The organism is Pseudomonas sp. CBS, assembly GCF_024734645.1.
GTDB lineage: Bacteria > Pseudomonadota > Gammaproteobacteria > Pseudomonadales > Pseudomonadaceae > Aquipseudomonas.
Genome location: NZ_CP102929.1, coordinates 805,354 through 1,264,880 on the forward strand (window position 1 = coordinate 805,354; position 459,527 = coordinate 1,264,880).

At 60.4% G+C, this 459,527-nt stretch carries 402 protein-coding genes, 2 tRNA genes and 9 pseudogenes (2 of these 413 only partly in view); 225 read left to right on the forward strand and 188 right to left on the reverse strand.

The annotated features are described in order from the left end of the window. On the forward strand, positions 1 to 2,026 hold the 3' portion of the coding sequence (locus NVB75_RS03510) for a UvrD-helicase domain-containing protein (RefSeq protein WP_258346013.1). The gene continues 443 nt to the left of window position 1, outside the view; the window shows 2,026 of its 2,469 coding nt (coding positions 444-2,469); its start codon lies beyond the left edge, outside the window; its stop codon occupies positions 2,024 to 2,026. A 130-nt stretch (positions 2,027 to 2,156) separates the two neighbouring features. Here NVB75_RS03510 and NVB75_RS03515 read toward each other — a convergent pair whose 3' ends face one another. Next, the gene (locus tag NVB75_RS03515; protein ID WP_076013522.1) at positions 2,157 to 2,429 is read right to left on the reverse strand and encodes a DUF1652 domain-containing protein; all 273 of its coding nucleotides are present in this window, start codon (positions 2,427 to 2,429) and stop codon (positions 2,157 to 2,159) included. 259 nt (positions 2,430 to 2,688) lie between these two features. On the opposite strand from NVB75_RS03515, the gene NVB75_RS03520 reads away from it, so the two are divergent. From NVB75_RS03520 to NVB75_RS03560, 9 genes are all read left to right on the forward strand, one after another. Beyond that, a complete protein-coding gene (locus NVB75_RS03520) occupies positions 2,689 to 3,504 on the forward strand; it encodes an AraC family transcriptional regulator (protein ID WP_258346015.1) in 816 nt (271 codons plus the stop codon). A gap of 49 nt (positions 3,505 to 3,553) precedes the next feature. Then, on the forward strand, positions 3,554 to 4,960 hold the full coding sequence (locus tag NVB75_RS03525) for an FAD-binding oxidoreductase (protein WP_258346016.1): 1,407 nt from the start codon (positions 3,554 to 3,556) through the stop codon (positions 4,958 to 4,960). A gap of 27 nt (positions 4,961 to 4,987) precedes the next feature. Continuing rightward, the gene (locus NVB75_RS03530) at positions 4,988 to 5,329 is read left to right on the forward strand and encodes a cupin domain-containing protein (protein WP_003217122.1); all 342 of its coding nucleotides are present in this window, start codon (positions 4,988 to 4,990) and stop codon (positions 5,327 to 5,329) included. 60 nt (positions 5,330 to 5,389) lie between these two features. Then, on the forward strand, positions 5,390 to 6,469 hold the full coding sequence (locus NVB75_RS03535; protein ID WP_010169417.1) for a polyamine ABC transporter substrate-binding protein: 1,080 nt from the start codon (positions 5,390 to 5,392) through the stop codon (positions 6,467 to 6,469). A gap of 128 nt (positions 6,470 to 6,597) precedes the next feature. Then, positions 6,598 to 6,726 (forward strand): hypothetical protein, encoded by a 129-nt coding sequence (locus NVB75_RS03540; RefSeq protein WP_258348845.1) that lies wholly within the window; start codon positions 6,598 to 6,600, stop codon positions 6,724 to 6,726. A 35-nt stretch (positions 6,727 to 6,761) separates the two neighbouring features. Next, on the forward strand, positions 6,762 to 6,983 hold the full coding sequence (locus NVB75_RS03545; RefSeq protein ID WP_258348847.1) for a hypothetical protein: 222 nt from the start codon (positions 6,762 to 6,764) through the stop codon (positions 6,981 to 6,983). A 35-nt stretch (positions 6,984 to 7,018) separates the two neighbouring features. After that, positions 7,019 to 7,240 (forward strand): hypothetical protein, encoded by a 222-nt coding sequence (locus NVB75_RS03550; RefSeq protein ID WP_258348848.1) that lies wholly within the window; start codon positions 7,019 to 7,021, stop codon positions 7,238 to 7,240. Between the two features lie 116 nt (positions 7,241 to 7,356). Further along, complete coding sequence (locus NVB75_RS03555; RefSeq protein ID WP_258346017.1) at positions 7,357 to 7,800, forward strand: hypothetical protein; 444 nt, start codon at positions 7,357 to 7,359, stop codon at positions 7,798 to 7,800. Between the two features lie 166 nt (positions 7,801 to 7,966). After that, positions 7,967 to 8,425, forward strand: a complete 459-nt coding sequence (locus NVB75_RS03560) for a transposase (RefSeq protein ID WP_258346018.1) — start codon at positions 7,967 to 7,969, stop codon at positions 8,423 to 8,425. A gap of 158 nt (positions 8,426 to 8,583) precedes the next feature. On the opposite strand, the gene NVB75_RS03565 is transcribed toward NVB75_RS03560, so the two are convergent. Then, the gene (locus tag NVB75_RS03565) at positions 8,584 to 9,378 is read right to left on the reverse strand and encodes a helix-turn-helix transcriptional regulator (RefSeq protein WP_063030352.1); all 795 of its coding nucleotides are present in this window, start codon (positions 9,376 to 9,378) and stop codon (positions 8,584 to 8,586) included. Positions 9,379 to 9,575: 197 nt separating this feature from the next. Here NVB75_RS03565 and NVB75_RS03570 point away from each other — a divergent pair, with 197 nt between their 5' ends. From NVB75_RS03570 to NVB75_RS03615, 10 genes are all read left to right on the forward strand, one after another. Further along, positions 9,576 to 10,940 (forward strand): APC family permease, encoded by a 1,365-nt coding sequence (locus NVB75_RS03570; RefSeq protein WP_017479714.1) that lies wholly within the window; start codon positions 9,576 to 9,578, stop codon positions 10,938 to 10,940. A 9-nt stretch (positions 10,941 to 10,949) separates the two neighbouring features. Further along, positions 10,950 to 12,050: a P1 family peptidase gene (locus tag NVB75_RS03575; protein ID WP_258346019.1), complete on the forward strand. Its 1,101-nt coding sequence runs from the start codon at positions 10,950 to 10,952 to the stop codon at positions 12,048 to 12,050. A gap of 364 nt (positions 12,051 to 12,414) precedes the next feature. Beyond that, positions 12,415 to 13,863, forward strand: coding sequence for a serralysin family metalloprotease (locus NVB75_RS03580; protein WP_226476005.1), 1,449 nt, complete (start codon positions 12,415 to 12,417; stop codon positions 13,861 to 13,863). 74 nt (positions 13,864 to 13,937) lie between these two features. After that, positions 13,938 to 14,306 (forward strand): protease inhibitor Inh/omp19 family protein, encoded by a 369-nt coding sequence (locus tag NVB75_RS03585; RefSeq protein ID WP_258346021.1) that lies wholly within the window; start codon positions 13,938 to 13,940, stop codon positions 14,304 to 14,306. Positions 14,307 to 14,410: 104 nt separating this feature from the next. Next, on the forward strand, positions 14,411 to 16,162 hold the full coding sequence (locus tag NVB75_RS03590) for a type I secretion system permease/ATPase (protein ID WP_258346022.1): 1,752 nt from the start codon (positions 14,411 to 14,413) through the stop codon (positions 16,160 to 16,162). Next, on the forward strand, positions 16,159 to 17,493 hold the full coding sequence (locus tag NVB75_RS03595; protein ID WP_201142044.1) for an HlyD family type I secretion periplasmic adaptor subunit: 1,335 nt from the start codon (positions 16,159 to 16,161) through the stop codon (positions 17,491 to 17,493). The genes NVB75_RS03590 and NVB75_RS03595 overlap by 4 nt, the downstream gene beginning before the upstream one ends. Before the next feature lie 2 nt (positions 17,494 to 17,495). Beyond that, positions 17,496 to 18,833 carry a TolC family outer membrane protein gene (locus tag NVB75_RS03600; protein WP_017479720.1) on the forward strand — a complete coding sequence of 446 codons (1,338 nt, stop codon included), beginning with the start codon at positions 17,496 to 17,498 and terminating at the stop codon, positions 18,831 to 18,833. Positions 18,834 to 19,102: 269 nt separating this feature from the next. Continuing rightward, positions 19,103 to 22,060 carry an autotransporter serine protease gene (locus NVB75_RS03605; protein WP_258346023.1) on the forward strand — a complete coding sequence of 986 codons (2,958 nt, stop codon included), beginning with the start codon at positions 19,103 to 19,105 and terminating at the stop codon, positions 22,058 to 22,060. A gap of 217 nt (positions 22,061 to 22,277) precedes the next feature. After that, on the forward strand, positions 22,278 to 25,355 hold the full coding sequence (locus NVB75_RS03610; RefSeq protein WP_375378933.1) for an autotransporter domain-containing protein: 3,078 nt from the start codon (positions 22,278 to 22,280) through the stop codon (positions 25,353 to 25,355). 179 nt (positions 25,356 to 25,534) lie between these two features. After that, the gene (locus NVB75_RS03615; RefSeq protein ID WP_258346025.1) at positions 25,535 to 26,965 is read left to right on the forward strand and encodes a lipase; all 1,431 of its coding nucleotides are present in this window, start codon (positions 25,535 to 25,537) and stop codon (positions 26,963 to 26,965) included. 493 nt (positions 26,966 to 27,458) lie between these two features. On the opposite strand, the gene NVB75_RS03620 is transcribed toward NVB75_RS03615, so the two are convergent. Next, entirely contained in the window at positions 27,459 to 27,683 is a 225-nt protein-coding gene (locus tag NVB75_RS03620; RefSeq protein ID WP_258346026.1) for a YgdI/YgdR family lipoprotein, read from the reverse strand. 188 nt (positions 27,684 to 27,871) lie between these two features. On the opposite strand from NVB75_RS03620, the gene NVB75_RS03625 reads away from it, so the two are divergent. Both NVB75_RS03625 and NVB75_RS03630 read left to right on the forward strand, forming a co-directional pair. Next, positions 27,872 to 29,521, forward strand: a complete 1,650-nt coding sequence (locus tag NVB75_RS03625; protein WP_258346027.1) for a VRR-NUC domain-containing protein — start codon at positions 27,872 to 27,874, stop codon at positions 29,519 to 29,521. After that, complete coding sequence (locus NVB75_RS03630; protein ID WP_258346028.1) at positions 29,518 to 31,806, forward strand: ATP-dependent DNA helicase; 2,289 nt, start codon at positions 29,518 to 29,520, stop codon at positions 31,804 to 31,806. The genes NVB75_RS03625 and NVB75_RS03630 overlap by 4 nt, the downstream gene beginning before the upstream one ends. Here the strand turns inward: NVB75_RS03630 and NVB75_RS03635 are convergent. From NVB75_RS03635 to NVB75_RS03660, 6 genes are all read right to left on the reverse strand, one after another. Further along, positions 31,766 to 32,974 carry a serine hydrolase gene (locus tag NVB75_RS03635; RefSeq protein WP_258346029.1) on the reverse strand — a complete coding sequence of 403 codons (1,209 nt, stop codon included), beginning with the start codon at positions 32,972 to 32,974 and terminating at the stop codon, positions 31,766 to 31,768. The two genes, NVB75_RS03630 and NVB75_RS03635, sit on opposite strands and share 41 nt — an antisense overlap. Before the next feature lie 144 nt (positions 32,975 to 33,118). Beyond that, a complete protein-coding gene (locus tag NVB75_RS03640) occupies positions 33,119 to 34,618 on the reverse strand; it encodes a hypothetical protein (RefSeq protein WP_258346031.1) in 1,500 nt (499 codons plus the stop codon). 29 nt (positions 34,619 to 34,647) lie between these two features. After that, positions 34,648 to 36,462, reverse strand: coding sequence for a hypothetical protein (locus NVB75_RS03645; protein WP_258346033.1), 1,815 nt, complete (start codon positions 36,460 to 36,462; stop codon positions 34,648 to 34,650). 107 nt (positions 36,463 to 36,569) lie between these two features. After that, a complete protein-coding gene (locus NVB75_RS03650; RefSeq protein ID WP_258346035.1) occupies positions 36,570 to 38,810 on the reverse strand; it encodes a hypothetical protein in 2,241 nt (746 codons plus the stop codon). A 52-nt stretch (positions 38,811 to 38,862) separates the two neighbouring features. Then, positions 38,863 to 40,323, reverse strand: a complete 1,461-nt coding sequence (locus tag NVB75_RS03655) for a hypothetical protein (protein ID WP_258346036.1) — start codon at positions 40,321 to 40,323, stop codon at positions 38,863 to 38,865. 121 nt (positions 40,324 to 40,444) lie between these two features. After that, positions 40,445 to 41,905, reverse strand: coding sequence for a hypothetical protein (locus tag NVB75_RS03660; RefSeq protein WP_258346037.1), 1,461 nt, complete (start codon positions 41,903 to 41,905; stop codon positions 40,445 to 40,447). 221 nt (positions 41,906 to 42,126) lie between these two features. Between NVB75_RS03660 and NVB75_RS03665 the strand changes: the two genes are divergently transcribed. The 3 genes from NVB75_RS03665 to NVB75_RS03675 all read left to right on the forward strand — a co-directional run bounded on the left by NVB75_RS03665 (position 42,127) and on the right by NVB75_RS03675 (position 49,056). Next, positions 42,127 to 45,027, forward strand: a complete 2,901-nt coding sequence (locus NVB75_RS03665) for a hypothetical protein (protein ID WP_258346038.1) — start codon at positions 42,127 to 42,129, stop codon at positions 45,025 to 45,027. A 161-nt stretch (positions 45,028 to 45,188) separates the two neighbouring features. After that, complete coding sequence (locus tag NVB75_RS03670; RefSeq protein ID WP_258346039.1) at positions 45,189 to 47,051, forward strand: hypothetical protein; 1,863 nt, start codon at positions 45,189 to 45,191, stop codon at positions 47,049 to 47,051. A 79-nt stretch (positions 47,052 to 47,130) separates the two neighbouring features. Continuing rightward, positions 47,131 to 49,056, forward strand: a complete 1,926-nt coding sequence (locus NVB75_RS03675; RefSeq protein WP_258346040.1) for an Ig-like domain-containing protein — start codon at positions 47,131 to 47,133, stop codon at positions 49,054 to 49,056. Between the two features lie 102 nt (positions 49,057 to 49,158). On the opposite strand, the gene NVB75_RS03680 is transcribed toward NVB75_RS03675, so the two are convergent. Together NVB75_RS03680 and NVB75_RS03685 are read right to left on the reverse strand one after the other, a co-directional pair. Then, positions 49,159 to 50,616: a sensor histidine kinase KdpD gene (locus tag NVB75_RS03680; RefSeq protein WP_258346041.1), complete on the reverse strand. Its 1,458-nt coding sequence runs from the start codon at positions 50,614 to 50,616 to the stop codon at positions 49,159 to 49,161. Further along, entirely contained in the window at positions 50,613 to 51,323 is a 711-nt protein-coding gene (locus NVB75_RS03685) for a response regulator transcription factor (protein ID WP_017479736.1), read from the reverse strand. The genes NVB75_RS03680 and NVB75_RS03685 overlap by 4 nt, the downstream gene beginning before the upstream one ends. Positions 51,324 to 51,621: 298 nt before the next feature. On the opposite strand from NVB75_RS03685, the gene msrB reads away from it, so the two are divergent. From msrB to msrA, 3 genes are all read left to right on the forward strand, one after another. Then, the gene (gene msrB, locus NVB75_RS03690) at positions 51,622 to 52,134 is read left to right on the forward strand and encodes a peptide-methionine (R)-S-oxide reductase MsrB (protein WP_258346042.1); all 513 of its coding nucleotides are present in this window, start codon (positions 51,622 to 51,624) and stop codon (positions 52,132 to 52,134) included. A gap of 29 nt (positions 52,135 to 52,163) precedes the next feature. Beyond that, positions 52,164 to 53,921, forward strand: a complete 1,758-nt coding sequence (locus tag NVB75_RS03695; RefSeq protein ID WP_258346043.1) for a cytochrome c biogenesis protein DipZ — start codon at positions 52,164 to 52,166, stop codon at positions 53,919 to 53,921. A gap of 101 nt (positions 53,922 to 54,022) precedes the next feature. Continuing rightward, positions 54,023 to 54,718 (forward strand): peptide-methionine (S)-S-oxide reductase MsrA, encoded by a 696-nt coding sequence (gene msrA, locus NVB75_RS03700; RefSeq protein ID WP_258346045.1) that lies wholly within the window; start codon positions 54,023 to 54,025, stop codon positions 54,716 to 54,718. Between the two features lie 90 nt (positions 54,719 to 54,808). Here the strand turns inward: msrA and NVB75_RS03705 are convergent, their stop codons facing one another. From NVB75_RS03705 to NVB75_RS03715, 3 genes are all read right to left on the reverse strand, one after another. Continuing rightward, entirely contained in the window at positions 54,809 to 55,234 is a 426-nt protein-coding gene (locus tag NVB75_RS03705) for a nuclear transport factor 2 family protein (RefSeq protein ID WP_258346047.1), read from the reverse strand. A 212-nt stretch (positions 55,235 to 55,446) separates the two neighbouring features. Beyond that, a complete protein-coding gene (locus NVB75_RS03710) occupies positions 55,447 to 56,397 on the reverse strand; it encodes an alpha-E domain-containing protein (protein ID WP_012724311.1) in 951 nt (316 codons plus the stop codon). A 2-nt stretch (positions 56,398 to 56,399) separates the two neighbouring features. Continuing rightward, positions 56,400 to 57,809 carry a circularly permuted type 2 ATP-grasp protein gene (locus NVB75_RS03715; RefSeq protein WP_076013495.1) on the reverse strand — a complete coding sequence of 470 codons (1,410 nt, stop codon included), beginning with the start codon at positions 57,807 to 57,809 and terminating at the stop codon, positions 56,400 to 56,402. A gap of 400 nt (positions 57,810 to 58,209) precedes the next feature. On the opposite strand from NVB75_RS03715, the gene NVB75_RS03720 reads away from it, so the two are divergent. From NVB75_RS03720 to NVB75_RS03730, 3 genes are all read left to right on the forward strand, one after another. Further along, on the forward strand, positions 58,210 to 58,755 hold the full coding sequence (locus NVB75_RS03720) for a hypothetical protein (RefSeq protein ID WP_063030302.1): 546 nt from the start codon (positions 58,210 to 58,212) through the stop codon (positions 58,753 to 58,755). A 72-nt stretch (positions 58,756 to 58,827) separates the two neighbouring features. Then, positions 58,828 to 59,040 (forward strand): hypothetical protein, encoded by a 213-nt coding sequence (locus tag NVB75_RS03725; protein ID WP_076013493.1) that lies wholly within the window; start codon positions 58,828 to 58,830, stop codon positions 59,038 to 59,040. 11 nt (positions 59,041 to 59,051) lie between these two features. Continuing rightward, the gene (locus tag NVB75_RS03730) at positions 59,052 to 59,192 is read left to right on the forward strand and encodes a hypothetical protein (RefSeq protein ID WP_167410157.1); all 141 of its coding nucleotides are present in this window, start codon (positions 59,052 to 59,054) and stop codon (positions 59,190 to 59,192) included. Positions 59,193 to 59,195: 3 nt separating this feature from the next. Here NVB75_RS03730 and NVB75_RS03735 read toward each other — a convergent pair whose 3' ends face one another. The 3 genes from NVB75_RS03735 to NVB75_RS03745 all read right to left on the reverse strand — a co-directional run bounded on the left by NVB75_RS03735 (position 59,196) and on the right by NVB75_RS03745 (position 65,273). Then, on the reverse strand, positions 59,196 to 60,542 hold the full coding sequence (locus NVB75_RS03735; protein WP_258346052.1) for a sodium:proton antiporter: 1,347 nt from the start codon (positions 60,540 to 60,542) through the stop codon (positions 59,196 to 59,198). A gap of 108 nt (positions 60,543 to 60,650) precedes the next feature. After that, complete coding sequence (locus tag NVB75_RS03740) at positions 60,651 to 64,955, reverse strand: cytochrome P450 (protein ID WP_258346053.1); 4,305 nt, start codon at positions 64,953 to 64,955, stop codon at positions 60,651 to 60,653. 141 nt (positions 64,956 to 65,096) lie between these two features. Beyond that, positions 65,097 to 65,273 carry a transposase gene (locus NVB75_RS03745; protein WP_258346054.1) on the reverse strand — a complete coding sequence of 59 codons (177 nt, stop codon included), beginning with the start codon at positions 65,271 to 65,273 and terminating at the stop codon, positions 65,097 to 65,099. Positions 65,274 to 65,422: 149 nt separating this feature from the next. Between NVB75_RS03745 and NVB75_RS03750 the strand changes: the two genes are divergently transcribed. The 7 genes from NVB75_RS03750 (at position 65,423) to NVB75_RS03785 (ending at position 72,798) form a co-directional block, all read left to right on the forward strand. After that, complete coding sequence (locus NVB75_RS03750; RefSeq protein WP_258346055.1) at positions 65,423 to 66,406, forward strand: aldo/keto reductase; 984 nt, start codon at positions 65,423 to 65,425, stop codon at positions 66,404 to 66,406. Between the two features lie 69 nt (positions 66,407 to 66,475). Next, complete coding sequence (locus tag NVB75_RS03755) at positions 66,476 to 67,267, forward strand: CDP-diacylglycerol diphosphatase (protein ID WP_258346056.1); 792 nt, start codon at positions 66,476 to 66,478, stop codon at positions 67,265 to 67,267. A 103-nt stretch (positions 67,268 to 67,370) separates the two neighbouring features. Beyond that, entirely contained in the window at positions 67,371 to 69,365 is a 1,995-nt protein-coding gene (locus tag NVB75_RS33105) for an aminotransferase class I/II-fold pyridoxal phosphate-dependent enzyme (RefSeq protein ID WP_309149014.1), read from the forward strand. A 25-nt stretch (positions 69,366 to 69,390) separates the two neighbouring features. Next, a complete protein-coding gene (locus tag NVB75_RS03770) occupies positions 69,391 to 70,227 on the forward strand; it encodes a transporter substrate-binding domain-containing protein (RefSeq protein ID WP_063030288.1) in 837 nt (278 codons plus the stop codon). Between the two features lie 165 nt (positions 70,228 to 70,392). After that, positions 70,393 to 71,097, forward strand: coding sequence for an ABC transporter permease (locus NVB75_RS03775; RefSeq protein ID WP_258346057.1), 705 nt, complete (start codon positions 70,393 to 70,395; stop codon positions 71,095 to 71,097). A 7-nt stretch (positions 71,098 to 71,104) separates the two neighbouring features. Beyond that, positions 71,105 to 71,803 (forward strand): ABC transporter permease, encoded by a 699-nt coding sequence (locus tag NVB75_RS03780; protein WP_063030284.1) that lies wholly within the window; start codon positions 71,105 to 71,107, stop codon positions 71,801 to 71,803. Continuing rightward, positions 71,800 to 72,798, forward strand: coding sequence for a DMT family transporter (locus tag NVB75_RS03785; protein ID WP_258346058.1), 999 nt, complete (start codon positions 71,800 to 71,802; stop codon positions 72,796 to 72,798). Before NVB75_RS03780 ends, NVB75_RS03785 begins: the two co-directional genes overlap by 4 nt. Here NVB75_RS03785 and NVB75_RS03790 read toward each other — a convergent pair. Continuing rightward, a pseudogene (locus NVB75_RS03790) lies at positions 72,754 to 73,386 on the reverse strand (TetR family transcriptional regulator C-terminal domain-containing protein); the annotation flags it as partial. The gene NVB75_RS03785 and the pseudogene NVB75_RS03790 overlap by 45 nt on opposite strands. Between NVB75_RS03790 and NVB75_RS03795 the strand changes: the two are divergent. Beyond that, on the forward strand, positions 73,331 to 74,326 hold the full coding sequence (locus NVB75_RS03795; protein WP_258346059.1) for a succinylglutamate desuccinylase/aspartoacylase family protein: 996 nt from the start codon (positions 73,331 to 73,333) through the stop codon (positions 74,324 to 74,326). The pseudogene NVB75_RS03790 and the gene NVB75_RS03795 sit on opposite strands and share 56 nt — an antisense overlap. An 855-nt stretch (positions 74,327 to 75,181) precedes the next feature. Then, positions 75,182 to 75,376, forward strand: a pseudogene (locus NVB75_RS03800) (hypothetical protein); the annotation flags it as partial. On the opposite strand, the gene NVB75_RS03805 reads toward NVB75_RS03800, so the two are convergent. From NVB75_RS03805 to NVB75_RS03815, 3 genes are read right to left on the reverse strand one after another with little or no spacing between them, the layout of a single operon-like run. Further along, complete coding sequence (locus NVB75_RS03805; RefSeq protein WP_258346060.1) at positions 75,357 to 76,625, reverse strand: EAL domain-containing response regulator; 1,269 nt, start codon at positions 76,623 to 76,625, stop codon at positions 75,357 to 75,359. The pseudogene NVB75_RS03800 and the gene NVB75_RS03805 sit on opposite strands and share 20 nt — an antisense overlap. Before the next feature lie 9 nt (positions 76,626 to 76,634). Then, positions 76,635 to 77,018, reverse strand: a complete 384-nt coding sequence (locus tag NVB75_RS03810) for a response regulator (protein ID WP_003209702.1) — start codon at positions 77,016 to 77,018, stop codon at positions 76,635 to 76,637. After that, complete coding sequence (locus NVB75_RS03815; RefSeq protein WP_258346061.1) at positions 77,003 to 78,358, reverse strand: HAMP domain-containing sensor histidine kinase; 1,356 nt, start codon at positions 78,356 to 78,358, stop codon at positions 77,003 to 77,005. Before NVB75_RS03815 ends, NVB75_RS03810 begins: the two co-directional genes overlap by 16 nt. Before the next feature lie 385 nt (positions 78,359 to 78,743). On the opposite strand from NVB75_RS03815, the gene NVB75_RS03820 reads away from it, so the two are divergent. The 5 genes from NVB75_RS03820 to xylB are packed head-to-tail and all read left to right on the forward strand — an operon-like array spanning position 78,744 to position 84,735. Continuing rightward, the gene (locus NVB75_RS03820; RefSeq protein WP_258346062.1) at positions 78,744 to 80,276 is read left to right on the forward strand and encodes a sugar ABC transporter ATP-binding protein; all 1,533 of its coding nucleotides are present in this window, start codon (positions 78,744 to 78,746) and stop codon (positions 80,274 to 80,276) included. 25 nt (positions 80,277 to 80,301) lie between these two features. Further along, positions 80,302 to 81,270 (forward strand): hypothetical protein, encoded by a 969-nt coding sequence (locus tag NVB75_RS03825; protein WP_003209708.1) that lies wholly within the window; start codon positions 80,302 to 80,304, stop codon positions 81,268 to 81,270. A gap of 33 nt (positions 81,271 to 81,303) precedes the next feature. Further along, positions 81,304 to 82,245, forward strand: a complete 942-nt coding sequence (locus tag NVB75_RS03830; RefSeq protein WP_258346063.1) for an ABC transporter substrate-binding protein — start codon at positions 81,304 to 81,306, stop codon at positions 82,243 to 82,245. 20 nt (positions 82,246 to 82,265) lie between these two features. After that, positions 82,266 to 83,258: a LacI family DNA-binding transcriptional regulator gene (locus NVB75_RS03835; protein WP_258346064.1), complete on the forward strand. Its 993-nt coding sequence runs from the start codon at positions 82,266 to 82,268 to the stop codon at positions 83,256 to 83,258. A 1-nt stretch (position 83,259) separates the two neighbouring features. Beyond that, positions 83,260 to 84,735, forward strand: a complete 1,476-nt coding sequence (gene xylB, locus NVB75_RS03840) for a xylulokinase (RefSeq protein WP_258346066.1) — start codon at positions 83,260 to 83,262, stop codon at positions 84,733 to 84,735. Between the two features lie 889 nt (positions 84,736 to 85,624). Here the strand turns inward: xylB and NVB75_RS03845 are convergent. Together NVB75_RS03845 and NVB75_RS03850 are read right to left on the reverse strand one after the other, a co-directional pair. Next, the gene (locus NVB75_RS03845; RefSeq protein ID WP_258346067.1) at positions 85,625 to 86,479 is read right to left on the reverse strand and encodes an NmrA family NAD(P)-binding protein; all 855 of its coding nucleotides are present in this window, start codon (positions 86,477 to 86,479) and stop codon (positions 85,625 to 85,627) included. A gap of 96 nt (positions 86,480 to 86,575) precedes the next feature. Continuing rightward, a complete protein-coding gene (locus NVB75_RS03850; protein WP_258346069.1) occupies positions 86,576 to 87,019 on the reverse strand; it encodes an Lrp/AsnC family transcriptional regulator in 444 nt (147 codons plus the stop codon). Positions 87,020 to 87,149: 130 nt separating this feature from the next. On the opposite strand from NVB75_RS03850, the gene NVB75_RS03855 reads away from it, so the two are divergent. Continuing rightward, a complete protein-coding gene (locus tag NVB75_RS03855; protein ID WP_258346070.1) occupies positions 87,150 to 88,049 on the forward strand; it encodes a DMT family transporter in 900 nt (299 codons plus the stop codon). Positions 88,050 to 88,068: 19 nt separating this feature from the next. Here NVB75_RS03855 and NVB75_RS03860 read toward each other — a convergent pair whose 3' ends face one another. Together NVB75_RS03860 and NVB75_RS03865 are read right to left on the reverse strand one after the other, a co-directional pair. Continuing rightward, positions 88,069 to 90,057, reverse strand: a complete 1,989-nt coding sequence (locus tag NVB75_RS03860; protein WP_258346071.1) for a U32 family peptidase — start codon at positions 90,055 to 90,057, stop codon at positions 88,069 to 88,071. Positions 90,058 to 90,295: 238 nt separating this feature from the next. Further along, positions 90,296 to 90,676 carry a RidA family protein gene (locus NVB75_RS03865; RefSeq protein ID WP_258346072.1) on the reverse strand — a complete coding sequence of 127 codons (381 nt, stop codon included), beginning with the start codon at positions 90,674 to 90,676 and terminating at the stop codon, positions 90,296 to 90,298. A 67-nt stretch (positions 90,677 to 90,743) separates the two neighbouring features. Between NVB75_RS03865 and NVB75_RS03870 the strand changes: the two genes are divergently transcribed. Both NVB75_RS03870 and NVB75_RS03875 read left to right on the forward strand, forming a co-directional pair. Beyond that, on the forward strand, positions 90,744 to 94,337 hold the full coding sequence (locus NVB75_RS03870) for an AAA domain-containing protein (protein ID WP_258346073.1): 3,594 nt from the start codon (positions 90,744 to 90,746) through the stop codon (positions 94,335 to 94,337). 416 nt (positions 94,338 to 94,753) lie between these two features. Then, on the forward strand, positions 94,754 to 95,695 hold the full coding sequence (locus NVB75_RS03875; RefSeq protein WP_258346074.1) for a cupin: 942 nt from the start codon (positions 94,754 to 94,756) through the stop codon (positions 95,693 to 95,695). Here the strand turns inward: NVB75_RS03875 and NVB75_RS03880 are convergent. Genes NVB75_RS03880 through NVB75_RS03890 form a run of 3 tightly spaced genes read right to left on the reverse strand, consistent with a single transcriptional unit; the run spans position 95,688 to position 99,153 of the window. After that, positions 95,688 to 96,602, reverse strand: coding sequence for a LysR family transcriptional regulator (locus tag NVB75_RS03880; RefSeq protein WP_258346075.1), 915 nt, complete (start codon positions 96,600 to 96,602; stop codon positions 95,688 to 95,690). The two genes, NVB75_RS03875 and NVB75_RS03880, sit on opposite strands and share 8 nt — an antisense overlap. Positions 96,603 to 96,637: 35 nt before the next feature. After that, on the reverse strand, positions 96,638 to 97,360 hold the full coding sequence (locus tag NVB75_RS03885) for a FadR/GntR family transcriptional regulator (RefSeq protein WP_258346076.1): 723 nt from the start codon (positions 97,358 to 97,360) through the stop codon (positions 96,638 to 96,640). A 56-nt stretch (positions 97,361 to 97,416) separates the two neighbouring features. Continuing rightward, on the reverse strand, positions 97,417 to 99,153 hold the full coding sequence (locus tag NVB75_RS03890) for an IlvD/Edd family dehydratase (protein ID WP_017480274.1): 1,737 nt from the start codon (positions 99,151 to 99,153) through the stop codon (positions 97,417 to 97,419). Between the two features lie 192 nt (positions 99,154 to 99,345). On the opposite strand from NVB75_RS03890, the gene NVB75_RS03895 reads away from it, so the two are divergent. The 7 genes from NVB75_RS03895 (at position 99,346) to araH (ending at position 107,834) form a co-directional block, all read left to right on the forward strand. Beyond that, a complete protein-coding gene (locus NVB75_RS03895; RefSeq protein WP_258346077.1) occupies positions 99,346 to 100,668 on the forward strand; it encodes an MFS transporter in 1,323 nt (440 codons plus the stop codon). 21 nt (positions 100,669 to 100,689) lie between these two features. Further along, the gene (araD1, locus tag NVB75_RS03900; RefSeq protein WP_258346078.1) at positions 100,690 to 101,682 is read left to right on the forward strand and encodes an AraD1 family protein; all 993 of its coding nucleotides are present in this window, start codon (positions 100,690 to 100,692) and stop codon (positions 101,680 to 101,682) included. A gap of 11 nt (positions 101,683 to 101,693) precedes the next feature. Further along, the gene (locus NVB75_RS03905) at positions 101,694 to 103,274 is read left to right on the forward strand and encodes an aldehyde dehydrogenase (NADP(+)) (RefSeq protein ID WP_258346080.1); all 1,581 of its coding nucleotides are present in this window, start codon (positions 101,694 to 101,696) and stop codon (positions 103,272 to 103,274) included. A gap of 38 nt (positions 103,275 to 103,312) precedes the next feature. Beyond that, entirely contained in the window at positions 103,313 to 104,188 is an 876-nt protein-coding gene (locus NVB75_RS03910) for an SMP-30/gluconolactonase/LRE family protein (protein ID WP_258346082.1), read from the forward strand. A gap of 56 nt (positions 104,189 to 104,244) precedes the next feature. Continuing rightward, positions 104,245 to 105,249, forward strand: a complete 1,005-nt coding sequence (locus tag NVB75_RS03915; RefSeq protein WP_076013465.1) for a substrate-binding domain-containing protein — start codon at positions 104,245 to 104,247, stop codon at positions 105,247 to 105,249. 64 nt (positions 105,250 to 105,313) lie between these two features. Then, positions 105,314 to 106,855: an L-arabinose ABC transporter ATP-binding protein AraG gene (gene araG / locus NVB75_RS03920; protein ID WP_258346084.1), complete on the forward strand. Its 1,542-nt coding sequence runs from the start codon at positions 105,314 to 105,316 to the stop codon at positions 106,853 to 106,855. 10 nt (positions 106,856 to 106,865) lie between these two features. After that, complete coding sequence (gene araH, locus NVB75_RS03925) at positions 106,866 to 107,834, forward strand: L-arabinose ABC transporter permease AraH (protein ID WP_258346086.1); 969 nt, start codon at positions 106,866 to 106,868, stop codon at positions 107,832 to 107,834. Between the two features lie 55 nt (positions 107,835 to 107,889). On the opposite strand, the gene NVB75_RS03930 is transcribed toward araH, so the two are convergent. Further along, entirely contained in the window at positions 107,890 to 109,038 is a 1,149-nt protein-coding gene (locus NVB75_RS03930) for an aldose epimerase family protein (RefSeq protein ID WP_258346088.1), read from the reverse strand. Between the two features lie 139 nt (positions 109,039 to 109,177). Between NVB75_RS03930 and NVB75_RS03935 the strand changes: the two genes are divergently transcribed. Then, on the forward strand, positions 109,178 to 109,960 hold the full coding sequence (locus NVB75_RS03935) for an SDR family NAD(P)-dependent oxidoreductase (protein WP_258346090.1): 783 nt from the start codon (positions 109,178 to 109,180) through the stop codon (positions 109,958 to 109,960). Between the two features lie 121 nt (positions 109,961 to 110,081). Then, positions 110,082 to 112,133 (forward strand): maltose alpha-D-glucosyltransferase, encoded by a 2,052-nt coding sequence (treS, locus tag NVB75_RS03940; RefSeq protein WP_258346091.1) that lies wholly within the window; start codon positions 110,082 to 110,084, stop codon positions 112,131 to 112,133. A gap of 108 nt (positions 112,134 to 112,241) precedes the next feature. On the opposite strand, the gene NVB75_RS03945 is transcribed toward treS (NVB75_RS03940), so the two are convergent. The 3 genes from NVB75_RS03945 to NVB75_RS03955 are packed head-to-tail and all read right to left on the reverse strand — an operon-like array spanning position 112,242 to position 118,141. Further along, positions 112,242 to 115,289: an efflux RND transporter permease subunit gene (locus NVB75_RS03945; protein WP_258346093.1), complete on the reverse strand. Its 3,048-nt coding sequence runs from the start codon at positions 115,287 to 115,289 to the stop codon at positions 112,242 to 112,244. A gap of 9 nt (positions 115,290 to 115,298) precedes the next feature. Then, positions 115,299 to 116,486, reverse strand: coding sequence for an efflux RND transporter periplasmic adaptor subunit (locus NVB75_RS03950; protein WP_258346094.1), 1,188 nt, complete (start codon positions 116,484 to 116,486; stop codon positions 115,299 to 115,301). A gap of 29 nt (positions 116,487 to 116,515) precedes the next feature. After that, positions 116,516 to 118,141, reverse strand: coding sequence for an efflux transporter outer membrane subunit (locus NVB75_RS03955; RefSeq protein WP_275713294.1), 1,626 nt, complete (start codon positions 118,139 to 118,141; stop codon positions 116,516 to 116,518). A gap of 293 nt (positions 118,142 to 118,434) precedes the next feature. On the opposite strand from NVB75_RS03955, the gene NVB75_RS03960 reads away from it, so the two are divergent. The 5 genes from NVB75_RS03960 to NVB75_RS03980 all read left to right on the forward strand — a co-directional run bounded on the left by NVB75_RS03960 (position 118,435) and on the right by NVB75_RS03980 (position 124,241). Continuing rightward, positions 118,435 to 119,070 (forward strand): hypothetical protein, encoded by a 636-nt coding sequence (locus tag NVB75_RS03960; protein ID WP_258346098.1) that lies wholly within the window; start codon positions 118,435 to 118,437, stop codon positions 119,068 to 119,070. 184 nt (positions 119,071 to 119,254) lie between these two features. After that, complete coding sequence (locus tag NVB75_RS03965; protein ID WP_258346099.1) at positions 119,255 to 120,208, forward strand: ABC transporter substrate-binding protein; 954 nt, start codon at positions 119,255 to 119,257, stop codon at positions 120,206 to 120,208. Positions 120,209 to 120,231: 23 nt separating this feature from the next. Beyond that, positions 120,232 to 121,563, forward strand: coding sequence for an LLM class flavin-dependent oxidoreductase (locus NVB75_RS03970; protein WP_258346100.1), 1,332 nt, complete (start codon positions 120,232 to 120,234; stop codon positions 121,561 to 121,563). Between the two features lie 96 nt (positions 121,564 to 121,659). Next, positions 121,660 to 123,606 (forward strand): PAS domain-containing sensor histidine kinase, encoded by a 1,947-nt coding sequence (locus NVB75_RS03975; RefSeq protein WP_258346101.1) that lies wholly within the window; start codon positions 121,660 to 121,662, stop codon positions 123,604 to 123,606. A gap of 32 nt (positions 123,607 to 123,638) precedes the next feature. Further along, complete coding sequence (locus NVB75_RS03980) at positions 123,639 to 124,241, forward strand: dTMP kinase (protein ID WP_258348521.1); 603 nt, start codon at positions 123,639 to 123,641, stop codon at positions 124,239 to 124,241. Here the strand turns inward: NVB75_RS03980 and NVB75_RS03985 are convergent. Together NVB75_RS03985 and NVB75_RS03990 are read right to left on the reverse strand one after the other, a co-directional pair. Continuing rightward, positions 124,224 to 129,680, reverse strand: coding sequence for a WGR domain-containing protein (locus NVB75_RS03985; RefSeq protein ID WP_258346102.1), 5,457 nt, complete (start codon positions 129,678 to 129,680; stop codon positions 124,224 to 124,226). The two genes, NVB75_RS03980 and NVB75_RS03985, sit on opposite strands and share 18 nt — an antisense overlap. Next, a complete protein-coding gene (locus tag NVB75_RS03990) occupies positions 129,668 to 130,870 on the reverse strand; it encodes a M48 family metalloprotease (RefSeq protein WP_258346103.1) in 1,203 nt (400 codons plus the stop codon). Before NVB75_RS03990 ends, NVB75_RS03985 begins: the two co-directional genes overlap by 13 nt. Positions 130,871 to 131,144: 274 nt before the next feature. On the opposite strand from NVB75_RS03990, the gene NVB75_RS03995 reads away from it, so the two are divergent. From NVB75_RS03995 to NVB75_RS04015, 5 genes are all read left to right on the forward strand, one after another. Then, complete coding sequence (locus NVB75_RS03995) at positions 131,145 to 131,555, forward strand: cytidine deaminase (protein ID WP_017480293.1); 411 nt, start codon at positions 131,145 to 131,147, stop codon at positions 131,553 to 131,555. A 54-nt stretch (positions 131,556 to 131,609) separates the two neighbouring features. Continuing rightward, complete coding sequence (locus NVB75_RS04000) at positions 131,610 to 132,875, forward strand: NupC/NupG family nucleoside CNT transporter (RefSeq protein WP_017480294.1); 1,266 nt, start codon at positions 131,610 to 131,612, stop codon at positions 132,873 to 132,875. Positions 132,876 to 132,885: 10 nt separating this feature from the next. After that, complete coding sequence (deoA, locus tag NVB75_RS04005) at positions 132,886 to 134,193, forward strand: thymidine phosphorylase (RefSeq protein WP_258346104.1); 1,308 nt, start codon at positions 132,886 to 132,888, stop codon at positions 134,191 to 134,193. Beyond that, positions 134,190 to 135,428: a phosphopentomutase gene (locus tag NVB75_RS04010; protein WP_258346106.1), complete on the forward strand. Its 1,239-nt coding sequence runs from the start codon at positions 134,190 to 134,192 to the stop codon at positions 135,426 to 135,428. Before deoA ends, NVB75_RS04010 begins: the two co-directional genes overlap by 4 nt. Positions 135,429 to 135,625: 197 nt before the next feature. After that, on the forward strand, positions 135,626 to 136,729 hold the full coding sequence (locus tag NVB75_RS04015) for a P1 family peptidase (RefSeq protein ID WP_258346108.1): 1,104 nt from the start codon (positions 135,626 to 135,628) through the stop codon (positions 136,727 to 136,729). 4 nt (positions 136,730 to 136,733) lie between these two features. Here NVB75_RS04015 and NVB75_RS04020 read toward each other — a convergent pair whose 3' ends face one another. Further along, on the reverse strand, positions 136,734 to 137,516 hold the full coding sequence (locus NVB75_RS04020; RefSeq protein ID WP_258346110.1) for a helix-turn-helix transcriptional regulator: 783 nt from the start codon (positions 137,514 to 137,516) through the stop codon (positions 136,734 to 136,736). Between the two features lie 124 nt (positions 137,517 to 137,640). Here NVB75_RS04020 and NVB75_RS04025 point away from each other — a divergent pair, with 124 nt between their 5' ends. Beyond that, positions 137,641 to 138,456: a carbon-nitrogen hydrolase family protein gene (locus tag NVB75_RS04025; RefSeq protein ID WP_258346112.1), complete on the forward strand. Its 816-nt coding sequence runs from the start codon at positions 137,641 to 137,643 to the stop codon at positions 138,454 to 138,456. Between the two features lie 40 nt (positions 138,457 to 138,496). Continuing rightward, on the forward strand, positions 138,497 to 139,597 hold the full coding sequence (locus NVB75_RS04030; RefSeq protein ID WP_258346113.1) for a polyamine ABC transporter substrate-binding protein: 1,101 nt from the start codon (positions 138,497 to 138,499) through the stop codon (positions 139,595 to 139,597). A gap of 244 nt (positions 139,598 to 139,841) precedes the next feature. Here NVB75_RS04030 and NVB75_RS04035 read toward each other — a convergent pair whose 3' ends face one another. Then, complete coding sequence (locus NVB75_RS04035; protein ID WP_177025387.1) at positions 139,842 to 140,591, reverse strand: SDR family NAD(P)-dependent oxidoreductase; 750 nt, start codon at positions 140,589 to 140,591, stop codon at positions 139,842 to 139,844. Positions 140,592 to 140,689: 98 nt separating this feature from the next. Here NVB75_RS04035 and NVB75_RS04040 point away from each other — a divergent pair, with 98 nt between their 5' ends. From NVB75_RS04040 to NVB75_RS04055, 4 genes are all read left to right on the forward strand, one after another. Further along, a complete protein-coding gene (locus NVB75_RS04040) occupies positions 140,690 to 141,049 on the forward strand; it encodes a helix-turn-helix domain-containing protein (RefSeq protein ID WP_258346114.1) in 360 nt (119 codons plus the stop codon). Positions 141,050 to 141,247: 198 nt separating this feature from the next. After that, positions 141,248 to 142,447 carry a multidrug effflux MFS transporter gene (locus NVB75_RS04045; RefSeq protein ID WP_258346115.1) on the forward strand — a complete coding sequence of 400 codons (1,200 nt, stop codon included), beginning with the start codon at positions 141,248 to 141,250 and terminating at the stop codon, positions 142,445 to 142,447. 130 nt (positions 142,448 to 142,577) lie between these two features. Then, complete coding sequence (locus NVB75_RS04050; protein WP_258346116.1) at positions 142,578 to 142,850, forward strand: DUF2790 domain-containing protein; 273 nt, start codon at positions 142,578 to 142,580, stop codon at positions 142,848 to 142,850. A 99-nt stretch (positions 142,851 to 142,949) separates the two neighbouring features. Next, positions 142,950 to 143,807: an SDR family oxidoreductase gene (locus NVB75_RS04055; protein ID WP_258346117.1), complete on the forward strand. Its 858-nt coding sequence runs from the start codon at positions 142,950 to 142,952 to the stop codon at positions 143,805 to 143,807. Between the two features lie 119 nt (positions 143,808 to 143,926). On the opposite strand, the gene NVB75_RS04060 is transcribed toward NVB75_RS04055, so the two are convergent. Together NVB75_RS04060 and deoC are read right to left on the reverse strand one after the other, a co-directional pair. Then, positions 143,927 to 144,151, reverse strand: a complete 225-nt coding sequence (locus NVB75_RS04060; protein WP_003217639.1) for a DUF2188 domain-containing protein — start codon at positions 144,149 to 144,151, stop codon at positions 143,927 to 143,929. Positions 144,152 to 144,288: 137 nt separating this feature from the next. Continuing rightward, the gene (gene deoC / locus NVB75_RS04065; RefSeq protein WP_258346118.1) at positions 144,289 to 144,972 is read right to left on the reverse strand and encodes a deoxyribose-phosphate aldolase; all 684 of its coding nucleotides are present in this window, start codon (positions 144,970 to 144,972) and stop codon (positions 144,289 to 144,291) included. 129 nt (positions 144,973 to 145,101) lie between these two features. Between deoC and deoR the strand changes: the two genes are divergently transcribed. Continuing rightward, positions 145,102 to 145,860 carry a DNA-binding transcriptional repressor DeoR gene (gene deoR, locus NVB75_RS04070; protein ID WP_258346119.1) on the forward strand — a complete coding sequence of 253 codons (759 nt, stop codon included), beginning with the start codon at positions 145,102 to 145,104 and terminating at the stop codon, positions 145,858 to 145,860. Here deoR and NVB75_RS04075 read toward each other — a convergent pair. The 7 genes and pseudogenes from NVB75_RS04075 to NVB75_RS04100 all read right to left on the reverse strand — a co-directional run bounded on the left by NVB75_RS04075 (position 145,857) and on the right by NVB75_RS04100 (position 152,940). Continuing rightward, positions 145,857 to 146,903 carry an aldose 1-epimerase family protein gene (locus NVB75_RS04075; RefSeq protein WP_258346121.1) on the reverse strand — a complete coding sequence of 349 codons (1,047 nt, stop codon included), beginning with the start codon at positions 146,901 to 146,903 and terminating at the stop codon, positions 145,857 to 145,859. The two genes, deoR and NVB75_RS04075, sit on opposite strands and share 4 nt — an antisense overlap. Then, on the reverse strand, positions 146,900 to 148,231 hold the full coding sequence (gene fucP / locus NVB75_RS04080) for an L-fucose:H+ symporter permease (protein ID WP_258346122.1): 1,332 nt from the start codon (positions 148,229 to 148,231) through the stop codon (positions 146,900 to 146,902). Before fucP ends, NVB75_RS04075 begins: the two co-directional genes overlap by 4 nt. A gap of 28 nt (positions 148,232 to 148,259) precedes the next feature. Then, on the reverse strand, positions 148,260 to 149,180 hold the full coding sequence (gene rbsK, locus NVB75_RS04085; protein ID WP_258346123.1) for a ribokinase: 921 nt from the start codon (positions 149,178 to 149,180) through the stop codon (positions 148,260 to 148,262). A 215-nt stretch (positions 149,181 to 149,395) separates the two neighbouring features. Further along, positions 149,396 to 150,259 (reverse strand): methyl-accepting chemotaxis protein, encoded by an 864-nt coding sequence (locus NVB75_RS33280; protein ID WP_375378934.1) that lies wholly within the window; start codon positions 150,257 to 150,259, stop codon positions 149,396 to 149,398. Continuing rightward, positions 150,254 to 151,009: pseudogene (locus NVB75_RS33285) on the reverse strand (MCP four helix bundle domain-containing protein); the annotation flags it as partial. The pseudogene NVB75_RS33285 and the gene NVB75_RS33280, both read right to left, overlap by 6 nt. 124 nt (positions 151,010 to 151,133) lie before the next feature. Next, the gene (gene xerC, locus NVB75_RS04095) at positions 151,134 to 152,048 is read right to left on the reverse strand and encodes a tyrosine recombinase XerC (RefSeq protein WP_258346125.1); all 915 of its coding nucleotides are present in this window, start codon (positions 152,046 to 152,048) and stop codon (positions 151,134 to 151,136) included. 103 nt (positions 152,049 to 152,151) lie between these two features. Beyond that, complete coding sequence (locus NVB75_RS04100) at positions 152,152 to 152,940, reverse strand: M949_RS01915 family surface polysaccharide biosynthesis protein (RefSeq protein WP_258346126.1); 789 nt, start codon at positions 152,938 to 152,940, stop codon at positions 152,152 to 152,154. Positions 152,941 to 153,409: 469 nt separating this feature from the next. Here NVB75_RS04100 and arnC point away from each other — a divergent pair, with 469 nt between their 5' ends. From arnC to NVB75_RS04160, 12 genes are all read left to right on the forward strand, one after another. Continuing rightward, entirely contained in the window at positions 153,410 to 154,450 is a 1,041-nt protein-coding gene (gene arnC, locus NVB75_RS04105) for an undecaprenyl-phosphate 4-deoxy-4-formamido-L-arabinose transferase (protein ID WP_258346127.1), read from the forward strand. Continuing rightward, complete coding sequence (gene arnA, locus NVB75_RS04110) at positions 154,447 to 156,438, forward strand: bifunctional UDP-4-amino-4-deoxy-L-arabinose formyltransferase/UDP-glucuronic acid oxidase ArnA (RefSeq protein WP_258346128.1); 1,992 nt, start codon at positions 154,447 to 154,449, stop codon at positions 156,436 to 156,438. The genes arnC and arnA overlap by 4 nt, the downstream gene beginning before the upstream one ends. Continuing rightward, the gene (gene arnD, locus NVB75_RS04115) at positions 156,438 to 157,322 is read left to right on the forward strand and encodes a 4-deoxy-4-formamido-L-arabinose-phosphoundecaprenol deformylase (RefSeq protein ID WP_258346129.1); all 885 of its coding nucleotides are present in this window, start codon (positions 156,438 to 156,440) and stop codon (positions 157,320 to 157,322) included. The genes arnA and arnD overlap by 1 nt, the downstream gene beginning before the upstream one ends. After that, positions 157,319 to 158,974: a lipid IV(A) 4-amino-4-deoxy-L-arabinosyltransferase gene (gene arnT, locus NVB75_RS04120; protein WP_258346130.1), complete on the forward strand. Its 1,656-nt coding sequence runs from the start codon at positions 157,319 to 157,321 to the stop codon at positions 158,972 to 158,974. Before arnD ends, arnT begins: the two co-directional genes overlap by 4 nt. Continuing rightward, positions 158,971 to 159,318, forward strand: a complete 348-nt coding sequence (arnE, locus tag NVB75_RS04125; RefSeq protein ID WP_003217625.1) for a 4-amino-4-deoxy-L-arabinose-phosphoundecaprenol flippase subunit ArnE — start codon at positions 158,971 to 158,973, stop codon at positions 159,316 to 159,318. The genes arnT and arnE overlap by 4 nt, the downstream gene beginning before the upstream one ends. Further along, the gene (arnF, locus tag NVB75_RS04130) at positions 159,315 to 159,728 is read left to right on the forward strand and encodes a 4-amino-4-deoxy-L-arabinose-phosphoundecaprenol flippase subunit ArnF (RefSeq protein ID WP_177021107.1); all 414 of its coding nucleotides are present in this window, start codon (positions 159,315 to 159,317) and stop codon (positions 159,726 to 159,728) included. The genes arnE and arnF overlap by 4 nt, the downstream gene beginning before the upstream one ends. After that, positions 159,725 to 161,104, forward strand: coding sequence for a UDP-glucose/GDP-mannose dehydrogenase family protein (locus NVB75_RS04135; RefSeq protein WP_258346131.1), 1,380 nt, complete (start codon positions 159,725 to 159,727; stop codon positions 161,102 to 161,104). The genes arnF and NVB75_RS04135 overlap by 4 nt, the downstream gene beginning before the upstream one ends. Positions 161,105 to 161,107: 3 nt before the next feature. Continuing rightward, on the forward strand, positions 161,108 to 162,730 hold the full coding sequence (locus NVB75_RS04140) for a glycosyltransferase family 39 protein (RefSeq protein WP_258346132.1): 1,623 nt from the start codon (positions 161,108 to 161,110) through the stop codon (positions 162,728 to 162,730). A gap of 424 nt (positions 162,731 to 163,154) precedes the next feature. Continuing rightward, on the forward strand, positions 163,155 to 163,430 hold the full coding sequence (locus tag NVB75_RS33290; RefSeq protein ID WP_258346133.1) for a type VI secretion system contractile sheath small subunit: 276 nt from the start codon (positions 163,155 to 163,157) through the stop codon (positions 163,428 to 163,430). Positions 163,431 to 163,605: 175 nt separating this feature from the next. Further along, positions 163,606 to 164,304, forward strand: coding sequence for an HPP family protein (locus tag NVB75_RS04150; RefSeq protein ID WP_258346134.1), 699 nt, complete (start codon positions 163,606 to 163,608; stop codon positions 164,302 to 164,304). A 142-nt stretch (positions 164,305 to 164,446) separates the two neighbouring features. Then, a complete protein-coding gene (locus NVB75_RS04155; RefSeq protein ID WP_258346135.1) occupies positions 164,447 to 165,550 on the forward strand; it encodes an enoyl-CoA hydratase/isomerase family protein in 1,104 nt (367 codons plus the stop codon). Between the two features lie 3 nt (positions 165,551 to 165,553). Then, a complete protein-coding gene (locus NVB75_RS04160) occupies positions 165,554 to 166,705 on the forward strand; it encodes an acyl-CoA dehydrogenase family protein (protein ID WP_258346136.1) in 1,152 nt (383 codons plus the stop codon). A gap of 140 nt (positions 166,706 to 166,845) precedes the next feature. Here NVB75_RS04160 and NVB75_RS04165 read toward each other — a convergent pair whose 3' ends face one another. Genes NVB75_RS04165 through NVB75_RS04185 form a run of 5 tightly spaced genes read right to left on the reverse strand, consistent with a single transcriptional unit; the run spans position 166,846 to position 172,400 of the window. Continuing rightward, positions 166,846 to 167,619, reverse strand: a complete 774-nt coding sequence (locus NVB75_RS04165) for an enoyl-CoA hydratase (protein ID WP_010171088.1) — start codon at positions 167,617 to 167,619, stop codon at positions 166,846 to 166,848. A 9-nt stretch (positions 167,620 to 167,628) separates the two neighbouring features. Next, complete coding sequence (locus tag NVB75_RS04170) at positions 167,629 to 168,756, reverse strand: acyl-CoA dehydrogenase (RefSeq protein ID WP_017480351.1); 1,128 nt, start codon at positions 168,754 to 168,756, stop codon at positions 167,629 to 167,631. Between the two features lie 9 nt (positions 168,757 to 168,765). Further along, positions 168,766 to 169,950, reverse strand: a complete 1,185-nt coding sequence (locus NVB75_RS04175; protein ID WP_258346137.1) for an acetyl-CoA C-acyltransferase — start codon at positions 169,948 to 169,950, stop codon at positions 168,766 to 168,768. A 10-nt stretch (positions 169,951 to 169,960) separates the two neighbouring features. Then, entirely contained in the window at positions 169,961 to 170,728 is a 768-nt protein-coding gene (locus NVB75_RS04180; RefSeq protein WP_063030093.1) for an SDR family NAD(P)-dependent oxidoreductase, read from the reverse strand. A gap of 22 nt (positions 170,729 to 170,750) precedes the next feature. After that, complete coding sequence (locus NVB75_RS04185) at positions 170,751 to 172,400, reverse strand: AMP-binding protein (protein WP_258346138.1); 1,650 nt, start codon at positions 172,398 to 172,400, stop codon at positions 170,751 to 170,753. A gap of 1,070 nt (positions 172,401 to 173,470) precedes the next feature. Here NVB75_RS04185 and NVB75_RS04190 point away from each other — a divergent pair. The 4 genes from NVB75_RS04190 (at position 173,471) to NVB75_RS04205 (ending at position 178,786) form a co-directional block, all read left to right on the forward strand. Then, positions 173,471 to 174,361, forward strand: coding sequence for a bestrophin family protein (locus tag NVB75_RS04190; protein ID WP_063030090.1), 891 nt, complete (start codon positions 173,471 to 173,473; stop codon positions 174,359 to 174,361). A gap of 75 nt (positions 174,362 to 174,436) precedes the next feature. Further along, on the forward strand, positions 174,437 to 175,495 hold the full coding sequence (locus tag NVB75_RS04195) for a tetratricopeptide repeat protein (RefSeq protein ID WP_258346139.1): 1,059 nt from the start codon (positions 174,437 to 174,439) through the stop codon (positions 175,493 to 175,495). A gap of 121 nt (positions 175,496 to 175,616) precedes the next feature. Beyond that, entirely contained in the window at positions 175,617 to 177,119 is a 1,503-nt protein-coding gene (locus tag NVB75_RS04200) for an ATPase domain-containing protein (protein ID WP_258346141.1), read from the forward strand. Next, the gene (locus NVB75_RS04205) at positions 177,116 to 178,786 is read left to right on the forward strand and encodes a response regulator (protein WP_258346142.1); all 1,671 of its coding nucleotides are present in this window, start codon (positions 177,116 to 177,118) and stop codon (positions 178,784 to 178,786) included. Before NVB75_RS04200 ends, NVB75_RS04205 begins: the two co-directional genes overlap by 4 nt. Before the next feature lie 30 nt (positions 178,787 to 178,816). Here NVB75_RS04205 and NVB75_RS04210 read toward each other — a convergent pair whose 3' ends face one another. From NVB75_RS04210 to NVB75_RS04230, 5 genes are all read right to left on the reverse strand, one after another. Further along, positions 178,817 to 179,194, reverse strand: a complete 378-nt coding sequence (locus NVB75_RS04210; protein ID WP_010171103.1) for a response regulator — start codon at positions 179,192 to 179,194, stop codon at positions 178,817 to 178,819. 66 nt (positions 179,195 to 179,260) lie between these two features. Beyond that, positions 179,261 to 180,466 (reverse strand): hybrid sensor histidine kinase/response regulator, encoded by a 1,206-nt coding sequence (locus NVB75_RS04215; RefSeq protein ID WP_063030080.1) that lies wholly within the window; start codon positions 180,464 to 180,466, stop codon positions 179,261 to 179,263. Beyond that, the gene (locus NVB75_RS04220; RefSeq protein ID WP_258346143.1) at positions 180,460 to 181,059 is read right to left on the reverse strand and encodes a chemotaxis protein CheB; all 600 of its coding nucleotides are present in this window, start codon (positions 181,057 to 181,059) and stop codon (positions 180,460 to 180,462) included. Before NVB75_RS04220 ends, NVB75_RS04215 begins: the two co-directional genes overlap by 7 nt. After that, the gene (locus NVB75_RS04225; protein WP_258346144.1) at positions 181,056 to 181,871 is read right to left on the reverse strand and encodes a protein-glutamate O-methyltransferase CheR; all 816 of its coding nucleotides are present in this window, start codon (positions 181,869 to 181,871) and stop codon (positions 181,056 to 181,058) included. Before NVB75_RS04225 ends, NVB75_RS04220 begins: the two co-directional genes overlap by 4 nt. Next, on the reverse strand, positions 181,872 to 185,369 hold the full coding sequence (locus NVB75_RS04230) for a response regulator (RefSeq protein WP_258346145.1): 3,498 nt from the start codon (positions 185,367 to 185,369) through the stop codon (positions 181,872 to 181,874). It abuts the gene before it with no gap. 256 nt (positions 185,370 to 185,625) lie between these two features. Here NVB75_RS04230 and NVB75_RS04235 point away from each other — a divergent pair, with 256 nt between their 5' ends. Then, positions 185,626 to 185,985 carry a response regulator gene (locus NVB75_RS04235; RefSeq protein ID WP_063030072.1) on the forward strand — a complete coding sequence of 120 codons (360 nt, stop codon included), beginning with the start codon at positions 185,626 to 185,628 and terminating at the stop codon, positions 185,983 to 185,985. Between the two features lie 233 nt (positions 185,986 to 186,218). Continuing rightward, the gene (locus NVB75_RS04240; RefSeq protein ID WP_258346146.1) at positions 186,219 to 187,619 is read left to right on the forward strand and encodes a DUF1254 domain-containing protein; all 1,401 of its coding nucleotides are present in this window, start codon (positions 186,219 to 186,221) and stop codon (positions 187,617 to 187,619) included. A gap of 30 nt (positions 187,620 to 187,649) precedes the next feature. On the opposite strand, the gene NVB75_RS04245 is transcribed toward NVB75_RS04240, so the two are convergent. Continuing rightward, positions 187,650 to 188,321: a DUF3313 domain-containing protein gene (locus tag NVB75_RS04245; RefSeq protein ID WP_258346147.1), complete on the reverse strand. Its 672-nt coding sequence runs from the start codon at positions 188,319 to 188,321 to the stop codon at positions 187,650 to 187,652. Positions 188,322 to 188,521: 200 nt separating this feature from the next. Here NVB75_RS04245 and NVB75_RS04250 point away from each other — a divergent pair, with 200 nt between their 5' ends. Together NVB75_RS04250 and NVB75_RS04255 are read left to right on the forward strand one after the other, a co-directional pair. Further along, on the forward strand, positions 188,522 to 190,345 hold the full coding sequence (locus NVB75_RS04250) for a serine hydrolase (RefSeq protein ID WP_258346148.1): 1,824 nt from the start codon (positions 188,522 to 188,524) through the stop codon (positions 190,343 to 190,345). Between the two features lie 6 nt (positions 190,346 to 190,351). Next, positions 190,352 to 191,155 carry a MipA/OmpV family protein gene (locus NVB75_RS04255; protein WP_258346149.1) on the forward strand — a complete coding sequence of 268 codons (804 nt, stop codon included), beginning with the start codon at positions 190,352 to 190,354 and terminating at the stop codon, positions 191,153 to 191,155. Positions 191,156 to 191,302: 147 nt separating this feature from the next. Here the strand turns inward: NVB75_RS04255 and NVB75_RS04260 are convergent. The 3 genes and pseudogenes from NVB75_RS04260 to NVB75_RS04270 form a co-directional block, all read right to left on the reverse strand. Continuing rightward, positions 191,303 to 191,506, reverse strand: a pseudogene (locus NVB75_RS04260) (ATP-binding protein); the annotation flags it as partial. Positions 191,507 to 191,717: 211 nt separating this feature from the next. After that, positions 191,718 to 192,995 carry an ATP-binding protein gene (locus tag NVB75_RS04265; protein WP_258346150.1) on the reverse strand — a complete coding sequence of 426 codons (1,278 nt, stop codon included), beginning with the start codon at positions 192,993 to 192,995 and terminating at the stop codon, positions 191,718 to 191,720. Further along, entirely contained in the window at positions 192,996 to 193,703 is a 708-nt protein-coding gene (locus NVB75_RS04270; protein ID WP_076013385.1) for a winged helix-turn-helix domain-containing protein, read from the reverse strand. A gap of 246 nt (positions 193,704 to 193,949) precedes the next feature. Between NVB75_RS04270 and NVB75_RS04275 the strand changes: the two genes are divergently transcribed. Both NVB75_RS04275 and NVB75_RS04280 read left to right on the forward strand, forming a co-directional pair. Continuing rightward, positions 193,950 to 194,336 carry an ectoine synthase gene (locus NVB75_RS04275; protein ID WP_178904123.1) on the forward strand — a complete coding sequence of 129 codons (387 nt, stop codon included), beginning with the start codon at positions 193,950 to 193,952 and terminating at the stop codon, positions 194,334 to 194,336. 31 nt (positions 194,337 to 194,367) lie between these two features. Then, positions 194,368 to 195,567: an MFS transporter gene (locus NVB75_RS04280; protein ID WP_258346152.1), complete on the forward strand. Its 1,200-nt coding sequence runs from the start codon at positions 194,368 to 194,370 to the stop codon at positions 195,565 to 195,567. Here NVB75_RS04280 and NVB75_RS04285 read toward each other — a convergent pair. Then, entirely contained in the window at positions 195,523 to 196,125 is a 603-nt protein-coding gene (locus NVB75_RS04285; protein WP_008431008.1) for a tRNA-(ms[2]io[6]A)-hydroxylase, read from the reverse strand. The two genes, NVB75_RS04280 and NVB75_RS04285, sit on opposite strands and share 45 nt — an antisense overlap. A gap of 150 nt (positions 196,126 to 196,275) precedes the next feature. Between NVB75_RS04285 and NVB75_RS04290 the strand changes: the two genes are divergently transcribed. Continuing rightward, positions 196,276 to 197,136, forward strand: coding sequence for a universal stress protein (locus NVB75_RS04290; protein ID WP_076013383.1), 861 nt, complete (start codon positions 196,276 to 196,278; stop codon positions 197,134 to 197,136). Positions 197,137 to 197,976: 840 nt separating this feature from the next. Here the strand turns inward: NVB75_RS04290 and NVB75_RS04295 are convergent. Beyond that, positions 197,977 to 198,447, reverse strand: coding sequence for a DUF1289 domain-containing protein (locus NVB75_RS04295; RefSeq protein ID WP_093197112.1), 471 nt, complete (start codon positions 198,445 to 198,447; stop codon positions 197,977 to 197,979). Between the two features lie 394 nt (positions 198,448 to 198,841). On the opposite strand from NVB75_RS04295, the gene acnB reads away from it, so the two are divergent. Next, the gene (gene acnB, locus NVB75_RS04300) at positions 198,842 to 201,442 is read left to right on the forward strand and encodes a bifunctional aconitate hydratase 2/2-methylisocitrate dehydratase (protein ID WP_258348523.1); all 2,601 of its coding nucleotides are present in this window, start codon (positions 198,842 to 198,844) and stop codon (positions 201,440 to 201,442) included. Positions 201,443 to 201,477: 35 nt separating this feature from the next. Here the strand turns inward: acnB and NVB75_RS04305 are convergent, their stop codons facing one another. Beyond that, complete coding sequence (locus tag NVB75_RS04305; RefSeq protein ID WP_258346153.1) at positions 201,478 to 201,900, reverse strand: MerR family transcriptional regulator; 423 nt, start codon at positions 201,898 to 201,900, stop codon at positions 201,478 to 201,480. A 69-nt stretch (positions 201,901 to 201,969) separates the two neighbouring features. Between NVB75_RS04305 and NVB75_RS04310 the strand changes: the two are divergent. Both NVB75_RS04310 and poxB read left to right on the forward strand, forming a co-directional pair. After that, positions 201,970 to 203,203, forward strand: a pseudogene (locus NVB75_RS04310) (NADH:flavin oxidoreductase/NADH oxidase family protein). A gap of 78 nt (positions 203,204 to 203,281) precedes the next feature. After that, positions 203,282 to 205,006 (forward strand): ubiquinone-dependent pyruvate dehydrogenase, encoded by a 1,725-nt coding sequence (poxB, locus tag NVB75_RS04315; RefSeq protein ID WP_258346154.1) that lies wholly within the window; start codon positions 203,282 to 203,284, stop codon positions 205,004 to 205,006. A gap of 116 nt (positions 205,007 to 205,122) precedes the next feature. Here poxB and NVB75_RS04320 read toward each other — a convergent pair whose 3' ends face one another. Next, positions 205,123 to 205,680, reverse strand: a complete 558-nt coding sequence (locus NVB75_RS04320; protein WP_258346155.1) for an NADPH-dependent FMN reductase — start codon at positions 205,678 to 205,680, stop codon at positions 205,123 to 205,125. A gap of 227 nt (positions 205,681 to 205,907) precedes the next feature. Here NVB75_RS04320 and NVB75_RS04325 point away from each other — a divergent pair, with 227 nt between their 5' ends. Then, entirely contained in the window at positions 205,908 to 206,144 is a 237-nt protein-coding gene (locus NVB75_RS04325) for a hypothetical protein (protein WP_258346156.1), read from the forward strand. Between the two features lie 4 nt (positions 206,145 to 206,148). Here the strand turns inward: NVB75_RS04325 and gspG are convergent, their stop codons facing one another. Next, positions 206,149 to 206,577 carry a type II secretion system major pseudopilin GspG gene (gspG, locus tag NVB75_RS04330; RefSeq protein WP_258346158.1) on the reverse strand — a complete coding sequence of 143 codons (429 nt, stop codon included), beginning with the start codon at positions 206,575 to 206,577 and terminating at the stop codon, positions 206,149 to 206,151. A gap of 176 nt (positions 206,578 to 206,753) precedes the next feature. Here gspG and NVB75_RS04335 point away from each other — a divergent pair, with 176 nt between their 5' ends. Next, positions 206,754 to 207,656 (forward strand): LysR substrate-binding domain-containing protein, encoded by a 903-nt coding sequence (locus NVB75_RS04335; protein ID WP_258346160.1) that lies wholly within the window; start codon positions 206,754 to 206,756, stop codon positions 207,654 to 207,656. A 1,340-nt stretch (positions 207,657 to 208,996) separates the two neighbouring features. On the opposite strand, the gene NVB75_RS04340 is transcribed toward NVB75_RS04335, so the two are convergent. The 3 genes from NVB75_RS04340 to NVB75_RS04350 all read right to left on the reverse strand — a co-directional run bounded on the left by NVB75_RS04340 (position 208,997) and on the right by NVB75_RS04350 (position 213,297). Beyond that, a complete protein-coding gene (locus tag NVB75_RS04340) occupies positions 208,997 to 209,566 on the reverse strand; it encodes a GNAT family N-acetyltransferase (protein ID WP_017480421.1) in 570 nt (189 codons plus the stop codon). Positions 209,567 to 209,586: 20 nt separating this feature from the next. Continuing rightward, positions 209,587 to 211,842, reverse strand: coding sequence for an arginine/lysine/ornithine decarboxylase (locus NVB75_RS04345; protein WP_063030003.1), 2,256 nt, complete (start codon positions 211,840 to 211,842; stop codon positions 209,587 to 209,589). 81 nt (positions 211,843 to 211,923) lie between these two features. Next, positions 211,924 to 213,297 (reverse strand): PLP-dependent aminotransferase family protein, encoded by a 1,374-nt coding sequence (locus NVB75_RS04350; RefSeq protein WP_258346162.1) that lies wholly within the window; start codon positions 213,295 to 213,297, stop codon positions 211,924 to 211,926. 134 nt (positions 213,298 to 213,431) lie between these two features. Here NVB75_RS04350 and NVB75_RS04355 point away from each other — a divergent pair, with 134 nt between their 5' ends. From NVB75_RS04355 to NVB75_RS04375, 5 genes are all read left to right on the forward strand, one after another. Further along, positions 213,432 to 213,908, forward strand: a complete 477-nt coding sequence (locus NVB75_RS04355; RefSeq protein WP_258346163.1) for a carboxymuconolactone decarboxylase family protein — start codon at positions 213,432 to 213,434, stop codon at positions 213,906 to 213,908. Then, positions 213,901 to 214,341 carry a GNAT family N-acetyltransferase gene (locus NVB75_RS04360; RefSeq protein ID WP_258346164.1) on the forward strand — a complete coding sequence of 147 codons (441 nt, stop codon included), beginning with the start codon at positions 213,901 to 213,903 and terminating at the stop codon, positions 214,339 to 214,341. Before NVB75_RS04355 ends, NVB75_RS04360 begins: the two co-directional genes overlap by 8 nt. Further along, positions 214,338 to 214,961 (forward strand): FMN-dependent NADH-azoreductase, encoded by a 624-nt coding sequence (locus tag NVB75_RS04365; RefSeq protein WP_258346165.1) that lies wholly within the window; start codon positions 214,338 to 214,340, stop codon positions 214,959 to 214,961. Before NVB75_RS04360 ends, NVB75_RS04365 begins: the two co-directional genes overlap by 4 nt. 59 nt (positions 214,962 to 215,020) lie before the next feature. Continuing rightward, positions 215,021 to 216,169: a MalY/PatB family protein gene (locus NVB75_RS04370; RefSeq protein WP_258346166.1), complete on the forward strand. Its 1,149-nt coding sequence runs from the start codon at positions 215,021 to 215,023 to the stop codon at positions 216,167 to 216,169. Positions 216,170 to 216,263: 94 nt separating this feature from the next. Continuing rightward, complete coding sequence (locus NVB75_RS04375; RefSeq protein WP_258346167.1) at positions 216,264 to 219,611, forward strand: hypothetical protein; 3,348 nt, start codon at positions 216,264 to 216,266, stop codon at positions 219,609 to 219,611. A gap of 147 nt (positions 219,612 to 219,758) precedes the next feature. Here the strand turns inward: NVB75_RS04375 and NVB75_RS04380 are convergent, their stop codons facing one another. Then, complete coding sequence (locus tag NVB75_RS04380) at positions 219,759 to 219,974, reverse strand: molybdopterin-binding protein (RefSeq protein WP_003217010.1); 216 nt, start codon at positions 219,972 to 219,974, stop codon at positions 219,759 to 219,761. A gap of 412 nt (positions 219,975 to 220,386) precedes the next feature. Here NVB75_RS04380 and NVB75_RS04385 point away from each other — a divergent pair, with 412 nt between their 5' ends. The 3 genes from NVB75_RS04385 to NVB75_RS04395 are packed head-to-tail and all read left to right on the forward strand — an operon-like array spanning position 220,387 to position 222,918. Beyond that, a complete protein-coding gene (locus NVB75_RS04385) occupies positions 220,387 to 221,358 on the forward strand; it encodes an aliphatic sulfonate ABC transporter substrate-binding protein (RefSeq protein WP_258346168.1) in 972 nt (323 codons plus the stop codon). A 10-nt stretch (positions 221,359 to 221,368) separates the two neighbouring features. Beyond that, the gene (locus NVB75_RS04390; RefSeq protein ID WP_258346169.1) at positions 221,369 to 222,202 is read left to right on the forward strand and encodes an ABC transporter permease; all 834 of its coding nucleotides are present in this window, start codon (positions 221,369 to 221,371) and stop codon (positions 222,200 to 222,202) included. A gap of 2 nt (positions 222,203 to 222,204) precedes the next feature. After that, positions 222,205 to 222,918, forward strand: a complete 714-nt coding sequence (locus tag NVB75_RS04395; RefSeq protein WP_258346170.1) for an ABC transporter ATP-binding protein — start codon at positions 222,205 to 222,207, stop codon at positions 222,916 to 222,918. Between the two features lie 163 nt (positions 222,919 to 223,081). On the opposite strand, the gene NVB75_RS04400 is transcribed toward NVB75_RS04395, so the two are convergent. The 3 genes from NVB75_RS04400 to NVB75_RS04410 form a co-directional block, all read right to left on the reverse strand. Further along, complete coding sequence (locus tag NVB75_RS04400; RefSeq protein ID WP_258346171.1) at positions 223,082 to 224,017, reverse strand: FecR domain-containing protein; 936 nt, start codon at positions 224,015 to 224,017, stop codon at positions 223,082 to 223,084. After that, positions 224,014 to 224,532 carry a sigma-70 family RNA polymerase sigma factor gene (locus tag NVB75_RS04405; protein ID WP_258346172.1) on the reverse strand — a complete coding sequence of 173 codons (519 nt, stop codon included), beginning with the start codon at positions 224,530 to 224,532 and terminating at the stop codon, positions 224,014 to 224,016. Before NVB75_RS04405 ends, NVB75_RS04400 begins: the two co-directional genes overlap by 4 nt. A 92-nt stretch (positions 224,533 to 224,624) precedes the next feature. Beyond that, positions 224,625 to 225,566 carry a LysR family transcriptional regulator gene (locus tag NVB75_RS04410; protein ID WP_076016683.1) on the reverse strand — a complete coding sequence of 314 codons (942 nt, stop codon included), beginning with the start codon at positions 225,564 to 225,566 and terminating at the stop codon, positions 224,625 to 224,627. A 116-nt stretch (positions 225,567 to 225,682) separates the two neighbouring features. Between NVB75_RS04410 and NVB75_RS04415 the strand changes: the two genes are divergently transcribed. The 8 genes from NVB75_RS04415 (at position 225,683) to NVB75_RS04450 (ending at position 233,603) form a co-directional block, all read left to right on the forward strand. Continuing rightward, complete coding sequence (locus NVB75_RS04415; RefSeq protein ID WP_258346173.1) at positions 225,683 to 226,978, forward strand: MFS transporter; 1,296 nt, start codon at positions 225,683 to 225,685, stop codon at positions 226,976 to 226,978. Between the two features lie 15 nt (positions 226,979 to 226,993). Continuing rightward, entirely contained in the window at positions 226,994 to 228,178 is a 1,185-nt protein-coding gene (gene rhmD, locus NVB75_RS04420; protein ID WP_258346174.1) for an L-rhamnonate dehydratase, read from the forward strand. Positions 228,179 to 228,189: 11 nt separating this feature from the next. Next, entirely contained in the window at positions 228,190 to 228,990 is an 801-nt protein-coding gene (locus NVB75_RS04425) for an aldolase/citrate lyase family protein (protein ID WP_093197188.1), read from the forward strand. A 10-nt stretch (positions 228,991 to 229,000) separates the two neighbouring features. Then, entirely contained in the window at positions 229,001 to 230,434 is a 1,434-nt protein-coding gene (aldA, locus tag NVB75_RS04430; RefSeq protein ID WP_258346175.1) for an aldehyde dehydrogenase, read from the forward strand. A gap of 70 nt (positions 230,435 to 230,504) precedes the next feature. Beyond that, positions 230,505 to 231,386, forward strand: coding sequence for an amidohydrolase (locus NVB75_RS04435; RefSeq protein WP_258346176.1), 882 nt, complete (start codon positions 230,505 to 230,507; stop codon positions 231,384 to 231,386). Beyond that, complete coding sequence (gene rhaM / locus NVB75_RS04440) at positions 231,386 to 231,706, forward strand: L-rhamnose mutarotase (protein ID WP_008431304.1); 321 nt, start codon at positions 231,386 to 231,388, stop codon at positions 231,704 to 231,706. The genes NVB75_RS04435 and rhaM overlap by 1 nt, the downstream gene beginning before the upstream one ends. Positions 231,707 to 231,746: 40 nt before the next feature. Beyond that, on the forward strand, positions 231,747 to 232,805 hold the full coding sequence (rhaT, locus tag NVB75_RS04445) for an L-rhamnose/proton symporter RhaT (RefSeq protein ID WP_226478197.1): 1,059 nt from the start codon (positions 231,747 to 231,749) through the stop codon (positions 232,803 to 232,805). Positions 232,806 to 232,832: 27 nt separating this feature from the next. Continuing rightward, positions 232,833 to 233,603, forward strand: a complete 771-nt coding sequence (locus NVB75_RS04450; protein ID WP_008431301.1) for an SDR family NAD(P)-dependent oxidoreductase — start codon at positions 232,833 to 232,835, stop codon at positions 233,601 to 233,603. 871 nt (positions 233,604 to 234,474) lie between these two features. Here NVB75_RS04450 and NVB75_RS04455 read toward each other — a convergent pair. Further along, on the reverse strand, positions 234,475 to 235,086 hold the full coding sequence (locus tag NVB75_RS04455; protein ID WP_258346177.1) for an LpxA family transferase: 612 nt from the start codon (positions 235,084 to 235,086) through the stop codon (positions 234,475 to 234,477). A gap of 113 nt (positions 235,087 to 235,199) precedes the next feature. Here NVB75_RS04455 and NVB75_RS04460 point away from each other — a divergent pair, with 113 nt between their 5' ends. Together NVB75_RS04460 and NVB75_RS04465 are read left to right on the forward strand one after the other, a co-directional pair. Next, a complete protein-coding gene (locus tag NVB75_RS04460) occupies positions 235,200 to 236,165 on the forward strand; it encodes a threo-3-hydroxy-L-aspartate ammonia-lyase (protein ID WP_258346178.1) in 966 nt (321 codons plus the stop codon). Beyond that, positions 236,162 to 236,539, forward strand: coding sequence for a RidA family protein (locus tag NVB75_RS04465; RefSeq protein ID WP_258346179.1), 378 nt, complete (start codon positions 236,162 to 236,164; stop codon positions 236,537 to 236,539). The genes NVB75_RS04460 and NVB75_RS04465 overlap by 4 nt, the downstream gene beginning before the upstream one ends. Position 236,540: 1 nt before the next feature. Here NVB75_RS04465 and NVB75_RS04470 read toward each other — a convergent pair whose 3' ends face one another. Then, positions 236,541 to 237,167, reverse strand: a complete 627-nt coding sequence (locus tag NVB75_RS04470) for a transcriptional regulator (RefSeq protein WP_258346180.1) — start codon at positions 237,165 to 237,167, stop codon at positions 236,541 to 236,543. Between the two features lie 1,036 nt (positions 237,168 to 238,203). Between NVB75_RS04470 and NVB75_RS04475 the strand changes: the two genes are divergently transcribed. The 4 genes from NVB75_RS04475 (at position 238,204) to NVB75_RS04490 (ending at position 242,335) form a co-directional block, all read left to right on the forward strand. Further along, the gene (locus NVB75_RS04475) at positions 238,204 to 239,607 is read left to right on the forward strand and encodes a sodium:solute symporter family protein (protein WP_258346181.1); all 1,404 of its coding nucleotides are present in this window, start codon (positions 238,204 to 238,206) and stop codon (positions 239,605 to 239,607) included. A 37-nt stretch (positions 239,608 to 239,644) separates the two neighbouring features. Then, positions 239,645 to 240,562, forward strand: coding sequence for a pyridoxal-phosphate dependent enzyme (locus tag NVB75_RS04480; RefSeq protein WP_258346182.1), 918 nt, complete (start codon positions 239,645 to 239,647; stop codon positions 240,560 to 240,562). 124 nt (positions 240,563 to 240,686) lie between these two features. Beyond that, positions 240,687 to 242,114: a cytochrome-c oxidase, cbb3-type subunit I gene (gene ccoN / locus NVB75_RS04485; RefSeq protein WP_258346183.1), complete on the forward strand. Its 1,428-nt coding sequence runs from the start codon at positions 240,687 to 240,689 to the stop codon at positions 242,112 to 242,114. Continuing rightward, the gene (locus NVB75_RS04490) at positions 242,114 to 242,335 is read left to right on the forward strand and encodes a cbb3-type cytochrome c oxidase subunit 3 (protein WP_017480401.1); all 222 of its coding nucleotides are present in this window, start codon (positions 242,114 to 242,116) and stop codon (positions 242,333 to 242,335) included. The genes ccoN and NVB75_RS04490 overlap by 1 nt, the downstream gene beginning before the upstream one ends. Positions 242,336 to 242,445: 110 nt before the next feature. Here NVB75_RS04490 and NVB75_RS04495 read toward each other — a convergent pair whose 3' ends face one another. After that, on the reverse strand, positions 242,446 to 242,940 hold the full coding sequence (locus NVB75_RS04495; RefSeq protein ID WP_258346184.1) for a hypothetical protein: 495 nt from the start codon (positions 242,938 to 242,940) through the stop codon (positions 242,446 to 242,448). A gap of 126 nt (positions 242,941 to 243,066) precedes the next feature. Between NVB75_RS04495 and NVB75_RS04500 the strand changes: the two genes are divergently transcribed. Then, positions 243,067 to 243,762: an aspartate/glutamate racemase family protein gene (locus NVB75_RS04500; RefSeq protein ID WP_258346185.1), complete on the forward strand. Its 696-nt coding sequence runs from the start codon at positions 243,067 to 243,069 to the stop codon at positions 243,760 to 243,762. Here the strand turns inward: NVB75_RS04500 and NVB75_RS04505 are convergent. From NVB75_RS04505 to NVB75_RS04515, 3 genes are all read right to left on the reverse strand, one after another. Then, a complete protein-coding gene (locus NVB75_RS04505) occupies positions 243,759 to 244,271 on the reverse strand; it encodes a GNAT family N-acetyltransferase (RefSeq protein ID WP_258346187.1) in 513 nt (170 codons plus the stop codon). The genes NVB75_RS04500 and NVB75_RS04505 overlap by 4 nt on opposite strands. 77 nt (positions 244,272 to 244,348) lie before the next feature. Further along, positions 244,349 to 245,494, reverse strand: a complete 1,146-nt coding sequence (locus NVB75_RS04510; RefSeq protein WP_258346188.1) for a glycerate kinase — start codon at positions 245,492 to 245,494, stop codon at positions 244,349 to 244,351. A 91-nt stretch (positions 245,495 to 245,585) separates the two neighbouring features. Further along, positions 245,586 to 246,692 (reverse strand): sugar diacid recognition domain-containing protein, encoded by a 1,107-nt coding sequence (locus NVB75_RS04515; RefSeq protein WP_258346189.1) that lies wholly within the window; start codon positions 246,690 to 246,692, stop codon positions 245,586 to 245,588. Between the two features lie 159 nt (positions 246,693 to 246,851). Here NVB75_RS04515 and NVB75_RS04520 point away from each other — a divergent pair, with 159 nt between their 5' ends. Further along, positions 246,852 to 248,162 (forward strand): MFS transporter, encoded by a 1,311-nt coding sequence (locus tag NVB75_RS04520; protein ID WP_258346190.1) that lies wholly within the window; start codon positions 246,852 to 246,854, stop codon positions 248,160 to 248,162. Between the two features lie 50 nt (positions 248,163 to 248,212). On the opposite strand, the gene NVB75_RS04525 is transcribed toward NVB75_RS04520, so the two are convergent. Then, entirely contained in the window at positions 248,213 to 248,917 is a 705-nt protein-coding gene (locus tag NVB75_RS04525) for an SDR family oxidoreductase (protein ID WP_258346191.1), read from the reverse strand. 99 nt (positions 248,918 to 249,016) lie between these two features. Here NVB75_RS04525 and NVB75_RS04530 point away from each other — a divergent pair, with 99 nt between their 5' ends. The 3 genes from NVB75_RS04530 to rarD all read left to right on the forward strand — a co-directional run bounded on the left by NVB75_RS04530 (position 249,017) and on the right by rarD (position 252,025). Next, entirely contained in the window at positions 249,017 to 249,919 is a 903-nt protein-coding gene (locus NVB75_RS04530; protein ID WP_258346192.1) for a LysR family transcriptional regulator, read from the forward strand. A gap of 76 nt (positions 249,920 to 249,995) precedes the next feature. Then, positions 249,996 to 251,006 carry an aldo/keto reductase gene (locus tag NVB75_RS04535; RefSeq protein WP_258346193.1) on the forward strand — a complete coding sequence of 337 codons (1,011 nt, stop codon included), beginning with the start codon at positions 249,996 to 249,998 and terminating at the stop codon, positions 251,004 to 251,006. A gap of 137 nt (positions 251,007 to 251,143) precedes the next feature. Then, positions 251,144 to 252,025, forward strand: a complete 882-nt coding sequence (rarD, locus tag NVB75_RS04540) for an EamA family transporter RarD (RefSeq protein WP_258346194.1) — start codon at positions 251,144 to 251,146, stop codon at positions 252,023 to 252,025. Between the two features lie 60 nt (positions 252,026 to 252,085). Here rarD and hppD read toward each other — a convergent pair whose 3' ends face one another. Both hppD and NVB75_RS04550 read right to left on the reverse strand, forming a co-directional pair. After that, entirely contained in the window at positions 252,086 to 253,162 is a 1,077-nt protein-coding gene (hppD, locus tag NVB75_RS04545; RefSeq protein ID WP_258346195.1) for a 4-hydroxyphenylpyruvate dioxygenase, read from the reverse strand. Positions 253,163 to 253,407: 245 nt separating this feature from the next. Then, the gene (locus NVB75_RS04550; RefSeq protein ID WP_258346196.1) at positions 253,408 to 254,331 is read right to left on the reverse strand and encodes a DMT family transporter; all 924 of its coding nucleotides are present in this window, start codon (positions 254,329 to 254,331) and stop codon (positions 253,408 to 253,410) included. A gap of 77 nt (positions 254,332 to 254,408) precedes the next feature. Between NVB75_RS04550 and NVB75_RS04555 the strand changes: the two genes are divergently transcribed. The 3 genes from NVB75_RS04555 to NVB75_RS04565 all read left to right on the forward strand — a co-directional run bounded on the left by NVB75_RS04555 (position 254,409) and on the right by NVB75_RS04565 (position 257,499). Continuing rightward, positions 254,409 to 255,281, forward strand: coding sequence for a LysR family transcriptional regulator (locus NVB75_RS04555; RefSeq protein ID WP_258346197.1), 873 nt, complete (start codon positions 254,409 to 254,411; stop codon positions 255,279 to 255,281). A 111-nt stretch (positions 255,282 to 255,392) separates the two neighbouring features. Continuing rightward, a complete protein-coding gene (locus NVB75_RS04560) occupies positions 255,393 to 256,937 on the forward strand; it encodes an EAL domain-containing protein (RefSeq protein WP_258346198.1) in 1,545 nt (514 codons plus the stop codon). Positions 256,938 to 257,133: 196 nt separating this feature from the next. Continuing rightward, positions 257,134 to 257,499, forward strand: coding sequence for a histone-like nucleoid-structuring protein, MvaT/MvaU family (locus tag NVB75_RS04565; protein ID WP_017480385.1), 366 nt, complete (start codon positions 257,134 to 257,136; stop codon positions 257,497 to 257,499). A 171-nt stretch (positions 257,500 to 257,670) separates the two neighbouring features. Here NVB75_RS04565 and NVB75_RS04570 read toward each other — a convergent pair whose 3' ends face one another. After that, the gene (locus NVB75_RS04570; protein ID WP_258346199.1) at positions 257,671 to 258,207 is read right to left on the reverse strand and encodes a DUF4946 domain-containing protein; all 537 of its coding nucleotides are present in this window, start codon (positions 258,205 to 258,207) and stop codon (positions 257,671 to 257,673) included. A 194-nt stretch (positions 258,208 to 258,401) separates the two neighbouring features. On the opposite strand from NVB75_RS04570, the gene gloA reads away from it, so the two are divergent. Then, the gene (gene gloA / locus NVB75_RS04575; protein WP_258346200.1) at positions 258,402 to 258,923 is read left to right on the forward strand and encodes a lactoylglutathione lyase; all 522 of its coding nucleotides are present in this window, start codon (positions 258,402 to 258,404) and stop codon (positions 258,921 to 258,923) included. A 52-nt stretch (positions 258,924 to 258,975) separates the two neighbouring features. Here the strand turns inward: gloA and ahpF are convergent, their stop codons facing one another. The 3 genes from ahpF to NVB75_RS04590 form a co-directional block, all read right to left on the reverse strand. Further along, on the reverse strand, positions 258,976 to 260,529 hold the full coding sequence (gene ahpF, locus NVB75_RS04580; protein ID WP_258346201.1) for an alkyl hydroperoxide reductase subunit F: 1,554 nt from the start codon (positions 260,527 to 260,529) through the stop codon (positions 258,976 to 258,978). Positions 260,530 to 260,656: 127 nt separating this feature from the next. Beyond that, positions 260,657 to 261,220, reverse strand: a complete 564-nt coding sequence (ahpC, locus tag NVB75_RS04585; protein WP_003173835.1) for an alkyl hydroperoxide reductase subunit C — start codon at positions 261,218 to 261,220, stop codon at positions 260,657 to 260,659. A 149-nt stretch (positions 261,221 to 261,369) separates the two neighbouring features. Next, positions 261,370 to 262,296, reverse strand: a complete 927-nt coding sequence (locus NVB75_RS04590) for a site-specific integrase (RefSeq protein WP_258346202.1) — start codon at positions 262,294 to 262,296, stop codon at positions 261,370 to 261,372. Positions 262,297 to 262,457: 161 nt separating this feature from the next. Here NVB75_RS04590 and NVB75_RS04595 point away from each other — a divergent pair, with 161 nt between their 5' ends. Beyond that, positions 262,458 to 263,465 carry a DNA-binding protein gene (locus tag NVB75_RS04595; protein WP_258346203.1) on the forward strand — a complete coding sequence of 336 codons (1,008 nt, stop codon included), beginning with the start codon at positions 262,458 to 262,460 and terminating at the stop codon, positions 263,463 to 263,465. On the opposite strand, the gene gorA is transcribed toward NVB75_RS04595, so the two are convergent. Together gorA and galU are read right to left on the reverse strand one after the other, a co-directional pair. Further along, the gene (gene gorA / locus NVB75_RS04600; RefSeq protein ID WP_258346204.1) at positions 263,466 to 264,824 is read right to left on the reverse strand and encodes a glutathione-disulfide reductase; all 1,359 of its coding nucleotides are present in this window, start codon (positions 264,822 to 264,824) and stop codon (positions 263,466 to 263,468) included. A 103-nt stretch (positions 264,825 to 264,927) separates the two neighbouring features. After that, a complete protein-coding gene (gene galU, locus NVB75_RS04605; protein WP_003212579.1) occupies positions 264,928 to 265,767 on the reverse strand; it encodes a UTP--glucose-1-phosphate uridylyltransferase GalU in 840 nt (279 codons plus the stop codon). 307 nt (positions 265,768 to 266,074) lie between these two features. Between galU and NVB75_RS04610 the strand changes: the two genes are divergently transcribed. Both NVB75_RS04610 and NVB75_RS04615 read left to right on the forward strand, forming a co-directional pair. Beyond that, positions 266,075 to 266,260 carry a hypothetical protein gene (locus NVB75_RS04610; RefSeq protein WP_003212580.1) on the forward strand — a complete coding sequence of 62 codons (186 nt, stop codon included), beginning with the start codon at positions 266,075 to 266,077 and terminating at the stop codon, positions 266,258 to 266,260. A 146-nt stretch (positions 266,261 to 266,406) separates the two neighbouring features. Continuing rightward, on the forward strand, positions 266,407 to 266,691 hold the full coding sequence (locus tag NVB75_RS04615) for a hypothetical protein (protein WP_003212581.1): 285 nt from the start codon (positions 266,407 to 266,409) through the stop codon (positions 266,689 to 266,691). Here NVB75_RS04615 and NVB75_RS04620 read toward each other — a convergent pair whose 3' ends face one another. The 4 genes from NVB75_RS04620 to NVB75_RS04635 all read right to left on the reverse strand — a co-directional run bounded on the left by NVB75_RS04620 (position 266,692) and on the right by NVB75_RS04635 (position 269,091). Further along, positions 266,692 to 266,922 (reverse strand): hypothetical protein, encoded by a 231-nt coding sequence (locus NVB75_RS04620; protein WP_003212582.1) that lies wholly within the window; start codon positions 266,920 to 266,922, stop codon positions 266,692 to 266,694. 63 nt (positions 266,923 to 266,985) lie between these two features. Beyond that, positions 266,986 to 267,897, reverse strand: a complete 912-nt coding sequence (locus NVB75_RS04625; RefSeq protein ID WP_258346206.1) for a c-type cytochrome — start codon at positions 267,895 to 267,897, stop codon at positions 266,986 to 266,988. Continuing rightward, positions 267,894 to 268,544: a c-type cytochrome gene (locus NVB75_RS04630; RefSeq protein ID WP_258346207.1), complete on the reverse strand. Its 651-nt coding sequence runs from the start codon at positions 268,542 to 268,544 to the stop codon at positions 267,894 to 267,896. Before NVB75_RS04630 ends, NVB75_RS04625 begins: the two co-directional genes overlap by 4 nt. 196 nt (positions 268,545 to 268,740) lie before the next feature. Next, positions 268,741 to 269,091: a hypothetical protein gene (locus NVB75_RS04635; RefSeq protein WP_017480375.1), complete on the reverse strand. Its 351-nt coding sequence runs from the start codon at positions 269,089 to 269,091 to the stop codon at positions 268,741 to 268,743. Positions 269,092 to 269,302: 211 nt separating this feature from the next. On the opposite strand from NVB75_RS04635, the gene NVB75_RS04640 reads away from it, so the two are divergent. The 5 genes from NVB75_RS04640 (at position 269,303) to ada (ending at position 272,391) form a co-directional block, all read left to right on the forward strand. Beyond that, positions 269,303 to 269,605 carry a DUF1883 domain-containing protein gene (locus NVB75_RS04640; RefSeq protein ID WP_003212586.1) on the forward strand — a complete coding sequence of 101 codons (303 nt, stop codon included), beginning with the start codon at positions 269,303 to 269,305 and terminating at the stop codon, positions 269,603 to 269,605. Between the two features lie 11 nt (positions 269,606 to 269,616). Next, positions 269,617 to 269,781 carry a hypothetical protein gene (locus NVB75_RS04645; RefSeq protein WP_258348850.1) on the forward strand — a complete coding sequence of 55 codons (165 nt, stop codon included), beginning with the start codon at positions 269,617 to 269,619 and terminating at the stop codon, positions 269,779 to 269,781. 82 nt (positions 269,782 to 269,863) lie between these two features. Further along, positions 269,864 to 270,580 (forward strand): 2OG-Fe(II) oxygenase, encoded by a 717-nt coding sequence (locus tag NVB75_RS04650; RefSeq protein ID WP_258346209.1) that lies wholly within the window; start codon positions 269,864 to 269,866, stop codon positions 270,578 to 270,580. Continuing rightward, positions 270,570 to 271,250, forward strand: coding sequence for a DNA oxidative demethylase AlkB (gene alkB, locus NVB75_RS04655; protein ID WP_258346210.1), 681 nt, complete (start codon positions 270,570 to 270,572; stop codon positions 271,248 to 271,250). The genes NVB75_RS04650 and alkB overlap by 11 nt, the downstream gene beginning before the upstream one ends. A 76-nt stretch (positions 271,251 to 271,326) precedes the next feature. Then, positions 271,327 to 272,391, forward strand: a complete 1,065-nt coding sequence (gene ada / locus NVB75_RS04660; RefSeq protein WP_258346211.1) for a bifunctional DNA-binding transcriptional regulator/O6-methylguanine-DNA methyltransferase Ada — start codon at positions 271,327 to 271,329, stop codon at positions 272,389 to 272,391. 6 nt (positions 272,392 to 272,397) lie between these two features. Here ada and NVB75_RS04665 read toward each other — a convergent pair whose 3' ends face one another. Next, positions 272,398 to 272,982: an ABATE domain-containing protein gene (locus NVB75_RS04665; protein ID WP_258346212.1), complete on the reverse strand. Its 585-nt coding sequence runs from the start codon at positions 272,980 to 272,982 to the stop codon at positions 272,398 to 272,400. Positions 272,983 to 273,158: 176 nt separating this feature from the next. Here NVB75_RS04665 and NVB75_RS04670 point away from each other — a divergent pair, with 176 nt between their 5' ends. The 7 genes from NVB75_RS04670 to NVB75_RS04700 all read left to right on the forward strand — a co-directional run bounded on the left by NVB75_RS04670 (position 273,159) and on the right by NVB75_RS04700 (position 279,888). Beyond that, a complete protein-coding gene (locus tag NVB75_RS04670) occupies positions 273,159 to 274,037 on the forward strand; it encodes an alpha/beta fold hydrolase (RefSeq protein ID WP_258346213.1) in 879 nt (292 codons plus the stop codon). A gap of 110 nt (positions 274,038 to 274,147) precedes the next feature. Further along, the gene (locus NVB75_RS04675) at positions 274,148 to 275,212 is read left to right on the forward strand and encodes a nitronate monooxygenase family protein (RefSeq protein ID WP_258346214.1); all 1,065 of its coding nucleotides are present in this window, start codon (positions 274,148 to 274,150) and stop codon (positions 275,210 to 275,212) included. A 128-nt stretch (positions 275,213 to 275,340) separates the two neighbouring features. Beyond that, a complete protein-coding gene (gene modA, locus NVB75_RS04680) occupies positions 275,341 to 276,108 on the forward strand; it encodes a molybdate ABC transporter substrate-binding protein (protein WP_258346215.1) in 768 nt (255 codons plus the stop codon). Continuing rightward, complete coding sequence (gene modB, locus NVB75_RS04685; protein ID WP_076016198.1) at positions 276,109 to 276,789, forward strand: molybdate ABC transporter permease subunit; 681 nt, start codon at positions 276,109 to 276,111, stop codon at positions 276,787 to 276,789. Between the two features lie 5 nt (positions 276,790 to 276,794). Then, on the forward strand, positions 276,795 to 277,874 hold the full coding sequence (gene modC / locus NVB75_RS04690) for a molybdenum ABC transporter ATP-binding protein (protein ID WP_258346216.1): 1,080 nt from the start codon (positions 276,795 to 276,797) through the stop codon (positions 277,872 to 277,874). Positions 277,875 to 278,077: 203 nt separating this feature from the next. Next, on the forward strand, positions 278,078 to 279,106 hold the full coding sequence (locus NVB75_RS04695) for a DNA topoisomerase IB (protein WP_258346217.1): 1,029 nt from the start codon (positions 278,078 to 278,080) through the stop codon (positions 279,104 to 279,106). Between the two features lie 77 nt (positions 279,107 to 279,183). Then, positions 279,184 to 279,888: a YoaK family protein gene (locus NVB75_RS04700; protein WP_258346218.1), complete on the forward strand. Its 705-nt coding sequence runs from the start codon at positions 279,184 to 279,186 to the stop codon at positions 279,886 to 279,888. A gap of 141 nt (positions 279,889 to 280,029) precedes the next feature. On the opposite strand, the gene NVB75_RS04705 is transcribed toward NVB75_RS04700, so the two are convergent. Continuing rightward, positions 280,030 to 280,383: a hypothetical protein gene (locus NVB75_RS04705; protein WP_258346219.1), complete on the reverse strand. Its 354-nt coding sequence runs from the start codon at positions 280,381 to 280,383 to the stop codon at positions 280,030 to 280,032. A gap of 109 nt (positions 280,384 to 280,492) precedes the next feature. Between NVB75_RS04705 and NVB75_RS04710 the strand changes: the two genes are divergently transcribed. After that, positions 280,493 to 280,753: a hypothetical protein gene (locus NVB75_RS04710; RefSeq protein WP_017480362.1), complete on the forward strand. Its 261-nt coding sequence runs from the start codon at positions 280,493 to 280,495 to the stop codon at positions 280,751 to 280,753. 261 nt (positions 280,754 to 281,014) lie between these two features. On the opposite strand, the gene NVB75_RS04715 is transcribed toward NVB75_RS04710, so the two are convergent. From NVB75_RS04715 to NVB75_RS04725, 3 genes are all read right to left on the reverse strand, one after another. Continuing rightward, entirely contained in the window at positions 281,015 to 281,326 is a 312-nt protein-coding gene (locus NVB75_RS04715; RefSeq protein WP_258346221.1) for an AzlD domain-containing protein, read from the reverse strand. Then, positions 281,323 to 282,018, reverse strand: a complete 696-nt coding sequence (locus tag NVB75_RS04720; protein WP_003212602.1) for an AzlC family ABC transporter permease — start codon at positions 282,016 to 282,018, stop codon at positions 281,323 to 281,325. Before NVB75_RS04720 ends, NVB75_RS04715 begins: the two co-directional genes overlap by 4 nt. A 72-nt stretch (positions 282,019 to 282,090) precedes the next feature. After that, on the reverse strand, positions 282,091 to 282,306 hold the full coding sequence (locus NVB75_RS04725; protein WP_003212603.1) for a hypothetical protein: 216 nt from the start codon (positions 282,304 to 282,306) through the stop codon (positions 282,091 to 282,093). 177 nt (positions 282,307 to 282,483) lie between these two features. On the opposite strand from NVB75_RS04725, the gene NVB75_RS04730 reads away from it, so the two are divergent. From NVB75_RS04730 to NVB75_RS04750, 5 genes are all read left to right on the forward strand, one after another. After that, a complete protein-coding gene (locus NVB75_RS04730) occupies positions 282,484 to 282,840 on the forward strand; it encodes a metalloregulator ArsR/SmtB family transcription factor (protein ID WP_258346225.1) in 357 nt (118 codons plus the stop codon). Between the two features lie 18 nt (positions 282,841 to 282,858). Beyond that, entirely contained in the window at positions 282,859 to 284,142 is a 1,284-nt protein-coding gene (locus NVB75_RS04735) for an arsenic transporter (RefSeq protein WP_017480358.1), read from the forward strand. 13 nt (positions 284,143 to 284,155) lie between these two features. Then, positions 284,156 to 284,626: an arsenate reductase ArsC gene (locus NVB75_RS04740; RefSeq protein WP_258346227.1), complete on the forward strand. Its 471-nt coding sequence runs from the start codon at positions 284,156 to 284,158 to the stop codon at positions 284,624 to 284,626. An 80-nt stretch (positions 284,627 to 284,706) separates the two neighbouring features. After that, entirely contained in the window at positions 284,707 to 285,498 is a 792-nt protein-coding gene (locus NVB75_RS04745; protein WP_258346228.1) for an AraC family transcriptional regulator, read from the forward strand. A gap of 71 nt (positions 285,499 to 285,569) precedes the next feature. After that, positions 285,570 to 286,280, forward strand: coding sequence for a LysE family transporter (locus NVB75_RS04750; protein ID WP_375378910.1), 711 nt, complete (start codon positions 285,570 to 285,572; stop codon positions 286,278 to 286,280). Positions 286,281 to 287,091: 811 nt separating this feature from the next. Here NVB75_RS04750 and NVB75_RS04755 read toward each other — a convergent pair. Continuing rightward, complete coding sequence (locus NVB75_RS04755) at positions 287,092 to 288,216, reverse strand: IS481 family transposase (protein ID WP_258344060.1); 1,125 nt, start codon at positions 288,214 to 288,216, stop codon at positions 287,092 to 287,094. 514 nt (positions 288,217 to 288,730) lie between these two features. On the opposite strand from NVB75_RS04755, the gene NVB75_RS04760 reads away from it, so the two are divergent. From NVB75_RS04760 to NVB75_RS04785, 5 genes are all read left to right on the forward strand, one after another. After that, positions 288,731 to 289,024, forward strand: coding sequence for a hypothetical protein (locus NVB75_RS04760; RefSeq protein ID WP_258346230.1), 294 nt, complete (start codon positions 288,731 to 288,733; stop codon positions 289,022 to 289,024). A gap of 246 nt (positions 289,025 to 289,270) precedes the next feature. Beyond that, on the forward strand, positions 289,271 to 291,985 hold the full coding sequence (gene mgtA, locus NVB75_RS04765) for a magnesium-translocating P-type ATPase (protein WP_258346231.1): 2,715 nt from the start codon (positions 289,271 to 289,273) through the stop codon (positions 291,983 to 291,985). Between the two features lie 138 nt (positions 291,986 to 292,123). Next, on the forward strand, positions 292,124 to 292,327 hold the full coding sequence (locus NVB75_RS04775) for a hypothetical protein (RefSeq protein WP_258346232.1): 204 nt from the start codon (positions 292,124 to 292,126) through the stop codon (positions 292,325 to 292,327). Between the two features lie 31 nt (positions 292,328 to 292,358). After that, the gene (locus NVB75_RS04780) at positions 292,359 to 292,706 is read left to right on the forward strand and encodes a DUF2493 domain-containing protein (protein ID WP_010171459.1); all 348 of its coding nucleotides are present in this window, start codon (positions 292,359 to 292,361) and stop codon (positions 292,704 to 292,706) included. A gap of 144 nt (positions 292,707 to 292,850) precedes the next feature. Beyond that, positions 292,851 to 293,654, forward strand: coding sequence for a hypothetical protein (locus NVB75_RS04785; protein ID WP_258346233.1), 804 nt, complete (start codon positions 292,851 to 292,853; stop codon positions 293,652 to 293,654). A gap of 159 nt (positions 293,655 to 293,813) precedes the next feature. Here the strand turns inward: NVB75_RS04785 and NVB75_RS04790 are convergent, their stop codons facing one another. After that, the gene (locus tag NVB75_RS04790) at positions 293,814 to 294,533 is read right to left on the reverse strand and encodes a tellurite resistance TerB family protein (protein ID WP_258346234.1); all 720 of its coding nucleotides are present in this window, start codon (positions 294,531 to 294,533) and stop codon (positions 293,814 to 293,816) included. Positions 294,534 to 294,657: 124 nt separating this feature from the next. On the opposite strand from NVB75_RS04790, the gene NVB75_RS04795 reads away from it, so the two are divergent. Continuing rightward, positions 294,658 to 295,185, forward strand: a complete 528-nt coding sequence (locus NVB75_RS04795) for a DinB family protein (protein ID WP_258346235.1) — start codon at positions 294,658 to 294,660, stop codon at positions 295,183 to 295,185. A 1-nt stretch (position 295,186) separates the two neighbouring features. Here NVB75_RS04795 and NVB75_RS04800 read toward each other — a convergent pair whose 3' ends face one another. Next, positions 295,187 to 295,642, reverse strand: a complete 456-nt coding sequence (locus NVB75_RS04800; RefSeq protein WP_167664944.1) for a GFA family protein — start codon at positions 295,640 to 295,642, stop codon at positions 295,187 to 295,189. Positions 295,643 to 295,874: 232 nt separating this feature from the next. Here NVB75_RS04800 and NVB75_RS04805 point away from each other — a divergent pair, with 232 nt between their 5' ends. Then, entirely contained in the window at positions 295,875 to 296,159 is a 285-nt protein-coding gene (locus NVB75_RS04805) for a hypothetical protein (RefSeq protein ID WP_167664945.1), read from the forward strand. 1 nt (position 296,160) lies between these two features. On the opposite strand, the gene NVB75_RS04810 is transcribed toward NVB75_RS04805, so the two are convergent. Both NVB75_RS04810 and NVB75_RS04815 read right to left on the reverse strand, forming a co-directional pair. Further along, positions 296,161 to 296,796 carry a LysE family translocator gene (locus NVB75_RS04810; RefSeq protein WP_258346239.1) on the reverse strand — a complete coding sequence of 212 codons (636 nt, stop codon included), beginning with the start codon at positions 296,794 to 296,796 and terminating at the stop codon, positions 296,161 to 296,163. A 207-nt stretch (positions 296,797 to 297,003) separates the two neighbouring features. Then, positions 297,004 to 297,195 (reverse strand): DUF2188 domain-containing protein, encoded by a 192-nt coding sequence (locus tag NVB75_RS04815; RefSeq protein WP_258346241.1) that lies wholly within the window; start codon positions 297,193 to 297,195, stop codon positions 297,004 to 297,006. Positions 297,196 to 297,309: 114 nt separating this feature from the next. On the opposite strand from NVB75_RS04815, the gene NVB75_RS04820 reads away from it, so the two are divergent. Further along, entirely contained in the window at positions 297,310 to 297,831 is a 522-nt protein-coding gene (locus tag NVB75_RS04820; RefSeq protein WP_258346242.1) for an N-acetyltransferase, read from the forward strand. Positions 297,832 to 297,892: 61 nt separating this feature from the next. Here the strand turns inward: NVB75_RS04820 and NVB75_RS04825 are convergent, their stop codons facing one another. From NVB75_RS04825 to NVB75_RS04855, 7 genes are all read right to left on the reverse strand, one after another. Beyond that, a complete protein-coding gene (locus tag NVB75_RS04825) occupies positions 297,893 to 298,435 on the reverse strand; it encodes an alpha-helical pore-forming toxin family protein (RefSeq protein ID WP_258346244.1) in 543 nt (180 codons plus the stop codon). A 271-nt stretch (positions 298,436 to 298,706) separates the two neighbouring features. Further along, on the reverse strand, positions 298,707 to 299,111 hold the full coding sequence (locus NVB75_RS04830; RefSeq protein ID WP_076013979.1) for a TonB family protein: 405 nt from the start codon (positions 299,109 to 299,111) through the stop codon (positions 298,707 to 298,709). 121 nt (positions 299,112 to 299,232) lie between these two features. Further along, the gene (locus NVB75_RS04835) at positions 299,233 to 300,414 is read right to left on the reverse strand and encodes an MFS transporter (RefSeq protein ID WP_258346245.1); all 1,182 of its coding nucleotides are present in this window, start codon (positions 300,412 to 300,414) and stop codon (positions 299,233 to 299,235) included. 70 nt (positions 300,415 to 300,484) lie between these two features. After that, positions 300,485 to 300,673 carry a DUF1737 domain-containing protein gene (locus NVB75_RS04840; RefSeq protein WP_167664952.1) on the reverse strand — a complete coding sequence of 63 codons (189 nt, stop codon included), beginning with the start codon at positions 300,671 to 300,673 and terminating at the stop codon, positions 300,485 to 300,487. A gap of 80 nt (positions 300,674 to 300,753) precedes the next feature. After that, positions 300,754 to 301,071, reverse strand: coding sequence for a hypothetical protein (locus NVB75_RS04845; RefSeq protein ID WP_258348531.1), 318 nt, complete (start codon positions 301,069 to 301,071; stop codon positions 300,754 to 300,756). Positions 301,072 to 301,076: 5 nt separating this feature from the next. Next, the gene (locus NVB75_RS04850) at positions 301,077 to 301,238 is read right to left on the reverse strand and encodes a hypothetical protein (protein WP_166742167.1); all 162 of its coding nucleotides are present in this window, start codon (positions 301,236 to 301,238) and stop codon (positions 301,077 to 301,079) included. A gap of 137 nt (positions 301,239 to 301,375) precedes the next feature. Next, positions 301,376 to 302,398: an alpha/beta hydrolase gene (locus tag NVB75_RS04855; protein WP_258346246.1), complete on the reverse strand. Its 1,023-nt coding sequence runs from the start codon at positions 302,396 to 302,398 to the stop codon at positions 301,376 to 301,378. 281 nt (positions 302,399 to 302,679) lie between these two features. Between NVB75_RS04855 and NVB75_RS04860 the strand changes: the two genes are divergently transcribed. After that, positions 302,680 to 303,111 (forward strand): hypothetical protein, encoded by a 432-nt coding sequence (locus NVB75_RS04860; protein WP_258346247.1) that lies wholly within the window; start codon positions 302,680 to 302,682, stop codon positions 303,109 to 303,111. Positions 303,112 to 303,241: 130 nt separating this feature from the next. On the opposite strand, the gene NVB75_RS04865 is transcribed toward NVB75_RS04860, so the two are convergent. The 4 genes from NVB75_RS04865 to NVB75_RS04880 all read right to left on the reverse strand — a co-directional run bounded on the left by NVB75_RS04865 (position 303,242) and on the right by NVB75_RS04880 (position 305,791). Beyond that, positions 303,242 to 303,889: a hypothetical protein gene (locus NVB75_RS04865; protein WP_258346248.1), complete on the reverse strand. Its 648-nt coding sequence runs from the start codon at positions 303,887 to 303,889 to the stop codon at positions 303,242 to 303,244. Between the two features lie 175 nt (positions 303,890 to 304,064). Continuing rightward, positions 304,065 to 304,151, reverse strand: a tRNA-Leu gene (locus NVB75_RS04870). A 354-nt stretch (positions 304,152 to 304,505) separates the two neighbouring features. Continuing rightward, a complete protein-coding gene (locus NVB75_RS04875) occupies positions 304,506 to 304,793 on the reverse strand; it encodes a helix-turn-helix domain-containing protein (RefSeq protein ID WP_258346249.1) in 288 nt (95 codons plus the stop codon). Between the two features lie 389 nt (positions 304,794 to 305,182). Next, positions 305,183 to 305,791: a LysE family translocator gene (locus NVB75_RS04880; protein WP_076013962.1), complete on the reverse strand. Its 609-nt coding sequence runs from the start codon at positions 305,789 to 305,791 to the stop codon at positions 305,183 to 305,185. 210 nt (positions 305,792 to 306,001) lie between these two features. On the opposite strand from NVB75_RS04880, the gene NVB75_RS04885 reads away from it, so the two are divergent. The 3 genes from NVB75_RS04885 to NVB75_RS04895 are packed head-to-tail and all read left to right on the forward strand — an operon-like array spanning position 306,002 to position 309,709. Next, positions 306,002 to 307,141 carry a merozoite surface protein 3b gene (locus NVB75_RS04885; RefSeq protein WP_258346251.1) on the forward strand — a complete coding sequence of 380 codons (1,140 nt, stop codon included), beginning with the start codon at positions 306,002 to 306,004 and terminating at the stop codon, positions 307,139 to 307,141. Further along, complete coding sequence (locus tag NVB75_RS04890) at positions 307,141 to 308,328, forward strand: DUF6384 family protein (protein ID WP_258346253.1); 1,188 nt, start codon at positions 307,141 to 307,143, stop codon at positions 308,326 to 308,328. Before NVB75_RS04885 ends, NVB75_RS04890 begins: the two co-directional genes overlap by 1 nt. A 4-nt stretch (positions 308,329 to 308,332) precedes the next feature. Continuing rightward, a complete protein-coding gene (locus tag NVB75_RS04895) occupies positions 308,333 to 309,709 on the forward strand; it encodes a hypothetical protein (RefSeq protein ID WP_258346255.1) in 1,377 nt (458 codons plus the stop codon). A gap of 34 nt (positions 309,710 to 309,743) precedes the next feature. On the opposite strand, the gene NVB75_RS04900 is transcribed toward NVB75_RS04895, so the two are convergent. Continuing rightward, complete coding sequence (locus NVB75_RS04900) at positions 309,744 to 310,067, reverse strand: helix-turn-helix domain-containing protein (protein ID WP_076013958.1); 324 nt, start codon at positions 310,065 to 310,067, stop codon at positions 309,744 to 309,746. 304 nt (positions 310,068 to 310,371) lie between these two features. Between NVB75_RS04900 and NVB75_RS04905 the strand changes: the two genes are divergently transcribed. The 3 genes from NVB75_RS04905 to NVB75_RS04915 all read left to right on the forward strand — a co-directional run bounded on the left by NVB75_RS04905 (position 310,372) and on the right by NVB75_RS04915 (position 312,011). After that, positions 310,372 to 310,599: a hypothetical protein gene (locus NVB75_RS04905; RefSeq protein ID WP_258346256.1), complete on the forward strand. Its 228-nt coding sequence runs from the start codon at positions 310,372 to 310,374 to the stop codon at positions 310,597 to 310,599. Positions 310,600 to 310,836: 237 nt separating this feature from the next. Beyond that, entirely contained in the window at positions 310,837 to 311,217 is a 381-nt protein-coding gene (locus NVB75_RS04910; protein WP_258346257.1) for a DUF1090 family protein, read from the forward strand. 488 nt (positions 311,218 to 311,705) lie between these two features. After that, positions 311,706 to 312,011, forward strand: a complete 306-nt coding sequence (locus NVB75_RS04915; protein ID WP_258346258.1) for a DUF6124 family protein — start codon at positions 311,706 to 311,708, stop codon at positions 312,009 to 312,011. Positions 312,012 to 312,142: 131 nt separating this feature from the next. On the opposite strand, the gene NVB75_RS04920 is transcribed toward NVB75_RS04915, so the two are convergent. The 3 genes from NVB75_RS04920 to NVB75_RS04935 form a co-directional block, all read right to left on the reverse strand. Further along, on the reverse strand, positions 312,143 to 312,361 hold the full coding sequence (locus tag NVB75_RS04920; RefSeq protein ID WP_258346259.1) for a hypothetical protein: 219 nt from the start codon (positions 312,359 to 312,361) through the stop codon (positions 312,143 to 312,145). A gap of 1,020 nt (positions 312,362 to 313,381) precedes the next feature. Then, on the reverse strand, positions 313,382 to 314,365 hold the full coding sequence (locus NVB75_RS04930) for a restriction endonuclease (protein WP_258346261.1): 984 nt from the start codon (positions 314,363 to 314,365) through the stop codon (positions 313,382 to 313,384). A 419-nt stretch (positions 314,366 to 314,784) separates the two neighbouring features. After that, entirely contained in the window at positions 314,785 to 315,462 is a 678-nt protein-coding gene (locus tag NVB75_RS04935) for a 7-cyano-7-deazaguanine synthase (protein WP_258346262.1), read from the reverse strand. A gap of 383 nt (positions 315,463 to 315,845) precedes the next feature. Between NVB75_RS04935 and NVB75_RS04940 the strand changes: the two are divergent. Both NVB75_RS04940 and NVB75_RS04945 read left to right on the forward strand, forming a co-directional pair. After that, positions 315,846 to 316,952: pseudogene (locus tag NVB75_RS04940) on the forward strand (IS3 family transposase). Positions 316,953 to 317,053: 101 nt separating this feature from the next. Continuing rightward, entirely contained in the window at positions 317,054 to 317,266 is a 213-nt protein-coding gene (locus tag NVB75_RS04945; RefSeq protein WP_258346263.1) for a hypothetical protein, read from the forward strand. Between the two features lie 222 nt (positions 317,267 to 317,488). Here NVB75_RS04945 and NVB75_RS04950 read toward each other — a convergent pair whose 3' ends face one another. The 34 genes and pseudogenes from NVB75_RS04950 to NVB75_RS05115 all read right to left on the reverse strand — a co-directional run bounded on the left by NVB75_RS04950 (position 317,489) and on the right by NVB75_RS05115 (position 348,351). Next, the gene (locus NVB75_RS04950; protein WP_258346264.1) at positions 317,489 to 321,421 is read right to left on the reverse strand and encodes an NACHT domain-containing NTPase; all 3,933 of its coding nucleotides are present in this window, start codon (positions 321,419 to 321,421) and stop codon (positions 317,489 to 317,491) included. 358 nt (positions 321,422 to 321,779) lie between these two features. After that, positions 321,780 to 322,170, reverse strand: a pseudogene (locus tag NVB75_RS04955) (DNA adenine methylase); the annotation flags it as partial. A 173-nt stretch (positions 322,171 to 322,343) separates the two neighbouring features. Then, positions 322,344 to 322,886 carry a lysis system i-spanin subunit Rz gene (locus NVB75_RS04960; protein WP_258346265.1) on the reverse strand — a complete coding sequence of 181 codons (543 nt, stop codon included), beginning with the start codon at positions 322,884 to 322,886 and terminating at the stop codon, positions 322,344 to 322,346. Then, positions 322,868 to 323,431: a glycoside hydrolase family 19 protein gene (locus tag NVB75_RS04965; protein WP_258346266.1), complete on the reverse strand. Its 564-nt coding sequence runs from the start codon at positions 323,429 to 323,431 to the stop codon at positions 322,868 to 322,870. Before NVB75_RS04965 ends, NVB75_RS04960 begins: the two co-directional genes overlap by 19 nt. A gap of 47 nt (positions 323,432 to 323,478) precedes the next feature. Further along, positions 323,479 to 324,525 carry a phage late control D family protein gene (locus NVB75_RS04970; RefSeq protein ID WP_258346268.1) on the reverse strand — a complete coding sequence of 349 codons (1,047 nt, stop codon included), beginning with the start codon at positions 324,523 to 324,525 and terminating at the stop codon, positions 323,479 to 323,481. 95 nt (positions 324,526 to 324,620) lie between these two features. Beyond that, a complete protein-coding gene (locus NVB75_RS04975; RefSeq protein ID WP_032888644.1) occupies positions 324,621 to 324,827 on the reverse strand; it encodes a tail protein X in 207 nt (68 codons plus the stop codon). Then, positions 324,802 to 325,647, reverse strand: a complete 846-nt coding sequence (locus NVB75_RS04980; protein ID WP_073453784.1) for a phage tail protein — start codon at positions 325,645 to 325,647, stop codon at positions 324,802 to 324,804. The genes NVB75_RS04975 and NVB75_RS04980 overlap by 26 nt, the downstream gene beginning before the upstream one ends. A 10-nt stretch (positions 325,648 to 325,657) precedes the next feature. Further along, a complete protein-coding gene (locus tag NVB75_RS04985; RefSeq protein ID WP_258346270.1) occupies positions 325,658 to 328,561 on the reverse strand; it encodes a phage tail tape measure protein in 2,904 nt (967 codons plus the stop codon). 150 nt (positions 328,562 to 328,711) lie between these two features. After that, positions 328,712 to 328,996 carry a phage tail assembly protein gene (locus tag NVB75_RS33295; RefSeq protein ID WP_258348533.1) on the reverse strand — a complete coding sequence of 95 codons (285 nt, stop codon included), beginning with the start codon at positions 328,994 to 328,996 and terminating at the stop codon, positions 328,712 to 328,714. A 39-nt stretch (positions 328,997 to 329,035) separates the two neighbouring features. Continuing rightward, positions 329,036 to 329,311: pseudogene (locus NVB75_RS33300) on the reverse strand (phage tail assembly protein); the annotation flags it as partial. A gap of 13 nt (positions 329,312 to 329,324) precedes the next feature. Next, complete coding sequence (locus NVB75_RS05000; protein ID WP_258346271.1) at positions 329,325 to 329,828, reverse strand: phage major tail tube protein; 504 nt, start codon at positions 329,826 to 329,828, stop codon at positions 329,325 to 329,327. A gap of 12 nt (positions 329,829 to 329,840) precedes the next feature. Continuing rightward, positions 329,841 to 331,007, reverse strand: a complete 1,167-nt coding sequence (locus NVB75_RS05005) for a phage tail sheath family protein (RefSeq protein WP_073453777.1) — start codon at positions 331,005 to 331,007, stop codon at positions 329,841 to 329,843. Between the two features lie 90 nt (positions 331,008 to 331,097). Further along, on the reverse strand, positions 331,098 to 331,481 hold the full coding sequence (locus NVB75_RS05010) for a hypothetical protein (protein WP_258346272.1): 384 nt from the start codon (positions 331,479 to 331,481) through the stop codon (positions 331,098 to 331,100). A 9-nt stretch (positions 331,482 to 331,490) separates the two neighbouring features. Further along, complete coding sequence (locus NVB75_RS05015; RefSeq protein WP_258346273.1) at positions 331,491 to 332,930, reverse strand: phage tail protein; 1,440 nt, start codon at positions 332,928 to 332,930, stop codon at positions 331,491 to 331,493. Further along, a complete protein-coding gene (locus tag NVB75_RS05020) occupies positions 332,927 to 333,532 on the reverse strand; it encodes a phage tail protein I (protein WP_258346274.1) in 606 nt (201 codons plus the stop codon). Before NVB75_RS05020 ends, NVB75_RS05015 begins: the two co-directional genes overlap by 4 nt. 1 nt (position 333,533) lies before the next feature. Beyond that, a complete protein-coding gene (locus NVB75_RS05025; protein WP_258346275.1) occupies positions 333,534 to 334,415 on the reverse strand; it encodes a baseplate J/gp47 family protein in 882 nt (293 codons plus the stop codon). Beyond that, positions 334,412 to 334,738 carry a GPW/gp25 family protein gene (locus NVB75_RS05030; protein ID WP_073453769.1) on the reverse strand — a complete coding sequence of 109 codons (327 nt, stop codon included), beginning with the start codon at positions 334,736 to 334,738 and terminating at the stop codon, positions 334,412 to 334,414. The genes NVB75_RS05025 and NVB75_RS05030 overlap by 4 nt, the downstream gene beginning before the upstream one ends. A gap of 5 nt (positions 334,739 to 334,743) precedes the next feature. Further along, the gene (locus NVB75_RS05035; RefSeq protein WP_258346276.1) at positions 334,744 to 335,013 is read right to left on the reverse strand and encodes a hypothetical protein; all 270 of its coding nucleotides are present in this window, start codon (positions 335,011 to 335,013) and stop codon (positions 334,744 to 334,746) included. 57 nt (positions 335,014 to 335,070) lie between these two features. Then, positions 335,071 to 335,604 (reverse strand): phage baseplate assembly protein V, encoded by a 534-nt coding sequence (locus NVB75_RS05040; RefSeq protein ID WP_258348534.1) that lies wholly within the window; start codon positions 335,602 to 335,604, stop codon positions 335,071 to 335,073. A gap of 29 nt (positions 335,605 to 335,633) precedes the next feature. Then, positions 335,634 to 336,149 carry a hypothetical protein gene (locus NVB75_RS05045; protein ID WP_258346278.1) on the reverse strand — a complete coding sequence of 172 codons (516 nt, stop codon included), beginning with the start codon at positions 336,147 to 336,149 and terminating at the stop codon, positions 335,634 to 335,636. Next, complete coding sequence (locus NVB75_RS05050; RefSeq protein ID WP_258346279.1) at positions 336,149 to 336,808, reverse strand: hypothetical protein; 660 nt, start codon at positions 336,806 to 336,808, stop codon at positions 336,149 to 336,151. The genes NVB75_RS05045 and NVB75_RS05050 overlap by 1 nt, the downstream gene beginning before the upstream one ends. Further along, on the reverse strand, positions 336,805 to 337,125 hold the full coding sequence (locus NVB75_RS05055; protein WP_054917694.1) for a hypothetical protein: 321 nt from the start codon (positions 337,123 to 337,125) through the stop codon (positions 336,805 to 336,807). Before NVB75_RS05055 ends, NVB75_RS05050 begins: the two co-directional genes overlap by 4 nt. 2 nt (positions 337,126 to 337,127) lie before the next feature. Beyond that, a complete protein-coding gene (locus NVB75_RS05060) occupies positions 337,128 to 338,123 on the reverse strand; it encodes a major capsid protein (protein WP_258346281.1) in 996 nt (331 codons plus the stop codon). 62 nt (positions 338,124 to 338,185) lie between these two features. Further along, positions 338,186 to 338,524 carry a head decoration protein gene (locus NVB75_RS05065; protein ID WP_258346282.1) on the reverse strand — a complete coding sequence of 113 codons (339 nt, stop codon included), beginning with the start codon at positions 338,522 to 338,524 and terminating at the stop codon, positions 338,186 to 338,188. Next, positions 338,521 to 339,651, reverse strand: a complete 1,131-nt coding sequence (locus NVB75_RS05070) for a head maturation protease, ClpP-related (protein WP_258346283.1) — start codon at positions 339,649 to 339,651, stop codon at positions 338,521 to 338,523. Before NVB75_RS05070 ends, NVB75_RS05065 begins: the two co-directional genes overlap by 4 nt. Further along, positions 339,648 to 341,129, reverse strand: coding sequence for a phage portal protein (locus tag NVB75_RS05075; protein ID WP_258346284.1), 1,482 nt, complete (start codon positions 341,127 to 341,129; stop codon positions 339,648 to 339,650). Before NVB75_RS05075 ends, NVB75_RS05070 begins: the two co-directional genes overlap by 4 nt. After that, positions 341,129 to 341,335 carry a phage head-tail joining protein gene (locus tag NVB75_RS05080; protein ID WP_032889620.1) on the reverse strand — a complete coding sequence of 69 codons (207 nt, stop codon included), beginning with the start codon at positions 341,333 to 341,335 and terminating at the stop codon, positions 341,129 to 341,131. The genes NVB75_RS05075 and NVB75_RS05080 overlap by 1 nt, the downstream gene beginning before the upstream one ends. A gap of 1 nt (position 341,336) precedes the next feature. Next, entirely contained in the window at positions 341,337 to 343,367 is a 2,031-nt protein-coding gene (locus NVB75_RS05085) for a phage terminase large subunit family protein (RefSeq protein WP_258346285.1), read from the reverse strand. 3 nt (positions 343,368 to 343,370) lie between these two features. Further along, positions 343,371 to 343,967: a terminase small subunit gene (locus tag NVB75_RS05090; RefSeq protein WP_258346286.1), complete on the reverse strand. Its 597-nt coding sequence runs from the start codon at positions 343,965 to 343,967 to the stop codon at positions 343,371 to 343,373. A 206-nt stretch (positions 343,968 to 344,173) separates the two neighbouring features. Further along, positions 344,174 to 344,518 (reverse strand): phage holin family protein, encoded by a 345-nt coding sequence (locus tag NVB75_RS05095; RefSeq protein ID WP_258346287.1) that lies wholly within the window; start codon positions 344,516 to 344,518, stop codon positions 344,174 to 344,176. A gap of 527 nt (positions 344,519 to 345,045) precedes the next feature. Continuing rightward, positions 345,046 to 345,411: a hypothetical protein gene (locus NVB75_RS05100; RefSeq protein ID WP_258346288.1), complete on the reverse strand. Its 366-nt coding sequence runs from the start codon at positions 345,409 to 345,411 to the stop codon at positions 345,046 to 345,048. After that, positions 345,404 to 347,623, reverse strand: a complete 2,220-nt coding sequence (locus NVB75_RS05105; protein WP_258346290.1) for a VapE domain-containing protein — start codon at positions 347,621 to 347,623, stop codon at positions 345,404 to 345,406. Before NVB75_RS05105 ends, NVB75_RS05100 begins: the two co-directional genes overlap by 8 nt. Then, complete coding sequence (locus NVB75_RS05110) at positions 347,613 to 347,840, reverse strand: TraR/DksA family transcriptional regulator (protein WP_258346292.1); 228 nt, start codon at positions 347,838 to 347,840, stop codon at positions 347,613 to 347,615. Before NVB75_RS05110 ends, NVB75_RS05105 begins: the two co-directional genes overlap by 11 nt. Beyond that, positions 347,833 to 348,351, reverse strand: a complete 519-nt coding sequence (locus NVB75_RS05115) for a phage regulatory CII family protein (protein ID WP_072446455.1) — start codon at positions 348,349 to 348,351, stop codon at positions 347,833 to 347,835. The genes NVB75_RS05110 and NVB75_RS05115 overlap by 8 nt, the downstream gene beginning before the upstream one ends. A 695-nt stretch (positions 348,352 to 349,046) precedes the next feature. On the opposite strand from NVB75_RS05115, the gene NVB75_RS05120 reads away from it, so the two are divergent. Continuing rightward, positions 349,047 to 349,652 (forward strand): LexA family transcriptional regulator, encoded by a 606-nt coding sequence (locus NVB75_RS05120; protein WP_258346293.1) that lies wholly within the window; start codon positions 349,047 to 349,049, stop codon positions 349,650 to 349,652. Positions 349,653 to 349,692: 40 nt separating this feature from the next. On the opposite strand, the gene NVB75_RS05125 is transcribed toward NVB75_RS05120, so the two are convergent. Both NVB75_RS05125 and NVB75_RS05130 read right to left on the reverse strand, forming a co-directional pair. Beyond that, positions 349,693 to 351,078 carry an ATP-dependent endonuclease gene (locus NVB75_RS05125; RefSeq protein ID WP_258346294.1) on the reverse strand — a complete coding sequence of 462 codons (1,386 nt, stop codon included), beginning with the start codon at positions 351,076 to 351,078 and terminating at the stop codon, positions 349,693 to 349,695. Between the two features lie 77 nt (positions 351,079 to 351,155). Next, the gene (locus NVB75_RS05130; protein ID WP_258346295.1) at positions 351,156 to 352,340 is read right to left on the reverse strand and encodes a DUF262 domain-containing protein; all 1,185 of its coding nucleotides are present in this window, start codon (positions 352,338 to 352,340) and stop codon (positions 351,156 to 351,158) included. Between the two features lie 246 nt (positions 352,341 to 352,586). Here NVB75_RS05130 and NVB75_RS05135 point away from each other — a divergent pair, with 246 nt between their 5' ends. The 9 genes from NVB75_RS05135 (at position 352,587) to NVB75_RS05175 (ending at position 356,731) form a co-directional block, all read left to right on the forward strand. Next, complete coding sequence (locus NVB75_RS05135; protein WP_258346296.1) at positions 352,587 to 352,763, forward strand: hypothetical protein; 177 nt, start codon at positions 352,587 to 352,589, stop codon at positions 352,761 to 352,763. After that, complete coding sequence (locus NVB75_RS05140; RefSeq protein ID WP_258346297.1) at positions 352,760 to 353,350, forward strand: hypothetical protein; 591 nt, start codon at positions 352,760 to 352,762, stop codon at positions 353,348 to 353,350. Before NVB75_RS05135 ends, NVB75_RS05140 begins: the two co-directional genes overlap by 4 nt. A 9-nt stretch (positions 353,351 to 353,359) precedes the next feature. After that, positions 353,360 to 353,644 (forward strand): phage antirepressor KilAC domain-containing protein, encoded by a 285-nt coding sequence (locus NVB75_RS05145; RefSeq protein ID WP_258346298.1) that lies wholly within the window; start codon positions 353,360 to 353,362, stop codon positions 353,642 to 353,644. Then, the gene (locus tag NVB75_RS05150) at positions 353,631 to 353,849 is read left to right on the forward strand and encodes a hypothetical protein (RefSeq protein ID WP_258346299.1); all 219 of its coding nucleotides are present in this window, start codon (positions 353,631 to 353,633) and stop codon (positions 353,847 to 353,849) included. The genes NVB75_RS05145 and NVB75_RS05150 overlap by 14 nt, the downstream gene beginning before the upstream one ends. Beyond that, positions 353,800 to 354,126, forward strand: coding sequence for a pyocin activator PrtN family protein (locus tag NVB75_RS05155; protein ID WP_258346300.1), 327 nt, complete (start codon positions 353,800 to 353,802; stop codon positions 354,124 to 354,126). Before NVB75_RS05150 ends, NVB75_RS05155 begins: the two co-directional genes overlap by 50 nt. A 46-nt stretch (positions 354,127 to 354,172) precedes the next feature. After that, a complete protein-coding gene (locus NVB75_RS05160) occupies positions 354,173 to 354,571 on the forward strand; it encodes a hypothetical protein (protein WP_258346301.1) in 399 nt (132 codons plus the stop codon). Next, a complete protein-coding gene (locus tag NVB75_RS05165; RefSeq protein WP_258346302.1) occupies positions 354,568 to 355,110 on the forward strand; it encodes a phosphohydrolase in 543 nt (180 codons plus the stop codon). The genes NVB75_RS05160 and NVB75_RS05165 overlap by 4 nt, the downstream gene beginning before the upstream one ends. Positions 355,111 to 355,426: 316 nt before the next feature. Continuing rightward, a complete protein-coding gene (locus NVB75_RS05170) occupies positions 355,427 to 355,663 on the forward strand; it encodes a DUF4224 domain-containing protein (RefSeq protein ID WP_003207583.1) in 237 nt (78 codons plus the stop codon). A 3-nt stretch (positions 355,664 to 355,666) separates the two neighbouring features. Then, positions 355,667 to 356,731, forward strand: coding sequence for a tyrosine-type recombinase/integrase (locus tag NVB75_RS05175; protein WP_258346303.1), 1,065 nt, complete (start codon positions 355,667 to 355,669; stop codon positions 356,729 to 356,731). Positions 356,732 to 356,886: 155 nt separating this feature from the next. Here NVB75_RS05175 and NVB75_RS05180 read toward each other — a convergent pair. Both NVB75_RS05180 and NVB75_RS05185 read right to left on the reverse strand, forming a co-directional pair. Further along, positions 356,887 to 356,960: transfer RNA gene (locus NVB75_RS05180), tRNA-Cys, on the reverse strand. A 214-nt stretch (positions 356,961 to 357,174) separates the two neighbouring features. Beyond that, the gene (locus NVB75_RS05185; RefSeq protein WP_258346304.1) at positions 357,175 to 359,472 is read right to left on the reverse strand and encodes an acylase; all 2,298 of its coding nucleotides are present in this window, start codon (positions 359,470 to 359,472) and stop codon (positions 357,175 to 357,177) included. 244 nt (positions 359,473 to 359,716) lie between these two features. Here NVB75_RS05185 and NVB75_RS05190 point away from each other — a divergent pair, with 244 nt between their 5' ends. Then, positions 359,717 to 360,094 carry a fe2+ zn2+ uptake regulation protein gene (locus tag NVB75_RS05190; protein ID WP_258346306.1) on the forward strand — a complete coding sequence of 126 codons (378 nt, stop codon included), beginning with the start codon at positions 359,717 to 359,719 and terminating at the stop codon, positions 360,092 to 360,094. A gap of 1 nt (position 360,095) precedes the next feature. Here the strand turns inward: NVB75_RS05190 and NVB75_RS05195 are convergent, their stop codons facing one another. Continuing rightward, complete coding sequence (locus NVB75_RS05195; RefSeq protein ID WP_010171562.1) at positions 360,096 to 360,290, reverse strand: hypothetical protein; 195 nt, start codon at positions 360,288 to 360,290, stop codon at positions 360,096 to 360,098. A gap of 173 nt (positions 360,291 to 360,463) precedes the next feature. Between NVB75_RS05195 and NVB75_RS05200 the strand changes: the two genes are divergently transcribed. Together NVB75_RS05200 and NVB75_RS05205 are read left to right on the forward strand one after the other, a co-directional pair. Continuing rightward, positions 360,464 to 360,601 carry a hypothetical protein gene (locus NVB75_RS05200; RefSeq protein ID WP_010171564.1) on the forward strand — a complete coding sequence of 46 codons (138 nt, stop codon included), beginning with the start codon at positions 360,464 to 360,466 and terminating at the stop codon, positions 360,599 to 360,601. Positions 360,602 to 360,747: 146 nt separating this feature from the next. Next, positions 360,748 to 364,272 (forward strand): membrane-targeted effector domain-containing toxin, encoded by a 3,525-nt coding sequence (locus NVB75_RS05205; protein ID WP_258346307.1) that lies wholly within the window; start codon positions 360,748 to 360,750, stop codon positions 364,270 to 364,272. Between the two features lie 47 nt (positions 364,273 to 364,319). On the opposite strand, the gene NVB75_RS05210 is transcribed toward NVB75_RS05205, so the two are convergent. The 5 genes from NVB75_RS05210 to NVB75_RS05230 are packed head-to-tail and all read right to left on the reverse strand — an operon-like array spanning position 364,320 to position 368,747. Further along, the gene (locus tag NVB75_RS05210; protein WP_172834573.1) at positions 364,320 to 365,072 is read right to left on the reverse strand and encodes an ABC transporter permease; all 753 of its coding nucleotides are present in this window, start codon (positions 365,070 to 365,072) and stop codon (positions 364,320 to 364,322) included. 14 nt (positions 365,073 to 365,086) lie between these two features. Continuing rightward, positions 365,087 to 366,286, reverse strand: coding sequence for an ABC transporter substrate-binding protein (locus tag NVB75_RS05215; protein WP_258346308.1), 1,200 nt, complete (start codon positions 366,284 to 366,286; stop codon positions 365,087 to 365,089). Next, entirely contained in the window at positions 366,273 to 367,076 is an 804-nt protein-coding gene (locus NVB75_RS05220) for an ABC transporter ATP-binding protein (RefSeq protein WP_258346309.1), read from the reverse strand. Before NVB75_RS05220 ends, NVB75_RS05215 begins: the two co-directional genes overlap by 14 nt. Continuing rightward, the gene (locus NVB75_RS05225; RefSeq protein WP_076013902.1) at positions 367,073 to 368,134 is read right to left on the reverse strand and encodes an acyl-CoA dehydrogenase family protein; all 1,062 of its coding nucleotides are present in this window, start codon (positions 368,132 to 368,134) and stop codon (positions 367,073 to 367,075) included. Before NVB75_RS05225 ends, NVB75_RS05220 begins: the two co-directional genes overlap by 4 nt. Before the next feature lie 52 nt (positions 368,135 to 368,186). Further along, positions 368,187 to 368,747, reverse strand: coding sequence for a carboxymuconolactone decarboxylase family protein (locus NVB75_RS05230; RefSeq protein WP_017477603.1), 561 nt, complete (start codon positions 368,745 to 368,747; stop codon positions 368,187 to 368,189). Between the two features lie 102 nt (positions 368,748 to 368,849). Here NVB75_RS05230 and NVB75_RS05235 point away from each other — a divergent pair, with 102 nt between their 5' ends. Continuing rightward, positions 368,850 to 369,755 (forward strand): AraC family transcriptional regulator, encoded by a 906-nt coding sequence (locus NVB75_RS05235; protein WP_258346310.1) that lies wholly within the window; start codon positions 368,850 to 368,852, stop codon positions 369,753 to 369,755. Here NVB75_RS05235 and NVB75_RS05240 read toward each other — a convergent pair. Next, a complete protein-coding gene (locus NVB75_RS05240) occupies positions 369,746 to 370,663 on the reverse strand; it encodes a LysR family transcriptional regulator (RefSeq protein ID WP_258346311.1) in 918 nt (305 codons plus the stop codon). The two genes, NVB75_RS05235 and NVB75_RS05240, sit on opposite strands and share 10 nt — an antisense overlap. A gap of 118 nt (positions 370,664 to 370,781) precedes the next feature. Between NVB75_RS05240 and NVB75_RS05245 the strand changes: the two genes are divergently transcribed. From NVB75_RS05245 to NVB75_RS05335, 19 genes are all read left to right on the forward strand, one after another. After that, the gene (locus NVB75_RS05245) at positions 370,782 to 371,777 is read left to right on the forward strand and encodes an aldo/keto reductase (RefSeq protein WP_258346312.1); all 996 of its coding nucleotides are present in this window, start codon (positions 370,782 to 370,784) and stop codon (positions 371,775 to 371,777) included. A gap of 164 nt (positions 371,778 to 371,941) precedes the next feature. After that, positions 371,942 to 373,936 carry a methyl-accepting chemotaxis protein gene (locus NVB75_RS05250; protein WP_258346314.1) on the forward strand — a complete coding sequence of 665 codons (1,995 nt, stop codon included), beginning with the start codon at positions 371,942 to 371,944 and terminating at the stop codon, positions 373,934 to 373,936. A gap of 81 nt (positions 373,937 to 374,017) precedes the next feature. Next, positions 374,018 to 374,473, forward strand: coding sequence for an SRPBCC family protein (locus tag NVB75_RS05255; protein ID WP_258346315.1), 456 nt, complete (start codon positions 374,018 to 374,020; stop codon positions 374,471 to 374,473). Positions 374,474 to 374,627: 154 nt separating this feature from the next. Continuing rightward, entirely contained in the window at positions 374,628 to 375,074 is a 447-nt protein-coding gene (locus tag NVB75_RS05260; RefSeq protein ID WP_258346316.1) for a DUF411 domain-containing protein, read from the forward strand. Positions 375,075 to 375,077: 3 nt separating this feature from the next. Continuing rightward, positions 375,078 to 375,509 (forward strand): YqaA family protein, encoded by a 432-nt coding sequence (locus NVB75_RS05265; RefSeq protein WP_258346317.1) that lies wholly within the window; start codon positions 375,078 to 375,080, stop codon positions 375,507 to 375,509. 56 nt (positions 375,510 to 375,565) lie between these two features. Beyond that, the gene (locus NVB75_RS05270) at positions 375,566 to 376,579 is read left to right on the forward strand and encodes an alpha/beta fold hydrolase (protein ID WP_258346318.1); all 1,014 of its coding nucleotides are present in this window, start codon (positions 375,566 to 375,568) and stop codon (positions 376,577 to 376,579) included. 26 nt (positions 376,580 to 376,605) lie between these two features. Then, entirely contained in the window at positions 376,606 to 377,559 is a 954-nt protein-coding gene (locus NVB75_RS05275; protein ID WP_258346319.1) for a D-2-hydroxyacid dehydrogenase family protein, read from the forward strand. 462 nt (positions 377,560 to 378,021) lie between these two features. Continuing rightward, entirely contained in the window at positions 378,022 to 379,581 is a 1,560-nt protein-coding gene (gene glgA, locus NVB75_RS05280; protein WP_063030711.1) for a glycogen synthase GlgA, read from the forward strand. 17 nt (positions 379,582 to 379,598) lie between these two features. Then, positions 379,599 to 381,350, forward strand: coding sequence for a malto-oligosyltrehalose trehalohydrolase (gene treZ, locus NVB75_RS05285; protein ID WP_258346320.1), 1,752 nt, complete (start codon positions 379,599 to 379,601; stop codon positions 381,348 to 381,350). After that, a complete protein-coding gene (gene malQ, locus NVB75_RS05290; RefSeq protein ID WP_258346321.1) occupies positions 381,347 to 383,431 on the forward strand; it encodes a 4-alpha-glucanotransferase in 2,085 nt (694 codons plus the stop codon). The genes treZ and malQ overlap by 4 nt, the downstream gene beginning before the upstream one ends. Continuing rightward, entirely contained in the window at positions 383,428 to 386,184 is a 2,757-nt protein-coding gene (locus NVB75_RS05295; protein WP_258346322.1) for a malto-oligosyltrehalose synthase, read from the forward strand. The genes malQ and NVB75_RS05295 overlap by 4 nt, the downstream gene beginning before the upstream one ends. A gap of 23 nt (positions 386,185 to 386,207) precedes the next feature. Then, positions 386,208 to 386,474, forward strand: coding sequence for a DUF2934 domain-containing protein (locus tag NVB75_RS05300; RefSeq protein ID WP_258346323.1), 267 nt, complete (start codon positions 386,208 to 386,210; stop codon positions 386,472 to 386,474). A 123-nt stretch (positions 386,475 to 386,597) separates the two neighbouring features. Then, a complete protein-coding gene (gene glgX / locus NVB75_RS05305) occupies positions 386,598 to 388,757 on the forward strand; it encodes a glycogen debranching protein GlgX (RefSeq protein ID WP_258346324.1) in 2,160 nt (719 codons plus the stop codon). 1 nt (position 388,758) lies between these two features. After that, positions 388,759 to 389,757 carry an acyl-CoA dehydrogenase family protein gene (locus NVB75_RS05310; protein ID WP_258346325.1) on the forward strand — a complete coding sequence of 333 codons (999 nt, stop codon included), beginning with the start codon at positions 388,759 to 388,761 and terminating at the stop codon, positions 389,755 to 389,757. Beyond that, positions 389,754 to 390,512, forward strand: coding sequence for a PIG-L deacetylase family protein (locus NVB75_RS05315; protein WP_258346326.1), 759 nt, complete (start codon positions 389,754 to 389,756; stop codon positions 390,510 to 390,512). The genes NVB75_RS05310 and NVB75_RS05315 overlap by 4 nt, the downstream gene beginning before the upstream one ends. Continuing rightward, on the forward strand, positions 390,509 to 391,108 hold the full coding sequence (locus NVB75_RS05320; RefSeq protein ID WP_258346327.1) for a nodulation S family protein: 600 nt from the start codon (positions 390,509 to 390,511) through the stop codon (positions 391,106 to 391,108). Before NVB75_RS05315 ends, NVB75_RS05320 begins: the two co-directional genes overlap by 4 nt. Further along, positions 391,105 to 391,764, forward strand: a complete 660-nt coding sequence (locus tag NVB75_RS05325) for a glycosyltransferase family 2 protein (protein WP_258346328.1) — start codon at positions 391,105 to 391,107, stop codon at positions 391,762 to 391,764. The genes NVB75_RS05320 and NVB75_RS05325 overlap by 4 nt, the downstream gene beginning before the upstream one ends. A gap of 187 nt (positions 391,765 to 391,951) precedes the next feature. Continuing rightward, the gene (locus tag NVB75_RS05330) at positions 391,952 to 392,713 is read left to right on the forward strand and encodes a PIG-L deacetylase family protein (protein ID WP_258348536.1); all 762 of its coding nucleotides are present in this window, start codon (positions 391,952 to 391,954) and stop codon (positions 392,711 to 392,713) included. A gap of 95 nt (positions 392,714 to 392,808) precedes the next feature. Next, positions 392,809 to 395,439 carry an autotransporter outer membrane beta-barrel domain-containing protein gene (locus NVB75_RS05335; protein WP_258346329.1) on the forward strand — a complete coding sequence of 877 codons (2,631 nt, stop codon included), beginning with the start codon at positions 392,809 to 392,811 and terminating at the stop codon, positions 395,437 to 395,439. A 111-nt stretch (positions 395,440 to 395,550) separates the two neighbouring features. Here the strand turns inward: NVB75_RS05335 and glgB are convergent, their stop codons facing one another. From glgB to NVB75_RS05350, 3 genes are all read right to left on the reverse strand, one after another. After that, positions 395,551 to 397,785 carry a 1,4-alpha-glucan branching protein GlgB gene (gene glgB / locus NVB75_RS05340; protein ID WP_258346330.1) on the reverse strand — a complete coding sequence of 745 codons (2,235 nt, stop codon included), beginning with the start codon at positions 397,783 to 397,785 and terminating at the stop codon, positions 395,551 to 395,553. After that, positions 397,782 to 401,129 carry a maltose alpha-D-glucosyltransferase gene (gene treS / locus NVB75_RS05345; protein ID WP_258346331.1) on the reverse strand — a complete coding sequence of 1,116 codons (3,348 nt, stop codon included), beginning with the start codon at positions 401,127 to 401,129 and terminating at the stop codon, positions 397,782 to 397,784. The genes glgB and treS (NVB75_RS05345) overlap by 4 nt, the downstream gene beginning before the upstream one ends. A 173-nt stretch (positions 401,130 to 401,302) precedes the next feature. Then, complete coding sequence (locus tag NVB75_RS05350) at positions 401,303 to 403,300, reverse strand: alpha-1,4-glucan--maltose-1-phosphate maltosyltransferase (RefSeq protein ID WP_258346332.1); 1,998 nt, start codon at positions 403,298 to 403,300, stop codon at positions 401,303 to 401,305. A 205-nt stretch (positions 403,301 to 403,505) separates the two neighbouring features. On the opposite strand from NVB75_RS05350, the gene NVB75_RS05355 reads away from it, so the two are divergent. Next, complete coding sequence (locus NVB75_RS05355; protein ID WP_166742161.1) at positions 403,506 to 403,664, forward strand: hypothetical protein; 159 nt, start codon at positions 403,506 to 403,508, stop codon at positions 403,662 to 403,664. A 186-nt stretch (positions 403,665 to 403,850) separates the two neighbouring features. Continuing rightward, the gene (locus tag NVB75_RS05360) at positions 403,851 to 404,411 is read left to right on the forward strand and encodes a hypothetical protein (protein ID WP_258346333.1); all 561 of its coding nucleotides are present in this window, start codon (positions 403,851 to 403,853) and stop codon (positions 404,409 to 404,411) included. On the opposite strand, the gene NVB75_RS05365 is transcribed toward NVB75_RS05360, so the two are convergent. Then, positions 404,408 to 404,899: an MgtC/SapB family protein gene (locus NVB75_RS05365; RefSeq protein WP_258346334.1), complete on the reverse strand. Its 492-nt coding sequence runs from the start codon at positions 404,897 to 404,899 to the stop codon at positions 404,408 to 404,410. The two genes, NVB75_RS05360 and NVB75_RS05365, sit on opposite strands and share 4 nt — an antisense overlap. Positions 404,900 to 405,019: 120 nt before the next feature. On the opposite strand from NVB75_RS05365, the gene NVB75_RS05370 reads away from it, so the two are divergent. The 3 genes from NVB75_RS05370 to mapR all read left to right on the forward strand — a co-directional run bounded on the left by NVB75_RS05370 (position 405,020) and on the right by mapR (position 408,376). Continuing rightward, positions 405,020 to 405,259, forward strand: a complete 240-nt coding sequence (locus tag NVB75_RS05370) for a DUF3203 family protein (protein ID WP_258346335.1) — start codon at positions 405,020 to 405,022, stop codon at positions 405,257 to 405,259. Positions 405,260 to 405,443: 184 nt separating this feature from the next. Beyond that, complete coding sequence (gene ccoG / locus NVB75_RS05375) at positions 405,444 to 406,859, forward strand: cytochrome c oxidase accessory protein CcoG (RefSeq protein ID WP_258346336.1); 1,416 nt, start codon at positions 405,444 to 405,446, stop codon at positions 406,857 to 406,859. A 107-nt stretch (positions 406,860 to 406,966) separates the two neighbouring features. Next, positions 406,967 to 408,376 carry a GntR family transcriptional regulator MpaR gene (gene mapR, locus NVB75_RS05380; RefSeq protein WP_258346337.1) on the forward strand — a complete coding sequence of 470 codons (1,410 nt, stop codon included), beginning with the start codon at positions 406,967 to 406,969 and terminating at the stop codon, positions 408,374 to 408,376. Between the two features lie 116 nt (positions 408,377 to 408,492). Here the strand turns inward: mapR and NVB75_RS05385 are convergent, their stop codons facing one another. From NVB75_RS05385 to NVB75_RS05475, 19 genes are all read right to left on the reverse strand, one after another. Then, entirely contained in the window at positions 408,493 to 409,239 is a 747-nt protein-coding gene (locus NVB75_RS05385) for an SDR family oxidoreductase (RefSeq protein ID WP_258346338.1), read from the reverse strand. 100 nt (positions 409,240 to 409,339) lie between these two features. After that, entirely contained in the window at positions 409,340 to 410,014 is a 675-nt protein-coding gene (locus tag NVB75_RS05390) for a kelch repeat-containing protein (protein WP_258346339.1), read from the reverse strand. A 12-nt stretch (positions 410,015 to 410,026) separates the two neighbouring features. After that, the gene (locus tag NVB75_RS05395) at positions 410,027 to 410,464 is read right to left on the reverse strand and encodes a kelch repeat-containing protein (RefSeq protein WP_258346340.1); all 438 of its coding nucleotides are present in this window, start codon (positions 410,462 to 410,464) and stop codon (positions 410,027 to 410,029) included. A gap of 92 nt (positions 410,465 to 410,556) precedes the next feature. Further along, the gene (locus tag NVB75_RS05400) at positions 410,557 to 412,647 is read right to left on the reverse strand and encodes a bifunctional diguanylate cyclase/phosphodiesterase (RefSeq protein ID WP_258346341.1); all 2,091 of its coding nucleotides are present in this window, start codon (positions 412,645 to 412,647) and stop codon (positions 410,557 to 410,559) included. A 274-nt stretch (positions 412,648 to 412,921) separates the two neighbouring features. Next, positions 412,922 to 414,454: an efflux transporter outer membrane subunit gene (locus tag NVB75_RS05405; RefSeq protein WP_275712244.1), complete on the reverse strand. Its 1,533-nt coding sequence runs from the start codon at positions 414,452 to 414,454 to the stop codon at positions 412,922 to 412,924. Beyond that, the gene (locus tag NVB75_RS05410; protein WP_258346342.1) at positions 414,451 to 417,558 is read right to left on the reverse strand and encodes an efflux RND transporter permease subunit; all 3,108 of its coding nucleotides are present in this window, start codon (positions 417,556 to 417,558) and stop codon (positions 414,451 to 414,453) included. Before NVB75_RS05410 ends, NVB75_RS05405 begins: the two co-directional genes overlap by 4 nt. Further along, positions 417,555 to 420,656, reverse strand: a complete 3,102-nt coding sequence (locus NVB75_RS05415) for an MdtB/MuxB family multidrug efflux RND transporter permease subunit (protein ID WP_258346343.1) — start codon at positions 420,654 to 420,656, stop codon at positions 417,555 to 417,557. The genes NVB75_RS05410 and NVB75_RS05415 overlap by 4 nt, the downstream gene beginning before the upstream one ends. Continuing rightward, a complete protein-coding gene (locus tag NVB75_RS05420) occupies positions 420,653 to 421,960 on the reverse strand; it encodes an MdtA/MuxA family multidrug efflux RND transporter periplasmic adaptor subunit (protein WP_258346344.1) in 1,308 nt (435 codons plus the stop codon). The genes NVB75_RS05415 and NVB75_RS05420 overlap by 4 nt, the downstream gene beginning before the upstream one ends. A gap of 231 nt (positions 421,961 to 422,191) precedes the next feature. Further along, a complete protein-coding gene (gene tpx / locus NVB75_RS05425; protein WP_003207496.1) occupies positions 422,192 to 422,692 on the reverse strand; it encodes a thiol peroxidase in 501 nt (166 codons plus the stop codon). 108 nt (positions 422,693 to 422,800) lie between these two features. Further along, on the reverse strand, positions 422,801 to 425,548 hold the full coding sequence (gene metC / locus NVB75_RS05430; RefSeq protein ID WP_258346345.1) for a cystathionine beta-lyase: 2,748 nt from the start codon (positions 425,546 to 425,548) through the stop codon (positions 422,801 to 422,803). 24 nt (positions 425,549 to 425,572) lie between these two features. Beyond that, positions 425,573 to 426,220 carry a glutathione binding-like protein gene (locus NVB75_RS05435; protein WP_258346346.1) on the reverse strand — a complete coding sequence of 216 codons (648 nt, stop codon included), beginning with the start codon at positions 426,218 to 426,220 and terminating at the stop codon, positions 425,573 to 425,575. A gap of 135 nt (positions 426,221 to 426,355) precedes the next feature. Then, positions 426,356 to 426,952, reverse strand: coding sequence for a cysteine dioxygenase (locus NVB75_RS05440; RefSeq protein ID WP_258346347.1), 597 nt, complete (start codon positions 426,950 to 426,952; stop codon positions 426,356 to 426,358). 16 nt (positions 426,953 to 426,968) lie between these two features. Further along, positions 426,969 to 427,793: an amino acid ABC transporter ATP-binding protein gene (locus NVB75_RS05445; protein WP_063030762.1), complete on the reverse strand. Its 825-nt coding sequence runs from the start codon at positions 427,791 to 427,793 to the stop codon at positions 426,969 to 426,971. Then, entirely contained in the window at positions 427,780 to 428,472 is a 693-nt protein-coding gene (locus NVB75_RS05450; RefSeq protein WP_258346348.1) for an amino acid ABC transporter permease, read from the reverse strand. Before NVB75_RS05450 ends, NVB75_RS05445 begins: the two co-directional genes overlap by 14 nt. Continuing rightward, on the reverse strand, positions 428,462 to 429,196 hold the full coding sequence (locus NVB75_RS05455) for an amino acid ABC transporter permease (RefSeq protein ID WP_076013862.1): 735 nt from the start codon (positions 429,194 to 429,196) through the stop codon (positions 428,462 to 428,464). The genes NVB75_RS05450 and NVB75_RS05455 overlap by 11 nt, the downstream gene beginning before the upstream one ends. Continuing rightward, the gene (locus NVB75_RS05460; protein WP_258346349.1) at positions 429,193 to 430,404 is read right to left on the reverse strand and encodes an aminotransferase class I/II-fold pyridoxal phosphate-dependent enzyme; all 1,212 of its coding nucleotides are present in this window, start codon (positions 430,402 to 430,404) and stop codon (positions 429,193 to 429,195) included. The genes NVB75_RS05455 and NVB75_RS05460 overlap by 4 nt, the downstream gene beginning before the upstream one ends. Beyond that, positions 430,401 to 431,822 (reverse strand): FAD-binding oxidoreductase, encoded by a 1,422-nt coding sequence (locus NVB75_RS05465; protein ID WP_258346350.1) that lies wholly within the window; start codon positions 431,820 to 431,822, stop codon positions 430,401 to 430,403. The genes NVB75_RS05460 and NVB75_RS05465 overlap by 4 nt, the downstream gene beginning before the upstream one ends. Then, entirely contained in the window at positions 431,815 to 432,621 is an 807-nt protein-coding gene (locus NVB75_RS05470; RefSeq protein ID WP_258346351.1) for a transporter substrate-binding domain-containing protein, read from the reverse strand. The genes NVB75_RS05465 and NVB75_RS05470 overlap by 8 nt, the downstream gene beginning before the upstream one ends. A 3-nt stretch (positions 432,622 to 432,624) precedes the next feature. Next, positions 432,625 to 433,461 carry a transporter substrate-binding domain-containing protein gene (locus NVB75_RS05475; RefSeq protein ID WP_258346352.1) on the reverse strand — a complete coding sequence of 279 codons (837 nt, stop codon included), beginning with the start codon at positions 433,459 to 433,461 and terminating at the stop codon, positions 432,625 to 432,627. 240 nt (positions 433,462 to 433,701) lie between these two features. Here NVB75_RS05475 and NVB75_RS05480 point away from each other — a divergent pair, with 240 nt between their 5' ends. Further along, on the forward strand, positions 433,702 to 434,562 hold the full coding sequence (locus NVB75_RS05480) for a LysR substrate-binding domain-containing protein (protein WP_003207477.1): 861 nt from the start codon (positions 433,702 to 433,704) through the stop codon (positions 434,560 to 434,562). Then, a pseudogene (locus NVB75_RS05485) lies at positions 434,559 to 434,678 on the forward strand (outer membrane lipoprotein carrier protein LolA); the annotation flags it as partial. The gene NVB75_RS05480 and the pseudogene NVB75_RS05485, both read left to right, overlap by 4 nt. Before the next feature lie 16 nt (positions 434,679 to 434,694). Here NVB75_RS05485 and dnaQ read toward each other — a convergent pair. The 3 genes from dnaQ to NVB75_RS05500 form a co-directional block, all read right to left on the reverse strand. Continuing rightward, positions 434,695 to 435,435 (reverse strand): DNA polymerase III subunit epsilon, encoded by a 741-nt coding sequence (gene dnaQ, locus NVB75_RS05490; protein WP_258348540.1) that lies wholly within the window; start codon positions 435,433 to 435,435, stop codon positions 434,695 to 434,697. Between the two features lie 70 nt (positions 435,436 to 435,505). After that, entirely contained in the window at positions 435,506 to 435,958 is a 453-nt protein-coding gene (gene rnhA / locus NVB75_RS05495; RefSeq protein WP_003207474.1) for a ribonuclease HI, read from the reverse strand. A gap of 101 nt (positions 435,959 to 436,059) precedes the next feature. Further along, positions 436,060 to 436,818: a methyltransferase domain-containing protein gene (locus NVB75_RS05500; RefSeq protein WP_076013855.1), complete on the reverse strand. Its 759-nt coding sequence runs from the start codon at positions 436,816 to 436,818 to the stop codon at positions 436,060 to 436,062. 65 nt (positions 436,819 to 436,883) lie between these two features. Between NVB75_RS05500 and gloB the strand changes: the two genes are divergently transcribed. The 12 genes from gloB (at position 436,884) to NVB75_RS05560 (ending at position 455,526) form a co-directional block, all read left to right on the forward strand. Beyond that, the gene (gene gloB, locus NVB75_RS05505) at positions 436,884 to 437,651 is read left to right on the forward strand and encodes a hydroxyacylglutathione hydrolase (protein ID WP_258346353.1); all 768 of its coding nucleotides are present in this window, start codon (positions 436,884 to 436,886) and stop codon (positions 437,649 to 437,651) included. A gap of 98 nt (positions 437,652 to 437,749) precedes the next feature. Continuing rightward, on the forward strand, positions 437,750 to 439,162 hold the full coding sequence (locus NVB75_RS05510; RefSeq protein WP_258346354.1) for a lytic transglycosylase domain-containing protein: 1,413 nt from the start codon (positions 437,750 to 437,752) through the stop codon (positions 439,160 to 439,162). A 220-nt stretch (positions 439,163 to 439,382) separates the two neighbouring features. Beyond that, entirely contained in the window at positions 439,383 to 441,212 is a 1,830-nt protein-coding gene (locus tag NVB75_RS05515; RefSeq protein ID WP_258346355.1) for an extracellular solute-binding protein, read from the forward strand. Beyond that, complete coding sequence (locus NVB75_RS05520) at positions 441,209 to 443,047, forward strand: extracellular solute-binding protein (protein WP_258346356.1); 1,839 nt, start codon at positions 441,209 to 441,211, stop codon at positions 443,045 to 443,047. The genes NVB75_RS05515 and NVB75_RS05520 overlap by 4 nt, the downstream gene beginning before the upstream one ends. A 1-nt stretch (position 443,048) precedes the next feature. After that, a complete protein-coding gene (locus NVB75_RS05525; protein ID WP_258346357.1) occupies positions 443,049 to 444,122 on the forward strand; it encodes a microcin C ABC transporter permease YejB in 1,074 nt (357 codons plus the stop codon). A gap of 1 nt (position 444,123) precedes the next feature. Next, positions 444,124 to 445,143, forward strand: a complete 1,020-nt coding sequence (locus NVB75_RS05530; protein ID WP_008435209.1) for an ABC transporter permease — start codon at positions 444,124 to 444,126, stop codon at positions 445,141 to 445,143. Between the two features lies 1 nt (position 445,144). Next, the gene (locus tag NVB75_RS05535; RefSeq protein ID WP_258346358.1) at positions 445,145 to 446,749 is read left to right on the forward strand and encodes an ABC transporter ATP-binding protein; all 1,605 of its coding nucleotides are present in this window, start codon (positions 445,145 to 445,147) and stop codon (positions 446,747 to 446,749) included. Between the two features lie 237 nt (positions 446,750 to 446,986). Next, positions 446,987 to 447,517, forward strand: coding sequence for a sigma-70 family RNA polymerase sigma factor (locus tag NVB75_RS05540; protein WP_258346359.1), 531 nt, complete (start codon positions 446,987 to 446,989; stop codon positions 447,515 to 447,517). Further along, positions 447,514 to 448,473, forward strand: coding sequence for a FecR domain-containing protein (locus NVB75_RS05545; RefSeq protein WP_258346360.1), 960 nt, complete (start codon positions 447,514 to 447,516; stop codon positions 448,471 to 448,473). The genes NVB75_RS05540 and NVB75_RS05545 overlap by 4 nt, the downstream gene beginning before the upstream one ends. A gap of 96 nt (positions 448,474 to 448,569) precedes the next feature. Further along, on the forward strand, positions 448,570 to 451,038 hold the full coding sequence (locus NVB75_RS05550) for a TonB-dependent receptor (protein WP_258346362.1): 2,469 nt from the start codon (positions 448,570 to 448,572) through the stop codon (positions 451,036 to 451,038). A 156-nt stretch (positions 451,039 to 451,194) separates the two neighbouring features. Then, on the forward strand, positions 451,195 to 454,638 hold the full coding sequence (locus tag NVB75_RS05555; protein ID WP_258346363.1) for a hypothetical protein: 3,444 nt from the start codon (positions 451,195 to 451,197) through the stop codon (positions 454,636 to 454,638). A 63-nt stretch (positions 454,639 to 454,701) separates the two neighbouring features. Further along, positions 454,702 to 455,526, forward strand: a complete 825-nt coding sequence (locus NVB75_RS05560) for an AraC family transcriptional regulator (protein ID WP_258346364.1) — start codon at positions 454,702 to 454,704, stop codon at positions 455,524 to 455,526. 1 nt (position 455,527) lies between these two features. Here NVB75_RS05560 and NVB75_RS05565 read toward each other — a convergent pair whose 3' ends face one another. Beyond that, positions 455,528 to 456,115, reverse strand: coding sequence for a LysE family translocator (locus tag NVB75_RS05565; protein WP_258346365.1), 588 nt, complete (start codon positions 456,113 to 456,115; stop codon positions 455,528 to 455,530). Positions 456,116 to 456,403: 288 nt separating this feature from the next. Between NVB75_RS05565 and NVB75_RS05570 the strand changes: the two genes are divergently transcribed. Then, a complete protein-coding gene (locus NVB75_RS05570) occupies positions 456,404 to 457,246 on the forward strand; it encodes an alpha/beta fold hydrolase (RefSeq protein ID WP_258346366.1) in 843 nt (280 codons plus the stop codon). 6 nt (positions 457,247 to 457,252) lie between these two features. Here NVB75_RS05570 and NVB75_RS05575 read toward each other — a convergent pair whose 3' ends face one another. Then, positions 457,253 to 457,963 (reverse strand): FadR/GntR family transcriptional regulator, encoded by a 711-nt coding sequence (locus tag NVB75_RS05575; RefSeq protein ID WP_258346367.1) that lies wholly within the window; start codon positions 457,961 to 457,963, stop codon positions 457,253 to 457,255. A 288-nt stretch (positions 457,964 to 458,251) separates the two neighbouring features. On the opposite strand from NVB75_RS05575, the gene NVB75_RS05580 reads away from it, so the two are divergent. Then, positions 458,252 to 459,527, forward strand: the 5' portion of a protein-coding gene (locus NVB75_RS05580; RefSeq protein ID WP_258346368.1) for an MFS transporter. 74 nt of this gene lie beyond the right edge of the window; the window shows 1,276 of its 1,350 coding nt (coding positions 1-1,276); it begins with the start codon at positions 458,252 to 458,254; the stop codon falls past the right edge of the window.

Genomic DNA, 459,527 nt, shown 5'->3' on the forward strand with positions numbered 1-459,527 from the left:
CGCCGGCGCGGGTAAATCGACCTCGCTGGTGCTGCGTATCCTGCTGCTGACCCATTACCTGGGCTTTGAGCTGAGCTCAATGACGGTGGTGACCTTCACCCGTGAGTCGCGAAAGGACTTCATCAACAAGCTCATGGAAATTCTCGCCTTGTGGGGCCAACCCCTTGGTATGAAAGAGGCGCAAGCCGTGGTGCGCACCTTTCACTCGCGCATTCTGCCGATGGTGCGCAGCCTGCCGGGCCTTGAACGGCTGCAGGCATTTGAGAACCTCAACGCGCGCACCGAAGCGGGCTTTGATGAGGCTGACAGTAATCCCTTTGAATTGCGCATCAACGACGCCCAGCGCCAGCAACTGAATGCCTGCTACCACCAGTTGCATGGCCGTCATGCGCGCTTCCGCGAGCTGATCGCCCCGTTGGCGCGCCATGCCCTGCAACTCAAGGAGCTGGAACGGGATCATCCGGATGTGCAGAAACGCGTGGCGGTGACCGAACTGGCGGCCAAGCGCGATGAAGAACTCTGTGATGTGATCGAAGACCTGTGGTTTCGCGCCGGCGCGTGGCCGATCAAGGGCATTGAACCCAACCGCCAGACCTTCGATATCAATGGTGCGCAGTTTCACTGCCATGGCTACATTACCGAGTTGGATGCCTGGGTAATGCTGGGCTTTGACCCTCGGGAAAATGCCCAGGTCAGTCGTCCTGGCTCCAAGCTGTCCGTGCGAGCTGAGTGGGCGGTAAAGCGCACCCTGTTTCAAGCTTTCTGCCGTAAGCCGCTGATATGGTTGGATAACTATGAGTCATCCAAGCGTCTTCTGAGCAGCCTGGCCGGCGATGCAACAGCGGGCCCGGGCTTCGATTACAAGGTCAAGGGCGAGCTGGCTTCGGCGCCGCTGCTGGACAGCTTTGTCGCCGCGGCCGGGTTTATCGAGAACCTCGGGCTGGACGTGCCCACCGCCGTGGGCAAGATGAGCTTCGCCAAGGACGACCCGGACCGTTTTTACTTCGAGGCCCTGAGCATTTTCTGGAAAGCTCTGGAAGACCACTTGCTGGATCAATCGCCACCGGTCATGACCTACAACCGGATGTTCTCGCTGTTTGGCGAAAACACCCCGGAAAACCTCAAGCTCCTCAGCGACGGCCTGCTGCGGCCGATGTCGCACCTGATGATCGACGAGTTCCAGGACGTGTCGCCGCAGATCGTCTCGTGGATCCGCGCCAGCCTGCGGGAAATTCGCAGCCGAGGCCCGGCCATGCACGTAGGTCGTGGCGCCCAGCGCTCTTCGCTGTTGTGCGTAGGGGATGACTGGCAGTCGATCTATGGCTGGCGCGGCAGTTCGCCCAAGTACTTCATGGAATTCAATAAGGAATTCCCGTCGCCCACCACCACACGGGTGATGCTGGGCGAGAACTACCGCAGCCATCAGCACGTGATCGACGCTGCCGAACACATCGTGCGGGCTGCCCCGGCCATCAGCGGCAAGAAAGCCAAGGCCAGTGGAACCCCGAAGCCATTGGTGCCCGTCAGCGTGCGTGATCGTGACGATGCGGCGCTGGGCCAGCAATTGCTGGCACACTATCAAAAAGGTGATTCGATATTAATGCTGTATCGAAAAAGCAGCGATAAGTCATTGATTCAAAACCATATTCAGACCGTAGTTAATCTGGATTCTAGCTTGCCGTATGGCGATCGCCGTCTGAAGCAACTGACCTATCACAGCGCCAAGGGCCTGCAAGCGGATGCGGTATTCCTGCTGGGCGACTGCCAGCACTTGACCAGTTCGCCTTACAAGAACCAGGTCTACCGCATGGCGGGCCTGGGCAAGGATGGCGATACCGAAGCTTACGACAGCGCGCAGAAAGACGAAGTGCTGCGCCTGGCGTATGTGGGGATCACCCGGGCAGTGAGCCATTGCTACTGGTATGTCGAGGCGCAGGATGGCCAAGGGGTGAATGTGCCGAAGGCTTCGGACCGGGTTGCCGGGGACAAGCCGTTTTTTGATGATCAGCGCATCAGCAAATCATGAGGGGTGACGTTGAATCCTGTGGCGAGGGAGCTTGCTCCCGCTGGAGTGCGCAGCGCTCCTAGGATTTTGGGGCTGCTACGCAGCCCAGCGGGAGCAAGCTCCCTCGCCACAGGATACCTGTGTCGCCAGATCAAGCCCGCAGCGACAGCGGCGGCACAAACGACTCCAGCTCATCCTCTACGGCCTCGATGATCCGCTCCACATCTGCGGCATTCATCACCGTGGCACAAGGAATGCCTGCAATCGCAATCAGGGTTTCTCCGCTGGCGCGGTCGAACAGGCGGGCGATCATGCTGCCGGGAGCATCCATGCTCGCCTCAAAGCCCAGTGGATGAAAATGCCAGCGCATCAACTGGCAGGCGTTGGGGAATGTCACTTTGTTCATCTTGCCCACCTTGTTCATTGAGCACTTCCTTTAGCTCGCTGCAGGGGCGCCATGACCGTCACTGGTCCTGGCCGTCGTGAGCTTTAAAAATAGCATTCGTTCGCATCCAACAGGGGAGTTTTTTCGCCCGTTCGGCGGTTGTTTTCAGGAAGTTTGATGTGGGTCATGTACTACATGGGAATGGGCGAAAGGCCATTAGTCATAACTGTCAAATGGCCATTGAACCCGCCTGGAAAGTTGGGCAAGCTCGCAGGCTGTCCCAGCCTTAGAGCGCTCCATGCCCGACTTCATCCCGGATGATTCCCAGCAGACCCAAGCCACTGGTGAGTTAGTGCTGCGTCACCATCTGTGCTGGAAACATCGGGACCTGGACGGCGTGATGTCGTACTACCACCCGGACATCCAGTACCACGATTTCTTCCAGAACCGGGTAGTGGGCGCAGACGATCTGCGCGAGTACCTGCAAGCCAGCATGCCCCGTGGAGCGGATGAAGCGATCGAGCACACCGACCGCATCCGCGCCGACGGCGACACCGCCTTCATCCAGTACCGCATCACCCTGCGCGGCGGCCAGGGCCTGGTGTCATTTCGCACCAGTGAAGCCATCACTGTACGTGACGGCCTGATCTGGCGGGTCAACGAATACGCCTCGCTGGTGCACGAAGAATCTGCCAGCCGCAGCGAGACCACGCGCCCCACCGTCAGCCGCCTGGGCCTGTCGCCACAGCAACTGAGTTACATGGCCAAGGACCTGCAGCAGTACTTCGAGCGCCAGCAACCCTATCTGGACCCCGAGCTGGACCTGCAACGGGTGGCGAAGGAGTGCGGGTACAGCCGCAACCAGATCTCCTACCTGCTGAACCAGGTGCTGGGCCAAAGCTTTTACCGCTACGTCAACCAGGCGCGCCTCCAGCATTTGCTGGCCGCACTGGACAAGGCCACGCCGCCGATCCGCATCGACGAACTGGCGTTTGCCGCGGGCTTCAATTCGACATCGGCCTTCTACAGCTGCTTCCGCCAGCACACCGGCCAGTCACCCAAGGCCTACGTCAAACAAATTTCTCTGCGTGCACGCGCGCAAGACAGCCCCTGAGGCCAGGCTCTAGGATCACTGCCATCGAAGTGTGGTGGTGGAGCTTGGCATGCCTGCATGGCGCAATATCAGTTTATGGATGGACCAGCTGGACGAGCCGCTGGTGGCGCGTGCGTCCCTGGAGCACGACCTGGACGTCAACGTGGCCATTATCGGCGCCGGTTACACCGGGCTCTGGACCGCGTATTACCTGAAGCGCCAGGCGCCCGAGTTGAAAATCGCGATCATCGAGGCACAAACCGCCGGGTTCGGTGCCTCGGGCCGTAACGGCGGTTGGCTGATGGGTAACCTGCTGGGGGAAGACCGCCTGCTGGCCGGCTTGCATCCCGAACAGCGCCGGGCCTCGTTCGACCTGCTGCACGCCATTCCCGATGAAGTTGCGCAAGTGATTCAGCACGAAGGCATCGACTGCGACTACCGCAAGGGCGGCGTGCTGTATTGCGCCGCGCGCTATCCCGAACAGGAAGCCACCCTGCGGGCCTACCTGGCCAAGCTCCACGCTCAGGGCCTGACCGGCGACGATTACCGTTGGCTCGGCCCGCAGCAACTGGCCGAGCAAATCCGCATCGCCAAACCCTATGGCGGCATCTATGCCCCCCACGTTGCCACGATTCACCCGGCCAAGCTGGTGCGCGGCCTGGCGCGGGTGGTGGAGCAAATGGGCGTCACGATCTACGAAAACAGCCCCGTCACCCATTGGCAGTCCGGCAGCCTGCGCACCGCTAACGCCTCAGTGCGCGCGTCATGGGTGGTGCCGGCGGTGGAAGGGTATGCCACCACATTGGCGCCTTTGGGCCGCTATCAGTTGCCGGTACAAAGCCTGATTGTCGCCACCGAACCGTTACCCGCCAGCACCTGGGACGAAATCGGCCTGAACCGTGGCCAGGCCTTCGGCGAAAGCAGCCGTCAGGTCACCTACGGCCAGCGCTCGGCGGACAACCGACTGGTGTTCGGCGCCCGTGGTGGTTATCAGTTTGCCGGCAAGCTGCGGCACAACTTCGACCTCACCGACAGCGAAGTCGAACTGCGCCGCTACCTGTTCGGTGAACTGTTCCCGCAGCTCAAGAAAGTCCGCATCACCCACGCCTGGGGCGGCAACCTCGGCATGTCCCGGCGCTTCAAGCCGCACATGCTGTGCGATCACGCGGCGGGCATCGCCCTGGCCGGTGGTTATGGCGGCGAGGGCGTAGGGGCCAGCAACCTGGGCGGCCGTACCTTGGCCGACTTGATCCTGGGGCTCGACACGCCGCTGGTCACGCAGCCATGGGTGATCCAGCCGGGCCGGCTGGACGGGCTCAAGGCCTGGGAACCCGAACCCTGCCGCTGGCTGGGCTACAACGCGATCATTCGCAGTTTTGTCCATGAGGACCAGGTGTTGGCCAACCCCAACACCGCGCCCTGGCGCCGCAAGCTGGCCAGCGGGGTTGCCGGGTTCATGGAAGGTTTCATGCACTAAGTCGTTTTAATCACCACAGGTATGAACATGAGCATTACCCAGTTCAAAGACACACTCAGCGCCCATTTGCCGGATTCCTCGCCCGTCGCCGTGCCGCTTGGTACACCGGTAGCGGTGGCCTCGACCCTGAGCGTGGAACGTAGCGACGGCGTCGAAACCGGCATCTGGGAATGCACGCCCGGGCGCTGGCGCCGGCAGATCAAAGCCCAGGAGTTTTGCCACTTTATCCAGGGCCGCTGCACCTTCACCCCCGACAACGGGGAGATGCTCCACATAGAAGCCGGCGACGCACTGATGTTGCCGGCCAACAGCACCGGTATCTGGGACATCCAGGAAACCGTGCGCAAGACCTATGTATTGATCCTCTGATTCTTTGATCTTTGATCGCCTGCCATAAAAACAGCCCTAAAACCGCCAGGAAATCGAACCATGAGACCCATTGCCCTGTTGCCGCTGGTATTCGTCGCCACCCTCAGCCAAGCCGCCGAGACGGTGAAGATCTACAACTGGTCGGACTACATCGCCCCCGACACCACCAAGAATTTCCAGAAAGAAACCGGGATCGGCTTCACCTACGACGTGTACGACAGCAACGAAACCCTCGACGGCAAGTTGATGACCGGCAAATCCGGCTACGACGTGGTGTTCCCCTCCAACCACTTCATGGCCCGGCAGATCCAGGGCGGGGCGCTGAAGAAGCTCGACAAGAGCCAGTTGCCCAACTGGAAGAACCTCAACCCGGTGCTGCTCAAGGCCCTGGAAAACAACGACCCGGGCAACGCCCACGGTTTCCCTTACCTGTGGGGCAGCACTGGCATCGGCTACAACATCGACAAGGTCAAGGCGGTACTCGGCGACAACGCCCCGGTGGATTCATGGGACCTGATCTTCAAACCCGAGAACATGCAAAAGCTGCAGAAGTGTGGCGTAGCGATCCTCGACAACGGCCCGGAACTGCTGCCCGCGGCGCTCAACTACCTGGGCCTGCCGCACCACAGCAAGAAGGCTGAAGACTACAAAAAGGCCGAAGACCTGCTGATGAAAGTACGGCCGTACGTGGCGTACTTCCACTCCTCGAAATACACCGCCGACCTGGCCAACGGTGACATCTGCGTAGCCGTGGGCTTCTCCGGCGACATCCTCCAGGCCGAAAGCCGCGCCAAGGAAGCCAAGAACGGCGTGAACATTGGCTACAACATTCCTAAGGAAGGCGCCGCCATCTGGTTCGACATGGTCGCCATGCCCGCCGACGCCCCGGATGAAAAAGCCGGCTATGCGTTCATGAACTACCTGCTGCGCCCGGAAGTGATGGCCAGCATTACCAACTACGTGCACTACGCCAACGGCAACGCTGCGGCCGACAGCCTGGTAGACCCGGCGATCAAGAGCGACACCAAGGTGTACCCAAGCCCGGAAATGATGGGCAAGTTGTTCGCATTGGAAGCAATGCCACTGAACATCGACCGGATTCGTACGCGGGTGTGGAACACCATTCGTACCGGGCGTTGATGATCGTTCCCACGCTCCGCGTGGGAATGCATCCTGTGACGCTCCGCGTCACGACTTCAAAAGCGGACGCGGAGCGTCCAGGGCGGCATTCCCACGCAGAGCGTGGGAACGATCATTACAGGGTCGCCATGCCCGCCGACGCCCCGGAGTACCCAAACCCGGAAATGATGGGCAAGTTGTTCGCACTGGAAGCAATGCCACTGAACATCGACCGGATTCGTACGCGGGTGTGGAACACCATTCGTACCGGGCGTTGATGATCGTTCCCACGCTCCGCGTGGGAATGCATCCTGTGACGCTCCGCGTCACGACTTCAAAAGCGGACGCGGAGCGTCCAGGGCGGCGTTCCCACGCGGAGCGTGGGAACGATCATTACATCGTCGCCTTGCCCGCCGACGCCCCTGAGTACCCAAGCCCGGAAATGATGGGCAAGTTGTTCGCACTGGAAGCAATGCCACTGAACATCGACCGGATTCGTACGCGGGTGTGGAACACCATTCGCACCGGGCGTTGATGATCGTTCCCACGCTCCGCGTGGGAATGCATCCTGTGACGCTCCGCGTCACGACTTCAAAAGCGGACGCGGAGCGTCCAGGGCGGCGTTCCCACGCGGAGCGTGGGAACGATCATTACATCGTCGCCTTGCCCGCCGACGCCCCTGACTGCCCAATCCCGGAAATGATGGGCAAGTTGTTCGCACTGGAAGCAATGCCACTGAACATCGACCGGATTCGTACGCGGGTGTGGAACACCATTCGTACCGGGCGTTGATCCTTCAGAGATGATTTCGCGATAAAACATTGCTTTTTAGACTGTCATTTATGACAGGTTAAATGTTGTCAAATTGCTGCTATTGATATGGCTCGAACCCAATCAAGGAGAGAGCCATGTCTACCCATGAGCCAAAAGCCTTTGAAAGAACGACTCCGCAGAACGAAGCCAGTGGCGAATTCAAAGGCAAAATTACCCGCGGCGGTGACCCACATGATTTCAAGGCAAAGTTTCTTTATCTTGATCGCCAACCCGGCTCGGTGCGCTTTTTCGGTGTAGATAACGAATTTGCGGATCCAACCCCGGAAGATCCCTTCAACAGGGAGGGCATCGAAGTCAGATTGATAAAACCCAATGCCCAAAAGACCGAATACACCATTGGCGACGGAGATGTCTACGCCAGTTACGCCGGGCCTAGTGGAGAAGAAATTCCGACCCAAAGCGGCACAGTCACTTATCACCAAAATGATAGGGATAACAGCATTAACGGTCGTATTCAGTTAACACTGTCGGGGCAAACCACAGTCGACCTGATTTACTTGTTGAACACTCAAGAGTGATTGAGACCCGGCGGGCCGGCCCGCCGCGTCGCTCACATGCCCTTGCTTATGGATTCTCCAGCGTACCGGGCGTTGATTGGCAATATTTGGTCGCTCATCAATAACTGCTTTCAGGTGCTGCTCCTTCTAAATTCCTCGCCTCCTAATGTTGATTTGGAGGCAAGGAATGCCTGTATCAAACAAGTCTGGACGATTGCGGATTGGAAGGGCCTCAGAGGTTGGCGGGGTTTACCTGTTGACCGCTGTGGTCGACCGGCGTGTGCCGATCTTCAGTGATTGGCGGCTCGGGCGGTTGCTCGTAAAGGAATTTCGGCAGGCACATGAAGATCAATGGGCGAACTCACTCGCGTTTGTGGTGATGCCGGATCATCTTCACTGGCTGGTTCAACTGCGTGACAAGTCGTTGGCCGAGTTGATGTGTCGGATAAAATCCCGTAGCAGCTTGACGGTCAATCGTGCGCTTGGGCGCAGGGGGCGGCTTTGGCAGAAGGGGTATCACGATAGGGGTGTTCGGCGTGAGGAGGATCTGAAGGACTTTGCCCGTTACGTGGTGTGTAACCCGGTTCGTGCGGGGTTGGTGAGGCGGGTGCATGATTATCCACTTTGGGATGTTTGGTGGCTTTGAGGGCCTCACGCAGCCTCGCTTGGGCTCGACAGCTGCTACGACGTGAGGTAGGGCGTGGTTCGCTTTTGGGATGGTTGGAGGTTTTGAGGGCCTCACGCGATCTCGCCCCCGTAGCAGCTGTCGAGCTTTAGCGAGGCTGCGTAGCCACACCGCCGAACCTACGGATTCTCCAAGTCATGCCCCAACGACTGGATAAACAACGAAAACAACTCCGGCTGCGACGAGATATCCAGCTTGGCATACAGGTGCCGACGATGAACCTTGACCGTATCCGGCGAGATATTCAGCCGTTCTGCCATGGCTTTTGACGAAAACCCACGCAACACCAACCGCGCAATTTCCAACTCCCGCTCCGACAACACCCCACAGCCAAAATGACTCAGCGCATCCCGGATCTGGCTGGCCATCTCGGCAGGCGCGGCCACCCGCTGGGTGCTCTGCTGCCAATGCTGCTGCATCAACGGCAGCACCCAGGCCGCCAGCGTGGTCATCAACCCGGTTTCCTCGCCGGTAAACAACCGCTGCATCCCCAACGACAGCGACAACGTCCCCGCACCCGGCAATTGCAGGATGAATTGCACCTCGTCCTCCAGCACGTTGTCGTGGAAGTAATTGAGGAAGTACTCACTCTGGCGAAAATGATCCGGCGCGACTTCTTCAAGGCGGTACACGCCACTGGCATACCCCTCGCGACATGCCTGGAAAAACGGGTCCAGCAAGTACAAACCATTGAGGTAAACCAGCATCGACGCCGGCTTGCTGCTCGGTTGCGCGTCGTACTCCTCCAGCGCCTGGGGCGGGCCGTCGGTGGGGTAGAAGATCGCCAGGGCATTGTCGAAGGGCACGCATTGGTGCAACAACAGCACCAGTTGTTTCCAGAAACGCCCGGTGCCGATCTGGGCGACGGTACGGCCCAGGCCTGCGTGCATGCCGACCTCCCTGAACAGGCTCATGTGCAGCTCCACGCAAAGGATTCAGGCCGCAAGGGTTCGACTTTTGCCGGTTGCCGTCAAGGGGAGTACTCCAATAGGGGAATTGGCCGCCTTACCCGCAGCGTTTAAGTTGGCCGTCAGTCAGTGGGGAACATACCCCGCGCCGCTTCACCTTTTCGTTTCTGCCTCAAACCAAGAACAATCAAGAGGATAACGATATGAGTGCTCCTTCCACGCCCGACGGCGTGCTGAAACCCACCCTGAGTGTGTTCGACGTGGTGGCCATTACCGTCTCGGCGGTGACCCCGGCCAGTTCCGTGTTCGTGATTGCGCCCTTTGCCATCCAGCAGGCCGGCAGCGGGGTGTTCCTGGCTTTTGTGATGGCCGCCTTGCTCGCGCTGATGTTCGCCTTTTGCTACGCCGAACTCGGCCGCGCCCACAACAGTGCCGGCGGTGAGTACGTGTACGCCAAGCGGGTGTTCGGCGGCATGGCCGGTTATGCGACGTTCCTCACGGTATTGGTGATGTTGCTGTTTATCCCGCCGGTGCTGGCCACCGGCGCGGCGACGTACCTGAATAACGCCCTGGGCACAAAATTCGATTCGCAAACCGTGGCCCTGGTGATCGTGGTGTGCAGCTACGCCCTGGGCATTCTGAATATCAAGCTGAATGCCTGGATCACCGGGACCTGCCTGCTGCTGGAAGTGGCGGCGTTGCTGGTAATCGTGTTTATCGGCTTCGGCAACCCGGTGCAGCCGGTCAGCGTGTTGCTGCAACCGCAAATCGTCGAAAACGGCGTGCTGCACCTGGCGCCCTGGGCGCTGGTGATCGGTGCGGTGGGCATTGGCTTGTTCTCCTTCAATGGCTATGGCCCGGCGGTGTTGCTGGCCGAAGACATGAAGTGCGGCGGCAAGGGCGTGCACAAGGCGGTGTTGTGGTCCCTGGGCCTGGTGGTGGTCATCGAACTGGTGCCCATCACCGCGTTGTTGATCGGTGCGCCATCCCTCAGCGCGATGATCAGCAGCCCCGACCCGATCGGCTACCTGCTGACCAGCCACGGCAATGAAACATTGTCGCGGCTGGTGAGCGCCGGGATTTTCCTGTCAGTGTTCAATGCGATTGTCGCCATCGTGATTCAGATCGGTCGGGTGGTGTTCAGCAGCGGCCGCGATGCACTGTGGACGCCGACCATCAATAAACTCTTTACCCGGATCCATCCGCGTTGGGATTCACCCTGGTTGGCTACGCTGTTCCTGGCGATCCCTTCGGCATTGCTCAGCTTCAGCTCGAACCTGGCGGACCTGACGTCCTTCAGCGTGCTGCTGATCATGCTGGTGTACCTGATCGTGGCGTTGAGCGCGTTGATGAGCCGGGTGTTGCTGCGTGACCGCGAGCATCCGTATCGCATGCCGTTGTGGCCAGTGCCGGCCTTGCTGGCGGTACTCGGCGCCGGTTACCTGTTGGTGACCCTGGCGATGGCCGCTTCGGTCCGGGACATCATGATTATCATCGGCCTGCTGGCACTGTCGGTGATCCTGTATTGCATCAGTGGCCGGTTGAGTCCGGCGTTTCAGAAACTGTAAGGAGTGGTTATGCGCGCACGTCAATTGGGCATCACGTTGGGACTGGGCACGCCCGGTGAGCTGAATGCCATCACCGACGTTCCAGGGGTTCGGGTCGGCCACAGTACGATCAAGACCCGCATCGACGGCAAACAGGTACGCACCGGCGTCACCGCAATCCAGCCCCGGGCCGGTGACGCGCGGTATCAGCCATGTTTTGCCGGCTACCACGCGCTCAACGGCAATGGCGACGCCACGGGGCTTGAGTGGATCGCCGAGTCGGGCCTGCTGACCACGCCACTGGCGATCACCAACACCCACAGCATCGGGATTGTGCGCGACACCCTGATCGCCCTGGAGCGTGAAAGCCTGGCAGACCCGGCGGTGTACTGGTGCATGCCGGTGGTGATGGAAACCTACGACGGCTTGCTCAACGACATCTGGGGCCAGCACGTCGGCCCGGAGCATGTGCGCGAGGCGCTGGCCAACGCCGAGTCCGGGCCGGTGGCGGAGGGCGCCGTGGGCGGCGGCACCGGGATGATCTGCCATGAGTTCAAGGGCGGGATCGGCACGGCCTCGCGGCGCCTGTCGGGGGAGCAGGGTGGCTGGACAGTCGGCGTGCTGGTACAGGCCAACCATGGCAAGCGCCAGGAATTGCGGGTGGACGGCTACCCCGTAGGTCGGCAACTGATGGACATCCCGTCACCCTTTGCCGATCGCGGAACCCCCGGCATGGGCTCCATTGTGGTGATCATCGCCACCGATGCGCCGTTGTTGCCACATCAATGCCAGCGCCTGGCACAGCGCGCATCCATTGGCATCGCGCGCACGGGCGGTGGCACCGAGGACTCCAGCGGGGACCTGTTCCTGGCGTTCGCCACCGGCAATCAGGATTTGCCGGTGGCCGACTACGGGCGCAAGGGCCTGCCCCTTAGCACGTCGCTGCAAATGGTCAATAACGACCACATTTCGCCCTTGTTCAGCGCGGCGGCGGAGGCGGTCGAGGAAGCGATCATTAATGCGATAGTGGCCGGGGAGGACATGCTCACCGACGACGGGGTACGCGTGCCGGGGCTGGATTCGCAAACGCTCCTGCAGGCATTGCGTCAAACAGGCTGGCGCGACCGATAAATAAACTAAGTCTTGTCCCGGTAATACGGGACAAACTCTTAAATAGTGGCCATTCAATACTAACAATGACACGGTGACACTTTCTTAGTGCACCTCAGTCAATACTTTGGATCCATTCGCGGCTAAATGACTTTAGGAGTATTTAATATTTAAATAGCTGGATTTTTATAAGGCGCTATTTGCCAATGTTTGCAGGTTTTGTTCGTCGGCCCAACTTTTTCCTTGGATAAAAACCGCTGGACGAATGATTTCAGGTTGTGTCAGTTTTCTTTCGCCTTCAAAAGGGGCGAGTGATCGGACTTACTCGCCAAAGTGAGTCCGGTCGGACAAAAACTGTTCCACTTGCAAACAAGGAAGTACGTTTATGTCAAAAGTAAAAGACAAAGCTATTGTGTCGGCGGCTCAAGCAAGTACCGCCTATACGCAAATCGATAGCTTTAGCCATCAATACGACCGTGGCGGCAACCTCACGGTCAATGGCAAACCCTCGTTCACCGTTGACCAGGCCGCCGACCACCTGCTGCGTGAGAACGCCGCGTACCGGGACGTGGATGGCAACGGCAAGATCGATCTCACTTACACCTTCCTGACCTCGGCTTCCAACGCGACCATGAACAAGCATGGGATCACCGGGTTCAGCCAGTTCAACACCCAGCAGAAAGCACAGGCTGTACTGGCCATGCAATCCTGGGCTGATGTGGCCAATGTCACCTTCACCGAGAAAGCCTCGGGCGGTGACTTCCACATGACCTTCGGCAACTACAGCGGCGGCCAGGACGGCGCGGCGGCCTTTGCCTACCTGCCAGGCACCAACGCCAAGTACAACGAAAGCGGGCTTGACGGCACTTCCTGGTACCTGACCAACAACAGCTACACGCCGAACAAGACGCCGGACCTGAACAACTATGGCCGGCAGACCCTGACCCACGAAATCGGCCACACCCTGGGCCTGGACCACCCTGGCGACTACAACGCCGGGACCGGCAACCCTTCGTACAAAGACGCGGACTATGGACAGGACACGCGTGGCTACAGCGTCATGAGTTACTGGAGCGAGAGCAACACCAACCAGAACTTCAGCAAAGGCGGGGTAGAGGCTTACTCCTCCGGCCCGCTGATCGACGACATCGCCGCGATCCAGAAGCTCTACGGCGCCAACTACAACACTCGCGCCGGCGACACCACCTACGGCTTCAACTCCAACACCGGGCGTGATTTCCTCAGCGCCACTTCATCGGCCGACAAGCTGGTGTTCTCGGTGTGGGACGGTGGCGGCAACGACACCCTGGACTTCTCCGGCTTTACCCAGAACCAGAAGATCAACCTCAATGAGACCTCGTTCTCCGACGTTGGCGGCCTGGTGGGTAACGTTTCCATCGCCAAGGGCGTGACCGTGGAGAACGCCATCGGCGGTTCGGGCAACGACCTGTTGATCGGTAACGCTGCAGCCAACGTCCTCAAGGGCGGTGCCGGCAACGACATCATCTACGGCGGCGGCGGTGCAGACCAGCTGTGGGGCGGTTCAGGCAACGACACCTTTGTGTTCGGCGCCAGCTCGGACTCCAAGCCAGGTGCGGCCGACAAGATCTTCGACTTCACCTCGGGTTCGGACAAGATCGACCTCACCGGCATTACCAAAGGTGCAGGCCTGACCTTCGTCAACGCGTTTACCGGTCACGCCGGCGATGCGGTGCTGTCCTACGCTTCGGGTACCAACCTGGGCACATTGGCAGTGGACTTCTCCGGTCACGGCGTGGCGGATTTCCTCGTCACCACCGTTGGCCAGGCAGCGGTCAGCGACATCGTGGCTTGATTCAGGTGTAAAGGAGGGTGGCGCACACGCGCCGCCTTCTGCCCTTGCATCCACCCCTTGAACGGGCGAAGGTGATGACGCTATTTCGCAGTACAGTTGCCTGGTGTGTCCAGGCGTTGCTTATGTCGGCAGGAGCCACAGCAATGGCAAGCAGTCTGGTTTTACCCACGTCCGCGCAGTTGGCCGGGCATTGGACGCTGCACCAGCAAGAGCAGGTGTGTGCGCTGGATCTGATTGAACACGCCAACGCCCTGGGGGGCGATGTGGAGTGCGCGGGACAATGGCTGGGTGAAGCCCCTGTTAGTTGGACGCCAACTCCCGACGGTATTTGGTTGATGAATGCCGAAGGCACCGGCATTACCCATTTGAATCGCCAGAAAGAAGGCGAATATGAAGGCCGCGTAAAATCTGGCGCGGTATTGATATTACAACGTGCACCCTAATAGTTCGTTATAACGATATAACCCGATTTTAATGTTTGCCCGCTTCTTAATGGGGCGCCTGGCAAACTATTGCGCGTCATTCGGCTCAGGGAAGATCAGGCAACATGGCGAAGACCACTCCCGTTGCACCACTGTTCAAGGCACTCGGCGACTACAAAAGTATTCTGATCAGTATTGGCTGCTTCACGGCATTGATTAACGTATTGATGCTGGTGCCGTCGATTTATATGTTGCAAGTCTACGACCGCGTGCTGTCCTCACAGAACGAAACCACCCTGGTGATGTTGACGCTGATGGTGGTGGGGTTCTTCGCCTTTATCGGCGTGCTTGAGGTGATCCGTAGCTTTATCGTGATTCGCATCGGCAGCCAGTTGGAGCGGCGTTTCAACCTGCGGGTGTACAAGGCCGCCTTCGAGCGCAACCTGCAGCGGGGCGAAGGCCATGGCGGGCAATCCCTGGGGGATTTGACCCACATCCGCCAATTCATCACCGGGCCGGCGTTGTTCGCGTTTTTTGATGCGCCGTGGTTTCCGATCTACCTGTTTGTGATCTTCCTGTTCAACGTCTGGCTGGGTGTCCTGGCCAGCGCCGGTGCAGTGCTGCTGATTGCCCTGGCGTGCCTCAACGAATACCTGACCAAAAAGCCCCTGGGTGAAGCCAGCGGGTTTTCCCAGCAATCCACCCAGTTGGCCACCAGCCACCTGCACAACGCCGAAACCATCCAGGCGATGGGCATGCTCGGCGCTTTGCGCAAGCGTTGGTTCAAGGTGCATTCGCAGTTTCTGGGCTTGCAGAACAAGGCCAGCGACACCGGCTCGATCATCAGTTCCCTGAGCAAATCCCTGCGCCTGTGCCTGCAATCGTTGGTGCTCGGTCTGGGGGCGTTGCTGGTGATCAAGGGCGACATGACGGCGGGGATGATGATCGCCGGTTCGATCCTGATGGGCCGGGTGTTGAGCCCCATCGACCAGTTGATCGCCGTGTGGAAGCAATGGAGTTCGGCCAAGCTGGCTTATCAGCGCCTGGACAGCCTGATGCGCGAATTTCCGCCCCAGGGCGAGCAGATGGCCTTGCCGGCGCCCCAGGGCAATGTGAGTTTCGAGCAGGTCAGCGCGGGCCCGCCGGGGCGACGTGTGCCGACCCTGCATCAGGTCACCTTTAACCTGACGGCCGGTGAAGTGCTCGGCGTGCTGGGGGCTTCCGGCTCCGGCAAATCGACGTTGGCCCGCGTACTGGTAGGCGTGTGGCCAACCCTGGCGGGCACCGTGCGCCTGGACGGGGCCGATATTCATCGCTGGGACCGCGACGACCTCGGCCCGCATATTGGCTACCTGCCTCAGGACATCGAACTGTTCAGCGGCAGCATTGCCGACAACATCGCACGCTTTCGCGAAGCCGACCCGGAGCGGGTGGTGCAGGCCGCCCAACAAGCGGGCGTGCACGAATTGATCCTGCGTTTGCCCCACGGCTACGACACGGTGCTCGGTGACGAGGGCAGCGGCTTGTCCGGGGGACAGAAACAACGGGTGGCCCTGGCCCGTGCGCTGTACGGCGGGCCGCGCCTGATCGTACTCGATGAGCCCAACTCCAACCTCGACACCGTGGGCGAAGCCGCTCTGGCCAGCGCGATCATGCAGATGAAGGCCCAGGGCAGCACGGTGGTGCTGGTGACTCACCGTTCCTCGGCGTTGGCCCAGGCCGACAAGCTGCTGGTGCTGAACGAAGGCCGCTTGCAGGCATTTGGTCCGAGCCAGGACGTGCTGCGGGCACTGTCCGGCCAGCAGGAAGCACCGCGAGAAAAGGCTGGGGTCAGTTTCAGCCGTCAGTATCAAGCCGGAAGGAATCCAGGCGCATGAGCAGCGACAACAGCATTCAAATCAACCGCGATTACGAACAGACTCACCCCGAACACGACGCGCGCTTCTTTGCCCGCATGGGCTGGCTGCTGACGGTGGTCGGCGCCGGAGGGTTTTTCCTGTGGGCCAGCCTGGCACCGCTGGACCAGGGGATTCCGGTGCAAGGCACGGTGGTGGTGTCGGGCAAGCGCAAGGCAGTACAAACCCTCAGCCCCGGCGTGGTCAGCCGGATCCTGGTGCGGGAAGGCGAGGCGGTGAAGCAGGGCCAACCCCTGTTCCGCCTCGACCAGACGCAGAACCAGGCCGACGTGCATTCCCTGCAAGCCCAATACCGCATGGCCTGGGCCAGTGTGGCGCGGTGGCAGAGCGAGCGTGATAACCAGTCGACCATCACTTTCCCGGCGGAGCTGAGTACCAACCCTGATCAAGCCCTGGCATTGGTCCTCGAAGGCCAGCGCCAACTGTTCAGCAGCCGCCGCGAAGCCTTTGCCCGGGAACAGGCCGGGATTCGCGCGAGTATCGAAGGTGCCACCGCACAGCTGAACGGCATGCGCCGCGCCCGCAGCGACCTGACCGCCCAGGCGCAATCCCTGCGTGACCAACTGAACAACCTGCAACCCCTGGCCGACAACGGCTACATCCCGCGCAACCGGCTGATGGAGTACCAGCGCCAACTGTCCCAGGTGCAACAGGACCTGGCGCAGAACACCGGCGAAAGCGGCCGGGTAGAACAGGGCATCCTCGAATCGCGCCTCAAGTTGCAGCAGCACAGCGAGGAATATCAGAAGGAAGTCCGCAGCCAATTGGCCGATGCGCAACTGCGCAGCCTGACCCTGGAGCAGCAACTGACCTCCGCCGGTTTCGACCTGCAGCACAGCGAAATCAATGCGCCTGCCGATGGCATCGCGGTCAACCTGGGCGTGCACACCGAAGGCGCTGTGGTGCGTGCCGGTGAAACCCTGTTGGAAATCGTGCCCCAGGACACCCGCCTGGAAGTGGAAGGGCGCTTGCCGGTGCATCTGGTGGACAAGGTCGGCGCCCACTTGCCGGTGGACATCCTCTTCACCGCCTTCAACCAGAGCCGCACGCCGCGAGTGCCGGGGGAGGTGAGCCTGATCTCCGCCGACCAGATGCTCGACGAAAAAACCGGCATGCCGTACTACGTGTTGCGCACGGTCGTCAGCAGCAACGCCCTGGAAAAACTCCATGGCCTGGTGATCAAGCCGGGGATGCCCGCCGAGATGTTCATCCGCACCGGCGAACGCTCCTTGCTCAATTACCTGTTCAAGCCGCTGCTGGACCGCGCCGGCTCGGCGTTGACCGAGGAATGAGCATGAAGCCGATGTTCATCGCCTTGTTACTCGCCTGCAGCAGCGCCCAGGCCGCCATGGGCCCATTTGATGTTTACGAGCAGGCCCTGCGCAACGACCCGGTATTCCTCGGCGCCATCAAGGAGCGCGACGCCGGCCTGGAGAACCGCACCATCGGCCGCGCCGGTCTGCTGCCCAAGCTGTCGTACAACTACAACAAGGGGCGCAACAACTCCCAGGCCACCTTGCCCGACGGGCGCGGCGGCAATTATCACGATGACCGCAACTACAACAGCTACGGCTCCACCTTCACCCTGCAACAGCCGCTGTTCGACTACGAAGCCTATGCCAACTACCGCAAGGGCGTGGCCCAGGCGCTGTTTGCCGACGAGAGTTTTCGCGACAAAAGCCAGGCGTTGCTGGTGCGGGTGCTGACCTATTACACCCAGGCGCTGTTCGCCCAGGACCAGATCGACATTGCCCGCGCGAAGAAAAAGGCCTACGAGCAGCAGTTCCAGCAGAACCAGCATTTGTTCCAGCAGGGCGAAGGCACGCGCACCGACATCCTGGAAGCGGAATCGCGCTATGAGCTGGCGACTGCCGAGGAAATCCAGGCGCTGGATGAACAGGACGCCTCGCTGCGAGAACTGGGAGCGCTGATCGGTGTGCAGAGCGTCAACATCAATGACCTGGCGCCGTTGAACCCGGGATTTGCCGCCTTCACCCTGACCCCGGCCAACTACGACACCTGGCACGAACTGGCGCTGACCAACAACCCCAACCTGGCCTCGCAACGCCAGTCCGTAGAAGTGGCGCGTTATGAAGTGGAGCGCAACCGCTCAGGGCACCTGCCACGCATCACGGCCTATGCCAGCTCCCGCCAGCAGGAGTCCGACAGTGGCAACACTTACAACCAACGCTATGACACCAACACCATCGGCATCGAAGTCAGCATGCCGTTGTATGCCGGTGGTGGCGTCTCGGCGTCCACCCGCCAGGCCAGCCGCGCCATGGAGCAGGCCGAGTACGAACTGGAAGGCAAGACCCGCGAAACCCTGATCGAACTGCGGCGCCAGTTCAGCGCCTGTCTGTCGGGGGTAAGCAAGCTGCGGGCGTATCAAAAGGCGCTGACTTCGGCTGAAGCGCTGGTGGTCTCCACCAAGCAAAGCATCCTCGGCGGCGAGCGGGTCAACCTCGATGCGCTGAACGCCGAGCAGCAGCTGTACAGCACCCGCCGCGACCTGGCCCAGGCGCGGTACGACTACCTGATGGCCTGGACCAAATTGCATTACTACGCGGGCAACTTGCGCGACACCGACCTGGCTAAGGTGGATGAGGCGTTTGGCCCTATGAGCCGCTGATGCCTGGACGAGTAGCACTTGGTGCAAGGGATCTTTGGTGGTGAGGGAGCTTGTTGTGGCAAGGGCGCTTGCTGTGGCAAGGGCGCCGCCTGTGGCGAGGGAGCTTGCTCCCGCTGGAGTGCGCAGCGCTCCCAAGATTTTTGGGGCCGCTACGCAGCCCAGCGGGAGCAAGCTCCCTCGCCACAGCAAGCTCCCTGGCCATAGCAGCACCCTGGCCACAGGAGGCGCCCTCGCCACAGGTATTTCAACAATAAGAAAAAGGACTCTTCATGATCACTGATTCACCTCGCTTCAAACCCTTCACCGCAGGCTCCTTGCTGCTGCTGTCCGTGGCAGCCCACGGGCAGTACCTCGAAACCGGCAAAGCGGGCGACCCCGCCAGTTGGCGCTCCGCCGAGTTCCAGAGTGACTGGGGCCTGGACCGGATGAAAGCCAACGAGGCCTACGCGAGTGGCATCACCGGCAGTGGCGTGAAGATCGGCGCCCTCGACTCGGGTTTCGACCCCAACCATCCCGAAGCCTCCAAGGACCGCTATCACGCGGTCACCGCCAGCGGCACCTACGTCGATGGCAGCCCGTTCAGCACCACCGGCGCGCTCAACCCCAACAACGACTCCCACGGCACCCACGTCACCGGCACCATGGGTGCGGCCCGTGATGGCGTGGGCATGCACGGCGTGGCGTACAACGCGCAGATCTACGTGGGCAACACCAACGCCAATGACAGCTTCCTGTTTGGACCCACGCCGGATCCCAAGTACTTCAAGGCGGTGTACAGCGCCCTGGTGGATTCCGGCGTGCGCGCGATCAATAACAGCTGGGGCAGCCAGCCCAAGGACGTCAGCTACCAGACCCTGGGCGACCTGCACGCGGCCTATGCCCAGCATTACAACCGGAACACCTGGCTGGATGCTGCTGCGGATGTGGCCAAGGCCGGGGTGATCAACGTGTTCAGTGCCGGGAACAGCGGCTACGCCAACGCCAGCGTGCGTTCAGCCTTGCCGTATTTCCAGCCAGAACTGGAGGGCCACTGGCTGGCGGTGTCGGGCCTGGACAAGGCGAATAACCAGAAATACAACCAGTGCGGCATCGCCAAGTACTGGTGTATTTCCACCCCCGGGGCGTTGATCAACAGCACCATTCCCGACGGCGGCTACGGCGTAAAGTCCGGCACCTCGATGTCGGCGCCCCATGCCACGGGCGCACTGGCGCTGGTGATGGAACGCTACCCGTACCTGAACAACGAACAGGCCTTGCAGGTGCTGTTGACCACCGCCACTCAACTCAATGGCGCGGTTACCGATGCACCGACCACGCAAGTTGGCTGGGGCGTGCCGGACCTTGGCCGGGCGATGCACGGGCCCGGGCAATTGCTTGGGCCGATGAATGTCACGTTGGCGGCCGGGCAGGGCGATGTGTGGAGCAATGCGATCTCCGACAAGGCGCTGATCCAGCGTCAGGCCGAAGACAGCGCCGAAACCCTGGCCTGGCAGCAAACCCTGCGTGACAAGGGCTGGGAGAACGGCGTGGGCGCCGGCGCGAGTCAGCAGGACCAGACGGACTATGCCGTTGGCACCGCCCGGGCGGCAGCCGCGGCCCAGCGTATCTATGAAGGCAGCCTGATCAAATCCGGCGCGGGCAGCCTGGTGCTGAGCGGGGATAACACCTACCGTGGCCCTACCACCGTGAATGGCGGTCGGCTGGCGGTGAATGGCTCACTGACGTCGGCAGTGACGGTTAATGACAGCGGCACACTGGGCGGTTCCGGCCGCATCGCGGCGTTGCAGGTGAACAGCGGCGGCACCGTGGCGCCGGGCAACTCCGTGGGTACCTTGCAGGTGGCTGGGGACGTGAACCTCGCCGCCGGCTCCACCTATGCAGTCGAACTCACCCCCACCAGCAGCGACCAGATTGTCGCCACCGGCAAGGCAATCCTCGGCGGCGGCACGGTGACCCTGGCCCTGGAAAACAGCCCGACTTTGCTCAGCCAGCAACAGGCCGAGAGCCTGCTGGGGCGTCAGTACAACATCCTCCAGGCGGCGGGCGGGATCCAGGGGCAGTTCGGTGCGGTATTGCCCAACTACCTGTTCCTCGGCGGCACCCTCGACTATGCCGCCAACGGCGTGCAGCTGGACATTGCCCGCAGTGATGCGAGTTTCGCCAGTGTCGGCGCCACCCGTAACCAGCGTTCGGTGGCGGCGGCTGCCGAGCAACTGGGCGCGGGCAATCCGGTGTACGAAAGCATCCTGCGTTCAGACTCCGTGGCCGCCGCGCAACAGGGCTTCCAGCAACTGTCGGGGGAAATCTATCCGGCCATCGACACCATGCTGATCAACGATAGTCGCCAACTACGTGATGCCGTCGGTGAGCGCCTGCGCCATACGCCGGTCGCGGGTGAAAGCAATGTGTGGGTCAAGGCGCTCGGCAGCTGGGGCAAGACCGACAGCCGCAGCGACACGGCGGGCTACACCACCTCGCTGGGCGGCACGCTGGCGGGTGTCGACGGTGCGCTGGACGAGCAGACCCGCGCTGGTCTGGTGGCCGGTTACAGCGACAGCTCACTGAACATGGGCAGCGGCACTCACTCCTCGGCGTCCATCGACAGCTACCACCTCGGCGCCTATGCCGGGCATGAGCTGGGCAACTGGCGCCTGAGCGTCGGCGGCGCCTACAGCTGGCATCGCGGCGACGTGAAACGTGACTTGCAGTACGGCGAAGTCAGCGGCAAGCAGAAGACCAAGCTGGATGCGCGCAGCGCCCAGGTATTTACCGAAGCGGCCTACCGTTTGAGCCTGCAATCGATGGCGCTGGAGCCGTTCGCCAACCTGGCTTACGTGCACCTGGACAGTGAACGCTTTCACGAGAAAGGCGACGCCGCTGCACTTGAGCGTGGCAGTGACAGCCGCGATGCAGTGCTGAGCACCCTGGGCCTGCGGGCGGCAAAAACGTTCCCTCTCAATGACCGCCAGCAACTGGACGTTTCCGGCTCGTTGGGCTGGCAGCACAGCTTGAGTGCCGTTGAATCCGAAGAGCACCTGGCGTTTGTCGCCGGTGGGCCGTCGTTCGCGGTGCAAAGCTCGCCGTTGATGCGCGACGCGGCACTGGTGGGTGTACAGGCCAGCCTGGCGTTGAGCAAAAGCACACGGGTCAACCTCGACTACACGGGCCAGTTGGCTGGCCGGGAAAAAGTGCAGGGCGTGGGGTTGAGTCTGAACTGGCAGTTCTGAGCAAGATCCTGAGGCCGAAGGAGGTCAACTGTGGGAGCGGGCTTGCTCGCGAATGCGGTGGTTCAGTTACAGGTGCGTCGACTGACACACCGCATTCGCGAGCAAGCCCGCTCCCACATGGGGTCGGCGGCGCCTGGGAGAAACGTGATTTATATAAGTGCAATAAAAACTAAGGAAGGTCACCGTGAAAAAAACAAAACGAGGGTTTCAATCCGCCATCCCAACAGGCCCGGGCTACCCGCTCAAGGCCTTGAGCTGCGTGCCATACGGCGCGTTGCTGTGTTGCCTGGCCAGCCTGGGTACCGCCCAGGCCGCACCCTACGTGGAAAGCGGAAAACTGGGAGATGCTGCCAGTTGGCGCAGTAATGAATTCAAGGCCGATTGGGGCCTGGGCGCCGTGCATGCAGACGCCGCATACGCCGCCGGCTACACCGGCAAGGGCGTGAAGCTGGGGATCTTCGACCAGCCGGTGTATGCCCAGCATCCGGAATTCGCCAGCCCCGGCAAAGTGGTCACGATCGTGACCGAAGGCATTCGCCAATACACCGACCCGTACATCCCGGTGAAGGCCGGTGACGCGTTTCGCTACGACGGCACGCCCTCCCTGGGCTCCAACGGCAAACTCGGCAATCACGGCACCCACGTGGGCGGGATTGCCGCCGGTAACCGCGACGGCGGGCCGATGCATGGCGTGGCGTTCGATGCGCAGATCATCAGCGCTGAAAACGGTGACCCGGGCCCCGAAGACGGGATCATCCTGGGCAACGACGGCGCGGTCTACAAAGCCGGTTGGGATGCCTTGGTGGCCAGCGGCGCGCGCATCATCAACAACAGCTGGGGCATCGGTATCGGTGACCAGTACGCCAAGGGCGGGCGCGATCCGGCGTTCCCTAACTTCACGGTCAATGAAGCCCAGGCGCAGTTCAACAACATCCGGCCGATCCTTGGCACCATCGCCGGCGGCGCTTACCAAGGCGCCATCGATGCGGCCCGCAGCGGCGTGCTGACGATCTTTGCCGCCGGCAACGACTACAACCGCAATAACCCGGACGCGATCTCGGGCCTCGCGTACTTCGTACCGGAGATCGCGCCCAACTGGTTGTCGGTGGCGGCGTTGCAACAGAACCCCGACACCGCCAGTTCCGATCCGTACGTGATCAGCACCTTCTCTTCACGTTGCGGTTATGCCGCCAGTTTCTGCGTCGCGGCGCCGGGCACCAAGATCTACAGCTCGGTGATCAACGGCACCACCCTGGAAAACCTGACCACCGACTACGCCAACTTCAACGGCACCTCCATGGCCGCGCCCCATGTGGCCGGCAGCGCGGCGGTGCTGATGGAGCGCTTTCCATACATGAGTGGCGACCAGATTTCCACGCTGCTGAAAACCACCGCGACCGACCTCGGCGCACCGGGCATCGACTCGCTGTACGGTTGGGGCATGATCAACCTGGGCAAGGCCATCAACGGCCCGGGGATGTTTGTGACGGCTGAGGATATCCCGGCCGAGTTTCGTATCGACGGTGCCTACGGCTCCGGTCAATTCGTCGCGGATCTGCCAGGGATTGGCGCCGTGGTGGATGCCGGCAAACCGACCCAGCGCCTGTGCACCGACGTGCATTGTGGGCTGGATGTGTGGAGCAACAACATCTCCGGGCATGGCGGCCTGACCAAGCAGGGCATTGGTGCGCTGGTGCTGACCGGCACCAACACCTACAGCGGCCCGACCCTGGTCAACCAAGGGTTGCTGGCGATCAATGGTTCGATCACTTCCGACGTCACCGTCAGCAACAGCGGTGTCGTGGGCGGTTCAGGGCGCATTGGTTCGCTGACGGCGAACAGCGGCGGTACCGTGGCGCCGGGTAACTCCATCGGCACGCTGAACGTGGCCGGCGATGTGAGCTTTGCAGCGGGCTCCACTTACGCGGTGGAGCTGTCGGAAACCAGCAGTGACCGCATCGTCGCCGGTGGCAAGGCCACCCTCAGCGGCGGCACGGTGACCCTGGCCCTGGAAAACAGCCCGACGCTGCTGACCCAGACCCAGGCCGAAAGCCTGATCGGTCGCCAATACAACATCCTGCAGGCCGCAGGCGGGATCACCGGCAGCTTCGGTTCGGTGCTGCCCAACTACCTGTTTATCGGCGGCACCTTGAACTACGCCGCCAACGGCGTGCAACTGGATGTGGGGCGCAACGCCAACACCTTTGCCAGTGTGGCCGCCACCCAGAACCAACGTTCAGTGGCAGCCGCCGCCGAGCAATTGGGTGCAGGCAACGCCGTCTATGAAAGCCTGTTGCTGGCGCCGAATGCGGCCTCGGCCCAAGGTGCGTTCCAGCAGTTGTCCGGGGAAATCTACCCGGCGCTGGAAACCGCATTGGTCAATGACAACCGCTACCTGCGCGAGGCTGTGGGCGAGCGCTTGCAGCAAGGGGCAATGGGCGCATCGAGCCAGACCGTCGACAGCCGTGGCAACGTCTGGGTCAAGGCGTTGGGCGCCTGGGGCAAGACCAACAGCGGCAGCGATACGGCGGGCTACACCACTTCCATCGGCGGCATGCTGGCGGGTGTGGACGGCGCACTGGATGACGACACCCGTGTGGGCCTGGTAGCGGGCTACAGCGACACGTCGCTGAACATGGGCAGCGACACCCATTCCCGGGCATCGGTAGACAGCTATCACTTGGGTGCGTACGCCGGGCATGAAATCGGTGCGTTGCGTTTGAGCGGCGGGGCGACCTACAGCTGGCACCGCGCCGATGTGAAACGCGAGCTGCAATACGGCGAAGTCGCCGGCAAGCAGAAAGCCAAGGTGGATGCCCGCAGCACCCAGGTGTTTACCGAAGCGGCCTATCGCTTGAACCTGCAACCCCTGGCCCTGGAACCGTTCGCCAACCTGGCGTATGTGCATCTGGATGCCGATGGGTTTACCGAGAAGGGTGATGCGGCGGCCTTGAAGGGCCGGGATGACAGCCGCGATGTGGTGTTGAGTACCCTGGGGGCTCGAGCGCTGAAAACCTTGAATATCAACGACCATCAGCAACTGGAGCTTTCCGGCACCCTGGGCTGGCAGCACAACCTGAGCAGCGTTGATTCCGAGCGGCACCTGGCGTTTGCGTCGGGCGGCCCGTCGTTCTCGGTGGAGAGTTCGTCGATGGTGCGTGATGCGGCATTGGTGGGCGCGCGGGTCAGCCTGGCGCTGAGCAAGGATGCGAAGGTGAACCTGGATTACAACGGCCTGCTGGCCAGCAAAGAGAAAGTCCATGGGGTGGGTTTGAGCCTGGACTGGGCTTTCTAAACACCACCGTTGGAAATGTGGGAGCGGGCTTGCTCGCGAAGGCGGTGGATCAGTCAACCCATCCACCGACTGGCACACCGCTTTCGCGAGCAAGCCCGCTCCCACATTGATCCGGTTCCAATCGTCCATTTGTGCAGATTTGGCTTTCTCGACAATTCCAACAAAAGAGAGGCAATACCATGGGTGTTTTCGACTATAAAAACCTCGGGACCGAGGGCTCCAAAGCGTTGTTCGCCGATGCCATGGCGATCACGCTGTACTCCTATCACAACCTGGACAACGGCTTTGCCGTGGGTTATCAGCACAACGGTTTTGGCCTGGGGCTGCCCGCCACCCTGGTGGGGGCGCTGCTGGGCAGCACCGATTCACAAGGGGTGATTCCGGGAATTCCCTGGAACCCGGACTCGGAAAAGGCCGCCCTCGAGGCGGTCAACAAGGCCGGCTGGACGCCCATCAGCGCCAGTACCCTGGGCTATGGCGGCAAGGTGGATGCCCGGGGCACGTTCTTCGGTGAAAAGGCCGGCTACACCACCGCGCAGGTGGAGGTGCTGGGCAAGTACGATGGCGCCGGCAAGCTGCTGGAAATCGGTATTGGTTTTCGCGGGACTTCGGGGCCTCGGGAAACCCTGATCACCGACTCCATTGGCGATCTGGTCAGTGATTTGCTGGCAGCGCTGGGGCCCAAGGATTACGCGAAAAACTACGCCGGCGAAGCGTTTGGCACCTTGCTCAAGGATGTCGCGGCGTATGCCGGCAGTCATGGGTTGACGGGCAAGGACGTGGTGGTCAGCGGCCATAGCCTGGGTGGCCTGGCGGTCAACAGCATGGCCGACTTGAGCGGTAATAAATGGTCGGGGTTCTACAAGGACTCCAACTATGTGGCGTATGCCTCGCCAACCCAGAGCAGCGGCGACAAGGTGTTGAACATCGGTTATGAGAATGACCCGGTGTTTCGCGCGCTGGACGGGTCGTCGTTCAACTTCTCGTCCCTGGGCGTGCACGACAAGCCCCATGAGTCGACGACGGACAATATCGTCAACTTCAACGACCACTACGCGTCGACGCTGTGGAATGTCCTGCCGTTTTCCATCGTCAATGTGCCCACTTGGCTTTCTCATTTACCCACGGCCTATGGCGATGGCTTGACCCGTGTCCTGGACTCGAAATTCTACGACCTGACCAGCCGGGACTCGACGATTATCGTGGCCAACCTGTCGGACCCGGCACGGGCCAATACCTGGGTGCAGGACCTCAACCGCAACGCCGAGCCCCACAAGGGCAACACGTTCATCATCGGCAGCGACGGTAATGACCTGATCCAGGGCGGCAAGGGGGTGGACTTTATTGAAGGCGGCAAGGGCAATGACACGATCCGCGACAACAGCGGGCATAACACCTTTCTGTTCGGCGGGCAGTTTGGGCAGGACCGAGTGATCGGTTACCAGTCCACCGACAAGCTGGTGTTCAGGGACGTGGAGGGCAGTGCGGACTGGCGTGACCATGCGAAGGTGGTGGGGAGCGACACTGTGCTGAGTTTTGGCGCGGATTCGGTGACGCTGGTCGGCGTTGGGCTCGCCGGGGTTTGGGGCGATGGAATTTCCATCAGCTGAGTAGCGCTACCGATTTATCGTTCCCACGCTCTGCGTGGGAACGCCGCCCCGGACGCTCTGCGTCCAACTGCCAACCCACGGTTTACGTCTTGCGCAGTGTTGACGCGGAGCGTCACGGGATGCATTCCCACGTGGAACGTGGGAACGATCATTCAGGGCAGTGCATTGATCGTTCCCACGCTCTGCGTGGGAACGCCGCCCCGGACGCTCTGCGTCCAACTGCCAACCCACGGTTCACGTCTTGCGCAGTGGCGACGCAGAGCGTCACGGGATGCATTCCCACGTGGAACGTGGGAACGATCATTGCGAAGGAAGGTGGGAGCCAATTGATCGTTCCCACGCTCTGCGTGGGAACGCCGCCCCGGACGCTCTGCGTCCAACTGCCAACCCACGGTTCACGTCTTGCGCAATGGTGACGCGGAGCGTCACGGGATGCATTCCCACGTAGAACGTGGGAACGATCGGCGATCGGGAGCCAACGGGCTCCCACTTTTTATTTCTCCTTCATCACGGTCGCGACGTCATCGGCCTTGATGCGAATATGCTTGCCGGCAATGTCGGTGAATTCGTAGAAACCATCGGCCGTTTTCGCGTTGGGCACGTCCCTGGTCAAATATTGGGTGCCGTTCTGCAAGGTCACCACGGTCTGCGTGGAGCAACCGGCCAATACCAGCAACGTGAACATACCCACTGCCAGACCCAAATTCTTCATGCTCATAACCCTTACCTTGATCCTTCGAAAACCCCGCGCCTGAGCGGTCGGGGGAAACCTATTTTATGTGGCTGACAGCCATCTGATCATTATTACGCAAAAAGTTGCGTGTGCCTTTGATCTATTACTGATTGCAACAGCCGGCCAGGGACGGCACTCTGTATGCATAACCAGTGTTTGATCCCGTGCCTGACATGTCCAATCCCCTTGAAGACCCGCTCTATTACCTGCATAACTTCCGCCAGGTGCTCGATTGGCTGGGGCAGCGTTATGCCGATTTACTGGCCCCGGACGAAGAGCATTTCATTCAGCAATTTGACAGCTTGCCGCAATCGTCCCAGGCCTTGCTGGTGCGCATGGTGATGCGCAAGGGCGCGCATTTCCGGGCAGGCAAGCTCAATTATGTCGAAATCGGCGCGGTGCACGAGGCGGTGATACCGTTGCTGGAGCAGGGCTGGGTGACGGATCAGTGCCTGTTGTCGTTTGGCGAACTGTTTGGCCTGTTGCAGAAAGCTGAAATCCTGGCGGCGTTCAAACCCTGGATCGAGCAACCCAGGGCCAAAAAGGCAGATTGGCTGGCGTCGCTGTCGACGCAGTTTTGTGAACCGCGTCACTTCCAGCACTGGTGCCCGGACCTGGCCGATCAACTCTACAGCCTGACCGTGATGGACCTGTGCGACCGCCTGCGGCTGATGTTCTTCGGCAATCTCTATCAGGACTGGTCGGAGTTCGTGCTGGCGGACCTGGGGATTTTTACTTACGAAAAGGTCGAGTTCGGCGCCGAATCCCGTGGTTTGCGCAGCCGTGACGACGTGCACGGCTTTCTGTTCCTGCACCAGTGCCAACAGGCTTTTGAAGCGGGCGAGGCACTGGATGACGTACTGGAACAAATCGCCACCCTGCACACCGACAACCCCTGGCTGGAAAAGCGTCGGGCCAAGCTGTTGTTTCAAGTAGGCCAGTACTGCGAGCGCAGTGCCGAGCTGGCTTTGGCCGAGGCGATATACCGGGGCTGCACCTATCCCGGTGCTCGGGCTCGGCTGATCCGGGTGCTGGAGCGTCAGGAGGATTTTGCCCAGGCGATGCGGCTGGCCTGTGAGGCGCAGCAGGCCCCGGAAAGCGCTGCCGAGCAGCAGCACCTGTTGCGTGTGATCCCCAGGTTGCGGCGCAAACTCGGCGAGCCGGCGATGCCCAAGGTAAAACCCCGGGCTATCGTGCGCCTGGACCTCGAGCTGCCGGCCCCGGACCCGCTGATGTCGGTGGAGTATTGCGTGCAGGCCCACTTGAGCGACCACGGTGCGCCGGTGCATTACGTCGAGAACACCCTGATCAACTCGTTGTTTGGACTGCTGTGCTGGCCGGCGATTTTTGCGCCGTTGCCGGGGTCGTTTTTCCACCCGTTCCAGCGCGGTCCCGTGGACCTGCACAGTGAAGACTTCCATCAGCGCCGCGCCGAGCTGTTTGCCGAGTGCCTGGGCCAACTGGACGATGAGCGCTACAAGCACAGCATTCGCCAGCGTTACGTGGACAAATGGGGCATTCAGTCGCCCTTCGTGTTCTGGAACGTGCTCAGTGAAGAACTGCTCGACCAGGCCCTCGATTGCCTGCCCGCCGCACACCTGCGCCATTGGTTCGAGCGCCTGCTGCTGGATATCCGCGCCAACCGCGCCGGCATGCCCGACCTGATCCAGTTCTGGCCCGAAGAAAAAACCTACCGCATGATCGAAGTCAAAGGCCCCGGCGATCGCCTGCAAGACAATCAGCTGCGCTGGCTGGAGTTCTGCGGCGAACACCAGATGCCCGTGACCGTCTGTTATGTGCGCTGGGCGGAGCAGGTGGCTTGAGCTACAGCGTCGCGGTGCGTGCGTTGTGTGAATTCACCGCCAAGGTCGGCGACCTCGACCTGCGTTTTACCCCGTCTCCCAGCGCCCAGGAAGGGATTGTCGGCCACCGCACGGTGGCTTCGCGGCGCAGCGCCCACTACCAGAATGAAGTCGCGCTGGAAGGTGAATACCAGCAGTTGAAAGTCCGGGGCAGGGCGGATGGCTACGACCCGGACCGCAACCAGCTGGAAGAGGTGAAAACCTATCGCGGTGACCTCGACAAGCAGCCGGCCAACCACCGGCAACTGCACTGGGCCCAGGTCAAGGTCTACGGCTGGTTGATGTGCCAGAAGCTCGGGTTGTCGGAGATTGTGCTGGCGCTGGTGTATTTCGACATCGTTGGCGAGCACGAAACGCTGCTTAGCCAACGCTTTCAGGCGGCTGAGCTGCAGGCTTTCTTCAACCGACAATGCGCACTGTTCCTCGGCTGGGCCGAACAGGAAATGCACCAGCGCGAAGCGCGCAACGCCGCAGCAACGGCCCTGGGCTTTCCTCATGCAGCGTTTCGCCCCGGCCAGCGTTCCCTCGCGGAAACCGTCTACAAGGCCGTCAGCACCGGCCGCTGCCTGATGGCCCAGGCGCCCACCGGTATCGGCAAGACCGTCGGCACCATTTTCCCGATGCTCAAGGCCCTGGCGCCCCAGCAACTGGACAAGGTGTTCTTCCTCACGGCCAAGACCCCGGGCCGAAAATTGGCGCTGGATGCCGCGCAAGTGCTGTACGACAGCAGCCCGGATTTGCCGCTGCGGGTGCTGGAACTGGTGGCGCGGGACAAGGCCTGCGAGCATCTCGACAAAGTCTGTCACGGCGACTCGTGCCCACTGGCCAAGGGCTTTTACGACCGCTTGCCGGCTGCCCGCGAAGCCGCATCCCGCGTGCGCCTGCTGGACCAGCGCAACCTGCGGGAAGTTGCCCTGGCCCATGACGTCTGCCCCTATTACCTGAGCCAGGAAATGGCGCGCTGGACCGACGTGGTGGTCGCCGACTACAACTATTACTTTGATTTTGGCGCCATGTTGTTCGGCCTGGCTCAACTCAACCAGTGGCGAGTTGCGGTGCTGGTGGACGAGGCCCATAACCTGGTGGAGCGCGGCCGTTCGATGTACAGCGCGGCCCTCGACCAGTACACCCTCAAGACCCTGCGGGAGATCGCGCCCGAGCCGCTGAAAAAGTCCCTGCAACGTCTGAACCGTGAGTGGAATGCCTTGCACAAGGAGCAAGTGGCGCCGTATCAGGCGTATGCCCAGAAGCCCGACAAACTGCTGCACGCCCTGAGCCTGTGCACCAGCGCCATGGGCGAGTACTTCAACGACCATCCCGAAGCACTCAATGGCGAGCTGCAGGCGTTCTATTTCGAGGCCTTGCAGTTTGCCAAGGTCGCCGAACTGTTCAACGAACACTTCATCTTCGACATCAGCAAGCGCGAACTCAGTGGCAAACGCAGCTCCTCGAACCTGTGCCTGCGCAACGTGGTGCCTGCCGAATTCATTCGGCCCCGGCTGACGGCGGCCCGCAGCAGCGTGCTGTTTTCCGCGACCTTGAGCCCACGGCATTACTACGCGGACTTGCTGGGGATGCCCCCGGACACGGCCTGGGTCGATGTGGAATCGCCGTTCAAGGCCGAGCAGTTGCAGGTGCATATCGTCGACCGGATCTCCACCCGGTTTGTTCATCGCCAAGCGTCGCTGGAACCTATCGTCGAGCTGATCGCTGCGCAGTTTGCGCAGCAGCCGGGCAACTACCTGGCGTTCTTCAGCAGCTTCGATTATCTGCAGCAAGTGGCGCAATTGCTCGCCGAGCGACACCCGCAGATCCCGCTGTGGCGGCAGTCACGGGGCATGGCCGAGGCCGAACGCCAGGGGTTTCTCGACCAGTTCACCCAGCACAGCCAGGGCATCGGTTTTGCCGTGCTGGGCGGCGCCTTCGGCGAAGGCATCGACCTGCCGGGAAGCCGGCTGATCGGCGCGTTTATCGCCACCCTGGGCCTGGCGCAACTGAACCCGGTGAACGAGCAACTCAAACTGCGGATGGGCGCGATTTTCGGTGCCGGCTACGACTACACCTATTTGTACCCAGGCATTCAGAAAGTGGTGCAGGCGGCGGGCAGGGTAATCCGCAGCCAGCAGGACCGGGGCGTGGTGATGCTGATCGATGACCGCTTTGGTGAAGCGCGGGTGCGACAGCTATTGCCGCGCTGGTGGTCGATCACTGCGGCGGATACACCGCATCCCGTAACTGGTGGGTGAACAGACCGGACATGCCTTCGTAGGCCGTATTGGTCAGTGCAACCACCGTGAGCTTTTGCAGCGGGTCGACAAACCAGCTGTGACCGTAGGCGCCGCCCCACTCAAAGGTGCCCCGGGATTGCGGTGTGCCCGTCAGCGCGGGGTCATTCAGCACGGCCCAGCCATAACCGAAGCCCCAACCCGGGTCCTGGGTTTGCACCTTGGCGCCGACGTGATCGGTGACCATCAACTGCACGCTGTGTGCAGACAGTATCGGTGCGCCACCCTGGCGAATGGTTTCCAGGAACCGCGCAATATCACCTGCCGTACCGGCCATGCCGGCGCCGCCGGAAGGGTAGGCATGCGGGTCGAGGATTCGCCGCACATCAAACAGCGCAGTGCTGTTGCCCGAGGTGATGGTGGCCTTGTCGACCATGCGCAGCGGCTGCGGCGATCCATCCTGATAGGCGGCGGACAGGCGTTTTATATCCGTCACGGAAAACCCGGTATCGCTCAGCCCCAGCGGGCCGGTGACTGACTCGCGGACCAAGGCCGGCAGGCTCTGGCCCGACGCCTTTTCCAGCACCGCACCCAGCACATCGGTGGCCATCGAGTATTGCCAGCCCATGCCCGGCGGGTAACTCAGGGGCACGCTGGCGATGCGCTTCAAATTCTCGTCAAAGCTGATCTCGGGCTCGCCCAAGCCATCGGAAACCCCGGCGGTGCGGTAGGGGCCGTGGGTACTTTCCAGAAATCCATAGCTCAGGCCAGCCGTATGGTTAAGTAACTGGCTGACGGTGATCACCGGGGTGGTGCCATCCGCCAGCTTGGGATTGAAGTCGGGAAGCCAGCGGCTGACCGGATCGTCCAGGCCCAAGCGACCTTGTTCCACCAGGTGCATCGCGGCGGCGGAGACCAGCGGTTTGGTGACCGATGCCAGACGAAAGATCGTGTCCTCTGTCATCGGGCGCCCGGCTTCGCGGTCCGCCAACCCAGCTGCACGGTGATACACCAGCTGCCCGTCCCGCAGCACCAGCACCACGGTGCCCACCAGGCGATTGTCGGCAATGGCGCTGTCGACCACTGCATCTACCCGCTTGGCGAGCAGCGGGTCCGGGCTGTCGGCGCAGGCGAGGGTGGCGCAAAGGGCGGCGGCAAGGGGCACGAGGTAGCTGGCAGGAGGCTGCATGGTTGAGGTCGCTCATTGGCAGTGCATGACTGCCAAATATGAACGCCAGGGGCCTGGACTACAACGTCACATTGCACAACTTTTGTTGGTGCAGACAAGCGTGTGATGGCCTGTTCTCCCAGGGAATATCGCGAGCGAGTGCCATTAACCGTATGACCCCATTTCCCACACCTGCAGTTTTGAGTAACGCGGGAGTTGTCCGTTTCGATCAAGGCTGTAATACACCTTCACGATTTCGGCCATTTGAAGACCCTCCACTGATATCGTGACGCGCATCGGCTGGCCGGCCGTGTCTGCGTTCAGAGTGGTGGTTACGGTAGTTCTCGACTGGCTGGCGATCCATTGCAAGGTCACGGTGTCGCCGGGTGCGGTCTCGGTGAACGGTACGATGACCGTCACCTGGTGCTCGCCTTGCGCATGCTCAACCTGCGCCTGGGGTAGACGACTGACGGGTTCGCCCACCTGCAATTCCAGGCGAAGGGACTCATGAGCGGGCAAGGGCTCAATGCGTTCGTAATACAGTTCGGTGAGCTGGTTAGCCAGGGTTTTGAGTTGCGCTCCATCCACCGTCAACACGATGGTGCGATCTTCCGGAATCTCGTCCAGCGTGTGTTCCTGGATGTAGATCGTTGTATCTGCTTCCCATACCAGGCGCATCTGCATCGGTGCATCCCAGCCAGCGGGCGCAGTGAACACCACAGTGGCCTTGGCGATGTTCGGGTCCAGACGGCCCCCTTCCGCCTCCAGTACCTGGGGGGCCGACCATGGACTACCTGCGCCGCGCGCACCGATCCGGGTGGTTCCCGATGGCAGTTCCCGCTCGAGAGAGGGCGGCTCGTTCAGTACGGCGTCGAGGTCGACATTAACCCACGTTATGGGTGACCAATTAGCGTCCGAGTCAGGGTCCATATTCACTGCCGGGTAATTGCCCACGGCATCGATTACCTGCATTGATACCGGGATATGCGGGCTGCTTCCTGCGTCCAGGACGACCTCCGTGGGCACTTTAATTGAAAGAGGTCTGCCCAACTCAGGCGTCCTCACCACATGAGAAAAACCTTGAGAACCCCAGGTGATATTGCAGGTATCGAACTCCGCCATGTTGAGGTAAGGCTCGACATCAAGAATGATGCCCAGCACTGCCCTGTGACGAGTCACCACCTCGCCCGCCTGCAAGTCGGGGGGCATTCTAAATACGAAGCCCTGATGGCCCACGGTATCCGGGTCTGGATCGCGCCCTCCGGGACGGTCCAGTTTGATCCGCACCTTCAGGTGATTTGACTCTACAGGTGCCTGGCGAGGTTCCTGAACGGTTAGATACGGATAAGCCCACGTCGGCAGGACATTCTTTTTGTCCACTCGGAGGGAAATTCTCAGATGGTCCTGGTTCCCACTGTTTATGACCGCGAAATCTTCCGGGATCGGGCTATCCCAATAGAGAAATATCTCGGTGCCGAGCGCGTACCTGTGCTCCGGGTAAAGCGTCGGCTTCACATCATGCTCCACATGCCGAAGGCCCAGGCCACCGTCAGATTGGGTGGCTTCTTCATCTTCCGTGATCACCGGCGCCAGGTTATGGATGACAAGCAGGGGTTTATTGTTGGCGGTTGGGCAGTCCGCGTTTTTTTCAGGGGCACGAGACATGGTGAAACCTCCACGGTTAAGGGCTGCAATCAATTCGGCAGGTTCTCATCGCCAACAGTGTTCCGGCGTGCGATCCGCACCGTCGTCACGCCTGAATAACGCTGCGGTCTCCCGCCCAGGTTGACCAACCAATAGACTTTTACGATGTGATTGAGGTTATCCAGCACAAATTTTGCCGGCACCCTGACCCGTGCCTCGCCTGGGGTATTGGCACGTACAAGCATTTCGATGCGGTTACCCGGGCCGAACCAGTGCAAGCGGATATCCCGGTTAAGCGGCGGGTTGGGAATGGTGACCCAGACGCCGTCCGGGACCAGGTCCGGGTCAAGCCGGTGGCCGATAACTCTTTCCACCACGGGGGCCGCCATGGGCGCCCAACGCTCGCCCACCAGCAGGCTTTTACGCGCTGATTGCCCCAGCAGCCGAGGGATGGCGCGGCTATCAGTGGCTTCGTAGTACATCACCGAAGGCCGTCCCTCAAAACGCTGGGCTTGTGCGCCTGGCACATGAAACTCAAGCACATTGTGCTCCGGACGCTCGCCGGCACTGCGGCTGAACCGGTACTCCACGGCACTCTCCGGGTCGGGTAGCAGCCAGACCAGGGTGATCAGGTCCGTGGGTTTCCAGCTTTCCTGATAAGGCACATAGGCGTAGCCGTCCAGAGGTACGGGTTGTACATGGGCGAAGAAGGGGGTCACTTCGTTCATGTACGGCGCAGGCCACTGTTCGACCGCGCCCTGAACCGTTACGTAGTCGGCGATCGAGTAAAAGGTTATGCCTTCGACGAACTTGTGAAGGGTGTATTGCACCTTGGCGTGGCCCTGGACCAGCTTCGCCATCAGCTCATGGCTTAACGGGAATTCAAATAATTTGTTGTTCTGGTCCACCCGCCTTCTCTCGCTGTGGTTGATGATATTTCCGTGGGCATCGGTGCCCTGGAAGAAAAACTCCAGCGTGTCGTTAGGCGAGAAGTAGTTGGGGTCGGCATAGACATTCGCCGTGATCGATTGCCCCCCGAGTTTAGCCAGATCGATCACCCGGGTTTGCGGATCGGCCTCATTGATAAACGGCGCATACAGGAAGTCGTCCCGGGCAAACACTCTCACTTCACTGACTGCCGACCAGGGCGCAGAAGGGTCGGAATAGTTTCCGGTGTGTCCATGTACCTGAAACTGCACGGTCACCCGCTCGCTATCGCCAGCGGCGAGGATTTTTTCGTAGGGCACGACCAGGATGATGGGGCGCCGCAGGTCTTTTTCGCTGATCGAATACGTCACTTGCTGATCACCCCAGCACAGCAACACGCGGTCCCCGGCGGCGATAAACGGGTAGTGGAGCACTTCGACTTCGATACCGTCGCGGGCCCGCTTGTTGCTGACGCCGCTCACCACCACGTCGTCGGGCAGTTTGAAGCGCAGCCCCTGGTGCCCCGGCCTCGTAACATCGGGGTCGGGGCCGCCGGGCATGTTCAGATCAACTAGCAGGCGCAAGGTCTGGGTCGACTCGCCGGTGAGGTTGTTCCGGCATACCAGTGGGTCAATCAACAGGGGCCTGATGCTGGCCGCCGGAAGCAGCAGCGGTAGCCGTGCCTGCTGCAGGTCACCGGGCTGGACAAAGGTATGAGCCACCGGTATCAGCGGGTCGTTGCTGAACAATTCGAGCAAATCACCATTGGCCATCCGTGAGGACGTTTGCACGTAAACCACCTGGGGGGTCTGAATATTTCTCAGGCCCAGGCTACCGTCAACGCCCACGTCGCCGGCATTGGCGGGAAGCATCCCTGGCACTTCGAGGCTGCCCAATACAGCAGTGGGTTGGGGTACGTCTGTAATGACTGTGGACATCGCAGTGACTCCTTTCTGGATTGCCCCCTTCGAGGCGTGCGAAGTGCGTAAGTTATAGGTTATGTATACGATTCGCTGCGTGGTCGTTGGCTAGTTCCTATTGATCATTAGAGCGATCGGAAGAGGATGTCGTCGATTTCATAATCATTACCCTCATGGGTAGGGTAGTGACTATTAATATTAAGAGTGATCGAAGAGTTATTGGCGGTGAATTCTCCGCTAATTTCTACCCATGCATAGGGAGTTGAAAGAGTCTCCACCGGAGTAATTACACTCTCTGAAGTACTGAGTGAAAGTCTGGGTGCAAAGTGCCAATTTTCAAATCTTCGAGCTCTCAGTGAGAACTCGTATCGACGCCCTGGCCCCAGATTATTAAATCGTTTACTTAAAATGACGCCAGCCTTATTGCCGGGAGGATAGGTATAGTTGTGGAAGACCGTGTTTCCACTATAGGTTCTGAATGCAATATCTCTATTGTCACTAAGCGCGGGCCCTCGGACCCAGCCATTTAAATTGCTTCCGGTGAAGTTTGTAAGATCATATTGACCTGGGACAGTTTGAATCCTTAAAACGTAAATCAGTGAAAAGCGCCGGGGGACATCAGCCCTGGCCAAGTCGTATATGATCCGCACCGACCTATTTATGTTGGCATCGACAAAGCGGCGCTCTATTGGGACTAGAAGTGCCTTTCCTGCTTGTTCTTTACTGAGTTTGACTTCAACTGACGTACCCAAGGCATCACCGTTCCAAATTAATGTGATGATGTCACCTTCAACGCTATCCGAGAGTGGAACAGTTACTGTCACGTGGGTGCCAATATCTGCGGGATCGAGATTGTTGCCGAAAGTCTTTTCAACCGTTACAGCGGGCAGTGTTCTTGCCGGCTCTCCCACCTGAAGCTGCATTCGCAGCGACTGACGATGGGGCGTGTAATCAATACGCTCGTAATACACCTCGACGGGCAACGTATTAAAGCGTCGGACTTGTTCGCTCGAAACCTGAAAGCTCAATCGGCGGTCTTCAGGAATAGCTTCCAAAAATATTTCTTCAGAAAAGTTGACCGAATGGGCGACCCAAACGACGCGAATTCGAGTGCCCGGTGTCCACCCATCCTGTGCACTGAATCTCATCACGGCAATTGAGTCCGGAGCGAGCTGTCCGTTAGGTGCCTGGTCGATGGTCGGGGCCGGCCAGTCCATCAGTCGCCCGATCACCCGCACACGCACTTTCCTTGACGGGTACCAGGTATCGGTCACGATCTTGTATACCTCGTAATACATGATCGCAATACCGCCCGAGATGGCTCTGAGCAGCTCGTTCTCGATTTCGAACTGCATAATGTGATTTATCCGGTCGACGAATCTGCTTTCGGTATGAAAGAAGGGTACGTTGTGTATGTCGCGGCCCTGCCACTGCAACCTGACCGTGTCACCTCTTTCAAAAAAATGCTCCTCGGTCAACAGTTCAATCAATTGCGCCGCTCCGCCGAGCTCATCCATGTCAATGATCTCCCCTGGCTGCTTAAGCCAGGGCGCGTCCGGCCGGTAGACCCCAAGGTTGACGTTGACCCGACTGATTTCGGACCAATTGGCGTCGGTATTGGGCGCGGGGTAGTTGCCGCCCATGTCGATGATTTGCATCGCCACCGGCAGCGCCTCTTCGTAGTCGTCGTGGCTGATTACGTCGGCGGTGACGACTACGTCAAAAGACTGTCGAAGTTCCTTTTCTGACACCACATAGGAGACTGTCTGGGACCCCCAGGAAATGAAGCAGGTGTCACCCCCAGCCATGTTTTCGTAGGGCTGCACGGTAAGCCGTATACCTTGATTGGCTCTGTCCTGATCCACATGACTGCCGGCGGCGAGGTCGTCGGGCAGTGTAAACACCAGGCCTTGATTGCCGGGGATATCCGGGTTCGGATCCGGGTCCCCAGGACGGTCACGCTTGACTCGTAGCCTCAAAGGCTTGGTTTTAGAGTGGTTGTTACTGGGGCGCCGAATGATGCAGTAGACTTCTGCCCAATCCGCCAGGACCTCCTCTTTACGGACTTCCAGTTCGAAAAACCGGTTTTCCTGGTTCTCAGGTCGGATGAGGATATAGTCCACGGGTAGCTCGGGATTGCTCCAGTAAAGGTAGATCTGGGTGTTTAACGGCAGCAACTCCGATAGCACCAGCGTCACCCTCAGGTTGTTCTCGACATGCCGCAGGCCGATGCCGCCGTCATAGTCGCCATAGTCGTCAAAGCCCTTGAGCGGTGGGTACAGGTCTTCGATAAATACCGGACCAATCATGTCGTATTCTTCGTCATTGAGCGGGTGCTCGGGATCTACTTCCGGTACACGAGACATGGGGCAGCCTCCACCGTCGAACGGGTGCTGTTAAGGGTCAAAAAAACCAGGTTCAAACTTCTGCTGCCGGTGGGCCAACCTGGACTACCTGGCGGTCGGATTCGTTTATGTCTGCCGTGGCGTTCAGATACTGCTCCGGCTCATAGACGTAATAGAGCTCAGGGGTCAGGCGGTCGAACCTCAAGAGCTCCCTGTAGGGAATCAGGCGCCTGATCGGTATGCCTTCCGGCACATTGCCGACGGTAAACCGGTCGGTATACAAGGTGACCTGATTACTGCCCGGTAACACGTGACGAAATATCAACTCGATTTTGTCTGTGGGATTGCGCCATGCGTACCACGGGATCTCCACGGCAGCGCCATCCTTGGGAATGGGGTTGAGCACATGATTGGTGTGGTTCAGGAAGAACGGTGCTTGTAGCTTCACAATCGCATCCACCACCTGTGCGGTCGCGAATTTCGAAGGCCGCGTAGGCAAACCGGTTTTTAGCAGCAGGTAGCTGATTTCCACTCTGCCGCCAGCACAAGCACGTACCTTTTCATTGGGTACGAAAAAGTTTTCATATCTGCCGGCATTCTCAATGGTGATGTACTTTTCCTCCAATACAACGCCCCCCAGCTTCGGATAACCACGGTAGGTGACGTGGTAGGTGTAACCCGCCGGGCCTAGATTGTCTGGAAGGAAGAGCTGTATGTGCAAAGGCTTGCCATCCAGCCGCTCAAGGTCAATAAAACCTGCAACATCCTGGGTTTTGAAAATAGGTGGAGCCAAGGTGTTGCGATCAAGGTCTATCAGCACCGGAATTTGCCGAGAACGAGGTGAGGAAACGTTACCGACCAGATCAGCCACGCTAAAACTCATCAGACGGTTGTTGCCGTTACCGGCCTTGACGATACCGTCGCGGGAGAGGGCTATCACTGTCTGTTTGCCGACGCCCGAGACCTGCTGGCGCGGCGCATTGTAGTCGCCCAACCTCAGTGCTATCAGATCTCCGGCATCCATCTCCGGATAGGGATCGATGGTGACCGTGGTCCGATAGGATTGAAACTCTCGGATTTCGAGGTAGTCAGGCTTGAAGTTGAGCTCTGAGTGGCCTGGGATAACTTGATTTTTGTCGTCACCTGCCGGGAGGGTTCTTTTGACCAGTACGTCCAGTGGATTGGAGGTGTTGGAGTCTGGGCCGCCTTCGTAATGCACCACGTAGCCCAGGGTCACGCTTCCTTCGGGCAGGCGACTGTCGGGAATCGCAAAAGCGAAGCTCTCGTTCGCTTCATCGCCCGGCAGCAGCGTTTGTTCGGCCAGGACGATCAAGCCCGGCATCAAGACAACCTGGATTTTGTCCTTGGGCTTCGCCGGCCAGTTTTTGTACACGATCACCGTCAGGCCATGGGTCAGTAACCGCTTGGGGATCCCGCCAGCGTGGTTGCCAACCCCCGGTGACATGCCAGGGATGAACAGTGGATCCAGAAACTTGGGTTTAACCTCGGATGTCTTGGCTTTTTTGGTAGGCATGGCGTTCTCCGGTCAGGCAGTGGGTACGCGTCACAGGATCCGTTCCTGAGCTTTGGGTTTATCAAATACCGGTCGTGGACAGTTGGCTACTGTCAGAATTAACAGGTGCCGACAAATGGTATTAGCCGATTTGCACGCGCTGGCGCACAGACTCGTTCAAGTCCAGGGAGCGAGCCCTGACCTGCGCGGACTCATACACGTAATAAAGCTCCGGGCTGAAACCCTCGAATCGTTCAAGGTCCTTGCGATAGATCAAACGCCTGATGGGCGCGCCATCGACCCACGATGTGCCCACTACACGCGGCTCGCTGAACACAATGGTTTCGTTGAGCGATTTCACGTACCGCAGGATCACGGTGATGCTGTCTGTGGGCTTGCACCATGGGTACCAGGGGATACTCACGATGGCCGAATCGGGTATGGGCGCCACAACGTGCCCTGGGTAGCGTTCAAAAAACGCAGCCGCCAGGCGCACCACCGACCCCCTCACGCGGGCGAAGGTTTTTTGCGACACCAGGTCTGCCGGTTCCGTGCGCTTGCGCAGGACGAAGCTGGTTTCAATCTTGCCCCCGGCGGCGGCGCGGACCACGCTGTAGGGCACCGGGTGATTGACGGGCACCCCGGCCCTGACGATTTCTTCGAACCCCCGGTAGGTGACCACGCCGCCCAATGGTGGGTAGGCGCGGAACGTGATGTCATACAGGTCTCCCGGCTTGCCGACCTGGGCAGTGGTGTACAGCTCGAGTTGCAGGCTTTCGCCGTTGAGCCGGTCCGGGTCGATGTAGCCCAGCGGGTCATCGGTGATGATGGCCGGGCCATCGGGTTTTGCGCCGGCCAGGTCGACAACCACCTCCAGGTACCTTGAGCTTTGTACGGACGGGTTGCCGACCAGGTCGACCGGATAAAAGTTGACCAGCAAGCCATAGCTGTCACCCGCCTCGACAATCTGCCCATGGCTGATGGAGATGTGGGTCTGCTGCCCGACGCCCTCGACCGGCTGCAAGATGGTCAAGCCTCCCCACTGGAAGTGGATGACGTCTTGCGCATGCATGTTCGGGTAAGGCTCGATGATCGCGATAACGCCCCGGGCGGCTTCAGGTGGGTAGATTTGCAGGGCTGACAGGCTGAATGAGAGTGCTGGGTGTCCTTCCGGCAGTTGGCCGCTGTCCGGTCCGCCGGGTAAATCGGTTTTGATCAGTACGTGCAACGGCAAGGAATGCTGGGCGCGACTGCCGTCGGCGCGATGCAACACGTAGCCCAGTTTGAACTCACCGTCGGGCAGCTCTTTTTGCGGCAGGCTAAAGAAAAAATACCCTTGCAACTCATCCCCAGGCTCCAGTTGTTTGACGGCTATCGCCCGGATATTGATGGGGTCTATCTGTTCGCCAACGGTGATCATGTCCCCTGGCTGGGCACCCCAACTGTTGTTGACCTGTGCCGTCAGCCCGGAGGCAAACAACCACTCGGGTAACCCGCCGTCATAGCCGGGAACGTTCTGGGTCATGCCGGGAATAACCAGACGCTCAAGGGCCTCGGGCGCAAGCGACAGGTTGGGTGATGCAGTGGGGCTTTGGCTGGGCACGGTCAATCTCCTGTTCGGGCGACGGCGCACCTTGAGCGAAATGGGCGCGCCTTTGGAGATATCAAACACCCCTGAAATGCACCTGGCTACTGTCAGAATTCACAGGTAGCGATTAGCCACCTGTGAATTCTGACAGTAGCCAGAGCTTTGTTTTGAGCGCCTGATTGACCCTAACGGCTACCCGAGTGTGGGTGAGTACGAGTTCGACCTGGAGCTTCGTCATGTCTAAACCAGCGCTGCCTAACGACCTGCTGCCACCGGTAACAATCTATGGCCTGCAACCGCCGATCGAGGGCGATGTGGAGAAGGCCGACGGCGGCATCGGCTTGCGGCATCTCGAGCACTCACTGGTGGTGTGGGTCGCGCGGCCTGAGAACAGCCCGGTGGGCACTTTGTTTGAGCTGTACTGGGGCACGTCTTTCTGGCCCGTGGCGAGCAACTTCATTCGCCACGGGGACGAATGGCTCAGCCATATCCCGCTCATTGTGCCGGCGTACAGTGTGGGTGAGTACTGGGCCGACCCTGTATATGCCGTCGTCGTCCGTAACGGCACGGAGCGCAAGACCCAACCTTTGCGTTTGCGTATCAACCGGCATCGGCCGGGCGGACGCGATCCTGATATCGACGCGCCGGGGCATCAGAACCTGGTGTTCGAGTTGGCACCGGACGTGTTGCTGGACGGGGTGAATGATGAGCGGGCTCTCCGGGGCGTTGAGGTGACATTCCGGTACTGGGAGAACATGGCCGCTTACGACCTCATCATTTTTGTCTGGGGCTCCCAACGAATCGAACGCAGGGTGCAGCCTCACGAGGTAAAGACCGACATCCGCATGACCGTTGATTACCCAACCATCGCCGATGCAGGCAACGGTGAGGCTATTCCCGTGGCATTCCAGGTCATGGGGCCGACCGGCAACTACCCGGATGAATGGGCACCCTGGTCGGCGACGAGCTGGGTGGACGTGCACCTGAATATCCAGCGCCTTGAAGCGCCCTGGGTGACATTCCCGGTGACGGATCGCGATATCGACCTGGCACAGCTGGACGGCAGGCCTGTAAGAATCGGCGTGCGCATAAGCGCGGCAGACGCTCGCACCCATTCCCTTGTCACCCTGGTGTGGGCGGGAAGAGACGGGGCAGGGGCTGCAGTTCCGGGAATCCAGAGCAAAGCCCTGTCAGGGGCTGGCTCCTATGAGTTTACGATCGACCACGGGCTGATTGCCGCCAACGCCAAAGGCCGCGCGGTTGTGTACTACCTGCTGCAAGGTGCCGGGCAGGATGACAAGCCCTCCTACAACCGCCACCTGCGGGTTATCGGCGAGGTCAGCCGATGGTTACCGCCGACGATTGATCAACAGACCGGCGACTTCTTGTTGCCCGACCTGGCGAACGCCACCGTCAGGTTTCCAACCCGCGCCAGTTGGTCAGGCGGTGGGCAGGTTGAAGTGGTATGGATAACCTGCCATTCCGACGACGCCATCGAGTACCGCACCGATCCCCAGGCACCGCCGGCCGCAGGGCACATGACCTTTTCGGTGCCCGGCACTCAGCTGACGCGTTTTGATGGATACCTTGTGGAGGTGTATTACGTCTTCACCCGACCGGGGGAGCTTCCTCAGGAGTCCGAGCGGTTGACCGTGCAAGTGGGCGAGCCGGTGCGTGATATGGACGCCCCCACGATAGAAAACGCATTCAACGGCCAGTTGTCTCCCGACGATATAGGCGATTACATCAAGGTGACGGCACCCTTCACCGACACTGAACGCGCTGATTGGATCACGCTCTTCTGGATGGGGCCGTTGGCGAGCACCAGCGTCAAGGTTCAAGTCGGCCTGGACGGGCAGTTCACCGAGCACCTCATTGCCCGTGACTTCGTGATGCCCAACCTGGACCAGCGGGTGAGGGCTTTTTTCAGCCTGGAGCGCAGCGGGCAAAAGACCCGGTTTTCCCATGTCACCCTGGTGCAGATCTTTCGCGGTCTGGGGGAGTTGCCAGCGCCTAAATTGCTGGGGGCAGCCATCACTCGATCGGACAGTGCAACCCTCGCGCCACTGGATGTGCAGGAGGGCACGCAGCTGGTGGTGCGCTACGTGGGCATGCGTGCCAGCGACACGGTCCAGGTGACCATGAAAGGCACCGCCGGTGCCGGTTCACCGGTGATCCCCAGCCGGCCGGGCAACGACACTGGCGGGGTGCTTGAGTTCGACATTCACCGGGCGGCGATTGCGGCCAACATTGGCAACAGCGACAAGCTCGTCACGTTTGCCTACAGCGTAACCCGCGCCGGTGAAACCCGAGCGTCGCAGCCATTGACGGTTGCCGTGACGCCCATTCCAACCAACAGATTGCCCATCCCCTTGATCAACAGGCTACCCACCGGCTCTGCCTTGGTCGTACCGGATTTCAACCAGGCGACGCGCTGGAGCATCGGCGCCTATCCCTTCCAGACGCCCAACGGGCAGCGTATCTGGTTGACCTACGTTGGGACGAATAACAGCAATCGGGAAGTCATCCATGAGCCATGGTCAGGGGCCCTGAATGGTCATGCCGCGGGTTATGAGTACGACCCGCGCCACACATGGTTCAGCTCGCTCAAACAAGGCTCTGTATTACGCGTTGAAGTGCGCATCGGCTTTGACAAAACCAGTACCGATAAGGCACAGGCGGTGCTGTTTCCCGTGGCGACTTACGTGGTCAATTCGAAGTTTGTCGATTTGACCACGTTCAATGATTACCAGATGAATGGCTGGCGCACGCTGGATGAAAACCACCCAGGGGGAATTGTCGCGCATTCGGGTCGGACGGTTTATCGGTCTGAGGTGAATCCGGCTTCACCGGTTACAACCTTTCTGTTCAAGGATTATTTTGCGTTGGCCGCCGGCAGTTATCGGCTGATGGTTAACTACAGCGGAGACGCGAGTGGAGAAGCGAAGGGGAAAGCGAGTTTTTTTATCAATGACTTGAACATCATCAATCATCAAATATTCCATCCTGTGTGGACCAACGGATCAGTTGGGTCAATTTCCATTTCCGGGTCTCCAACACGAGTCGCCATTGAAATCACGCCAATAAATCCATCCTTTGCCCTGCTTATCGATGACATCAAACTGGAAAAAACATGAAGCGCGAGTGACTCGGGTGCCGCGTCAGATTGCTACTGCTTCAGTCACTACGTAGACCGAAACCGCCTGTCGCCACCTGTGAATTCTGACAGTAGCCACGCCGCGTCCATAAGTATTTGATGGGATCAGCGCCCAACGGCGACTCAATAAGGACTTTCATCATGCCCCTGCATCGCCCATCCGCCGACCTCCTGCCTCCCGTTGACATTCCATTGCTTCAGCCGCCCATCCCCGACGATGTCGAGGGCGCCGATGGCGGCATCGGCCTGCGGCATATCGAGCACCCGCTGCTGGTGCATATGGCTCGTCCGGAAAACACGCCGCCAGGCACGGTGTTCGAGCTGTACTGGGGCGACCCGCAGTGGCCGGTCGCGCGTAATTTTATCCGCGACGACGATGAGGACCTGACGCGCATCCCGTTCATCGTGCCGGAGGACAACATCTTCGAGTCGTGGGCCGATCCGGTGTATGCCAAAGTCATCCGCAAGGGCGGCGATGGCGACGAAACTGCGCGCCTGCGGCTACGGGTCAACCTGCAGCGTCCTGGTGGGCGTGATCCCGATGACGAGATGCCGGGGCATCAGCGGTTGGTGTACGAACTGCCTCTGGATGTGCTGATCGATGGCGTTGACGACGCACGCGCGGAGCTGGGCGTCGAGATCGTGTTTCGGCGTTGGGAAAACATGGCGCCTTATGACCTGCTGATTCTGGTCTGGGGCTCCGAGCGGATCGAACACCGGGTCCAGCCTGAGGAGGTGAACAGCGACATCCGCCTCACCGTCGACCACGCAACCATCGGCGACGCCGGCAATGGCGAAGCGATTCCCGTGGGGTTTCAGGTGGTGGGTCCGACCGGGAATTATCCGGATGAGTGGGCGCGTTGGTCGGCGATAACCTGGGTGGATGTGTACCTCGATACCGAGCGTCCAGAGGCCCCTTGGCTGACGTTCCCCGAGACCGAGCGGGATATCGAACTGGAGCAATTGGGCGGGCAGGGAGTAAGAGTGGGGGCGCGTGTCAGCAGTGCGGATGCCCGTGCGTATTCGGTCGTCACGCTGGTGTGGGCGGGCACCGACAATGAGGGCGTTGCAGTGCCCCATCTGGAGAGCCAAAACCTGTCAGGTGGCAAGGCCTATTACTTCACTATCGACCATGCCCTGGTGGCTGCGCTGGCCAGGGGGACGGCTTACATTTATTACCTGCTCCAGGGCGACGGGTTGCCTGAAAAACGTTCATACAACCGCCACCTAAGGATCCTTCGCTCGGCCTCGCCAGTGAAATTTCCTCGGCCCCGAATGCCTGAAGCTGCGGGTGAAGGAAGAGTTGTTTTCCTGAGCCCGCTGGATGCTCAGACCGGGGCCACGGTCAGGGTGGGATACCAGCCCATGTACACCACTGACAGGATCCAGGTGACGATGGTGAGTCTTTTTGGTGCCGATTCACCCGTAATTGCCGCCAAGAACGGCCTTGCCGACGGGGTAGTCACGTTCGCCATTCCGGCTTCAGCCATCGCGGCCAACATTAGGAACGCGGCTAGCGGCATGTTTCTTCTGACATACGAGGTGACTCGTGCAGGTGAAATTAAGCCTTCGGAAACCCAGTACGTGTCGGTTACACGGATCGACAACGTGATTGAAGATGACGTGCTTGGACAAACTGTCATTAAGATCAACGAGGCCAATCAGACGACAAAGGTGTTAGACCTGAGCGCTGTGACAGAAGGAGGGACGGTTCGCGTTGGCACCTGGCCTTTTATCACCCTGAATTACCCGGTATGGCTTCACTTCAGCGGGCAAAACAGCGACAACTCGCCGCGCAACGTGATGTTTTGGGATGGTGCCAACGGTGCGGCGGTAAACGCTCTTTGGCTCAACGCCGGTCAAGTTGAGGCGAGGGTTGACTATTCCACTTTCGCCGGATTTCACGGTCGACTGACGATGCAGTTCAAGGCCGGTTTCAGGCCCGATGCGGCAGAGGCCGATGCCATTGTTTTCCCTCCCGTCACATACGTTGTTCGTCGTTGACCGGGCATTTATTGCAGCCTACGGATAAACGGGACCGATAAACGGGACAGATTTATTTGCAACAATGAGGAGCCTAACGATGACCACGCCCCGTATACCTGCCAACCTCCTGCCTCCCGTTGACATCCCGTTGCTTCAGCCCCCCATCCCCGATGATGTCGAAGCCGCCGATGGCGGCATCGGCCTGCGGCATATCGAGCACCCGCTGCTGGTGCATATGGCACGTCCGGAAAACACGCCGCCAGGCACGGTGTTCGAGCTGTACTGGGGCGACCCGCAGTCGCCGGTCGCGGGCAACTTTATCCGTGACGACGATGAGGACCTCACGCGCATCCCGTTCATCGTACCGGTGGACCACATCCTCGAGTCGTGGGCCGATCCGGTGTATGCCAAAGTCATCCGCAATGGCGAAGATGGCGACGAAACCGCGCGCCTGCGGCTACGGGTCAACCTGCAGCGCCCCGGCGGGCGTGATCCTGATGACGAGACGCCGGGGCATCAGCGGTTGGTGTACGAACTGCCTCTGGATGTACTGATCGATGGCGTCGACGACGCACGCGCGGAGCGGGGCGTCGAGATCGTGTGTCGGCATTGGGAAAACATGGCGCCTTATGATCTGCTGATCCTGGTCTGGGGTTCCGAGCGAATCGAACACCGGGTCCAGCCTGAGGAGGTGAACAGCGACATCCACCTCACCGTCGACTACGCAACCATCGGCGCCGCCGGTAACGGCGAAGCGATTCCTGTGGGCTTTCAGGTAGAGGGAGCGACCGGCAATTATCCGGATGAGTGGGCGCGTTGGTCAGCGATAACCTGGGTGGACGTATACCTCGATACCGAGCGTCCAGAGGCCCCTTGGCTGACGTTCCCCGAGACTGAGCGGGATATCGAACTGGAGCAATTGGGTGGGCAGGGAGTAAGAGTGGGTGCGCGTGTCAGCAGTGCGGATGCCCGTGCGTATTCGGTCGTCACGCTGGTGTGGGCGGGCACCGACAATGAGGGCGTTGCTGTGCCGCATCTGGAGAGTCAAAACCTGTCAGGTGGCAAGGCCTATTACTTCAATATCGAAAACGCCTTGGTTGCTGCGCTTGCCAAGGGCACGGCCTATGTTTATTACCTGCTGCAGGGCGAGGGGGTTCCTGAAAAACGTTCATATAACCGCCACCTGAGGATCCTGGGTGATGTGGTCAGGTGGCCAGCACCGACCATTGATCAACTGATCGATGATCATCTGGACTCCAACTTGTTTGAAGTCACCGTACGGTTTCCTGCCCAAGCCAGTTGGCCTGACGGCGCACGTCTGGAGGTAATGCTGGTGGCCGAAGGGGAGGGTGGCCCGATTGAGCGTTGGATAGGCGCGCCGGTCGGCGACTTCCCGACCACACCCGAAGGTGAGAAGCTCGTTATGGTATCCGGCAGCATACTCAAGTATTTCAATGGTTACTCCACAGAGGTGTATTACGTTCTATCCCGCCAGGGTGCATTGCCCCAGGAATCACTGCGGCTGACGGTGCACGTGTCAGGGGTCGAGTTGGAAATCGAACAAACAAAAATGCAGTTGAATGGTTTCTCTCTGAAAGTGCCGGAATGGCCAAGAACAGGTGAAGACTCTATTGGCAATACAGGCACCCGGGTTGCTAGCGGTGGACTGCCACCCTATCGTTATTCCTCTAGCAATATGTCTATTGCATCGGTTGATCCTATTACGGGCAAAGTAACGGGTAATAGAAATGGGTCGGTTGTTATTACCGTAACCGATAGTAATGATGCTGAACTAACGTATCCCGTAGAAGTGAGCAATGTTTGGCGGTTAAATATTAATGAAGCACTCATGAATGGCTCTGGGTCGATCAGATGGATGCAGTCAATAGGGGGGCGTCCATATATGCTTACTATTCTATGGCTCGCGGCGATGTTGCTCGGGTTTATCTGCCACTTCCCTCGCGAAACAACTTTTATTGGCTGTGCGCTGCTGGTTGGAACCCTGGCACGTTTGTGGTTTTGAGTAGAGGTACGTTTGGATACGTCGCGGCCGGGGATCAATATTTACCCGCATGGTGTTTAACGCCTTTGTGACGTAAATGAAAGCGGCCTTGCCTGGGCCGCTTTAACTTTGGCGCGACAGAGAAAACCTAAACGTCGCCCCACGCCCAGCCACCTCCACCAACCGAATCTCCCGCCCATGCAACTGCAATATCCGATGCACAATCCGCAACCCCAACCCCCCATCCCGTCGTGCACCACCAATGGTAAACGCCCGCAGGAATAACCCTTCACGCAGTTCCGCATCAATCCCCGGCCCACTGTCGCTGACGGTCACTTCAACCCGATCCCCCTTGGGCGCAAGCGTGACCTGGATATCCCCGTTCACCGGCGTGTGCCGCAGCGCGTTATCCAGCAGATTAGTCAGCACCCGTTCAATCAACCCAAGATCCGCAAACACCGTCGGTACCTGCGGCGGCAGGCTGGCGCTCAAGGTGATGCCGCGCGCCTCGGCGGTCAGTTCGAATTTCTGGAAGATGTCCTGCACCAAATCCGGCAGGGAAAAGCCCTCGATCACCGGCTGTACAAAGCCATGCTCCAGGCGCACCAGTTCCAGCAGCGATTGCGCCAGGCCGCCGACCTTGCGGCTCTGGTCCAGTGCAATACCCAGGTAACGCCGACGGTCTTCGGGGCTCAGGCTGGCGTCTTTCAGCGACAGGGTTTCCAGGTAGCCATGCAGCGAGGCCAGCGGCGTGCGCAGGTCGTGGGAGATATTGGCGACCATCTCGCGACGTTCCTGGTCCTGGTGGGTGAGGGCACGCCATTGTTCGCCCAGGCGGTTTTCCATCTGGTTGAAGGCCTGGTCGAGCACGGCGATTTCGTCCTGGCTCGACGGGGCAGTGGCCACGGGCTGCTCGACTTTTGGCGCGCCGTTTATATCGAACTGGCCGACTTTCTCGGTCAGCAGGCGCAGGGGGCGGGTGATCCAGGCGAAGGCGGTCAAGCCGGCCAGCAGGCACAGGAGCGCTACCAGGGCGATGGACCACAGCGCGATATTCAGGGCGACGCTGGTGGCGTCCTGGGCGTCGAACAGGTCATGGGCCTCGCCCAGCAGCACCACGTACAGGTAGCCGGTTTGCTGGCCATTGACCTTGAGCGGCGCGGCGCTGAAAACCTTGAGCCCGTCGACGCTGCGTGGGTCATCGCCCACGATCGGCAACCGGGCGCCGCTGAGGAATCGGCGAATCGGTTCCAGGTTCACCTGGTCACGGCGCAGGTGCCCGCTGGGCGCGGCATTGCCCACCACCCGACCATTGATGTCCAGCAGGTACACCTCGACACTCGGGTTCACCAGCATCAACTGGCTGAACAGGTTGCGCACCGCATCGGGCTTGAGGCCGTCGGCGTCCATCAATTGAGTATCACGGGCGATATGTGCCGCGAGGTCGCGGGACAGGCCTTGCACCACCTCCAGTTCGTGCATGTGGTTGGAGCGCACTTGCAACCAGGCCGAGGTGCCGCTGCAAATCAGCAGCAACAGCGCAAACACCAGGGACAGGCGCTGCGTGAGGGTCAGTTTCATGATGCTTGCTCGGCAAACTTGTAGCCACGGCCCCACACCGTGAGGATGCGCGCCGGGTTGGCCGGGTCGGTCTCGACCTTGGCCCGCAGGCGGTTGATATGGGTGTTGACCGTGTGCTCGTAGCCTTCGTGACTGTAGCCCCACACGGCGTTGAGCAGGTCCATGCGCGAGAACACTTTGCCCGGCTGGCGTGCGAAGAAATACAGCAGGTCGAACTCCCGTGGCGTGAGGTCCAGGCGCTGGCTTTGCAGGGTGGCTTCGCGGGTCAGGGGGTTGATGAACAACTGGCCGAGGTCGAGGCTGCCGGCGTCCATCTTGAGGTTGCGGGCCATGGCATCTACCCGGCGCAGCAAGGCTTTGACCCGTGCCACCAGTTCGGGCATCGAGAACGGTTTGGACAGGTAGTCGTCGGCCCCCAGCTCCAGGCCGAGGATGCGGTGCAATTCACTGGAGCGGGCGCTGGTGATGATGATCGGCGTGTAGCGTGTCATGGCCCGGGCGCGGCGGCAGATCTCCAGGCCGTCGACGCCGGGCAGCATCAGGTCGAGGATCAACGCATCCCAGCCGCCTTGTTCCAGCAGTTGCACGGCCTCGTTACCGTCGGCGCTGTGCACCACCTCGAACTGCTCGTCCCGCAGGTGCAGGCAGATCAAATCGGCAATATGCGCATCGTCCTCGACCACCAGGACACGTTTGGGCTGATCCATTGGCAAAACCTTTTCTCGTGATTCACGCATTGTGCGGGTTTTGCAACAGTGTAGTTATCACGAATTGTTTAACTCTGCGTGAGGATTCCGCGACCAGACCGGGCCTAACCTTCAATCACCGCAATGGCATAAGTACGCAACCCCATTGTGGCGAGGGAGCTTGCTCCCGCTGGGGCGCGAAGCGGCCCTGAAAGATGGGCCTGCTGCGCAGGCCAGCGGGAGCAAGCTCCCTCGCCACAGTTTGTTTGTCAGCCATAGGGGGTTCGCCAGCCATCAGCACTTGTGTGAGGAGAAGGTTATGTATACGCGTCGACAAATGCTGCTGGCCGGCGGCGGCCTCGGGCTTGCGGTAATCGCCGGTGGCCTGCTGCTAAAAATCAACGCCGGGCCCGCCCTGATTGCCGAAGCCGAAGCCGCCGAACACTTCGACGTCAGCCACACCGACGCCGAATGGCGCAGCCTGCTGACCGCCGAGCAATACGCGATCCTGCGGGAGCAGGGCACCGAGCGCCCCTACAGCAGCGCCCTCAACAGCGAACACCGCAACGGCATTTTCGCCTGCGCCGGTTGCGCATTGCCGCTGTATGCCTCAACCACCAAATTTGAAAGCCACACCGGCTGGCCGAGTTTCTGGCAACCCCTGGAAAACGCTGTGGCCAGCCACGTCGACACTTCCTTCGGTGTGGAACGCAAGGAAATCCATTGCCGGCGCTGCGGCGGTCATCAGGGCCATGTGTTCGATGACGGCCCGGCTCCCACCGGCCTGCGCTATTGCATGAACGGCGCAGCCATGACGTTCACCGCGGCTTAATTCAATGTCTTCTTATAAGGGAATACCCCATGTGGCTTTTGGTTCTCGCGTATCTGGGCGGCGTGCTGACGATTGTCAGCCCGTGCATCCTGCCGGTTCTGCCTTTTGTCTTCGCTCGCACCGGGCAGCCGTTTTTGCGCAGTGGCTTGCCGCTGCTGCTGGGGATGGCGATGACGTTCGCCCTGGTCGCCTCGCTCGCGGCGGTGGGCGGCGGTTGGGTGGTGCAAGTCAATCAGTACGGTCGCTGGCTCGCGTTGCTGTTTGTTGCGCTATTCGGGCTGACCTTGCTGCTGCCCAGTCTGTCGGAACGCCTGACCCGGCCATTGGTGGCGGCGGGCAGTCGCCTGTCGGAAGCCGCCGGGGCCGATTCGCGGCCGCGGCCGGGCGCTTCGTTTCTGATCGGCGTGGCCACCGGGCTGCTGTGGGCCCCGTGCGCCGGGCCCATTCTGGGGCTGGTGCTGACGGGCGCCGCGCTGCAAGGCGCCAGTATCGGCACTACCTTGCTCTTGCTGGCCTACGCGGCAGGCGCTGCCACCTCCCTGGCCTTGGCGCTGCTGGTCGGCGGTAAAGTCTTTGGCTTCATGAAGCGCTCCCTGGGCGCCGGTGAATGGCTGCGCCGTGGCCTGGGTGCGCTGATGCTGGCGGGTGTGGCGGCGATTGCCCTGGGCCTGGACACCGGCATCCTCGCGCGCTTGTCGACGGCCTCGACCGGTGGCCTGGAACAAAGCCTGGTGGAAAAACTCAGCGCCAAGCCTGAACAGAAGAGCGGGGCGATGATGGCCGGCGGCGCGATGATGGCTGCCAACCACAGCGACACGCTGCCGGTGGAAGGCCAGTTGCCGGCGCTGGACGGCGCCGTGCAATGGCTCAATTCCGAGCCACTGACCGCCGAGGCGTTGAAGGGCAAAGTGGTGCTGGTGGATTTCTGGACCTACTCCTGCATCAACTGCCTGCGCACCTTGCCGTACGTCAAGGCCTGGGCCGAGAAGTACCGCGACCAGGGCCTGGTGGTGATCGGTGTGCACGCCCCGGAATTCGCCTTCGAGCGTGATGTGAACAACGTCACCAAGGCCATGAAGGACCTGGGCATCACCTACCCGGTGGCCATCGACAACAACTACAAGATCTGGCGCGCGTTCAATAACCAGTACTGGCCGGCGCACTACGTTGCCGACGCCAAGGGCCAGATTCGCTACCACCATTTTGGCGAGGGTGATTACGCCGAGTCCGAGCGGGTTATCCAGCAACTGCTGCGTGAAGCCGGTGCCACCAAAGTCGCAGGCGGCTTGATCGAAGCCGACGCCAAGGGCATCCAGGCCGCACCGGACATGAACGAAGTGCAGTCGCCGGAAACCTACCTGGGCTTCCAGCGTGCCGAGCATTTTGTCTCCACGGGCACGTTGGCTACCGACAAGGTCGCCCACTACCCGGCAGCCGGCAATCTCGCGCTGAACAACTGGACCCTGGAAGGCCAGTGGAACGTCGGCGGCCAGCAAGCCACCCTCGCGGCGGCCCACGGCAAGATCGTCTACCGCTTCCACGCCCGTGACCTGCACCTGGTGCTGGGGCCTGGCGCCGACGGCAAGCCGGTGCGCTTCAACGTGACGATTGACGGCCAGGCGCCGGGGGATGCCCACGGCACCGACGTTGCTCCGGATGGCAGTGGCACGGTGACCGAACAGCGCTTGTACCAGCTTGTTCGCCAGCCGGGCGCGGTCAAGGATCGGACCTTCACCATCGAGTTTCTTGATCCGCAAGTGGCGGCCTACGCCTTCACGTTCGGCTAACCCATAGCGAAATTTTGCATGGCTAACCCGATCAATGTGGGAGCTGGCTTGCCTGCTCCCACAGTTGACCGCGTTTATTCTGATGTTTCGGAGTGACTGAGATGAAACTGCTTAAGTACTTACCAGCCCTGGCGTTCGCCGCCTTTGTCGGCCACAGCTCGGCGTTCTCTTTCGGCGCGTCCGACGACGCGGTGGTGATTGCACCACCGGCCATGGATCTGCCCGCAGACTCCAACAACCTGCAAACCGCGGTGTTCGCCGGCGGCTGCTTCTGGGGTGTGCAGGGCGTGTTCCAGCACGTGCAAGGGGTGAAAAATGCGGTCTCCGGCTATGACGGCGGCTCGGCCAGCACCGCCCAATACGACAGCGTCAGCGGCGGCGATACCGGCCATGCCGAATCCGTCGCTGTGACCTACGACCCCAGCAAGGTCAGTTACGGCAAGCTGCTGCAGATCTACTTCTCGGTGGCCCACAACCCCACGGAGCTCAACCGTCAGGGCCCGGACAGCGGCACGCAGTACCGCTCGGCGATCTTTGCCCAGAACGCCGAACAGCAAAAAGTCGCCCAGGCCTACATCGCCCAACTCGACGCCGCCAAGGCTTTCGACAAGCCAATCGTGACCACCATCGAAATGGGCAAGGCCTTCTACCCGGCAGAGTCCTACCATCAGGACTTCCTGACGGAAAACCCGTCGTATCCCTACATCGTGATCAACGACCTGCCCAAGGTGGCACAGCTGAAAAAACTGTTCCCCGACCAATACCGCGCAGAACCGGTGCTGGTAAAAAACCAGTAGGAGCGAGCTTGCTCGCGAAGGTCGTTAACGATAACGCGTGCTGTCTGGATGGGAGCGGCGCCTTCGGATTTTTCGCGAGCAAGCTCGCTCCTACACTTTGGCCAGGTAGGGCGCCAGGCGCCGGCCCATTTCCTCACCCAGGGCTTGCAGCCCGCTCAAGGGGCGGATCATCACTTCAAACTCGATGATCTGCCCTTGTTCGTTAAAGCGTATCAAGTCGATGCCCTTGAGCTGTTTGCCACCGACCCGCGCGCTGAACTCCAGCACCACGCTTTGGCCGTCGGCGGTGGCCAGCTCACGGTGGTAGGTGAAGTCTTCAAAGACCTTGAACACGGTGTTGAGGATCATCGACACCACAGGCGCGCCGGGGTAGGGCGTGTGGGCCATGGGCGAGCGGAAGACTGCGTCGGGGGCGAGCAATTCGGGGAGGGCCTTGAGGTCGCCGGCATCGAGCATGGCGTGCCAGCGTTTGAGGCTGTGGGCGGCCTGGGGAGATAGGTTCAGTTGTTCGGACATGGTGGGCACCTGTTCTTATGATGGGCGGGGCGTTGCACCCCACCAACATAAGAGCGGCACCAGGGCCGGATCAATGATCCGAAATGACAGTTATATGATTGAGCCGCACATCACAGCCGTCATGATCGTTCCTGCGCTCTGCGTCGGCTTTTGAAGGCGTGACGCGGAGCGTCAACGGATGCATTCCCACGCGGAGCGTGGGAACGATCACGTCAGACGACTTCGAGGTAGGAGCTATGAATCGCCCGCGCCAACTCGCGCACGGTGTCGATAAACTCTGTCAGCCGGCTGTGCAGACCATCCTCCAGGATCTCATCAATCCCGGTATACCGCAGCCGCGCTTCAAACTCTGCCGCCAAACGCTGGGCCGTACGCCCATAGCTCCCCGGCAGGTCCGCCAGGATATGGCTCAACTCTTCAATACACGCATGCAGGGAGCGCGGTACATCGCTGCGTAACAGCAGCAACTCCGACACCGACCGCGCGTTCAACGCATTCGGGTACAGCTCGGTATACGCCTCGAACGACGACAACGCCCGCAGCAGCGCACTCCACTGGTAATACCCGCGTGCGGAAAGGTCGCTGACCTCTTCGGACTCTTCGCCAAACATCTCGTACCGCGCATCCAGCAGGCGCAACGTGTTATCCGCCCGCTCGACAAAGGTGCCGAGCCGGATAAACCGATATGCGTCATTGCGCATGATCGTCCCGGAGGTCGCCCCACGGAACAGGTGCGAGCGCTGCTTCACCCAGTCACAGAAGTGGCTGATGCCATGGCGCGCCAGGCCGCCGGCGGCGATGCTGCGCATTTCCAGCCAGGTGGCGTTGAGGTTTTCCCACATGTCGGCGGTGATCCGCCCGCGTACCGCGTGGGCATTACCTCGCGCCGCCCGCAGGCAGTTGTAGATGCTCGCCGGGTTTTCTTCGTCGAGGGCGAAGAAGTGCAACATGCGCTCGGCATCCAGCTGTTTGTGGCGTTCCAGGTAACTGTCCAGGGTGCCGCTGCTGAGCAGCGACATGGCCAGCTCGTCGAGCCCGTCACTGCGCCCGGCCTGGGGCATCAACGACAGCGAATAACTGACTTCGAGCATGCGGGCCAGGTTCTCGGCACGCTCCAGGTAACGGGACATCCAATACAGATCTGCGGCGGTTCTACTCAGCATATTCAGCCCTCCACCACCCAGGTGTCCTTGGTTCCGCCGCCTTGCGACGAGTTGACGATCAATGAGCCTTCGCGCAATGCCACGCGGGTCAAGCCACCGGGCACCAGGCGGGTTTCCTTGCCCGAGAGCACAAAGGGCCGCAGGTCGATATGTCGCGGCGCGATGCCGTTTTCGACAAAGGTCGGGCAGGTGGACAGGCTCAGGGTCGGTTGGGCGATGTAGGCGTGGGGACGGGCCTTGATGCGTTGCCGGAAGTCCTCGATTTCGGCTGCGCTGGAAGCAGGGCCCACCAGCATGCCGTAGCCGCCGGAGCCCTGGGTTTCCTTGACCACCAGTTCCGGCAGGTGGGCCAGCACGTGGGACAGTTCATCGGGCTTGCGGCACTGGAAGGTCGGCACGTTTTGCAGGATCGGCTCTTCATCCAGGTAGAACCGGATCATTTCCGGCACATAGGGGTAGATCGACTTGTCATCCGCCACGCCGGTGCCGATGGCATTCGCCAGCACCACATTGCCCGCGCAGTAGGCCGCGACCAGGCCGGGCACGCCGAGCATCGAGTCGGGGTTGAAGGCTTGCGGGTCGAGGAACGCGTCGTCGATACGCCGGTAGATCACATCAACGGCCTTCGGGCCATCGGTGGTGCGCATGAATACCTTGAGGTCGTGCACGAACAGGTCGGCGCCTTCCACCAGTTCCACGCCCATTTCCCGGGCCAGGAACGCATGTTCAAAAAACGCGCTGTTAAAGCGGCCCGGCGTCAGCACCACCACATTGGGGTTGTCCAGCCGGCTGGCGCTTTTCAGAGTCTTGAGCAGCAGGTTGGGGTAGTGGTCCACCGGGGCGATGCGTTGTTTGGCGAACACCTCGGGGAACAGGCGCATCATCATCTTGCGGTCTTCGAGCATGTAGCTCACGCCGCTGGGGGTGCGCAGGTTGTCTTCAAGCACGTAGTAGGTGCCGTCGCCGTCGCGTACAAGGTCGACCCCGGAGATGTGCGAGTAGATATCGCGGTGCAGGTCGAGGCCAACCATGGCCTTCTGGTAACCCTCGTTGCCGAGGACTTGCTCGGCGGGGATGATCCCGGCCTTGATGATGCGCTGGTCGTGGTAGATGTCGGCGAGGAACATGTTCAGCGCATTCACCCGCTGGATACAGCCGCGTTCGATGACGCTCCACTCACTGGCAGGGATGCTGCGGGGGATGATGTCGAAAGGGATCAGGCGCTCGGTGTCTTGCTCGTCGCCATACAGGGTGAAGGTGATGCCGGCACGGTGAAACAGCAGGTCGGCTTCACGGCGGCGCTGGGCCAGCAGTTCCGGCGGCGTATTGGCCAGCCAGCGGGAGAATTCCTGATAGTGCGCACGGCAAACGCCTTGTGCGTCATTCATTTCATCAAAGAAAGATCGAGCCATTCCAGTACCTTGTCAGTGCCCGGGGAAATGCTGATGGGTGGCACTGCCGCTTTAGAAAACGCATTTTTTTATGAGCCCGTGGCTGATGGTGCCAGCAGGCCTGGTCCTTACTTTCTTTTGGGGTGGGCTCTGGGTCGAGAGGTAACGATTGCTCCTGTATCCGGGCAGATGAATGGATAAAGCAATGCCTGTGCCGAAACCCCTGTAGGAGCGAGCCTGCTCGCGAAAAAACCGAGAACACCCCGTTCAGTCAGGATGCCAGCGGTATCGTTGACGCCTTTCGCGAGCAAGCTCGCTCCTACAGGGGGCGGGGCGTGCTCCAAATTGGCGCATTAACAAACTTGAACTTCGCGCCGGCCTGATTCTTCTAAAGGGTCTCAGTCCAGCACGGAGCACGGATGTGCCCAGAATCATTTCACCCGACACCCCGGAATCGAGCCTGACCGACCACAGCGAACACAACGCGAAGATTTTCGGTTCGCCCAAGGACCGTCTCGATTTCTACCGGCGCGAGATCCAGTACGAAACCAGCATCCTGGCCAACCGTACCGACGCCTACCTTACGGCGCAGTCGTTCCTGGTGATCGCCTTCGTTTCCGGCATGGGCAACCTCAACCCGGAATGGGGCAAGCTGTTCACCCTGGTGGTGCCGGTGTTCCTCGCGCTGCTGGGCATCCTCAGTTCCCTGAACGCCTGGCCGGGTATTCGGGCGGCCTACGACATCATTGATCACTGGCACTACAAGCAGAGCGAACTGCTGCGCAGCGAGCCGGTGATGGGCATGGCCTATGATGAGTCGCCGCTGTTTTCCGAGATGGAGTCGTCCCACAAGGGCTATCGCAAGTCGCTGTTGTTCTCGATGCGCGCGCCGTGGCTGTTCATGGTGTTCTGGGTAATCCTGGGGGCCTATGCGTTCTATATCCAGGTGGACAATCCCGGCTCATAAGCAATTGGAACTTCACCCACCCGCACAGGACCTTACCTTTACGCAGTCTGCGTTTTCCAACAGAGGTGAGCCATGAGCACAGACAACGACCCGCAAACCAGCAACCGTAACGATCCTGCCATCGACGGTGGCGAACCGGCGCCAGGCACCGCGGCCGACGCGCCGAAAGACCCGAAGCCTGCCAGCGACCCAAAGGCCAAGGAAAACGACTACAGTCCTGACTTCAAGCCCGAGCGCGAGCCCAAGCCTGAAACCGATGCCGATATCGATACCCAAGGCGGTTAGAGGAGACGGTCATGTCAGTTGAAATAGATGAAGACGATGAACTCAATGACCCGGGCAACGAAGACCCGGGTTCATTGATGGATGATGCCGAAGTACCGCTTAACGACCTGGATGATGCCGCCGACGTCGGCAATATCGAAAACCAGGAGTAGACGTCATTGTTGTGCCTGGGCACGTCGTTCATACCACACCAGCATCGGCTGCGTGCTGAGACCATGAACGACGATGCTCAGGGCAATGACTGACAGCGTCAGGTTCACTGCCACCGCGCTGCTGGTGCCCACCAGCCCATGATTGATGGCATAGAACAGGTAGTAGATGCTGCCGATCCCGCGAATCCCGAACCAGCCCACCAGCCCGCGCTGATGGCCATTGAGCAAGCTGCCCCAGGGTATCGACAGCACGCTGAGGGGCCGGATCACGCAAAACAGCAACGCGCCCACCGCCAGTGCCCGCCAGTCCCAATGGCTGACCAGCACCACCCCCAGCAGGGTCACCAGAAACACTTCCATCGAACGCTCCACCAGGCCGCCAAAGGCGAGCATGTCGCCCATCATCACCCCGGCGGCGATCTGCGTGTCTTGGAGTTGCCCGACGTCGCCATGCAACGCATGCTCCGGCTCCACTTCCATGTGGCCTACCACGGGTTGGGCGAGATGCTCGGCGGGAGTTTGTGAGTTGCCGGTGGACTTGAACTCGGCCTGGCGCAGTCCGAGGCCGGCGGCGAATACCGACAAAAAGCCGTAGCCGCCGATGGCTTCAGCCACCACGTAGGCCAGGGCGATCAGGGCCAGCGTCAGGTAATCATTGGGTGACAGTGTGCTGTCGGCATTGGTAATGCGCATTTTCAGGGTGATACGACCGATGCCCCGGCCCATCCAATACCCTACCAGCAGCCCGGCAGGTACGGCCCAGAGCAGGTTTTTCAGGACCCAGCCGCCCAGCCAGTCACCGTCAAAGCCGCCGTGCTGCATGAAGATCAGTGCAAAGATCACGAACGGGAAGGCCGTGCCGTCGTTCAGTCCGGCCTCGCCCGAGAGGCCGAAACGCAGCGAGTCATAGTCCTGAGCGTTATTCACCTGGACCAGGCCCGCGAGCACTGGGTCGGTGGGCGCCAGAATCGCCCCCACCAACAGCGAAACGCCCCACGACAACCCCAGCAGCCAATGCAGCACCAGGCATGTGCCGAGGATGGTCAAGAGCATCACGGGCCCGGCCATCCCAAACGCAATGCGCCAGGTTCGGTGCTTGAGGGGCAGGCGCAATTTCAGCCCGCTGACAAACAGCGAAAACAGCACGGCGACTTCCGTCAGGTGTTCCATCCAACGGGCAGAACCCTTGATGTCCAGGTGCAGCAGGTCCATGCCCAGCGGGCCGATGCAGATACCCAGCAGCAGGCAGACAGCCGAGGTGGTGACGGGCATCCAGCGCAGATAGGAGGAGGTGAGGGCGAGGATGAGCAATACCGCGCCGAGTACGGCCATCCATAAAATAAAAGTCATCGAGCGTGTACCAGGCCGTGGTCTATCCCGGTTTGAGGACCACGGCCAGGCACAGGTTCAATGTGATTCCAGCCACGGCGAACCGGTGGTTTCATGTGCGCTTATGCTTTAGCGGAACACGATAGGCAACCGCTCCATGCTGCGAAACATTATGCTTTCCTTCCATTCAATAGCCCCGGACACAGGTGCAAAGTCATAACGAATCAGTGCCGCGATCGCACTTTGAATTTCGAACCGTGCCAGAGGCGCACCCAAACAGTAATGAATGCCATGACCAAATCCGACATGGCGCTTCGCGTCACGCATCACATCCAGCCGGTCGGGATCGGCAAACATTTGCGGGTCCCTGTTGGCTGCCGACATCACGAAATAAACCTGGTCGCCACGCGGGATCACCCCATCGCCCATTTCAACATCTTCCAGTGCCGTGCGAATGGTAAGCCTGAACGCCCCCTCGTAACGTATGAACTCCTCGACCGCATTTTCCATCAGTTCCGGGTGCTCACGTAACAACTGCAGTTGATCGGGATTACGCATAAGTGCAAGCACACTGTTGCTTATGACAGATGCAGTGGTCTCGAATCCTGCCGCGAACAACAAGATAAAGTTGGCAGCCAACTCATCGTCGCTGAGTGGTTGTCCTTCATACTTTTCAAGCAGAAAACTCAAAAAATCATCTCTGGCCGGCGACCTCCTGCGTCTGCCTAGATGATCGGCTATGTATTGCATGAAGTCCTGGGCGCTCGTGTTGATTCGTTCAATTGCATCCGCTAGAACTGGATTGCCTCCCTGAAAGAGGTCGTTTGCCCACGACTCGAGCACGAACGCATCTTGCTGCGGCGTTCCCAGCATCTTCGAAATAACCCTGATCGGCAGAGGCAGCGCCAAATCCCGGACAATATCCGGTTCAGGACGAAGGCGCATATTGGCGATCAGCAAATCAACCTCTCGGTCGATATGCGCCCTCCATCTTTTTATTGTCGCATGCTCGAAAAGTGGTGAAAAAAACTGACGCAAGTGCTGATGTCGAGGAGGGTCAACCAATACCATGAAGTTGTTATAGACTTTCGAGACGGGGAGTGTCTCATCTTGGCGTAGCGATGCAGCGCCCAGTATGGGACTCACACTATCAGAACTGATTTGCCCGGGTTGCGTTGCGTTCAGGGGCTCCACGGAGAACCGTTTGTCACGTAACCCTGCGGATACATCTGTGTATCGCGTCACCCACCAAACCCCTGCAGTATCACGATAGATAGGGGCATGTTCTCGCAGCTGACGAAAAATCGGATAAGGGTTGTTGAATACCTCCGGGTGGTATTGATCAAATGTTACACCCTGACGCGACACTTCAATTGCTCGTCTTTTAGTCGGGACAAACCTCGCCGAGATCAATTGATTCAGGTCGACTTCCAGACGTGTCGATTCATTTAAAGTGCACAATATGGCGCTCGCCAACTCGGTAGCGTTTGACGCCAGAGCGATGGTGAAGTGATCGCCCCGAACAACGCTCACACGCAACGCAGGACAAAGCCGCTGCCAGCCCAATGTAGGATCACCAAAATAAGTACCGATTTTTCGCGAGGGATGCAGCGAGTCCTCGGGAAATATGTCTTGGGCACGAAAGAGGGTAATGGGGCCGGCATAGGGTAATGGCCTATAGCGCTCCATTGCCGAGAAACTTACCAGATAGGTCTCGATGATATTGTCGATAACAGACCCAGGAACGATCGCACCGCTATCACCGAGTTCCTCTTCGAGTTTGTTTGCCTGCTCATCGAGATTCAGGGCGATCATTTGTTTAGGCCAATCCTCATCGCAACTTTTACCAGAGAACCTTCTGAGCATTCCAGCAAGTTCATACATTGCCATGGTTCGATCGCTGGCGTTCGCTTCCCGGTTAGAATAAAGATCGTTGTTTTTGATCAGCGTAGTATCCAACAGCAATAAATTTTCAACCTGCTCACCTTGCTCGGTAAGACGTTGAGCCATTTCGTAAATCACAAGCCCCCCGAATGAGTGACCTGCCAGAACATAGGGACCGGAGGGTTGTATGGCCTTCATTTCCTGCAGATAGCGCTGCGCCATTTCTTCAACAGAGCCAAGCGGTGACTCTGCGCCATCGACACCTACCGCCTGGAAGAAAATTAATGGCCTGGCGTGCGCCAGCGCGTTAGAAAGCGGCAAGAGGTAATGCGGCATACCTCCCAGCCCACAGACACAGAAAATAGGCGCCGGCAGAGATAATGCTTGCAATGTCAATGCTTGCGTCAATCGAACAGAAGATTGCACCGGGCCCACAGATGATTGTCGCTGATCATGTGACACTTCATTCGATACCACGAGCTGAAGTAGCACATCGGCAATCTCCTCAACGGAACGGGCGCCGAAAATTTTCGAGACGGGAATCTCCACCTGCAAATGTCGCTCAATGCGCCCCATCAACTCCATCGTCTGAACAGAATCAAGGCCCAGTTCGTCTAAATGTAAAGAGGTTGAATCCGCTGCTTGCGCCACACTGACCAGAGAAGCCAGTTCAGTTTCAATATAGTTGATCAGAGTGTGCCGTCGTTCCGGGAAAGACTTAGACGTCGAGACCTTCTTTCCCTGCATCTCTGGCAAAGAAGCGTGCTCATTCGGAGGACACTTTGCCTTTTGCCAAACAAACTCAACCTCCAGCCTCCGCTCCAGAAAACGTTGCTTGCAACTCTGGCGCGCCAGTTTGCCGCTGGAGGTCTTATCAATCGTCCTGATTTTGAGCAAATTCACGCTGTGTAAGGGCAACCCATGATGTTTACTGACTGCCTTGACCATGGCGTTGGTGATTTCGTCAAAGGCTCGCTGTTTTTGCACGGGTGTCGACAACAGGCGCAGGTCTACCTCTGCTGCGACGACAAGGCTTTCAGTTGCGGCTTGCATAATAGTGAAAACAATCACCGCGCCCTTGCGTACGCGTGGATGGCAGAGCTCCAAGATATTTTCGATATCCTGCGGGTAATAATTTTTCCCCCTGATGATCAACAGATCTTTGATTCTTCCTGTGATATAGAGTTGTTGATCTTTAATGAAACCCAGATCACCCGTGCGCAGCCAATCGCGATGGTCTCCTTGGCCAATACGAGCCTTGAACGTGCGTGCATTATCGACCTCGAGCTGCCAATAACCCAACGCCACCTGCGGTCCGATCACCCACACTTCTCCCACTTCATCGGCCCCGACCTGTTCACAGGTTTCAGGATTGACGATTGCGAGAGTGACGGCATCCAGCGGCATGCCGCATGTCACCAACGGCGTGGCCTTGGGATGTGTCGAATCGAGTTCCATAACGTGATTTCTTGCAAGTTCGTCAACATCGACGAACGCTGTTTGCGCGATGGCCCCGATCGACCCGAAACTGACGCCGACCGTCGCCTCCGCCAAGCCATAACCTGCGAACATGCATTGGCGCGACAGGCCGACGGCCTCGAACCGGTGCAAAAAGCGTTCTACGCTGGCATACCGCACAGGCTCTGCGCCAACAAGACAGAACTTCAGACTGCTCAGGTCCCAGTCCTGATAGTCATCATGAGAGATTTTCTGGACACACAAGTCTAGGGCAAAGTTCGGACCTGCCGTATCGGTCGCCTTGTACCGATCAATTACCGATAACCAAAGAACCGGGCGCTTGAGAAAGTCGAGGGGCGACATCAACAGGGCACGAGCGCCGATAACCACCGGGAGAATGACCCCGGTCATCAATCCAAGATCATGGTACATAGGCACCCATAGCGCGATCACTCGACCTCTATCCATATGGGTGACCCGTTGGATCATTCGCGCGTTTATCAGCAAGTTCTGGTGGCTGACAACGACGCCTTTGGGAGCCGAGGTTGAGCCTGATGTGTATTGGATGAGGGCAATATCGGTGGCAGCAATCGTTGCGCTTGGCCTAACGTTCGCCTGGCCTGATTCAATGATCTCCTCCACCGCGAGCCATTGCAGCTTAGCGAGATCTGGTGCAAAACGAGCGAAGTGCTTGGCTTGCGCCAAGATAGATGTGCTGGTCAGGAGTACTGCCGCCATCGAGTCGGCGACGATGGTCAGAAGGCGCGGTAACGTACGCTCGAAACGTAGAGGATCTGGTGGGTATACCGGTACTGCTACGGCCCCCGCATAAAGGCAACCATAGAAGGCCGTGATGAAAGCAAGGCCCGGCTCGAACAGCAAAAGTACCCGCTGCCCTTCCGGGCCGTGGGTCTGTAGAGCGGCAGCAATGGCGCATGCTTGATCATGAAGCTGGCGGAAGCTGAGTCGAGCGACGGAATCCCCATTACTGTCAAGGAAAGTAAAAACTTCATCGTCCGGCGACTCTGCGGCACGTTTCTGCAAGCACGCAACCAGGGTCATGCTGTCGAATGGAGTATCTCGCTTATCCATTGATGCGTCCTTTACAAGTGAATATCCTCATTACAAAGTAGAACAACAAGCAAGTGCGAATCGGTCAGATCTTACAATTCGAAGACCAAAGTGACCAACGGTCAAGCTCGATGCCTGAGGGTGGCGTGGCGCTTGGACTCGTCATCGATGTAGGTCAGCGTGATCGCTGTAGGCACCGGCATCGGTCATGATTTGTGTTGGCTGCAATTCGGTCTGTTGTTCCAACACGACCACGACCGCATCCGCAAAAAACTCCAGGCAGCTCGGCATTACAACCCCACCGGCAGGGGACGATGCCGAACGGATAGCGACAGTCATATTGCGCCTGGCCGTCGAGAACATCAGTAAGTTCGCACGAGGCAAGAAAATCGGGGGTTTGGGTTGCACGCGCCGTTGAGCCCGATTCAACCTCGGATGATCTAGAGTAATCGTTTTTTTACTGATTGTTTCTGGCGGAGGCTTTTTTCATGAGTATCGAAACCATCAAGATCCCGGGCATCGACAAGGCCGTTTCGCGGATTGCCCTGGGCACCTGGTCCATGGGCGGCTCGATGTGGGGCGGTGCCGACAATGAGGTCTCGATCAAGACCATTCGCCACGCGCTGGACAGCGGCATCAACTTTATCGACAGCGCGCCGGTGTACGGCCTTGGGCTGTCTGAAGAACTCATCGGCCGCGCCCTGCACGGTGTGCGCCACAACGCTGTGATCGCCACCAAGGCCGGGCTGCAATGGGACGATGGCACCGTGCGCCGCAACGCCACGGCCCAGCGCATCCGCAAGGAAGTCGAAGACTCGCTGCTGCGCCTGGAAACCGACTACATCGACCTCTACCAGATTCACTGGCCTGACCCGCTGGTGGCCCAGGAAGAGACCGCCTGCGAGCTGGAAAAACTGCGCCGTGAGGGCAAGATCCTCGCCGTGGGTGTGAGCAACTATTCGCCCGCGCAAATGGATGACTTCCGTCAGTACACCCACCTGGACACGGTGCAGCCACCCTACAACCTGTTCGAGCGGGCGATCGACAGCGACATCCTGCCGTACGCCAAGCAAAACGCCTTGGTGGTATTGGCCTACGGTTCGCTGTGCCGGGGCCTGCTGACCGGCAGCATGCACGCCGCCACGCGCTTTACCGGTGATGATGTGCGCAAGCTCGACCCGAAATTCAAGGCGCCGCGCTTTGAGCAATACCTGGCGGCGGTGGCGGCATTGGACGTGTATGCCCGCGAATGCCACGGCAAGTCAGTGCTGGCCCTGGCATTACGCTGGGTGCTGGACCAGGGCCCGACGATTGCGCTGTGGGGCGCCCGTCGCCCGGAGCAACTGAAAGGCATCGAGGACGCATTCGGCTGGCAACTGAGCGCCGACGACCTGCAACATATCGACCGTATTCTCGCCAGCACGATAAAAGATCCGGTAGGGCCGGAATTCATGGCCCCTGCCCAGCGTTAACCTTTGCGACAGGGATGTCTGCGGTTGCAAAACAACAGAAGACATCCCTTTGGCGTTGAGGTTTTTGGCATGAAGCGCGGTACCGTATTCAAGACTGTCGGTGGTTTGTTGTGTGTGGTGGCATTGGCGGGCGCCTGGAAGTGGCGGGGCAATCCCGATGCGCTGTGGCAGATCGTCAGCCGCCAATGCGTGCCTGATCAGAACCAGCACCACAATCCCAGCCCGTGCCTGAAGGTCGATCCGGACAAGGGCTATGCACTGCTCAAGGACCTCAACGGCCCGTATCAGGACTTGCTGATTCCCACCGATAAAGTCACCGGCATCGAAGACATCGCGCTGACCCGAAACCTGCTGCCGCATTACTTTGCCCAGGCCTGGAAAAACCACGATGTTCTCTCCGCCGGCCTGCAAACGCCGATTGCCGACCGCTTTGTGTCGCTGGCGATCAACTCGCGTTATGGCCGCTCGCAAAATCAGCTGCACATCCATATCGCCTGTTTGCGGCCCGACGTGTTCAACGCCCTTAACGAACGCGCCGCGACCCTCAATGAGCAATGGCAAACCCTTCCGGTAAAACTGCTGGGGCACACCTATAGCGCCCGCACCTTGTCGGCAGCGGACTTCGACCTGCGCGACCCGCTGGCGATCTTGAATGAGTACGCGCAGGCCCAGGGCGACGCCATGGCCAGCTACAGCTTGCTGCTGACACCGGGTGCGAACGGCAACTTCGTGCTGTTGACTACGCGGTTGACGCTCAAGGAATGGAACCTGGCATCTGCCGAAGAGCTGCAAGACCACCAGTGCAACCTGATGGGCAAACCACCACAACGACCTGTTTTAGCTGTTAACGACATCCGCTGAAATTTGCCGTTGAACGAGTGTTCAGTTTCAATTATGTTGGCTGCACCCCCTGCCTGGTAACAGGCGGGCTTGCGCTTTTTCTGATTGAACGAGAGGCACTGGCATGCGGTTTTCACCTTTTGTTGAGCGAATTGCAGGGCAGGGCGTAGCCGCCTGGGACATTCACCACGCCGCCTTCCAGGCCAGCAGCAAAGGCGAAGACATCATCATCCTGAGTGTGGGCGATCCGGATTTCGCCACACCCTCGTTCATCACCGACGCCGCCGTCGACGCCCTGCGCCAGGGCGACACCCACTACACCGAAATCCCCGGCCGCCCGGCACTGCGCGACGCCATCGCCGCCCGCTACAGCCAATCCCTGGCTCGCCCGCTGAACGCTGAAAACGTCATCACCGTGGCCGGTGCACAGAACGCCTTGTTCGTCACTTCGCTGTGCCTTTTACAGGCCGGTGATGAAGTGATTGTCCTCGACCCGATGTACGTCACCTATGAAGCCACGCTCAAGGCCAGCGGCGCGACGCTGGTGCGAGTGCCGTGTTCGGCCGACTCGGGTTTTCGCCTTGATCCGGTGTTACTCGCTGCCGCGATCACGCCCCGAACCCGGGCGATTTTCTTTTCCAACCCCAACAACCCCACTGGCGTGGTGCTCAACCCCCAGGAGCTGCAAGCGATTGCCGACCTGGCGATCGAGCATGAACTGTGGGTGGTGGTGGACGAGGTCTACGAAAGCCTGGTGTTCGATGGCGAGTACCACAGCCTTGCCGCACTGCCGGGCATGGCCGAGCGCTGCATCGTGATTGGCAGCCTGTCCAAATCCCACGCCATGACCGGCTGGCGCATCGGCTGGATCATGGCGGAACCTGCCATGGTGGCCCACGCTGAAACCCTGGTGTTGAGCATGCTCTACGGCTTGCCGGGGTTTGTGATGGAAGCCGCGACGGCTGCTGTGCTGGCCCACGATGAAGTCACCCAGGGCATGCGTGAAACTTACCGTCGCCGCCGTGACCTGGTGGTGGCGGGTCTCAGCGGTTGCCCGGGCATCCACGTACGCGCTCCGCAAGCCGGCATGTTCGTGCTGGTGGATGTGCGGGACACCGGCCTCAGCTCCCTGGATTTCGCCTGGCGCCTGTTTCGCGAAGCGGGGGTTTCCGTATTGGATGCCGCTGCCTTCGGTGAGCCGGCCCAGGGCTTTGTGCGGCTGTCGTTCACCCTGGGTGAAACCCGGCTGGCGGAAGCCTGTGAACGCATCAGCCGCTTCGTTGCCAAGCTGTCCCGTGAACCACGAATAGAACCTGCGGCGAAAATCATCAGCGTGCAGCCGGTTGCGGCGAAGAAGATGATCGAGGTGCTCGACCTGCACAAACGCTTCGGCAATATCGAAGTGCTCAAGGGCATCTCCCTGACGGCCCACGAAGGCGAAGTGATCTCGCTGATCGGCGCCAGCGGCTCGGGCAAAAGCACCTTGCTGCGCTGCATCAACATGCTCGAAGTGCCGGACCAGGGCAGCATTCACGTCGACGGCGAAAGCATCAAGCTCAACTACGGTCGCCCCGGCGCACCGCTGGTGGCCGACGCCAAACAGCTGGTGCGGATTCGCTCGACACTTGGCATGGTGTTCCAGAATTTCAACCTGTGGCCCCATCGCACGGTCCTGGAAAACCTTATCGAAGCGCCGATCCAGGTGCTGCGCGAAAGCCGCGCCGAAGCCATCGAACGCGCCGAAGCCTTGCTCGACCGGGTTGGCCTGGCCGCCAAGCGCAACGAATACCCGGCGTTCCTCTCCGGCGGCCAGCAACAGCGGGTGGCCATCGCCCGCGCCTTGGCCATGCGCCCCAAAGTCATGCTGTTCGACGAACCCACTTCGGCCCTCGACCCGGAACTGGTGGGCGAAGTGCTGCGGGTGATTCGCTCCCTGGCGGAAGAGGGCCGCACCATGATCCTGGTGACCCATGAAATGGCGTTCGCCCGGGACGTGTCATCCAAAGTCGCGTTTTTGCACCAAGGTCTGATCGAGGAAAGCGGCTCGCCGGACTCAGTGTTTATCGACCCACGCAGTGAACGTTGCCGGCAGTTCGTCAACGCGCATCAAACTCGCTAACTCCAAAAAAAGACGGGGCAAGATCATGAAATCCAAACGATTGGCAAAGTGGTTGAGCAGTGCTGTGTTGATGCTGGCGGCAGGTACGGCGTTGGCGGCGGAGAAACCCATTGTGTTCGCGGTAGCGGCGGAACCCTATCCACCGTTCACGGTGAAGGGTGGCAACGGTGAATGGTCCGGCTTTGAGGTGGACCTGATCCACAAGCTCTGCGGCTTGATGAAGGCTGAATGTCAGATCAAGGAAGTGGCGTGGGACGGGATTATTCCGTCGTTGCTGGCGAAGAAAATCGACGTGATTTTTTCCTCGATGTCGGTCACCGAAGAGCGCGAAAAACAGATCGCTTTCAGCCGCGCCTACTACGACTCGCTGCTGGGCATTGCCGGCCCCAAGGGCACCACCGTCGAGGTCACGCCGGCGGGGTTGAAGGGCAAGATCATCGGCGTGCAGATCTCCACCGTCAGCGCCAACTACCTGAAGAAGTACTACGAGAACATTGCTGACCTGAAGTACTACGACACCCAGGAATCGGCCAACGCCGACCTGATTGCCGGGCGCACCGACCTGATGATGGCCGACGGTGTCGCCATCGCCATGATGGTCAAGACCCCTGAAGCCCAGGGACTGGCGGAAATCGCCGAAGTGCCTTACGACCCGATCATCGGCCGTGGCGTGGGGGCCGGCCTGCGCAAGGAAGACACCGAACTCAAGGCCCGCCTGGACAAGGCCATTGGTGAGTTGCTGGTGAGCAAGGACTACGCCGACCTGTCCCAGAGCGTGTTTGGGGTGTCGGTCAGCCCGTGCAAAAGAGCCGACACGCCTGCCTATGTGAGCAAAGTCTGCGACAGCCCCTACACAAACTAACCCGGTAGAAAGGGAGTGCCTGTGGCGAGGGAGCTTGCTCCCGCTGGGGTGCGAAGCGCCCCCAAAAAATGGGCCTGCTGCGCAGTCCAGCGGGAGCAAGCTCCCTCGCCACAGCAAGCCCCCTCGCCACAGGTTCACTGCGTGTCATCGAAATAGGGAGCAGCGATGTTCGATCTACTCAACTTCAGCGAGCAAGGCTGGGGCAATGCTCTGCTCAAAGGGCTATGGATGACCCTGCAGATCTCCGCCGGTTCGTTTGCGGTGGGGCTGTTGATCGGCCTGGTGGTGGCCTGCGCCAAGCTCAGTGCACCGCGCCCGATAGCCCTGCTGATGCGCGGTTACACCACAGTCTTTCGCGCCGTGCCCGAGTTGCTGCTGATCCTGCTGCTGTATTACGCAGGCTCCATGGGCCTCAACGCGCTGATGCTGTGGCTGGGGTTTGCGCAGTTCAACATCAGCGGCCCGCTGGTAGCCGTCCTGGTACTCGGGCTGGTGCAAGGCGCGTACGCCTCGGAGATTTTCCGCGCGGCGATCCTCGCGATCCCCCACGGCCAGATCGAAGCGGCGCGGGCCTTTGGCTTGAGCGGCGTTGGCCTGTTCCGTCGGGTGACCCTGCCGATCATGGCGCCGTACGCCCTGGCCGGGATGTCCAACCTGTGGATCAACCTGATCAAGGACAGCGCACTGATCAGCGTGGTGGGCACCAATGAACTGCTGTACACCGCCAAACAGGCGGCGGGCTCGACCCGGCATTACCTGTTGTTTTACCTCACGGCCGCCGCCTTGTATTACCTGGTGACATTGGCCTCCAACTACCTGTCCGGGCGCCTGGAACGACGTATTCGTCGCTGGATGCCGGTTGTCGAGTGAGCCGCATATGCCTGAGTGGATAAGTTATTACGCAGGACTGATCGCCAAAGGTTTGCAGACGACCCTGTCGTTGCTGGTGATTTCGGCAGTGCTCGGCTTCGCCTTGGCGGTGCTGGTAGCCCTGGCGCGGCTGTCCCGGCGCAAGTGGCTGGCCCGCTGTGCGCTGGGGTATACCAGTGTGCTGCGGGGCACGCCGTTGCTGATCCAGATCTACATTTTCTACTACGGCCTGGGCAGTCTGTTTGCCCAGTTCCCGATGATTCGCGGGAGTTTCCTCTGGCCGTTCCTGCGGGATGGTTACTGGTACATCGTGTTTGCCCTGGTGTTGTCAGTGGGCGCGTACGTCGGTGAAGTGATTCGCGGCGGCCTGCTGGCGGTGCCCAAGGGTGAGATGGAAGCCGCCTCGGCGTTTGGCATGACGCCGCGCCAGGCCCTCTTGCGGGTGCGCTTGCCACGGGCCATGCGCCTGCTGCTGCCGACCCTGGCGGGGGAGACGGTGATGTTGCTCAAGTCCACCGCACTGGCTTCAACCATCGCCGTGGTCGACCTGCTCGGCGCCGCCAACGTGGTGCGCGCCCAGACGTTGCAGATCTACCAGCCGCTGCTGTTGGTGGCCGGGGTCTACCTGTGCCTGACCTTTTTGATTGAAGCCCTGTATGCCGTCGCCGAGCGGCGGGGCACACCGTTGCGCAGGTCTGCCGGATGAAAACCGATCGCTCGTTGCAAGGGATTGCCCTGTGCTCGCTGGCCTATGCGTTCCTGGCGTTGCAGGACGCCGGGATCAAATGGCTGGTGGCCGACTATTCAGTGTTCACCATCCTGTTCTGGCGCAGCCTGGTGGTGGTCGCTGCGTGCGTGATCGCTGGGCGCCTGGGTTTGCTCAAACGCGCCTGGAACTCGGTCAGCCGCAAGCTGCTGATCATCCGCGGCCTGTTGTCGCTGCTGGCGTGGCTGCTGTACTACACCGCCGCCAAGGACCTGACCCTGGCGGAAATGACCACCCTGTATTTTTCCGCGCCGATCATGGTCACGCTGCTGGCGGCGCTGATCCTCAAGGAACGCGCCAGTCGGGGCCAGTGGATTTCGCTGATCATCGGCTTTGTCGGCGTGGTGATCGCCTGTCGCCCCAGCAGCATGGTCGACCCGCTGCCAATCGGCCTGACATTGGCCGCCGCACTGTGCTGGGCATTTACCTATATCCAGTTGCGACAGGTGGACGACAACACCTCGGTGCTGGAGCAAATGCTGATCACCAATGTGGTGTTTGTGATCTGCATGGCGGTGACGCTGCCCTGGACCCACACACCGTCGCCGACCCCAGCGTGGCTGGGCATGCTCGGCGCCGGGCTGGTGGGCGGGATTGGCCAGTTCCTGCTGTTTGCGAGTTTCCGCCGGGCCACGGCGACGCTGCTGGCGCCGTTTGAATACACCGGGTTGATCTGGGCCTTCCTGTTGTCGAGCCTGATCTGGGGCACCTTGATGGACGTGTCGCTGATTTTCGGCGCCGCGCTGATCGCCGTCAGCGGCACCCTGGCCATGCTCAGCGCCCGGCACCCCGTGTCACAAGACGTGGTCGGCGCCGAATGCTCCGTGACGCAGCCCCTGTATCCAGCAGCGGCAGATGTGCAGCCCGTTGCCGGGGCTGAAGGTGCCGGGGTTGAGGCACCACTCAAGCCAGAGTCCGTCGAGCATCGCCGATAAGCCGATGGCGGCCAGGCGCGTGTCGTGGATCACGAAGCCTTCGCTTTGGGCCAGGTCATCAAGCAGTTGGCGGATCAGTTCAAGGTAGGCGCGGTAGCTTTTTTCATGGGAGTCATTCACGTGCTGGGAGTGGCGGATCAGGCTCCAGAACACCACCCAGACGCCCAAGAGTTTCGGGTCCATGACCCGCGAGGAAAACGAGCCGGCGAGGAATGCATCCAGGCGCGCTGCTGGGCCCACGGCCTGGTCGACTTCCTGCCAGAGAGCGGTGGTCAATTCGCTGGCCAGCTTGTGATAGGTCTCGGCGATCAATGCATCGATGCTGCCGAAATGGTGATTGAGCAATCCCACCGAAACCCCGGCTTCAGCGGCGATGCGCCGTACGGAAATGCCGGCATGCCCGTCCCGGGCGAGGCTGGTGAGGGTGGCAGCAATCAGCAGGTCGCGACGGTCTTCGGTCACAGGCACATCCCAGATGGTTGAACGTGTGTTCAATATATACCTGCAGAACCAACAAGAGGAGGGCAACGGCATGGCAAAAGACCTTTCGTGGCAAGTCCCCGGCGATTCCGGGAACACCCTGCACATCGGCGCCTGGCGCTTCGAGGGTGACGGCAGCGGGCCTCGGGTGCACCTGCAAGCGGGGGTGCATGCCGATGAAATCGCCGGGATGCTGGTGTTGCATCAACTGCTGCCGCGTTTGCAGGCGTGTCAGGACCGGGGGCAGCTCAAGGGCTCGGTGACGGTGGTGCCTCAGGCTAATCCGTTTGGCATTGGGCAGTTTCGCCAGGGGCGGTTGTTGGGGCGGTTTCATGAGGCCACCGGGCAGAATTTTAACCGGGCGTTTGATCATTCGTTGGCCATGGAGCGGCCGGCGAGCAACCTGGCGCAATGGCAGAAAAGTCTGGTGCAGTTGGCGGCTGATGCGGAGTTGGTGCTGGATCTGCACACCGATGATGAGGCGCTGCCTTATCTGTATATCCATCGCAGCTTTTGGCCGGAGGGCCAGGTATTGGCGGCGGCGTTGCAGGTGGATGTGGTGATTGTCTGGGATGAGGGCGGTGATGGGTCGTTTGAAGAGACGATCATTGATCACGGGAAGCCGCGGTTGGCGGCGACGATTGAATTGCGTGGGCAGGCGGATGTGAGTGATGCCTTGGCCGGGCGGGATGGTGACGGGATCTGGGCTTGGCTTTGTGCCAGTGGGGTGATTGATGAGGCGCCGGTGATTGCCGAGTGGCGGGGGCAGGTGGTGGATATGGGGTGTATGGAGACCATTCTGGCGCCGTGTGCCGGGGTGTTGGTGTTTGAAAAAGGGTTGGGTGAGCAGGTGGAAGAGGGTGAGCGGTTTGCGCGGATTATTCGGCGGCCTGGGGATTCGGCGTCTGAAGTGGTGCTGCATGCGGCGCAGACCGGGCGGATGGTGACGGGGCATCGGGAGCGGTTGGTGGCACAGGGGTCGGTGGTGGCCAAGTTTACCGGGACGCGGTTGTCTGAGGGGTACAGCGGGGGGGTGTTGGATCCTTAGGCGGGAGTACATATCCGTTATTTGGGTAACGGCGGCTTATGGTTCCGCTCTTACAGCGGCTCACTTTTGAAGAGCGCAAAAGTAAGCAAAACGCTCTTGCCCCACCACTCGGCACCTCGCCTAGGCTCGGTGTGCCCTCACTCCGGCTTTGGACCGTGGGCCGCCGTCATGGGCCATCCCTGGCCCAGGACGGCTAACCTGGCGTCCTGCCAGGTTACCCACGCTCCAAAGCCTGCGTTCGGCCAGCGTGGTTTAACGGGGCGCCTAAGATCAAGATCAAGATCAACAGCAAGAGCACAGCGGCCTCCCGGCCGGCTTGAGTGTTGAAGAGCAAAATCAAAAGCTAAAGCGGGCACGGTCCAAAAAATGTGGGAGCGGGCTTGCTCGCGAAGGTCGTTAACGATGACGCGAGCATTCTGGATGAACGCGGCGCTCTCAGGTTTTTCGCGAGCAAGCCCGCTCCCACAGAAAAGCAGCTTTGTTTTCGCTCTGGTTTTTGCTTTTGCTTTTAACACTCAAGCCGGCCGGGAGGCCGCTGTGCTGTTGCTTTTGATCTTGATCTGACTGCCCCAATAAGCCCGAGGCCGAACGCAGGTATTGCGGAGCGGGTAAACCGGCAGGACGCCGGTTTAGCCGCGCCGGGCCATGGATGGCCCGTCGCGGCGGCCCGCGGAGCAATGCCGGAGTGAGGGAACACCGAGCCTAGGCGAGGTGCCGACAGGCGGGGCAGAGCCCTTTGCTTACTTTGGGGCTTTTCCAAAGTGAGCCGCTGTAAGAGCGGAACCATAAGCGGCCGTTACCTAAATAACGGATATACCCCAAAAACCCCGCCAATGTTCAATCTAGAACCACTGCATGTTCAGCATCATCCAGCAGCTCAACGCCCGCAGCCTCGACTACAGCAAGACCACCAAGCAGGTCAGTCATTCCTCGGAGCAAATGCGCCTGACAGTGGGGGTGTTGCAGACCAGCGCAAAAACCGTGCAGGTCAATGCCAACAAGTTGCAGAATCGGGTGGCGCTGTTCGAAGTCAGTGGGGCTGCGGCCTGACCAGGCCGCGTTTTTCCAGCAACAAGCGCTCCAGTTCCTTCATCGGCAGCGGCCGGCTGAACAGATACCCCTGGATCTGATCGCAGCCGGCTTCCCGCAGAAACTCCAGCTGTGCCTGGGTTTCCACGCCTTCGGCAACCACTCGCAGCTTGAGGCTGTGGGCCAGTTCGATGATGGTGCGGGTGATCGCCGCGTCCTGGGGGTTGCTGGTGACTTCGCGGATAAACGCAATATCGATTTTCAGCGTATCAATCGGGAACCGCCGCAGGTAAGCCAGGCTGGAATAGCCGGTACCGAAATCGTCGATGGAGATCTTCACCCCCATCGCCCGCAGCCGTTGCAAGCTGGCGATGGTGTGTTGGGTGTTCTCCATCAACGAGCCTTCGGTCAGTTCAACCTCCAGCCAATGCGCCTCAACGCCGGCATTGGCGAGTGATTGGGCGATATCGGCAATCAGGTCGCCCTCGATCAATTGATGCCCCGAAACGTTGACCGACACTTCCACCGCACCCACCGCGCTGGATTGCCACGTCGCGATCTGGCGGCACACGTCGTCGATCACCCAACGCCCGAGCGCCACGATCAACCCCAGGCTCTCCAGGATCGGGATAAACACCGCCGGAGACACCGCACCGTACTCGGGCCGGTCCCAACGCAACAAGGCTTCAAGCCCGCACACCTGACCGCTGTCCAGCTCGACCTTGGGTTGGTAATGCAGCACGAACTCTTCGCGCTCGACGGCCAGGTGCAAGGCTTTTTCCAGCTCCAGGCGCGCCAGGTCATGCACATTCAACCGGGACGCTTCACGCTGGTGATGTTGCAGTTGCTGCTCCAACAACAGGCTATGGTTTTTCAACTGATCGCCGTGGGCCTTGAGCCGCAGCAGGTTGCGTACCCGCAGCCACAACTCGACCCGTTCCACCGGTTTACTGATGAATTCTTCAGCACCGGTTTCCAGGCCACTGAGCCGCGCGCTGGATTCGCTCAGGGCCGAGAGCATGATGATCGGAATGTTCGCCGTGGCCTGGTTGCCCTTGAGCTGGTTGGCCACTTCGTAACCGTCCATGCCCGGCATCATGATGTCCAGCAGGATCAAGTCCGGCGGCCGTTGCGCCACCATCTGCAAGGCTTCTTCACCACTGGCGGCACTCACGGTCTGGTAACCCTCGTGACGCAGCAGGGTTTCCAGCAGCTTGCGCACCTGGATTTCATCATCGACGATCAAGAGCGTTGCGGGTTGGCTGGCCATGGAGAGGACTCAAGTCGGAGGCGTAATGTTTTTTTGCAGCAGCGTATCGATTACCTGGTACAGCTCTTTGTAGCGCAGGGGCTTGATGATGTAGGCATCGCAGCCGGCCCGCAGGGTCTTGTCGCGGTCTTCCTTCATGGCCATGGCGGTCAGGGCGATCACCGGGATGTGGGCGGTGTGAGGGTCCTGCTTGAGCAGCGACGTGGCCGCCAGACCGTCCATGCCGGGCAACTGGATATCCATCAGGATCAGCGCCGGTTGTTTTTCCCGGGCCAGGGTCAACCCGGTCTCGGCATCGGCCGCCCACAACACGCTGTGGCCGGCGTTTACCAGCAGCAGGCGGGCAAGGCGCATGTTGGCCTCGTTGTCTTCGACGATCAGGATTTCGGCCATGGGGCCTCCGCATCCGCGGCGCGGTGCAGTGGTAGCCACACCACAAATCGCGCGCCGGCACCTTCGCGGCTGGCCACGGCGACACTGCCGCCGTGCAAGTCAGTCAGTTGCTTGACCATCGCCAGGCCCAGGCCCGTGCCTTCGAATTTGCGCGCCAGGCTACTGTCGATCTGGCTGAAAGCCTTGAACAGCTTGCTCATGTCGTGCCGGGCGATACCGATGCCGGTGTCGCTGACGCTGAATTCCAGGAACTGTTGCTGCTCGCTGGGTTGCAGGGCAAAACCATAGGTGGGCCAGTCGCCGGGAACCTGCCCGACGTGTGCACGACTCACCTCGCGTACCGACAGGGTCACAGAGCCGCCGTGCTCGCTGAACTTCACCGCATTGGCCAGCAGGTTGTAGATGATCTGCTTGGTCTTGCGCAGATCGAGTTCCAGGGTGCCGAAGTCGTCCTGGCATTCAAGTTTCAACTGGATGCGTTGCAGCGCGGCCTTTTCCCGCACGATCAGCAGGCTGTTGGCCAACAAACCCGCCAACTCCACGGCTTCCAGTTCCAGGTCCATCATCCCGGCCTCGACCTTGGACAGGTCGAGGATGTCGTTGATCAGCGACAGCAAGTGTTGGCCGCTGGTGAAGATGTCACCGATGTATTCACGCTGGATATCGCTCATGTCGCCCACCAGGCCGTCCTTGAGGGCTTCGGAAAAACCGATCACGGCATTCAGCGGCGTGCGCAACTCGTGGGACATGGTGGCGAGGAATTCGGACTTCATGTGGCTGGCATGTTCCAGCTCCAGGTTCTTCTCTTCGAGGGCACGCTCAAAGCCTTTGCGTTGCGCCTCTTCCTGCTTGCGTGCGGTGTTGTCGGTGCCGATCAGCAGGTAGCCGATGATCGCGTCGTTGCGGTTGCGCAGGGCGGTGACTGAGACCATTGCCGACAGGCGACTGTTGTCCTTGCGGATATAGGTCAGCTCGTAGATGTCCTCGATACCCCGGGAGGCCTTGAACACCAGGGCTTCGAAGCCGGGCGTGATCGGCGTGTCCAGTTCCAGGCTGAGGGCAGCGGCGCGGGTGATCAGCTCGGCGGGGTCGGAAATGTCGGCCGGTGTGACGCGGTTCAGCACATCGGCGGCGGCATAGCCGAGCATGCGTTCGGCGCCGACGTTGAAGATCTGGATCACGCCTTTTTCGTCGGTGGCAATGCTGGAGAAGTAGGCGCTGTTGAAGATCGCGTCTTGCAGCGCGCCGGTCTTGAGCAGGGCTTTCTGGCGTTTGAATTCGACGATTTTCTCGGCCCGGGATTGCGGCTCCATCGGGCTGTCGACTGAAGAGTTGTCCATCATGAAGTGTTCCGTGAGCTTGAGGCCTGACGCTGCCCAAACGCAGCGCCGCAGAGCATGCTCACAGAAGATCGCGCAGACGCGATGAGGAGGAGATGTCTTTGGACGATAGCAGATAAACAGCAAACCAAAGGGTTTGCGGTGGCCAAAAGCAGTGACTTTTTCGAAAAAACACCCAGCTGGATAGATTCCGATAAAAAAGGCGCGATTTTATGTGCGCTTCACCGGTCCAGATCGCCTGATGAACATTTATTCATCAGGTGAAACGTTTAATCAAGCGATAAACGGCTAACGCAAGCGCTTGCGTAAGCAAATATATCTGATTAGAGTCGGCACCAATCGGCAAACGCCCGAACACAAAAATAATAAAACCAGGAGCTCAGTCATGAGCCTTGAACCCTTGCTTGAAATGCAGGGCATCAGCAAGACCTTCAACGGTCTGCGGGTGCTCAAGAACGTCAGCCTGAAGGTCTACCCCGGTGAAATCCACGCCTTGATGGGTGAGAACGGCGCCGGCAAATCGACCTTGATGAAGATCCTCTCCGGTGCCTACCAGGCCGATGACGGCGGCACCATCCGCATCGATGGCCAGCCCGTCGCCAGTTACAACCCAGCCTCCGCCAAAGCCCTCGGCATTGCCGTGATCTACCAGGAACTCAGCCTGTGCCCGAACCTCACGGTGGCCGAGAATATTTACCTGGGCCGTGAACTGCGCCGTGGCTGGACCATCGACCGCAAGGGCATGGAAGCCGGGGTGGCTGAAGTGCTGGCAAGGCTCGGCGCGGAGTTCCTGCCCACCACCCGCGTCGCCAGCCTATCGATTGCCGAGCGCCAATTGGTGGAAATCGCCCGGGCGCTGCATGCCCGCGCGAAAATCCTGGTGATGGACGAGCCCACCACGCCGCTGTCCTCTCGCGAGACCGACCGCCTGTTTGCGCTGATCAAACAGCTGCGCAGCCAAGGCCTGGCGATCATCTACATCAGCCACCGCATGGCCGAAATCTACGAACTGTCGGATCGGGTCTCGGTGCTGCGGGACGGCGAGTACGTCGGCGAACTGGCGCGGGACGTGCTGTCGGCCGAGGTGCTGGTGAAGATGATGGTGGGCCGCGACCTCTCCGGTTTCTACAAGAAGGAACATGCCGCCTACGACCCCGGCCAGGTGGTGATGCGCGTGCGTGACATGGCCGACGGCAAGCGCGTGCGCCATTGCAGTTTCGACCTGCACGCCGGTGAAGTGCTAGGCATTGCCGGGCTGGTGGGCGCCGGGCGTACCGAACTGGCACGGCTGATCTTTGCCGCCGATCCACGCACCTCCGGCACCCTGGAGGTGGTCGGCAAAACCGTGACCCAACTGCGCAATCCGGCGGATGCGATTCGTGCCGGCGTGGTGTACCTCACCGAAGACCGCAAGGCCCAGGGCCTGTTTCTCGACATGAGCGTGGCCGACAACATCAACGTTTGTGCCTGTGTGCCGGATGCCCATGCTGGCGGTGTGCTCGACCGTGGCCACGCGGCACAACGCGCACGCGATGCAATCAAGTCCCTGTCGATCCGCGTGGCGTCGGGCAAGGTCAATGTCGGCAGCTTGTCCGGCGGCAATCAGCAGAAGGTGCTGCTGGCCCGGCTACTGGAGGTCAAGCCCCACGTACTGATCCTCGATGAACCGACTCGTGGCGTGGACATCGGCTCCAAATCCGAGATCTACCGCATCATCAACCAACTGGCCAAGGCCGGCGTGGGCATCGTGGTGATCTCCAGCGAGCTGCCGGAAATCATCGGCACCTGCGACCGCGTGCTGATCATGCGCGAAGGGCAATTGGTCGCCGAAGTCGGCGGGGCATCGGGCCTGGATATTTCCCAGGAGGCGATTATCGACCTCGCCACCGGCAGCGAGCAGGTGGCCGCCCATGGCTAATTCAAACACGAGCGGGAGCAACACCATGACTGTGGCAACGATCGGCAAGGCTGAGCGTATTCGCGAACTGATGCGCACGGTGGGCATGCTGCCGGTGCTGGTGCTGCTGTTGGTGGGCTTTGCCCTCGCCAGCGAAAACTTCATGACGGTGCAGAACCTGTCGATCATCACCCAGCAGGCGTCGGTCAACGTGGTGCTGGCGGCGGGCATGACCTTTGTGATCCTCACGGCGGGCATCGACCTGTCGGTGGGGGCGATTCTTGCGGCCTCGGCCGTGGTCGCGCTGCAAGCCTCGATGTCGCCGCAATTCGGCATGTTCGGGATTGCCGCCGGGGTTGGCTTCGGCCTGTTGCTGGGCCTGGTCAACGGTGGCCTGATCGCCTTCATGCGCCTGCCGCCGTTTATCGTCACCCTGGGTGCGCTGACGGCCATGCGCGGTTTGGCTCGCCTGTTGGCCGACGACAAAACCGTATTCAACCCCGACCTGCCATTTGCTTTTATCGGCAACGACTCAGTGCTGGGCGTACCCTGGCTGGTAATCATCGCCGTGGCCGTCATCGCATTGTCGTGGTTCATCCTGCGGCGCACGGTGATGGGGGTGCAGATCTACTCCGTGGGCGGCAACCCGGAAGCGGCGCGGCTGTCGGGGATCAAGGTGTGGAAAGTCCTGCTGTTCGTCTATGCCATGTCCGGTGCGTTGGCCGGCCTCGGCGCGGTGATGAGCGCGTCACGCCTGTTCGCCGCCAATGGCCTGCAACTGGGGCAATCCTATGAGCTGGATGCGATTGCCGCGGTGATCCTCGGCGGCACCAGTTTTACCGGCGGCGTCGGCACCATCGGCGGCACGCTGATTGGTGCGCTGATCATCGCGGTATTGACCAACGGCCTGGTGCTGCTGGGCGTCTCGGATATCTGGCAGTACATCATCAAGGGCATCGTGATCATTGGCGCCGTCGCGCTGGATCGCTATCGCCAGTCTGGTGCGCGGACCTGATTTCACTCAAACAACAATCACAAGAGAGTCATCATGAACTTCAAACGCATGTTTCCTGTTGTCGCCTCCCTGGGCGTTGCCGTGTTGATGTCCCAAGCCGTAGAAGCCCGTGAACTGAAAGCCATCGGCATCAGCATGGGTTCCCTGGGCAACCCGTATTTCGTGACGTTGGCCGACGGTGCCACGGCCCGGGCCAAGGAGTTGAACCCGGCGGTCAAGGTCACCTCGGTGTCGGCCGACTACGACCTGAGCAAGCAGTTCTCGCAGATCGATAACTTCATCTCGTCCAAGGTCGATCTGATCCTGCTCAACGCCGTCGACCCATCGGCCATGGCCTCGGCGATCAAGAAAGCCCGCGACGCCGGGATCGTGGTGGTGGCGGTGGACGTCGATGCGAAGGGCGTGAATGCCACGGTGCAGACCGACAACGTCGAGGCCGGCAAGCTCGCCTGCCAGTTCATCGTCGACAAGCTCTCGGGCAAGGGCAACGTGATTATCCAGAATGGCCCGCAGGTCACCGCCGTGACTGATCGCGTCAAAGGCTGTAAAGCCGCGCTGGGCAGTGCGCCGGATATCAAGGTGCTGTCTGATGACCAGGACGGCAAAGGCTCCCGCGAAGGCGGCCTGAACGTGATGCAGGGCTACCTCACGCGCTTCCAGAAAATCGACGGCCTGTTCGCGATCAACGACCCGCAAGCCATCGGCAGCGACCTGGCGGCCAAGCAGCTGAAACGCAGCGGCATCATCATCACCTCCGTGGACGGCGCGCCGGATATCGAGAATGCGTTGAAGACCGACACCCTGATCCAGGCTTCCGCCAGCCAGGACCCATGGGCCATGGCCCAGACGGCTGTCAACGTCGGCAATGACATTCTCAATGACAAACAACCTGCCGAAGCGGTTACCCTGCTGCCGCCAAAACTGATCACCCGCGACAACGTCGGTTCCTACAGCGGTTGGTCCAGCAAACATTAAAGCGCGCAGGAGTGAGCACCGTGGCAACCATGGAGGATGTGGCAAGAATTGCAGGGGTGTCGACGTCGACGGTTTCCCACGTCTTGAACGGCACCCGCAAGGTCAGCCCGGACACGGTGCAAGCGGTGCAGAGCGCGATCCGGCAGTTGGGCTACATCCCCAACACGCTGGCGCGCTCCCTGGCCCGGTCCACCACCAATACCATTGGCGTGGCGATCTCGGCGCTGTCCAACCATTACTTCAGTGAAACGGTGCACGCGATTGAAACCGAGTGCGCCAAACACGGCTACATGATGCTGTTTGTCGATACCCACGACGATCCCGAGCAGGAATTGCGCGTAGTCACGACGCTGCACCATCGGCGGGTGGACGGCATTCTGCTGGCGCCGTCTACCGGTTCCCTGGCCCTGGAGTACTTGCAGGCCAATGAAGTACCCGCCGTACTGGTGGACCGGATGATGAGCGATCGCTTTGATCAGGTCGGGGTGGAAAACACCTTGTCGACCCAGGCTTTGGTAGCGCACTTGATCGAGCATGGCCACCGGCGCATCGGCTTTATTTCCGGGCGGGCGGGGCTGGGCACTTCCAGTGAGCGCGTGGCCGGGTATCAAGCCGCGTTGCTTGCGGCGGGGTTACCGTTGGATCCGCAGTTGCTGGTCAATGGTGGGTCGAGCAGCGAGCCTGCACGGCAAGCGACGGCGCAGTTATTGGCCTTGGACACACCGCCCACGGCGATCATGGCGGGCAACAACCTGATGACCCTCGGCGCGATGCATGCCTTGCGCGACGCACGCATTGATGTGCCCGGGCAAATGGCCCTGGTGGGTTTCGATGATTTTGAATGGGCGGACTTCTTTGTGCCGCGCCTGACCCTGATCGCGCAGCCGGTCCAGGAACTGGGCGCACGTGCGGTCAACCTGCTGCTTGAGCGCATGGCGTCGCCCAAGCGTAAAACACACAGTGTGCGGCTCGCGCCCACCCTGAAGATTCGTAATTCATGCGGCTGCCCCTGATATGAACAACCCGGTTTCCCTTGGCATTGATCTCGGCACTTCGGAACTCAAGGCGATCCTGATGGACGAGCAAGGCCGCGTCCTCGCTCATGCGGGGGCGCGGCTGACGGTCTCGCGCCCGCACACAGGCTGGTCCGAGCAGGCGCCTGAGGACTGGTGGCAAGCGTGCCTGAAGGCCCTGGACCAACTGCGCACTGATCAGCCGGATGCCTATGGCCGTGTCGGCTGCATCGGTTTGTCCGGGCAGATGCACGGGGCGGTATTGCTGGGGCAAGACGACCAGGTGTTGTACCCGGCGATTCTCTGGGATGACTCCCGTGCCATGGTCCAGGCTGAAGCGTTGGGCCGTGAGTTTGCCGACATCACCGGTAGCTTGCCGATGGCAGGTCTCACGGCGCCCAAGCTGCTGTGGTTGCAGGAGCATGAGCCGGCGGTATTCAGCGCCATTGATTGCGTGCTGTCGCCCAAGGACTATCTGCGTTTGCGCTTGAGTGGTGAGCGCGTGAGTGATGTGTCTGATGGTGCGGGGACGTTGTGGCTGGATGTAGCCAACCGTGTATGGTTTGAACCGATGCTGCAGGCCACGGGTTTGCGGTTGGCGCAGATGCCCCGGCTGGTGGAAGGCGGTGCGGCCAGCGCTTGCTTGAATGCGGCGGCGGCCGGGCGACTGGGCTTGGCTGAGGGCCTGGTGATTGCTGGCGGTGGCGGGGACAACCCGGTGGCGGCGGTGGGCATTGGCGCGGTGAATGCGGGGGATGCGTTTATCACGTTGGGGACGAGTGCGGCCATCGTGGCGATTACTGATCACTCGGCGGGGAATCCGGCGAGTGCGGTGCATAGTTTTTGTCATGCGTTGCCTGGGCGTTGGTACACCATGGGGGCGATGCTGGCCGGGGCCAGTTGCTTGCGTTGGGTGACGCGGTTGACGGGGTCGGTTGATGAGCAGGCGTTGCTGGATCGGGTGCAGGCCGAGTGGCCGGTTGGGCAGGGCGTGCCGGTTTCCAATCCGTTGTTTTTGCCGTATTTGGCGGGGGAGCGTACGCCCCATAACGACCCGTTGTTGCGGGGTGGGTTTATGAACCTGGGGCATGATTGCACGCCGGCTATGTTGGGGTATGCGGTGATGGAAGGGGTGGGGTTCGGGTTGTTGGATGCGCTGAGTGCGGTGCAGTCGGCCGGGGCCTCGGTGGGGGCTTGTGCGTTGGTAGGGGGTGGGGCGCGCAGTGAGTATTGGGCGCAGTTGCTGGCCAATATTCTTGGGCGGGAGATTTATACGTTGCATGGCAGTGAGTTGGGGGCGTGTATTGGGGCGGCGAAGTTGGGGTTTGTGGGGAGTGGGCGGGGTGGGGCGCTGTTGCAGGCGGGGATGCCGGTGAAGGCGCGGTTTTTTCCGGATGGTGCTCAACAGGCTGTTTTGCAGGCGCGTTATTTGAAGTTTCGGGGGTTGTTGGGGGCGGCTAAGGCTTTGCACGATTAGGGAAGTTTTGGGTGTATATCCGTTATTTGGGTAACGGCTGATATGGGTTCCGCTCTTACAGCGGCTCACTTTTGAAGAGCGCAAAAGTAAGCAAAACGCTCTTGCCCCACCACTCGGCACCTCGCCTAGGCTCGGTGTGCCCTCACTCCGGCTTTGGACCGTGGGCCGCCGTCATGGGCCATCCTTGGCCCAGGACGGCTAACCTGGCGTCCTGCCAGGTTACCCACGCTCCAAAGCCTGCGTTCGGCCAGCGTGGTTTAACGGGGCGCCTAAGATCAAAATCAAAAGCAGATCAAGAGCACAGCGGCCTCCCGGCCGGCTTGAGTGTTGAAGAGCAAAATCAAAATCTAAAGCGGGCACGGTCCAAAAAATGTGGGAGCGGGCTTGCTCGCGAAGGTCGTTAACGATGACGCGGGCATCCTGAATGAACGCGGCGCTCTCAGGTTTTTCGCGAGCAAGCCCGCTCCCACAGAAAAGCAGAGCTGCATCAGCTTCAGATTTGGCTTTCGCTCTGGCTTTTGATCTGGCTTTTAACACTCAAGCCGGCCGGGAGGCCGCTGTGCTTTTGCTTTTGATCTTGATCTGACTGCCCCAATAAGCCCGAGGCCGAACGCAGGTATTGCGGAGCGGGTAAACCGGCAGGACGCCGGTTTAGCCGCGCCGGGCCATGGATGGCCCGTCGCGGCGGCCCGCGGAGCAATGCCGGAGTGAGGGAACGCCGAGCCCCAGCGAGGTGCCGACAGGCGGGGCAGAGCCCTTTGCTTACTTTGGGCTGGGCCGGCATTCCGGCTTTTCCAAAGTGAGCCGCTGTAAGAGCGGAACCATACGCCGCCGTTACCCAAATAACGGATATGTACCCAATCACTGAGCTGGCTCGCAGGCCATGGCATCAGGCTTTGGCAGCCAGTTCCCGCAGCACCTTGAGCAACGAGGTCTCACCCTTGACCACGTCCGCCTGCTCAAAGCAGATCCAACCTTCGTTAAACCCATCAATCATGCGCATGCGCGGCATTGGATTCTGCGCGCCTTGCTCACGAAACATCGGCTCCCACGCATCGCGAGGCACCACCTGTGCTGTCACACCACGACCAAGCACTTCGGTCAACGTGCGAGCGATGTCGTTCGGGCTGACCCTCTGACCTTCCAGCTCAACCACACGGCGGCCAGTCCAGTGTTGCTGCAACAGTTGCGCGGCGAGGCGGCCGACGTCGGCGGTGGCGATCATCGGTACGGTCTTATCCAGCGGTTGCAGGAAGCTGTGGATCACTCCGTGTTCGCGGGCGGTGGCTACGTCGTAGGCGGCGTTTTCCATGAACCAGCCCGGGCGCAGGAAGGTCACTGGCACGTTCAACGCGCTTAGCGCCTGTTCCATCAAGGTGCGTTGGGTCAGCAGGTTCAGGTGTTCGGCCTGGGCGCCAATGGTCGACAGGCACACTACTTTTTGCGGTGCCGCCGCCTCGATGGCTTGGGCAACGGCGGCAATCACCTTGCGCGCCTCGGGGAAGCCGGGCTCCGGGTCGAAATCCGAAGGCGGCAGGATGAACACGCCGGTGGCGCCCTTGAACGCTTCGGTGAGGGCAGCGGCATCGTCCATATTGGCGATGGCGACCTCGCAACCGAGGGCGGCCCATTCGGCGCCTTTGCTGGCATCGCGAATGACTGCGCGCACGGGTTGACGATCGTTGAGCAGAAACCGCGCGAGGGCGCCGCCGACTTTGCCTGTGATTCCGGTGATGACATACATGGTGTTTACGCCTGTCGTTCCAATGGGTGGATCAAGCATAAACACCGCACCGTATTGCCAGAATAGCGATCCCGTCACTGCATCAGTGACTCAAAATCACGAATCTGCCAGCGGCGGCAGCCGGCGTTTTACCGGGGTTTTCTTGACGATGGCGGTGTTGGTTTCAGCGTACGCGTTGAGCTTATCCAGCAGCGTGTCGAGTTGGTCCATGGTGCGCACATGCAGGCGTGCGATGAAGCAGTCATCGCCGGTCACCTTGTCGCATTCGGTGAACTCCGGGATCGCCTGGATCTGGCGCTCCACCTCCTGCAGTTTCCCGGGCAGCGGGCGGATGCGCACGATGGCTTGCAGCAGATAGCCGAAATGCTTGGGGTCGATGTCCACGGTGTAGTTCTTCAAGACGCCGCGCTCTTCCAGGCGCCGCAGCCGTTCGCCGACGCTGGGGGAGGAGAGGCCGGTGATGCCCGCCAAGGCCTTGAGGGACAGGCGCGAATCGTCCATCAGCGCGGCGATCAGTTGCTGGTCAATGCTGTCAATCATGGTCGCTCCGAAAGCGATTGCTCAGGTTTGCCTAATAAGAATAGGCGAAATGCGAGGTTCGCCTTATTTAGAATCTGGAGTCGCTACCGGCCAGATTGCCATAATTGAGCCTCACTTGAGGAGCTCAATCATGGACAAATCCATACGTCGCGGTTCATGGGAAATGGTCGCCGCCATGCTCATCTCCGGCACCATCGGCTGGTTCGTACTGGTGTCGGGTGTGCCGGTGGTCGAAGTGGTGTTCTGGCGCTGCGTGATCGGCGCGCTGACGTTGCTGGTGGTGTGCGGGTTGTTGGGTTATCTGCGCCTGGACTTGCTGAACTGCACCAAGCTCGGGCTGGCGATGCTCAGCGGCGTGGCGATTGTGGGCAATTGGTTGCTGCTGTTCGAGTCCTACGCCAGGGCGTCCATCTCCATCAGCACGGCGGTGTATAACGTCCAGCCGTTCATGCTGGTGATGCTGGCGGCGGTGTTCCTGGGGGAGAAAATCACCGTGCAAAAGCTTGCCTGGTTGAGCGTGGCGTTCGTGGGAATGCTCGCGATTGTCACCGCCCATGGCAGTCAGCAAAACACCGGGGATGACTATTTGATGGGTGTGGCGTTGGCGCTGGGCGCGGCATTTCTGTATGCGATTGCGGCGCTGATCATCAAGCGCTTGAAGGAAGTGCCGCCGCATTTGATGGCGTTGATCCAGGTGACCACGGGCGCCTTGCTGCTGGCACCGCTGATGCAGTGGCACAGCCTGTCTGCCTCGATGGACGCTTGGGCGGCATTGCTGACCCTAGGCGTGGTGCATACCGGCTTGATGTACGTGTTGCTGTATGGCGCGATCCAGAAGTTACCGACGGCAATCACCGGCGCGCTGTCGTTTATCTACCCGATTGCGGCAATCTTTGTCGACTGGATTGCCTTTGGGCATCGCCTGGGCTGGTTGCAATGGCTGGGCGTGGCGGCGATTTTGCTCGCGGCGGCGGGGTTGCAGCGGGGTTGGTGGTGGCGCTCGAACACAGTGGTGAGCGTCACGCCGTAGCATGACGCTCACCGGCGACTCAATGTGCGCCGCGCGGGATGGTCTTGAGCAGGTCGTCCGGGCTGATATAGCCCACCACGCTGCCCGGTTGCGGCAGGCCGAGGATGTGGCCCTTGATTTTGCCGATCACGTGCATCTCGCAAGGCTTGCAGTCGAACTTCAGCGTCAGCACTTCGTCGCCGTGGATCAACTGCATCGGCGCGACCTTGGTCTTCACCCCGGTCACACCCTTGGCCTGTTTGGGGCACAGGTTGAACGAGAAACGCAGGCAGTGCTTGGTGATCATCACCGGCACTTCGCCGGTTTCTTCGTGGGCTTCGTACGCCGCGTCGATCAGTTGCACGCCATGGCGGTGATAGAAGTCGCGAGCCTTCTGGTTGTAGACGTTGGCCAGGAACGACAGGTGCGATTCCGGGTACACCGGCGGCGGCGTGGTTTCCGCCTTGCGGCCGCCCCGTGGGTGTGCCTGGATACGCGCCTCGGTCAGCGCCTCGATCACTTCACGGCGCAAGGCCTTGAGCTGCGAGTTCGGGATGAAAAACGCCTGCGGCGCATCCAGCTCGATCGCGGTGGCGTGGTACTGGGTGGTGCCCAGTTGGCCCAGCAGGTCGCGCAGGGTTTCCAGCGCCTGTTCCGGCTTGTTGGCCACGCCAAACGGCCCGGGCAGGGCGACGCTGGCGCTGATACCTTCTTCGCTGGTGACGGTCAGTTCCAGGCGGTCTTCCTGCAGGCGGGCGTTCCACGACACACCGATACGGCGCTCGGCGGAAGTCTTGAGCAGCGCCTGTTGCCAGTTATGGTCCAGGTTGCGGTTCAGCGGATGATTCGGGCGCAACTGATGCAGGCCGGCCGGCATCTCGTTGGGCTCGACGCGGTAGCGGTAGCGCTTCTCGCCGTCTTCTTCGAACTCACCTTTTGGCTCGGCGATGTTGGCGCGGAAACCTACCACTTCACGCTTGATCAGCACATTGAGGCCGTCGCCGTTGGACAGCGGCTCATGGGTGACCACTTGCAAGTCACGCTTGCCGGCTTTTTCCACCACACCCACCGGCAGGCCGGTAAAGGTTGGGGTGTCGAAGGCGCCGATGTCGACCTTGCGGTCGGTGACGAAGTAGTCGGTGCTGCCACGGTGGAAGGTCTTTTCCGGGTCCGGCAGGAAGAAATGCGCGGTGCGGCCGCTGGAGGCGCGAGCCAGGTCCGGACGGTCTTCGAGAATCTCGTCCAGGCGCTGACGGTAATAGGCGGTGATGTTCTTCACATAGCCCATGTCCTTGTAGCGGCCTTCGATCTTGAACGAACGCACGCCGGCATCCACCAAGGCGCGCAGGTTGGCGCTCTGGTTGTTGTCTTTCATCGACAACAGGTGCTTTTCAAAGGCAACCACACGGCCCTGATCATCTTTCAAGGTGTAGGGCAGGCGGCAGGCCTGGGAGCAATCGCCACGGTTGGCGCTGCGGCCATTCTGGGCGTGGGAGATGTTGCACTGGCCGGAGAAGGCCACGCACAAGGCGCCGTGGATGAAGAACTCGATGGCGGCATCGGTTTCATCGGCAATCGCCCGGATTTCCTGCAGGTTCAGCTCACGGGCCAATACCAACTGCGAAAAACCGGCCTGGTCGAGAAATTTGGCCCGGCCCAGGGTGCGGATGTCGGTCTGGGTGCTGGCGTGCAGCTCGATGGGCGGGATATCCAGCTCCATCACCCCCAGGTCCTGGACGATCAGCGCGTCGACGCCGGCATCGTAAAGCTCGTGGATCAGCTTGCGCGCCGGCTCCAGCTCGTTGTCGTGCAGGATCGTGTTGATGGTGGTGAACACCCGCGCATGGTAGCGCCGGGCGAACTCCACCAACTGCGCGATATCGCTCACGTCGTTACAGGCGTTATGGCGCGCGCCGAAACTCGGGCCGCCGATGTACACGGCGTCGGCGCCATGCAGAATGGCCTCGCGGGCGATGGCAACATCGCGCGCAGGGCTGAGCAATTCCAGGTGATGCTTGGGCAAGGACATAGTTTTTTTAGTCAGGCTTGTCACGGAGGCGGGCATTGTAGCTGTGAAATGCGCTATCGACATCTATCAAGCCCTACGTGTGCACCCAAATTGGAATGCACTCAACGGTGGGAGCCGGGCTTGCCCTCGATGCAGACACCGCGGTGAATCAGTGACACCGAGGCGATCCCATCGCAGCCTCGCTGGGGCTCGACAGCTCCCACATTTGATCATCGTTGGTTGATATAGAGCGTTTGGCTCAGCCCTTGGCGGCCATCGCCGTGACTTCCACCCGCATGCCTTCGACAGCCAGCGCCGCCACGCCCACTGCTGCGCGCACAGGCCAAGGCTTGGCGAAGTAGCGCTTGTAGACTTCATTGAAAGCGGCGCGGTCGGCCATGTCGGTCAGGTAGATGGTCAAATGCATGACCCGGTCAATCGAACTGCCGGCGCGTTCCAGCGCAACCTTCAGGGCTTGCAGAGTGCATTCGCTTTGCAGGGTGATATCGCCCAGTTCCAGGCTGCCGTCGGCGCGGGTGGGGATTTGCGTGGAGACGAGGATGCCGTTGAAGCCGATGACGTCTGAGGAGATGGAGTCCGGGTCGAGGTCGGGGGTGAAGGCGAGGTCTTGATTGGCCATTTAAATCTCTTTTGGGTAAGGAGTGTAGAATCCCGCACAATCTTCGCTTCAGGATCGGATGGGGTCAATGGAAGGAAAGCAGCAAGCCATGGATGTGCTCAGCGGTTGGCGGGCGTTTGTCGACGCAACAGGATTAGCCAAGAGCCGAGTCAAAGGCCTGGATATTTCCCAGGAACAACAGATCAGGTTTTCCCGAGATACCGTACAGGAAGACATCGCCGGTTTTAGCTTCTCTCTCTCCGAGCAGCAGTCGAAAGATCTGAAACAACGGTTTTTGAAACAGAACGAGCAAGGGCAAGACCAGGCCGAACCACTCCAACTGGGTTTTCCTCTGTTGCGCGTCGTTGAGGGAAAAAGCACCTTTTTTGTACCGCTCTTCCGCTACACATTGCCGGACAGTTGGCACACACAACCTCAACTTGAGTTATGCGTGCCAGTGAAGCAAGGTGCCGACGTCGCGCCGGACATTGCGGCGTTTCGCGAGTATCTGGATGTCGACATCGAAGAGTTGGGCGCCGAACGCCACATGATGAGCATCGCGGCAGCCTGCATGGGCGAGCAGCGCGACGACTTCATTGGCTTGTTCAAGCTGTTTTTGCCTTGGGTCATCCAGCGCCTGAGGGACTTGGGCGCCAAGGGTGTTTCTCTGGAACACCCGATGACTGCCCTTGTGTGCCCGCAAGTCAATACAGACTACAACGCCAACGAACAACTCAAGGACTACAAGGTTCTGCTCGAAAGGGCAGATCTGTCTGCGTCACCCCTGTTGCAACAGTATATTGAGAACCGCTCAGCCAACATTGGCACCACTCCTGCAGCCTTTTCGCGCTTTCCTTACGGACTGTTTGAGCACAAGTACCCTCTGGGTCGTGGCCAAATGGCAACACTGGCCCAGGTCTCCAGCGGCGCCTCCCTGCTGGCGGTGCAAGGCGCGCCAGGGACGGGGAAAACCACGCTTTTCAAGTCGCTGATTGCCAGCCAGATCGTGGAACGAGCCCTGGCTTGCATCGCTGGGAATGATCACAACCTCGGGCTGGTGGTGACCTCCACGGCGAAAAAAGCCGTCGAGAACGTCATTGATGACCTGCGCAAGGACTCATGCCTCAAAGACGTCAAATGGTTGTACTTCCTTGGAGGTGACAAAGCGCAAGTCGCGACGCAAGTCGAGCGCGTAAACGCCTTGTTGGTACAACTGGATGAGCAATCCTACGAGAAGGACAAGCAGCTTCAGCTTGCCACGCAGATCGCCAAAACCAAGCAGTTGATCGACCACGGGTTTTCTCGGTTTAGCCATTTGCAGCACGCACTTAACCAGGCGCAGGCAGCATTTGCGGGGCTGCCGCCCGAGGCCTTCATTGAACGCCTGGAAGCCCTCACACGCGATGTACTCGACACTGGCCTGACACTTGAGTTACTCCGCGAGCAGGAACAACTGACGGACATCAACGTTCTGGCGCAACGCTGCACCGCCGCGCAAGGCACCCTGTCTGCCGAGAGGGAAGTGCATGCCCGGGCGCAGAAGCGGATGGCACGCAGCTTTGGCCATTTGATCGACGCGCCTTTCCCCGAGGCCGACTATCAAGCCTGGGTCGAGAGCGAGTTAAGTGGAACGCTAGAACATCACTTCGCCGACTACCCGACAGGCATGTTCGCGCCATTGTTGGGCTGGCTGTTCAAAGCCAGGTACGTTCGTGTTCACGAACACCTGAAAAAGACCTACGCCGCGGACTTTTCCGCCTACAAATTGGCTGACCTTGATCACACACGACTGGCAGAACTGGCAAGAAATCGCCGGGAGCTGTTCAAGGCATCCGATATCCCGGAAGTGTTGAAAACCTTGACCGCAGGCGCGCCGGGGACCGAGCGCGAAAAAGCGCTGGTACAACTTGCCAGGAAAATCGAGGAGCTGAGCGCAGGCATCAATGCCTGGAAGCGGTTCAAGTCGGCACGGGACATCCTGCACACCGAGTTCCCTGAGGGCGACTGGATTGAGGTGTTACGAACTCGCTTTATCGTGCAGCAACGGACGCTGTTCGAAAGCGCCATTGATTATCTGTGGCAGGCGCTATTACGTAAAAAAACAGCGTTGGCTGAAGTGCTGCCTCTGTGGTGCAACCTGCTCAACGGCCAGCAGGACGCAGGGTTCTACAAATGGAAAGACAAGCTGGATGAGTTCTATTGCCTCATAACCCTCGCCTATCCGGTCATGGCCTCGACACTGGCGTCCGTGCAAAAACTGGCGGGTTACAAGCTGAACCACTTGAACGGGTTTACCCCTTATCAGCTCAGCCTGGTGGATGAGGCGGGAATGATCTCTGCTGAGTCCCTCGTACCGCTGTTGGCTCGCAGCCAAAGGGCCATCGTGGTAGGCGACCCTTTGCAGATCGAACCGATTCGAACCCTGGGCCACGCCATGGCGCGAAAGCTCAAGGATCAGTACTTCGCTGATAACGGCCTGTACGAGGCAGTCTCACCCATGCTGGTCACTGCTTACCACCGTGCTGCGGGGACGCTGACGGGCGCCATCAACGACACAGGCAACGGTATGGTCCTTGAGGAGCACCGGCGCTGCCAGCCCGCCATCGCGCAGCTGTTCATGGAGATCGCCGGCTACACCGGGGTGCAAGTGTGCACCGGCAGCCCCGAGCCGCGCATCCAGAAGGCCTGCGATAACATGGGTGGGTTCAACCTGATGTTTTACGGCGTACAGGGTCGCAAAGACCGAATGCCCAATACTAATCAGGATGAAGTTGAAGCCATTGGTTTATTGCTGGATAAGCTGGAGAGCGCCGGCTACAACCTGACCGAAGACATTGGCATCATCACGCCTTACTCCAATCAGAAGCAGCTACTCATCAAGGCTTACGGTGAGCGACTCAACCATCGTCAAGCACTCAAGATTGGTTCTGTGCATCAATTCCAGGGCGTCGGTTTTGAGGTGATTATTTACTCGCCGGTCATTTTTCAACGGTCGGACTCCGACAAGTTCCAGAATGACAAACCCAACCTGTTGAATGTGGCCGTGTCGCGGGCAAAGCAGCAGTTCATTGTCGTCGGCAATCAGCAACGGCTGCTGACAGCAGGCAAGTCCCTGGCCAAACTTGCCAAGAGCTGCTCCGCATCATTTTTCGTCAGCATGGAACACCAGAGCCCATCGTTCGCCAGTGTTACATCCAATGGCATAAAGCACTATTTCGACTGCGATCACATTGACGCATTTGAAACACTCCTCTCACAAAGCCGACACTCCTTTACCGCCGTTGTGCCTTGGATCCGTCAGGCTAATAAACAGAATCATCCTCCGCTCAATCTGCTTCGAGCTGCGAAAGAACGCGGCATTGCGGTCACGATTTACTATGGCTATTACCGGGAAGGAGACACCAATGCTGATAATAGCGACCCAGGACTCATCATCGCCTACCGTAGGGCGCTGGGCACTGAGCGCGTCATCCGTCTCCCGGAAGGTACTCATGAAAAGATCCTGTTGGTAGATGACCAGGTCGCCACAGTGGGCAGTTGGAATTGGCTCTCTCATAGCTACTATCAAATTTGCCAGGCGCCTGCGAGCAGGCGGTTGGCATTGCGTAGGGAAACCAGCGTTGAACTTCGCGACCCGCAGTTGATTGAGCAGCTGAAGGCTCGTATTGGTCACGGCCATTAGTGTTTTCCGAGAACCGTACTCTGTCCGGTAGTTATATAGGGGCCAACCCAAGTTAAAGAACCAGTGAAGGGTTGGTTAAATAAAATTCACTAGGCTCTAGCGCACACTGCTGTAGTTTTGAAACTGTCTTAGCCGCTCTGCTTCGACAACATCCTTTGGTTTGCCGCCGCAGTCTCTGCGGCGGTTTTTTTATGGGCGCTGATGTATATCTATTTAACTGATTTATAAAGTGGCACTTTGATAGTTGGCTGGATCGAACTATCAATACACCGGGACGGGCTCGTGCCTGCCCCATTTCGCATAACTGCTGTGCAGCATAAGGGATTAATCCACCACCGCCGAATGCCTATAGTCCTCTCACCGCCGCAACGCCCGCGGGCCGTTGCGAAATCCAGCCGTAGATTGAGGTGATCATAATGAACAGCGAATTCAAGCCTGATGTGACCGCTACCCAACCCCTGCACCTGCTCGACGCCGAGTACTTCGAATACAGCAAGGCCGCCAACCCCATCAGCGCCAACCTGATCACTCGCATACCCTACCACAGCTTTCCGGCGTCGCTGTATGACAGCGGCCCGTCCCGGGTGGTCCCGCTGGACCTCAGCGAGGCACTGGGCTGCGAAGGCCCGGCGACCGGGCCGGGGCTGTGTGCGAACTTCATTCGCCTGAACGCAGGCGACACGCTTAACCTACAACCCAACGCCACTTCACAGGTGTTTTATGTCATCGCGGGGCAGGGCAGTGTGGTCCAGGGCGAGCACCGCATCGACTGGACCAAAGGCTGCTTCATCGCGCTGCCAGGCCTGCAGCAAGCGCAGTTCAGTGCTTCTGAGGATGCACGCCTGTACTACGTCCACGATGAGCCGCTGTTGCGTTACCTGGGCGTGACCCGCAGTGCTGATCGCTTCGTGCCGACGCTGTATCCCGCAGAACTGGCCAACGCAAAACTGCGCGAAGCCGCCGATGATCCCCGCGCCCAGGACCGCAGCCGTATCAGCATCCTGCTGGGCAATCGCAACTTTCCGCAGACCCGGACCGTGACCCATGTGCTGTGGGCGATGTACGGCATCCTGCCGGCCGGGTCGATTCAAAAGCCTCACCGGCACCAATCGATTGCGCTGGATTTCATCATCGATTGCCCAAAGGGTTGCTACTCGCTGGTGGGCACCGAACTGGACGCCGATGGCCAAATCCGCAATCCGGTGCGGGTCGACTGGTCGCCGGGGCTGGCGTTCGTCACACCCCCAGGCTACTGGCATGCCCACTTCAACGAGTCCGACACGGAAGCTTTCCTGATTCCGATCCAGGACGCCGGGCTGCAAACCTATCTGCGGTCGCTGGATATCCGCTTCAGTTGAGACGTTTCCAGTGCGGTGTTTCGCCTAGCTGCTCGACGATAAAGTCGATGAAGCACCGCACTTTGGAAGACACGATGCGCTTGGGCGGATAGACGAACCACACCGCCGGTTCGCGGCCGGCGATCCGGACAGTCCACTCCGGCAACCACACCACCAGCTCGCCGGCTTCAACAGCCTTGGCCACCAGCCAGTCGGGCAGCAAGGCAAATCCCAGGCCTTGTTGCGCGGCGATCAGCTGTGCGTCGAGGTCGTTGATGCGGATAGCGTCTTTATGCACCAGCGGCGACACCTCATGCCCGTTGGCAAACGCGATATCCGCCGCGATATCCCGCCCGAGAATCACCGGCAGCGTCGCCAGTTCCGAAGGAACGGACGGCGCCGGATATTCCCGGCAAAACCCCGGGCTGGCCACCAGCCGGTAGCGCTCATCGCAGATTTTGCGCGCCTTCAAGGTGGAATCCGCCAGGGTTCCAATACGGATCGCCAGGTCCGCGCCGGCATGAATCAGGTTGACGTGGCTGTCGTCCAGCACCAGTTCCAGCTTGATCTGCGGGTAGCGGGCCAGGAAGGTATTCAACGTGGGGAGGATATGGTGACGGGCAAAGGCGGGCGGCAGGTTGAGCTTGAGTACGCCCCGTGGGTGCTCGTTCAGTGCGGAGGTGGCGGCCTTGGCTTGTTCGAGTTCATCCAGTACCCGGCGTGCGTGCATCAGAAACGTCTGGCCACCTTCAGTCAGGTGCAGCGTGCGGGTAGAGCGGTTGAACAGGGCGATGCCGAGGTCCTGTTCAAGGTCCTTCACGTAACGGGAAACCGTGGAAGCCTTGATGCCAAGCCGGTCGGCGGCGCGGGAGAAGTTATTGCCCTCGGCGGCTTCGACAAAGGCGGTTAACGCAGCGAAGTAATCCAAGGGCTGCCTCGATCTTGACGGTGGGTTGCCGTGCGCTACAGCGGCGTCAGCACATTCATCACGGTGTCCAGCGCGACCCGGGTATCGTCCAGTTGCACCAGGGAGGCATGCCGCGCGCCGAGGGCGTCACGGTTCTTGATCGCCGTGAGGATCGCCTTGTGCCGGGGCAGGCTGAGGCCCTGGATGTCGGGGCGACGGTTGGTGATGTTGATGGACTCGCGAAGTGGCAGCGACAGCATGTTGCACATGTAGGCCAGCAAGTCGTTGCGGGTCGCATCGGCAATTGCGCGGTGGAAGTCCAGGTCGGCCTGTAACAGCGCGTCGTGGGTATTGGCGGTTTCCATGCCGAGGTAGGCTTTTTCGATGGTGGCAATGTCGGCGTCGGTCGCGGTGGTCGCAGCCATGGCGGCGATTTCCGGCTCGAGGATCCGACGTACACCGGCCAGGGTGTTGAAAAACTCGCTGTGGGGCGTCGACTGCATCAGCCAGGACAGCACGTCCGGGTCCAGCAAGTGCCACTGCACCCGAGGGCGCACCACAGCGCCGACCTTGGGCTTGGAAATCACCAGGCCCTTGGCGCTCAGCACCCGAGTCGCCTCACGCAATACCGAGCGGCTGACCTTGTACTCCTCGCACAAGGTCGCCTCCATGGGCAATCGTTCTTCCGGCTTGAAGCGTCCGGAAACGATGTGCATGCCCAAGTCCTGAACGATTTGGGCGTGCATGCTCTTGCGCGGCTTGGTCGGCTGCTGATCCATAACAGGGAGGCTACTCTGGCGAAATAGGCGGCATCATAGCACTGCTCCCGTCCCAATTAGTGGGAATGACGCGGCACTTCAGCGCCACGGCAGCCCACCAGGAAGTCAAAATCGCAGCCCTGGTCGGCCTGCAGTACGTGGTCGATGTACAACTGACGGTAGCCCCCGACAATCAGCTGTTGGGGCGGCGCAAGGTCGGCCATGCGCGCCGCCAGTTCGGCGTCCGGGATATCCAGGTGCAGGCGGCCATTGGCGCAATCCAGCTCGATCCAGTCGCCTTCCTTGACCGTGGCCAATGGGCCGCCGGCCGCTGCTTCCGGTGCCACGTGCAGCACCACGGTGCCGTAGGCCGTACCGCTCATGCGTGCATCGGAAATCCGCACCATGTCGGTCACACCCTGGGCCAGCAGTTTGGCGGGCAAGCCCATGTTGCCGACTTCCGCCATGCCCGGATAACCCTTGGGCCCGCAGTTTTTCATCACCAGGATCGAGTTGGCATCCACGTCCAGCTCCGGGTCGTTGATGCGTTCCTTGTACATGTCGAAGTTCTCGAACACCACGGCGCGCCCGCGATGCTGCATCAGCTCGGGGCTGGCGGCCGAAGGCTTGAGCACCGCACCCAGTGGCGCGAGGTTGCCCCGCAGCACACAAATGCCACCGTCGGCGCGGATCGGGTTGTCGAGGGTACGGATCACTTCGTCCTGGCCGTAGATCGGCGCTTCCCGGGTGTTTTCCCCCAGGGACTTGCCGTTGACGGTCAGGGCGTTCGGATGCGGGATCAGGTTGGCTTCACCGAGGCGGCGCAGCACCGCCGGCAGGCCGCCGGCGTAGTAGAACTCTTCCATCAGGAAGCGCCCGGACGGCTGCAGGTCGACGATGGTCGGCATGCCACGGCCCATGCGGGTCCAGTCGTCCAGGTCGAGCTCGACGCCGATACGCCCGGCGATGGCTTTCAGGTGAATCACCGCGTTGGTCGAGCCGCCAATGGCTGCGTTGACGCGGATCGCGTTTTCGAAGGCCTCCTTGGTCAGGATCTTCGACAGCTTCAAGTCTTCACGCACCATCTCTACCGCACGCATGCCCGACATGTGCGCCAGTACATAACGCCGCGCATCCACTGCCGGAATCGCCGCGTTGTGGGGCAGGGAAGTGCCCAGGGCTTCGGCCATGCACGCCATGGTCGAGGCGGTACCCATGGTGTTGCAGGTGCCTGCCGAGCGGGACATGCCGCCTTCGGCCGCGAGGAAATCGTCCAGGGTAATGGTACCCGCCTTGACCTGTTCGCTGAGCTGCCACACCACGGTACCCGAGCCGATGTCCTGGCCCTTGTGCTTGCCGTTGAGCATCGGCCCGCCGGTGACGACGATCGCCGGCACGTCGCAACTGGCAGCGCCCATCAGCAGCGCCGGGGTGGTCTTGTCACAACCGGTCAACAGCACCACGCCGTCGATGGGGTTGCCGCGAATGGCTTCCTCCACGTCCATGCTGGCCAGGTTGCGGGTGAGCATGGCGGTGGGGCGCAGGTTCGATTCGCCGTTGGAGAACACCGGAAACTCCACGGGAAAGCCGCCCGCTTCAATCACCCCACGTTTCACATGCTCGGCAATCTGGCGGAAGTGCGCGTTGCAGGGCGTCAGTTCCGACCAGGTATTGCAGATCCCGATGATCGGTTTGCCATGGAACTGATGATCGGCAATCCCCTGATTTTTCATCCAGCTGCGGTACATGAAGCCGTTTTTATCGGCGGTACCAAACCAGCTGGCGGAGCGCAGGACGGGCTTTTTCTCGGACATGGTCGGCTCTCTTATTGTAAGACTATATTGATCTAATCCTGGCCTAACATAGGCGTAAATTCGACGCTTTGGAAGTGTTGTTGATTAAATAGTAATACTATATAGTCCGATTCAACGAGGCCTGGCCCTGGCGGATTTCCGCGAGAGGCGACCCGCAATGCTCTATAAAAATAACAATCGGAGACTGCTCACATGAGCCAGGAACTGCGGCTGATACGTCGCATCACGCTGAAACTGATTCCCTTCCTGATCTTGCTGTACCTGATTGCCTACGTGGATCGCTCGGCCGTGGGCTTCGCCAAATTGCACATGGGCGCGGATGTCGGCATCGGCGATGCGGCTTATGGCCTGGGGGCTGGGCTGTTCTTTATTGGTTACTTCCTTCTGGAAATCCCCAGCAACCTGATGCTCGACCGTTTCGGCGCGCGGCGCTGGTTCGCGCGGATCATGGTCACCTGGGGCGCCATCACCATCGGCATGGCATTCGTCCAGGGCCCCCACAGTTTCTATGTGATGCGCTTTCTGCTGGGCGCCGCCGAAGCCGGGTTCTTCCCGGGTGTCCTCTACTACATCACCCAGTGGTTCCCGGTGCGCCACCGCGGCAAGATCCTCGGGCTGTTCATCCTGTCCCAGCCCATCGCCATGATGATCACCGGCCCCGTGGCGGGCGGCTTGCTCGGCATGGACGGGATTCTCGGCCTGCACGGCTGGCAGTGGTTGTTCATCGTCATCGGTACCCCGGCGATCCTGCTGACCTGGCCGGTGCTGCGTTATCTGCCGGACGGCCCGCAACAGGTCAAATGGATGGACCAGGCCGAGAAGGACTGGCTCACCGGCGAGCTGGCCAAAGACCTGCAAGCCTATGGTCAGACCCGGCACGGCAACCCGCTGCATGCCCTGAAAGACAAACGCGTGTTGCTGCTGGCGCTGTTCTACCTGCCGGTGACCTTGAGCATTTATGGCCTGGGCCTGTGGCTGCCGACCCTGATCAAGCAGTTCGGCGGCAGCGACTTGACCACCGGCTTCGTGTCGGCAGTGCCCTACATCTTCGGGATCATCGGTCTGCTGATTGTGCCCCGCAGTTCCGACCGCCTGAATGATCGCTACGGCCACCTCGCGGTGCTTTACGTGCTGGGGGCCATCGGCCTGTTCTTCAGCGCGTGGCTGACGGTGCCGCTGTGGCAACTGGCAGCGCTGTGCCTGGTGGCGTTCGCGCTGTTCTCGTGCACGGCGGTGTTCTGGACCTTGCCGGGACGGTTCTTTGCCGGCGCGAGTGCGGCGGCGGGCATCGCCTTGATCAACTCGGTGGGCAACCTCGGCGGCTACATCGGGCCGTTCGTGATCGGCGCCCTCAAGGAGTACACCGGCAACCTCGCGTCGGGCTTGTACTTCCTGGCGTGCGTGATGCTGTTCGGGGTGGTGCTGACGGGTGTGGTCTATCGGCTGCTGGAGCGCAAGCACGTACTGCCGCCGGACCAGTTCGCCGCCAGCGCCCGTGGCGCCACCCGTACTTAATTGGCAATCAGGAGAAGACTCATGGGTTTAGTGCAGTTTGAATTGAGCAGCGGCGAACGCCGGGTGGGCGTGGTCGAGGGCGGGCAGGTACGCGAGGTGCGCGCCGCACGCACGGTACGTGACCTGGCACTTGCCGCCATCGAGGCCGGCGTCACTTTGCAACAGCAAATAGATCACCTCGGCCTGGGCGAGAGCCACGACTACGCCGAACTGCTGGCCGGGCACAGGATCCTGCCCCCGCTGGATCATCCAGACCCGGCGCACACGCTGGTCAGCGGTACCGGCTTGACCCACCTGGGCAGTGCGGCGGCGCGGGACAAGATGCACCAGAACGCCAGTGACGAAAGTGCGATGACCGACAGCATGCGCATCTTCAAATGGGGCGTGGAGGGCGGCAAACCGACTTCTGGCCAGGCCGGCGTGCAACCGGAGTGGTTCTACAAAGGCGACGGCAGCATCGTGGTGCGCCCGGGCCAGCCGTTCCCGTGGCCGGCGTTTGCCGAAGACGCCGGCGAAGAGCCGGAAATTGCCGGGCTGTACGTGATTGGTCACGACAGCAAGCCGTATCGCCTGGGCTACGCGGTGGGCAACGAGTTTTCCGACCACGTGATGGAGCGCAAGAATTACCTGTACCTGGCCCACTCCAAACTGCGCAGTTGCAGCTATGGTCCCGAGTTGCGCCTGGGTGAACTGCCCCAGCACCTGGCGGGCACCAGCCGCATCCTGCGCAACGGCGAGGTGCTGTGGCAGCACGAATTCCTCAGTGGCGAAGCCAACATGTGCCACAGCCTCGAGAACCTTGAATACCACCATTTCAAATACACCCAGTTCCTGCGCCCAGGTGACGTGCATATCCACTTTTTCGGCACCGCAACCTTGTCGTTTGCCGACGGCATTCGTACCCAGCCAGGCGATGTGTTTGAAATCAGCCAGGCCGAATTCGGCGCGCCCTTGATCAACGGCATTGCCGTGGCCAATGGCGGCGCCGCCCCTGGCGACATAGGCACTCTTTGAAGGAGACAGGCATGACCCGGATTTACGGCCACAACTATATCGGCGGCCAGCGCAGCGCCACCGGCAGCGTCACGCTGCACAGCGTCGATGCCACTACCGGCGAAGCGTTGCCCTATGATTTCTACCAGGCAACGGCGCAGGAAGTCGACGCGGCAGCCAACGCCGCAGCGGCGGCTTACCCGGTTTATCGCAGCCTGAGCGCGCAGCATCGTGCGTCATTCCTGGAGGCGATAGCCGATGAGCTGGACGTCCTTGGCGATGACTTTATCGCCTTGGTCTGCCGCGAAACGGCGTTGCCCGCCGGGCGTATCCAGGGCGAACGCGGCCGTACCAGCGGCCAGATGCGGCTGTTCGCCAAGGTGCTGCGGCGCGGTGATTTCTACGGGGCGCGGATCGATCTTGCGCTGCCGGATCGCCAGCCTTTGCCACGCCCGGATTTGCGCCAGTACCGCATCGGTCTCGGGCCGGTCGCGGTGTTTGGGGCGAGTAATTTTCCCTTGGCCTTTTCCACTGCCGGTGGCGACACCGCCGCCGCGCTGGCGGCCGGCTGCCCGGTGGTGTTCAAGGCCCACAGCGGCCACATGGCCACTGCCGAGCGGGTCGCCGATGCGATCATGCGCGCGGCGCAGAGCACCGGCATGCCCGACGGCGTGTTCAACATGATCTTCGGCGGCGGGGTGGGTGAAGCACTGGTCAAGCACCCGGCGATCCGCGCCGTGGGTTTCACCGGTTCGCTCAAGGGCGGCCGGGCCCTGTGTGATATGGCAGCGGCACGTCCGCAACCGATTCCGGTGTTCGCCGAGATGTCCAGCATCAACCCGGTGATCGTCTTGCCCCAAGCCCTGCAAACCCGGGCAGACAGCATCGCCCGCGACCTGGTCGCCTCGGTGGTGCAAGGGTGCGGCCAGTTCTGCACGAACCCGGGCCTGGTGATCGGGATTGCCTCGCCAGCGTTCACAGGCTTCACCCAACAGGTCGCCCAACTGATCGGCGACCAGCCCGCGCAAACCATGCTCAATGCCGGCACCTTGAACAGCTACGGCAAAGGCCTGCACACGCTGCTGGCCCATCCCGGAATCGAGCACTTGGCGGGCCAGGCGCAGGCCGGCAATCAGGCGCAGCCACAGCTGTTCAAAGCGGATGCCAGCCTGCTGATCAACGGCGATGAAGTGCTGCAGGAAGAAGTGTTCGGCCCCACCACCGTGTTCGTGGAAGTCGCCGATCAGGCGCAATTGAGTGCCGCGTTGCACGGCCTGCATGGCCAACTGACGGCGACGATCATTGGCGAGTCGGCGGATTTCATCCAGTTTGGTGAGTTGACGCCGCTGCTGGAACAAAAGGTCGGCCGCATCCTGCTCAACGGTTATCCCACCGGCGTCGAGGTGTGTGACGCGATGGTCCACGGCGGGCCTTATCCGGCGACTTCCGATGCCCGTGGCACCTCGGTGGGCACCCTGGCAATCGAGCGTTTCCTGCGACCGGTGTGCTTTCAGAACTACCCTGATAGCCTGCTCCCCGACGCGCTGAAGAATGCCAACCCGTTGCGCATTCAGCGTCTGGTAGATGGGCAGCCGTCGCGCGACGCGCTGTAACCGTACCACCTGAAAACAACAAGAAAGCAGGAGGTTTCATGTCGTGGAATGCCGTCACACCGCACCGCGCTCGGCTCGGCGAAGGCCCGTTCTGGGACGAGCAGGGCCAGGCGCTGTATTGGGTGGATATCATCGGCCAGCAGGCGTTACGCCTGAAAGACGGGCAACTGCACACCTGGCAACTGCCTGAGCCCGTCTCGGCCTTTATCCCGTGCGCCAGCGGTGATGCGCTGGTGACCCTGAGCAGTGGCGTGTATCGCCTCGACCTCGATTCGGCGCCGAGGGATCCACGCCTGACCTTGCTCTGCGTCGCCGACCCGCAACCGGGCAACCGTGCCAACGAAGCCCGTTGCGATGCCCAGGGCCGGCTGTGGCTGGGCACCATGCAGAACAACATCGGCGAGCACGGTGAAGACTTGCCGGTGCTGCGGCGTTCCGGCGGCCTGTTCCGGGTCGATGCCGACGGGCAGGTCACGCCGTTGCTGCAAGGCTTGGGCATTCCCAACACCTTGCTCTGGAACGACGCCGCCACCCATGTGCATTTCGGCGACAGCCTGGACGGCACGCTCTATCAATATCCGATTAATGAACAGGGCCAGCTCGCACCCGCGCAGGTCTGGTTCGGGCCTCACTCCCGGGGTGGCCCGGACGGATCGGCCATGGACGCCGAAGGCTATATCTGGAACGCCCGCTGGGACGGCAGCTGCCTGCTGCGGCTGACGCCGGACGGTGAAGTCGACCGGGTGATCGAATTGCCGGTCAGCCGTCCCACCAGTTGCGTGTTCGCAGGCCCAGACCTCAAGACCTTGTACATCACCAGTGCCGCCAGCCCGCTGAATCACCCGCTGGACGGCGCGGTCCTGGCGATCGAGGTCGATGTCCCGGGGAAAACCTGTCACCGCTTTGCAGGATAACCAACAGGCTTTACCGCTGTTTAACGCATTCAAATACAACAACAAGGAGTCACCCTATGAATCGTCGTCGTGGTATCCGTTCCCTGTGCTGCGCCGCTGTGGCAGTGTCGGCCGTCAGCCTGAGCAGCCTGTTACTGGCGGCCGAGCCGGTGAAAATCGGCTTTCTGGTCAAGCAGGCCGAAGAGCCCTGGTTCCAGACCGAATGGGCCTTCGCCGAAAAAGCCGGCAAGGACAAGGGCTTTGAAGTGATCAAGATCGCCGTGCCCGACGGCGAGAAAACCCTTTCGGCCATCGACAGCCTCGCGGCCAACGGCGCCAAGGGCTTTGTGATTTGCCCGCCGGACGTGTCCCTCGGCCCGGCCATCATGGCCAAGGCCAAAGCCAATGGCTTGAAAGTGATCGCCGTGGATGACCGCTTCGTGGATGCCAAGGGCAACTTCATGGAGGACGTGCCTTACCTGGGCATGGCCGCCTTCGAAGTGGGCGAGAAGCAGGGCAGCGCCATGGCCACTGAAGCGAAAAAGCGCGGTTGGGACTGGAAAGACACCTACGCGGTGATCAACACCTACAACGAACTCGACACCGGCAAAAAACGCACCGACGGCTCGGTCAAATCCCTGAAGGCTGCGGGTATTCCGGACGACCACATTCTGTTCGCTGCCCTCAAGACCCTCGACGTACCCGGCAGCATGGACGCCACCAACTCGGCACTGGTGAAACTGCCCAGCGGCGCGAAAAACCTGATCATCGGCGGCATGAACGACAACACCGTGCTCGGCGGCGTGCGCGCCACCGAAAGCGCCGGCTTTGCCGCTGCCAATGTCATCGGTATCGGCATCAACGGCACCGACGCCATCGGCGAACTGAAGAAAGCCAACAGCGGCTTCTTCGGCTCCATGCTGCCCAGCCCGCACATCGAGGGTTACAACACCGCAAGCATGATGTTCGAGTGGGTCACCACCGGCAAGGAACCACCGAAGTACACCGCGATGGATGAGGTGACGCTGATCACCCGCGAGAACTTCAAGCAGGAGCTGGAAAAGATCGGTCTGTGGAACTGAAGACCGCTGACGTTTCCCGGCGGCCCTGCTGACAGGGCCGCCTGACCTGTGTGACGAGGTGGTTATGCACGCGCAACAGAAACACCCCCCCAGCACCGGTGCCAGCCTGTGCTTCAACGATATCGGCAAGACGTTCCCCGGGGTCAAGGCGCTGGATGGCATCAGCTTCAGCGCCCACCCGGGGCAGGTTCACGCCTTGATGGGCGAGAACGGCGCGGGTAAATCCACGCTGCTGAAAATCCTCGGTGGCGCCTATGTGCCAAGCAGCGGCAGCGTGCAGATCGGCGCGCACACCATGGCCTTCAAATGCGCGGCGGACAGCATCGCCAGCGGTGTCGCGGTGATCCACCAGGAGCTGCACCTGGTGCCGGAAATGAGCGTCGCCGAAAACCTGTTCCTCGGGCACCTGCCGGCCAGCTTTGGTTTGATCAATCGCAGCGCATTGCGCCAGCAGGCATTGGCGTGCCTCAAGGGCCTGGCGGATGAAATCGACCCCCAGGAGAAAGTCGGCCGCCTGTCCCTGGGCCAGCGCCAGTTGGTGGAAATCGCCAAGGCGTTGTCCCGTGGCGCCCATGTGATTGCGTTCGACGAACCCACCAGCAGCCTGTCAGCACGGGAGATCGATCGCCTGATGGCAATCATCGCTCGCCTGCGGGACGAGGGCAAAGTGGTGCTGTACGTGTCCCATCGCATGGAGGAGGTGTTCCGCATCTGCAACGCGGTGACGGTGTTCAAGGACGGCCGCTACGTGCGCACGTTCGAGGACATGAGCAGCTTGACCCACGATCAACTGGTGACCTGCATGGTCGGTCGCGACATTCAGGACATCTACGACTACCGGCCCCGCGAGCGGGGCGCGGTGGCGCTCAAGGTCAATGGCTTGCTGGGCCCCGGCTTGCGCGAACCGGTGAGTTTCGAAGCCCATCAGGGCGAGATTCTCGGCCTGTTCGGTTTGGTGGGCGCCGGGCGTACCGAGTTGCTGCGGCTGCTGGGAGGCCTTGAACGCAGCAGTGCTGGCAGCCTCGATTTGTGCGGCGATGCGCTGCGCCTGCGGTCACCCCGTGACGCCATCGACGCCGGTATTTTGCTGTGCCCCGAGGACCGCAAGAAGGAGGGCATCGTGCCGCTGTCCAGCGTCGCCGAGAACATCAATATCAGCGCGCGCAGTGCCCATTCGCGCTTTGGCTGGTTGTTGCGCAGTGGATGGGAGAAAGACAACGCTGCCACGCAGATCAAGGCGCTGAAGGTCAAGACGCCCACGGCAGCGCAGAAGATCATGTACCTGTCCGGCGGCAATCAGCAAAAGGCGATTCTCGGGCGGTGGCTGTCGATGCCAATGAAAGTCCTGCTGCTGGACGAGCCCACCCGGGGCATTGATATCGGCGCCAAGGCCGAGATTTACCAGATCATCCATGACCTGGCGGCTCGCGGCATTGCGGTGATTGTGGTGTCCAGCGACCTGATGGAGGTGATGGGCATTTCCGATCGCATCCTGGTGCTGTGTGAAGGCGCGATGCGCGGCGAGATGAGCCGCGAACACGCCAATGAATCCAACCTGCTGCAAATGGCCCTGCCGCGCCAACGCGCCGCGAGCCAGGGGAACTGACGAGGTGACTATGACAAGCCAAAACACTGCTGTGCCCACGGCGCGCAAACCGCTGGACCTGCGCAGCCTGCTCGACAACTGGGCGATGCTGATGGCGGCGGTGGGGATCTTCGTACTCTGCACCTTGCTGATCGACAACTTCCTGTCGCCACTCAATATGCGCGGCCTGGGGCTGGCGATCTCCACCACCGGGATTGCCGCGTGCACCATGCTGTATTGCCTGGCGTCTGGGCATTTCGACCTGTCGGTGGGCTCGGTGATTGCCTGCGCCGGGGTCGTGGCGGCGATTGTGATGCGCGACACCGACAGCGTTTTGCTCGGCATCGGTGCCGCACTGCTGATGGGCCTGGTGGTGGGGTTGATCAACGGGATTGTGATCGCCAAACTGCGGGTGAATGCACTGATCACCACGCTGGCGACCATGCAGATCGTGCGCGGCCTGGCCTATATCTTTGCCAATGGCAAGGCGGTGGGCGTCTCCCAGGACGGGTTCTTCGTCTTCGGCAACGGCCAGTTGTTCGGGGTGCCGGTGCCGATCCTGATCACCATCGTGTGCTTCCTGTTTTTCGGCTGGCTGCTCAACTACACCACCTACGGGCGCAACACCATGGCCATCGGCGGCAACCCGGAAGCCGCGTTGCTGGCGGGGGTGAACGTTGATCGCACCAAGATCATCATCTTTGCCGTGCACGGAGTGATCGGCGCCTTGGCCGGGGTGATCCTTGCTTCGCGCATGACCTCCGGGCAGCCGATGATTGGCCAGGGTTTCGAGTTGACGGTGATTTCTGCCTGCGTGCTGGGCGGGGTGTCGTTGAGCGGCGGGGTCGGCATGATTCGCCACGTGATTGCCGGGGTGCTGATTCTGGCGATCATCGAGAACGCGATGAACCTGAAGAACATCGACACCTTCTACCAGTATGTGATCCGCGGCTCGATCCTGCTGCTGGCGGTGGTGATCGACCGCATGAAACAACGCTGATCCTTGCGCAAACGCTGATCGCTCCCACGCAGCGCGTGGGAACGATCAAGCGGGTTCAATCGGCGGAGAATTTCAGCACGGTGTTTTGGGTGTAGGTCTGGCCGGGATCGAGGCGGGTTGACGGGAAGTTCGGCTGGTTGGGGCCGTCGGGATAATGCTGGGTTTCCAGGGTGAACGCGCTCCAGTGGGCATAAGGTTTGCCGCCCTTGCCCTTGATCGAGCCGTCGAGGAAGTTGCTGGTATAGAACTGTACGCCGGGCTCACTGGTATAGAGCTGCAAGCGCCGCCCGGACTGCGGGTCGTGAACCTCGGCAGCCACTTTGCTGACATCACCCTGGGTATCCAGCACCCAGTTGAAGTCAAAGCCGCCTTGTTTCGGTTCGGCGAATTTCAGCTGGGGATGATCATCCTTGATGTGCTGGCCGATGGCGGTGGGCTTGAGGAAGTCCATCGGTGTACCGGCCACCGGGGCCAGTTCGCCGGTGGGAATCAAGGTGCTGTTGACCGGGGTGTAATGGCTGGCGTGCAAGGTGGCCAGCTGTTTGAGCACGTCACCGTTACCGGCGCCAGCGAGGTTGAAGTAACTGTGGTTGGTGAGGTTCAGCACGGTGGGTTTGTCGGTGGTGGCCTTGTAGTCGATGTGCAGCTCGTTTTTGTCGTTGAGGCTATAAGTGACATCGACTTTCAGGTTGCCGGGAAAGCCCATCTCGCCGTCCTTCGACAGGTAGCTCAGGGTGACGCCCACCGAGTCCTTTTGCTTGACTGGCTGGGCTTTCCACACCTGCTTGTCGAAGCCCTGCGCACCGCCATGCAGGGAGTTCGGCCCGTCGTTGAGGGGCACTTGATAGCGTTTGCCGTCCAGCTCGAAAGCGCCCTTGGCCAGGCGATTGCCAAAACGCCCGATGGTCGCACCAAAGAACGCGGTGCCGGCCTGATAGCCCTGGACGTTGTCGAAGCCCAGCACCACGTCGGCGAACTGGCCGTGTTTGTCCGGTACCTTAAGCGACTGCAACACAGCGCCGTAGGTGATCACCGTGGCTTGTACGCCATGGCTGTTGCGCAACACGTACTGCTCGACGGCGGTGCCGTCATTGGTTTTGCCGAAGGGTTTGTGTTCGCTGGACAGGCCAGCCGCCTGAGCGCCGACGCTGGCTATTGCCAACGAAAGGCCGAGGCCGGTAAGCAGGAATCGGGATTGCCGCATGACTGAGCTACCTTTTATTGTTGTTGATTAAATAGTTCGACTATTTATTGTATTTCGATCAGATGCAGTGCTGATATATAGACAAAATCGCAAAATTTGCAATATAAAATAAGACTAAATACAGCGGAGTGACCGTCACATGAACACTGAACAACAGGCTGGCGCACAGGCGATGTACCCGGACCTGCGAGATAAAACCGTGCTGATTTCCGGCGGCGCTTCCGGGATTGGCGAATCCATGGTGCGCGCCTTCGCACGCCAGGGTGCCAAGGTTGCGTTCGTGGACCGGGCGCAAGGGCAGGGCGACCGCTTGGCGGCCATCCTGTCGGCCGAAGGGCACGCCGTTGAATTCGCCCATTGCGATATCACTGACGAGATCGCTTACAAGGCCGCGATAGCGTGCCTGGCGCAAAGCCTGGGGCCGATCGACGTGCTGGTGAACAATGCCGCCAACGACGTTCGGCACACCCTGGATGAAATCGATTCAGAACGGTTCGACCAACTGATTTCGGTCAACCTGAAGCACGCATTTTTTGCGGCCCGAGCCGTGGTGCCGATGATGAAGGCCGCCGGCGGTGGGTCGATCATCAACCTGGGCTCCATTGGCTGGATGATGGCTTCCAGCGGCTACCCGGTCTACGCCGCCAGCAAAGCCGCTGCCCACGGCATGACCCGAGCCCTGGCGCGGGAGCTGGGCCCGAGCCGGATCAGGGTCAATACACTGGTGCCAGGCTGGGTGATGACCGAAAAACAACTGGCGATGTGGGTGGATGATGCGGCCCGGGAACTGATCGCCCGCAGCCAGTGCCTGCCGGGCAGTGTGCAGCCGGAACATATCGCCAATATGGCGCTGTTCCTGGCGTCTGATGTGTCGGCGATGTGCACCGCCCAGAACTTCATTGTGGACGGTGGCTGGGTCTAGACCGGGAAGGGCAGCCATCTCGGATGCAACGAATCGTCGCCCGGGGCCTCATACAGTAACGAACGGTGGTTCACATGCAGCCACCGCAACCGACTACTTCATGGGTGCAGGTGATTGATTTATGACGGACGCCGATAAGAAACATGTGGCCTGGCTGGTAGAACAATCGATGCTGCAGGCCGCAAAGCAGCGCGCCAAACTCTACTCGGGGCAAGGCAGATTGTGGCAACAGCCGTATGCCCATACCCGGCCCCGTGATGCTTCAGCCCTGTCGTCGGTGTGGTTCACCGCATACCCGGCGTCCATCATCACCCGTGAAAACGGCAGCGTACTCGAAGCCCTGGGCGATGAGACGTTATGGCACGCGCTGTCAAAAATCGGCATCCAGGGCATTCACAACGGCCCATTGAAGCGCTCGGGTGGACTTTCCGGCACCGAGCACACCCCCACGATTGACGGCAATTTTGACCGCATCAGCTTCGACATCGACCCGCAACTGGGCACCGAGGCCCAACTGCAATCCCTGGCCCGCATGGCCGCCGCGCACAACGCGGTGATCATCGACGACGTGATCCCGTCCCACACCGGCAAGGGCGCGGACTTCCGCCTGGCCGAGATGGCCTACGAAGACTACCCCGGGCTCTACCACATGGTGGAAATCCGCGAGGAAGACTGGCCATTGCTCCCCGAGGTTCCCGAGGGCCGAGACGCCCAGAACCTCAGCCCGCTGCAGGTCGACGTGCTCAGGGACAAACACTACATCGTCGGCCAGTTGCAACGGGTGATCTTCTTCGAGCCCGGCGTCAAGGAAACCGACTGGAGCGCGACCGATGTGGTGATCGGCGTGGATGGCAAACCCCGGCGCTGGGTCTACCTGCACTACTTCAAGGAAGGCCAACCGTCGCTGAACTGGCTGGACCCGACCTTCGCCGCGCAGCAGATGATCATCGGCGATGCCCTGCATGCCATCGACGTGATGGGCGCGAAGATCCTGCGCCTGGACGCCAACGGCTTCCTCGGCGTGGAGCGCAAACTCGAAGGCAACGCCTGGTCTGAAAGCCATCCGCTGTCCATCACCGGCAACCAGATCCTCGGCGGGGCGATTCGCAAGGCAGGCGGTTTCAGCTTCCAGGAACTGAACCTGACGGTGGACGACATCGCCGCCATGTCCCACGGCGGCGCCGACCTGTCCTACGACTTCATCACCCGGCCGGCGTACCAGCACGCGTTATTGATGGGCGATACCGAGTTCCTGCGCCTGATGCTGCGGGAGATGCACACCCTGGGCATCGACCCCGGCTCGCTGATCCATGCCTTGCAGAACCATGACGAACTGACCCTGGAACTGGTGCACTTCTGGACCCTGCACGCCCATGACAGCTACCTGTATCAGGGCCAGACCTTTCCCGGCGGCATCCTGCGCGAGCACATCCGCGAGCAGATGTACGAACGCCTGGCCGGCGAACACGCCCCCTATAACCTGAAGTTCGTGACCAACGGGGTGTCCTGCACCACCGCCAGCATCATTACGGCGGCATTGGGCATTCGCGACCTTGAAGCGATTACCCCGGCGGATATCCAACAGATCCGCCAGATTCACCTGCTGCTGGTGATGTACAACGCCATGCAACCGGGGGTGTTTGCGCTGTCGGGCTGGGACCTGGTGGGTGCACTGCCGTTACCCGCGGAGGAGGTCGCCCACTTGATGCTCGATGGCGACACACGCTGGATCCATCGCGGTGCCTATGACCTGGTGGACCTGAATCCGGAGGCGGAGCAATCCGCCGGGCAGATGCCGCGTCCGAAAACCTTGTATGGCAGCCTGATCAGCCAATTGGCCGACCCGGATTCGTTTGCCTCCCAGTTGCAAAGAATCCTCGCCGTGCGGCGTGCCTACGACATCGCCGCCAGCCGCCAGATCCTGGTGCCGGACGTGCAGCACCCGGGGCTTCTGATCATGGTGCACGAACTGCCAGCGGGCAAAGGTACCCAGATCACCGCGCTGAACTTCGGCTCCACACCGATTACGGAAACCCTGCACCTGCCCAATATCGCGCCGGGCCCGGTGGTGGACATCATCAATGAGCGGGTGGAAGGCGACCTGACGCCCGAGGGTGATTTCTCCATCACCCTGGATGCGTATGAAGGGTTGGCGCTGCGGGTAGTGATCTGATCCACTGATCCACTGTAGGAGCGAGCTTGCTCGCGAAGAACCTGAGGGCGCCGCGTTCATTCTGAATGCCCGCGTCATCGTTAACGTCCTTCGCGAGCAAGCTCGCTCCTACACGGGGACTGGTTGCTTCGCCTCCTGATGGTGCGTGGAACCTATAAACATATACATCGCCGGCACCATGAACAGCGTCAGCACGGTGCCGATCGACAACCCGGCAAAGATCACCAACCCCATGTCATGCCGTCCCGCCGCCCCGGCGCCGGAAGCCCACACCAGCGGCACCACGCCCAGCACCATCGCGGCAGTGGTCATCAGGATCGGGCGCAGACGCACGCCAGCCGCTTCTTCTATCGCCTCACGCTTGCTGTGACCGGCACGCTGCAACTCGTTGGCAAACTGCACGATCAGAATCCCGTGTTTGGTGATCAACCCCAGCAACGTCACCAGCCCCACCTGGGTGTACACGTTGATCGAGGCAAACCCCATGGTGATAAACGCCAGCGCGCCGAATAGAGCAGGGGGCACCGAGAACAAGATCACTATCGGGTCGCGGAAGCTCTCGAACTGGAACGCCAGGGCCAGGTAGACGATCAGGATCGAGAACATCAACAAGCCGAAGAACCCGCCGGACTCCTGCATGAACTGGCGGGATTCACCGGAGAAGTCCGAGGTGTAGCCCGACGGCGCAATGTTGGTCAGGATGGTGTTCAGTTTCGCCAGCAGTTCGCCCTGGGCCACGCCACTCACTCCCGACAGGGTCGCCGAGTTGAGCTGTTGGAAGTGGTTGATCGACTCCGGCTGGGTCGTGGTTTCGATATGCGCCACCGTGCGCGCCTGGATCATGCTGCCGGATGGCGTGCGAATGTAGTAATCAAGAATCTGGTCCGGGTTGAGCCGGTCAACCTGCAACACCTGGGGAATGACTTTGTACGAGCGCCCGGCGGTGGAGAAGTAGTTCACGTAGTTGCCGCCCAGAGCGGCGGACAACGCCGCACCGACGTCGGCCTGGGTCATGCCCAGTGCGGCAATTTTTTCCCGGTCCACCACCAGCTTGGCTTGTGGCTTGTCGAGTTTCAGGTCCATGTCGGAGAAATAGAACAGCTGTTGTTTCTGCGCCTCGGCCACCACGGCCTGGGCGACTTCATTGAGGTTTTCCACCGAGTCGGTGGTGGTGATCACAAACTGCACCGGCAAGCCCTGCGCACCCGGCAGTGACGGCAATGGGAAGGCCGCGATGGTCGCACCTGGCACCTGGTTCCATTTTTGCTGCAGGTCCAGGATCAGTTGGGCCTGGGAGCGTGTGCGGTCGCCCCAGTTTTTGAGCAGCACACCGCCCAGGCCCTGGTTGAGGATCGGCAGCCCGGTCAGCTGGAACATCTGCGCGTATTCAGGCTCTTTGTTGGCGATCTGGAAGGCCTGGTCGGCAATCCGTTCCATCTGCTGCGGCGAGGCGGTCGGCGGGCCTTTGATCTGCATGAACACCAGCCCCTGGTCCTCGGTGGGCGACAGTTCGCTTTTAGCGGTCATGCCACTGGCGGCCACCAGCAGGAACAGCACAAATCCGAACGTCACCAGCACCGGCCATACGTTCAGGCCGCCTGAGAGCACGCGGTGGTAACGGCCGCGCAACCCGTCAAAGTACTGATCAAGCTTGCGGGCGAAACGACCTTCTTCCTGCCCGGACTTGAACAGCCGGGAAGTCATCATCGGCGAAAGCGTCAACGCCACCACGGCCGACACGGTCACGGCACCCGCCAGCGAGAAACAGAACTCCTTGAACAGTGCGCCGGTAAGGCCGCTGCGCAGCCCGATGGGCACGTACGCGGCAATCAACACCACCGTCATCGCGAGGATCGGCCCACCCAGTTCCCGCGCGGCAACCAGCGAAGCCTCCAGCACCCCTTTGCCTTCTTCCTTGATGTGCCGGTCGACGTTTTCCACCACGATAATCGCGTCGTCCACCACCAGGCCGATGGCCAATACCAGTGCAAGCAGGGTCAGCAGGTTAATCGAGTACCCCAGCAGGTACATGATAAAGAAGGTCCCCACCAGCGACAGCGGGATCGCCACCAACGGCACGATTACCGCGCGGAATGAGCCGAGGAACAGGTAGATCACCACCGACACAATGATCATCGCCTCGACAAGGGTCTTTACCACCTCATAAATCGAGGTATTGATGAACTCCGTCGAGTCATACACGATTTCGCCGCGCACCCCGGTGGGCAACTGCGATTGCAGCTCGGGGAAGGCCTCGCGCACGCTGCCGGCGACCGTCAGGATGTTGGCATTGGGTGCCGTCTTGATACCGATGAACACCGAACGCTTGCCGGAAAACGCCACGCTGCTGTCATAGCTTTCGGCGCCGAGGGTGACGGTGGCCACGTCCTCCAGGTACACCAGGGCATCGCCTTTCTGCTTGACCACCAGCCGCTTGAATTCATCCACCGTGTGCAAGTCGGTCCCGGCTGTCAGGTCGACCGTCACCGTTTGCCCGCGGGTGGAGCCGACCGCAGAGAGGTAGTTGTTGTTGGCCAGGGCGGTGGACACGTCCTGGGCTGTCACGTTATGCGCCGCCAGTTTGGTCGGGTCCATCCAGGCGCGCAGGGCGAACTGGCGCCCGCCGAGGATTTCGGCGGTTTGCACGCCCTGGATCGAATCCAGCTTGGGCTTGACCACCCGCACCAGGTAATCGGTGATGTTATTGGTGGGCAGGGTGTCGCTGTAGAAACCCAGGTACATGGCGTCTGTGGTTTGCCCGACCGCCACTGTCAGCACCGGCTCCTGGGACTGCGCCGGCAGTTGGTTCTTGACCGAGTTGACCTGGGTATTGATCTCGGTCAGTGCCTTGCTGGCCTCATAGTTCAGCCGCAACGTGGCGGTAATCGTCGAGACGCCGGTGATGCTGGTTGACGACAAATAGTCGATGCCCTGGGCCTGGGCGATGGCTGATTCAAGCGGCTGGGTGATAAAGCCGGCCACCGTGGACGCGTCCGCGCCGTAGTAAGCGGTGGTGATGGTGACCACCGTATTTTCGGTGCGTGGCCATTGGTTCACCGGCAATTCGAAGATCGAGCGCAGCCCCAGGATCAGGATGAACAGCGAAACCACAATCGCCCAGACCGGCCGCTGAATAAAGGTATCGGTAAGCTTCATGGGACACCTTTAGTGTTCTTGGGGAGTCGGCGCAGGATCGTTCAGCGGCGCGGCGCTGTTGTCGACCTTCACCGGCGAGCCATTCTTGAGCTTCATCTGGCCGCTGGTGATCAGCAGATCGCCTTCCTTCACGCCCGACAGGATCGCCACCTGATCGCCCCGGGTTGGCCCGGTCTTGATGAAGGTCTGTTGCGCCGTGAGGGTTTCCTCACCCTTGTCGTTCTTGCTCGATGTGGCGATGAACACCGTGGTGCCGTAAGGGTTGTAGGTGACCGACGTCTGCGGCACGGTGAGGTAGCGCTGTGTGGCACCGGAGGTGACAACGGCACGGGCAAACATCCCGGGCACCAGGTTTTTCTTGGGGTTGTCGACGGTGGCTTCCACCGTGACGTTACGTGTGGTGGAGTCGAACTGGGTGTCGATGGTGCTGATCTTGCCGGTGAAGGTTTGATTCGACAGGCCGTCGGCCGTCACGGAAACCCCTTGGCCGATGGCGATGGCCTCCATTTGAGTCTGGGGTACCGTGAAATCGATGTAGATCGGATCGAAGGTTTGCAGCGTGGCGATCTTGTCGCCAGGGTTGAGGTATTGGCCGGGATTGACGCTGGTGATCCCGATGCGCCCGGCAAAGGGTGCACGAATGGTCTTTTTCGCCACCAGCGCGCGCTGTTGTTCGGCGGCGGCGAGTTTGGCTTTCAGGTCCGCAGTGTCTGTGTCGACTTGTGCCTGGGAGATGGCGTTAACCGCCAGTTGCGCCTTGTCACGCTTGAGCACGATCACGGCCAGGTCGGCCGTGGCTTCAAGGGAGTGCAGTTGCGCGATGTCCGAGTCGGCATTCAGCTGTACGAGCAGCGCCTGGGCCGCCACCTCTTGCCCCGGGGTGAAGCCGATGGTGCGCACGATGCCGCCCACTTCAGTGGTCACATCCACCCCTCGGACCGCTTTCATTGAGCCCACGGCGGTGACATTCGGTTGCCAGTCACTGAACGGCACCTTCATGGCCGTGACCACGGAGGCGGGCAAAGGCGCTTTTGACTGGGCGATCAACGCCGAAATCTGCACGAACTTCACCCCGGCAATGATCGCCACAATCACCAGCACCACCACGATCATGATGAGCATCGGCCGCCACAGTCGACGCTTGCGCGGTGCGCCGGGCTCGGGTGGCAGGGGAGAAGCGGTAATGACATCAGCCATGGGTGTTCTCGCTGTTTCAAGAGTTCAGTTCAGTTGAACCGTGCCGAATCGGCGGGCGCTGCCTTGTTCTTGGCCGGCATGATCTCGTTCCACGACGGCAGGCCGAAGCGATCAGGCCGGCCCTTGGTCGCAGGGTCCACATCGGTTCGGTTCCACCAGCCGCCACCCAATGCCTGGAAGAGCGCAGTGGTATCGCTGTAACGGGAGGCCTGCGCCTTGACGCGGGCCAGTACGGTGTTCTGGTAGGTTTGCTGGGCCGTGAGCAGGTTGATGTAGGCCACGGCGCCGAGCTTGAACTGCGCCTGCACCAGGTCCAGGTTGGCTTGGGCCGAGCGCTCGGCCACCACCTGCTGGTTGAGCGCATCGGCGTCGGCTTCCAGCGCCCGCAGCGCGTTGGCCACGTCCTGGAATGCGCCGATCACCGTGCCACGGTAGCGGGCTGCCGACTCGTCATAGGCCGCCACGGCGGCGCGTTTGCGATGCTCCAGTGCGCCGGCATCAAAGATCGGCTGAGTGATCGACCCGGCCAGGCTCCAGACGCCACTGCCCGCCGAAAACAGCTTGGTCCCGCTGGCCACCGTCGAACCCACGGAGCCGGTAATGCTGAACTGGGGCAACTGATTGGCCACGGCCACGCCAATGTTGGCACTGGCCTGATGCAGTTGCGCCTGGGAAGAACGCACATCCGGCCGCTGGCCGACGATCGCCGAAGGCAGGCTGAGGGGCAGTTCTTCCGGTAGGTGCAAGGAGGCCAGGTTGAAGCGCTCGTCCCGGTCCTGATTGGGAAACCGCCCGAGGTAGGCCATCAACTGGTTGCGGGTTTGCGCCAACTGCTTTTGCAGCGGCGGCAAGCTGGCACGGGTTTGCGCCAGTGCGGTCTGCTGCGTGAGCACGTCGGTGTCGCCGATGGCCCCCAGCCGTCGCTGCGCCTGCAGGAGATCGAGCTGGCCGCTCTGGATCCGGATGATCTCCTCGGTGGCGGCGACTTGATCGCGTACAGAGGCCAGGCTAACCGCCGTATTGACCACGTTGGAGGTCAAGGTGAGGTACGTCGCTTCCAGCTGGAAGCGTTCGTACTCGGCCTGGGCCGAGGTGGATTCGATTTGCCGACGGGTGCCGCCGAACACGTCCGGGGCATAGGACACACTCAGCGACGCTGAACTCACCGTGAGAATCGGCGATTCCGGGAGGCCCGAAGTGACGCCCGAGACTTTTTCGCGGGCTTTTTGCACATTGCCGCTGACGGAAGGGAACAGCGACGCCTGGTCGGCATAGACCAGCTCATTGGCCTGGCGCAACGCGGCCTGAGCGGCGGTGACATCCGGGTTGGCACGCAAGGCTTCTTCCACCAGGGCATTCAGGGCCGGTGAGCGGAACAGCGTCCACCATTGCCCGGGAATATCCATCCCCGCAATCAGCCGCTGCGCCGCGCCACCGGTGTCGATGTCGGCCTTGGCCGTGGAGGTGAGCTTTTCCCGCGAGTAATCGGCGTTCGCCGGCATATCGGGCCGCGCAAAATCCGGCCCGACGGTGCAGCCGGCGAGGGCGATGCACAGCAGACTCAGCGGAGCCAGAAGGTGTGTTTGTCGAAAAAGGGCGTGGAGGTGCGCCCCTGGTTGCGGTGCCGATGCAAGCTGCCGAGGCTGCTCTTTCATATTTACTCTGATTAATCAGTTGGTTAACTGTTTGGTTGAGCAATGACTGGCGGTGCATCAGGCCGACCCATGAAGGGCGCGGGTTGGCTGGGTGGTCAGGTGGGTTGAACGTTAATTCAAGATCGCGGTAACCGCCAATAGAGGGAATCTTTATCGGGTGGGGTTGTGTGAGGTTCGGGACTATCTCGCGCCGGTGGCATCAAGAACGCAGGCATACCCCGAATGACCGGTGTGCAGTTAAAGTGCCCGCTTGATAAAACGCGTTTTAACCTCGAAAGGGACGTCGATACACCATGAATAAAGCTTCTCGCATTCTGCTGACCCTTATTTTGTTGGGTGTAGGCGCCTCGACCCAAGCGGCTGAGGGTTTCATCGGCACCGGTACCAACGCCGGTAACGGTTACGAAGCCGATGGCCACGGCGGGTTAAGGGGCACCGGGGGAAATCTGGGCGGTAATTACGAACTGCAAAAAGACGGGTCACTGAAGGGCACCGGCACCAATATTGGCAGGGGCTTTGTCCCGGCTGACGACGGTGGCCTCACCGGCACTGGCAACAACCTGGGCAAACGGTTCAGCCCGGATGGCTCGGGTGGCTACACGGGACACGGCGCTGCCTATGGCGAAGACTACAAGTCTGACGGCAAGGGCTACTTCCGTGGTGAAGACACCGCACTGGGTGGCAGCTGGAGGTCCGATGGCAAGGGTGGCTATGAGGGGACGGGGGAAAACCGCAAGCGTGGCTACGAATCCGATGGCCGTGGCGGGTACATCGGCACGGGGAAAAACCGTGGCCGTGGGCTTGAATCCGATGGCAAGGGCGGTTTTATCGGCACTGGCGACAATGCCGGTGGCGGCTGGGTACCTGACGGGTACGGTGGCTACAAGGGAATCGGCAACGTAAAAGGCGAACACTGGCGGCCTGACTGATTTCCTGCCTGCCGCCGATAAATGCATTCTTTGCATTTTTATCGAATTAGGTTATGCGCAATCAGTATTTTACACGCTGCATCCAGGGCGGCATCGTATAGGCAAGCTGGATTACCTATAAACACTGCCGAGACCGCACGCGCGGATCGACTTTAAATGCTTGAGAAGGCATCTGGAGACGAACGTGCGTTACCTGACAAAACTGGCGGCCGGGATGGCCGCTCTGCTATGCCTGACCGCGAACGCGCAAACCCTGGTGGTGGGTGACCAAAGCTATAACGCCCAGGCGGTGATGGAAGCTGCAGGGGTGCTGGATGATCTGCCCTATACCCTCGAATGGAAGCAATTCACCGCCGGCTCACCGGTGGCCGAAGCCCTCAACACCAACAGCCTGGATATCGGCTTGCTCGGTGATGCGCCCGTGCTGTTCCTCGGCGCGCTGGGTGCGCCGATCAAGGTGATTGCAGTCAGTCAGCAAAACCTCGAGGGCGTGGCCATCCTGGTGAAAAAGGATTCTTCGATCCACAGCCTTGCCGACCTGAAAGGCAAGCGCGCCGCCATCTGGAAAGGCTCCTGGAGCCAGCAACTGCTGCTGACCGCGCTGGATAAAGCCGGCGTGCCAAAAGACTCCCTGGAGTTGCGCTACCTCAGCGCGCTCGATGCCTCCCATGCACTGGAAGGCGGTTCAGTTGACGTCATCGCCACGTGGGAACCCTACGTCACCCAACAGGAACGCCAAGGTGCGCGCGTGCTGGCCACCGCTGAAGGGCTGATCCCGGCCCAGAGCTTCATCGCCGCCAGCACCCGGGCCGTCGACGGCAAACGTGCGCAAATCAGCGATTTTCTCCAACGCCTGAAAAAAGCCCGTGACTGGACGCGCCAAAGCCCGGCCAATACCGACGCTTATGCCGACGCCTGGGCCAAACGCACCCGGGCTGATGCAGATATCGCCCGTGCCTGGTTTGCCCGGGCGCGCACGACGGTCGAACCACTGACGGCCCAATCACCTGTAGAGGCGCAAAAGACCGTGGACTTTTTCGCAAGCCAAGGCCTGGTCAAGTCGTACCCGGCAGCCAGGCTGTTCGACGATTCCTTCGCGGCGTCGTTGCAGCCAGCCGTAGCCAGAACCCAGCCCTGAATGCTCCAAGGAACGCCTCAGACATGACTAAAAGACAGCTGAAACTTGGCGCCCTGACCATGGGCTGCGGCGGGCCCGGCCGCCACAATCTATGGCTCGATCCTCAACTGCCCGCCGATGCCAGCGTCAACGTCGACTGGTACATCGACATCGCGCGTCAGGCCGAGGCGGCCTTGTTCGACCTGATGTTTATCGTCGACAGCCAGTTCATCACCCCGGGCTCGCCATCCCACTACCTGAATCGGCTGGAGCCGCTGACACTGTTATCAGCACTGGCCGTAAGCACCCGGCACCTGGGCCTGGTCGGCACGCTGACCACCTCTTACAACTCGCCCTATAACGTCGCGCGGCGCCTGGCCTCACTCGACCTGATCAGCAAAGGCCGCGCCGGCTGGAACGTGGTCACCAGTGGCGACGCCGGTACCGCCGGCAACTACAGCCGCGACGAGCATTATGACTACGACACCCGCTATGGCCGCGCGGCCGAACACGTCCAGGTGGTGCAGGGACTGTGGAACTCCTATGAGGAAGAGGCCTTCGTGCGTGACCGGGCCACCGGCCAATTTCTCGACCCGAGCAAACTCCACAGCCTGAATCACAAGGGCGAGCACTTTTCGGTGGTCGGGCCGCTGAATATCCAGCGCTCACCCCAAGGCCAACCGGTGATCTTCCAGGCCGGCGATTCGGAACAAGGCCGTGACCTGGGCGCCGCCACCGCCGATGTGATCTTCACCCACGCGGCCAGCATCGAGCAGGGCCAGGCGTTCTACCGGGATATCAAGGGCAGGGCGCTGCAACATGGCCGTGATCCGGAGCAATTGCTGGTGATGCCCGGCGCCGAGATTTATGTGGGCGACACTGATGAGCATGCCCGTGAAATCGAGCAGCACTACCACCAGGCCGACCACAGTTTTGAGCTGGCGTTGAAGGAGTTCGGGCGCAATTTCGGCTGGCATGATTTCAGCCAGTACGACCTTGACGCTCCGTTTCCGCAGGAAAGCCTGGAGGCTGCACGCAGCAGCTTCTTCACGGCGGCCAAGCGCATTGCTGACCAGGCACGGGACAAAGGCTTTACGTTGCGCCAGGCGGTGGAGTTTGGGCGCCAGTTGCGCCCGGGGGCGTTTGTCGGGTCGGCGGAGACCGTCGCGGGGAAAATGGCTGACTGGTTTGAAGCCCGCGCGGTGGATGGTTTCAACATCTACATCGGCCATCCGCAGCAGTTCAACCGATTCACCCAGGAGGTCATTCCGTTGTTGCAGGCGCGTGGCGTGTATCGCACGGCGTATGAAGGTACGACGTTGCGGGAAAGCCTGGGGTTGCAGATTCCGCGCTTTGCTCGCAACGGCGGTGTTTGACTCAAAAAGGGCGTTCAGATGAATAAACTGGTTGGCAGCGGATTGTTTTAGACATACTGAGGGTTCAAGCCACTCATTTGTCCCGAGACTTTCCTGATGCCATCCCAACCCGCACAAGGGTCGTTCAATCAGGACGACCGCTATCGACTGCTCGTCGACGCAGTGGTCGACTACGCCATTTACATGCTGGATACGAACGGGTTGATTCGTAGCTGGAACTCGGGGGCGAAAAAGATCAAGCAGTACGAACAGAGTGAAGTACTGGGCAGGCATTTTTCGCTGTTTTACACCCCGGAAGATCTGGCCTCGGACTTGCCCGGCCGAGCGCTCAAAAGCGCCGAACAGTCAGGCCGCTTCGAGGGCGAAGGCTGGCGCATCAGGACAGACGGCACGCGCCTCTGGGCGCTGGTGATTATCGACCCGATACGCGCCGACGATGGCACGCTGATTGGCTTCGCCAAAGTCACACGGGACCTGACCGAGCGCAAGGCTGCGGAGGAGGCCCTGCGTCAGAGCGAGCAGCAATTCAGCCTGCTGGTACAAGGCGTCACCGACTACGCGCTCTATATGCTCGATCCCAACGGCGTGATCACCACCTGGAACGCCGGTGCCCAGCGCATCAAGGGATATGAGCCGGCAGAAGTCATCGGCAAGCATTACTCGCTGTTTTTCCAGCGTGAGGATGCAGACAACAAGGTCCCGCAGCGCGCCCTTGAAACGGTTATCCGTGAAGGTCGGTATGAAGGGCAGGGTTGGCGCCTGCGCAAAGACGGCACGGGGTTCCTGGCCCATGTCGTTATCGACCCGATAAAGAATGAGCAGGGCGAGCTCGTGGGTTTCGCGAAAATCACCCGGGACGTTACCGAGAGCGTTCAGGCTCAACAGGAGATCAAGGAAACCCGGGAGGCGTTATTCCAGGCCCAGAAAATGGAGTCTCTGGGGCAGCTCACCGGCGGTATCGCCCATGACTTCAACAACCTCCTCATGGTGATTCTGGGAAGCCTCGAACTCGCCAAGAAGCGTGTCCCACAGGACTCCAGAACCTACTCATTACTGAATAATGCCATCGCCGGCGCCCAGCGCGGTGCGACGCTGACTCAGCGGATGCTGGCCTTTGCCCGTCGCCAGGAGCTTGATCCGCAACCAGTGGATGTGGGTGACCTGATCAGAAACATGTCAGACCTGCTGTCGCGCATGTTAGGCGCAGGCATCAGCGTCGATACTCAGTTCCCACTGATCCTGCGGCCGGTATTGGTCGACATGAGCCAACTGGAAATGGCCGTCATGAACCTGGTGATCAACGCCCGGGACGCCATGGAAGGCCGGGGCAGGATTCTGATTTCGGCAAGGGAGGATTCGTTTCCCGGCAGGCCGGATGACTCGGAAAGGCTGATTTGCATCGCTGTCATCGACACCGGCCCCGGAATGAATGACGCGACCTTGCAGCGGGCCATGGAGCCGTTCTTCACCACCAAGGGCGCTGGAAAAGGCACAGGGCTCGGCCTTTCGATGGTCCATGGCCTGGCAGCCCAGTCACACGGCCACTTTGTGCTGAAGAGCAAGGAAGGAGAGGGCACAACCGCAGAGCTTTGGTTACCGGTGGCGGTGATGGATACCACGCAGTCTGCGGCGATGGCATCCACTGCAAACCCAGCCGATGCCCCCCATCAGCAGAACCTCGAGATTCTGCTGGTAGACGACGACCCGCTGGTGCTGATCAGCACGGGAGCCATGCTTGAAGACCTGGGCCATCATGTTGTGGCGGCGGCAGACGGGCACGCTGCGTTGGCGTTCCTGGCGCAAGGCACGCGCTTTGATTTGGTCATTACGGACATGGCAATGCCGGATATGACGGGCATTGAGTTGGCCGGCAACATCGAGGCGCTGTACCCCGAGCTTCCCATCATTCTTTCGTCTGGATTTGCAGAGATATCCCTGGACCTCAAAACCACATTGACGCGCTTGCCCAAGCCGTTTGATCAATCGGCATTGGCGAAAGTGATCGCCGAAACCCTGCGCACTCGGATCGAAAAACCGTGTTGAGCCAAGCGGCTGACCGTCCACTCTTTGTTTCCATGGACGGGCCCAAGGGCACCGGCAAAACCACGCTGCTGGAAGCCGTTACCAAAGCACTGAGGGCGGACAACAAAAAGGTGATCCGGCTGTGCGAGAGAAAAAGCGATCCCTGCCGAAGTGAAACAATGGCCCTGGTTAACCAACTCGCCAGAACGCCCAGCCGGGAGTTGGAGTGGGAGGTGTGTAAGCGCTTCGCCGATAGCCGTGCCTGGATTTCCCGGCACGTGCTGACTCAACAGCCTGCTGGCAGCATTGTCTTGATTGACCGCTGGTACCCGTCGGATGCCGCGTTTCGCCGTGGCGTCCCGCTGGCAGACATCCTGCAATTGAACGTTGATCGAAACGTGCAAGTGCCGGACCTGCATGTCGGGGTGGTCACCGACCCTGATATTTCATGGGCAAGGGCCGCTGCACGCCGGCGCGGGCTGAGCAGCACCGTGATCCACAGGCTGGAAGAACACATCGCCTGTACCCAGGCCTTCGAGCGAGCGGTTGCGGATCACGGCTGGGTGTTGTGCCGTAATGAAGGAACCATTGACGGCGCGACACAGCAGGTCATTTCCGAGATTTATAACGTCCTTGAATCATCCCGGCGTGACTGACCCCGCCTGCTCTTGATAGCCTTTGCGCAGTTTCTCCGCGATCAGCTTTTCCGCTTCGCGCACTGCGCGCTCGGGGCTGTCGAGGGACTTGATCAAGGTCTGGCCCTTGGTGCCGATGCGACCGAAGTTCACCACCACGTCCGCCTCCGTGACGCCGATACGCCAGAACTTGTTGGAGTTGCCTTCACCAAAGGTGAACTCACGCATCGGGGTCTGTGCTTGCGGGGTAGACGGAGCCTCGACCTCAACGGTTTCCGGTTCCACTGGCTGTTCAGGCTCTGGCAGCGCGGGCGCCTCTTCACCCCGTAGCAGCGCTTCAATCTGATTCAGCACCTCTTCCGGGGCCCGCAGCCAGTCATGGCTGAGCACATCGATAATCTTCCAGCCGAAGCTGCGCAGCACGGTCGGGCGGAAGATATAACGCTCACGCACGTCAGTCGCGGCCGCCGTATCGCCGTCCAGCAGCACGCCCAGGCTGAAGTGTTCACCGCTGGCGTCACTGATCGCCAGGTCGCAGCGGAACTGCGAACGCCCGACGTATTCCTGCACCGTATGCCCGCGTTGACGCAACGCGGCGGCGAGGGCGCTGCGCAGGCTGTCCTTGGGCAGGCTGACGGCAAAGGATTGCTTCGCGCCTGGATTGAGGTTGGCAAGGATGCCCTGGGATCGCGGCGCGTCGCCGTTGGCGCTGGCCTGGGCGAACTGCAGGAACCCGCGCAGTGCCGCGGCACCGTCGTTGTGGGTGTTGGTGATGGCGTCCGCTTCAATGCTGGAGACAATCGCCATGCGCTTGCGTGCGCGGCTGAAGATCACGTTCAGGCGTTTTTCCCCGCCGCGCTGGTTGATCGGGCCGAAGTTCATCAGCATCTTGCCGTTCGGTCCTGGTGCGTAGCAGATGCTCAGGATGATCACGTCGCGTTCATCCCCCTGGACGTTCTCCAGGTTCTTGACGAACAGCCCGTTGAACTGCCCGGCGTCTTCACGCACATACTCTTGCTCAAGGCGCGTGGCAAAGGCTGAGTCACTGGCGGCCAAGTCCTCCAGGGCCTGCTCGATGGCGCCTTGCTGGGCTTCGGAGAAGGCCACAATGCCCAGGCTCAGGCCGGTCTCGCGTTGCAGCAACTCACGCACCAGGTTGGCGATGTAGCGTGCTTCGGCCAGGTTGCTGCGGCTCAGGTAGACGCCATCGCTCATCTTCAGAAAGCTGATCGGGCTGTCGAGCAGCGTATCGGCGCCCTGAATCACAGCTTGGGCATCCATGGAGTCCAGCGCCGCATGGGCTGGGGCCGGGCGCTCGATACGCCGGTCGGGAATGGTGATCAACCGGCCTTCGTAGAACGCCGCGTTGGAGAAGCTGATCAACGCTTCATGGCGGCTGCGGTAGTGCCAGGCCAGCAGGGTTGCCGGCAAATTACGCGCGGCCTGGCTCAGCAGGCTGTCGGCGTCGAGGTTGATTGCGATCTGCTCGCCGTCCTCCATGGCAATCAGTTCGTTATCGTCCTGTTCGCCGGCGCTGGAGAAGAAGTTGGTGGGTGGCAATTGCATCTCGTCACCCACCACGATCACCTGTTGCGCACGACTCAAGGCCGGCACGGCTTCTTCGCTGGGGATCTGACTGGCTTCGTCGAAAATCACCACGTCGAACAGGTCCGGGGTCAGCGGCAGCGTGTCGGACACCGACAGCGGGCTCATCAGCCAGATAGGCTTGAGGTCGTTGATCACGCGGCCACTGTCACCACTCGCCATTTCACGGATGGAGCGATAACGCATGGTCTTGCCCAGCTCGTGTTCCAGTTCACGGCGGCCCTTGGCATAGGCTTTCTTGAACTCACGGGCCTGGGCGTCCAGCTGAGTCACCGACATCGCCGATTGCTTCACGTGTTCCAGGAAACGCTGGTGCAGCGTGGCGCTGAGCACATGGGCGTTGTGTTTGAGCAGGCTGCTTTCAGCCTGGCTGACCTGCCGCGCGGCCAGGCTCAAGGCCGGGCCATCGAAGCGTGCCAGTTGCGGGTTGGCACGATACAGGCGGGTCAGGTTTTCCTGGGCAATCAACCCATCCAGCGCCTTTTGCACCAAGGCGTGCTGTTGCACGGCCAACAGGCAGACGGGGTCGGCCTGGTGCAGCTCATTGAGCAGGGGCAGGGTGTCGGGCAGTTCCTCGAGTTCTTCACGCAGGTCGCGCAGATATTCGGCCAACTCGCCCAGGCTCGGCGCCGGTTCGAACACGCAGTGCTGCGCAACCAGCTCGGCCAGGCGTGCAACCGGCTGGCGCAGGCTGGCTTCCTGGCGCACACCCGGCAGGGCGTTCGGGTTACCGCGCAGGCCTTCGACCCACTGGCGCAATAGCGGTGATGTGCTCAGTTGCTGGAGCAGGGCTTGCAGGTTTTGCACGAACTGGTCGATGTCCTGGATGCCGTAGTGACTTTGCAGGCGCTGTTGCTCGGCCTGCAACTCGGCGGTGGCGCGGTGTTCGCTGGCCAGGTTATCGAGCACGCTGCGGTAGCTGGGGCGCACCGCGTGCTGGCTGAAGTCGTAGCGCCGTTGCAACTCGCCGCGCAGCCGCCACCAGGCCGGTTGCAGCCAACGCAGCAACGAGCCTTCAAGGCGCTGCACCAGATCCAGGGCGGCCTGGGTGTCCTGGGGCGCGAGTTTGTCGCGCCAATGGCGGGTGGTTTCAGCGGCGTTGCGTTGTTGCACGGTCAGCGTTTGCAAAGCGGCTTGTTCGGCCTGCAACGCCTGGGAACCGGGTGAGCCCGGTTCCAACAGGTCGAGGTGCGATGCCAGGTTGGCGCCGGTCAGTTGTTCGGCTGCCTGGGTCAGCACCCGCGCATCCGCCAGGCGGGTGTCACTGGACAGCAGGCTGGAGGATGACTCCAGAAACGGCTCGACGCTGTCCATCAGCCCACCGGCTTCATCCAGGAACGCCTTGAGCTGGCCATAGGCATGTTCGTGGGTAATGAGGCTTGAGGCCAGATGGCTGAAAGGGTGACGCGCAAAACTGTCGAGGCCGAAGCGCTCATTGATCGCCTGATACAGGCGGCCAGTCAGTTCGCTTTGCGCCTGCCAGTGACGCCATTCGGGCAAGCGTTCCAGAACTTCGGGCGGCAGCTTGGTAGCCACGGCCGGCAGGTCGATCAGATGCCGCACCAGCTCGCGCACGGAGCAGGCCAGCGTTTCCGGCACCTCGGTCATGGCCTGTTCAAAGCGCTCGATCAGACCCAGCTGCTGGCCCAGGGTGGCCAGTGTGGCGCTGCGTCGGGCTTGCAACTGCGACGACTGGGCATCGCCGGCTATCCAGCGCTCATAGCATTCGCGCAGGTTGCCCACGAAGGCCTTTTTGTCGGTCTGGGAATCGTGAATCAGGCAGCACAACTCACCCAGTTCACTCTGTTGCAGGCGATGGAACACCACATCCAGTGCCGCGCGCTTTTCGCACACGAACAGCACCCGCAGGCCGCGCCCGGCATAGTCGGCGATCAGGTTGGTGATGGTCTGGGACTTGCCGGTACCCGGCGGGCCCTGAATGATGAAATTGCGCCCGGTGCGGGCCAGGCTGACGGCGGCATTCTGCGTCGCATCGCCGGCCACCACGTTCCATTGTTCCGGCAGCGGGATCGGGTCCGGGGCCTGGACTTCCACCTCCCGCGGCTCAATGGAGAACATCCGGTCAAACGCTTCGTTCTGCGCCGGCTCGTCGATCAACTGCGCGTAATCGCGCACCAGCGACATTTTGCGATAGTTGAAGTTGGCCAGGGTGACCTGGGTCAGGTCGATGTCCCAGGCGTAGCGATGCCCCTGATTCTCGGGCAAAGCGTAGGTGCTGTTTTCAGTGCTGCGGGCGACCATTTGTGGATGATGGTCGCGCAGCGAAGGTTTGCCACCTACCGCCATGCGCAGCGGCAATACGCTGGGCAGGACTTTTTGCTGGAACAGTTGCAGGCCCAACGGGCGGTAGTCTTCGCGGTCGTAGCTGAAATCCGGCTTTACCAGCGGCATGGCCGAGCGCTGACGGGCGCGGCGCCGCTGGAAGTGCTGCAGGTGCTGCACTGCCTTCTGGTGGATCAGTTCGATTTGCGGCTTGCTTTGCAGGCGCAACTCCACGCCGGGCTCGGTGAGTTTGATCTGGCGCGCAATATCCGCGTGAATTTCTTCAAGCGAGGTTTTTTGCAGGTCGACGGTTTCCGGCAACTGGATATCGTAGAGCTGGCGCAACTGATGACGCAGTACCGGGTTGAATTCGGCCTCGGTCTCATCGCACTGCAACATGAACTGGTCGCGCACACCTTTTTTCCGGCTCAGCTCCACGGGCAGCCACAGCAGCGGGGTGACGATGCGTTCTTCCGGCGTGTCCTTGAGGTTGTGCCAGCGCATGAACGCGACTACCAGACGCAGGTTGCTGAAGCCGAACTCGGCACGGTCGCGGCGGGTTTCCTGAATGATGCGTTCCAGGGACGCCTGCAGCCAGGTCTGGTCTTCAAACCGCAGCCATTGCTGCAGGCCAACCGGCTTGCCGCTCAACACCTGCTCGGAGAAACCACCGAAGGTAGGCTGCCAGGTGCACAGCGATTCAGGTCGGATGCTTTCGATCCGCATCACCAGCGGCACGCTGGCCACGGTCAGGTTGACGTTGGCCTGGGTCGGCCGGAAGTGCAGCAGGCGATTGCGCCGCGACAGGTCAAACAGCCGGTTGCGCAGGTGCTCCAGCACCACCGTGCGCCGCGACGCCGGGCCTTCGGCCTGAGCCAGCACACGCTCCACATCCAGGCTGGCCGGCTGCTCGCGCCAGGACTCCAGGCGCCGGGCCAGGGAACCGACATCGGTGGCGCGCTCATGCCGGTTGAGTTCGGTCATCTCGACAATCAGGTTGGCCAGCACCGGGTTGAGCCGGCTGTTGAGCTGGAACAGGTTGCGCCGGTGCCGGGCAAACGTCTTTACATCATTGATATCGGCAAAATCCAGCCCGCAGGCCAGGCACGCCAGCAACTGCCCGAGCTGGAAAATATCGGTGATTTCGTCGTGATGCCCCAGACGATGCTCCCAGCTGTGCAAGTCCGTGAGGAACACCGGGCGGTCGATGGCCTGGTGCGGGTCTTCCTGCACGTGCAGGTCGGTAATGGCCACGCCACTTTCCGAATCCCGGGTCAGGCGCACGGTGCCGACGATATTCAGCGCCGACTCCGGATTGGGCTGCACCTGCTTGATCGCCTCCAGCGCCAGGCGCGGCGGCACGCCCTCGAGGTTGCGCAGTTGCAGGGTGCGCTCCGGCCCCAGCATCACGTTGAGGTAACTGAGCTGGGCAACACGCCCCTGTTCATGCAATTGCGCCACCTGGCGCAGCAGCGGCAACGCGAGGAACACCACATCGTCGATGGGCACAGCAGCGCCATCGTGGCTTTGCAGCAATTGAGTGAAGGTGACGGGTTGGGTTATTGGGTCCATGTGTCGACCTCCGCTTTGAGCGCGCGAACGATCGGGTCGAGCTCACGTTTGGGTAATTTGATATCGCGCTTGAGCACGTTGATAAAGTCGTCGGCGCTGCCGAGCTTCTTCGCGGTGCGCGCGGCATGCATTAAAGCGTCGTCGCGCAGGTCGCGGTCCACCAGGCTCAGGTCGAGCATGATGAAGTGCAGGTATTCGTGGATGCTCGCGTCGATACGTTCGGCATTCAACGTGCCAAGGTCCAGGGGCGTTTCAGTGTCCTTCCAGTCGGGAAAGAACCCCCGCACCTGATTGAGCACAGCGTCCGACTGCAACACCGACGCACTGATAAAGCTGGCGATAAAGCCGCGGGTGAGGGCGGTCAGCTCCACCTGGTCGGTCACATCCAGGCGACTGAGCGACAACGGCCCACGCAACCGGCGGTGCAGCCAGGCGTCCGTCTCTGGAAGCTGCTGCCACCAGCTGTCTACAGCCTGGGAACGCAGGAACGCCTCCGGGTGCGATACGCCCTGGGACAGCTGCGCATCCTTGCCATCCAGTTCACGGGCCTGCTGCAAATAGCTGGCCGCATCGACACTGACAATCCCGGTGTGAATCTTCACCAGCGAGGTAATGGACGCTTCTGGCCCACGGGCCACCAGCGCCGCACCGCGGTCGGCGTAGATTTCGGTGTGCAGGCTATATAACCGCGCGGTCTGTTCCAGGCTGGGTGGCGTGTACACGTCAGCCATCGCGTGATTCAGAATCCGGTCGGCGGTGAGAAAGTCACCGTCGTGCTCCGACCACAAACGGTAATGGGCCAGCTCATGCCCGAGCAACGCCAGCAACTCCTGGGCGTCGAGCCGTTCAAGGATCGGCCCGTAGAACACCACATGCACTTCGCCAGCCAGGTAATACAGGCTCGCATTCATCGCGCCATCGCCGGCCTGGTAAAGCGTGGCAGGGGCCTGGATCTGCAAGCACTGCAACGCCGTCTCGCAAGCCTGATAGGCCTGCGGATGAGTCTCGGGGCTCAGGCGGTAAGTGTCTCGCAGCAATTGCGCGCGCATGTCCTGGGCATGTTCCTGCTGAACCCCGAGGGACGAGGCCCAACTCCACACCGCAGGTTCACTGGCTTTCAGGTAATCGACTACCTGCTGGTGGTAAGGCAGTGGCGTCAGGCTGCTGATGTCCAGCGCGGGGGTACTCATCGTTCAAACGTCCTTGAGGATACGGCTCCATAAGCTGCGCCTGGGCTGGCATCCCGGTATCAGTGGTCGGCAATAAACGCGGAGCATACCTAGGGGAGAGGGGAAATTACTTGTGAAAACTACACATCCCGCGTGCGGCGGGAGTGTTCAGGCCGTTCCGCCAGACACCTTTGTGCACCTGCGCAAAAAAAGATTGAGTAATCACATCTATTGTTATTTAAATAACACCACAAGAGCGTCACGGCCTCCCTGGCCGTGCTCGCAACAAGATGGGATGACCCTGTGCATGACAATTGAAGAGCGTTTGATGGAACAGGCAAAGCGTGCCGCCGAGAGCACGTACTCGCCTTACTCCCATTTCCCGGTCGGCGCGGCGTTGCTGACCGCCGACGGCGAGGTGGTACAGGGTTGCAACGTGGAGAACATCTCTTACGGGCTGACCAACTGTGCCGAGCGCAGTGCCTTGTTCAGCGCCATCAGCCAGGGCCATGCGCCGGGCAGTTTCAAGGCGATGGCGGTTTATGCACCCAACGTTTCACTGATAAGCCCTTGCGGTGCCTGCCGCCAGGTGATGCTGGAGTTGATGGCCAAGGATGCGGTGGTGATTTGTCAGGGCAGTGACCCTGCCGCCACGCGTACCTGGACCCTGGCGCAATTGCTGCCGGGCGCCTTCGACGCTTTCTAATCCTGGGCAGGCCTTGGGGCCTGCGTCCGCTTGGTCCATTGTTGAGACGCCTGCATGATCAGTCTTGTCGGAATAGCGACCCTTATTCTCATTGCCATTGCTTTATCCCATCAGCGCCGCTCCATCAACTGGCGCACCGTTTCGGTAGCGTTTTTGATCCAGGTGTTGATCGGTGCTTTTGCACTGTACGTGCCTTGGGGCCAGACGGTGCTGGCCTCGCTATCGGGGGCGGTGGCCTCGCTGCAGCTCTACGCGAACAAAGGCATCGAGTTTCTGTTTGGCGGCCTGAGTTCGCCGCACATGTTTGAAGTGTTCGGCAGCGGTGGGTTTGTATTCGCGATCCGGGTATTGCCGATGATCGTGTTCTTCGGCAGCTTTATCTCGGTGCTGTATTACATCGGCGTGATGGGCTGGATCATTCGGTTGGTGGGCGGTGCCCTGCGCCTGTTGCTGGGCACCAGCCGCATCGAGTCGATGGTGGTGACGTCGGCGATTTTCATTGGTCAGTCGGAAGTGCCGCTGGTGGTACGGCCCTTTATTGCCAAGCTGACGCGCTCGGAGTTATTCGCGGTGATGGTCGGCGGTTTCGCGGCCGTGGCCGGCTCGGTACTGTTGGGTTACGCCGGGCTGGGGGTGGAGCTCAAGTACCTGATCGCGGCGTGTTTCATGTCGGCGCCCGGTGCGCTGTTGATGGCGAAGCTGATGGAGCCGGAAACCGAATCAGCCCGCACCGAACAGGTGATCGAGGAACTGGGGCAGGCAGAGAATCGCCCCACCAATATCATCGATGCCGCCGCCGAAGGGGCCCAGGTTGGCTTGCGCCTGGCACTGTCCGTCGGTGCCATGCTGCTGGCGTTTATCGCGCTGATCGCCCTGTTCAACGGGCTACTGGGCTGGGCCGGCAACTGGTTTGGCTACCCGCAGTTGACCCTGCAACTGGTGCTCGGGCACGTGCTGGCGCCCATCGCTTTTCTGCTCGGGGTGCCGTGGCACGAGGCGGTCATGGCCGGCGGTTTTATCGGTGAAAAACTGGTCCTCAACGAGTTCGTCGCCTATGCCGACCTGGCCAACTACCTGACGCCGGCCAAAGCCGCCGAAGCCGGTGTGCCGCTGTTGTCGGTCCACACCCAAGTGATCGTCACGTTCGCCCTGTGCGGCTTTGCCAATCTGTCCTCGATTGCCATTCAACTGGGCGGCCTGACGGGTATCGCCCCGCAACGCCGCCAAGAACTGGCGCGGCTGGGCTTGCGGGCGATGATCGGCGGCACGCTTTCCAATCTGATGAGCGCGGCGATTGTCGGCTTTTTCATCTCACTGTAAGGAGCACAGTATGTGGTTGCCACAAGAAGTGATTCGCCGTAAACGCGACGGGCACACCCTGGACGCGACGGACATTCAACGGTTTGTCACCGGGATTGCCGACGGCAGTCTCAGCGATGGGCAGGTGGCGGCGTTTGCCATGGCGGTGTTCATCAAGGGCATGGACGTGGCCGAGCGTATTGCCTTGACCGAGGCGATGCGCGACTCCGGCCAGGTATTGAGTTGGGCTCTGCCGGGGCCGGTCGTGGACAAGCATTCCACCGGAGGCGTCGGCGACATGATCAGCTTGCTGCTGGCGCCCTTGCTGGCGGCCTGCGGCTGTTATGTGCCGATGATTTCCGGGCGTGGCCTGGGGCATACCGGCGGCACCCTGGACAAGCTCGAGAGCATCCCCGGTTACGACTGCCAACCCAGCCCTGAACGTTTGCGCACGGTGGTGGCCGAAGTCGGTTGCGCCATCATCGGCCAGACGGCCAACCTTGCCCCTGCGGACAAGCGCTTGTACGTGATCCGCGATGTGACCGGGTCGGTCGAGTCGATTGATCTGATCACCGCATCGATCCTCGGCAAGAAACTCGCCGCCGGCCTCGACGTATTGATCATGGATGTGAAGACCGGCAACGGTGCATTCATGGCCGAGCCCGAACAGGCGCGCGAGCTGGCCGCGAGCATCGTCGCCGTGGCCAACGGTGCCGGGGTCAACACCCGCGCCCTGATCACCGACATGAACCAGCCGCTGGCCCGCAGTGCCGGCAATGCCCTGGAGGTTGCCGAAGCCGTAGCACTGCTCAAGGGCGAGGTGCGCAGTGAACGCCTGTGGGCGGTGACCTTGGCCCTGGCGACCGAGGTACTGACGATGGCCGGCCTGGCGAGGGATGAGGCTCAGGCCCGTGATCAATTGCTTCAAGCGTGGCAGAGCGGGGCAGCCTTGCAGCGCTTCGAGCAAATGGTCAGTGCCCTGGGTGGCCCGCAGGGCTTTGCCCACAACCCCGATGCGCATTTACCCAAGGCCGCCGTGTCGGTACCGGTGTGGGCCGAGGAGGCGGGCTGCGTCAGCGAGATCGACACCCGGGCGGTGGGCTTGGCGGTGGTGGCATTGGGCGGCGGGCGCAGTCATCCAGACGACGTGCTGGACCTGTCGGTCGGCTTCAGCGAGTTGGCCTTTGTGGGTGAACAGGTGAGCACGCAAAGGCCCTTGGGCTGGGTACACGCGCGCAATACAGAGCAGGCCGAACAGGGGGCATCCGCCTTGCGCGCAGCCTATCGATTAGGCGGTGAACGTCTGGCCGAACGCAATTTGATCCAGGAAAGACTATGAGCAAGGCCATCGTGTTGGTGCTGGATTCGTTGGGCATCGGTGCCAGTGCCGACGCCGCCCTTTTTGGCGACTCGGGCGCCGACACCTTGCGCCACATCGCCGAGGCGTGCGCCCGTGGAGAAGCCGATGGACCCTTGCGCCGGGGGCCGTTGTCCCTGCCGAATCTGGGACGCTTGGGATTGGGTGCTGCAGCGGCGGCCAGTGGCGACGGACCGTTGCCGGGCAACTGGGGCGACGCCGCACCGAGCGGTGCCTTCGGCCACGCACGGGAGCAATCGTCTGGCAAAGACACACCGTCCGGGCACTGGGAAATGATGGGCGTGCCGGTGTTGTTCGACTGGGGTTATTTCGAAAAGCCGGTCAACTCCTTCCCGCCACAGTTGCTGGCCGACCTGATTGAACGGGCAGGGTTGCCGGGCATCCTGGGCAACTGCCATGCCTCGGGTACCACGGTGCTGGACGAGTTGGGTGAGGCACACATCCGCAGCAAGCAGCCGATTTGCTACACCTCCGCCGACAGCGTGATGCAGATCGCCGCCCATGAAAGCCATTTCGGGCTTGAGGCGTTGTACCGAGTGTGTGAAATCGCGCGCACCCTGTGCGATGAATATACCGTTGGCAGGGTCATTGCCCGACCATTCACCGGAGAACACGCGGGTGAGTTTCGCCGCACCGGCAATCGCCGCGACTACACCGTGCCACCGCCATCGGCGACATTGCTTGATCATCTCTGCGACGCCGGCGGCACCGTGCATGCGGTGGGCAAGATCGGCGACATTTTTGCGCACCGCGGCATCAGCCGGTTGTACAAGGCCGATGGCAATGACGCGCTGTTCGATGCCACGCTCAAGGCTTACAGGGAAGCGCCAGACAACAGCCTGGTGTTTGCCAACTTCGTCGACTTCGACATGCTCTACGGCCACCGCCGAGACCTGGCCGGGTATGCGGCTGCGCTGGAAGCGTTCGACCGCAGGCTGCCGGAGTTATTGGCGTTGATGGACCCGCAGACTTTGCTGGTCATCAGCGCCGACCACGGTTGCGATCCTTCTCGTCCGGGCAGCGATCACACCCGCGAGTATGTGCCTGTATTGGCTTATGGTGCGGGCGTGGCGGCGGGGTGGTTGGGGGAGCGTGAAAGCTTTGCTGATATTGGCCAGACGGTGGCGATGCATTTGGGGTTGGGGCCGTTGGAGTGGGGGAACTCGTTTCTGCTGGACCAGGCTGTCGATCGATAGCAGCCCATGCTGTTGGTTTAGCAACGTGGTGACAGCTGGACAATCGCGAAGCTTTTTTGAGGGCCGGCTATTAACCCGCCTGGGCGGTCTGATGCCGACCTAACGCCCCCGGGGTAACAATTGGGGGTTATCGCCAGCGGACAGTCCCCAACCTAGACTCGTAGCACGTTCTTCACTCGACTATTGAGAGTTAAAACATGCGCTTACGAGACCTTGGCATCGCAATCGGTACAGGCACACCTGGGGTGTTCAACGGCATCACGGATGTGCCCGGTGTACGGGTGGGGCATCACACGCTCAATGCTGAAAGCCGCGATGGCTCGATACACACCGGTGTGACCGTCATCGAGCCGCGGCCGATTGCGGCCCATTTGGCTCCGTGTTTTGCCGGCGTTCACGTACTGAACGGCAACGGTGACGCCACCGGCCTTGAATGGATTCGCGAAGCGGGTTTGCTGACCACGCCGATTGCCTACACCAATACTCACAGCGTCGGTGTGGTTCGCGATGCGCTGGTGGCCGCTGAGCGCGACATGGGTAAGCAACACACGTACTGGTGCATGCCGGTGGTGCTGGAAACCTACGACGGCATCCTCAGCGATATCTGGGACCAACACGTCAGCGCCGAACATGTCCAGGCCGCCCTGGCCGATGCCCGTACCGGGCCGGTGCAGGAAGGTTGTGTCGGCGGCGGCACCGGGATGATCTGCCATGAGTTCAAAGGTGGCATTGGCACCTCATCGCGGGTTCTGAGCAGCGAGGAGGGCGGCTGGACCGTCGGTGCATTGGTGCAGGCCAACTATGGTGCGCGCGGTGCATTGCGTGTCGCGGGTTACCCCGTGGGCAGCGTATTGAAAGACATACCTTCGCCCTACGATGGCCCGGTGAATGTTGGCGTGCCCGGCATGGGTTCCATCGTGATCACGATCGCTACCGATGCACCATTGCTGCCTCATCAGTGCACGCGCCTGGCCCAGCGAGCGAGCATCGGATTGGCACGGGTCGGCGGCGGCACGGAAGACGACAGCGGGGATATCTTCATCGCGTTTTCGGTAGGCAACAGCGGCCTGCCAGTTGCCAATCTGGGGCATCCGGGCCCCGCGACGACGCCATTGAAAATGGTCAACAACGACTACATGACGGCCTTGTTCGTGGCCGCAGCGGATGCTGTGGAGGAGGCGATCCTCAACGCGATGTTGGCCGCCGAAGACGTGCAAGGTCGCGGCAGAACAGCCCTGGCACTCAAGCCCGACCAGTTGTTGGCGGCGATGGCGAAAGTCGGTTGGGCACCTCAGCCTTGAAGGCCTAGTCCTGAGCCTGGAGAAACAACAGGAATAGCTCAGACTGGGACTTGATCCCCAGCTTGTTGTACAGGTGCCGGCGGTGCACCTTCACGGTTTCGGCCGAGATCGCCAGCTTGCGCGCGATCTCTTTGTTCGAGCAGCCACTGAGCATCAATTGGGCAACCTCTGCTTCGCGGACCGACAGTGCGGAGCTGATTTGCGGCGTGGGTGACTGCAGACGCTCCTGCCAGTCCGGGGCCGGTTCCGGTGTGCTCTTGAGTTCCTGTTCAAACACGCAACGCTGGCGCATCAAACCGGCCACCCACGGCTGGATCAGCCTCAATAATGCGATTTGCTCCTGGCTGAAGCGGCAGTGGCTACCCAGTGACAGGCTCAGGGTCCGCTCAAGGTCCAGTTGCACGTTTATATGAATCTCGTCAGCCACTACGTTCAGGCGAAAGTAGCGTTGGTAGTAATCGGTCTGCTCGAAACATTCCGGGGCGACATCATCCAGTTGGAACAGCCCACTTTTCGGCGATTCCCGATTGGCCAGGTAAAAGGGATCGAGCAGGTAGAGCCCTTTGAGATAGTCCTGGAACAGCGAATCACTGCTGCCATCTTCATCCTGGGATTCAGCGAGAACCTGAGGCCTCCCGTCGCTGAAGATCAGCACCACCCAGGTGTCCATCGGCACGTATCTGCCGAGCAAACGCGCCATTGATCGCCAGAAGTGCGGGCGGTCCAGGGTCTCGATCAACCGGCCGACCGAGTCATGCCAGGCCACATCCTGCAACGTCAGATTCATCTCACTACCCATTCGGGGGTACCCCATCGAAGTGATTTTTTGCCACGTAGGTACAGCCCATAATCGTTTCAGGCCTGCATACACACGGTGTCAGTACTGCCTCAACTATACGCAAGGATCAGCCATGAACATTGAACTCATGCAGTTAGCCGGTCGCGATGGCGATACCGCCTATAACCTCAGGCGCGCCTTGGAAGCCATCGCCCACTGCGACGCGGACACCGATCTGTTGGTGTTTCCTGAAACCCATTTGATGGGCTTCGTCGCCGGTGTTCAGCTGGCAACGGTTGCAGAAACCCTCGAAGGCCCGACGCTGCAAGCCGTGCAACAGGCAGTACGCGAACGGGGTGTTTCGGTGGTCATCGGCCTGGTCGAGAATGATGCGGGCGTGTTCTACAACACGTCGGTACTGATTACGCCTGATGGACTCTCATTGGGTTACCGCAAGACGCACCTGTGGCCCTCGGAGCGGGGCGACATCACGCCCGGTGACCGCTTCGGCACGGTGCTATTCAAAGGTGTGCGTATCGGCATTCTGATTTGCTACGACATCGAACTGCCGGAAACCGCACGCGCACTCGCCCAACTGGGCGCCGAGCTGATCATTATCACCAACGGCAACATGGACCCTTACGGCCCGGTGCATCGCACCGCGATCATGGCCCGAGCCCAGGAAAACCAAGTGTTCAGCGTGATGGTCAATCGCGTGGGGCAGGGCGATGACGGCCTGGTGTTTGCTGGCGGCAGCGCTGTGGTCGACCCGTTCGGCCGTGTGCTATTCGAGGCCGGGCGCGAGGAAACACGGCAGGTGATCAGCCTTGACCTGACCCAAGTCCAAGCCGCCCGCGCGGATTATCACTACCTCAACGACCGCCGCCTGACGCTCCCCGGTGAAACCGTGGAACACGCCGACGGGCGCCGTGAATGGCTGATTCGCTGATCTCGTTTTACCCCCCTCATAACAATAATCGGGAGTTCTCATGATCGTCATTCGATGCATGCAATGGAGTCTGGCTGCGGTCTTCAGCAGCCTGGTGCTTTGCGCTCAAGCCGCAGAACCGAAAGTCAATATCTACAACTGGTACGACTTTATTGCCCCGGACACGCTGAAGAACTTCCAGGCGCAGACCGGCACCCAGGCCGCCTATGACGTGTTCGATAACAGCGAGGTCATGCAGAGCAAACTCATGGCCGGGCGCAGTGGCTATGACGTGGTGGTGGCCACCGGCGACCTGCTGCCAAACCTGATCAAGGCCGGTGTGCTCAAGGAACTGGATCGCGCGCAACTGAGCAATCTGTCTCACCTGGATCCGGATATTCTGGCGAAGGTGCAAACCAACGACCCGGGTAATCGCTACGCCGTACCTTACCTGTGGGGCACCACGGGAATTGGCTATGACGTCGACAAAGTCCGGGCGATCCTGGGCAGCGATGCACCGGTCAACTCCTGGGATTTGATTTTCAAGGAAGAAAACCTCTCCAAACTGGGCGAGTGCGGCGTGGCCATGCTGGATGCGCCAGGCGAGATCATCCCCATCGCCTTGCATTACCTGGGCTTGCCCTATAACAGCCAGAATCCTGATGACTATTTAAAAGCTCAGGCGTTATTGCTGAAGCTGCGCCCGCATATTCGCTACTTCGATTCTTCACGGTTTATTACGGACTTGGCCAACGGCAATATCTGCGCCGTAGTGGGATGGGCCGGCGGCGTAATGGACGCCAGGAAAGCTGCTGACGCCGCCGGCAATGGCAGGAACATTCAGTACAGCATCCCCAAGGAAGGCGCGCCGGTCTGGGTCGAAAGCCTGGTGCTGCTCAGCGATGCACCGAACCCTCAGCAAGGGCTTGCATTCATCGACTATATGCTGCGCCCGGAAGTGATTGCGCAGTCCTCCAATTATCTCAGTTACGCCAACGCCAACAAGGATGCCCGGAGCCTGGTTGATGAAAAGGTCAGGGACAATCCCGGTGTCTATCCTTCGAAAGCGGTGCTGGATACGCTGTTTCCTTTGGAGCCGTTGCCACTGAAGATGGAGCGGGTGCGTACGCGGATCTGGAGTAAAGTCAAAAGTGGTACTTGAGGCGACGGCAAGGTGAAGTGAAGTGGGTATGCAGGGACACGGCGGTTGAAGAAAAACCTGGGAGCATCTGGCCCAGGTTTTGTACGCGGCGTACTTGTGGCTATGACACATCATTTAACATAATATACATTATGCGTAATCATATGATTCATTATCAGGGGCAGTGCCAACCAGATTTCAGCCAGCGCACCACGCTCCTCATCGGCCAAACCCAACCCATCTCGATTTGGCCGATGACCCTGAATCACACCTGAGCGAAACCACCATCCACAAACATCTCGCTGCCTGTCATGAAGCTGCTTTCATCCGACGCCAGGAACAATGCCGCATTCGCCACTTCATCTGGCAAACCCATACGACCCAACGGCACACGTGTCACCATCGAATCGACAATCGCATCCTTCTGGCCGGTTCCCGAAAGCGCTCGGTCCAAACCCGGTGTCGTCGTTGGCCCAGGTGAAAGCACGTTGACCCGAATACCCGTGCCTTGCAGATCCAGCGCCCAGCTTCTGGCAAAGTTTCGCAGTGCACCTTTCGAGGCGCTGTACACGCTGAACGCTGCGGTGCCCATCGAAGCGGTCGTCGAACCTGTCAGCACAATCGAGCCGCCGGCGCTCATCAATGGCAACGCGTTTTGAACGGTAAACAGCGTGCCTTTCACGTTCACGCCAAATGTGCGATCAAATGATTCCTCGGTGATCGATCCGATGGGTTCCAGATCTCCCAGGCCGGCATTGGCAAACAACACATCAATGTGGCCTTTGTCTGTTTTGATCTGCGCGAATACCCGCTCCAGATCCTGCAGATTTGAAATGTCGCCCTGGATTGCAACGGCGTCATGCCCGATCAGGACCAACGCTTTGTCCAGTTCCTCCTGGCGACGTCCGACGATAACGACCTGCGCACCTTCGGCCGCAAAACGTATAGCGCTGGCCAAGCCAATCCCGCTGTTGCCACCGGTGACGACTGCGATTTTTCCGTTGAGCCTGTTCATGAGTGTTTCCCAGAAATGTTGAGGCTCAAGCGTAGATCTGCGCTATTGTTTTGAATAGTATGCACCTTTTGGTAAGTACCCAGCCTGAGGGCACACACATGTCGAATAGCACCTTTAATTGCGGGCTCGACGCCGCCCTGGCGGTGATTGGCGGGAAATGGAAACCTTTGGTCCTGTTCCACCTGGCCCATGAAGTTCACCGTTATGGCGAACTGCGGCGTGCAGTTGGCGGCGTGACGGATAAGGTGCTGATCCAGCAGTTGAAGGAGCTGGAGCGCGATGAAATCATCAATCGCATCGACTTCAAGGAAATCCCGCCGAAGGTCGAATACTCCCTGACCCCATTCGGGCGTTCCCTGGCCAAGGCCTTGGGGCCTCTTTGCCAATGGGGCACCGAGCATATGCTGGCGGTTGAACGCATCAGCGAACGCCGAACAGGCGCCCTCGCCCAGCCTTGAGCTCACGAAATACTTAACTCGACTAAATGGATATTTAGTTGAGTTAAATCAATAGGTTACGCGCTCGCCTCCTGATCAGGGGTCATCGGCGACACCCAGCCCCTCATAACTATGTAGTGAGTCTGTAAACACCGGCTTGTATGCACCGAGGGTGATCACTAAGCTGGCCGCTCTTTTTTACCGCCGTACGGAATCACCATGTCTCGAAGTATCGCCCACCTCGCCCTGCTGCTGGGCTTGATCACCGCCGTCGGCCCGTTTGCCATCGACATCTACCTGCCGGCTTTGCCAACGCTGGGTGCAAGCCTGCATGCCTCGCCCGCTGCGGTGCAGATGAGCCTGACGGTGTTCTTCATGATCATCGGTGTGTGCCAGCTGTTCTACGGCCCGATCAGCGATGTGTTCGGGCGCAAACCGCCGATCTATGCCGGCCTGGTGATTTTTATCGTGGGCAGCATTGGTTGCGCCCTCGCCCCCTCCATCGAAGCGCTGATCGGCTTCCGGGCGTTGCAGGCCTTTGGCGCCTGCGCCGGGATGGTGATTCCCCGGGCAATTGTCCGTGACTTGTACACCGGCCATGAAGCCGCACGCTTGATGGCGTTGTTGATGCTGGTGGTGAGTATTTCACCGATCCTCGCGCCACTGGCGGGCAGCCTGATCATCGCGGTGTGGAGCTGGCGCGAAGTGTTTCTGGTGCTGGGTGTGGCCGCAGTGCTGTGCCTGATCATGACCGCCGTGCAACTGCCGGAAACCCACCCCGCCGAACGCCGCCTCGGCAAGACCCTGGGCAATGCGTTCGGCAGCTACGGCGCGTTGCTGCGTGATCCGGTGTTTACCGGGTTGTCGGTGGTGGGCGGTTTTGGCCTGGCGACGTTTTTCGTGTTCATCGGCAGCGCGCCGTTCGTGTACATCGAGTACTACGGGCTCACGCCGACGCAATTCAGCCTGTGCTTTGCCCTCAACGCAGCGTCGTTTTTTGCCCTTAGCCAACTGACGGCGCGCTTGAGTGCCCGTTTCGGTTTGGCCCCTCTGATTCGTTGGTCGGTGGCCGGCGTGGCGACCGTCATGACCTTGCTCGCCCTTACCACACTGTGGGGCAACAGCCTGCCATTGATGATGGCGCTGCTGTTTATCGGCTTTGGTTTCCTCGGCCTGCTATTGCCGGCGGCCGGCGTGTTGTCCCTGGAAGATCACGGCGCCGTCGCCGGTTCTGCATCGGCATTGTTGGGCGCAATCCAGATGATCACCGCGGCCGTGGCCATGTCCCTGGCCGGCCTGTTCGCCGACCACACACCGGCGCCGATGTTGATCGGCATCGCACTCAGCGCTGTGGCGGCGATGCTCACCGTGTGGTGGACGCTGCGGCGCCTGCCGGCGCACCTGCAGCCCCAGCAATGAACATAAGCCCCTGCGCACATCGATTTGGCTGATGTCTGCTATTGGCCCGCAGGCGTTCATCCCCCCGGCAGGCGCTTTGTAGAATGAGCCCCACAGTCAAGCCACCACCTTCGTGGTGCCGGAGGTTCTCATGCGTTATCTGCTTATTGCCGTGCTGGGCCTGTTCAGCACACTGGCCATCGCCCAGGGCGAAATACCGGTGTCCACTGTGAGTGCCAGCGCACCCACCAGCGAGGCGTACGACTACTCTCAGGACCTGGATATCGCCAAGGTGGTGCGGGTCAGTACCGAATCATCCACCGAGTGCGGTCCGGTCAAGGGCCACATGGTCTACATCGACAGCCACGGCGTGCGCCATGAGTTGGACTACACGCGCCTGGGCGATGCCTGCCAGCACGGTTGATCACAAACCATTCGTCGGGCCTTGCGGGAATCGATTACAACTATTGCCGCGCGCAAAATTACTAATCCATAGAACCCGTTGTGATCTATGGAGATTGAGATGACTGACTACCCACGCCCACCTTTCGCCAGCCAGGCCCAATCCGTTCCCGGTTCGCAGAAGAAGATGGACCCCTACCCTGACTGCGGTGAAAAGAGCTACACCGGCTCCGGCCGCCTGGCCAACAAGATCGCCCTGATCACCGGCGCCGACAGCGGCATCGGCCGCGCCGTGGCGATTGCCTTTGCCCGTGAAGGTGCCGACGTAGCCATCGCCTACCTGGATGAACACGAGGACGCGAGGGAAACCGCCCGTTGGGTGGAAGAAGCCGGCCGCCAGTGCCTGCTGTTGCCGGGAGACCTCGCGCAAAAGGCCACCTGCCAGGCCATTGTCGACCAGACCGTTGAGCAGTTCGGGCGTATCGATGTGCTGGTGAATAACGCAGCGTTTCAGATGACCCACGAGACCCTGGAAGAGATTCCCGACGAAGAATGGGTCAAGACCTTCGATATCAACATCACCGCGATGTTTCGCATCTGCAAGGCGGCCCTGCCCCATATGAAGGCCGGCGGGTCGATCATCAATACCAGTTCGGTGAACTCCGATATGCCCAAGCCCACGTTGCTGGCGTATGCCGCCACCAAGGGCGCGATTGCCAACTTTACCGGCGGCCTGGCGCAACTCTTGGGCAGCAAGGGCATCCGGGTGAACAGCGTGGCCCCGGGGCCGATCTGGACGCCGTTGATTGTCTCGACCATGCCCGATGAGGACGTGAACAGCTTTGGCAGCGAGACGCCACTGGGCCGCCCGGGGCAGCCGGTGGAGGTGGCACCGATCTATGTGCTGCTGGCGTCGGATGAGGCGAGTTACATCTCCGGATCACGCTATGCCGTGACCGGTGGCAAACCGATTCTCTAAGGCAGGACGCCAATCCAATGTGGGAGCGGGCTTGCTCGCGAAAGCGGAGTGTCAGGCACTACATGTATGACTGATCCCCTGCCTTCGCTAGCAAGCCCGCTTCCACATTTGGTACTCGGTTAACCTGGAGATCGTGTCGGATCAGCTTTGCGCGGGTACGTGCGCTCCTCCTGAATCCGCCCGTCCATGCTGTGAATCCTCAGCGACGCCGTTTTGTCGCTGAGAAACTCCTTCGCCAACTCAACGATCGCCTCTTTGGTTTCCGCCGTTTTCGACGGCCGCGCCGAGCCCTGCTTGGTCAGTGCCCAACCCGTGCCGGTCTTGTTGATGTTGTAGGTATCCATGGTCTGCTCCCTTGACTGAATGAACACGGCACGCGGCAAAACCCGCGCCCTACTTATTGCGAGCGCGGGTGCCGGGCAGAGTTCAAGGCAGTTGGCGGATCAGGTTACAGGCGGGCCTTCAGTCATTACGATGTGGATCAATAACCGCTCGCCGCCGTCATCACGCCGCCCACAATCGCAATCCCCGAACTGCTGCCCAGACGTGTTGCCCCGGCATTGATCATCTTGATCGCCGTCTCATAATCGCGCACGCCCCCGGACGCCTTGACCCCAACCCCGGCACCCACGGTTTTGCGCATCAGTGCCACGTCTTCGACCGTTGCGCCGCTGCGGCTGAACCCCGTGGACGTCTTGACGAACGCCACGCCCAGATCCCGGCAGATCTCGCACGCCTGGACTTTCTGTTCGTCGTCGAGCAGGCAGGTTTCCAGGATCACTTTCAACGGCACGGCGCCGCAGGCCTTGTGGACCAGTGCAATGTCATCGCGCACCGCGTCCAGCAGCCCTTCCTTCAACCAACCGATATTGAGCACCATATCGATCTCCCCTGCCCCGGCGGCAATGGCCCGTTGGGCTTCAAATGCCTTGGTGTCACTCAGGCCGGCACCCAGCGGGAAGCCCACCACCGCGCAGATCACCACGCTATCGTCGGTCAGACACGACGCCGCGTAAGGGACCTGGCCTGAATTCACGCACACCGAATAAAAGCCATGTTCCTGGGCTTCTCCACACAAGGTGCGGATCTGCTCACGGGAGGCATCGGGAGCCAGCAAGGTGTGATCGATATACTTCGCCAATGCTGCAGGTTGAAGAGTGTTCATTTAACGAGTCCTTGCCTGTATGTTGCCAATGTTCGTGTACCGCTTGTCACAGCGCTCACATAAAATACGTTACAATACTCACACTTAATGTTACTCATTTAACACAAACAATCAAGCCCTGGAATACCCGTGGACAGTAGAAAAGCCGAGCGACTCAAGCTTATCCAACAAGCCTTGCAGGACCAGAACGCCATTCACCTGAGGGAAATGGCCGCGCTGCTGGACGTGTCCGAGATGACCCTGCGCCGGGACCTGAGCCACTTCACCGATCACTTGCGCCTGCTCGGTGGCCATATCACCCGGGTCGCCAGTGAGGCCAGCGAGTACCGGGTTGCCGACCAGGACACCCGCCACGTCGAGGAAAAGCGCCGCATCGGCAAACTCGCCGCCCGGTTGATACAACCCGGTGACACGGTATTTTTCGACTGCGGCACTACCTCGCCCTTTGTCATTGATTTCATCCCGGAGGAGCTGGAGTTCACCGCGGTGTGCAGCTCGTTGAACGTGCTGCTCAGGCTGCAGAACAAGCCCAACTGCCACATCGTGTTATGCGGCGGCACCTTTCACCGCAAGAACCAGGTGTTTGAAAGCAGTGCCGAAAGCAGCATTCTCGACAGCGTGCGCCTGACGTGGGCCTTCGTGACCGCCGCGGGCGTCAGCCAGGAGTTCGGTGTGACCTGCTTCAACTTCAATGAAGTCGAGGTCAAGCAAAAGGTCCTGCGCCAGGCCCAGCAACGGGTGCTGCTCGCCGACTTCAGCAAGTTCGACACGGTGCGTACCGCACACTTCGCGACCCTGGGGGACTTTCAGTACGTGGTCAGCGACAAGAAAATCCCCCGCGCCTACAAGGACGCCATTCAGGCCAGCGGCGCGCAATTACTGGTTTAACCCAGCAACCGCTGCCGCTCCTGCGCATTCAAGTAGCCGGTGGTCACGCTGAACGAAGCGCTGGCCCCGGCTGCCAGCTGACGCACGTGCCCTTTGGCTTTCTCGGCGTTATAGCCTTCGGGCTCGCAGGTTGACGGGAGCACGAAGGCCGCCACTTGCTGATCCGGCGTGTGCAGAATCCAGCGTGCAGCGTGCTCGAACTGTTCGGGACGGTAACGGGTGTAGAACGCCGCGCCATCGCGATGCTCCAGCAGAAAGTGCGCGTGGCCCGTGGCGTCGGTACCCACGTCGTCGAAGAAAAATACAATCTCAGGGTCGTACAACGCCGGCTGATCGAGGCAGGCCAACTGCGCTGGATGCTCGGCCAGTTGCGCCATGTAGGCGCTCCAGTCGGGTGTTGGCTTGACGTGGTCCGGCACGCTGGTACGCAGGCGCAGGCGCTGCATGCCCAGCGGCTCCACGAACCGGCCGCCGGGCACATAGGCGTAGTTCATGTGGGCCATGTACATCAGGTCCATGGGCTTGCTGGCCAGGTTGGTCACGTCCATGTCGATGTCGAACACGGCCGAATCGGCGCGCAGTGTCACGCTGGGGCACGCCCGGTAACGATCACCGAACCCCTTGGCGTATTGGTACGAGCCGCCCAGGCGCACAAAGCCCTCGCCTATTTCCAGCCACGCCGTGTCCATGGGCGCGCAGGGCATTTCACCGTGCAACGCATGGCTATCATCCGGCGCCGGGCAACCGTTGCGCAGCAGGCCGCTGTGGAACATGAAGCAGCCGTAGGTATCGATGATTGTTGGGCTGGGACGGGGCTGTTCAAACAGGTTGCTCATGGTCAGGTCGCGACCGTCGAACAGTGCCGACCAGATCATCTGCCCCTGATAAGGCAGAACCACCAGTCGCCCACGACTGTTCTCCAGGCTCACCGCCAGCACGCCGGACGGGTACGTCCAGGCGCTGACCTTGAAATCCCCGGACTGCAACAGGATCTTTTCCTGCTCGCCAAACACCGCGCGATACAGCGGCATATGCGTATTCATGAGGCCACCGCTGCTGCCGAGCCCAACGGGACGGTGTCTGACTCGCGCAGGCATTTGACCGCATAGATCACGATCACGATAAAGCACAGCAACGGCACGCTGTAGGCCAACTGCATGTTGCCCCCGCTGGCGTCGGACAACAGGCCCTGGAAGATCGGAATCACCCCGCCGCCGACAATACTCATCACCAGCAAGGAACCGCCGACGCCGGTGTCCTCGCCCAGGCCATCGATGGTCAAGCCGTAGATGGTCGGCCAGCATGGACCGAGGAAAATGCTCACGCCCACCGCTGCGTACACCGCCGAGATGTTCGGCACCAGAATGGTGTAGGCCAGCAGCACGATGCACAGCACGCCGTACATCGCCAGGACCTTGGCCGGGTGCAGTCGGCGCATCAGCAAATTGGCGATCATCTTGCCGACAAAGTAGGCGGCAAACGTGGTGAGCAGAAACCATGAAGCACTGCGTTCATTCATGCCGCCCATTTGCATGGCCAGGCGGATGGTGAAGCTCCACACGCCCACCTGCGCGCCCACATACAGAAACTGCGCGAGTACGCCAAAGGTAAAGCGCGGGTTACGCCATAGCCGCCCCAGGCTTTGACGCAGGCTCCCGGGCTTGCTGTCGGCCGGCTTATTGCCCTTGCAGGCCGGAAACCTGGTAATGGCGATCAGGATAAACATCAGCACCAGCACCGCGATCATCCACTTGTAGGGCAACAAGGTGGACTGAATCATCTGCAACTGTTGCACCGCCGCCTCGGAGACGCTCATCTGCTGCAGTTGTTGGGTGGTGGCGTCGGTGTCCTTGAACATCACGAAGCTGCCCACATAAACCCCGGCCATGGCGCCGAACGGGTGAAAGGTCTGGGAGATGTTCAAGCGCCGGGTCCCGGTTTCCCGTGGGCCCATCAGCGTCGAGTAGGTGTTGCACGCTGTCTCCAGGAACGACAGGCCGGCGGCAATCACGAACAGCGCCAGCAAAAACATCCCGTACTTGGCCGTGGACGCGGCCGGGAAAAACAACAGGCAGCCGAACATGTACAGCAGCAGGCCGATCAGGATCGTGGTCTTGTAGCTGAACCGACGAACCACCATCGCCGCCGGAATCGCAACAAAGAAGTAGCCAAGGTAAAACGCCGACTGCACGAAGGCGGTCTGGAAATCACTGAGCAAAAACGCCTTCTTGAAGTGGGCGATCAGCACGTCATTCATGCTCGCCGCAGCCGCCCACAAGGCAAAGATGCTGCACAGCAGGATAAAGGCGAACCAGGGCGTGCGGTTCAGGTAGAAACCATCGGGTGTCTGTTGCAGCGCAGGTTTGTTCATTATTGCTCTCCGGGCTGGGTAGAGGGTGTTAGCGCTGTTGCTGGAAGCGGGCGAATGCTTCGCTGTCGGGATAAGAGGTCTGGGTGCCCAGCGCCGTCACCGAGCACGCCGAATACGCCACCGCCTGCTCCATGGCATGACGGATATGGCCGTCGCGGCTCCAGTGCTGAACGAAGCAACCGATAAAGGCGTCACCGGCGCCGGTGGTGTCACGGGCGTCGACCCGCTGACCCGGCACCTCGAATTCGCCCTCCTCGCCCACGTACAAAGCACCGTGTTCACCGAGGGTGACGATCACGTGGCGAATGCCGCTGGCGACGAGGCTGCGTGCAGCGATGCGGGCCGAGTCCGGCGAATCCACGACGTGGCCGGTAATCAACGCCAGTTCCGATTCGTTGGGGATCAGGAAATCCAGCTGCGCCAAGTGCTCAGCGCTCAACCCGGCCAACGCCGGCGCCGGGTTGAGCAGCACGGCGATGCCGTGGCGGTGAGCGAATTCGATGGCGTAGTAAACCGTCGGCAGATTGATCTCCAGTTGCAGCACGATCAACGTGCACTCACGCAGGTCGGCGGCCGCCGCGTCGATATCCGCCGGCAGCAAATGCGCATTGGCACCCTTGACGATCAAAATGCTGTTGTGGGAGTCGGCCCGCACGAAAATCGGCGCCACGCCGCTGGACACGCCGGGCACCCGCTGTACGTAACGGGTGTCGATACCAAAACGCTGGAAGTTGGCCAGTGTGTTGTCGGCAAACATGTCGTCGCCGACTTTGCTGAGCATCAACACATCTGCCCCAAGCTTGGCTGCCGCCACCGCCTGGTTGGCCCCTTTGCCGCCGCAACCCAGGGCAAAGCCCGGCGCTTCCAGGGTTTCGCCCTGGACCGGCATGCGGTCGATATAGGTAATCAAATCCACCATATTGCTGCCGATGACTGCGATCTTGCCCATTGCTATTCCACCTTGTTACGGCACGACCAGGCAGGTCGTGGCGCTCTTGTTTTGTTATTTAAATAACATTAGGTGTGAATATTCAATCTTTTTTTGCAATGGTCGATCAATGAACCCTGCGCAGTGGGCAATGCAGTTCAGTCAGGGATGTGAGGCGGCGACACGTTTGCGTGGCACGCCCCTTCTCCACAAAGGTCTGTGCAGCGTCGCCTGGGCTACAGGCTGAAGCGATCCACGGACTGCGATAACCTGCCGGCCAAGCCGGCAAGCTCGTCGGTGGTTGAGGCGGTTTCACCAATGATGCGACTGTTGTTTTCCGACATTCCCGCAATCATCTCCACCTGGTGAGAAATCTCGTTGCTGGCCAGGCTCTGTTCACCGATGGTGCGTGAGATGTCATTCACCAACTCGGTCGTCTTCAGGGTGGCCTGCAGGATGTCGCGGATCGCTCGCTCCACCTCTGCAGTGACCGCCATGCCTTTATCCACCTGGGTGACGCCCTCCTCCATGCTCGTCACCGCTTCCCGGGTGCTCTGCTGGATTCGCCCGACCATGCTGGCAATTTCCTGGGTCGAGGCACTGGTACGGCCCGCCAGGCTGCGCACTTCATCGGCGACCACCGCAAAACCACGCCCCTGTTCGCCGGCGCGAGCGGCCTCAATCGCGGCGTTCAGGGCCAACAGGTTGGTCTGGTCAGCGATCCCCTTGATCACCTGGATAATGCTGTAGATCGCCTCGGACTCCTTGTCCAGTGTGCGAATCACCTGAGCCGATTGCTGCGCTGAGCGGGCAATGCCATCCATGTCTTTCACCACTTGGTGGATCACTTGACCACCGTCCTTGGCCAGGGCTTCAGCCTGGTTGGCCATATCCAGGGCGCGCCCGGCGTGCCGGGTGATTTCCTCAATACTGGCAGTCATTTCACTGGCCGCTGCCGCCATGGTGCTGGCCGCCGTGCTTTGCTGCTGACTGCTGCCAGCGACTTCATGGCAGCCGTGGCTCAAGCGTTCACTCATGCTATTGACGCCATGGGCGTTGCTGCGCACCACTTCGATCATTGCGCGTAAATCTCGCTGCATGGTGGCGAGGCTGCGAATCAATGAACTGGCTTCGTCCTTGCGACGGGGTTCCACGATCGGCTCGCTCAAGTTGCCACGGGCGATACTTGCCGCGATACGGCTGGCGGTATGCAGCGGCCCCATGATGCTCAGCATGACCCAGCGCCCCTGAGCCAAAAGCAGCAGCAGGGCTGCAACCAGCACCGCAATCAGGGTGAGATTGGCGGTACTGATGGTCTGCCGCGTACTCACACCAGCCTGTTCGGTATTGTTCTCGATCAGCTCGCTCAAGGTTGCCATTTGATCTTCCAAACGACTGAACGCGGCGTTGAAGCTGTCCAGTTCCTTACGAGCGGCGTCGGGGTTGTCCAACGCCAGGGCGACGATGCGTTCGCCGGCGCTTATATAGGTGTCCAGGCTGGGTTTGATTTTTTCCAGACTGGCTCTGAGCGTGTCGTCCAGCGGCAGCTTGAGGTTGTCCCCCAGTACCTGCCGGAAGTGCTCGGCATGTTCCTTGAGCGAACTGGTCACTTCGGCCTTGGTGCTGGTGCTTTTGTCCAGACCCACCAGCATGGCCGACAACACGTCGGCACGCAGTGCATCGTGCATCATGTCGGCCTCCATATGGTTGCGCAGCACCGTCATGCTCATTTCATTGTTCTGTACAGCCTCGGCCATTCGCGTATTTCCCAGATAACCGGCAAGGCTCATGACCAAAGCGGTGAGCAACCCGGTGGCAATCAACAGCATCAAGCGTAATTTAATCGTCATGCCTGCATCCCCTGAACCGCCGGCTGGGGCCCCAACCGTTCGAGCGTCACTAGTAGCGTTATCGGCACGGTTTGCGGGTTAATGAGCCCGAGTTGGCACCGAATTAAGCCAGCTGCAGGAGCGCCTACAAGTCGAAGCGATCCACCGCCCGCCGCCGTTCATTGTCGTCACGCACGTCATAGTTGGCGGTGGTCTGGATATTGGTGTGGTGCGCCAGCTTCTGGGCAATGGACAGGTCGTACTCTTCAATCACCCGGGTGATGAACGAGCGCCGGAAATCATGGGGCATGATCTTCACGCCGACTTGCTCGCCGCGCTGGCGGGCGATGTAGTAAATCGCGTGTTTGGTGATGCGCTCGCGGGTGATATGGCTGCCCCGGCGAATGCGGTTGAACAGGAACCTGTCGTCCTGCTCACCGGGTTTCAACTGGCTGCGACGGAACTCAAGCCACGCCTCCAGCTTGGCAAAGGCCCAGGCCGGCGCGTACTTGATCAGTTGTTTGTTGCCCTTGCCGGTGACCTGCAGGCTGCGCTCGTCAAAGTTGACCTGGCCCAGTTCGATATTCACCGACTCCGACTTGCGCATGCCCGAGCCATACAGGATCCCGATCACCGCGGCGTCCCGCAGGCCCTGGGGGCGCGGGTCGGCGGCGCAGACCTCCATCAACTCACGAATCAAGGTGCGCCGCAGGTTGCGACCCTGGCTCAGCCGGGTGCCGGCCATGGCCTTGACCGAGCGCATCTTCAACAGGTGATCCTGACTGATCAGGCTCATGCGCCAGGCTTCGTTCATCACCCCGCGCACGGCGTTGACGTACAGCGAGGAGGTGTTCGGCGCATAACCGTCTTCCCGCAGCGCCGCCACCAGGGCCATGACGTGTTCGGGTTGCAACAGGTGCCAGTCGATGTCTTCGAGGTTGATGTCTTCAAAGCCCAGGCGGTCGGCGGCGTCTTGCAGCACGTAGCGCATGGTCAGCTGGCTGGAGGGTGCCAGGCGGGTGAGGTAGAGGGTCAGCGGGTTGCGGATAGACTCAGTCAAGGTAAATCAGCCTTTGGATTAAATATGTCGACTAACCATCTGTTTAATCGACATATTTAGTGAATTGGCGAGCGCCGAGTCTAGCGCAGGTCAATCCATGGGGCTATTCCTGATCGTCTTCCGCCGGGGCTGGTGTCTGCTGCTGGCTCCAGTTGGTGTCCTGCTTCTGCATCAAGGCAAACCAGTGCTGGCGCATGAACTCCAGGTACGGTTTGGGCGCCTTGGCAAAGTCCTCCTCGTCGCCATAACAGCCGGGCAGCGGCAGCTCGGTGCCCTGCTCCTTGTACTGGCTGACCAGCGCTTGCTGGGCGGCGATGCTGCAATCCTTGGGCAACGGCATACCTTGCAAGGCGCCAGCGTCTTCATCCCACCAGCTCGCGCCATAGCGGTCGATGCCGCGCAAGCGGTACTTCTGCGACTTGCCGATGTGCATGATCAGCTTGAAATCATTGGGGCTGACATCGCTGGTGCAGGTACGGCTGTAACCCACCGTCACCTGGCTGATGCCGTCACCCAGCAGGTCGGTGACCCGGGTGGCGTCGGTGTTGTAGTGCGCCCCGGCGTCGAACTCGCAATGCTGCACGTCGTCGTAGAGCATCCACAGGCGCTTGGGCCGGTCACCGTCGAGCAGGTACTGGGCCGCATAGACAAAGGCTGACTGTGCGCCATCGTCATCGCGTTCGCTGACTTGCTCAGCGAGCACCAACAGGTTCTTGCCCTGTTTATCACTCCAGGTGAAGGCGCCGACCTGTTTACCCCGCACTTCTACGCCATCGGGCACCTGGTCGATGGCCGTCAGTGCCACGCCGTCATCGGCCCGCACACTCGTGGCCCAGGCCACCGTCATCAACAACACCATCAACATTGGCCGCAAACGCTGCACGCTATTCATCCGACTGCCCTGGCAAGAGATGGCTTACTTTACCGGCACTTGCACGGCATTGCAGAGAAGATTGTTCAGGAATGACCCCGTGCGCGGGAAAAGACCATTGCCCCGCCACGCACCGCGAACACGGCGTTGTGCGCATTGATGTTGTTTACCTGAACCCTAGCTGTCTACCTGCCAAAAAAACGACTTTTTCATCTGCGTTTCATATTCGTTGAACATTTTTGCGCTTAATCTTGGCGGCACGACTTGAGAACAAACCGTAACTTGCAGCTTAACTCGTTGATTACGCTTTACCTTTAGGCGTTTTGGTCTTTACTCACGTAAGCCATGGAAGACCCACCGTCACCTGTCAGGACTCACGAATGAATGCCATGAATCCACGTTATTTTTAATCAGGCGCCTGCTTCTCCAGGCTGTTGATGACTGCTGTCTTTACGCTTCAAGTTGCTCTAACCCCCGAGGTAATGAATCTTTGAAACCCTACCCAATTCATTGCGTGTCGATCGTTATCCCGGTCTACAACGAACAAGAAAGCCTGCCTGAACTGCTGCGCCGCACCATGGCCGCCTGCAAGCAACTGGCCTACGAATACGAAATCGTCCTGGTGGACGACGGCAGCCGCGACAACTCCGCGCAATTGCTGGAAGACGCCGCCGCCCTCGAAGGCAGCAATGTGGTGGCGGTGATCCTCAACCGCAACTACGGCCAGCACGCCGCGATCATGGCCGGCTTCGAGCATTGCCGGGGCGACGTCGTAATCACCCTGGACGCCGACCTGCAAAACCCGCCGGAAGAAATCCCGCGTTTGGTCGAACAGGCCGCCCTGGGCTACGACGTGGTTGCCACCGTGCGCAACAACCGCCAGGACTCAGCCTTCCGCCGCTGGCCGTCGCGCCTGATCAACCTCGCCGTGCAACGCTCCACAGGCGTGGCCATGAGCGACTACGGCTGCATGCTGCGCGCTTACCGCCGCACCATCGTCGACGCGATGCTCGCCTGCCGCGAGCGCAGCACCTTCATCCCGATCCTGGCCAACAGCTTTGCGCGCCACACCACGGAAATCCTGGTGCACCACGCCGAGCGTGAGCACGGCGAGTCCAAGTACAGCCCGATGCGCCTGATCAGCCTGATGTTCGACCTGCTGACCTGCATGACCACCACACCCTTGCGCCTGTTGAGCATCGTCGGTTTCAGCCTGGCGGCCCTCGGCATGCTGTTTGCGGTCGCATTGATCGTGATGCGGCTGGCCTTCGGTGCCGGCTGGGCCGGTGACGGCATGTTCGTGCTGTTCGCCGTGCTGTTCGTGTTCACCGGTGGCCAGTTCATCGGCATGGGCCTCTTGGGTGAATACCTGGGCCGCATGTACAGCGATGTGCGGGCCCGCCCACGGTTCTTTATTGAAAAAGTGCTGCGCAACCAACCGGCAGCGCCGGCCGAGACCTTCACGGTCGATGGCCTGACCTCCTCCCACACTTCTACTTCTACTTCTCCTTCCGATCAGGTTTCGTCATGAATTCAAAAGCTGTTGTCTTCGCTTACCACGATATTGGCTGTGCAGGCATCGAAGCCCTGCTCAGTGCGGGTTACGAAATTGCTGCCGTGTTCACCCATGCCGATGATCCCAAGGAAAACAATTTCTACGGTTCCGTCGCGCAACTGTGCGCCCGCAACGGCATCCCGGTGCACGCCCCGGAAGACGCCAACCACCCACTGTGGATCGAGCGCATCGCCAAGCTGAACCCGGACTACATCTTCTCGTTCTACTACCGCAACCTGCTGAGCGAAGCCCTGCTGGCCACCGCCAAGAAAGGCGCGTTCAACCTGCACGGCTCCCTGCTGCCGCAATACCGTGGCCGCGCACCGGCCAACTGGGTGCTGGTCAACGGCGAAACCGAAACCGGCGTGACCCTGCACCGCATGGTCAAGCGTGCCGATGCCGGCGCGATCCTGGCCCAGCAGAAAGTCGTGATCGACCGCACCGACACTGGCCTGACCCTGCACGCCAAACTGCGTGACGCCGCCACCAACCTGCTGCGCGACGCCCTGCCGCAACTGGCTCAAGGCAAGCTGACTGAAACCGCCCAGGACGAAAGCAAAGCCACCTACTTCGGTCGTCGCACCGCCGCTGACGGCAAGCTGGACTGGAAAAAACCGGCTGAAGAGCTGTTCAACCTGGTTCGCGCCGTTACCCAACCGTACCCGGGCGCCTTCTGCGCCGTGGGCGAGCACAAGCTGATCGTCTGGAGCGCTGAAGTCGTCAAAGGCAACGAAGGCCTGGCACCCGGCCGTGTGATCAGCGTCAACCCGCTGCGCATCGCCTGCGGTGAAGACTCCCTGGTGGTCAAGTTCGGCCAGCGCAACGAAAACGGCCTGTACCTGGCCGGCCCGTCCCTGGCGGATGAACTGGGCCTGGTGGACGGTTCCGTACTGCGCGGCGCCGAGTCCGGCCGCAAGCCACGCCGCACCCGCGTGCTGATCCTGGGCGTGAACGGTTTCATCGGTAACCACCTGTCCGAGCGCCTGCTGCGTGACGACCGCTACGAAATCTACGGCCTGGACATCGGCTCCGACGCCATCGAGCGCCTGCGCAGCCACCCGAATTTCCACTACGTGGAAGGCGACATCAGCATTCACTCCGAGTGGATCGAGTACCACATCAAGAAGTGCGACGTGGTCCTGCCGCTGGTGGCCATCGCCACTCCGATCGAATACACCCGCAACCCGTTGCGCGTCTTTGAACTGGACTTCGAAGAGAACCTGAAACTGGTTCGCTACTGCGTGAAGTACAACAAGCGCGTGATCTTCCCGTCGACGTCCGAAGTGTATGGCATGTGCCAGGACCAGTACTTCGACGAAGACACCTCCAACCTGGTGGTGGGCCCGGTCAACAAGCAGCGCTGGATCTACTCGGTCTCCAAGCAACTGCTGGACCGCGTGATCTGGGCCTACGGCGACAAAGGCCTGAAGTTCACCCTGTTCCGTCCATTCAACTGGATGGGCCCGCGCCTCGACCGCCTGGACTCGGCCCGTATCGGCAGCTCCCGCGCCATCACCCAGTTGATCCTGAACCTGGTGGAAGGCACGCCGATCCGTCTGTTCGACGGTGGCGAGCAGAAGCGTTGCTTCACTGACATCGCCGACGGCATCGAAGCCCTGGCCCGCATCATCGATAACGACAACGATAACTGCAACGGTCAGATCATCAACATCGGCAACCCGGAAAACGAAGCCAGCATCCGCCAGTTGGGCGAAGAACTGCTGCGTCAGTTCGAAGCTCACCCGCTGCGCAGCAACTTCCCTCCGTTTGCCGGTTTCCGCGACGTAGAGAGCAAGGCGTTCTACGGCACCGGTTACCAGGACGTGGCTCACCGCAAGCCAAGCATCGAAAACGCCAAGCGCCTGCTGAACTGGGAGCCTACCGTGGAGATGAGCGAAACCATTGGCAACACCCTGGATTTCTTCCTGCGTGAAGCCATGCTCGAAATCGCGGACAAGCGCTGATGCAAGCGGGTCTACGCATCGACGTCGACACCTACCGAGGCACCCGCGAAGGGGTGCCAAGGTTGTTGGAGTCGCTCGACGAAGCCGGGGTCAAGGCGACCTTCTTCTTCAGCGTCGGGCCGGACAACATGGGGCGCCACTTGTGGCGGCTGATCCGCCCGCAATTCCTGTGGAAGATGCTGCGTTCCAACGCGGCCGGTTTGTACGGCTGGGACATTTTGCTGGCCGGCACCGCCTGGCCGGGCAAACCCATCGGTCGCGACCTGGGGCATTTGATGCGCCAGGCCAAGGCTGCCGGGCATGAAGTCGGGCTGCACGCCTGGGACCACCATGGCTGGCAAGCCAACACCGGGCGTTGGAGCGATGCACAGCTGATCGAACAGATCCGCCGTGGCGTCGACACCTTGAACGACATCCTCGGTGAGCCCATCGACTGTTCAGCCGCTGCCGGCTGGCGTGCCGATGAGCGCGTGGTGCAAGCCAAGCAAGCGTTCAACTTCCGTTACAACAGCGATTGCCGTGGTACCAGCCTGTTCCGGCCGACCCTGGCGGATGGCAGTGCCGGCACGCCGCAAATCCCGGTAGACATGCCGACCTTCGACGAAGTCGTGGGCCCGGTGGTGGCCGCCAAGGATTTCAATGCGTACATCCTCGACCGCTTCAAGCCGTCGAAGCTCAACGTCTATACGATCCACGCAGAAGTAGAAGGGATTCTGATGGCCAATGATTTTCGCCAGTTGCTCGCCCAGGCAGGGCAGCGCGGCATTCAATTCAAACCGTTGGGCGACCTGTTGCCCGCCGACCTGAGCACCCTGCCCCAGCAACAACTGGTGCGCGGTGCGCTGAGCGGCCGTGAAGGCTGGCTCGGAGTGCAAAAGGCATGATCCAGCGCTGGGCCCTGCCCCTGCTCCTGCTGGCTTTCGGGGTGTTCTACCTGATCCCGTTGGCCACCCATGGCCTATGGATTCCCGACGAAACCCGCTATGCGCAGATCAGCCAGGAAATGCTGCTGACCGGCAAATGGGCCTCGCCGCACTTCATGGGGATTCGCTACTTCGAGAAGCCGGCGGCCGGCTACTGGATGATCGCGCTGGGCCAGGCGATATTCGGCCAGAACCTGTTCGGCGTGCGTTTTGCCTCGGCCTTGAGCACCGGCTTGAGCATCCTGCTGGTGTACTGCGTGGCCCGGCGGTTGTGGAACGACCCGCGCAAGAGCCTGGTCAGCGCCGTGCTGTACATGAGTTTCGTCAGCGTCGCGTTCCTGGCGGGCTATGCCAACCTCGATCCGCAGTTCACCTTCTGGGTCAACCTGACCGGCGCCGCGCTGTGGTTCTGTTTCGACAGCACCACGAGCCGTGGCCGCTTGTGGTCGTGGGCCTTGCTCGGGTTCGCCTGCGGCATGGGCTTCATGACCAAGGGGTTCCTTGCCTGGTTGTTGCCGGTGTTGATCGCCCTGCCCTACATGCTCTGGCAGAAACGCTTTCGTGAACTGCTCACCTATGGCCTGGTGGCCGTGGCCGTGGCGATTCTCGTGAGCCTGCCCTGGGCCCTGATGGTGCATGCCCAGGAACCGGATTACTGGAACTTCTTCTTCTGGCACGAGCACATCCAGCGCTTTGCCGGCGACGATGCGCAACATGCCGAACCGTTCTGGTACTACCTGCCGCTGCTGGTCGCGTTCAGCCTGCCGTGGATGGCGTTGCTGCCGTCCACCGTGAAACAGGCGTGGCTGGAAAAGCGCAGCACCAAAATCGCCTTCCTGCTGCTGTGGTTGCTGATGCCTTTGGCGTTCTTCAGCCTGGCCAAGGGCAAACTGCCGTCCTACATCATGCCGTGCCTGCTGCCTCTCGCTTTGCTGATGGGGCACACCCTGGCGGACAAACTGGGCCAGGCCCGTGGCCGCGTATTGCGCATCAATGGCTGGCTGAACCTGATTATCGGCGTGCTGGGCCTGCTGGCCCTGACCTGGTTCCAATTGAAGAAGCCGGTGTATGAGCACGGTCAGGAAACCCTGAGCCTGGTGCTGGTGTTCGTATTTCTGTTCGGCTGGATCATTGCCAACCTGCTGCAAGCCGCCCGCCCGTTGCAGATGTGGGCCGCGCCGGTGATTGGCAGTTGGTTGCTGGTGGCCCTGGTGCCGGCCGCGTTGCCGCACTCGGTGGTTTATAACAAGACCCCGGACCAGTTCATCATCGATCACCTCCAGGAGCTGCAGCCGACCACCGCGTTGCTGAGCAATGACCTGGGCGCCGCATCCGCCTTGTCGTGGCGCCTGCAGCGGCCTGAAGTGATGCTCTACAACACCGTTGGCGAAGTGAAATACGGCATCGCCTTCCCGGACACCGCTTACCGCAAGATCGATGCCGCCAGCGTCCAGCAATGGATGAGCGATGCGCGCAAACAAGGTTCGGTGGGCGTGGTGATGCGGGTCAAGGGTGACGACGAACGCCAGGAAGTGGACCTGCTGCCCAAAGACGGCAAGCGTTACGAGCAGGGCAATATCGTGATTCTGATCTTCCCGCAGAGCGCGCCATGACCACTCTGCTGCTGTTGTTAGGTGCCTGCCTGCTGACCTGCATGGGCCAGGTGTCCCAGAAGTTTGCCGTGGAAGGCTGGCGTGACCAGCCGGATGGCTGGGCGTTGAAACTGCGCTCGCCGTGGCTGTGGTCAGCGCTGGTGTGTCTGGGTTTGGGTTTGCTGGTGTGGCTGCTGGTGCTGCAACGCCTGGAAGTCGGCATCGCCTACCCGATGCTCAGCCTCAACTTTGTACTGGTCACCCTGGTGGCGCGCTTTGTGTTCCATGAACACATCGATGGCCGCCACTGGTTCGGTGTGCTGCTGGTGATTGCCGGTGTGGTCCTGCTGGGGCGTCAGGTATGAGTCGCGCTCGCGGTTTTGCCCTGGCCCTGGGCAGCGTTGCGTTGGTCAGCGGTGCCCAGTTGGGCATGCGCTGGAGCATGACGCGCCTGCCGCTGCCCACTGAATGGCTGACAGCACTCAACACCGGCGCCATCGACCTCGGCGCATTGGGCGTGGTGATCCTCGCGATCATTGCCTATGCCCTGTCGATGCTTTGCTGGCTCGGCGCCCTGAAAGATTTACCGCTGGGGCGCGCCTACTCGCTGCTCAGCATCAGCTACGCGTTGGTCTACCTGCTGGCCGCCAGCCTGCCGGTGTTCAACGAACATTTTTCGCTTTCAAAAACTGCGGGGGTGGCCTTGGTCATCCTCGGAGTCCTGACTATCAACTCTCGTCGTGCTAGCACCACAAGTCCCAGGAATGCCCCATGAAAATCAGTGTATTTGGTAGTGGTTACGTCGGTCTGGTGCAGGCCACTGTATTGGCCGAAGTCGGTCACGATGTCATCTGCATGGACGTAGACGAGAACAAGGTCAAGTTGCTGCAACAGGGCCACGTGAGCATTTTCGAGCCAGGCCTGGCGGCGATGGTCAAGGAAAACCTCGAAGGCGGACGCCTGACGTTTACCTATGACGAAAAACTCGCGGTCGAACACGGCGAAGTGCTGTTCATCGCCGTGGGCACGCCTTCGGATGAAGACGGCTCGGCCGACCTGAAATACGTGCTGTCGGTAGGCGATGCGGTAGCCCGCCACCGGATCGACCCGGTGATCCTGGTGGAAAAGTCCACCGTGCCCGTCGGCACCGGCGACACCTTGCGCGCCCACATGGAAAAGGCCCTGCACCTTGCCGGCCGCCATCTGGAGTTCGATATTGTCTCCAACCCGGAATTCCTCAAGGAAGGCTCGGCCGTTGCCGACTGCCGCCGTCCGGACCGCATCGTCATCGGCTGCGAACGCGAAGAAGTGCGCGAGGTGATGCGCGAGCTGTATGCGCCGTTCAACCGCAACCACGACCGCATCATCTTCATGGACCTGCGCAGCGCCGAACTGACCAAGTACGCCGCCAACTGCATGCTGGCCACCAAGATCAGCTTTATCAACCAGATCGCCGAACTGGCCGAACACCTGGGCGCCGACATCGAAGCCGTGCGCCTGGGCATTGGTGCCGACTCGCGTATCGGCTACCACTTTATCTACCCGGGCTGCGGTTACGGCGGTTCGTGCTTTCCCAAAGACATGCGCGCCCTGATCCACAGCGCAAAGGCCGCCAACTGCTCCAGCGATCTGCTGGAAGCCGTGGAAGCCATCAACCAGCGCCAGAAGAGCAAGCTGTTCGAGCGTGCCAACGCGTTCTTCAAGGGCGACCTGCGGGGCAAAACCTTCGCTTTGTGGGGCCTGGCGTTCAAACCCAACACCGACGACATGCGCGACGCCCCCAGCCGGGTGCTGATGGAAGCCTTGTGGGCTGCCGGCGCCAATGTGCGCGCGTTCGACCCGGAAGCCATGCAGGAAACCCAGCGTATCTACGGCGATGACCCGCGCCTGATGCTGATGGGCACCCCGGAATCCACCTTGAGCGGCTCCGACGCCCTGATCATTTGCACCGAATGGCAGCAGTTCAAGGCACCGGACTTCGACCTGATCCAGCAACGCCTGAAAACCCCGGTGATCTTCGACGGTCGCAACCTGTACGACGGCGAGCGCCTGGCGCGCAAAGGCATCCAGTACTTCCCGATGGGCCGCGGCGAATCCTGCCAGTTGCCGATCCCCCAGCAAAACTGGGCACCTCAGGCCGAGGAAGCCTAAGACGTGGACAAAGCTCATCCGCCCCTGCTCAACCCGACGATCCGCCGACACTCATGGGTACTGGGGCTCCTGGCACTGATCCTGTTTATCGCGGGCAACTGGAACCAGGCCATCATCGGCTTTGACTCGCGCTTCGTGCTGTTCGCCCAGGAGATGCTGCGCCATGGGCCGGGGTTCTTCCCGACGACGTATGGCCAGCCTTACGCCGATTACCTGGCCACCTCGACGCTGCTGACCTGGCTGCTGTCCTTGCCCCTGGGGCAGGTCACCAGCCTGACGGCCTGGTTGCCCACGGCCATCGCTTCAGCGCTGATCGTGGTGCTGGTGTACCGACTGACAGCGCCCTACTCCCGGCGCTGGGCGCTGCTCAGCGTCGCGGTGATGCTGCTCAGCAGTACCTTCATCAGCGAAACCCGGGCGGTGTCCCTCGACCAGATGCTGGCCGCCGTGGCCCTTGCGGTGTTTTACCTGGGTTATGCCCACGACCATTTCGGCGCCTGCCGGCGTCTGCATTGGCTGTTTCTGCTGCTGATCCTGGGGTTTGCGATCCGTGGGCCGATCGGCCTGGTGATTCCCACCGGCATGCTGTGCAGCTATTACCTGATCAATCGTCAATGGCGGCAGTTGTTCAGTTTTGGCCTGTTGGCGCTGGCGTTGTTGGCGGCGTGTGTAGGCCTGTTGTTGTTGCTGGCCAAGCTCAGTGGCGGTGAAACGTTCATGCAGGACGTGATCCGCATGCAGTTCCTCGGCCGCATGGACGGTACCGAAGGCTCCGGTAGCGTGCTGTATTACTTCACCAGCTCGATGGGCAATTACGCACCTGCCTATCCACTGGCCATACTGGCGCTGATTGCGATTGTTGCCGGTGGCCGCGAAGACAAGGGCCCGGCGCTGAAACTGGTGCTGTACTGCCTGGCCGCTGGCTTGATCGTGATGATCGGCCTCTCGGTGCCCCAGGCGAAAAAAGCCCGCTATGTGCTGCCGATGTTGCCCATGGCGGCGATCATTGCCGCGTATCCATTCCAGGTGTCCCGCGGAAAACTGTTCGCCGGGTTGCGCTGGCTGATGCTGGCGTTGTGGACGGTCATTCCGGGTCTGCTGATCGCAGGGTTGTTCGTAGCGCGTCATCGCTTCCCTGAGCAGATTGGCAGTCTCAATCCGGTGTTCGGGCTGCTGATCGCGCTACAGACTCTGGCGCTGGGACTGCTGTTCAACCGGCGCCTGCGCTACCTGGCCCCGGCTTTCTCTGCCGTACTCGCGGTATGGCTCGCCTATATCGTGATGGTCGAGCCCCTGGAGCGCCGTCTGTATGACACGCGCACCTTTACCCTCCAGGCCCACACGCTCATCCAGCAAGAACGAGCGCCGCTGGTGCTGCACGCGCTGGGCAAGGACGCGAAAGCCATCAAGTTCATGGTCAACCTCGATTGCGACCAGGTGCCGTTGTTTACCCAGTTGCCCGCCGAACTGGCGCCGATCCAGGCGCCTGCCTGGCTGATCATGAGCCAGGCGGACTACGAGACCTTGAGCGATCCACGTATTCGCTCGTTGGAACCGGTGCTGATCGGCCAGTTCGACAAGAACCCCTACGTGCTGCTGCATTTGACCAAACCCGCGCAACCTTGATACCTGCCAACGGGATAAGCGGCCCGGGCCGCTTATCCCTTGCCAGTACAATCCGTAGTTATAAATCCAAGTGCATGTAAGAAACTTCTTTACCCATACAACTTCGAAACTTTCCAGATTATAACTATCGAGAAAGATCCTACGCGTCTATCCGCATGCGCCGATGCACGCCCCCTTCCCGCTCCAAGTCACCAACTGTAGACTCACCTGCAAAGTGAGTTATTTATTTAATACCTTCTAACTATTCCCGGAAGTGCCAAAGGTGCGGTGCAGGGCCTTCCTGTTACTGTCGTACGAAATTCGGCGACCGTAATAGCAAGCCATCTATCGTGAAGTACCCGATTAAAGAAACAGCCGCAATAACAATAAATACGTTTTAAACAGCACTTAGCGCTGCCGTTTATTTCATTTAGAGGAATGTTCTGTGTCCGACCATCGATTGCCCGCCCCCGCCGCCTCTGACACTGTCGTGCCGTTAACTCGCGACCAGGTGAATGTGGGTTATATCCCCCTGCCAAAACTGGATCGGCTCATGGAACTGCGCGATGCACTGGTAGTACTCAAGGGGCCTCTGGCCAACGATCCCTCGCTGCGGGAAAACGTGCAGAACCTGCTGATCAATGAGGAAACCAATGATCGGGTACTGGGCAAGATCGGCAGCCCCCTGCCGCCCCCGATCCGCCTGATACCGGCGGGTTGAGACGCTTTACTGCAAAAATACTGCACTTGACCTGCATTAATATGCATTGGCAGCAACCTTGTCCGGTTGGCACACTGCGCAGGTTCCTCCCCCAAATGCAGGAACTGTTTTGAAGGGCTTTTCCGGGAAACCAGACAAGCCTTTTTTTTGCCCGTTTTTTATGGATCGCCCGTCAATGCTCGCTCGCTGGTTACCCGCTGCCATCAATACCCGCCCTGCCGAATGGAGTCGTGCCGCCATCGGCATGGCATTGGGCACACTGTTCAGTGTCTGGGTGTGCGCCCAGGTGTTTGGTATGGAGGTGGCGCTGCACCTGATGGGCCCGCTGGGGGCCTCGGCGGTTCTGCTGTTTGCCGTGTCTTCCGGCGCATTGGCCCAACCCTGGTCGATCATTGGCAGCTACCTGTGTGCAGGGGTCGTTGCGCTGCTGGTGGCCCGGGTGCTGGGACGCACATTAGGCAGCGCATGCCTGGCTGCCGGGATGACCGTCATCCTGATCTGCTGGTTGCGCTGCCTGCACCCGCCGGCAGGTGGGCTGGCCATGAGCCTGGTGCTGGCTGATCCCGCATCGATTGCCATGGGCTGGCACGAACTGGGCGCCGTCATGCTGGGCGCCGCTGCCTTGCTGGCCTGCGCACTGGCGTATAACAACGCAACGCGCACGCGTTACCCCAAAGGAGCCAGCGAGCCGGCTGCGCCGAACTTCATGCCAACGGCCATCGAAAACCCCGGCATCAGCGCCGAAGACCTCAAACAGGCCCTGGCCGAGCGCGAGCAGTTCCTGGACGTGACGCCGCAGGAACTGGAAGAACTGATCCAGGCCAGCGAACGCTATGCCCGGCGGCGGACGATCGGCGCGGTTTTCCAACGCTAGGGCCAGCATCCTCCCTAGGGCAAAAATGCAAAAACGACCTGCATGATTCCGACTTGTACTGGGCAAATTTGCACTGGTACGATCGCGAGATGGTTCGCCTACGAACATCTTGATAAAGAACAATAAAAGCAGGGAGTTAGAGATGACTGCTCAGGTTTCATCCGAAGCAAGCAGCGCCGGGGTCGTGCACGACGAGGTCCTGGCCCACGTACGCAACCACATAGGCCACCTGACCCTCAATCGCCCCGCCGGCCTGAACGCCATTACCCTGGAAATGGTCCGCACCCTCAGCCGGCACTTGCAGGCCTGGGCCAACGACCCCGAGGTACATGCCGTGGTGTTGCGCGGTGCCGGTGAAAAAGCCTTCTGCGCCGGGGGCGATATTCGCTCGCTGTACGACAGCTTCAAGAGCGGCGACACCCTCCACGAAGACTTCTTCGTCGAGGAATACGCCCTCGACCTCGCTATTCACCACTATCGCAAGCCGGTACTGGCGCTGATGGACGGGTTCGTCCTCGGCGGCGGCATGGGCCTGGTACAGGGCGCCGACCTGCGGGTGGTCACTGAGCGCAGCCGCCTGGCAATGCCTGAAGTGGCCATCGGTTATTTCCCCGACGTAGGCGGCAGCTACTTCCTGCCGCGTATTCCCGGTGAACTGGGGATCTACCTTGGCGTGACCGGCGTGCAGATTCGCGCGGCCGACGCCCTGTATTGCGGGCTTGCAGACTGGTACCTCGACAGCGCCAAGTTAACCGAGCTCGATCAGCGGCTTGACCGCCTGACATGGCACGATTCACCGCTCAAGGACCTGCAGGGCGTGCTGGCCAGCCTCGCGGTGCAGCAATTGCCCGACGCACCACTGGCCGCGCTGCGCCCGGCCATCGACCACTTCTTTGCCTTGCCGGATGTGCCGAGCATCGTCGAGCAATTGCAGCAAGTCACCGTCGCCGACAGCCATGACTGGGCCCTGACCACCGCCAGCCTGATGCAAACCCGCTCCCCCTTGGCCATGGCCGTGACCCTGCAGATGCTGCGCCGCGGGCGCCACCTGCCACTGGAGCAGTGCTTTGCCCTGGAGTTGCACCTGGATCGCCAGTGGTTCGACCGTGGCGACCTGATCGAAGGCGTGCGCGCCCTGCTGATCGACAAGGACAAAACCCCTCGCTGGAACCCTCCAACCCTCCAGGCGTTGGAGGCTGATCATGTCGAAAGCTTCTTCCGCAACTTCGACAAGAACGGGAACTAAGCCATGCAAGATATTGAATTTACTGAAGAACAGGTAATGATCCGCGACATGGCCCGGGACTTTGCCCGTGGCGAAATCGCGCCCCACGCCCAGGCCTGGGAAAAGGCCGGCTGGATTGACGACGCCCTCGTCGCCAAGATGGGCGAGTTGGGCCTGCTGGGCATGGTCGTGCCCGAAGAATGGGGCGGCACTTACGTCGACTACGTGGCCTACGCCCTGGCGGTGGAAGAGATTTCCGCCGGCGACGGCGCCACCGGCGCGCTGATGAGTATCCATAATTCAGTGGGTTGCGGGCCAATCCTCAACTACGGCTCACAAGCACAAAAGGAAACCTGGCTGGCGGACCTGGCCAGCGGCCAGGCCATCGGGTGCTTCTGCCTGACCGAACCCCAGGCCGGTTCCGAAGCGCACAACCTGCGCACCCGCGCCGAACTGCGGGACGGCCAGTGGGTGATCAACGGCGCCAAGCAGTTTGTCAGCAACGGCAAGCGCGCCAAACTGGCGATCGTGTTTGCGGTGACCGACCCGGACCTGGGCAAGAAAGGCATCTCGGCGTTCCTGGTGCCCACCAATACCCCAGGCTTCGTGGTGGACCGTACCGAGCACAAAATGGGCATTCGTGCCTCCGACACCTGCGCCGTCACCCTCAACCAATGCACGGTGCCGGAAGCCAACCTGCTGGGCGAACGCGGCAAAGGCCTGGCCATCGCCCTGTCCAACCTCGAAGGCGGGCGCATCGGGATTGCCGCCCAGGCGCTGGGTATAGCCCGTGCCGCCTTTGAAGCGGCGCTGGTCTACGCCCGTGACCGGGTGCAGTTCGACAAGGCGATCATTGAGCATCAGAGCGTGGCGAATATGCTGGCCGACATGCAAACCCGCCTGAATGCAGCGCGCCTGCTGATCCTGCATGCCGCGCGGTTGCGCAGTGCGGGCAAGCCGTGCCTGTCGGAAGCGTCCCAGGCCAAACTGTTCGCGTCGGAAATGGCCGAGAAGGTCTGCTCTTCAGCGATGCAGATTCATGGGGGTTACGGCTATCTGGAGGATTACCCGGTGGAGCGTTACTACCGGGATGCGCGGATTACCCAGATTTACGAGGGCACCAGCGAGATTCAGCGGATGGTGATTGCCAGAGCGTTGAAAAACTACCCGCTGTAACCGGTATTCGCAGAACCCATGTGGGAGCGGGCTTGCTCGCGAAGGCGGTGGATCAGTCGATGCATCTGGTGACTGTAATACCGCCTTCGCGAGCAAGCCCGCTCCCACATTTTTTGATCTTCAGCGTTTCACGGCAGTGTTTATTTGTCCTTGAACTCCGGCGCACGCTTGGCCACAAACGCCGCCATGCCTTCCTTCTGATCCAGCGTGGCAAACGCCGCATGGAACACCCGGCGCTCAAAGCGCACGCCTTCCGACAGGCTCACTTCAAACGCGCGGTTGACGCTTTCCTTGACCATCATGCTAATGGGCACTGACTTGCTGGCGATCAGGGTCGCGACTTTCAATGCTTCGTCCAACAGCTCATCCGCCGGCACGATCCGCGCAACAATCCCGCAGCGCTCCGCTTCCACCGCATCGATAAAGCGTCCGGTCAGGCACATTTCCATGGCCTTGGCCTTGCCCACGGCGCGGGTCAGGCGCTGGGTGCCGCCCATGCCCGGCAGCACGCCGAGGTTGATTTCCGGCTGGCCAAACTTGGCGTTGTCACCGGCCAGGATGAAGTCGCACATCAAGGCCAGTTCACAGCCGCCACCGAGGGCGAAGCCGTTGACTGCAGCGATGATCGGCTTGCGGCGGTTGGCCACGCGGTCGCTGTCGCTGAACAGGTCGTCGAGGTAGATCTGCGGGTAGGTCAGCTCCGCCATTTCCTTGATGTCGGCGCCGGCGGCAAAGGCCTTTTTCGAGCCGGTGAGCACGATGCAGCCGATTTCCGGGTTGGCTTCGAGGCTGTCCAGCGCCTGGTTCAGCTCACTGACCAGCTGTGCGTTCAAGGCGTTCAGCGCTTGCGGGCGGTTGAGGGTGATCAGCCCGACACGGCCCTGCACGTCCAGCAAAATGGTTTCGTAACTCATAGATACTCCTCAGAGATTGCGTGAAATGACCATGCGTTGAATATCGCTGGTGCCTTCGTAAATCTGGCAGACCCGCACATCGCGGTAGATCCGCTCCAGGGGAAAGTCGCTCAGGTAACCGTAACCGCCGAGGGTTTGCAAGGCTGCCGAACAGACCTTTTCGGCCATTTCCGAAGCAAACAGCTTGGCCATGGACGCTTCCACCAGCGCCGGCTTGCCGCTGTCACGCAGGGCGGCAGCGTAATGCACCATCTGCCGCGCCACGGCGATTTGGGTCGCCATGTCTGCCAGGCGGAAGGCCACGGCCTGGTGCTCGATGATCGGCTTGCCGAAGCTTTCCCGCTCGCGGGCGTAATCCCGAGCGGCCTCAAACGCCGCCCGCGCCATGCCCACCGCCTGCGAAGCAATGCCGACGCGCCCGCCTTCGAGGTTGGCCAGGGCGATCCGGTAGCCTTCGCCCTCCTCGCCCAAACGGTTGGCCACCGGCACTTTCAAGTCTTCAAACAGGATCTGGCAGGTATCGGAGGCATGCTGGCCGAGTTTGTCCTCGACCCGTGCCACGCTGTAGCCCGGCGAGTCGGTGGGCACGATAAAGGCGCTGATACCGCGCTTGCCGGCAGCTGGATCGGTGACCGCAAACACGATCACGATCCCGGCGTTTTGCCCGGAGGTGATGAACTGTTTGCAGCCGTTGAGCACGTAATGATCGCCCTCCAGACGGGCGCGGGTTTTCAGGCCGCTGGCGTCGGAGCCGGCCTGGGGCTCGGTCAAGGCAAACGCCCCGAGCATCGCGCCGCTGGCCAGGGGCTTGAGGAACTGTTCTCGCTGTTGGTCGTTGCCGAACTTGAGGATCGGCACACAGCCCACCGAGTTGTGCACGCTCATGATGGTCGAGCAGGCACCGTCGCCAGCGGCGATCTCTTCCAGGGCCATGGCGTAGGCCAGGTAGCCGGTGTCGCAACCGCCCCACTGTTCCGGGACCAGCATGCCGAAAAAGCCCAGCTCGGCCATTTCGCCAATGGCTTCCTTGGGAAAGCGATGCTCGCGGTCCCACTCGGCGGCGAACGGCTTGAGCCGTTCCTGGGCAAATTGCCGGGCCGCTTCGCTGATTTGCAGTTGTTCGTCATTCGGGAGCATAGGTGTTCCTTAATACAGGCATTCAACGGCCATGGCCGTGGCTTCACCGCCGCCGATGCAGATCGCCGCAACGCCGCGCTTGAGGCCTTTCTGGCGCAGGGCCGAGAGCAGGGTCACCAGGATCCGCGCGCCGGACGCGCCAATCGGATGGCCCAGGGCACAGGCGCCGCCGTGGATATTGACCTTGCTGTGGGGAATCTCCAGCTTGCTCATGGTCACCAGGCTGACCACGGCAAAGGCTTCGTTGATTTCAAACAGGTCGACTTCGTCGAGGTTCCAGCCAGTCTTGCTCATCAGCTTGCGGATCGCCCCCACCGGCGCGACCGGGAACAGGCCAGGCTCATCGGCAAACGCCGCGTGGCCATGGATCACCGCCAGCGGCTTGAGCCCGCGCTGATGCGCTTCAGACTCGCGCATCAGCAGCAACGCTGCCGCGCCATCGGAAATCGAACTGGAGTTGGCCGCCGTCACCGTACCGCCTTCGCGGAAGGCCGGCTTCAAGGTGGCGATCTTGTCCAGCTTGGCTTTTGGCGGCTGTTCGTCGTGGGTGATGGTTTTCTGTTCCTTGCCCACGGTGACCTGCACCGGGACGATTTCGGCGATGAAGTTACCGTCGGTGATCGCCTGTTGCGCACGGGTCAGGGAAGCAATGGCAAACGCGTCCTGGGCTTCACGGGAAAAGCCGTTGTGCTCGGCGCAGTCTTCGGCAAAGGTGCCCATCAAGCGGCCCTTGTCGTAGGCGTCCTCAAGGCCGTCGAGGAACATGTGGTCGAGCACCCGGCCGTGGCCCATGCGGTAACCGCTGCGGGCGCGGTCCAGCAGGTACGGCGCGTTGGACATGCTCTCCATGCCACCGGCGATGACCACGTCCACGCTGCCCGCCAGCAACGAGTCATGGGCCAGGATCGTGGCTTCCATGCCCGAGCCGCACATCTTGTTGAGGGTGGTGCAGCGGGTGGATTTATCCAGGCCTGCCCCCAGCGCCGCCTGACGCGCAGGTGCCTGGCCGAGGCCGGCGGGCAGTACGCAGCCGAACAGCACTTCATCCACGGCATCGGACGCAATACCGGCGCGCTCGACCGCCGCACGAATGGCCGCAGCCCCCAGTTGCGGGGCAGTCAGGCCTTTGAGATCGCCCTGGAACCCGCCCATTGGGGTGCGTACTGCGCTGACAATAACGATGGGATCAGTCATGAAAATCTCCTTATTTGGCTGCCATGCGCAAGGCACCGTCGAGACGGATCACCTCGCCGTTGAGCATGCTGTTTTCAATGATATGCCGCACCAGCGCGGCGTACTCGCCTGGCTTGCCCAGGCGCGGCGGGAATGGCACGCCGGCGGCGAGGGACTCGCGTACTTCCGGGGTCATGCCGGCCATCATCGGTGTTTCAAAAATGCCGGGAGCAATGGTCATCACCCGAATCCCGTAGCGCGCCAGCTCACGGGCGGCAGGCAGAGTCAGGCTGGCGATCGCGCCCTTGGAGGCGGCATACGCCGCCTGGCCGATCTGGCCGTCAAACGCCGCCACCGACGCCGTGTTGATGATCACACCGCGCTCGCCATCGGCATTGGCCTCGGTTTCAGCGATAGCCGCCGCCGCCAGGCGCAGCAGGTTGAAACTGCCGATCAGATTGACGTTGATCACCTGGGCGAAGTTGGCCAGAACGTGGGGGCCATTCTTGCCAAGGATTTTCTCGCCGCGAACCACACCGGCGCAGTTGACCAATCCGTGCAAACCACCAAAGGCCGCAACCGTGGCCTGCACCGCCGCTTCGGCGGCGGCTTCCTGGCTGATATCCGCGACCACGCTGCGGGCTTGCTCGCCGAGCTTTTGCGCCTGGGCCGCGACGGCGTCAGCGTTCAAATCCACCAGCATCACTTTGGCACCGGCCGCTACGAGCATCTCGGCCGTTGCCGCGCCGAGGCCTGAAGCGCCGCCGCTGACCAGAAAAACCTTGTTCTCAATCTGCATCATTGTTTCCTTGAAGAATGGGTCACGCCGTGGCCGCCTGGGCCTTGGCAATTTCCTGATTACGCAAAATGAAGCGTTGCAGCTTGCCGCTCGGGGTCTTGGGCAGCTCGCTGACAAATTCGATTTCCCGTGGGTACGAGTGCGCCGCCAGGCGCTTGCGTACGTGCAGGCGCAGCTCCTCGGCCAGGGCCGGCTCGGCACGGTATTGCTCGCTGAGCACCACAAAGGCTTTGACGATCTCGGTGCGTTCCGGGCATGGCTTGCCCACAACCGCGGCTTCCACCACCGCCGGGTGCTCGATCAACGCACTTTCCACATCGAAGGGGCCAACGCGGTAGCCGGAGGTGGTGATCACATCGTCACTGCGCCCGACAAAGCTGATGCTGCCGTCGGGGTTAAGCTCCACGGTGTCGCCGCTGAGGTAGTACTTGCCGACGAAAGCCTTGGTCTTGACCCCGTCGTAGCCGGCGAACCAGCACATCGGCGATTGTTCACGGTCGATGGCGAGGATGCCCGGTTGGCCGGCTGGCAACTCCTGATGGTTGTCATCCAGCACCACGATGCGGTGGCCTGGCGAGGCAAAGCCGGCAGAGCCCACGTGCACCGGGTGTTCCAGGCCGTGGTGGTTGCACAGCACCATGCCCAATTCGGTCTGGCCGTAGTGGTCGTGGATGGTCACGCCGAGGTTATCGGCGAACCAGCGGATCACTTCCGGGTTCAAGGGCTCGCCGGCGCTGCTGACAATGCGCAGCTTGCCCTTGATCGACTGGGCGAACTGCTCGCCGCCGGCAATCAGCAGGCGATAGGCCGTGGGCGATCCGGTGAGGTTGGTGATCCCGTATTTGTTGATGACGCGGCAGGTGCTTTCGAGGGTGAACGGGCCGTCGTAGAAGGTGATCGGATGGCCCATGGACAAGGGGCCGGTCACGCCGAAATAGATGCCGTAGGCCCAGCCCGGATCGGCGACGTTCCAGAATGCGTCTTCGGGGCGCAGGTCGACGGCGTCGCGGGTGTAGCTCTGGAACGCCACGATTGCCTTGAGCGGTACTGCCAGGGATTTCGACGGGCCGGTGGTGCCGGAGGTGAACATCAGCAGGAACGGGTCGTCGGCGCCCAGCAATACGGGCTCGCAGAGGTTGGAATAGTTGGGCAGTTCGGCCCAGAAGCTGAAATCGCCGCGCACGATGCCTTCGCCGTTGGGCCCGGCGACGGTGACGATGGTTGGGCAGTCGGCCACTTCATTGAGTTTGGGGCGGTTTACCGCGTCGGTCACCACCAGCGCGGCGCCGGAGCTGTTGAGGCGGTGTTCGATGGCTTTGGGGCCGAAGGCGGTGAACAGCGGCTGATAGACCGCGCCGATGCGCCAGGTGGCGAGTACCACTATCAGTAACTCGGCGGTGCGTGGCAGGAGGCCTGCTACCTTGTCGCCGCGATTGACGCCCTGGGCCAGGAGGAAGTTGGCGAAGCGTGCGGCCTGGTCTTGTAATTGGGTGAAGGTGGACGTGGCGCTGCGGCCGTCCTTGCCTTCCCAGAACAGCGCGATGCGGCCGGGTAAGGCGTGGCGGTCGCAGCATTCGACGCAGGCGTTGAGGGCCTGCAGAGTGCCCGACAGGGCGGCGTCGACGGTGTGTTGGTAGTTGAACTGGGTGGTGGCAGCCGAGTAATCACGCATCGCTTCAAATCCCTGTGTGTTTTTTTGTTTTCAGGATGGGTACGTAGACCGGTGAAATAGTCGCTCTAGAGCGGTGGGTGGGCAATGGTCAAAGCTTTCAACTTGGTTGACTGGTTTGGCCAATGGGGGGCTTTTTTTGGGTTGTGTGTGTATATCCGTTATTTAGGTAACGGCTGATATTGGTTCCGCTCTTACAGCGGCTCACTTTTGAAGAGCGCAAAAGTAAGCAAAACGCTCTTGCCCCACCACTCGGCACCTCGCCTGGGCTCGGTGTGCCCTCACTCCGGCTTTGGACCGTGGGCCGCCGTCATGGGCCATCCCTGGCCCAGGACGGCTAACCTGGCGTCCTGCCAGGTTACCCACGCTCCAAAGCCTGCGTTCGGCCAGCGTGGTTTAACGGGGCGCCTAAGATCAAGATCAAAAGCAGATCAAGAGCACAGCGGCCTACCGGCCGGCTTGAGTGTTAAAAGCAAAATCAAAATCTAAAGCGGGCACGGTCCAAAAAATGTGGGAGCGGGCTTGCTCGCGAAGGTCGTTAACGATGACGCGGGCATTCTGGATGAACGCGGCGCTCTCAGGTTTTTCGCGAGCAAGCCCGCTCCCACAGAAAAGCAGATCTGCTTTCGCTCTGGATTTTGTCTTTGCTTTTAACACTCAAGCCGGCCGGGAGGCCGCTGTGCTCTTGCTTTTGATCTTGATCTGACTGCCCCAATAAGCCCGAGGCCGAACGCAGGTATTGCGGAGCGGGTAAACCGGCAGGACGCCGGTTTAGCCGCGCCGGGCCATGGATGGCCCGTCGCGGCGGCCCGCGGAGCAATGCCGGAGTGAGGGAACACCGAGCCTAGGCGAGGTGCCGACAGGCGGGGCAGAGCCCTTTGCTTACTTTGGGGCTTTTCCAAAGTGAGCCGCTGTAAGAGCGGAACCATAAGCCGCCGTTACCTAAATAACGGATATGTACACCCAAAGCCCCCAACGATAGACCCCACCAATCACCCAGTCAGCCCAAGCAATTGGACGCAACGCAAACATGCTTCTACCCTGACAGCCTGCGCCACCCAAGAAGCCCGCCCATGATCGTCCGTCCCAAACCCAACCTGCTCGGCATCCTGTTCTCCCTCAAAGGCTCAATCGCCAAGCGCATCGCCCTGCGCAGCCTGCTGGTCACCCTGCTGGCCTCCGTCATCGTGCTGGTAGAAACCCTACACCCGGCCTACTTCTCCAAGGTCAACGCCACACCCTTCACCCTCCTCGGCCTGTCCCTGTCGATCTTCATGAGCTTTCGCAACAACGCCTGCTACGACCGCTGGTGGGAAGGCCGCAAACAACTGGGCCAGATGATCATCGAAATACGCTCACTGATCCGCGAAACCCAAATCCTCACCCCCACCGACCGAGAAGCCGTACTACGCGCCCTGTGCGGCTTCGCCCACGGCCTGATCGCCCGCCTGCGCCTGGAAGACGAAGCCCAGGCGATCAAACCGTGGGCCAACCCCAAACCCAGCCACCCCAACCTCCCCGACAGCATCCTGCAAGACCTCGGCGCCCGCTGCTCGAACCTCGCCGAACAAGGCCACATCAGCGACTGGCGCTACACCCAACTCGAAACCCGGCTATACGGCCTGAGCCAGGTCCAGGCCTCGTGCGAGCGGATCAAACACACCCCGCTGCCCTTCCCCTATACCCTGCTGCTGCACCGCACCATCTACCTGTTCTGCATTCTGCTGCCCTTCGCCATGGCCGAGCCGCTGGGCTGGCTGACGCCGGTGTTTACCGCGATCGTCAGCTACACCTTCTTCGGCCTGGATGAAATCGGCGACGACCTCGAAGACCCCTTCGGCTTCGACGAAAACGACCTGCCCTGCAACGCCATCCTCCGCACCCTAGAGCGCGAGATTCTCGCGGCCCTCGGCGAAACCGAGCTGCCGCCGGCTCTTGAGCCCATTGAATTCGTACTGACGTGATGCGGGTTTGACACTCGCAGTGACCTGACCGAAGCTGATGGCTTTGCACTAGCTGCCAAGCTTTCGGACGCCTGCATGTCAAAGTCACGCCGTTACTCCATCATCGGCCTGTGCGCCCTGTTGTTTATTGTGCTGATCACCTGGTATTTCACCCGTACGCCCCCGGTGGTGGTGCCGCCGGCCATCGCCCACGGTTACGCCAAAGCGTTGAAACAGGCGCACAACGGCGAACCCGGTGCCGCCCGTGTGCTGTATCAACAGCTGGGCCGCCCGGACCTCTCCGATGTACGCCGTGCCGCCCTGCATGCCGAACTGCCCAACTACCCCAGCCCCCAGGCCCTGAAACTGGCAGACAAGGACCTCACCCATGACGCCCCCATGGTGCGCGAGGCGGCGATTCACAGCATTGTCGGCCTGGTGCCCAGCGGCCAGCGCACCTTGTTGCTTGGTCCATTGCTGGATGACCCGGAGCAAAGCGTCCGGTTTGCGGCGGCCAATGCCTTGCTGGGGCTGTCTCCCGACACCCTGGGCCTGTACTTCGGCCCGTTGCAGCAGGTACTCGACGAATACGTGAAGTTGCTCAAGGGCCAACCCGAAAGCCCCGAAGGCTGGATTCAGCTGGCACGCCTGTACATTCACAGTGCGCTGCTGCCCGATGCTCAAAATGCCTTGGAACAGGCGATGCGCCTGCAACCGGATAACCTGCAAGCGGTGGTCGCGCAAATCGAACTGCTGGACAAACAGGGCAAGGTTGACGAGTCCCGCCAGCTCCTGGCCAAGCAGTTGCAGGCCCACCCCGATTCGGCCTATCTGCAACACGCCCTCGGCATGTGGCTGCTGCACCACGGCGAGCGGGCGTTTGCGTTGCTCAGCCTGTCCCGGGCGGTGGAGCTGGAACCGAACAATCAGGATTACCGCTACGACCTGGCCACCACCCTCCACGCCCAGCAAGAGCTGGAAGCCGCCCAGCGCCAGCTGGAAGAGATCATTCAGCGCAACCCGGCCAACCGCAAGGCGCGGGTCTTGCTGGTGAATTACTGGAAGGAAACCGGCCAGCTGCAGAATGTGCAGGTGTTGCTGGCCCAGTTGGAACAGCAAAATCCGGACGATCCCGCGTTGCAACAAGGGCTGTAGGTACAGCAAGAAGCTGCAATTGATACAAAACGTTGAACCGCCACACACCGCTACGGTCAAGTAAATATGGCGCGCCCCAGACGGGGCTGCCGACTACTTATTTGTGACCCGAGGGCACTTCTTGTCTACATCCAAAGAGCTGTTCACAGCAAAGGCGGCCACCGGTATTGAAGGTCTGGACGACATTCTTGCCGGGGGGCTTTCCCGTAGCCATTTGTTCCTGCTGGAAGGTGAACCCGGCACCGGTAAAACCACCGTGGCCCTGCATTTTCTCCAGGCTGGGGCAAAAAACGGCGAACGATCGCTGTACATCACCCTGTCGGAAACCGAGCGCGAGTTGCGTCAGGGTGCCAAGTCCCATGGCTGGGACCTGGACGAACACATTCATATCTTTGAATTGACCCCGCCGGAAAGCCTGCTCAACGCCGAGCACCAGCAAAGCCTGCTGTACTCCTCGGACCTTGAGCTGGGCGAAGCCACTCGCCAGATCTTCGAAGTGGTGGAACGGGTCAAACCGACCCGCGTCGTCATCGACAGCCTTTCTGAGATCCGCCTGCTGGCGCAAAGCTCTCTGCGCTATCGCCGGCAGATCCTGGCAATCAAGCACTACTTCGTGCGTTACGACGCCACCGTGTTGTTGCTGGATGACCTGACCACCGAATCCCTCGACAAAACCGTACACAGCGTGGCCCACGGCGTGATTCGCCTGGAAGAACTGACTCCCAACTACGGCGCCGAACGCCGCCGCGTGCGGATTGTGAAGTATCGTGGCCAGAAGTACCGCGGTGGCTTCCACGACTTCACCATCATGGAAGGCGGCGTGCATGTGTTCCCGCGTCTGGTGGCGGCCGAGCACCGTGGTGGCTACAACCGCCAGACCTTGACCAGCGGCATCCGCGAGATGGATGCATTGCTGGGCGGCGGGATCGAGACCGGTTCCAGCACGTTGATCCTGGGCCCGGCCGGTACCGGCAAATCGCTGATCTCGATGATCTTCGCCGCAGCGGCAGTCGCCCGTGGCGAAAAAGCCGCGCTGTTCATTTTTGATGAAGAGCTGGGCCTGCTGTTCGAGCGCATGCGCAACATGGGCATCGACCTGGACGCCCTGCAAGCCACCGGCAATCTGCTGATCGAACAAGTGGACGCCGCCGAGCTTTCCCCTGGCGAGTTCTCCCACCGGGTACGCCGCTGCGTGGACGAGCGCGGGATCAAGACTGTCGTGATCGACAGCGTCAACGGCTACCAGGCCGCGATGCCGGAAGAGAACGCGCTGATCCTGCACATGCACGAGCTGCTGCTGTACCTCAACCGCCGTGGCGCCGCGACCTTCATGACCGTCGCCCAGCACGGCCTGGTGGGGGACATGCAGGCGCCGGTGGACATCACTTACCTGGCCGACACCGTCATCCTGCTGCGCTACTTCGAAGCCCTCGGCAAGGTCCGCCGGGCTATCTCGATCATCAAGAAACGCACCGGCACACATGAATCGACGATTCGCGAATACCGTATCGGCAGCAAGGGCATGACCATCGGTGAACCTCTGGATACGTTCCAGGGTGTGTTGCGCGGCGTGCCGACGTACATGGGTACCGGTAACCCGCTGCTCAAGGATGAAAGTTCATGAGTGGAGCGTCGGCCATTTCCGAACGGGCGATCATCCTGGCGCCCTTGGGCCGCGACAGCTCCCTGGCATTGATGATGCTCAATGAGGCCGGTTTCAGCGGCATCATCGCCAACCATTTGCAGATGCTCTGCGAAGAGCTGGAGCGCGGCGCCGGGCTGCTGATCGTTGCCGCTGAAGCCATGCGCGGTATTGACCTGGAGCCGCTGCTCACGCACCTGCATCAACAACCGGCGTGGTCAGACCTGCCGATTGTGCTGATGACGCACCATGGTGGCAGCGAACAGAACGGCTCCTCACACTTGAGCAAGTTACTGGGCAACGTGACGTTCCTCGAGCGGCCCTTCCATCCGATCACCTTGATCAGTCTCGTGACCACGGCGCTGCGCGGGCGCCGCCGGCAGTACGAGGCCCGCGACCGTTTGATCGAACTGAGCCAGAGCGAGCAGCGCCTGCAACGCACCCTGGAAACCCTTGAGCAACAAGTGGAAGAACGCACGGCTCAACTGCGCAATAACGAAGAAGCGTTGCGCCAGTCACAGAAAATGGAAGCCGTCGGCCAATTGACCGGCGGCATCGCCCATGACTTCAACAACATGCTGACCGGGATTATCGGCAGTCTCGAACTGCTGCGAAGGCGCGTCGCCCGGGGCCGCACTGAAGACCTCGACAGCCTGATCGACCTGGGTGTCACTTCAGCCAACCGCGCGGCAGCCCTGACCCACCGCTTGCTGGCGTTTTCCCGTCGCCAGTCATTGGATTCAAAACCGGTACAGATCAATCAATTAGTGAGTTCGATGGGTGAGCTGCTGCAACGCAGCCTCAACGAAAGCATCACCCTGGACATTCGTCTGACCGAACAGTTATGGACCGCCGAGGTCGACCCCAATCAACTGGAAAGCGCCCTGCTCAACCTGGCCATCAATGCCCGGGATGCAATGCCCAACGGCGGCAAACTGGTGGTGGAAACCACCAACCGCCACCTGGACAGTGTGTTTACCGCAGCCTACGGCACCCTCACCCCTGGCGACTATGTGGAACTGAGCGTCAGCGACACCGGCTGCGGCATGCCCGAGAGCGTGATCAGCCGCGCATTTGACCCGTTCTTTACCACCAAACCCATCGGCCAGGGCACCGGGCTGGGGTTGTCGATGATTTACGGGTTTGCGCGCCAGTCCCATGGGCATGTGTCGATCCACAGCGTGGTGGGCCAAGGCACTACCGTCAGCCTGTTCCTGCCACGGTATGTCGGCGAGGTCATTGCAGATGAACCGCTCAATCCGGCACTGCTGCCGTTCGCCAACGCTGGCGAGACGGTGCTGATCGTCGAAGACGACCCGGCCGTGCGGGTGCTGGTCAGCGCCGTATTGAGCGAGCTGGGCTATGCCTTCGTCGAAGCGGGTGACGCCGACAGTGCCATGCCGATCATCGAGTCCAGCCAGCGGATTGACCTGCTGATCAGCGACGTGGGCCTGCCCGGTATGAACGGCCGGCAACTGGCGGAAATCGGGCGGCAGGTGCGACCGGACTTAAAGGTATTGTTTATCACTGGCTATGCAGAACATGCGGCGGTGCGGGGCGGCTTTCTGGACCCGGGCATGCAGATGATCACCAAGCCATTCACCTTTGATTTGTTGACGGCAACGGTGAGGGAGATGATCAAGGCTTGAAGAGGGAGTGCGCTCCCTCTTCACAAGGCGTTAAGCCAGCAAGCGCTGGATATGTTCCTGCAACGTATCCAGGTCAAACGGCTTGGCCAGGATCGGCGCATTGCGCGTGATCGGGCTGTTGCAGTCGAGGATCTCCTGCGGGTAACCGCTGATAAAGATCACCTTCAATTCCGGTCGCAGCTTGATGGCAGGCTCGGCGATCTGCACGCCGGAAATACCGCCTGGCAGGCGATAGTCGGTGACCATCAGGTCCAGGTGCGGCTTGGTGGCGAGGATTTCGAACGCCTGCTCACCGTCAATCGCCTTCAACACCCGGTACCCAAGCCCCGACAGGTACTCGCCCAACACAAACATAATCGATTCGTCGTCTTCGACGATCAGTACAACATCTTGTGCATCTTCACTCATGGGAAGCCTTTGTCCGGTCAATTGCTGCTGATACGACCATGGGGTCACGCAGAGGTTGCGTCGGATTCACGATTGATTTCCTGGCGCAGGCGCCAGCGGCAGGCAGACGCGGAACAAGGCGCCCTCGCCTATCCGGCTTTCGACTTCGATAGTACCGCCGTGGGCCGCGATAATCTGCTCGGAGATAAACAGCCCCAGGCCCAGGCCCGCCACGGCGTGGTTGGCCGACACCCGTTCAAACTGCTGGAAAATCCGCTTCTGGTTGTCTTCGCTGATGCCGATCCCGTGGTCGCGTACCTCCACCCGTGCTTCGCCATGCTCGGCGTACACCCGCACTTCCACCGGGCTCTTGGCCCCGTAGCGCAAAGCGTTGGTCAGCAGGTTGGACACCACCTGCTCGATACGGAACTCATCCCAGTTGCCCTCCACCGGCCCTTCCTGGACCCACTTAACCGAAGACTCGGCCGCTGCCACTTGCGGCGCGAAATTCTCCAGCAGGTTGTGCACCAGTTGCGTCAGGTCAAAGCGGCCGGGGCGAATCGACAGCTTGCCGGTGCGGATGCGTGACACGTCAAGCATGTCTTCGATCAAGCGGATCAGGCTCTGGATCTGCCGCTCGTCGCGGTCGACCATGGCGTGCATCTTGTCCATGGTAAAGGCCGCGGCGTTGTCCCGGGCCAGGTGCATCTTGCGCAATTGGGTTTCCAGGATCAGCCCGTTGAGGGGCGTGCGCACTTCATGGGCAACAATCGACATGAAGTCATCGCGCATACGCACGGCCTGCTCCAGTTCCGCCTGGGTGGCCTGCAAGCGCGTAAGCAAGGCTTCCTGCTCGCGGCGGCTTTGCTCCAGGGCTTCAACCTGCTGCTTCATCGCCTTGCTCTGGCGATACAGGTCGACGAACACATTGACCTTGCTCTTGACCGCATGGATATCCAGCGGCTTGTGCAGGAAGTCCACGGCGCCGCTTTCGTAGCCCTTGAACGCGTAGTTGAGCTCACGACCGGCGGCGCTGACAAACACGATAGGGATGTTCTTGGTCTTTTCGGTGCCGCGCATCAGCTCGGCCAGCTCAAAGCCGTTCATGCCGGGCATCTGCACGTCGAGAATGGCCATCGCGAACTCGTGCTCCAGCAGCAGCGACAAGGCCTCGTCGGCGCTCAATGCCTTGTAGACCTGGCGGTCCTCGCGCTTGATCAGCGCTTCAAGGGCCAGCAGGTTTTCCGGCAGATCGTCGACGATCAGCAGTTTGGCCTGGACAGTACTTAACATGGGGAGGATTCCAGGGAAGCCAGCAAGGTGCCGATGCGGCTCAAGGGAAGAATATGGTCAGGTGTATGCAGCGCCAGGGCGGCCCGGGGCATGATGGCGACCCGCGCCTCGTCGGGATCCTGGACCACCGTCACGCCACCGCACTGTTTGACATGGGCCAGGCCACGGGCGCCGTCCTGGTTGGCGCCCGTCAGCAGGATCGCCATCAGGCCAGCGCCGTACGCATCGGCCGCCGACTCGAACAGGTAGTCAATAGCTGGCCTGGAATGGTGCACGCGGTCCTCCTGGCTCAGTGACAGGCTACGGTCGTGCTCTACCGACAGGTGATAACCGGGGCCGGCAAAATACAGGGTACCGGGCTGGATCACTTCCTTGTCGCGCGCTTCAACTACCTTCATCGAAACGCGACGGTCGAACACTTCCGCCAACTGGCTGCGGCGTTCGTCCGGCAGGTGCAGCACCGTGATGATCGGCAGGCCGAAGTTCGCCGGCAATTCACCAAAAATGCCCAGCAACGCCTCGACACCGCCTGCGGAAGCGCCGATCACAATAGCTTCGATCCCGGATACCGGGCTGGCAGCAGCTTCATTCATAATTTTCGGTAGATCCGTTCTTGCTTGACCAAGGGTTCGAACTGTTTGCTGTAGCCGGAAAAATCCAGGGTTTCCTTGCTGCCCAGCACCAGGAAGCCGCGATGACACAGCGACTCATGAAACAACCCAAACGCCCTGTCCTGCAACTTTTTATTGAAGTAAATCAGTACATTACGACACGAAATTAATTGAGTTTCTGAGAATACGCTATCCGTCGCCAGGCTGTGATCGGCAAACGTCACGTTCTCCCGCAGGGTCTTGTCGAAAATCGCATGATCGTAAGCCGCGGTGTAGTAATCGGCAAACGAACGCTGGCCACCGGCCTGCTGGTAGTTGTGGGTATAGGCGCGGATGTTCTCAAGGGAAAAAATCCCCTGCTTGGCTTTTTCCAGGGACCGGGGATTGATGTCGGTGGCGTAAATGATGGTGCGTTCCAGCAGGCCTTCCTCACGCAGCAGGATGGCCATGGAGTACACCTCCTCCCCGGTGCTGCAGCCGGCGATCCAGATCTTGATCGACGGGTAGGTCTTGAGCAGCGGCACCACTTCCTGGCGAATTGCCAGGAAGTGCGAGGGGTCGCGAAACATCTCACTGACCGGAATCGTCAAGAACTGCAGCAACTGCATGAACGCCGTTGGGTCATGCAGCACCCGTTCCTGCAAGGCCGAAATGGTGGCGCAGTCGAACTGGCGCAGCGCATGGGTCACGCGGCGCTTGACCGAGGCCCCGGAGTAATCACGAAAGTCATAGCTGTACTTGAGGTAAATGGCCTCAATCAGCAAGCGCAATTCGATGTCAGTGCTTCTTTCCAATTAAATCCGTTCCATCTTGGGTAGCCACACGCGAATCAATGAAAACAACCGGTCCAGGTCGATAGGCTTGGCCAGGTAATCGTTGGAGCCTGCCGCCAGGCAACGCTCCTGATCGTCCTTCATGGCCTTGGCCGTCACCGCGATGATCGGCAGCTTGCGCCAGCGCGGGTCCTGGCGGATCAAGGCAGTGGCCTCGTACCCGTCCATCTCCGGCATCATCACATCCATCAGCACCAGGTCGATGTCATCGACTTCATTGAGTTTCTCGATCGCCTCGCGGCCATTACGGCCGATCACGACAATCGCGCCCTTGTGCTCCAGGGCACTGGTCAGGGCGAAGATATTGCGCACATCGTCATCCACCAGCAGGATCTTGCGCCCTTCGAAAACCTTGTCGCGGCTGCGGGCGGTCCTGAGCATTGTCTGGCGTTCATGGGACAGCTGGGATTCGACTTTGTGCAGAAAGAGTGTGACCTCGTCCAGCAAACGCTCGGGAGAGCGTGCGCCCTTGATGATGATCGAGCGCGAATACTTGCGCAGTTCGGCCTCTTCGTCACGGGTCAGGTTGCGCCCGGTGTAGACGATCACCGGCGGGAACGAGCAGATATCCTCGGTGGACATGCGCTTGAGCAGCTCATTACCGAGCATGTCCGGCAGCTTGAGGTCGATGATCATGCAGTCATAGATGTGGCTGCGCAGCAGGTCCAATGCCTCCTGTGCGAAGCCTACGGCGGTGATCTCGATGTCATCGTCGCCGATCAGGCGCGCAATGCTGTCACGCTGAAGGTCATCGTCTTCCACCAGCAGCACACGCTTGACCTTCTGCGTCAGCTTGGCTTCCAGGCGGGCGAACACGTCCTTGAGCTCTTCGCGGGTGGTCGGCTTGACTGCGTAGCCCACGGCGCCCATGTGCATGGCGGCTTCGACGCGGTCTTCCACGGAAATCACGTGCACCGGGATGTGGCGGGTACCGGCGTGTTCCTTGAGGCGTTGCAGCACGGTCAGGCCGGAATGGTCCGGCAGGCGCATGTCCAGCAGGATCGCGTCGGGAATGTACTGTTCCGCCAGGCCGTAGCCTTCATCCGCGCCATGGGCCACCAGGCAGTGGTAACCCAGTTCATGGGCGAGGTCGAAGAGGATGCGGGCGAAGTTCGGCTCATCTTCCACCACCAGGATGCAACGCGTGGCGAACGGGGCCTTGTCGCGGTCATCGATAAAGCGCGGAATCTGCGCTTCGTGGGCGATCGGCATCGGCGAAACCTTGATCGGCGCCGGTGCAGGCACAGGGACTACCGCACGCGGCTGTTCCAGCGCCGGAGTGTCTTCGTCACGCTCTACATAGTGCTCGGGCACCACCAGGGTAAAGATACTGCCCTGGCCGGGTTCGCTGGTGACGCTGATATAGCCGCCCAGCAGGTTCGCCAGGTCCCGGGAAATCGACAGGCCCAGGCCCGTGCCGCCGTAACGGCGGTTGGTGGTGCCATCGGCCTGGCGGAAGGCCTCGAAAATGCTTTCCTGCTGGTCCGGGGCGATGCCAATCCCCGAGTCGCGCACGGTGAAGGCGATGCCTTCGCCCGGCGCCCGGGATACCGACAGGCTGACCTCGCCTTTCTCGGTGAACTTGATCGCGTTGGACAGCAGGTTCTTCAGAATCTGCTCCAGGCGCTGGCGGTCGGTGAACAGCATGTGCGGCGAGCCTTCCTGCACCTCCACCTGGAACCCGAGTTTGCGGTCGGCTGCCAGCGGCTCGAACATGCCGCGCAGGCCATCCACCAGGCGCGCAACGCTGGTGTTCTCCGGACGCATTTCCAGCTTGCCGGCTTCGACTTTGGAGATGTCGAGGATGTCATTGATCAGGTTGAGCAGGTCGTTGCCGGCCGAGTAGATCGACTCGGCGAACTTGACCTGTTCCGCGCTGAGGTTTTCCTGGGGGTTCTCCGCCAGCAACTTGGCGAGGATCAACGAGCTGTTCAGCGGCGTGCGCAGCTCGTGGGACATGTTGGCGAGGAACTCGGACTTGTACTTGCTGGAGCGCTGCAACTCGTCGGCACGCTCTTCCAGCTCGACCTGTACGCGGTTGAGTTCCACGTTTTTCTGATCCATGGCATCGCGCTGCTCGGCCAGGGTCTGGGTCTGCTCGGCCAACTGTTCGTTGGTCTGTTCCAGCTCCGCCTGTTGGGTTTCCAGGTGGGCCTGGGACTCCTTGAGGATGCGCGACTGTTCTTCCAGCTCTTCGTTGGCGGTCTTGAGCTCTTCCTGCTGCACTTGCAGCTCTTCATTAAGCTGTTGGGTTTCGGCCAGCACTTCCTGCAGGCGCTGGCGATAACGGGCAGCTTCGATGGAGGTGCCGATATTGCCGGCAATCAACTCCAGCAGTTCGACATCACGGTCTTCCAGTGCACGCAGGAACCCCAGCTCGATCACCCCGTTGACCCGGCCATCGTCGCTGGTCGGTACCACCATCACACTGCGGGTCGAACCTTCGCCGAGGCCGGAACTGACTTTGAAGTAGTCCACCGGCACATCGTCCAGGCGAATCAGGCGATCCTGACGGGCAGACTGGCCGACGATACCTTCATCGTTATAGATCGACTGTTCCTGCTGCTCCTGCTCCCGGGAGAAGCCATAAGTGGCCACGCGTGTAAGGCCGCCGTGCTCTTCACGCACGTACAGCGCCGCCACCGCCGAGCCCATGTACTGGGCGAAGAACTGCAAAATGTTGCGACCCAGCAGGTTCAACGTGAGTTGGCCAAGAACCTGCTCGGCCAGTTCGGTCTGGCCGTTGCGCAGCCAGGCTTGCTGCTCCAGGCGCTTGGCGATCCTCTGCTGTGACATGAGGTTTTCGCTGTAACTATTTGAAAGTTCGAGCAAATTCTTCCGACCGACATAAGCAAGGAAGCCGCTCAGGCCGAGCACAAACACCAGGTACAAGGTGACGCTGATGATCGTGGTGCGGGTAACGTCTTCATTCCGGGTGATGCGGAATTGTTGCTCCATCGCCACCGCCCGGTCGTACTCCTTGCGAATTTCGTCCGTCAGGCTTTTGCCACGCCCGGCTTTCACCGCGGTGCGAAAATCACCGCTTTGGCGCTGCATATCAATCATCGACTGGGCATAGGTGTTCCACGCCACTTGCAACGACTCCAGGCGCTTGAGCCGGTCCACCTGCTCTGGATTGTCCGCCACCAGTGCCTGCAAATTGCGCAAGTCCGAAATGATCCGCGGCTTGGCCACTTCATACGGGTCGAGGAAGTGCTCATCGCCGGTGATCAGGAAACCGCGCATGCCGGTTTCCAGGTCCACCGTCAGTTTCGAGGTTTCGTTGAGATTGTTGATCACCCGGTCAGTGTGCTCAACCCACTGAATCACCGACAACAGGTAAGTGATCAGAACGACGAAAAACACCGCGCTGAGCACGCCAACACTCAGCGGCAGCGCTACGTTGCGACCCAGCAATTTACGGAAGCTTTTCTCATCGACAGACGACGCGGGAGTCATGGGCATGCCTTGGCCAAATACGGAAAAACGGGGAGTTTGCCCCAAAGTTGCGCCTGAGCGCTATTTTTCTGCTGGCCATAGTGGCATTGATGACCTGACGCTCCTGCGCGTCGCTTCCTCGAACGGGACATTTCCACTCAATCCCGGCACAATGCCGACCCTGTTTCGGGAACTTGCCGAGATTGACGCGACTCATTAGAGGATGGTCTTTCGACTGCTCAAGACCTGCCCCCTCAACTTCTCGGGAACCCTCACTATGTCCGCCTCAGCCTCCACCATCCTAGTAGTCGAAGACGATGCCATCGTGCGTATGTTGATCGTCGATGTCCTCGAAGAGCTGGAGTTCCAGGTGCTTGAAGCGGCAGACGCTGAAATCGCCCTGGATATCATCAAAGATACCGCCCACACCATCGACCTGATGATGACCGACCACGGCCTGCCGGGAATGAGTGGCGTGGACCTGGCCGCCAAGGCCCGCGAACTGAGACCGGCCCTGCCGATTCTGTTTGCCAGTGGTTATGCCGAGAACATCGGTGTACCGGCTGGCACCCAGGTGATTGGCAAACCGTTCTCGATTGATCAGTTGCGTGACAAAGTCAAATCCATGCTGCCTTGACTCCCCCCACTGCCGCCTTCCACAGGCGGCACTTTCATCTCGTTGATGTCGACTGATCGATAGATCTTTGCGTTGAACCTCACGTGCCAAAAGACTTCCTGAGCAACTGAGTGCAAACTCTGCCTGACACGCAAACGTTCAGCCAGTTGCGACTGTACGCGCCCACCGAAGCCTGCTTTGATAACAGCTGAAAACTCGACGACATCCGACTGATTCAGTAAGGACGCAACAACATGATTCGAACATCGACGCGCCTGCTGTTGGCGAGCCTCTCGATTCTCATGAGTACCGGCGCCTGGGCCGATTTCACCGCCACGCCGAGTGAAGCACGGGCCATTGCCAAAGAAGCCTACCTTTATGGCTTCCCAGTGGTGGAGATGTACAAGACTCTCTACAGCCAGGCCGTTGACAAAGCCGGGCCGAACTTCAAGGCGCCGTTCAACCATATCGGCAACACTGCGCAAGCGATAACCCCTAAAGATACAGCCATCCCCACCCCCAATCCGGACACACCCAACTCCTTTGTCTGGCTCGATCTGCGGGCCGAGCCAGTGGTGTTGACCCTGCCCAGGATCGAAGACAACCGCTACTACGCCGTGCAGCTGATCGACCTCTATACGCAGAACTTCGGCTACCTGGGCACCCGTAGCACCGGCAACAATGGTGGCCACTACATGGTCGTCGGCCCAGGTTGGAAAGGCCAGCAGCCAACCGATATCGACCGCGTCGTGTACAGCGAAAGCAACATCGCCTACGCCCTTTACCGCACGCAATTGTTCGATGAAAAGGACCTGGGTAAGGTAAAACAGATCCAGAGCGGCTATAAGGTCCAGACCCTGAGCAGCTACGTGAACCAGCCCAAACCCATCAAGCCGCCTAAAATTGCCTGGCCCAAGCCTACGCCTAACATGAGCGACAGCGTGCATCTGTTCCGCTATCTGAACTTCATGCTGGCCTACGCAGCACCACAAGACAGTGAGAAAGACCTGCTCGCGCGCTTTGCCAGAATCGGCGTCGAGGCGGGCAAACCGTTCGACCTCAAGGCCCTGACGGTTGAGCAACGCAAAGCGCTGGATGACGGCATCGCCGACGGCAAAGCCGAGTATGCAGCCTTCAAAAAAGACAAGATCGATACCCATCAAGTATCCAGCGCAGACCTGTTCGGCAACCGCGACCACCTTCAAAACAACTACCTGTACCGTTACGCTGGCGCCAACCTGCACCTGTTTGGCAACTCCGGCGATGAAACGGCTTACCTGCGCTACTCCGTGGACAGCGAAGGCAAACCCGCCAACGGCGCACGCCACAGCTACACCCTGCACTTTGCCAAGGACCAGTTGCCGCCCGCCGACGCATTCTGGTCACTGACCATGTACAACGCCAAGACCAACCTGCTGACCCCCAATCTGAAGAAGCGCTACCTGCTCACGTCGGGGATGTTGCCCAACTTCAAGCTCGACGCCGATGGCGGCCTGACGCTGTTGGTCGCGCACCACGAGCCACCGAAGGCGGAACAAAGCAACTGGCTGCCAGCACCACCCGGGCCGTTCTATGCCCTATTGCGCATTTACCTGCCCAAGCCTGAAGTGGGTAACGGGCAATGGAAGCAGCCACCGCTCACACCGATCAAATAGCACCTGCTCAAGTCATGCAGCGTTTGAGGCTTAGCCCTTTTTAAGCTTCAAAAACGATTGATGCAGGTCCGACGCCCAGCCGTCGATGACGCTTTTCACGTCATCGGCTTTCATGACCTGGGATTCGTTTGCCAACGGCTTACCGGTGCCTTTGCGCACGACTTGGGCGACCACCTTGCCACTGGCACCATCGAGGAATTGGGCTTCGGTGCCCAAGGTGGTTTCCTGGTCACGAAGCCCGGCGCCCGTGCTGACCGTGGCGACCACCAGGGCGACAGGAATGTACTCATAGGCCTTGAGACTTTCGGTCTTGCTGCTGACGGCAGTGATCGCCGCACGCACCACTATCACGCCCGGGCCGGGTCCGTCGGCCAGAGGCAAGGACTTTTCCAGTTCGCGCTTGAGCGCCTGGCTGTAGTAGGTGCTGATGCCCTGCAGGGTGCTTTCAGGGATCTTGGTGCTGGCTTGCGGCTTGGGGTAGAACTGGGTGGGCTCGATGTACACCGCGTTATAGCGGCTCAGACTCAGGTTGGGGTCCACCCAACGCATTACCTGCGCGCCCGAGGGCGACTTGGCTTCCTTGAGGTTGCTGTAGTCGGAGAGAAACCCGGAGTATTCGTCCGGCTGCGTCACCTTGCTGGAACACCCCATCACCCCGATCGTGGCAATACACACAGTGCTGATCATTATTCCCAGTTTCATCGCGATACTCCTTGGCTGACGTTGAGGAAGCGCTGAGCATTAGGTATAGCTGATGCTGGAGCTGCGGCAATGAAGCGAGCCCGCTCGGGGCGCCCCCCCCCTTTAACAGTCTTTGACAGTTTCCCGACAAAGCTCACAAAGACTCATGGACGGCCCGCCCCTAGCATTCGAGCATCCAAACCACCCCTCGGGTGCTCCTCATGTTTCGCACATTGCGCAGTATTCCGCTGCTGGGTTTCCTGCTGGGCAGTCTCGGCTGCCACGGCCAACCGCCGGCCCCGCCGCCTATCCCCAAGGGCGACTACAGCGCAATCATCCGCTACCTGCAAAAACGCATCCCCGTTGAAATGGCCAGGCAAAACATACCCGGCCTGTCCATCGCCCTGGTCAATGGCCAGGAACTGATCTGGGCCCACGGCTTCGGCGTTGCCGACAAAGCCCTCGGCAAACCGGTGACCCCCAACACCGCATTCCGCGCCGGCGCCCTCTCCAAACTGCTCACCGCCACCGCAGCCCTGCAACTGGTGGAGCAACAGCGCTTGGCCCTAGACGCCCCGATCCAGGACACCCTGCGGGAGTTTTACGTACGCTCGCGCTTTCATTCCGACCAGGCCGCCGCCGACCGCGACATCACCCTGCGCCGCCTGCTCAGCCACCAGTCGGGCCTGCCCAGTGAACACCTGCGGGATGTGCGCAACACCTTTGCCATGGGCCAGATGCCGATGCGTATTTCGGGCGTTTGGCTGAGCACTCCGCCGGGCACCCAAGTGGCGTATTCCAACCTCGGCTACGCCCTGGTCGGGGCCGCCATTGAGCGCAGCAGCGGGCAAGACTTTGAAAACCGCCTGCAAGGCAGCCTGCTCAAGCCCCTGGAGATGAACCAGTCGAGCTTCGTCGGCACCGGCGCGCAACTGAGCTTTCGGGCCTTGGGTTATGAAAACGGCACCGTCAGCCCCGACGCCCAGGTGCGTGACCTCGCCGCCGCTGGCTTGTGGGCCAGCCCCAAAGACCTCAGCCACTACGTGCGCATGCTCTTTGCCCGAGGCCGCTACAAAGACAAACAGGTGGTGAGCAGCCAGTCGATTGACGAAATGTTCACCCAGCAAAATACCGGGAATGCCCTGGACTTCGACTGCCAGATGGGCCTGGGGTGGTTTCTCGCGCCCTGTGGTGATGAGCCGGTCGGACCCGGTATACGCACCTTCCAGCACAGCGGTGGCGGGGATGATTTCGCCGCACAACTGACGATGCTGCCGGACCAGCAACTGGCCGTTATTGTGATGGCCAACGACAGCAGCGCCGAAGAGATGGTGGCGTCCCTGACCACCGACACCCTGCGCCTGATGCTTCAGGCCCAGACCGGCGACCCGGTGTGTTCCGACGACTGCCAACAGCCGGCCCACGGCCTGAAGATCCGCCAGGTGCCCGCCGCCATCGACCGCAAGCGCCTGGCCGGTTTCTATGCCACGGCCTGGGGCATTTTCCGTATCAAGGACGAAAACGGTCAGTTGTATGGCGAGTTGGCCGACACCCGTTTCGAACTGCTGCGTGACGGCCAGGGCTGGCTGCGGGCGCAGCAGAAATTCCTCGGTTTCTGGCTCAAGGACCTGGGTGAACTGGGCCGCGTGCAGTTGGATGTGGTGACGGTGCAAGGCCGCCAGATGCTCACCGCCCGCAGCCACGGCCAGCGTGTGCCCGTGGGCGAACGCATCGAACAGACCCCACTGAGCACTGCGTGGGCCGACACCATCGGCACCTATCAAGTGCTCAACACCCACGAACCCGACGCGCCCTTGAGCGGCATCAGCGTGCGCCTGGAAAACGGCTTTCTGGTGATTCGCGGCCAACTGCATGACGAGCCGCTGACCGACTACATCCTGCTGCCCGTGGACAACGCCCACGCGGTACTGGCCGGCAACGGCTATGGCCTGGGGGACACCGTGAGCCGCCAGATCAATGGCCTGAGTGCCTCCGGCTACCAGTTCAAACGTACCGATTCTCCCCACAACCCCTTGAGTCTCTGACCTCACATGAAGACCATCATGCGTTCAAAACACCTGTGCCTGTCCCTGACGTCGCTGTGCCTGCTGGCCAGCGCCGACACCCTGCTGGCTGACGACTGGGAATACACCCTCAAGGCCGGCGCGGCCAACCTGCCCCGCTACAGCGGCAGCGACGAGCGGGTGACCACGCCGGTGCTGGGGGCGGCCATCGTCAGCCCGTGGGGCGTTTTCCTCGACACCGACAAGGGCCTGGGCTGGGGTTATGAAGGCGGCGGGGCGAGCTTCAGCGCCTACGTCGGCGCCAGTGGCAATCGCAAGGATGAAAGTAAGAGCGGTCGACCGGGCTCGAAGAAACTCAAGGGCATGGGCGAAATCAAGACCCGCGCTCAAGTGGGCGTCAGTGGCAGCTATAACCTGGGCGGTGTGATTGTCGGCGCCACCCTGGAACATGCGCTCGAAGAAGATGACCACAAGGATTCCGGCAAGGCCTTCACCCATCTGGAGCTGAGCCTGGGCACCAACCTGTATGACGGCGACTACGGTTCGCTGGACGCCAGCCTCAGCAGCCATTTTGGCGACAGCAACTACCTGCAGACCTGGTACGGCGTCACCACCGGCCAGGCCGCACGCAGCCGCTTCAAGGCCTACAAGGCCAGCGGCGGCAATATCAGCAACGGGATGAACCTGGTGTGGAGTTTGCCGATCAGTGAGCACACCCAGTTTTCGACGCTGCTGGATGTGCAATACCTGGCGGATAAGGCCGGGCAGAGCCCGATTGTGGAGCGGCGGTTGCAGACGTCAGTGATGGGGATGCTCGAGTATACGTTCTAAGGCGATCGTTCCCACGCTCTGCGTGGGAATGCCTATTGGGACGCTCCGCGTCCCGCCGTCGATGCAAGGCTAAGTCCTGCGCATGGGTGACGCGGAGCGTCACGGCAGGCATTCCCACGCAGAGCGTGGGAACGATCGGTTCAGTGATTACTCGACATACGCCCAGGTCATCCGAAACGACACCCCGCCCCACTCCGAATCCAGCACTTCAACCTGCCCGCCATGCCACTGGCTCACCCGCTGCACCAGCGCCAGGCCGAGGCCAAAACCACCAGTGCGGCGGTCGCCGCTGGCGTCCAGGCGCAGGAACGGTTCGAAGATCTTCGCCCGCCCTTCCATCGGCACCCCCGGCCGCCTCGGCCTCCAGAGCGATTGTGGTGCGGCGGTTGCAGACGTCGGTGATGGGGATGCTCGAGTACACGTTCTAACTTTGTAACCCAATCAAAATGTGGGAGCGGGCTTGCTCGCGAAGGCGGTGGATCAGTCGCCGGATACATTGACTGAAACACCGCCTTCGCGAGCAAGCCCGCTCCCACAGTTGATCTCCATGGCGCCTGGATGATTACTCGACATACGCCCAGGTCATCCGAAACGACGCCCCGCCCCACTCCGAATCCAGCACTTCAACCTGCCCGCCATGCCACTGGCTCACCCGCTGCACCAGCGCCAGGCCGAGGCCAAAACCACCGGTGCGGCGGTCGCGGCTGGCGTCCAGGCGCAGGAACGGTTCGAAAATCTTCGCCCGCCCTTCCATCGGCACCCCTGGCCCATCGTCATTCACCCGCACTTCATAGCCGGCACCAAACTTCACCAGCGACACTTCCACACGCCGGTCGGCGTAGCGAATCGCATTGCGCAACAGGTTGATCACCGCCCGCGCCATAAAGCGCGGCTCGATGCGGATGTAATCGACTTCACAGGTGCGCAGCAGCAACTGCACCCCCGCCGCCTCGGCCTCCAGGGCGACGCTGCCGATGACGCTGTCGAGCCAGCTGTGGGCCTCGATGCTTTCCCGAGTGATCTGCGTGGCGCCGCGTTCCAGGCTGGCGTAGGTCAACAGTTCCGAGACCATTTCTTCCAGCTCGCCGAGGTCGGCGTACATGTCGGCGATCAGCGCGCGGCTCTCCCGTGGGTCGGCCTGTTGCTTGAGCTGGTCGAGTTCAAACGACAGCCGCGCAATCGGTGTGCGCAGTTCGTGGGAGACCGCGTTGGTCAGCTCGCGCTGATTGGCGATCAGGCTTTCGATGCGCTCGGCCATCTGGTTGAAGTGCCCCGCCAGCTCACGCACGGTGGAGCGGCGCGGCAGCAGGATGCGCGAGCCCAGGTCGTTGTCACCAAAGCGCTGGGCTGCCAGACGAATGTGCTCCAGGTCGCGCCAATGCGGGCGTACCCAGAAATACAGCACGATCGCCAGGCACGCGCCAAGGAAGCCATATGCCCACAGGTAGAGCCACTTGGGCTCTTCCGGCAGTTTGATTTCCAGCAACTGCTTGCCGCCGTCGATGTTGGCGATGAACTCCATGAAATCACCGCGCACCACCAACTCGCCACCGGCCAGCAGTTGCTGTTCGCGTTTGGTCAGTTTCAGCGTGTCCTGCTGCACCAGCGCCAGGCGCAGCCCATAGTGCGGTTGCAACTCCGCCAGGCGTGCGGCCCGCGCTTCACCGGTCACTGGCCGCAATTGTTCCAGCAGCCCATAGGCCGGGCCGCGCAGGGCTTCGCGGTTGTAGGTTTCGTTGGCCTCCGGCAGCAGCTCATCGAAGGTGTAGTTCACCAGCCAGATCGCCCCCGCCAATCCAATGGCCAGGATGATATACAGACGCAGAAACAGCCTTAACATCTAAATCTCCCAGGCGAACGGATTGAACAGGTAACCCTTGCCCCAGATAGTCTTGATGCACACCGGTTCCCGGGGGTTGTCATTGAGCTTGCCGCGCAGCTTGCTGATGTACACGTCGACGCTGCGATTGAGCCCGTCAAAGGCAATCCCGCGCATGCGGTTGAGGATGTCATCGCGGGAGAGGATTTTCCCGGCGGCGCTGGCCAGCAACCACAGCAGTTCGAATTCCATGGTGGTCAGGTCGATCTTCTCGCCGCCCAGGCTTACCACCCGGCAACTGCGATCGATGGTCAGCCGGCCGAACTCAAGGGCGCCACGCACCGTGGGTTCCGGCGTCTGCCGGCGTTGCAGGGCACGCAGGCGGGCCAGCAGCACGGGCGGTTTGATCGGCTTGATCACATAGTCGTCGGCGCCGGACTCCAGGCCGAGGATATGGTCCAGGTCGTCTTCCTTGGCGGTGAGGATCACGATCGGCGTGTCGGACACATTGCGAATTTCGCGACACACATGCAGGCCGCTCTGACCGGGCAGCATCAGGTCGAGCACGACAATCTTGGGCTTGAACTCCAGGAAGGCCGCCAGCGCCAGGTCGCCACGGTGCACGGCCAGCACCTCGAAGCCATGCTGGGACAGGAAATGGGCGATCAGCCCTGCCAGCTTCTGATCGTCCTCCACGAGCAAGACCTTGCCGAGACCCAAGTTATCCATAAAATTCCAGTGCACGCGCGGGTTGAAGTGTGGGCATTATAGGGGGCAAGCAGGCAGACTAAAGCAGCTGGCCATCACTGGCCGACGAAGCTTCATGCTTTTAAGAGTTTTTAACAGTTTCACCGCAGTCTTTAACTCGGCACCGTCCGACAGGCGCGCCCCACACGCTTTTCGGAAGTGTCGCTGATGACAACGCCACACGCACAAGAGAATCATGGCCCTTCACCTACATAGCGGGAGAGGATCATGTTCGTTCGTCATAAATCAGACATAGAAAACACCGCGCACTTTGTCGAATGGGGCGCCGGCACCAGCCATCGGCTGCTGACGGAAAAGGACGGGATGGGTTATACCGTCTGCCACACCGTCGTGCGCGCCGGCACTGAGTCGCTGCTGCAATACCGTAATCATCTGGAGGCTTGCTACTGCATCGCCGGTGAGGGTGAGGTCGAAGATATGGACGGCAATGTCTACCCGATCCGCCCCGGCGATATCTATGCGCTGGACCAACACGACTGCCATTATCTAAGGGGCGGAAAGGATCAGGACCTGGTGCTGGTCAGCGTATTCAACCCGCCGCTCAAGGGCGATGAGCGCCACAATCTCACGGATACATCCGGCTCCGGCTACTGACGACGATTTGACTCAAGGACACGAGCACACGATGCGCAAGGATTACCTGGCTTTCTTCATTTCACTGTTTCTGTCACGCCTGGCCGACCAGATTCTGTTGTTCATCGTGCCGTTGATCGTGTTCCAGACCACTAACAGTGTGTCCTGGGCGGGCCTGGCGTTTTTTGTCGAATCCTTGCCGCGTTACCTGTCGTTCCCGGTGTGCGGGGCGTTGTGCGACAAATATCCCGCCGTGCGCGTCCTGCATATCAGCCAGGTGTACCGGGCGCTGGCGTGTGTGGCGGCGGTGCTGCTGTATGGAATGTTCGATGGGATTTACTGGATTGTCATGCTTTCGGCGCTGTGCGGCGTGTTGACCACCCAGGGCATCATGGCCCGGGAAGTACTGTTGCCGCATATTTTCAAGCACTACACCTACGCCAAGACCTTGTCCTACTCGCAGATTGCCGACCAGACCGGGTTGGTGCTGGGCCCCTTGGTGGCGGCGCTGATGCTGGAAGTCTGGGCCTGGCATTGGGTCGTGCTGGGGATTGCCGGGCTGTTCCTGCTGGCAGACCTGGCGATGCTGATCTGGCAGCGCAACACCACGGTCAACCTGGAGACCTTCGAGCAGCACCATGACATCTGGCTGCGACCACTGCGCATTGCCTTCGGGCATATCCGCGACCTGCCGGAGCTGAAGAAGATCATCGCACTGGCGGTGGGCGTGAACCTGATCATCGGCGTCACCCTGGCCACGTCGGCCGCCATGGTCATCGGTCAATACGCCGCCGGCAAGGACACCTACGCCGGGCTGCAGGCGGCGGGCGCCGTGGTGACCATCGCCATTCTGTTCTATCTGGCGCGCGCTTCCCTGCCGCTCAAGGTGCTGGGCGGTTTGTCGTATTCGATGATTGCCGTGGGAGCGTTGATCACGGCCATCAGCCCGAATGTGTGGGCTTATGCCGTGGGTTTCCTGCTGCTGACCGGCTTCGACAAGATGTTCAACGTGTACATCCGCAGCACCCGCCAGCGGATAATCCCGGTTCAGGACTTTGGCAAGACGGTGGGTGTGTTGACCTTGCTTAACAACCTTTCGCAGCCACTGGCCGGGTTGTTGATTGCTTTGCTGGCGGCGCCGCTGGGGACGCAGACGGTGATCCTGATACTCGTCGGGATCACCGCGCTGATCGGTGCAGCGATTGCGTCAGGCTGGCACGCCACTGTGAAAGCGGAACTCGACGTCCGGTGACTCGATCAGCTCCTGCTCGGCGGCGCGCACGCGGTCGATGACCTGGGCAATGTCCTTGGCGTCGCCGTACTGGTAAGCCAGTTTCAGGTAACCCTGGAAATGCCGGGCCTCGCTTTTCAACAGGCCGAAGTAGAACTTGCCGAGTTCTTCGTCCAAATGCGGCACCAGTGCTTCGAAACGCTCGCAACTGCGGGCTTCGATAAACGCGCCGACCACCAGGGTATCCACCAGTTTGACCGGTTCATGGCTGCGCACCACTTTGCGCAAACCCGAAGCGTAGCGGCCGGCGGACAGCTGGCGCAGCTCGATCTTGCGCTTCTTCATCAGGCGCATGACTTGCTCGTGGTGCACCAGTTCTTCCCGGGCCAGGCGTGACATCAGGTTGATCAGGTCGACGTGGGAATGGTACTTGGCGATCAGGCTCAAGGCGGTGCTGGCGGCCTTGAATTCGCAGTTCTTGTGGTCGATCAGCAAGGTTTCCTGGTCGGCCAACGCGGCCTGGACCCAGCCGTCGGGGGTGCGGCAACCGAGGAATTCGTGGATTTCTGGCAGGTTCATCGGGCTCACGGGCAAAGAGTCACAAAAGGCCGGCGATTATACCGACCGCGCCGCAGACCGCCAGCCACCGGGCTTGATGTGCATCAACATGACGTGTGCCGAGCAGCAACTATAGTTGTTCCACGCCCACACTTTTTGGAGAACCCGACCATGCAAGCCATCCGTAGCATCCTGGTGGTCATCGAGCCCGAGCATTCGGAAAGCCTGGCCCTCAAGCGCGCCAAGCTGATTGCCGGTGTCACCGGGGCCCATTTGCATTTGTTGGTGTGTGACAAGCGGCATGAGCATTCGGCGATGTTGAGCCTGCTGAAGGCCGGTTTGCAGGAGGATGGTTACAGCGTCACCACCGAACAGGCGTGGAATGACAGCCTGCATGAAACCATCATCGATGTGCAGCAGGCAGAGGGGTGTGGGTTGGTGGTCAAGCAGCACTTTGCTGATAGCCCGCTGAAAAAAGCGCTGTTGACGCCTGCGGACTGGAAGCTGATGCGCTACTGCCCTACTCCGGTGCTGTTGGTGAAGACGTCCACGCCGTGGGCGGGCGGGGTGATTTTGGCGGCCATCGATGTGGGCAATTCTGATGCCGAGCACCAGGCGCTGCATAACTCGATCATTGATCACGGGTTTGATATCGCGAGCCTGGCCAAGGCGCAGTTGCATGTGATCAGTGCGCATCCGTCGCCGATGTTGTCGGCGGCGGATCCGGTGTTTCAGCTCAAGGAGACGATCGAGGCGCGGTATCGTGAGCAGTGCAAGGCGTTTCAGGCGGAGTTTGATATTGACGACACGCATCTGCATATCGAGGAAGGGCCGGCGGATGTGTTGATTCCTCATGCGGTGCATAAGTGGCAGGCGGCGGTGACCATAATCGGTACCGTGGCGCGTACGGGGATTACCGGGGCGTTGATCGGGAATACGGCGGAGGTGGTGCTGGATGCGGTGGACAGTGATGTGTTGGTGCTTAAGCCGCAGGAGTTGATGGATCATCTGGAAGAGCTGGCTAATGGGTGATGCTTCTTTTTGGGGGTATATCCGTTTTTGGGTGATGGCTTGTATTGGTTCCGCTCTTACAGCGGGTCACTTTTGAAAGGAGCCCAAAAGTAACCAAAAGGCTCTTGCCCCACCACTCGGCTCCTCGCCTAGGCTCGGAGTGCCCTCACTCCGGCTTTGGACCGTGGGCCGCCGTCATGGGCCATCCTTGGCCCAGGACGGCTAACCTGGCGTCCTGCCAGGTTACCCACGCTCCAAAGCCTGCGTTCGGCCAGCGTGGTTTAACGGGGCGCCTAAGATCAAGATCAAAAGCCAGATCAAAAGCAAGAGCACAGCGGCCTACCGGCCGGCTTGAGTGTTGAAGAGCAAAAGCCAAATCAAAAGCTAAAGCGGGCACGGTCTAAATGTGGGAGCGGGCTTGCTCGCGAAGGTCGTTAACGATGACGTGGGCATTCTGGATGAACGCGGCGCTCTCAGGTTTTTCGCGAGCAAGCCCGCTCCCACAGAAAAGCAGCTTTGCTTTCGCTCTGGCTTTTGATCTGGCTTTTAACACTCAAGCCGGCCGGTAGGCCGCTGTGCTTTTGCTTTTGATCTTGATCTGACTGCCCCAATAAGCCCGAGGCCGAACGCAGGTATTGCGGAGCGGGTAAACCGGCAGGACGCCGGTTTAGCCGCGCCGGGCCATGGATGGCCCGTCGCGGCGGCCCGCGGAGCAATGCCGGAGTGAGGGAACACCGAGCCTAGGCGAGGTGCCGACAGGCGGGGCAGAGCCCTTTGCTTACTTTGGGGCTTTTCCAAAGTGAGCCGCTGTAAGAGCGGAACCATAAGCCGCCGTTACCCAAATAACGGATATGTACTCAATCACCCCCCAAACGCATCCCTGAGAAACCCCGGCGCGATATACCGCTGATAATGCGCCTCGGACAAAATAAAAAACTCCCGATCAATCGCATCCCGCAACTCAGGCAACCCCCAATCCCGAAACTCCGGCATCAACACCATCCCATAAGCCTCAAGATTGCTGATCACCCGAGCCCCCCGGGCAATCAACTGATACGCCCAGCAGTACTCCGACTGATGCGGCACAAACCGAATCTTGCGCTGCTCCAACTGCCCCCGCAGCATTTTCGGGTCAAACACCTCAAGCTTCCCGGCCATCACCTGCACCAACAACTGCTCCAGCCGCAGCCAGACCGCACGCTTTTCTTCCTCGTTATACCCGTTCCACTGAATCACCTCATGGTGAAACCGCTTACACCCCCGGCACACAAGATCGCCGTAAACCGTGGAGCACAGGCCTACGCAGGGGGTCTTGATGGTTTGATTAGACATGATCGACAACGCACAAATCAGCGAAACAGTTACACATGTTAGCCCTTTGTCTAAGGTTGATCACCCTGCAAACTTGGCAAGGCAACTTACGTTTAGAAATTTTTTGCCGTAGAATCACCCGGCCTTGTAAGGCGCCAATAATCCGTTGGAAGCTGTTTTCAAAGCGTCACGAGCACAGTCGTTCCTAAAGAACGGTGTTGGCGATGGTTATTTACCCGGTAAATAGCCAGCGCCAACCCTCATCAGCTCCGTTCTGCAGGCGTAAAACTTTGAAAGCAGCTTCTGTGAGGATTGCCGGCAGCGCTGGCTCTACGGCCCAAAAAGCCCCTGAGCGCATGCGTGCCGTGCATTTCTGGATGAGCGTCCCGTGGGACCACTGATGAGGGTAATAACTGTGCTTGAAGCCTACCGCAAACATATCGAAGAGCGTGCAGCCCTGGGTATCGTTCCCCAGCCGCTTAACGCCGAACAAACCGCAGGCCTGGTCGAGCTGCTGAAAAATCCCCCGGCTGGCGAAGAAGAATTCCTCGTTGACCTGATCACCAACCGCATTCCACCAGGCGTTGACGAAGCTGCCTACGTCAAGGCCGGTTTCCTGTCTGCCCTGGCCAAGGGCGAAGCCACTTCCCCTCTGATCGACAAGAAACGCGCTGTTGAACTGCTCGGCACCATGCAAGGCGGCTACAACATCGTGACCCTGGTCGAGCTGCTGGACGACGCCACCCTGGCTCCCGTCGCAGCCGCCCAACTCAAGCACACCCTGCTGATGTTCGACGCCTTCCACGACGTCGCGGAAAAAGCCAAGAACGGCAACCAGCACGCCAAAGACGTGATCCAGTCCTGGGCCGACGGCGAGTGGTTCAAGAACCGCCCGACCCTGGCCGACAAGATCAGCCTGCGCGTGTTCAAGGTGACGGGCGAAACCAACACCGACGACCTGTCCCCTGCTCCGGACGCCTGGTCCCGTCCTGACATCCCGCTGCACGCCCTGGCCATGCTGAAAATGGCCCGTGAAGGCATCGTGCCGGATGAGCAAGGCAAAACCGGCCCGATGAAGCAGATCGAAGAAATGCGCAGCCAAGGCTTCCCGATCGCCTACGTCGGTGACGTGGTCGGTACCGGTTCGTCGCGTAAATCGGCTACCAACTCCGTGCTGTGGTTCTTCGGCGACGACGTTCCTTATGTGCCGAACAAGCGCGCTGGCGGTTTCTGCTTCGGCAGCAAGATCGCTCCCATCTTCTACAACACCATGGAAGATGCCGGCGCACTGCCAATCGAATTCGACGTCACCAACATGAACATGGGCGACGTGATCGACCTCTACCCGCATGCTGGCAAAGTCACCAAGCACAACAGCGATGAAGTCCTGACCACCTTCGAAATGAAGACCCCGGTGCTGTTGGACGAAGTCCGTGCCGGCGGTCGTATCCCGCTGATCATCGGCCGTGGCCTGACCGAGAAGGCTCGCGCCGAGCTGGGTCTGCCGCCTTCGACCCTGTTCAAGCTGCCGGAAGCCCCGGCTGAAAGCGACAAGGGCTACACCCTGGCGCAGAAAATGGTCGGCAAGGCCTGCGGCGTGGCTGGCGTTCGTCCAGGCACCTACTGCGAACCGAAGATGACCACCGTCGGCTCCCAGGACACCACCGGTCCTATGACCCGTGACGAACTGAAAGACCTGGCGTGCCTGGGCTTCTCGACCGATCTGGTAATGCAGTCGTTCTGCCATACCGCGGCCTATCCAAAGCCGATCGACGTGACCACCCACCACACCCTGCCTGACTTCATCATGACCCGTGGCGGTGTATCGCTGCGTCCAGGCGACGGCATCATCCACAGCTGGCTGAACCGTATGCTGCTGCCGGACACCGTCGGTACCGGTGGTGACTCCCACACCCGTTTCCCAATGGGCATTTCGTTCCCGGCCGGTTCCGGCCTGGTAGCGTTCGCCGCAGCCACTGGCGTTATGCCACTGGACATGCCGGAATCGATCCTGGTGCGTTTCAAAGGCGAAATGCAGCCTGGCATCACCCTGCGTGACCTGGTTCACGCCATTCCTTACTACGCGATCCAGGCTGGCCTGCTGACCGTAGAGAAGAAAGGCAAGAAGAACGCGTTCTCCGGCCGCATCCTGGAAATCGAAGGCCTGGACAACCTGAGCATCGAACAAGCCTTCGAGCTGTCCGACGCCTCGGCTGAACGTTCGGCTGCCGGTTGCACCATCAAGCTGTCGAAAGAATCCATCACCGAGTACCTGAACTCCAACATCACCCTGCTGCGCTGGATGATCGGTGAAGGCTACGGCGATGCGCGTACCCTGGAACGTCGCGCCCAAGCGATGGAAGCCTGGGTTGCCAACCCTGAGCTGATGGTTGCCGACGCCGACGCCGAATACGCTGAAATCATCGAGATCGACCTGGCCGACATCAAGGAGCCTGTGCTCTGTGCGCCAAACGATCCGGACGACGCCCGTCTGCTGTCCAGCGTTGCTGGCGAGAAGATCGACGAAGTGTTCATCGGCTCGTGCATGACCAACATCGGTCACTTCCGCGCTGCCGGTAAACTGCTGGATCAGGTCAAGGGTCAGCTGCCAACCCGTCTGTGGCTGTCGCCGCCGACCAAGATGGACGCTCACCAACTGACCGAAGAAGGCTACTACGGCATCTACGGCAAGGCTGGCGCGCGCATGGAAATGCCGGGCTGCTCGCTGTGCATGGGTAACCAGGCACGTGTAGAGCCGAACTCGACCGTTGTGTCGACGTCGACCCGTAACTTCCCGAACCGTCTGGGTGACGGCGCAAACGTCTACCTGGCTTCGGCTGAGCTGGCGTCGGTGGCTTCCATCCTGGGTCGCCTGCCGACCGTCGAGGAGTACATGGAATACGCCGCGAAGATCAACACCATGGCCAGCGACGTGTATCGCTACCTGAGTTTTGACCAGATCGCCGAGTTCCGTGAAGCTGCTGCAAACGCCAACATCCCGGTCATTCAAGCCTAAGGCTTAATTTCCGGTCAGAAAAACGCCGCGTGTCGTCAGATGCGCGGCGTTTTTTTATGCGCCTCGATTGAGGCCCAGACTTTGTCCTGCGCCTGAGTGCAGGACGTGCCTTCCGGGTGCGCCTGTATCGTTGCGATCACTGCGCGTAACTCTGCCTTGCTTTGGTCCATACGCGCCTGAAGCTCTTCTATCTGCACAATCTTGTGCTCCAGCCTGAAGACAATCTGCGCCCGCTTGGTCTCACTCGGTGTGTCGTCCGGCATCAGCGCCTTCAATTCCTGCAAGCTGAAACCCGCCCGCTGCGCGCCCTGGATCAATTGCAGCGCCTGCAGTGTCTGCATCGAATAACGACGGTACCCGTTGCCTTGCCGCTCAACCCGGATGAGCCCCTGGGCCTCGTAATAGCGGATCTTCGAAGCGGCCAGCCCACTGCGTTCCGCCAGTTCACCAATATTCATCGCCGCCCCCATTGACCTTAAAGTGACCTTTAAGCTTAGCCTGAGCGCTCCCATTGTGAGGAGTCAAGCATGTCGCCCTTTGAAGCGTTGCAATTGCCCAACGGCCAGCTCATCAGTAACCGCATCGCCAAGGCGGCGATGGAAGAGAACATGGCGGATGCACACCAGGCGCCTTCCGAGGCGTTGATGCGCCTGTATCAAGCCTGGGCCGAAGGCGAACCCGGCCTGATCCTGACCGGCAACGTGATGATCGACCGCCACGCCATGACCGGCCCCGGCGGCGTGGTGCTGGAGGACGAACGTCACCTGGACAAGTTTCGCCAATGGGCCGCGATTGGCCGCGCCAAGGGTGCGCAATTCTGGGTACAGCTCAACCATCCGGGCCGGCAAACCATGGCCAACCTCGGCCAGCCAGCACTGGCGCCCTCGGCCGTTCCCCTCGACCTCGGTGGCTTCTCGAAGATGTTCGCCCAACCCAAGGCGATGACCGAGGAGGATATACAGGACGTCATCTCGCGCTTCGCCACCAGCGCGCGTCTCGCCGAAAAAGCCGGTTTCAGCGGTGCGCAGATCCATGCGGCCCACGGCTACCTGATCAGCCAGTTTCTCTCGCCCTTGAGCAACCAGCGCACAGACCGCTGGGGCGGTAGCGTGGAAAACCCGCGCGCGGCTGCTGCTGGAGGTGGTCAAGGCCGTGCGCGCCGCCGTGAGCCCGGACTTCTGCGTGGCGGTAAAACTCAACTCCGCCGACTTCCAGCGTGGCGGGTTTGACGCCGCCGACGCCCGCGCCGTGGTCGAGTTGCTCAACCCGCTGGCCATCGACCTGCTGGAGTTGTCCGGCGGCAGCTACGAAGCCCCGGCCATGCAAGGCGAGGCTCGCGACGGACGCACCTTGGCCCGCGAAGCCTATTTCATCGAGATGGCCAGCGACCTGGCGAAAGTCGCCAGCATGCCGGTGATGGTCACCGGCGGTATCCGCCGTTTGCCAATCGTCCAGCAAGTACTGGACAGCGGCATCGCCATGGCCGGGATCGCCACCGCCCTGACCCTGGAGCCGCACCTGATCAAGCAGTGGCGCGCTGGCCGCGATCTCAATCCGCAGCTGCCGCCGATCCGCTGGAAGCGCAAACCCCTGGCCAGCCTGGCGAACATGGCCGTGGTGCGCTATCAGCTTCGCCGCCTGAGCCGTGGCCGCCAGCCGAAACCCGGGGTGGCGCCGCTGCTGGCGTTGATAAAAGACCAACTGTTTATCGCCCGGCGCACCCGCCAATATCGCGCCGCGATGACCAATTCTTCATATTGAGCGGGGAGCATTCAGCGCCATGGAACTGTCCTTTACTGATCAGCAGCTTTTTACACTCACTGACGATTGGAGTTCTTCATGGCGAAAATCACCCTGGCCCAGCAATTGGCGACCACCCTTGAACAGGCGGGCATCAAGCGCATCTGGGGCCTGACCGGCGACAGCCTCAACGGCCTGACCGACTCCCTGCGCACCATGGACAGCATCGAGTGGATGCATGTGCGCCACGAAGAAGTGGCTGCGTTTGCCGCCGGTGCCGAAGCGGCGGCCACCGGGGAACTGACCGTATGCGCCGGCAGCTGCGGCCCCGGCAACCTGCACTTGATCAATGGCCTGTTCGACTGTCATCGCAACCATGTGCCGGTACTGGCCATCGCCGCACAGATCCCCTCCACCGAGATCGGCCTGAACTACTTTCAGGAAACCCATCCCCAGGAACTGTTCAAGGAGTGCAGTCACTTTATCGAGCTGGTGACCAACCCCGAGCAGATGCCCCACGTGCTGCACCGCGCCATGCGCTCGGCGATTCTCAATCGCGGCGTGGCGGTGGTGGTGATTCCTGGCGATGTGTCGTTGCTGGAAGTGGAAGACAAGTTCAAACCGTGGCCGGCCCTGCTGGCGCCGCGCACCCTGCCGGCAGAACAGGACCTGCAACGCCTTACCGACATCCTCGAACACAGCGGCAAAGTCACCCTGCTGTGCGGCAGCGGCTGTGCCGGCGCCCACGATGAAGTGGTAGCCCTGGCCGACGCCCTCGGTGCACCGGTGGTTCACGCCCTGCGTGGCAAAGAGCATGTGGAGTGGGACAACCCGTTCGACGTCGGCATGACCGGCCTGATCGGCTTCAGCTCCGGTTACCACGCCATGCTCAACTGCGACACGCTGATCATGCTCGGCACCGACTTCCCGTATCGCCAGTTCTACCCGACCGACGCGAAGATCATCCAAGTCGACCGCAACCCGCAGGCACTGGGCCGGCGTGCCACGCTGGACTTGGGGATTGCTGCCGACGTCAGCGAAACGATTCAAGCGCTGCTGCCGCGCCTGACCCGCAAGACGGATCGCAGCTTCCTCGAAACGTCGCTCAAGCATTATGAGAAAGCGCGCCAAGGCTTGGATGACCTGGCGGAACCGTCAAAGGCCGACCGGCCGATTCATCCGCAATACGTCGCGCGCCTGCTCAGTGAGCTGGCGGACGACGATGCGATCTTCACCGCCGACGTTGGCTCGCCGACCGTCTGGGCGGCGCGTTACTTGAAAATGAACGGCAAGCGCCGGTTGATCGGCTCGTTCAACCACGGCTCGATGGCCAACGCCATGCCCCAGGCCATCGGCGCCCAAGCCGCGTTTCCCGGGCGCCAGGTGATTTCGATGTCTGGCGACGGTGGCTTTACCATGCTGATGGGCGACTTCATCAGCCTGGCGCAGTTGAACCTGCCGGTGAAACTGGTGGTGTTCAACAACTCGTCCCTGGGCTTTGTCGCCATGGAGATGAAAGCGGCGGGCTACCTGGACACCGGCACCGAGCTGAAGAATCCGGACTTTGCCGCCATGTCCAACGCTATGGGCATCCTCGGCATTCGCGTCGAACAGTCCGAAGACCTCGAACCGGCCCTGCGCCGCGCCCTGGCCCATGACGGCCCGGTGCTGGTGGACGTAGTCACCGCCACTCAGGAACTGGTGATGCCGCCCAGCATCAAGCTGGAACAGGCCAAGGGCTTCAGCCTGTACATGCTCAAGGCGGTGATGAGCGGACGTGGTGATGAAGTGATCGAGTTGGCGAAAACCAACTGGCTCAGATAAGTCCCGCCACTGTAGGAGCGAGCTTGCTCGCGAAGATCGTTAACGATGACGCGGGCTATTTGAAAGCTCGCGTTGCTTGGACGTTCTTCGCGAGCAAGCTCGCTCCTACAGGTTACTTATGCGCTTTGCTTTTCCACCCACTTGCCGTAGGCATCAATAAACGCCTGCAAAAACGGCTTGGTCTTTTCCGACACCTTCCCCGACTCGTCGAACACACTGCCCGCGCCGCCCAGGTAGGCTTCCGGCTGTTGCATGCACGGCACATCGAGGAACACCAGGGACTGGCGCAAATGGTGATTGGCCCCAAAACCGCCGATGGCGCCAGGGGACACACTGATCACCGCACCCGGTTTGCCGCTGAATACACTTTGGCCATAAGGACGTGAACCAACGTCAATCGCATTCTTCAATGCACCCGGCACGGAGCGGTTGTATTCGGGGGTCACAAACAGCACCGCGTCGGATGAACGCACGTGTTGACGGAAAGTACTGTAGGCTGCCGGCGGTGCAGCACCGTCGATGTCCTCGTTGTAGAGCGGCAAATCGCCAATTTCGACAATGTTCAACTTGAGGTTGGCGGGCGCCAACTCGGCCAATGCCAGGGCGACCTTGCGGTTGATCGACTCTTTTCTCAAGCTGCCGACCAGTACGGCGATCGTGTAGACCTTGCTCATTGGGGTTTCCCGATTTCTGACTTAAGGAGCATGTAGTTATAGAGCCTGCGCGACGCTATCACCAGCGCGTTTTTGCAAACCCAAGGATGTTCACAACGCAAATGGACTTGTAAGTAATGTCTGAAAAAGTCAACGAATAGTATTTTTTTTCCATAGGTAAACTACCCCGCTCTCCTACGGTCTACAGAACCGCAAATCGAGTGTTTATCTCCAGAGGTTCTAAACAGATGGCAGCAGTACTTGTCGGACAGTTCCATGCCAGAGACGCGGAAGGTCGCGTTTATTCGGTGCATGAGTTCCAGGAATCCAACCCGCCCCTCGACGGCCTGGCTGGATCGGCGCCCACCACCACCTACAAGCTGGCCATTGGCGACCGCGTAGAAAAACTGGATGGCGATGACTTCAGGCTGATTCAGTCGGGCACTATCATCACCCGCGAATCCGCAACGATCCACGCTTCATAAGACCTTATTCCCCATAGGCGATATCAACATTATCGCCGACGCCTCCCAGTGTCCGGTCCTTGCCGAACGAGAACAGATCAAAGTGGGTTTTGGCCTGGCTGGGAGGATAGTGGTACTGATAGGCCACGCCCCAAGGGTCTGTCAGCATGTCCTGATCCTTGAGATAGGGCCCCCGCCACTTCCCTTCCCCCGCTGGCTGCACCGTCAACACCGCCAGACCCTCGTCGTCGGTAGGATAACGCCCTACATCCTGATGAAACTGCTCGACCGCCTTGCCCAGCTCTTTCAACTGGACCTTGGCCGTGGCGATTTCCGACTGAGTCACGTCGCCGAAGATCCGCGGCCCCACCGCAAACGCCAGCACGCCGACCACCAGCACCACCACCAGCAGGTCCCACAACGAAAACCCGCGCGTGTCTGTTTTACCAAGCATCGATAAGGCTCCCCCGTGCGTCCTTTGGTTAATACGCCCTTTGTATGACCTGCTGGTTGCAGGCGCCAAGGGACTTGATCGTGCAAGTCTAGTTGGGGCGCTGCCGTGGCGGGTCTTTTTTCCGCGCCCGGGCCTGAGCCATTGAATCCACGTCGCGCTGAACATAGACTCCGGCCATGCGTTTACGTCATATCGAAGTCATTCAAGCGATTTTACAGACCGGACACCTCGGCACCGCCGCCGAATGGTTGCAACTGCCCGTGGCCGATGTGGACGCGACGCTCAAAGACGCCGAGCTGCAATTGGGTTTCATGCTGTTCGCCAGTGTCCGCGGACGCTTGCAGGCCACCCGGGAAACCCTCGAGCTGCAGGGCGAAATCGCCCACCTCTATGCGGCCCTTGAGCCGGTGCAACGCCTGGCCAGCAGCCTGAAGCACCACCATGCCCCGCCCTTGCGCGCGCTGTGCACCCCGCCGCTGGCCAATCAACTGCTGCCCCAGGCGATTGCCGTGCTGCGGCGACGCTTTCAAGACACGCCGTGCAACCTCTCCAGCCACTCAACCCGTGACATCGTCAAAAGCCTGCTGCTGCACGAAGCCGACCTCGGCCTTAGCCTGCACGACCCGGAACATCCGCAGATCCACAGCAAGCCACTGGCCCACGGCAAGCTGCAATTGCTCGCGCCCCATGGCTGGCTGAAGCCTCGCCAGAAGTACATCGCGCTACAGGAACTGGCCGGGCAGTCGATGATCGGCCTTGAAGGCCAGGACCCGCTGAGCCGCCTGCTGGACAGCAAGCTGCAAGCCCTGCGCCCGCTGCCGGTGGTACAGACGCGGGTGCAGACGTACCAGATGATGCGCAGCATGGTTGAAGCCGGTGAAGGCCTGGCGATTGTCGACCCGTTCACCGCCACCGGCGCACGGGAAGCCGGGCTGGATGCGTGCCCGTTGTCACCACCGATTGGGGTGACCTTGTATGCGTTGACCCTGAAGGACAGCGAAGCATCGCCCGCCTTGAATGCGTTGCTGGAGATCGTCACCGATAAGGCTGAAAGCCTGCTGACAAGCACACTGCCTTGAATGTAGGAGCTGCCGAGCCCTGGCGAGGCTGCGATGGCGGCGGCATGGTCGATAAAGAGGTCGCCTGACACACCGCTATCGCAGCCTCGCCGGGGCTCGACAGCTCCTACAGGGGATCGGGGGAAGTCTGGGAGTTGTGTGTTTGGTCGCAACCACTCGGGTTGCTCAAATCGAATGTGGGAGCTGTCGAGCTTTAGCGAGGCTGCGAAGGCGGCGGCACAGTCGATAGAGAGGTTGCCTGACACACCGCTATCGCAGCCTCGCCGGGGCTCGACAGCTCCTACAGGGGGCGGAGGAAGCCTGGGAGTTTTGTGTTTGATCACAACTACTCGGGTTGCGCAAATCAAATGTGGGAGCTGTCGAGCTTTAGCGAGGCTGCGAAGGCGGCAGCACAGTCGATAGAGAGGTTGCCTGACACACCGCTATCGCAGCCTCGCCAGGGCTCGACAGCTCCTACAGGGGATCGGGGGAAGTATGGGAGTTGTGTGTTTGATCGCAACCACTCGGGTTGCTCAAATCAAATGTGGGAGCTGTCGAGCTTTAGCGAGGCTGCGAAGGCGGCGGCACAGCGATAAAGAGGTTGCCTGATACACCGCTATCGCAGCCTCGCCGGGGCTCGACAGCTCCTACAGGGGATCGGGGGAAGTATGGGAGTTGTGTGTTTGATCGCAACCACTCGGGTTGCTCAAATCAAATGTGGGAGCTGTCGAGCTTTAGCGAGGCTGCGAAGACGGCGGCACAGCGATAAAGAGGTTGCCTGACACACCGCTATCGCAGCCTCGCCGGGGCTCGACAGCTCCTATAGGGGATCGGGGGAAGTATGGGAGTTGTGTGTTTGGTCGCAACCACTCGGGTTGCTCAAATCGAATGTGGGAGCTGTCGAGCTTTAGCGAGGCTGCGAAGGCGGCGGCACAGCGATAAAGAGGTTGCCTGATACACCGCTATCGCAGCCTCGCCAGGGCTCGACAGCTCCTACAGGGGATCGGGGGGAGTATGGGAGTTGTGTGTTCGGTCGCAAGTACTCGGGTTGCACAAATCGAATGTGGGAGCTGTCGAGCTTTAGCGAGGCTGCGAAGGCGGCGGCACAGTCGATAGAGAGGTTGCCTGACACACCGCTATCGCAGCCTCGCCAGGGCTCGACAGCTCCTACAGGGGATCGGGGGAAGTATGGGAGTTGTGTGTTTGATCGCAACCACTCGGGTTGCTCAAATCAAATGTGGGAGCTGTCGAGCCTTAGCGAGGCTGCGAAGACGGCGGCATGGTCGATAAAGAGGGCGCCTGACACACCGCTATCGCAGCCTCGCCAGGACCCGACAGCTCCTACAGTTGTTCGGTGAAGCTCAGACCGCTTCCAGTTCTGTCTTGAACAACCGATACCAGAATATCGCCACTTCACGGGTCTGCGGATCAATCCCGCGATAGCGCAGGTGGTCGATTCCACCCATCACATACCCGCAGCGCTCATACAGCCGGCAGGCACCGAGGTTGTTGTTCTGGGTCTCCAGCATCATCCCCGGCAGGTTCTTCTTGCGGCTCCAGAACTGCGCCACGTCCAGCAATGCCTTGGCCACCCCGTGGCGCCGCGCCGGCAATACCACCGCCAGCTCGTCCACATGGGCAAAGCCGTTCCAGTTGGTGCTGACCACGATGTGCCCAACGGGCCGGTCATCCAGGTACGCCATGAACACGGCACTGTCGGCCGCGTCGCGGAAGCTGGCGAATTCCTCGGGGTCGATGCCGTAGCATTTGCGGTACGGCACGATACGCTCCACCGCCCACTGATCGACGCGCTTGCCCATTTCCGGCACACCGTAGGCGTTGACCTCAAAGCTGAAGTCGTTACCCCACACGTAGGCGTCAAATCCCTCATCAGCCACACGGACACTGAGACCCGGGTACTTCGGGTTCATTACAGCTTGCATAAACATTCTTAACCCTTGATGCAATCGACGGTGTAACAGCGACCATTGCCGTCATCTTCGTGTTGCAGTCCATGAACATCGGCGACAAAGCCGGGAAAACTACTGTCGAACGTCCTGGCAAACGCCAGGTAATCAATGATCGAGCGAGTCGATTCGGTGAACCGCTCACCCGGCATGATCAACGGAATACCCGGCGGGTAAGGCACCAGCATGACCGCTGCAACGCGTCCTGGCAAAGCGTCGATGGACACCGCCTCGACTTCGCCCTTGACCAACAGGTCGTAGGCATCGGCCGGTTTCATGGCGATTTCCGGCAAGACCGTGTACATCCGCTTCAAGTGCTTGGCCGTCGCATTACTGCGGTAACAGCTGTGCAACTGGTCACACAAGTCCTTCAACCCCAGCCCTTGATACCGCACCGGGCCCTGCTGAAACACCGATGGCAAACAGACAGCAAGGCTCACGTTGGCGTCATAACTGCGCTTGAATTCCAGCAATTCGGTGAGCAGGGTACTCCACTTGCCTTTGGTGATGCCCATGGAAAACAGCACGAGGAACGAATACAGCCCGGTCTTTTCCACCACCAGCCCACGTTCCCAGAGGAATTTACTGACCACCGCAGCGGGGATTCCGCACTCGCTCAAGGCCCCGCCGGCGTTCAGGCCGGGCATCACCAGGGTGACTTTGATCGGGTCCAGCAACACATAGTCTTCGGCGATATCACCAAAGCCATGCCAGTCGGCCTGGGGTTGCAGCAGCCAGTCCGCCGTCACCACCCGGTCGATGCCCGCCACCAGCGGCGGCTGCCAGATGGAGAACCACCAGTCTTCAGCGGCAATGTGCTGGCGCAGGTTGGCCAAGGCGCGACGAAAGCTCAGGGCCTCGTCAAACATCTCTTGCAGCAACGAGCGCCCCGCCGGGCCTTCCATCATCGCCGAGGCCACATCCAGGGAGGCAATGATGCTGTACTGCGGCGAGGTGGAAATATGCATCATGAACGCTTCGTTGAAGCGATCGCGGTCGAGCTTGCGCACACCGCCATCCTGCACATGGATCATCGACGCCTGGCTGAACGCCGCCAGCAGCTTGTGGGTGGAGTGTGTGGTGAACACCAGCGGGCTGTCGGCCGTGCGCGACGTGCCCATGCCGTAGCGCCCGGCGAAGAACTCATGAAACGCCGCGTAGGCGTACCACGCCTCGTCAAAGTGCAGCACCTCGACACTGTTGCCCAGTTGCTGCTTGATCAACTCGGCGTTGTAGCACAGGCCGTCGTAGGTGGAATTAGTGACCACTGCCAGCTTGACCTTGGCCGGTCGCCCTCGGGTCAACGGGCTGGCGTCGATTTTCGCGCGGATCGATTCGGGGCTGAACTCGCTCAGGGGAATCGGCCCGATTATTCCCAGTTCATTGCGCTCCGGGCACAGGTACAACGGAATGGCGCCGGTCATGATGATCGAATGCAGCACCGACTTGTGGCAGTTGCGGTCCACCAGCACCAGGTCATCCCGGCCAACCATGGAGTGCCAGACGATCTTGTTGGCGGTGGACGTGCCATTGATCACGAAGTACGTATGATCCGCGCCGAAGTTGCGCGCCGCCCGGGCCTCGGCTTCGGCCAGCGGGCCGGTGTGGTCCAGCAGCGAGCCCAGCTCCGGCACCGACACTGACAAGTCCGAACGCAGGGTATTTTCCCCGAAGAACTGATGAAACGCCTGCCCCACCGGGCTTTTGCGATAGGCCACGCCACCGCCATGGCCGGGGGTGTGCCAGGAGTAATTGGAATCTGCCGTGTGCTGCACCAGAGCCTTGAAGAATGGCGGCAACAGGCCATCCAGGTAAGCCCGCGCGGCCCGTGCGACTTGCCGCGCGAGAAACGGCACGGTGTCTTCAAACAGGTAAAGAATGCCCCGCAATTGGTTGAGTTCGCTCATGGCGTCGGCCGGGGCGTTTTCCAGGGTGACTTGCTCACCCAAGGCAAAGATCGGCAGGTTCGGCGCCCGCACCCGCGCCAGGCGGATCAGCTCCACCATGTTTTGCATCAGGTGGGTATTTTCCCCGGCGCCCTCGGCGGCGATCAGCATGCAGGCCAGGCCGTGATGGGTCGAAGCCACCAGGCGGCCCTCGGCGTAGTCCACCGCCGAAAAGATACTGAAGCCCTCCTGTTCCAGCTCCCGGGCAATGCCCCGGACGCGGTCGCCGGCAACGGTGTCGGCCTTGATGTCGCGGTGTACGATCAGAACCGGGAACTTCAGGTCTTTGTACATGAGCGCTTGGCGTCCTGGGGGCTATGCCTTCAGGGTAGAAGCTCGGAGCGGATGTGGCGAATGAAGATGTTCAACCAGCCTTCATAAAGCCCCCCTGATGACCTCCCGCAACAGCAACGCCGCCTCCAGGGCATGCTGGCGCGTCGCCAGGTTGGTGAAGCCCATCAACAGGCCTTGCTGGCGCCCCGTCTCGATGCTCCAGACAGACAGTGCCTGAATCCCCAGCCCCGCGTCGGCGGCCTGGGACGCAACTGCCTGATCAGAGACCTCCACCCGCAACCGCGCCAGCAAATTGATCCCGCCGGACTGTTCATCGACCTGCAAAAACGCCCCGCAATGACTGTTCAGCGCATCCACCAGAAAGCCGCGCCGCTGGGTATAGAGCTGACGCATTTTTTTCAGGTGGCGGGTGAAATGGCCCTGGTCGAGAAAGTCGGCGGTGGTGGCTTGCAGCAACTCGGCACTGCGGTTTTGCAGGATGCGGGCGCTGGCCTCAAAGGCCGGGAGCAACGCCTGCGGCACCACCAGATAGCCCAGCCGCAAACCCGGGAACAGCATCTTGCTGAAGCTGCCCGAGTAAATCACCCGGTCCGCCGTGTCCTGGCTTTTGAGCGCCGCCAAGGGCTGGCCCTTGTAACGAAACTCACTGTCGTAGTCGTCCTCCACCAACCAGCCGCCATGGGTCTGCGCCCAGTCGAGCAGGCTACGGCGCCGGGTGGCACTGAGGGCGACACCCAACGGGCTTTGGTGAGCCGGCGTGACAATCGCCAGCCGCGCCTTTGGAGCACGTCGTACGCCCTCCTCGACATCGAGCCCGTCACGGTCGACCGGTACCGGCACCAACTTCACCTCCAGGTGGAGCAACAACTGCCGCGCATGCAAATAGCCCGGGTCTTCGAACCAGCACTGCTGGCCTGCCATCTGCAACGCATCACACACCAGCGCGAGGCACGCCGAATAACCGGCACACACGAACACCTGCTCCGGCGAGCACTCCACACCACGGTACAGCGCCAGGTATTGAGCAATCGCCACACGCAGCGACCGGGCACCCCGCACGTCACCCATGGCCAGGCTGTTGACGTCGACACGCCGGACCTGCCGGGTGACCAGGCGCGCCCATAACTTGCGCGGAAAGCTATCGAGCGCCGGCAAGCCCAGTTGCAACAGGCGCGGCGCAGAGGTCGGCGCCAAGGGCTGCGATTCGACCGCCAGCGACTTGATCGACCGCTGCGGCAGCGCCTCGGCCACCACCGTTCCCGCTTGCCCGCGCGCCAGGAAGAACCCCTCGCTGACCAGCAACTGGTAGGCCGCCTCCACCGTGCCCCTGGCCACCTTCAACTCCTGGGCCAGGCTGCGCACCGACGGCACCCGTTCGCCAGGACGCAATTGGCCCTGATCAATGGCCTGGCGAAAGCGCCGGTAAATCTCCTGGTATTTGGGCAGTGACGACATCGTTATCCGGCTCACAGTGAATCAGCGCTGGAGTCTGATCTTGTCCCAACCCGCTTGTCCATTCTTGGCCCTATTGAGCCGGCGACCAGGCCGCCAAACTGACGGCATCACCTCACCACAGCAAGGAACACAGCATGCAACACCGTCTCGACTACGCCCAGGCAGCGCCTGCAGGCTACAAGGCCCTTGGTTCGGTGCACAGCTACATCCACGGCTGCGGCCTGGAGAAGGAGTTGATTGACCTGGTGTACCTGCGGGTTTCCCAACTCAACGGTTGCGCCTACTGCCTGGACTCTCATTCCCGCGACCTGCTCAAACAGGGCGTGAGCCTGGAAAAGCTGATGCTGCTGGCCGCATGGCGCGAAGCCTTGCCGTTGTTCACTCCGCGTGAATGTGCTGCGTTAGCGTGGGCCGAGTCGGTCACCCAGGTCGCACACACCGAGGTGCCGGACGAACACTATGCCGAGGCCACGGCCCTGTTCGATGACAAGGAAATTGCCGACCTGACCCTGGCTATCGCCCTGATGAACGCCCTGAACCGCGTCGCCATCAGCTTTCGCAAAGTCCCTGCCGCCGTAAAAGCGCACATGGAGCACGGCAACCATGAATGACGCTGTTGAGTTTGTGCACATAGAAAGCCACGCCGACTGCCTGGCCTGTTTTGCCGTCATGCAGCAACTGCGGCCAAAACTGGAAGACCCGCACGCCTTTGCCCAGCAGATCCAGCGCCAGCGGGAAAACGGCTACCGCCTGCTGGCCGCCCGGGAAAACGGCCAGGTGCTGGGCCTGGCCGGTTACCGCCTGACGGAAAACCTGCTGTATGGCCGCTTTATCTACGTCGATGACCTGGTAGTGGACGCGTCCCTGCAACGCCGGCGCCTGGGCGAACGACTGCTGGATCAGGTACGCCAGCACACCCGCCGCCTGGGTTATCGCTATCTGGTGCTGGACACCGGCATGCACATGGCCCTGGCCCAGCGCTTCTATTTCCGCCAGGGCCTGCTGCCGCTGGGGATGCACTTTTCTCAGGATCTGAGCCAATGACCCGCGCCCTGCTGCTGAGTTTCAGCCCCCACGGCAAGGCGGCCCAGACCTTCCGCCTGGCCCGCGCCCTGCTCCGTGAACAGGCGCCCGAGGCCGAAGTGGTCGAGCGCGACTACGGCGGCCAGGCCCTGCCACCGTTGACCCGGGAATACGCCAACGCATTGACCACGCCCGGCGGGCTCAGTGGGGCGGCAACGGCGCTGTCCGAGCAACTGATCGTCGAGCTTGAGGCTTGTGACCTGCTGATTATCTGCACCCCGGTGCACAACTTCACGGTGCCGGCAGCGCTTAAGTGCTGGATCGATCATGTGGTGCGTATCCATCGCAGCTTCACCGTCAACCCGCAGTTTGAAAAAGTCGCCCTGCTCCAGGACCGGCCAACCTTTGTGCTGGTGAGTTCCGGAAGTTCGCGAAAGAACCGTGAACCCGACTTCCTCACGCCCTACCTGCAGGCGATCCTCGGCACCGTGGGCATCCGCACGGTGGAGTTCGCCTACCTGGGCGCCATGGTCCGTGGCGAAGCCGCCGTGCAACGCAGCGTGGAACAGGCTCAACAGCAGTTGTCCGGGGCTTTTTACCGGCAAGCGGGAGTCCAAGCGGCAATCAGCTCTGGCGCGTAAAATTAATGGCGCTAGAATCAGCGCCATTTCCACGCCCGCCTCCCTGACACGAGCCACCCATGAGCTTTGATTTCGACACGATCCACTCCCGCCTCGGCACCGGCAGCACCAAGTGGAGTCGTTACCCGCAAGACGTTCTGCCGATGTGGATTGCCGACATGGACATCGCCGCGCCACCGGCCGTGCTTCAAGCGCTGCACGAGCGCCTGGGTCAGCAGATTCTCGGCTACAGCGTGGCCTGCGATGGCGTGCGTGAGGCGATCGTCGCCGATTTGTGGGCCAAGTACGCCTGGCGCGTACAGCCGGATGAGCTGCTGTTTTTGCCGGGTGTCGAGCCTGGTTTCAACATGGCGTTGCACGCGTTTGTGCAGCCTGGGCAACCGGTGGTGTTGCAAACCCCCAACTACCGCCCGATTCGCCTGGCCCCTGCCCACTGGAACCTGCCAAAGATCGAAGTGCCGTTTGAGTTGAGCGCCGAGGGCGAGTACCTCACGCCGTTGCCAGCGATGCGTGAGGCACTCAAAGGTGCCGGCGCGCTGCTGTTGAGCAACCCGCACAACCCGATAGGCAAGGTGTTCCCCCGCGAAGAACTGCTGGCCGTGGCCACCGCCTGCCTGGACCAGGGCACGTTGATCGTCTCCGATGAAATCCACGCCGAGCTGTGTTTTGACGGCCGCCGGCATATCCCCACCGCCAGCCTCAGCCCGGAAATCGCCCAGCGCACCATCACCCTGATGTCGGCGAGCAAGGCGTACAACGTCGCTGGGTTGAAGACCTGCTTTGCGGTGATCCAGAACCCCGAGATCCGCGAGCGCTTCAATCACGCCCGCTGCGGCATGGTCGACAGTGTCAGCCCGCTGGGCCTGGAAGCCACCCGCGCAGCCTACAGCGACTGCGGCGACTGGCTGCAAGCGCTGGTGGCCTATCTGCAAGCCAACCGCGATTACCTGCTGAACGCCGTGCAAACCCGCCTGCCTGGCGTGGTGATGCATGCCCCCCAAGGCACCTATCTGGCCTGGCTGGATTGCAGCGCCCTGGGCCTGGACGACCCGCAACAGTTCTTCCTCGACCAGGCGAAAGTCGGCCTCAGCGCCGGCCTGGAATTCGGCGATGACAGCCAGCAGTTCGTGCGCCTGAACTTCGGCTGCCCGCGGGCCATGCTGGAAGAAGGCATTGCCCGCCTGGAACGCAGCCTGCGTCACCGTTAAGGCGCAATTCACAACTTTTCGCAACGACCGCCGAACCCCTGCTGTTACTGTTTTTGCCGATTCGTCCCACCGGTAACAGCAGGAGTTCCATGGCATGACGACCCAGCCGCTCAACCGCTCGACCGACCCCAAAGCCCTTCCTCTCACACCGCCCAAGTCCGGCGCGGCGTTCCACGTGCTGCTCAAGAACAGCGCCAACAACAAGAAGGTCGAGGCCGGCGACAAAACCGCGCAAGGGCTCGCAGCCAGCAAGGAACAAGGCTATGAACTGGCCGACAAGGACGCCGCACCGCCGGCGAGCCTGGGTGACTACAAGGCCATCGGCCCGGCAGATGAAGCCGGCCCCGGCCTGATCCGTTATGAAACCCAGGATGGCAAGAAAGTCATCGTCAGCGAAAAAGACAGCCCCGAGCTGTTCAAGCAAGTCAGTGCCGACTTCAAGGCACTGTCCGGCGTCAACGCCAGCGAAGCCGCCGGCTACCAGCGCCTGGGTGGCGATGCTACGGCCCCGGAAAAACTCGGCGACTACAAATCCCTCGGCCCGCCCGACGAAACCGGCCCCGGCGTGATTCGCTACGAAACCCAGGACGGCAACAAGTTCGTCATCAGCCAGCGCGACAACCCCGAGGCCTTCCAGAAAGCCAAGGAAGCCTATGAAAGCTTCACCGGCCTGGGCAGCAGCGAAGACGCCGGCTACAAACGCGCCAGCGACAACGAAGTGTGGCCGCCCTACGCCGGCACCACCGTCGGCCCCAAGGATGAAGTCGGTCCCGGCCTGATCCGCTTTGAAAGCAATGGCCAGAAAATGGTCGTGGCCCGCGACGACAACCCCAAGCTGTTCGACTATCTGGCGGGCCTGCATGAGGTCTACACCAACCCCGACAAAAAGGCCGCCGTGGAGTCCGCGCTCAACGACGGCTCGAGCCTGGCGGACGCCAACACCAAGGCGCCGGAACTGAATGACTACAAGGGCTTCGGCTGGATCGAAGGCCAGCAAGGCAACGTGCTGACCTATGAAACCCACGACGGCACCAAGGTCGTCGTATCGGCCGACGTCAGCCCGGAACTGTTCAAGAGCGTGGCCACCGCCCAGGACACCTGGAGCAAGATCCACAGCAGCGAAGACGCCGGCTACAAACTCGCCGGGCCGAATGACTTCCTGAAAAACACCGACATCACCTTCGGCTCCCCCGACGAGCTGGGGGACGGCCTGATCCGCTATGAAACCAGCGAAGGCAAGGTCATCGTCTCCAAGGAACTCAGCCCGCAGCTCTACGACGAAGTGGTTGCCAAGTGGGAAGCCTGGAGCGCCGGCACCGTCGACGAGACCCGCGCCAAGTACAACCTGCCGAGCAACGATGAGCTGGACGTGCTCAACCTCGACACCGGCGTGCATGCCGACAAGGACGACGACAAGTCGCCGACCCAGAGCGTCAGCGAACTGGCCACCACCGAACTGATCGACACCTACCGCGCCGGCGTCAAGGACGGCTCGATTCCCAAGGACGACCCACGGGCCAAACTGGTCCGCGCCCTGGAAGCCCAGGCCGCCTACCAGAACGGCCATGGCATCACCGGCTACGAAGAATCCAAGCGCCCGTTCAACACCACCTGGCGCGAGTTCGATGACAAGCAGACCGAACTCACCTCCGCCGACATGCACGACATCATCGACGGCAAGGCGGTGCAGGAGCAGATCGGCGAGCTGTTCAAAGACCCGACCGTGCAGGCCGACTACAAGTCCAAGATGGACGACGCCATCAGCCACCTGCCCAACAAGGACGAGATCAAGCAGAAGCTCCTCGACCTGACCAGCAACCCCGACTACGTGCTGTACCTCAAGGACCTGCAAAAACAGGGCAAGAGCCACGAAGCCCAGCAAGACCTGAGCAATACCCTGACCTCGCTGTCGCTGTTCGACCCGGAAGCAGCCACCAAGGCCGCGCAGAACATCCAGGCCGACGGTCTCACCACCGACCTTAACGAGATCCTGTCGGACCCGAGCAAGATCTCCGACGAAAACAAGGAACTGGCCACCAAGGACCTGTTCGGCCTGCTCAAGGGCGTGCTCAAGGGCAACCTGCTGGACCTGCCGCGCCGCAGCCAGGAAGTGCTGGAGAAATTCCTCAACGAGGGCCTGGAGGGCAAGGAGAAATCCTCGGCCGTGACCAAGGCCCTGGAAGAACTCGGCGACGTCTACAAGAACAGCGGCACCATCAGCGAAGCCGACGTGAAAACCGCCCTGAGCAAACCGTACATCCCAGTGGCGGATCGCGGCATGCTCGGCGAAGTGTTCAACACCCTCAACAGCAAAGGCATCCTCGGTTCGATGGGCGCCGGCGTCAGCCTGTTCTCGGGGATTTACCAACTGGTGGGCAAAGGCGGCAAGCTCGGCGAAACCCCGGCCCAACGCATGACCATCGCCAAGGACTTCCTGAGTTTTGCCGGCGGCGCCAGCCACTTCGTCAAGCTCGGCGACAAGATCGGCGAAGCCCTGGGCAAGGGCGGCCTGGTGGACTTCCTCGGCCTGGACAAGACCCTGCCGGAAATCTGGGGCAAGGAAGGTGCGGCCGGCAAAGTCATCGACTTCAGCAAGCCCAGCGAAATCGACTCAAAGGTCAGCAAAGAGATCGCCGCCGCCCTGGACGCAGTTCCCGACAGCCAGTACGACGGCGTCGCCAAGCTGTTTGGCGAGGGCGACAAGGCGGTGACGGAAGCCACCGAGGGCCTCGCCACTCACCTGGATGACGGCCTCAAGGCCGCCGGTGCGGCCAAGCTTGGCGCCTCCCAATCGGCGAAAATCGCCGGTTCCGTGATCAAGGTGTTAGGCCCGGCGACGGACATTGCCGGTGGTTTTGCCGACATTGTGCTCGGCGCCCTGGCGATCAAAAGCGGCGTGGACAGCAAAGACCCGTTGGCTCAGGCCGCAGGTGGCTTGCAAGTGGCGGGCGGTGCGTTCGGCGCGTCGGCGGGTGTATTGGGGGCGGCGGCGCTGTTTGGCGCAGGCACGGCGGCAGCGCTGACCGGGCCGCTGTTCCTGGTGGGCGTGGTGTTGGCGGTGGTGGGCGGGATCATCGGCTACTTCGTCGACCACAACAAAAAACAGAAGGCCACCGAGAAGGAAAACGACTGGTACCGCGACCTGGCCGGCGACGGCTTGTTGCAGGACAACTGGGCGGACAAGGTCGAATACGCCCACTACGAAATCCACCACTACCACGGCCGCGACACGCCGACCGATGACAGCCTGTTCCGCTTCCAGCAATCGGAGTGGGAGCATTTCGACTCGACACCCCAAAGTGGCGGCTCGTCGAGCAACCGGCTGGATGGGGATTTACACAAGGACTACAAGGACCCAAGCGAAACGCCCAAGGCACTGCCGGAAGCCTCGGATGAGAAGCCGGGGTCACGGCCATCGGGAGGCGGGCCTCGGCTCAACTAACCCTCCAACGGCTGTATGCAAAACAAAATGTGGGAGCGGGCTTGCTCGCGAAAGCGGTGGATCAGTCACTGTAGATGTTGACTGTCACACCGCCTTCGCGAGCAAGCCCGCTCCCACCTTTGGATTGGGTTCACAACTGGATTGCAGTCACAACTTGGCAATAGAGACTTCGGTCGACTTCACAAAGGCAATCACTTCACTGCCCACTTTCAATTCCAGGTCACGCACCGAGCGGGTGGTAATCACCGACGTCACGATCCCCGACGCGGTTTGGACGTCGATCTCGGACACCACTTCGCCGATCAGGATTTCCTTGATCACGCCTTTGAACTGGTTGCGCACGTTGATCGCTTTAATGGTCATGTCGGCTTTCCTTTGGTCTGTTGGGTCAATCCGCACGAATGCGCAGGCACTCAAAGTGCCCTATTCGTGAAACCAACAAAAGGAATATATAACTCTTTATTTATTCCATAAAAACATATGCAAGCTGTTGCACAGCCAACAGTGATTCAACAAAGTGCCCGCCTCCCCACTCCCAACCCCTCCCCCACGTAGCAGCTGTCGAGCCTGAGCGAGGCTGCGTCCGCGGTGTGTCAGACAGACCGCTGACGCAGCCTCGCTTGGGCTCGACAGCTGCTACGTGGGGGTTGCCCGGCGGCACGAAAGACGCTGGCACAGAGACTGCATATTCCTATAACGCATGATGGAACATGCCATATGAATTTTCTGAATATAAGAAAAGCCTTCTCTTTCCCGCCTTGTCCGGAGCTGTTCCATGAAACCCTTCGTCAACACCCTGTTGGGCGCCTGTGCCCTCGCCCTCAGCCTGCAACCGCTCGCTCATGCAGCGGAAACCGACCCTGCGCAAGTCAATCTGGACTACGCCTATTACTCCCCGGTGAGCCTGGTGCTCAAACACTTCGGCTGGCTCGAAGAAGCACTGCCAAACACCAAGGTCGGCTGGGTGTTGAGCCAGGGCAGCAACCGTTCCCTGGAATACCTCAACAGCGGCGGCGTCGACTTCGCCTCGTCCGCCAGCCTGTCGGCGGTGCTCAGCCGGGCCAATGGCAGCCCGATCAAGTCGGTGTATGTGTACAGCCGCGCTGAATGGACCGCACTGGTGGTGCGCAAGGACTCGACGTTCAAGAGCGTCACCGACCTCAAGGGCAAGAAAATCGCCGCCACCAAAGGCACCGACCCGTACCTGTTCACCCTGCGCAGCCTGCAGAAAGCCGGCCTGAGCAAAGACGACGTGGAGTTGGTGCACCTGCAACACCCGGATGGCCGTACCGCCCTGGAGAAAGGTGATGTGGATGCCTGGGCCGGTCTCGATCCGCACATGGCCGCCAGCGAAATCCAGGCGGGCTCGCGCCTGCTGTACCGCAACAAGGACTTCAACAGCTACGGCGTGGTCAGCGTGACCGACAAATACGCAAAGGAGCATCCACAGACCATCGCCAAGGTGCTCGGCGCCTATGAAAAAGCTCGCAACTGGGCGGTCAAGCACCCAGATGAATTCGCCAAGCTGCTGGCCGACGAGTCCGGCCTGCCCCTCGACGTGGCCAAGCTGCAATTGTCCCGTACCGACCTGAGCAGCCCATTGCTCACGGCCCAGGACGTGGTGTCGTCCAAGGCTGCCGCGCCGATTTTGGTGTCGGAAGAACTGGTGCGCCGTGGGGTGAATGTGGATCAGGTGATCGACCAGTTGATCGACCCAAGCTTCGGCCAGGCCTTGCCTCGTCCATAAGGGGAGCGTCATGAGCAGCAAAAGCGAAACCCTGCCCGTCGCGCTTGCGCCCTCCGTCACCGCGCAGCGCAGCGCCTGGCCAAGGCGACTCAAGGGCCTGGCGTTGCCGGTGCTGATCCTGGTGATCCTCGAGGTGGTGGTGCGCATCGGCTGGCTGCCGTCCTACCAGATGCCGGCCCCCAGCGAGATCGCCGTGACCCTCACCGACCTCGCCGAAGGCGCGCTGTGGAAACACATCAGCGCCAGCCTGTTGCGGGTGCTGCTGGGGTTCTCCATTGGTGCCAGCCTGGCGTTGGTGTTTGCCGCCTGGGTCGGCTTGAGCCGCGAAGCCGAGGCGTATCTTGAGCCGACCTTCGCCGGCCTGCGCTCGATCCCGAGCCTGGCCTGGGTGCCGCTGTTGCTGCTGTGGCTGGGCATTGATGAGACCTCGAAGATCGTGCTGATTGCCATCGGCGCGTTCTTCCCGGTGTACCTCAATGGCGTTGCGGCGATACGCGACATCGACCGCAAGCTGGTGGAAGTCGGGCAGATGTATGGCTTCAGCCGTACGCGCCTGGTGCGTCGCATCCTGTTGCCCGCCGCCCTGCCCGGTTTGTTCACCGGCCTGCGCAGCGGCTTGAGCCTGGCGTGGATGTTCCTGGTGGCGGCCGAGTTGATCGCCGCCACCAAGGGCCTGGGTTACCTGCTCAGCGATGGCCGGGAAACCTCGCGGCCTGACATTGTGCTGGCGGCGATCATCGTGCTGGCGCTGCTGGGCAAGGTCAGCGACGGCCTGTTGGCTGCCCTGGAAAAACGCTGCCTGGTCTGGCGCGATACCTTCAACGGCCAAGGTCCGGAGCATTGAACATGAGTGAAGCGCTATTGGATATTCGCGTCGAGCGTAAGAGCTTCGGCGCGACCACCGTACTGGCCAACGTCCACTTGGCCCTGCAACCCCGGGAAGCGGTGAGCTTGCTGGGCCCCAGCGGCTGTGGCAAAAGCACCTTGCTGCGGATCGTCGCCGGGCTGGAAAAGGACTATCAGGGGGAACTGCTGCAAGGCGGTGGTGAGGTCGCTTTTGTCTTCCAGGAGCCGCGCCTGATGCCCTGGCTGACGGTGGAGCAAAACATCGGTTTCAGCGATGACGACGGCTATGACAGGGCCTGGGTTGCGCAGTTGATCGATGAAGTGGGGCTTACAGGATTTGGCCAGGCGTTGCCCAAGGCATTGTCTGGCGGGATGGCGCAACGGGTGGCGATTGCTCGCGGGTTGTATTCAAGGCCGCAAGTGTTGTTGCTGGACGAACCGTTCAGTGCGGTGGATGCGTTTACCCGCATGAAGCTGCAGGATTTGCTGCTGCAATTGGCTGAGCATCATGGAATCGCCCTGCTGCTGGTGACTCACGATGTGGACGAGGCGCTGTACCTGAGTGACCGGGTGTTGGTGATGGATAACCGGCCCAGCAGCATTCGCCAGGAGCTGGCGGTGGAGCTGGTGCATCCGCGGGATCGGCGGGATCCGCTGTTGGCGCGGCTCAAGGCACTGGCGCTGACTGAGCTGCAGCGGGCGCATGTGATCTGAAAGGCACGTGTTGAGGCCGCCCAAAATCAAGAGCTAAAGCGGGCACGGTTCAAATGTGGGAGCGGGCTTGCTCGCGAAGGTCGTCAACGATGACGCGGGCATCCTGATTCAACGCGGCGCTCTCAGGTTCTTCGCGAGCAAGCCCGCTCCCACAAGGATCGCATCAAGCAGCCGATTTACGCGGCGTCAACGTCACCCAATACTGCGTACGGGACTGCACTTGCAGCGGCATCGTCGACGCCAGCAACGCAAGAATGCGATCCGTGTCCGCCAACTGAAAACTCCCCGTGACCCGCAGCGCTTCAAGGCTCGGGTCCCAACGCAGCACACCCGGTCGATACCGCTCCAACTCCCGCAAAAAATCACCCAACAGCTGGTTCTGCGCCGTCAGCACACCGTCGCGCCAACCCAGTTGCAACGCATCAAACGCCACCGCAGCGCCCATCCCGGATTCCTGCAACCGGGCCTGCTGCCCACCTTGCAATGTCGCCATCTGCCCGCGCAGGTCCTGCACCTGCACTACGCCCTTGAGCACCGACACCAAACACCCGGATGACAGCTGCCGCACACACACGTCAGCCTGGCTGACGATCACCTGGCCATAACGCGTCTGCACCGTCAGCACACCGGCCCCCGGCACGGTCAACGCCATCTCCCCTTCCACCAGCGTCACACGGCGCCGGGCCGTATCCACATCCACCGCACTGGCAGTGTTGAGTTGCAGGCTGCTGCCATCCGCCAGCGCCACACGCTTACGTTCGCCAGTGGCGGTGTGCAGGTCGGCGCGCCATGCATCGATCGGCAATTGCCGGCTAAGCAACCACGCGGCCGGCACCAAGGCCGCCACGCCCAACGCACGCTTGAGCACCGCACGCCGCCCCGGTTGCGGGCGATCGAGGCTGGCCATGGCCAATGCCGGAGGCAAGTCGGTAAAACGCTGGCGCAGTAACTGGGCTTTTTGCCAGATCTGTTCGTGTTGAGGATGGCTGTCACGCCACTGCTGCAGGCTGGCATGATCACGCTCGGTGGCGCTGCCGGATTCCAGCAACGCCAGCCACTGTGCCGCCGCACGGGCAAGATCCGGCGCGGTGCGGCTCACAGTTCCACCAGCAGGCAATGCTCATAGGCCTGGGCCATGTAGCGCTTGACCGTACGCTCGGACACCTTCAGCCGCTCGGCAATCTCGCGATAGCCCAGGCCCTCCAGCTGGCTCCAGAGAAACGCGCGGCGCACCACCGGTGGCAAACCATCGAGCAACTCATCCAGGGCTTGCAGGGTTTCCAGCAGCAGCCAGCGCTGTTCCGGTGACGGCACGCAATCCTGCGGCAAGTGCATCAATGCGTTGAGATACGCCTGCTCCAGGCTGCGCCGCTGATGAAAATTCACCAGCAACCGCTTGCCCACCGTCACCAGATACGCCCGGGGTTCCTGCAATTGCGCAATCGGCTGGGCGCTGGCCAGCACCCGCAGGAACGTGTCCTGGCTCAGGTCGGCGGCATCCCACGCGTTGCCCAGACGGCGGCGCAACCAGCTTTCCAGCCAGCTGCGGTGGTCGCGGTACAAGCTGTGAAGACTCGGTTCAGTGAGGTGCGTCGGCAATACAGCATCATTCATGGCAAGTAACCTGCGCGGCGCGAGTCAGTCTCAAATGAGATTCATTCTATTTAATATCCCGCCGGCATACCACGTTCTTTTGCACAGGATGTTTAAAGCATCGCGGCCTTTTGCCTGAGCATGTCGATAAACATCCCCAGTTCGCGACTCACCGGGTCACCCCGGCGCAGCAGCATGCCGAACGGTGCGAGCTGCACCTCCAGCGCCACCGGCAGTGCGACCACCAGGCCCATTTTCAGGTAATCCCGCAGGGCGCTTTCCGAGAGCACCATGATTGCGTCGGTCAGTTGAATCAGTTGCTGCATGGAATACACCGAGCTGCATTCGATGATGTCTGCCGGCTGCGGTAACGCAAGGCGTTGCAGCGCTTCGTCGAAGCCGATGCGCGCCGGGCTGGTTTCCGGTTGCAGGATCCACGGCCAGTCGCTGACCAGCTCCGTCAGCGCCAGGTCATCACGCTGGGCCAGGGGATGGCCGGCGTGCACCACCACCAACAAACGCTCGTTACCCAAGGGTTCGAAGGTGTAATGCTCGCTGTCGGTGGCGGCATTGCGCCGGGCGATGGCCAGGTCGATGCGGCCTTGTTCCAGCAACTGGATCACCTGGTCGCTGGTGTCGCCCATGATGCGAATGCGCAGTTGGGGATTGAGAGTCTTGATCTGGGCAATGGAGTCCATCACCAGGTCCGGGGCCGCGCCCATGATGGTGCCAATCGACAAGTAGCCATAACCGCCCTGTTGACGCGCCATCAGGTCTTCGGCGCAACGGTCGAGGCCACTCAGCGCCGACTCGGCAAAGCGGATCAACTCCTTGCCCAGCGCCGTCGGGCGCATACCCCGGGGCAGGCGCTCGAACAGGTCACAGGCAAACATGTCCTCGATCTCGCGCAACATGCGCGTCGCCGCCGGCTGCGACATGTTCAGGCTTTGGGACGCCCGGTGCAGGTTCTGGCTGGAACTCAAGGCCACCAGCATGTGCAGATGCTTGTAGCGCAGGCGGTTGAACAGGCTTCGGGAGATCAACGGACTACTCATTTTTATCCTTGTTATCGATACCCTGAGGTTATCAGTTGTAAGCGAGATTCGATTTGTAGCGCATGGATTGAGCGCCGTACAGTCCTTCCCATAAGAACAAAACACCGGACTGAACAATGAAGACCCTGCCCGCACCTCTGCTCGCCAAAATTTCCTGGCGGCTACTGCCCTTCCTGCTGTTGATGTACATCATGGCCTTCCTCGACCGCGCCAACGTCGGGTTCGCCAAACAAGCCTTCCAGGCCGACACCGGCCTCAGTGACGCCGCCTTCGCCTTTGGCGCCGGGGTGTTTTTTGTCGGCTATGCGCTGCTGGAAGTGCCGAGCAACCTGATCATGCATCGCGTCGGTGCCCGCCTGTGGATGTGCCGGATCATGGTCAGTTGGGGCCTGGTGTCCGCCGCCATGATGTTTGCCCACAACGAAACCAGCTTCTACGTGTTGCGCTTTCTGCTGGGCGTGGCCGAAGCCGGATTCTTCCCCGGCGTGATCCTCTACCTCACCTACTGGTTCCCCTCCGCCGTGCGCGGCAAGGCCATGGGTTTCTTCTACTTCGGCGCGCCCTTGGCGTTCATCTTCGGCAGCCCGCTGTCCGGCCTGTTGCTGGAGCTGGACGGGTTCTCCGGGTTGCACGGCTGGCAATGGCTGTTCGCGGTGGAAGGCCTGATGGCCACCGCGGTTGGCATTTGGGCCTACTGGTACCTGGACAACCGCCCTGCCGATGCCAAATGGCTGAGCGTTGCAGAGCGCCGCCAGATCCAGGACCTGCTGGACCGCGAAGACCAGCAAAAAACCTCCCACGGCCGCAGCCTGCTCACGGTGTTGTGCCAGCCCAGCGTGCTGTACCTGTGCCTGGTTTACTTGCTGATCCAGGCCAGCGTGTACGGCGTGGTGTTCTATTTGCCCACCCAGGTCGGCGGGCTGCTGGGGACCAAGGTCGGCTTGATGGTGGGCCTGGTCTCGGCGATTCCCTGGGTCTGCGCGCTGTTCGCCGCGTGGTGGATTCCCGGCTACTCCGACCGCACCGGCGAGCGCCGCAAAACCGCATCCCTGACCCTCTTGATGGCCGCCGCCGGAATCGCCTGCTCAGTGACCTTCGCCAACCCGCTGCTGGGCATGCTCGCGCTGTGCTTTGCCGCCTCGGGCTTTATCGCCGTGCAACCGGTGTTCTGGACCTTCCCTTCCAGCTACCTGGCCGGCAGCGCAGCGGCGGCCAGCATTGCCCTGATCAACTCCTTCGGCGCCCTCGGCGGGTTTATCGCCCCGGTGCTGAAGAACTGGGCAGAAACCGCCTTTCACTCCCCTGCAGCCGGCCTTTACCTGCTGTCCGCCACCACCGTACTCGCAGCGTTGCTGGTACTCGGTATCCATTCCCCAGGCCAAAAAGCGACGAACACGCCGGCCACTGTTTAATCAAGGAGTCACACCATGGGCAACCTCACTATCAAGCACGTCCGCGCCTTTGTGCTGCGCGGCGGCGGCGCGGACTACCACGACCAGGCAGACGGCCACTGGATCGACGATCACATCAGTACCCCCATGAGCAAATACCCCGAATACCGCCAGAGCCGCCGCAGTTTCGGGATCAACGTACTCGGCACACTCGTGGTGGAAATCGAGGCCAGCGACGGCACCGTCGGGTTCGCCGTGACCACCGGTGGCGAGCCCGCCGCGTATATCGTCGAGAAGCACCTGGCGCGCTTCCTGGAAGGCGCCCACGTGACCGATATCGAAAAAATCTGGGACCAGATGTACCAGTCCACCCTGTACTACGGCCGCAAGGGCCTGGTGATCAACACGATCTCCGGTGTCGACCTGGCGCTGTGGGACCTGCTCGGCAAGATCCGCCAGGAACCGGTGCACCAGTTGCTCGGCGGCGCGGTGCGTGACGAGTTGCAGTTCTACGCCACCGGCGCCCGCCCCGACCTCGCACAGAAGATGGGCTTTATCGGCGGCAAGATGCCCTTGCACTACAGCCCATCGGAAGGCGAAGAAGGCCTGCGCAAAAACCTCGAGGAACTGGCGACCATGCGCGAGCGGGTCGGCCCGGACTTCTGGCTGATGCTCGATTGCTGGATGAGCCTGGACCTGAACTACGCCACCAAACTGGCGATCGGCGCCCATGAATACGGCCTGAAATGGATTGAAGAAGCGCTGTCGCCCGACGACTACTGGGGCTATGCCGCCCTGCGCAACAACGTGCCCAAAGGCATGTTGGTCACCACCGGCGAACACGAGGCTACCCGTTGGGGCTTTCGCATGCTGCTGGAGATGGGTTGCTGCGACATTATCCAGCCGGATGTGGGCTGGTGCGGCGGCCTCACCGAGCTGGTGAAAATCTCGGCCCTGGCCGACGCCCATAATGCGCTGGTGGTGCCTCACGGCTCGTCGGTCTACAGCTACCACTTCGTCGCCACCCGCCATAACAGCCCGTTCGCCGAGTTCCTGATGATGGCGCCCAAGGCCGATGAGGTGGTGCCGATGTTCCACCCGCAACTGCTCGGTGAGCCGGTGCCGGTGAATGGCCGCATGCGCCTGTCGGTGCTCGACAAGCCCGGGTTTGGCGTGGACCTCAACCCCGATTGCCAACTGCATCGTCCGTATAACCGCTGAGGACTCCTGCCATGAACATGCCCCACAACGCTTTCAAGGCCGCGCTGCGTAAAGACGCCGCGCAATACGGGATCTGGGCCGGCTTCGCCACCGCCTACGCCGCCGAGATCGTCGCCAGCACCGGTTACGACTGGATGCTGATTGACGGCGAACACGCCCCCAACACCGTGCCCAGCGTGCTCAACCAGCTCCAGGCCGTGGCGCCCTACGCCACTGCGCCGGTGGTGCGTGCGGTAAGCAGCGACGCCAACCTGATCAAGCAACTGCTGGACGTGGGTGCGCAAACGCTGATGATCCCGATGGTCGAAACCGCCGAGCAAGCCCAGGCCCTGGTGCGGGCCATGCGTTACCCGCCCCACGGTATTCGTGGCGTAGGCGGCGGCTTGACCCGCGCCACCCGCTGGGACGGCGTGGCCGACTACCTCAATACTGCCCATGAACAGCTGTGCCTGATCGTGCAGGTGGAGTCGCGCCTGGGCGTTGAAAACGTCGCGGCAATTGCGGCGGTGGAAGGCGTGGACGCGGTATTTATCGGCCCCGCCGACCTGTCCATCGGCCTCGGTCACGCTGGCAATCCCGGGCACCCCGAGGTGCAGGAACGCATCCAGCACGCGGTCAACGCCACGCTGGCGGCCGGCAAGGCCTGCGGCATTCTCGCCCCCAACGAAGACGACGCTCGCCGTTATCAAGCCTGGGGCTGCCAGTTCATTGCGGTGGCCATCGACATCAGCTTGCTGCGCCAGGGTGCCATGGCGACCCTGGCCCGCTATCGCCCCGCCGCCGACGCCAAAGCACCGTCACGTACTTACTGAGGAGCCAAGCATGTCATCCGTACCGGTCTACCAGAACTTCATCAACGGCTGCTTTACCTCCAGCGATGCGCACCTGGATGTGTTGAACCCGGCTACCGGCGCCCTGCTGTCGAAGGTCCCGGCGTCCACCTCCGAAGACGTCGACCAAGCCTTGGCTGCCGCACGTCATGCGCAAAAAGACTGGGCGCGCAAACCGGCGATCGAACGCGCCGGTCACTTGCGCCGCATCGCCGCCAAGCTGCGGGAAAACGTCGCCCACCTGGCGCGCACTATTACCCTGGAGCAAGGCAAGGTCAGCGGCCTGGCGGAAGTGGAAGTCAACTTCACCGCCGACTACCTCGACTACATGGCCGAGTGGGCGCGCCGCATTGAAGGCGAGATCATCACCAGTGACCGCCCCAACGAAAACATCTTTCTGTTCCGCAAACCTCTGGGGGTGGTGGCCGGTATCCTGCCGTGGAATTTCCCGTTCTTTTTGATCGCCCGCAAGATGGCCCCGGCGTTGCTCACCGGCAACACCATCGTGATCAAACCCAGCGAAGAAACGCCGAACAACTGCTTCGAGTTCGCCAAACTGGTGGCCGAGACCGACCTGCCGGCCGGGGTATTCAATGTGGTCTGCGGCGATGGCCGCGTCGGTGGCGCCCTCACCGCCCATAAGGGCGTGGACATGATCAGCTTCACCGGCAGCGTCACCACCGGCTCGCGGATCATGGCTGCTGCGGCACCGAATATCACCAAGCTCAACCTGGAGCTGGGCGGCAAGGCGCCTGCCATCGTCCTCGCCGATGCCGACCTGGACCTCGCGGTAAACGCCATTCGCGACTCGCGGATCATCAACAGCGGCCAGGTGTGCAACTGCGCCGAACGGGTGTACGTGGAGCGCAAGGTGGCCGACCAGTTTATCGACCGCATCAGCGCCGCGATGGCCGCCACCCGCTACGGCGACCCCATCGCCCAGGCCGATGTGGAGATGGGCCCGCTGATCAACCGCCAAGGCCTGGACAGCGTCAATCGCAAGGTACGCACCGCCTTGAGCCAGGGTGCATCGCTGGTCACCGGTGGACAGATCGCCGATCTGGGCCAGGGGTTTCACTTCCAGCCGACGGTATTGGCCGGTTGCCACGCCGACATGGAAATCATGCGCGAAGAAATTTTTGGTCCGGTGCTGCCGATCCAGATTGTCGACGACCTGGATGAAGCCATTGCCATGGCCAACGACTGCGACTACGGCCTGACCTCCTCGATCTACACCCGTGACCTGGGCAAGGCGATGCAGGCGGTGCGCGAATTGTCGTTCGGCGAAACCTACGTCAACCGCGAGAACTTCGAGGCGATGCAAGGCTTCCATGCCGGCGTGCGCAAATCCGGAATCGGCGGCGCCGATGGCAAGCACGGCTTGTACGAGTACACCCACACCCATGCGGTGTACCTGCAGGGCTGAGGTGGTGCAACGGGCCCTGGCGCGGTAGCGTGCGGGCCCTTCCCTATCCATTGTTCCGAAGGATTGCGCAATGCTTCTTACCCCTTACAGCGGCCCGATCATCGACAGCCATTTGCACCTGTTCGACCCGCGCCGCCCCCAGGGCATTCCCTGGCCAGAGCCCGGCAACGCGCTGTATGCCGCGCATTTGCCGGCGGACTATTGGGCGCTGGCAGGCGAACATAACGTGATCGGCGCCATTGCCGTTGAAGCCAGCCCGTGGCGCGACGATAACCGCTGGTTGCTGGAGACCTTGCGCAGCGACCCGCGCATGCTCGGTTTCGTCGGCAACCTGGACCCGCTGCACGGCGACTTTTCGGCTGATCTGGATGCCTTGGCCGATGAGCCGCTGTTCCTCGGTTTGCGCTACGGCAACCTGTGGGACCGCGATTTGCTTGAGGACCAGGCGCGCCCCGGATTCATCGATGGCCTGCGCCGGCTTGCTGAATGCGGGCGTGGTCTGGACAGCGCCAACCCCAATCCGCGCCTGATCAAAGGGCTGCTGCACCTGAGCGACGCCTTGCCCGAGCTGCGTATCATCGTCGACCACCTGCCCAATGCCAGCGTGCCCGCCGGTGAAGAATCGGCGTATCACGCTGACCTGATGCGCCTGGCAGAGCGGCCCAATGTGTTCGCCAAACTTGCAGAAATCCCTCAAGTCGGTCCACGTGGATTGATCACCGACCCGGCGTTCTACAACGACCGCCTGGCCGTGCTGTGCGAAGCCTTTGGCGAAGACCGTTGCTTCTTCGGCAGCGACTGGCCCAACAGCGATCACCTGGCCAATTTCGCCGCCACCCTGGGCCTGGTGAAAGCCTGCATGGCGAGTAAATCCGAGGACGTACAGGGCAAGTTCTTCCTGCACAACGCGGTGCGCATCTACAGCCCCACGCCACCCCACGGAGGCCAGTGATGCAGACCCGAGCCTTTCGCATGAACCTCAACCCCGGCCAGCACGCCGAGTACCGTCGACGCCATGACGAGATCTGGCCCGAACTGGCCCAGGCCCTGCGCGATGCCGGGGTGGTGGACTACCGGATCTTCCTCGACGAGGCCAGCAACGCCTTGTTCGCCGTGATGACTCACGAAGACCAGCACGGCCTCGACGCGTTGCCGAGCACCGCGCTGATGCAACGGTGGTGGCAGTACATGCAAGACATCATGCCCAGCCATCCGGACGCCTCGCCCGTCAGCGTGGATTTAATCCCGATGTTCAGCCTCACCCCAGGCTGAAACAGCGTGCTACCACAACAATAAAAAAGGATTCGACTACGTGGAAATCATTCTCTTCGGTGTGATTCTGCACTTCATCGGCGGCTTCGCCTCCGGCAGTTTCTACATCCCTTACAAGAAGGTCCGTGGCTGGGCCTGGGAAAGCTATTGGATCACCGGTGGCCTGGTGTCATGGCTGATCGTGCCGCTGATTGCCGCGCAGCTGACCGTGCCCGGTTGGGTCGACATCCTGCGCCAGGCCGAGAGCAGCACCCTGCTCTGGACCTACCTGTTCGGCGTACTCTGGGGCATCGGCGGGCTGACCTTCGGCCTGACCATGCGCTACCTCGGGCTGTCCCTGGGCATGTCACTGGTACTGGGCCTGACGTCGGCCCTCGGCGCCTTGATGCCGGCGCTGTACCGCGACCTGTTCACCGACGCCACCGAAGGCACCTTGACCTCGATGCTCGCGTCTCAAGGCGGGCATTGGGTGCTGTGGGGTGTAGCGGTTTCACTGGTGGGCATCGCGGTGTGCGGCAAGGCCGGGTTGATCAAGGAACGTGAAGTGCCGGAGGCGGTGAAGTTTGCCAGCATCAGCGAGTTCTCGGTGGCCAAGGGCATGCTGGTGGCGGTGATCTCCGGGGTCTTGAGCGCATGCTTCAGCTACGGCATTTCCGCCGGTCGCCCCTTGGCCGCAGCGGCCGTGGAGCACGGTGCCAATAGCCTGTTCCAGAACAACGTGACCTTCATGGTGATCATGTGGGGTGGCCTGACCACCAACGGCCTCTGGTGCCTGTGGCTGAACTGGCGCAACCGTACGTTCCACAACTACACCGACCGCAGTACGCCACTGCTCGGTAACTACCTGCTGGTGGCGTGTGCCGGCACCCTGTGGTTTCTGCAGTTTTTCTTCTACGGCATGGGCGAAAGCCGCCTGCAGAACGACGCCAGTTCGTGGGTGTTGCACATGTCTTTCATCATCATCGTGTCCAACTGCTGGGGCCTGTATTTCCGCGAATGGCAGGGCACCAGCGCCACCAACAAAGGCGTATTGGTCGCGGGTATCGCGGTGATTCTCGGTGCCATTGCCATGGTCGGTTACGGCAACTATCTCGGCTGAGGCCGTTTTTTTTTCAGGAGTTCACTTATGTTACTTGCAGACAAAACCGTGATTATTACTGGCGCCTCCCGTGGAATCGGCCGCGCCGCCGCCCGGGAATGTGCACGCCAGGGTGCCCGTGTGGTCATCGGCCACAGCGGCAGTGGCCAGGGCACTGAGGCGGCGTTTTCGTTGATCGAGGAAATTAAAGCGTTCGGCGGCCAAGCGGTGGAGGTGGGCGGCGATGCGGCTGATCCGGACACCGGCGACAAACTGGTGGCCGGCGCGCTCAAGGCATTCGGCAGTGTAGATGTGTTCGTCAACAACGCCGGGATCTGTCCGTTCCACTCGTTCCTCGACATGCCGCGCGAGGTGTACCTGAAGACGGTCAACACCAACCTAAACGGCGCCTACTTCGCCGTGCAGGCTGCGGCGAACCAGATGAAAAACCAGGGCAAAGGAGGCGCGATCATCGCCGTCAGTTCCATCAGTGCGTTGGTGGGCGGCGGGATGCAGACGCACTACACGCCGACCAAGGCCGGGCTGCATTCGTTGATGCAGTCCTGTGCGATTGCGCTGGGGCCTTATGGGATTCGCTGTAATTCGGTGTTGCCGGGGACGATTGCTACCGACATCAACAAGGAGGATTTGGCGGATGAGGAGAAGCTGGCGTACATGACTTCGCGCACGCCGCTGGGGCGCCTGGGTGAACCTGACGATGTGGCAGGGCCCATAGTTTTTCTTGCTTCGGATATGGCGCGGTATGTGACCGGGGCTTCGTTGCTGGTGGATGGGGGGTTGTTCGTCAACTTGCAGTAGCTGGTGGGGGCGTATCCGTTATTTGGGGGGTTGGGTGTATATCCGTTGTTTAGGTAACGGCCACTGTTGGTTCCGCTCTTACAGCGGCTCACTTTTGAAGAGCGCAAAAGTAAGCAAAACGCTCTTGCCCCACCACTCGGCACCTCGCCTAGGCTCGGTGTGCCCTCACTCCGGCTTTGGACCGTGGGCCGCCGTCATGGGCCATCCCTGGCCCAGGACGGCTAACCTGGCGTCCTGCCAGGTTACCCACGCTCCAAAGCCTGCGTTCGGCCAGCGTGGTTTAACGGGGCGCCTAAGATCAAGATCAAAAGCAAGAGCAAGAGCACAGCGGCCTCCCGGCCGGCTTGAGTGTTGAAGAGCACAATCAAAAGCTAAAGCGAGCACGGTCCAAAAAATGTGGGAGCGGGCTTGCTCGCGAAGGTCGTTAACGATGACGCGGGCATTCTGGATGAACGCGGCGCTCTCAGGTTTTTCGCGAGCAAGCCCGCTCCCACAGAAAAGCAGCTCTGTTTTCGCTCTGGTCTTTGCTTTTGCTCTTAACACTCAAGCCGGCCGGTAGGCCGCTGTGCTTTGCTTTTGATCTGCTTTTGATTTTGATCTGCGGGCCCCGTCAACCACGATGGCCGCAAGTAGGCACGGTGGAGCGGGTAAATCGGCAGGGAAGCCGATTTAGCCGCGCCGGGCCATGGATGGCCCGTCGCGGCGGCCCGCGGAAGCGGGCCGGAGTGCGGGCATGCCGAGCCTAGGCGAGGCACCGAGTGGTGGGGCAAAGACCTTTTGGTTACTTTTGGGGCGTTTGCCAAAAGTGACCCGCTGTAAGAGCGGAACCATAAGCGGCCGTTACCGAAGAAACGGATATGTACACTCCCGCCTACCCCTCACAATCAAAAACCTCCCCCCGCCTGACCACACTCCCCGCCGCAAGCACCGCCCCCGGTGCCAACACCCCATTGGCACCGACCCGACACTGATCCCCCAGCAACGCGCCAAACTTGTCACACCCAGTACCCTGCAACTGCCCGTCAACGCGCACCTGCACCTGCTTGTCGTCACGCTCGTTCCGGTAATTGGCGACGATGCTCCCAGCCTCCAGATTAACCCCGCGACCCAGCACCGAATCACCGACAAAATTGAAGTGCGCCAACTTGCTGCCGCTGAAAACAAAGGATGTCTTGAGCTCCGCACCAGGCCCAAAAATGCAATATTCATCCACCCAACAACCACCGCGAAGGTAAGCACCGGCGGCGATAAAACAGTGGGCGCCGATGATCAGCGGGGCTTTTAAAACAGCGCCGGCTTCAACTACCGCAGTACGGTGCACCGCAATCTCGTCATGAATTTCATAGTCGTCATCAGAAAGCCCCGCCAGCAACTGACGCACGATGCCAGGCGCTTGGGTGACCAGTTCCCAGGGTGCAAGATCAGCCCAGGGCGCCAGCGGCGAACGGGAAAAGTCAGCGATGTAATCGGTGAGTCGAATCAATGTCGAGCCCTCTACAGATCAGCGAAGCCCGAAACGCTAGCATGAAATGCATCTTTACAGTTTGTATAGATATGGATATTTTATCCAGTCAATACGCTCGAGAGGCCCCTTCCATGCAACTGTCTTCGTACCAAGACGTGATCAACGCCGCCGAACGCCTGGAGGGCTTCGCCAACCACACTCCGGTGTACACCTCTCGTACCCTCGATGCCGAGACCGGCGCCCAGGTGTTTATCAAGTGTGAAAACCTGCAACGCACCGGCTCGTTCAAGTTTCGCGGCGCCTTCAATGCGCTGTCGCGTTTTGATGAACAGCAGCGCAAGGCCGGGGTAGTGGCGTTTTCTTCGGGCAATCACGCGCAAGGCATCGCGCTGGCCGCACGGTTGTTGCAGATGCCGGCAACCATCGTCATGCCCACCGACGCCCCGGCCGCCAAGGTCGCCGCTACCCGGGAATATGGCGCAAGTGTGGTGTTCTACGACCGCATCACCGAAGACCGCGAGCAGATCGGCCGCACCCTGGCTGAGCAACACGGCATGACCTTGATCCCCTCCTACGACCACCCGGACGTGCTGGCCGGCCAGGGCACCGCCGCCAAGGAGCTGCTGGAATTCACCGGCCCGCTGGACGCGCTGTTCGTCGGCCTGGGCGGTGGCGGCATGCTCTCCGGCACGGCGTTGGCGACCCGTGCGCTGTCGCCCGATTGCCTGTTGTACGGGGTCGAGCCCGAAGCCGGGAATGACGGCCAGCGTTCCTTCCAGACCGGCAGCATCGTGCACATCGACACGCCCGCTACCATCGCCGATGGCGCCCAGACCCAGCATCTGGGTAATCACACCTTTCCGATCATTCGCGAGCAGGTCACCGACATCCTCACCGTCTCCGATGCCGAGTTGGTGGGTTCGATGAAGTTCTTCATGCAGCGCATGAAAATGGTCGTGGAACCCACCGGCTGCCTTGGTCTGGCGGCCCTGCGAAGCCTCAAGCATCAGTTCCGGGGCCAACGCGTGGGCATTATCGTGACCGGCGGCAACGTCGACCTCCAAACCTATGCGACGCTGCTGAGCACTCCACAATGAACATCATCCACACCCCCGCAGCCTCGACGCCTGCCGGTCACTACTCCCAGGCCGTGAGTCATCAGGGCACGCTGTACATCTCCGGGCAATTGCCGGTGAGCCCTGGCGGGCGTCATAACCTCGAGGCTTCGTTTGCCGAACAGGCTCAAGTGGCCCTGGACAATCTGTTGGCGATCTTGAAGGCGGCAGGCGGCTCACCTGCAGACCTGGTGAAAGTCACCGTGTATGTGGTGGGCGTGAAGCACTGGCCTGAATTTGACCGTTTGTACGCCGCTGCACTGGGGGATCACCGCCCTGCCCGCGCGGTGGTGCCGGTGCCGGAATTGCACCACGGCTATCTGATTGAAATCGAGGCCGTGGCACAGTCGGCGTAGGTCATTTGGCGTAGGTGTAGACCGCCGCCCGCGAAACCCCAAGGTGCGAGGCGACTGTTTCCATGGCACGCCGGATGTCCATCACGCCCGCCTCTTTCAGCTCTTGCATCAGCAAGCGCCGGTCGGCCGCTTTGAGAGCTCGCGGGGTGGTTGCAAGGCGTGCGGCGAACTGGTCGATACGCGCGCGAATGGCATCCGCGCCGGACGGGTCGAGGGACTCGGCAAGCCGGTCGCCGCTGACCGAGCCGAATTGTTCCAGCATGCCCTGCAGCCCCCGGAACAGCGAGAGGTCGACGTTCATGCACAAGGCCGCCACGTACTTGCCGGTGGAGTCCTTGATGCCGATGGAGGTGCTCTTGACCTGGCGGCCGTCGGCGAACTGGTTCTGGTAATTGGCGATCACCTGTGGGTATTCGGGATCGGCGATCCGCGCCAGGCCCAGCTCGGTAGCCGGGTCACCCGGTTGGCGTCCGGAGAGGTTGTTGTGGATGGCCATGATTGCGTGCTGCGGGTCGCGCAGGTCGTGGAGTACGACCTCGCAAAACGGGCTGAACGTTTTGCTCAGGCCTTCGGCAATTTGTTCGAGTTGGCTGATCAAGGCCGTTTGTTCGGGGGTGTGTTTTTTCATTCAGACAACATATCCAGTAGTGGACAAGCCGTCAATTTGGCTTTTTTGGAGTGGGCGGTGGATATCGCCGACAGCCTTGCTGGGTGTGAGGTTGGTTGGGGGTATATCCGTTATTTGGGTAACGGCGGCTTATGGTTCCGCTCTTACAGCGGCTCACTTTTGAAGAGCGCAAAAGTAAGCAAAACGCTCTTGCCCCACCACTCGGCACCTCGCCTAGGCTCGGTGTGCCCTCACTCCGGCATTGCTCCGCGGGCCGCCGTCATGGGCCATCCCTGGCCCAGGACGGCTAACCTGGCGTCCTGCCAGGTTACCCACGCTCCAAAGCCTGCGTTCGGCCAGCGTGGTTTAACGGGGCGCCTAAGATCAAGATCAAAAGCCAGATCAAAAGCAAGAGCACAGCGGCCTACCGGCCGGCTTGAGTGTTGAAGAGCACAATCAAAAGCTAAAGCGGGCACGGTCCAAAAAATGTGGGAGCGGGCTTGCTCGCGAAGGTCGTTAACGATGACGCGGGCATTCTGGATGAACGCGGCGCTCTCAGGTTTTTCGCGAGCAAGCCCGCTCCCACAGAAAAGCAGATTTGTTTTCGCTCTGGCTTTTGATCTGGCTTTTAACACTCAAGCCGGCCGGGAGGCCGCTGTGCTTTTGCTTTTGATTTTGATCTGACTGCCCCAATAAGCCCGAGGCCGAACGCAGGTATTGCGGAGCGGGTAAACCGGCAGGACGCCGGTTTAGCCGCGCCGGGCCATGGATGGCCCGTCGCGGCGGCCCGCGGAGCAATGCCGGAGTGAGGGAACACCGAGCCTAGGCGAGGTGCCGACAGGCGGGGCAGAGCCCTTTGCTTACTTTGGGGCTTTTCCAAAGTGAGTCGCTGTAAGAGCGAAACCATAGGTGGCCGTTACCTAAATAACGGATATGTACTCACCCCCCCCCATAAATACCCACCAAGTATCAAACCATACCCCCTCGATATTAGACGAAAGCAAACGCGCCAGAGGAAACTACCCACAATTACAAAAATACCTAAAGAGTATAAAAAATGCCCACCCACTCCTCCTGGATCGTGCTGTCCATCACCGGCATCTACATGCTGAGCCTGGCACTGATCAGCTACGGCGTTCGCCGCCACTCCCGCAGCGCCAACAACTACACCACCGGCGGTGGCCACTTCCCGGCGTTCCTGATCGGCTTCCTCATGCTCTCGGAATTTATCGGCACCGCAGTCAGCATCGGCACCGCCCAAACCGGTTTCAAGGTAGGCATCTCCGCCGCATGGAACCTGTTCGCCCTGGCCCTCGGCTTCGTACTCTTCGCCTGGCTACTGGCCCGAAAGTACAAGGACCTGGGCGACAACACCATCTCCGGCGTACTCGCGCGCAACTACGGCCAACGCACCCGCTTCGCCACCTCGATCATCACCATCTTTGCCCTGGAAATCGTCGCCGTCTCGATCTACGCCAGCGGCGGCGCCGTATTGGCCAGCGTGATGCAAGTGGACCGAACCCTGGCGATCGTGATCGTCGGCGTGGTCTCGGTGGCGTACGTCAGCATCGGCGGCATGCGCTCGGTGATCTACACCAACTTCGTCCACGCCGCCTTGAAATACCTGGGCGTCGGCCTGGCCCTGTGGTTTGGCTTGAAGCAAGTGGGCGGTATCGGCCAGTTGCAGGCGCAATTGCCGGCCAGCATGTTTGACTGGACCACCGTCGGCTGGGGCCAGATCGTCGCCTGGATGATCGCCGGTATCGGCTCGATCTTCTCCACCCAATACGTGATCCAGGCGGTGAACACCGTCAGCCATGCAGGCAAGGCCCAACGCGCATGTTTCTACGTGGCGGTGCTGATGGTGCCGTTCGGCATCGGCGCGGCATTGATCGGGATGTGCAGCGCAGTATTGTTCCCCAACGTCGATTCGCTGCAAGCCTTCCCTACCCTGATCGCCAGCATGGACCAACTGACGGCCGGGCTGGTAGTCGCGGGCCTGGCCGGCTCGCTGTTCGGCACCATCTCGGCAGTGAGCATGGGCTCGGCGACGTTGTTGCTGCGGGACTTCTACGAGCCGTGGTTCAACCCGGAAAAAAGCGACGCCAAGTCCCTACGCTTCGTGCGCCTGGCGACCATCGCCGTCGGCCTGTTGCCGATTGCCCTGGCGCTGACGTCGGACAAGGTGCTGATGATCGCCTTCCTCGGCAAGGCGTTGCGCGCCTCCCTGGCGGTGCTGGTGTTGATGGTGTTCTACGCGCCGAAATTCGGCACGGCGGCCGGTGCGTTCCTGAGCATCATTGCCTCGTTGCTCGCGACCGTGGGCTGGTTCCTCGCCGGTAATCCGTGGGGCATCGACAACGCTTACATCGCCTTGTTTACGCCGCTGATCATCATGGGCATCAGCCATGTGACACGCCGCAAGACACCGGCCGAACCGCTGGTGGCAGTCACAAGCTGAGGTAGGATGGCAGCCCAACCAATAAGGAAGTTGTGAAATGCTGCCGATCCGCACCCCATTGATCCTGCACCCCGGCTTGTCCACCGCTACCCGCCGCATCTGGCTGAAGCTGGAGAACCTGCAACCCTGCGGCTCGTTCAAGTTGCGCGGGATGACCACGCTGTGTGCCTACGCGGCCAGCCAGGGCAAGACCACGGTAGTGTGCCCCTCCGGCGGCAATGCCGGGCTGGCGACGGCTTTTGCAGCGCGGGGCCTGGGATTGCAGGCGCGGATCGTGGTGCCGACCACCACCCCCGAAGCGACCCGCGCGCGCATCCGCCAGGCCGGGGCCGAGGTGGTGGTGCACGGTGATCTGTGGGATCAATCCAACGAGCTGGCGCTGCAACTTTCCGAAGCACCGGACGCGCTGTACGTGCCGGCCTTTGATCACCCGCTGTTGTGGGAAGGTCACAGCCGCATGATCGATGAAATTCTTGAGGACTGCCCTCAGGTGGGCGCCATCGTGACCTCCGTGGGTGGCGGTGGATTGCTTGCGGGCGTACTGACGGGGCTGGAGCGCCATGGTCGGTTCGACTGCAAGGTGATTGCCTGTGAAACGGCAGGCGCAGCGTCGTTTGCTGCGGCTGTGGAGGCTGGAAAACCAGTACGCCTGGCGAAGATCGATACCGTGGCCAAGTCGTTGGCGGCGACCCAGGTGGCGGCTTGGCCGGTTGAGCACATCGGCAGGTTTGCCCATCAGTGCGTGGTGTTGAGTGATGCCGAGGCGATGATGGGGGTGGCGCGCTATGCCGATGATTTAAGGCAGTTGGTGGAACCGGCATGTGGGGTTTCGTTGGCGGTGGCTTATCTGGAGCATGGGGCGATTGCCGGGGTTGAGGATGTGGTGGTGATTGTGTGTGGCGGGGTGAGTATCAGCGCGGAATCCGTCGGGCAGTGGCAGAAAGCGATTTCTTGACGGGGTAACCGGCGAAAAACGCAGGTGAGTGGCTGATCCGTATTAATGACCCGGGTCTGAGTCTGTATTGTTCTGCCCATACTTCCTACAGTGCCGCCCACTTGGAACCGTGGGAGGACTAAGCATGCAACCACCATCAACCGCACAGGCCTACAACTACAAGGTCGTGCGTCAATTCGTCATTGCAACCATCGTTTGGGGCGTGGTCGGCATGGCCATGGGCGTGTGGATCGCCTCGCAACTGGTCTGGCCGGAAATGAACCTCGACCTGCCTTGGACCACCTTCGGCCGCCTGCGCCCGCTGCACACCAGCCTGGTGATTTTCGGCTTTGCCGGCAGCGCGCAATTCGCCGCCAGCTACTACGCAGTACAGCGCACCTGCCAGGTGCGGCTGTACTCGGACCAGCTCGCCGCCTTCACCTTCTGGGGCTGGCAGTCGGTGATCGTGATCATGTTGGTCAGCCTGCCCCTGGGCTACACCACCACCAAGGAATACGCCGAAATCGAGTTCACCGGCGCCGTGTGGATGACGGTGGTCTGGGTCGCCTATGCCATCGTGTTTTTCACCACCGTGGTGCAGCGCAAGACCCAGCATATCTACGTCGGCAACTGGTTCTTCGGGGCGTTTATCGTAGTGATCGCGATGCTGCACGTGGTCAATCACCTGTCGATCCCGGTGGACTGGTTCAAGTCCTATCCGGTGTACTCCGGCGCCACCGACGCCATGGTGCAGTGGTGGTACGGGCACAACGCGGTCGGCTTTTTTCTGACCACCGGCTTCCTGGGGATGATGTATTACTTCGTGCCCAAGCAAGTCGGGCGGCCGGTGTATTCCTATCGCCTGTCCATCGTGCACTTCTGGGCGTTGATCACCTTGTACATCTGGGCCGGCCCGCACCACTTGCACTACACCGCCCTGCCGGACTGGGCGCAGTCCCTGGGCATGGCGATGTCGCTGATCCTGCTGGCGCCGAGCTGGGGCGGGATGATCAACGGCATGATGACGCTCTCCGGGGCCTGGCATAAATTGCGCACCGACCCGATCCTGCGTTTCCTGGTGCTGTCGCTGGCGTTCTACGGGATGTCGACGTTTGAAGGGCCGATGATGGCGATCAAGACCGTCAACGCCCTGTCCCACTACACCGACTGGACCATCGGCCACGTCCACGCCGGCGCCCTGGGCTGGGTGGCGATGATCACGTTTGGCTCGCTGTACCACATGATCCCGAAAATCTTCGGGCGCGCGCAGATGCACAGCGTGGGGCTGATCAATATGCACTTCTGGCTGGCAACCATTGGCACGGTGCTGTACATCGCGTCGATGTGGGTCAACGGCATCACGCAGGGCTTGATGTGGCGCGCGGTGAACGATGACGGCACCCTCACCTATTCCTTTGTGGAAGCCTTGCAGGCCAGCCATCCGGGGTTTGTGGTGCGTTTTGTCGGCGGGGTGTTCTTCCTCAGCGGTATGTTGCTGATGGCGTACAACACCTGGCGCACGGTGCGCGTGGCGGACCTGAAGGTGGCGCAGCTTGACGCGCAGATCGCCTGATGTGGGAGATAGCGCTGAACCTGGCAGCGGTGATCGGCCTGTATGGTGCAGTGGAATATTGCTTGCGGGGCCAGTCGAAGGAAAGCCTGGATGAGGCGAGCCTGATGCCGTTTGCCGATGACCCGGAGGTGGCGCGAAGGGTGGAGTTGGCAACGGGCAAGCGGGTCAACGCGGTGGCGCCTGAGGAAACAAAGCAGGACTGGGGCAATATAGAGATCTGATTGTGGGAGCGGGCTTGCTCGCGAATGCGGTGGTTCAGTCAACATATACAGCGACTGACACACCGCTTTCGCGAGCAAGCCCGCTCCCACACAAGCACCACATTGAGCGACTAGCCGCGTTCGCGGGGAATCAGGCTCTGCAACTGCAACGCCAGGAAGTTGGCATCGAAGCCAAAGGTGTCCGGGTCTTTCAGGCCGTTGGTTTTCTTCCACAACCAGTCGTTTTTCCCTGGCAGCAACACCAGGGAAATGCTGCCGTAGCGGGCAGCGGTCAAGCCCATCACCGACAACGAAATCAAACCGCCGGCGCCCATCACATCCGGCACGAACTCCACCGGTTTGCCGGCGATATGGATGGTCAGTTTCTCGGTCTTGAAGGTGGAGGTCTCTACCGGCACGCTGGGGCCGGAAGCCACGTACGCTTCGCGCTGCACTTCCAGCAAGCCGACGGTCTTCACCGGTTCCAGCCACTGCTCGATCTGGTCGAACAACTCGCCGATCTTCTGCGCCCAATGGGCCGACTGCACTTCGAACTGCTGCTTCTTGTGGGCTTCGCTGTCGGCGTAATGACGCAGCATCTCGCCCAGTTGTTGTACATCGTCCATTGCCGTGTTCCTTGGGTGACCCATGTTGCGAGCCTTGATCATGGCAGATGCCGCACGCTGGCGTATGACTAAAGCGCGGCGCTTGGGTAATGTGGTGCCCTCGCCCGTCCAATTCAGGAGCATCGCATGCGCACCATCGGCCTTATCGGCGGCATGAGCTGGGAGTCCAGCGCCGAGTATTACCGCATCATCAACCAAAGTGTGCGCGACCAGCTCGGCCCCCTGCGTTCGGCACAACTGTTGATGTACAGCGTCGACTTCGGCCCGGTGGAGCAGGCCCAGCACGCCGGGCGCTGGGATGACGCGGCGCTGATCCTCGAAGACGCCGCTCGCCGCCTGCAAGCCGGTGGCGCCGAATGCATCGTGCTGTGTACCAACACCATGCACCTGGTGGCGCCGCGCATTGAAGCGGCAGTGTCGATACCGTTTCTGCATATTGCAGACGCCGCTGGCGCAGCGGCCGTGGAGGCCGGCACCCTGACCGTGGGCCTGCTGGGCACCGCATTTACCATGGAGCAGGAGTTTCTCAAGTCGCGCCTGGCCGCCCAAGGGCTGACCGTGCTGGTACCGGACGCGGAAGAGCGCCAGGCCGTGCACCGGATCATCTATGAAGAGTTGTGTGTCGGGGTGATCAGCGACGCATCGCGTGAGGTGTACCAACGGGTGATCGAGTCCCTGGCGACGCGTGGCGCCCAGGCCATCATCCTTGGCTGCACGGAAATCAGTCTGTTGATCAAGCCGCAGCACAGCGACCTGCCACTGCTGGACACCACCGAGCTGCATGCGCAGGCTGCGGTGGCGTTTGCCTTGCAGGACGACTAGGCAGGCTGGCGGATGCGCGCCATGGTCAGGGTGTCGACGAATGCGCCGTCACGCACGGCGTAATCCCGCAGCCGGCCTTCGGTCTCGAAGCCGAACTTGTGGTACAGGCGGTGGGCGGCTTCGTTGTCGGCATACACCGTCAGTTCCACCCGGTGCAGGTTCATCCAGTTATCCGCCACCTCCAGCGCCGCACTCAGCAGCCGGGAGCCCACGCCCTTGCCCTGCCAAGCGGTGGCCACGCCCATGCCGAATGAGCCGACATGGCTGCGGCGCACACGGGAATATTGCTCAAGCCCCAGGTTGCCGATCACCTCACCCGCATGCACGGCCACCAGTTGTAGCCGCCGTTCATCCCCGGGTGCCAGGCGTGCGCGCCAGGCTTCAACCGATTGGAAAGGCATTTGCAGCACCTGACGGCAGACAGCCGGATCGTTGTAGAGCGCAGTGACGCCTTCAAGGTGGGCCTCGGTGAAGCGCGTGATCACGATTTTGGGTTCAGGTGTGTGCATGGTGTTTCATCCTTTGAAAACACATGGCGGGCCAGTGTAGGCGGCAAAGCCTCAGAATGGCGAGCCCAGCACCGCAATTACCGGGGCCGCGCAGCAACCAGTTTCCAAACCCGGGCGATGTCCGACGCACGCTCGCGCAACAGGCGCGGCGCCTCGCTGCAGGCCTGTTCCAGGGTAGTCGGGCCGGACGGCAAGGCGAACGCGGCATCCACACCGTGGGCGTACATCTGCTCATAGCCATCACCCAGGGTGCCGGCGATCACGATCACCGGCACGTTGTGCTGCCTGGCGATCCGCGCCACTCCAAACGGGGTCTTGCCGCGCAGGGTCTGGGCGTCGAACCTGCCTTCGCCGGTGATCACCAGGTCGGCGCCACGCACGGCTTGCTCAAGCCCAACAAGCTCTGCGACCACTTCAACACCCGCACGAAACTGTGCGCCAAGGAACGCCTTGGCGGCAAAACCCAAGCCACCGGCGGCGCCGCTGCCGGGTTCGTCGCGTACATCTTTGGGCAAGACCTTGGCGCAGTGATCGGCGAAATGGCCGAGGGCGGCATCCAGTTGCTCGACTTGCTGGGGATTGGCGCCTTTTTGCGGGCCGAAAATCGCCGAGGCACCGTGGGGGCCGCACAGTGGGTTGTTCACGTCGGCGGCAATTTCGAAGCGCACCTGGGCCAGGCGTGGGTCCAGTTGCTCAAGGCTGATGCGCGACAGCTTGGCCAGCGCCAGGCCGCCGAGAGGCAATGCTGCACCCTGGGCATCAAACAGCTGCACACCCAGGGCGAGCATCGCCCCGGCGCCGCCGTCGTTGGTGGCGCTGCCGCCGATGGCCAGGATGATGCGTTGGGCGCCCGCATCCAGGGCGGCACGAATCAGTTCGCCGGTACCGAAGGTGCTGCTGGAACACGCATCACGTTTCCCCGGCGGCACCCGTTGCAGACCGCTGGCTTCCGCCATTTCGATGATTGCGGTGTGGCTCTCGGCCAACCAGCCCCAATGTGCGTCGATGCTGCCGCCCAACGGCCCTTGCACACGGGTGGTGCGCAACTCGCCCTGGCAGGCGGCGAGTACCGACTCCACCGTGCCCTCACCACCGTCCGCCATCGGGCACTTGATCAGCTCGGCGTCGGGCCACACGCTGGCCAACCCCTCGGCAATGGCATTCGCCACGCCTTCAGCACTCAGGCTGTCCTTGAACGAGTCGGGGGCGATGATGATTTTCATGGGCTTTCTCCGGTTTTTATAACGCCCATGCTGCCAGTTGGCACCGGCAATAACGCCTGTCCATTGCACAAGAGTGGCTGGGGTTTGTTGTTCATTTGGACAAAGCCTGCGGCAGCAGCTGCACGCCCAGGTACAACGCGAGCATGCCGTCGAGGGTCAGCGGGTCGACGCCGCTCAGCTCGGCGATGCGCTCCATGCGATAGCGCAGGCTGTTGCGGTGAATGCCCAAGGCGTCGGCGCAGGCCTGGCTTTGGCCGTCGTGATCGCACCAACTGCGCAGGGTCGCCTGCAACTGGCCGTTACTGTCCTTGGCCAGCACCTTGCGCAACGGGTTGAGCAGTTCGTCGAGGGCGTCGTCGTTGCGGTGGCGCCAGAGCATCACCGGCAGGCGGTAGCGGTTGAGGGTCAGCAGCCGCGATTCGGGCAACACATCGCGGCCATAGGCAAGCAGATCACCGACTCGCCGGTAGCAACGGCGCAGCCCGGCCAGGCCATCTGCTTGGCCGCCGACGGCAACCCGCAGGATGTTCCAGCCCAGGCTGTCGAGTTTTTCCAGCAAGCGCGGGTTGTCGACTGGCACCGACGCCGGTCGGCACCACAGCAGGGAAAACTGCGCGGAGCTGACGCACCAACTGTCCGGGTAACGCGAGGTCAGCCAGGCACTCAAGGCCTCCGCCGACTGGCCGCTGCCCAGTTCAAACAGGTAGGGCGTGCGCGCCAGCTGTGGCTTGAGGCCCAGTTGCTGCGCTTCATCCACCAGCCGCGGCGAGTCGCCGGTCTCGGCCAGCAGCAGCGCCAGCAGGTCATCGCAACGCTGGCGGCGCCATTGCTGCTCGGCCTGCTGGTGGCGCTGGCTGACCAGCATTTCGGCGGTCATGCGCACCAGTTGCGCATAGGTGCGCAGCAGCTCCGGCTCGCCGGTAATGCCCAGTACCCCGATCAGGCGCTGATCGTGCAGCAGCGGCAGGTTGATCCCGGGTTGCACACCCTTGAGGTGCTTGGCGGTCTGGCTGTCGATCTCCACCACGCGCACATTCGCCAGCACCAGTTGTGCGCCTTCATGGCGGGTGTTGATACGTTCGGGCTCACCGCTGCCGAGGATCAGGCCCTGGCTGTCCATGACGTTGACGTTATAGGGCAGGATCGCCATGGTGCGATTGACGATATCCTGCGCCAAGTCATGATCCAGCTCGAACATGGGGCTAAATTCCTGGAAAGTGGGTTGTTCATAGGCACAGCGCAAAGGGTGCATGACTGTGCGCGAGCACAAAGACATCACCCCTTGAGGTGGCCGAGACTCGTTGGGCGATCAACGTTACCCTCGCATCGCAAAAAATCATAATAAAGAGAGACTGCCATGTCACAGAGCGCCGCTGTTACCCAGGCCACCGATGACGATAAAAACGCCGTATACAAGCGCATTACCCTGCGCCTGATCCCCTTCATTTTCATCTGCTACCTGTTCAACTACCTCGACCGCGTCAACGTCGGCTTTGCCAAGTTGCAAATGCTCGACGCCCTGAAGTTCAGCGAGACCGTATACGGCCTCGGTGCCGGGATTTTCTTTATCGGCTACGTGCTGTGCGGCGTACCGAGCAACCTGGCGTTGACCAAATTCGGTCCACGGCGCTGGATTGCACTGATGATGATCGTCTGGGGCACCCTGTCCACCTGCCTGCTGTTCGTCACCACGCCGACCCATTTCTACGGCTTGCGCCTGCTGACCGGCGCCGCTGAAGCCGGGTTCTTCCCGGGCGTGGTGCTGTACCTCTCGCAGTGGTTCCCGACCTTCCGCCGTGGGCGGATCATGGCGCTGTTCATGTCGGCAATTCCGGTGTCCGGCCTGCTGGGCAGCCCGTTCTCCGGCTGGATCCTCAACCACTTCGCCGCCGGCCAGGGCGGGCTTGCGGGCTGGCAGTGGATGTTCCTGCTGCAAGGCGTACCGACAGTGATCCTCGGCGCCCTCGCCTACTTCCTGCTCAGCGACAGCTTCGCCAATGCCAAGTGGCTCACGCCCCATGAGCGTGCCGTGCTGGAAGCCGACCAGGCCACCGACCTGGCCAACAAACCGAAGACCACCAGCGACTCGCTGCTGGAAGTGTTCAAGAACCCGGCCATCTGGGCATTCGGGCTGATCTACTTCTGCATCCAGAGCGGTGTGTACGCCATTAACTTCTGGCTGCCGTCGATCATCAAGAACATGGGCTTCAGCGATAACCTGGTGATTGGCTGGCTCAGTGCGATCCCGTACCTGCTGGCGGCGGTGTTCATGTTGCTGGTGGGCCGTTCTGCCGACCTGCGCAAAGAGCGGCGCTGGCATTTGGTGGTGCCGATGTTGATGGGCGCCATCGGGCTGGTGATTGCGGTGAACTTTGCAACCACGCCAGCCATTGCGATCCTTGGCCTGACCATCGCCACCATGGGCGCCCTCACCGGCCTGCCGATGTTCTGGCCGGTGCCCACCGCCCTGCTCAGCGCAGGTGCTGCGGCGGGTGGCCTAGCGTTGATCAACTCCATGGGCCAGATGGCGGGTTTCCTCAGCCCGTATATCGTCGGGTTTGTGAAGGATGCCACTGGGTCTACGGACCTGGCGTTGTACCTGCTGGCGGCGGTGATTGTCGCGGGCAGTGTGTTGGCGTTGCGGATGACGCGCACCCTGAAGGTGTAACACCGGTAGTGTGGGGGCGAGCTGGCTCGCTCCCACAGTCTGATGGCTGTTTACAACAAACCACCGCCGTCGACATCAATCACGCTTGCGGTGATAAACCCGTTCTCCATCGCCAGCACATACCCCGCAGCCACTTCTTCGGCCTGCCCCACTCGCCCCACTGGCAACGCCCCGCCCGCCTTGGCAAACATCGCCAGCCGCTGCTCCTCGGACAACCCGGCATACGCCTCGGTGTCGATCACGCCCGGACTGACCACATTCACTCGACGAGGTGCCAGCTCTTTGGCCAACTGTTTGCCCAGGGCTTCAGTGGCCGCGTTGATCCCGGTCTTGATGAACTGCCCTGCCACGGTTTTGCGCCCCAGTTGACCCGAGGTCAGCGTGATGCTGCCGCGCTCGTCGAGAAAAGGCAGTGCCGACTGGATCGCCCGCAGCGAACCCCAGAGCTTCACGTTGAAGTTGTCTTGCGCCAGGGCCAGGTCCGTCTCGATCAAGGGCTTGGCCTGTACCGCCGGCCCTGCCGTGTAGACCAGATGATCAAACGGCCCCACGGTTTCGAACAAGCGCTGCAACGAGGCCGCGTCGGTCACGTCGACCTGCTCGCTGCGCACACCGTTCTCCACGGCTGAAGACAAGCGCCGCCCCGCCAGCACCACGTGGGCACCGCGTGCTACGGCCTGCTTGGCCACGGCCGCGCCAATGCCGCTGCTACCGCCGATGACGATGATGGTTTTGCCGCTGAGGGGAGAAGTCATGAAGAACTACCTGATTGAGAAATGAGGTTTCATCTTCCCAGCTTGGCAATCGTTGAAAAATCCCGGTAAAACGACAAGATCTTTAAAGGATTTTTACAGATGAGCTCAATCCTCGACCTTGAAGTGTTCGTGCGCACCGCCGACACCGGCAGCCTATCCGCCGCCGCCCGTAGCCTCAGCCTGACCCCGGCGGCCGCCAGCATTGCCCTCAAGCGCCTGGAAACCCGCCTGGGCATGCGGCTGCTGGCGCGCTCCACCCGCAGCATGCGCCTGACCGAAGAAGGCCGGCGCTACCTGGACAGCGTGCGGGTGGCCCTGGAGGCGTTGTCCGAAGGCGAACAGGCGATCAAGCAACAAGGCCAAAGCCTCAGTGGTTTGCTGCAATTGGCCGCGCCCTCGGATTTCGGGCGCAATGTGCTGCTGGGCTGGCTGGATGAGTTCAAGCTCGAGCACCCGAACGTTCGCCTGCAATTGCTGCTCAACGACAGCAATGCCGACCTGTTTCGCGAAACCGTCGACATCGCCCTGCGCTTCGGCGTGCCAAGGGACTCCAGCCTGGTGGCGCTGCCGGTGGTGCCCGATCACACACGTGTGGCGTGTGCCAGCCCCGACTACCTTGCGCGCCACGGTACGCCCCGCATGCCCCAGGACCTGGCGCAACACAGCACGCTGCGCTACATGCGCCAGGGTCGCGCGAACAACACCTGGTACTTTCGCCAGGGTGAGCTGCTGCAGGAAGTAGAGGTCAGCGGCGACTACCTGAGCGATGACGGCGAGATCGTGCGGCGTTGGGCATTGGCCGGCCATGGCGTTGCTTATAAAGCGCGACTGGATATAGCCCGCGACATCAAGGCCGGGCGCCTGGTGCCGTTGCTCACCGATTGGCAAGGCGAGCCGACGCCGTTCAACCTGATGTGCCCGCATCGGCTGCAAGTGTCGGAACGGGTCAAGGTACTGCACCGCTTCCTGCAGTTGCGTTGCGCCGAACTATTACCGCAATAACCGTCCCAGGGCTTGTTCCAGAGCCTTGCTGTCTGGTATTGGATAGGGACTGTCTCCCCCTTATGAGGTGTTCACGATGATTTACCGCACACTGGGCCAGTCCGGGTTGAAGGTCAGCGCACTGACCCTGGGCAGCATGATGTTTGGCGAGCAGACCAACACCGAGGACTCGCTGCGCATCATCGACAAGGCCTGGGATCAAGGCATCAACTTTATCGACACCGCCGACGTCTACACCGGCGGGCGCTCCGAAGAAATCGTCGGTGAAGCCATCGCCCGCCAACGCCAGGATTGGGTGCTGGCCTCGAAGGTCGGCATCGGCCCGGTGGATGGGCTGCCGAACCGCAGCGGCCTGAGCCGCAAGCGGATTTTCAACGCGCTGGAAGCCAGCCTGACGCGCCTCGACACCGATTACCTGGACATCTATTACCTGCATCGTGAAGACCACAACACGCCGCTGGAAGTCACGGTTTCGGCGATTGGCGATTTGATCCGCGAGGGCAAGATCCGCCATTGGGGCTTGTCCAACTACCGCGGCTGGCGGATCGCCGAAGTGATCCGCGTGGCCGAGCGCCTGGGGGTGGACAAGCCGATCATCAGCCAGCCGCTGTACAACATCGTCAACCGCCAGGCCGAGGCGGAGCAGATCACCGCAGCCGCCGCCTATGGCCTGGGTGTGGTGCCTTACAGCCCGCTGGCCCGTGGCGTGCTCAGCGGCAAATATGCGCCGGACGTAACGCCTGAAGCCGGCAGCCGCGCCGGGCGCCAGGACAAGCGCATCCTGGAAACCGAATGGCGCGTTGAATCCCTGCGCATCGCCCAGCAGATCCAGCAATACACCCAGGGCCGTGGCGTGGGGATTGTCGAGTTTGCGATAGCCTGGGTGCTGAACAACTCGGCGGTCAGCTCGGCGATTGTCGGGCCGCGCACCGAGGCGCAGTGGGATGCCTACACCGGCGCGCTGGAGGTGAAGATCACGGCGGAAGATGAAGCCTTCATCGATTCGCTGGTCACCCCGGGTCATGCCTCGACGCCAGGGTTCAATGACGTCAGCCACTTTGTCTCGGGACGCATTGCCCGGCCATAAACACACTTTACGGGAGGATCCGAGAAATCCTCCCGTAAAATTGCCCCAAAACAGAGCAAACATCTCACCTCAAAAGCACTATATTCCCTCCCTGAAATCTCCCTTCTTTTGTATGAATCGGTTTTCGCGAGGACAGTGTGTCTAAAGGTGTTGTGTTATCGGTCTTGGCCTCGGTGTTGTTTGCCGTGATGTATTACTTCACGTCGCTGCTGACGCCCTTGAGCGGCCTGGAGATCTTCGGCTGGCGGATGCTGCTGACCATGCCCTGCATGACCGTGTTCATGATCGTCAGCGGCGAGTGGCGGCGAGTGTGGGAATTGGTTCGGCTGGTGGCGGCCAAACCCGGATTGATCGGCGGAATGCTGGTGTCTTCAGCGTTGCTTGGGGTGCAACTCTGGTTGTTCATGTGGGCACCGCTCAACGGCCGTAGCCTGGATGTGTCCCTGGGGTATTTCCTGCTGCCGCTGACCATGGTGCTGACCGGGCGCTTGGTGTATGGCGAACAATTGTCACGCCTGCAAAAAGTCGCGGTGTTTTTTGCCGGCGTCGGCGTGCTGAACGAGTTGTATCAGGTCGGTGGTTTCTCCTGGGCCACGCTAGTGGTGATCATCGGCTACCCGATCTACTTCATCGTGCGCAAACGCCTGAAGACCGACCACCTGGGCGGGCTGTGGTTCGACATGGCGCTGATGTTGCCGGTGGCGTTGTGGTTCGTGCAAAGCGGCGAACAGGGGTTTGCCGTGCTTGATGCCCACAAGGGCTTGTACGTCTTGATCCCGATGCTGGGCTTGATCAGTGCCTCGGCACTGGTGTGCTACATCATTGCCAGCCGCATGTTGGCGTTCAGCCTGTTCGGGCTGCTCAGCTATGTGGAGCCGGTGCTGCTGCTCGGGGTCGCCTTGTTGCTGGGAGAAAGCATCAAGGAGGGGGAATGGCTGACCTATCTGCCGATCTGGCTGGCCGTGATGGTGCTGGTATACGAAGGTTTCAAGCACTTGGTTCGCCAACGTAAAGCCTGATTCCAGGCGAAAAAAATCCCGGTCGCGGATACCCACGACCGGGATTTTTTACATCAACGATCAGTCAGCGGTGAGCACACCACGACGCACCTGGTCGCGTTCGATGGATTCGAACAGGGCCTTGAAGTTACCTTCGCCGAAACCGTCATCACCCTTGCGTTGGATGAACTCGAAGAACACCGGGCCCATCAGGGTTTCCGAGAAGATCTGCAGCAGCAGGCGCTTGTCGCCCGCCACCGACGAACCGTCCAGCAGGATGCCCCGCGCTTGCAACTGGTCCACCGGCTCGCCGTGGTTTGGCAGGCGGCCTTCGAGCATTTCGTAGTAGGTGTCTGGCGGCGCGGTCATGAAGCGCATGCCGATCTTCTTCAGCGCATCCCAGGTCTTGACCAGGTCATCGGTGAGGAAGGCTACGTGCTGGATGCCCTCGCCGTTGAACTGCATCAGGAACTCTTCGATCTGCCCGGCGCCCTTGGACGACTCTTCGTTCAGCGGGATGCGGATCATGCCGTCCGGGGCGCTCATGGCCTTGGAGGTCAGGCCGGTGTATTCGCCCTTGATATCGAAGTAGCGCGCTTCACGGAAGTTGAACAGCTTCTCGTAGAAATTCGCCCAGTAGGCCATGCGGCCGCGGTACACGTTGTGGGTCAGGTGGTCGATGACTTTGAGGCCGGCGCCCACCGGGTTGCGCTCAACGCCTTCGAGGTACACGAAGTCGATGTCATAGATCGAGCTGCCTTCGCCGAAGCGGTCGATCAGGTACAGCGGCGCGCCGCCAATGCCCTTGATCGCCGGCAGGTTCAGCTCCATCGGGCCGGTTTCGATATGGATCGGCTGGGCGCCCAGTTCCAGGGCCCGGTTGTAGGCCTGCTGCGAGTCCTTGACGCGAAACGCCATGCCGCACACCGACGGGCCGTGCTCGGCCGCAAAGTAGGAGGCGATGCTGTTGGGTTCGTTGTTGAGGATCAGGTTGATCTCGCCCTGACGGAACAGGTGCACGTTCTTGGAACGGTGGGTCGCGACTTTGGTGAAGCCCATGATCTCGAAGATCGGCTCCAGGGTGCCCGGGGTTGGCGATGCGAATTCGATGAATTCGAAGCCCATCAGGCCCATTGGGTTTTCGTATAGGTCTGCCATTTTCGGTGCCTCATCATTCTTGTAATTACAAATGTTTATTTGCGAGCAAGGATGAGGTCGGCGGGTGGCGCACAGGAGATACCCCGCACGCTGCGGGCGAGGAAGTCACCAAAGATGAGGGGGGACCCGAGTAGCTTCATGGTTGCATCAGTCTCTTACGGGCGAGGCTTGCGTTAGCGCAAGTCCTTATTCTTGTATGCGTAAATCGATTCTACACAGCGTAACCGCATTTGTCCGTACTCTTATCAAATCCCCATTGCCCTGGGCCGCGCAAGGGGTTTGTTGCACAGGTAGATGCCCAGCAGGATCACTGCCCCGCCCAGCAGCATCGGCGCGGTGACGTGCTCGCCCAGCAGCAATGCACCGCAGATCACCGCCGTCAGCGGATTGAGGGCGATGAACACACCCGCGCGTGTGGCGCCGATGCGACGCAAGCCATCGTAGTAACCGATGTAGGCCAGCGCCGAGCCCAGCACGCCGAGGTACAACAAGCTCGTCAGTTGGGGCAGATCAATCGCGCCCAACGCCGCCACGCTCAACCGCCCCGTCACCAGCGTGGTGATCGTCAGCATCAGCGTGCCCAACAGGATCGACCAGGTCACGGTTTGCAACGGCCCCAGGCTTTGGTTAAGGCTGCGGGAGAACAGCGAGTACACGCCCCAGCCCACCACGCAGCCAAAGATCAACAGATCACCGATCCAGGCATGCGCGCCGCCCTGCAACAGCTGCGGGTTGCGGCTGGCGATCACCAGCCCCGCGCCACCCAGGCACAGCGCGATACCCAACAGTTTCACCTGGCCCAGGCGCTCCTTGAACAGTAGCCAGGAAGCCAGGCCAATCACCGCCGGGTTCAGCGCCACGATCAGCGACGCCCGGGATGCGTTGATGTAATGCAGGCCATAAAAAAAGCACAGGTTGTAGAAAAAGATCCCGAAAAAGCCGAGCACGGTCAGTTGCGCCAGCTGTGGGTTGGTCGGGCGCACCAGGCGAATGCGCGCGACACCCAGGAATACCAATAAGGCGACGCTGGCCAGCACAAAACGAACGGTCGCCGCCAGCAGCGGGTCCGGGCCTGCGGCCAGATAGCGCCCGGCCACGAAGGTGCCGCCCCAGATCATGGTCACGGCCGCCAATTTCAAATACGTGAGACGGTCAGAGGTCGGGGTCATCAGATTTCCACTCAAAAAACACAGGGTTGGCATATTGTTTGGCTAATCCCTTGTCATCGTAAAATGAGTAAATACTCATGACCCTTACCCAACTGGAAATCTTTTCCCTGGTGGCCGAGCTGCAAGGCTTCACCAGCGCCGCCAATCGCCTGGGCATCAGCCAGTCAGCGGTGTCCCATGCGATCAAATCCCTGGAACAGGAATTGGGTGTGGAGTTGATCCGCCGCCATCAGTCTCAAGTCGAACTCAGCGATATCGGCCAACAACTGCTGCTGCGCGCCCGGGCCATGCTCGGGCTGGCCAATACACTGCAACAGGAAGCCGCCGATGCCCGCGGGATGAAGCGCGGCACGCTGCGCATCGGTTCGTTCGGGCCGACTTCATCGATTCGTCTGTTGCCGAAGATTTTGCAACGCTTTCGCGAGCTGCATCCGGGCATCGAGGTACACGTCGACGAAGGCCCCGATCGGCAGGTGATGCAGTGGCTGGAAGAGCGGCGCGTCGACGTCGGGTTTGTGGTGTTGCCTGAAGAGCGCTTCGATACGTTCCCGCTGATCGAGGATCAGTTGGTCGCGCTGTTGCCAGCGGGACATCACCTGGGCGCGCAGCCGAGTGTCAGCCTCAAGGCGCTATGCGGCGAGCCCTTCATCCTGACCCAGGCCGGGTCATCCGAACTGGTCTCAAGGCTGTTCGTCGGTGCCGGGCTGCAGCCGGATGTGCGTTACCGCTGCTCACAATTGCTCAGCACCCTGGACACCGTGCGCCGGGGTGACGGCGTGACCATTGTCGCCGAGTCGTCGCTGCCTGAATCCACCGAGCCGGACTACCTGATCAAACCGCTCAAGCCTGCCGTGAAACGCCAGGTGGGGCTGGCGGTCCTGGATCGACGGCAGTCCTCGCCGGCGACCCTGGCGTTTATTGAACTGGCCACAGGCTTGCCGCTTGATTGAGCATGCAGGGTCGCGTGCCGCCATCTATCATGGCCAATACCAATACGCTTTGTTGGACGTCCCGACCGCATTTGAGCGTCTTATTGACCCTTCCCGCTACAGGCTGCACAAATGCCACTGACCGTCAAAGGCCCACGAAAAGCGAGCACCCGCCTCCTCATCACCCTGCTCAGTGGCGCGCTGCCAATTCTGCTGGGTGTGCTGATCCTGTACTGGCAAGCCGGGCGCACGCTGGAGCACAGCACCGCGCAAACCGCCCAGGAAGCCGTGCGCCAGTTTGACCTGATGCTCGATAACACCGCCCTCGCCGCCCAAACCCTGCTGCCCCTGGCTGGGCATGAGTGTGATAACCCGACACAATTGGCGCTACGGGAACAAGTCACCCGCCGGCCTTTTGTGCGCGCCACGACCTTGTCCTGGCAGAGAAACATCTATTGCAGCTCGTTGTTCGGTGGCAACTACCAGTCGCCGGTCAACCCTGAAGACTACGTCGACGGCCGCCTTTGGCTGATGAAAGGCAACCCGGTGACACCTGATACCGCATTGCTGGTGTATCGCCTCACCGAGGGCGACCGGGGTGCCTTTGCCTCCGTTGATGGCTATCACTTGACCAACGCGCTGCGCCTGATCAGCCGGTATGCCGACCTGGTGTTGCAGGTGGGGCCTTACTGGCTGGCGTCGGATGGCAAGGTGCACAGCGAAGCGTTGCCGACATTTCCTGTGGCGCACCATCATCTCGATTCCGAGCGGTATACCTACAGCGTGGAAGCGGGGATGCCGGAGGGCGAAACCTGGCGCTACATGCAAGCGCGGTATCCTGCACTGTTCGTTCTGGTGGTGTTTTTCGGCGTGTTGGCGGGCATCCTCGCCCACTGGCTGCAAAAGCGCTCATCGGCGCCGACTCACGAGCTGCAACGTGCCTTGGGTGCCAATGAATTCGTGCCCTATTACCAGCCGGTGGTACGTGGCCAGGACATTCGCCAGTGGGCCGGCTGTGAAGTGCTGATGCGCTGGAATCACCCTAAGGAAGGCCTGGTGCGCCCCGACCTGTTCATTCCCCTGGCCGAGCATTCCGGCCTGATCGTGCCAATGACCCGCGCCTTGATGCGCCGGACCGCACTGCAACTGGCGCCCCACGCCGAGCAGTTCGCGGATGGATTTCATGTCGGGATCAACATCACCGCCCGCCATTGTCACGACCTGGAACTGGTGGAAGACTGCCGGGAATTCCTCGCGGCCTTCCCGCCGGGCAAGGTGATTCTGGTACTGGAATTGACCGAGCGAGAGTTGATCGAACCCACGGATATCACCCGCCAGTTGTTCCAGGCGCTGCACGAAATGGGGGTAATGATTGCGATCGACGACTTCGGCACCGGCCACTCGAGCCTGGGTTATTTACGCAACTTCAATGTCGATTACTTGAAGATAGATCAGAGCTTCGTCGCGATGATCGGTGTTGATGCACTCTCGCGGCATATACTCGACAGCATCATTGAACTGTCCGCCAAGCTCGATTTGGGTATCGTTGCCGAAGGTGTAGAAACACCAGAACAATCCGAATATCTTGCCGCTCAAGGTGTTGATTTCTTGCAGGGCTACCTGTTTGGCAAGCCAGTACCTTGCGATGAGTTCATTAGATTCCTGAACAGCCATTGAATAGCCACCCACTTCGACGGAAATATTGTTATTTATACAAAAGACATGATTTACTCATGGCTGATTAACTACTACAATTTTTCCTGCCTGTGCTGAATTGGCAGGAAGGCCACTTTCATTGAGTCGCCTTAAGGCTCTTGGCTTATCGCTTTGTTTGCAGTAGATATCAGCCAAATACACTATTGGAGTATAGATTTTGTCCAGACTCGCCGAATTTCGCGCAGCAGAAAAAGCCCTTCAAGAGCAGCTTGCCCAGCTGGAATCCCTGAAGAACGACGCTGGCCTGAAGAAAGAAATCGAATTCGAAGAAAAGCTGCAAGGGCTGATGAAAACCTACGGCAAAAGCCTGCGCGACATCATCTCCATCCTGGATCCTAACCCGAGCAAGTCCGGCGCTTCCGTCGCAACCGCACCAAAACAGCGCCGTGCACGTGTGGTCAAGGTTTACCACAACCCGCACACTGGCGAACTGATCGAAACCAAGGGCGGCAACCACCGCGGCCTGAAGGCATGGAAAGAACAATACGGCGCGGCCACTGTAGATTCCTGGCTTCGCGGCTAATGCTTTGCAGCTAGTACAAACGCACTAAGAAAAGCCCTGCACATGCAGGGCTTTTTTTGCTTACAGGCATCGATATTGAAACAAAACAGGCCCCTGGCTCTTTCAAAAACGAACTTTAAAAAACATTTCACTTTGTGCAAATCGACTAATTTTCTGCTTTGCCTACAGCGCTCAAAGTTTCAGGCTTTCACGCACCGAACTGACTTCATCCTTGCTTGATTCGTAAGCCTGGGCCTGGCCTGCGTATGAAAATACATAGGCCTTATCGGTGTCGACCGCTCCCACCAGGGTTTGCGACAGCACATGCCGACCGTTCTCGGTGATTACACAAGTAGTTTCCAACGCCTCAAGGCGGCTCAATGTTGTGGGGTGCATCTTGGTGCACACACTTTGATAACCGCCTTGGGCAAAGTCCTTCTGGATGGACTTGCGCATTTCCAGCAGCACACCTTGAAGATTGACCGTATGCCCCGTTTCGATCGGAGTGCCTGTCAACTCCATGACCATCAAGGTCGCGCCATTTTCATCATTCTTGATCGCACGTTGACGGGACACCGCCGACGGTTGCGCCGGAGCCTGATCGTCGGGCACCACCTCCTCCACCTGCCAGCCACTGGGCCAATGAATTTCCGGGTCAGCCGCCCATGCAGCAGTGCTGCCCAACAACAGGCCCAGGGTACTTAACAGCGGTGCGCGAAATCCGATCATTGCGAAAAACACTCAAGGTTCAAGCCACAAAGTTTGGGCCTCTGCACCCGCTGCTCGCAAGGGCTGCGTGACCTTTTTCATTTGGCGCATCCGGCAGGGCTGCGTATCATGGACCGGCTGCACGGATGCCAGCCGCAAGCCAAGGGATCGCTCGAACTAGAGCTGCGTTTGCCCCATTCTTCACTGGAGGGCCCATGAGCCTGCACGAACTGAACACATTCCCGGGCGTAACCGCCCAACCTGACACCGCCACCACGAACTTCGTGTTCAACCACACCATGTTGCGGGTCAAGGACATCACCAAGTCGCTGGATTTCTACACCCGCGTACTGGGTTTTTCGCTGGTTGAAAAACGTGACTTTCCGGAAGCCGAATTCAGCCTGTACTTCCTGGCCCTGGTGGACAAGGCCCAGATCCCGGCCGACGCTGCCGCGCGCACCCAGTGGATGAAGTCGATTCCGGGCATCCTGGAATTGACTCACAACCACGGCACCGAAAACGACGCGGACTTTGCCTATCACAACGGCAACACTGACCCGCGCGGCTTTGGTCATATCTGCATCTCGGTGCCGGACATTGTCGCTGCCTGCGCACGCTTTGAAGAACTGGGCTGCGACTTCCAGAAGCGTTTGAGTGATGGCCGCATGAAAAGCCTGGCCTTCGTGAAAGACCCGGATGGGTACTGGGTTGAAATCATTCAGCCAACGCCGCTGTAACAAAAAAAACCCCATGATCACTCATGGGGTTTTTCGTTTCAGGGCCGGCAGCTTAGCTGCGGATCAGGTGATCGAAAGCACTCAGGGAGGCCTTGGCGCCCTCGCCCACGGCGATCACGATCTGCTTGTACGGCACAGTAGTGACGTCGCCAGCGGCGAAGATACCTGGCAGTGAAGTCTCGCCACGGGCATCAACAATGATCTCGCCACGGGGCGACAACTCGACGGTGCCTTTGAGCCAGTCGGTGTTGGGCAGCAAGCCGATCTGGACAAAGATACCTTCCAGGTCAACGGTCTTGAACTCGCCACTGTCACGGTCCTTGTACGCCAGGCCGGTAACCTTCTGACCGTCACCTTTGACTTCACTGGTGAGCGCGCTGGTGATCACGTCAACGTTAGGCAGGCTGTACAACTTGCGCTGCAACACAGCATCGGCGCGCAGCTTGCTGTCGAACTCCAGCAAGGTCACGTGGCTGACGATACCGGCCAGGTCGATGGCCGCTTCAACGCCGGAGTTACCGCCGCCGATCACCGCCACGCGCTTGCCTTTGAACAATGGACCATCGCAGTGCGGGCAGAAGCACACGCCCTTGGCCTTGTATTCCTGCTCGCCCGGCACACCCATTTCACGCCAGCGGGCGCCGGTGGCCAGGATCACGGTCTTGGACTTCAGGGTCGCACCGCTTTCGAAACGGATTTCGTGCAGCTCACCCGCGTTCTTGGCCGGGATCAGCGCGTTGGCGCGTTGCAGGTTCATGATGTCCACGTCGTACTGCTTGACGTGTTCTTCAAGAGCACTGGCCAGTTTCGGCCCTTCGGTTTCCTGCACCGAGATAAAGTTCTCGATCGCCATGGTGTCCAGCACCTGGCCACCAAAACGCTCAGCGGCTACACCGGTACGAATGCCTTTACGGGCCGCGTAGATCGCTGCAGCTGCGCCAGCTGGGCCACCACCGACGACCAGCACGTCAAAGGCGTCTTTGGCGCTGATTTTCTCGGCTTGTTTTTCAATGCCGCTGGTGTCGAGCTTGGCGAGGATCTCTTCCAGGCCCATACGGCCCTGGCCGAAGTTCACACCGTTCAGGTAAACACTCGGCACAGCCATGATCTGACGATCATCGACTTCGGCCTGGAACAACGCACCGTCGATGGCGACGTGGCGAATGTTCGGGTTCATTACCGCCATCAGGTTCAGCGCCTGGACTACATCCGGGCAGTTCTGGCACGACAGCGAGAAGTAAGTCTCGAAGCTGAACTCGCCTTTAAGGGCGCGAATCTGTTCAATCACTTCGACACTGGCCTTCGATGGGTGGCCGCCGACTTGCAGCAGCGCCAACACCAGCGAAGTGAATTCATGACCCATTGGGATGCCGGCGAAACGCAGGCTGATATCGGCACCCGGGCGGTTGATGGAGAACGAAGGCTTGCGCGCATCGTTGCCATCGCTTTGCAGGGTAATCAGCGTCGAGAGACTGGCTACGTCCTGCAACAAGGCAAGCATTTCCTCGGATTTCGCACCGTCGTCGAGTGAGGCGACGATCTCGATCGGCTGGGTGACCCGTTCCAGGTATGACTTCAACTGAGCTTTAAGATTGGCGTCCAACATACGGGCGATTTCCTATTAATTCGGTTTATTGCAGACAAAAAAACGCCCGAGCGAATCTCGCCCGGGCGTTTTGAGGGCGGATGCAGCTTACTTAGGTGCGGTAACCCGCCCTTGGTGCTTCACAGACTTAGATCTTGCCGACCAGGTCCAGGGACGGAGCCAGGGTGGCCTCGCCTTCTTTCCACTTGGCTGGGCACACTTCGCCTGGGTGAGCAGCAACGTACTGAGCAGCCTTGATCTTGCGCAGCAGCTCGGAAGCGTCACGGCCAACGCCGCCATCGTTCAGCTCAACGATTTTGATCTGGCCTTCCGGGTTGATCACGAAGGTGCCACGGTCTGCCAGGCCAGCTTCTTCGATCAGTACGTCGAAGTTGCGGGAGATGGTCAGGGTCGGGTCGCCGATCATGGTGTACTGGATTTTGCCGATGGCTGGCGAAGTGTTGTGCCAGGCAGCGTGGGCAAAGTGGGTGTCTGTAGAAACGCTGTAGATTTCAACGCCCAGTTTCTGGAATTCGGCGTAGTTGTCAGCCAGGTCTTCCAGTTCGGTTGGGCAGACGAAGGTGAAGTCGGCTGGGTAGAAGAAGACGACAGACCATTTGCCTTTCAGGTCAGCATCAGTCACGTCTACGAAGTTGCCGTTTTTGTAGGCGGTAGCTTTGAACGGTTTTACTTGGCTGTTGATGATAGGCATCGTTGACTCTCCGTCAGGTTTGTAAAAGGGCTTAGTAAGTTGATGAGGTGAATCCTACCCACTCTCCCGGCCGATGGCTCATTGGCAAACCTGATGCTGACGATTGGTTTTCACTATCAACGGACGGTATTAATAGAAGAAACCTTCAATCACTCGAGGGATGCGCGGGCCATGCCGAGAAAGGGTGTCGCTTCAACATAGCGCATGGCAGATTTCATGTCTTTCCAGCCGACGTAAGTCATCAACGACTTCAAGTCCCAGCCACTGCGATGGGCCCAGGTGGCAAAGCCCCGGCGCAGTGAGTGGCTGGTGTATTGATCCGCTGCAATGCCGGCGCGCTCCAGGGCCTGGCGCAATAGCGGGATCACGCTGTTGGGGTGCAAGCCCTCCTCGCCCAGGTTGCCCCAGCGGTCTATGCCGCGAAATACCGGGCCGCGCACCAGCGCCGAAGCACTGAGCCACTCGCTGTAGGCCTGGACCGGGCACAGGCGCAGCAATGCCGGCGTCTGGTATGTGCGACCCAGGTTCTCCCGATCGCTTTTACTGCGCGGCAAATACAGGGTAATGCCCGAACCGGGTACTGCCTGCACGTGCTCGATATTCAACCGGCACAGCTCATCACTGCGAAAGCCGCGCCAGAAACCCAGCAGGATCAATGCGGCGTCACGTTTGGCACGCAGCCAGCGGGGATGGTCTTCTGCGCTTCGGGCGTCGCGGCCTTCCTGGTCGAGAAACTGGATCACCTGCTCCAGGTGCTGGAGCTGCAATGGCTCGGCCTGTTTTTCCTGAGCCGGGTGCACGGCGCGAATCCCTTTCAGGACTTTACGCACCACCGGCGCCTTGGTCGGATCAGGAAAACCCTGGCTGGTATGCCACTGAGCCAAGGCCGACAAGCGCAGCTTCAACGTGTTGACCGACAACACGCCCGCATGGGCCACCAGGTAGCGCGCCACGCTGTCGCTGGTGGCCGGCAGGAATCCACCCCAATTCACCTCGAAATGCTCGATTGCCGCTCGATAACTGCGGCGGGTGTTATCGCGGGTGGCCGCATTCAGATAACGGTCCAGTTCACTCATACCTGTACTGCCATTGGGCGCTGTCCACTTCAAAACCTTGATCACACGGGATAATACGCCAATATCCCATCTGTTAAATCATCAATTTGAGCCTAAATATAATCGTGATATAGTACGTATATACATACTACGTACCACAGTACTAAATCGACGGAGACTCCATGGCTCGCGGCGGCATCAATAAAGCAGTAGTTCAAACGGCACGCTTGGCGATCCTCGCCCGCGGCGAAAACCCAAGCATCGATGCAGTACGCATTGAGATGGGCAATACCGGCTCGAAAACCACGATTCACCGCTATTTGAAGGAGCTGGACGAAAGCGAAACCCGTCAGACCATCACCGAAGCGCCCATCGACGACGAGCTTGGCGAACTGGTGGCACGGCTGGCTCAGCGCCTTAAGGAAAAGGCCCAGGAGCCTATCGACCTGGCCCTGGCGCAGTTCCAGCAACAGAAAACCGCCCTGCTCGCCCAGGTCGAGGAGCTGGAAGCCGCCCACAGCCAACTCAAGCAACAATTCGATATCCAGGCAGCCGCCCTGGCGGACGAAAGTGCGGCGCTGCAAAGCACCCGCTCCAGCCTGCAAACCGAGCAAACCCGCAACGCCGGGCTGAGCCAGGCGTGCAGCGATTACGAGCTGCGGATCAACGACAAGGACGAGCAGATTCGCTCACTGGAAGAAAAGCACCTGCATGCCCGGGATGCTCTCGAGCATTACCGCAACGCAATCAAGGATCAGCGTGAGCAGGAACAGCGCCGCCATGAGGGTCAGTTGCAGCAGGTACAGGCCGAGCTGCGGCAGGCTCAGCAGAGCGCGATGGTGCGCCAGGACGAGATCACCCAGCTGCATCGCGATAACGAGCGCCTGCTGATTGAACATCGAGTGACGGTGAAGGAATTGAGCGCACTGCAGGAACAGGCCCGCCAGGACCGCGATCAGCAGCGCCAGCTTAGCGAACAGGTGAGCTTGATCGACAGCGAACGCACCCTGCTGCAGGAACGCTTGCGGGTTGCACTGCTGGAAAGTCAGACGCGCCAGGAAGCGCTGGCCGAGCATCAGCAGACCAACAAAATCCTGGAGTTGGACCTGGTCAAAGCCCAGGCCAGCATCGAGGCGTTGCGCCTGGCGGCCGTCGTTGCGACGGCGCCAGAGGCAACTACCGAGGGCTGACTACTGCGCCACCGGCGTGCGCATGGTGACGAACTCTTCCGCCGCCGTAGGGTGCACGCCGATGGTCTCATCGAAATGCTGCTTGGTCGCGCCCGCCTTGAGTGCGATCGCCAGGCCCTGCACGATCTCCCCGGCGTCCGGGCCGACCATGTGGCAACCCAGGACCTTGTCGGTCTCGGCGTCGACCACCAGCTTCATCAGGGTCTTTTCCTGGCACTCAGTCAGGGTCAGTTTCATCGGCCGGAAGCGGCTTTCGAAAACCTGCACCTTGTGGCCGTCTGCACGGGCCTGCTCTTCGCTCAGGCCCACGGTGCCGATATTTGGCAGGCTGAACACCGCCGTCGGGATCATCGCGTAATCCACCGGGCGATATTGCTCAGGCTTGAACAGGCGGCGTGCAACGGCCATGCCTTCAGCCAGCGCTACCGGCGTCAGCTGCACACGACCGATCACATCGCCAATCGCCAGGATCGACGGTTCGGCAGTCTGGTACAGATCATCCACTTCGACAAAGCCGCGCTTGTCCAACTTGACGCCGGTGTTTTCCAGCCCCAGGTTATCGAGCATCGGGCGTCGGCCAGTGGCGTAGAACACACAGTCGGCTTCCAGCACGCGGCCGTCTTTCAAGGTGGCTTTCAGACTACCGTCGGCCTGCTTGTCGATGCGCTCGATGTCGGCATTGAATTGCAGATCCAGGCCACGCTTGGTCAGCTCTTCTTTCAAGTGTGTGCGCACCGAACCGTCAAAACCGCGCAAGAACAAGTCGCTGCGATACAGCAGAGAGGTCTTTGCGCCCAGGCCATGGAAAATCCCGGCAAACTCGACAGCGATATAACCGCCCCCGACCACCAGCACACGCTTGGGCAACTCTTTGAGGAAGAACGCCTCATTGGAGCCAATGGCGTGCTCGCGCCCCGGGATTTCCGGGATCTGCGGCCAGCCACCGGTGGCCACCAGAATGTGCTTGGCGGTGAAGCGCTCACCGTTGATTTCCACCTGATGCGGGTCCACCAACCGCGCATGGCCTTCATGCAGGGTCACGCCGCTGTTGACCAGCAGGTTGCGGTAGATGCCATTGAGGCGGTTGATCTCGCGATCCTTGTTGGCGATCAGGGTCGCCCAATCGAAGTTTGCTTCACCCAGGGACCAGCCAAAACCGCTGGCCTGCTCGAAGTCTTCGGCGAAATGCGCGCCGTACACCAACAGCTTCTTCGGCACACAGCCCACGTTCACACAGGTACCGCCCAGGTAGCGGCTTTCAGCCACTGCCACCTTGGCGCCAAAACCTGCGGCGAATCGTGCAGCGCGCACACCGCCGGAACCGGCACCAATTACATAAAGGTCAAAATCGTAGGCCATTTCACTCTCCTCGGCAGGACAACAGCATACCTGCTTACATGGGGCCGAAAAACGAAAAAGCCACCCGAAGGTGGCTTTCCCAGATCAAGCAGGCAACCGTGAATCAGTAAGCCTTGCCAGTCTTGTAGAAGTGCTCGTAGCAGAAGTTGGTTGCTTCGATGTAGCCTTCAGCGCCACCGCAGTCAAAACGACGACCTTTGAACTTGTAGGCAATCACGCAACCGTCTTTTGCCTGCTTCAGCAGGGCGTCGGTGATCTGGATCTCGCCACCCTTGCCCGGCTCGGTTTCTTCGATCAGCTTGAAGATATCCGGAGTCAGGATGTAGCGACCGATGATTGCCAGGTTCGACGGAGCATCTTCCGGCGCCGGTTTTTCAACCATGTCACGTACGCGGATCAGGCCATCACCGATATCGTCGCCGGCGATCACGCCGTACTTGTTGGTTTCCTGAGGATCAACCTCTTGAACCGCGACGATGGTGCAACGGTACTTCTGGTACAACTTGACCATCTGGGTCAGGACGCCGTCGCCTTCCAGGTTTACACACAGGTCATCCGCCAGTACCACGGCGAAAGGTTCGTCACCGATCAGCGGGCGACCGGTCAGGATCGCGTGACCCAGGCCTTTCATTTGGGTCTGACGGGTGTAGGAGAACGAGCACTCGTCGAGCAGTTTACGGATGCCGACCAGGTATTTTTCCTTGTCGGTGCCCTTGATCTGGTTTTCCAGCTCGTAGCTGATGTCGAAGTGGTCTTCCAGGGCGCGTTTGCCACGGCCGGTCACGATCGAGATTTCGTTCAGGCCGGCATCCAGTGCTTCTTCCACGCCGTACTGGATCAGTGGCTTGTTCACCACCGGCAGCATTTCTTTGGGCATGGCCTTGGTCGCTGGCAGGAAGCGAGTGCCGTAACCGGCTGCTGGGAACAAGCATTTCTTGATCATATGAGTCCTTACAAAGGGCTGTGCGTACGAAATTCGGCGCAGTCTAATCAGGCCGCAGTCACCTTACAATGGGTCCTGCTGGCGCCGCGATGTCAACATAGAGAAAAAATGTCGGCGTAAGTTCCGCCGGCATTCAATCTAGTGCCTTCGCCGCTGTTAGAAATCGTCGGCTTGCGCCCGTCACTCAAAGGGCTTAAACCTTTTTAGCACGCTTTATGGCGATCGGCACTGACCTGCAACAACTTGCGCCGCCCCGTGCCGTTTGGCGCTATCATTACCGCCTTGAACCAGACAACGAGATTGATAGATGTCAGAACCAAAAGGCGTGAACGGCTACCTGATCACCAAGCGAGCAGATGGCTGGCACTTGATCAACTTCCACGGCGACAGCGTTGCCGGGGCATTCGCGACCGAAGCTCAAGCCTGTGCCGTGGCCGAAGTGTTCGTAGATGAAGCAGGCCACGCGTCGAGCAAACGTCCCAAGACCAAGTAATACCCGCAGCAATGCCAATCAAGCCTCGTTTATCGGGGCTTTTTTGTGTTTGTCTGTACCTTGATGGCGGTTCGCTATAATCTCGCCTGAAACGCCCCACGACAGTGTCAGCGCTTCCCCTCCAACACCCTAATGACGACTCCTACATGAACAAGATCCTGGCACTGATTGCGGTACTGGCGCTTACCGGTGGCTGCACCACCACTTCCGACACCGTCCTGAAAAACGGCGAACAAGGCCTGGCCATTGATTGCTCCGGCGAAGCCAACTCCTGGGCCAGTTGCTATGAAAAGGCTGATGCGTCCTGCGCGGGCACCGGTTATCGGATCGTCGGTACCGAAGGCACACCGGCCCTGAAAGAAAGCGACAAGACCCTGGGCAAGGATGTCGGCAACTACAAGACCCGCAGCGTGACGGTAGTTTGCAAGTAATTACATGTGAATTTCGGCGAACTTGATGCCCAGGCCGCGAATGGTCTCGATCAAGTCGTCCAGGCGAGAAAAGGATTCGACTTCATCCTGGTCATCCACCAGGAAATAGCTGCGACCGCCGCTCTTTTTGAAGAACACGATCCACTCGCCGGTATCCGCGGGATTTTGAATCACATGGGTCGCAGAAATATGCCCCCCTGCATGTTGTTCTCTGACTTGCTCACGCTTCATGAATAAATTTCCGAAAAGACAATGCCGCTGATTCAGCGGCATTTTTTGTGGGTGATCGACAGTTTAACGGATGCCTTGGCCAATCAGTACGCCATCCACCGTTTGCCCGTAAAGATTGACGCCGTCATTGGCGTGGAACTTCACCCGGGTTTTCTCCACTGAGCCTTCCACCAGGCGCGGGTCCTGAGGTCGCTCGTGGCGGTTGACGTAGGCCGCCACGTCCCAGGCTTGCTGGTCGCTCAGGCTACCTCCCTTGCCCAGAGGCATGTTGTGCTTGATGAAGGACGCTGCCGTATTGATACGGTGCATCCCAGCGCCCCAGTTGTAGGAGTCTTTACCCCACAGCGGCGGCATCACGTAGCTGTCACCGACTTTCTGGCCCTGGCCTTCGGCGCCATGGCACACCGCGCATTGGCCCTTATAGACCTCCGCGCCCTGGGCCAGGTCGTACCCCTTGGCGGGTGCCGGCACCTCCGGATACCCCCGCCCCGGCAACTCGACGCCCAACGGCGCCTTGCTCGACAGCCAGTAGGCATACACCGACAGCGCAGTAATTTCCGGGCTGTCTGCAGCCGGTGGCGTGCCGCCATTCATGCTGAACTGGAAACAGCCCTGCAAGCGCTCGGCGAAGGTATTGACCTTGTCGTTCTTTTTTCGATACGCCGGGTACATCGGGTACGCGCCCCACAGCGGCGCGGAATTCGCCAGGCGGCCCTGGTCCAGGTGGCAATTACTGCAATTGAGGCCATTGCCGACAAATTGTGGCGCCAGGCGCCTGGTGTCGACAAACAGGGCGTAGCCCTGCTTCACCAGCTTGCCGTAGGCATTATCCGGCAACTCGCTCTCTTGCGGCGGCTGGAACTGCGCGGCAGCCGTCGGACTGGCGGTGGGCTGCAACTGTGACTGATCTTCCATGGCGATGGTGGCAGCATGGACAGGCACGCTGGCGAGGGCTGCCAATAAGAAAAGCTTCATGGCTTGGCCTCCTGGCTGCTCAGCGACGCAAAATAGGTGGCCACGGCCTGCACTTCCTCAGCGCTGAGGGATTTGGCGATATGGCCCATCAAATCGTTCGGATCGTTATGGCGCGTGCCACTGCGCCAGGCATTCAACTGTGCCGCCAGGTAGGCCGCGGATTGCCCGGCAAGCGGCGGAAATGCGTTGCCGACACCCGCACCGCCCGGGCCATGACAGCTGACGCAGGCCGGAATCTGGCGCTCCCACGCCCCTTGCAGGGCAATCTTTTGCGCAGCTTCGGTTGGCATCTCGCTGCGGTGCACCGAAACGGCCACCGGCGCAGGCATTGCCGCCAGTTCCCGGGTCACAGCGTTGATTTCCTCTTCCGTCAGGGCGTTGGCCAGCGGTTGCATCACCGGACTAGTACGGGCGCCGCTTTTAAAATCCTCCAGTTGCTTGCGCAAATACCCCGCCGGCAAACCGGCCAGGCGCGGAAAGCCGGCCGCTGCCAGCCCCAGCCCATCCGCTCCGTGACAGGCTACGCACGGCGCAGCTCCCGGCTGCGAACCACCTTGCGTAAATACGTTCTTCCCCTCTAGCGCGTGGGCATTGCCCAGCATCAGCAGCAGCGCGCTACCCATCAGAACTCGTTCCAGAGACATCATCACGACTCCATTTTTATAGTTATATGCTTAGGCGAATTAGGCATAAGCCTACAAATGGTAGGGTAATGATTCGATAGCCACAACACCCCGCACCGAAGGAATAGGGCTACGCACTGAAAATTCCACACAAAAAACCCGACACTGCACTGGCAGGTCGGGTTACTTGATCGGATTCAAAAGTGAGCGGCTGACAGACTCAGCCGGAAATGCAAGCCTCCCCTGCGGCCTTCACGTCGCCCGGACGGATAGGCACATTGGACATGCTCTCGTAGAGTTTGATGCTGCTACCGCTGGAGCGCTCTTCAATTTCAAAAATGGCCGACGGATCAGCAGAAAACTTCTGCGGAACGATCACCTGAACGCCATCCTTGTGGGGCTCGATCTGCGATGGCCTACGGGTTTTCGACAGTTTCTGGACGATACACGCCGCATATTCCTGCGGTTTTTTCCCGGAGATCACTGCCAGCGTCGGTGGGGTCTGCTTGATATCCGCCACCGAAGCACATCCACCCAACGCCAAGGCCAGAACCAACACACTCCACTTCATAAAAAACCTCCGATAAAGACCCTACGACAGCGGGAAAGGTATTTTTCTCCCGTCAATGTAGGATTTATCCCTGATAACTCGGTAAATAACTGTTTTAAATTGTCGAACTCGTCGACGACGGTCCGATAATAAACGTGCTGGGGCTGATAAACTCCATCTTATCCTACGTATCGTTCTGATTTTTCAGAAAAAGCCCTTCTGGAGACACCTCATGAAATTCATCCACCAGCGCGAACACCTCAATGAAGGAGACATTGTCGTCATTGAATGTTCGCAAACGTGCAACATCCGCCTGATGAGCGACGCGAACTTTCGCAGTTTCAAGAACGGTGGCCGCCACACTTACCACGGCGGCGCATTCGACAAGTTCCCGGCAAAAATCACCGCGCCGAGCACAGGCTTCTGGAACATTACCCTGGACGTGGTGACCCGCCGCGCCATCAGCGTGACCAAAAAGCCGACCTTGTCCCACAAGATCCGCATCGTGCGTCGCACCAATTCGAAACTCAGCTGACAGGAATGCCCGTGACTACCACCAAATATGTGATCAAGTACAAACTCAACGGTGAGCGCCGCTTCGAATTCGCCCAATTGAAGGCAGGCAGCATCGAGGAAGCCAAGGCGGCGCTGGCGAAAATGCACGATGCCAGCGATGAAATCACCGATATCAATGTGAGCAAGGCCCTGTAATTCGAGCGCAAGCATCGGAGTGTCGTAACGCTGGCGACTTCCTAGACTGGCAGCCTTTTTCCGCTGCCACAGGAACTCGCCGATGCCTTCTACCTCACTGCAAGAACGCTTGGCCAAGCTGGATTGGCGTGCAATCGAGCAAGACCTCGATCAACAGGGCAACGCAATCATTCCAGCGCTGCTGGGCCAGCAAGAGTGTGCGCAGCTCTGCAACCATTACCCGCACCATGAGCGGTTTCGCTCCCATGTGCTGATGGCCAGGCACGGCTTTGGTCGGGGCGAGTACAAATATTTCCGCTATCCGCTGCCCACCCGGGTCAGCGAGTTGCGTGAGCAGCTGTATCAATACCTGGCGCCCCTGGCCAATCGCTGGAACGAACAGATGAACCTGCCGATCACCTACCCGGCACACCATGCTGACTTCATTGCCCGATGCCACGCCGCAGGGCAACAGCGCCCTACCCCGTTATTGCTGCAATACGGCCCCGGCGACTACAACTGCCTGCACCAGGATCTGTACGGCGAACATGTGTTTCCCTTACAAGTGGCCATCCTGTTGTCGCAGCCGGGAGAAGACTTCCGTGGCGGCGAACTGGTGCTGACCGAACAGCGACCACGCATGCAATCCCGGGCTCAGGTCGTACCGCTGAACAGGGGCGACGCCGTGATCTTCGCGGTCAATCAGCGACCCATGCCCAGCGTGAGGGGGTTTCATCGGGTGACCTTGCGCCATGGGGTCAGTGTTCTGCACAGTGGTACGCGGCATACCTTGGGAGTGATTTTTCACGATGCGCAGTAAGACCGATCCCGGAGCAACCGCCGATTTGTTTGCCGACGAGGCCTTGCAGCAGCCCCCGGGACGCGAACAAATCGGTGAACAATCCTACGTTCTCAGAGGCTACGCCTTACCCTGGGTCGAGCGTTTGCTGCCGGAGCTGCGGCGGGTCCTGGCTCAATCGCCGTTCCGGCAAATGGTCACGCCGGGGGGCTTTACCATGTCCGCCGCCTTGAGCAGTTGCGGTGAGTTGGGCTGGACAACCGACCCCACTGGCTATCGCTACTCTGGGATTGACCCCAACAACCAGCAACCCTGGCCAGCCATGCCCGAGGCGCTACGCCAATTGGCGGTCATGGCGGCGGCAGACACGGGTTTCGAGGATTTCGAACCGGATGCCTGCCTGATCAACCGCTATGTGCCAGGCGCGAAAATGTCCCTGCATCAGGACAAGAACGAGCGCCGCTACGCCGCGCCAGTGGTCTCCGTGTCACTGGGTTTGCCGGCGATCTTTCTGTTCGGCGGCCATGAGCGAGGCGACAAGGCGCAAAAAGTCTCGCTGTTCCATGGCGATGTGGTGGTATGGGGCGGTGTGGATCGCCTGCGCTTTCACGGCGTGATGCCGATCAAGCCCGGCACGCATCCGGTCATGGGGCCGCAGCGCATCAACCTGACGTTTCGCACGGCCGGGTGAATTTGACCGCAAGCATCGGAGTGTTGCGAATGCCCCCGGGGACTAACCTGGCATTCTTCAACCAGGAGCCACCACCATGACCGCGCGCCACGCCACCGAACAAGACCCACGCTGGGCCGCCATCGTCGCCCGCGACGCCAAGGCCGACCTGACCTTCGTCTATGGCGTGAAAACCACCGGTGTGTACTGCCGCCCCAGCAGTTCCGCGCGGCGGCCGCGCCCGGAGAATGTCGAGTTCTTCGACACCCCGCAACAGGCCGAAGCCGCGGGCTACCGACCCAACAAGCGCTATTCGGGAGACCAGACCCAGGTCGCCGCACGCCACGCGCAACTGGTGGCAGCCGCCTGCCGGCACATCGAACAGGCTGAAACCCTGCCGGCCCTTGAAGACCTGGCCACCCTCGCCGGTTTGAGCCCGTTTCATTTCCATCGGGTGTTCAAGGCGGTGACCGGCCTCACACCCAAGCGCTACGCCAGCGCCCATCGCTCGCGCAAGGTCCGCGACGGGCTCAAGGGCCATCATTCGGTGACCGATGCGCTGTACGACGCCGGCTTCAATTCCAACAGCCGCTTTTATGAGGCCGCCGACCAGTTGCTCGGCATGAAGCCTGGCGACTACAAAGCCGGTGGCACCAATACGGATATCCGGTTTGCCGTCGGCCAATGCTCGTTGGGCGCAATTCTGGTGGCGCAGAGCAATCGCGGTGTGTGCGCGATCCTGCTGGGGGATGACCCGGACAAACTGGTGCGCGACCTGCAGGACCAGTTTCCCCGCGCCAATCTGCTGGGCGCCGATCACGACTTCGAACAACTGATCGCCCAAGTGGTGGGCTTTATCGAGGCGCCGGCCCTGGGCCTGGACTTGCCCCTGGACTTGCGCGGCACTGCGTTTCAGGAACGGGTCTGGCAGGCCTTGCGGGAAATTCCGGTGGGTTGCACTGCCAGCTACGCCGAGATTGCCCAGCGCATCGGCGCCCCGACGGCCTATCGCGCCGTGGCCCAGGCGTGTGGTGCCAACAACCTGGCCGTGGCGATTCCCTGCCATCGCGTGGTGCGCAGCAACGGCGACCTTTCGGGCTATCGCTGGGGCGTGGAGCGCAAACGGCAGCTGCTGGCGCGCGAAAGCCCGGCAGAATCCTGAAGAAGGCTACAAGAGTTTGCGCTTGCGAAACTCGGCCACCTTATGCCGGTTACCACACAGCGCCATGCTGCACCAGCGGCGCTTGTGGCCCTTGGTCCGGTCGTAGAACCACAGCACGCACTCGGGATGTTCGCAGGTACGGATCAAACCAAAATCCCCTTCCACCAGCAACGTCGCCGCCGCTTCGGCGATTGGCGCCAGGAACTGCTCAGCGGTTTGCTGTTTGCGCTGGCGCTCCAGGCGCAACTCCCCAGGCGCCGGCCAAGCCAGCTGCGGATGGCTGACGGCCTTGCGCAAAAATGCATTCAGTGCCGCAGGATCACCCTGCTGCCCAGCCTTGCGCTGCTCCAGCAACAAGCGAATCACTTCCCGCAGCCCCCGCGCCGCGCCCAGCAAAGCGCCCTCCTCGAATACCGGCGCTGCGCCCTCTTCGCACCAGCCCAGTCGCACCAGCCAGCGCTGCACATCGGCATCGCCTTGCCAGAATTCAAAGGGCACACCGTCGACATTCGCCCGGGTGTTGAGCATGTCCAACACCGGATGGTCGGCTAGCACGTAGGGTTCCATCGGGGATGGTGTGATGGCGGTCATGGCGAGTCCTCTTCAAGTCCGCGACATCGTAACCGCTGATATTGCTTTTGGATAGTTACTAAACACATCTATAGGTAACCTATTAAATTAATTTGACAGGTTACTTTTTCGAGCGCAGCCTGCGAAACCAGTAACCCAACAAATCAACTTATCCAGTTACACAGAGGATTCCGATCATGTCGATTTCAGCCCCCGTTGTGCGCTACCAGCATGTTGATGCCGATGGCGTTCGCGTGTTCTACCGCGAAGCCGGCGACCCGTCTGCGCCCGTGCTGTTGCTGCTGCACGGTTTTCCCAGCTCGTCCCATATGTACCGCGACCTGATCCCGCTGCTCGCCACCCGCTACCGGGTCATCGCCCCCGACCTGCCGGGTTTCGGCTTCACCGAAGTGCCTGCCGAACGTCATTACCACTACAGCTTCGATAACCTGGCGATTACCGTCGGCCATTTCGTCGACGCCCTGCAGCTCAGCCGTTATGCCCTCTACGTGTTCGACTACGGCGCACCAGTGGGCCTGCGCCTGGCAGTGGCGCACCCGGAACGGGTCAGCGCGCTGATATCGCAAAATGGCAATGCCTACCTGGAAGGTTTGGGTGACGCCTGGGATCCGATCCGCGCCTATTGGGCCGAGCCGAGCCCAGCCAATCGCGAGGTGATTCGCAGCGCCGTCATCAGCCTGGAAGGTACGCGCTATCAGTATCTGCACGGCGTCCCGCAGCCCGAGCTGGTTGCGCCCGAGTCCTACATGCTCGATGTGCTCCTGATGCAGCGGCCCGGCAATGACGAAATCCAGTTGGACCTGTTCCTCGACTACCGCAACAACCTGACGCTGTACCCGGCGTTCCAGGGTTTTTTCAAGGCCACGCAAGTGCCGGCGCTGGTGATCTGGGGCCAGAACGATCCGTTCTTCATCCCGCCGGGCGCCCATGCCTATAAACGCGATAACGCTAACGCCGTGGTGGAATTGCTCGACACCGGCCACTTCGCCCTGGAAACCCACGCCGCGCATATTGCCCAGCGGATTCATGCGGTACTGGGCCACGCCATCGACTGATGCGCGCCCATGAAACACTGGATTCGTCCAGTGAATAAAACAGACTGGCCTGTTGCTGCATGGCCCTGCTAAAACGACGGCACAGCATTCCACCGTTGGAGAAGCGTCCCATGAGCACCTGGCCAGACACCCGAATTCTTGACCTGCTGGGCATTGAGTTGCCGATCATCCAGGCGCCCATGGCGAATGCCACGACCACGGCCATGGTGATTGCCGCCAACCAGGCCGGCGCCCTGGGTTCGATGCCGGCGGCAACCCTGAGCATCGAACAGTTGCGCGAAGCACTCACCATCATTCGCCAGGCCAGCTCGCGGCCGCTGAACGTGAATTTCTTCTGCCATCAGCCACCGGCGCCAGACGCTGATCGCGACCTTCAGTGGAAGAACCTGCTGGAGACTTACTACCGCGAACTCGGCGCCGACTTTGATGCACCGACGCCCGTCTCCAACCGTGCGCCGTTCAACGACGCTGCCTGCAAAGTGGTCGAAGAATTCCGCCCGGAAGTGGTGAGTTTTCACTTCGGCCTGCCGGAAAAATCCCTGCTGGACCGGGTCAAGGCCACCGGGGCGAAAGTGCTGTCGTCGGCCACCACGGTGGAAGAAGCCATCTGGCTGGAACAGCACGGCTGCGACGCAATCATCGCCATGGGTTTCGAAGCCGGCGGCCATCGCGGGATGTTCCTCAGCGACGACCTGAATAGCCAGATCGGCACCCTGGCGCTGGTGCCGCAGATCGTCGACGCCGTGAGTGTGCCGGTGATTGCGGCCGGCGGCATCGGGGATGCGCGGGGCATCGTCGCGGCCTTCGCCCTCGGCGCGTCGGCGGTACAGATCGGCACCGCTTACCTGTTTACCCCCGAGGCCACCGTCTCGAAGTCCCATCACCACGCCTTGCGCAATGCCCAGGCCAGTGAAACCGCGCTGACCAACCTGTTCACCGGACGCCCGGCGCGGGGCATCATTAACCGGGTGATGCGTGAACTGGGCGCGATCAACCCAAGAGCACCTGCGTTTCCGTTGTCTGGCGGTGCGTTGATGCCACTCAAAGCCAAGGATGAAGCCGGCTTCAGTAACTTGTGGTCGGGCCAGGCGTTGCGCCTAGGCAAGGACATCTCCACTTATGACCTGACGCTGGAGCTGGCCGCACAGACTCTGGAAAAACTCGGCCGACGCTGAACCTGAACTCCCGGGACAACTTTGCACTGTACCGGCAGTGGCCAACCGCTATATATTCCCCTACATAGCGGTACGCCCTTCTGCCTATAACAAGCCGCAAAGTCGGTAATCCCCCAAGGAGCTTCTTGATGATGATTCGCGCCTCACGCCTGGCCCCCACGGCCCTCGCTACCCTGATCGCCGCGTTTGCCTTGTCCTCGGCGAATGCTGATGAAGTCCAGGTGGCCGTGGCCGCCAACTTCACCGCACCGATTCAGGCAATTGCCGCCGACTTTGAAAAAGACACCGGCCACAAGCTGGTCGCCGCCTACGGTGCCACCGGCCAGTTCTACACCCAGATCAAGAACGGCGCGCCGTTTGAGGTGTTCCTCAGCGCCGACGACACCACCCCGCAGAAACTCGAAGCCGAAGGCGATACCGTCAAGGGCTCGCGCTTCACCTACGCGGTAGGCACCCTGGCGCTGTGGTCCGCCAAGGAGGGCTACGTGGATGCCAAAGGCGAAGTGTTGAAGAAAAATGAATTCAAGCACCTGTCCATCGCCAACCCGAAAGCCGCGCCTTACGGCCTGGCCGCCACCCAGGTACTGGCGAAGGAAGGCTTGACCGAAAAGGTCAAGGACAAGATCGTGGAAGGCCAGAACATCACCCAGGCCTATCAGTTCGTGTCCACCGGCAATGCCGAGCTGGGTTTTGTAGCGCTGTCGCAGATTTACAAGGACGGCAAAGTCACCAGCGGTTCCGCCTGGATCGTGCCGTCGTCGATGCATGACCCGATCAAGCAGGATGCGGTGATCCTCAACAAGGGCAAGGACAGCGCCGCTGCCAAGGCCCTGGTTGAATACCTGAAAGGTCCGAAAGCCGCCGCGGTCATCAAGTCCTACGGGTACGAACTGTAAATGCCGCTGTCGAGTGCCGATTTTTCCGCGATCTGGTTGACCGTGAAGCTGGCGTCCCTGACCACGGTGATCCTGCTGATCATCGGCACTCCGATCGCCCTGTGGCTGTCGCGCACCCGCTCCTGGTGGCGCGGCCCCATTGGCGCGGTGGTGGCCTTGCCGTTGGTGCTGCCACCCACGGTGATCGGCTTCTACCTGCTGTTGACCATGGGCCCCAACGGCTACTTCGGCCAGTTCACCCAATGGCTGGGCCTGGGCACCCTGACCTTCAGCTTCGCCGGGCTGGTGATTGGCTCGGTGATCTATTCCATGCCGTTTGTGGTGCAGCCGTTGCAAAACGCCTTCTCCGCCATCGGCACCCGACCGCTGGAAGTGGCCGCTACCTTGCGGGCCAATCCCTGGGATACATTTTTCACGGTGATCCTGCCCCTGGCGCGCCCGGGGTTTATCACGGCATCGATTCTCGGTTTTGCCCACACCGTCGGCGAGTTCGGCGTGGTGCTGATGATCGGCGGCAATATTCCAGACAAGACCCGGGTGGTCTCGGTGCAGATCTACGACCACGTCGAAGCCATGGAATATGCCCAGGCCCACTGGCTGGCCGGCTCGATGGTGGTGTTTTCTTTCCTGGTGTTGCTGGCGCTCTACTCCAGCCGTAAAACCAAAGCGGGCTGGAGCTGATGTCGATGATCGAGGTGCGCCTGCAACTGAAGTATTCCGGGTTTGCCCTGGACGTTGACCTGCAACTGCCCGGTCGCGGGGTGACGGCGCTGTACGGTCATTCCGGCTCCGGCAAGACCACCTGCCTGCGCTGCATCGCCGGGCTGGAACGGGCCGAAGAGGGCTTCGTGCGGATCAACGACGAAGTCTGGCAAGACAGCCGCAAAGGGGTGTTCGTGCCACCCCACAAGCGGGCCCTGGGCTACGTGTTTCAAGAAGCCAGCCTGTTCCCGCATTTGTCGGTGCTGGCCAACCTGGAATTCGGCCTCAAGCGCATCCCGCGCCAACAGCGCCGCGTGGAGCTGGACCAGGCCACCGAGCTGCTGGGCATCGGCCACTTGCTGGACCGCCATCCGCAGCACCTTTCCGGCGGTGAACGCCAGCGCGTCGGCATCGCCCGCGCCCTGCTCACCAGCCCGAGCCTGCTGCTGATGGACGAACCGCTGGCGGCGCTGGACAGCAAACGCAAAAGCGAAATCCTGCCGTACCTTGAACGTTTGCACGACGAGCTCGAGATCCCGGTGCTGTACGTCAGCCATGCCCAGGACGAAGTGGCGCGCCTGGCTGATCACATCGTATTGCTCAGCGACGGCAAGGCCCTGGCCAGCGGTCCCATCGGCGAAACCCTGGCCCGTCTGGACCTGCCCATGGCCTTGGGCGACGACGCCGGCGTGGTGATCAACGGGACGGTTTGCGCCTACGACGCCCACTACCAGTTGCTGACCCTGCAACTGCCCGCGAGCCAATTGCAGATGCGCGTGGCTCATGCACCGCTGGCGTTGGGCAAACCGTTGCGTTTCAAGATCCAGGCGCGGGACGTCAGCCTCAGCCGGCAGGCCGAGGAACACAGCAGCATCCTCAATCGCCTGCCGGTGACGGTGACCCAGGAAATCCCGGCGGACAACGCGGCCCATGTGCTGGTGAGCCTCGATGCCGCCGGCACGCCACTGCTGGCGCGCATCACCCGCTACTCACGGGACCAGTTGCAACTGCATCCCGGCCAGACGCTGTGGGCGCAAATCAAGGCGGTGGCGGTACTGGCCTGACTCCCCGACACCCCGTCCCGTAGCAGCTGTCGAGCCCCAGCGAGGCTGCGTCAGGCGCGCCTCGGTTGAGCGCCTGGCTGGTAATGGAGGTGCTGCCAACGCAGCCTCGCTGGGGCTCGACAGCTGCTACGGGGGGGCAAACTTGTTGGCACGACCGCAAAACCCTGCGGTCAATCAGAAATACCTGCCAAGGAATTTGCGCCATGCCCGATCCTGCGTTGCTTGCCGACCTGCCCCGCGACCTGCATTACGTCGACGATACCCAGCCCGGGATCTCCCGGAAAAAGCTGCGGGGCAAGTTCCAGTACTTCAAGGCCGACGGCTCACGCATAACCGATGCCGACGAAATCAAGCGCATCAACGCCCTCGCGGTGCCGCCGGCCTATACCGATGTGTGGATCTGCGCCGACCCGCGCGGCCACCTGCAAGCGACCGGCCGTGATGCCCGGGGCCGCAAGCAGTACCGTTACCACCCGCGCTGGCGCGAAGTGCGTGACACCGACAAATATTCCCGTCTGCAACAGTTCGGCAGCGCGCTGCCCAAATTGCGCAAACAGTTGGAAGCGCAGATCGCGGCACCCGGGTTCAATCGGGAGAAGGTGCTGGCAACGGTGGTGATGCTGCTCGACGCCACCCTGATCCGCGTCGGCAACACTCAGTATGCTCGGGACAATCGTTCCTACGGCCTGACGACCCTGCGCACCCGACATGTGGACATCAAGGGCAGCGAGATCCTGTTCCAGTTTCGCGGCAAGAGCGGCATCGAGCACCAGATCACCGTCAAGGACCGGCGCCTGGCCACGGTGATCAAGCGTTGCCTGGAATTGCCGGGGCAGAACCTGTTCCAGTACCTGGACGAGAACGGCGAGCGCCATACGGTCAGTTCCACCGACGTGAATGCCTACCTGCACAGCCTCACCGGCGCGGATTTTACCGCCAAGGATTACCGCACCTGGGCCGGCACGGCCCTGGCGTTGGCGGTATTGCGCGAGCTTGAATGGCAGCCGGAATCCGACGCCAAGAAGCATGTGGTGGAGATGGTCAAGAACGTCGCCAAGCAACTGGGCAACACCCCGGCGGTGTGCCGCAAGTGCTATATCCACCCGGCTGTGCTGGAGCACTTCAGCCTGGGCGAGCTGGCAAAGCTGCCCAAGCCACGGGTACGCAAAGGCCTGAAAGCCGAGGAAGTGGGGTTGGCGATGTTCCTGGAGCAACTGGCCGAACGCCTGTGAGTGCCCCAAGTCATTGCAGCCGAACGCAAAGCGTCCTACGGTAGTGGCCGGATAATCTCACCGAGGAACCCGGCCCCATGCTGCCTTCATCCTTGAAGCCCTACACCAACGCCGCCTTATTGCATCGTCACAAATGGCGCGGGCGTGTCGGGCTGATGCTGGTGGCCAGCCTTTCCGTGCTGGCGGGCATGACCGACGCCATCGGCTTCATGGCCAGCGGGGATTTTGTCTCGTTCATGAGCGGCAACACCACGCGCCTCGCCGTGGCGATCAGTGAGGGCGACCTGGGCCTCACCGCGCGCCTGACGCTGCTGGTGGCGACGTTTATCGCCGGCAATGCATTGGGCGTGATGGTCAGCCGCATCAGCCGGCGCCATGCCCTGCCTTTGTTGCTATGCATTGCGACCCTGCTGTGCGGGGCCGCGGCCTGGCCGTTCGACGATCAACTGCCGTCATTGCTGGCGGCAATCATCGCCATGGGCATGCTGAATGCTGCCGTCGAAGAGGTGAACGGATTACCGGTGGGGCTTACTTATGTCACGGGGGCGCTGTCGCGATTTGGTCGCGGGCTGGGCCGCTGGATGCTGGGTGAACGCCGCAATGGCTGGCGCGTGCAACTGATCCCCTGGGCCGGGATGTTTGCCGGTGCGGTGATCGGTGCATTGCTGGAGCATCACATGGGGATTCGTGCGCTGTTGGTCAGCGGGTTGCTGTCGGCGCTGTTGGGGCTGGTGTCGCTGAAGATTCCCCGGCGCTGGCACCTGGGGTATATGCCACGCTAGAAACGAGTTGCCCGCCCGGCGCTCCGGCCTCGACGTCCATGTACCGGTAAAGAGCCGTCACGCCAGGCGAGCAGGAAAATACTAAAACAATGCCCGCGAAGCTGTCCGCAGGGCATTTCTGAACTTTTCTAACGCAACGGATTAGAGACAAGTCGCCAGTGCGGCGAGGCGACGCTTGGCCGGGTAGTCATCCTGGGCAGCGTAATAGTTCACGCTGGCACCCGCGCCGGCGCTGCGCACGTCGACAAAGTAATCACCTGCCGTGGTGTAGATGGTGAAGCCACCGGCCTGTGCAGGCTCCATAAAGCCACCGGCGTCGACGCCGAATACCGCTTCGTCCTGCCAGCCGAACTGGATGCATTGGGCAACCACCAGCGGGGCCTTGTCCGAGGCCAGGGTTTTATAGGGCGTACCGGTACGCGCCTGTTTCATCTTCGAGCCCGCGCAACCGGCCAGCGATGCCAGTACCAAAGCGCCAATTACCACCATCCGCATACCGAAGCTTCCTTGGAAAAAACGCGACTGTACCATTAGCAGGCGACACCGAAGGATTATTGCGTCACCCTGCCGCCTACTTACGAACCCGCTTTTACCCGGAACCCCCATGACACCCAACGCCGAGCGCTACAACCCCTCCACCGACTACGCCGACAAGCTGATCAGCCGCATCGGCCAAACGCCTTCGTGGATCGCCAAACGCATCGGCGTGACCGACAAGCGCATCCGCTACATCCTGGACGGCGAGCGCACCGTCAAGGGCGAAAGCACCCCGATCCAGATGACCTACACCGAGCAGTTCGCCCTGGAATGCCTGGCGGCCGAGGCCAAAGCCAACAAGAAACCCGCCAGCCCGGTTGCTGAGTAGCTGACAGATTCATGAACTTTGTTTCACTGTGAAGGGAGACCTTGCCGCCTATAGTCGGCAGGCTCATTTTTAAGAAGTCTCCCTTCCAGCCTGCCCTCCCGCAGGCTTTTTTTTTGCTTGGTTTTGCGCCCCCGTAGCAGCTGTCGAGCCCCAGCGAGGCTGCGTCAGGCGCGCCTCGGTTCAGCGCCTGGCTTGGTAATGGAGGTGCAGCCAACGCAGCCTCGCTGGGGCTCGACAGCTGCTACGGGGGGGGGTTGCGGGTTAGAGCAGCCAGCGGAACAGATAGAACAGCGCCATGCTCAGCAATACGGTGATCAGCACGCTGCGGGTCCAGAACATCAACGCCACAGCGCACACCCCGGCCAGCAGGTAAGGGTTGCCCAGGCTCAGGTTGAGCGTGTGGTCAGCCAGAAAAATGATCGGTCCACAGATGGCGGTGAGCATCCCCGGTACGGCAAACCCGAGAAACTCCCGCGCTCCGCGATTGAGGCGCACCGGCAGGCGCGGCTCGAGAAACAGGTAGCGGTTGAGAAACACGATCAGGCCCATGCCAAAAATCATCACGAAGATCATTGCTGCCCTACTCCCAACCGCTTGCAGGCAAACCCTGCGCTCATCCCCAGCACACCGGACACCACCACCGCCGACTCCCAATGCAGGTAGCTCAGCCATACCGAGCACAGCAACGACACGGCGACGCAGACGATGGTCGGCACGTCGCGTACCACCGGGGTGATCAGGGCGATAAACGTCGCGGCAATCGAGAATTCCAGACCCAGCTGATCCAGCCCGGGAATGCTTTTGCCGAGCACGATGCCGGCGAAGGTAAAGACGTTCCAGATGATATAGAACGTCAGGCCGACGCCCAGGGCGTACCAGCGGTTGAAGGTCTGGCGGTCATATTGGCTGACCAGGGCGAAGAATTCGTCGGTCAGCAAAAAGCCCAGGCTCATGCGCCACCGTGGTTTGAGCGGCGACAGCGTGGGACGCATGTGCATGCCGTAGAGCAAATGCTGAGAGGTCAGCAGCAAGGTAGTCAGCAGGATCGAAATCAGGCTGGCGCCGCTCTTGACCATACCGATGGCCACCAGTTGGGCGGCACCGGCAAACACAATGGTCGACAGCCCTTGGGCTTCCAGCGGCGTGAATTGGGCATCAATTGCGGTGGAACCGGCCAGCAATCCCCAGGGCGCACAGGCCAGGGACAATGGAATGATCGCAATCGCGCCACGGGAAAAGGCGTTCAGAGGCAGAGCGTTAGGCATACACAACAGGCTCATCGACAGTCAGTCGACAAGCATGCCAGCGGTATCAGGGATTGTCTTGAACGATCGTGCTCAAGCCAGTTTGACCGACACCCGCTCCACCGCGTCCCGGGCTTCGCGCAGTTCGTGGGCGTCCTGGTTGAGCCGGTGGATGGTATTGAGCAGACGCTGGCGCAGCACTTCATCGCTGAGCTTTTCGACGGCGCGCATCAGGTCAAAGGCCGCGGTTTCGTTATTGTCCGCGACGGAATCAAGGGTCTTGCGCAGGTTGCGAGTGGCACGGGTCACACGTTTTCTTCCTTCATCACCAATGGGCAGGGACTTTAGGACATTTGTGTTTCAGTTTAATTTCAACCACTTGTCGTCGATTGCCCGGCCGTTGACGCAGGTCAATCGAAACAGAATTTGACCGACATATATGGAAATACGTATATTCGTATTTTCATATGTATAAGGCCGCTGACCATGTCAGATCTCTTCTCCCCACCCAACGTCTTCAAATGCCTGGCCGACGCCACCCGCGCTCGGATGACGTTGTTGATCCTGCGTGAAGGCGAACTTTGTGTGTGCGAGTTGATCCATGCTCTGGACGACAGTCAGCCGAAAATATCCCGCCACCTGGCGCAACTGCGCAGTTGCGGGTTATTGCTGGACCGTCGCCAGGGCCAGTGGATTTATTACCGCCTCAATCCTGTATTACCTGAGTGGGTGACGGCGGTGCTCGACGTCACCCTGCAAGCCAACCAAGCCTGGTTAAACACAGACGCCCAGCGTCTGGACACCATGGGCGACCGACCACAACGGGCCAGCGCCTGCTGCTGATCCTGCGGAGAGCTTTTCATGCTTGTTGCCGTTGCTATCTTTCTGTTCACCATCATCCTGGTCATCTGGCAGCCCAAGGGCCTGGGCGTGGGCTGGAGCGCCACGATGGGCGCAATCCTGGCCCTGGCGTGTGGGGTTATCAGCCTGGCGGATATTCCGGTGGTGTGGCACATCATCTGGAACGCCACCGGGACGTTCGTCGCGCTGATCGTCATCAGCCTGTTGCTGGATGAGGCGGGCTTTTTTGCCTGGGCCGCCTTGCATGTGGCGCGCTGGGGCCGTGGACGCGGCCGGCGGTTGTTCGCGTATATGGTGCTGCTGGGCGCGCTGGTGTCGGCGTTGTTCGCCAACGACGGCGCGGCGCTGATCCTCACGCCCATCGTGATGTCGATGCTGTTGGCGTTGCGCTTCTCTCCGGCGGCGACCCTGGCGTTCGTCATGGGCGCCGGGTTTATCGCCGACACCGCGAGCCTGCCACTGGTGGTCTCCAACCTGGTGAACATCGTATCGGCCGACTACTTCAAGATCGGCTTCAACGAATACGCCGCCGTGATGGTTCCGGTGAACCTGGTGAGCGTCGCCGCGACCCTCGCGGTATTGATGTGGTTTTTCCGCCGCGATATTCCGCAAACCTACGACCCGGCCGACCTCGACGACCCTGCCAGCGCGATCCACGACCGTGCAACGTTTCTCGCCGGCTGGTGGGTACTGGGCATTCTGCTGGTGGGCTGTTTTGCCCTGGAACCGCTGGGCATTCCCATCAGTGCGATTTCCGCCGCCTGCGCCACCTTGCTGCTGGTGATCGCCGCCAAGGGCCACAAGATTTCCACGCGCAAGGTGCTGAAGGAAGCGCCCTGGCAGATCGTGATCTTCTCCCTGGGCATGTACCTGGTGGTCTACGGCCTGCGCAACGCCGGGCTGACCAACTACCTCGCGACCTGGCTCGACACCTTCGCCGGTTACGGCGTGTGGGGCGCGGCATTGGGCACCGGTGTACTCACTGCCCTGTTGTCTTCGGCAATGAACAACCTGCCGACCGTGCTGATCGGTGCGCTTTCCATCGAAGCCAGCCACGCGGTAGGCGTGGTCAAGGACGCGATGATCTACGCCAACGTGATCGGCAGCGACCTCGGCCCGAAAATCACCCCCATCGGTAGCCTGGCGACCTTGCTCTGGCTGCACATCCTGGCGCGCAAAGGCATCAGCATCACCTGGGGTTACTACTTCAAGGTCGGGATCGTGCTGACCTTGCCGGTGCTGTTGATCACCCTCGCCGCCCTCGCCCTGCGCCTGAGTTTCTGACGGAGTCCGCTTGATGAAAGTTCTGTTCATGTGCACCGCCAACAGCTGCCGCAGCATTCTCTCGGAAGCCTTGTTCAACCATCTGGCGCCGCAAGGTTTCCAGGCCATCAGCTCCGGGAGTTTTCCCAAGGGCCAGGTGCTGCCCCGCAGCCTGACCACCCTGAAGGCCGCAGGCATCAGCACCGAAGGTTTGTACAGCAAGGGCAACGACGCCTTTGAAGGCAGCCCGCCGGACGTCGTCATCACCGTGTGCGACAAGGCCGCCGGAGAAGCCTGCCCGGTGTATTTCGGCCCGGCCATCAAGGCACATTGGGGGTTGGAGGACCCATCGGATGTTCAAGGCGATGAAGCCCAGGTCGACGCCGCGTTCCGCGCCACGCTGGAAATCATTGAACGGCGCTGCCGGGCTTTTTTCGAGATTCCGTTCGCCAGCCTGAGTCCCGTTGAACTCAAGGCCGAGCTTGATCGCATCGCCGCGCTATAACCGCAGAGCCTGTCGACGAGTCGATCTGAAGCCCTTCTCCGGCGTATGCTCGCGGGTAACCGTCCCCGCGAGCACCCTCAATGAGTTCCATGCAGCACGCCTGGCTGGGCAACTACGAAGTCAGCAGCACCGCCTGCACCGGCCTGACATTTGCCCGCCACAGCCATGATGAATGCGTGATCGGCGTCAACCTGCTCGGCGAGGAACAGGTGTGGCTGGACCGCCGCACCTTCGAGGCCGGCCCCGGCAGTATCACCTTGTACAACCCGGGGCAGATTCAGGGCGGCGGCGCGGCCGAGGGGCAGCCGTGGCGGTTTGTCAGCCTGTATGCGGCTGCCGATCAATTGGCGGCTGACCTGGGTCTGGCACACCTGGAATTCGACCGTTCGCTGTGCTTCCAGCCGGAACTGGCGATGAAACTGGCCGGTGCGATTGAGGGTTCGTTGAGTGCCGATCCGCTGACCAGAGCGCTAAGTGAGGACGCCTTGGTGGTGCTGCTGGGTGAGGTGGTCAATTGCAGTGGCGTGCGGTTGCCCGGCAGCACGGCGGTGGGTCGCGGGGTGGTGATCAAGGCCCAGGAATTGCTGGCTGAAAACCTGCATCAGGCCGTGGCCCTCGATACCCTGGGTGATGAGTTGGGCCTGTCGAAATTCCATCTGCTGCGGGCCTTTCAGAAAGAAACCGGGCTGAGTCCGCGCCAGTGGGCGATGCAACTGCGCACCCGGCGCGCCAAGGGGCTGTTGCGCTCAGGCGTTGCTGCGTCGCAGGTGGCTCACGCCCTGGGATTTGCTGACCAGAGCCATCTGAACCGGCATTTTCGTGCGGCCTACGGCATTACGCCGGGGCGCTATCAAAGCGTGCTCAAGGGCTGAAACGCGCAATCTGGTTCAAGACGACTTACGCGCCCTTCCCTAAAATGCCGGCATTCACTGTAGGAGCCAGCTTGCTTGCGAAAGTCGTTAACGATGACGCGGGCAGCCTGGTGCTCTGCGGTGTCTGTGATTTCTTCGCGAGCAAGCTCGCTCCTACATGGGTGTTGCGCATGTTGACGATCTTTTTTTCGGCGCTGGTGTTTGGGTTTGTGTTTTGCCTGTCTCCGGGGGCGGTGCTGGCGGAAACCCTGCGCCGTGGGTTGTTGCAAGGGTTTACGCCTGCGTTGTTGGTGCAGGTTGGCTCGCTGGTGGGCGATGCGGTGTGGGCGGTGATCGGGCTGACGGGCATGGCGTTGTTGGTCCAGCATGAGTCGGTGCGGGTGCCGCTGACGGCGGTGTGTGGGTTGTATCTGGCGTGGCTCGGGGTGCGTAGCTTGATGGATGCCTGGCGGCTGCCGGAATCCGACAGTGCGCCGGCCAGGTCCGGGCAGAATGCGCTGATGGTGGGAGCCGCGATTTCTCTGGCCAATCCGAAGAACATTGTCTATTGGGGGGCCTTGGGCAGCGCGCTGTCGGGGATAGTCGGGGCGACGCCGAGCCATGGGCAGACGCTGATGTTTTTTGCGGGGTTCATGGTGGCTTCGGTGCTTTCGTGCTTTTTGATTGCGGCGTTGGTCAACCTGTTGCGCCAGAATGCGTCGCCTATGTGGCAGAGAGTTAGCTATGGCGCTTGCGGTGTGGTGCTGCTGTATCTGGCGGTTCTGGCTTTGCGGGCGATTTGAGGGGGATTGAGTACATATCCGTTATTTAGGTAACGGCCGCCTATGGTTCCGCTCTTACAGCGGCTCACTTTGGAAAAGCCCCAAAGTAAGCAAAGGGCTCTGCCCCGCCTGTCGGCACCTCGCCTAGGCTCGGTGTTCCCTCACTCCGGCATTGCTCCGCGGGCCGCCGCGACGGGCCATCCATGGCCCGGCGCGGCTAAACCGGCGTCCTGCCGGTTTACCCGCTCCGCAATACCTGCGTTCGGCCTCGGGCTTATTGGGGCAGTCAGATCAAAATCAAAAGCAAGAGCACAGCGGCCTACCGGCCGGCTTGAGTGTTAAAAGCAAAAGCAAAGACCAGAGCGAAAACAGATCTGCTTTTCTGTGGGAGCGGGCTTGCTCGCGAAAAACCTGAGAGCGCCGCGTTCATCCAGAATGCCCGCGTCATCGTTAACGACCTTCGCGAGCAAGCCCGCTCCCACATTTTTTGGACCGTGCCCGCTTTAGCTTTTGATTTTGCTCTTCAACACTCAAGCCGGCCGGGAGGCCGCTGTGCTCTTGCTTTTGATCTTGATTTTGATCTTAGGCGCCCCGTTAAACCACGCTGGCCGAACGCAGGCTTTGGAGCGTGGGTAACCTGGCAGGACGCCAGGTTAGCCGTCCTGGGCCAGGGATGGCCCATGACGGCGGCCCACGGTCCAAAGCCGGAGTGAGGGCACACCGAGCCCAGGCGAGGTGCCGAGTGGTGGGGCAAGAGCGTTTTGCTTACTTTTGCGCTCTTTGTACGGACCGGACACATGGTGGACACATGTGCGGGGACATGGTTGACACATTATGGACCATAGTCTGGCTTGCTCACGTCGATTGTTCGTAGGAAGTGATGGCAAAAGTAGACGTCAAAAAGCCCATCACTTTCAGGATTAGGACGTATGGCAAGGTGATGCCCAGCCAGCCCCTTAGCTATGCTGAAATAGCGTTTCTGAAAGCGGAATCGGCTGTTATAAGCCTTGGCCAATACGTCGTCCGGTCCGTATTCAAACTCCGATAACTGCTGCGGATAAGCCCATGGGCTGGCTCGATACCGGTCCATCGGCACCTTGTAGCCCAACGCTTGATGAGGCCGTTGCAAGTTATAAATCTCACGCCATTGATCAAACGCTGTTTGAGCTTCCTTGATCGTGGAAAACTGACGCCCATTAAGCACTTCGGCCTTGAGTGACCGATGGAAACGCTCAATCTTTCCATTGGTTTGGGGGTGGTAAGGACGGCTGAAGCTGATCCGAATTCCTAAGCGAATCAACCAGATACTCAGCTCGGTGATTTCGCCAGGGTTGCGCGGCGAGCCCCAGGGCGGGCCGTTATCGACGTTGATGCGAGCCGGTAATCCGAAGCGCTGGAACACTTCAATCATTTTCTCTTTCACCGTGGTCCCACGCTCGTTATCACAAGCCTGAATCGCCAGGTTGAATCGCGAGTGGTCGTCCAGCAGGGTCAGGGGATGGCATCGGCCTTGTTGCGTCGGGAAATGCCCTTTGAAGTCCATCTGCCAAAGATCGTTAGGCGCATCGTGTTCAAATCTCAACTTTGCCGCTTGTTCCTTCTGAGCAGGCTGAATCAGCCCGTGTCGGTGCAGAACATTAGTAACGGTGCTGGGAGCGATTTGTTTTTTCAAAATGCTGCTGATCGTGCGCCCACCCCAGGCTGGATGGTCTTGCCTGAGCGCTATGACCGCCGTCTCTAGAGCGGTGTTGGTCAGCTTGGGGCTGGTGAGAGGTTTGCGGGACTTCTCTTGCAGCCCCGACCGGCCTTGCGTCTCGTAGCGATCGAGCCACTTGTACGCCGTTTGGGGGCTGATACCGAATCGTCGACACAGTTCTCGTTTATTACTGCCGGGTTGCCGCGCCAAGGCGACAAACTCTTCTTTCAGGCTCATGGCATCTCTCGTGTCCCAGGGCATGATGGTTTTCCGGCGAAGTTAGCTCGCCGAAAAGTGTCCACCATGTCCCCGCACACCCGTCAACCATGTGTCCGGTCCGTACACGCTCTTCAAAAGTGAGCCGCTGTAAGAGCGGAACCCATATCAGCCATCACCTAAATAACGGATATGTACATCCCTCTATCCATCAGACAAAAATCTTTATCAACAAATACACTTACAACACCAACTTCCCACCCACCATCTATCTGAACAAACTCTGAACCAGTAACAAATTAAGTCATTAACCGTTGACATCCGGCAACTGCCTGAGTAAATTCCCCGTGCCTGCAACTCAGGGCCATTTTTCAACCTCACAAAAGAAGCCAATGGACACAGTATCTAGTCGCTGTCCGATCACCGTGAATGCGGCAAATCGGGCGCCAAACCCAGAAAAAATGACGGGACTCGCCTTTCCGGCCGAGTAAGCTGCGCTAGAGCCTGACGCTCCAACGTAACTGCCTCACCGGATGCCAGTCCGGTCCCGAGGTGTGTTATGACCTTTCAACTGATTGTTTTGCCTGACCTGCGTACGCTGGCTGCGGCCCTGCGTGCCAAATTGTGCCGCGAGCCCGTAGGCTTTTCCCCTACCCGCAGCGCCTTTGCTACCTCTTCCCCCCGCGTGTGCCCCGCTCCCCGGGCGCACTGGCATATCTGCCCTACCACCGGCCACCTGGTCCAGCAATGGGACCACGCCGACCCTCAAGACCCACAGAGACGGGACGTTTCCAGCCTGGTCGCGCAAGCGAGCCTGATGCTGAGCCTCTACGTGGACGCTCGCGCGGCGTAAGCCGGCTGGAAACAGCAACTTCCTGATGATCCGTTAATTGTTTAGCTGGAGTTCTCTATGGACGAAGCCAGTAGTAGCCCGCTGCGCGCTAGTTAACTAACGCGCTGTTAGCGGGCCTGTAGAAAGTTACCCAACACTTTATTTAAACCGATCGCGCAGTCAGCGACTCGGCATGCTTTCGCTCGCCTGTCATCAGGTAAGTACCGGGTATGTTTTGTCGAAAAATTGGCGACAGGAGTACACACAATGAGCGCAGTAAAAAACCCGAAACTGCACAAGAAAAACGGCACAGACACCGACACCAAACTGTCGATGCGTGCTGCCCGCGAAGCCCAGAACGGCCTCTCGGCAACCCTCGCCAATGTCCGGGCAACCAAGGATGGCCTGACCGAACTGGATGCCTCTGCTCGCCTGCAACGTGAAGGCTACAACGAGGTGGCCCACGACAAGCCGCCTCACGCCATCGTGCAATTCCTCCAGGCCCTGAACAACCCGTTCATCTATGTGCTGCTGACCCTCGGCGCCATCAGCTTCGTCACTGACTATTGGCTGCCGTTGCAGGAAGGTGAAGAAGCCGACCTGACCAAAGTCATCATTATCATGACCATGGTCATGCTCAGCAGCCTGCTGCGGTTCTGGCAGGAACACCGTTCGGCCAAGTCCGCCGAGGCCTTGAAGGCCATGGTGCGCACCACCGCCACCGTGTTGCGCCGCGAGCAGGTAGGCTCCAAGCCGACCCTGCGGGAAGTGCCGATGCGCGACCTGGTGGCTGGCGACATCGTGCAACTGTCTGCCGGCGACATGATCCCGGCCGACATCCGCCTGATCGAGTCCCGCGACCTGTTCATCAGCCAGGCCGTGCTCACCGGCGAAGCCTTGCCGGTGGAGAAGTACGACACCCTCGGGGACGTCACGCAAAAATCCGCCACTTCCACGGCGGCCGACCAGGGCAACCTGCTGGACCTGCCGAACATCTGCTTCATGGGCACCAACGTGGTCAGTGGCCGGGCGCAAGCCGTGGTGGTTGCCACCGGCCCGCGCACCTACTTTGGCTCCCTGGCCAAGGCGATTGTCGGCTCCCGGGTGCAAACCGCGTTTGACCGTGGAGTGAACAGCGTCAGCTGGCTGTTGATCCGCTTCATGCTGGTGATGACGCCGATCGTGTTCTTCCTCAACGGTTTCTCCAAAGGTGACTGGAGCGATGCCTTGCTGTTCGCCCTGGCGGTCGCAGTAGGCCTGACCCCGGAAATGCTGCCGATGATCGTCAGCGCCAACCTGGCCAAGGGCGCAACCGCCATGGCCAAGCGCAAGGTGGTGGTCAAGCGCCTCAACGCAATCCAGAACTTCGGTTCGATGGACGTGCTGTGCACCGACAAGACCGGAACCCTGACCCAGGACAAGATCATCCTCGAGCACCACGTCAACGCCTTCGGCAACCGTGATGATTCGGTGCTGACCCTGGCCTGGCTCAACAGCCATCACCAAAGCGGCATGAAGAACCTGATGGATCAGGCGGTCGTCCAGTTCTCGGAGCAGAACCCGAAGTTCCAGATACCGTTCGCCTACAGCAAGGTGGATGAACTGCCGTTCGACTTTATCCGCCGTCGCCTGTCGATTGTGGTCAAGGACGCGCAAAACGATCACCTGTTGGTGTGCAAGGGCGCGGTCGAGGAGATGCTGAGCATTTCCACCCACGTGATGGAAGGTGACGTTGCCGTCGAGCTGGATGATCGTCGTCGCAACGAGTTGCTGGCGATTGCCCAGGACTACAACGAGGACGGCTTCCGGGTGCTGGTGCTGGCCACCCGCAATATTCCCAAGGCCGTCGCACGCAAGCAGTACACCACAACCGATGAACGCAACCTGGTGATCCGTGGCTTCCTGACCTTCCTCGATCCGCCAAAGGAAACCGCGGGCCCGGCGATTGCTGCCCTGCGCGAAATTGGCGTGGCGGTCAAAGTGCTCACCGGCGACAACGCCATCGTCACCAGCAAGATCTGCCGTCAGGTCGGTCTGGAGCCTGGCGTACCGTTGCTGGGTGTGGAAATCGAAGCGATGGACGACGCTACCCTCAAGCTGCGGGTTGAGGAACGCACCGTCTTCGCCAAGCTGACGCCACTGCAGAAATCGCGAGTACTGAAGACCTTGCAGTCCAACGGCCACACCGTGGGTTTCCTCGGCGACGGCATCAACGATGCACCGGCCCTGCGGGATGCCGACGTGGGTATCTCGGTGGACAGCGCGACGGACATTGCCAAGGAATCCGCCGACATCATCCTGCTGGAAAAGAGCCTGATGGTGCTGGAAGAAGGCGTGCTGAAAGGCCGCGAGACCTTCGGCAATATCATGAAGTACCTGAACATGACCGCCAGCTCCAACTTCGGCAACGTGTTCTCGGTGCTGGTGGCCAGTGCGTTCATCCCGTTCCTGCCAATGCTGTCGATTCACCTGCTGCTGCAAAACCTGATGTACGACATCTCCCAGCTGGCCTTGCCGTGGGACAAGATGGACAAGGAATACCTGGCCAAGCCACGCAAGTGGGACGCGAAAAACATTGGCCGCTTCATGATCTGGATCGGGCCGACCTCGTCGATCTTCGACATGACCACCTTTGCCCTGATGTGGTACGTGTTCTCGGCCAACAGCGTGGAAATGCAGACCCTGTTCCAGTCCGGCTGGTTCATCGAGGGGCTGCTCTCGCAAACCTTGGTGGTGCATATGCTGCGCACCCGCAAGATCCCGTTCTTCCAGAGCAACGCCGCATGGCCGGTGATGATGATGACCTGCATCGTGATCGCGCTGGGCATCTACGTACCGTTCTCGCCGCTGGGCGCGATGGTGGGCCTGGAGCCGCTGCCGCTGGCGTACTTCCCATGGCTGGTGGGCACTCTGGTCGCCTACTGCTGCGTGGCTCAACTGATGAAAACCCTCTACATCCGCCGCTTCAAGCAGTGGTACTGAGCGGCTCTCTGTAGGGGCGAGCTTGCTCGCGAAGGTCGTTAGCGATAACGCGGGTTCCCTGGCTAAACGCAGTGCTCTCGGTTTTTTCGCGAGCAAGCTCGCTCCTGCAGTAACCGCAGCCTTTGATGGAGAGAGGCGATGAAAACACTCATGAGCTACCTCGACAACGCCGCACGCGCCGTATTGGTATTCGCCCTCGCCCAGGCCGCCAAGGCGGTGATGGTGCTGGGCGTGCGGCTCTACGCGCGCAACGTGCTCAGTGCCGTGGAAATGCGCTTCATGCTGGGTTTCTCCAGCAGCTTGAACAGCACATGCATCCGCTTGCTGCGCCCGCGTCGATAAATGGCAATACGCAATACAAGGAAACATCACCATGCGCGTCTTGATCTGTGCAGGTCGTCATTACGCCGATACAAAAATGTCCCGCCAGGTGCTGGATGCCTATCACCGCCTGCGCCCGGTGCAGGTGTTGATCCACGGCGGCAGTCAGTTCCTGGGCAGCGACGTGGAGGACTGGGCCCGGGAAACGGGGGTGGATGTGGTGCGTTACCCACCCAACTGGCAACGCCATGGCAAGCAAGCCGAGCGTCACCGCAACCAGTTCATGCTCACGGACAGCCGCCCCGACGTGATCATCGCGCTGCCCGGCGGCGACGACACCTCGGAACTGGTGAGCCAGGCCAAGGCCTGTGGCATCCATGTGCTGACCGTAGACAGCTGAATCAACCCTTATTGGAGCATCCGGACATGAACGAAGAACCCAGTTGTAGCCGCATCTCGTTGCACACCTTTTTCCATTTGAATCACGGCGCGTCCCTGCCAAGTCCGGTCGGGACACGCCACCGGCTGTTGATCGAGGTTCACCATGTACAAGAAGCACACCCCTGACGGTTTCGCCAAATACCGCAACCGCAGCACCCACGTAACCTTTCATCCCCTGTCCGCCTCCAAGCGTCGGGCGGTGCGGCGCAACCTGATTTTCGTCGGTGTGACGGCGGGCATCGTGCTGGTGCTCAGCCTGATGTCGAATGCCAATGCGGCCGGCGGCTCCTACGTGGTCGATGATGGCGCGATCAATGCCCCGGGCGAATGCAATGTCGACGCCTGGTTCACCGCCAATCGACACGACGGCTCCACCCACAGCGAAACCCTTTCGCCCGCTTGCACCGCCGCTGCCATTCCCTGGTTGCAATGGACCGCCGCCGTGTCACGGGCCAACCATGAAGGCGATGGGGAAACCCAGGTGAACCCGCAGCTCAAGGCCCAGCTGTGGACCCGGGAAGACCTGGGCCTGGAACTGGCCGCGTCTGCCGGCGTGCATTACGCATTGAACCGTCAGCATTCGTTTGATGGCGCGGACTTGAACGTACCCTTCACCTGGCAGCCCATGGAAGCCCTGCGGCTGAACTTCAACGCGGGTTGGAGCCATGCCTACAACGACGGCGACCAGACTCATCGGCCGGCCTGGGGCACCGGGTTTGAATACAGCGTGATGGACTCGCTGACGCTGATCGCCGAACGTTACGGCCAGCAAGGTGGCGACCAGGCGTGGCAGGCGGGGCCAAGGCTACACATCGGCAAGAATGTGGATGTGGACCTGGTGGTAGGGCGCAGTTTGATCGGGGATCAACATCAGTGGCTCACGACGGGGGCCACGTTGCGGTTCTAATCCGCAGACGATGATCAACATGTGGCGAGGGAGCTTGCTCCCGCTGGAGTGCGAAGCGCTCCCAAAGATGCCGGGGCCGCTACGCAGCCCAGCGGGAGCAAGCTCCCTCGCCACAGCAAGCTCCCTCGCCACAGGCTTGGTATGACCGTAAATAGCGATTTAAACCTGTCCTTTGGCCTGCTGCTCCAGGTGCACCTGCAACTCTGGATCAATCTTCAACTGCCCCGCCAGCTCATCCAGATAACTGCGCTCCGCGTCCTGCTGGTCATCCACCAGCAGCACACTGACCAGGTACACCTCGGCCGCCACCGCCGGGTCCCCGGCAAACTCGGCAAAATCCGCCGCATTCAGCGGCTTGGCCACCTCGGCATCCAGCCACGCCTGCAATTGGGGATCATCGGTGTGCTTGCCGATCTCGGCCGAGATCATTTGCTGCTCGCGCTCATCAATCTCGCCATCTGCCTTGGCCGCCGCGATCAATGCGCGCAGCACGGCGTGGCTGTGCTCTTCGACTTGCGCCCCAGACAATTGATCAACCGTTTGCAACGCCGCCTGCGGCGCCGACGCCTGTTGCCGCTGCCACGCCTGATACGCCTGGAACGCCATCATGCCCAGGGACGCCAGCGCCGCGTAGTTGGTGCCGCCGGTGCGCGCTTGGGGCGCGGTGCGGGTTCCGCCGAGCATGCCGCCCAGTCCACCGAGCAAACCACCGAGGCCGCCACCGCCTGAAGCCGAAGCACCACGGCCGCCCAGCAAACCGCCAAGCAGCCCGCCCAAGCCACCCAGCCCGCCCTGAGACGCCGGTGCAGAGCCGCCCTGTTGGCTCGTAGAGCCTTGGCCCGCGCGCAGCAATTGTTCCAGTAGATCGCCGGTATTCATGGTGTCACCCTCCCAGGGCGCAGAGTTCCAGATCAACAACAATAGACCGGCTGCGCCAGAACACCATGACCGCCCGACAGGCGCGCTTTATGATGGTGCCACCCGCCTATCGAGGAAGCCCCACGTGACCCGTACCGAGCAGATTGCCTTGATGGCGACCTACAACCAGTGGATGAACCGCAAGGTGTACGAGGCGGCCGGCGGCCTGAGCGACGCGGATCTGATAGCCGACCGTGGTGCATTCTTCGGCTCGATCCTTGGCACGCTGAACCACCTCGCCCTGGGTGACCGCGTCTGGCTCAAGCGTTTCGCCGAGCATCCGGCAGGCTTTGCCGCGCTGACGCCATTAAGCGCCTTGGCATTGCCGCCACGCCTGGATCAACTGGCCTTCGCCAATATCCGTGAACTGTCGGCCCATCGCGCCTGGCTCGACCAGATCATCATCGACTGGACGCAATCCATCAGCGAGCCGGAGCTGGACCAGCCACTGGCCTACCGCAACATGGCAGGTACGGCCATGCACAAGAATTTTCATGCGTTACTCGTGCACTTCTTCAATCACCAGACCCACCACCGGGGCCAGGTGACCACGCTGCTGACCCAGGCCGGGCGCGACGTGGGCGACACCGACCTGCTGGCGCTGATGGACTAGTTCAACCGGCGCTGTATTCGGCGTACGCCTGAATCAGCGCGGGAAAATCCTCCCGCTCCGGGAGCTGCGCAAAGCTGTGCTGCGCCGGCGTGGACGCCCACGGCAGCTTTTCACTGGTCCAGGTTTCAATGAATGGCACATAGCCGCTGACATCATCAAACATGGTGGGCCGCAGGTTGATCAGGTCCTCGACGCCATTCGGGCGGGAGAACATCCAACTCATGCAGTGCGGGCAGCAGTAATGGCGGTCTACGCCATGCAACCCGCCGATCACCGGGTTGCCCTGGGTGATGGTAAATCCGCTGGCGGGGATCAGCGCGCTCAAGGAGAACGCGCTGGACGACATCTTCTGGCAACCGGTGCAATGACACGCCATGGTGATCAGTGGTTTTTCGGTCACGATAAACCGCACCCGATCACAACGGCAGCCGCCTTCCTGGGACTCTTGATGACTCATCTTCCACTCCATTCACATTGTGTGTGTGCCTGGAGAGTAAACGAGCGAGTGCGTCACGAACAGCAGCAGGCGTTATGGGTGTCGACTGCCGCGAAATCCCCTCAAACGAACGCATGGGGCCGCGAACTGTCATAAAGGACAGAGCGGTGAAGTAAGCCAACGGCTGGCCGCCCTGCCCGCGCGCATCAACAGCTTGCCGATGCGACGCATCCCCCCAGAAGGAGACGCTTAAATGGTCATTCACTTCAAAGTCGCCGGCCACCTTGCCTGCGGTCATCACGGCAATAACCTCCCTTCCAGCACCGAACTGAAGCGAGTCAAATGCCGTACCTGCCGTAACACCGAAGCCTTCAAGGAAGCCCGCCGCACCCAACGCAACGCCGCCCGACGTGCTGCACGCAGATCTAAAGCGGAACATGTCGCCGGTGACTGGCGCAGCGCCTGGACACAGCGCCTGACTGACCTCCCAGGCCGTCAGCGCCTGCCACGCGGGTTCAGCGGCCAGCCATTCGTCTAGCTCAAGCAGCCGGGGCACGACGATAGGCGGCCAACAGCACGCCCATTGTCATCAACAACCCACCCGCCCCACGGTTGAAGTGCTGCAAGTGTGCGGGCCGCAGGCGACTGAGCAGGCGTGCCCCACACACCGCATAGAACATCATGATGCTGACATTCAGCACACACAGCGCCAGCAGCAGGCACGCGTACTGCGGCAGTTGCGCTTGGGTGCTGTCGACGAATTGCGGCAGGAACGCCGACATGAACAACAACGCCTTGGGATTGGAAATCGCCACGAGGAAACTGCGGGTGAAAATACTCGCTGTGCGGGTGCCGTTGTCTTTACCTTCGCCCACGGTGGGCAACGCGGCTTGGGGTGCGCGCAGCATCTGCCAGCCGATCCAGATGAGGTACGCCGAACCGATCCATTTCAGTGCCTGAAACAACCCTTCGCTGGCCGCCAGCAACAGCCCCAGGCCGCAAGCCACCGCCGTTACCAGCAACGCGTCCGCCAACACCGCTCCGGCCATGCCCCAGAACGCCGCCCGCAAACCGTGGCGCGAACCGTTTTGCAGGGCCAGCAAAACCGTCGGGCCAGGAATCGCGATAATCGCGGCGCTCATCATGACGAACAGAAATAAGGTTGCCAGGGACATGACCGGTTCCTAGGGGCTAATCAGCTTCGAATCATCGCACCCTATCCTCTATGTGGCGAGGGGGCTTGCTCCCGTTGGGCTGCGCAGCGGCCCCAAAATCCTGGGAGCGCTTCGCACTCCAGCGGGAGCAAGCTCCCTCGCCACCGTTTATGTATTGCTCAAGGGAGACCCAATAAAAAGCCCCGGACTGACCGAGGCTTTTGAGGTTCAAGCATCATTGGCCACCGGCCTCGACCTCGCCTTGTACCCCGGCAGCGCAGCGACGTAGGCCAGTGCCTGCTCACGGGAGCCGAAGGATGCCAGGCGGTCGGCCTTGGTACAGACCCGCCACGGGCCACTGTTGACCTGCACGATGTCATAGCCATTGAGATGCAGTTTGTTCAGCATGGGCGTGCTCATAGTCACCTCTCTCTCCAGAGATAATCCGGTGTTCGCCCGGTCTACCATACACCCGGGTAAAGCGGTGTAACCTACCGGGCGTCGCACAGGCGTGCGCTTTATGGAGCAGGGAAGATGATCAATATCAAACAGGCGACGGTCAGCGATATTGCGGTGCTGCGTGACATTGGCATCGAGACCTACACCGAGCACTTCTCGGCCATCTGGAGCCCGGCGGGGATGCAGGATTTCCTGGACAAGGACTTCTCTCCCGAATCGCTGCAAGACACCCTTGAGCGTCCCGCCGCGCATTGCTGGTTACTCGCCCGGGATGAGCAGGCACGCGCCGTTGGGTTCGCCAAAATCAACTGGAACCGGGCGATCCCAGGCAGCGAGGAAACGGGCGCAGAGCTGCAAAAAATCTACTTCCTGAAGTCCGAGGCCGGCAAAGGCCACGGGCAGCAGTTGTTGGACCATGTGCACCAGCTTGCACGCACCCACCAGCAACCGCTGCTGTGGCTCGAAGTACTCAACACCAACGAAAGCGCACAACGGTTTTATCAGCGCTGCGGCTTTGAACGCCTGGCAGAAATCCCATTCAGCACCGACATCACTGCGATCCCGATGGTGGTCATGTCCCACCGTTTGGGCCGGTAAAAAGCACAGTAACGGTAGACACCTTGCCCAGCCTTTCTGCGCCAATACGGCTGATGGGCTTTTACTTCACCTTGCTGCTGAGGTTGTCGACACTGCGCTTGAGGTCTTCAAGGCTGCGCTTCTGATCACTGACGGTGCTTTTGAGGCTGGACAGTTCGCTGGAGCTAGAATTTGAGCTGGAACTTGAATTGCGCTTCAGGTCTTCAATCTCGCTCTTGAGTTTGTCGATGGTGTTTTTCTGATCGGATACGGTGCGCTTGAGCTCCGACAGTTGGCCGTCACTGGAGCTGGAACTTGAGCCGGTGTTTTTCTTCAGGTCTTCAAGGGCGCGTGCCTGGCCGTCCAGCTTGCTTTCCAGGCTTTGGATTTCGCTGTCATTGCGCTTGAGCAAGTCGCGCATGTCCTGAATGTCACCTACCGAAATGTCCGACGGGTGCAGGAAATATTCGCCACCTGCGCCCGAACTGCTCGCGGTGAGTTTGTTACCGACCGACGCACCGAATTCCCCCCACCGCGCCGGACTCGCCGCCTGAACTGACGGGGCCATTGCACCGATCAACAACGACGCGATAACAGCGAACGAAGCTTTACCCATGATAGACATCAATTGATTCCTTTCTGACCTGCCGAGATGGCACATCGCTATGACTGCGTTTTTGAATACTTGTTCCCGTGAGGCGTTGGACGCCGTATACGAAAAAGCCCCGGCAAACGCCGGGGCTCGGAAATGTCCAACTGGCGGTGCGATGCGCTGTTCTTTCACACACCTTTCACACCCAGGCGCCTATGGTCATCTCAGCTCCTGGTGAAAACCTTTAAGCCCGCGTTCCCCATCGCGGGCTTTTCTTTGCCTGTTATTTGTCCACCGATTTTCGCTAAATTCGCTGCGGCGGTGAGCCGGTGCAAGCGCCCTGCTCGATGCAGAATACAAAGGGCGCCACCACTTCGATTTCGCCTTTACGCAGCATGGAGGGCGGCGGCGCAGGCACTGGCGACGCCGCCGGAATCAACGCCTCCACAGCCCCGACGAAAAGATCCGAGCCTGTATGGCTGACAATTTTGTGGCGTATCAGGTTGCCTTTGGCGTCGACGACAAAGGCCACTCTGACCATGCCGGTCAGCCTTTGCAGGCGAGCCTCTTCGGGATAGGACTTGAAGTGGTTGAGGTGAGTGAGCAACTGATATTCCCATAAGCGCTTCTCTACCATTTGCTCCTGGTGGTTGGGGCCGCTCGTGCAGGCGCAAAGCAGTAAGACAAGTGCGATCCAGCTGTATTTCATAAACGCAGTTCCGTTGACGTTCTGGTGTGCGAAGTGAGGCTAATCATCCGACGCTATGCTGCGTCTCAAAAGGCCGATTACTTTAACGCGCTGCGGTCTTTATAGCGCCCGAAATTTCAGGCTACGACAAAACGGGAGCTGCCCGAGCGCGCAGCCCTGCTGCAATCATCAGGACAATAGCCGGAACAATCACCACGCCGGCCGACAGCATCGCCCCCTTGAAACCGGCCACATCCAACGCGCTCCCTCCGATAATCACACCCAGCCCGATTGCACTGTTCAGCACGGCGGTATGGAGAGCAGTCGCCGGTACCATGTGATCTCCGGCGATCCTCAAGACCCACGTCTGCAGGCCGGTAAACAAAGCGGAAATGGCCACGCCCCAGATCACCAGTAACGTCACCACGGGTGCGAGCCCCAGCAGCGGACCGTAGATACCCAAGGTCACCAACGCCAATGCCATCGCAACCAGCGCCAGCAAAATGAACGCCTTCAAGTAGCGATCAATAAACAGCGCGCTCAGCAGGTTGCCCAGAAAACCTGCGGCGCCGAAAGCAAACAGCAATACAGCAATCAAATACGAAGTAATGCCGGGTACCTGGCCTATAAACGGTTCGACAAAGGTGTAGGCGCCAAAATGCGCGGCCGCCGTCAGGCCGGTGATGACGTAGGTGATCATCAGGTCCTTGCGCCGCAGCACCACCGCAAAGCCCAGACCTTTGGCCAGTGAGGGAATATGCAGGGAAGGCAGCACCAGGGCCATCGCACCGGCGCTGGCGAGACACATCACGGCCAGGCACATAAAGGCCGTGCGCCAACCATCGTATTGGCCCACCAGATTAATCAGCGGTACGCCCATGACCGTGGCGATCGTGATGCCGCCCAGCACAATCGAGGTGGCCAGCCCCACGCGGTACGACGGCACAATATGCGCGGCGGTGGCTGCCACGATGGCCCAGAACACGCCATGGGCCAATGCGCCGACGGCGCGGGCACCGAGCAGAGAGGAAAACTCAGGGGAAAACGCTGCCAGGCCGTTTGATAAGGCCAGTATCAACATCAACGCAATCAGCAGCGCCTTGCGGGGAACCCGGCGGTTCAACCAGTTGGATAGCAAGCCGCTGGCCGCCCCGATCCAGGCGTATAGCGTTACGGTCAGCCCGACGGTAGAGGGGGCTTGATCCAGGTCGGCAGATATTTGCGACAGCAAACCAATGGGGGCGAACTCGGAAGTCACCATGGTAAACGAGGCGATGCACAGCACACTGACTGCGCACCATACCCGCAAGGCTGAATTGATCACCGGCAATGTCCGTCCCTGTTCATGGCTGAGTCGTCGTGACTCCACCTCGCGCGTCGCTCACTGAGACGGGCTAGTTATCGGGATTCCAAACGACGGCCTGTGCCACGACAACGTATTCGCCGTTAAAAGTTGCCGCTGGCGAACCATAAAGCTGGTAGCCCAGAGCAAGGGCTTCAGAGACTCGGTGACAGAAGGAGGCATCGTCCTTGCCTGTCAGAATCCGATAGGTGGGTAAGCCTTCAGGAGGAGAACTTTGCATGGGGGCACCTGCTGGAACAGTTGAAGAAAACCACTGGGGGGGATCTGACCCAGCGTTTGTTCGCCAGGCCAGGGGCTGAGTTAAAGCAGTACAGTGGAAAGCATGCCCAAGGCTCCCAGGACGAACCCGATGAGTGCACCACGCCCTGGTGCTTCATGAAACAACGACCAGACCACCACGGGCTCAAGCAGCAACAAAGAGGTGACTGAGACCACGGTGACGATCCAGATATCACCGACAGCCATGTACCCCAGCCAATATGCACCCAGCAGGCAAAGCCCGGCAAAACACATGATCACAACGGGAATGACGAACCCTTCCCATGACTCATGACCTGTCTGGGCAAGCTTGGCGGTTACCACCTCACTGTAGATTGCACAAAACTCACCGAGCACCATCAACCCTAGAGCAGAAACTCCGAGTAGTTCTTTGGACATATCAAAAACTCCTTCGTATTCAACGCAATATTTTTCAGCTCCCAGCGAGCGATGCCGCTGCCCAGGAGCGTGTTGCAGTGATACGAAGCAGCCTTGAACAGGCCTGAATTACCGAAGTGCTTTTCCATGCTCATGTCCTTCAAAGGGTGTGAGTCTCAGCGCCCGGATTAGGGCACTCGTGGCGATCATACGTTCCGCCAGCCATCGCGAACAACCCGGGCAATATAAGCAGAGGTAGAGCGATCTCAAAGACGCTAAATAACGATCAACTACCGAGTTCTCTACTTTGTAGCCAGGTACTGATGGCCTCAACGAGTTCCGTCTTGCACTCCACTGGCAGCCAATGCCCGCCGGACACGCTTGTCACGCTGAGATCTGCGCAGGCCGCACGCATTGGATCGCCCAACCGATTGCCCTTGATGGTATTCATCTGGTCGTAATCGCCGTTCACAAACAGTACGGGCAATGACAGGCGTCCACCGTTGGGCGCTCGGTGGGCGTACTCGATATTGGCATCGTCGTTCAGGTACCACGCGCAGGGCGCGCCAAAACCCTGCTCTTCGAAAGTCCGCACCAACACAGCGAAGTCCGCCTCGGGCCAGAGCGCGGGGTCTGGTCGGGTGGGTGGCGCCCGGTGCGCTTCGCCAAACCGCCCGCCTTTGCTGGTCACTTCGGCATTGGATGCAACCTTGCCGATGCTCGCTGGGTCGCCTCGCCGATAAATCGACGCCAGCGAGGCTGCTTTGTCCGCATCAAGATCTGCGACGGCGGACGCAAAGTGCGTGTTGTAGTAGCGGTAATAGTCCCATTGACCGTCTGGATACTGGTCCGCCGGATAAATCCCTCGGTCTACCAGCGGCACCAGCGTCGGCAGCGCGTTCGTGGAGGGGAAGTACGGGACCGAAATCAGCACCACGCCACGGCTGCGCTGAGGTTCATGAGCGACCAACTCACCCGCCACAACGCTGCCCCAGTCGTGCCCCACCCAGATTGCGGGCATTCCACCGAGGTGGTCATGAAGCTCTGCCATGTCTGCCACGATGTTTTCAATCGTGTACGCATCGATCGCGGCAGGCGCAGAGGAGCCACCATAGCCGCGCATGTCGGGTGCGACGCAGTGCCAGCCTTTAGCTGCGAACGCTTCCAGCTGCGCACGCCAGATCAAACTGAGCTCAGGCCAACCGTGCAGGAACATCATCAATGGGCCATCGGCAGGCCCCTGCTCTACATAATGCGTCGTGTGACGGGGCGTGCTGAAAACCCGTGAAGTGAGCTTGGAAGTGGACATAGGATCTCCTCATGCTAGGCCGGCCGACATAAGCGCCATGTCGGCAGAATCACCGCTGAATCTGCACCCTAGCGTAACCATCCCTATGATGCTTGCCAGCTTCCCGTCATATTGTCAGTCCTGTACCTGCCAACTGCAGCCAGACCCAACACGGCATATCTTGTTACAACCATTCGCCTGCGGGCACTGCCCTTAGAGAACTTCAAACTTTCGCTCCAGTCCTAATGCCAGGCGTGCTTTAAACCGTGAGCGCCTGCTGACAACCCATAGAGGTTCAAAAAATGAAAATGACACTACCCGCCCTGGTTCTGGGTGTCCTCATTTCGCAAGGCTCGATGGCAGCCGGAGATGGCACAGCCGCTCTTGGAGGCGGCGTTGGTGGTGCACTTGGCAATATCGTAGGTCAACAGCTCGGCGGCTCAACGGGCGCGGCGGTAGGCGCAGGCGTAGGGGGTGCTGCCGGCAGTGCTGTCGGCGCTCAAAGAGGCAACAGAGCGGAAGCCGCGTTAGGTGGCGGTATCGGATCAGCTGGCGGGTCACTTATTGGTAATCGCCTCGGCGGCTCCACGGGCTCGACGATCGGTGCAGGTCTCGGCGGCGCCGCGGGTGGCGCGCTAGGAAACAACCTGGCGGACGATGAGAGCAATCATCGATCTGATGGCAAGAAGCACAATGGCAAGAACAAGCATAAACACAAGAACAAGCATCGTTAGTTTCAGACGCTATTACCTCGAAGCCCGGCCCAGCGCCGGGCTTCTTATTTCTGGCGCCAAAAACGAAAAAGCCCAGCAATCGCGCTGGGCTCAGATGTGGAAACCAAGTAAAAAATATGAGCCGTGCTACTTAACCCTTGCAAAGCTTCTGTGGCGACAGCGTGCCCCCGAGTTTTTTCGGCCATGCAATCGGCAGGTTAGGAACAGAGATAAGCTCGACCACGCCAAACATGCACACAATCACCGCATTTCCATCCGCGTTGGGTGCGCTGCTGAGTCCCACCAGAACCTCGTAGTCTTTTCCGGGCTTCAAATCGAATACTTTCGCCTGGCCTGGGCACATAGCGTAAGTGCTACCGTAGCTGCCGGCCGACGCGCCTAATGTCGCAACCTGGAAGGGTGCATCTGTTTTAACGCGGTACTCAGCCACCATCTCGGTGTACAAGCCTTCGGCCATCCGAACGGCTCCGATGTACTGCTGAAGTTTGGGTGAAACCCTTCCCGGCATTCCAAGATTGGCCGGCTTAAGTGGGTACTGAGGGTAGTTAATGCTCGGCTGTCCGTCCTCTGAGAAGCGACCCGCTTCAGCCATTTTGTGGCGAGTATCCGGGGCACAGCTGCCAGTTACGCTGTCGCCAAACACATTGGAATTGGTGATCACACGAACTCGGGCCGTATTGTCGGACTGAGGCGGATCGACATAGGGAACAGAGGGGATCCCGCCACAACCAGCAAGGGCGATGGACGAAACAAACAGCAGCAACCAGGTATTACGCATCTACTACATCCTTGAGTTTACCTAAGATCCATCGTGTTCGAATCAGACTAATAACCTCAGTAAAAAGCCTGACTGGGCATCCGCCAACCAAGTGAGTTGCGGAGCAACATTTGAAATTGCAGAGCGGAAACAAAAAAGGACCTGCCTGATAAATCACGCAAGTCCTTGAATATTGTGGTGCCCGAAGCCGGAATCGAACCGGCACGCCCTTACGAGCGGGGGATTTTAAGTCCCATGCGTCTACCAGTTTCGCCATTCGGGCGGTAGCGCTATACAGCGAGCCAAGCAGCTTCAAAAGCCCTTGAGCGTTGCAGCAGGCTAGGGAATATATAGATCCAGCCCCCTCGATGCAAGGTCGGGCGCGGGCTTTTTCAAACAAACAGGCCGCTCCCCGGCAAACAAAAAAGCTCGCCAGATCAGTGATCTACAGATTTCGGCAGCGGTGGTGGGCAATAGCAGCGCCGGCCGCTTGTGCAACGGCCGCACTCGCCACCAGGCGCATCAGGAAAGATAAGTCATTACCGCAATGACCACTGAAACCCAAACCAGGGTCATCAAAAACGACAGCGCAGCCAACGTTTTGCCCATTTGCCCACTCGCCCCGATGCAAACCGCTTCAGTGAATCAACTCTTTTGCCTTCTCCAGGCACTCGGTGGCGCTGTCCAATGCCTCGGCCGCCTTGGCTGAAGCGGTGTTGCCATCGTCGGCGCGATTGCCGGTGATGACAAACAACACATCGACACCGACCTTGGCAACCGCCGCCAGGTAATCTGCCCGTGGAAAACGCACGCCGTTTTCATAACGCCCCTGGGCATTGGTCTCAACGCCTCCGACCTTGCCCAGCGCCGCTTGAGAATAGCCAAGCCTGGCACGTTCTGCCTTTAACCTCGCCCCAATGCTCATGAAAAACCTCCTGTGTGGGATGGTGAATACGATACCCCGCACAAAAGGTTAGTTCCTTGACCGAACTGAGCCGCTATTTATCGCCTGATCCCTGAAAACCAGCGCCCCCCGTTTTCCGGCACCTGCGACGCCGGGGAGCATCTGATACGCTTTTTTCTTGTGCATCTGACCCTGTATCGAAACCCGTCCAGCCCTGACAATACACCCACTCCCGACACGCCCGTGGAGCCCGACAGGAACCGTCCTGCCGGCCCGTTCATTTCGGAGGCCTTATGGCTAAGATGGCATTTTTCCTGTTCGGTTTTCTTGCGCTGACCATTGCGATTGGTCTGCTTGCCACCATCTCACCGGTCTAGGATCCCTCCCCTCGCCTGACGTCAGAGGGAGTTTCAGCCGGCAAAAAACATCGGATACAACGACAGCACCAATAATCCCGCCATCGACCAGTTGAACAGCCGCAACCAACGCGGCTCGCGCAACACATTGCGCAAGCCGCTGCCACAGCCGGCCCACACACAAACACTGGGCAGGTTCACCAGGGCAAACACCGCCGCAATCAACAGCACATTGGTGACATAACCGTCGGCAGGCGTATAGGTGGTGATAGCACCCAGCGCCATGACCCAGGCCTTGGGGTTCACCCACTGAAACGCCGCCGCGCCGAGAAAGGTCATGGGTTTGCGCTTGTCATCGGTGTCATCGGACATCGCGCTGGAGGTTGCAATCTTCCACGCCAGGTACAGCAAATACGCCGCCCCCACATAGCGCAATACGGTATAGGCCCACGGCAACGCCTTGAACACTTCCCCCAGCCCCAAGCCCACCGCGATCACCAACAACATGAAGCCAATGCTGATGCCCAGTGCATGGGGAATCGAGCGGACAAAACCGAAGTTCACCCCCGACGCCAGCAACATGGTGTTATTGGGGCCAGGGGTGATTGAGGACACAAAGGCGAACAGCGCAAAGGCTGACAATAGGCTTGAAGACATAAGCATGGCGCGACATCCGAACGAGTACTGTGGCCGTGACAGTAGAACGTTGCGCCAGCCTGCGCCCCGTACAGCTACGGGGAGATACAGGCATACACTTCGTCAGGCCTGCCAGCAAGCGCCTTCCCACCAAACTGCCATTGGTTTGCCTTCATTGATCGGTATACTTGCGCACTTCTCTGCACCTGTGCCGAACACATCCTGAAAGGACACTCGATGAGCAACTACCTCGACCGCGCGCTGACGGGCCTGCGGACCCTGGGCATCAATCTTCTGCAGCCGGTTCCAGATGCACCGGTCCTGGTATTGCTGGACCGCGTGGCCCAGTACGACACCGCCAAAGTCACCGCTATCGCTGCCGTGCTGCAACAGTCGACCACCTTCAACAGCGTGGTTCGCGAACAGATCGCCGGGATGGATATCTCCACACGCTTCATGGACATCACCCAAAGCTTCACCTCGATCCGCGAAGACGCGGCCGCCATGGCCGGCTGGATGGATGACGGGCGCCTGGATACGCTGGAAAAACTCAAGCTGAGCTGGATGAACCTGCGTCGTGGCTCGATCCCCAGCCGCTTCAGCGAGATCCGTGAAAAATACCTGCAGGTGTGCAAGTCGGCCAATGACCAGATCGCCCGAGAAACCGTGATTCTGGAGGCCTACCTGGACTTCCGCATGGCCATGAAAGCCGCCGAGGTCGATGCCCAGCAAGTGCTCGCCACGGCCGGCCGGGTGCTGGAGCAGCGGACCCAGGCCTTGAACGAGGCCAACGCCCAAGTCACGGCTGCCGAAACCCTGGCGCCGGCCGAGCGCGCAGCCCTGGAGCTGCGCCGCGACGAAGCCGTACGCGCCCTGCAGGACGAAGACAAGCGCTATCAGATCGTCAAAGACATTGCCGACGACCTCAAGGTCGGCTACAACACGGCCGAAATGGTCTTCGCCCGGATCAACCAGGTGCATGTGATCAAGGAGCGCCAGTACCAGCGCATGGTCTCGTTCTTCTCCACCAACGAAGTGGTGTTGACCGGCCTCGCCGTGTCGTTCACCAGCAACAGCGGCCTGGCCGAAGCCACCAACACACTGAATGCCACCACCGACGGCATCAGCAAGGGCCTTGAAGCCCTGGGCAGCACCGGCAACACGCAACTGGAAGCGGCGGTCCAGGCCAGCTACGGCACCACGATCAAGGTCGACTCGGTGCGCGCCCTGGCCGACGCCACCCTGAGCTTCCAGACGGACATGCACGGCCTGACGGAAACCTACCGCGCTGAATCCAGCAACGCGTCCCGTGACATCGCCGAAGCCGTCGAAGAGGCCAAACGCAAGTTCGCCGCATTGCTGACCAAGGCCGCTTGATGAGCGACATTCTCCTCTCCGAGCAACTGGGCGCGATGGCGCTGGTGGATCAACTGCGCCACCAGCAGATGGCCGTGGAAAAGGACCTGAGCCTGCCTCAACGCCGTGCCGAAGTGGCGGCGCGCATCCGTGAGTATTACCAGAACAACGGCATTCAATTCACCGAAGCGCAGATCGACCAGGGCGTGCGCGAATTCTTTTCCAAACGCCTGGTGTTCGAGGCCCCGGAACTGAGTGCGCTTGACCGGTTCTGGAGCAAGGTACTGCTCAAGCGCCATCGCGGCATACTCGTCATTCAGCTCATCGCGGTCACCTTGCTGGTGGTGCAATGCAGCCGTGTGATGGTTGCCAGGCACGAAATCCAAGAGGCTCAACGAGCGGCCATCGCCGTTGAGACGAACGTGGCACAGAAACAGTCAGACATCGCCAACCTGAAGGCTCGCCTGAGCGCCGTGCAACAGGATCCGGCCTATCTTGAGGGAAGCGATGTGTTCAGTGCCCTGCCCCGCCTGAACACCAAGGCCGAACATGCCTTGGCCATGGTCGATACCTCGGGGGTCGATTACGCCAACGAACAGATTGCCGTGCTGGAAGCGTTTTTGGCCAAGGTCAAGGCGGTCCAGCCGATGACCGACCAGCTCAACGAGTTGACCCGCAAGGTCGCCGACATTCACCTGCCCGCCGCCGACAGCAAAGCGACGCTTGGCATGCAGGCCGAATTGGTCATGATCAAAGACCTCATCGGGAAATTCGAGATCGAAAAAGCCGGCGGCCAAATCAGGGCCCTGCGTGCCAACACCGAACTGATCCCCAAGGAGGTAACCATCCGGGTTGTTGACCGGCCCGGCACACCGTCTGGTGTCGAGCGCTGCTACGACAAGGCGCTGTGTAATTCCAATCCTGGTTCGACCCAGGGCAAGAGCTGGTATTTGGTTGTTGAAGCCGTCGACCTGTCGGACAGGCCGGTGTTGCTGCCCACCGTCAGCACTGAGACCGGCACCGGCGCCTGGGCCAGCCAGTTCGCTGTGCGGGTGCCGCAGGCCGAATACCTGAAGGTCAAGGCCGACAAACTCGACGACGGCCACCTGACCCACCGCGTGATCGGCCGCAAGCCGGCGGGCAGAATGGAAGTCACCTATTTGAGCCAACGGACCACCGACCCGCTCGAAACGATATTGGAGTGGTGAAGACATGACGCCTGACACCCTGATCGGCATCACCGAACGTAACTCCCGCAACGCCGAGCTGAGGATTCGTACGGCCGAGCGACAACTGTCTGAACTGCTCGCCGAGCAACTGGCGCTGGAGCAGGATCTGACACTGCGCCTGGGCCACATCGCCGCCCTGCACCTGCAACTGGGCGACACGCAGAACGTGCAAGTTGCCTCCGCCCTGAAAATGCGCCAACAGTCTCAGGACTTGCTCCACCGGGAGCTGCGTGAGGCTGAGCACGACGTGGCCCGGGCGCTGGCCAGCAAGGAAAAGCTACAAGCACGGGCCGACTCTCTTGACCAGCAAGCCCGGCTCTCTCTGGAGCTGAACCCGGACTATGCGCGGCAGGTCGAGCAACTGGACCTGGCCCAAGCCGCCCACCGCGAACACATCAGCGGTTATGAGGAACTGCGCCAGGAGTGCGCGCTGAAGCGCCGTGGCTATGATACGAACCTGGTCTACGTCTACCTGCGCGGGCACGCTTTCGGCACCGACCAATACCGGCGAAATCGACTGAACCGCTGGATGGACAACTGGCTGGCCACCAAGGTGAATTACCTCGCCAACCGCAAAAACGAGCTTAGCCTGATCGCCCTTGATGAGCGAAACGAAGCCTTGCAGGCCGAACGCAGCGATCTGATCAGCAACCTGAGCACAAGTGTCGATGCGCAACTGACTCAGGCACGAGACCAACTCGGGCAGGCCTCAATACAACCCGAGCTCGACGCCCTGCAACAGGTGATCGACAACGCCAAGCGCCAGGCGAATGCTATCCAGGAAAAGCTCGGTAGCTACTTGCGCAACGAAGACCCGCAGTACCAGCGTGCTCGGCAGTTGCTCACTGACCAATTGAAAACCCGCAGCATCGGCGAATTGATTGACCTCGCCAGCCAGACTCCGGACGCGGCTGACGACCTGATCGTGGAGCGACTGCAAACTTCGCATCTGCGCTTGGTAATGGTGTTACAGAAGTTGGCGGAGGCCGAGGATGCAATCAAGCTGTATAAGAGCGACTACCAGCGCGCCAAAGATCTGGAGCGTAGAGTTCGCACCGATGACTTTACCGGTCGCGATGTTTACTTTGACCTGTCGACAGACTTCGAGCGGCTGGTAGCCGGCTACATGACGCAGGACGTGACACTTGGGCAAGTGGTGGATGTGCTTGGCCGGGGCCTTAAAATCGTGCGCCGCAGCCAGGTAGCCGCCGGCTCGACGCGGGGCTATGTCAGCGCATCGATCAGCCCTATCAGCTACGGTGTCATCACCGTCGACAGCAACAGCAATAACAACACCATCAGCCTTCCGTCGTCAGGCAGTACAGGCGGCGGCAACTTCAGGACGACCGACAGCTTCTAGCCTGGCGCAAAGCAAATCCGGGACTTCCTCGTTGCTAGCTGTCAGACAACGAGGAAGTGATCTGCGCAATCGCATCCTGATCCATCCCGTCCAGCGTGCGGTAATGGTTGATGATCAACGTTTCCTTGTCGCTGAGCGTGTCCAGATTGATAACCGCCCGCTCCCCCGTCAGCACGTAAAGTATGTCCACGCCTTTGCGCCGGATAGCTATCAGGTAATCGGACTTGGGCAGTCGAGCACCGCTTTCGTAATGCACCTGGGCATTCGCAGCGACACCGCCAATCGCGCCGAACTCCTGTTGGGAAAGCCCCAGGACCTTGCGTTCTTCTTTCAGGCGGGTGCCGAGCCGATCGTCCATGGTGGGTACCTCAATACGCGTGTTTAACACCTACCATACGCTTATGTGCAGGACGAGGGTCCATTCATTCGGGGGCTGCCTATTGTGTGCGCACGTCAGGTCCGGCAGCGGCTACCCGGCAAGCTTCATCTACCTTCACGTGACGTCAGTGGCGGGCGGCCTTACCTTGACCACCCGCCCCTTTTCAGGATGCAGAGCGTAATGAAGCCTCGCTATCCTTGCACCGTCTACACCCATTGCTCAGGATAGCGTTCTTGAGCTCAACACCGGCAAGGACGCAGCAGGTTACCGAGGCCGAACGAACATGACGCTCCCTGAAGATAACCCGTTGAAGACAGAAGAGTCTCAGTGCCAGGCGAATCTTTGGTACTGGCTTCCTCTTGGTGTATTGGTGGTTTTTTTAACCATTACTTCGATGCTTTTCCTCGGTGCAAATCCACCTGAATGGATGTTTGTCGCACTCAACTTTGGCTGGGCAATCGTTGCATTGACGCTGCTGACGCGGCTGTCGGGTGGGTACTGCGCCAAGTGAAGCAGCACAGTGCGTAGCCATTCAGGTACTTCGTCTCAAGTAAACGCCCGCCGTCGTAGCCCACCAATCTGCGAGAAACAACGTGAAACAACTCACATTTATGGCGTTTCGCTATTGAAGGTCAAAAACTGACCAAATATATTTCGCAGCACCCGAGCGCTCACTTCTATACGGATATTGTTCTGCGCTTGCTCGGGCCCCCGGATGTGCGCAGGCAATAAAACATTGAGGTTTGCCATGCGCTTTTCCAAACTCGCACCCGCCGCCGCCCTGTTCAGCCTGTTCACCCTCACCGCCCAAGCCGCCGACCTGACTGCCCTCACGGGCGCCCTGTCAGCTGCCCTGGGTGGCGCCAGCAACAGCAACAACACCGTCAACGCCAATAACGCCTCCTGCCAGCAACAGATCCGCGACCTGCAGACGAATATCAACGCGGCCAATGCCAAGGGCGATACCCTGCGCGCGACCGCGTTCCAGGCAGCGCTGACTCAAACCAACAAAAGCTGCAGCAACAGCACCTACAACGCTCAGGCGCAGGTGGATACCAATCCCCAACGCCAGCAAAACGTGAACAAGGCTGCGGATGCGATCAACGCCATTGGCGGCCTGTTCAAGTAAGTTGGGATGCAATGAGAAAGGCCCGTGATTGCGGGCTTTTTTTCGTCCATTACACTTTCCAACAGGCAATAAAAACCCCGTAGACGTTAATCTGCGGGGCTATTTAGAGTCGGGGACGTAATCAGATAAATCCGTCTCCTTGACCTTGCCTCCTCTGTTTAAAATCTTCTCGGTTTTTTAAGGGCCAGCAAGGCAAATCGCTTTAACTTGCGGGACGTTTCCTAGAGAATCTTTTGGCCTTGTGGCCGCTGGAATCACTGGCTAGTCTTCGCTCCGTCGCTGCATATCAGCGACCGGGTGTGAGAATCCGGAACCAGTAGGCGCCAAGCGCCACGACCGTCTGTAGCATGCTCTATGGCGGCTGTGTGCGGGCAGACTTCGGTCTGGCCGGAGTCCTACTGTCCGGTTTTCTCACCCTGCACATAGCTGCCACCTTTTGTCGAGTGAGACCGACACCAGGATGGCTCACCACCAGTAGGAGCTTATGCATGGACAAGATCGTTCCAGACCCACCTCGTACCACCCGGGACCGCGAAGCTTTTGATCGCGCCTTGAGTCACTACCTCCAACCCGATCCCGCCTCCCACCCAATATTTACCGTTCACCAAGACGTCAGCTTTGAAGACGCAATCGCCCAAATCTCTGAATTGCTGCGCTGTGCAGCCGCAACGGCTGAAGGTGCTGTGCAGGGATCAACAGGAGAAAACCGGGGCATGGCGTGTTCCACCGTTCACCTGATAGACATGGCTAGGACGTTGGCAGATCAGGCGTTGGATTGTTTAAAACCGCACTAAAACAAAAAGCATGGGGGCTGAACGACTTGAAATAAAATAAATCAGTCCCCTTTACCCGCCTTTACCCGGAATCCTGATCGCCGAATGCCTCGGCATGAAGGTTGTGAATGCCCATGATCTGCAAGCGAGCGCTAGTGAGTCGGCGGCACCGGTTTATCCAAAGGTCTTTCGGGGGAGTTGAGGAAAGAGTTCCAAGCCTCGAAGGCATCGTGATGGCGTAGGGTCGCGGCGTCCCAGTCAGCCCCCGCTACTTCCTTTGCGGAAACCATCATCATCATTTTGCTGGTGGCTGCGTCGAGTTCGACTAAGAGCTGGTGAGATTTGAACCTGAAGTCATCTAATCCGCTCATACATTCGCCTTGCGACAGGTCTAGCCGGAAATTCCGTGTTGTACCCGTCTAACTGAGGACAAAGCGTTGATGCCAAACGTTCCGTAGCGTAGACGAGCTACCGCTTCGCTTGATTTGAGCCCGCTCGGGGAAGCTTCTCGGGCTTCGAGTTGGTAATTGTCCGGATAGCACTCGGGGCTTTCAGCCTCGCCAAATCAAGCCCCCTCGCCAAAGCCTCCGTCATGGTTTCGCCGGGCAGCGATTCAGGTGCCTCCTCAAAAAGCATCTTCTCATCCGCCCTGTAAACACCTATGAACAACTCCGTCCTTCCAAGAAGTGACATGCGGACTTGAACGTTTAACAGGGTACCGTCGGCCTGCCGCTCGTCCACGGACCGAGTGTGAAGCGAAGGATCCGCCCAATCCCGGAAAACCTTGCCTCTTCGTCTCATCTGCATCGCCCTGATATTTAGGCGGCGATTATGCGACTTGTACGAATCTGAACGAAATACCACGCCACAAATATTTATTCGCCCTCTCTCCCCCAAAGTCAGCCGCTACAGCGGCAAGCAACCTTATGCGCTTGAAGAAAGCTGAGCGCGAGCAAGTGTGCCTGAAGTACGGCGGGCACTGCGCCTACTGCGGGCAACGTTTCTGGTACGCGTACCTTTTCCAGCGCCCAATAAAAAACCCCGTAGACGTTAATCTACGGGGTTTCTAAGAGTGGAGGCCGAGGTCGGAATCGAACCGGCGTAGGCGGATTTGCAATCCACAAATAAAGTCATAAATTTCAATCAGTTAATAAAATTATCTTTCCGCATTTGTGACGCATCAAAACGGCCGAAGACCTTATTTTACGCGACGTTGATTTTTCATTGCGGAACTGATTTTGGCACCAAATCTTCGCTGCCCTCCATCGTCGTTGTCACTTCACCAATACCCTGAGACAGCCATCCACACTAAGGGCAGAACGGGCAACTATCGGCCACCAACCGTCAATCCGTGGTCGGTGTCGCTTCCCGACCACGTACACGGACGCTCGCTAGAACGGTATGTCGTCGAAGGGGTCTTTTACCTCCTTAGGCGACAGTGCATTCTTTGGCAACGGCAGGTTCGTAACGATGAACAAGTCGAGGATGTCATTCCTGTCCATAAACAGGATCTGAGAACGCTTCGAGGCATCCAGTTTGTTACCCAGCCAGTTCCTTGCCTGCTTTGTAATTTCACCGCCTGCGACGATAAACGCATGGTCAACCAGCACTCGCCGATTCACCTCCGAGTCGAAAATCTCGTGTCCGAGCATCATGTTCACCTGATTGTGAATTTCCGCAACATTTGCTGAACCAGTTTTTCCAACTCCTGCTGAATCCAATTTGCCCTTCTTAACTTGGATGCCGAAGTAGAGGACATGAAGGGTCGGCAGCGTGTATTTCATCCACACGTCCTTGCCATACTCCAATGACTTGTCTTTGTGACCGGCTGCCGTGATGCGATGAAAGCCAAGTTGACGGAACAGAGGCAATAACACTTCTTCGATCAGCTCATCTTCGGAGGACTTGTCGAGGTACTTAGTGAGCAGCTCTCGGCGCTCCACCTCCGCTGGTGTCAGGGGACGATGAGGGTTTGCCATCTGCGCAATAGTGTTCGTGGCGATGTGCCGCAATTGGCCTATGTCGTGCTCGTCGTAGAACGCTTCCCAGCCTTCGCGCGCCAACACAGCGTTAAGCGTTATAAGTGCTTTGCTCCTGTCCGGATCGCCGTCCTGCGCATCACCCTTGTCTATAGTTGCGCGGATGATTCGGAGGAAAGCATCAGGCGGTACCGAAGACGCGGGATGCGGCTGAGCCAGCACCTCCTCAAGCCTGCTAGCAACCCACGCCCACCGGGTTGAACCGTCGTGTGCATAATCTAAGTCACAGTCTTGAAAGAACTCAGTAATGTAACTACTTGAACGATAAAGAAAATAATCAGTGTCTCCACAAACCATGTGAGCGAGTTCTCTGATGCTTCTGCTCTTCCATTTCATTTGCGTTCCAAGACCAGATCGAGTGAGGGTGAGACGGATTAGCCGATATACCACACTCAGCCTATAACTCCCGACTGCTATGGCTCGAAAATCAGTCTATTACCGCAGCATCGACCCTCCCTACCGTGTCCGTTGATGATTTGGATGCAGTCACTCACCAACGCCCCAGCCAGCTTGGATGATTCGCTGAAAGCTTACTGCCTTGTAGAAAATTTACAGCGTGCTTCCCTTCATACCCACACCATCGGTGATGGTAGCAGCGCAACCATGCCTTTCAATATTGAGCGATAACAAAGAAGCTCTGGTGACGGTCAGCTAATCACTAGTTGCTTCGGTCATGGCACTTACACCATGACCTCGTCTTCAACCAGAGCCTTCCACTTTTAATATTTACGCTTTAAAAACCCGCCCCCAAGATATCATTCCAGGTATGAGGTACTATCTTTTATTTTACTTTCTACAAAAGCAGTTTTCCGCGAGATACAGCCGGCACAAACGCCACAATGAAACCTGCCATCACCATAGCAACTCCACGTCTTTGTAAAGTCAACACCAAGTTTTTTCCCGAGTTTGACGACTTCAGATTTTTCAAGACCAGAAAAAGGAGCAACCAACTCAACCTTGCTATTAGCATTCAGTGAACTTACAACTTCACCCCACTTAGAGAAAAAAGAATTAAACCCTTTACGAGACTTAACCTGCTCTTTAATCACGGCAACTTGTACAGTAGATGCCCCAAGAAGCTGAGCATAAAAACTTGCAATAGCCGCGAGAATATAAAACCCCGAAACATAGGCAGAATTTGGTACAGGATCAAGAGGACGACTTTTGTCCCAATCAATCATCGGTAGAACACCTGGAGGATAAAACCCAGCGACTAGATCAGACAACCCTGGTGCCGATAAAACTTCAATTGGAATATCTAAATCCAAAGCGGCTGCTTTAGCACAAGCAATCTCATAGTTATTGGACAAAAAACCAGTGTTCACAGTAATCGCCCGAACCGCGTATTTTTCCTTTTTCAATTTGTGCGCGAGCACAACTGAATCTAAGCCTCCAGACAAAAGAACCACAGTCTTTTTCTCTGCCATTTTCATTCTCACTCGAGTTATTGACCGACGGAAGATTTTAGTTGCCAGTCAACCTGCTAGCATGCGAGTAAAAATTAGGAGGTGCCTGGTCCATAAAGCTATAGTACAGAAATGCAATCGACGCCAATCGTTTTTACATAGCTATGGCATACCCCTCTCAATTTTTTCTACTTCGAAAGTCGTAAGCCGAACTCGGTCATAGATGGTGATTTTGAAAAGACGCTTAGATAGGCATCGTGCTCTTTTCACCTATCTACCACACCCCCAATGTAGTGGTCTAATGAAACCGGACACCCATTTAGGCGAGAATACTCGCCAGATCGAGGTGTCAGATGACCAAATAACGCCGCTCCTTTACGGCTGAATTCAAACGCGAAGCTGCCGACCTCGTGCTCAAGCAAAACTACAGCTTCATCGAAGCCAGTCGTTCACTGAGTGTTGGGGAGTCGGCGCTGCGCCGCTGGGTCGACCAGCTTCAGCAAGAGCGCACCGGCGTCACGCCCCAGAGCAAGGCCCTGACACCAGAGCAGCAAAAAATCCAGGAGTTGGAAGCTCGGATTGCTCGCCTCGAGCGCGAGAAATCAATATTAAAAAAGGCTACCGCGCTCTTGATGTCGGAAGATCTCGAGCGTACGCGCTGATCAATCAGCTAAGCGTCCATGAGCCTGTTGACTGCTTGTGCGAGGCGTTTGAGGTCGCTCGTTCGGGGTACTACGCGCATCGTCTAAGGCGGCGAACACCAGATGTTGAGCGGCTCAGGCTGCGTAGCCGAGTGAGCGAGTTGTTCACCCAGGGCCGAAGTGCTCCCGGCAGTCGAAGCATCACGTTGATGATGCAAGAAGAAGGTGAGCAAATTGGACGGTTTAAGGTACGCAGGCTGATGCGTGAGCTGGAGTTGGTCAGCAAGCATCCAGGATCACACGCCTATAAAAAGGCGACAGTCGAGCGGCCGGATATCCCAAATATATTGAACCGCGAATTTGTTGTCGAAGCGCCCAAACAGGTCTGGTACGGCGACATCACCTACATCTGGGCACAGGGGAAATGGCACTACCTTGCGGTTGTCATGGATCTTTACGCTCGCCGAGTGGTGGGCTGGGCGTTATCAGAAAAGCCGGATGCAGACTTGGTGATCAAGGCGTTGGACGTGGCTTACGAGCAGCGTGGCAAGCCGCAAGGCCTGCTATTTCACTCAGACCAGGGATCGCAATATGGGAGCCGCAACTTTCGCCAGCGGCTGTGACGTTATCGCATACGTCAGAGTATGAGCCGCCGAGGAAACTGCTGGGATAATGCGCCGATGGAGCGGGTTTTTCGCAGCTTGAAAAACAGAGTGGATACCAACCACTGGCTACATGACCGGCCACCAGGCTCAGAGAGACATTAGCCAGTACCTGATGTATCACTACAACTGGATCCGACCTCATCAATTTAACGATGGATTGGCTCCAGCGAAAACGGAAGAGAAACTCAAAACCGTGTGCGGGATGAGTTGACCACTACACATCGCGATGCATCAGGTTTTGCGCTCCCAACGGTTCCTAAGCACTTAGCACGCCATACGCTATACTAATTCTCCCCTAATGGAGCTGCGCACATGTCCAAAGAATATTCGCTTAGTGATTTGCTCGAAAGAATTTATGAGAATCAACTGGCACTAGAAGCGGGACTAATGGAATTGACACTTCAAATCGAGAACCAAGGATTTATTGAAACTTCTAACAACGTGCGCGGAGCCCTATTTATAATTGGTGAAAACGCTGGGCACATTAAACAAGGCCTGGCCAAAGTCCGACGAAATAGCCTGTGATAGAGAGCGCTCAGGTTCTCAATGTCGTCAGCTTTTCGCATCAAACTCTGTAGATTGCTTCCAGCTATTTAGACCTAAAGGGCGCCGGCATCACATCCATACAACTGAGCACGTCCATTATTGTCTGAACTGGCCTGTATATCACAGGCCATTCCGACTTTGCCTCTCAAACCCCACACTTTTCTAAATAGTAATTTCTACTCCTCGTGCAGGAATGATAGTTCATTCATTCAGCCAATTAGACAAAAGTCCCCGCGAGTTAACCGGGGCATTAGAGCGTTCTCGCCATTTTGAAAGCAATTCCTGCAGCGACACGCGGGCGCCGTAATTTTCTCTATAACCATACAAAATCTTACCAACAAACTCCATTACGGAAAGCTTCTGCTGATCAAAACACTCGAGTGCAAATATTAAACTTCCCAAATACCAACCAGGTAATACCTGTTCGGAAAACTCAACGGCCAGCTTATCTAATCCATTTATGAAAAAATCGTGCTCCACTGTATTGCCTTCATCCTCAGCACGAGCCATATAACAACTAAAAGCTGCGGCCCGAATTTTAATGGAGTACTCCGAACCTCTATAGATTGATTCTAAAACACCATCATCTATGCCATATTCTTTGAACATATCTTCAATACAAAATTCACTAGCATTAGAATAAGGCATTAGCTCTCTTTTAGTAAGTGCCTCCTGAGCTACCAGTGGTAAAAACTCCAACTCCTCAGGCAACCTTATAACAAAAGGCTTATTCTCAGAACGTTCAAAATGAGGCCTATAGAGTCCGACGTGCGTCAAGAAGATGGATCGAAGCTCCAACTCATATTCTGGTAAGAATTCAAAAACATATCCCCAGGAGCTAAAGTGCATGAGCATAACTTTAGGATTAAGCTTAGCGAGCTCATAAAAGAACAACCGGGCAGGCTCGGAATCTACAACTAATTCCATTCGAGAAAAGTATGATGACTGCAACCACATCGATATAGCAAGCTCAGGATGAAACAAAGATATCTCCTTTACTTTATGCCAACTATCAATATTGCCCACATCAAGTATTAAATGTAAACGAGGTAAATCTAAGATTTCTGACTCTTCGGCCTTAAGTACTTCATCTAAAGTACCTTGATCAATTTGGTCAAGCCGCAAAATTTGCGATTCAAACGACGCAAACTCAAATCTTATAGGGAGCAAAGCTTGAGTATGAGCAGACAAAAAGTCTTCCCCCAAAGAATATTCTAAATGCGCCACTAAAACCTTACGCAAATCTTCTATACGTTGCTTCTTTGAAAACTCCACCACAGCAGCCACCATCAATAGTACCGGAGACTTGGTAGCAACAGCACTTGTATCAAATTCAAATAAATCTGGATAAGTCTTAGAGTGCCAATTGTACTTGCGAGCGGCAAGTGTTAACCCAGCCCTTTCAAACCCTTGCTTCCTAAGGTCTTCGTAACCTTCATCTGCCTCGAGCAGGACTGAAAATAGTTTAACTTCATCCGCGGTCAATCCAAAACCAGCTAGCCTTTCGCCTACGCGACGAGATAGCCTAATATATCTTACAGCACTCTCCAAATCATAGCCTTTTGGATTCTCAAGCATAATTAGCTTCACAGCGCCTTCCAAAAACCAATCGCTCGACTCGATACCTCCTCCCCTTTGAAGCCGATAATGATGTGACAAAAGGGATCTGAAAATTCGTTGTATGTACAACGAAGAACTACCAAATATTTTAGAGCTAACATCAACCTTTCTAAGGTGAGTATCAGGAAGTCTCATTGCCAAAACTACAGCGGCGCCTATTTGCTCCGGCTCGCTATACTCAAAGAGCGCATCTATCATGCAATTTAACAAAAAGGAAATTGAGTTTGAATGAAAAATAGATGCTATATCACCCAATACTTCAGAATCCAACATTGCATATATCGGCGAAAGAGCCTCTTTGAACTTCGATCTCACTAGCTTGTCTTGTTCAAGAACACCCTCACTTAGCAAACGTAAAGCCAAGAGTGCGCCTACCCCCATTCTCCTCCTAAGTATTCTTATATGATGAGAGGCGTCGCTGTCATCTATAGCACAAATAACTTCTAGCGCGATAGCCAACTCTGTAGGCCGCATATTTACCACTAATGCACTGATCGTAAAATGCATTACCTCCCGCCAGTGCGAATCCCCGCCAATAACTTCTAAGCGAGCACGTAAAATAGACGGATCCACGTTTGAGTAAACAAACTCACCCGCAAAAAACTCTTGAAGCTGGCGTATATCAAACCTCAAGGTAGTACTACTTTCAGGCGTATTAACAAATACTAGCCTCTCTACAGTAGCCTCCATTAAAGTCTCCACCAGATCGTCGACATTTTCCTCAACGTATCGCTCAGTAGTTTGCCTTGCGAGCTCACAAAACTCGGATCTTTCCAGAGTAGTGTCCGCGCCTTGGCTTGTTTCTGCACGGGCATGTAGCATCACGCCGAGCCGTGCATGAATAGCCTTCAATAAAGTGCTATTTTCTCTGAGCAGTTGAGATATTCTAACATCAGGAAAGTTTTTTAAACTTTCACGCCTTTTCATGATCTGATAAAAGTTATCAAATAGCTCCCATCTTTTCTCAGGCGGTCGCCCTCCATCACGAACAACCACGGCCATGATGTGTGATTGGAGAGGAGTAGTCATTAACTCACGAACTTGAGGAGATGCCATAGCTGAATTTAGAGTTTCAACAGCATCAGCGCTTTCCTTCTCAGTACGGCCAAACCTAATAACTCCTTCCGCACACTTTAAAGCTACAATCGGGGGGAGAGTAGTAAGTTCAAGCATGGAAGCTCTTAGTTGCTCAAACTGTCCAGAGTATCCCTGAGGGCGCGTGGTGCACAGGACAAGTACATCCGCATCTAACTCAGGCAGAATTGTATTCACCAGTCGAGTAATCTCATATGCCACATCATCCTTTACATCATTAGGAACCTCATCAAGACCATCAAAGTTAAAGAACCAACTCCGTAACGCAAAAGCACGCTTCAGAGTCCCCCCCTCAACTTTCTGATCTATTTTCTGAGTCAACTTTTCGCACAAGTAGGCAATCACGCCTTTCGACTCGCTGGCCTTTCGAGCACCATACCAGGTGGCGAAATCCTTCAACTCAACACTTACAGGAATCCGAGGAATAGTAGGCTTAAAGTTTAACTGATCGGCTCTAGCTATAAACTCGCTTGCAATCTCTAGGACATCTGGCATCACTAAAGGAGCATCGGGCTCAAGAATTAGAGCAGCCCTTTGAACTTGGGAGTAAAACTGCCCAGCTGTCGACTTACCCTGCCCAGGCCCTCCCTTAAGCACGATAACTCTGGCACGTTTCGGTACGTTAGCCCAATCCCTCCAGCCTTCTCCAAAGGATTTCCATACTGTTGGTCTATGAGCATTCGCCGAAGTTGCAACCAGCGTCTCCATTATATCTAATTCAATATCACTAAAACCACAATATACAGGTAGATCAACGAATAGTTCATGAATTTTAGGACGAACAACCAAAGATCCAGCTTGCTCAAGCTTTGTATAAATCTGATCATTAAACTGATCTAAAATTAAGCAATTTATTATAGTTTTAATCTGAGCAACGGAGTCACCTATCTGTTCATAAAGAGCTGTTAAAACGTTTCCAGGAGTTAAAAAGTGCCCATAATAAGAGGCGGCGGATGGGTTGTCCGCAAGAAAATCTAAAACCTTTCGTCCGCCCCAAACATCAAACTTAAATTCCGCCCCAAAGTATTCCCCCACCAACTTCTTTATCGAGTCATAAGCACCTGTTCTAGAGTTCCCAGAAGGCTCTATATTCGTTGCTATGATCCAGATATCTGGAACAGACCGATCTTCCGAATTCTCAAAAGCCTCTATTTCCTTCTTAACTTCGTTAATCAACCATGCTTGAGGATTCTTGGATAAATGCGGCTTGTGAAATTTGCACTGTATGAACCACTTGCCATGCCAACGATCAGTTGATGTAGGGTATGGCGCTTCACCGATTAAATAACCATCCCTACCTCCGTCCGCTCCTTGCGAAAATCCTGTCACCCCCTGCCCTAGCACTTTGAGCGCGAGAAAATTAATCATATGCTCAAATGAATGAGCGTCCAGTTGAGTTAAATCATAAGCTATTGGCATGCATCCATGCTCCTTGGCTAACGGAAATCGGCATATTGCTTCAAATACTCCTAGTGAAACTGCTTTTAGTGACACACACAAGACGTAGGCATTTTTTTTACAAAAAAATCTTATTCATCTTCTCTAGGCTGAACAAATCACCGCCCTCCCCCCCAAAAAATCCACCTTTTCGTTGCATTGGCTCTTGCAAGTTTCATGATAGCTTTGTAGATCTAACCGGGAAGCACCAGTGGGATGAAAGCTCCGCAGCAATAAATTTTGACGCAAGCAAAATGTGTTTGAGTTGAGAAACATAGCGTTTGAGAGCGCCCTTGATTCGAATTTCAGAACCTGTCAGAAAAGACGAACTGCGCACATATTTTCTTATGTGCGAAAGGTGGGTCGCAAAACTCGTTGTGGCGGTACCAATCGACTCCCCATGACCTGGCAAGACAGGCATGATGCTGAAGGAAAAAAAAGCAAACGGCGCACTGGATATCTGTGAGAGTTTCAGGGAGGGACATCTTCTGCAACTCGAACACCTTGCTAGAACTGAGCGCCCATTTGACCTGGCGCACAAATTCTTCCAGGTGGTTCTGCACGAAGCGGTACAGTGTCGCCAGGTCGCCGTTGATGTCGTTCAAGACTTCAACCGGCGCTGCCAGGGGGCGCAGGAAGTAGATTGTGGAGCCTGCAAAAACTTCGACATAGCATTCGAGAGGTGGGAAGAGTGGGATAAGGCGGCCGGCCAGGCGGCGTTTGCCGCCCATCCAGGGGATGATGGGTGTGGACTTATGAAAGCAAGACCTTTTCTGTATGGATAAACAGTTATAGGCTCGCTCCGCTTTGTGCACGAAGCAGGAGCTTTGGCTGGACTTGCAGGGACGTTCTGCGGGGAAGGTGGCCGGGTTGGATGTTGACGCATCCTGCCCGGCCGCTCCTTTTACTTCGGTGTAGAAATTTCTTTCGCGTAGGCCTGACAGGCCCGCAGGGCGATCAATCCTTGGTCGCCGGTATCGGTGATTCCAATAATTCGTTGAGCATGCGCTGGGTCAAGTTGGGCTCTAGTGGTGCCATGAACCACGCGGCCGGTGGCGGTGGTAGCTGACATTGAACAGCTGCCGGCGGTTTCGGTGGCGGCGAGTACGACTGACAGCCGCAGATCAGCAGTAGCCAGGCGATCACGCAGACGAGCCTGCTTGGTTTGCTCATCGGTCAATTCCTTGTAGTGGGTTTCGTCTTTGTTCTGCAGACGCTGTTCCAGAGCCAGGCGCTTGTCCTGCTCGGTACGCTGCACGGCGGCAGACGCTTGGGATAACTCGTTAAGGGTGTCCGCCTGCAGCCGGGCCTGGCGCTCCAGCTCGCGGCCATAACGCCAGTCCTGGGCTGTCCAGGCCAACGCAGCAGATCCGGCAATCACCATCAACAACAGCACGCCGACGGCAGCGATACGGAACTGCGCGGGGATCAGATCGAGGAAACGCATAGCACCGCCCTCGCCCTGGCCCACAGCTGCAGCCGATCCTCCAGGCCATTGAGGCCCCCATTGATCCGGCGGGTGATGGTGTTGAACTGGTCTTGATCCGCGAGCGCATTCAGCCCATTCACGGACCAGAACCACGCCGCCGACTCTGCTGCCCATTGCGGCTGCTCGAGCAGCTCGGGGGTGCGCAGCAATCGCTCATCACCGAACAGTGCCAGGCTGCAGCGCAGATAGTTGTCGTGGCCGGTGATCTGGATCAGTCCACGGCCACGGTAGCGCTGACCATCACCATCGGCTTCCGGGGTATTACCGAGCTTCGTAGCCAGGTTGCCGGTGTCGTATTTGCTCAGGTACTGATCACCCCCCAGCTCGCGGACGTACTGCAGTTGACCCGACTCATGACCGACCTGGGCCAGGAACACAGCCTGACGCTTCGGTGTGTTGATTTGCCGATTGACCATCGCCGTATTGAGGGCAGATACAAAAACGCCCGCATGGCGGCGGGCGTTCGGCATGATGCGTTGCAGCTGTTGTTCGGTGACGGACATACAAACTCCAGATATAAAAAAACCGCCCTGAGGCGGCGATGTATGCTTTAAGGCGCGTTCACGTTCACGACCTTGAGCGGGGGTTTAGCTTTCTTTGCCTTGCCCTTGGATTTGCCCTTCTTGCCGGCATTGCACTCAACAGTGGTCGACCAGCCGGATTGGGTGAACACCTGCTCCACCGAGTCCGCCAAATACTCACCATCAAGGCCGACCTTGAAGCCCAGGGCGTTGATCAGGCGCTCTGCAAAAATATCTGTCCGGCCAGGCATCTCGAAGCGCACGTCGGCGGTCGAGCGATTGAACGCCGCCAACCGAGCTTTGGCGGCAGCCTCGGCGGCGGTCTTGTTCGGGTAGATATGCCGATCGGTATGCACCGCCGGCAAGCCATCCGGGGCGTCGTCGTTGTCCACGGTGACCACTGCCAGCTTGCCGTCCTTCTTGTTCTGGTGCTTGGTCGCCACGGCCTTGTGCGAATTGCGATCCCCAAGGCTGAATTGCCAACGGCTGAGGTCGCTACGTGTCAGGGTAATCGCGCCAAACGCCTTGCCGCTGGCTGTCTGACCACCCTGACGCGGCATCACCAACAGCTTGCCGTCGGCCACCTTGGCCGTGCAGTCGTATTGCTTGGCCAGGCGCGTAATGAAATTAAAATCGGACTCGTTGAGCTGGTCCACCCGGGCGACTTTCGTAGCCACCGGGCACACCGCTTGCCAGCCATTGCGAGCCGCGATATCGGCCACGATCTTCGACAGCGGCACATCCTCCCAACTTCCGCTACGGATGGTCTTGCCACTGCCGCGCATGTCGCTGGCCTTGCCCTTAATCACTATCGTATCCGGCGGCCCCGACACTTCGACCGTATCCACCGCGTAACGCCCCAAGCGCACTAAGGACGTTTCGGCATAGCCCAGGTAGATCTCGATAGAGCTGCCACGCCGAGGCAGCACCACCTGGCCGTCCCGGTCATCAATGCGCAACTCAAACTCGTCGGACTCCATCCCGGGCTTGTCAGAGGTGCGAAGCAACAACAATCGGTCATTGATTTTGGCCGTAACATCGGCTCCATCAGCCACGATTCTAAACATAGGGGTCATGGATTTTGTCCAAAAAAAGCCCGCGCATGGCGGGTAAAAAACAAATAGTCGTTACGCGTAACGCGACGGGCAGCCGGCGCCGGGAGCGCCCGAGGTCAATCCCACAAGCTGACGCCCTCCCCGGTCGGGCTCGGCAGATCCGGCAGGTAGATCACCACACCGGCTCGGTAGGGCTGGGGCTCATCCGCCAGCCCCTGATTGGCGTCCAGCACCGCCTCGGTGCTGCCGTTCAGATGGCCATAAACGTTATGGCAAATGACATCGAGCATGTCCCCGTCAGACGTTCTGCATGTCGTCGCCATAGCGCACAAACTCCAGACTGAACCCTTGTTTACGCGGAATCCCACCGTGCAATAGCGCGCCCTGTTCCTCGTTGATGCTTTTAAGGCACCAGGTGCCAATCACATCGCCATAGCCCGTGGTCAGGCTCAACGGCTGAAGCCTGGCCCCAATGCTGCGCAACGTGTCGAGCTGCTTAAGCCCGCCCTTGAAGCCCGGGTAAATCGTCCCTTTGAGCGTTAACTTTTCGTCTCCCATGCCTACGGCCTGCTGCGCCGGGCGGCGCGACAGGCGCTCTTGTGAGGCCCAGCGGAATTCGGTCGAACGGCTAAGTTCATCGAAGGCCGCCGTGTCCAGATTGAAGTAGTAGGGCTGCTCCTTGGGATCACGCGGCTGGATAATCAGCAAGTGCGGGAACGGCTTTACCGCTTCCGGCGCCGGGGTGGCATCCGTGGCAAACGCACTGGTGGGCACGATGTTGGCCAGCGACGGGCTGACGTTTCCGGCTATCTTGTTGATCGCCGTTGCAGCCTTGCCCGCCTGTTCCTTCAGCGCACCCATTCGCTCCTGCACCTCGGTGGCCGCCCGAGTTGCACGGCCGTACACGGCTACTACCTGGCCGACCTTGGACTGTGCTGCATCCACGCCACGCATTACCCGCTGTAGCTTGGCGCCGACACTCGGCCCCACGAACGGGATATTTTCCAGCTCGGACGCGGCGCCGGTTAATTCCGAAATTGCGCTGTTGACCGGCCCCAGCATGCCGTCGGCACTGCGCCGTCCAGCCTCCCCAGCTTCGACCAGGTACTTGAGGCCCGACAGCAATTGTTCCATGTAAGCCATGGAGCCCTCCTTACAGGTGCGGTTCGTCGTATAGCTTCGCAGCGTTTTGTTTCGCCGCATCCGCCATCATTAAGCGCATGTGCGGCATGAGGTCTTGCGCCAGGCGCTGCGGGTCTTTCACATCCCCTTGCACTGTTACCGGCATGCTCAGTGAATATTCAAACTTCTGATCCACTTTGGCCGGTGCAGGCTTCTCCATCTCTTTCGGCTGAATTGCCACAGCGGCCGACTTGGTCGGCGCAGACACTGCCAGGGAGCGAGCCGCATCCCCCATCGCCGGCACCTGAGGTGCCGTAGCCATCAGCAGCGAACCTGAGCCGTTCGCGCCGTTGAATGACTTACCCATAGTGGCCAGGCTTGGAATAGCTGGCCCCGGCCGAGGCGCCATCAGCAACGGCGTTACCGGTGGAGCGGGCTTTTCGTCATCCCCCCCAAACCACGACTTACCCGCTGCGCCGCCCAGCGCAGAGCCCCCCATGCTGCCCAAATAAGCGCCCACCAGCCCGCCGATAGCGGTGCCGATGATCGGCACCACTGAGCCAATAGCGGCCCCTGCCGCAGCGCCGGCCATAGTGCCGGCAAGATTTCCGGCGGCCGCACCATAACCCTCGGCTTGTTCGTCCTTGGTCTTGGCGTTTTCATAGGTGTCGAAGGCCATGGCGCCGGCCTCCATCAGCGAGCCCCCGGGTATCATCTTGGCGGCTTTGCCGATCTTACCGACTGCTTGCACTACCCCGCCAAGCCTGGCCATCGCGCCGCTAGGCACCGGTACCGGTGGAATCGGCGGGCGCGGGATTGGCACAGGTGGCCGTGGGACCGGCACCGGAGGCCGTGGCACTGGCGGACGTGGGACCGGAGGTCGTGGCGGACCACCCGCCCGAGGTGGCGTTGGCCGACGGCGCGAGGGGTTACGCCTTGAACCTCGACCACGCCGGCGTGCTTCGCCTGGCCCTCCAGAGGCCCCTCCCATTGCACTCGCGTTAACGACGAAAACCTTCTTAACGCTGTCGTCACCCGCCCCGGAATCACCACCCGCGCCGCCGTCGTCGCCAGACACAGCGTCTTTAGCTAGCGAAACCACTTTGAGGCCAGTCGCGATCAGGTTGAATTTTCCGGGCTTCTTATCATCATCGCCATCCGCTTCGTCGTCGCCATCGACAGGCTGGCCCTTAAAGGCCGCTACCGCCTTGAGCCCGGTCTCGACCAACGACAGCGCTTTGCCGGCCTTGCCCTTGGGCTCGGCATCATCGCCGCCACCCTTACCGTCCTCGGCGTTGGTCACAAAGACTTTTTGCACTTCGCCGGACTTGCCGCCCAACGAGCCCCGCGCGACGTTGAGCAATCCTTTGGCGATTTTGAACGAGCTAAACAGGCCTTTGAGCGCAATCAACCCGCCACCAACCGCCGCGATGCCCGTCACCACCCCTGGCGCGCTGTCAGACAGCGAGGTAATGCCCTTGGTGACTCGGGTCAGCGTTTCCGCCACGGTATCCGTGACTGGGCGCAGGGCGTCCCCCACGCTGCGCATGGCGTCATCCATCGACTGAGCCATCTCGGCCCACTTCTGCGACGACGCCTCACGCCGCTCGCTGAGGTTTTTGTCGAGGATGCCAGTGGCATCGCGCGAATCGTTTTTAAGCTGGCTGTACAGCGCCTTGTTCTGCATGTAGGCAGACAGCGCGGCCTTCACCTGCATGTCAGCGAACAGGTCGCCAGTGCGCAAGGATTCCTCCAGCGAGGCCATCATGGCCTTGGCTTTCTCCGGGTCGGATTCCTTGCTGATTTTTGACGTCGCCTCGGCCATTGCTGCCGCACGCTTGGGATCAGTGGCTTGAATGTACTTCTGAGCCAACGCCATGCTGGTTTCCAGCGTTGACATACCGTTCTGCAAACCGGTCTGCATCGAGCCCTTGTAGTCGATACCGGCCTTGGCATACGCCTTGACGGTCTCGCCTGAGCCGATTTTTCCCATCCAGTTTTTGAGGTTGTTGGCCGCCTCATCAGCGCCGCCGGCAGACTTCATCTGCACTTGCAGCATGGCCCCCAACTGCGTCACCGCATCCATGCCAGTGATGCCCAGGCTGCCCATGTTGGCCAACAGTTCAGGGAACCATTTAGCCATGTCAGCCGCTTCGAAGCTGCCCGCCTGACCTTGGTAGGCAATTGCTTCCAGCGCCTGCTGCATCTGCTTGGGGTCGGTGATCTTGGCGTTTTGCCCCAGGGCATTGATCATCTTCGCCGTGTCGACACCGTTTGATCCCTGGCCCACGACAAACTTGGCCGCGACCGGCGCATATTCCAGGGCCTTGCTCAACTCCATACCGGCGCCAACCAACTGGTTGACCACGTCGGCCACGTCGTTGCGCGCCATGCCGGTGTCACGCGAAGTGTCGATGATCTTGCGCGACATCTCCTTTTCTTGAGGCTTGTTGGCAATGCCGGCCTTGATCGCGATGTCACGAACAATGGCGCCAAAGTCCGCGCTGACCTTCGTCGGTACAGCCAGAACACCGACACCCACGACAGCGGCGCCGACAGCGCTTTTCATGCCAGCTTTACCCGCATCAAGCTGCTGATGCCCCTTGGCTTTAAGCTCGGCTTTGTTGGCCGCTTGCCCCATAGACCGATAGGCCTTCTCCAAACGGCCAACCTCGATCCCCTGCTTTTTCAAACTGTCGAGGTTGGAGTTCAACCGGCCCAGCAGCTTTGAAGCCCCTGCTGAACCGCTATCGTGGGCTTTCTTCCACTCATCGCGCAGGCGAATCGTGTCGCCGATAGCACTTTGCAGAACACGCGATTTTTTGCCTTCCGCCTCAAGGCGCTTGATTCGCCCCGTAACGTCCTTGAATGCAGCGCCGACCGTCGAGCTGACGGCGCCGCCAATCACTAGCCCGAGGGCGAGTTTGTTAGCCATGTCTTGGCCCCCATTTGCGCAGCCTTACCGACGGCAGCTCAATCCGTGAGCCACCACACCATCTCAGCAAACGGCATTGACTGAATCTCGGCGGCGGAAAATCCTGTTTCCGCCGCCAGACGTTTCGCGGCCATTTTTATGACGCCCGGATCAAAGCCCGTCGTCTTGGTCCATACGAAAATAGCCGGCCTGCAAGCGGTTAAAATCCACCAGTTTCAGGCCCTCCAGATCCGCGACCGGCGCACCGGCCAGCGCCGCAAATAACACCAGCTCGCGCTGTTCGTCATCACCGGCAGCATCACGATTCGCCGCGCGCACATCGCCCACTGTCGGGGAGCGCAGGGCCAATTTATCAACCGACACCCCGTTGATTTCACTAGGGCAGGAAAGCGAAACCAGGGCCTGATCGGTGGTGACCGACAGCCACGATGGCATCACCGCCGTGTAGTCTGTATCGGGTACCAGATGCGAATAAGCGGCTTGAACACGGCGATAGTCCACAAGCTTGAGGCCTTCAAGATCCTTAACGCCCACATCGGCCAAGCCAGCGAACAGCATCAGCTCACGCTGTTCCTCGTCGCCATTCGACGCCTTATCGGCTGCCCGCACTTCGCGCACGGCCGGGGCACGCAAGGTAAATGTCTCGACCAGCACGCCGTTGGCATTGCTTGGCCGCGTTAGCGTAACGACCGCAGCGAGCGCGCTGAGCGACAGCCAGGCTGGTACTTTCTTAGCAGTTGCTTGATTCATCTGGATCTATTCCTTACAGGCCGAGCGCGTTGCGCACTTCGAGGAGTTGGTCTTTGCCGTCGATCACCTGCACGCCGGCGACCATGTCGATTTCGTACATGAGGCGCCCGTCGATTTCGAGCTTGTAGTAAGCGACCGCGATGGCGTATTTAATCTCGGCCGGATCACCGGCTTTCCAGTCGCCCAGGTCGACCTCTTTGAGACGACCGCGCAAGGTGGCGACAACGGCCGTCACAGCCCCTTTCTGCCCCCTGAAGGCGCCCCGGAACGTCGCGTTAAAAGCGGTGCCATCGGCCAGGCCGAAGTACTTCAGCGACTCACGGCGCACGCCCTTGGTAACAAAGGACGCCTCCATTTTCTCCAGGCCTTGGTCCATCTCAATGGCACCGGCCATGCCGCCTGCCCGATATTCATCGGTTTTGCTGGTCAGCTTGGGCAGCGTCAGGCTAGGCACGTCGCCGGCGAAGTTCACGCCGTCGACAAACAGGTTCGTGTTAAACAAAGTTTGAGGAATCATTGACGGTGCCCCTTAGGCTGCTTCAAGAACTTCGGTCATCCACTGATCGGTGACTTCGAAAAGGAAATTCGGGTTTTCGGCCGGCGGCACGTCGGTGAACCGGATGCGCCAATAAACCTTGCCCTGGGCAATTTGGCTGGCCGTGTTCAGCTCGGTGTCCGGGAACACTTCGAAGTTGATAATTGCGCCCTGGGCTTTCAGGTCGCGCATGAACGCTTCCAGGCCGTCCGTCACATCCTTGACGTAAGTCTTGGTGATCGAGCGGTCTACCGCCCACTTGTGGCCGGCCTGCACCGCATCCATGAGGATAAACAGGGTACGAACGCGGGTAACGAACGCCCATTTCGGATCGCTCGACAGGGTGCGGTTACCCCACAGGCGATAGCCGTCATCGCGGATGATCGTCGCGATATTGGCGTTGTTCAGCAGGTTGGCACGGCATGTCGCGTCACCGTCCAAATACTCCACAGCCCGGGTCGTGCCGGTAATGCCGGTGAACTCCTTGTTAGACGGCGAGGCCCAGAAGCCGTATTCCGCATCGGTCCAGGCGAACAACCCCGCCGCCCAGGCTGAACCCGGGGCGTCGACGGTCTTGCTTAGTTCGGTGTCCCAGTACTGAACACCGGGGTCAACCATGAACAGGTTGCGACTGCCGAAGTTATCGGCGTAAAGCATGGCAGCCTCGTCGGTGGTGCGAGGCCCATCAAGAATGCCGATAGCCCGCAGTTTCTGCGCCAGTCCATCAAGCGCGGTGGCCACCGCCTGAGTAGCCGTGTGACCCGGTGCAATCAACAACCGCGGCTGTGCGTTGAACAGGCTTTTGCCGTCAAGCAACGCTTGCAGGCCGGTGCGCTGACCCGATGCCAAAACACCGCCGATAATCGCCGAGGTTTGCAGCGCCGCGTCTTCCAGCTTCGGTACGCCGATAGCGACGATTACCGCCTTGGCCTTGGTATAGATCGCTTTACAAGCCTTGGTGATCGCCGAATTAGCACCGAACGCGGCAATGGCTTCGCGCTCGGTGGTGATCAGCTTCAACTCGCCGGCTTTGGCAGTGCCGCCGCCCAGCTCGCCCGGGGTGAAGGTGTCGCACAGCCCGATAATGGAAGACGACGGCAGCGAGATGGTGCGTGCGCCGGTATCAACCGAAGTCGTGGTGACGCCGTGGAAGAAACTCATAACGTTCAATCTCCAGACATAAAAAAACCCCAAGGAGGGGTTAGGGGTTCACATCAGTTATAGAAAATCTTGAAGGGTTAAGACTCAGGCTTATGAAGCTTCCTCAGTCCACGGAAAGCGCTTTTGGATTTCGTTGAAGCGAGCAATGCCGGCGTCTCTCACTGCCTCCCAGCCAGCCTCACCCATGACCTGCATACGGTTGGCTTCGGCGAAGTAACGGTCAGATCCCACAACAGGCTCAGCATAAGCCGCAAGCCGCAGGCGCTCGATGTCTTCGCGCGTCTGAGGGACTGAGGGCAACACTTGCTTAGTGATCTTCCCGTCAGCATCAATCGACCAGATGCCATCGTTTTCACGGATGAGCCTTAACCATAGGGCGTCATCAACTTCGACGGCGCCTTTCGGGATTTCATGAGTGCCCTTGATCAGGCGTTGATGAAGCGTTCCGTCAGCGTGAAAAGTTGCGTAGTTCATGTTTTCCCCTCAAGTACCTACCGCGATATAACTCAACCCCGCCGAGCCCGTTACGCCGGTGTTGAAGGTCGTAAAGCGGTCTGCATACACGGCGCCGCTTGCACCGCCCACGCCGTCGCTCAGGCGAACGCTGTAGTCGCCTGAAGCGTTGTTGTTGTACGCACCTACGACTACAGCGCCAACATCCGTTGGGAATGGGATAGGGAAGTAGGTGGTGTTGATCGCTGACCCCGTGAGCGAAACCCCCACGTTCCATTGAACAATCCAGCCTTTCAGCCAAGTCGGAAAGACGATGTAGCCGACCCGACCGATCAGGATCCTAAAGCCCCAGCGTTGTTTCTTCGGCGTCACGATGGTGCTGTCATCGTCACCTGCGTCGACCAAAGTTTTGGTGGCGATACGCGCAATTCCGAGTGTGCTTTCAGTGGCCTGAATCACCTTTGCTGCAATGGCTTGAAAGACCCGCAAAGCGTTCATTGGCTTGTTGGTGTCGGCTCCGGTTTCAGCCTCGACCTGACTCGTAAACGGAACTCCGTACCCTGCCAGCGAGTTGGGGGTTCCCGTTAAGGCTGAAAACTTGAGCCCGGTCAGGCCCGAGCCGACGCCGGTGATCGGACCAGTTATATCGACCCCGTTGGAGGTGACTCGAATACCATTGCCACTCGCCCAGGGCGTAGAGCCGAGCCCCATGAACATCGAGGTGATGGTGTTGTAACTTCCGGTAAAACCAAGCCCGCCTTTCTCGCCTCCGTTGCTCCCAGCGATGAGGCCGCTTGCCCAGGACGGCGAACCCACAGGCTGAATGTAGATGGCTTTAGCATCGGCCATGTTGATGGAATCTAACAAGGTACCGCCAATGAGCCCCATCTCTTGAAACGTCGAAGGGTTATCGCCGCTAACGACGATGCCGCGTTTGTTGATGTTTACCCGCGTGTACCTGCCATCTGGCCTAGTGTCCGGCAACACGTTGAGAAACCAAGTGTCCACATATTCCCGCGTTGCCAGGACAACCGAAGGATCAATTTTCAACTCAATGTTCGACGTACTGCTGACGATCAGGTTGATCCGAATAACTTGCGTACGACCCGAGCCCTGGCTGAGCAGCGGCTTAAATGTTGGAGCGCAGTTTGCGATAGCTACCAGATCACCGGCCGCGTCATACAGACCAATTTCCCGAATCCACCAACCACCGATATTTTCCGGGATGATCTGCTCGGCGATGATGACGCTGGCATTTTTCGGATCAACCTTGACCTGGTTCAGCGGCGCTCGTCGGCGCTCATTGATGAGTTTCGTTTGCGTACGACTCGGCATAGGGTCAGTGCCGTTGGCATCACCCACGCCCATTTGAGAGAACGTCCAAGGCACACCTAGCGCGTCTGCGTTTGCCTGTTTGGCTTCACCCACAGCGGTGAGAATTGCAAAAAACTGGCTGTTTTGGTCAGTCATGAGTAGATGTCCATCGTGTCGATATGATGTTCTCGGCCACCGACGGCAAAGTAGCCGATGACATCGATGTCGCGCTGAGTCGGTGGGTAAACGCTGAGTTCGTCGCCTTCGTAAACGCTGACGCCGATGTATACCGTGCCGGTGCTTTCCAGGCTGATCGCCAACCCCGTCATGTGCCGACTGACCGGCTTGGCGTCATCTATGAGCCAGGTCAGCTCTTCGTACATTTCCTCGGTGATGCCTGTCTCCAGCACCCCAACCTTCAAGGCAAATGTCCCGGGCACGCCCTCTGGCACGGTCTGCCACCACTCCAGCACTTCGATCAAATACCCGAGCGGTTCAACCACCCGACGCAACGCGCCGATAGTGCCCTTGTGAGCATGAACGTAGAACGCCGAGCGGATAGCGGAGCGCTTAACCGCTTCCGACCATTTGTTGTCCCAGCGGTCCACCGACCAGGCCCAGGCCAATTGGTGCAGCAAGTGCGCCGGGCAGGTGTCAGCGTTGTAGAGGTCGCGCAGCGGGACAATCGTCTTATCGAAAAACGCCGCCTCCATGGCCCGTTCCAGTTGCGTGCTGTTGATCGGCAATAGGCTTTTCATGTCAACCCGCCACCGTCACGGCGTAGCCCGTACAGTACGCCGCCTGAGCCTTGGTCGGTGCCAAGTCCTGCCAGCCGACTAGTTCAACCCGGGAAACGCCGGCAACGTGCAACTGAGCGTCTACGCCGGACCGTGCCACCTCAATGCCCAGCCGTTTGCGCGGATTGATCCAAGCCGCCAACCGACTTTTCGCCTCGGACAAACTGGCATCCGCTTCCGGACCAGCGCTGGTCATGTGCAGGATCGCTTCAATTTTGTAGCGGATCACCTGGGCGCTTTGCACCGTCACCCGATCCCCTACTGGCCGCACGTCGTCGTCATTCAGCGCGGTGGCTACTGTAGCCAGCAACTCAGGGGAGGCCTCGCCTGCCCCGTCCAACCCCAGCACCGTGACCGTGACGTGACAAGGCGCCGGGCTTTCGGCTGTGGCATCCGCCACCAGCCCCGAGGCGTTGCGCGCATGCAGGATGTAGCTGTTACGCGGACCGGCCGTGGTCAAGCCCTCATAGGCCAACTGGATGCGCTCACGAAACGCGGCGTCATCCTCCTTAACCTCCGGCACCGGTGGTACCGCCAGCAGATCCTCGGCCTGAATGACTAGGCGCTTCAGATTGACGTTGGCCCCCAGGTGATCAAGGTCGCCGCGTATGGCGTGCGCCAACAACAACGCTTTGCCGGCGTCATTGACCCGGGCGCGGTTGCCGACCTTGATGTAAGCACCAACCTCCAGCACCTTAACCACCGGATCACTTTCAAGGGCGGCAGTCCAGTTGCTGCCCATGTACCCGCGAAAAACCCCGAGCCCCTCCTGATAAACCGCTTCGAAGTCCAGCGGCTCCAACACGGTCGGCGCCGGCAATGACGACAGATCCACGATACTCATACAGCCACCTCCAGCGTGACGCCGTCGCCCAGGTACTGCCCGACGATCTTCAGGTTGATTTGCCCGCCGATAACGGAAAGGACGCGCACCTGGTCCAGCTTCAAGCGCGGTTCCCAGCGCCCCAAGGCGCGAGCGACTTCGGCTTGAACGGCGCTTTTCCAACCCTCTGTAACGGGCAAGTCAACAAACCGTCGCAGCTTGCTGCCGTATTCAGGCCGATGGCGACGACTGCCCAGTGGTGTGCCCAAAATGTCTGGAATGCATTGGCGCAAGTGCGCGATGCCGGATATGGGCTGGCCGGTATGGCGGTCCATTCCGATCATTGTGATTACTCCTTCAATTGCTCCAAATCTGGATGCGCTTTCAAGAACGCAAATTGATCATCGCCACATGCGGTAACGCGACCTTCAACAACAGCAAGTGTCCCGCCGCCGGGTAGGATCAATGTCCGCGAGGTGAAAACCTTGTCGCGAAAAACACGCGCTGGCCCGATGGACTCAACCGCGCTAGCAGTAACGGAAAACCCCAGCGGCGCCGGCTTCACTCCCGAAACCACAATGGTCTCGGCAGAATCGCCATCAGTTCTAGACTTACTCATAAGGCAGACTCCAGATATGAAAAAGCCCGCGCTGGGCGGGCTGTTTGTGGGTTGAAATTAATGGGTGTGGTGATTGCTGTTACCACCAGCGTCAATGATCGCGCCGGCACTGGTGATTCCCTTCGTGACGTGTAACGCGCCGTCGATGGTCACCGCCGCCTTCAGATTGATGTTGCCGGTGGTCACATTCACGGCGCTGTCTGTGATAACCGCCTCAGTACTGGCGACTTTGATCGTCACCGTGCCGCTGGGCAGAGTGATGCTGTAGCTCTTGGCTTGCCAGTCGTAGATCAGCGAACCGCCGTCATCAAACCGCCAGACTTCCACATGATCGCGGTTATCCGGCGGGGGGCCGGCATTACCATACAAACCTGGGATAAATGTGCCTTGAGCCACGTCACCGCTGGCACTGACCAACGCCCCCTGCTCGCCCATAGACGGTGCCCGCCAGTGCCTAGCCTTGCCGGCTGCGATACTGTGCCAACGTACCCAGGCGCTAACCCAGTCGCCATCCGACACCCGACACACCGGCGGCGAGGCGGTCAAGTCGAGTGCCACCACATAACAATCCTTCACCACCCCGGCGAGCATGCGGTCATGCTGGGCGCTGGCATAGCCGCTCACATGTCCCCCGCAGGCACAAAGTCCTCTTTGACATCGTTGTTGAAGCCAAACAACAGCATGCCAGGCGGCTGATCGGGCCAAGGCCATTCTTCAGGGCCGAGGTACACTTGCTGCGTCCATTCCACCAGCCATACGGTGTAACCATCCAACGCTGGCTGGGTCCAATCCTGTAGTGCCTGAACGAACTCTGCCGGCTCGACCTCAAGCCCCCAGGTCTGAGCCCTCAGTAAAACAGCAAGCTGAGTGACCAACTGCACCGCCTGTTGCTGATGCTGGAGAGGGATCGGGTCAACAATAATCCGCGCCTCGAACTTGCACACCAACGTGGTTTCACCCGTGCCGATGTCGGTGCCTGGTTCAATCTCGGCCAGCTCCAAAAACACCGCCGGCAGGGCAATGCGGTCCTGGATGTTCGGCCAGGCCCTTACTGTCTGAACGCCTGGCAGATGCCGCACTAGGTGTTGCTCGACCGCTTGGTATAGCTGATCCAAGCTGAAAGGTTCGTCAGCCATTACCCGATCCTCTTGAGGTACTTCTGCAGCTCAAAGTTAAGTTCCTGTTTTAGGATCTCCAGCAAGCGTTCATCGGCCTTTTGTACCCAGCTTTCAAAGTGCGGACGGGCCTGCTCCAGAGACACTTTGGCCTTGGCCAGCGGGAAGCGGCTGCCGTTTTCCGCAACCCACCCTGAACCTGGCCCTCGACCGGGTGACACCGTGCTGTCGGGATAATCGTCTGCGTTGAAATGCTTGCTCGCAGTACGAATCCAGATGTCTGCTTTGTTGCCGTAGACCTTTTTCAGGAACGCGCCCTGGTACCGCCGCCCGGCAACTGAAACACCGCTGCCGGTCTGCCGCGCTCGTCCGATTCGGCTGGACTCAATGGCGTTCAAACCAAACCACAGCTTGCCGCTCGCAGCTCCGCCGGACACCGGGTAACTGCGCAACCGCTGACGCACCGCCGCAACAGCAATGCGCTCCTGGCGACTGACTGCCCGGGCGATGTGCGTGCGCAACCACCCCAGAGTCTTGTTGATCGCTCGACGTTGCGCCGTAGCTGCTGCCTTGGGCACCAACTTGGCGAAGTCCTGAAACGCCTGGAGATCTGCGGCCGAGGACTGGATAGATATCATCCCGCCGCCAGCGGAGGGCTTGTAGTAGCTACCGACACTCATGGGCGTAACCTCAAGATCAGGGCCACCAGACCGTCACCACTCGGCTCCAACTGCAGCAGGTCATAATCGCCGCCGCCATCCAAGGCAGGCAAATCGACGCTAACCAACAGCCCTCGTACAAGACCCTCCGAATCAGAGACGCGGATCTCAAACCGAGGCTCGCGCAAGCCAGTGTTCAGCTTGCCGAGCTTGGGCTGTAACCAGGGTGCAGCGAACATGCCTAGCACTGGTTGTTCGCGCCCCTCGATCCGTGCGGTATCGCCCAGTGTTTCGAACACCACCGCGTCGACTTCGGCGACCAGGTCGCGAAAGCTCACGGTCAGAGCTCCAGCAGGATCTGCGCCAGGGGCCGCGTGCACAGGTGCAGCGGGTTAGACTGAGCTTCACCGGCCACGCCCTTGTTGAACGGCAGCGGCTCGATCTTGCTGTAGTACGGGATGCCCTGGGTATTGACCGTTTCCATATAGTCGGCCGGTGCAAAGGACGAGATGTACAGATCCGGGACGCCTTCAGGGATCAGCAGCGCCTTGTCGTCATGGACAAAAGAAACTCCCGCAACCTTGCCGCGATAGCGCTCCCAGACGATCCCGCCAAACTCGAAGCTCTCACGGGCATCGCCACGCAGGGAGGCGGCCTGCATGGTGTTGAGGTAGGTCTCTTTGACCGACTTGTGGACGATCAGCTTGTTCCAGAAATTTTTGCCGCAGAAGGCGCGGGAGCCGGTGCTGGTGATGCTGCCCAGAGCTTCCTCTTGCATATCAAGTGCTTCACCGGCACGGACACGCAGCTCAGTGTCCGGGTTGCCCAAGCCCATCGGCAGCTTCTTACGAACCACGCCGAACGTCTTGTAGATATCCAGCAGCGAGGTCTTGCCATCAGCGTCCAGGATTTGCCCATTCAGGGCGCCCATGCGATGGAATTCATGAGTGGCGTCCAACTGACGACGGGCCTTCGCCAAGCGCTTGTTGACCACATCCTGCACGGACTGCAGCTCAGTGCGCGAGCCAAAAGCTCGGATGCCCTGGATCTCATCCGCCTTGATGGTAAAGCGTTCGGGCAAGTGCACAGTGTTGAAGGGAATCATCTGACGCTTGGCCCCGCCAACCACCAGGCCCGAGGTGCCACGTTCACCGGCTGGCACCAAGGCCAGGGTGTCGCCGTCCTTCTCGATCTGCACGGTCAGGGTGCTGATGCCTTCTTCGCGGAACAGCCCGAGGCTGCTGATACGGCCCGGCAGGTATTCCTGGTCATTGATTGCAGCGGTCAACGAGGAAACGCTGAACGCATCGTCTTCAAAAATGGCGATATCGGCCATGGGGTACTCTCCAGAAACGAAAAATCCCGCACGCAGCGGGATGGATAAAAAGGGTGAGCGTCTTAGCGGACGATCACGAAATGGGTAGCCAGGGCCTTTTCAGCAGCAGGATCAAGGCCGGTCAAATGCGCCTCACTGACCTCGGCCAGGCGCACGATGGCACGCCCGCGACGTGGCACATCCGACTCGCCCAGCGGACCGTAGAGGATGGCAATGGCGTTTTCGGTACCGTCTTCGGCGGTCGGCTTATATGGGGCGAACTCGCTGGTAAGGGTGACCAGGCCAAGAATCTGACCAGGCTCCAAGGCAGCACCAGCGGCGACGTTGATCGCTTCGCGGGAAATGTTGCCAGCGCCTTCAGACAGCAGGAACTCGCCTGCGTGCATCGATTCGATTTTCATGCTCTTGCTCCTTTCGAGTTACCGTTCTGCGCCGCCTGACGGGTGGCCCAGATTGAGTGAGTGTCGACCTGTTTGGCCTTGATCGTTGCGGCTGGGTCATCGTCCAGCGGCAGGCTGTTGTTGATTTCAAAGGTGCCGCCGCTGCTCACCAGTTTGTCGAACAACCGCGCGCGGACTGCCGCTTCGTCGAGACCTGCGCTGATGAACTCGCCGGTCAGCTCTGGCAATCGTGCTGCTACACACAGTCCGTGTAGGGATTTGGCTTTAGTCAGCGCTGCCTGTACCACGGCTTCGCTTTCCAGCTTGGTCGCTGCGAGTATCGGGTCCACCAGGTTGCTGATGCCGGCCGCTGCACATCCCTGGGTGACCATCAGAGCCAACTTGGCCGCGTCCAGCACAGGGGCAGGATCAGGCTCAGGCGGTTCGGCTTCAGGCTCTTCGTCCAACTGGGCGAGCAGTTCAGGCGGCGCATGCTGGAAGCGCTGCAACACGCTGCCCTGGCCGAGACAGGCGCTGACCTTGAGGCCGTCGCCGACTTCATCCGCCAGACCCAGCGCCACCGCTTCATTGGCCGTGAGCCATGTTTCAGCGTTGACCATGCGCCGCAGCTCGGCTTCGTCGATGTCCGGCGCCTTCGCTTTGTAAGCCGCGATGATCGCTTCCAGGGTTTGGTCCAGCACGTCCGCGACACGGCGAAAGTCTTCGGCATCACCACCGGCGTAGGTGTATGGGTTGTGGATCATCAGCATGGCATTAGCCGCGATCACCACTCGGTGAGCGCCGCACACCGCGACACTGGCCGCGCTCGCCGCCAGGGCATCAACGCGCCCCGTGCAACGCTCGCCCAGGCGCGACAGTGTGTTGTGGATCGCCAGGCCGTCGAACAGGTCTCCGCCGATGCTGTTGAACGCAACGATCACTGGCGACACACCGTCATCCATGGCGCGCAGATCCTGCACGAACTGATTGGCGGTGACGCCCCAGGCACCGATCTCGCCGTAGACGAAGATTTCGATGTTGCGTTGGTCGGCTTCGCCGCTGGCCTGGAGGGTGTACCAGCTTTTATCGGCGACCTTGACCTGCTTGCCCGCCTTGTCATAAACGCGGGGCTTGGCTTTTTTACTCATGGTAATTCCTTGTCATCAATAGGCTCGATGGCATCAAGAGTCGTGTAGTTGAGGCCTAGGGCCGTGGACCTGGCGAGGTCGGCAGCGTTTTCAGCGTCGATGGTTTCGGCGTCGTAGCCGTTGCGCAGACACATCTCACTGCGCGAGCCAAAGCCAGCCTGCACTTCCATCCGCCGCGCCTGTACGTCCTGCACTGGTTGGATGTAAGCCCAACCCTGCGGCACCCAACGTGTACGCAGATATTCGCGTCGACGTTGCGCGTAGTCCGGTAGCACCAGGGCACCGGACAACACCGCCATGTCCATCCAGGCAGCCCGCACCGGGCGACACAACTGATGCACATAAACGCCGAACTGCAGTTGCTCCAGACGCCGCCGGAACTCGTTGAGCACCACCCGAAGCGCCCGGTCGTTGACCTCGCGCATGTCGCCGGTAAGGATCTCGTACGGAGTGCCCGAACCCGCCGCCGCCGCCATCAACTGCTGCCGCATAAAGTCCGGGTAGTTGTTGCCGGCATCCGGTGGCTTGGAGAACTCCACCTCTTCACCTGGCCCCAGCTCCTGCATGGTGCCGGGCTCCAAGGCGACCATCGGCGTGAAGCCGTCGCGGTCAACGTTCAATGGCATGCCAGTAACGGGATCACGAGGCTGCTGCGTAGCCTCCGGTGCCGGGCGCTTGATGAAGCCCGCGAACAGGTTCGCCACTTCCTGCCGGAACAGCACCGCGTCGTCGTAGTTATCCAAGCTGCGCAGGCGCTTCAGCACCGGGGCCAAACGTGGGACGCCGCGCAACTGCCCGGGCTCCATCGGTTCGAAGATATGCAGCACCTGTGTTGCCGGTACGCGCACCAACTGGTTGTAGCCAGCGTTCAACGACGACGAGTCGCGTGGATGCGATAGGTACATGTAATACGCCACACGCTTGCCCGCCGGGTTGAACTCGATCCCGGCGCGGATCACGTTGCCGTTTTTGGCCATCTCAAATTTATCGTGAGGGACAAATTCAGGCGCCAGCGCCTGCAGCTGCAGCGGTACTGCCAACCCTTCGCTCGGGCTGCGGGGTCGCAATCGCACAAAGCATTCACCGGCCGTTTCGACGGTGCGCGCCACCAGGGCCTGCATGCCGTAGAAGTCGGTCAGCTCATCGGCATCCGCCTCATCCACCCAGTCATCCCACAGCTGCTGCTTGAGCTTGCGCAGCTCGGCGTCGTCCGTGGTCGGCCTGGGCGTGATGCCGGTGCCGATCAGGTTGCTTACGCGTTTGTCGATGACGTTGAACGCGTACGGGTCATTGCGCACCGCCGCCCGCGAACGCGCACGTAGATTGCGCAGGGCCGGGGTGTTGATGCTATTGATGCCGTTGTCCGTGGCTTCCCAACTGGCCGAACGTCGGCCCTCACCGGCGCCTTCGTAACTGGCCTTGATGTTCGACGGCAGCAAGAATCCGTTACGGGTCAGCGTCGGATAATGTCGGGCCATTAGATTCCCTTGCCTCCGTGGGTAAGCCGGATCACGCGAGAGCGCGGCCCAGCGGCTTGGCTCAGCGACGTGCGGATCTCGTCGCGGGCCTTGAGAAGTTCGTCGATAGAGCGGTACTCAACCGTGCGGTCGCTGTAGCGCACGGTCTTTTCACCGCGTGCAATGGCGCGCTCGATGGCTTCGAGGTGCTTCGGGGTAAACGACATATCAGCGTCTCTTCAGGTAACCGCTGGTGGAGCTGCGGCGTTGTGGGGGTGCAGCGGGTCGCGGTTGGGCGACAGATGCAGCAGGTGGCGGTGCGGGGAGCGACTGACGCGCCGCTACTGGTGCCGGTGCCGGTGTTTCGTCAGCGTTGACGCGCTCGCCCTGCACGGGCTTGACGCCCAACACATCGTCGAACAAACCGGACTGAGCCAGCGCCTGTCGCACCCGCTCCCAGTCGTGTTCCTGGTACCGGTTGATGCCGAGGTAATGCGCCATCGCCAGGCAATACACCATCAGGTCGAGCGCCTCGTTGCGCTCAGCCTTACCCTTGACCCACTCGATACGCTTGTAGCCTTTGACGTATCGGGCAACCTTGCGCTCGGCCACGCACTGGGCGAAGAACTCGTCCGGCAGATCGTTGGCAAAGTGCAACGAACCGGGGCCGTCCTCGAAGGCGTAGCGGTTGTAGATCCAGTCCTTCGCGGTGTCGGTACCGACAAACCACAGCTCGGCGCCGCCACGTTCGGTCTGACCCTTCCATGTCACATCGACCATGGACGGTCGTTGAGCAATCACCGGTTTGCCGGGCTTGCTCGCGCCCTTAATGGCGAAGATGTTGCGCCAGCGCCGCACACGGCAGAACTGGTACACCTCGTCGGTGTGGTGACCGCCGGAGTCGACGCCCGTCGCAAGGATCGCTAACGCGACACCGCACGGATGCCGATATCGAACCTTGAGTTTTTCGTCCAACACCGCCCAGGTGCGTTCATCGGCAGGGTCGCCCCAGATCACCTGGTGGTCGACCACCCAGCGTTCCATGCCGACACCGAAGCCCATAACCATCAGTTCCAGGCGGTTGGCCTGGACGTCGACGGCACCGGTCAGCATCAGCACGCCCACCGGCATGCTGCCGAGGGTGTAGGTCTCCAGCCGCGCCCGAGCGACCAGCACGTCGGCCTTGGTCTGCTCTTGCGCGCTGTCCCAGACCTTGGCGAGGCGGGTGTTATAGAACACCTGCATCAGACCCATGTCGCCCTTGGCCTGGGCCTTCTTGGCGTCTTCGAACTCCTCGGCAAGCGAGGGCCAGTCCTTCCAGCCAATAGGCGAGTACAGCGCGTTGAGGTGGAAGCCCACCGTCTTGCCATCGCCGCCGCCATGGGCACGCCACTCGCCACGGGCGAGCATGTCGGTCTTGTGATGCTCCTCGATCAGGACGTCACATTCAGGCGCGGCGCACTGGTAGTGAACCGTCTTGTAATCCTTGCTGTAGAGCAGCCGCTCCCACTCCAGCACCTGCATATGCCCGCAGGTGGGGCATGGCACGTAGTAGTAACGCTGGTCGCTGGACTCGAACAGGTCCGAGATCCGCGAAGCGCCCTTGTACGTGGGCGAGCTGGAGAAGTAGATCTTGGCGTTGCGCCCGAAGTTTGTAGCCCGTGTTTCGGCCAGCACGACGGGGTCGCCTTCCTGGCCGACATCGTTTTCCCAACGGTCGACCTCATCGCCATAGATGTATCGTGCCGACAGCTCGGATAGGTTGGCTGCCGAGCCCGCCGTGGTGACGTACAAGGCGCCGCCCTCGAACTCTTTGGTGTCCATGGTGTTACGGGCATCCCGCGAGCGACTGGCCGCTACACGCTTCGCCAGTTCCGGGGTGGCCTTGATCGTCTTGCTGATCCGCCCGGAGACCCGCTTGGACAGGCTCAGGCTGGGCAACAGCGCCAGAATGTTGGATGGTGCCATGTGAATCAGGCCGCCCATCCAGTTCAAGGCGATCTGCGTTTTCATCAGCTGCGAAGCCACCATGGTGACCACTCGCCGGCACGGGTGGGCCGGCGACAGGCAGCGCATGGGTTCGCGTGCGTACGGCGTCCGTTCGGTCCGATACTGGCCGGGCTCAGGCGCGCCCGTGTCTCGCGGGATGCGCATGTATTCGTCGGCCCACTCGTCGATCCAGAGATCTGGGTCGGGTCTTAGCCCACGGAAATACGCCTCACGGTACGCACGGTCACCGTCAGGAAATTCCGTGGTCATAGGTCAGCCCGTCGTCATTGCTCGTTCAAGGTCGGACGAGGACATGCGCTCAGCCTCTTCCAGTGATTTACGGAGTGTCGCCGTCAGGTGTTTCTCGATATCCCAGGGATCGGTCATCACTGCCAACTTGTGGGACAGCTGGGGGAGTAGGCCGAACAACTGGTCCCGCAGATGGCGCCCGGCGTTGTAAGCACCCTGCTCGACGGCATCCCTGGCGACCAGTGAGCCCTGCGCCTTGTGCAGCTCGATCTCGGCCAGCTGCGCCAGGTTGTATTCGCGCATGGCGCGAGCCTTTTGGAAGTCGTGGCCCTTGACGGTGATGGGCTGCTGCGGCGCAGCCGTGTTAGTCGGCTCGACCTGGGGGGACAGTTGACTGTAAACGTCACGCTGAATCCGGTCTTGTTGGTGTCGAGCGGCGACAGCGGCCTTGCTGGGGTCGGCGGTTTCGAGGATCAGCGCTTCGGTTGCCAGCACATCGACCATCTTTCCATCCGGCGACAGCACCAGGCGGTTGTTGCCTTTGAGCCAAGTGATGTAGCTCGGCGTCCTGCCGATGCGAACCGCGAAAGCGCTTTTAGACAGGAACAATGGATCCGTCATAAGCCCTCCTTTTCAACGGCTTTTCAATGGAAACCTTTCAATTTCAATGGATTGAATTTCAGTAAGCTGGCAGCCCATTCGCTAACGCTTTCCCGCGGGTTTCATGCCCCGTGTCCCTCGGATGCTCCCAGGGTCCCCGGCGACTTTTCGGCGCACCATTTTGACGCATTACGCTACAAGCCACGTATTACGTGGCCTCCAGCGAATTAAGCCTGACCACTTCCCGAGGTCGGCACATCGCACACGCCCAACCGCTTGGCGGCCCAGCGTTCATACAGCCCGATGGCGACATCGGCACCAGCCATCGCGGTGAGGCATCCGATGCTCCCCGCCGCCAGGACCGACATGCCTGAAGCGTGCAGCAACATCATGGTGGAAAGCCCGCAGACCACGCATGCCCCGGACCGAAGGAGCAAGCGGCGAATCAAGGACCAGCCACTTACCCCCGCTTTGTCGGCCCGCCATGCTTCGCCGGATATGCCCCCGACCAGGGACAGCACGATCACCATCCATATCGGCATATCAATAAGCGCTTGCTGCTCGTTCGTCATCGCCCTACCCCATAAACGCAAAAACCCGGCGCAATGGCCGGGTTTAGTGTGGTGGTGAGTCCCGCTGCTTACGGTCGCACCTATCGAAGATGGGTACTTTTTACAGGTGGATTTTACTGGCAGCAAGCGAGTTTTAATGCCATGGCGCAATACGGGTGCAATACAGGTATGACGCAGGTGCAACACAGGGACAACGCATTCAATCGGCTATCGCTTCTGGTGCCCTGTCCTGCCTGTCCCACTATTCAGAATCGAAGTAGGACAGCTACAGGCGCCTAAATTCGGGGCTTCGCCCAACTGTCCTACCTTATTTAACTTTCTCTTGTGTATAGAGAGAAAGCTAAAAGCACGCGTGCGCGCCATGGGCGCGACTACGTGCCCGCTATGCTCATGTGTACGTGGGGCGGGTGAAGGTTGGACGGTAGGACAGCCCAGCAACGGCGCGGCCTGCGCCTGTCCAACTGCGCTAAATGCGAGTCGGACAAGGCCGGACAGTAGGACAGAGGCACGCGAAGTGACGCCGAGGGTCATGCAGCTTTCCCCATCAGCATCCCTTGGATGAACACATGGGCGTCATGGAGTCGCATGTAATAGGTTCTTGAGCTGCAGGCGCAGTGCAACAGCTTCTGCGAGAGAAAGCTTTCATGGTTGCAGTAGTGCTCCCAAACGACCAGGGCAAGACGGGGCGGCAGGTGCTTCTTGACGATCAGCTCGATATCCACCGATTCATCCAGCAGCACCCGGCTGCCGCGAGTGCCGCGTATCAGCTCACCCTTGCACTCCATCAGCATAGCGATCATGTTGCCGCCACTCGGCCCGCCAGTGTTGTCCGGCAAAGGCGAATGCAGATCCTGCGCCCACAGCTTGAGCATCTCGTCGATTCGTTTAATCATCGAAGCAAGGCTCCTCTATCACCGACTGCTGCAATGGAGACATACGCCCCCAACCCGCAGGTTTTTCATAGGCCCAGGGGCGTACCCCGCTTTTCGGCAATGCCGGCATGCGACGCTTCCGCCAGCCCAGCCGGTGCATGATCGCCCCGACCCGCATCTGTTCGGGCTTGCCCCAATGACCGAAGTCCAGCTTCAGCGCTTGGCTCAGGATCTCGTTGCCGGTGGCGGTTTCGCCGATCTGCGACTCCTCCAACCAGGTCAGAATCGGGCCTTCCCACTCATCAACCACAAAGCGTTCGTCCTGGGCCTCCGTGAACATCCGGGTTTCATCCTTGGTCACCCACCAGATATCGCCCGCCTCAAAGCAGAACAGCGCCTCAGCCCAAAGCTGGTCACGGATCTCGCGCAGTTTCTCCAGATCGACCTTGTTACAGAACACTGGCCAGTAACGACGGTTGCCTGTGGCGTCCTTAAGGTATTCCTCTTGGTTGGTAGTACCCACGAACACACACTGGCGTGGCACGTCGTTCGTTCTGCGGCCGTAGCTCTCGCGGTAGGTGTCGGTGGACGCGGAAAAAAACTGCTTGGCCTTGGTGCTTTCAGCCTTGTTGAAGCTGTCCAACTCCCCCAGCTCGACTATCCACTTGCCACGAATGGCCTGGAAGCTGTCCTTGTCGCCGAGGGCAAAGGGCGTGTCCATAAACCACTCGCCGCCGAGGACGCCCATGGCGGTGGACTTGCCTTCACCCTGCCCGCCTTCGAGGATCATCACCGAGTCGGCCTTGCATCCCGGGCGCATCACACGAGCAACAGCCGAGATCGGCCAGCGCTTTCCGACCTTGGCCGAGTACTCCGTAGGCTGGACGCCCAGCACATCGGTCAGCCAGGTTTCCAGCCGGGGCACGCGGTCCCATTTTAGTTTCTCCAGGTACTCGCGCACCGGGTGAAAGGAATGGTCGTGGGCAACAACGCTGACCGCCTCGATTACATGAGACGCCTTGACCCGAAGGTTGTACTGCTGCGCGAGCCACTTCATCACTCGCATGTCATCAATGTCGGCCCAATCACCGGCACCACCGCCAAAAGGAGCTGACCGCAGCTTGACGATCTTGGAGCTGAACACGCTGTAGCCGATGACACCGGCCCAGCGTTCGTCATTGCCCAGGATCAGCTCGACGTTTTGCATGTGCGCGATCAGGGAGCCGTTTTCGGTACGAGCAAGCTGGTCCTTCCAACCACCAGCTGCTGGAGGCTTTACCACCGCCAGCACCTGGCGGCGGACAGCCTCCAATCCTTCGGCGATGTGCAGGTCGTTGAAATCGGTCCACTTGATTTCACGCTCGCCGGAGAAGACGGGGGCGACTACCTGGCCACCGACGATCAGTGCGGCGTTGCTGGCCTTCTCTTCGCCGGGGTTCCAAGGCTCGCCGTTGGGGCGTTTGGTCTTCCAGTCATCATCGCGACATATGATCAGCGGGCAGCCCGGGAAGCGCTCGCGCATAGCCTTGGAGACTGGCAACAGGTTACCCGCATCGAAGGCGATGGCGACCGTCAGCGAAGTCGCCATGTGCAGGCTGGCGCCCGTGGCGTAACCCTCACACACCAGCACTGGCTCACCCGGTTCAGGGTGCGGGCCGATCAAGTGGAAGGCACCCTCTTTCGACATGCCGTAGGGCCAGTAGGCCTTGTCACGCCCGGTGTCTTCCTGCTTTGCCGGGAAGATCACCTGCAGGCCGACGATCTGGTCGCGCACGTTGCACATAGGCACCAAAAACGCGCCGGTACGTGGCGCATAGCGAACCTTGAAGCCGACGATCTGCTTTCGATCCAGGTAGGCACTCTTACCCTTTTCGGGCATGCGCTTGAACAGAGCCGATGCACGGCTGGCCGCTCGACGTGAGGCATTCGCCGCGACCTCGGCAGCCTTGCGCTTCGCCTCTTCCTGGCGAGCGCGCATGACCTCGCGCTCCTCAGGGCTCATACGTCCGGCCTTGACCTTGATCTTCTGAGACTCACCGGACCGCCAATCACCGAAGCTGCCGAAGATCAACGTTCCGTTCTTCTCGGTGAGATGCTCGTGGACCACGTACCAGCCGTTTTTTTCCTTGCCCTTGTCCTGGGTGGTTTTGCAACGGGTTAGCTTGCCGAACACCAAGGGTTGATCAGGCTCCAAGCCGTAATCAGAGAATTGATTGAGTACCTCATCGAGCATGGCGGGCCTTCCTGGCTTCGTCGATGGACTGGCATGTCACACACTGGGTGCAACCAGGGATCGCAATACGGCGTGCTAGCGGGATCGGCGTATCGCAGCTTTCGCAGAACATGAACGAATGTGCAGCGGTAGCCGTTTTATTCGCATTGCGTGCTGCAAGCGCCTGATCCATCCGCTCTTGCACCAGGTCGTTGGCAAAATCGATAACGTCAGCCACGGTCAGTACCCCGCGTGGTCTGGTTGACGTATGTGGCCCGGTTGAGCATCCCCAACAGCCCCTGAATACCGCGAAACACCTGCAGGCGAATCTCGGCCAGTTCCTGATCGCTGACGACACCGTCGCCAATGCTCTTGGCCCACGTATCCGCCAAATCAGCCACCTGCCGGAAGTACGAGGCAATACCCGTGGTGAGGGTCTCGGGCATGTCACTGGTATAGGTTTCAGCCAGCTCCTGCCATGTGGTATCGCCGACCAGGGCATGCACCGCATCAAGAATGCGGCGATCCTTGGTCAGTTCGAGGATCTCGCCGAACTCCTGAATGTTCACGGTGTGAGACGGATGGGTGGGAGACAGCTTGTGCTGCAGCGTGGTGGCATTACGGCCTGTGGTGGCGGCGATTGCGGCGGCACCGCCGGGATAGTCCCGTGCGGCGTGGTACAGGGCTAATTCGAGCGTCAGGACTTCCCTTTGCGCTCGATCAACACAGCTTAAAGCTATTCGGCTCATGGCATTATTCCTACAAGGTTGCCAGTGCCCCGCGACATGCAGTGGTGGTACATTTGCCGCGTGGCTTGAAAGGGCCCAAAACGCCGGCTAGATCTAGGGATCGAACCGGCACCGTGCCGAGGCGAACAATCCGTTGCTCACCTCTGGCGCAACAGCTGCCTAATCTGTGGTGGAAAAGGCAGCAACCCAAGACATCCGTGTCTTGGTAGCGCGGTAAAGAGAAGCGGTTTGCATGTGGTGTGCCCGCAACTCTTTATCGCGACCCGACAGCACTGTGGTGGTGTGTGCCGGGAGGAACTGGGCGGCCCTTGGGTCGCCTTTTTTCTACACATTTGAGTGCGCTTGAAACTTTCTATTGAATACCAAAATGCTCGAGTACCTCTGTGAGCGACACAGAACCATCACTCTCACGAGTGAGAGATTTGATCAAAGAGACGCTAGGGTCCTTACTCGCGTACTTGACGTGAAGCTTTAGGTAACTCACCGCGATGCGGCAACGGCTGGCGTAGTCGGCGAGAGAACTGGGGTCCAAGGAGCTAATGTAGTCGCGTAATTTCATAGATACCTCCAACCACAATTTAACCTTTGGGGTTATTTTTTACAATACCTACAAGGACATTCACCTTCTGGGTTAACCTACCCAAAATAGTGAAATGAGAATATCCGACACTAGACTCCAAAATTTCCGACGCATCTTGAGCGATAGGAAGCTGCGCCTCATCGAAATCGCCGATTTGCTAGGAAAAGCGCCTGCCCAAGTCAGTGCTTTTGGCGGGAAAAATCCTACAAAGGGAATTGGTGACCAAATTGCTAGAGAAATCGAGAATGCCCTGCAGCTGCCTAATGGGACGCTAGACGTACCCTATGGCTTGACCACTTTCAATAATGGGTCAGTGATTGGATATGCTGGTCGCAAGCTACCGGTGATTGGCTCAATCGCAGCAGGGACTTGGTGTGAAGCCACTGAAGCTTTTGACCCTCGCGACGCCGAAGAATGGATTGACGCGCCGGGGCCCGTTGGTCCCAGAGCGTTTATTCTACGGGTAGAGGGAATAAGTATGGAACCCAAGTTTCAGGAGGGCGACAAAATCGTAATTGACCCATCTCTTGAATCTCACAGTGGCCATTTTGTTGCAGCTAAACGAAGCCGTGATCAAGCTGCTACGCTCAAACAGCTTAAGCAGGAAGGCAATGAAATTTTTCTATACGCGTTGAATCCGGATTGGCCAGAACGCATTATTCGACTCACTGAAGAATGGACCATTTGCGGTCGAGCACGATGGAAGATTTCAGACCTATAGGTTGTATGCATGGGAAAATTTATGCATACAACCCTAACACTCATTTAAGATTCATCAGTTTAACAAGCTCTCTAACAAAAGCCGCGGCCAGCTCTCGGTTATGTGCCAGCCATATCCTAACGAGTGCATCCATTAAACTGCCATGCTCGCAGCCTAATGCCTTAGGAAGCTGAGTAAACCAGTCGTGGGCATCATATCCATCAACCGCATCTAATGCATGACGAACGACCCCAACCGCTCTGTGGAGTTCATCAGCAAGTAACTGCGTTCCTTCGGCCAGAGCCAACAAGTTTGATTGAAGAATTTTTTCTGGCGCCAACTGTCCAGGCAAAAATATATGACTCCAATTGAATCTACCGGCATCTGTAGTAGCTCTCATATCACCATCAAATGCGCCGATTACTGTTAGCCACCCCCCGGTAGCTTTAGGCAACATATTTAGCGCAGATTCAATATTGGAAGCAGAACCAGCGTTTACAATATCCACTTGCGACAAAAGCTCCAAGTTCAACTCTCTAAGAAGAGAGATAAGAAATTGAACAGCAGCTCGATCCTCAACTAAAATCAGACCACTCTTTAAACTCACAGCGCCCAACAAATCATTTACCTGAGTTTTACTTGCACCGATATTTACTTCTGTTCGACCTCCATTTTTAGTTAGCAAAATTAAATTGCGCTGAGGCAAGTTTGCAATAACCGCTGGAGAATGAGTAGTTAAAATAACTGTCAAACCTTTTTCATCGCACACCTTAGCAATAACATCCATTAAAGCCCGCTGCGACCTTGGAGATACGTGAGCTTCAGGCTCCTCTAGTATCAGCACTTCATTTTTTTCAACAGTTCTTAACTTCCAGTAAATAGAAAGAAGTGAAAGCTCACCGTAACCCATAAGCTCGCTTCCGTAACGCACCCCTCCAGACTCCAAGATGAAATATGGAAAAGGATCGAGATCACTATATTCTGTCACTTCATATATACAGCAATAATCTATCTTCTTCCCTAAAATATACCATAATATCTGACAATCTTCACCAGTAAGCTCTAGCGGACTCAGCGGCTCCAACAATTCATTGAAAGCCGCATCAAGACTTAGTTGCTTCTGGGTTAAGTTTACAATGTAGGCAGGTTCAATCCAGTGTACCCTTGAATCAAATCTATCTGGTCCAGGGCATCTAACACCCTCAACTCCAGTAATCGTCGTAAGCTTTTTGGCATCCCCTTTGTCTAATACTGCGGCCTCCAATACACTACCGGTCAGCCGCATTTTGTGACCTATCCCGTGATAAAATTCTGCATTCCCCAGCAACTCGGTAATTGCTGCAAGTAGTGCGGATTTTCCTACACCGTTACCGCCAACTATTGCGCAAATACCTTTGGGAATAACAATTTCAACATCTTCAAGGCACAACAAACCCTCAATCTTCACCGAGTGCAACTGAGTCGGATAGTTCCGAGAAAAAGTGTGTCGCCAATGATCTTCTACTTTCGCCTTCCTTAGCGTCACTATATCCGCCCCCAGCCAAAACTGATTAAATTTCTAGCGATCATGTCGTCATCTTCAAAGTTCCGCCCACTTCCTCGGGAGACAAAGCATTCCATCAAACCATCGAGATCAAAAAAATAAAAGTTTTGTGGCAATCTTGTTCTATAAACATAGTCTACAAATAGAAGCCAAACTACAGCATCCCTAATCATTACTGATGAAACATCAGAGACTCTAGAGCTACTGCGACTATGGAACAAATAAAATAAATGCTCAGAGCTTAGCTCACCAAGAACCTCCCCTTCCGGGTAGTCAAAAGATTTTGATCTCATTTCAAAGTAATGCATAAAATCAAGAAGAGTATCCGCCTTCATCCATTGCACATCATTAATCAGACACCTAGCTATAAATATCATCCATGTAGCCAACGTAGCCTTATTAAAACGGATCGGTGGATAATTCCTCCTCTCAACTTCTGAAAACAAATCTATAACACGCTCAACACAACTAATCGCCCTATAACCCAACGGTTCCTCAGACCTGTAGAGCTCCGCAAGATCACCAGAGGTTATCTTTACCTCAAGACTTCCACGATCAATGGTGAATGCCACTCTAGACAAAACATCGTCATATGCCATTCTTGAGTTAGAAAACCCTAAAAACCTCTTATCCAAGTTGCTATCTTCAAGTCTTACAACAAGATTCTTAACTTGCGATCTTATAGGACCATAAAAAGCGTTTCGCTGCTCAGCTCCGGTCAAACTAGTAGGCTGATTTAGCCTGAAAAAAAGTTCGCCTGGCTCACCAGCCTTATATTCAACAACTCGAAATAGACGAATTGAAAAATGATTGAATCGCCGCCTATAAAAATGAGGCAAATCGTTATACTTCAAACCATGTATATCGACTAAGTCCGAATCCACAGGATCCAAGTTACCATCAAGAGTAAAATCCCCAGCAACAAAATCCCGTATTGCAGCCAATCGCTGCTGCCCATCTAAAACTTCAAGCCTTCCAGTATAATTATCTTCAATAACGTGAATTGGAGGAACGTGCCAGTCACGCAATATACTATCAATTAGCCTCTGCTTTTTGCTTTTAGACCAAACTTCTCCACGCTGGAAGTCAGGTTGCAGATCAACTTCACCGCTATTAATACGCGAGACCAATGTCTCAACATCTGGATCCGACGGTATTAGACGCATCGTTTCTCCATGATTTTATAAATTCCTAGCTATTAATTGAAGCGCTAGCACATGCGCTCACCGCCCCTAACGAGAGCTGGTCTTATGACCATTGAATTTACAACACCTCGGTTCAAATGTGGACATCAATCGATCATCCAGATGAACAGCCCCAGACACATAAACACCCTTATGGTTGTTTTTTCTTGCAAAAATAACCTATAGGGTTAATATTTTCACTCTCTCCACCACAGAGTGATTCCTATAATGCACACCATAGCAACCCTGCACGTCCACCCGGCCGCTGCCGACCCCCTCCGCATCTTCGAGATTCGCCGCCTGGCGCAAGATTGCGGCTGCACGTTCATCGCGTCCAAACCCAAGCTGAAAAAGCGCGCCGCCCCCGCACCGTTCGATCCGAATGGCGGAGGGCACGCAGCATGAGCAAGTTCAAACTCGACAACCGTACCCTTGCCCTGCTGCATGCCCAGGTCAACCTCAGCGAGACTTTCAACCACACTTTGCGCACCACACCACGGCGTGATGTGCTGGCTTTCCGCCTGAAAGTTGAACGTAGCAAAGCGGGCACGCACTTCACCGTTGAGCTGGGCAGCGAACGCCACACGCTGACCCTGACCAACAGCAAAAACATGCACCTCAAGCTTGCCGACTTCATCGAAGAAATAGCCAACGGTCCGGTCGATCCCACCGCCCTGCCTGAATCACTGCCTGCTCTCCACTCAAACCGTCGCTATGGTGAGTTTGATGTTGAACACAAGCAGCAAGTGTTCGAGCTGGTGCGTACCGGCGGCGCGATCAATCTCGACCTGGGATTCGAGCTGCCCATTTACCTGGCAATTCACCGCAACAAACCCCGCTCCGGCATCACCACCATCATGGGCATCGGCGTGAAATCGCCGCGCACCAAGTGCTTCACCGTGTACGGGACTGATGTCGAGTTGTACGGCATGGTCGTTGAATCCATCAACCATTTGGCCGCAGCAGCTACACCTGCCGCGCATGCAGCGTAGGAGGCCGAGATGGAACGTAGCCTGGAAAAAGCTGCTAAATACTTCAGCCTCACCCGCCCCAAGCTGATCGCGCTCATGCGTGACAAGGGCCTGCTCAACGACCGCAACCTACCGGCCTTCCCGGTGCGGGACCGCGAGTACCTGCGAGTCAAGAATGGCAACTGGTACCACGAGACTTCCGGCATGCAGTACAGCCAATCGACCAAGGTCCGGCAAGCCGGCATGCCCTGGCTCGCCGAGCAACTGGGGCTCGAACTGCCATCCATCCCGGCAGACAACCGTGACGTGGCCTAGGGAATACGCCCGGCAGATCGTCGCCATGCGCACACGCGAGGAGCGCAACGCCGCGCTCCTCGAAGTGCCGGAGCATCTGCGGGAGCTGACCAAGCGTCATTGCCTGAATGCCTGGAACCATCCATCACGACTCAAACGCAAGGAGGCCGAGACCCATGAGCAACAACAGTCAAACACCGCTGCGGCTGCAACCCGCGCCAGATAGCGCGACCGTCGAGATGCTGCATAAACTCTTCGGGGACGTGCTTATCCCACTGGAAAAGCTGCGCGTGCACTACTTCAAAAACCTTAATGAAAAGACATTCATCGAGGCGATCAACGCCGGTCGCATCCAACTGCCGGTGACCACTCTGGACCACAGCGCTAAGGCATTGAGGTACGCCCACATCAAACACGTAGCCGCCTTGATCGACATCCGCGCTTACCGAGCAGATGAAGACATGCCGCGTCCAGAAACCGACTCAACCGAGCAAGGCCAGTAACCCCAACGGCTGCCACCACCAGCCAACAACACCAGGAGCACACCACATGACTGCAATTCAAATATACGCACTGATCAGCATCGTTATCGCGCTTGGGATCCTCTATTGGGTCGGCTACAAGGGCGGCTTAACGGATGGTCGAGTTGAGGGCTATGAGGATGGCCACGCTCAGGGCTGTATGGAAGGGATGGACCAGGGCGAGTCAGCAAGCGCTACCGAACTTGAGCAAGTCACCGAACGATGCCAGCGCCTGCAACTTATCTTGGATCTTCAACCACAAGATCGACTCACCCTTTTAACCATCGCCGAAAAGCTCAAGCTTGCGGCTGACACCTTCCGAGCAGTCAGATCCGAGAGCCAGGCTACGCAAGCACTTGCCTTACGCGACAAGGCTCTGAGCATGGCTGCCCTGATGGATCCGTTCACGTTGGAGGATGCAGCATGAACTTCATCCTCACCTTCACCGGCAAGCACTTCAACCTGTACGAGCCAGACGCCGACATGATCGACCCACGGGACATATCGCACTCGTTGGCCCACCTGTGTCGGTTCAACGGCCACACCCGCGAGTTTTACAGCGTGGCACAACACAGCTGCATCGTCGCCGAGCTGGTGCCGGAAGAACACAAGTTGGCGGCCCTGCTCCACGATGCGACCGAGGCGTACCTGGGTGATATGGCCCGGCCACTCAAACAGTCGATGCCAGACTACCGAGGATTTGAGGACGTCGTGTGGGGGCGCGTCTGTGAGCGCTTCGACCTGGCACTCGATCTACCCGCATGCATACACCAGGCTGACCTGATTGCGCTGGCCACCGAGCGCCGCGACCTCATGCCAACCGATCCGGCTATCTGGGATTGCTTGGTCGGCATCGAACCCTTGGTTGAAACCATCCGCGCATGGCCTGCGGTAGAAGCCCGTGACACCTACCACCAGCGCCTGATGGACCAACTCGCTATCGAACACCGGAGGAAAGCGGCATGAAGAACCACCAGAACAACAACAGCGCCCCGCCCGCTTTGCTCCGCACTCCCGTGAGTGTCGACACGCTGGAAACAAACAGTCTCTGCTGCGCAGCAGCAGGCAATATTGCCTCTTCCAGCACCACCACAGAAGCACTTATACCCCACGAAAAGCTGCGCGGGGCAGCGCTCGCTGATGCAACGCTAAACGCTCAGGAACGCCCGCTCGCGCAGCCTGCCGTGGGGTATACGCATGCTCCTGCCACTATCGAGTTGCCTCCTAAGGAGAACACACGCCGAAGTTATGGGCCGACAGACTTGATCGGGAGAGCCGCATGATGGAATTCCAAAGCGAAACCCTCGCCGACGAAGAGTTGGCGACCATCACCGGATATCAGATCCCGTCCAAACAAATTCTATGGCTGACAGAAAATCGCTGGGAGTTTGTTCTGACAGGCGCTCGCCGCCCAATAGTGGGTCGGGTTTACGCCCGACTGAAACTCGCAGGCGTCAAACCTTCTGGGGTCAACGCCGTAACTGAAACCTGGTCGCTCGACCTAGCGAACGTGAGCTGACTGATGCGCCAGAAAAGCATAGCCAATCGCGACCTTCCGCCTCGAATGATACGGCGCACCCGCAAGCGTAAAAGCGGCACCGTGTGGACCTCGTTCTACTACAACGGCAGGGATGCCGATGGCAACCGAAAAGAAATACCGCTGGGCAGTGATCTGGACGCGGCGAAGGTCGAGTGGGCTCGACTGGAACGCCGCGAACCACTAAAGCCCAATCATCTAATGGGTGCGCTGTTCGACAAGTACGAAAAAAAGATCATCCCGACCAAATCAATACGGACACAGTCCGACAACCGGAAGGAACTGAAACAGCTACGGAAGGCATTTGATAACGCGCCTCTTGACTCAATCACTCCCCAGGTAGTTGCCCAATATCGAGATGCCAGAACCGCCAAGGTCAGGGCCAACCGAGAAATCGCACTGTTGTCACACATGTTCACGATCGCGCGCGAGTGGGGACTTACCAACAATGCCAACCCTTGCTTCGGCGTACGCCGAAACAAGGAAAAACCACGGGACTACTATGCCGGCGAAGTGGTTTGGAATGCAGTATATGGAGAGGCAGTGCAGGAACTAAAGGATGCCATGGACCTTGCCTACCTGACCGGCCAGCGCCCTGCCGATGTGCTGAAAGTGGCAACTACCGATCTGGCCAACGGCTTCGTAGGGGTTCGCCAGGGCAAGGGCGGCAAACTTCTGCGTATTCGCCTGGACGATGCCGGCGAACAATCAGCGCTTAGTCTATTCCTAGATAACCTGCTCGAACGCAGATCGTTAAATGGGATTAAGACCTCGACGCTTATCACAAACGCGTCCGGCCTTCGGATGAGCCAGCAGATGCTACGCAACCGCTGGGATGAAGCCCGGGATAAAGCAGCCATCAAGGCCGGTGCCGATGGCGATCTCGCCCTGGCTGTACTAATCCGTCAGTTTCAGTTCAAAGACATCCGCCCCAAAGCCGCCAGCGAGATAGAACTTGCGCATGCAAGTCGGCTGCTCGGCCACTCCACTGAGGAGATGACAAAGAAGGTCTATCGGCGCGTCGGTGAGATCGTTAACCCCACGAAATAACAGGCCAACCACACACTCCCCTGGCACTGTTCTGCCCCCTCATTGCGATCAAAAATGAGTAGGGTTGCGGAACACATCCCAAAAGTTGCGGAACACTTCTCAAATCACAGGCAATAAAAAACCCCGTAGATCATTGATCTACGGGGCTTTAAGAGTGGAGGCCGAGGTCGGAATCGAACCGGCGTAGGCGGATTTGCAATCCGCTGCATAACCATTTTGCTACTCGGCCTCAAACGATCAATGCCTTACAACCGACATTCACCGCATACAAACTTGAGTGGGCTATGTGAAGCTTGCCTCTACTCTATCTCATTGAAAACATTGAAGTTTTTAATGCTTCAGTGCGTTCGATGGGCGCAATTATGTACTCATTTGCCAGGGCTTGCAACCCCTTGATTTCAAAAAATATTCTCTCAAGGGGCTTCGTTTCCCGGTTGGCTACCCTACCGCCCGGCTTCTTCCTTGTCACGGATAACCTGCAATTGGTACTGCGGGTCCGCCTTGATCTGCTGTTCGGTAAACGGCAGTGGGCTGAGTTTTTTCTCGGAGAACGCCTGGGTCTGGTCCTTGTAGTATTTCGACGCCGGGTCGCTGGACAAAGAGAACGCCAGCACGCCTTCGGCATTGGGGCCCTTCTCGTCGAAGGTCACGATCTGCAAGTAGCTGCTGCCGCTGACCACTTCGCGCTTGCCATCAGCCCTTGGCACGCTTTGCATGGCGTTGTAAACGCCGAGCTCTTGCGGCCCGCCGTGGATCGGGGTCTGGCCCGAGACCTGGATGTCACCCCAGCGGCTGTCGGCGGTCAGCCCGCGTTTGGCAACGTCGGCGGCTGAGGCAAGCATCGCCTCATGCAGCGCCTTGGCCACGCCTGCGCGTTCAATCGCCAGCCCACGAGGTGTGGTCAGTGGTTGTGCCGGGTCAAACCCCACTTTCCATGCATCGGGTGCTTGTGCCAGTTGCTCCGCCAGGTTGATGAAGTGCACCAGGCCCACGCCGCTGTCGAGGTTGGCGCGCTGGTCCCAGCTTTTGAGGCTGTCGCACACGGACTTCACGGCCGCGTCGGCCCCCGCGCAGTACTTGAGCAGGTCCGGCATGACTTGGCTGGCAAGGTACACCTGGTTGTCCATGACCATGTTCTGCAAGTCGGTGGCCTTGATCGGTTGCTTGTCGAGCGCCTGCAAGCGCTGCAAGGCGAAACGGGCACGTGGGCCCAGGCCGATTTTCTCCTGGCTGATCACCGGCGAGAACCCGGTCAGCGGCGCCTTGGGGTTGGCCATCCACGCCGAGTCATTGGAGTGCTGCACGTAGTCGGTGCGCTGCAGTTGCGGCAGTTGATCGGCCGGGAAGATTCCGGCCTGGGCGGCACGCGGGTCTATGTCCCAGGCGCAGGCGCTGCGGGAGCCGTCGAGCATGATGAATTGCAGGCCAACCCGGGGATCGCTGCACTGCGCAAGTTTTTTCGCGCTGACGTTCGGTACCACCGACAGGTTCATGTACAGGCTCTGGCCCTGGTCGTCCGCCGCCAGGGTGTTGACCCACGGGATACCTTGCAGGGTGTGCACCGAGTCTTGCAGCTCCTTGAGGTTGGCGGCGCGGTTCATCGCGTACCACTGTTGCAGAACGCGGTCGTTGCCCAGGTTGGCGTCTCGCAGGCTGAAAGCATATTTGTTGTCCCAGTCGAGCTTGCCCGGCCATTGCACCACCGGGCCGAACTGCGAGCTGTAGACCGTGCGGGACTGTTCCTTGGTGCTGCCGTCGGCGGCTTTGACTGTCACCTTGATGCTGGTTTTATCCATGGGCAAGGATTTGCCGTCCAGCAGATAGCGGGTCGGGTCTTTCGGGTCCAGGGTCAGGCGGTACAGCGTGAAGTGCTTGGAGGTATCAACGGTATGCGTCCAGGCCACATGCTGGTTGAAGCCGATGTTGATCACCGGCAGGCCCGGCAAGGCGGCGCCCATCACATCCAGCTGGCCGGGAATGGTCAGGTGCATCTCGTAGAAACGCATGCCGCCGACCCAGGGAAAATGCGGGTTGGCCAGCAACATGCCGCGACCATTGAACGAACGGTCACGGCCGACGGCGACGGCGTTGCTGCCACGGTCCAGGGCGAAACGCTGTTGATTGGCGGCTGCGACCTCAAATGCCTTGGCATCCACCTGCGCCACGGCATTGGGCGGCGTGGCGCCCACCACCGCTTCGGCAAACTGCCCGACGCCACCTTCCACCAGCAACCGGCGGGTCACCTTGACCAGGTCTTCTGCCGTGATCGGCCGTACCCAGGCCGCCTGGCACTGCGCCGGCAAGCCTTGGGCGGTCCGCTCCTTGAGGTAACGGTTGTAGCCGGCAACATACCCTTCGATGCGCTGCTGCATCGCCGGGGGTTGCGCCTTCCAGAATGCCGCAACGGCCTCGGGTGTGTTCAGCCACGTGAAGAACACGTCGTTGGTCAGGTTATTGCGCCCTTCCTGGGTTGCCTGCTCGGGGCCAAAGTACTTGGCGCGCTCGCCGTTGACGGTCACCACTTCATTGGCCAACAGGCACAGGTTGTCCTGGGCATAGGCATAACCGATGCCAAACCCCAGCCCACGCTCATCGTTGGCCCGGATATGCGGGACACCAAAGCTGGTACGCCGAATCTCCGCGGTGGTCTGTTGCTCCTGCACCCGCGCCGTGGCCGAAACACTCAGACCCAGCAACGCCCCAACCACGCACACCCTGAACAACCCGTTGGAAATAATCACGCAGACTCCACAGCCAAATTAAAAACACCGTGACGAGGGACAGCTTCGCCAACACCTCAGTTAAGACGTAAAAACCGCGAATAATTTAGCAGCCGCAGATGTTTATTCGGACATGTCGATATGTCTCCAGGATGTTACCGACAAAATTTCTACATCCCGCGCTTCATGATTTCGGCTGCTCGTACGTCTTATTAACTAAGAGCGCCATCATTTTCCTGATCAGGCTCTGATAAGGAGTTTTTGCATGTACAACCCGCAACTGCCCACGGAAGGACACTCATCCATGCATGACGGAGGCTTTGGCACCGGAACCCAGGCGTTCGGCAAAGCGCCGGAACATGGCAACCAGCGCATTCGTCATTTGCTCAAGTGTTTTGGCCTGCGCACCAGCCTGATCCGGCTGAAGGTCATCGACGCCCTGCTGACGGCCGCCGACAACCAGCGCACCCTCGGCGTGCGGGGCGTGCACAGCCATTTGCTGGAGCTGGGCATTCCGTTGTCGTTTCTCAGCGTGCGGGAGGTGCTCAAGCGCCTGTGCACCGAAGGCGTGATCACCCTGAACGCCGACAAGAGCTACAGCCTGCACGAGCAGGCTGCCAAAGTCCTGGAAGGCCGGGCCTGACTCAGAGGTTAGGCTTGACCTTGCGGCGCATCACACCGTTGATTACCACCACAGTGACCGCTACGGCAATCGCGATGTACTGGAACGTCTTTTCGCTGATGACCCCGTTGTTCTGCAGGTAGGACAGGCCAAACATCGTCCCCAGTACCACCAGGGAAATCAGAATCGAGTATTTCAAACGTTGCTTTTGGGTCATGACGGGTTCCTGAAGCTAAAAAATTGTATCCACTTTGTATCGACTGCCACACCAAGCACATACCCATTGGCGGGGATGGATTGGGGTCGGCGGGGTCTCATGTTACAGGCGATGAAAAACTTTGGCTTGCCCAACGCCTGATTGAACCTGTGAGTACCCTAGAGGATTTTGAAATGCTTCGTCGAATCACACTGCTGATTCCCTTGTTGATCATGTTGAGCATGAGCGGCTGCATTATTTTCCCCCACGGCGGCGGCGGTTGGCATGACCATCGCTACTACGACGGCGGACCAGGGTATTACCATCGCTGATCGTCATTCGTACATTTTCTGACAACTTGAACACTGTCCAGGCGGAGCCGCCACCCCTGTTTCCGACACTCAGGAAGAGCGTCCAGGAAGCAGGGAGGTTTTCCTGAAAGGCGCATCCCTAATGAGCGTGCCTCAAGGTGTTCACGATGACCTCAATAGTCAGCAACTCTGTTCTTTCCTCCACTACTTATCCGCCACCTGCCCCACCTCCGATACCACACCCCGATATTCCGCCTTATTCCGATGAAACATTGCAACGCGCAACGGACGTTGAGGATCCCGCGGCTGACCCACCGCCCCCCGATGGCCCGAAAGCCCTGAAGACCGCGCTGGCTGACCGAAAAAACTGGCAGACACTGGCGCAGCAGCTCACTGATGTCGCCACGGTGGTAGCGCCAAACGCGCCTTTTTTGGCAGTGCAGTCTGCGCTGGCAAGCCGGCTGATGGACCTCGCCCCCAACGCGTCGTACACCCCCAATAGTGCTAACGCCGTCAGCCTTGCGAACTTTCTCAAGGCTAATGGCCTGCCCGAGCCAACCACCCATGACGAACTGCTGACCCTGGCGCGGGCATCGCTTGCACGCTCACACCCCCATCCATGGGGAAATCTGGGCGGTGGCTTGTCTTGGCCCCTGCCCTTGAGCACACATCAGCAAAGCGAATTGCTGACAGCCGCCAGAGAGCATGTCGGTAGTTTTCAGCAAGCAAGCCAGCAGCGGGGACTCCTGGAGTTTCTGAACAGCAACCTGCCGCTCTCCGCCGAAGCCTCAAGCGATCCGGTCAAAGCCCTGGAAGCCCTCATCGGCTCCCCCCGCGGCCAAGCGTTGGGAGAGGCCTTGCAGAACAAGCTGGAGAGCATTTCTACTGATAGCAGTGTGAATGATCACGTACTGGCAGCCATCAATCTCGCTCTGGATCACGAGTCCATCACCCAACCGCATCGCAACAAGGTGGCCGGATTCGACCTGTCACATAAACAATATTGGGGCAAACCCACCTCGGCGATTGTCGCCGGCCTGCACCAGCACTTGATTGATACCGGTAAAACCTCACCTGCCCACGCCTCGCTGGGTACCCACCTGCTGTTGATGCGGGCGGCGCCGCAGTTGCTGATCAAGGATATTCCCGACAGTGTGGTATACGGCAGCCAGGCCTGGGCCAACTTGTGCATCGCGGCAGCGGCTGTCGAAGCCAAGTCCCCCGGAAGCGTCGCGAACATGAGCTTTGCCGAGGTGATGATCGCCGCCGACTCAAGTGGTGCCGCTCCCGAGTCAGCGCAAACTGCAGCGCTGTTGGATTGGGCCGTGGCCAATGGGGTGCTTGAGGCGAAAGACGACAGGCTTTACGAAAAAGCAGACATTGATTCCGCCATGGACGCGTTCAACTATCAGTTGGGCAAGCTGAAACACGCCTCCGCCCTGCTTGATGCCCCGATGCCCAGCCGTAAGCAGATGGCGCTGGACGCGCTCAAGGAAAAATTTGGCGAGGGCGTACCTTTTGAAGAAAAGGTGTTGCTCAAGCCCAACAAAACCGCCAACAAGACGATCCCCGTTCGCGGCCCTTATTCCATGCTGGACCTGACGATGCAGGGCGAGAAAATAACGGCATCAGACTGGGCGCTCAAACCGGGAACGCACAGTATCGACCTTGACGCTTTCGCTGCCTTTACCCAGGGCCCCGGCTTCAACGTCCCCGGCACCTTTGACAACGCCATAAGCCAGACCATAAGCGACTATAAAACCGTCAAGAAATATTCCATCTTGAATGCCCTCGCCAACCTTCCACCGGAGGACAAAGAAAACCTGCGGCTAGGAAAGCTGAACTTCTACAAAGAAAACTCCTACAGAATCAGCTGGACCCCATTCGCAGGAGAAACCCTCTTCCATACAAGCAAAAAAATTCTGGTAACCACAAAACACCAGAACAAGCCGTCCACCTATGAGTTCGATACCGAAAAAGGCAGCATCAGAAAAGTCAGCAACGCCATCATCACGCGCCAGGACCAGAAGATCGCCAACGAAGTAACCCGAATAGAAGAGTTCTCCACCTTCGGTTCCAAGCGCGACTATGTAAAGCAAGAGAACCCGCTGGAGGGATCCAATCCCAACCTGTTCAGGAATTTCCGGGCGGAGTACCTCGCGGATTCAATCGTCGAGGGCCTTGACCTCGATACGATTAAACAACGCGCCGCCGGAACCACCCCGGATGAGCATAGAAGGGCCGTCGCCGACACCATCGGCAACTTTTTCCTCGACCTTATTCCGCTCAGGTCAGCCATCGTCAACCTGAGCAACGGAAACTATAAAGACGGGTTCTCTGACCTGGCATTTGATGCGTTTGGCTTACTCACGGCAGGTGCGGGCGTCGCCGCGAAGGTCGGGAAAACCCTGAGCACTGTCAGCAGCGCGGCCAGCAAAGCCCTCAAGCTGAGCAAGATTTTCGGGGTTACCGCACTCTCGGAACTCAATCCGCTGAGCGGTCTTGGCGACTTGGCAGTCGGCGCCGGAAAACTTGCTATCAACGGCGCAAGCGCAGCCACCCAGAGTTTAAAAACACTCAAGGGCACTGCAAACAGTCGGGAGCTCGCCGCCGCCGGTAATCGATATGACGCAGCCGCTACCGGCTCATTCCAGATGGGCGAGCAGACGGTCGAGGGCAGCGCGGTGCAGATCAAGGGCAAGTGGTACGCTTTCGACGCACAAAAGCACCAGCCATACGGCAGCCCCCTTCAAGCGTTCAGTAGCGCTGATACGCTGGAGCCCTCCCCCAACGCCTATGCCTCTACGAGCAAGAGCACTCACCGGTTTAACCCGATAAACACCGTCAACCGCCCACCTCCAATCAGGAAGCCGTTACCCGAGGGCCAATACGTGGAAAGTTTGAAAGGAAGGCTCGAATCATCCCATTTCAAATCCGACATGCGCCAGGCAACGCTGGATAAGTTTCGGGTGGAAATGGAGGATTATTACGATGCGATAAAAGACGGAGGCCTTCCGCCGCGCCCTACAATCCCCGATGTTCCCGTACCGATCCCCGCAGCCGATCTGATCACAAAGGCATTGAAAGCATCAAACGGCGTGGTGTTTGGAGAGTCTCACTCGCAGATGGCCAGCTTTAAAATGCTGTTCGACAACGTCGATACGCTAAAAAGCCAGGGTGTCAAAAAAGTCTACTTCGAAGGGTATATCGACTACATCGGTGGCCCCGTTGATGATGGAATCGGAATGCTCGGAAACAGCAACACTCGCCGCACGAATCCAACACTGGAGCAACTCAAGAAAAAATTTGAAGACAATGGAATAGAGCTTTTACCCCTCGATCACTATTATCTGACGCGACATAGACACGACAAATCCCGTGATCGCACCCGGACTGGCGTCAACTCTGAAAAGCGGCTCAAGGAGTTCAACTACTACGCTGCGGAAACCATCCAGGCAAACTCGGGCACCGAAAAGTGGGTCGCGTTAGTGGGGAGCGCGCACATGAACACCTCCGAAGGTGTTCCGGGCCTGGCGGAACTGACGGAAAGCATCGGCATCGGGGTTTTTGACAACAAGAACATGACCCACAGCAGCATCGGGCTTAAAGCAAAAAACCCTGCGCCAGACCCGAACCGGCCATTACAGCCCAACGATATTCCAGGCGACCTGCGCATCTACGTGAAACCCTGAGCACATCGCAAAGGCCCGGAAAACCTCCGAGCCTTTGCATGAGGTGTTCACCCTCCATGCACCCAGCGCTGATGCAACCAGCGCGCAAACGCATCCAGGGCAAAGCCCAACAAGCCGATCAGCAGCACCATCGCCATCAGCTCCGAGTAGGCCAGCCGGTCGCGAGTGTCGAGGATGTAATAACCCAGCCCGGCACTGACCCCGAGCATCTCGCACGGCACCAGCACGATCCACAGGATCCCGATAGCCAGGCGCACGCCGGTCAGCACGTGCCCCATCACCCCGGGAATAATCACCCGGCGCAAGGTTTCCCAGCGCGTGGCGCTCAGGCTCTTGCTCAGTTGCAGCCAGCGCGGATCAAGCTGACGCACACCCGCCGCCGTATTCAGCAGAATCGGCCACACCGCCGCGAACGCCAGCAGGAAGTAGATCGGCTGGTCGCCCACGCCCATCAACATCACCACGATGGGCATCCACGACAACGGCGAGATCATCCGCAGAAACTGGAAAGCCGGCGTAGTCGCCGCCTCCAGTTTGCGCGAACTGCCCACCAGCAAGCCCAACGGCACGCCAATCAGCAACGCCAGGAACAGCCCGACGAAGATCCGCTTCAGACTCACGGCGATGTTCAGGTACAGCTCGCTGCGCCCCAGCAATTCCCACAGGCTGGCGAGGGTCGCCGACAGCGAAAACCGCGCAGACAAACCGTCCGCACTGCCAAACACTTTCACCCCTAGCCACCAGAGCAACAACAATCCCGCCAGCCCACTCAAGCCAAGCAACCAGCCCGGCAAGCCCAAGGTTTTGCCGTTATTCAAACGCCAATCTCCTCGTGCCGCTCGAAGCCTTCCGGCAAGCCGAAGGTCTTCATGCCGCCCACCGCCGCAATGGCGTTACGCACGAAGCGGTCATCCACCAGGTCTTTGGCGACAAACGCCGGGTCCAGGTCGGCGAGGAATTTCTTGTCGCCCTCGATCAGCGTGTCTTTCAGGCGACGCACCAGTTCCTCGGTGTAGCTGGGGAATGGATACGGCTGGAAGTCGATACGGTGCTCGTCCCAGTTGGCGTGCTGGATCGCGCCGTCAGCCAGGTATGCCGCACGGTCGCTGGCAGCCGGCGCCAGGACTTTACGCAGTACCGGTTCGGCATGCGGCGTGTAGCGGTTCTCGCCGTCCTTGGACAGCAGCTTCACCGCCTCTTCACGGTTGTCGCGCGTCCAGACCTGGGCCTTGACGATCGCATTCACCACCTTCTGCGACCATTCCGGGCGGTTGGTCAGGTCATGCTCGTGCATGAACACCACGCAGCACGCATGGTTGCGCCACACGTCGCCGGTAAAGCGCTGCACCCGGCCCACGTTGAGGTTTTCCGCCAGGGCGTTGAACGGCTCGGCGACGATGTAGCCGTCGATGCGTTTGCTGGCCAGGGCCGGCGGCATGTCCGAGGGCGGCAATACGATCAGGTTGACCTCGTTGGCGGCAATTGCGCTACCCGCCGCACGCGTCACCGGGGTCAGGCCGTTGTCACGGAACAGCTGCTGCACCACCACGTTGTGGATCGAGTACCAGAACGGAATCGCCACCGACTTGCCGCCCAGTTGCTTCACATCGGTAATGCCCGGGGACACGGTCAAACCCGAGCCGCCCACGTGGTTCCAGGCCACGACCTTGGCCGGGACCTTGCTGCCGTAACGCGCCCACACGGTCATCGGCGACAGCAGGTGAATCACGTTGACCTGGCCGGAGATAAATGCCTCGATCACCTGGGCCCAACTGCGCAGCAACACCGGGCGCTCGGCCTTGATGCCTTCGGCTTCGAACAGGCCGTTGTTGTGGGCCACCAGCAGCGGCGTGGCGTCGGTGATCGGCAGGTAGCCGATGCGTACCGGTGCGTCCGGCTCACTGGCCGCGCGGGCCTGCAAGCTGCTCAGCAGCGGCAAGGCACCGGCGGCACTGAGCACGGCCGAGAGTTTGAGAAAGTCACGGCGCGAGTGAGTGAGGTCATCCAGACACATGGCAGGGCTCCAGCAGTTCAGGGGGTTGGGGTTCGGTGCGGCTCGCCCGCCGTAGGGTTTTGAGAATGTCGATGCGCAGGGTGCCGATGGCTTCCACCTGTTCTTCCCGCGGTTGCGGCAGGTCGATGCGCCATTCGCCGAGGGTCCGCGCCGGGCGGTTACCCAGTAGCAGAATCCGGTCGGACAACAGCAGCGCTTCGTCGATGTCATGGGTGATCAGCACCGCGGCCGAGCCTTGCTCGCGATTGACCTTGAGCAGCAGGTGCTGCATATCGGCACGGGTCACTTCATCCAGGGCGCCGAAGGGTTCGTCCAGCAGCAAGACCTGCGGCTGGCGGGCCAGGCAGCGGGCCAGTGCAGTGCGCTGGGCCATGCCGCCGGACAACGCCGCCGGGAATTGCTGACGGGCGTGTTCCAGGCCTACGGCGTGGATCGCGTGGTCGACCCGGCTGCGACGCTCTTCAGGGCTGAGATGCGGCTGGCGGGCAAAATCCAAGCCGAAGGCGACGTTCTTTTCCAGGCTAAGCCACGGCAACAGGCTGGGGTCCTGGAACGCTACCGCCACCCGCGGATGGGGGCCATTCAACGGTTCGCCCAGCAGGCGGATGCTGCCGCCCTGGGGCGCCTGCAAACCGGCGAGCACCCGCAGCAGGCTGGACTTGCCAACACCGCTGGGGCCGAGGATCGACACCACTTCGCCGGGTTGCAACTGCAGATCGAACCCTTCCAGCACCGAATTGCCCCCATAGCCCAGGCAAATTCCCTGGGCGTGCAATACCGCCTGGCTCATAGATTGGCCTGACGGTTCAACTCGGTGCGCAACTGCACCAGGCTCGGGGTCACGATCGGCACAAACGCCGACTCGCGCCAGCGCCGGGCAAAGCCGCTGCCGTGGGCGGTCAGGTAGGCCTTGCCGCCACTGGCTTGCAGTTCCAGTTGGACAGCGCTGGCAGCAATTTCCGCAAGGGCAATGCGCAGGCGGAATAACGGTACCGGCTCGGTACCGAAGCGGCCGCTCAGCAAGCCTTTCTTGAGGTCGTTGACCGCCTGTTCCAGCGAGGTGCGCAGCACTTCCAGCTCTTCACGCAATACGGTGCGGCTGGAACCCAAATGATTAGCCACTTCCGCCAGCGAGCGTCGCGCCAGGCCGATGGACATGCCGCATTGCAAACCGAGAAACGCCGGGCGCACGGCCGGCAGGAATTTGCGGGCATCGTCATGCAGCAACCAGTCGCGGCTCAGCTCCACCGCTTCAAAGCCGAGGGCTGCGGTGTTGCTCGATTGCAGGCCCAACAGTTCCAGGTCACGGGAACGTTGCAGACCGGACACCGAATCAGGGATCGCCAGGATAAACGGCGCGCCGCCCTGGGCATGCTCGATAGCGGCAGCCACCACAAACCCGTTCTTGCGCAGGTTGGTCACCCAGTGCAGGCGGCCATTGAGGTTCCAGCCGTCATCGGTCGGCTCGGCGCTGATTTGCAGCGACTCGATACCCGACAAGAATTTCATCGCATTGGACAGCCCGGTGGCCCCGGCCAGCTTGCCGCTCAGCAGATCCGGCAGCAGTTGCTCACGCAGGCGCTGATTCGGGCTTTGCAGCAGATATTCGATAAACGAACGTTGGCCCCAGCACACAAACGCCGAGGCCAGGGAGTGACTGGCCACATCGGCAATCGCCTCAATCGCGCCCGTGACATCGCCGCCCAGGCCGCCAAGGTCCTTGGGCACACCGATACGTAATACATTGGCCTCTGCCAGCCGTGGCAGCACTTCCTGCGGATCGCAACTGCCCACATCCAGGGCCTGCGCTTGAACATCGAGCCAACGGCTCAAGATTGGGTCAAGCATTCATGTTTCTCCTTGTTACAGCATGTTTACCATCGCGAACGCTTGCGCGCCTTCAGCTTGCCGGTTTTTCCCAACGGTACTGCGCCAGCTCCGGGTTGAGCGGCGTGCGCGCAAACACGTTGGCGAAATTGCACAGGGTGGCCAGGCTGACGCCCAGAATAACCTCAAGCGCATGACCGTCGGTGTAGCCCGCCTCACGGAATGCGGCGTAGCCGGCGTCGCTGACATCACCGCGGGTGGCGATCACTTCACGGGTGAACGCGGCCAGTGTCTCATAACGCTCGTTGGGCAGTTCGCCACGCTGGCGCAGGGCGTCGATCACGTCTTCCGGCAGCTTGGCCTTGTTGCGCGCTACGGCAGTGTGCCCGGCGACGCAGAAATCGCAACCATGGTTGGTGGCGGCAATCAGTTGCACCACTTCACGGTCGGCCAGGCTCAGGTCGGACTTGGCGTTCAGGCCCGACACGGTGATGTAGGTTTCCAGTGCCGCCGGGGCATTGGCCAGCACCGCCAACAGATTGGGAATGAACCCGGAACCCTTCAGGGCGTTTTCCAGAAAGGGCTTGGCCGCTTCAGGGGCGGTTTCCAGGGTTAGCATCGGTACGCGGGACATGGAGTGGTCTCCTCATGGAATCGTGTACCAAGTCTGTTGGTTATAAAAAATCCGCTCAATAGTCTAAAGTAGCGATTACTTGCTCTAGAGTCTTTCCGTTAGATGAATTCGTCCAGTTCCCTCGTCGATTGGTTATTAGATAGCCTCGAACTCAACACCAGTCTGTTTCACGTCGGGCGTTACTGCGGCGACTGGCACGCCAGCACCCACGGCCTGGCGAGCGCGAGTTTTCACCTGGTGGTGCAAGGGCAGTGCTGGATGCACATCGATGGCGACCCGACCCCTTACCCACTGAACAACGGCGATGCGGTTTTCCTGCTGCGGGACCTGGCCTACCGCTTGTCCAGCGATGGCACTGCCGCCGGCGCCCAGGAATGCCCGCGCAAGCCAATGGTGCCGCTGGACAACCAGGCGAGTGACGGCGTGGGTTTGGTGTGCGGGTTCTTTCATTTCCAGTCCGGGCTGTCGGCGATGATTGTCGACACCCTGCCCGCCTGGATCATCCTGCGGGCCGGTGACCCTTCGCTGACCGCCGCGCGCAACCTGTTCGAATTGATCCTGCAGGAATGCGAGCGCACGCCGGCGCCCTCGCCCGCCTTGCTGGAGCGCCTGTGCCACCTGCTGTTTCTGTACGTGCTGCGCCAACAGGTGCTGGACAACTCCGACCTCGGCGGGCTCGCGGCGCTGGCCCGGCAACCGGCGTTTGCCAACCTGCTGGAACAGTTGATTGCACGCCCCGCCGATCCCTGGACCCTGGAAAGCATGGCGGCCTGCACGGGCTTGTCGCGGTCGGCGTTCTTCAAGCGTTTCAATGAACTCTGCGGCCAGTCGCCGGGGCAAGTGCTGTTGATGATGCGCGTGCGCCACGCCTGCCAGCTGTTCAAGCAAGACCAGACGGTGGCGGACGTATCCCTTGCCGTGGGTTATCAATCGGTCGCCGCCTTTACCCGCGCCTTCCATAAAGTCACCGGGATCCAGCCCGGCGCCTACCGCAAGGCTCAAGGCTGACGCTGCAACCCGTTGCCCGGCCGGGCGCAAAGCTCCACCAGCCAATCGACAAATACCCGCACCCGTTGCGACAGTTGCCGATGGGGCGGGTACAACGCAGTGAGCGGCAACTTCGGCGGCGGCTCATGCGCCAGCACCTCCACCAGCGTGCCCGCTTCCAACTGGCGAACGGCGTGGTAGTACGGCGTCTGCACCAGGCCGTAACCCGCTTCACAGGCCGCCAGGTAGCCGTCGGCACTGTTGACCGCTACTTGCTTGGGCAGGTCGATCAAACGGATATCGTTGCCGATCTGAAACTCCAGGCCATAACGCTTGCCGCTGGTGCTGGAGAAATATTCCACGACTTGATGGCCTGCCAGGTCATCCAGCGTCGATGGCATACCGAACTGCTGCAAGTACCCGGGACTGGCGCAGGTCACTTGATCCATCATTGCCAGCGGCCGGGCCACCAGTGACTCATCCAGCGCCAGGCCGCCGCGCAACACGCAGTCAACGCCTTCGCGGATCAGGTCCACCGGGCGGTCGTTGAGGCCAATTTCCAGATCAATCTGCGGGTAACGTGTGGTGAACTCGGGCATTGCCGGAATCACCAGAAAGCGCCCGATCCCGGACGGCATATCGATACGCAGCGTGCCGCGCGGGTTTCGTCGGCTGGTGGAGAATACCGCCTCGGTTTCCTCAAGGTCCGCCAGCAGGCTCACGCAACGTTGGTAGTAGGCGGCACCGTCCAGGGTCGGGCTGACCTGGCGCGTGGTGCGCTGCAACAGCTGCACCCCCAGATGCGCCTCCAGTTGCTTGATCAGGATGGTGACCGAGGCGCGCGGCAGTTGCAGGCTGTCAGCCGCCTTGGCAAACCCGCCCAGTTCGACAATCCGCACGAACACTCGCATCGCATTAAAACGGTCCACGGGCCGGTTTCCTTCAGGGATTATTTAGAATTTCATAATAGTGATAGTGGTTTTAGCCGGTTTATCCCGCTTTTGTCGAGGGCAACAATGGAGCCCTTCCCACACAGGAGCTGGACCCATGCACACACGTCAACTCGGTAAAAACGGTCCCCAGGTGTCCGCCATCGGCCTCGGCTGCATGGGCATGACCGATTTCTACACCACCGGCACCGACACCACCGAAGCCATCGCCACTCTGCACCGCGCCCTGGAACTGGGGATCAACCTGCTGGACACCGCCGACATGTACGGCCCCCATACCAACGAAGAACTGATTGGTAAAGCCATCGCCGGCAAGCGCGACCAGGTGTTTCTCGCCAGCAAGTTCGGCATCGTGCGTGACCCGGCGAACCCCGCGCTGCGTGGGGTGAATGGCCGTCCCGAGTACATTCGCGACGCCATCGACGGCACCCTGAAACGCCTCGGCGTGGAAACCCTGGACCTCTACTACCAGCACCGCATCGACCCTGAAGTGGCGATTGAAGAAACCGTCGGCGCCATGGCCGAGTTGGTCAAGCAAGGCAAGGTGCGTTACCTGGGCCTGAGTGAGGCCTCGGCGGCCACCCTCGAGCGCGCTCATAAGGTGCATCCCATCAGCGCCCTGCAAAGCGAATATTCGCTGTGGAGCCGTGATCAGGAAGACAACGGTTGCCTCGCCGCCTGCCAACGCCTGGGGATCGCATTTGTGCCTTACAGCCCGCTGGGTCGTGGCTTCCTGACCGGCGCACTGAAAAGTCCGGATGATTTTTCGGCGGATGATTACCGCCGCTTCAGCCCGCGTTTCCAGGGCGAGAACTTTGCGAAGAACCTGCTGCTGGTGGACCAGGTACAAGCCCTGGCTGCCGACAAGGGCGTGACGGCCGGGCAACTGGCGTTGGCCTGGGTGCTGGCGCAAGGGGATTACCTGATCCCGATCCCGGGGACCAAGCAACGCAAGTACCTGGAAGAGAACGTCGCGGCATTGGAGGTCAAGCTCAGCCCGGCCGAGCTGGCGGCGCTGGAGGCGATCTTCCCGGCCAATGCAACGGCAGGGCTGCGTTACCCGGAAGCGGTTATGCAGATGCTGGACAAATAATCCTGCCACGCTGGACCGGGGCTGGCTCGCCAGTTCCGCTCCTTAAATCCTTGCCCTGGATTTTCTTGCACGACAGTGCCTCAAGCTCGCCCTTCCCAAGCCGATAGCCCTTCGAAGCTCTAACAAAGCCGCGTCGCACAATAACGCTTCGTAAGGACGACCCCATGCCCTCATTGCGCTCTATCCAAGCCCGCTACACCCTGTTTCTGGTGCTGTTCGTCCTGTTGTTATTCGTCCTGACGGTCGTGGGCATCGGACAGTTGGTGGCCCCCAAGCTGCGCCACACCGAAGAACAGGTGGCCCTCAATCGCATTGCCGAAGTGGCCGAGCAGATCCAGGGCGAGCTGAACAAGGTTCAGGCCCAGCAACGCAGCATCACCCAAACCATCCCGCTGCTGGACAGCGACGCCATCGACAAGGTGCTGCCCGGCCTGGTGGACCAGTACGGCGAATTGAAAGTGTTCGGCGGCGGCATCTGGCCCCTGCCCAACCAGCGCACGCCGGGACGCAACAAGCACAGCACCTTCTGGCACCGCGATGCCTCGGGCAAGCTGGCGGTCAATACGTTCTGGAACAGCGACGCGGCCCCCAACTACTACGACCAGAGCTGGTACAAAGGCGGCCTCGCCTCGCCGCGCGGCCAGTGCGCCTGGGCAGCGGCCTACAAGGATGACGCCAGCCAGGAGCCGCGCACCAACTGCGCCATGGCGATCCAGCGTGACGGCGCCGCGTATGGCGTCGCCACCATCGACGTGACCCTGGGCTTCTTCAACGACTTGGTGGCCGGCAAGGAAAAAGACCTTGGCGCGCAAATGCTGATTGTCGAAGGCGACGGCAAGATCATCAGCAACAGCACGCGCATCAGCGGCCCGGTGGTGTTGAAAAACATCAGCGAACTGGCCGGCACTTCGGCCTTTGCCGCCCAGGTCAGCGCCGGCCTCGCCCATCGCGACCAATCCCTGCAGCGCAGTGAGTTCGACAACCAGGGCGTGGCCAGCACCTTCTTCATGCGCCCGATTGAGGGCACGCCGTGGTTCCTCGCTACTGCGCTGCCGACTTCGCTGATCACCGCCCAACGTGATGATGTGCTGGGTACGCTGGCGATGTTGCAAATCCCGATGATTCTGCTGCTGGTGCTGTTGCAGGTGTACGCCATCCGCCAGTTGGTACACCGGATGACTGCGCTGAAGACCAATATCGACGCGCTGTCCAACGGCGACGCCGACCTGACCCGGCGCATCACCATTCGTGCCGAGGACGAACTGGGCGCGATTGGCCATTCGGTGAACCGCTTTATCGTCTACCTGCAGAACATGATCGGTGAAGTGACCCAGGCGACCGGCGCCATGTCGTCGAGCCTGGCGCAGTTGCAGCAGACCTCGGCCCAGACCAACCAGATCCTGGTGCGACATGCCTCGGAAACCGACCAGACCGTCACCGCCATCACCGAGATGAGCTCTACCGCCGATACCGTGGCCGAGAACGCCGCCGAAACTGCTGCGTTCACCCAGCGCGCCAACGAGCACGCCGACCGTTCGCGAGTGGTGGTCGGGGAAGCGTCCCGCAGCGTCAGCGCGTTGATCGGCGAAGTTTCCAGCGCCACCCACACCGTGGAAAACATGCGCCAGGATGCCGCGCGCATCACCGAAACCCTCGGCGTGATCGGCGCCATCGCCGGCCAGACCAACCTGCTGGCACTCAACGCGGCCATCGAAGCCGCCCGGGCCGGCGAACAAGGCCGCGGGTTTGCGGTGGTGGCCGACGAAGTCCGCGCCCTCGCTGCCCGTACCCAGGCCAGCACTTCGCAGATCAATGAAATGCTGGCGCGCCTGACCACGGGCGTGAGTTCTTCGGTGACGGCCATGGAAGCCACCCAGGCCAGCTGCCAGTCTGCCGCTGACGCCACGGCAAGGGTCAACACAGGGTTGGACGAGATGGCCGGCTCCGTCAGCCATATCAACAACCTCAGCACCCAGATCGCCACCGCCGCCGAACAGCAAAGCGCGGTGACCGAGGAAATCAACCGCAGCATGGTGCACATCCGCCATATGGTTGAAGAACTGGTGCAAAGCGGCCACGCCACGGAGCACAACACCCAGAGCCTGCTGGATGCCAATGGCCGGGTTATTGCATTGATGGGTCGCTTCAAGGTGCGTTGAAAAAATAGCCTGAAAGCTCCCGTGCAATGCGCGGGAGCCGGACTATTCTGACAGTTCGCTCCGCCACACAGGAGGTGTGTCATGCACGCAGTTGAGCACCCGATCCGTCTGGAGCGGATCAGTCAGGAACGCTATATCCAGGCCCCTATCGAAGCCGTTTACGACTATGTCACCCAACCGGATCGCTGGCATGAATGGCATCCGACATCCCTGGGCGCTGACACCGGCACCACAGGCTCATTGCCCACTGGCCACCGTTTTACCGAGACTATCGACCTGCTGGGTGTGCAGGTACCCATGAGCTATCGCGTGCAGGTTGCGCAGCCACCGCGGGAGTTCAAGACCGCATTTACTTCCCTGGCAGTCGACGGCTGCATTCACTATTTCTTGCAGGCCCAAGGCGACGGCACTTTGTTTACCCGTGTGCTTACCTATGAAACCGAACTGCAACTGACCACCCTGCATGAGCGCATGATCGCCCTGTCCAACCAAGCCCTTGACCAGCTCAAGCAGCGCCTGGAATCCCCGTCTTCCTGACAAAACCGTCATCTCCCTCTCAGTTTTCCGACAGCACCAGGCCGTTATTCTGGTGCTGTCGGCGTTTCGTAAAACCTCGTAACACTCCCGGGAAACCCTTTTGTAAAAAGCGCGGAGAATGCCCGGCTGTTGCCCTTTATCTGACGAGATGATGATGAAAACTACCCTGCGACTGGCCGTGCTGTCGGCCCTGCTCATCAGCCCCCTGGCCCAGGCTGCCGAGCTGATCCCGATTGATGTGCACCGCGATGCCAACTGCGGTTGCTGCAAAAAGTGGATTGCCCACCTGGAAAGCAACGGCTTCAAGGTCAACGACCACGTGGAAACCAACATGAGCGAGGTCAAGCAACGCCTGGGCGTGGCACCGCGCCTGGCGTCGTGCCATACCGGGGTGATCGACGGCAAGTTCGTTGAAGGCCATGTGCCCGCCGATCAGGTGTTGGCCCTGCGCAAGCGCGACGACCTGCTGGGCATTGCCGCACCGGGCATGCCGTTAGGCTCGCCGGGCATGGAGATGGACGGCAGCAGTGATGCCTATCAGGTCATCGGCCTGACTCGCGATGGCAAAGACGTGGTAGTGGCTGACTATCCGGCACGCTGATTGATGCTTGCCGGTTACCTGGGACTGTTTTTCGCCGCCTTCGGCGCCGCCACGCTGTTGCCGATGCAATCAGAGGCGGTGCTGGTGGGGCTGTTGATCAGCGGGCGTTACAGCCTGTGGCTGCTGCTCGGGGTAGCAACGGTTGGCAACGTAGTGGGCTCGGTAGTCAATTGGCTGCTGGGCCGCTCGGTGGAGCGGTTCAAGGAACGGCGCTGGTTCCCGGTGAGTCCGAAGCATCTGGAAAAGGCCCGTACCCACTATCAACGTTGGGGCCATTGGTCATTGTTGCTCAGTTGGGTGCCCATCATCGGCGATCCGCTGACGCTGGTGGCCGGGGTCATGCGCGAGCCGTTCTGGCGTTTCCTGCTGCTGGTGAGCCTGGCCAAAGGGGCGCGCTACGGGGTATTGGCCATGCTCACCCTGCACTGGATTTAATCTCCCGTTAATCCCCTCGCCACAGCATCCGGGCACTGTTCCCGGAGCCTGTACCCATGTCCAAAATCCGCTCACTCTGCGTCGCGAGCCTGCTGCTCGGCAGCGCCCTTCCCGCATTCGCCGCCACCGAGGGCCCGATCTACGGCCCCGAACTGCAAGGTTTCAAATACCCTTACCCGGTGGAACACTTCACCTTCCAGTCCCAGGGCAAATCCCTGCAGATGGGCTACATGGACGTGCCGGCCAAGGGCAAGGCCAACGGGCGCAGCATCGTGCTGATGCACGGCAAGAATTTCTGCGGCGCCACCTGGGAGGATTCGATCAAGGCCCTGAGCGACGCCGGCTACCGAGTGATCGCCCCTGACCAGGTCGGGTTCTGCACCTCCAGCAAGCCGGACAATTACCAGTACAGCTTCCAGCAACTGGCGATCAACACCCACCAACTCCTGGAAAAACTCGGCATTCAGAAAGCCACCCTCCTCGGCCATTCCACCGGCGGCATGCTTGCGACGCGCTACGCCCTGCTCTATCCGCAGCAAACCGAACAGCTGGCACTGGTGAACCCTATCGGCCTGGAAGACTGGAAGGCCATTGGCGTGCCCTACCGCAGCGTGGACCAGTGGTACGAGCGCGAGTTGAAACTGACCGCCGAAGGCATCCGCAAGTACGAGCTCGACACCTACTACGTCGGCCGCTGGAAGCCTGAATACGACCGCTGGGTCGATATGCTCGCCGGCATGAACAAAGGCCCCGGCCACACCCAGGTGGCGTGGAACTCGGCGCTGATTTACGACATGATCTTCACCCAACCGGTGTACTACGAGTTCAAGGACCTGCAGATGCCCACCCTGCTGTTGATCGGCACATCCGACAACACCGCCATTGGCAAAGACCTGGCGCCCCCGGCGGTCAAGGCGAAGATCGGCAACTACGCGGTGCTGGGCAAGCAAGTGGCCAAGCTGATTCCCCACGCCACCCTGGTGGAATTCCCGGGTCTGGGCCATGCCCCGCAAATGGAAGAACCGGCACAGTTTCACAAGGCGCTGTTGCAAGGGCTGAACGCCCTCTAATCCAACCTTTTTCGAGGCACGCGTGCATGTCGGTACAGATCGCAGTGATAGATGATTGGCAGAATGTGGCCCGTGGCGTCGTGGACTGGTCAGTCCTGGCGTCGGTCGGCCAGGTGCACTTCCTCCACGACTACCCGGCGGACACCGCCACGCTGATCGAACGCTTGCAGGGCTTCGAGGTGATTTGCGTGATGCGCGAGCGCACCACTTTCGATCAGGCCCTCCTGCAAGGTTTGCCCAAGCTGAAGTTGCTGGTCACCGGCGGCATGCGCAACGCCGCCCTCGACATCCCCGCAGCCAAGGCCTTGGGCATCCAGGTGTGCGGCACCGACAGCTACAAGCACGCCGCTCCGGAACTGACCTGGGCGCTGATCATGGCGTCCACCCGTAACCTGCTGGCCGAAGCCAATTCCCTGCGCGCCGGCGGTTGGCAGGTGGGCCTGGGCGGTGATCTGCACGGCAAGACCCTGGGGATTCTCGGCCTGGGCAGCATTGGCCAGAAGGTCGCCAAATTTGGCCAGGCCTTCGGCATGCGCGTGATTGCCTGGAGCGAAAACCTGACACCGGAACGCGCCGCCGAAGCCGGCGTGACCTGGGTCAGCAAGCGCGAGCTGTTCGAGCAGGCGGATGTGTTGTCGATTCACCTGGTGCTCAGCGACCGCAGCCGCTGGCTGGTGGACGCCGAGGCGCTGGGCTGGATGAAACCTACAGCGCATCTGGTGAACACGGCCCGCGGGCCGATTGTCGACGAAGCGGCCTTGATTGAAGCCCTGGCCGGTGGCCGCCTGGCGGGCGCGGCACTGGACGTATACGCCCAGGAGCCGCTGCCGGCCGAACACCCGTTCCGCCGTTTGCCCAACGTCTTGGCCACGCCTCATGTGGGGTACGTCAGCGAGCAGAACTACCGCCAGTTCTACCAGCAAATGATCGAAGACATCCAAGCGTGGGCCAAAGGAGTGCCCCTTCGCGCACTAAGCTAGTGCACACCTTTCACCTCCCACTCCCCCCGCGTAGCAGCTGTCGAGCCCCAGCGAGGCTGCGTCGGGCGCACTGCCGATCTTGAACCGGAGCGCGCCCGACGCAGCCTCGCCGGGGCTCGACAGCTGCTACCGGCGCTCATGAAAAAAATTTGTCCTACAAAAATACCCTACAGACCCCACAGGCTCTGGGATCTGTCCTAGACTCATGACCGATGGGTCCGATCCAAAACAAAAACCCCGCAAAAAATCGAAACTTTCCAACTCTGCCACAGGTCAGGTTTAAGGTAAGGCGAGCGCTGACGGTTCATACCGAATGCCCGCCCATCCACTCTATTTAAGACTCCAGCACAACTGGCATAAGCCTTGCCAGTCTGTGTAGCGCTTGTGCGCCTGGCCGCAGGATGCGGTCAACCTTCGCTGATTGCCATATGCCATCAGCCGACCAAAATACGGGAGAGAACCATGATCAGTGCCGCTGTAGATACTCAGGGAGAGCGTTTTAGTCAGCCGGTTGGCGGGCCGACCTCTTTGGTTGACCTTCCCAACGCGGTGCGGCCAGTACCACGTGTCAATCCCAATCGCAAAAAAGTGCTGTTTGTCACGTCCGAAATTGCCGACCTGGTGAAAACCGGCGGCCTGGGCGACGTGTCCGCCGCCCTGCCCCGCGCCATGGCGCACCTGCACGATGTGCGCGTGCTGATCCCTGGCTACCCGCAGGTGCTGGACAGCGACAACCCTATCCATATCATCGGTGAGCTGGGCGGCCACGCGGCATTGCCACCGTGCAAGATCGGGCGCATGGACCTCAAGGACGGCCTGGTCATCTACGTGCTGATCTGCCCCGAGCTCTATGAGCGCGAAGGCACGCCCTACGGCGCCAACAACGGTCGTGACTGGCCCGACAACCATATCCGCTTCGCCCGCCTGGGCCTGGCCGCCGCCGATATTGCCGCCAACCTGGCGCAAATCCACTGGTGCCCGGACCTGGTGCACGCCCATGACTGGCCCGCCGGCCTGGCGCCAGCCTATATGCACTGGCGTGGGTCACGCACCCCGACGTTGTTCACCATTCATAACCTGGCCTACCAGGGTGTGGTCAGCCTGGCCTCGTGCCCGGAACTGGGGATTCCCGAACACGCCTTGCAACAGGAAGGCATGGAGTTCTACGGCAAGCTGTCCTTCCTGAAGGCCGGCATGGCGTATTCCAGCCACATCACCACGGTCAGCGCGACCTACGCCCAGGAAATCACCACCCCCGAATTCGGCTGCGGTCTGGACGGCTTCCTCGCCAGCAAGACCCAGCAAGGCCTGCTCAGCGGTATTCCCAACGGCATTGATGAAAGCTGGGAATCGTCCACCGACCCGCACCTGACTCACCCCTTCAACATCGGTGACTGGGAAGGCAAGGCACAGAACGCCGCCCATGTACGCAACCTGTTCGGTCTGGATGACTCCACCGGCCCGCTGTTCGCCGTGGTATCGCGACTGGTCTACCAGAAAGGCCTGGACCTGACCGAAGCGGTCTCCAGTTTTATCGTCGAAAACGGCGGCCAGATCGCGATCATCGGTCGTGGCGAGCCGGAAGAAGAGCAAGCCATGCGTGCCCTGGCCCTGCGCTTTCCCGGCCAGATCGGCGTGCGCATCGGCTTCAACGAGACCGACGCCCGGCGCATGTTTGCCGGCAGCGACTTCCTGTTGATGCCGTCCCGCTACGAACCCTGCGGCCTGAGCCAGATGTACGCCCAGCGCTTCGGCTCGTTGCCGGTTGCCCGCAACACTGGCGGCCTGGCCGACACCATCGAGAATGGCGTCACCGGCTTCCTGTTTAACGAATCCACTGTCGAAAGCTACAAAGCGGCCCTGAGCCGCGCGTTCAAGGTTTTCGCCTTCCCAGGCTTGCTCAACGCCATGCGTTGCCGGGCCATGGCCGCACCGTTCAACTGGTGCCAGGCAGTGGAACCCTATGCCGAACTTTATGAGCAACTGGTAGCGAAAGCGCTGGGAAGATCGGGGAAACAGTAAAAAAGAGGTCTTCATAGATGCCGTCACGGACTCTGGAAACCTGGCCCCACGGCGCGATCATGCTGGATGCGGAATACACCCGCTTCGCCTTGTGGGCGCCAGACGCGTTTTATGTCAGCGTTGAATTTGAAGAAGGTAAATCGGTAGCGATGCTGCCTCAGGCCGATGGTTGGTTTGTGGTGCAGCTGCAATGCCCACCGGGCACACGCTACCGCTACAACATCGACGGCGAACAGGACGTTCCCGACCCGGCTTCCCGGGCACAGGCCACGGACGTTCACGGCTTCAGCGTGGTGGTCGACCCGCTGGCCTATCAATGGCGCCAAAGCCACTGGCAAGGCCGGCCCTGGCACGAAGCGGTGATCTACGAGTTGCACGTGGGCGTACTGGGGGGCTACGCCGAGGTCGAAAAACAACTGCCGCGCCTCGCCGAACTGGGCGTCACCGCCATCGAATTGATGCCCATCGCGCAGTTCCCCGGCGAACGTAACTGGGGCTACGACGGTGTCCTGCCCTACGCCCCCCAATCTTCCTACGGTTCGCCCGAGCAACTGAAACAGTTGATCGACAGTGCGCACCACCATGGCCTCGCGGTGATCCTTGATGTGGTCTACAACCACTTCGGCCCCGACGGCAACTACCTCGGCACCTACGCCAAAGGCTTCTTTCGCGAAGACGTGCACACGCCCTGGGGTGCCGGCATCGACTTTGACCGCCGGGAAGTCCGGGATTTCTTCATCGACAACGCCCTGATGTGGCTGCTGGAATACCGCTTCGACGGCCTGCGCCTGGACGCCGTGCACGCCATCAACGATCCTGAGTTTCTTGAGGAGCTGGCGCAAAAAGTACGCCAGCAAGTCGACACCGGCCGCCATGTGTGGCTGGTGCTGGAAAACGAATTCAATCAGGCCAGCCTGCTGGAGCGCGGTTTCGATGCGCAGTGGAACGATGACGGCCACAACGCGCTGCACGTGCTGCTCACCGGCGAAACCGACGCCTACTACACCGACTTCGCCGAAGAACCCACCGGCAAACTGGCCCGCTGCCTGAGTGAAGGTTTTATCTACCAGGGCCACACCACGCGCCATGGCCACGCACGCGGCGAGCCCAGCGGCCACCTGCCGCCCAGCGCCTTTGTGCTGTTCCTGCAGAACCATGACCAGATCGGCAACCGCGCTCTGGGCGAGCGCCTGCATCAACTGTGTTCACCCCAGGCATTGAGTGCTGCGACGACCTTGTTGCTGATGTCGCCGATGATCCCGTTGATGTTCATGGGCGATGAAGTCAACGCTGAGGAGCCGTTCCTGTTTTTCACCGACCACCACGGCGAACTGGCCGAGGCGGTGCGCGAAGGCCGGCGTAACGAGTTTGCCGACTTCGCCGCGTTCAGCGACCCCGAACGCCGCGAGCGGATTCCCGACCCCAACTCCCTGCAAACCTTCCGCCGCTCCGCGCCCGCCCTCGCCGACTGCGGCGACTCGCAGCTCTACCGCCAGCTACTGAGCCTGCGCCACCAGCATATCGTGCCGCACCTGCCGGGCAGCGTGGCCCTGGGTGCGCAAGTGCTCGGAGCGGGCGCAGTCACGGCGCGCTGGCGCCTGGGCGACGGTAGCCTGCTGCAAATCGACCTCAACCTGAGCGCCGATTCTCTGAACTACCCGGCCGCCGAGCACCTCCTATTTGTGACGCAGGCCAGCGGGGCCGAACAATTGGCCCCCTTCAGCGCCCGCGTCAGCCTCACCCATTCCCCTGTTGGAGAGCACCCTTGAGCGACGCGCAATTGGAAATACTCGCCAGCCGAGCGGGCCTGGCCGTCGATTGGATCGACGCGAATGGCCGCCCGCAACATGTTAAAGCCGACGCCCTGCGCGCCGTGCTCAAAGGCCTGGGCCACCCGGCCGACAACGACGCCGAGATCGAAGCCAGCCTGCAAGACCTGGAACGCGTGCAACAAGACAAGCACCTGCCGCCCCTGATGACCGCCGACAGCGGCGCGGGCCTCGACCTGGCGCGCTACTTCGCCCCCGGTACGCCATGCCAGATTCACCTCGAAGACGACAGCGTGCTTGACCTGCGCCTGGACGATAATGCGGTGTTGCCCGGATCGATTCCGGTGGGCTACCAACACGTGCATATCGACGACCAGCATTTCACCCTGGCCGTGGCACCGACGCATTGCTACACCGTTGCTGAAGCGGTCGACACCGAGACCGCCCGCGCCTGGGGCCTGAGCGCCCAACTGTATTCCCTGCGCCGCAGCGGCGACGGTGGCTTCGGCGACACCCAGGCCCTGGAGCAACTGGCCCGCGCCGCCGCCGAACGCGGCGCCGATGCCCTGGCCATCAGCCCGATGCACGCGATGTTCAGCGCCGACACCGAACGCTTCAGCCCGTATTCCCCGTCCAGTCGCCTGTTCCTCAACAGCTTGTACGCGTCCCCCGGCTGCATCCTCGGTGAGCGCGCGGTGCAAATCGCCATCGAAGCCAGCGGCCTGGCCGATGAACTGCATGACCTTGAGCAGCAATCACTGATCGATTGGCCGGCCGCGGCCAAAGCCAAGCAGCGCCTCATGCGCACGCTGTATGAAGACTTCCGCCGGGGCGACCACCCGCAACACGCCGACTTCCTGAGCTTCCGTCAGGCCGGCGGTGAAGCCCTGGAAAATCACTGCCGCTTTGAAGCGGTACAAGCCAAACGTGCGGCCGATGGCGAAAGCCTCGACTGGCGTCACTGGCCCGAGGACTGGCAGAGCCCGCAAAGCCCGGCGCTGGTGCAGTTTGCCGAAGCCAATCGGGATGAAATCGGCTTCTACGCTTTCAGCCAATGGTTGATCGCCCGCTGCCTGGAGCGCGCACAACAAGCGGCCCGCGGCAGCGGCATGGGCGTGGGTTTGATCGCCGACCTGGCGGTGGGCGCCGACGGCGGCGGCAGCCAGGCCTGGAGCCGCCAGGATGAACTGTTGGCGGAACTCACCGTGGGCGCGCCACCGGACATCCTCAACCGCGCCGGCCAGGGCTGGGGTATTTCCGCGTTCTCTCCCGAAGGCCTGAAACGCAATGGCTTTCGCGCGTTCATCGAAATGCTGCGGGCCAATTTCGCCCATGCCGGCGGCTTGCGCATCGACCATGTGATGGGCCTGCAACGCCTGTGGGTGATCCCGATGGATGCCTCGCCGCGTGAAGGGGCGTACCTGTATTACCCGGTGGACGACATGCTGCGCTTATTGGCGCTGGAGTCGAGCCGCCATCAGGCGATCGTCCTCGGCGAAGACCTCGGCACCGTACCCGACGGCCTGCGGGAAAAACTCATCGCCCGCTCGATCCTTGGCATGCGTGTGCTGCTGTTCGAGCAAGGCCACGACGGCCAGTTCAAGCCGATTCTGGATTGGCCGGACAACGCGCTGGCCACCACCAGCACCCACGACCTGCCAACCCTCAACGGCTGGTGGCACAGCCGCGATATCGACTGGAATATCCAGTTGGGGCTGATCGACGCTCCCACCGTCGAACAATGGAGCGAACACCGCCTGCGGGAACGCCAGGCGCTGCGCCAGGCCTTGAGCCAGGACCCGCAGAACTTCACCGATGAAGTGCGCAACGAAACCGACCACGTCATCGACGCCAGCGTGCGCTACCTGGGCCACACCCGTGCGCCATTGGTTTTGCTGCCGCTGGAGGATGCCCTGGGCGTTGAAGAGCAATCCAACCTGCCCGGCACCACCGACACCCATCCGAACTGGCGCCGCCGCCTGGCGGGGGATGCAGCCACCCTGCTCGATGATGAAAACGCCGCCCGCCGCCTTGAACTGCTGGCCGTGGCGCGCATCCAGGCCTACGAGCGTGACCGATGAAGCCATTAACACTACGGGCCACCCAGCGCCTGCAATTTCATAAGGGCTTCACCCTCGACGACGCCGTGCCACTGGTGCCGTACTTCGCCGAGCTGGGCATCAGCCATCTCTATGCGTCACCGCTGCTGAGTGCCCGTGCCGGCTCCATGCACGGCTATGACGTGGTCGATCCCACCACCGTCAATCCCGAACTGGGCGGCGAACCGGCGCTGCGCCGGCTGGTAGCAGCGCTGCGCGAACATGACATGGGGCTGATCCTCGATATCGTCTCCAACCATATGGCCGTCGGCGGCGCCGATAACCTGTGGTGGCTGGACCTGCTGGAATGGGGCCGCCTGAGTCCCTACAGCGAGTTCTTCGACATTCAATGGCACTCGCCAGACCCGCTGCTCAAGGGCCAATTGCTGATGCCGTTCCTCGGCAGCGACTACGGCGAAGCCCTGCAAACCGGCGCCTTGCCGCTGCGTTTCGACCCGCAGCACGGCAGCTTCTACGTCGAGCATTACGAACATCGCTTTCCGATCTGCCCAAGAGATTACGGCGAACTGCTGCCGATCAAAATGCTGGCTGACCGCTTCAGCGGCCTGGCTCACCAGCCAGACGCCTACCTCCAGGCCACTGCGCTGAAACAGGAGTTGGTCGAAGCTGCCCGCGATCCGCAAACCTTGAAGGCCATCGAAGATAACCTCAGCCGCTATGACGCGCGCCAGCCCGAAGGGTTTGCCCGCCTGCACAACCTGCTGGAACAACAAAGCTACCGCCTCGCCAGCTGGCGCACGGCGGCGGACGATATCAACTGGCGGCGCTTCTTCGACGTCAACGAGCTGGGCGGCCTGCGGGTTGAGCGCAGCGCGGTGTTCGAAGCGACCCACGGCAAGATCTTCCAGTTGATCAGCGAAGGCCTGATCGATGGCCTGCGCATCGACCATATCGACGGCCTCGCCGACCCGCGCGGTTACTGCCGCAAACTGCGCCGTCGGGTGGACTCCCTGGCCGGTGGGCGGCACTTGCCGATTTTCGTCGAGAAGATCCTCGGCGAAGGCGAAACCCTGCGCGAAGACTGGCAAGTGGACGGCACCACCGGCTACGAATTCATGAACCAGCTGTCGTTGCTGCAACACGACCCCGATGGCTTCGAGCCCCTGGCCGAGTTATGGACGCGCCACACCGAACGCCCGTCGTCGTTTATCGAAGAAGCCTGGCTGGCCCGCCAGCAGATCCTCAATGGCTCCCTGGCCGGCGACTTTGAAAGCGTGGCCCGAGCCCTGCTGCAAGTGGCCCGGGACGATGTGATGAGCCGCGACCTGACCCTGGGTGCGATTCGCCGCGCGTTGCAGGAACTGATCGTGCACTTCCCGGTGTACCGCACCTACATCAGCGCCCGGGGCCGCAGCGAACTGGATGACGTGTTTTTCCTGCAAGCCCTGGCCGGCGCCCGCAGTACCTTGAGCGAAGGCGACTGGCCGGTGCTCGACTACCTGGAAAAATGGCTCGGCGGCCAACCCTGGCGCGACCGCCCCTTGGGCCGCGAACGCAAGATGCTCAAGCACGCCTGCGTGCGCTTCCAGCAACTGACCTCGCCGGCAGCGGCCAAGGCCGTGGAAGACACCGCGTTCTATCGCTCGGGCGTATTGCTGTCGCGCAACGACGTGGGCTTCAGCACCGAACAGTTCAGCGCACCGCTGGAAGATTTCCATGCAGTGAATCAGCAACGCCTGCGCACCTTCCCAGACAACCTGTTGGCCACTGCCACCCACGACCACAAGCGCGGCGAAGATACCCGTGCGCGCCTGGCCGTGCTCAGCGAATGCGCCGAGTGGTATGCCGAACAGGTGGAGCAATGGCGCCCCCTCGCCGCCCGCCTGCGCAGCGATGCCAGCACCCCGTCGGCGGGTGATGAGTTGATCCTCTATCAGGTGCTGTTGGGCAGTTGGCCCCTGGACCTGCATCGTGACGATACCGAGGGCCTGGCGGACTATCACCAGCGCCTCTGGCAATGGCAACAAAAGGCCCTGCGCGAGGCCAAGCTGAACAGCAGCTGGAGCGCCCCCAACGAGTTGTACGAACAAGGGGTCGAAGCGTTCCTGTCTCGGCTGCTGCTGGATGATTCCGGCAAGGCACTGCGCGACGCCATCGGCGAAGCCGCCCAGGCCATCGCCCCGGCGGGCGCGCTCAACGGACTGGCGCAATCCTTGCTTCGCCTCAGCGTGCCGGGCGTGCCGGACCTGTATCAGGGGGATGAGTTCTGGGACTTCACTCTGGTAGACCCTGATAACCGCCGGCCGGTGGACTATCCCGCACGGCAACAGGGGCTGCACACGCCGCCGGACATCGGTGAGCTGGTGTTCCACTGGCATGACGGGCGTATAAAACAGGCGTTGATCAGCCAGGTCCTGGGGTTGCGCAAGGCGCATCCACAGCTGTTTCGCCAGGGCACCTACGAGCCTCTGGAAGTGGTGGGCGAACACGCCGAACGGGTGGTCGCTTTCTACCGGGAATACCAGGGCAAACAACTGCTGGTGGTGGTGCCGCGCTGGCCTCATCGGCTGCTTGGAAACGGTGTATCCCCGCTGATCAACGCGCAAATTTGGGGCGATACCCGGGTCCTTTTACCGTTCGCCGCACCAACTCAAAATTGGAAGGGACTTTTCCGAACAGGCGCAGTCACACCAAACAAGGAGCTCATGATCAGCGCTGCCCTGGGGGACTTCCCGGTCAATGTCTTTATCAATCCTGATGATCAAGAAAGCTGAAATTTTCTGTGAGGAGCATTGCGATGAGTACTGAAGACAAACGCATACGCGAACTGGCGCATCAGATCTGGGAGTCGGAAGGCAAACCCCACGGCGAGGACGCGCGACACTGGGAGATGGCGCGCAAACTGGCGGAAGCCGAAGCATTGACGCCCTCCAAGGCGCCAAAGGCCGCCGCCAAGCCCAAGCCTAAAGCCAAGCCCCCAGCGCCAGCGCCCAAGCCGGCAGCCAAGCCAAGCGCTGCGCCAGCAGCGAAGAAACCTGCTGCGAAGAAGCCCAAGGCACCCTGACCCGAAGATCCTCCTGCGCGTGCGCCCGCACCGCAGGAGGCTATCCAACCACCGATTTCTCTCCGGCTTCACGCCGGCAAGGCCCCGTTCGGCCCGGAAAAACCCTTTTGCAGGAGCATCTCAATGAGCAAACCCAACAAGCCCAACTCGACGCCGGAACACGAGCCGTCGCGGATTCGTGAAGGTTTGCCCTTCCCTCTCGGTGCGACCTGGGACGGTCTGGGGGTCAACTTCGCGCTGTTCTCGGCCAACGCCACCAAAGTCGAACTGTGCATCTTCGACGACAGCGGCGAAGTCGAGCTGGAGCGTATCGAGCTCCCCGAATACACCGACGAGACCTTCCACGGCTACTTGCCCGACGCCCATCCGGGGCTGATCTACGGCTATCGCGTGTATGGTCCATATGACCCGGCCAACGGTCATCGCTTCAACCACAACAAATTGCTGATCGACCCCTATGCCAAGCAGTTGGTGGGCGAACTTAAATGGTCGGAAGCCCTGTTTGGCTACACCATCGGCCATCCGGACGCCGACCTCAGTTTCGACGAACGCGACAGCGCGCCCTTCGTGCCCAAGTGCAAAGTCATCGACCCGGCCCACACCTGGGGCAACGACCAGCCGGTGCGCACGCCGTGGGACCGCACGATCATTTATGAAACCCACTTGCGCGGCATCACCATGCGCCACCCTTCGGTGCCTGAAGAAGTGCGCGGTACCTGCGCCGGGCTGATGGTGGACGATGTGCTCAAGCACATTCGCCAGTTGGGGGTGTCGTCGGTGGAACTGCTGCCGGTGCACGCCTTCGTCAACGACCAGCACCTGCTGCAAAAAGGCATGACCAACTACTGGGGGTATAACAGCATTGCGTTCTTTGCCCCGGACCCGCGCTACCTGGCCAGCGGCAAGATCGCCGAGTTCAAGGAGATGGTTGCGCACCTGCATGAAGCCAAGCTGGAAGTGATTCTGGACGTGGTCTACAACCACACCGCCGAAGGCAACGAGCAAGGCCCGACGCTGTCCATGCGCGGCATCGACAACGCCTCGTACTACCGCCTGATGCCCGATGATAAGCGCTTCTACATCAACGATTCCGGCACCGGCAACACCCTCGACCTGAGCCACCCGTGCGTGCTGCAAATGGTCACGGACTCGTTGCGTTACTGGGCCACCGAGATGCACGTCGACGGTTTCCGCTTCGACCTGGCAACCATCCTTGGCCGCTACCGCGACGGTTTCGACGAGCGCCACAGTTTCCTCGTGGCCTGCCGCCAGGACCCGGTGCTGCGCCAGGTGAAAATGATTGCCGAGCCGTGGGACTGCGGCCCCGGTGGCTATCAGGTCGGCGGCTTCCCGCCGGGCTGGGTGGAATGGAACGACCGCTTCCGCGATACCGTCCGTTCGTTCTGGAAAGGCGACGACGGCCAACTGGCGGACTTCGCCGGGCGCATGACGGCTTCGGGCGAGATGTTCAACCAGCGGGGTCGCCGGCCGTACAGCTCGGTGAACTTCATCACCGCCCACGACGGTTTCACCCTTCACGACCTGGTGTCCTACAACGACAAGCACAACGAAGCCAACGACGAAAACAACCAGGACGGCAGCAACAACAACCTGTCGTGGAACCACGGCGTCGAAGGCCCCACCGACGACCCGGAAATCAACGCGCTGCGCCTGCGCCAGATGCGTAACTTCTTCGCGACGTTGCTGCTGGCCCAGGGCACGCCGATGCTGGTGGCCGGTGACGAGTTCGCCCGCACCCAGCACGGCAATAACAATGCCTATTGCCAGGACAGCGAAATCGGCTGGATCAACTGGGAACTGGATGAAGACGGCAAGGCCCTGCTCAAGTTCGTCAAGCGCCTGATCAAGCTGCGCCTGGCGTACCCGATCCTGCGGCGCGGACGCTTCCTGGTGGGCGACTACAACGAAGACATCGGCGTCAAGGACGTCACCTGGCTCGCGCCGAGCGGTGATGAAATGACCATCGAGCAATGGCAGGACAGCCACGGCCGCTGCCTCGGCATGTTGATGGATGGCCGCGCCCAGGAAACCGGGATTCGCCGCCCAGGCGCCGATGCCACCTTGTTGCTGGTGGTTAACGCGCACCACGACATGGTCAATTTCCGCCTGCCACCGGTGCCGGATGGCGGCTTCTGGACGTGCATGCTCGACACCAACCAGCCAGCGGTGCGGGGCCAGGAGCGCTTCGATTTCGATCACGAATACGCCGTCACCGGGCGTTCGCTGCTGCTGTTTGAATTGCAGCATGAGGACGAGGTGTGACATGGCCTTGCATGAGTTTCTTCGCGGCTACCGGGATTACCCGGACACCCAGGCCCTCGGCGCTGCGCTGAGGGCTTTGGTGGAGGAAGGCCTGGACCAGTTGCCCTTGCCGGGCAGCGGGCAAACGTTGGAACGCTTCAGCCGGCTGGCGCAAGTCGCCGGCCATGACCTGCGGTTGTGCAAGTTGTTTGAAGGCCACACAGACGCCCTGGCGATCATCGCTGAACTCGACAGCCCCTTGCCGCCGGTTGGCAGCACGTGGGGCATGTGGGCGGCCGAACCGCCCACCGCCAAGGTGCGGATCCGGCGTGACGGCAAACGTGTGCGGCTGGAGGGCCGCAAGGCCTGGTGCTCGGGCGCGGCGGTGGTCAGCCACGGCTTGCTCACGGCGTGGGATGAAGAGGATCGCCAGCAACTGGTTGCAGTGGAAATGCACCAGCCCGGCGTAACCGTCACCGATGAGGGCTGGGCGGCCGTGGGCATGGCCGCTACGGGGAGTATTGAAGTGCTTTTCCAGGACGCCGTTGGCCTGGCCATCGGCAAGCCTGGGGACTATTTGGCGCGCCCGGGCTTCTGGCAAGGCGGCATCGGCATCGCCGCCTGCTGGTACGGCGCGGCACAACGCCTAGCCGAGGCCTTGCGTGAGCAGTGCGCAAAACGCGCGGAGCCCCATGCCCTGGCGCACCTTGGCAGCGTCGACAGTGCCTTGCACAGCGCGGCCTGTGTGCTGCGCGACAGCGCCACCCACATTGACCGGCAGCCCAAGGCCGATGCCCGGCTGCTGGCACAACAGGCACGGGCCTGTATCGAAGAAACCGTCGACCAGGTGCTTCACCATGTCGGCCGAGCACTGGGCGCAGGCCCGTATTGCAAGGACCCGCATTTTGCGCAGTTGATGGCCGACTTACCGGTGTACCTGCGGCAAAGTCATGCCGAGCGCGACCTGGCCGCCCTTGGTCAACAAGTCGCCGATGAGCGCCCAGGGAGATGGGAACTATGAAGATCAATCCAATCGTCGGCCAAGGCACGCCCTTGCATTTGTGGCAAAGCTCGTCGCGCCTGGCCGAGCTGCCTTGCGTGGACATTGCCGAACTGGTGCCTGAAGGCAGCCGCGCCGTGATCATCGCGCCACATCCGGACGACGAAGTCCTTGGCTGCGGCGGCCTGTTGCAAGGCCTTGCCGCGCTGGATCGCCCTATTCTGCTGATCTCCGTCACCGACGGCAGCGCCAGTCATCCCGGCTCACGCCGCTGGCCGGTGGAACGCCTGAGCGTGGTGCGGCCGCAAGAGTCGGCGCAGGCCCTGCACCGACTGGGGTTGCCGTTGCACAGCCTGAAATGGTTGCGGGCCGGGTTTAGCGACAGCCAGGTCGCCGCAGGAGAAGAAGACCTGAGCCGCTTCATCGAGCGTTACCTCAAGCCCGGCGACGTGGTCTTCACCACCTGGCGCGAAGACGGCCATTGCGACCACGAGGCCGTGGGCCGTGCCAGTGCCAAGGCGACCCGGGCGGTGGGTGCAACTTTGCTCGAGCTGCCCGTGTGGACCTGGCATTGGGCAACCCCGGAAGACAGCCAGGTGCCCTGGGATCGTGCTCGCAAAATCCTCCTGACACCTGAAGCTGTGGCCCGTAAACGGCACGCCATCCACGCCTTCGCCAGCCAGTTGGAAGGCGACCCGCAGATCGGCCTGCCGCCGGTGCTCGCGCCCTTTGTGCTGGAACGCCTGTTGCAACCTTTTGAAGTGGTGTTTGTATGAGCGTCGCCACCCCCTACTTCGACGAGCTGTTTGCCGGCAACGACGACCCATGGGCCTTTCGCCAACGCTGGTACGAGCGGCGCAAGCGGGCCCTGACCCTGGCACTGTTGACCCGGCCCCGCTACGCCTCGGTTTTCGAGCCTGGCTGCGCCAACGGTGAGCTGAGCTTCGAGCTGGCCCCGCGCTGTGACCGCCTGCTGTGCTGTGACACGGCGCAAGCAGCGGTCAGCCTGGCACAGGCGCGACTGCGCGGCTTCAGCCACGCCACCGTGCAGCAGAGCCGGCTGCCGGAGCAATGGCCCAGCGAGACCTTCGAGCTGATCGTGCTCAGCGAGCTGTGTTACTACCTGGACCCGAAGGACTTCGATGGGCTGATCGATCGCGCCCTCGCCTGCCTGACGCCTGACGGACAAATCCTCGCCTGTCATTGGCGCCCGCCCATCGACGGTTGCCCGCAGACCGCCGAACAGGTGCACGCGCGCCTCGCCCAGCGACTCGACATGCCACACATGGTGCAGCATCACGAAAGCGATTTTCTACTGGACCTGTGGAGCCGGGACGGCACTACGGTCGCTACCCTGGAGGGACTGCGATGATCGGCATCCTGATACCCGTGCATAACGAAGAAAAACTGCTGCCTGAATGCCTGAAAGCCGCAATGGTCGCGGCCAGTCATCCAGGCCTGCTGGGTGAAGAGGTGCAGATTCTGGCGGTGCTCGACAGTTGCAGCGATCGCAGCGCGATGATCGCCCGCGAATACCAGGTACAAACCCTGGAAGTGCAAGCGCGTAACGTGGGCCACGTGCGCGGCGTAGGTGCGCGGCACTTGCTCAACAACGGCGCGCGCTGGATTTCCTGCACCGACGCCGACAGCCGTGTGGCCCCCGACTGGCTGGTGGCGCAACTGGCCCTGGGTGTGGACGCGGTCTGCGGCACGGTGACGGTGGATGCCTGGAGCGAAGGCTTCGACCCGGCGGCGCAAATCCGCTATCTCCAGGCCTATGAGGCCCGAGACGGGCATCGGCATATCCACGGCGCCAACCTGGGCGTCAGTGCCGGCGCCTACGTGCGGGCCGGCGGTTTCGAGCCCCTGCCCTGCCATGAAGACGTGGAACTGGTGCGCCAGCTGGAGCGCTGCGGGGCTTCCATCGCCTGGAGCCACTCGCCCCAGGTGATTACCAGTGCCAGACTGGACTGCCGCGCACAGGGTGGTTTCGGTGACTACCTGAAGAGCCTGATGCAAGCGTCCTGAAAAAATTGCGACACCCGGCGGTGTTAAAGCGGCGATTCATAACTATCATCACTATTCCTTGCACGGCAATCCAGGGTTGGAACGCCGTCGCGCCGCGAGCGTGCATTGGATGACGCTCGCGTACCACAAGAGCCGTCCCGTCAACGGGGTACGGCCTGCACCACCGATGAACAAGGACGTGACACCCATGAAGCCTGCACCGTTAAGTGACAACCGCCGGGGCCCCGCGCAAATCTGGAACAGCGCCCCGCAACTCGCGCAAATCCCTGCCATCAATCCCGCAACCCTGGTGCCCGCCGGCGCTCGCGTGGTGGTCATCGCCCCGCATCCCGGCGACGAAGTGATCGCCTGTGGCGGTCTGCTGCAATTGCTCAGCACCCTTGAATATCCTCTGCAACTGATCTCGATTACCGACGGCAGCGCCAGCCACCCGGGGTCCAGCGTGTGGCCGGCCAAACGCTTGAGCGTGGTGCGACCTCAGGAAAGTGTCGAAGCCCTGCGCCGCCTGGGTGTGCCACTGCACAGCCTGAAGTGGATTCGTGGCGGCTTTGCCGACAACGCACTGGCCGCGCGCGAGCAGCAGATGAGCCAGTTCATCGCGCGCTACCTGCAACCCGGCGACGTGGTGTTCACCACCTGGCGCAACGACGGCAATGACGACCATGACGCCGTCGGCCGCGCCGCTGCCAAAGCCTGCGCAGTCAAGGGCGTGCGCCTGCACGAACTGCCGATCTGGGCGTGGCATTGGCCGCTTCGGGAAACCGCCGCCATCCCCTGGCAGCGCGCACGCAAGGTGCGGCTCGACACCTGGAGCGTCGCCCGCAAGCTGCACGCCGCCCACGCCTATGCCAGCCAATTGGCGGGCGACCCGGAAATCGGCCTGGCGCCGATCCTGGCGCAGGTGCTGCTGGAGCGCATGCGTGAACCCTATGAGATTGTATTTTTGTAGGCGCACCCACTCGTCTATACCTGTAACTTCTGACAGTAGCGAACGCTCTCTCTGTGTGGCTAGCTTGGAACACCGGCTTGCAGGGAGGGCGAATCATGAGCACACGGTTTTCATCAGTGACGTATCTGAGCGTCTGCAGCGTGACGACGCTGTTGCTCAATTGGCCCCTCCCCGCGCACGCCGCCTGTACGCTGGTCATAACCGCAGGCAACGACACCACCCTGTGCAGCGATGGCAGTGCTGGCGCGCTGACGGATTTACAAGGAAGCAACGTCCTGGAGTTCCCCCTCGGCGGTACCGGCATCATTGTCGGTAACGTGACTTATGGTGCGGGAGATGATCGGGTCACGATGGATTCCGGCGCGATCAATGGCGCGATCAACCAAGGTGACGGAAGAAATATTTTCCAGCTGTTCAATGGCAATATTTCCGGCACGGTGACGCAAGGCGCGGGCGGTGATATTGCGCAAATCAGCGGGGGCAGCTCCGGTGCAATCTCCCAGGGTGACGGGGTTGACCAGTACTTCCAGAGCGGTGGCACCGTCGCCTCGCTGGCTCAGGGCGACGGCCATGACGAGTTCACCATGAGCAGCGGAAAGATCATCGGTGCGTTTGAGGACGGCGATATTGCGCTGATGACCGGTGGCAGCATCGGGCGGGTCGACATGAAGCTCGACAACAACCTGTTCGACCTGAGGGGTGGAGAAATCTTTGGCAATCTGGTCACCGGCTTCGGAAACGATACCATCCTGGTTTCCGGAGGAACCGTCGGTGGCAATATCAGCGTCAGCGGCGGCAACGACATCATCAACGTCAGCGGCGGCGAGATAGGTGGGCAGATCCTCGCCAGCTTTGGCAACGATGAGTTCACTTGGGAAGGCGGCGGTCTGATCCATAAGGAAATCCTCATGGGCGACGGCGCTGACAAGGGTTTCCTGCTCAACCTGACCGAAACCACCCTGGCCTCCACACCACTTCTGGAGGGTGGTTTGGGTAATGACACCCTGACCTTCGACAACACCCGATCCGCCACGCCAACCCGCTATGTCAACTGGGAAACCGTCAACCTGGACAACAATTCGCGCCTGACCCTGGGCGGCGACTTCAAGCTCGGTGACAGCGCTACGGCCACCGGCACCCTGAATATTTTTGGCAGCGCCGCCCTGCAGGTAACACAGGGCAGCATCAGCCCCTTCACGGCCGGGCAACAAGCCAACTTGAACAACGGCGGCCTGATTGACATGACCACCGCCAGTTCCAGCGCCACCGACAGCCTGACCGTCAACGGCAACTACACCGGCAATGGTGGCGAACTCGCGCTGCAATCGGTACTCGGCGCCGACGGCTCGGCCAGTGACAAGCTGGTAGTCAGCCAGGGCACGCTGCAAGGTGGCACCACCATCACCGTCACCAACCTTGCCGGGCCCGGCGCCATGACGCTGCAGAACGGCATCCAGGTGGTTGAAGCACTTAACGGTGCAACCAGCAGCGACCTCGCTTTTACCCTGCGCGGTGGCGCTGTTTCCGCTGGCGCCTACGAGTACTATCTGTTCAAAGGTGGCGTAACGCCGGGCACCGGGCAAAACTGGTTCCTGCGGTCCTCGGTGGTGGCGCCGCCGCTGCCCAACCCTGGCGAACCTGAGAATCCTGGGAATCCTGGGAATCCCGGTAATCCAGGTAATCCTGAAAACCCGGTGGGCATCTTGCCCCCCGTTCCTGCCGATGGCACGCCAGAGCTCCCGGGGATCTTCCCGGGCGAAGACCCCATACCGATCTATCGCCCGGAAGTCCCGGTGTATGCCGTGCTGTTTCCCGCCGTGCAGCAGATGGTCCAGGGCATGCTGGGCACCTACCACGAACGCATGGGCGACCAAAGCCTGCAACGCCAACCTGGCGCTTTAGCGGCCGGTTGGGGCCGGGTGTATGGCAGTAGCACGCGGCAATCATTCGCCGGCACCGTCAGCCCGTCGCTGGACAGTTCTCTGTCCGGTTTCCAGGTTGGCACTGACCTGTATGCCTGGACCAACGACGCTGGCCTGACCCAACGCTTCGGCTTCTTTGTCGGCCACAGCCGCCTGACCGGCAATGTGGCGGGCTTCAATGGCGGTTTTCAGGGCAAGGACGCCGGCAACACCACCCTGCGCGGTGACAGCCTGGGCGCGTATTGGACACTCATCGGCGCCAACCGCGCTTATATCGATTTCGTGCTGATGGGTACACGGTTCGATGGCCACAGCGAATCCGACCGGGGCGTCAAACTCCCAACCAAAGGCCACAACGTGCTGGGGTCTGTGGAGGTCGGAATGCCGTTTGCGGTGTCTGAACAGTGGGAGGTTGAGCCGCAGGCCCAGGTGATCGTCGATCGAAGCTATCTGGACAGCCAGAATGACGGGATTTCAGATGTGTCATTCAGCGCCGACACTAACGTCGTCACCCGTCTCGGTGTTCGCCTCAAGGGCAGCTACAGCGTGAGCGGCATGCCCCTGCTGCCTTACGTACGTACCAACGTGTGGCACGCCAGCGCCGGGAATAACACCATCACGTTCAATGACAGTACGAACATCCATACCGAACAGAAATCCACCACGCTGGACGTCAGCGCCGGGGCAACGATGCAGGTATCGAGCACGGTCAGTGTGTATGGCGAGGTGGGGTACAACGGCAATCTGGACAGTAATCAGCTGAATGGGCGCAAGGGCACCATTGGCATAAGGGTCGACTTTTAACCTGTAGGAGCGAGCTTGCTCGCGAAAAACATCAAGACACCGCGCTCATCCAGATTAGCCGCGTTATCGTTAACGATCTTCGCGAGCAAGCTCGCTCCTACAAGAGGCTTGTCAGGCGTCCGGTCGCAGGATCAGCACGCCCAATGGCGGCAGGTTCAACGAGAGGGACAACGGCTGCCCATGCTTGGGCTCTTCCTCCGTAAACGCTCCGCCACCGTTGCCGAAGTTGGAACCGGCGTAGGTGTCGGCATCGCTGTTGATCACCTCGCTCCAGCGCCCGGCAAACGGCACGCCGACCTTGTAGGCCTCGCGCGGCACCGGGGTGAAGTTGGCCACCACCAGCACCGGCCTGCCGTCCTTGCTCCAGCGCAGCCAGGCATAGACGCTGTTGATCGCATCGTCGCCGATCAGCCACTGGAAGCCCTGTGGTGCGTCGTCCTGGTCGTGCAGCGCCGGCTCTTCGCGGTACAGGCGGTTGAGGTCGCCCACCAGTTTCTGCACGCCCCGGTGTTCGGGGTATTGCAGCAGGTACCAGTCCAGTTGCTGATCGTGGTTCCACTCGCGCCACTGGCCGAACTCGCAGCCCATGAACAGCAGCTTCTTGCCCGGGTGCATCCACATGAAGCTCAGGTAAGCCCGCAGGTTGGCAAACTTCTGCCAGCGGTCGCCGGGCATCTTGTCGATCAGCGAGTGTTTGCCGTGCACCACTTCATCGTGGGAAATCGGCAGGATAAAACGCTCGGACCACGCATACACCAAACCGAAACTCAGCTCGTTATGGTGATGGGCACGGTACACCGGGTCTTGCTGGATGTAGTGCAGCGAGTCGTGCATCCAGCCCATGTTCCACTTGTAGTTGAACCCCAGGCCGCCCTGTTGGGTCGGCTGGCTCACGCCGGGCCATGCGGTGGATTCTTCGGCGATCACCAGTGCGCCTGGGGCTTCCAGGGCCACCACGTCGTTGAGGTGACGCAGGAAGTCGATAGCTTCGAGGTTTTCACGACCGCCGTGGCGGTTCGGCACCCATTCACCGGCCTTGCGCGAATAGTCGCGATACAGCATCGACGCCACGGCATCCACCCGCAGGCCGTCGATATGGAAATGCTTGAGCCAGTGCAACGCCGACGCCAGCATGAAGCCATGGACTTCGGTGCGCCCGAGGTTGTAGATCAGGGTGTCCCAATCCTGGTGAAAGCCTTCCAGCGGGTTGGCGTATTCGTACAGCGCGGTGCCGTCGAATTGCGCCAGGCCATGGGTATCGGTGGGGAAATGCGCCGGCACCCAATCGAGGATCACACCGATGTCGGCCTGATGGCAGGCATTGACGAAGTACGCGAAATCCTCCGGCGAGCCGAAACGCGCCGTGGGCGCAAACTGCGACAGCGCCTGATAACCCCAGGAACCGCCAAACGGATGCTCCATGATCGGCATCAGTTCGATATGGGTGAAGCCCAGTTGCTGCACATACGGAATCAAGCGCTCGGTCAGCTCGCGCCAGCTGTACTGGCGGGATACTTCGCCAACTTCGTCCAGTTCGCACTGCCAGGAACCGGCATGCAACTCGTAGATCGACAGCGGCGCGCTGGGCTTTTGCCGCTCGCCGCGCGATTGCATCCAGTCATGGTCCTGCCAGTCGACTTGCAACGGCGGAGCAACTTTGGACGCGGTATCCGGCGGCAACTGCGTGGCCAGGGCCATGGGGTCGGCCTTGAGCGGCAGGATCCCGTGGGCACCCAGAATTTCATACTTGTAGGCGGCGCCCGGTTGCAGGCGCGGGATGAAAATTTCCCAGACCCCGGACGGATGACGCAGGCGCATCGGATGACGGCGCCCGTCCCAGATGTTGAAGTCGCCCACCACCGATACCCGGCGGGCATTCGGTGCCCACACCGCAAAGCGCACACCCTCGACGCCGTCGACACTGGTCACTTGTGCGCCGAGGCAACTGCTCAGGTCGCGGTGATTGCCTTCGGCGAACAAGTACAAATCCATCTCGCCCAACAGCAACTGGCTGAAGCTGTAGGGGTCTTCGGTGATCTGCTCGCCACCGGCCCACTGGATCTTCAGCAGATACGCCTGGCGAGTGCCGAAATGGCCGACAAACAAGCCGGGCACCTGGGTCGCATCGAGGCTGCCAATGTGCTCGCCGCTGTCACGGGCCAGCACCTGGACACTCAAGGCTTCCGGCAGGAAGGCGCGAATGAACTGGCCGCCCTGCTCGTCATCGTGGGGGCCCAGGATCGAGAATGGATCATGGTGTTCGGCCCGTACCAGGGCTTCGATATCAGCAGGCTTGGGCATCACACTCAACTTTTCCTGCAGCGGTTCTTTGCTTGTAAAACTCATGACGACTCCCCACCGCGTGCAGTTTTCGATAATGGTTTCAGCCCGCTAAGCAGCCCGTGCAAACCTTGCAACGGCACTGGCAACCAGCTGGGACGATTCTCTGCTTCGTAGGCCACTTCGTACGCAGCCTTCTCCAGGCTGAACAACGCCAGCGCTGCGTCTTGGCCTTTGGCATCCTGCCAGTCATGGGCCAGTGTAGTCGTGGCAGCGTGATAGGCCTGGATAAATGCCTGTTTGGCCTCATGCAAGTAGCGATCCGCCACCCGCTGCCGGGATGCATTGGCTTCAGGTGACTGGTCGACGCCTTGCACATTCACCGCCATGGCCGCCGCGTAATCAAACGACCGTAGCACCCCGCTCACATCCTTGTACGGGCTGTGTTTGCCGCGACGTTCAGGCAGCGGCCGCGCCGGCTCGCCCTCGAAGTCAATCAGGTAGGCATCACCCTTCACCACCAGTACCTGGCCCAGGTGCAGGTCGCCGTGCACGCGAATACGCAACCCGCCCACCGTGGCTTTCGCCAGGTCCTGAACGTAACTGGCGATGGCCTTTTTCTGATCCAGTAAAGCACTGACCAACGCCTGATCGGCAGGGTTCAACTTGGTTTGATGCTGCTTGAGCAACTGCAACGCGCGGTCGATTTGTGCGCCTACATGCTTGGCCCAGCCCTGGGTGTCCTTGAGGGACGTAACCTCAGGCTTGAAGGCCTTGTTGGTGGTAGGTGCTGCCAGCACCTGGTGCATTTCACCGAGGCGCTGGCCGAGCAAGCCGGCAAAATCCGCCAGCTCACCGAGGGCGTTGTAATGCTGTTCCTGTTCGGAGATGGCTTCCGCCAGTTCATCGCGAATCGCCCGTTCCAGGTTGTTCTGGGTCCAGCCCCAGGCGTCGCCCTGGTTGCTGAGGTAACCCTGGGCAATCATCAGCAGGTTGTCCTGGCCATCGGCATCATGGCGAATCACCGAACCCAGCAGCGGCGAGATATGTTCGTAGCCGGCCTCGGTCAGGTAGGCGCCCATTTCCAGTTCCGGGTGAACCCCGGCGCTGACTTTACGGATCAACTTGAGCACCAGGCTGCCGCCCACCACCACTGAGCTGTTGGACTGTTCGGCGGCGAGGTAGCGCACTTCCGACTCGTCGTTCAATTCCAGCTTGGCCAGCTGCGCCGTGGGCTCGAAGCGAATCTCGCCATCGGTGGAGTCGAGGACGGTTTTGGCCTGGAGACCCTGGATCACGCCGCGGATATAGGTGTCGAGGCTGAAGGCATCAGTCACCAAACCCACCTGACGCACTCGCCGTACTCGGGCAAGCGCCAGTTGTTGCGGCAAGGCGCTGGTGAACTGGTCTTCGCCGAGGAAGCCGAATGGCAACTGATAGCGGCTGACCTGCCCGGCGCTGGTGACTTCGATTTCACTGAGCAACACCGGGTGCTGCGGGTCGCCAAAGCGCACGCCGTAAGCGATGTGCACAGCGTCGATTGCCGTGTCCTTGCTGGCAAACCAGCGGCGCTTGGGCAGCCACGCCGGCAAGGCATTTTGTTCCAGGGTGGTGCGGCACGGTGCTTCGAGCAGTTCTTCCATGCGTTTCTTAAGCACCAGGGTGGTGAAGTCCGGGATGCTTTGCGCCGGCTCCACGTGCCAGCTTGGCATCTGGTTTTCCGCCGCAAGCACGAACCAATAGAAGCCGTACGGCGCCAGAGTCAGCAGGAAATTCAGCTGGCCAATGGGCGGGAAGGCGTTGCCGCCGAGCATCTCCACCGGGACCATGCCGGCAAACGCTGAAAGATCGAGTTCGGCGGCCTGGGCGCTGCGGGAAACGTTGGCCACGCACAGGATGATTTCATTTTTGCCGTCCTCGCCCACGAATTCGCGGGTATACGCCAGGATGCGGCGGTTGGTGGGCGAGAGCATTTTCAGGCTGCCGCGACCGAAAGCCTTGGACTGTTTACGCACGGCGAGCATGCGTCGGGTCCAGTTCAGCAACGAGTGCGGGTCCTGGGTCTGGGTTTCGACGTTGACCGATTGGTAGCCGTATTGCGGGTCCATGATCGGCGGCAGTACCAGGCTGGCCGGGTCGGCGCGGGAGAAGCCGCCGTTGCGGTCGATGGACCATTGCATCGGCGTACGCACGCCGTCACGGTCACCCAGGTAGATGTTGTCGCCCATGCCGATTTCATCGCCGTAGTACAGGGTCGGCGTGCCCGGCATCGACAGCAGCAGGCTGTTGAGCAACTCGATGCGGCGGCGGTCACGCTCCATCAGCGGCGCCAGGCGCCGGCGAATCCCCAGGTTGATGCGCGCACGGCGGTCGGCGGCGTAGTAGTTCCAGAGGTAGTCGCGCTCTTTGTCGGTGACCATTTCCAGGGTCAGTTCATCGTGGTTGCGCAGGAAGATTGCCCATTGGCAATTGGCCGGGATCTCCGGAGTCTGGCGCAGGATGTCGGTGATCGGAAACCGGTCTTCCTGGGCCAGCGCCATGTACATGCGCGGCATCAGCGGGAAGTGGAACGCCATGTGGCATTCGTCGCCGTCATCGCCCTTTTTGTCCCCGAAGTACAGCTGGGTGTCTTCCGGCCATTGGTTGGCTTCGGCCAGGAGCATGCGGTCGGGGTAGTTGGCGTCGATCTCGGCGCGGATCTGCTTGAGCAGGTCGTGGGTTTCCGGGAGGTTTTCGTTGTTGGTGCCGTCGCGTTCGATCAGGTACGGGATGGCGTCCAGGCGCAGGCCGTCGATGCCCATGTCGAGCCAGTAACGCATCACCGACAGGACGGCTTTCATGACCTGCGGGTTGTCAAAGTTGAGGTCCGGCTGGTGGGAGTAAAAGCGGTGCCAGAAGTATTGGCCGGCGACCGGGTCCCAGGTCCAGTTGGACTTTTCGGTGTCGAGGAAAATGATGCGGGTGCCGTCGTATTTCTGGTCGTCATCGGACCACACGTAGAAGTCCCGCGCTGCCGAACCCGGCTTGGCCTTGCGTGCGCGCTGGAACCAGGGGTGCTGGTCCGAGGTGTGGTTGATCACTAGTTCGGTGATCACCCGCAGCCCGCGTTTATGGGCTTCAGCGATAAAGCGCTTGGCGTCGGCCATGGTCCCGTAGTCGCTGTGCACGCCACGGTATTCGGCGATGTCGTAACCATCGTCACGGCGTGGCGAGGGGTAGAACGGCAGCAGCCAGATGGTGTTCACACCGAGGTCGGCGATGTAGTCAAGCTTGGCGATCAGCCCGGGAAAGTCACCGATGCCGTCGTTGTTGGAGTCGAAATAGGATTTGACGTGAACCTGATAAATCACCGCGTCCTTGTACCAGAGCGGGTCTTTGATAAAGGTGGCAGCCTTGGGTTTCTTCGCCATTGGAAACTCCTGGAAATTCGAAAAATTCTGCCTGAAGGAACTCGGTCAATGTGGGAGCGGGCTTGCTCGCGAAAGCGGTATATCAGTGGACCGATTCGGAGACTGACACTCCGCTTTCGCGAGCAAGCCCGCTCCCACCTTTGATCTCCAGTGGTTTGGAGATCGGTGTCGATTCAGGAAACGGTAATGCGCCAGATGCCAAACGGCTGATGCCACGGTTCGATGCGCATCCACTGGGTCTTGCCGTACCACGTCCAGCGGTGGCCGGTCATCAGGTCTTCACCCTGGGTCTGGGCGTCGTCCGGCAGGCCCATCTCCCACAGCGGCAACTCGAAATTGGCCTCCTGGGCGTTGAACGGGTCGAGACTCACGGCCACCAGAATGAAGTTGCTGCCGTCCTCGCTGCGTTTGCCGAAGTACAGGATGTTGTCGTTCCACGCGTTGTAGAGTTTCAGCCCGAGGTGCGTCTGCAAAGCCGGGTTTTGCCGGCGGATGCGGTTGAGCTGGGCGATCTCGGCAATGATGTTGCCAGGCGCCGTGAAGTCTCGCGGGCGGATCTCGTACTTTTCCGAGTCCAGGTACTCTTCCTTGCCCGGCACCGGGGCCGCTTCGCACAGCTCAAAGCCGGAATACATGCCCCACAGGCCCGAGCCCATGGTGGCCAGCGCGGCACGGATCAAGAAACCCGCGCGGCCGGATTCATGCAGGAAGCCCGGGTTGATGTCTGGCGTATTGACGAAGAAGTTCGGCCGGAAGCACTCGCGCCACGGCGACTCGTTCAACTGGCTCAGGTACTCGCTCAACTCGGCCTTGGTATTGCGCCAGGTGAAGTAGGTGTAGCTCTGGGAGTAACCGACCTTGCCCAGGCGCGCCATCATCGCCGGGGTGGTGAAAGCTTCGGCAAGGAAGATCACTTCCGGGTACCTGGAGCGCACGTCGCTGATCAGCCATTGCCAGAACGGCAGCGGCTTGGTGTGGGGATTATCGACGCGAAAGGTCTTCACGCCCTCTTCCACCCAACCGACCACGATGTCACGCAACTCGATCCACAGGCTGGGAATCGCATCCGCCGCATAGAAGTCGACGTTGACGATGTCCTGGTATTTTTTCGGCGGGTTCTCGGCGTATTTGATCGTGCCGTCGGGTCGCCAGTTGAACCAGCCCGGATGCTGCTTGAGCCACGGATGGTCCTGGGAGCACTGGATCGCGAAATCCAGGGCAATCTCCAGGCCATGATCGGCGGCGGCCTTGACCAGGTTGCGGAAGTCTTCTCGGGTGCCGAGCTGCGAGTGGATCGCCTCGTGGCCGCCCTCTTCGCTGCCGATGGCATACGGGCTACCCGGATCATCGGGCCCGGCGGTCAGGGAATTGTTCTTGCCCTTGCGATGGCTACGGCCGATGGGGTGGATCGGCGGGAAGTACAGCACGTCAAAACCCATGTCATGGATCATCGACAAACGTGAGTGCACGTCGTTAAAAGTGCCGTGGCGCGCCGGATCGTCGGTGATCGAGCGCGGAAATAGCTCGTACCAACTGGCGAATTGCGCGGCTTCGCGTTCCACGTCAATCGGGTATACCGGGCTGATGCTCAAATAGGCGCGATGATCGGCCTGGGTCATCAGGTGTGCACTGTCTTCGTGCAGAAACAGCGCGACTTGCTCGGTTTCCAGCAGGCCGGAGAGTTCGTGGTGCAGTAGCATCAGGCGGTCGCGCAGTTCGTTGTCACTGCGTTCGGCGGCTTGCAGGACCTGGCTGCGGCCTTCCTGCAACTCCAGGCTGACCGGTACCCCGGCCTCGTGTTTCTTGCTTAATTCGTAGCGGAAGCTGGCGAATGTGTCGATCCAGGCCTCAATGCAATACTCATGCGGGCCCTGGGCCGTGACGGTGAACGCGCCTTCCCAGCCGTTGTTGCCGACATCGGTCATCACCACGCTGTGCCAGCTTTCTTCACTCAGCGGGCGCCAACGGATCATCACCGCGAGTTTGTCATGGCCGTCGGCAAAAACCTTGCTGGCAACCTGTACACGCTGGCCAACCACAGCCTTGACCGCAAACTCACCGCCATCGATCACCGGCGTGGTGCTTTCAATCGCAATCCTTGGCAGCAACAGTGCCTGGGACAGCGGTAATGTGGAGGTTGAATCATCTTGGGTCAGTGTTTCAGCAGTCATCGAGCATCTCCCCTTAACGCCCAGTGGACGCTCTTGCGCTTGATCCAAATTCTGAAACGGCAGTGCTCTCCCTGAGCAGGGCCGTATAGGTTCCGAGCATGCTGGCGATTGAAAAGTTCAGGTGGATATGACGCCATCGGGCGGGGAATCAAATCCACCGGGCGGTTGTCCACCGGTAGAGCAAAGCACAAAGGAGGCCACACCGATGAATATCCCTATTCCAGCTGAAACGCCTGATCCCAATATAGATAAGCCGACATTGCCGCCGACCGAACCCGACCCGGTTCCCGAGCAGGAGCCACCTGGCACTCAGCCACCACCCGTGGAGGAACCGCCGACGACAATGCCGCCGGTGATTGTCTGAATCGAATCGGTACCGCTCAGGTTTTGACGGTCCAATGTCGATCGTCAAAACCGAAGCTTCCCACCCGAAACAAAGATGGCTCTTAGAGCAAGCGCCCACCTGCCCCCCTGAGACTTACTCCCGCGCAAACGCACGTCCACGTTCCCGGGATGTAGCGTTTACATCACTAGAACGCGAGGAAGCCTCATGTCCACGATCCATAGCGAACCGCCTGCCCACAACCCACTCCTGCTAAATGAACAGCCACCCATCGGGGCCCGGACCGGGCAAATCCTTACCGACCTCAAAGCCCTGCTGACCAAGGACAACATTGACCAACTGTTGCGCCATCCCAATGCTGCAAGCAGCACCAAGGCCTTAAAAAAGCTCGGCGATTTGTTGACCCGCGAAAAGATCACCGCACTGTTGTGCGCGCCCGAGGCCAAAGCGTATGCCAGAACCCTCGTGGAAATGGGCATGCAGTTGAAGGAAGACAGCATCAACTCGAGGCTGAAGGCCGTTACAGTTGACCTGATCAAAAGCGCAAGACAAGAGAACGAAAAGAGACGTTTTGACCTGATCTGTATGATCGCCACTATCGATCCCGACAACGACACAGCGCTCTGGAGCGCGATATCAGACTGGCAGCAATCCATGAGCAAGTTGCATCACCGCGCCCGGGGCTGTGAGAGAACGGCCAAAACCTTCATCGACATCGGATCCCGCCTGAGTAAGAGCAAAATCGATGTATGGCCAGGCGCCAGCTAATCCTTTTCCAGCATCCTGACAATCCTCGGCATCACACTGAACACCATCAACGCCAGCACCGTACTCAGCACCGCAGTGGACTCGCGCCCCATCCCCGCCGCCACGCCAATGGCGGCGGTCATCCACAGGCCAGCGGCGGTGGTCAGGCCTTTGACGTGGCCCTCTTCATCTTCCTTGCCCTTGAGGATAGTTCCGGCACCCAGAAACCCGATGCCCGCGATCACGCCTTGCAGCACGCGGCTCATGGCGTCGGCCTGGGAGCCCGACATGCTCGGCACCAGTACGAACAGCGCGGCGCCTATGGCCACCAACATATGGGTGCGCACCCCGGCCGCCTTGCCTTTATGTTCGCGCTCAAAGCCGAGGATGCCGCCGAGAATCGCCGCGATCAGCAACCGCACCGTGACTTGTGTCAGTTGCCGGGCATCGCCGATGTCGGCAAATTCCGTTTGCAGGGTTTGCCAGACTTCATGCCACCACGCGTCCATGGACGTGTCCTTTTCATGGGTAGATACGAGATGGACAGCGCGGACCGTCAGTCAGTTGCGCAGAACCATTTATCCAAGGGCAACGCCTAACGTTCAGTACCCCTGGAAAAGGACAACACCATGCCCGTACGTATCGAAAACCAGACCTGTTACTTCAAGGTCGACAAAAACGCCGCAGAAGAACGCCTCGCCGCCACCGATGTCACCGTGATTACCGACAGCGCCAAGGCCATGTCGGCCGTGGAGTTGAACGGCGAACGGATCTACATCACCGAAGCAGAAGCCGACGCATTGACCGTCGCAGGTGCCACCGACGGTCGTAAGCATTTAAAGGCTACCGACGGTGATTCGGTGATTTGATTGACCTGGATCATCACTGCCTGAAAAGCGCTGCACCCCACGCGCCATAGGGTGCAGCACATTGTCGCAGGGTGGCACTGCCGGCCCATCTGATCCGCTTTTTATCGCCCTACCTGAGTCTGTTATGCAAACAGAGCGCCGTTCATAGTTCATCTGCCTGATGGAGGCTGATGAGCGAAAGACCATGAGCGATAGAATCCCCGTCCGAACCGTAGAAGTGTTTGAGCCTGCGCATCCAAAGAAGATGAAGGCCAAATCCAGCGACAACCTGATTCATACCCGCAGTTTTACCGGCCTGTTCCGCACCTTGCGCGTGGTGGGCGCAGGCTTTCTGTTCCTGGCGTTTTTCGGCACCGTGTGGCTGAACTGGGGCGGCCGGCAAGCGGTACTGTGGGACCTGGCTGAAAGCAAATTCCACATCTTTGGTGCCACGTTCTGGCCCCAGGATTTCATCCTGCTGTCGGCGCTGTTGATCATCTGCGCATTCGGCCTGTTCGCGATCACCGTGTTCGCAGGGCGAGTGTGGTGCGGTTATACCTGCCCGCAAAGCTCGTTTACCTGGCTGTTCATGTGGTGCGAAAAGGTCACCGAAGGCGAGCGAAACCAGCGCATCAAGCTGCAGGCCGCGCCCTGGGGCTTGAACAAGCTGGCTCGGCGGTCGGCCAAGCACACGCTGTGGCTGGGTATCAGCGTGCTGACCGGGCTGACGTTTGTCGGCTACTTCACGCCGATCCGGCCGCTGGCCGAAGAACTGCTGACCTGGCAAATGGGTGGCGTCAGCCTGTTCTGGGTGCTGTTTTTTACCGGCGCTACCTACATCAACGCCGGCTGGCTGCGGGAAGCGGTGTGTATGCACATGTGCCCGTATGCGCGGTTCCAGAGTGTGATGTTCGACAAAGACACCCTGACCATTTCCTACGACGTGGCCCGTGGCGAAAACCGTGGCCCGCGCAAACGTGACGTGCAACCGGCGGACGTGGGCCTGGGTGACTGCATCGACTGCCAGCTGTGCGTGCAGGTGTGCCCCACCGGCATCGACATCCGTGACGGCCTGCAAATGGAATGCATCGGCTGCGCCGCGTGTATCGATGCCTGTGATTCGATCATGGATAAAATGGGCTATGCCCGCGGCCTGGTCAGCTATACCTCGGAGCATCAGTTGCAAGGTGGCAAGACCCATCTGCTCAGGCCACGGCTGATCGGCTACAGTGCCGTGCTGCTGGTGATGATCGGCGCGCTGGTGGTGGCCCTGGTGGCGCGCCCGATGGTGTCGCTGGACGTGACCAAGGACCGTGGGATGTTTCGCGAAAACAGTGAAGGCTTGATCGAGAACATCTACAGCCTCAAGGTCATCAACAAGACCCAGCAACGCCAGGATTATCGTCTGGAACTGGTGGACGGCGATGGCTTCCAGTTGCAGGGCAAGACCGACATCCGCCTGGCGCCGGGGGAAATTACCGATGTGCCGGTGTCGGTGGCGATGACGGCAGACAAGCCGGCCAGCAGCTCCCAGACCATTCGCTTCAAGGTCACGGACGTGGATGAACCGTGGATTTACAGCGCGGCGGATAGCCGGTTTGTGGCGCCATTGAATCGCTGAGCCCGAGCTTTCAGCAACACTGGAGATCTAATGTGGGAGCTGGCTTGCCAGCTCCCACATTAGATCTGTGTTCAACCAGCAAAATCTGTTCAAAGCACTGAGACTCAATGAAACGCTACGAAAAATTCGCCGACGACATCGCAGAACTGATTCGCTCCGGCGTCCTCGGCCCCGGCCAGCGCGTGCCTTCGGTGCGCTACGCCAGCCAGACCTACGGGGTCAGCCCGTCCACGGTGTTCCAGGCCTACTACCTGCTGGAACGTCGCGGGCTGATACGCGCCCGGCCGCGCTCCGGGTACTTCGTCAACACCCATGCGCCGAGCCCGTTCTCCGAGCCGGTGGTGAGCGCCCATGTGCACGAATCCACGGAGGTGGACGTCAGCGAATTGGTGTTCTCGGTACTCGACTCCATCAAAGACCCGCAAACCGTGCCCTTCGGCTCGGCCTTCCCCAGCCCGACGCTGTTCCCCTTGCCACGCCTGGCCCGCTCCCTGGCCAGCGCCAGCCGGGAAATGGACCCGCGGATGGTGGTCACTGACATGTCGCCGGGCAACCCGCAACTACGTCGGCAAATCGCCCTGCGCTACATGGTTGGCGGGCTGATGCTGCCGATGGAAGAACTGTTGATCACCAACGGTGCGCTCGAGGCGCTTAACCTGTGCCTGCAAGCCGTGACCGAACCGGGCGACCTGGTCGCCATCGAAGCCCCGGCGTTTTATGCCAGCCTGCAAATCCTCGAACGCCTTAAGCTCAAGGCGGTGGAAATCCCCGTGCACCCTCGCGATGGCATTGACCTCAAGGTGCTGGCGCAAAGCCTGGAGCGTTACCCGATCAAGGCCTGCTGGTGCATGACCAGTTTCCAGAACCCGATGGGCGCGACCATGCCCGAGGCCAAGAAGCAGGAGTTGGTGGAGTTGCTGCGCAGCCACCAGGTGCCGCTGATTGAAGACGACGTGTACGCCGAGTTGTACTACGGCCAACAAGCGCCGAAACCGGCCAAGGCGTTCGACACCGAAGGCCTGGTGATGCATTGCGGCTCGTTCGCCAAAAGCCTGGCCCCGGGTTACCGCATTGGCTGGGTGGCTGCCGGGCGTTATGCGCAGAAGATCGAGCGGCTGAAGCTGATGACGTCACTGTGTGCGTCGATGCCGGCCCAGGCGGCGATTGCCGATTACCTGCAACACGGCGGCTACGATCGGCACCTGCGCAAGCTGCGCTATGCGCTGGAAGAGCAGCAGAGCGCCATGCTCGCGGCCATCGCCCGTTACTTCCCGGCGCAGACACGGGTCAGCCAGCCCGCCGGCGGTTACTTCCTGTGGCTGGAATTGCCGGAGCAGACCGACTCGTTGAAGTTGTTCCAGATGGCCCTGGCCCAGGGCATCAGCATCGCGCCGGGGCCGATTTTTTCGCCGACACAGCGCTTCAGGAACTGCATTCGTTTGAATTACGGCAGCCCGTGGGACGAGTCGTGTGAGAGGGCCATGGAGACGCTGGGGAAGATTGTGCGTTCGTTTTGACAGGCTGTGTGACGACAACTGACCTCGTCGCGGGCAAGCCCGGCGCCCACAATTGATCGCGTATCTCTGTGGGAGCCGGGCTTGCCCGCGATGACGCCCGAACGGGCGCTATGACGTTATCGACCGCCCGCCAGATCAATAAAGGTTCCTGTCGCATAGGACGCCTTGTCCGACAGCAGCCAGATAATCCCTTCCGCCACTTCTTCGGCACGCCCGCCACGGGCCATGGGAATCCCCGGTTCCAGCTTGCTTACCCGGTCAGGATCGCCGCTCAGCGCGTGGAAATCAGTGAAGATGAAACCTGGACGCACGCCATTGACCCGGATCCCCTCACCCGCGACTTCCTTGGAAAGCCCGAGGGTGAAGGTGTCCAATGCGCCCTTGGACGCGGCGTAATCCACATACTCCCCCGGCGACCCCAGACGCGCGGCGGCCGACGACACGTTGACGATGCTGCCGCCCTGCCCGCCATGTTTGGGCGACATGCGCAGCAGCGCGTGCTTGGCGCAGAGGATCGGCCCCAACACATTGGTCCTGAGCGTCTTCAGGATACGGAACTCGGACATTTCATCGACCCGCGATTTGTGCCCCACGGTACCGGCGTTGTTCACCAGTGCCGTCACCCGGCCCAGCTCGGTATCCACACGGTGGAACAGGCCAATCACTTCGTCTTCGATGCTGACATCGGCCCGCACCGCAATGGCCTGTGCGCCGAGGGCGCGCACTTGCTCAAGCACCCGGTGAGCAGCGTCTTCATCAGCCTGGTAGTTGATGCAGATACGATAGCCCTGGGCAGCGGCCAGCAACGCCGTGGCGGCGCCGATCCCACGGCTGCCACCGGTGATGATGACGACTTTGTCCATGTGTAAGGTCTCCTGATTCAACGTGAGCTGTTGGATCCAATACTACCTGCGACCGCCAGGTTTTGCATGGGCTCAGGTCAACCCGGGGAGACGCTGTCGATCACGCCAACGTAAAAAGCTCGGCATTGGCCAGAGGCGCCGGATGCGGGGTGGCCCTCGAACCACCCGCGATCAGCACCTGCCCCGTCGAAAGGCAGCACGCGCCATGCCCGAAACGCCCGGGCTGGAGCGGCGCGGTCAGCGACCATTGTGCGGACCGTGGGTCGTACAGCTCAGCCGTCGCCGCCTGTTCGGGTTGGGAAAGGCTGCTGGCGCCCACCACCAGGACTTCTCCCGTCGCTAAACGGGTCGCGCTATGGTCTTTGCGCGGGACACACATCAGTGTCCGGTCCCAGCTGTTCAGGACCGGGTCGTAGATAAAGGCCAGGTCTTGCGCCGGGCCGAAAGGTTCATCAGCACCGCCGCAGATCAACACCCGACCGTCGGCCAACAAGGTAGCTGTGTGCTGCATACGGGGAGCGGGCAAAGGTCGCCGTTCAGTCCAGCGGCGGCTGGTGGGGTCGTACAGAAAGGCCCGGGGCAGCGTGGTGTTCTGCATGCCGGAATAGCCTCCGACCACCAGCACCTCTCCCGTCGGCAGCAGCGTTGCGGTGTGATTCATGGCATCCACGGGGAGCCAGGCTTTACGCTGCCAACGGCCGGTGAGCGGGTCGTAGCATTCAACGCTGTCTTGCACCTGCCCGGCGCCTGACTGCAGATTATTGCCGCCGACCACCAAGACGTTTCCTTACGCCAACAGCGTGCTGGTATGGCCGAAGCGCGGCGTGTGCAAGGCCCCCGTTGGCGTCCAGCGATGGGTTGAGACGTTATACAACTGCACATCGCTGATCGACTGGCCGGACTCGCTTCCAGCCGTCAACAGCACAATGCCCGACTGCAAAACCACAGCACCACTGGCACTGCGGGGAAATGGAAGCGGCGCAGCCGTCGACCATTGCCCTGACGCTTGGTGGTAGAACTCCGCGCTGGCCATGGTGCGGGTGGTGGATGCGCAACCGCGTGTGCCAGGCGCCACTTGGTCGAAACGCGAGCCCAAAGCCTCGAGGGTGCCTTCCCCGGCGATGACCAGTACACCCAGGTCGGCGATGCGCACAGCGTTGTGGAAATAACGGGGCTCGAGCATCGAACCTGTGGGTGTGAAAACACCGGTCATGCGCGATGCCATGTCGTTCGGCTCCCAAGTCAGCTTCCTGGAATCGACTCTATACGCGCTGTATCACGGTCGCTACTGTCAGAATTAACAGGTCTGCGCGCCACTCAAGGAGTGGGGCCGACCACCTCGGCGCTGGCTTTTTCAATGTCCATCATGAACTTGTCCGCCGGCAGCGGGTGGCCCAGCAGATAACCTTGCAGGGAATCGCAACCCAAACGCGTCAGGAAACGCTGCTGTACATCGGTCTCCACCCCTTCGGCAACGATCCGCAAGCCCAGGGCCTGGCCGAGGGCGACGATCGCCGAGACGATGGCGGCATCATCACTGTCGTGCTCCAGGTCGCGTACAAACCCACGGTCGATTTTCAGTTCATTGGCCGGCAGGCGCTTGAGGTACATCAGGCTCGAATAGCCGGTGCCGAAGTCGTCGATGGACAGGTCGACGCCCATGTCCGAGAGCTTCTGCAACACCGTCATGCTCGCATCGGCATCGCTCATGGCGGTGGTCTCGGTGATTTCCAGGGTCAGGCTGTTGGCCGGCAACCGGTGGCGCTCCAGGGCATTGGCGACACTCTTGACCAGCCCGGCATGGCAGAACTGCAACGCCGACAGATTCACGGCGATGCGCCAGTCCTGATAGCCCTGGGCGTACCACACCTGCATCTGGCGGCAGGCTTCATTGAGCACCCAGTCGCCGATGGGGATGATCAGCCCGGTCTTTTCCGCCAGCTCGATAAACTTGTCCGGCAGCAGCAGGCCTTCTTGCGGGTGTTCCCAGCGCAGCAGCGCCTCGGCACCGACCGGGCGGCCGCTGAGGGCGTCGAACTTGGGCTGGTAATAGAGCCGGAACTGTTCGTGTTCCACGGCATTGCGCAAATCCTGCAGCAGTTGCAGTTGTTTGCGCGCATTGGTGTTCATCGACACATCGAAAAAGCTGTAGCCGTTCTTGCCCATGCCCTTGGCGTGATACATCGCCGCGTCGGCGTTCATCAGCAGTTCCTGGGGCGTGGCGCCGTTGCCGGGGAACAGCGCGATACCGATGCTGGCGGAGATCTTCAGCTCGTGCTCGGCCACGTGGAACGACTGGTTGATCAAGCCCACCTGGCGCTCGGCCAGGCGCAGCGCGTCCTCGGGCTGGGTCAACTGCACCAGCAAGACAAACTCGTCACCGCCGATGCGGGCCAAGGTGTCCTGGCTGCGCAAGTCTTCCCGCAGGCGCAGGCCGACCTCTTGCAACAACTGGTCGCCCATATGGTGACCGAAGGCATCGTTCACCGGTTTGAAACCATCCAGGTCGATAAACATCAGCGCGAAGCAACCACCCTCCTCGTTCACCCGCTGTATCGCCTGTTGAATCCGGTCGGCGAGCAAGGTGCGGTTGGGCAAGCCGGTGAGCATGTCGTGCAGGGCCAAGTGAGTGAGTTCGTGGTTGGCCTGGGTCAGGGAGTCGGCCAGCACGGCGGTGCGGGCTTCCAGGCGCGCATCGGCCAGCGAGGTCAGCAGCGCAATGATCAGCACCGCCAGGGTGGTCACCAGCACCAGGTTATCCAGGCCCTTGCCGCTGAGGCCTGTCAGGGCTGCGCCGCAAAAACTGCCATCGGCGAAACGCGCAGCGGCCATGCCGGTGTAGTGCATGCCGACAATGGCCACGCCCATCACTATCGCCGCCCCGCCCCGGGCCAAACGCACGTAAGGTGTGTTGCGCCGCAGATTGAAGGCGATCCACAAGGCCGCCGCCGAAGCACCCACTGCAATCAACAGGGAGGCGGTGAACAGCGTAGGGTCGTAGTCGATGCCGGGCGTCATGCGCATCGCGGCCATGCCGGTGTAATGCATGGCGCTGATGCCGGCACCCATGATCAGCGCGCCAAACGCCAGCTGCCAGGCGGGCAAGCGCGGCTGGCTGACCAGCCACAAGGCAAAACCACTGGAAAGAACTGCGATCAGCAATGACAGCGCCGTGATGTCGATGTCATAGCCCAGACGGATGGGCAAGCGAAAGGCAAGCATGCCGATAAAGTGCATCGACCAGATGCCCACACCCATTGCCAGCGCACCGCCGACCATCCACAGGTATACGGCGCGGCCTTTGGCCGTGGCAATACGGCCGGTCAGGTCCAGCGCGGTATAGGACGCGAGTATCGCAACGAACAGGGAAATCAGGACCAGGGCGGGGGAATAACTACCGGTGAGCATGGGACTTCTCGTGACCAATGGGCCAAACGGCCTCCGTGCCAGGGTGAAAAGTCGGGGATTGTAGCGAGATTAATTCTTGTACACCTGAAATATTATCGTATAGCCATCATTCAGAATTTGACGCCAATCTACTGGCTCAAAAGCACCGTAAAACCCTTGTGGGAGCGGGGTTGCTCGCGAAAGCGGCGGGTCAGTTGATACATCGTTGACTGACCCACCGTTTTCGCGAGCAAGCCCGCTCCCACACAAGCCAGCACACCTGCAGGATCGGTGTTTACTTCTTGTCGCTCAGCTGCATCTGCCCATCCCAACCACCGCCCAGCGCGGCGATCAGTTGCACGCTGGCAACCAAACGGGTTTGCAGCAGGGTCAGCACCGTGCGCTCGTTGCTCAGGGCCGTCGCTTGCACGGTGACCACATCGAGATAAGCGATCAGACCGGCCTTGTACTGGTTCTGGGTCAGGCGTAGGGATTCTCGGGCTGCGTCGAGGGCTTCGTTGCTGACAACTGCCTCGTCCTCCAGGACCTTGAGCTGGACCATGTAGTTTTCCACTTCGCGGAAACCATCGAGTACGGTCTGGCGATACTTGGCCACGGTTTCGTCATAGGACGCTTCGGCCCGGTCGACTTCCGCCGAACGCTGGCCGCCGTCAAACAGGGTCATGGCGAGTTTCGGTCCCACCGACCAGAAGCGGTTCGGCAGGCTGATCCAGTCGGCGTAGGTGCTGCTGGAATAGCCGCCGGCCAGGCTCAGGGTCAGGTCCGGGTAGTAGGCGGTCTTGGCCACGCCGATATTGGCGTTGGCCGCAATCACCGAGCGCTCAGCCTGGGCGATATCCGGTCGGCGTTCCAGCAGTTGCGACGGCAGGCTCACCGGAATCTGCGGCAGCGCCGGAATGTCTTTGCTCACCGCCAGGTTGAAGTTGGCCGGCGGCACACCGATCAGCACGGCAATTGCGTTTTCCAGCTGCGCCCGCTGCCAGATCAGGTCGATCATGCTGGCCTGGGTGCTTTTCAGCTGGGTCTGGGCCTGGGCGATGGCGTCCTTGCCCGAGACACCGGCGCGGTATTGGTTCTGGGTCATTTGCAGGGAGCGTTGGTAGGTGTCCACCGTGGCTTGCAGCAGACGGGTCTGTTCGTCCATGACCCGCAGTTGCAGGTAATCCTGTACCAGCTCCGATTGCTGGCTCAGGCGCATCGCCGCGAGGTCCGCTGCGCTGGCTTCGGCGCTGGCTTCATTGGCTTCCAGGCCCCGGCGCAATTTGCCCCAGATATCGGCTTCCCAACTCACGCCCAACTGGGCGTTCAAGGTGTCGCGGATACCGCTGCTGGAGCTGCTCAGGCTCGCGTTACTGCTGCCGGTGCCCTGGCTGGCACGGGTTTTCCCGGCACTCAGGTCGACGGTCGGGAAGAACGCCCCACGGGCACTGCGCACCTGGGATGCCGCCTGGCGATAACGCGCCTCGGCCTGGGCCACGGTCTGGTTGGAGCTGTTGAGTTTTTCTACCAGCTCATTGAGTTGTTTGTCGCCGTACAGCTCCCACCAGGCCCCTCGGGCCAACGAATCGCTGGGCGCGGCCTGGCGCCAGCCCTGGGCTTCCTTGTACTGGGCCGGTTCGGTCAATTCGGGACGTTTGTAATCCGGGCCCACGGCACAGGCGCTGAGCATCAGCACGAGGCCCACTGTAGGCGCGAGCTTGCTCGCGAAAAGCCTGAGAACACCAGGTTCATTCAGGATGCCAGCGTTATCGTTGTCGCCCTTCGCGAGCAAGCTCGCGCCTACAGGGGAACGCGTTGAATCGGTCATAGCGCAGTGTCCAGGGCAGCATCGGTACGCACTCCGCGCCAGCCGTTGAAACGGTGGCGCAGGCGGTCGAGATAAAGGTAAACCACAGGCGTGGTGTAGAGGGTCAGGATCTGGCTGAACACCAGCCCGCCGATAATCGTCAGGCCCAGGGGCTGGCGCATTTCCGCGCCTTCGGCACTACTGAGCAGCAACGGCACGGCACCCAGAATCGCCGCCAGGGTGGTCATCAGGATCGGGCGCAGCCGCACGAGGCAGGCGGCGCGAATCGATTCCAGCGGGGTCATGCCGTCCTTGCGCTCCAGTTGCAACGCAAGGTCGATCATCAGGATCGCGTTTTTCTTCACCACCCCGATCAGCAGGAACAGCCCCAGCAGCGAGATCAGGCTGAACTCGCCCCCCAGCAGATAGATCGAGAGCAAGGCGCCCACCCCGGCCGACGGCAAGGTCGACAGAATCGTCAGCGGGTGAATGTAGCTCTCGTACAGAATCCCCAGTACCAGGTACACCGCCACCAGCGCACCGAGGATCATGAACGGCTGGCCTTTCTGGGTGGCGGCAAAAGCGTCGGCCGTACCGGCCATCTTCGCGATCACATCTTCAGGCAGGCCGACCTTGGCAATCGCCCGCTCGATGGCGGCCGTGCCCTGCTCCACCGTGACCCCGGGTGACATATCGAACGCAATATTCTCCGAGGCAAACTGGCCTTCATGGCTGACCCGGTCGTCCGCCAGGCTGTTCTCATAGTGGGCGATCGCCGACAGCGGGACGCGGGCACCGGTGGACGTGATCACCTGCATCTGATTCAGGGTGATCGGGTCCTGGGCGTACTTCGGATTGACCTCCATCACCACCTGATACTGGTTAAGGCTGTCGTAGATGGTGGAAATCTGCCGCTGGCTGTAGGCGTTGTTGAGCACGGCGGTGACCATGTCCATATCAATGCCCAGGCGCTTGGCCTGGTCGCGGTCGACAATCAGCGTCACCTGGGCCGCGCCGCGCCCTTCACGGGCATCGATGGCGGTCAGTTCCGGCAGCTCACGCAGCGCGGCGACCACTTTCGGGTACCACAGACGCAGGGCCGCGAGGTCGCCGCTTTGCAGGATGTAGGAATACTGCGAGGTGGTCTGGTCGCGACCGCCGCCAAATTGCAGGTCCTGGTCAGCCATCAGCATCAGGCGCCCACCGGGCACCAGTGGCACGTTCTTGCGCATGCGCTCGATCACCGCCTGGGCGGAAATCTTGCGTTCGCTGATAGGCTTGAGCCGCACCAGCATCACCGCGTTGTTGGTGCCGCTGTTGCCGCCAATAAAGCCCGCCACGCTCAATACGGCGGGATCCTGCAGGACCGCCTTGCGGAAGATTTCCATCTTCGGCTGCATCACGGTAAATGACAGCCCGTCATCGCCGCGCACAAAGCCGATCAGTTGTCCGGTGTCCTGTTGGGGCATGAAGGTTTTCGGCACCACCACATACAGCGCGACGTTGACACCAATGGTCACCAACAGGCTGAGCAGCGTCAGGCGCTTGTGGCGCAGCACCCAGTCCAGGCTGCGGGCGTAGCCGGCCACCATGCGGTCGTTGATCTTCTGGCTCCAGCGCTGCAAGCCTGTCTCCTGGCCTTTGACATGGGGCTTGAGCCAGCGGGCGCAGAGCATCGGGGTCAGGGTCAGCGACACCACCAGCGAGACGATGATCGCCGCCGCCAGGGTGATGGAAAACTCGCGGAACAGGCTGGTGACGATCCCGCCCATAAACAGGATCGACAGGAACACCGCCACCAGCGAGACGTTCATCGACAGCAAGGTGAAGCCGACTTCCTGGGCCCCCAGGTACGCCGCCTTCATCGGCGGCACGCCTTCGTCGATGTGCCGGGAAATGTTCTCCAGCACCACGATAGCATCGTCCACCACCAGGCCGGTGGCGAGGATCAGCGCCATCAGCGACAGGTTGTTCAGGGAAAAGCCGAACAGGTACATCACCGCAAACGTACCCACCAGCGACACCGGCACCGCCAGGGTGGGAATCAGCGATGCACGGAAGTTACCGAGGAACAGGTACACCACCAGGATCACCAGGGCCACGGCAATCAGCAACGTCATCTCGGCTTCGTGCAAGGTGGCGGTGATCACCGGCGAACGGTCCATGGCCAGGTTCAGCTTGACGCTGGACGGCAATACCGCCTGCAAGGCCGGCAATTGCGCCTTGATCTGCTTCACGGTCTCGATGATGTTGGCGCCGGACTGCCGGTTGATCACCAGCAGCACCGCCGAGTCGTTGTTGAAGAAGCCGCTGTTGTAGCGGTCCTCGACGCCGTCGCTGATCTTCGCCACATCCCCCAGGCGCAAGGCCGCGCCGTTCTGGTAGCGAATCAGCAGCGGTTCGTAGTCCTTGGCCTTTTCCAGCTGGTCGTTGGCCTGGATCTGCCAGTTGCGCTGGCTGTCTTCCAGCGAACCCTTGGGCCGGCGCACGTTGGCATTGGCGATGGTGTTACGCACATCGTCCAGGGCCACGCCGTACTGGTCGAGGGCCTTGGGTTCGAGTTCGATCCGCACGGCGGGCAAGGAGCTGCCGCCGATCTGCACTTCACCCACCCCCGGCACCTGGGACAGGCTCTGGGACAGGATGGTCGAGGCCAGGTCGTACAGCTGGCCCTTGGGCAACACGTCCGAGGTCAGGGACAGCACCATGATGGGCGCCTGGGACGGGTTGATCTTCTTGTAGGTGGGCATGCTGCGCATGCCGCTGGGCAGCAGGTTACGCGAGGCGTTGATGGCCGCCTGCACTTCCCGCGCCGCGCCGTTGATGTCGCGATTGGAGTCGAACGCCAGGATCACCCGAGTCGAACCCTGGCTCGACGAACTGCTCATGGTGGTAATGCCGGCAATCGCGCCGAAGGAGCGCTCCAGCGGCGTGGCCACCGTCGACGCCATCACCTCGGGGCTGGCCCCCGGCAGGCTGGCCGACACCACGATCACCGGAAAGTCGATCTGCGGCAATGGCGACACCGGCAGCAGGTTGAAGCTGACGCCGCCCAGCAACATGATCGCCAGGCTCAGCAGCATGGTCGCGACCGGCCGGCGAATGAAAGGTCCGGACAGGTTCATGGCTCAACCGGCTCCAGGCGCACGGGCTCTTTGCGCCAGCGACGGCCAAGGCGGTCGAAATACAGGTAGATCACCGGGGTGGTAAACAGGGTCAACACCTGGCTCACCAGCAGCCCGCCGACCATCACCAGGCCCAGGGGCTGACGCAGCTCCGCACCGGAACCGGTGGCGAGCATCAACGGCACGGCACCGAACAGCGCCGCCAGGGTGGTCATCAGGATCGGCCGGAAGCGCAACAGCGCCGCCTGGTAGATCGCAGTTTGCGGGTCCAGGCCCTGGTTGCGCTCAGCGTCGAGGGCGAAGTCGATCATCATGATCGCGTTCTTCTTCACGATACCGATCAACAGGATGATGCCGATGATCGCAATCATCCCCAGGTCATTGCCACTGAGCAGCAAGGCCAGCAAGGCCCCCACCGCTGCCGAGGGCAAGGTCGAGAGAATGGTGATCGGGTGGATGTAGCTCTCGTAGAGCACGCCCAGCACGATGTACATGGTCACCACCGCCGCCAGGATCAGCAGCAAGGTACTCGACAGCGAAGCCTCGAACGCCTGGGCCGCGCCCTGGAATTGAGTCTGCACGCCGACGGGCATGCCGATGTCTTTCTGCGCCTGGTTGATCAGTTCCACACCCTTGCCCAGCGCTACGCCGGGGGCCAGGTTGAACGACATCATCACCGCCGGGAACTGGCCGATATGCGCAATCGCCAACTGAGCCTGACGCTGTTCCACGTGGGCCAGGCTCGACAGCCGTACCTGGCCGCCGTCGGTGGTTTTCACGTGGATCTGGTTCAGGGCGTCCGGGCCGAGGGTTTCACCGGATTGCGCCTGCAACACCACACGGTACTGGCTGGCCTGGGTGTAGATGGTGGAAATCTGTCGCTGGCCAAACGCGTCGTACAGTGCATCCGTGATGGTCGATACCGACACACCAAGGCGCGACGCGGCGTCGCGGTCGATCACCAGGTACACCTGCAAGCCTTTGTCCTGCAGGTCGCTGGCGACGTCGGACAGTTCCGGCAACTGGCTGAGGGCGTGCACCAGCTTGTCACTCCACAGCGCCAGCAACTCGGCGTCCGGTGAGGACATGCTGAACTGGTACTGGGTGCGGCTGACGCGGTCTTCAATGGTCAGGTCCTGCACCGGCTGCATGAACAGGCGGATACCCACCAGCTTGTCCAATTGCGGTTGCAGGCGCGTGATGATCTGTGCCGCGCTGAGGTCCCGTTCGCCGTGGGGCTTGAGGTTGATCAGCAGGCGGCCGCTGTTGAGGGTGGCGTTATCACCGTCCACCCCGATATAGGACGACAGGCTCTCCACCGACGGGTCTTCGAGGATGATCTTTGCCAGTTCCTGCTGGCGCTGGCTCATGGCCGCAAAGGAGATCGACTGCGGCGCTTCGGAAATGCCCTGGATCACCCCGGTGTCCTGCACCGGGAAGAAGCCCTTGGGCACCACCAGGTACAGCACCACGGTCAGGCCCAGGGTGGCGATGGCCACCAGCAGGGTCAGCGGCTGGTGCTTGAGCACCCACTGCAACTTGCGCCCGTAGGCTTCGATCAACCAGTCGATCCAGGCGCCGCTGGCCTTGTAGAAACGGCCCTGCTCTTCTTCCTTGGGTTCGCGCTTGAGCAAACGCGCGCACATCATCGGCGTCAGGGTCAGGGACACCACCAGGGAAATCAGGATCGCCACCGCCAGGGTGATGGCGAACTCACGGAACAAGCGCCCCACCACGTCGGCCATGAACAGCAACGGGATCAATACGGCAATCAGCGACAGGGTCAGGGAAATCAGGGTGAAACCGATCTGTTTGGCGCCCTTGAGCGCGGCGGCCATGGGCGTCTCGCCTTCCTCGATATAGCGGGAAATGTTCTCCAGCATCACGATGGCGTCGTCCACCACAAAACCGGTGGCAATGGTCAGGGCCATCAGCGTCAGGTTATTGATGGAGAAGCCGGCGAGGTACATCACCCCAAAGGTGCCCACCAGGGACAGTGGCACGGCGATGGACGGAATGATGGTGGCGCTGAAACGGCGCAGGAACAGGAACGTCACCATCACCACCAGGGCAATGGCGATCAGCAATTCGTGTTGTACGTCACGGACCGAGGCACGGATGGTTTGGGTCCGGTCGGTAAGCACCGTCACGTCCAGGCCCGCCGGCAGGTTGTCGGTGATGCTCGGCAACAATGCCTTGATCCGGTCCACCACTTCGATGACGTTGGCCCCGGGCTGGCGCTGGATATTCAGCAGAACCGCCTGGTTTTCATTGGCCCAGGCCGCGAGGCGTTCGTTCTCGGCGCCGTCGACGATCTGCGCCACGTCCTTGAGCCGCAACGGCGCGCCGTTATTGTAGGCGAGGATCAGCTCGGCGTATTCCTTGGGCGAGACCAACTGGTCGTTGGCGTCGAGCATCGACACCCGCGTAGGGCCGTCGAAGTTACCCTTGGGCTGGTTGACGTTGGAGGCCGCGATCAGTGTGCGCACATCCGACAGGTTCAGGCCGTTGGCCGCCAGGGCTTCCGGGTTGACCTTGATCCGCACCGCCTGGCGCTGGCCACCGGCGATGCTGACCATGCCGACGCCGCTGATCTGCGCGATTTTCTGCGCCATGCGCGTGTCGACCAGGTCGTTGAGCTTGGGCAGCAACATGGTCTTGGAGGTGATGGCCAGGGTCAGCACCGGGGTGTCCGCCGGGTTGACCTTGTTGTACACCGGCGGTGCCGGCAAATCCTTGGGCAGCAGGTTGGTGGCGGCGTTGATCGCGGCCTGCACCTGTTGCTCGGCGACATCCATGTTGATGTCGAGGTTGAAACGCAGGGTCAGCACCGAGGCGCCGCCGGAGCTGGTGGACGCCATCTGGGTCAGGCCGGGCATCTGCCCGAACTGACGCTCCAGGGGCGCCGTCACCGCGCTGGTCATCACGTCCGGGCTGGCGCCGGGGTACAGGGTCATCACCCGGATGGTCGGGTAATCGACCTGAGGCAGGGCCGAGACCGGCAACAGGCGATAGGCAATCGCACCGGCCAGAACAATGGCCAGCATGCTCAGGGTAGTGGCTACCGGGCGAAGGATGAACAGCCGCGAGAGGTTCATGCGCCGCCCTTTTGCGCCTTGCCGGCATCAGCCGGGCCTTGCTGCGTTTTGGCTGCCGGCTGGCCCTGGAGGTGTTCGGTCGGCGTGGTCGGCACTTCAGTGCTGTCGTTGACCACTTCGATATCGCTGCCGTCCTTCAGGCGGTCGGTGCCTTCCAGTACGACGCGGTCGCCGGCGGCCAGGCCTTGTTTGATCACGGTGTTGTTGCCGTCGGAGTCACCGATCACCAGCGGACGTACCTTGACCTTCTTGTCGCCATCGAGCACGTAGACGAAGGTGCCATTGTTACCGAACTGAATCGCCGCCGACGGCGCCAGCACCACGTTATGCAGAGTGTCGGCCAGCAGGTGCACATTCACGAACTGGTTGGGGAACAGCGCCTGGTCCTTGTTATCGAACCGCGCCTTGAATTTGAGGGTACCGGTGGTGACGTCGATCTGGTTGTCCAGGCTCTGCAACACGCCGCTGGCTTTCAGCGCCACATCGCCACGGTCCCAGGCTTCTACCGGCAGCTTGTTGCCGGCGTGATAGCGGGCCAGCACGGTTTCCAGGGTGTTTTCCGGCAACGTGAAGGCCACGCTGATGGGTTGGGTCTGGGTAATCACTGCCAGGAAGGTGGTGTCGTTGGCGGCGACAAGGTTGCCTACGTCTACCTGGCGCAGGCCGACACGCCCGGTGATCGGGGCGCGGATCTTGGTGAATTCGAGGTTGAGCTTGGCGTCATCCACCGCGCCCTGGTTGGTCTTGACCGTGCCCTGGTACTGCAACACCAGCGCTTCGGCGGTGTCCAGGGTCTGCTTGGCGATACTGTCCTGGGCATACAGGTCGCGATAACGCTGCACGTCGACCTGGGCATTTTTCAACTGGGCCTGGTTCTGCAGCAACGTGCCCTGGGCCTGAAGCAAGGCATTCTGGTAACTGCGCGGGTCGATTTCCGCCAGCAAGTCACCGGCCTTGACCATCTGCCCCTCTTCAAAGGCGATCTTGACCAGCTCTCCCCCTACCCGGCTGCGCACATTGATGGTGTTCAATGCCGTGACCGTGCCCAGTGCCTTGTAGTACACCGGGAACTCCCCCTGCACCGCAGGCGCTACACGCACCGGCACCGGGCCAGTAGACCCACCAAACCCCGGGCGCATCATGCCCGACTTGCCGGCATGCCCGGCGGGCTTATTCTCGGCGCTGTCTTTGTGGCTGCCGGGCCAGAACTTCCAGCACAGGCCGGCAATAACCAGCAGCACGAGCAGGCCGAACAGCCAGCGGCGGGAGTGACGAGGGGTGGATTGCATGGAGTGATCAACCATTGGGTGCGAGAGCTTCTTCTTCGGGAGGCTGAAAGATAAGCACTGGGGCGCGTTAAGAAAAGCGCCTTTACCGGCTATTTACCTTGGACTTACAACTTTTAACTTCTTGGCTTAGTCCATTGGCTATCCGGCTAAGCGTCTGAAGCACAAATAAAAACGGCCTGGACTAGGCCAGGCCGCAATACTGCATCATACGTGTTACTGCAAAACGACAGTCACGCGTAGTTACAGTTACTTCAAAACAGCCAGGGCTGCTTCGTAGTTTGGCTCTTGGCCGATTTCGCTGACCAGTTCGCTGTGCAGCACGTTGTCGTTCTCGTCCAGCACGACGACAGCGCGGGCGGTCAGGCCTTTGAGCGGGCCATCGGCAATCGCAACACCGTAGTCGACAGCGAATGCAGCCTCACGGAAGTCCGACAGGTTCTTCACGTTTTCCAGGCCTTCGGCACCGCAGAAACGCGCTTGGGCGAATGGCAGGTCAGTGGAGATGCACAACACCACGGTGTTATTCACGTCGTTGACCTGGGCGTTGAACTTGCGAACCGAAGTGGCGCAGGTCGGGGTATCAACGCTTGGGAAGATGTTCAGCACTTTGCGCTTGCCGGCAAAGGTCGCCAGGGTCGCGTCGGACAGATCGCCAGCAGTCAGGGTGAAGTCTGGCGCCTTGGCGCCGACTTTCGGCAAATCGCCTTCGACCTGGACAGGGTTGCCTCGGAGGGTAACTTGAGCCATGAACGGAATCCTTCTAGTGGTGGTAGTGAAACGAATTTCAGGTGCCGAAGTTAAACACAAAGTTCGATGGGCACCTATGGTCGGACGCAAATTGTCATGGTGCGAGGCTCACCGCCCCGCCGCCACGAACCCGCGCTGCAGATCCTCGATCAACGCCTCCACATCCTCCAGCCCCACATGCAGGCGCACCACCGGGTTCAATCCACGGTCAGCGGCACTCCGGCGATCCTGAGTGTCGGCCAGGGTGACCAGGCTTTCATAACCGCCCCAGGAGGCGCCCAGGCCAAACAGCTGCAGGCCGTCGATAAAACGCTCCACATAGCCTGCATCGGCGTTATTGAGTTCGAACGAAAGCAGGCCATTGCTTCCGCTGAAATCACGCTTCCACAGCGCATGCCCCGGATGCTCGGGCAAGGCCGGATGAAACACCCGCTTGACCTGCGGCTGCACCTGCAACCATTGGGCAATCGCCAGTGCCTGGCGCTCGTGCACGTCCAGCCGGGAAGCCAGGGTGCGGGCACCACGCAGGATCAGGTAGGCGTCGTCGGCGCTCACCGCATTGCCAAAGGTATCGCTGATTTTCGCCAGGGCTGGCCATGCGGCTTCGGTAGTACAGACGCTGCCCATCATCACGTCACTGTGGCCGCCGAGGTATTTGGTCAGGGCCATAATGGAGATATCGGCGCCCAACGCCAGCGGACGGTACAGGTAGGCCGCGCCCCAGGTATTGTCCACCGCCAGCAAGATTCCGCGCGGCTTGCACAGTGCGGCTATCGCGGGCAGGTCGCACAGTTCATACAACAGCGAACCGGGGACTTCTGCATAGACCATTTTGGTGTTGGCTTGCAGTTGCGCTTCCAGACCGCTGCCGTCCGGGCTGAAGTAGCTGACTTCGATGCCGAATGGCTGGAGGAACTCCCGGGCCAGTTTGCGCACCGGCGAATACACGGCGTCGGTGATCAACACATGGTCGCCGGGCCGCAGGTAGGCCAGAAACGTCTGCGCCGCTGCGGCGAGCCCCGTGCCATACAGCCGTGTGCGATAGCCACCCTCCAGCTCGGTGACCAAGTCTTCAAGGGCAAAAGCGGTGGGATTCCCGCGTGCGCCGTAACTCAGGACCCGCTCACTGTCGCGTCGGGAGCGGGCGTCACGCATCTGGGCCAGGTTGTCGAACAGCACGGTGCTCAGGCGGGTGATCGGTATGTTGACCGCCCGACCACCGTTGCCCCCTTCGGTACGCGCCGCATGAATCAACCGGGTACGCACCCGTGACGCGGGCAACAACGGTTTGAGACTGGCGATTTCCGCTTCGCTCATCTGTGCCAGCAGGCCGATTTCCCAAGCCAGGTACTGGCGGGCGGCGTCCTTGTTGCCGCTGTGGCGGTCGTGGGTAAAGAACAAAAAGTCGATGCATTGATTGTCGGGAGGTGTCTGCGCGTCCTCGATCACCGGCAAACCCGCCGCCACCCATGCGGCATAGCCGCCGTCGAGCAAGCGCACATCGTCGCCCATCCCCAGCGCAGCAAAAGCAGCCAGCGCCGGATCATCCGCCAGCAGCACCAACGGGCGCGCACCGGCGGTCAACCGGGAACGGATCGACCAGCGCGAACCGGCAATTCGGCCCTTGCGGTGGGTCATGCTCGGGCGCAGGTCCACCAGGTCCACGGCGCCATCCTTCAACGCGTCAGCCAGTGCCTGCACCGATATCACCAGCAGCGCTTCAAAGGGGACAGTCCCCTTTACCTCCAGCGCTTCAAAGGGGACAGTCCCCTTTACCTCCAGCGCCAATCCACTGTGGATTCCACCCTCCAGCACATACGCCTCATGCCCCAACTGGCGCAGCCAACTGGCAACAATCGGCGCACGCACGCCGTCGCTGTCCAACAGCACCACCCGCGCCTGACGCACGCCAATGTACAGGTCGGTGGACTGAATCAACTGCCCGCCTGGCGTATGCTGCGCCCCCGGCAAACTGCCGGCGGCAAATTCTTCAGCGGTGCGCACATCACACAGGAACAGGCTGCGGGCCGGATCCGCCGCCCATTGCCGAACCAGCTCCGCCTCGACACTGACCACCCCTGCCCGCTCCGCCAGTTGCCGGGCAGCCTCACGCTGTTGGGCCAGATCCGTCGAGACCTGATCGGCATAACGCCGGGTACTGCCATGCTCCAGTTTAAAATCCGCCAAGTACCAACCTTGAGTACCGTTTTCCAACGCATAAACCGGGTTCTTCACACCGAGGTTGATCAACGTCTGGGCACCGATAATGCTGCGGGTACGGCCGGCGCAATTGACCACGATCGGCGTCGTCTCATCCGGCACCAGGTCGTGCACGCGGTAACCCAGCTCACCGTTGGGGCAGCAGATGGAGCCAGGAATGGTCATCTTGCGGTATTCATCGAACGGTCGGCCGTCCAACACCACCAGCGGCTCGCCCTTGGCTTGCCACTCCGCCAGTTGCTGCGCGGAGACGTGGGGCGTGTGGCTGGCTTCTTCCACCAACTCGCCAAAAGCCTTTGACGGTACATGCACCCCGGCAAACAGCTGCAGGCCGGCAGCCTGCCAACCGTCAGCCCCCCCTTCCAGTACATGCACCTGCCGGTAGCCCAGCGTCTGCAAGCGCAGCGCCGTGCGCGCCGCCACATCACCGCCGTCCTGGTCGTAAATCACCAGGCGCACCTGAGGGTTGGGGGCCAGGCGCTGCACCTCCAGCTCCAGGCGGCTATAGGGCAGGTTTACCCCGTGGAACAGATGGGCCTCGCCGTACTGGCCGTGCTCGCGTACGTCGAACAGGGCGATTTCCTGGCCGTCGAACAGCCATTGTTGCAATTGCCCGGGTGTGATGGTCTGGCTCATGGAAGTCCCGCAAAAAAAGATGAGTTACTGCAAGGCCAGTGAACGCTCGCCGGCGGCGACTTCGCGTCCCTTGGCATAAGCCCGCTGGACCGCCGGGCGCGCCTTGATGCGCAAACGCCAGGCCTGGATGTTCGGGTAGTCCGCCTGGTCCTGGCCTTGGCGCAGGGGCTGGATCCACGGGAAGATCGCCATGTCGGCCACCGAGTATTCGCCTGCCACATACGGCACCTCGGCCAGGCGTTGCTCCAGCACCCGATATAGGCGCGTGGCTTCGGTATTCAGCAAATCCAGGGCAAAGGGAATCGGCTCCGGGGCCTTCTCCTTGAACAGCTGCAACTGGCTCAGGTACGGGGTGATATGCCCCACCTGCCAGAACAGCCATTCCTGGACCTTCTGGCGCTCGGCGGTGCCGGCGGGCGGCAGGAAGCGCCCCGCTTTGTCCGCCAGGTAATTCAGGATTGCCCCGGATTCGAACAGGCTCAGGGGTGCTTCAAGGCTGTGATCGACAATCGCCGGAATCCGCCCATTCGCACTGATGCGCTGGAAGCTTTCCTGCTTCTGCGCGCCTTCGCGGATGTTGACCAGAATCAGGCGGTACTCCGCCTCCAGCTCTTCCAGCAGGATGCCGACTTTCAGGCCATTGCCCGTAGGCCAGTAATACAGATCAATCATAAAAAACCCTGGATGAACGCTGATCCAATTGTGGGAGCGGGCTTGCTCGCGAATGGGGTGTGTCAGCCAATGAATGCGTTTCTGACCCACCGCATTCGCGAGCAAGCCCGCTCCCACAGTTGATGTGTGTTGTGCTCAGGAATAGGCCCGGATTGAAGGGGCCATCTGCGAGGCGTTGTAGTTGAGGATCCGGCCGTCTGCTTCAACGCCATAACGGCCGTTAAGGGATTCCAGCGGCAGGCCGTACAGGTGGAAATGCAAGGTCGCCTGCTCACCCTCAACGCGAATCCCGTGCAGGTCTTCACCGAGAAACGAGATAGAGGTGCCCGGCTGCACGACGACTTCTTTCTCAAGGGTCAGGGTGGTGAAGCCTTCCTCACGCCCTTCATCGTTGCGGCCATACACGTAATTGATTTCCTGGCCTTCAACGGCAGTGATGATCGCCCAGGTTTCGTGGTTGTGAGGAAGGGTGCTTTTGCCCGGCAGCAGCGAATTCAGGTACAGGGTCGGCGTGTCGCCGTCGTCATTCAGGCGATAGCGGAACGCGGTGCTGCCCTGCCCCGGTACTGGCGCGGGGAATTCGTTGAAGTTGAACAGGTCCCGGCGCTCGGCCAGGGTTTCCAGCAGCCCGACAATTTCCACCAGGGCCGCGCGGTCTACGCCACGCTGGTTGATAACACGGATCTGCTGCAGGAAGTCTTCGATAACGGCGGCACGGTTTGCGGTACTCATGACGAGGTTCCTCTTGTTAGACAGACAGGGTGTAGCGGCTCAGGTTGGTCAACAGGTACGGATCGTTGGCGGTGGGTGGCCGGCGGCCGGGATCGCCCAAGGCATGGCGCAGGAATTCCTGGGTGCGTTCACTGGTGGGGCGCTGGAAGATCTGCTCGGCGCTGCCGTGCTCGACGATCACGCCGTTTTCGGTGAAGTAGACGATGTCGCTGATCTCTTCGGCGAAACGCATTTCATGGGTTACCAGCACGCAGGTCATGCCTTCTTCGGTCAGCTCGCGAATCACCGTCAGCACTTCGCCGACGGTTTCCGGGTCCAGGGCCGAGGTCACTTCATCGAACAGGATCAGCTCGGGGCGCATCGCCAACGCCCGGGCAATCGCCACCCGCTGCTGCTGGCCGCCGGACAACTGGCCGGGATAGGCATCGGCCTTGTGCTCCATGCGCACTTTGGCCAACAGCGCCCGGGCGTCCTTCTCTGCCTCGGCGCGGTGACGGCCAAGCACCTTGCGCGGGGCGATCACCAGGTTTTCCAGCACGGACAGATGCGGGAACAGGTTGTATTGCTGGAACACAAACCCGACGCGCTTGCGCAACTCGATGCGCTGGGCTTCCTGGGTCAGCGTGTCGACCCGGGTCTCGCCCACGCGGATGGTGCCGCGCTGGGGCTGCAACAGCCCGGTGATGCAACGCAGGATGGTCGACTTGCCCGAGCCCGACGGGCCGATGATCGACACCGCCTGGCCGCGATGCACGTCGAGGTCGATGCCCTTGAGCACCCGGTTGTCACCGAACGACAGCTGCAAGTCCCGCAGGCTGACCAGGGGTTCAATAGAAGGCATAACGGCGCTCCAGGCGTTGGGTCAAACGGGAAATCGGGTAGCAGTAGGCGAAGAACAGCACCAGCAGGCTCAGGTAGATCACCACGGTAAAGCCGGTCATGTTCACGGTGTTGCTGGCGATCTGTGCGGTGTCGATCACGTCGTGCACGCCCACCAGCGAAGCCAGGGCGGTGCCCATGGTGACCACCGCGTAGAGGTTCATCCACGGCGGCAACATGCGCTTGAAGCATTGGGGCAGGATGATCGAGCGGAAGATCTGGCCACGGGTAAATGCAAGTGACCGCGCCGCTTCCCATTGGGTGCTGGGGATCGAGCCGATGGCGCCGCGAAAGATCTCCGCCACGTTCGCGCTGGCGGGCAACGCCAGGCCGATGGTCACCTTGACCCAGTCCGGGAACGACACATAGCTGCTGCCAATATGGATCTCGAACGGAAACACGTAGGTGGTGAAATAGATCAGCACCAGCCACGGCGCATTGCGGAAAATCTGCACCCAGACTCGTGCCGGCAAGCGCAGCAGGCGCAATGGCGACAGGGCCAACGCGCCCACTATCAGGCCCAGCAGCGAGCCGAGACCAATCGCCACCAGGCTGATCAGGATGTTCTGGCCGAAACCGCTGACCAGCGCCGGCGACCATTGCAGCAACGCCGACAGCACCGGGAATGAATCAATGGCCATAGCCGGGCATCCTCAGGCGCGCTTCCAGCCAGCGCCCCACACAATTGACGGTAAAACTCAGCAAGCCGAAAAAGCTCAGGATCAGAATCATCAGCTCCAGCACGTTGTCGCTCTGGGTCCAGATCATGATCGAGGCGTAGGTGATATCGCCCACGGCGATGGCTGAGGCCACGGCAGTCATTTTCACCAGGTCAATCAGGTTGTTGATCAGCGACGGCAAGGCGAAGCGCAGGGCCAACGGCAACTGCACGTTCCACAGCAGTTGCCGGCTGCTGAAGGCCAGGGAGCTGGCGGCTTCCAGGGTCACGGAAGGTACCGCCTCAATGCCGGCGCGCAGGGCTTCGGCGTGGAACGCGCCCTTGTGCAACGAGATCACGATCACCACCCAGGCAAACGGCGTCAGCGGGTTAGCCGCACCGACAGCCTGGGTCAGCAGCATGTTCAACACCAGGAATGCGCAGTACAGCTGAACCAGCGTAGGCGTGTTGCGGGTCACTTCGATAAACACCCGCGCCGGCTTGGCCAGCCACGGATTGCCCGAAGTCAGCAGCGCCGCGAGGCTGATCCCCGCCAGCAGGCTGCCGACGATGGTGAACAGGCACAACAGCACGGTGGTCAGCGCGCCCTGCTCCAGGGTGCCGCGCTGATAGGCATCCAGCAGGAAGCTGTAGTTGAGGCCGATACCGGCGGCCCAATGCACAAAAATCTCCAGCCAATGACTCATTCGGCGCCCCGCAGCTTGCCGCAGGCGGCAGCGATACGGCGGCCGGCTTCGTCCACGCTGTCGGTCGCCGTAGCGATGGACAGGCGAAACCACGGCGACAGGCCGTAGGCGCTGCCGGCTACACCGGCCACGCCCTCCTCCAGCAAGTACTCGACAACATCGCTGTCGTCGTTCAGCTGTTGACCGTCCGGGCGATAGCGACCAAGCAAACCGGCGCAGCGCACGAACACGAAAAAGCCGCCCTGAGGTTCGAGCACTTCCAGGCCGTCGACGGTGCCGAGGGCCATCATCAGCAGGTCCCGGCGCAGCTGATAAGCCGCCACTTGTTCGGCCAAAAAGCCCAGCCCGCCGGTGAACGCGGCCAATGCAGCGGCTTGACCCACGGAAGAAGCGCCGGAGGTGGATTGCGATTGCACCACCGCCATGGCGTTGGTCAGGGTCTGCGGCCCGGCGCCAAAACCGATGCGCCATCCGGTCATGGCGTAGGTCTTGGACACGCCGCCCACCAGCAGGCAACGGTCCTGCAAATCCGGTGCGACGTTCAGCAGGCTCTGGGCCGGGCGGCCGTCGAAACGAATGTGTTCGTAGAGTTCATCCAGCAGCACCAGCACCTGGGGATGGCGATGCAGCACCTCGGCCAGCGCCTGTAATTCAGCCTCGCTGTACACGGCACCGCTCGGGTTGCCCGGGCCGTTGAGGATCAGCCAGCGGGTGCGTTGATTGATGTGCTGTTCCAGCTGGTCCGGCAGCAGCTTGCAGCCCTGCTCCAGCCCGCACTCGATAAACACCGGTTCGCCACCGTTGAACCGCACGCTGTCAGGGAAGGACGGCCAGTACGGCGTCGGCACCAGCACTTGATCGCCGTCGTCGAGGGTGGCGGCGAAGGCGTTGAAGATGATCTGTTTCGCGCCGTTGGCGATCACGATATTCGGCAGCGAATAGTCCAGGTGGTTTTCTTCGGCCAGCTTGCGCTGCACCGCAACGCGCAAGGCTTTCACACCAGGTGTTGGCGTGTATTTGGTGGCGCCCGCAGCGATGGCCGCGTAGGCGGCTTGTTTAATGTGCTCCGGGGTGTCGAAGTCTGGCTCACCGGTGGTCAGGTCCAGAATGTCGCGGCCCGCATCGCGCAGTTCCGTGGCACGGGACTTGGCCGCCGCGTTGGCCGACAGCGACACCCGCTGCACTCGCTTCGACAGACGAACCGTCATGGCCGCACCTCCAGGACTTTGCCGGGGTTGAGCAGGTTTTTCGGGTCGAGGGCCTTCTTGATGCGGCGCATCAGGTCCAGCTCCACCGGGCTTTTGTAGCGGCCCAGCATGCCGACCTTGCGCTGGCCGATTCCGTGCTCGGCACTGATGGAGCCGCCGTGAGCATGGGCACTGTCATGCACCAGCAAGCTCAGTTCGGCGTAGTTGCGCATGTGCTCGTCCACCGTGGAACCCAGCGGATGGGCCACGTTGTAATGCAGGTTGCCGTCCCCCAGGTGCCCGAACGTGAAGTTGCGAACGCCGGGAAAATGCACCTGCAACAGCGCATCGGTATGGGCGACGAAGGCGACGATTTGCGAGATAGGCACCGAGATGTCGTGCTTCATATTGCGCCCGGCGCGCTTCTGCGCCTCGCTCATGTTCTCTCGCAGCAGCCACAGGGCTTCGCTCTGCGCCAGGCTCTCGGCGATCAGTGCGTCGGCCAGCAATGACTGCTCGAAGGCTTCACCGAGGACGTTTTCGAAGGCTTCGCGGGCGTGGGTTTCGCCGTGGTTATCCGAGAGTTCCAGCAAAGCGAACCAGGGTTGGCTGGCCTTGAGGAACGGTTGCGGGCCTTCGGGAAACTGCTCGCGCAACAGCGCCAGGCAATCGGCGCTGAGCAGCTCGAATGCCGTGAGATTTGCGCCAAAACCGGCGCGGGCATGGGACAGAAAAGCGACGGCCTGAGCCAACTCATCAAAGGCCAGCAGCGCAGTGGCCTGGGCCTTGGGCAGCGGGAACAGCTTCAGGGTCGCGGCGGTGATAATGCCGAGGGTGCCTTCGCTGCCCACGTACAAATCCCGCAAGTCGTAGCCGGTGTTGTCCTTGCGCAGACCGCGCAGGCCGTTCCAGATTTCGCCTTCGGCAGTGACCACTTCCAGGCCCAGGGTCAGCTCGCGGGTGTTGCCATAGCGCAGCACCGCCGTGCCGCCGGCATTGGTCCCGAGGTTGCCGCCAATGGTGCAACTGCCTTCGGCGCCCAGGCTCAGCGGAAACAGGCGATCGGCTTCCCGGGCCACGTCCTGGATGTTTTGCAGGATGCAGCCGGCTTCGACGGTCAGGGTGTCGTTGTCGGTATCGATCACGCGTACCCGGTTCATGCGGTCGAGCAACAGCAATACCGCACGACCACTGGCGTCCGGCGTCGCGCCTGCCATCAGCCCGGTGTTGCCACCCTGAACCACGATGGGCGCTTCCAGGGCCACGCAGGCGCGCACCACGGCGGCGACTTCCTCAGTGTTGGCTGGGTGCACCACAGCGATCACCTGGCCGGTGTAGCGGCCCTGTTTGTCGGTAAGGTACTGGGGAGCGTCTTCACTGCGCTGCACATGGGCGGCGCCGAGCAATTGCTGCAGGGTGGCGAAGAGCGTTTCACTCATGACTGTACTGCTCGTGCAGATTACGCAGGGCCTGCGACGGGGCCATGCCGGTGCGTTCGCCGAGGGCGATCAACCAGCCGCTGCGATGCCAGTCGCGCACGATGGCGTCAAGCTTGGCCTGGGTGTCGTGCTCGCCCTTGCGGATCCAGATCACGGATTTGGACGGGATCAAATCCCCCGGCAACGGAATCTCGTAGCCGGACCATTCGGCATCCTCCAGCAGCGCGTGCATGGTCGGGCTGACGTGCACCGCCGCCACGCAGCCATTGCCGCGCAGCGACAGCAGGGATTCGGACTGGCTGCGGAACGCCTTGATCTGCGCGCCGTAGGTTTCCTGCAACGGCTTGATGAAGTTACTGCCCTGGGACACGCACACCGGCTTGTCCTTGAGGTCGGCCCACTGGGTGATACCGGCGCCTTTGCGAATCAACGCTGCGCCGCCGACTTCTTCATAGGGCGTGGGCACGTAGTCGAGAATCTCGGCGCGCTCGTCGGTGTACTGCATGTTGGCGATCAGCACATCGACCTTGCCTTGTTGCAGGAACTGCACGCGGTTGGGCGCCAGTACCGAGACGGTCTTGGTCTCCACACCCAGCGCCTGGCCGAGGCCCTTGGCCAGCTCGACGTTGTAGCCCAGGTGTTCGCCGGTCTTGGGGTCGAGGGTGCCGAACGGCGGGCCGCTGAGGATCACGCCGACACTGATGGCGTGGCGTTGCTGGATTTTGTCGAGGGTTGCGTCAGCGTGGGCCAGGCTTGCGCACAGCGCCAGGCCCAAGGCAGTCAGGGTTTTCAATGTCATGTGTCAGGCGCCCTTGAACTGTTTCTGCAACTCCACCAGCGCCGGGGACGCCGGGGTGATGTGGTTGCGGGTCTGGGCGTCGATGAGCCAGCCGCTGCGGTGCAGTTCCTTGATGATCGGGTCGAGCTTGGCCTGGGTGTCGTTCTCGCCGCGACGAGTCCAGATCACCGACGGCGCCGGGTTCAGCTCGGGGCTGATGGCGCGGTAGTCCTTCCATTCGGCGCTGTCGTTGATCAGCGGGTTGATCAGGGTGGAGTCATGCACCGCCGCGACGCAGTTGTTGCCGCGCAGGGCCAGCAGGGATTCGGAGGAGCTCTTGAAGCCTTTGATCTGTGCGCCCAGCTCGGTCAGCGGCTTGACGTAGCTGCTGCCCTGGGAGGTGCACACCGGCTGGCCTTTGAGGTCTTCCCAGTGGGTGATCTTGCTGTCCTTGAGTACCGCTGCGGTGCCGCCGATCCTGTAGAACGGCGTCGGTACGAAACCGAGGATTTCGCCGCGCTCGGAGGTCCACTCCATATTGGCGATCAGCAGGTCGACCTTGCCCTGCTGCAGGAACTGCACGCGATTGGCCGGCAATACCGGTACCAGTTGCACCTCGGCGCCCAACTGCCGGCCCAGCTCGTTGGCCAGGTCAACGTTCAAACCCTTGGGCTTCTGAGTGGTGGGGTCGATGCCGCCAAACGGCCCGCCGGACAGCAGCACGCCGACCACCAGCACATGGCGCTGCTGGATCTTGTCCAGGGTCGCGTCGGCCTGCACCACCGCGCTGCCGCCCAGGGCGATCAATGCGCCCAGGACCACAGGCAACCTTCGTTTTACCGCCGCGCGCACAAAACCCATGGAACTCCCCTCATTAGCGGTCGGCGTACCCCGACCTGATGTGGGGGCATGCTAGGGAGAGTGCCGGGGTAACGGAAATTCAAATATCTAATATCGTTATAACTTCCCGTAAATGGACGACCTCGCTTTTGGCCATATACTCGCAATCATTGGCCTCTGTAAAAATTCGACGCCACAACACATAAACATATGTAATGTTTATCTTCGCACCCTTGATATAAAAAACGCCCTGGAATGGCCATGTCGACCCTCGATCTCGAACTGCTCCGCACCTTTATCGCCGTGGTCGACCACCACAGTTTTGCCGAAGCCGGCACCCACCTGGCACGCACGCAATCTTCCGTCACCCAGCATATGCAGCGCCTCGAACAGCAAGTAGGCGTCAGCCTGTTTGAAAAACGTGGCCGGCAAAAGCAGCTGACAGAACCTGGAATGCAGTTGTTGCGGCATGCGCGGCAGATGCTGTCGCTGAATGACGATGCACTTAACTCCCTGCGGGAAAGCAGCCTCAGCGGCGTGCTGCGCATCGGCTCGCCCCACGACATCGCCGACACCATCCTGCCGCCGATCCTCAGCCACATCGCCCGCTCGGCACCGCGCCTGCGCCTGGAAATCGACGTGGGCCGCAGCCCGTTCCTGATGGATGACTTGCATCGGGGCAAGGTGGACATGGTGATTTCCACCCGCGCCGACGCCAACCTGGAAGGCTTTGCGCTGCGTACCTCGCCGGTGTGGTGGATCTGTTCGGCGCAATACATTCACTCGCCGAGCGAACCGCTGCCGTTGATTCTGGTGGATGAGCCGAGCATCTATCGGCGCTATGCCCTGGAGGCGCTGGAACGGGCGAACATACCGTGGAGGCAGGCGTACCTGGCGTCGAACCTGATCGGGATCAAGGCGGCAACCCGCGCAGGGCTCGGCGTGACCCCACGGAGCATGGAAATGCTCGGGCCGGACATGCGGGTATTGGGAGAGAACGACGGGCTGCCGAGAATGCCGGAGGTCACGTATTACCTGTGGATTCGCCCGAACACGGCGAACCCGATTGCACGCAAGGCTTATGACTTGATCAGGGCCAGCCAGGGATTGGCGCTTGGGTGAAGCCGGCGAGCTTACCGGCAGGAGCGAGGTTGCTCGCGAAGGTCGTTAACAATGACGCGGGAAACCTGACACCCAACGGCGGTCTCAGGTTTTTCGCGAGCAAGCTCGCTCCTACAGGATGTTCAGGCGTCGTTATTGCTGGGTCAATTGGGTCCACAACGCGGGTGCGCCGGCGGACTTGGCGATTGCCTCAAGACGGGCCGCGTGTTCGGCCATGTCCTGCTCGCTGGCACGAATAATCGTGGTGGGCCGGCGATCCGCCGGCAGGCGGCGGATTTCCGAAGGGCGATTGCCCGAGCCTTCTGCCGAACCATTGCCGTCCGAAGCGTTACCGGCCAGGGACAGGCTGGTCTGGCCGCCGGTCATGGTCAGGTAAACGTCGGCGAGAATCTCGGAGTCGAGCAAGGCGCCGTGGAGTTCACGGCCGGAGTTGTCGACGCCATAGCGTTTGCACAAGGCATCGAGGCTGTTGCGCTGGCCCGGGTGACGCTCACGGGCCATCATCAAGGTGTCGAGGATAGAGCAGTGCTGGGTGATATCCGCCCGGTCGGTCGCGCCCATCAGTGCGAATTCGTTGTTGATGAAGCCAACGTCGAACGCCGCGTTATGGATGATCAGCTGTGCGCCGTTGATGAACTCGAAGAACTCATCGGCCACTTCGGCAAACCGCGGCTTGCCTACCAGGAATTCGTTGGTGATGCCGTGGACGCCGATGGCGCCTTCATCACTTTCGCGATCCGGTTGCAGGTAGACGTGGAAATGCCGGCCGGTGAGGCGACGGCCCATCAGTTCGACGCAGCCGATTTCAATGATCCGGTGGCCGTCGGTCACCGGCATGCCGGTGGTTTCGGTATCGAGTACAACAGATCGGATGGCCATCAGGGTTCAGCTCTCAACGGTTTGGTACATTTCAAAGGGCGGGATCTTAACACGTGAACCGGCATCAGCTCTGCTTGTAGCCGCGCACTTCATCCACGCCGCGATTGGCCAACTGGTCGGCCCGCTCGTTGCCGGGATGGCCGATGTGCCCGCGCACCCACTTCCAGGTGATGTTGTGGCGATTGCATTGCTCATCGAGCAACTGCCACAGGTCGGCGTTTTTCACCGGTTCCTTGGCCGCAGTCTTCCAGCCGCGCTTCTTCCAGTTGACCATCCACTCGTTGATGCCCTTCATCACGTACTGGGAGTCGGTCACCAGTAACACGTCGCAACGACGCTTGAGCTCTTCCAGGCCGCGAATCGCCCCCATCAGCTCCATGCGATTGTTGGTGGTGTTGGCTTCGCCGCCCCACAGTTCCTTCTCCACGCCTTTGCACACCAGCAAGGCGCCCCATCCGCCGGGGCCCGGGTTGCCCTTGCAGGCGCCATCGGTGAAGAGTTCTACGGTATCGGTCATTTCACTGTCCATTAAAGCGGGATCCATCAAAGCGGGTTGCCGATAATCGACCGACAAAGGCCCGAGGTCGAGAGACTCGACCTGAAATCAAAAAAGGTTTTTTACTGCTCGCTCTGCTTGCGATTGACCTTGGCCATCGGCATCGGTACCAGCTTGCCCATCGGTTCGCGGCGTACCTGGCGCACCGGGCGCAGGCCCACGACGATCTTGCGCGCCACCAACAAGTAGAAACCACCGCCAGACAATTGCCAGGCTCCGGCCCTGCGCTCCCAGCCGGCCAACCGGCCCTGCCACTTGGCGGACGCAAGCGGCGGACGATAGCACCCGAAGCGGCGTTTCTCCAGCGCAAAGCCCAGCAGGTTCAACCAGTCACCGACGCGCGAGGGCGAGATGCAGCGTGCCTTGCGCAAGGCATCATGGGCGAATACGTGCCGCAAGCCCCAGCTGCTCCAGGGGTTGATGCCGATGATCAGCAAATGGCCACCTGGGCGCACGCTGCTGGCGGCTTCGCGCAGCAAGCCATGGGGCGACAGGCAGAAATCCAGGCCATGCTGCAACACCACCACGTCGGCCGCATGCTCGCTCAACGGCCAGGCTTGCTCCTCGCAGACAATCTCGACACCCGGCAACGGCGCACCCAGGCGCACATTGCGTTGCACCTGGGGTGCCGACGGCGGGGTTTGCGCCGAGGGACCGTAATGCACCAGGTAGCCACCAAAGAACCGACCCAGCTCGTCTTCGAGCATGCGCCGTTCTTCATCCAGTAAAAATTGCCCGACAGGCCCGGACAGCCATTCACGGGCGGCACTGATCAGTGCCAGCCACTCGGGATCGGCCTGGGCGAACGCTTTATCAGTCATTGCATTCTCCAACTCGCCAAGAAGCTCTAAGATGCACCAATGTGTTCAGCTTGGCGAATCAAAGAATGATACAGATCAGTGCCCTGCCCGCCTTCACCGATAACTACATCTGGTTGTTACAGGATCAGCCGAACAAGCGCTGCGCGGTGGTCGATCCCGGTGATGCCGCGCCCGTGCTGGCCTGGCTCCAGCAGCACCCCGACTGGACTCTCAGCGACATCCTGGTGACTCACCATCACCATGATCATGTCGGCGGCGTCGAACAACTTAAAAGTGTTTCAGGCGCCACGGTCTACGGCCCGGCGAACGAAAAAATCCCGGCGCGGGACGTCGCCCTCCAGGACAACGACCGCATCAACGTGCTGGGCTGGGACTTCGAGGTGTTTGCCGTTCCCGGGCACACCCTGGGCCATATCGCCTTTTATCACGAGGGCGTGCTGTTCTGTGGCGACACCCTGTTCGCCGCCGGTTGTGGCCGGCTGTTCGAAGGCACCCCGCAGCAAATGCACACCTCCCTGGAACGCCTGGCGGCCCTGCCGGCCGACACGCTGGTGTACTGCACCCATGAATACACACAAAGTAACCTGAAATTCGCCCAGGCCGTGGAACCGCATAACGCGGATATCGCCGAACGGGCGGAGAACGTGCGGCAACTGCGGGCGAACGGCCAGATCACATTGCCCTCAACCCTGGCCCTGGAAAAACTCACCAACCCCTTTCTGCGGACCTCTGAAACATCCGTTAAAGAAAAAGCGGACGAACGGAATGGCCGGGATAACCAGGCCGGGAGTGAGGTATTTGCTAGCTTGAGGTCGTGGAAAGATACGTTCTAAGTGGAAGGATTCTGATACGTAATTTCTGAATGGTTGACCGGAACCAAAGCGCTTTCTAGAATCGCCCGACATTTTTGCCCGGAACTTACTTCCAGCCAATGTCGTCATCTATTCGTAAAACCAACCATTCAGACGCATTGACCCGCCTGGCTCAAGCCGTGGCGGTGGCTGTGTCCGCTACTCTGGCGGGCTGCCAATCGACCCATTTTGCCGCACAATCCACCGTGCAACCCAAGCCAAACCTTACCGCCAAGATCAAGCAAAAACCCATTTGGCTATCAGAGAAGCCAAGCCCGGAAGTGCCCCAGGATGTCTGGGAACGCATGCGCCGGGGCTTTCAATTGCAGGACGGGTTAGGCGTCAACCCGCGCATTGAACAGCAACGATTGTGGTTTGCCAGCAACCCTTCCTTCCTTGAGAACGCCGGCGAACGCGGCAGTCTCTACATTCATTACATCGTCGAACGCCTTGAAGAACGCAACATGCCTCTGGAGCTGGCGCTGCTGCCAGTGATTGAAAGTGCCTACAACCCAATGGCTTATTCGCGCAGCGATGCGGTGGGCCTGTGGCAATTCATTCCCTCCACCGGGCGCTACTTCAACCTGCGTCAGACCCGCGCCTACGACGGCCGCCGCGACATCACCGCCTCCACCACCGCCGCCCTGGACTACCTGACGCGTCTGCATGACATGTTCAACGGTGACTGGTTGCTGGCGTTGGCGGCCTACAACGCGGGCGAAGGTACCGTCAGCCGGGCCATCGAGCGCAACGAAAAGCTCGGCTTGCCGACAGACTACTGGAACCTGCCACTGCCCCAGGAAACCAAGGACTACGTGCCCAAGTTCCTGGCGCTGTCCCAGGTGGTGCTGGCTCCCGAAGCCTACGGCGTCAACCTGAGCCCGATTGCCAACACGCCGTATTTCGAAGTGGTCGAAGTCAAGCAGAGCATGGACCTGTCACGGGTTGCCGCGCTGGCCGAGATCGACGAAGACGAACTGTTCCAGCTCAACCCCGCCCTGAAGCAACGTACCACGTTGGATGGCCCGCAGCATTTGCTGGTGCCGACTTCCAAGGCGCAGTTGCTGGCCAGCAGCCTTTCGGCGATGAAGCCCGAAGAATTACTGAGCATGCGCCCGAAAAAGCAGGTGTTCGACGAAGTTGAACACAAGGCTGTGGCCGGTCGCACCCGTAGCTACAAGGTTCGCAGCGGCGACAACCTGACCCTGATTGCCAAGGCCAACAAGGTTGATGTGCATGACCTGCAGCGCTGGAACCAGCTCAATGGCCAGGCGCTCAAGGTCGGCCAGACCCTGGTCATGCAGGACACCCGCAAACTGGTGGCCAAGGCCGGCGGCAAGAAGCCGGTGCAGTACAAGGTCAAGAAAGGCGACTCGCTGTACATCGTCGCCAAGCGCTTCAACGTCGAGATGCAACATCTCAAGCGCTGGAACCCGCGCACTGGCCAGGCGCTGAAGCCAGGGCAGATGCTGGTGGTTTCCGGGCCTAGATAACACCGCAAACCCCGTAGGAGCGAGCTTGCTCGCGAAAAACGCAAGGACACCGCGTTAATTCGGAATGCCAGCGTTATCGTTGGCGTCCTTCGCGAGCAAGCTCGCTCCTACAGGTTTCACCGCGCCTCAATCCCCGCCGCTTCACCAGCCTTTTTCCAATCGGAACAAGCTGTTACTGTACGGTTCATAAAGCCCAAGCCGCCTGGATCGGATCTCTGACTTGAAGCGTCCCCTCCTTCTACTAATAAGTCTGGCCTTGAGCTTTTCCGCGAACGCGACCGTCACCGAGAGCCACGGTTATGCGCAGTTCGGCACGCTCAAGTACCCGGCCAAATTCACCCACTTCGACTGGGTAAACCCCGCAGCGCCCAAGGGCGGCACTTTGCGGGTCATGGCGTTTGGCACCTTCGATACGCTCAACCCTTATACCTTCAAGGGTTCCAGCCCGGTTTCCACCGCCAACTTCCTGCAATACGGGGTCAACGAGCTGAACGAGCCGTTGATGGTCGGTACCGGCCAGTACGCCCCTTCCGGCGATGAACCGACTTCCAGCTACGGCCTGATTGCCCAATCGGTGGAGTACAGCGAGGACCGCAGCTGGGTGGTGTTCAACCTGCGCCCCGAAGCGCGCTTCCACGATGGCAAGCCGATCACGGCCTACGACGTGGCGTTTTCCTATCGCACGCTACTGACCGAAGGCCACCCGCAATACCGCACCAACCTGCAGGAAGTGGCCCGGGTCGACATTCTTAACCGGCACCGCATTCGCTTTGTGTTCAAGCGCGCCGGCAACCCGTTGCTGATCCTGCGCCTGGGGGAGCTGCCAGTGTTGCCCCAGCACTACTGGAAAAACCGTGACTTCAAGGCCACCACCTTCGAGCCGCCGCTGGGCAGCGGGCCTTACCGCATCAGCAAGGTGACGCCGGGGCGGCAACTGGTGTTCGAACGGATCAAGGATTACTGGGGCAAGGACCTGGCGGTCAACCGTGGTTTCTATAACTACGACAAGGTCGAGGTGGAGTTCTACCGCGACAGCGACGTGGCCTTCGAAGCCTTCAAGGCCGGCGAGTTCGATATCTATATCGAGCACCAGGCGAAGAACTGGGCCAACGGCTACAACTTCCCGGCGGTCAACCGCGGTGATGTGATCAAGGCGCAGATCGCCCACCAGATCCCGACCCAGAGCCAGGGCCTGTTCATGAACAGCCGGCGCCCGGCCTTCAGCGAGGCCAAGGTGCGCGAAGCCTTGGGGCTGATGTTCGATTTCGAGTGGACCAACCGCACCCTGTTCAGCGGCGCCTATAAACGCACCCTCAGCTACTACCCCAACAGCGAATTCTCCGCCACCGGCGTGCCCACCGGCCATGAATGGCTGATGCTCTCGCCCTATCGCGATCAACTGCCGGCCAACCTGTTTACCCAGGCCTTCAGCCTGCCTCAGACCGACGGTCGCGGCATCCCTCGGGACACCATGCGCCGCGCCCTCGCGTTGCTCGCCGAAGCCGGCTGGAAGCTGTCCGGGCAGCGTTTACTCAACCGTGACGGGCAGCCGCTGCGCCTGGAAATCCTGCTGGTGAATCCGAACCTGGAGCGCATCCTGCAGCCTTATGTCGAAAACCTGACAAGCATCGGCGTCGATGCCCGCTTGCGCACGGTAGACCGCGCACAGTACAAACAACGCCTCGATCAGTTCGACTTCGACATGATTCTGATGACCCTCAACCAGACCCTCAGCCCCGGCCTTGAGCAGTGGCAGTACTTCCACTCCAGCCAGGTGGGGATCAAGGGCAGCAAGAATTACGCAGGCATCGCCAACCCGGTGGTCGACCATCTGCTGGAACAGTTGCTGGCGGCGCAAACCCGCGAAGAACAATTGGCAGCCGGGCGAGCGCTCGACCGCGTCCTGCTGTGGCAGCACTACAGTATTCCCAACTGGTACCTCAACTATCATCGCCTGGCGTACCGCAACCGGTTCGCCTTCGTCACCACGCCGCCCTACAGCCTGGGCCTGAGCGCATGGTGGCTGAAAGCTTCGGAGAAAGCCCAATGATGCCTTTGCGTACTGCGATCCTTGGCAGCCTGTTGTTGTGCGGCGCGGCCACTGCGGCCCCACAGCATGCCCTGACCCTCTATAACGAACCCCCCAAGTACCCCGCCGACTTCAAGCATGTCGATTATGTAAATCCCGACGCACCCAAGGGCGGTACCTTTCGCGAGTCCAGCATGGGCGGCTTCGACAGCCTCAACCCGTTCATCAGCAAGGGCGTGCCGGCAGACAATATCGGCCTGATCTACGACACCCTCGCCCAGCAAAGCCTGGACGAACCCATCACCGAATACGGTCTGGTGGCCGGCAAGATCGAAAAGGCCCCGGACAACAGTTGGGTACGCTTCTACATTCGCCCCGAAGCGCGCTTTCACGACGGCCACCCGATCCGCGCCGAAGACGTGGTGTTCAGCTTCCAGACGCTGGTGAAGGACGGCTCGCCGATCTACAAGACCTACTACGCCGACGTCGACGAAGTGGTCGCCGAGGACCCGCTGCGGGTGCTGTTCAAGTTCAAGCGCACCAACAACCGCGAACTGCCGCTGATCCTCGGGCAACTGACGGTATTGCCCAAGCATTACTGGGAGGGCCGCGACTTCTCCAAGGGCAACCTGGAGATTCCGTTGGGCAGCGGCCCGTACAAGGTGGCGGAGGTCAAGGCCGGGCGTTCGGTCCGCTACGAGCGGGTCAAGGACTACTGGGCCAAGGACCTGCCGATCAACAAGGGTTTCTACAACTTCGATTACCGCGTCACCGATTATTACCGCGACAACACCGTGGCCCTCGAAGCACTCAAGGCCGGACAATTCGATTACTGGCTGGAAATCAGCGCGAAAAACTGGGCCAACGCCTACAACACCCCCGCCGTTGCCCAGGGCCACCTGATCAAGGAAGAAATTCCCAACGGCAACCCCACCGGCATGCAGGGCTTCGTGTTCAACATCCGTAAACCGATGTTCCAGGACGTACGGGTACGCAAGGCCATCAGCCTGCTGCTGGACTTTGAATGGAGCAACAAGCAACTGTTCAACGGCGCCTACACCCGCAGCCGCAGCTATTTCGAAAACTCCGAGATGGCCGCTACCGGCCTGCCCGGCCCGGCTGAGCTGGCAATTCTGGAACCGCTACGGGACAGGATCCCGCCCCAGGTATTCACCGAAGCCTTCGAGCCTGCCAAGACCGACGCCAGCGGCATGATCCGCACCCAGCAGCGCGAGGCCTATCAACTGCTGCAAGAGGCCGGCTGGAAGATCGTCGACGACAAGATGGTGGACACCACCGGCAAACCGGTGACCATCGAGTTCCTGCTGGCCCAGACCGAGTTCGAACGCATCCTGTTGCCGTTCAAGCGCAACCTGGCGGATTTGGGGATCGACCTGGTGATTCGCCGGGTCGACATCTCGCAGTACATCAACCGTATCCGCTCGCGGGATTTCGACATGGTGGTGGGCAGCTTCCCGCAGTCCTCCTCGCCGGGTAACGAACAGCGCGAGTTCTGGAAGTCGTCCAGCGCCGACAAGCCCGGCAGCCGCAACTACATCGGCCTGAAAGACCCGGCCATCGACCAACTGGTGGAAGAGCTCATCGACTCCGACTCGCGCAAGAGCTTGGTGGCCCACGCCAAGGCTCTGGACCGCGTGCTGCAGTTTGGCTACTACGTGATCCCCAACTGGCACATCAAGACTTTCCGCGTGGCGTATTGGGACCACCTCGGCCATCCGAAGGTCTCACCACGCTATGACGTCGGCACCGCCACCTGGTGGAGCAAACCCGACGCCAAGCCGGCAATAACCGTGGACACCAACCAGACTGCCGATCCGGCGAGCGGGGGCGACTGAGATGCTGGCCTATATTGTTCGTCGACTGCTGCTGATCATCCCGACCCTGTTCGGCATTTTGCTGATCAACTTTGTGATCATCCAGGCTGCGCCCGGTGGCCCGGTGGAACAGATGATCGCCAAGCTCGAAGGCTTTGAAGGTGCCACCAGCCGGATTGCCGGTGGCGGTGCCGAAGTCTCGGTGGCCGGCTCCAGCTATCGCGGCGCCCAGGGCCTGGACCCGGCGTTGGTGAAGGAAATCGAGAAGATGTACGGCTTCGACAAGTCGGCGCCGGAACGCTTGTGGATCATGATCAAGAACTACGCCCGGCTGGATTTTGGCGACAGCTTTTTCCGTGACGCCAAGGTCATCGACTTGATCAAGGAAAAGATGCCGGTGTCCATCTCCCTCGGGTTATGGAGCACCCTGATCATGTACCTGGTGTCGATCCCGCTGGGGATCGCCAAGGCTACGCGGCACGGCAGCCATTTTGACGTGTGGACCAGTTCGGCGATCATCGTCGGCTACGCGATCCCGGCGTTCCTGTTTGCGATCCTGCTGATCGTGGTGTTCGCCGGCGGCAGTTACTTCGACTGGTTTCCGTTACGCGGGCTCACCTCCAACAACTTTGATGAATTGAGCTGGGGCGGCAAGATCCTCGATTACTTCTGGCACCTCGCCCTACCCGTAACGGCGTTGGTGATCGGCAACTTCGCGACCATGACCCTGCTCACCAAAAACAGCTTCCTCGACGAGATCAACAAGCAATACGTGGTCACCGCCAAGGCCAAGGGCCTGACCAATCACCGCGTGCTCTACGGCCACGTGTTCCGCAACGCAATGCTGCTGGTGATTGCCGGCTTCCCGTCGGCCTTTATCGGCATCTTCTTTACCGGCTCGTTGCTGGTGGAAGTGATCTTCTCTCTCGACGGCCTGGGCCTGATGAGCTTTGAAGCGGCGATCAACCGCGACTATCCGGTGGTGTTTGGCACGTTGTTTATCTTCACCCTGCTGGGATTGGTGGTGAAACTCATCGGCGACCTCACCTACACCTTGGTCGATCCGCGCATCGACTTCGCCAGCCGGGAGCATTGAGATGAATCTATCCCCCCTCAATCGTCGCCGGTTCGAGCGTTTCAAGGCCAACAAGCGTGGCTGGTGGTCGCTGTGGCTGTTCCTGATCCTGTTCGGCCTGAGCCTGGGCGCCGAGCTGATCGCCAACGACAAGCCGCTGGCGGTGCATTACGACGGCGACTGGTATTTCCCGGCGCTCAAGCGCTACCCCGAGACCACCTTCGGCGGCGAATTCCCGCTGGAAGCCAACTACAAGAGCCCGTATATCCAGGAGCTGCTCAAGGCCAAGGATGCCTGGACCTTGTGGGCGCCGATTCCGTACAGCTACCAGAGCATCAACTACGACCTGAAAGTTCCGGCCCCGGCCCCGCCGTCACGGGACAACCTGCTGGGCACCGATGACCAGGGCCGCGATGTGCTGGCGCGGGTGATCTACGGGTTCAGGATTTCCGTGCTGTTTGCCCTGACGCTGACCGTACTCAGTTCGATCATCGGCGTGATCGCCGGCGCCTTGCAGGGTTTCTACGGCGGTTGGGTCGACCTGGCCGGGCAGCGCTTCCTGGAGATCTGGTCGGGCTTGCCGGTGCTGTATTTGCTGATCATCCTCGCCAGTTTCGTGCAGCCCAATTTCTGGTGGCTGCTGGGGATCATGCTGTTGTTTTCCTGGATGAGCCTGGTGGACGTGGTGCGCGCCGAATTCCTGCGCGGGCGTAACCTGGAATACGTGCGGGCGGCGCGGGCGCTGGGGATGCAGAACGGCGCGATCATGTTCCGCCATATCCTGCCCAACGCCATGGTCTCCACCATGACCTTCATGCCGTTCATCCTGACCGGCGCCATCGGCACCCTCACTGCGCTGGACTTCCTGGGCTTTGGCCTGCCGGCCGGCTCGCCGTCCCTGGGTGAGCTGGTGGCCCAGGGCAAATCCAACCTGCAGGCGCCGTGGCTGGGCATGAGTGCCTTTGCCGTACTGGCGATCATGTTGAGTCTGCTGGTGTTTATCGGCGAGTCCGCTCGCGATGCCTTCGACCCGAGGAAATGAGATGAATCAGGACAATCTGATCGAAGTCCGCGACCTCTCCGTCGAGTTCGTCGTAGGCAACACCCACCAGCGTGTGGTGAACAACGTCAGCTTCGATATCAAGCGCGGCGAAACCCTGGCCCTCGTGGGCGAAAGCGGCTCGGGCAAGTCGGTCACGGCGCACTCGATCCTGCGCCTGCTGCCCTACCCGCTGGCGCGTCACCCGTCGGGGACGATCCAGTACGCCAACCACGATTTGCTGACCCTGAAAGAAAAGACCATCCGGCATATCCGCGGCAACCGGATTGCGATGATCTTCCAGGAGCCGATGACCTCGCTGAACCCGCTGCACTCCATCGAGAAGCAGATCAACGAAGTGCTCGGCCTGCATAAGGGCTTGACCGGCAAGGTCGCCACCAAACGCACCCTGGAGCTGCTGGAACTGGTAGGCATCCCCGAGCCCCACAAGCGTCTCAAGGCCCTGCCCCACGAGCTGTCCGGCGGCCAGCGCCAGCGGGTGATGATCGCCATGGCCCTGGCCAATGAGCCGGAGCTGCTGATTGCCGACGAACCGACCACGGCCCTCGACGTCACCGTGCAGTTGAAGATCCTGGAGCTGCTCAAGGAATTGCAGGCGCGCCTGGGCATGGCCTTGCTCTTGATCAGCCATGACTTGAACCTGGTCAGGCGCATTGCCCACCGGGTATGCGTGATGCAAAAGGGCTGCATCGTCGAGCAGGCCGAGTGCGAAACCCTGTTCCAGTCGCCGCAGCATCCGTACACCCAGGAGCTGCTGGCAGCCGAGCCCAGCGGCGGCCCTGCCACCCATGAAATTGGCCCTCCGCTGCTGGAAGTCGACAACCTGAAAGTCTGGTTCCCGATCAAGAAAGGCTTCCTGCGCAACACCGTCGATTACGTCAAGGCGGTGGATGGCATCAACTTCAGCCTGCCCCAGGGCCAGACGCTGGGCATCGTGGGTGAAAGCGGTTCGGGCAAATCCACCCTGGGCCTGGCAATTTTGCGGCTGATTGCGAGCAAGGGCAGCATCCGCTTCGAAGGCCATCAGATGGATAAGCTGAGCCAACAACAGGTGCGTCCGCTGCGCCGGGAAATGCAGGTGGTGTTCCAGGATCCGTTCGGCAGCCTGAGCCCGCGCATGTGCGTGAGCGAGATCGTCGGCGAAGGCCTGCGTATCCACAAGATGGGGACTGCCGCCGAGCAGGAAGCCGCGATTATCGCCGCGCTCAAGGAAGTGGGCCTGGACCCGGAAACCCGCAATCGCTACCCCCACGAATTCTCCGGTGGGCAACGCCAGCGCATCGCAATCGCCCGTGCGCTGGTGCTCAAGCCCCGGCTGATTTTGCTGGATGAACCGACCTCGGCCCTCGACCGCACGGTGCAACGCCAGGTGGTGGAACTGCTGCGCAACCTGCAAGCCAAGTACAACCTGACCTACCTGTTCATCAGCCACGACCTGGCGGTGGTCAAGGCCTTGAGTCACCAGTTGATGGTGGTCAAGCACGGGCAGGCGGTTGAACAGGGAGATGCACCCGCGATCTTCGCCAACCCCCAGCATGCCTACACCCGGCAACTGCTGGAGGCCGCGTTCCTGGTGCCCAGCCCCTAGTAACAGAACCCCCGTAGCAGCTGTCGAGCCCCAGCGAGGCTGCGTTGGCCGCAACCGTGTTATCGAGCCAGGCATTGCACCGAGGCGCGCCTGACGCAGCCTCGCTGGGGCTCGACAGCTGCTACGGGGGGGCTCAGGTCCTTCTTGCCCAAAAGCAAACCAATATCATTTGCGCAGTGCCCGGCCCTTTGGTTTAATCGCGACCAATTCTTATTTACGCCAAGGCTTCCACGCCACATGGATACTGTGTCGACCTCGCCCACCTCGTTCAGCGACCTTTACGGCAATCACCATTCCTGGCTGCTGGGGCTGCTGCGCAGGCGCCTGAGCAATCGCTGGGACGCGGCGGACCTGGCCCATGACACCTTTATTCGGGTACTCAAGCGCCCGCCCGCCGAAGCCGATGAGACGCGCGAGCGCTCCTACCTGGCCACCATCGCCCGGGGCCTGTGCATCGACCATTGGCGCCGTCGCCAACTGGAGCAAGCCTGGCTGCAAAGCCTGGCGGAGCGGCCGCAAGCGCTGCAACCGTCGCCGGAGCAGCGGGCGATCATCGTCGAAACCCTCTACGAAGTGGACGCCATGCTCGCCCGCCTGCCCCACAAGGTGCGCGAAGCGTTTTTACTGACACAGTTGCACGGCATGCCCTACAAGCAGATCGGCGAGCAGCTCGGCGTGGGCGAACGGATGGTGAAAAAATACCTGGCCCAGGCGCTGCTGCATTGCGCGGTGCTGGAAGCCGAACTGGACGGGATGCTCGTGGAGTGAACAGCCCCGGAAAACTCAGCCATGCCAGCCTTGAGCAAGCGGCCCAGTGGTACATACGCCTGCAGGATCAGCCAGAGGCTGCCCAGCACTGGCAGGCATGGCTCGGGCAAAGTCCGGAACACCAGGCTGCCTGGGGTTATGTGGAGCGGGTCAGCCAACGCTTTGCCCCGCTGACCGAGCAACCCCAGGGTGCCAGTCGCGCCCTGCGCAGCTCCCGGCGCCAAACCCTCAAGACCCTGCTGGTGCTATGTGCCGGTTCCACCCTGGCCTGGGGCACTTGGCGCAACACTGCCCTGCCCCGATTGGTGGGAGGCTGGAGCGCGGATTACGCAACCGCCAGCGGCGAAACCCGCGAAGCGCTGCTGGACGATGGCAGCCGCCTGTGGCTGAACGCCTTGAGCGCCCTGGATGTACGTTTTGACCGGGTCCAGCGCTTGCTGCACCTGCGCTTTGGCGAAGTGCTGATCGAGACCGCCAAGGACCCGAACCGCCCGTTTCTGGTGGAGACTGAACAGGGTCGCCTGCGGGCACTCGGCACCCGCTTCAGCGTGTTGCAGGACGGCGACAGCACCGTGCTCAATGTGTTTGAAGGCCGGGTTGAAGTGCGCACCGCCGCCAGCCGGCAACAACGAATCATCGAGGCCGGGCAACAAGTGGCTTTCACCCGCGACGGGTTCAACCTTGACTCACCCGCATCCGCCACCCGTGAGGCCTGGAGCCGTGGCGTGCTGCTGGCCGACAATCTGCCGCTTGGCCAACTGGTCGCCGAGCTCAACCGTTATCGCCCCGGCCACCTGGGCTGTGATCCGGCAGTGGCGCAATTGCCGGTAATGGGATCGTTTCCCCTCAAAGACAGCGACCACGCACTGCGCCTGCTACAGGCCGCGTTGCCGATTAAGGTCGACACACTCATGCCGTGGTGGGTCACGGTCAGGCCCAAACACACAGGCGCATAAAAACTTTCAGCCGTCAGTTCCCTTTTTCAAAACTCGTTCGGTTAACCCTGCAGATGCTTTTAATTCGCCGATCGATTTGATCCAAAGGGAATGTTCATGTCGCAACCCGCTCGCTTCACTTTGCGCCCGCTGGCGCTGGCCGTTACCGCTACCTTGCTGTGCCTGGGCGCGCTCGACGCGCAAGCCGCCGAGTCGCCGTCGACTCAGGAAACGGCCCGCCACTACACCATCGCCGCGGGTTCTCTGATCAACGTGCTGAACAGCTTCGCCGAGCAGTCCGGGATCTTTATCGCCGGCCACAACAGCCTGGCCAGCGGCAAAACCAGCCCGGGCCTCAACGGCAGCTACACCCCGGCCAGCGGTTTGCAGCGCCTGTTACAGGGCAGCGGCTTGCAGGCCCTGCCCCAGGGCAACAACGGCTACGTGCTGGAGTTGATTCCGGCCAATACCGGCGCCCTGGAACTGGGCGCCACCACCATCTCCGGCGAAGGCCTCGGCGCCACCACCGAAGACACTCACTCCTACACCACCGGCGCCATGGCTTCGGCCACCGGCCTGGCGCTGTCGATGCGCGAGACGCCGCAGTCGGTAACGGTGATCACCCGCCAGCAAATGGACGACCAGGGCTCCACCAGCATCGCCGACACCCTGCGCCGTGCACCGGGCGTGAGCGTGCAGAACTACGACAGCGAGCGCTGGGAGTTTTCCAGCCGCGGCCTGCCGATCACCAATTTCCAGTATGACGGGGTCAACTCCACCTACGACGGCGTGTATGACTACGGCACCACCAGCACCGACATGGCGGTGTATGACCGCCTGGAAATCATCAAGGGTTCGGCGGGCTTGATGTCTGGCTCCGGTGACCCCTCGGCCACGGTCAACCTGATTCGCAAAAAGCCTACCCGGGACTTCAAGGCGTCGGTCACGCAGACGTTCGGCTCGTGGGACAACTACCGCACCGAAGGCGATATTTCCGGGCCACTGACCGACTCCGGCAACGTGCGCGGGCGTTTCGTCGGGGTATATCAGGATCGCCAGTCGTACCTGGACCACTACCAGAACACCAAGGACATCGCCTACGGCATTCTCGAAGCGGACCTGACGCCGGACACCCTGCTGACCTTCGGCATCGACCAGCAGGACACCCGCTCCCGTGGCGCCAGCTGGACCGGCTTCCCGATGTACTTCAGCAACGGTTCACGCACCGACTTCTCGCGGTCCTTCAACCCGGCCGCCGACTGGAGCCGCCGCGACTTCCAGAACCAGACCCTGTTCGCCTCGGTGCAACAAAAGCTCGCGAACGACTGGTCGCTGAAAGTCAGCCTCGACCGCAAGCGCAGCCAGCACGACACCCTGCTCGCCTCCGCCAGCGGCGGCAACCCGGACCCAGTCACGGGTGACGGGATGTACATGTTCATGGGCAAGTACAAGGGTGACCAGGTGCAAAACACCCTGGACATCAACCTCAATGGGCCCTTCAGCCTGTTCGGGCGCGAGCATGAATTGATCATGGGCTTCATGGCGACCCGCTCCAAACAGGACGTGCCGGTGTACGGCTCGGTCTACCCGCCCGTGGGCGGCAGCATTTATGACTGGCGCGGCGAATACCCGAAACCCGACATTCCCCGCAGCGGCCAGAACGACATCGTGCAACGCCAGACCGGCGCGTACCTGGCCACGCGCTTGAAGCCCACCGATGACTTGTCGGTGATCCTTGGCACCCGCGTCAGCAACTTCAGCGGCACCGACAACACCGACTTCTACGACCCGACCAGGGCCGACAACCGCATGACCTATCGCCAGTCGGGGGTGGTCACGCCCTATGCCGGGATCGTCTACGACCTCAATGACATCTGGTCGGTCTACACCAGCTACACCAAGATCTACAAACCACAAAACAGCAAGGACGCCGACCGCAAATTGCTCGATCCGATTGAAGGCGACACCTACGAAGCCGGGCTCAAGGCAGCATTTTTCGACGGCCGCCTGAACGCCAGCTTTGCCGCATTCCGCATCGAACAGGACAACGTTGCGCAGTACGTTTCCGGGTTTGAGACCGACTCGGTGTATCGACCGATTGCCGGCGCCACCACCAAGGGCTTTGAAGTCGAACTGGCCGGTGAAGTGCTGGACGGCTGGAACGTCTCGGCGGGCTACACCTACCAGCACTCCCGCGATGCCAACGGCGATTACGTCTACGGTTCCGTGCTGCAAACCACCTCGCCCCAGCAAGTGGTCCGGTTGTTCAACACCTATCGCCTGCCCGGCGCCCTGGAGAACCTGACCGTGGGTGGCGGCGTGAATTGGCAGAGCGAGTTCTTCGGCAATGTGTTCCAGCCGGACCCCAACGACTCGGTGAATTTCGGCCACAACTCACGTATCACCCAGGACAGCTACTTCCTGGTGGACGTCATGGCGCGCTACCGCTTCAACGAGCACCTGAGCACCACGTTGAACGTGAAGAACCTGTTCGATAAAAAGTACTACACCGGCCTGGGCAACTTCGGCACCGGCTTCTACGGCGAACCGCGCAGCCTGCAATTGGCGACCCGCTGGGATTTTTGAGCCCAAACGCCAGACTGCCGTAGCGCCTGCACCGGCAGTCGATTCGGGCTACATCCCATCAGGAAGGTACGTCTTTTGTTCTTGCCCGGCCCATCCGACGATGCAGGCTCCGGTCGCCCATAGCATGTGGGCGACCTTGCACAGAGCCTGAACGCCATGGATGACTTACCCTTTCTGTCCCACCTGTTGAAAAATATTTCTCCCTCCGCCCTGGACCTGATCAAGCGCCAGGCATTGCGCCTCAAGGATGACCAAACGCTGATCGCCGAGCTGATCGCCGGGTTGATCAGCCTGGTTGCACAGGGCACCGCGCCGGCAACCGAACCCATTCTGGTCAGCGTGCCTGAACACACCCTGCTCGGTCAGTGGGCGCGGCTCTTCTGCGATGCCATCGGCCGCCCAGCCTTCCGTGAGTGGGCCTCACGCCATGACCTGGAACTGGCAAGCCTGGTGTTTCGGGGCGGCGATTTGCAGGCCACGATCCTGGAAGGCACAGTCAGAAAACCGTACACCTTCACCCTGGACAAAGACTCGGACTGGTGGCGCGTCGCGAATCCGATCCTGGAGGTGGTGCAGATTATCGACACGGTCAACGCCGGCTTGCCGTTCATGGAAAACCCCGTCGAGCCTCATTCGCGAAAATTGCCGCTGAACCTGGTATTGCCGTTCTACGGCTACCCGGTACCGACCAATCATTTGCAGGCCCAGGTGATTCTCGAGGAGATCCACACCCTTGACACGCTGCCCGGTGTCGATGAAAGCGGGCGCCTCAAATCAACCCTGCGCAAGCGCCTGACCGAGGAGCAGCGCGATTACCAGCAACTGGCCGACGCGCTGCAGACGCTCCTGGGGCAAAGCACAAACGGCAGCCCGCCTTTCGACTGGCTCCAGCTCTACCTGCAGCGATGCAGCCTGGACTCAGACTCGATGCTGTCGAGCACGTTAAAGTACGCGGCACAGCTGCTTGACGCCGTGACGCAAGGGGAAGAATTCGCGAGCCTCAACCTGTCGAGTCAAGGCGCAGTAACCACCTACCGCTACTCCGTCGAGCAAAAAGCAGTGATTGGCGTGACCGACGACCGAGAGGTCAACAGCTGGCCCCTGGATCGCTCCAACAACTCGCCGCTGAACCAGCAATGGGACGAACTCGAGCGCCTGGCCAATCTCGCCCATACCGACATATTGCCGGACGCCAGCCTCACCCTGGCCGCGCTGATGACGGTCTATCGGCTGCCCCGGCCCGCCAGCGCAGAGGAAGCCCTGGCTTTGATCGAACAGCTACGCGCCACCACGGCTGCCACGTTTCCCTATGTCAGCTCGGCAGCGCACTCATTGATGGCCGTCAGCAAACACACGCGGCATATCGCGGTGCTCAACGACCGCTACACCATGCGGGCAGCACTCAAGTCGATCACCCTCGATACACAGCTCAACAGCACCCTGGACATGACCTTCAGCCTGGCCCTGGACTCGCCCTTTTTCGGGTTGATCGACAAAGGCGCGCAATTGCTCGCCGGCCTGCGCCAGGAAGCGGCCTTTCAACGCGTGAGCGCCAGCCACCAGTTCAACCCGGCCGGGGTATACATACTGAACGCGGGCGGCGACCTCAGCGGTTTTGCGCTGGACGACACCCCCAAGGTACTCACCCGTACCGACACGCCCCTTTCAGGCCTGACCCCGATGGCCGAGCCCTTGCTGGAGCTGGCCCGCCAGTCCGGCGGACGCATCAGCACCGATGGTCAAGTCAGCTTGCGACAGTTACTTAAGCTGTACCAGATGGCAATACCGGCCACCCGCGACGAAGCGCACATCACCGAACGCCTGCTGGGCATTGCGATACTCAAGCCGCCCCGGCACGGCAACTACTGGCGGGCATTGCAGGTGATGCCACTGCTGGCGGCGCAACGCACGCAAGTGCTGCAGACCGTCGCCGCCTTCCTGCCCAACCCGGACATAAGACTGTTCGACTACCTGAGCGAAACGATCGTCGGCGAAAAAAACCGTGACCAGGTGCGCGCCGAGGCTGATCTGCTGCTGCACCAACTATTGGCGTCGCCCCCGGCCCAGGCACTGGCCGCGCGGCTGTCCGAAACCGTGGGCTGGTACGGAGAACACGCCAGCGCTGCGAACACCCGTGCCAGCCGCAACGCACTGTTGTTTGCCGCACTGATTCTCAGCCTGGACGCGAATGCCGGTACGCGGCGGGCCACTGTCGCCGGCTATGACCTGACCGATTCCTATAACTGGGGCCTGACCTTCCAAGAAGTCCGTAACGGCGTAGAAGCCATGGTCCAGTTCAAGGTCCTGCGCAGCAGCGCCGTCCCAATGGCCGCGCACCTGTTGCTGGCGGGCATCGCCCCGGAATTCCTGGTGCGGGACATCCCTGATGAGGTGTCGTACATGAGCTCTCATACCTGGGTGCATTTCAAGCAATACGTGGACCTGATCGAAGCAGAAACACCGGGTGCGTCACGGGCCATGCGCTTCACTGACTTCATGACAATGATCTACTTCATCATTCCTTCCCGCCGGGTCCGCCGAGGCAGCCTGCCGATTACCGACTGGGCCGTGGCCAACGGGGTGCTGGCCAAAAGCGCCGGTGCCCGCGATACCGCCGAAAAGAATCGCGCCATTGCCGCGTTGAACGAGCAAATCAATCTGTTGCAGGTCAGTTCCGAGTTGCTGAAGAACGGGCATATCAGCCTGTATGAGATGGCCTTGCAGGACCTTCAACGGGTGTTTGCCGGCAACACCGACCTGGAGCGATTGGTCATGCAGTGGCAGGCCAGGCCTGGTACCCGCCCAGAGCCGGGCATCGCCGGCAACGCCGTCGTTTCGCTGGTTCAGTTGCACATGGCAGGCAAGCTGGTAAAGGGCACAACGCAATGGCGCTCGACGCTCAAGGACGTTGATTTCTCCAGCATGGCGTTACGGTTCGATGAGTTGGGGTCGATCCATTCCACCTTCGCCGCCGAGTTCGAGAAGCGCTACACGGCGGTGCGCGCAGCGCTGCTGCAGTCGATCATGTATTGGATGTCACAACTGCCCCTGCTTAGCCGAGAAGGCATGGAATATGGCAGCCTGGAATTCCATCGCCTGCAAACACCGCGCACCAGCGCTGACGGGCAGCCCCCAGGCGTCGGGCGATTCGGTGTGTTGGTGTTGTGTCGGTACGCGCGCGACAAACGCTTCTACGAGTTTCTCCCAAAACAACTGAAGGTTGCCCCGCTACCGGGCCTGACCCTTCAAACGTTCGAGCAGGCCCTGCGCACCGGTAATACCCAAGGCAGCCCGCTGCCGATTGATTGGTCAGCGTACGCACTCGGCACCACACCCAACGGGCAGCAACACGCGACGGTCATTGCCCAACGTTTTGCCGAATTGCCTGCAGTGTATGGGCCGCGCCCTGAGGTGCCCAACACCTTCACCTCACCCCGCAGCCTGGCCATTGCCAGCATCGTGATTGACCAGCACTTGCTGGTAGGCGCCGATGAGGCGCGAGCCGCAGCGAAGCAACCCCTGTCCCTGGCAGACGCCATCAGCGGCACGGACTCGCGGGTCGGTTTCCTGCGCAGAATGGAGCCCGAAACCATGAAATGAAACGTTACAGGCCGGTTTCTGTGTAATTATTCACTTCATTGTTTCCCGGTGAGACTTGTAGTGATGCGATCGCCCCTCGAACCGACTGCCCCTTCCTTCTGGAGAGATGAACGCCTGCCGTTCATTGAGGCTCGCACCATCGCCGATGGGCGAAAGGTTTGCTACACCCGCCACGCCCACGAGCACTTTTCCATCGGTGCGATCACTTCCGGGCAGAGCCTGTACATCCATGGGGCATCGACTTTCAAGATCAGCGCCGGCACCGTGGTCTTGATGAACCCCGGGGATGTCCACGCCTGCAACCCCATTGAAGATCTGCCCTGGTCCTATCACATGCTGTATATCGATACGGCCTGGCTGACCGACCTGCAGCACCAGCTGGGTTTCAGCAAGGACCAGGACTTTCGTCCGTTCACCGCCACCCACACCACGGATGTCGCGCTGTACAGCGGGCTGAACGAGCTGTATGAGGTGCTGGTGGACAACCACGCCGAACACTTGCACAAGCAGAGTGCGGTGGTGAGTTTTTTCACCGAGGTACAGCAACGCCTCAACCCGTCGACAACTCCGGTGCGCGAGGTCAATCACAAGCTGGAGCGCGCCGCCGACTATATCCGCGAACATTGCACCGAGGCCCTGAAACTCGAAGACATTTGCCAGGCGGCTGAGCTGTCGCCGTCGTACCTGATTCGTGCGTTCAAGCAGTATTACGGCATGACGCCCCACGCGTTTCTGGTCAATCGCCGTATTCAGTTTGCCCGCACCCAGTTGCGCAACGGCCAGTTGATCGCAGACGTCGCACTGGCGTCCGGTTTTTCTGATCAGGCGCATTTCCAGCGCACGTTCAAACAGCATCTGGCGGCAACGCCCGGGCAGTATCGCGGCTGATTCAGGCGAGCAGTAAATATCCTACGCTGGCCACCAGCAACGCCGCCATCGAGCGATTGAACAGGCGCACGCCCTGCGGATTATTCAGGTAGCGCCGCAAAAATGTGCCGGCATAGGCCCAGCACGCCACCGACAGGTAGCAAATCACCAGATAGAGCACCGCGAACAGCCAGACTTGCTGCGCATCGCCATCGGCCACGAACAAGCCCATGCCCGCCACACACGCCAACCAGGCCTTGGGGTTGAGCCACTGCATGATCGCGCCATACAGCATCGAGGGCGCCGTGGCCGTGCCATCGGCTTCCAGGTGTCCATCGTCCACTGCCAGTTTCCAGGCCATGTACAACAGGAACGCCACCCCGCCCCATTGAATCAGTTGGGTCAGCAGCGGCCAGCGCACCAGCACCTCATGCAGCCCCAGGCCAATCAGCACCAGCAGCAAGGTGAACCCCAGCGCGGCCCCGGCCACATGCTTCTGGCTGGCGGCAAACCCAAAACGCGCGCCTGAACTGAGGGCCACCACATTCACCGGTCCCGGGGTGATGGACGTGGCCAGGGCGAAGGCGGCCATGGAAATGATCAAGCTCATTGCAGTTCCTTTTTGTTGTGCGGGTACGAGCTGAACCTTAAGGGGAAGACGGATCACGGTATTGAAGAAAATGCCCCTGCCGGGAATGACCGAAAAAACCACCAGTTGAAACCTTTAGCCCACCCCCTGCAAAAGACAAATTTATTCCATTGATATAACTGTATTTTTCTCTTTCCAAAGGGCGTTTTTGATAGGAAAAAATGCGTGTTTCCCAAGGTAGGCGCGGTGCTAGAGTCGAGCGCACATCTGTCCGGATGACCTCAACCTGCTCACTAAAAAGGAATCGCCATGTCACGTCGCTTATTGGCAGCTGCCTGCCTGCTGCTGTCCTTCTCCGGGGCTCAGGCCGCGGAACGCTGGGAAACCCTTCCGCCCACTCCGGCGCCGATTGCGGGGGCCAAAACCGGCTATGCCGCCGTCAACGGCATCAAGGTCTACTACACCAAGACCGGGCATGGTTCGCCGGTGATCCTGCTGCACGGCGGCCTGTCCAATTCCGATTACTGGGGCAATCAGGTCAAGGCGCTGGCCGCCAAACACACGGTCATCAGCCTCGACAGCCGTGGCCACGGGCGCAGTTCCCGGGACGAGAAACCCTTCGGTTACGACTTGATGGCCGATGATGTGGTCGCCGTACTCGACAGCCTGAAAATCCCCCGTGCCGATATCGTCGGCTGGAGCGACGGCGCAATCATCGGTCTTGATCTCGCCCTGCGCCACCCCGACCGTATCGGCAAGGTGTTCGCCTTTGCCGCCAACACCCAGACGTCCGGGGTCAAGGATGGCGTAGAGAAAAACCCGACCTTCGCCGCCTTCATCGAACGCGCCGGCCAGGAGTACGCCAAGCACTCGCCGACGCCGAAACAGTACGACGCCTTCGTCGAGCAGATCAGCCATATGTGGGCCAGCCAACCCAACTGGACCGATGCCCAACTGGCGTCCATCAAGACCCCGATTCTGATTGTCGACGGCGACCACGATGAGGCGATCAAGCGTGAACACACCGAATACATCGCGGCGACCATTCCGGGGGCGGGCCTGCTGATTCTGCCGAACACCAGTCACTTCGCGTTCCTGCAGGATCCGGCACTGTTCAATGCCGCGCTGCTGGACTTCCTGGACAGCAAATAGCGCTGTCTACTCCCCCGTCATCCGCTCCAGGCTGTTGCTCAAGTGCAACAGCATGGCGGCCCGGGCCGCGTCCGGGTCCTGGCGGCGAATGGCTTTCAGGATCGCCTCGTGCTCAAGGTTCGCCAGGCGCCCCAGCGCCATCAGGTCCGCGTCGCCGCGTTCCTCGGCATTGATCCTGGTGCGCGGGATTACCGAGTTGCCCAGGTGATAAATCACGTCAGTGAAATAGGTGTTGCCGGTGGCCTGGGCGATCAGGCGGTGAAAACGCACATCGGGCTCAACGGCGCTGTCGTTATTGGCCAGTGAGTCCTGGTAATCATCCAGTGCCTGGCGCATCTGCTGCAGTTGTTCGTCGGTACGGCGCAGGGCTGCCAACGCCGCTGCCTGGGTTTCCAGGCCCATGCGCAGCTCAAGAATGCCGCGCACGCTGGCCGCGGTGTCGTGGGTCAGGTGCAGGCCCTGGCGTTCGTCGCGCTCCAGCACAAAGGTGCCGACACCGTGGCGGGTTTCCACCAGCCCGGCAGCCTGCAATTTGGAGAGCGCTTCGCGTACCACCGTGCGGCTGACACCGTACTCACCCACGATAGCGGACTCGGATGGCAGCTTCTCACCCGGCGCCATCTGCCCCAGGAGAATCTGCTGGGTTAATGCGGTGACGATGTCGTGGGCAAGGCCCGGGGAGCGCTTGCGATGAGGTGCCGAGGTGGGGTTTTGCATCAGGAATTCCGTTCTGGGGCGCCTGGCAATACTAGCATTCTTACAAGCCGCAACTTGTATGACAACAAACAAATACCTGTAGGAGCGAGCTTGCTCACGAAAAAACCTGCAGCACCGCAAACATTCAAGAATACCGCGTATTCATTGAAGATTTTCGCGAGCAAGCTCGCTCCTACAAAGGGTTGCCATCTCTGAAAATGCAGTTGTATGATGTCTATCAAGTTGTCAGACATCTCTGGTAACCCAAACACGTCCCCGCACAACAATAATCAGTGGGAGTTTGACCTCGTGACCCCTTCCAGCCCTGCGACAGCTGCGCCTGCCACCGACCCGGTCCTGGCCCGCGCGATCAAGAAAGTGAAGAGCCACGTGCTCCCGCTCTTCGTGATCATGTTCATCGTCAACTACATCGACCGCGTCAACATCGGCTTTGTGCGTACCCATATGGAACACGACCTGGGCATTGGTGCGGCCGCCTACGGCTTCGGCGCCGGGTTGTTTTTCATCGGCTACGCGCTGTTCGAAGTACCGTCCAACATGCTTCTGCAAAAAGTCGGCGCACGCATCTGGCTGACCCGCATCATGTTCACCTGGGGCATCACCGCGACGTTGATGGCCTTTATCCAGAACGAAACCCACTTCTACATCCTGCGCTTCCTGCTGGGCGTGGCCGAAGCCGGCTTCTTCCCCGGGGTGATCTACTACTTCACCCGCTGGTTGCCCGGTGTCGAACGCGGCAAGGCGATTGCGATTTTCCTCAGCGGCTCGGCCCTCGCCTCGCTGATCTCCGGCCCCTTGTCCGGCGTGCTGTTGCAAATCACTGGGCTGGGCCTGCACGGCTGGCAGTGGATGTACATCATCGAAGGCATGGCCTCGGTGCTGCTGTGCTTTTTCGTGTGGTTCTGGCTCGACTCCAAGCCCCACGACGCCAAGTGGCTCAGCCTTGAAGAAAAGGACGCGCTGGTGGGCGAAATCGACCGCGAACAACGCGAGCGTGATGCCGCCACCACGGTCAAGCCGACCTTGGGCACGCTGCTCAAGGACCGCCAGATCATGCTGTTCTGCGCCTTGTACTTCTGCATCCAGCTCACCATCTACGCTGCCACTTTCTGGCTGCCGAGCATCATCAAAAAGATGGGTGATCTGAGCGACATTCAGGTGGGTTTTTACAACTCGATACCGTGGTTGATTTCCATCATCGCGATGTACGCCTTCGCCGCATTGGCGGGCAAGTTCAAGTTCCAGCAAGCGTGGGTCGCTTCGGCACTGCTGATCGCTGCCGTCGGGATGTTCCTGTCCACCACCGGCGGGCCGATCTTTGCCTTTATCGCGATCTGCTTTGCGGCGATCGGCTTCAAGTCGGCGTCCTCGCTGTTCTGGCCGATTCCCCAGGGTTACCTGGATGCACGGATCGCGGCGGCAGTGATTGCACTGATCAACTCCATCGGCAACCTCGGCGGGTTTGTCGCGCCCACCACCTTTGGATTTCTGGAGCAGACCACCGGCTCGATCCAGGGCGGCTTGTATGGCCTGGCGGGCACTTCGATCCTTGCGGCGATCCTGG

What these genes read in the sequence shown, in the direction of transcription:
- NVB75_RS03515 (WP_076013522.1), bottom strand. Translation starts at nt 2,429, where the DNA reads ATGAACAAGGTGGGCAAGATGAACAAAGTGACATTCCCCAACGCCTGC.
- NVB75_RS03520 (WP_258346015.1), top strand. Translation starts at nt 2,689, where the DNA reads ATGCCCGACTTCATCCCGGATGATTCCCAGCAGACCCAAGCCACTGGT.
- NVB75_RS03525 (WP_258346016.1), top strand. Translation starts at nt 3,554, where the DNA reads ATGCCTGCATGGCGCAATATCAGTTTATGGATGGACCAGCTGGACGAG.
- NVB75_RS03530 (WP_003217122.1), top strand. Translation starts at nt 4,988, where the DNA reads ATGAGCATTACCCAGTTCAAAGACACACTCAGCGCCCATTTGCCGGAT.
- NVB75_RS03535 (WP_010169417.1), top strand. Translation starts at nt 5,390, where the DNA reads ATGAGACCCATTGCCCTGTTGCCGCTGGTATTCGTCGCCACCCTCAGC.
- NVB75_RS03540 (WP_258348845.1), top strand. Translation starts at nt 6,598, where the DNA reads ATGCCCGCCGACGCCCCGGAGTACCCAAACCCGGAAATGATGGGCAAG.
- NVB75_RS03555 (WP_258346017.1), top strand. Translation starts at nt 7,357, where the DNA reads ATGTCTACCCATGAGCCAAAAGCCTTTGAAAGAACGACTCCGCAGAAC.
- NVB75_RS03560 (WP_258346018.1), top strand. Translation starts at nt 7,967, where the DNA reads ATGCCTGTATCAAACAAGTCTGGACGATTGCGGATTGGAAGGGCCTCA.
- NVB75_RS03565 (WP_063030352.1), bottom strand. Translation starts at nt 9,378, where the DNA reads ATGAGCCTGTTCAGGGAGGTCGGCATGCACGCAGGCCTGGGCCGTACC.
- NVB75_RS03570 (WP_017479714.1), top strand. Translation starts at nt 9,576, where the DNA reads ATGAGTGCTCCTTCCACGCCCGACGGCGTGCTGAAACCCACCCTGAGT.
- NVB75_RS03575 (WP_258346019.1), top strand. Translation starts at nt 10,950, where the DNA reads ATGCGCGCACGTCAATTGGGCATCACGTTGGGACTGGGCACGCCCGGT.
- NVB75_RS03580 (WP_226476005.1), top strand. Translation starts at nt 12,415, where the DNA reads ATGTCAAAAGTAAAAGACAAAGCTATTGTGTCGGCGGCTCAAGCAAGT.
- NVB75_RS03585 (WP_258346021.1), top strand. Translation starts at nt 13,938, where the DNA reads ATGACGCTATTTCGCAGTACAGTTGCCTGGTGTGTCCAGGCGTTGCTT.
- NVB75_RS03590 (WP_258346022.1), top strand. Translation starts at nt 14,411, where the DNA reads ATGGCGAAGACCACTCCCGTTGCACCACTGTTCAAGGCACTCGGCGAC.
- NVB75_RS03595 (WP_201142044.1), top strand. Translation starts at nt 16,159, where the DNA reads ATGAGCAGCGACAACAGCATTCAAATCAACCGCGATTACGAACAGACT.
- NVB75_RS03600 (WP_017479720.1), top strand. Translation starts at nt 17,496, where the DNA reads ATGAAGCCGATGTTCATCGCCTTGTTACTCGCCTGCAGCAGCGCCCAG.
- NVB75_RS03605 (WP_258346023.1), top strand. Translation starts at nt 19,103, where the DNA reads ATGATCACTGATTCACCTCGCTTCAAACCCTTCACCGCAGGCTCCTTG.
- NVB75_RS03615 (WP_258346025.1), top strand. Translation starts at nt 25,535, where the DNA reads ATGGGTGTTTTCGACTATAAAAACCTCGGGACCGAGGGCTCCAAAGCG.
- NVB75_RS03620 (WP_258346026.1), bottom strand. Translation starts at nt 27,683, where the DNA reads ATGAGCATGAAGAATTTGGGTCTGGCAGTGGGTATGTTCACGTTGCTG.
- NVB75_RS03625 (WP_258346027.1), top strand. Translation starts at nt 27,872, where the DNA reads ATGTCCAATCCCCTTGAAGACCCGCTCTATTACCTGCATAACTTCCGC.
- NVB75_RS03635 (WP_258346029.1), bottom strand. Translation starts at nt 32,974, where the DNA reads ATGCAGCCTCCTGCCAGCTACCTCGTGCCCCTTGCCGCCGCCCTTTGC.
- NVB75_RS03640 (WP_258346031.1), bottom strand. Translation starts at nt 34,618, where the DNA reads ATGTCTCGTGCCCCTGAAAAAAACGCGGACTGCCCAACCGCCAACAAT.
- NVB75_RS03645 (WP_258346033.1), bottom strand. Translation starts at nt 36,462, where the DNA reads ATGTCCACAGTCATTACAGACGTACCCCAACCCACTGCTGTATTGGGC.
- NVB75_RS03650 (WP_258346035.1), bottom strand. Translation starts at nt 38,810, where the DNA reads ATGTCTCGTGTACCGGAAGTAGATCCCGAGCACCCGCTCAATGACGAA.
- NVB75_RS03655 (WP_258346036.1), bottom strand. Translation starts at nt 40,323, where the DNA reads ATGCCTACCAAAAAAGCCAAGACATCCGAGGTTAAACCCAAGTTTCTG.
- NVB75_RS03665 (WP_258346038.1), top strand. Translation starts at nt 42,127, where the DNA reads ATGTCTAAACCAGCGCTGCCTAACGACCTGCTGCCACCGGTAACAATC.
- NVB75_RS03670 (WP_258346039.1), top strand. Translation starts at nt 45,189, where the DNA reads ATGCCCCTGCATCGCCCATCCGCCGACCTCCTGCCTCCCGTTGACATT.
- NVB75_RS03675 (WP_258346040.1), top strand. Translation starts at nt 47,131, where the DNA reads ATGACCACGCCCCGTATACCTGCCAACCTCCTGCCTCCCGTTGACATC.
- NVB75_RS03680 (WP_258346041.1), bottom strand. Translation starts at nt 50,616, where the DNA reads ATGAAACTGACCCTCACGCAGCGCCTGTCCCTGGTGTTTGCGCTGTTG.
- NVB75_RS03685 (WP_017479736.1), bottom strand. Translation starts at nt 51,323, where the DNA reads ATGGATCAGCCCAAACGTGTCCTGGTGGTCGAGGACGATGCGCATATT.
- msrB (WP_258346042.1), top strand. Translation starts at nt 51,622, where the DNA reads ATGTATACGCGTCGACAAATGCTGCTGGCCGGCGGCGGCCTCGGGCTT.
- NVB75_RS03695 (WP_258346043.1), top strand. Translation starts at nt 52,164, where the DNA reads ATGTGGCTTTTGGTTCTCGCGTATCTGGGCGGCGTGCTGACGATTGTC.
- msrA (WP_258346045.1), top strand. Translation starts at nt 54,023, where the DNA reads ATGAAACTGCTTAAGTACTTACCAGCCCTGGCGTTCGCCGCCTTTGTC.
- NVB75_RS03705 (WP_258346047.1), bottom strand. Translation starts at nt 55,234, where the DNA reads ATGTCCGAACAACTGAACCTATCTCCCCAGGCCGCCCACAGCCTCAAA.
- NVB75_RS03710 (WP_012724311.1), bottom strand. Translation starts at nt 56,397, where the DNA reads ATGCTGAGTAGAACCGCCGCAGATCTGTATTGGATGTCCCGTTACCTG.
- NVB75_RS03715 (WP_076013495.1), bottom strand. Translation starts at nt 57,809, where the DNA reads ATGGCTCGATCTTTCTTTGATGAAATGAATGACGCACAAGGCGTTTGC.
- NVB75_RS03725 (WP_076013493.1), top strand. Translation starts at nt 58,828, where the DNA reads ATGAGCACAGACAACGACCCGCAAACCAGCAACCGTAACGATCCTGCC.
- NVB75_RS03730 (WP_167410157.1), top strand. Translation starts at nt 59,052, where the DNA reads ATGTCAGTTGAAATAGATGAAGACGATGAACTCAATGACCCGGGCAAC.
- NVB75_RS03735 (WP_258346052.1), bottom strand. Translation starts at nt 60,542, where the DNA reads ATGACTTTTATTTTATGGATGGCCGTACTCGGCGCGGTATTGCTCATC.
- NVB75_RS03740 (WP_258346053.1), bottom strand. Translation starts at nt 64,955, where the DNA reads ATGGATAAGCGAGATACTCCATTCGACAGCATGACCCTGGTTGCGTGC.
- NVB75_RS03745 (WP_258346054.1), bottom strand. Translation starts at nt 65,273, where the DNA reads ATGACTGTCGCTATCCGTTCGGCATCGTCCCCTGCCGGTGGGGTTGTA.
- NVB75_RS03750 (WP_258346055.1), top strand. Translation starts at nt 65,423, where the DNA reads ATGAGTATCGAAACCATCAAGATCCCGGGCATCGACAAGGCCGTTTCG.
- NVB75_RS03755 (WP_258346056.1), top strand. Translation starts at nt 66,476, where the DNA reads ATGAAGCGCGGTACCGTATTCAAGACTGTCGGTGGTTTGTTGTGTGTG.
- NVB75_RS33105 (WP_309149014.1), top strand. Translation starts at nt 67,371, where the DNA reads ATGCGGTTTTCACCTTTTGTTGAGCGAATTGCAGGGCAGGGCGTAGCC.
- NVB75_RS03770 (WP_063030288.1), top strand. Translation starts at nt 69,391, where the DNA reads ATGAAATCCAAACGATTGGCAAAGTGGTTGAGCAGTGCTGTGTTGATG.
- NVB75_RS03775 (WP_258346057.1), top strand. Translation starts at nt 70,393, where the DNA reads ATGTTCGATCTACTCAACTTCAGCGAGCAAGGCTGGGGCAATGCTCTG.
- NVB75_RS03780 (WP_063030284.1), top strand. Translation starts at nt 71,105, where the DNA reads ATGCCTGAGTGGATAAGTTATTACGCAGGACTGATCGCCAAAGGTTTG.
- NVB75_RS03785 (WP_258346058.1), top strand. Translation starts at nt 71,800, where the DNA reads ATGAAAACCGATCGCTCGTTGCAAGGGATTGCCCTGTGCTCGCTGGCC.
- NVB75_RS03795 (WP_258346059.1), top strand. Translation starts at nt 73,331, where the DNA reads ATGGCAAAAGACCTTTCGTGGCAAGTCCCCGGCGATTCCGGGAACACC.
- NVB75_RS03805 (WP_258346060.1), bottom strand. Translation starts at nt 76,625, where the DNA reads ATGGCCAGCCAACCCGCAACGCTCTTGATCGTCGATGATGAAATCCAG.
- NVB75_RS03810 (WP_003209702.1), bottom strand. Translation starts at nt 77,018, where the DNA reads ATGGCCGAAATCCTGATCGTCGAAGACAACGAGGCCAACATGCGCCTT.
- NVB75_RS03815 (WP_258346061.1), bottom strand. Translation starts at nt 78,358, where the DNA reads ATGGACAACTCTTCAGTCGACAGCCCGATGGAGCCGCAATCCCGGGCC.
- NVB75_RS03820 (WP_258346062.1), top strand. Translation starts at nt 78,744, where the DNA reads ATGAGCCTTGAACCCTTGCTTGAAATGCAGGGCATCAGCAAGACCTTC.
- NVB75_RS03825 (WP_003209708.1), top strand. Translation starts at nt 80,302, where the DNA reads ATGACTGTGGCAACGATCGGCAAGGCTGAGCGTATTCGCGAACTGATG.
- NVB75_RS03830 (WP_258346063.1), top strand. Translation starts at nt 81,304, where the DNA reads ATGAACTTCAAACGCATGTTTCCTGTTGTCGCCTCCCTGGGCGTTGCC.
- xylB (WP_258346066.1), top strand. Translation starts at nt 83,260, where the DNA reads ATGAACAACCCGGTTTCCCTTGGCATTGATCTCGGCACTTCGGAACTC.
- NVB75_RS03845 (WP_258346067.1), bottom strand. Translation starts at nt 86,479, where the DNA reads ATGTATGTCATCACCGGAATCACAGGCAAAGTCGGCGGCGCCCTCGCG.
- NVB75_RS03850 (WP_258346069.1), bottom strand. Translation starts at nt 87,019, where the DNA reads ATGATTGACAGCATTGACCAGCAACTGATCGCCGCGCTGATGGACGAT.
- NVB75_RS03855 (WP_258346070.1), top strand. Translation starts at nt 87,150, where the DNA reads ATGGACAAATCCATACGTCGCGGTTCATGGGAAATGGTCGCCGCCATG.
- NVB75_RS03860 (WP_258346071.1), bottom strand. Translation starts at nt 90,057, where the DNA reads ATGTCCTTGCCCAAGCATCACCTGGAATTGCTCAGCCCTGCGCGCGAT.
- NVB75_RS03865 (WP_258346072.1), bottom strand. Translation starts at nt 90,676, where the DNA reads ATGGCCAATCAAGACCTCGCCTTCACCCCCGACCTCGACCCGGACTCC.
- NVB75_RS03870 (WP_258346073.1), top strand. Translation starts at nt 90,744, where the DNA reads ATGGAAGGAAAGCAGCAAGCCATGGATGTGCTCAGCGGTTGGCGGGCG.
- NVB75_RS03875 (WP_258346074.1), top strand. Translation starts at nt 94,754, where the DNA reads ATGAACAGCGAATTCAAGCCTGATGTGACCGCTACCCAACCCCTGCAC.
- NVB75_RS03885 (WP_258346076.1), bottom strand. Translation starts at nt 97,360, where the DNA reads ATGGATCAGCAGCCGACCAAGCCGCGCAAGAGCATGCACGCCCAAATC.
- NVB75_RS03890 (WP_017480274.1), bottom strand. Translation starts at nt 99,153, where the DNA reads ATGTCCGAGAAAAAGCCCGTCCTGCGCTCCGCCAGCTGGTTTGGTACC.
- NVB75_RS03895 (WP_258346077.1), top strand. Translation starts at nt 99,346, where the DNA reads ATGAGCCAGGAACTGCGGCTGATACGTCGCATCACGCTGAAACTGATT.
- araD1 (WP_258346078.1), top strand. Translation starts at nt 100,690, where the DNA reads ATGGGTTTAGTGCAGTTTGAATTGAGCAGCGGCGAACGCCGGGTGGGC.
- NVB75_RS03905 (WP_258346080.1), top strand. Translation starts at nt 101,694, where the DNA reads ATGACCCGGATTTACGGCCACAACTATATCGGCGGCCAGCGCAGCGCC.
- NVB75_RS03910 (WP_258346082.1), top strand. Translation starts at nt 103,313, where the DNA reads ATGTCGTGGAATGCCGTCACACCGCACCGCGCTCGGCTCGGCGAAGGC.
- NVB75_RS03915 (WP_076013465.1), top strand. Translation starts at nt 104,245, where the DNA reads ATGAATCGTCGTCGTGGTATCCGTTCCCTGTGCTGCGCCGCTGTGGCA.
- araG (WP_258346084.1), top strand. Translation starts at nt 105,314, where the DNA reads ATGCACGCGCAACAGAAACACCCCCCCAGCACCGGTGCCAGCCTGTGC.
- araH (WP_258346086.1), top strand. Translation starts at nt 106,866, where the DNA reads ATGACAAGCCAAAACACTGCTGTGCCCACGGCGCGCAAACCGCTGGAC.
- NVB75_RS03930 (WP_258346088.1), bottom strand. Translation starts at nt 109,038, where the DNA reads ATGCGGCAATCCCGATTCCTGCTTACCGGCCTCGGCCTTTCGTTGGCA.
- NVB75_RS03935 (WP_258346090.1), top strand. Translation starts at nt 109,178, where the DNA reads ATGAACACTGAACAACAGGCTGGCGCACAGGCGATGTACCCGGACCTG.
- treS (WP_258346091.1), top strand. Translation starts at nt 110,082, where the DNA reads ATGACGGACGCCGATAAGAAACATGTGGCCTGGCTGGTAGAACAATCG.
- NVB75_RS03945 (WP_258346093.1), bottom strand. Translation starts at nt 115,289, where the DNA reads ATGAAGCTTACCGATACCTTTATTCAGCGGCCGGTCTGGGCGATTGTG.
- NVB75_RS03950 (WP_258346094.1), bottom strand. Translation starts at nt 116,486, where the DNA reads ATGGCTGATGTCATTACCGCTTCTCCCCTGCCACCCGAGCCCGGCGCA.
- NVB75_RS03955 (WP_275713294.1), bottom strand. Translation starts at nt 118,141, where the DNA reads ATGAAAGAGCAGCCTCGGCAGCTTGCATCGGCACCGCAACCAGGGGCG.
- NVB75_RS03960 (WP_258346098.1), top strand. Translation starts at nt 118,435, where the DNA reads ATGAATAAAGCTTCTCGCATTCTGCTGACCCTTATTTTGTTGGGTGTA.
- NVB75_RS03970 (WP_258346100.1), top strand. Translation starts at nt 120,232, where the DNA reads ATGACTAAAAGACAGCTGAAACTTGGCGCCCTGACCATGGGCTGCGGC.
- NVB75_RS03975 (WP_258346101.1), top strand. Translation starts at nt 121,660, where the DNA reads ATGCCATCCCAACCCGCACAAGGGTCGTTCAATCAGGACGACCGCTAT.
- NVB75_RS03980 (WP_258348521.1), top strand. Translation starts at nt 123,639, where the DNA reads ATGGACGGGCCCAAGGGCACCGGCAAAACCACGCTGCTGGAAGCCGTT.
- NVB75_RS03985 (WP_258346102.1), bottom strand. Translation starts at nt 129,680, where the DNA reads ATGGACCCAATAACCCAACCCGTCACCTTCACTCAATTGCTGCAAAGC.
- NVB75_RS03990 (WP_258346103.1), bottom strand. Translation starts at nt 130,870, where the DNA reads ATGAGTACCCCCGCGCTGGACATCAGCAGCCTGACGCCACTGCCTTAC.
- NVB75_RS03995 (WP_017480293.1), top strand. Translation starts at nt 131,145, where the DNA reads ATGACCCTGTGCATGACAATTGAAGAGCGTTTGATGGAACAGGCAAAG.
- NVB75_RS04000 (WP_017480294.1), top strand. Translation starts at nt 131,610, where the DNA reads ATGATCAGTCTTGTCGGAATAGCGACCCTTATTCTCATTGCCATTGCT.
- deoA (WP_258346104.1), top strand. Translation starts at nt 132,886, where the DNA reads ATGTGGTTGCCACAAGAAGTGATTCGCCGTAAACGCGACGGGCACACC.
- NVB75_RS04010 (WP_258346106.1), top strand. Translation starts at nt 134,190, where the DNA reads ATGAGCAAGGCCATCGTGTTGGTGCTGGATTCGTTGGGCATCGGTGCC.
- NVB75_RS04015 (WP_258346108.1), top strand. Translation starts at nt 135,626, where the DNA reads ATGCGCTTACGAGACCTTGGCATCGCAATCGGTACAGGCACACCTGGG.
- NVB75_RS04020 (WP_258346110.1), bottom strand. Translation starts at nt 137,516, where the DNA reads ATGAATCTGACGTTGCAGGATGTGGCCTGGCATGACTCGGTCGGCCGG.
- NVB75_RS04025 (WP_258346112.1), top strand. Translation starts at nt 137,641, where the DNA reads ATGAACATTGAACTCATGCAGTTAGCCGGTCGCGATGGCGATACCGCC.
- NVB75_RS04030 (WP_258346113.1), top strand. Translation starts at nt 138,497, where the DNA reads ATGATCGTCATTCGATGCATGCAATGGAGTCTGGCTGCGGTCTTCAGC.
- NVB75_RS04035 (WP_177025387.1), bottom strand. Translation starts at nt 140,591, where the DNA reads ATGAACAGGCTCAACGGAAAAATCGCAGTCGTCACCGGTGGCAACAGC.
- NVB75_RS04040 (WP_258346114.1), top strand. Translation starts at nt 140,690, where the DNA reads ATGTCGAATAGCACCTTTAATTGCGGGCTCGACGCCGCCCTGGCGGTG.
- NVB75_RS04045 (WP_258346115.1), top strand. Translation starts at nt 141,248, where the DNA reads ATGTCTCGAAGTATCGCCCACCTCGCCCTGCTGCTGGGCTTGATCACC.
- NVB75_RS04050 (WP_258346116.1), top strand. Translation starts at nt 142,578, where the DNA reads ATGCGTTATCTGCTTATTGCCGTGCTGGGCCTGTTCAGCACACTGGCC.
- NVB75_RS04055 (WP_258346117.1), top strand. Translation starts at nt 142,950, where the DNA reads ATGACTGACTACCCACGCCCACCTTTCGCCAGCCAGGCCCAATCCGTT.
- NVB75_RS04060 (WP_003217639.1), bottom strand. Translation starts at nt 144,151, where the DNA reads ATGGATACCTACAACATCAACAAGACCGGCACGGGTTGGGCACTGACC.
- deoC (WP_258346118.1), bottom strand. Translation starts at nt 144,972, where the DNA reads ATGAACACTCTTCAACCTGCAGCATTGGCGAAGTATATCGATCACACC.
- NVB75_RS04075 (WP_258346121.1), bottom strand. Translation starts at nt 146,903, where the DNA reads ATGAATACGCATATGCCGCTGTATCGCGCGGTGTTTGGCGAGCAGGAA.
- fucP (WP_258346122.1), bottom strand. Translation starts at nt 148,231, where the DNA reads ATGAACAAACCTGCGCTGCAACAGACACCCGATGGTTTCTACCTGAAC.
- rbsK (WP_258346123.1), bottom strand. Translation starts at nt 149,180, where the DNA reads ATGGGCAAGATCGCAGTCATCGGCAGCAATATGGTGGATTTGATTACC.
- NVB75_RS33280 (WP_375378934.1), bottom strand. Translation starts at nt 150,259, where the DNA reads ATGCAGCGAGATTTACGCGCAATGATCGAAGTGGTGCGCAGCAACGCC.
- NVB75_RS04100 (WP_258346126.1), bottom strand. Translation starts at nt 152,940, where the DNA reads ATGAATAGCGTGCAGCGTTTGCGGCCAATGTTGATGGTGTTGTTGATG.
- arnA (WP_258346128.1), top strand. Translation starts at nt 154,447, where the DNA reads ATGAATTCAAAAGCTGTTGTCTTCGCTTACCACGATATTGGCTGTGCA.
- arnD (WP_258346129.1), top strand. Translation starts at nt 156,438, where the DNA reads ATGCAAGCGGGTCTACGCATCGACGTCGACACCTACCGAGGCACCCGC.
- arnT (WP_258346130.1), top strand. Translation starts at nt 157,319, where the DNA reads ATGATCCAGCGCTGGGCCCTGCCCCTGCTCCTGCTGGCTTTCGGGGTG.
- arnE (WP_003217625.1), top strand. Translation starts at nt 158,971, where the DNA reads ATGACCACTCTGCTGCTGTTGTTAGGTGCCTGCCTGCTGACCTGCATG.
- arnF (WP_177021107.1), top strand. Translation starts at nt 159,315, where the DNA reads ATGAGTCGCGCTCGCGGTTTTGCCCTGGCCCTGGGCAGCGTTGCGTTG.
- NVB75_RS04135 (WP_258346131.1), top strand. Translation starts at nt 159,725, where the DNA reads ATGAAAATCAGTGTATTTGGTAGTGGTTACGTCGGTCTGGTGCAGGCC.
- NVB75_RS04150 (WP_258346134.1), top strand. Translation starts at nt 163,606, where the DNA reads ATGCTCGCTCGCTGGTTACCCGCTGCCATCAATACCCGCCCTGCCGAA.
- NVB75_RS04155 (WP_258346135.1), top strand. Translation starts at nt 164,447, where the DNA reads ATGACTGCTCAGGTTTCATCCGAAGCAAGCAGCGCCGGGGTCGTGCAC.
- NVB75_RS04160 (WP_258346136.1), top strand. Translation starts at nt 165,554, where the DNA reads ATGCAAGATATTGAATTTACTGAAGAACAGGTAATGATCCGCGACATG.
- NVB75_RS04165 (WP_010171088.1), bottom strand. Translation starts at nt 167,619, where the DNA reads ATGAGTTACGAAACCATTTTGCTGGACGTGCAGGGCCGTGTCGGGCTG.
- NVB75_RS04170 (WP_017480351.1), bottom strand. Translation starts at nt 168,756, where the DNA reads ATGCTCCCGAATGACGAACAACTGCAAATCAGCGAAGCGGCCCGGCAA.
- NVB75_RS04175 (WP_258346137.1), bottom strand. Translation starts at nt 169,950, where the DNA reads ATGACTGATCCCATCGTTATTGTCAGCGCAGTACGCACCCCAATGGGC.
- NVB75_RS04180 (WP_063030093.1), bottom strand. Translation starts at nt 170,728, where the DNA reads ATGCAGATTGAGAACAAGGTTTTTCTGGTCAGCGGCGGCGCTTCAGGC.
- NVB75_RS04185 (WP_258346138.1), bottom strand. Translation starts at nt 172,400, where the DNA reads ATGCGTGATTACTCGGCTGCCACCACCCAGTTCAACTACCAACACACC.
- NVB75_RS04190 (WP_063030090.1), top strand. Translation starts at nt 173,471, where the DNA reads ATGATCGTCCGTCCCAAACCCAACCTGCTCGGCATCCTGTTCTCCCTC.
- NVB75_RS04195 (WP_258346139.1), top strand. Translation starts at nt 174,437, where the DNA reads ATGTCAAAGTCACGCCGTTACTCCATCATCGGCCTGTGCGCCCTGTTG.
- NVB75_RS04205 (WP_258346142.1), top strand. Translation starts at nt 177,116, where the DNA reads ATGAGTGGAGCGTCGGCCATTTCCGAACGGGCGATCATCCTGGCGCCC.
- NVB75_RS04210 (WP_010171103.1), bottom strand. Translation starts at nt 179,194, where the DNA reads ATGAGTGAAGATGCACAAGATGTTGTACTGATCGTCGAAGACGACGAA.
- NVB75_RS04215 (WP_063030080.1), bottom strand. Translation starts at nt 180,466, where the DNA reads ATGTTAAGTACTGTCCAGGCCAAACTGCTGATCGTCGACGATCTGCCG.
- NVB75_RS04220 (WP_258346143.1), bottom strand. Translation starts at nt 181,059, where the DNA reads ATGAATGAAGCTGCTGCCAGCCCGGTATCCGGGATCGAAGCTATTGTG.
- NVB75_RS04230 (WP_258346145.1), bottom strand. Translation starts at nt 185,369, where the DNA reads ATGACTCCCGCGTCGTCTGTCGATGAGAAAAGCTTCCGTAAATTGCTG.
- NVB75_RS04235 (WP_063030072.1), top strand. Translation starts at nt 185,626, where the DNA reads ATGTCCGCCTCAGCCTCCACCATCCTAGTAGTCGAAGACGATGCCATC.
- NVB75_RS04240 (WP_258346146.1), top strand. Translation starts at nt 186,219, where the DNA reads ATGATTCGAACATCGACGCGCCTGCTGTTGGCGAGCCTCTCGATTCTC.
- NVB75_RS04245 (WP_258346147.1), bottom strand. Translation starts at nt 188,321, where the DNA reads ATGAAACTGGGAATAATGATCAGCACTGTGTGTATTGCCACGATCGGG.
- NVB75_RS04250 (WP_258346148.1), top strand. Translation starts at nt 188,522, where the DNA reads ATGTTTCGCACATTGCGCAGTATTCCGCTGCTGGGTTTCCTGCTGGGC.
- NVB75_RS04255 (WP_258346149.1), top strand. Translation starts at nt 190,352, where the DNA reads ATGAAGACCATCATGCGTTCAAAACACCTGTGCCTGTCCCTGACGTCG.
- NVB75_RS04265 (WP_258346150.1), bottom strand. Translation starts at nt 192,995, where the DNA reads ATGTTAAGGCTGTTTCTGCGTCTGTATATCATCCTGGCCATTGGATTG.
- NVB75_RS04270 (WP_076013385.1), bottom strand. Translation starts at nt 193,703, where the DNA reads ATGGATAACTTGGGTCTCGGCAAGGTCTTGCTCGTGGAGGACGATCAG.
- NVB75_RS04275 (WP_178904123.1), top strand. Translation starts at nt 193,950, where the DNA reads ATGTTCGTTCGTCATAAATCAGACATAGAAAACACCGCGCACTTTGTC.
- NVB75_RS04280 (WP_258346152.1), top strand. Translation starts at nt 194,368, where the DNA reads ATGCGCAAGGATTACCTGGCTTTCTTCATTTCACTGTTTCTGTCACGC.
- NVB75_RS04285 (WP_008431008.1), bottom strand. Translation starts at nt 196,125, where the DNA reads ATGAACCTGCCAGAAATCCACGAATTCCTCGGTTGCCGCACCCCCGAC.
- NVB75_RS04290 (WP_076013383.1), top strand. Translation starts at nt 196,276, where the DNA reads ATGCAAGCCATCCGTAGCATCCTGGTGGTCATCGAGCCCGAGCATTCG.
- NVB75_RS04295 (WP_093197112.1), bottom strand. Translation starts at nt 198,447, where the DNA reads ATGTCTAATCAAACCATCAAGACCCCCTGCGTAGGCCTGTGCTCCACG.
- NVB75_RS04305 (WP_258346153.1), bottom strand. Translation starts at nt 201,900, where the DNA reads ATGAATATTGGTGAACTGGCGGAACGCAGTGGGCTGGCCGCTTCGAAG.
- poxB (WP_258346154.1), top strand. Translation starts at nt 203,282, where the DNA reads ATGGCGAAAATCACCCTGGCCCAGCAATTGGCGACCACCCTTGAACAG.
- NVB75_RS04320 (WP_258346155.1), bottom strand. Translation starts at nt 205,680, where the DNA reads ATGAGCAAGGTCTACACGATCGCCGTACTGGTCGGCAGCTTGAGAAAA.
- NVB75_RS04325 (WP_258346156.1), top strand. Translation starts at nt 205,908, where the DNA reads ATGGCAGCAGTACTTGTCGGACAGTTCCATGCCAGAGACGCGGAAGGT.
- gspG (WP_258346158.1), bottom strand. Translation starts at nt 206,577, where the DNA reads ATGCTTGGTAAAACAGACACGCGCGGGTTTTCGTTGTGGGACCTGCTG.
- NVB75_RS04335 (WP_258346160.1), top strand. Translation starts at nt 206,754, where the DNA reads ATGCGTTTACGTCATATCGAAGTCATTCAAGCGATTTTACAGACCGGA.
- NVB75_RS04340 (WP_017480421.1), bottom strand. Translation starts at nt 209,566, where the DNA reads ATGAACCCGAAGTACCCGGGTCTCAGTGTCCGTGTGGCTGATGAGGGA.
- NVB75_RS04345 (WP_063030003.1), bottom strand. Translation starts at nt 211,842, where the DNA reads ATGTACAAAGACCTGAAGTTCCCGGTTCTGATCGTACACCGCGACATC.
- NVB75_RS04350 (WP_258346162.1), bottom strand. Translation starts at nt 213,297, where the DNA reads ATGTCGTCACTGCCCAAATACCAGGAGATTTACCGGCGCTTTCGCCAG.
- NVB75_RS04355 (WP_258346163.1), top strand. Translation starts at nt 213,432, where the DNA reads ATGCAACACCGTCTCGACTACGCCCAGGCAGCGCCTGCAGGCTACAAG.
- NVB75_RS04360 (WP_258346164.1), top strand. Translation starts at nt 213,901, where the DNA reads ATGAATGACGCTGTTGAGTTTGTGCACATAGAAAGCCACGCCGACTGC.
- NVB75_RS04365 (WP_258346165.1), top strand. Translation starts at nt 214,338, where the DNA reads ATGACCCGCGCCCTGCTGCTGAGTTTCAGCCCCCACGGCAAGGCGGCC.
- NVB75_RS04370 (WP_258346166.1), top strand. Translation starts at nt 215,021, where the DNA reads ATGAGCTTTGATTTCGACACGATCCACTCCCGCCTCGGCACCGGCAGC.
- NVB75_RS04375 (WP_258346167.1), top strand. Translation starts at nt 216,264, where the DNA reads ATGACGACCCAGCCGCTCAACCGCTCGACCGACCCCAAAGCCCTTCCT.
- NVB75_RS04380 (WP_003217010.1), bottom strand. Translation starts at nt 219,974, where the DNA reads ATGACCATTAAAGCGATCAACGTGCGCAACCAGTTCAAAGGCGTGATC.
- NVB75_RS04385 (WP_258346168.1), top strand. Translation starts at nt 220,387, where the DNA reads ATGAAACCCTTCGTCAACACCCTGTTGGGCGCCTGTGCCCTCGCCCTC.
- NVB75_RS04390 (WP_258346169.1), top strand. Translation starts at nt 221,369, where the DNA reads ATGAGCAGCAAAAGCGAAACCCTGCCCGTCGCGCTTGCGCCCTCCGTC.
- NVB75_RS04395 (WP_258346170.1), top strand. Translation starts at nt 222,205, where the DNA reads ATGAGTGAAGCGCTATTGGATATTCGCGTCGAGCGTAAGAGCTTCGGC.
- NVB75_RS04405 (WP_258346172.1), bottom strand. Translation starts at nt 224,532, where the DNA reads ATGAATGATGCTGTATTGCCGACGCACCTCACTGAACCGAGTCTTCAC.
- NVB75_RS04410 (WP_076016683.1), bottom strand. Translation starts at nt 225,566, where the DNA reads ATGAGTAGTCCGTTGATCTCCCGAAGCCTGTTCAACCGCCTGCGCTAC.
- NVB75_RS04415 (WP_258346173.1), top strand. Translation starts at nt 225,683, where the DNA reads ATGAAGACCCTGCCCGCACCTCTGCTCGCCAAAATTTCCTGGCGGCTA.
- rhmD (WP_258346174.1), top strand. Translation starts at nt 226,994, where the DNA reads ATGGGCAACCTCACTATCAAGCACGTCCGCGCCTTTGTGCTGCGCGGC.
- NVB75_RS04425 (WP_093197188.1), top strand. Translation starts at nt 228,190, where the DNA reads ATGAACATGCCCCACAACGCTTTCAAGGCCGCGCTGCGTAAAGACGCC.
- aldA (WP_258346175.1), top strand. Translation starts at nt 229,001, where the DNA reads ATGTCATCCGTACCGGTCTACCAGAACTTCATCAACGGCTGCTTTACC.
- NVB75_RS04435 (WP_258346176.1), top strand. Translation starts at nt 230,505, where the DNA reads ATGCTTCTTACCCCTTACAGCGGCCCGATCATCGACAGCCATTTGCAC.
- rhaM (WP_008431304.1), top strand. Translation starts at nt 231,386, where the DNA reads ATGCAGACCCGAGCCTTTCGCATGAACCTCAACCCCGGCCAGCACGCC.
- NVB75_RS04450 (WP_008431301.1), top strand. Translation starts at nt 232,833, where the DNA reads ATGTTACTTGCAGACAAAACCGTGATTATTACTGGCGCCTCCCGTGGA.
- NVB75_RS04460 (WP_258346178.1), top strand. Translation starts at nt 235,200, where the DNA reads ATGCAACTGTCTTCGTACCAAGACGTGATCAACGCCGCCGAACGCCTG.
- NVB75_RS04465 (WP_258346179.1), top strand. Translation starts at nt 236,162, where the DNA reads ATGAACATCATCCACACCCCCGCAGCCTCGACGCCTGCCGGTCACTAC.
- NVB75_RS04470 (WP_258346180.1), bottom strand. Translation starts at nt 237,167, where the DNA reads ATGAAAAAACACACCCCCGAACAAACGGCCTTGATCAGCCAACTCGAA.
- NVB75_RS04475 (WP_258346181.1), top strand. Translation starts at nt 238,204, where the DNA reads ATGCCCACCCACTCCTCCTGGATCGTGCTGTCCATCACCGGCATCTAC.
- NVB75_RS04480 (WP_258346182.1), top strand. Translation starts at nt 239,645, where the DNA reads ATGCTGCCGATCCGCACCCCATTGATCCTGCACCCCGGCTTGTCCACC.
- ccoN (WP_258346183.1), top strand. Translation starts at nt 240,687, where the DNA reads ATGCAACCACCATCAACCGCACAGGCCTACAACTACAAGGTCGTGCGT.
- NVB75_RS04490 (WP_017480401.1), top strand. Translation starts at nt 242,114, where the DNA reads ATGTGGGAGATAGCGCTGAACCTGGCAGCGGTGATCGGCCTGTATGGT.
- NVB75_RS04495 (WP_258346184.1), bottom strand. Translation starts at nt 242,940, where the DNA reads ATGGACGATGTACAACAACTGGGCGAGATGCTGCGTCATTACGCCGAC.
- NVB75_RS04500 (WP_258346185.1), top strand. Translation starts at nt 243,067, where the DNA reads ATGCGCACCATCGGCCTTATCGGCGGCATGAGCTGGGAGTCCAGCGCC.
- NVB75_RS04505 (WP_258346187.1), bottom strand. Translation starts at nt 244,271, where the DNA reads ATGCACACACCTGAACCCAAAATCGTGATCACGCGCTTCACCGAGGCC.
- NVB75_RS04510 (WP_258346188.1), bottom strand. Translation starts at nt 245,494, where the DNA reads ATGAAAATCATCATCGCCCCCGACTCGTTCAAGGACAGCCTGAGTGCT.
- NVB75_RS04515 (WP_258346189.1), bottom strand. Translation starts at nt 246,692, where the DNA reads ATGTTCGAGCTGGATCATGACTTGGCGCAGGATATCGTCAATCGCACC.
- NVB75_RS04520 (WP_258346190.1), top strand. Translation starts at nt 246,852, where the DNA reads ATGTCACAGAGCGCCGCTGTTACCCAGGCCACCGATGACGATAAAAAC.
- NVB75_RS04525 (WP_258346191.1), bottom strand. Translation starts at nt 248,917, where the DNA reads ATGACTTCTCCCCTCAGCGGCAAAACCATCATCGTCATCGGCGGTAGC.
- NVB75_RS04530 (WP_258346192.1), top strand. Translation starts at nt 249,017, where the DNA reads ATGAGCTCAATCCTCGACCTTGAAGTGTTCGTGCGCACCGCCGACACC.
- NVB75_RS04535 (WP_258346193.1), top strand. Translation starts at nt 249,996, where the DNA reads ATGATTTACCGCACACTGGGCCAGTCCGGGTTGAAGGTCAGCGCACTG.
- hppD (WP_258346195.1), bottom strand. Translation starts at nt 253,162, where the DNA reads ATGGCAGACCTATACGAAAACCCAATGGGCCTGATGGGCTTCGAATTC.
- NVB75_RS04550 (WP_258346196.1), bottom strand. Translation starts at nt 254,331, where the DNA reads ATGACCCCGACCTCTGACCGTCTCACGTATTTGAAATTGGCGGCCGTG.
- NVB75_RS04555 (WP_258346197.1), top strand. Translation starts at nt 254,409, where the DNA reads ATGACCCTTACCCAACTGGAAATCTTTTCCCTGGTGGCCGAGCTGCAA.
- NVB75_RS04560 (WP_258346198.1), top strand. Translation starts at nt 255,393, where the DNA reads ATGCCACTGACCGTCAAAGGCCCACGAAAAGCGAGCACCCGCCTCCTC.
- NVB75_RS04570 (WP_258346199.1), bottom strand. Translation starts at nt 258,207, where the DNA reads ATGATCGGATTTCGCGCACCGCTGTTAAGTACCCTGGGCCTGTTGTTG.
- gloA (WP_258346200.1), top strand. Translation starts at nt 258,402, where the DNA reads ATGAGCCTGCACGAACTGAACACATTCCCGGGCGTAACCGCCCAACCT.
- ahpF (WP_258346201.1), bottom strand. Translation starts at nt 260,529, where the DNA reads ATGTTGGACGCCAATCTTAAAGCTCAGTTGAAGTCATACCTGGAACGG.
- ahpC (WP_003173835.1), bottom strand. Translation starts at nt 261,220, where the DNA reads ATGCCTATCATCAACAGCCAAGTAAAACCGTTCAAAGCTACCGCCTAC.
- NVB75_RS04590 (WP_258346202.1), bottom strand. Translation starts at nt 262,296, where the DNA reads ATGAGTGAACTGGACCGTTATCTGAATGCGGCCACCCGCGATAACACC.
- NVB75_RS04595 (WP_258346203.1), top strand. Translation starts at nt 262,458, where the DNA reads ATGGCTCGCGGCGGCATCAATAAAGCAGTAGTTCAAACGGCACGCTTG.
- gorA (WP_258346204.1), bottom strand. Translation starts at nt 264,824, where the DNA reads ATGGCCTACGATTTTGACCTTTATGTAATTGGTGCCGGTTCCGGCGGT.
- galU (WP_003212579.1), bottom strand. Translation starts at nt 265,767, where the DNA reads ATGATCAAGAAATGCTTGTTCCCAGCAGCCGGTTACGGCACTCGCTTC.
- NVB75_RS04610 (WP_003212580.1), top strand. Translation starts at nt 266,075, where the DNA reads ATGTCAGAACCAAAAGGCGTGAACGGCTACCTGATCACCAAGCGAGCA.
- NVB75_RS04615 (WP_003212581.1), top strand. Translation starts at nt 266,407, where the DNA reads ATGAACAAGATCCTGGCACTGATTGCGGTACTGGCGCTTACCGGTGGC.
- NVB75_RS04620 (WP_003212582.1), bottom strand. Translation starts at nt 266,922, where the DNA reads ATGAAGCGTGAGCAAGTCAGAGAACAACATGCAGGGGGGCATATTTCT.
- NVB75_RS04625 (WP_258346206.1), bottom strand. Translation starts at nt 267,897, where the DNA reads ATGAAGCTTTTCTTATTGGCAGCCCTCGCCAGCGTGCCTGTCCATGCT.
- NVB75_RS04630 (WP_258346207.1), bottom strand. Translation starts at nt 268,544, where the DNA reads ATGATGTCTCTGGAACGAGTTCTGATGGGTAGCGCGCTGCTGCTGATG.
- NVB75_RS04635 (WP_017480375.1), bottom strand. Translation starts at nt 269,091, where the DNA reads ATGAAGTGGAGTGTGTTGGTTCTGGCCTTGGCGTTGGGTGGATGTGCT.
- NVB75_RS04640 (WP_003212586.1), top strand. Translation starts at nt 269,303, where the DNA reads ATGAAATTCATCCACCAGCGCGAACACCTCAATGAAGGAGACATTGTC.
- NVB75_RS04650 (WP_258346209.1), top strand. Translation starts at nt 269,864, where the DNA reads ATGCCTTCTACCTCACTGCAAGAACGCTTGGCCAAGCTGGATTGGCGT.
- alkB (WP_258346210.1), top strand. Translation starts at nt 270,570, where the DNA reads ATGCGCAGTAAGACCGATCCCGGAGCAACCGCCGATTTGTTTGCCGAC.
- ada (WP_258346211.1), top strand. Translation starts at nt 271,327, where the DNA reads ATGACCGCGCGCCACGCCACCGAACAAGACCCACGCTGGGCCGCCATC.
- NVB75_RS04665 (WP_258346212.1), bottom strand. Translation starts at nt 272,982, where the DNA reads ATGACCGCCATCACACCATCCCCGATGGAACCCTACGTGCTAGCCGAC.
- NVB75_RS04670 (WP_258346213.1), top strand. Translation starts at nt 273,159, where the DNA reads ATGTCGATTTCAGCCCCCGTTGTGCGCTACCAGCATGTTGATGCCGAT.
- NVB75_RS04675 (WP_258346214.1), top strand. Translation starts at nt 274,148, where the DNA reads ATGAGCACCTGGCCAGACACCCGAATTCTTGACCTGCTGGGCATTGAG.
- modA (WP_258346215.1), top strand. Translation starts at nt 275,341, where the DNA reads ATGATGATTCGCGCCTCACGCCTGGCCCCCACGGCCCTCGCTACCCTG.
- modB (WP_076016198.1), top strand. Translation starts at nt 276,109, where the DNA reads ATGCCGCTGTCGAGTGCCGATTTTTCCGCGATCTGGTTGACCGTGAAG.
- modC (WP_258346216.1), top strand. Translation starts at nt 276,795, where the DNA reads ATGATCGAGGTGCGCCTGCAACTGAAGTATTCCGGGTTTGCCCTGGAC.
- NVB75_RS04695 (WP_258346217.1), top strand. Translation starts at nt 278,078, where the DNA reads ATGCCCGATCCTGCGTTGCTTGCCGACCTGCCCCGCGACCTGCATTAC.
- NVB75_RS04700 (WP_258346218.1), top strand. Translation starts at nt 279,184, where the DNA reads ATGCTGCCTTCATCCTTGAAGCCCTACACCAACGCCGCCTTATTGCAT.
- NVB75_RS04705 (WP_258346219.1), bottom strand. Translation starts at nt 280,383, where the DNA reads ATGCGGATGGTGGTAATTGGCGCTTTGGTACTGGCATCGCTGGCCGGT.
- NVB75_RS04710 (WP_017480362.1), top strand. Translation starts at nt 280,493, where the DNA reads ATGACACCCAACGCCGAGCGCTACAACCCCTCCACCGACTACGCCGAC.
- NVB75_RS04715 (WP_258346221.1), bottom strand. Translation starts at nt 281,326, where the DNA reads ATGATCTTCGTGATGATTTTTGGCATGGGCCTGATCGTGTTTCTCAAC.
- NVB75_RS04720 (WP_003212602.1), bottom strand. Translation starts at nt 282,018, where the DNA reads ATGCCTAACGCTCTGCCTCTGAACGCCTTTTCCCGTGGCGCGATTGCG.
- NVB75_RS04730 (WP_258346225.1), top strand. Translation starts at nt 282,484, where the DNA reads ATGTCAGATCTCTTCTCCCCACCCAACGTCTTCAAATGCCTGGCCGAC.
- NVB75_RS04735 (WP_017480358.1), top strand. Translation starts at nt 282,859, where the DNA reads ATGCTTGTTGCCGTTGCTATCTTTCTGTTCACCATCATCCTGGTCATC.
- NVB75_RS04740 (WP_258346227.1), top strand. Translation starts at nt 284,156, where the DNA reads ATGAAAGTTCTGTTCATGTGCACCGCCAACAGCTGCCGCAGCATTCTC.
- NVB75_RS04745 (WP_258346228.1), top strand. Translation starts at nt 284,707, where the DNA reads ATGAGTTCCATGCAGCACGCCTGGCTGGGCAACTACGAAGTCAGCAGC.
- NVB75_RS04755 (WP_258344060.1), bottom strand. Translation starts at nt 288,216, where the DNA reads ATGCCCTGGGACACGAGAGATGCCATGAGCCTGAAAGAAGAGTTTGTC.
- NVB75_RS04760 (WP_258346230.1), top strand. Translation starts at nt 288,731, where the DNA reads ATGACCTTTCAACTGATTGTTTTGCCTGACCTGCGTACGCTGGCTGCG.
- mgtA (WP_258346231.1), top strand. Translation starts at nt 289,271, where the DNA reads ATGAGCGCAGTAAAAAACCCGAAACTGCACAAGAAAAACGGCACAGAC.
- NVB75_RS04775 (WP_258346232.1), top strand. Translation starts at nt 292,124, where the DNA reads ATGAAAACACTCATGAGCTACCTCGACAACGCCGCACGCGCCGTATTG.
- NVB75_RS04780 (WP_010171459.1), top strand. Translation starts at nt 292,359, where the DNA reads ATGCGCGTCTTGATCTGTGCAGGTCGTCATTACGCCGATACAAAAATG.
- NVB75_RS04785 (WP_258346233.1), top strand. Translation starts at nt 292,851, where the DNA reads ATGTACAAGAAGCACACCCCTGACGGTTTCGCCAAATACCGCAACCGC.
- NVB75_RS04790 (WP_258346234.1), bottom strand. Translation starts at nt 294,533, where the DNA reads ATGAATACCGGCGATCTACTGGAACAATTGCTGCGCGCGGGCCAAGGC.
- NVB75_RS04800 (WP_167664944.1), bottom strand. Translation starts at nt 295,642, where the DNA reads ATGAGTCATCAAGAGTCCCAGGAAGGCGGCTGCCGTTGTGATCGGGTG.
- NVB75_RS04805 (WP_167664945.1), top strand. Translation starts at nt 295,875, where the DNA reads ATGGTCATTCACTTCAAAGTCGCCGGCCACCTTGCCTGCGGTCATCAC.
- NVB75_RS04810 (WP_258346239.1), bottom strand. Translation starts at nt 296,796, where the DNA reads ATGTCCCTGGCAACCTTATTTCTGTTCGTCATGATGAGCGCCGCGATT.
- NVB75_RS04815 (WP_258346241.1), bottom strand. Translation starts at nt 297,195, where the DNA reads ATGAGCACGCCCATGCTGAACAAACTGCATCTCAATGGCTATGACATC.
- NVB75_RS04820 (WP_258346242.1), top strand. Translation starts at nt 297,310, where the DNA reads ATGATCAATATCAAACAGGCGACGGTCAGCGATATTGCGGTGCTGCGT.
- NVB75_RS04825 (WP_258346244.1), bottom strand. Translation starts at nt 298,435, where the DNA reads ATGTCTATCATGGGTAAAGCTTCGTTCGCTGTTATCGCGTCGTTGTTG.
- NVB75_RS04830 (WP_076013979.1), bottom strand. Translation starts at nt 299,111, where the DNA reads ATGAAATACAGCTGGATCGCACTTGTCTTACTGCTTTGCGCCTGCACG.
- NVB75_RS04840 (WP_167664952.1), bottom strand. Translation starts at nt 300,673, where the DNA reads ATGCAAAGTTCTCCTCCTGAAGGCTTACCCACCTATCGGATTCTGACA.
- NVB75_RS04845 (WP_258348531.1), bottom strand. Translation starts at nt 301,071, where the DNA reads ATGGTGCTCGGTGAGTTTTGTGCAATCTACAGTGAGGTGGTAACCGCC.
- NVB75_RS04850 (WP_166742167.1), bottom strand. Translation starts at nt 301,238, where the DNA reads ATGGAAAAGCACTTCGGTAATTCAGGCCTGTTCAAGGCTGCTTCGTAT.
- NVB75_RS04855 (WP_258346246.1), bottom strand. Translation starts at nt 302,398, where the DNA reads ATGTCCACTTCCAAGCTCACTTCACGGGTTTTCAGCACGCCCCGTCAC.
- NVB75_RS04860 (WP_258346247.1), top strand. Translation starts at nt 302,680, where the DNA reads ATGAAAATGACACTACCCGCCCTGGTTCTGGGTGTCCTCATTTCGCAA.
- NVB75_RS04865 (WP_258346248.1), bottom strand. Translation starts at nt 303,889, where the DNA reads ATGCGTAATACCTGGTTGCTGCTGTTTGTTTCGTCCATCGCCCTTGCT.
- NVB75_RS04875 (WP_258346249.1), bottom strand. Translation starts at nt 304,793, where the DNA reads ATGAGCATTGGGGCGAGGTTAAAGGCAGAACGTGCCAGGCTTGGCTAT.
- NVB75_RS04880 (WP_076013962.1), bottom strand. Translation starts at nt 305,791, where the DNA reads ATGCTTATGTCTTCAAGCCTATTGTCAGCCTTTGCGCTGTTCGCCTTT.
- NVB75_RS04885 (WP_258346251.1), top strand. Translation starts at nt 306,002, where the DNA reads ATGAGCAACTACCTCGACCGCGCGCTGACGGGCCTGCGGACCCTGGGC.
- NVB75_RS04890 (WP_258346253.1), top strand. Translation starts at nt 307,141, where the DNA reads ATGAGCGACATTCTCCTCTCCGAGCAACTGGGCGCGATGGCGCTGGTG.
- NVB75_RS04895 (WP_258346255.1), top strand. Translation starts at nt 308,333, where the DNA reads ATGACGCCTGACACCCTGATCGGCATCACCGAACGTAACTCCCGCAAC.
- NVB75_RS04900 (WP_076013958.1), bottom strand. Translation starts at nt 310,067, where the DNA reads ATGGACGATCGGCTCGGCACCCGCCTGAAAGAAGAACGCAAGGTCCTG.
- NVB75_RS04905 (WP_258346256.1), top strand. Translation starts at nt 310,372, where the DNA reads ATGACGCTCCCTGAAGATAACCCGTTGAAGACAGAAGAGTCTCAGTGC.
- NVB75_RS04910 (WP_258346257.1), top strand. Translation starts at nt 310,837, where the DNA reads ATGCGCTTTTCCAAACTCGCACCCGCCGCCGCCCTGTTCAGCCTGTTC.
- NVB75_RS04915 (WP_258346258.1), top strand. Translation starts at nt 311,706, where the DNA reads ATGGACAAGATCGTTCCAGACCCACCTCGTACCACCCGGGACCGCGAA.
- NVB75_RS04920 (WP_258346259.1), bottom strand. Translation starts at nt 312,361, where the DNA reads ATGAGCGGATTAGATGACTTCAGGTTCAAATCTCACCAGCTCTTAGTC.
- NVB75_RS04930 (WP_258346261.1), bottom strand. Translation starts at nt 314,365, where the DNA reads ATGAAATGGAAGAGCAGAAGCATCAGAGAACTCGCTCACATGGTTTGT.
- NVB75_RS04935 (WP_258346262.1), bottom strand. Translation starts at nt 315,462, where the DNA reads ATGAAAATGGCAGAGAAAAAGACTGTGGTTCTTTTGTCTGGAGGCTTA.
- NVB75_RS04945 (WP_258346263.1), top strand. Translation starts at nt 317,054, where the DNA reads ATGTCCAAAGAATATTCGCTTAGTGATTTGCTCGAAAGAATTTATGAG.
- NVB75_RS04950 (WP_258346264.1), bottom strand. Translation starts at nt 321,421, where the DNA reads ATGCCAATAGCTTATGATTTAACTCAACTGGACGCTCATTCATTTGAG.
- NVB75_RS04960 (WP_258346265.1), bottom strand. Translation starts at nt 322,886, where the DNA reads ATGCGTTTCCTCGATCTGATCCCCGCGCAGTTCCGTATCGCTGCCGTC.
- NVB75_RS04965 (WP_258346266.1), bottom strand. Translation starts at nt 323,431, where the DNA reads ATGTCCGTCACCGAACAACAGCTGCAACGCATCATGCCGAACGCCCGC.
- NVB75_RS04970 (WP_258346268.1), bottom strand. Translation starts at nt 324,525, where the DNA reads ATGACCCCTATGTTTAGAATCGTGGCTGATGGAGCCGATGTTACGGCC.
- NVB75_RS04975 (WP_032888644.1), bottom strand. Translation starts at nt 324,827, where the DNA reads ATGGCGACGACATGCAGAACGTCTGACGGGGACATGCTCGATGTCATT.
- NVB75_RS04980 (WP_073453784.1), bottom strand. Translation starts at nt 325,647, where the DNA reads ATGGCTTACATGGAACAATTGCTGTCGGGCCTCAAGTACCTGGTCGAA.
- NVB75_RS04985 (WP_258346270.1), bottom strand. Translation starts at nt 328,561, where the DNA reads ATGGCTAACAAACTCGCCCTCGGGCTAGTGATTGGCGGCGCCGTCAGC.
- NVB75_RS33295 (WP_258348533.1), bottom strand. Translation starts at nt 328,996, where the DNA reads ATGCCATCGTGGCTGTCGGTCACCACCGATCAGGCCCTGGTTTCGCTT.
- NVB75_RS05000 (WP_258346271.1), bottom strand. Translation starts at nt 329,828, where the DNA reads ATGATTCCTCAAACTTTGTTTAACACGAACCTGTTTGTCGACGGCGTG.
- NVB75_RS05005 (WP_073453777.1), bottom strand. Translation starts at nt 331,007, where the DNA reads ATGAGTTTCTTCCACGGCGTCACCACGACTTCGGTTGATACCGGCGCA.
- NVB75_RS05010 (WP_258346272.1), bottom strand. Translation starts at nt 331,481, where the DNA reads ATGAACTACGCAACTTTTCACGCTGACGGAACGCTTCATCAACGCCTG.
- NVB75_RS05015 (WP_258346273.1), bottom strand. Translation starts at nt 332,930, where the DNA reads ATGACTGACCAAAACAGCCAGTTTTTTGCAATTCTCACCGCTGTGGGT.
- NVB75_RS05020 (WP_258346274.1), bottom strand. Translation starts at nt 333,532, where the DNA reads ATGAAAAGCCTATTGCCGATCAACAGCACGCAACTGGAACGGGCCATG.
- NVB75_RS05025 (WP_258346275.1), bottom strand. Translation starts at nt 334,415, where the DNA reads ATGAGTATCGTGGATCTGTCGTCATTGCCGGCGCCGACCGTGTTGGAG.
- NVB75_RS05030 (WP_073453769.1), bottom strand. Translation starts at nt 334,738, where the DNA reads ATGATCGGAATGGACCGCCATACCGGCCAGCCCATATCCGGCATCGCG.
- NVB75_RS05035 (WP_258346276.1), bottom strand. Translation starts at nt 335,013, where the DNA reads ATGAGTAAGTCTAGAACTGATGGCGATTCTGCCGAGACCATTGTGGTT.
- NVB75_RS05040 (WP_258348534.1), bottom strand. Translation starts at nt 335,604, where the DNA reads ATGCTCGCCGGGGTGGTGAAGGATTGTTATGTGGTGGCACTCGACTTG.
- NVB75_RS05045 (WP_258346278.1), bottom strand. Translation starts at nt 336,149, where the DNA reads ATGGCTGACGAACCTTTCAGCTTGGATCAGCTATACCAAGCGGTCGAG.
- NVB75_RS05050 (WP_258346279.1), bottom strand. Translation starts at nt 336,808, where the DNA reads ATGAGTGTCGGTAGCTACTACAAGCCCTCCGCTGGCGGCGGGATGATA.
- NVB75_RS05060 (WP_258346281.1), bottom strand. Translation starts at nt 338,123, where the DNA reads ATGGCCGATATCGCCATTTTTGAAGACGATGCGTTCAGCGTTTCCTCG.
- NVB75_RS05065 (WP_258346282.1), bottom strand. Translation starts at nt 338,524, where the DNA reads ATGAAAATCGAATCGATGCACGCAGGCGAGTTCCTGCTGTCTGAAGGC.
- NVB75_RS05070 (WP_258346283.1), bottom strand. Translation starts at nt 339,651, where the DNA reads ATGAGTAAAAAAGCCAAGCCCCGCGTTTATGACAAGGCGGGCAAGCAG.
- NVB75_RS05075 (WP_258346284.1), bottom strand. Translation starts at nt 341,129, where the DNA reads ATGGCCCGACATTATCCGACGCTGACCCGTAACGGATTCTTGCTGCCG.
- NVB75_RS05080 (WP_032889620.1), bottom strand. Translation starts at nt 341,335, where the DNA reads ATGTCGTTTACCCCGAAGCACCTCGAAGCCATCGAGCGCGCCATTGCA.
- NVB75_RS05085 (WP_258346285.1), bottom strand. Translation starts at nt 343,367, where the DNA reads ATGACCACGGAATTTCCTGACGGTGACCGTGCGTACCGTGAGGCGTAT.
- NVB75_RS05090 (WP_258346286.1), bottom strand. Translation starts at nt 343,967, where the DNA reads ATGACGGATCCATTGTTCCTGTCTAAAAGCGCTTTCGCGGTTCGCATC.
- NVB75_RS05095 (WP_258346287.1), bottom strand. Translation starts at nt 344,518, where the DNA reads ATGACGAACGAGCAGCAAGCGCTTATTGATATGCCGATATGGATGGTG.
- NVB75_RS05100 (WP_258346288.1), bottom strand. Translation starts at nt 345,411, where the DNA reads ATGATTAAACGAATCGACGAGATGCTCAAGCTGTGGGCGCAGGATCTG.
- NVB75_RS05105 (WP_258346290.1), bottom strand. Translation starts at nt 347,623, where the DNA reads ATGCTCGATGAGGTACTCAATCAATTCTCTGATTACGGCTTGGAGCCT.
- NVB75_RS05115 (WP_072446455.1), bottom strand. Translation starts at nt 348,351, where the DNA reads ATGAGCCGAATAGCTTTAAGCTGTGTTGATCGAGCGCAAAGGGAAGTC.
- NVB75_RS05130 (WP_258346295.1), bottom strand. Translation starts at nt 352,340, where the DNA reads ATGCGTCTAATACCGTCGGATCCAGATGTTGAGACATTGGTCTCGCGT.
- NVB75_RS05135 (WP_258346296.1), top strand. Translation starts at nt 352,587, where the DNA reads ATGCACACCATAGCAACCCTGCACGTCCACCCGGCCGCTGCCGACCCC.
- NVB75_RS05140 (WP_258346297.1), top strand. Translation starts at nt 352,760, where the DNA reads ATGAGCAAGTTCAAACTCGACAACCGTACCCTTGCCCTGCTGCATGCC.
- NVB75_RS05145 (WP_258346298.1), top strand. Translation starts at nt 353,360, where the DNA reads ATGGAACGTAGCCTGGAAAAAGCTGCTAAATACTTCAGCCTCACCCGC.
- NVB75_RS05155 (WP_258346300.1), top strand. Translation starts at nt 353,800, where the DNA reads ATGAGCAACAACAGTCAAACACCGCTGCGGCTGCAACCCGCGCCAGAT.
- NVB75_RS05160 (WP_258346301.1), top strand. Translation starts at nt 354,173, where the DNA reads ATGACTGCAATTCAAATATACGCACTGATCAGCATCGTTATCGCGCTT.
- NVB75_RS05165 (WP_258346302.1), top strand. Translation starts at nt 354,568, where the DNA reads ATGAACTTCATCCTCACCTTCACCGGCAAGCACTTCAACCTGTACGAG.
- NVB75_RS05170 (WP_003207583.1), top strand. Translation starts at nt 355,427, where the DNA reads ATGGAATTCCAAAGCGAAACCCTCGCCGACGAAGAGTTGGCGACCATC.
- NVB75_RS05175 (WP_258346303.1), top strand. Translation starts at nt 355,667, where the DNA reads ATGCGCCAGAAAAGCATAGCCAATCGCGACCTTCCGCCTCGAATGATA.
- NVB75_RS05190 (WP_258346306.1), top strand. Translation starts at nt 359,717, where the DNA reads ATGTACAACCCGCAACTGCCCACGGAAGGACACTCATCCATGCATGAC.
- NVB75_RS05195 (WP_010171562.1), bottom strand. Translation starts at nt 360,290, where the DNA reads ATGACCCAAAAGCAACGTTTGAAATACTCGATTCTGATTTCCCTGGTG.
- NVB75_RS05200 (WP_010171564.1), top strand. Translation starts at nt 360,464, where the DNA reads ATGCTTCGTCGAATCACACTGCTGATTCCCTTGTTGATCATGTTGAGC.
- NVB75_RS05205 (WP_258346307.1), top strand. Translation starts at nt 360,748, where the DNA reads ATGACCTCAATAGTCAGCAACTCTGTTCTTTCCTCCACTACTTATCCG.
- NVB75_RS05215 (WP_258346308.1), bottom strand. Translation starts at nt 366,286, where the DNA reads ATGTGTCTGGATGACCTCACTCACTCGCGCCGTGACTTTCTCAAACTC.
- NVB75_RS05220 (WP_258346309.1), bottom strand. Translation starts at nt 367,076, where the DNA reads ATGAGCCAGGCGGTATTGCACGCCCAGGGAATTTGCCTGGGCTATGGG.
- NVB75_RS05225 (WP_076013902.1), bottom strand. Translation starts at nt 368,134, where the DNA reads ATGCTTGACCCAATCTTGAGCCGTTGGCTCGATGTTCAAGCGCAGGCC.
- NVB75_RS05230 (WP_017477603.1), bottom strand. Translation starts at nt 368,747, where the DNA reads ATGTCCCGCGTACCGATGCTAACCCTGGAAACCGCCCCTGAAGCGGCC.
- NVB75_RS05235 (WP_258346310.1), top strand. Translation starts at nt 368,850, where the DNA reads ATGAATTCGTCCAGTTCCCTCGTCGATTGGTTATTAGATAGCCTCGAA.
- NVB75_RS05245 (WP_258346312.1), top strand. Translation starts at nt 370,782, where the DNA reads ATGCACACACGTCAACTCGGTAAAAACGGTCCCCAGGTGTCCGCCATC.
- NVB75_RS05250 (WP_258346314.1), top strand. Translation starts at nt 371,942, where the DNA reads ATGCCCTCATTGCGCTCTATCCAAGCCCGCTACACCCTGTTTCTGGTG.
- NVB75_RS05255 (WP_258346315.1), top strand. Translation starts at nt 374,018, where the DNA reads ATGCACGCAGTTGAGCACCCGATCCGTCTGGAGCGGATCAGTCAGGAA.
- NVB75_RS05260 (WP_258346316.1), top strand. Translation starts at nt 374,628, where the DNA reads ATGAAAACTACCCTGCGACTGGCCGTGCTGTCGGCCCTGCTCATCAGC.
- NVB75_RS05265 (WP_258346317.1), top strand. Translation starts at nt 375,078, where the DNA reads ATGCTTGCCGGTTACCTGGGACTGTTTTTCGCCGCCTTCGGCGCCGCC.
- NVB75_RS05270 (WP_258346318.1), top strand. Translation starts at nt 375,566, where the DNA reads ATGTCCAAAATCCGCTCACTCTGCGTCGCGAGCCTGCTGCTCGGCAGC.
- NVB75_RS05275 (WP_258346319.1), top strand. Translation starts at nt 376,606, where the DNA reads ATGTCGGTACAGATCGCAGTGATAGATGATTGGCAGAATGTGGCCCGT.
- glgA (WP_063030711.1), top strand. Translation starts at nt 378,022, where the DNA reads ATGATCAGTGCCGCTGTAGATACTCAGGGAGAGCGTTTTAGTCAGCCG.
- treZ (WP_258346320.1), top strand. Translation starts at nt 379,599, where the DNA reads ATGCCGTCACGGACTCTGGAAACCTGGCCCCACGGCGCGATCATGCTG.
- NVB75_RS05295 (WP_258346322.1), top strand. Translation starts at nt 383,428, where the DNA reads ATGAAGCCATTAACACTACGGGCCACCCAGCGCCTGCAATTTCATAAG.
- NVB75_RS05300 (WP_258346323.1), top strand. Translation starts at nt 386,208, where the DNA reads ATGAGTACTGAAGACAAACGCATACGCGAACTGGCGCATCAGATCTGG.
- glgX (WP_258346324.1), top strand. Translation starts at nt 386,598, where the DNA reads ATGAGCAAACCCAACAAGCCCAACTCGACGCCGGAACACGAGCCGTCG.
- NVB75_RS05310 (WP_258346325.1), top strand. Translation starts at nt 388,759, where the DNA reads ATGGCCTTGCATGAGTTTCTTCGCGGCTACCGGGATTACCCGGACACC.
- NVB75_RS05315 (WP_258346326.1), top strand. Translation starts at nt 389,754, where the DNA reads ATGAAGATCAATCCAATCGTCGGCCAAGGCACGCCCTTGCATTTGTGG.
- NVB75_RS05320 (WP_258346327.1), top strand. Translation starts at nt 390,509, where the DNA reads ATGAGCGTCGCCACCCCCTACTTCGACGAGCTGTTTGCCGGCAACGAC.
- NVB75_RS05325 (WP_258346328.1), top strand. Translation starts at nt 391,105, where the DNA reads ATGATCGGCATCCTGATACCCGTGCATAACGAAGAAAAACTGCTGCCT.
- NVB75_RS05330 (WP_258348536.1), top strand. Translation starts at nt 391,952, where the DNA reads ATGAAGCCTGCACCGTTAAGTGACAACCGCCGGGGCCCCGCGCAAATC.
- NVB75_RS05335 (WP_258346329.1), top strand. Translation starts at nt 392,809, where the DNA reads ATGAGCACACGGTTTTCATCAGTGACGTATCTGAGCGTCTGCAGCGTG.
- glgB (WP_258346330.1), bottom strand. Translation starts at nt 397,785, where the DNA reads ATGAGTTTTACAAGCAAAGAACCGCTGCAGGAAAAGTTGAGTGTGATG.
- treS (WP_258346331.1), bottom strand. Translation starts at nt 401,129, where the DNA reads ATGGCGAAGAAACCCAAGGCTGCCACCTTTATCAAAGACCCGCTCTGG.
- NVB75_RS05350 (WP_258346332.1), bottom strand. Translation starts at nt 403,300, where the DNA reads ATGACTGCTGAAACACTGACCCAAGATGATTCAACCTCCACATTACCG.
- NVB75_RS05355 (WP_166742161.1), top strand. Translation starts at nt 403,506, where the DNA reads ATGAATATCCCTATTCCAGCTGAAACGCCTGATCCCAATATAGATAAG.
- NVB75_RS05360 (WP_258346333.1), top strand. Translation starts at nt 403,851, where the DNA reads ATGTCCACGATCCATAGCGAACCGCCTGCCCACAACCCACTCCTGCTA.
- NVB75_RS05365 (WP_258346334.1), bottom strand. Translation starts at nt 404,899, where the DNA reads ATGGACGCGTGGTGGCATGAAGTCTGGCAAACCCTGCAAACGGAATTT.
- NVB75_RS05370 (WP_258346335.1), top strand. Translation starts at nt 405,020, where the DNA reads ATGCCCGTACGTATCGAAAACCAGACCTGTTACTTCAAGGTCGACAAA.
- ccoG (WP_258346336.1), top strand. Translation starts at nt 405,444, where the DNA reads ATGAGCGATAGAATCCCCGTCCGAACCGTAGAAGTGTTTGAGCCTGCG.
- mapR (WP_258346337.1), top strand. Translation starts at nt 406,967, where the DNA reads ATGAAACGCTACGAAAAATTCGCCGACGACATCGCAGAACTGATTCGC.
- NVB75_RS05385 (WP_258346338.1), bottom strand. Translation starts at nt 409,239, where the DNA reads ATGGACAAAGTCGTCATCATCACCGGTGGCAGCCGTGGGATCGGCGCC.
- NVB75_RS05395 (WP_258346340.1), bottom strand. Translation starts at nt 410,464, where the DNA reads ATGGCATCGCGCATGACCGGTGTTTTCACACCCACAGGTTCGATGCTC.
- NVB75_RS05400 (WP_258346341.1), bottom strand. Translation starts at nt 412,647, where the DNA reads ATGCTCACCGGTAGTTATTCCCCCGCCCTGGTCCTGATTTCCCTGTTC.
- NVB75_RS05405 (WP_275712244.1), bottom strand. Translation starts at nt 414,454, where the DNA reads ATGACCGATTCAACGCGTTCCCCTGTAGGCGCGAGCTTGCTCGCGAAG.
- NVB75_RS05410 (WP_258346342.1), bottom strand. Translation starts at nt 417,558, where the DNA reads ATGAACCTGTCCGGACCTTTCATTCGCCGGCCGGTCGCGACCATGCTG.
- NVB75_RS05415 (WP_258346343.1), bottom strand. Translation starts at nt 420,656, where the DNA reads ATGAACCTCTCGCGGCTGTTCATCCTTCGCCCGGTAGCCACTACCCTG.
- NVB75_RS05420 (WP_258346344.1), bottom strand. Translation starts at nt 421,960, where the DNA reads ATGGTTGATCACTCCATGCAATCCACCCCTCGTCACTCCCGCCGCTGG.
- tpx (WP_003207496.1), bottom strand. Translation starts at nt 422,692, where the DNA reads ATGGCTCAAGTTACCCTCCGAGGCAACCCTGTCCAGGTCGAAGGCGAT.
- metC (WP_258346345.1), bottom strand. Translation starts at nt 425,548, where the DNA reads ATGAGCCAGACCATCACACCCGGGCAATTGCAACAATGGCTGTTCGAC.
- NVB75_RS05435 (WP_258346346.1), bottom strand. Translation starts at nt 426,220, where the DNA reads ATGATTGATCTGTATTACTGGCCTACGGGCAATGGCCTGAAAGTCGGC.
- NVB75_RS05440 (WP_258346347.1), bottom strand. Translation starts at nt 426,952, where the DNA reads ATGAGTACCGCAAACCGTGCCGCCGTTATCGAAGACTTCCTGCAGCAG.
- NVB75_RS05445 (WP_063030762.1), bottom strand. Translation starts at nt 427,793, where the DNA reads ATGCCTTCTATTGAACCCCTGGTCAGCCTGCGGGACTTGCAGCTGTCG.
- NVB75_RS05450 (WP_258346348.1), bottom strand. Translation starts at nt 428,472, where the DNA reads ATGGCCATTGATTCATTCCCGGTGCTGTCGGCGTTGCTGCAATGGTCG.
- NVB75_RS05455 (WP_076013862.1), bottom strand. Translation starts at nt 429,196, where the DNA reads ATGAGTCATTGGCTGGAGATTTTTGTGCATTGGGCCGCCGGTATCGGC.
- NVB75_RS05460 (WP_258346349.1), bottom strand. Translation starts at nt 430,404, where the DNA reads ATGACGGTTCGTCTGTCGAAGCGAGTGCAGCGGGTGTCGCTGTCGGCC.
- NVB75_RS05465 (WP_258346350.1), bottom strand. Translation starts at nt 431,822, where the DNA reads ATGAGTGAAACGCTCTTCGCCACCCTGCAGCAATTGCTCGGCGCCGCC.
- NVB75_RS05470 (WP_258346351.1), bottom strand. Translation starts at nt 432,621, where the DNA reads ATGACATTGAAAACCCTGACTGCCTTGGGCCTGGCGCTGTGCGCAAGC.
- NVB75_RS05475 (WP_258346352.1), bottom strand. Translation starts at nt 433,461, where the DNA reads ATGGGTTTTGTGCGCGCGGCGGTAAAACGAAGGTTGCCTGTGGTCCTG.
- NVB75_RS05480 (WP_003207477.1), top strand. Translation starts at nt 433,702, where the DNA reads ATGTCGACCCTCGATCTCGAACTGCTCCGCACCTTTATCGCCGTGGTC.
- rnhA (WP_003207474.1), bottom strand. Translation starts at nt 435,958, where the DNA reads ATGACCGATACCGTAGAACTCTTCACCGATGGCGCCTGCAAGGGCAAC.
- NVB75_RS05500 (WP_076013855.1), bottom strand. Translation starts at nt 436,818, where the DNA reads ATGACTGATAAAGCGTTCGCCCAGGCCGATCCCGAGTGGCTGGCACTG.
- gloB (WP_258346353.1), top strand. Translation starts at nt 436,884, where the DNA reads ATGATACAGATCAGTGCCCTGCCCGCCTTCACCGATAACTACATCTGG.
- NVB75_RS05510 (WP_258346354.1), top strand. Translation starts at nt 437,750, where the DNA reads ATGTCGTCATCTATTCGTAAAACCAACCATTCAGACGCATTGACCCGC.
- NVB75_RS05520 (WP_258346356.1), top strand. Translation starts at nt 441,209, where the DNA reads ATGATGCCTTTGCGTACTGCGATCCTTGGCAGCCTGTTGTTGTGCGGC.
- NVB75_RS05525 (WP_258346357.1), top strand. Translation starts at nt 443,049, where the DNA reads ATGCTGGCCTATATTGTTCGTCGACTGCTGCTGATCATCCCGACCCTG.
- NVB75_RS05530 (WP_008435209.1), top strand. Translation starts at nt 444,124, where the DNA reads ATGAATCTATCCCCCCTCAATCGTCGCCGGTTCGAGCGTTTCAAGGCC.
- NVB75_RS05535 (WP_258346358.1), top strand. Translation starts at nt 445,145, where the DNA reads ATGAATCAGGACAATCTGATCGAAGTCCGCGACCTCTCCGTCGAGTTC.
- NVB75_RS05540 (WP_258346359.1), top strand. Translation starts at nt 446,987, where the DNA reads ATGGATACTGTGTCGACCTCGCCCACCTCGTTCAGCGACCTTTACGGC.
- NVB75_RS05550 (WP_258346362.1), top strand. Translation starts at nt 448,570, where the DNA reads ATGTCGCAACCCGCTCGCTTCACTTTGCGCCCGCTGGCGCTGGCCGTT.
- NVB75_RS05555 (WP_258346363.1), top strand. Translation starts at nt 451,195, where the DNA reads ATGGATGACTTACCCTTTCTGTCCCACCTGTTGAAAAATATTTCTCCC.
- NVB75_RS05560 (WP_258346364.1), top strand. Translation starts at nt 454,702, where the DNA reads ATGCGATCGCCCCTCGAACCGACTGCCCCTTCCTTCTGGAGAGATGAA.
- NVB75_RS05565 (WP_258346365.1), bottom strand. Translation starts at nt 456,115, where the DNA reads ATGAGCTTGATCATTTCCATGGCCGCCTTCGCCCTGGCCACGTCCATC.
- NVB75_RS05570 (WP_258346366.1), top strand. Translation starts at nt 456,404, where the DNA reads ATGTCACGTCGCTTATTGGCAGCTGCCTGCCTGCTGCTGTCCTTCTCC.
- NVB75_RS05575 (WP_258346367.1), bottom strand. Translation starts at nt 457,963, where the DNA reads ATGCAAAACCCCACCTCGGCACCTCATCGCAAGCGCTCCCCGGGCCTT.